Genomic DNA, 461,373 nt, shown 5'->3' on the forward strand with positions numbered 1-461,373 from the left:
CACCGGCGACCACGGCTTTGGCCGCATCGAGAATGCCGTAGGCCGCCATGCGATTGTTCAGCAACGGGTGACCACCGGGTACGCCGAGGCCCTGATAGTCGGTGGCGACAATGGCATAACCTTCGTCCAGCCAACGGCTGAGGTACTGCACGTCGCGATAGGAACGGCCTTGCCAGGACGGCGCGCAAACATCCGCGACACCGACAGTGCCATGGCCCCAGCTGGCGACCGGCCAACCACCGGCGGGCGCTTTGCCCTTGGGCAGGAACAGCGTGCCCGAAACCACGATCGGGGTTTTGTTGTCGATGCCGTCGGTGGACGTGTAGAGAATCCGTTGCGCGCTGGCGGCGTTGGGCAGGCTAAGGGTCTTTTCCAGTGGCTCGCTGCGCAGCAGTTTTCCGGGCGTCGCCGGGATGACTGCTTGCCAGGTGTAGAACGCCGAGACGCGGCCGTCGCCTTGCTGCGGATCGGGTTTTGGTGCGTGTGTACCGGCCGCCATGGCTGTGATGGACAGCGCCAGGACACTTAAACCGAAGACGAATTTTTGCGGCAGTTTCATCAGGATTTCCCTATTCATGGATTGTTGCTGACCTGGCCACGCAAGGCCGGCCAGTAGTCGGTAAGTTTCAGATCAATCAGCGCCTGGTTGGTGAAACCGGTGGCCAGCGAAGGAGTGATGTCGTAGTTGTCGCGAATCAGGTGATTGGCCAGGGCGTAAGCGGTCAGGGCCTGGTAATGGGCTTTGAGTTGTTGGTCGCTCTTCGGCGCCCAGCGCTCCTTCCAGGTCACCGGATCGTTCTGGTCGTCGCGACGCAGCACGCTTTCAGCGGTGCCGGCACGGGAGGAAAGTTGGTAGTAGGCGTCCTGGTTCTGTTCCTGAGAAATCCACCAGGCGGCCTTGACCCATGCCGTCGCCAACAACTGCGTGATGTCGGGATGCTGCGTCACAAAGTTGTCCGTACCCCAGAGGTCGGAGACCAGGCGCCAGTCATTGGCGCCTTGCTTGGTCGACCAGAGAATCTTGCCCACGCCTTTGTCCTCAAGCGCGTAAGCCTCGCTGAGCAGCACCGCCGCATCGACTTTTCCAGCAGACACCGCCGCGGCACCGACTTGCGGGTTGAGGTTGGCGATTTTGAAATCGTCGAGCTTCAGGCCTTTGCTGGCGAGAAAGTTGCTGAACGCGAATTCCCATGGCCGACCGCGATGCAGGGCCAGGCGTTTGCCTTTGAGGTCTTCAATGCTCTTGGCCTCGGAACCCGCTGGCACCACCAGGTAGATGTTGTTGCCGCTGCCTCCGGGCACGATCAATTTGCCCGGCACGCCACCCGCACCGGCGATCACCGAGGGCAGATCGCCGCGCACGGCAAAATCGATACTGTTGTTGCTGAAACCTTCGTTGATCTGCGGACCGGCGCCGGCGTGGGGCAGGGCGATCCACTCGAGTTTCACGCCGCGCTGGCTCAGTTGCTGTTCGAGCCAGCCATCCTCGATAACGCGTCCGGCAATACCGCCAAACACCGGTTTGCCGCCTTGGGTGTAGGCAACAATGGCGATCTTCACCGCCGTCGGTGCCTGTTCGGCCAGTGCGGTGGCACTGAGCAGTAACCCGGTCAACGCGACCAGGCCGTTGCGCCAGAAACGTTTCATAGACATCTCTCCAAATAGCTCATTTCGAAACCCAATCTGTAGAAGCCGACTCGCTGGCGATGAGGCCCTTCAGCTTTTGAACCACCATCGCGGATAAGTCAGCGCCTACAGGTGTATTGCTGTTTTGAGGGAGAGAGCAGATTGCATGCCACAGCGTGAAAAACCGGCTGCAGGCCTTGCGTGGCCTGGCTTTCGGGTTGCGGGCAAGCGTGGCTTGAAGCGGTAGGTGCTGATCAGCAAGCAGGGGGATGCTTGCCTATTGCTGCTCCAGCAGCAGGCGAGGAGCAATCGAACGGCATATTCGAATCAGGAATATACAAATGCTAATTAATAATTTTTTAGTCTAAATATCTTAGTGCACTATTGACCACGCGCTTTTACTGCCAGGAATGCACTATGTCGCTGATCACTCATCCAAATGCCCGCGAATTGACCAAGTCGGTAAGGGCCACCGTTCTGGTGTTCAAGGACCCGCGCTCACAGGAGTTGCTCAGTCGTATCGAGCGCCTGGCGCCCAGTGAAGCCAACACGTTGATCATCGGTGAAACCGGAACCGGCAAGGAGCTGGTTGCCCGCCATATTCATAATTTGAGTAGAAGAGGGCGCGAACCTTTCGTTGCAGTGAACTGCGGTGCCTTCGCCGAAACCCTGGTGGAAAGTGAGCTGTTCGGCCACGAAAAAGGTGCGTTCACCGGGGCCACTTCCAGCAAGGCCGGTTGGTTCGAAGCTGCCAATGGCGGCACGTTGTTTCTTGATGAAATTGGTGATTTACCGCTGAACATGCAGGTTAAGTTGCTGCGGGTTTTGCAGGAGCGCGAAGTGGTGCGCCTGGGTTCGCGTACGCCGATTCCCATCAACGTGCGCTTGGTGGCCGCGACTAACGTCAACCTTGCGGATGCCGTGGTTGCCGGCCATTTTCGCGAGGATCTTTTCTACCGATTGCACGTCGCCACGATTCGCCTGCCGCCGCTGCGTGAGCGACCGGGCGACATTTTGCCATTGGCTGAGTTTTTCCTTGAAGAACACTGCCAGCGTTTGGGTTACAACCGTGCTTCATTGAGCGTCGAAGCCGAACGAAAACTGTTGGAACACAGTTGGCCAGGCAACATTCGCGAACTGGAAAACTCGATTCATCATGCGTTGCTGGTGTGCCGTAATCAGCGGGTCGCACCAGCGGATTTGCATCTTGTGGACATGCGTTCCTCGGGTATCCGCCACGAACAGGAGCAGGCTGTTCATGCAAGCCCCGGCATCGCTGCACCGGTAAACCTGGAAGCGGCACTCAACGCATTGTTCGAGCAAAACATTCCAGACCTCTACGAGCACATTGAAGAAACCATTTTCCGCGCGGCGTACCGGTTTTGCCATGGCAACCAATTGCAAACCGGGCGACTGCTGAACATCAGCCGCAACATCGTTCGGGCGCGCTTGGAGAAGATCGGGGAGTTGAGCAAACCGATTTCGATGGGGGAGTAAAAGCCGCTTGTTTGGTGCATATTTGTAACTCTACTAAATAGACCTTTAGTCGAGTTAATCGCCTAACGTCTTCTAAATGTGTAGATATGCATCGAACGGAGAGGTTGATGGCCAAGAAAGACGATATCGAACAATTGATCGCCAAACTGGATCTTGCACCGCATCAGGAAGGCGGTTATTACCGCCGAACGTTCCAGTCCGCCAATCAACCCATGCTGATCACTGCAGACGGCCCACGGTTCTGCATGACGTCCATTTTTTACTTGTTGACACAGGATTCCCCAACAGGACATTTCCACCTGAACAAGTCAGACATCGTGCATTACTACCATTTGGGCGACGCCATCGAATACACACTGATTTATCCAGACGGCACACTGAACACCATCGTGATGGGCAGCGACGTCATCGCAGGACAAAGTTTGCAACTGCAGGTACCGGGCGGCATCTGGAAAGCTTCACGGTTGATGGCGGGCTCTGCGGGATTCGGATTGATCAGTGAAGCGGTGACGCCAGGGTTCGATTATGCGGATATGGAAATGGGGAACCGGCAAAAGCTCAGCGAGCAATTTCCAGAGCATTCGCAAGTGATCGTAGGGCTGACTGAGGGATGAGGTCCCAGGGGCTGGTTCAGGCCTTCAAATGTGCGTGCAACGAGCCTGATCCTGTAATACTTTGTTACGCATAATGTATATTATGTTAAATCATGTGTCGGGCTGGGTTTCTTCAATACGGACCTCACTGTCAGTGTTGAAAATTAAATGGATTGCTTAGCTATGAACTCCAACCCTCTGGTCTGCCTTTTCAATTCGCTCCGCAGTTCTATCGCAATCGATTTCGAAATTTAATTGGCCATTCTGGCGGCAGAGACTCTTTCGACAAATAAAGGGATGGAGATTAAATTTTTCGCGTTCTTTGGAAATCACTGGGATCCTCTTGATCTGGCGCCATCTATTGAGTCCGCAGAAAGCATGCTAATCACCCGCATGATTGAACAGATAGATCTGATCCTAGATGCACCAGAATGTTACGCCCCGGCGTAACGCCGCCCACCAACTTGCTGACCCATCAGGTCTCTGCGTACAAACACCGCTCAAGCGCTCATTTATGTTGCTACCCCTGCCCCCGCAACACCGCAATATCCCGCTTGGGGGGCACGCCAAGCAACCGGCTGTATTCGCGACTGAGATGATGCTTTTCAAGCTGTATGCCAGTTGCCCGCGCCGAGAAGACGTTGCGTCCCCTCGGCGGTTCGGTGTCAGGTAAACAGATCGACACCCAACTGGAAGGCAACCCAGAGCGCCAAACCTGTCGCAAACAGCAGCGCGATGTTTTCAAACAGGTTGTTGCGGTATTTCTTGTCCAGCAATGATTTCTGATTGGACATGATCAACAGTCCCAGGGAAATCACCGGCAAGCCAATGATGTTCAGCGCACTCACACCAATGGTCAGGGTCACGAAATCCGGCATGCCTGGCAGCGACCAGATCAATGGCGTCACCAGGATGAACAGCATGAACCACTTATGCATCGGGTCATGATGAAACTCTTTGCCGTACTTCTCCCGACGCGCGGGACGAACATGCTGAAAGGCGTCGGTAATCAGCATCGGGAACGCAGTGGTCTTGCCTGAAATACTGGCAAACAGCGTCGCGAATACCCCGATGAAGAACACATACCAACCTATCGGGCCAAAGAAGATTTCCAGTGCTTTGCCCAGGTCGCCCAAGGTCTTCACTTCGATGCCGTTGGGCCGCAAGATTTCCGCGCCGACGATCCAGATCGCCAAGTTGATGACGATCCCGACGAACACTGCGAACAGCAAATCGTTACGTTGAATACGTTTGTGCTGTGGCCCTACCCAGCCTTTTTGGCGCATGACATAAGGGTGCACAAAGTTGGCAATGGAGCCTGCAACCGCGCCGATAACCGATACTGCCACCAGCAGCGCGCCATGGACCCCTTCATCTGGCGGGATGCTAAAGCCGATGGTGCCTTTGACGATACCGGAGACATCGGGGCCGGACATCACAGCCAAGGCGATAAAGGCCAGGGTCATAATAGCCAGCAGCCCCTTCATCACGCCTTCAATCATCGAATAAATATTACGCCCCACCAGCATCCACACTGCGAGTACTACAGCCAGGGAGCACAGCAGAGGCTGGTCGATTTTAAATAACATCGCCAGCGACTCACCCGCCCCCTTGATCATGTAGGCGTTCATCAAGTGCCCCATTAGCAGGGCGTAGACGAGCATGAACCAAGCGAAAAAGGGATTCAGTTGCGCGTAGCCTTGGAGGATCGTCATGCCTTGGTTATTGCACAACTGGAAACGAGCGATGATGTTTACGATCAGGTATCTCAGGAGCAGCGAAACCGCCAGCACCCACATCATCGCGTAACCGTAATTTGCCCCTGCCACTGATGACGTAATCAGGTCACCTGCTCCGAGCCAAGAGAGCACGGCGATAATCCCAGGCCCCAGCAGTTTGAGTACTCGTGTGAATCGATTCTGTGCAGGTGCCGCAGCCTGACCTTCGACCGAAGGAATGCTCGTCATAGAGGATATCTCCATTATTTTTTTTATGAGAACGGGTGCAGTCGAACACATGTCATACGACGTCGCATAACATTCGTTGATGTGAGTATATTAGTAAATGTTTCAATCTTCAGGTGCGTCGAAGCGAGTGAAAGCTTCCTATAACGAGCATCTCTAGCTTCATCAATTCAAGGCCGCGCCTGGGTACGCTTTCTTCTTGTGAAGCGCCCTCTCCATCGCGGAGTGCAGAGAGGCTGCGATCTTCAAAGGCAAATCAAAAGATCGCAGCTTTCGGCGGCCTACAGGGGAACAGGATTGAATGTGGGAACGAGCCTGCCGTTGGCTGATTTTGACTCAGGCAATACCCCGCGACTGGTTTTCCCAAAACGGTTTGCGTAGCTCGGTTTTCAACACTTTGCCGACGCTGGTTAGCGGCAGTGATTCGCGGAACTCGATGCTGCGGGGGACTTTGTAGCCCGCGATGTATTGACGGCAATGAGCGATGATGTCTTCGCCACTGACGCTGCAATCGGGTTTGAGAATGATCACGGCATGCACGGTTTCGCCCCATTTCGGGCAAGGAATACCGATGACCGCGCTTTGCACCACCGCCGGATGGCGGGCAATGGCCGTCTCGACTTCGGCGCTATAGATGTTTTCGCCACCGCTGACCACCATGTCCTTGAGCCGGTCACAGACGAAAACAAACCCCTCCTCGTCCATATAGCCACCGTCACCCGTATGCATCCAGCCACCGCGCAAGACTTCGGCGGTGGCCTCGGGATTGTTCCAGTAGCCGAGCATTACGTTCGGGCCGCGGACGATGATTTCACCCACCGTTCCACGGGGGACCTCATTGTCCTGGGCGTCGACGATACGGATTTCGACGCAGGCCGCTGGCAGCCCCGCCGAATACATTCTGCCGTTAGCCTGACATTCGGGCGTGTGATGCTGCACACCCAGGGTGGTCGCGGTGGGTGCCAGTTCGGTCATGCCGTAGTTCTGCGAGAAACCGGCATTGAAAAAAACAGTACGCGCGCGGTCAAGCAACGCCGGGGTAATGGATGACGCCCCATAACAGACACGTTTGAGCGATCCGACTTGCAGTGCATGGTCCTGACTCTGGTACCAGTCCAGCAGCATTTGGACCATCGTCGGTGCCAGCAGAATCTCGGTCACCTTTTCCTGGTCGATGGCCTCAAGCGCGCCCTTGGGCGTGAAGGAAGGCAAGACCACATGCGTGCCGCCGCTGACAAACAAGGCGGCCATCGCGGAGAAATCGGCCAGGTGAAACATCGGCATCGAGTGCAGGAACACTGCATCGGCCCCGCAACGGCCATGCATCAAGGCATTCATGACCGTAAAAGCGATGTTGTCATGACTGAGCATCACACCTTTGGGAAAACCGGTGGTACCGCCGGTGTAGAAGATGCCCAGCAGTTGATTGCCACTACGGCGCGCATCCTCAACTGGCTCGCTGCCGGCAATCAGTGTTTCGTAATCGAGCATGCCTGCAGGGGTTTCACCGTCACCGGCGTAAATCACCCGGCGCAGGGTTTTAGCCTCTTTCAAGATCCTCGCGCCGAGCTCCTTGTGATGGTCATCGACAATGAGGATGGAGGTCTCGGAGTCGTCGAGAGAGTAGATGATCTCCGCCGCACTCCAGCGGAAATTCACCGGGTTGAGCACGGCATCGGCCCAGGGTACGGCCAGAAAATACTCGATATAGCGCTGGCAATTGAACGCAAGCATGGCCACCCGATCATTGCTCTCGACGCCCAGGTGCTGCAGCGCTCCGGCAAGGCGGGCTACCCGGTCACCGTATTGCGCGTAAGTGGTGCTACGGCCATCGGCACGAATGGCCACGGCATTGGGACGACTTTGCAGATGACGATGCAGCCCTTGAGTGATGTACATGGGGATCTCCGGATGGTTGGGGTTGTTGTCAGGATTGGGAACGGCGTGGAGGCGGATGGATACGCGGTCACCACAGGGCCAGCGAGTAGCTGAGAATCAGGCGGTTCTCATCGATATCACTGCCAAAGTCAGTACGGGCAGTCGCGTTTCGCCACAGCAATGAAAAGTTTTTCAGCGGGCCGCTTTGAATCACATAAGCGATATCGGTGTCGCGCTCCCATTCCCGGCCATCCTCTGCCCTGCCAATCACTTCGACGTTGTTGCCCTGCACGTAACGCGTCATGAACGTCAGGCCCGGCAAGCCCAATGCGGCGAAGTCGTAGTCGTAGCGCAATTGGTACGACCGCTCTTTGGCGGAGCCGAAATCGCTGACCTGCAACAGGTTGACCAGATAAGGATTGGTCGCGGTGAGGTAGGCGAATCCCGTGTCACCGTCCATTTGCTGATAGTAGAAACCGAAGCGGTGCGTTCGGTAGCTGTACGTAAACGCTGCCCCGAGTGCGCGATTGTCGACCTCGCTGGCACTGCCATCGGCGCTCTCGTGGGACCAGCGTAGATCGGTGCGTAAGGCATGTCCTGGCGCAATGGGCCAGCTATGCACCAGCGTCGCCACTTGTTGCTTGTACACATCCTCCAGAATGCCGTAATGAAGGCCCGTGCTCAGCGCCGGGGTCCATTTGTAGTTGCCCCCCACAAAATCGAAGCGATCGGATTTAAGCCCCGGGGCGGTACGACTCGCAGACAGGGCCTCGTTATCCGAGGAGTCACGCTGGTTGACCTGCCGCAATTGGCCAAGGTCCAGGGTCAGCCCGTCGAGCTCTGTGGAGTTGAGCCAGGCGCCCTCGAACGTCTGGGGCAACAGACGGGTGTCGTTGAACATCACCAACGGTAAAAGTGGGGTCAACGTACCGACCTTCAGCACGCTGTTCGACACCTTGAGTTTGGCGGTCAAGCCCAACTCGCCATATTCATCTTCGGCACGCCGCGTTTCACGGTCGCGTTGCAACAATCCGGTGCCGCCACTGCGCTCGGGGCTGGAGTCGAGTTTGACGCCCAGCAACCCCAAGGCATCGACCCCCAGGCCGACCGCGCCATCGGTGTAGCCGGACTCCGCGCGCAGGATGAAGCCTTGTGCCCACTCTGCAGACAGATTCTGCGGTGCATCGGGCTGGCGATAATCACGATTGAGATAGAAGTTGCGGGTCAGCAGGCTGGCGTGGCTCTGCTGCACAAATTCAGCCAGGGCCGCCGGTGAAGCCAGCAGCGTACTCAGCAACGCCCCCAACGAAGGAAACCAGCACAGTTGCTTTACATGCATTTCAACATCTCTTCTTTTTTGCAGTCCGCAGCAGCTTGTCCAGGCCCGTTTCGGCCCCTGGACAACTGCCAGTCAGAAATTGCAGATGAGCTGTATCGCTGCCCCTGGCACAGGGACATCGAGTGACCGTTAAAAGTGGATGTGGAACAGAAGCGACGGAGCCGCTATCAGCGCTTGAGCTTCAGCAACCGGGTCGGCATGCAAGCGAGAAACAGCCCGCATCCCAAAATGACCAAGACGCCAACGGACGCCAAGCCCACACTCAAACTGCCCGTTTCGGCCATGATCCATCCAAGCAGCGCAGCGGAACCGAAACCGGCGGCCCCGGCGCCGACACTGCTGATAAACGCGATCCCGGTCGCCGCCGTGTCCTTGCCCAGATAGGTAGGAGGAATGGTCCAGAATACCGGCGTCGCCGAGTACACGCCTGCCGCAGCCAGGCACAGCATCAAGAGCGTCAACGGCACACCGATGTCGGGCAAGCTGAGGACAAAAAAAGCAATTGCCGCCACCAGGGATGGGACGATCACATGCCAGCGCCGCTCCAACAGGCGATCGGAGCTGCGGCCAACCAGATACATCGTGATGGCCGCCGTCAGATAGGGCAGCATCATCAACATGCCCAGTTGCTTGAGATCCGTGACCCCGGCGCTCTTGAGTATCGACGGGCCCCAGGTGCCGATGACCGCCGAGCCTACGCAAACCGCGCAATAGACCAGAGCCAATAGATGAATACGCGGGTCACGCAAGGCGCTGAATGCCCCGCTATGCCCTTTGGAGTTCTTGAGCGCCTGATCCTTTTCCAGATCCTGGCGAATCAGTTCGCGTTCGGCCGGTGACAACCATTTGGCTTTCTGCGGCGAATCGTCAAGCACCCAAAATACCGCCAAACCGAGCAATATCGCCGGTATCGCTTCGATCACGAATAACGCCTGCCACCCGCGCAGGCCAAACAAGCCATCGGCCTCATGCATGATCCAGCCGGATACCAGGCCGCCCAGTAAACCGGCCGTAACGATCGCCATTAACAGGATTGAACTGATGCGTCCGCGGCGCGCCGCCGGGAACCAGTAGCTGAGGTACAACACGACACCGGGGAAAAAACCGGCCTCGGCGGCACCGAGGCAGAAACGGGCCACATACAGTTGCATGGGTGTGGTCACCAGGCACGTCAGCCCTGATGCCAGGCCCCAGATGATCATGATGCGGGTCAGCGTTGCACGTGCACCGATCTTTTGCAGGTACAGGTTGCTCGGCACTTCAAACAGCAGGTAGGCCAGATAGAAAAGTCCCGCGCCCAGGCCATACACCGCTTCGGAGAAACCCAGGTCCTGTGTGAACTGCAGCTTGGCGTAACCGATATTGGCACGGTCGATGTAATTGATGACGTAACAGATGAAAAGAAACGGCAGCAGCCTGAGCGTGATTCTGCGGTACAAGGCATCGGCATTGACCACTTCGGGAGGTGCGACGGTGTTCAGTAAAGTCATGAAATAACCTCGATTTTATTATTTTGATTGTCATCGCTGCACTCACTTGAGCGGCTCGAGGTTACGTCAGGTAAACGTCCGGAACGTCCTCCCCCTACCGGGGGGGCATTGCGAACGACCATTTGTTCTTGCTTGTGCTTCCCCCCTGATCCGGGTAGCTCCTTGTACCCAATCATTCGCGATAGCGTGGGACATGAGCCATCGCTCGGCATCATCGCGAGTGACCGTAGCGCTCACTAATGGCCAATTCTTCAGTCAGTAAGGAGAGCCTGCATGAGTTACCAGACAATCATTTACACCCAGGAAAATTCCGTAGCCTGCATTACCTTGAATCTGCCGGAGCGACTTAACCCCTTCACCGCCGATATGGTTAGCGAGATCAGAGACGCACTCGCGCGGGTACGCACCGATAAATCAGTGCGCGCGTTGCTGCTGACAGCCAATGGAAAATTATTCAGTTGCGGTGCTGATCTAGGCAGCGGTGCTTTCAATAATCATGAGGAGTCGCGAGGCGCCCGCGCCGGGAAAGTCATGCGCAACTCGATCAACCCGCTAATCACCGAACTGCATGAACTTCCAGTGCCGATTGTCATTGCATTGAACGGAGGGGCTGCAGGCGGTGGAGTCGGATTAGCGCTAGCTGGCGATATTGTGTTTGCCGCACGCTCAGCCTATTTCTACTTGCCGTTCATCAAAAAACTGGCGTTGGTTCCTGACATGGGTGCCTGCTGGTTTCTCCAACGTCGTCTTGGTCCCGCACGTACGTTGGCATTGTGTCTTACAGGAGAACGCCTCTCGGCTGAGAAAGCTGAGCAATGGGGGTTGATCCAGAGTTGTGTTGATGATGCCGCGCTGCTCACTGTCGCCACGCAGATGGCCCGGCAGCTGGCGCGCTTACCCGCTCACGGCATTATTGAGGCGCGCCAGATATGCGCGGTCGCCAGCAGCAATGATCTGCGCGCCCAGCTGGCGTATGAGGCAGAGCGACAACAGATACTTTTCGATTCTCCAGCGTTGGAGGAAGGTGTAAAGGCGTTCTTCGAAAAACGCGATCCAGATTTCCCCGGTCGCGAGTAATCCACCCGCACTGCTTCTCCCCCGCCCATAAAAAGACCCCTTTGAATGAATATCATGAAAACCCGCATTACCGAGTTGCTGGGCATTCAATTCCCCATCGTAGAAGGTGGCATGCAGTGGGTTGGTCGTGCGCAACTGGCCGCGGCCGTCTCGAATGCCGGTGCTTTAGGCATGGTGGCAGCGCGCACGCAGCCGACGCCAGATCGCTTGCGTCATGAAATCGAGCGCACCCGTGAACTTACGTCGAAGCCTTTTGGTGTGAATCTCACGCTATCGCTGACCGCCAGCGATGTGAATTACGACGCCTGGATCGAGGCCATCATCAACAGTGATATTCGCATCGTCGAGACAGCCGGCAACAATCCGCAGCCCGTGATAGCGAGACTGAAAGAGCACGGGATTAAAATTATTCATAAGTGCACGTCGGTACGGCATGCCTTGTCTGCAGAGCGCTACGGCGCTGATGTGATTTCCATTGATGGCTTCGAAGCCGCGGGGCATTGCGGTGAGGACGATGTCCCTGCCCTGATTATGCTTCCTGCGTTGGGTAAGGCCCTGAAAATCCCTTTCATTGCTTCCGGCGGCATCGCCAACGGGCGCAGTATGGCCGCCGCGCTGATTCTCGGTGCCGACGGTGTGAATATGGGTACGCGTTTTATGCTGACCCAAGAATCCACCATCCATGACGAAATCAAGCGTGTTCTGGTAGCCGCTACGGAACGTGACACCGTTTTGATCAAGCGAACGCTCAGGCGAACGGCGCGCTTTTTTAACAATCGCGTCTCACAGGAAATCATCGAACTTGAGCGGCGCTCTGGCGGCGCGGGTTATGACGACTTACAGCACCTCTTATCGGGCCAAAGAGGCTTGGAGGGATTGGAGTCGGGTGATATTGCCGCCGGTCTGATCTGCGCCAGTCAGGTCATTGGATTGGTTGACGACATTCCGACTTGCGCCGATTTGGTGGCGCGCATTGTCATCGAATGTCGGGAAGGACTGGAACGCACACTGGCTCGCTTCGACCGATAAATCGCGTGCAAGCCGTGCTCCTGCAGGATGTGCGTAGACCCTGTAGGAGCTGTCGAGTGCAACGAGGCTGCGATCTTTTGATCCTTTTACATCTAGCCCATCGCCAACAATCTGCGCGCTCGACTCAGCACCGGTGCGTCGACCATTTCCCCATCTACCTTGAACGCTGCTTCGCCGGACTCTGCCGCGCTCAACACACGGTGCGCCCACGCCAACTCTTCGGCACTCGGCGCCAGTGCCGTATGCACAACGGGCACCTGGCGCGGATGGATGCACAAGGCACCGCCCATACCCATGTCGCGAGCACGTCGCATGGCCGCGCCAAACCCGGCGTCATCCTCGAAACTCGGGTAGACACTGTCCAGCGGCGGCGGCAAATCGTTAACCCGCGAATGCAACAACAGCGCAAAACGGGTCTGGTCGAACAGCGTTTCTGCGCCAGGACTGCCAACCTTCCATCCCAGGTCCAGCGCCAGGTCCAGTGCGCCGAACGTCAGGCGCTGCACGCCCTTGCACGCTGCGATGGCGCCAATCGCAAGCACACCCAGCGCGCTTTCGATGATGGGCCATACGGGTTTTCCGCTTGTGGCTACGTGGTTCACCTGGGCCGCTGACTCGGCTTTGGGCAGCATGACTGCGCTGACGCCTGGTTGCTGGCGACAGAGTTCCAGGTCGGCCTCGTGTTCATCGGTGCCCGGCGCATTGATTCGTACCAATAGCCGGGCGTCTGGGTTTTGCTTTAAAAACGCTTGCAGATGCTCTCGGGCCAGGGTTTTATCCGCCGGCGGTACCGCATCTTCAAAATCGATGATCACCGCGTCGGCGCCACTGGCCAGCGCCTTGGCGAATCGTTCAGGACGATTGCCTGGCACGAACAGTGCCGAGCGAACCCATAGACTGGACATACACCTGCCTCCTCAACCGTTCTGGACAATGCCTGTTTCGCTCAGGCGCTGGATATCCATGGCGCTGTAACCCAATTCGGCCAGTAGCGAGTTGCTGTGCTGGCCCAGCCCCGGTACCGCCGCCATGCGCGGTGAAAATGTGTTGTTGCTGGCTGGCGGCAACAGCGTCGGCAGTATGCCCGCCGGGCTGGCGACTTCTGTCCAGCGACCTCGCGCCTTGAGCTGCGGATGTTCCCAGACGCCGGACATGTCGTTGACCTGGGCGTTGGCGATCTTCGCGGCATCGAGCCTTTCGATGACGGTGGCGGCATCCAGTTGGGCAAACACGTCGACAATGATGGCGCGCAAGGCCTGACGGTTGTCCGAACGTTTGAAGTTGGCGCTGAAGCGCTCGTCGTCGATTAATTCCGGACGTTTGAGTACGAGCTCGCAAAACTGCACCCATTCACGCTCGTTTTGCAGTCCGATCATGACTGTGCCGCCGTCGCCTGAAGGGAATGGCCCATAGGGATAGATCGTCGCGTGGGACGCTCCCGTGCGCTGCGGTGGCGTGGCGCCTTCGAAGGCGTAGTACATCGGAAAGCCCATCCATTCCACCAGGCTTTCCAACATGGATATCTCGACACGACTGCCCTGCCCGGTCCTGTCGCGCAGCAGTAGCGCCGAGAGGATGCCGGTGTAGGCGTACATGCCGGCAGAAATGTCGGCAATCGAACAACCGGCCTTGGCCATGCCCTCCTCCGTGGCGTTACCGGTCACGGACAGAAAGCCGCTTTCGCTCTGGATCAGCAGGTCATAGGCCTTCTTGTTTTCATAGGTGCCGCCTTCGCCATAACCGGAAATGTCGCAGACAATCAGTCGTGGATAGTCTTTGTGCAACGTCTCGAACGACAGCCCCATCCGCGCGGCGGCGCCCGGTGCAAGGTTCTGTACCAGCACGTCGGCCTGCTGCAAGAGCTGGTCGAGAATGACCTTGGCCTCTTGCTGCTTGAGATCAAGCGCGATGCTTTCCTTGGAGCGGTTGGTCCAGACGAAATGCGAGGCCATGCCACGCACGCGCTGATCATACCCACGGGCAAAGTCACCGCTGCCGGGCCGCTCGACCTTGATCACCCGTGCACCCAGATCCGCCAGTTGCCGCGTGCAGAATGGCGCGGCAATGGCATGTTCGAGGCTGATGACGGTAATGCCGTCCAGCGGCCGCAGGTTGCTCTGTTCATTACTCATCGATGTTCTCCATCAAACCCTTGAGGTTCAGTGCGTTGCGTAGCCCCCAGACACGGGCAATCAATATCCCGGCCTGATCGCTATTCAACACGCCGGCAAAGGCCAGCAAGCGGCGGAACTTGTCTTCCAGTTCGGCTCGGGACAGCGTGTTGTCCGGATCGCCCTTGGGTGAATCGATGGCCCCGTGCAGCACACGACCTTCGGTGGTATGCACCTCGACACGTCCCAACCAGCGACGGGGGTAGGCGCAATCAACTTCCGCATCCAGTTGCATCAGCACTTTGCCGCGGAACTCGCTGACGGCCGGGTCGGTCAGCGCCAGTTGCTGGAACTCTGGCAGGCCGGCCTTGCCATGCACAGCGATCAGGCCGAGTACGGTGCCCATGGAAAACTTCGCCTGATGCACGCTCTGCGGCACCGTGACCCGGCCCAACACGTCGATTGCGCCCTGATGCACCCGGGTAACGACCCTGGCGATCTGCTGATGCTGCAATCGCTCGCGCTGCATAAGCGCCTGCAACGCATCGGCGGCGGGATGGGTGTGACGGCACGAAGCATGGAACTTGAAGGAAGTTTCGAACAGTGCCCAGCGGCTGCCGAGGCGATCGGACAAGCACTGTGGCTGCGCATCGCTGGACATGCCGGCGGCCATGCCCTGCTCGCCCTCGAGGATGTTGCGCGCCCCGGTCAGGCCGTCGCGGGTCAGGTACGCAGCCAACAATCCATCGGCCGCGGCCTTGGCGGTGTGCAACTGCTTGGAATCCGCCGCATCGCGCAGAAACTCCCAGAGCCCGGCGGCCTGGGTGCCGGCGGTGCCGAGCAGGTTGATGAAGTTTTCTTCGTCAAAACCCATCAATTTGCCGACCGCCACCGCTGCGGCTAGGGTGCCGACGGTCGCAGTGGTGTGGAAAATCCGGTAATGGGAGCGTCCGAGGAATTCACCGATGCGGATGCCGGCTTCATATCCGGCCACGGCTGCCAACAGCAACTCGGCACCGGATTTGCCCAGGTCCTGGGCGGCGGCCAGCACGGCGGGAAAGACCACGGTGGCCGGGTGCAGCACAGAGCTGTTGTGCAGATCGTCCTGCTCGACCAGGTGCGAGGAAGCACCATTGACCAGCGCGGCGAAGTACGCCGAGGTGCCCCGGCCATTGACCAGCATGGTTGCGGGGCCGTCTACCGGGCCCATGGTCGCGGCGTAGCGCTCGAATAACGGGATCGGGTGCGCACCCTGACTGGCCAGCGCGGAGCCCAGCCAGTCGAGGAACAAGTCTTCGGTGCGGGCAACCACCGCTGGCGGCAGGTCGGCATAGTCCAGGCGGGCGAGAAAGGCTGCCAGCGTACGGGTATGGCTCATGGATTTTTCCTTAAAAGCTGCGCGGCAATTCGAGCAGGTGCTCGGCGACGTAGGACAGGATCAAATTGGTCGAAATCGGTGCCACCTGGTACAGGCGCGTTTCACGGAACTTGCGCTCTACGTCGTATTCGCAGGCGAACCCGAAACCGCCGTGGGTTTGAAGGCAGGCATTGGCGGCTTCCCAGGAGGCTTTGGCGGCCAGGTATTTGGCCATGTTGGCGCTGGCGCCGGCGTTGACCCCGCTGTCGTACTCAGCACAGGCACGCCAGCGCATCAGGTCGGCGGCTTCGATTTCGATGTGGGCCTCGGCAATCGGGAATTGAACACCTTGGTTCTGACCGATCGGCCGGCCGAATACCACACGATCGCGGGCATAAGCGCTGGCTTTCTCGATGAACCAGCGTCCGTCGCCAATGCACTCGGCGGCGATCAGGGTGCGCTCGGCATTCAAGCCATCGAGGATGTACTTGAAGCCCTTGCCCTCCTCGCCAATCAGGCTATCGGCAGGAATCTCCAGGTTGTCGAAGAACAACTCGTTGGTCTCGTGATTGACCATGTTGGCGATGGGCTGCACGGTCAGGCCATTGCCGATCGCTTCGCGCAAATCCACGAGGAAAATCGACATGCCCTCGGACTTTTTCTTCACGTCGGCCAAGGGTGTGGTGCGAGCCAACAGAATCATCAGGTCGGAATGCTGGATGCGCGAGATCCACACCTTCTGGCCGTTGATCACATACTTGTCGCCCTTGCGCACGGCGCTGGTCTTGATCTTGGTGGTGTCAGTGCCGGTGGTTGGCTCGGTCACGCCCATCGACTGCAGGCGCAGTTCGCCGCTGGCCAGTTTCGGCAGGTAGTAGCTTTTTTGTGCCTCACTGCCGTTACGTAACAGGGTGAACATGTTGTACATCTGCCCGTGCACGGTGCCCGAGTTGCCGCCGCAACGGTTCACTTCCTCCAGGATTACTGAGGCTTCGGCCAGGCCCAGGCCCGAGCCGCCGTATTGCACCGGGATCATCGCCGCCAGCCAACCAGCCTTGGTCAACGCCTCGACGAAGGCTTCCGGGAAGCCTTTTTTCTCATCGATCCCACGCCAGTAAGCGGCATCGAATTCGGCGCACAACGCGCGCACACCTTCACGGATCGCATTGAGTTCGTCACTGTTGGGGTTCATCGGGTGTCCTCGATTCTTGTTATCGGATACTGGGAGATTCAGTCGAAAGTCAGTTCGGCGCGCTGCGCTATTCCTGCGTCATTACCTGCCCATAGTTCAGCCTTGCCGGGCGCATAGAGGCGCCCGCCAACGGAAAAGGGCTGGGGCGAGATAAGCGGTCGTTGACCGCGATATTCAAAGCGACGCACCGTCGCCTGTGGATTGGCACGGCAGAAGGCGCGCAGATTGAGAATCGCAATCAATGGACCGTGCACGACCAGGCCGGGATAGCCTTCGGTTTGCGTTGCGTAAGGCCAGTCGTAGTGAATACGATGAGCGTTGAACGTCACGGCGCTAAAACGGAACAACAGGGTCGGCGTCGGCGTTATCGTTTCTTGCCAGCCGGCCAGAGGTAGCGCATCACCGCTGCCGGGTTTGGGGGGCGAAGGTTCGCGATAGACGATGTCCTGCTCTTCTCGAATCGCCAGCCGCCCTTCTTGCACATAATCGTGACGAAGGGTCGCGAACAGTAGTGAGCCGGTACGGCCGGCTTTTTCTTCGATTCGCAGTACCGTCGTGGTGCGGGTAGCGTCAGTACCGACGCGCAACGGTTCATGGAATTCCACACGGCCACCGGCCCACATCCTGTTGCGGTTGTGCGCCGGGGGTAGAATGCCGCCCCTGGCGGGGTGGCCATCCTCTCCCAGTCCCTCCTCCGCTACCGCGGGCTGAAAGAACGCCCAGTGCCACAACGCAGGTAATGCCTGTCCTGTAACAGGAGCACTTTCTCCAAGCGTCGCGGCAATCCGCCTGGCCAGGGTGGCACTCAACTGTTCGGTGGTTTGCTCGCTACGTCCAATCCAGGCGGCATAGGGCGAATCGGTCATCGAAGTCATGCAAAAAATCCTGTCAGGGAGCGTTTGAACCATGCTCAGGTGTTAGCGCCGCGCGCAGAACTCCCCACGTAGGGTGGGTGGCGGACCCTGACTCAGTGTTCGAATTGATGGAGTGCGCGATACAGGTCGAACGCCAGGTAACGCGATTGCCTGTCACGCATCACCTTGACCATCGCCACGTCCGGATCGCGGCTGAAAAAAATTCGCCCGCGTTCGTTGACGAGGTGATCGAGCAAGCGTTCTTTTTCACCGACCAGGCATTCGGGGTTGCGGTCATAACCACTGGTGACCGCCAACTCCAGCCAATGGCTTCCGGGGATCAGGTCGCCGGCGAACAGCACAGGCCCGCCCGGCATGGCGATTTCCGGCATCAATTGCCCGGGGGTATAGCCGTCGCTGAGATGGAAATGCCAACCACTGCCGAGCAGCTCGCTGGCAGTCCCCTTGAGCAAAGAAAGACGATCGCTCGCTTCCAGCCGGTGGAGAATTGAGGAAACAAACAACTCCCGATCACGCGGATGGGGATGACGCGCGCGGTCCCAATGGCGCTCGCCCACGAGGTAACGGGCGTGGGGGAATAACAGGCGCGGCGTTTCACCGTCCGCGATGGCGCTGCGCAGTCGCGACGAGAGCCGAGCATGCACGTGAACGAGCACCACGATATGAATGTCGTCCTCGCCCAAGCCGTGCTGGGCTAGCGCATCAAGCAACCCCTTGGTGGGCTGTTGACAGCGGCATGTGCGTGGCAACGGTGCCAGGAGTGCTTCACTGCCGGCCAGTACCAGAATGTTTTTCTGCCCCTCTTGCACCAGTAAGGCTCGTGACGCGAGCCGGATCTGGTTTTCGTGATCGGGACTAATCCAGTCAGACCAACGCGAGCGAGGTGTGTTGCCGAACATGACGCCGCCATCAAGCCTTCGACTTGTTCCAGCTAGCGCGGAAATACGACGGTTCATTGCGCGATTTACCTTGAATGAAGATGACGTTCAGAGCTGCTTTCAATGCTATGGGCAGTCCGCTGGCGTATCGACGGTCGAAGGTATGAAGCGGCGGAGCATGCGCCTGACGTCCGAAGGAACGTAGGACGGAAGGACATTGGACCTCGCGATTTTTGCTCCTCGCCGGTTGGTAAAAAACCGAGGATGGTGGCTGGATTTACCGAGTCATTGGCATGTCCTACACCCCCCATCTATTGAAGGCGCGCCTTGCGTTGGCGCGTGGAGAGCGCGAAACCTGGCTGCGCCTGGTACTGGAACTCGAGCGGTTCGGCCAACGTTCAGGCTCTGACCGCCTACAGCGTACAGCCTGGCTTGAGCGAGTCCGGGTGGCGACCTTGCACAAGCACCTGGACGTGGCGCAACTGGCCCTACAATCTGCGCACAGTGTGGGTGGGCCCGCGCACTCTGACAGCTTGTTGGCCATTGACGAACTCGACAATCTGCTGATCGCCCGGCAACGCTTGAACATCGCCCAGGGTAACTTCAGTGCTGCCATCAATGACCTGCTTGCCGCCATCGGCAATGCACAGGCTGTTCGGCGTCCACACCTCGAAATCAAATGGCTCGTGTTATTGGCCATGGCCCAGGACGGAAAAAAGCGCACACGGTTGGCCATGTTGGCACTTGATCAGGCAGTGCGGCTGGCCGAACAAGAAGACGCCCTCCAGGTGTTTGTCGAAGAAGGTGCCCCTCTGGCAGTGCTGTTGCGACGCTGGATCAGCCTTCGATCCGGGCAGACTGATCAAGCAATCAATCCGGAATTTGTCGCTCGTCTGCTTCAACAACCCGGCATGGTGACGGGCACATTGAAGACAACCGAAAACGATGACAATCGCTGCGCACCATTAACCGCGAGGGAAACACAGGTCTTGCGACTGCTGGCTGCCGGCCTGCGCAATCGGGCTATCGCACAAAAGATGTTCCTCAGCGAATGCACGGTGAAAAGCCACCTGCACAAAATCAACGTCAAACTCGGCGCCCGCAGTCGTATCCAGGCACTGGCCATCGCCCGTGAACGTGGCTGGCTGGATTGATCCGGCGTGTGTGGTCCTCCAGCCACGAGGGTCTGGAGGACCGGGGACGCAGCCTATCGGATGCCCGCGTTGCGCAGGGCCGCCGGGGTGAAGTCAGCCATGGTTGGCTGGTAGGAGTAGTCGGTACCGCGTTTGTTTTCGTTGCCCAGGTTCGACACCAGGTAACGACCGGCCAGCAAATCGTAAATACCAATCGCGCCGTACACCGCGACACCCTGCTGGTAATCGTTGACCAGGTAACCTTCACTGACGCGCCACAGTGCACCACGACCGTCGTACTGATCGATTTCCACCGCTGCCCAGGTGTCTTCATCGAAGTACATGTGGCGTTTCGCGTAGATGTGCCGTTCTCCCGGTTTGAGCGTGCCCTCCACTTCCCACACCCGGTGCAGTTCGTAGCGGGTCAGGTCCTGGTTGATGTGGCCAGGCTTGATGATGTCCGCATACTTCAACTTCGGCGATTGCAGCTGATAGTTGTTGTAGGGCACGTAGATTTCTTTCTTGCCGATCAGCTTCCAGTCGTAGCGATCCGGTGCACCGTTGTACATGTCGGCGTTGTCGGCGACGCGCATGCCGTCAGCGGCAGTGCCCGGGCCGTCGTAGGCCACTTGCGGCGCCCGGCGAACGCGACGCTGCCCGGCGTTATAGGCCCAGGCCATGCGCGGTTGTTTGACCTGGTCAAGGGTCTCGTGGATGAGCAGTACGCTGCCGGCCATGCGCGCCGGAGCTGTGACCGTCTGCTTGGCAAAAAACAGGATATTGGCACTGTCCTCGGGCTTGGCGTCCGCCATCTTCCACGGCAAACCGGCGGCAATTTCTATGTCGACGATGGTGTAAGAACCGTTGACCTGTGGCGTGGCCTGGGCCTGGCGGTTAATGAAGTTGGTGCCGCGTGAGCGGGTCAGGTGGTTCCACACTACCTCAAGCCCGTTTTTCGGAATCGGGAAAGCGTAGTAATGCGATTGTTCGAAGTTTTTCAGCGCATAGCCATCATTGACCGCCTCGGTAGTCAATGCACTTTTCTTCGCCGCGTCGTAAACCTCCTGCGGCGCTGACGCCGTGCGCTGGGTCTTGTACACCGGGATTTTGTAGGTGTCCGGATAGCGCGTGAACATCGCCAACTGCCCCGGTGTCAGCTTGTCCTTGTACTGCGCGACATTGGCGGCAGTGATCACGAACTGTGGCTTCTCCCCTTCAAACGGGTTGCCAAGAAAGTCGTTGGTCATCGGCGCGGCGCCGGGCTTGAGACCACCGGTCCAGGCGGGAATGGTACCGCTGGCGTTGCCGGCTTTTTCACCGCCCAGGGGTGTAAGGGTGGTGCCCAGTTTTGCCGCTTCCTCCGGTGCGACGGCGGCCATGATGCTGGCAGAGAGCAGGTTCAGCGCCAGGGTTCCGCATGCAACAAGAATGATTTTTTTCATGTTCTCGATCCTATGCTGTTGGGCTATCAAAAGTTCACGCCAAGGCTGAGCGCCACATAATCGCGGTCGCCGTTGGTGTTGAAATGGCCGCCGAAGAAATCCGTGTAGCTCAGACTGGCGGTGTAGAGGTTGGCGTAATCGGCATCCAGCCCTACGCTTACGGCTTTGAGGCCTTCTTCGAAGTTCGGGCCGTTGCCATCGACGTCATGGGACCAGGCGATGTTCGGTGCCAGGTTCACGCCAGCGAACACATTCGGGTAATCCAGCCGGCCACGCAGCCGGTAACCCCAAGAGTCGGTGGTGTAGAAACCGTGGCTGTTGCATTCCTGCTGCGGGTTGCTGGGCCGAGTGACGCCGGCAGCGGCACCTGGCACCTGGCTCGGTGCCCCGGCACAAGTCTGTGGACCGGTTGCGCCCGGCCCCGCTCCAGTCGCCAACGCGCCGGCCCCGAAAATCGTACTGCGGCCAAAGCGCAGGTCGCTGCCGTCGGCGTCGCCCAGGCCGTTGATACGGTTGTAACCAACCTCTCCCACCAGCGTCAGGCGACTGGCGCCCATGACTTGATCGAAGAACCGCGTAGCACTGAGTTGGGTTTGCAGTACCGGCATCCGCTCATAACCATGCAGTGGCGCACCCGGGAGGTTTTGCGATTGACCGGCGATGAACAGCGGTGCGTTCTTGTTACCCGTTGCCGCCAGGTTCAAGTCAGCGCCGTTCAGTTGCAACGGCATGTTCGGCCGGTAGCTGATTTCGCCGCCCAGTGAAGTACCCGCCATGTTGGTCGCGAAACTCAGACCGTAAAGACGGATGTCCTCGGGATAGACCACGTGGTAGCTCGCGGTACGGATCGAGTTGATCGCGCCAGGTACCGTCGCGGCGCCAGCGCCAGTATTGGCGGTAACGGTCCCGCGGGTGAAGTCGAGGTTCGGGTTACGGCTGTGGTAGTTGAGGAAATAGGCACCGAATTCGGTGTCGTTCAAATCGGGGGCAAACCAGCGCAAGGCGAGACCAAATTGTCCGCTGTCGCGGGCATCCTTGGTCTTGGTTCGCGGTACGTAGGCATCATCCACACCACCACCCTGCGCGCCCGTACCCGCTACCGCCAGACCCGAGCGGCTGTTGCTCGCGACCCCTGGCGGCAGGTCAAGGCCGGCAATTACTGCCCGGTCGTTGCAGCCTTCCGGCGTCACATCGTTACCGAAGAATGTGCCGCAATTGTCGATCACCGACGGCGCCCATTCGATCTGGTAGAACGCCTCGGCGGTGATGTTTTCCGAGAGCCCCTGAGACACGTACAGCATGTTCACCGGGATCAAACCTTCCTTGACCTCGGCCCCGGGACGGCGCAGCGCCGCCACGTCGATCGGGTTGATGCTGTTGATCGAGTTGCCGATGAAGGTACTTTCGCCCCAGCTTACGACTTGCTTGCCCAAACGCACGTTGCCCTGCAATTCGTCGATGTTGTAGTTGTGGTAGACAAAGCTGTCGAGGAACATCGCCCCGGACGATTTCGCCGCACGCTGGCGGCCATGATCGTCGATGTCATAGAACGAACGGCTTTCGTCCATCAGTTCGAAGTCGTACCAATACTTGCCCCGCACGAAGGCGCCACTGTCGCCGTATTTCAACTCCAGGTCATGCACGCCCTTGAAGATCTTCGAGAAGGTTTCGCCCTTCTTGAAATTCAGGCGATTGTCATCGTTGGTCCGCGCCGAGGCGCCCCCCCGAACGCCCTGGGAATTGAAGTTAGAGATGAAATCCGGATCCGGTGCGCGCATGGCCCAACTGGCGCCCACCGACAACGATGAATCAAAACTCCCCTCAATCTCACCCATGCTGAAGTTGACAGCGTAAGCCTGCGCGCTAATCCCCAGAGCAACGGCTGCTGCCAGCAGATGCGGTTGAAAAACTGCGCACTTTGTTGTTTTTGTCATGCGGCTCCCCGAACTACGGTTGTGTTGGAGCGCCAACAGTAGGGATCGAGCAGCCAGTCGGGACATTCCCTGATGGGGTGATTTCGGATTACCCGTACGGGTGATTAGCCATCTGCTACCGATACAGGAAGTAACGCCACCTGCGCTTTCGAGGTAAGCGTCACCGTTTCAACCGAAAAGGGTATTGCCTGTCATGACCGACCTGCGGATTCTTGCGCGCAGGAACCATTCAGTGACCAGCATGCTGTGGGGGAGCCGCCGGCTCGTTGCCCTGCGGTACGGGAGAGTGAAATGTCGCAGTCTCTTTCAACCGTTGCTCTGCAGACCGGCAACCTGGTCAGCCTGCCGCTCGACGATACGCCCTGCCCCTTGCCTCGATTCCTGGGACGCGATGATCTTGTGGCATTGATGCTCGAAAAACCGCGACGCCTGTGCTTGCTCTGCGCGCCTGCCGGCTTTGGCAAAACCGCGTTGATCAGGCAATGCGTGACTCGGTCCGTTTCCCCGTCACGTGTCGTGCAAATCAAACTGGCCGGACAATCGCTTTCTCTGGCGCAGTTCTGCACGCGCATCGCCGAGCAGTTTGGCGATCAACCAGATCCCGTCGATTCAGGCCCTGCGTTGCTGGTTTTTCTGGAAAGACTGAAAGCGCCTTGCACGCTGATCCTGGACGACTTTCCCATCGCGGCCGCTCCCGAGCTCGACACCTGGATCGACCACCTGCTGCTGCACTCCTCCGCCCCCGTTCAACTGTGGGTCAGCTGTCGCCAACGTCCGGCCTGGAACCTGCCGCGGCTGTTGCTTGAAGGCGAGTTGCTGGAACTCGATAGCCACGCACTGGCGCTGTCCCGCAAGGAATCAGATGACCTTGTGCGATTGCTCGCGCCGGCGACGTCGGACGCGGGTCTCGAGGTGATGTGGCGGCAGACGTTTGGGTGGTGTGCCGGCCTGCGTTTGCTTCTGGCGTCCCCCGGCAGTACACACGGTGGTGGGCGAATGTTAAGCGACTACCTTGAGCGTGAACTGCTCTCACATTTGAATGCGCAGGAATGCCGTTTGCTGCGAGGGCTGGCCTATCTGCCACGGTTCAGCGAAAACTTGTGCGCCGACCTCTGGGAGGATCCTTATGACAAGGCGTCATTGCGCCGATTGCTGCTCTGGCAGGGGTTCTTCCAGCCACTGGACAGTTCTGGACAATGGCACCGCATGCTACCCGCCGTGGCGCAGGCATTACGGGGACCGGACGATCTTGGCGAACTCAACCAATTACGCCTGCGCGCTTGCCGAGGGTTGAGTGCATCGGGATGTATCGAGGATGCCATCGACCTCGCCTTCAGTGCCAACCGTCCGGACGTCGCGGCTAGTTACATAACCACCTTGAATCCGGATTGGCTGCTGGCCGAGCGCAATCTGCCGCGCCTGCTCGATTGGCGCATTCAGTTACCCGGGAGTTTGCAAACAAGCACGCCGCAACTGGTGGTCCTCAATACTTGCGCCTTATTGATGAACACCCGCCTGGATGAAGCGCAAACTTGCATTGAGCAATTGAGTCGTTTCCTGCCACAACCCTCAGCCGAACAGAACCGCCGCATGCTGGCGATATGGCAAGCGTTGTGGGGCACGATTCACGGTCTTTTAGGCAACGACACGCGGGCCATGGAGCACTGCCGCGCAGCGTTGGATCATCTGGGTGAAGATGATCAGCATGTGTCGTTTGTCTGTACGGTCATTCTTGCGCGGCTGGCCATGAGTAAGGGCGAGACCCTTCAAGCCCAGCAGATCCTTATGCTCTCCCTCGAACAGGCCCGTCGCCAGGGCAGCCTGGTCAGGGAGGTGCTGACCAATATCCAGCGTATCTGCCTGATGATTCTGTGCGGGGAAAGCGATCTGGCCGAACGTCTGCTGCAAGAGAATCTGTTGCTGCTGCGGGCCGATGGCGATCGCCATGTGATGTTGCTCGGACGCTTGCGGGTGTTGCAGGGCAAGCTGCATCTGCAACGAGGTGAACTGGACAATAGCGAGCGTGCCCTCGGCCAGGCCCTGCAGTTGATGCCCGATCATGCCCTGTGTCTGCTGCAAGCACTGATGGGCCTCTCGGAAGTCTCTGCCTGCCGGGGTGATTTCCAGCGCGCCTTCGCTTGCCTGCAGGACGCCGAACGGCAAATGCAATGCGCCCATGTCCAGGAAAGCAGCTATCGAGGCGTACTTAACCTGCAAACCCTGAGCGTCCTTATTCACCAGAAAAACTGGAAACAGGCGCTGCTCATGGCGCAGATGATCGAGCAATACTTGCGTGGCTCCGCCGCACGGCTGACCAGCATTCATGTGCCATCGTTGGCGGTGCACAGCCAGTTACTGCTAGCCATCGCCGAACACGGTAACGGACTGACGCGGGAAGCTTCCAGGCGACTGGAAATGGCATTGCACGAATGTCGGCGGCTGAATTTTCACGGCCTTCAAGCGAAGGCGTCAGGTTTGCTGGAAAGCCTCACACAACCTGTACAAGAACGGCCGCAACCGCGACAGCCATCGCCTAATTCCGGTGCTTTCAATTTGTTGATCAGTGAAGCCAAGGCGTCCCCGATCATCAAACCGGCCATGAGTTTGACCCATCATGAAAAACTCACCGGGCGTGAAATGGCCGTGCTGGAGTTGCTGGCCGAAGGTTTCTCAAACCGGGAGATCAGCGAGCGCCTGTACATTTCGACCAATACGGTCAAGGCGCACATCAAGCACATCAACAGCAAATTGGGGGTGACCCGGCGAGCCCAAGCGGTGATGCGGGCCAGGGCGACAGGCGCGCTGCTGTGAAGGGGCTGCTTTGGGCTCACCGGTTTCGTCCAGCAGCCCCAGTGCCCTGGCGATGGTGACGGCTTCGATCTGGCCGTGGGCGCCCAACTTGCGATAGATGTTGCGCAGATGTGCCTTTACCGTGTGGCTGGAAAGCCCCATGCTCGCGGCGATCACGCCGTTCTGACGACCATGCGCGAGCAGGTTTAGGACCTCATGCTCGCGCTCGGTGAGCCTGGCATGTACTGGCTGCACAACGCTGGCCGCGAAAGAGACAGCGCCCCGAGTATCCAGACGCTTGAGCAGATCCCCGACAAATTCCGGCACGATTTTGGATTCGCTGCCGCGGCTATGAAATCTTTGCATCCAGCGTTGCAACAATGTGGTCACACTGGCGCCCTCTTCGACAAACGTGCTGCGCCAGCCTTCTTCGCCGGCAAACGGCAACAGTGAATCCAGTTCAGCCATCGCCGCCGCGTGTTTCCCCATGCCCTCGTTACTCACCGCCAACAGTAAGCTCAACTTCAGTTTTAGACGCAAACGACCGCATTGCCGGGCCTGTTCAATGGCTGGACGCAATACTTGAGCTGCCGCTGAAAAATGCCCTTGTGCAATGTGCAGACGCACCCGAGCGAGCCCTGGCGTTTCCACCTCATTGGATGGCCCCAGCACGTCCATACGTGCCAAGGCGCCGTGTCGCTCCGCTTGAGCGACGGCGTGACCCGCCTCGTCAATTCGCCCCTGTAGCGTCGCAACCCGGGCACGCTCAATCCACACAGCGCAGTGGATGCGACTGCAGGTGCGGTCACGGGCGCTTTGCTCAAGCAGGGCCAAGTGCAGAAAACTGTTGGACACTTCGCCCTGTGACCAGGCAATCCTGGCCAGAAGCAGACGGCCAAGTATCAGCGCGTCCGTCGAGCTGTCTTCGGTGGTGGAACATGGGGATTGGCTGAGCAGTCGTTGTGCCTGGTCCAGCGAACCGCTCTCGTACAGCACAAGGGCCTGCACGACATCTGGCATGCCCCTTTGTTGTGGCGACGCCGTCACTGCCGCAAAACACTCGAGACGGACTCTGGCCATTGCCAGTGAGCCCTGCGTCAAGTCGATGAGACTCTGCATCGCCGTCACCGCCGGGCTGACGTCTTCCGCACCTGACAGCGCAGCAGCCCTGGTCGCCAGCGCCAGCCAACGCCTTGCCTCATCGAAACGCCCAAGGGCAAACAGACTGTCGGCCTGCGTCAAAGCTTCGTTGATGTCCAGAGATCAGGACCGCCAGACAGCGCAGAGGTCGTAACCATCAAGACCGGCCAGCACTTCGGCGGTGTGCGCACCCCGTGTCGGAATCGCCCCAGGCGTCGCCACCTGGCCATCGAATCGCGGCGCGGGACTGGCTTGCAACATGCCGTCGCGTTCGAAGTACACGCCCCGCTCCATCATATGTGGATGTTGCGCGGCCTCGCGGGGACTCAACACTGGCGCAAAACACACATCGGTGCCTTCGAGCAGGTCGCACCAGTGCGCGCGCGGCTGAGCGGCAAACACCTCGGCCAGCAGCCCGCGCAGTTCGTCCCAACGCTTCATGTCCCATTGCCTGGCGAAACGTGGGTCATCCTGCAAACCGAGCTTTTTCAACAGCAACGCATAGAACTGCGGCTCCATCGAGCCGAGCGCCACATACTGGTCGTCAGCACAGCGATACGTGGCGTAGAAATGCGAGCCGTCATGTACGCTTTTACCGCGTTGTTCTTGCAGCAAACCCCGGCGTGACAGCGACATCATCAGCTGCATCATGTGCGCCGAACCGTCGACGATGGCCGCATCGACCACGGTGCCTTTGCCGGTCTGTCGGGCATTGAGAACGCCCGCCAATACACCGACTGCCAAATACAGCGCGCCACCCCCGATATCGCCAATCAGCGTGATGGGCGATGAAGGTGCCTCACCGGCGGTGCCGCTGTGATACAGCGCACCGGACAGCGCGATGTAATTGTTGTCGTGGCCGGCGGCGCTGGCCATCGGCCCGTTCTGGCCCCAACCAGTCATGCGTCCGTAGACCAAGCGTGGGTTGCGCGCCTGGCATTCATTCGGTCCGAGGCCCAAACGCTCCATGACGCCGGGGCGCATGCCCTCGATCAGGACGTCTGCGCTTTCGATCAGTTTCAAAACCGTTTCGCGCCCTTCAGGGCTTTTCAAATCTGCCACCACCGAGCGCTTGCCGCGGTTCAGCGGGTTGGCTGGTGCGTTGGCTTCGCCAGTAATCGAGACAGACTCGGCGCGCTCCACGGCGATGACATCTGCGCCCAGGTCGGCCAGGTGCATGGCACAGAACGGTCCCGGGCCGATGCCACAGATTTCTACGATTTTGATACCCGAGAGCATGCTTTTTTCCTTATTCATGGGGGAGCTGGCGACGGAGCGATAGTCGCCCGCGATGCGCGAAACATGGCCGATACGCTAGCAGAGCACCTACCCCGAAACCTGCCCCCCGCCATGGGGGGCTATAGGACGAAATCTGCATGGCTACTCTGGGCCTCTCCTCCGCTAGTAATAACAACAAAACAAAGGAAGACGACATGTTTGCTTTACGTACGCATTGGGCGTTACTGGCCAGCTGCCTGACTGTTCCGGTATTGGCCATCGCCGGCCAGAGCGCGCCGGTCAACCCGTATCTGGCGCAGTCCTACAACAACCAGACGCACTGGAACGACGGCGCGTCGGACAGCACCGACATCGCCGTGCCACGCGGGATCTACAAAATGACCCCGGATGCCTACCGCATACTGCCCAATGAATCGGCAAGCCTGGTGCAGTACACCGATAAAGTTGGCGACACCGATCTGTATTGGTTCTGGGCCGGTTTTTCGCTGCGCAAGGTGAAGATCGAGGATGACTTCAAGTTCACTGAAGTGGCCCGTGTCGATCTGCCGGTCAAACTGCCCAACTATCAGCCGATCACCCCCGACCAACGCTTGCAGCAAGCCGCCGAAACCCGCAAGTTCCTTGAGGCCAAGGATGAAAAGGGTCTGCTCGACTACATGAGTGCGCAACCGAACCGCATGCTCACCGGCACCACAGATCAGCTGTTGGGCGGGGCCATTTATTCGCTGCTGACTCGCGACGACGCTTTTATCGGCGCCAGCGCACGCCGTGTATTCCGTATCGACCAGAACGACCACAAGGACCCGGGTTCGGGCATGAAGCTCACCCAGGAAGTGCAACTTCCGGATAGCTTGTTCGACAACGAAAAAACCCGGCGCGGGATGAATATCCCGGTGGACACGACTTTCGGCATGGGCATGACGCCGAACGGCTTCCTGGTGGTCAATACCATGGGCGGCACAGTTGCCACCCTCGACCGCACCACGTTGAAACTGATCGACAGCTACCGCGTGGAAGGCAGCGACGAGTTGTTCCTCAACTCTTTCGCCACGGGCCCGGAAGTCGACGGCGGCGCGGTGTACGTAGCTTCCAACCAGAACATGTACCGACTGGTCGTCGACAAGCAAGGCAAGATCCACGCCGACGACGCCAGCGGGGCGTGGAAAGCACCTTACGAGCGCGGCCCGCGCTTCACTTCGATCAAAATCGCCGATGGCACAGGCTCCACTCCAACCTTGATGGGTTACGGCCCGGACGAAGACAAACTGGTGGTGTTCACCGACGGCGCGAAAAAGATGAACATCGTCGCCATGTGGCGCGACAAGATTCCGGCTGGCTGGAAGCAGAAACCCGGCACCTCGTCGCCGCGCGTGGCCGATCAGCGTGAGGTTGACCTGGGGCCGGATATCCCAACCGTGCAATCGGAACAATCGGTGGCGGTGTATGACGGCCATGCGTTTGTGGTCAACAACATCCCCGCCGTGGAAAAACCGGTTCTGCACAAATCCGGTTACTACGTGACAATGCTCAATGGCATGACCCGCCCGGCTCCAAGCGGTGTGGCGATGTTCAAGTGGGACCACGCCAAGGACCAGTGGAATACCCTGTGGACGCGCACTGACGTCGGCTCGATTTCGATCGTACCCATGATCAGTGGTGGCAGCCGCATGGCCCTGATCAACGGCTTCTATGCCGATCGCTTGGGCGAGGGTTATCACCTCGGCATGGACCTGGATACCGGCAAGACCGTCCTGGAAATCGCCACGGGCAGCGACCCGGTTTTCAATGGCATGTACGCGCCGATGAAAGTCGATAAACAAGGCCGGATCATGTACGGCATGGCCTTCGGCATGGTGCTCATGGATACCAGCCGCATGCAGAAAGTGGATCAGGTTGCCAAGAGCGAGTAAGCGCCCATGAAGGGATGTTGTTGACGCTCATCACATACCTTCAGCAAGCGACGCCGGCCCTTTCCTTGAGGGCCGGCGTTTTTTGGTTCACGCATCTGTGGCTGTGTTGGCCTCATCGCTGGCAAGCCAGCTCCCACAGAGATCCACGCTGAACACAACCTGCGCGCATGACACAAACCCCCGTAGGAGCTGCCGCAGGCTGCGATCTTTTGACTTTGATTTTTTGCAAGCAAGATCAAAAGATCGCAGCCTGCGGCAGCTCCTACGGTAGAGTGGGTGCACCCATTATTGCAGGTTTGGCGGCATGCGCCGCCGGATGTATCAAGCGCGACCGTACAGCGTCACCACACACGCGCCACCCAGGCCCAGGTTATGCGCCAATGCCACATTCACGCCTTCGACCTGACGCTTGTCGGCGTTGCCGCGCAGTTGTTGGGTCAGCTCGTAGCACTGCGCCAAACCGGTAGCGCCCAATGGGTGTCCTTTCGACAGCAAGCCGCCAGACGGGTTGGTCACCACTTGGCCGCCGTAGGTGTTGTCGCCGTCGAGTACAAATTTCTCGGCACCCCCGACATCGCACAACCCCAGCGATTCGTAGGTCAACAACTCGTTATGGGCGAAGCAGTCGTGCATTTCGGCGACGCGGATGTCCAGTGGGTCGACACCGGCCTTCTCGTACACTTCCCGGGCTGCACGCTGGGCCATATCGAAACCGACCACTTCGATCATCGAGCGCGATTCGAAGCAGACCGGTTTGTCGGTGGTCAACGATTGCGCAAGGATCACCACGTCAGTGCGCAGGCCATGTTTCCTGGCGAACGCTTCAGAGCAGATGATCGCTGCCGCGGCGCCACAGGTAGGCGGGCAAGCCATCAGGCGGGTCATCACGCCTGGCCACATCACCATGTCGTTCATCACATCTTCGGTGGTGACCACCTTGCGAAACAGCGCCAGCGGGTTGTTGGCGGCATGACGGCTGGCCTTGGCGCGGATCGCCGCGAAAGTGCTCATCTGAGTACCGTATTTCTGCATGTGTTCGCGACCGGCGCCACCGAACATCCGCAGCGCGCTCGGGATTTCGATATCAGAAGTCAGTTCGTCGATCACCGACTGGGTCATGTGCGTGGTGGCACGCGGACGGTCGTCCCAGTTGCCTTTGAGAGCACCCGGTTGCATCTGTTCGAAACCAAAGGCCAAGGCGCATTCCACCGCCCCGCTCTCCACCGCCTGGCGCGCCAGGAACAGCGCGCTCGAACCAGTGGCGCAGTTGTTGTTGACGTTGATCACCGGGATGCCGCTCATGCCCACTTCATACAGCGCGGCCTGACCGCTGGTGGAATCGCCGTACACGTAGCCGGCATAGGCCTGCTGTATCAGTTTGTAATCCACACCCGCGTCCTGCAGCGCCAGGCGAATCGCTTCCGAGCCCATTTCGATGTAGGTACCGCTGGTGCCGGGCTTGACGAACGGGATCATGCCCACGCCAACGACGTAAGGTTTTTGCGACATTGTTTCTTCTCCAGATTCAGTGAGCGGACAGTTGCACAGGGGGCAGCCGTTCGCCCTCGCGGGAGAACGAACAGCTGGAATGGCTTAGCGAATACCGGCGTTGCGCAGGGCTGCCGGGGTGAAATCGTTCATGGTTGGCTGATAGGCGTAGTCGGTGCCACGCTTGTTCTCGTTACCCAGGTTCGATACCAAGTAGCGACCGGCCAGCAAGTCGTAGACACCCATCGCGGCATAGACAGCGACGCCCTGCTGATAATCGTTGACCAGATAGCCTTCGCTGACACGCCACAGCGTACCGCGACCGTCGTACTGGTCGATTTCCACGGCAGCCCAAGTGTCTTCGTCGAAATACATGTGACGCTTGGCGTAGATATGGCGCTGGCCTGGCTTGAGGGTGCCTTCCACTTCCCAGACGCGGTGCAGTTCGTAGCGGGTCAGGTCCTGGTTGATATGACCGGGCTTGATGATGTCGGCATACTTCAACTTCGGCGATTGCAGCAGATAGTTGTTGTAAGGGACGTACACCTCTTTCTTGCCGATCAGCTTCCAGTCGTAGCGGTCCGGTGCGCCGTTGTACATGTCGGCGTTGTCGGCGACGCGCATGCCGTCGGCCGCAGTGCCCGGTCCGTCATAAGCCACTTGAGGCGCACGCCGTACCCGGCGCTGGCCGGCGTTGTAGGCCCAGGCCATGCGTGGTTCCTTGATCTGATCGAGGGTTTCATGGATCAGCAGCACGCCACCGGCCAGACGCGCCGGCGCGGTCACGGTTTGCTTGGTATAGAACAGGATGTTGGCGCTGTCCTCAGGCTTGGCGTCGCTCATTTTCCATGGCAGCCCCGTGGCAAACTCGATTTCCACCGGCGTGTAGTCACCGTTAACCTGCGGCGTGGCCTGTATTTGACGGCTGATGAAGTTGGTGCCCCGAGAACGGGTCAAGTGGTTCCATACCACTTCCAGACCGGTTTTCGGAATTGGAAAAGCGTAGTAACGCGACTGTTCGAAGTACTTCAGCGAGTAGCCGTCATTGCTAGCCTCGGTGGTCACCGCACTTTTCTTCACCGCGTCGTAGACCGCCTGAGGCGCTGACGCCGTGCGCTGCGACTTGTACACCGGGATCTTGTAGGTGTCCGGGTAGCGCTGGAACATCGCCAATTGCCCGGCGGTCAGGTTGGCCTTGTACTGCGCAGCATTGGCCGCGGTGATCACGAACTGCGGCTTTTCTCCTTCGAAGGGGTTGCCGAGAAAGTCGTTGGTCATCGGCGCGGCGCCGGGCTTGAGACCACCGGTCCAGGCGGGAATGGTACCGCTGGCATTACCGGCCTTTTCGCCGCCCAAGGGTGTCAGCGTGGCGCCCAGTTGCGCCGCTTCCTGGGGGGAGACGGCTGCCATCACGCTGGTAGCGATCAGGCTCAGGGTCAAAGTGCAGGCTTTAATCAGAGTGCTGGATTGCATTTTTATTATCTCCGTCTGACCAGTGTCAGAAGTTCACGCCGAAGCTGAGGGCGACGTAGTCGCGATCAGTGTTGGTATTCCACTTTCCGCCGAAGTAATCGGTGTAACTGAGGCTGGCGGTGTAGGTGTTCATGTAGTCGGCATCCACGCCCAGGCTGACGGCCTTGTCACCTTCTTCGAAGTTGGGGCCAACGCCATTGACGTCGTGGGACCACGCCATGTTGGGCGACAGGTTGATGCCGGCAATCACGTTGGGGTATTCGAGCTTGCCGCGCAGGCGGTAGCCCCAGGAATCGCTGGTATAGAAACCGTGGCTGTTGCATTCCTGCTGCGGGTTGCTCGGACGGGTAACGCCGGGCTGTCCGGGCACCGGTGTGGCCTGGCCAGCGCAGACCGCCTGATTAACCAATTGGCCCGCGCCGAATGCAGTGTTGCGACCGAAACGTTCCTCGCTGCCGTCGCTGGAGCCAAGGCCGTTGATGTGGTTGTAGCCCACCTCGCCCACCAGGGTCAGACGCTCGGAGCCAAGGATCTGGTCGAAGAATCGGGTGGCACTCATCTGCGCCTGCAGCACCGGCATGCGCTTGTAACCCTCGACGCTGGCCCCGGCGACATTGGAGGACTGGCCACTGACGAACAGTGGCGAAGCGGCATTGCCCACGGCCGCCAGGTTGATGTCGGCGCCGTTGAGGTTCAGCGGCATGTTCGGCCGGAAGCTCACCTCGCCGCCCAGCGAAGTACCCATCGCGTTAGTGGCGAAGCTCAGGCCATACAGGCGCACATCTTCGGGGTAGACCACGTTGTAGCTGGCGCTGCGAATCGCTGTCACCGCGTTGGCGGCGTTAGTCGCGCGGGTAAAGTTCAGACTGGGGTTGCGGCTGTGGTAGTTCATGGCGTAGGCGCCGAACTCGGTGTCGTTGAGTTCTGGCGCGTACCAGCGCAAGGCCAGGCCGAACTGGCCGCTGTCCCGGGCGTCCTTGGTCTTGGTGCGCGGGATGTAGGCGTCATCCGTAAGGCCAGGGGCCCCGGTGTTGTTGGCCACGCCCGGAGCCAGGTCGAGCCCCGCCAGCACGGCGCGGTCGTTGCAGCCTTCCGGCGTCACATCGTTACCGAAGAATGTGCCGCAATTGTCGATCACCGACGGCGCCCATTCGATCTGGTAGAACGCCTCGGCGGTGATGTTTTCCGAGAGCCCCTGAGACACGTACAGCATGTTCACCGGGATCAAACCTTCCTTGACCTCGGCCCCCGGACGGCGCAGCGCCGCCACGTCGATCGGGTTGATGCTGTTGATCGAGTTGCCGATGAAGGTGCTTTCGCCCCAGCTCACCACTTGCTTGCCCAGACGCACGTTGCCCTGAAGATCGTCGAGGGTGTAGTTGTGATAGACAAAGCTGTCGAGGAACATCGCGCCTGAGGATTTGGCCGCACGCTGGCGGCCATGATCGTCGATGTCATAGAACGAACGGCTCTCGTCCATCAACTCGAAGTCGTACCAGTATTTGCCACGCACGAAGGCGCCACTGTCGCCGTATTTCAACTCCAGGTCATGCACGCCCTTGAAAATCTTCGAGAAGGTTTCACCCTTCTTGAAGTTCAAGCGACCGTCATCGTTGGTGCGGGCTGAGGCGTTGCCCCGAACGCCCTGCGAGTTGAAGTTGGAGATGAAATCCGGGTCCGGCCCACGTACCGCCCAACTGGCACCCACCGACAGCGCGGAATCGAAACTGCCTTCGATTTCACCGATGCTGAAATCCTTGGCAAAAGCCTGTGGGGTAACGGCGGCTGCGACGGCGACTGCCAGCAGGTGTGGGTAAAAAGCTCCACGCAATCCCGTATTGCTCATGCGTCCTCCGATGGTTTGGCGCAAGAGAGCCCCGACCACACCCGGGGATGCGGTTTGGACTCGGGTATTAGAAAATGCGCGGCCGTACTGACCGCGCGACAGTGATGGTTCAGGCGATTCCGCGTTGCTGGTTGTCCCAGAAAGGTTTGCGCAGTTCGGTCTTGAGCACCTTGCCGACGCTGGTCAGCGGCAGTGAATCTCGGAACTCGACACTGCGCGGCACCTTGTAGCCGGCAATCCGCTCGCGGCAGTGGGCAATGATTTCTTCGCTGCTGGCTTTGCTGCCAGGCTTGAGAATGATCACCGCATGCACGGTCTCACCCCACCTCTGGCACGGAATGCCGATCACGGCGCTTTGTGCCACGGCGGGATGGCTGCCGATGGCCGCTTCAACCTCACCGCAGTAGACGTTTTCGCCGCCACTGACCACCATGTCCTTGAGGCGGTCGCAGATGTAGATGAAGCCGTCCTCGTCCATATAGCCGCCGTCACCGGTGTGCATCCAGCCGCCGCGCAGCGCCTCGGCAGTGGCCTCCGGCTTTTTCCAGTAGCCGAGCATCACGTTCGGACCGCGCACGATGATTTCGCCCACGGTCCCGCGCGGTACTTCGTTGTCATCGGCGTCAACGACTCGAATTTCCGCGCAGTGCACCGGCAGGCCGGCCGAATACATCTTGCCGCTCGCCTGATGCTCGGCGCTGTGATATTCGCTGTCCAGGATCGCTGCTGCCGGGGAGAGCTCGGTCATGCCATAGCCTTGGGAGAAATTGGCATCGGTGAACACCGCACGTGCCCGATCCAGCAAGGCCGGGGTAATGGTGGAGGCACCGTAGATGATTCGATTGAGTGAGCTTAGATCCAGATCCCGACCGTGTTCCTGGTGCCAGTCCAGCAGCATCTGGATCATGGTTGGCGCGAGCAGCACCTCATTGGCTTTCTCTCGGTCAATGGCATGCAGAACGCCTTGCGCGGTAAACGTCTGCAAGACCGCGTGAGTCGCACCACTGATGAAACAGGAGGACATTGCTGCGAAGTCCGCCAGATGAAACATGGGCATCGCGTGGAGGAATGTCGTCCCCGGTTTGCAACGTCCGGCGATCAAGGAGTTCATCGCCGAGAACGCCACGTTGCTATGGCTGAGCATCACGCCTTTAGGCTGGCCGGTGGTGCCGCCGGTGTAGAAGATGCCCAGCAACGCATCCCCTCCGCGACGCGCGTCTTCCACGGGCGTACTGATTTCGATCAGCGTTTCGTAGTTGAGCATCCCGGGTGGTGTATCGCCGTCACCGGCGTAGATCACCAGACGCACGGTTTTCGCCTGTTCACGCACCTTGGCACCGAGTGCCTTGTGGTGATCGTCGACGATCAGCACTGTGGTCTCGGAATCGTCCAGGGAATAGACGATCTCCGCCAGACTCCAGCGAAAGTTCACCGGATTGACCACGGCATCGGCCCACGGCACAGCCTGGTAATACTCGATGAAGCGTTGCGAGTTGAATGACAGCATGGCCACGCGATCGCCACTGCCGACATTCAGGCCCTTCAATGCACCGGCCAGGCGTGCGACGCGATCACCGAACTCGGCGTAGGTGATGCTGCGGCCCTCGGAACGGATGGCCACGGCATTGGGACGTTGCTGCAGATGACGGTGCAGCCCTTGAGTGATGTACATGAAAACTCCAAATTGCTTTTTTATTATTCAATCGATTTGGAACTATCGACGCCTCGCACGGTGCTTCGCCGGTCAGAGCGACCGCGCCACGACCTCGCGCTGAATCTCGTTGGAGCCACCGTAGATGCGCGCAACCCGGGCATCGGCCCACATGCGGCCAATCGGGTATTCGTTCATGTAGCCGTAGCCACCGAACAGTTGCAGGCAGCGATCGAGCACTTCGCCCTGGCGTTCGGTGAGCCAGAACTTGCCCATCGACGCCAGCGTGGTGTCGAGGGTGCCGTCGATCCAGCGCTGGATGATCACGTCGACAAAGGTCCGCGACGCCAGCACAGTGGCCTTGGCGTCCGCCAGCACGAAGCGGCTGTTCTGGAAGTCGATCACCGGTTTGCCGAAGGCCTTGCGATCCTTGGTGTATTCCACGGTCAGGCGCAGGGCGCGCTCCATCACCGCAACGGCGCCGACACCGATTTGCGCGCGCTCGTAAGGCAGCTGGCTCATCAGGGTGTAGAAGCCCTGCCCTTCCACTTCACCGAGCAGGCAGTCAGCCGGCACTTCGACGTCGTCGAAGAACATTTCCGAGGTGTCCTGGGCGTGCATGCCGACTTTGCTTAGCAGCTTGCCGCGACGGAAACCCGGGGTGTTGGTGTCGACCATGAATAGCGAAACGCCCTTGGCACCTTGGGTGATGTCGGTCTTGGCGATTACCAGCACCATGTCGCAGGTCTGGCCATTACTGATGAAAGTCTTGGCACCGTTGATGACGTATTTGTCGCCATTCTTCACCGCACGGGTGCGCACCGATTGCAGGTCGGAACCAGCACCCGGTTCAGTCATGGCAATGGCACAGATGATCTCGCCGGAACCGATCTTCGGCAGCCAGTGCTTTTTCTGCGCTTCGGTACCGGATTCAAGGATGTAGTGCGCAACGATATGGCTCAGGCCAAGGCCCAGACCGCCGCCGAAGGTGCTCATCGCATTGACCACGCACACGTAGTGGCCGATGTCGCCACCCGCACCGCCGTACTCCTCTGAGACATCCGGAAGAATCAGACCCAATTCGCCGGCCTTGAGCCATGCAGAACGATCGGCGAAGTGCTGCTCACGCCACTTCAGTTCATTGGGCTCCATGTATTCCTTGCCGAAGCGCATGACCACGTCGTTAAACGACTCCAGGTCCTCGGTCATCCACGGGGAGCGGTAATCTTTCAGCATTGCAAATACCTCAAGTTCTTGGGCTTGTTACCCGCGGGCGGGCAACAAGCTCGACGAATCATTGGCCCTGTTCACGAGGGCACACACCGCAACAGTCTTAGAAGTTGGAACCTGGACCACCGCCGCAGTAGATGACCTGGCCGGAGCAGAAGTTGGACTCCGGCAGGCAGAACATCACCACTGCACCCGCGGCTTCTTCCGGTTTGCCGACACGACCCAACGGGATGGTGGCAGCCACCCCGTCGAGACGCGCCTGCTGCACGCCGACCTTGATTTCGCGACCTTCGATGTTCACGGTCTTGCTGTCATCGCCAGCCAGCGCCTGGGTCAGGCGCGTGTCGATCAGGCCGAAAGCCACGGCGTTGACGTTGACTTTCAGGCGGCCCCACTCCTTGGACAGGGTCTTGGTCAGGCCCAGAATCCCGGATTTGCCCGAGGAATAGTTGGACTGGCCCACGTTGCCACCAGCGGCGCCGGAGGAAATGTTCACCACCTTGCGCAGCACTTCACGGCCTTCGGCGGCTTCTTTCTTGGCCTGGGCGCTGATGATCGGCTGGGCGGCACGCAGGATGCGGAACGGCGCGGTCAGGTGGCAGTCGATGACTGCGTACCACTGCTCGTCGCTCATCTTCTGGATCACGTTGTCCCAAGTGAAACCGGCGTTGTTGACGATGATGTCAATGGAGCCGTAGGCCTTGACGGCGGTCTGCACGAAACGGTCAGCGAAGTCCGGCGCGGTGACGCTGCCCACGCAGGCCACGGCTTCACCACCGGCAGCGCGAATTTCGGCGACCACTTCGTCAGCCGGTTCAGCATCCAGATCGTTAATCACGACCTTCGCGCCATAGGCGGCCAGTTGCAGAGCGACTTCACGACCAATGCCACGGCCGGAGCCGGTAACCAGAGCAACTTTGCCTTCAAGCTTTTTCATTTTTATCGTTCCTGAGAAATGGGGTTAAGGGGTTCAGGCCAGGGCCACGACAGCTTCACCAGCGAGCTTTTCTTCGCCGTACTGGTTGCCGCAACGGATCTGCAGACGCACGCGTTTCTCACCGTTCTCTTCGAATTTTTCGGTGATGGTGCCGGTGCAGGTCGGGAGGTGCCCCAGATGGGTAATGCCGGTGAAACGGATCGACAGGCTGCGGACCTGCTGCTGCGGAACCCATTGGGTCAGCAGGCGACCCAGGTAGGCAGCCGACAACATGCCATGGGCAAACACATCGGGCATGCGCGATTTGCGCGCAAAATCGATATCGATATGGATCGGGTTGTGATCGCCTGAAGCGCCGCAATACAACGCCAGTGTGGTGCGGTTGACCGGTTGCAGTTTCAGCAGCGGAATCACGTCGCCAATCTGGATATCCGAGAACTGCACGCGGGTGGTGTTAGTGAGAGTCATCAACATTTCCTCAACGCTGGACGAGGGACGAACGGACGTCGGCGATATGCACGCCGTCCTGGTTAGTCACGCGCGATTCCATGACCACGAACTGCAGGGCCCCGCCCTTTTTCTCGTAGACATCGGTGATGGCGGCGTCGAACGTCAGCACGTCGCCGGCGTAGGCCATGGCGTGATAAACGAAGGATTGTTCGGCGTGCAGGATGCGACCGAGGTCGAAGTTGACCAGCTTGAGGAAAGCGGTCAGGTCACGACCTTCCCCTTCCAGGCACTTGAGAAAGGTCGGCGGCACCGGCAGGGCTTTGTGGCCTGCGGCGGCAGCGGCGGCTTCGTTGGTGTAGACCGGGTCGGTTTCGCCGATCGCCTTGGCGAAGAAGCGCAGGCGGCCCTTCTCCACGTCGACGGCGAATTTATTGAGCTTGTGCCCGATCAGGCTCTTGTCAGCCATGTGTCTCATTCCTCTTGTTGTTATAGAAAGGCTCAGTTGCGCCCGTACATCGTGACGACGCAGGCGCCGCCGAGGCCGAGGTTGTGTTGCAGGGCGATGTTCAGGTCTTCGACCTGACGCTTGTCGGCGGTACCGCGCAGCTGGTGGGTCAACTCGTAGCACTGGGCCAGGCCGGTGGCGCCCAATGGATGCCCTTTGGAAAGCAGACCGCCGGACGGGTTGGTCACCACCTGGCCGCCGAAGGTGTTGTCGCCATCAAGGACGAACTGTTCGCCGCCACCGACTGCACACAGGCCCAGGCCTTCGTAGGTCAGCAGTTCGTTGTGCGCGAAGCAGTCGTGCAGCTCCACGGCTCGCACGTCCTGCGGGCCAACGCCGGCCTGCTCGTAGACCAGTTGCGCGGCGCGCTGGGTCATGTGGAAACCGGCATAAGCGATCATCGACGGTGGATCGAAGGACTCCACCGGGTCGGTGACCATCGACTGCGCGAGAATCACCACATCACTGCGCAGGCCGTGTTTCTTGGCGAAGGCCGGCGAGCAGATGATCGCCGCCGCAGCGCCACAGGTCGGTGGGCAAGCCATCAGGCGGGTCATTACGCCCGGCCACAGCACCTGGTCATTCATCACGTCTTCGGTGGTCAGCACTTTCTTGAACAGCGCCAACGGGTTGTTCGCGGCATGGCGGCTGGCCTTGGCGCGTATGGCGGCGAAGGTTTCCATGCGGGTGCCGTACTTCTGCATGTGCTCGCGACCGGCACCGCCGAAAGTTTTCAGTGCACGCGGCAAGTCGACGTCGCGGGTCAGGCCTTCCAGCACATGGACCACACTGGCCCGGGTCTGTGGACGGTCATCCCAGTGCGACTTGAGCGCGCCGGCCTGCATCTGCTCGAAACCCAGGGCCAGCACGCATTCCGCCTGGCCGCTCTGCACGGCTGCGCGGGCCAGATACAGTGCAGTGGAACCCGTGGAACAATTGTTGTTGACGTTGACGATCGGAATGCCGGTGCGGCCCACTTCATACAGGGCGGTCTGGCCACAGGTGGAGTCGCCAAACACGTAACCGGTGAAGGCCATCTGGACCTTATCGTATGCAATGCCGGCGTCCTTCAGGGCGAGGCGCACGGCTTCGGCGCCCATGTCGGTGTAGCTGGGGCTGGCACCCGGTTTGGCGAAGGGGATCATGCCGACCCCGGCGACTACGACTTTTTCACTCATGGATGAATTTCCTTTTGGCATACACGTTCGGTTGTCGTACCTGCCGGCCGGTAGGTTCTTGTGGGATTCATCCTAGGTTTGCCCACGGCGCTGCTACGACCGTCGAAGGGATGAAATTGCGGAGGTAGCGGGAGGCGTTCCAAGGAACGAGTGGAGGGAGTAATGCCTGAGGGGCTTGCGGTGAATGCGGTCAACTGTGGGAGCGGGCTTGCTCACAAAGGCGGTGTGCCAGGCGAAATGTATGTTGGATGTGCCGGCGCCATCGCTGGCAGGCCAGCTCCCACAATGATTTCGGATGGCCGCAGGTTTTGCATTCAAACGCTCTCGCAGGAAAGTAGCTTCTACTCCCCCGAAACATCCCTTCGAACGATCCCCCGCCTACTCCGCAGCATCATCCCTTCGGCGCTCGCTGAAAATATGCACCACGCCCAGCATTACAAGAGTCCCTGTCCCTGACTTACCGAGGATTCAAATGAGCGAATACAGACCCGCGTGGCTAACCGAAGACCTGGCGATTTTCCAGGAGTCGGTTCGCCGTTTTGTCGCCGAAGAACTGGTTCCACATGAGGAGCGTTGGGCCAAGCAGCAGCACGTCGACCGCGAGACGTGGCTCAAAGCAGGCGAGATGGGCATGTTGTGCCCGGCCATTCCGGAGGAGTACGGCGGCGGCGGTGGCAGCCATGCGCATAATGCAATCATCGGCTATGAACTGGCTCGCGGGATCGCCACCAGCCTGGGCACCAACGTGCACAGCGCAATCTGTGCCCACTACATCCTGCGTTACGCCAGTGAAGAGCAGAAACAGCGCTGGCTGCCGAAAATGGCCACCGGCGAAATGGTCGCAGCCATTGCCATGACCGAACCCGGTGCCGGCACCGACCTGCAGAACATCAAGACCAAGGCCATTCGTGATGGCGATCACTACGTCATCAACGGCTCCAAGACCTTCATCACCAATGGCTTCCACGCCGACCTGGTGCTGCTGGTGTGCAAAACCGACCCATCCCTGGGTGCCAAGGGCATGTCGATCATCGGCCTTGAGGTCAAGGATCTGCCAGGCTTCCGCCGTGGGCGCATCCTCGACAAGATCGGCCAGAAAGGCCAGGACACCTCGGAGCTGTTCTTCGATGACGTGCGCGTGCCGGTGACCAATCTGCTGGGTCCGGAAGAAGGCAAAGGCTTCGTCCAGCTGATGCAACAACTGCCCGAAGAACGCATGTTCATCACCATGAACGCCCTGGGTTCCATGGAGCGCGCGGTCGAGGAAACCATCCGTTACACCAGTGACCGCAAGCTGTTCGGCAAGCCGTTGCTGGACATGCAGAACACCCGCTTCAAACTGGCGGAAATGCAGACAACCGTGACCATTGCCCGCACCTTCGTCTTCGATTGCCTGGACAAGATGGTCAAGCACGAACTGGACCCGGCCACGGCCGCCATGGCCAAGTGGTGGACCTCCACGCAAGCCTGCCAGATCATCGACGAATGCCTGCAATTGCACGGCGGCTATGGCTACATGATGGAATATCCAATCGCTCGGCTGTACGTCAACAGCCGACCGATGCGCATTTACGGCGGCTCTAACGAAGTCATGAAAGAGCTGATTGCCCGTACGTTGTAAACCGATACCGGTTAGCCAAGGTGCACACACTGTGGGAGCGAGCCTGCTCGCGAAGACGATTGCACAGTCAACATTTGTGTTGCCTGACAATCCGCTATCGCGAGCAGGCTCGCTCCCACAGGATTTGAGGTGAGCAGCGCCTTGGGTGATCGGCACTCATCACTACACGCGCACACAGAGCACACGCCAATGAATTCAATCCCTGAACCCTTTGAAGCTGCCGCCCATGAGGACAAACCGCTCGCCGGATTCGTGCCGATGGGGCGGGTCGGTTTCGTGGTGCATTGCACCGGCCTGTATGTCCATGAAGAGCGCTCGGTGCTGGCGGCGCGCATCCGCCCTGAACACTTGAACCCGTTGGGCATTGCTCACGGCGGTTTTCTTGCAACCCTGGCCGACACCGCTTTCGGACGCGCATTGAGACTGGCGGCAGCGACCGATCTACCGCCCGCAACCATCAACCTGAGCATGGACTACCTGAGCCCGGCCAATCTCGGCTCATGGGTTGAAGCCCACGTTCAGATTCATCGCGTCGGGCGTTCGCTGTCCCACGCCAGTCTCGACCTGCGCGATGGCGAACGTTTGGTGGCGCGCGCCAAGGCGACGTTTATCGGCAATAGCCAAAGCCTGCATGGCAAGAACCGCAACGCTTGATCAAACCGGCGGATGACCGGGCAGCTTCAGTTCGAGGTCGCGCACCTTGGCAATGGCCTCGTCGCGCCCGGTGACTTCCAGCTTGTAGAAAATGTTCTTCATGTGCCACTTCACGGTTTCTGGCGACAGGTTCAGCACTCGGGCGATCTTCTTGTTCGGCAGCGCCTGGGCCACCAGGCCGAGCACATCCAGTTCGCGAACGCTGAGGATGCTGGCACTCTCAGCGCTTGCGTCCTGCTGGTTGCCGGCGACGGTACTGCCGGCAATATCGAGCAAACGTTGCGCATAAAACCTCAGCACCGGATCAAGGGTGTTGTCGGCCAATGTTGCTTCGAGCATCGATGGGACACCCGACCACGCGTCCAGCACGCTGCGAACCAGCCCCAGGCGATGGCCCTGGCGCAACGCTTCGACAAACTGCGCGTGGGCGTCGACCGGACGTCCCCTGCCCTGTTCAACCACCGCCATCTGCACGCGCATGGCAACGACACGCCGCCAACGGCGATTACTTTGTGAAACTTCGATCAGGGCCGGTAACAGTTCGGTTGCTTCCGAAAATCTCTTGGCGTGCAGGTGCCGTTCCAGGGTGGCGCGGCGAGCGATGGTCCGCACCTCCAAAGGCGTCCCTGATTCCAGTGCGTCGTGTTGTTGCGCTGTTTGCAGGATGCGTTGCAAAGCGTTTTCAGCGCCCGTTTCATCCCCCGTCTGTTGTAACCAACGCATACGCACCACCAACGCACTGACCAGCAAGCGTCCCAGGTCATAACGAGTGGCGTATCGCTCCAGGCGGTCGAGCCAGCTCAGGGCTTCGGTCTGGCGCCCGGCCAGCCAGTGCGCCATCGCCAGCGTCTGTATGCACTGCAACACCGTGTCCGGGATCGCCACCTGCTCCAACAGTTTCATTCGCCGCTCAAGTAAATGGCAGGCTGCCTCATAATCGCCCTGTTCGTATAACGCGGTACCGAGCAGGCCGGCTGCCATGGTGCTGACCACCAGGTACGCCACCCCGTGTTTTTCGGCCTCCTCCAGCACTTCACGGTACAGGTGCTCAGCCTGGGTGGCACGCCCTTCGAGTGCCAGGCTCATGCCACTCATGCAGCGCCCTAGCAGACTGCGGCGCGGGGAACCGAACGGCCGCTCGCCGCACTCGAGTATCTCGCGCGCTTTCTCGAATTCACCTTGATACATGTACAGCCAGGCCAGCGTATTGCCCCGTCCCGACCAGGCGAAATCATCGGCATCGGTGGGTATCGCCAGCAACTCCGGGAGGATCGCCAGCATCGCCGCCGTGTCATCCTGGTGGATCGCCTGGCTACCCTTTAGCACCGTCAGTGAATGGCGCTGTCGGCGGTCGAGTTTTTCGTAGTGGCTTTGCAGGTGCTGGAGCGTCTGCTGCAACCCCTGAAAATTGCGCGAGTACAATTGCAAGTGGGCCATCACCACTTGCAACCCGAAACGTTCGGCGGTCTGCTCTGCCGGCAAGCCTTTCAATAATCCCGCAATCTGGCTGAGGTTGCCTTTGGCGAGCAGGTCATAGGCACAGGCTTCAACGATATCGGCGGCTACTTCCGCGTCTCCCGCTTTGACCGCATGGCGCACGGCCTCATCAAGATGGTCGTGCTCAGTGAACCAGCCGCGGGCCACGACATGCAGGACCTGTTCCTGCTGCGGTCGCGACGCCAGCCGCGCACGCAGCACGCTGCCCAACAGCGGGTGCAGTCGGTACCAGGTTTCGCGGTCGTGACTTTTGACCTGAGTGATAAACAGATTGTCGCCATCGAGCCGTGCCAGTTGGGTCATCATGCCGGCGATGGCCTGCGGTTGACCGAGCAAGGTCGCGCACAACGAGGCACAAAAACGCTCACAGATCGAAACGCAGGTCAGCAGGCGCAGGTCTTCAGGCTCCAGGCGCACCAGCACTTCGCGCTCGAAGTAATCGGCGAACGCAGCGGCGTCGCGAATCTGCACCTGGTCGACGCGGGTCACCTGTTTGGCCTTGAGATCGACCGCAAACAGTTGCAGTCCGGCGACCCAGCCGTCGGTCAGTTCGTGCAATTGCGCCGCGTCGCGTGGGTCGATAGCGCCCAGGTGCTCACGCAGGAAACGCTCCGATTCAGCGGGATTGAAACGCAGGTCGCGCAGGTCGAACTCGCTGACCTGGCCGCGTGCGCGCAACCCCGCCAGCGGGATCGGCAACGCCGTGCGCGTGCCGAACACCAGATGCAGATTTGGCGGTGCGTAGTCGAGCAACCATTGCAGTGCCTGGATGATTCGCGGGTCTTGCAAGTGCTGCATATCATCAAGCATCAACACCAGCTCACGCGAATGCTGGGCAATGCCTTGTACCAGGGTGATGACCCAATGTTCGACGGCCATTTCCTGATTGTCGCGTCCAAGCAGAACACCAGCATCGCGGACCTGCTCCGGCAGCACTTCCGACAGGCTGGCTTGCAGGCAATGACAGAAACGCCCGAGTTCATCGTCTTCGGCCGCGAGCGACAACCACGCGACCTCGAAATTCATCGCCAACAGCTCCCGGCGCCAGGCCAGCAATGTGCTGGTCTTGCCACAGCCGGCCGGTCCCTGAATCACTACGCAGCGCTGGCGCCGGACTTCCTGCAGGCGCAGCATCAGGCTCTCCCGTGGCACCAGTCGACGAGCCCCGCGCGGCGGCACAACCTTGGTGTCGGCGATGGACTGATCAGCGTTGGCCGTGCAACGAAAGTCGGTGTCTTTGCGGGGGGGTAACGACATGGGAGAACACTTCCGGAATGGCGAGCCAGACGACAAACGATGTGGGACAAAGGCTATCCCGACTGCATGAAATTTCGCAGCTCATTGTAGGGCTTGGCGTGTCATTTGCCGATACGGCTTTCGTCCGAACTTGCTTTGTTTGTGAACACACTCGCCTGTAGGAGCTGTCGAGTGAAACGAGGCTGCGATCTTTTGATCTTGCTTTTAAAAGTCAAAGTCAAAAGATCGCAGCCTCCGGCAGCGCCTACAGGGGGACAGTGTGTTGATCAGGCCTTGGGCAAGCCCTCAGGCCACAACAGCCGCACCGCATCCCCCTCTTCTCGATAGGCATGACAGGTGCCGATCACCCATGGGCGTACCGCGACGACCTGTTGCACGCCGGTTTCCCGACGACGAGTAGCCTCGGCACGGTAAGTAGAAAACAGCGTTTGCATCGCCACATTGGCCATGCGCTCAAGCAGTTCGGTCAGGTGAGTGCAGCCGATGGCGCCACCGACGATGGCTTTCATGTTCTTTTTGAATCCTGCGGCAATCTTCAGCCCCACCAAACCTGAGTACGCACCCGCCGCTTCACCACAGAACTGACTGGCACCGGTAGCCGTCACGGCTGTGATGTGCTGAATCACCATGTCGGCATCGATGGTCATCACCAGGCGCATGTCATGGATCGTTCCGCCCTGAGGGACACGGTGGAATGGCAGGTCGGTCGGTTCGTTGGTCAGGTCCTGCAGGCGTCCTTCGATGTCGAACAGGCCATCGCTGCGCTGATAGCCCTTGCAGATGATTTCGCGGGTGTGCAGCAGTGTGCGAGTCGGCGAGTCAAGGGGCTCGGTGGTCATCATTCAATTCCTTCTTGCTGCATCGCAAGAGCGTTTGAAACAGGCCGGGGACAAGTCCCCGACCGTAGTTTTCAGGTGAGTAAGCCGCGCCTGGCACGGCCGTTCAGACTCAGTTCTTGCCGTAAAGCGTGACCACGCAGGCGCCGCCCAGCCCGAGGTTGTGCTGCAAGCCATGGCGCAAACCTTCGACTTGTCGCGCACCGGCGGTGCCGCGCAACTGGTGGGTCAGCTCGTAGCATTGCGCCAAACCGGTAGCGCCCAGCGGATGGCCTTTGCACAGCAAGCCGCCGGACGGGTTGGTGACCACGCGACCGCCGTAGGTGTTATCGCCGTCGAGGACGAACTTCTCGGCGCCACCCACCGGGCACAGGCCAAGGGCTTCATAGGTCAACAGTTCGTTGTGGGCGAAACAATCGTGCAACTCGACCACGCGAATGTCCTGGGGACCGACGCCGGCCTTTTCGTACACTGCTCCGGCGGCCCGTTCGGCCATGTGCGCGCCGACGAAACCAATCATGGTTTTCGGCTCGAAGGATTCCACCGGGTCGGTGACAAGTGATTGGGCGAGGATCGCCACGTCAGTGCGCAGGCCGTGCTTTTTGGCGAATGCCGGCGAGCAGATGATCGCGGCGGCGGCGCCACAAGTCGGTGGACAGGCCATCATTCGGGTCATCACCCCTTCCCACATCAACTGATCGTTCATGACCTCTTCGGTGGTGACGATCTTCTTGAACAAGGCCAAGGGGTTGTTGGCGGCATGGCGGCTGGCCTTGGCGCGGATTGCGGCGAAGGTGCTCATTTGCGTGCCATATTTGCGCATGTGCTCGCGACCGGCACCGCCAAAGGTAATCAAGTTGCGAGGGATGTCGCCGGCGTCGCCACACAGTTCATCCTGAATCGGCAAGTAGTCGCCACGGGGCAACGGCCGGTCATCGAAATTGGAGCGGGTCGGCCCCGGGCGCATCTGCTCGAAACCTACCGCCAGGGCACATTCGACCTGACCGCTTTCTACGGCGGCACGCGCCAGGAACAAGGCGCTGGAGCCAGTGGCGCAGGCGTTGTTGACGTTGAACACCGGAATCGCCGTGCGGCCCACCCGGTACAACACGGCCTGGCCGCAAGTGGTGTCACCGTACACGTAGCCGGCAAACGCCATCTGCACCTGGTCATAACTCAGGCCGGCATCGGCGAGCGCCAGGCGTACCGCTTCGGCCCCCATGTCGATGTAACTCGGGCTCGCGCCTGGCTTGCTGAACGGGATCATGCCGACCCCGGCTACTAATGCGTTCTGACTCATGGTGATGTCCTTACTGGTTTGAGGGTGTCACAGCGCTTGCGCGATGATTTCGTGCATGGCCTTGCCGGTTACGCTGTGATCGACAGTGGCATGGGCAATGGAATGAGTGCGCAGGCGGCCTTGGGTTGCGCGCAGGCGCGCCAGATCCTCGGAGCATTTGCGCAGGGTTTCGCTGGCATACAGCCAGGCGATCGCCGTGTGTTCGGCGGTCAACGGATGGCGCATGTGCCTGTCCAGGTAGTGATCGACCAGCACCCGCAAGGCGACGGCGCGGGATTTGATTTCGGCGATCTTGTTGCGGGTGTATTGCAGCTGCCATGAACTATGGCCGCCTGGGTCCGTCTGGCGCAGATCGACGAGGGTCAGGTCCAGCAAGTATTCAAGGCGACTGGCCGCATAAACCGCTGACAACAGGCGCTCCTCCTCCCCTGAACGGTTCAGGTAATCCAGCCCTCTACCCGCCTCGCCCAACAGGTTGCTTGCCGGTACACGTACGTTGCTGAAGCAGAAATCGGCGGCACCGGGTTGCTCGCTCGTCTGCACACTGACGGTTCGCCGCACACCCGGGCGATCGGTTTCGACCATGATCAGGCTGATTCCCGTGCCGGGCTCACCCTCTATGCCGCAAGCCAGCAGGACCAGGTTGCCGGACATGCCATTGCCCACGAGGCTTTTATTGCCGTTGATCACATAGTCATCACCGTCGCGCACGGCTCGGGTGCGCGACTTGCGTAACTTGCCAACGGGTTCGCAAACAGCCAGAGCCAACAGCACTTCACCGCTGCACACGCCCGGTAGCCAGCGGCGCTTTTGTTCGTCGTCAGCCAATTGGGCGATACAGGGTGCGATAACGTTCGAATGCAGAGACAGCGCCCGGTCGCAAACATCCGCCCGAGCGAACTCTTCGCGCAGCACCGCGGCATGGCCAAAATCACCTCCGCCACCAAATTCGGCCGGCAACGTCACGCACAACAGCCCCTCACGACCGGCTTTCAGCCAGAGCGACCGCTCAAACCTGGCGGACTCTTCCCGGCGTGCCTGATGAGGCCAGTATTCGCGTTCAAGAAAGCGTCGCACGGCGGTGCGAAACATTTCATGGTCTTCGCGGTAGAGAGTGCGTTGAACGTCCATCCGGAACCTTTGGCCATCGCCCGATTACATGAGTAAAACGGGCTGCCCCGTTCCAATTTGTCTCGGCAATCGTTGCATGGGAGCCGGTTGGTAGAGAGCCACCCTCACAGGGGGGGCGGGTTTGCAAGACGCTGTGCGTGCACAATAATCGGGCAAGCTCATTGAATGACGCAGCCGCTCAACGGTGCGCCCTGAGGGTTGCGTTAGACCAAAGTCTCGGGCAACGGCCAGACGTGGCAATATGGCCGGACTAACAAGAATAAAAGGTCACGTTGCCAGGCGGTTTCGCAAGGCGAGTGATCTGTATGGAGGTTCTTTCAATGCCAGTTCACTGGGATAATTCAACGGTCGGGTCCGCCGGCCCTGCACTCATTACCGCCCCGAGTGAGCCGTCAGCCTCAAGAAGTGGCTCTATCAAGTTCGCCAGTCCAAAATCGGCTGACAGCCATTTGTCACGTTCGCGCCTGCTCCAGCAAATGGCCGACGCCGATGCCGTCCGCCTGATCCTGATTCGTGCAGCCGCAGGTTTCGGTAAAACTACGCTCATGCAGCAATACCGCGAGCACTGCCTGGCCAGCGGCAAACGTGTGCTGTGGATCAACCTGGAGCCCGCCGACAATGACCTGCAACGCTTCGTCAACCTGTTGCACAAGGGCCTCGGTGGCTTGATAGCCATGGCCGACGAGCACTCTGCGAGCAACGATCCGCCCTGCGCCGAGGATTTGCTGGAACACATGGTCAGCAGCCCTTTGCCATTTGCCGTCCTGCTCGACGAAGTCGAAGTCATCCAGAATCCCGAAGTACTCGAATTTCTCCAGCAAATAATCGAGCAACTGCCTTCCGGAAGCGTCGTGGTCATGGCGTCACGCTCAACGCCGGGCATCGGCCTGGGGCGGATTCGCGCCCGTGGCCAACTGTTGGAAATCCGCCCACAGGATCTGCGTTTCACGCTTGAAGAATCCATGGCGTTCATTCGCGGCAAACGGCAGATCCCGCTGCATGACGATGAGCTGGCCACGCTGTACAGGCGCACCGAGGGCTGGATCGCCGGGCTTTATCTGGCCAGTCTGTCGCTCAAGGATCGGGACGATCACGGCGCCTTCATTTCGTCTTTTTCCGGCTCCAACCTGGAACTGGCCGAATACCTCACCGAAGACATCCTGGCGCGACAGACCGAGGACTGCCGGGTGTTCCTGATGCAAACCAGTATCCTCGAGCAATTCTGCGTACCGCTGTGTGAAGCAGTGACCGGGCGCGAAGACAGCCGTGCCATGATCGATCACCTCGATCGCACCAACCTGTTCCTGGTCCCGGTCGACAGCCAGCAGCAATGGTTCCGCTATCACCACCTGTTCGCCAGTTTCTTGCGCCACGCTTTGGATCGTCTGTACCCGGGCATGGCACAGACCCTTCATGAAACCGCCGCGCAATGGTTTTTCGACGCCGGGCAACCGATTCCCGGCGTCGAGCATCTTTTCAGTGCCGGGCTCCTCGATGAAGCCGCCGAAGGTTTGAACAGTCACCTCGATACCCTGATCGGCAGTGGTCGCACACGGCTGTTGTTGCGTTGGCTGGACCGGATTCCAGAGGCGACTCGCGACCGCTATCCGCTACTCAACCAGGCCTACGCCTGGCTGCTGGCAAGCACGACGCGCCTCAAAGAGGCGATGCACGTGGCCGAACGTCTGGCGCATCAATCAGGACCTGCCTATGCCTATGTTCCAAAAGTCGTGGAATGCCTGCGCCTTGGGGTGACCGATCAGGCCGAAGCCTGTTGCCGCAAGGGCGTCGAACTGCTCGAGTGCATGCCTGCCGATGAGGTGCATCTGTATATCGTGCTGGCCAACTCGGTGGCGATGAACATGGTTGCCAGCGGTCGCTACGATGAGGCGCGCAACCTGTTGTCCAGCGCATTGCAACGTGACTCACGGGTTCATTCGAGTTTTCTGCGCCACATCTTCCGCGTCAACGAGAGCACCCTGGATCTGATCCAGGGACGCTTGAGCAATGCGCTGGTGCGCATGCACAGCACGCCGGAGCGAACCCAAAACAGCGGCCAGGGCAAACCTCACGAAGCCAAGCTGTCACTGGATATCCTCCATGGTCTGCTGCTGTACGAAAACGGCAACTTTGCCGAGGCGCAAAAGTATCTGTCTCGCTGCCTGTTTTTTGCCAAACAGGTCAGTTCGCCCGAGAACCAGATCATCACGCACGTGCTGACCGCACGTATCGCCTACAGCCAGGGCGATCGCACCATCTGGACCCGATGCCTGGTGGAGCTCGAGCAAATCGGCCGCCAAGTCGGCTCGCACCGGGTCCAGTGCTCTGCCTGGCTTGAGCGTGCCCGCGTGGCGTTGCTCGAACAGCGCCTGGACACGGCGATGCAAGCCCTGCACTCAGCTGACCTTGTCGGCGAATGGGACCGTCCCGATTTCATCCGTATCGCCAACGACGTGGATACACCGAGTATCGCCCGACAACGCCTGCGCATTTCTCAGGGCGAAGGTGCAGCGGCAGTAAAGGCCTTGCGCACGGCGATCGAGCAGGCGCGGCACTGGCAACATCATCGCCGCGAACTGAAGCTGCACATACTTCTGGCGCTCGCGCTGGACAGCATCCTGCAACCGCAAGACGCTTTTCAGGCACTCAGTGAAGCGCTTCGCCTGGCCAGCCATGACGGCTTCCTAGCCACGTTCATAGAAGAAGGCGAGCGGATGGCCGGGCTCATGCAACGCTGGGCCACGACCGGTAAGGCACGCTGCAAGGAACTGGGGATCGACTGCGGATTCGTCGACAAGCTGATGCAACGTTTGGATGTCAGCGACGGCAACATGGAAGATGCGCGCAAGGACAACGGCGCTCATGAAGTGCTGACGGTGCGCGAGTATCAGATCCTGCAACTGCTGGCCCTCGGGCACCGTAACCGCGAGATCGCCGAGAAGGTGTTTCTTTCCGAGTTCACGATCAAATCCCACTTGCAGAAGATCTACGCGAAACTGGAAGCCAACGGGCGCACGGAAACGCTGGCCATTGCCCGTTCGCGGGGCTGGATCACCTGAAGCATCAGCGCTCATCGCGGGGTCGCCCGCGATGAGCCGATCATGACGGCTACGGCGTTGCGCGTTCCTTGAGGTGACTGGCCGGAATGGCGACCAGCAACACCACCGCGCCCACCACCAAAACACCCGCAATCACATCGAACGCCAGATACAGGTCCCCGGTCGCCGACTTGATCGCGCCCACCACAACCTGGCTGATGACCCCGGCCAGGCCACCGATGCAACTGATGACCGCAATCCCCACCGCCGCCGCTGAAGGCGACAGCAAGGCCGGTGGAATACTCCAGAACAGCGACAGCGCGGACATTGCGGCGGCGGCACCGATACTCATGAACACCAGCGACAGCACCAGATGATCCTGAACCGGGCCCAGCAGAAAGAAGCAGGTTGCGCTGAGCAACAGGGTCAGGCTCACATGCCAGCGACGTTCCAGGCGCTTGTCGGAACTGCGGGCCAGCCAGTACATGCCGAACAAGGCTCCGGCATAAGGCACGCTGGCCAGCAATCCGATGGTTTTCAGATCATGCACACCGAATCCACGAATCAATGTCGGCATCCAGTAAGACACCGTATTGGAACCACTGTAGATGCAAAAGAACACCAGGCCGGCGATGTACACCCGGGGATTACGCAGTACTTGCGCCAGGCTGGCGTTAGGCATGTCTGCCGGGCGCCCCAAGGCAAGGCCCGCCGCCAGCATGTGTTTTTCCTGCGGTGTGAGCCAGCGTGCATCGTCCGGTTTATCCACCAGCCAAAACCAGCCGAACAGCCCCAGCAGCATCGCCGGGACGCCTTCGAGTACAAACAGCACCTGCCAGTCGCGCAGGCCCAGCCAGCCATGGAAGTGACTCATGATGGTCCCGGCGAGCGGCCCGCTGATGATGCCGGCAACCATCGCCGCCATCAGGAACACCGCGGTGATGCGCGCACGCAGTGCGGGCGGAAACCAGTACGTCAGGTACAGGATGACGCCGGGGAAGAAACCGGCCTCGGCCACACCCAGCAGAAACCGCGCGACAATCAACTGGTTCGCCGTGGTGACAAATGCCGTGGCCACCGTGACCATGCCCCACAGCACCATGATGCGAGTAAGCGTGGCCCGCGCACCGATGCGCTGCAGATACATGTTGCTCGGTACTTCGAACAGGATGTAACCCAAGTAGAAAATACCGGCGCCAATGCCGTAGGCGGCATCCGTCAGCCCGATGTCTTCGGCCATGCGTAATTTGGCGAAGGATACGTTGAGCCGGTCGATGGTGTTGATGGCGTAGGCCAGGACCAGGTACGGCAACAAGCGCAGGATGACCTTGCGATAAACCGCACGGGTTTCCTGTACGGAATAATCGGGTGTCGCTGGCAGATAGTGCTCCGCTGCGTGGCTCATGTGGCGCTCCTTTCCATGGGAGAACACTCGTCCCGTGTAGGAGCTGTCGAGTGAAACGAGGCTGCGATCTTTTGATCTTGTTTTTTTAGGGCAAAGTCAAAAGATCGCAGTCTCGTTTCACTCGTCAGCTCCTACGGGGATTTATGTGTTTTTAGAGGGCTTGTTCGAGTTGCGGGACCGCTTCGAACAGGTCAGCCACCAGGCCGTAGTCCGCCACCTGGAAAATCGGAGCCTCTTCATCCTTGTTGATGGCGACGATGATTTTCGAGTCCTTCATGCCAGCCAGATGCTGGATCGCCCCGCTGATGCCGACAGCGATGTACAACTGCGGCGCGACAATTTTGCCGGTCTGGCCGACCTGCATGTCGTTGGGCACGAACCCTGCGTCGACCGCTGCACGGGAAGCCCCCACCCCTGCGCCGAGTTTGTCGGCGAGGCTGTACAGGTGTTTGAAATTGTCGCCGTTTTGCATGCCACGCCCGCCGGACACGACGATCTTCGCGGCGGTCAGTTCCGGACGATCGGACTTGGCCAGTTCTTCGCTGACGAAAGAGGAAATGCCGGCGTCATGCCCCGCTCCAACAACTTCAATCGCGGCGCTACCACCCTGGGCGGCCACCGGGTCGAAACCCGTGGCACGCACGGTGATCACCTTGACCACGGCACTCGATTGCACAGTGGCGATGGCGTTGCCAGCGTAGATCGGGCGCTTGAAGGTGTCCGCGCTTTCAACCGAGATGATTTCGGAGATCTGGTCGACGTCCAGCGCAGCCGCAACTCGAGGCAGGATGTTCTTGCCGCTGGAGGTCGCCGGCGCCAGGACGTGACTGTAAATAGTGTGTTGCTCAATCACCTGACTGACCACCAGCGGGGCGACATTTTCCGGCAGTTGATGGGCGTAGGCCGGGTTGTCGGCCAGCAGCACTTTGGCGATACCTTTGATCTGTGCAGCACTTTCAGCCACAGCGCCGATACCCTGCCCTGCAACCAGCACATGGATGTCGCCGCCGATTTTGGCAGCGGCCGCCACGGTGTTCAGCGTGGCCGTGGCAATGGATTTGTTGTCGTGCTCAGCGATTACCAAGATTGCCATTTAGATCACCTTCGCTTCGTTTTTCAGTTTTTCGACCAGTTCAGCCACCGACTTGACCTTGATACCGGCGCTGCGTGTGGCTGGCGCTTGGACTTTCACGGTCTGGTTGGTGGAGGCCGTGGAAACACCCAGGGCATCGGGCGTCACGGTTTCGAGCGGCTTCTTCTTGGCCTTCATGATGTTCGGCAAAGAGGCGTAGCGTGGCTCGTTCAAGCGCAGGTCGGTGGTGACGATGGCCGGCAGTTTCAGCGCGACGGTTTGCATCCCGCTGTCGATTTCGCGGGCAACGATCACCTGATTGCCGACGATCTCAACATTGGAGGCGAAGGTGCCCTGGGCGAAACCGGTGAGTGCGGCAAGCATCTGCCCGGTCTGGTTGTTGTCGCTGTCGATGGCTTGCTTGCCGAGGATCACCAGTTGCGGTTGCTCCTGATCGACCACGGCCTTGAGCAGCTTGGCCACCGGCAGCGAACTCAGCTCGTCATTACTCTCGACCAGGATGGCGCGGTCGGCGCCCAGCGCCAGCGCCGTGCGCAACTGCTCCTGCGCGGCAACCGGACCGACACTGACCACCACGACTTCCGTGGCAATGCCCTGCTCTTTCATGCGTACGGCTTCTTCCACGGCAATTTCGCAGAAGGGATTAAGGGCCATTTTCACGTTGGCAAGGTCGATGCCGGACTGGTCCGCCTTGACGCGAACCTTGACGTTGAAATCGACCACGCGCTTAACGGCTACGAGGACTTTCATCAGATAACTCCAAAAAATGGATAGCTTTTTTGTAGGAGCAAGCCTGCTCACGAAACACTTGAAGACGACGCGTTGAATCAGAAATCACGCGTTATCATCAACGGCCATCGCAAAGCAGGCCCCCCCCACAGTGGGTAGCGGCGATCAGTTCCCAGGTGCCGGCTTTTGCATGCCCATCAGCGCTTTTTTCACGGCCAGGCTCTGGTAGTTGATATTGCCGGGATTGAGCGTGGCGCCTTCCTGGAACGGGTACTGGCTGAGCGTTGCCAGGAAGGCTTTGACCTTGGCCTGGATCGGCACCAGCAACCACGCCTGGTCAGCCGCCCAGCGCTTGGCCATCGGCGATTCCTTGCGCGCGGTCTGGAAAGGGTCGGCCAGCAGGTTGGTCAACACCGGCACATTGGTGACCTTGCGCGAAGCACTGGCGAAATCTCCGGTCATTTGCGCGAACGCCAGGCGCCATTCCCGCCAGCGGATCGCATCCAGGTCGCCGCCCATGCTGAAGTAGAAATACTCCTCGCGCGGACTGTCCTTGACCTCGCCCTTGAAGAACGGCAGGAAGTTGTAGCCGTCCAGATGCACGCGGAACTGCTTGCCGTTGAGCTGCGTGCCTTTGGCCAGGTCCGCCACCAAATTAGGTGCGCCCGCCGCCGCGGCCAGGGTCGGCATCCAGTCGTTATGGGCAATCAGGTTGTTCATATGGGTGCCGGGCTTAAGTACCTTCGGCCACTTGACCAGCAACGGCACGCGATGCCCACCTTCGTTGGAAGTGCCCTTCTCGCCGGCGAACGGTGACGTGCCGCCATCGGGCCAACTGAATTTCTCCGCGCCGTTGTCGGTGGTGTAGATCACGATCGTGTTGTCGGCGATGCCCAGGTCATCGAGCTTCTTGAGCAACTGACCGACCTGCCCGTCGTGCTCGACCATGCCGTCGGGGTAGAGGCCGACGCCGGTCTTGCCTTCGGACTCTTGCTTGAGGTGGGTCCAGATGTGCATGCGGGTAGCGTTGAACCAGACAAAGAACGGCTTATCGGCCTTGTGCGCCTTGTCGATGAAGTTGTTGGTGGCTTGCACCAGCTCGTCATCGATGGTTTCCATGCGTTTGCGTGTCAGGGGACCGGTATCTTCGATCTTGCCGTCGGCATAGGAATGGATCACACCGCGCGGGCCGTATTGTTTCCTGAACGCCGGGTCCTTGGGGTAGTAGTAGGTTTCCGGTTCTTCCTCGGCGTTCATGTGGTACAGGTTGCCGAAGAACTCGTCGAAGCCATGGTTGGTCGGCAGGTGTTTGTCCCGATCGCCCAGGTGGTTCTTGCCGAACTGGCCGGTGGTGTAGCCCTGTTGTTTCATCGCATCGCCGATGGTCGGCGCCCAATCGGGAATGCCGTGTTCGGAACCGGGCATACCAATGGTCAGCAGGCCGGTACGGAACGGGTGTTCGCCCAGGGCAAAAGCCGCGCGGCCAGCGGTGCAGGACTGCTCGCCATAGGCATGGGTAAACAGCACGCCTTCCTTGGCGATGCGATCGATGCTGGGCGTTTCATAGCCCATCATGCCCTGGTTGTAGGCACTGACATTGAAGATGCCGATGTCATCGCCAAAGATGACCAGCACGTTGGGTTTGTCGGCGGCAGAACTGCAGACCGACACGGCCAGCAACGTGCTAGCGACGCTCAGGTCGCGCAGCCAACGCCATGATCTCGTCATTATGTCTTGCTCCTTGTTTTTATTGTCTGGATCGAGCGCGCCTGGCGGGGAAAACAGGCGCGCCGAGTGAGTACTAGGCGTCCTGCATCAGCGCGCTGTAGGTCTGCAGGTGATGGTCGTCGTCACCGAACTGGCGGGCGATCATCAGCAGGTGTTTGGCGTGGTGAGACAGCACGTATTCCCAGGTCAGGCCGATGCCGCCATGCAACTGGATGCCTTGGTCGGCGACATAACGCGCCGCGCGGCAGACGGTGTATTTGGCGGCGGCCAGGGTGCGGCTGCGCTCTTCGCTGTCCGGCTCGTCTGCCACGCAGGCGGCGAGCAGGGTCATCGAAGTCGCTTGATCGAGCTCGATGTACATGTCGACCATACGGTGCTGCAAGGCCTGGAATTTGCCGATGACCTGGCCGAATTGCTTGCGGGTCTTGAGGTAATCCAGGGTCAGCGCGCAGGTGGCTTGCAGGCTGCCGACGGCTTCGGCGCACTGTGCGGCGATGGCGCGGCCCTGCTGATACAGCAACGCATCCAGCGCCTTGCCGTGTTCGCCCAACACAGCAGCGTTGCTGACAAACACGTTATCCAGGAACAGGTCGCAAGCCCGGCGGCCGTCCATGGTCGGGTATTCGCGCACACTCACGCCCGGGGTGGCCGGATCGACCAGGAACAGGCTGATACCCGCCTCGTCACGCACATCTCCTGACGTTCGCGCCGAGACCAGAATCAGACCGGCGCACTGCCCGCCCACCACCACCGATTTGCGCCCATTGAGCGACCAGCCACCGCTGACCGCTTCAGCGCGGGTCTGTACATCGTGCAACTGGTAATGGCTCTGCGGCTCTTCGACGGCCACCGCCAGTTGCAACTCGGCACTGGCCACCTGTGGCAACAGTTCACTCTTTTGCGTTGGGTTACCCAGTTGATCGATCAGGCCGCCGGCAAAGATCACCGAATGCAGCCAGGGTTCAAGACACAGGCCGCGACCGAGTTCCTGGGCCACCAGCATCACATCCACGCCATTGCCTGCGAAACCGCCGAAGTCCTCGGCGAACGGCACCGACGTCAGCCCCAGTTCGCCCATCTGCTGCCAGAACTCGCCACTGAAGCCCTTGGCACTGTCGCGAAACTGCTCGCGTTGCTCGAACGTGTAGGCGTCGCGCACCAGGCGCGCGGCGGTGTCTTGCAGCATTTGCTGCTCTTCTGAAAGTTTGAAGTCCATGGTCTGCCCCTTAGAGTTCGAGAATCATCTTGGCGATGATGTTCTTCTGGATTTCAGTGGAACCGCCGTAGACCGAGGCTTTGCGCATGTCCAGGTACTGGCAGGTGGATGAGTTGCTGAACTCGCTGTGCAACAGTTCGCCTTCATGGTCGTAGCCCAACTCGTTCTTCAGGTACGGGTTGGCATAGGCGCCCACCGCTTTGGTCAGCAGATAGGTAATGGCCTGGCGAATCTCGGTGCCCTTGATTTTCAGAATCGAACTTTCCGAACCGGGAACGCCGCCTTCCTGGGCCGAGGCAAGGATGCGCAGATTACTCATGCCGATGGCCATCAACTGGATTTCCACGTCAGCGATCTGCGCTCGGAAGTGCGGATCTTCGATCAATGGCTTGCCGTTGCGACGCTCTGCCCGGGCCACCTCTTTGAGCCGCGACAACATGGCCTTGGCAATCCCGATGCCGGCGATCGTCGTCCGTTCGTGGGTCAGCAGGTACTTGGCGCAGGTCCAGCCCTCGTTTTCGCGGCCGACCAGATTCTTCACCGGCACACGCACGTTATCGAGGAACACTTCGTTGACGTAATGCCCACCGTCGAGGGTGATGATCGGGCGCACGGTGATGCCAGGCGTCTTCATATCGATCAGCAGGAAGGAAATGCCCCGTTGCTGCTGCGCCTCGGAGTCGGTGCGCACCAGGCAGAACATCCAGTCGGCCATATGCCCGGTGGAGGTCCAGGTTTTCTGGCCGTTGACTATGTAGTCTTCGCCCTCACGCACCGCACGGGTGCGCAGGCTGGCCAGGTCGGAACCAGCGCCCGGCTCGGAGTAGCCCTGGCACCACCAGTCGTCGCAGTTGAGGATGCGCGGCAGGTAATGGGCCTTTTGTTCTTCAGTGCCGAACTTGATGATCACCGGGCCGACCATGTTGATGCCGAACGGTACGATCCGTGGCGCGCCGGCCACCGAGCATTCTTCGTCAAAAATATGCTTCTGCACGGCAGTCCAGCCGGTGCCGCCCTGCTCTACCGGCCAGCTCGCCGCCAGCCAGCCCTGGTCATTCAGGGTGCGCATCCACAGCACCTGGTCAGCTTTGCAAACGGACTTGCCCTGATTGATCCTGTCCGCGATGTCTTGCGGCAAATTGGCCTTTAGAAACGCGCGCACTCGCTCGCGGAACGCCACTTCCTCGGCGCTGAAATGAATATCCATCTGATACCTCAATGATGAGTCGCCAGCCTGGGGCCGGTCTTGTGGGTAGACGACTTGAAGGTGTGCCGTCGCCGGCATGAACCAGGCGACGGCAACGCAGCGTCATTGATCGAAGACGATGACCGAACGTGCCAACTCGCCACGGCGCAGTTCGTCGAAGGCCTCATTGATCTGCTCCAGCTTGATGCGCTGGGAGATCATTTCATCGAGCTTGAGTCGGCCTTGCATGTAGAAGTCGGTCAGGCGCGGCAGGTCGACCGGGAAACGGTTGGAACCCATGAACGAGCCCTGGATACGACGCTCATGCAACATGGCCATTGGGTCCAGCTCCAGCTTCACGCCGGGTTTGATCATGCCGATGATGGTCGCGGTGCCGCCACGGGCCAGCATGCTGAACGCCTGCTCGGCGGTTTGCTTGAGGCCGATGCACTCGAACGCGTGATGCACACCACCTCGGGTCAATTCCAACACTTGCGCGACTGCGCTGCCGTCTTTGGCGTTGACCACATCAGTGGCGCCGAACTGTTTGGCCAGCTCCAGTTTCGAGTCGAGCATGTCGATGGCAATAATGCGCCCGGCACCGGCCAGCGCCGCGCCGTTGATGGTCGACAAGCCGATGCCGCCGCAACCGATCACCGCTACCGTTTCACCCGGACGCACCTTCGCCGTGTTGAACACTGCGCCGGTGCCCGTGGTCACCGCACAACCGAGCAGCGCCGCACGATCTAGCGGCATGTCACGGCGAATCGAGACCAGCGCGTTCTCGTGCACCAGCATTTGCTCGGCGTAGGCCGACAGGTTGATGAACTGCGTCATCGGCTTCTGCACATAAGTCAGTCGCGACTCTTCATCGACACGGCGCTTGGTGTCCGGGGACACGCACAGCGACAGATGCCCGGTGACGCAATGTTCGCAGTGGCCGCAATAGGCCGACAGGCAAGTCACCACGTGATCGCCCGGCTTGACCGTGCGTACTTCGGAGCCCACTTGCTCGACAATCCCGGACGCCTCGTGACCGAGGACCACCGGCATTGGGTACGGATAGGCTCCGTCAACGAAATGCAGGTCGGAGTGGCAAACACCCACCGCAACCGTGCGCACCAGCACTTCCCGTGGGCCGGGCTTGCTGATGCCGACTTCTTCGATGATCAGTGGCGAACCGGGGGCGTGCAGAACGGCAGCTTTCATTTTTTATTCTCTTTTTAAGCAGGAAGTGGGTGGCAATGGCGAATGCGATGCGCGCACCCGCCATGCCAGTGGTTGTCTCAGCGCTTGATCATCGAACCGACAAACTGGCGCACCTGTTCGCTGTACGGAGGACGCATCGCGTCCGGCCCGTCGACAGCGCGCAGTACCGATTTGCCGTGGCTGAAGGTGCGGAAGCCGTCGATACCGTGGTAGCAGCCCATGCCGCTGTGGCCCACACCACCGAAAGGCAGCGTCTCGATACCGCCATGGCGCAGCACGTCGTTGAGGGTCACGCCGCCAGAGGTGGTTCGATTGAGTACGAATGACTCTTCGCCAGCGTCGTTGCCGAAGTAGTACAGGCCCAGCGGACGCGGGCGCGAATTGATGTAGCTGACCACTTCGGCGAACGAGTTGTAGGTTTTGAACGGCAACAAGGGGCCGAAGATTTCGTCCTGCATCACCAGCAATTCCTCACCGGGATTGCGCAGCAGGGTCGGCACCATCTTGTGGTGCGGCTGGCCACTGAAGTCCTCGCTGGCCGGATTCAGTTCAATCAGCTCGACACCTGCGTCACGCGCCTCATTCAGGCAACCGTGCAGACGTTCAAAGTGGCGGGCATTGATTATTGAGGTGTAGTCCGGGTTGTCGAGCAAGGTCGGGAACAATGTGGCAACCACTTCCCGGGCCGTTGCGACGAATGCGTCCTGCATTTCCTCGGGCACAAACACATAGTCCGGTGCCAGGCAGATCTGCCCGGCGTTATGCAGCTTGCCGGTGATGATTTTAGTGACCGCGACCTTGAGGTCGGCGGAGCGCGAAATAATGGTGGGCGACTTGCCACCCAGCTCCAGGGTAACCGGTACGAGATTTTCGGCGGCGGCGCGCATGACATGCTTGCCGATGCTGCTGGCACCGGTAAACAGCAGATGGTCGAACGGTTGCTGGCTGAAAGCATGGCCGATGTCCGGACCACCGGTGATGATCGCCACTTCATCTTCGGCATAGACTTCGCGGAAGATCCGCGCCAGCAACGCGGAGGTTTTCGGGTTGTATTCCGATACCTTGATCATCACCCGATTGCCGGCGGCCAGGGCTCCAGCCAGACCGTTGAAGACCATGTTTCCCGGAAAGTTCCAGGCCGTGAGAATGCCCACCACGCCCAACGGCTGATACTGCACCCAGGCCTCGCCACGGTCGGTGGTCCTATGGTCCGGCTGCATCCATTCGGCAATTTTGCTTTTTGTATACTTCAGGGACGCCAACGGCCCCAGCACATCCAGCATGCGCGAGAAGTCGTGGCTGCGATGGCCGAAGTCAGCCGATAGGGCTTCGATGATGTCGTGCTGGTAATCGACCAGCAGGCCGATCGCCCGGTCGATCAGTTCACAGCGCTGTTCTGCCGTCCACGGCTCACTGGCCAGGCAAGCGGCGCGCTGCTTGTCCAGGGTCACGCGAATATCGGCAACACTCAGGTTTTCGTTGGCACTCATGGTGTTCGGACTTCCATGCAAGGGTGGACGTTTTGGGGAGCTGCCAATCCGGTGTCGTCCCGCTACACTGCCGGGCTCGAACCATGAATCGGGTGTCGCTCATGACAGGCGATACTAGAAAGGGCCGCACCGGCGCGACGACAACCAAAGGTAGGATGCATGGAAGGTTTTGAACGTAGTTCCAACGAACCAGCACAGGGAGCAAAGCCGCCCATTCGCGCGGGTAAGTTCCTGGCGCCCGCCAGCCTGACTGGTCAATTGGAGCGTTCGACTTTGCTTGCCCAGCTGCAACCACGCGATGGATTGCGGCTGATCCTGATCAGTGCTGGCCCCGGCTATGGCAAGACCACGCTGTTGCAGCAATACCGCGAACGTTGCCTGGCCGAAGACCGGCGCGTGCTGTGGTGCAACCTCGATGCCCTGGACAACGATCCGCAGCGCTTGAGTCAGGTACTGCTCAGCGGCCTGCGCGAAATCGGCGTGATCGAGGCTGGCGACAGCCCCTCAGCCGACAGCAGCCCAGCACAATTGGAGCATTGGCTGCTTGAGCGCATCGCCGCGAGCACCGAGGCGTTCACCCTGCTGCTGGACGAGTTCGAAGTCATTGATCAGGCGCCGGCCCTTGAATTTATTCAGCAACTGCTCAAGGCGTTGCCCATGGGCACGACGTTGGCCATCGCTTCGCGGACAACCCCGGATATCAATCTGGGCCGATTACGGGCGCGTGGTGAACTTTTGGAGATCGGTACCGATTCGCTGTGCCTGAGCCCTGACGAGACCGCCACTTACATCCTGCAAAAGCGCCAATTGCCTCTGGACCTGGCCGATATCGAGAGCCTGCACGAACGCACCGAAGGCTGGATATCCGGCATCTACCTGGCCACGCTGTCCCTGCAAAGACACAGCGATCCGGCCGCGTTCATCGCCTCTTACAACGGTTCAAATCCGGCACTGGACGAGTACTTCGCTGAAGACGTGCTGGCACGGCAGACCGGGCAATGCCAGCAGTTCCTGTTGCAGACCAGCGTCCTGACACGATTCTGTCCAGCCTTGTGCAACGCCGTCAGCGGTCGCGAAGACAGCCAGTTAATGATCGAGTCACTGGAACGAGCCAACCTGTTCGTGATCGCCACGGACGACCAGCGCCAATGGTTTCGTTTTCACCCGTTGTTTGCCGACTTCCTCCTGCAAACACTCAAGCACCACCCGGACAAGTTCGAGCAGCAACATCAAAAGGCAGCGAGTTGGTATTTCGCCAATGAACGCCCGGTAGAAGCTCTCGAGCATCTGTTCACCGCGCACGCCGTCGACGAAGCCGCCACGCAACTGGTTCTACACCTCGACGAACTGGTGGAAAACGGCCATGCCAGCCTGATGATGCGCTGGCTTTCACGCATTCCCGTGGAGATTCGCGACTTGCATCCGCGCCTGGGCATTGCCTACGCCTGGGCCCTGCTGCATGCACGTCGCCACAAAGATGCCTTGCAAGTGCTGGAGAACCCGGCACTGGCGGGAGAGCACCACTACGTTCATCCGCTGTTGCTGCTGATCGGTGATCGAGTCGATGAAGCCTTGGCGGCCGCCTCCGACCTCCTGTTGCAACTGGGCCCTCAGGACAAAATGCCGTATCGCATCGCGGCTTTTGTGGAAATCTGCTCGCTGTTCTACACAGGCCGTTTCGACGAAGCGCGGAAAAAACTCGGCAGTGCCGGGATGCGCGAAGCTCAACAAGATTCGACCTACCTGCGTGACGTCTCCGATGCCCTGGAAGCGATGCTCGACTTGACTCAGGGGCAACTCGACAGTGCCCTCACCCGCGTGGACACCGCCATGCGCCGAAGTCGCGAGACGTTGGCCGGAACCCCGCCCGTAGGTTTCCCGGTCCTGCAAACCATCCATTGCGTGGTGCTGTACGAAACGGACGCCATCGATGATGCTCGGCGCCGACTGACGGAACTGTTGCCCTATGCCAGGGAGCACGCTGCGCCGGACTCGTTGATCAGCACCCACGTGTTGCTGGCACGCCTCGCTTACTTGCACGGCGACCGCCCGGCGTGGATGCGTTATCTGGCCGATCTCGACCAGTTGGGCCAGGTGGCCGGTTCGACGCGCATCCTCTGCTCGGCATGGCTGGAGCGAGCACGTATCGCCACCCTGGAAAATCGTCTGGATACCGCCGATCACGCCATGCGCGCCGCCGAGCAGTTGAGTGACTGGGAGCAACCGGGGGTGACACTCAGTGCCAATGACGTTGACACGCCCTTCATCGCCCGCCAGCGCCTGCTTATCGCGCAAGGCGATACCGCTTGCGTCGACACGTTGCGTCTGGCCATGGATCAAGCACTTCAACGACACCAGCATCGTCGGGCCTTGAAGCTGCGTTTGCTGCTGACCCTCGCACTCGACGGCGCGAAACAGCACAAAGAGGCGCTTGAACATTTGACGGCGGCCTTGCGCCTTGCCAGCCATGTCGGTTTTATCCGCACCTTTCTCGATGAAGGCGCACCCCTGGCGGCTGTGTTGGAGCGCTGGTCGGTGACTTACCATGGCCAAGAAGATGCGCTGGGCATTGGCAGCGGTTTTATCGCCCGGTTGCTGCGCGGTGAAAGCAGCCACAGGAAGGTCGAACCCAAGCGTGAAGACGAAGCACAGACCAATCTCTCCACCCGTGAACTCCAGGTGGTGCGCTTGCTGGCACTGGGTTACCGCAACCGGGAAATCGCCGAAAAGATGTTCCTCTCGGAACTGACAGTCAAATCACACCTGCGCAAGATCAACACCAAACTCGGTGCCGGCGGCCGTACCGAAGCGGTATCGATCGCACGAGCCCAAGGCTTGCTGGACTGATCGCCTTCTTTGTAGGAGCTGCCGCAGGCTGCGATCTTTTGATGTTGATCAAAAAAGATCAAAAGATCACAGCCCACGGCAGCTCCTATAGGGGGTTGGGTCAGGCTTTCGGCACGGACGCCAATGCATGCTCAATGAAGGCCAGCATCTGCGTGTGGACCAATTCAAGATCGACGGCCGATGGGTTCAGCAGCACTTGCAACATCATGCCGCGCAACGTGCCCAAGAACAGCAAGGCTCCTGTCATGGGGTCCACATCAGAGCGTATTTCTCCACTGTCGATACCTTGGCGGATGTAACGCGCCAGATGCTTTTGCACCGATGAGTTGTACTCGGCGAGGATTTCTACTGTTTCCGAGTCTTGGGTCACGGCTTCTGCCAACAGGGTCAGCAGTGCTCGGGTATTGACCCAGTCGCCGTCCGGGCGCGCCAGATAAACACTGACAAATCCCTTGAGTGCATCCATCCCCGGACGCCACTGCGGCGACCGGGCCTGCACCAACTCCATGAATGTCGAATTGACGAAACCCGCCAGGGCACGCAGCAGACCGGCTTTGTTGCCGAAATGGTGAGTTGCCAAGCCACGGCTGTAACCCGCCTCCTCGCCCACTTCCGATAGCGTCATGCCGACCCAGCCCTTGCGCGCCACGATCTGTCGGGCAGCGATCAACAGGCGCTGTTCCGCCTCGGCGCGACGCTCAAGCTGAGTACGCCGTGAAGTCGGCTGGGAGTTTTTTTCAACGGGGTCCATCAGCAATTCCTTACTGTCCTGTAAAAACGGGCGTGCGTCGTTCAGCCATGGCGCGAGTGCCTTCGGCAAAATCGGCGCTGACAATCTGCCATTCCTGCTCGGACGCCTCGCGATCGATGATCCGGTCGACCGCATCGGCCAGTCCCATGCGCAGGGTTTCACGGCTGGACATGACCGCGCCGGGCGCCGAAGCGGCGATTTCCTCTGCGAGTTCGCGGGCTTTTTGCCGCTCCATGCCCGGATCGGCCAGTACATCGGCCAAGCCGATACGCACCGCTTCGCGGCCATCGATGCGGCGCCCGGTGGCGATCAGCAGCGACGCCATTTGCGGGCCGACCAGACGCGGCATGGTAACCGAAATACCGAAACCTTGATGAATGCCCAAGCGGTTGAAATTGGCCGAGAACCGCGCTTTTTCACTGGTCACGCGAAAATCAGCGACCAGTGCCAGGCCCAGCCCACCGCCGATGGCTGCGCCCTCCACCACACAGATCAGCGGCTTGCGATTGCGAAACAGGCGCACCGCTGACTTGTACACGCGGCGCGGGTATTGCGGGTCGCGCTGATCGTCACCGGAGAAGTCAGCGCCAGCGCAAAAAACCTTGCCTTGCGCTTGCAGGATGACCACCCGACACAGCGGCAAGTCATCGAGATATTGCAGAGCGTCCGCCAGGTCGTTGATCAGTTCCGCATCGAAAAAATTCAGCGGCGGGCGATTAAAAGTGAGCGTCGCGACATGACCTTCAAGGCCCAGTGTCAGGCCGCGTCCAGGGGTGAAGGAGGTATGGGTCGACATGAAAGCTCCGTGATTTTGGCGATGCTCAAGGGTGGCAGCGGCTTGATTCGCTACCAGAGTTGCTGCTAGCTTATTTACTTGTTGGGCGTTCAGCAAGTTAGAAAAACAAGACAATCACCCTTTCTTCATATGAGCAAAAACCATGCAGGCACTCGATATCCGTCCCTGTCGACTGGACGCCAAAACCGAGGCTTTACGAGCCGAAGTGCGCGAATTTGTCGCCGAAGCGCTGAAGGATTTTCCAGCCCACGAACGTGCGAAAAACTGGAATGGCGCCGACCCTGAATTCAGCCGCAAGCTGGGCGAGCGTGGTTGGCTGGGCATGACCTGGCCCAAGCGCTACGGAGGACACGAACGCAGTGCCCTGGAACGTTACGTGGTGCTTGAGGAACTGTTGGCTGCCGGTGCGCCGGTTAACGCGCACTGGATTGCCGAGCGTCAATCCGGACCGTTGTTGATGAAATTTTCCCCTGAGGTGCTGGCACCCCGGTTAATGCCGGCCATTGCCCGGGGCGAATTGCTGTTCTGCATCGGCATGAGCGAACCGAATGTCGGCTCTGACCTGGCGTCGGTGCAAACTCGCGCAAGCAAGACCGAGGGCGGCTGGCTCGTCAACGGCAGCAAGGTCTGGACCACCGGTGCCCACCGCTGCCACTACATGGTCACCCTGCTGCGCACCGGGCCAAAGGATGAGAGCAATCGTCATGCAGGCCTGTCGCAATTGTTGATCGACATGCACGCCCCGGGTGTTACGGTGCGTCCGATCTACAACATGTTGGGCGAGCACGACTTCAACGAAGTGTTCCTCGACGATGTGTTTGTTCCAGACGATTTTGTCATTGGCCAGCCAGGTGATGGCTGGAAGCAAGTCGGGGCCGAACTGGCGCTGGAACGCAGCGGCCCGGAGCGCTACTTGAGCAGCACCCAGCTGTACCTGGAAATGCTTGACGAGGCTAATCCACAGAATTCGCGCCACAGTGTCAGCCTTGGGCGCGTCGCCGCACGCTATGCGGTGCTGCGGCAGATGTCCTTGGGCGTCGCCGGCATGCTTGCCCGTGGCGACAACCCGGCAGTGCCGGCAGCGCTGGTGAAGGATCAGGGCGCCCTGCTCGAACAATCCCTCCCCGACCTTGCCCATGACCTGTTTGGCGGCACCCGCCAAGCCGGTTCCCGACTCGACCAGGTAATGCGCTACCTGACCCAGACCGCCCCGTCGTTTTCCCTGCGTGGCGGCACCCGCGAGATTCTGCGCGGCATTATCGCCAAAGGATTAGGACTGCGATGAACCAGGCCACTCACTCCCCAACCTTGGATGACAACGCGCCATCCGAACTGCAATCGATCATTGCCGACAGCGTTGAGCGTTTGTTCGACGAACAGGTCACGCCTCAGGTGCTGGCGAGCTTCGATGCCGGTCACACCGCAACGGCGTTGTGGCAACAGGTGCTCGAGCAAGGCCTTCCCGGTGCCTTGATGGCCGAAGAGGCCGGCGGCAGTGGCGCCAGCTGGCTGGAGATCAGCCCGGTGTTGCGCGCCATAGGTTACTGGAGCGCCCCTCTGCCCTTGAGCGAAACCATGCTCGCTTCGCTCTTACTGAGCCGTGCCGGTCTGGAGGTGCCTGATGACCCCATCACGCTCATTCAGATCGGCCGCCTCGGCGACCTGTCTTTGAGCGCAGATGGCCATCTCAAGGGCCGCGCATTCAACGTACCTTGGGCCCGCAGCAGTCGGTGGGCTGTCGTGGCCAATGACGCGGGACAACTGGCATTGGTAGACCTGCGCCAGTCCACCGTCAGCCTGGAGGCCGGCAGCAATTTTGCCGGTGAGGAACGTGACATCCTGCACTTCACCAACACTCGCATTAGCGCCATCGGCCCGTTGCAGATAGCGGATGTGCAGGAGCCTGTCTGGCTGTTCGGCGCGTTGATCCGTGCGTGCATGCTGGTCGGCGCGCTGGAGTCGAGCCTGGACAAGGCCGTCGGCTACGCCAATGAACGTGCCCAGTTCGGTAAGGTCATCGGTAAATTCCAGGCGATCCAGCAGCAATTGGCGCAGATGGCCGGTGCCATTGGTGCAGCGCGCATGGCGACCCAGGTCGCATTGCGCAGCGCTTGCGAAGTCCTGCAAGCAGAGGCCGGCGATATCAGCAGCCTGGCGTTCGATGTAGCTGTGGCCAAAGTTTGCGCAGGCGAGGCCGCCACCCTGGCCACCGCGATTGCGCATCAGGTTCATGGGGCCATCGGCTTCACGCACGAACATACGCTGCATTTCACCACCCGGCGCTTGTGGTCGTGGCGCGATGAATTCGGCAGCGATTCGCAGTGGGCTGAAGTCCTCGGCCAAGCGGCGATCGCTGCCGGTGGCAAGGGGTTCTGGGCAGGACTGACACAGCGCCAGTTCTGACAAACAGGCATTGCCCGACACCGGTGCCAACAGCCAGATCAATGCCCCGGGCATCGCGGCCGGCACCTCCGGTACAAACGTTTCAGCAGCGCTCACCGCCAGTGGTCTGGCGGTGAGCCGGGCTCGGTGACGGCGAACGACGTGACGATCAATACCCGCGGCGACGATAACGCAATGGGCGCGATCGCGGTCCTGAACGACACCATTACGCTCAATGGCGGCACAATCACCACCACCGGCACCTGGATCAGCTCGCCGCCCTCGCCCACCGACAATCCAGTTGAGCGCCAACCTGGCCATACCTTCCAGGTATCGTAGAGCACTCAAATGATATTAAACCCCGTCAACCGCTCAAGTTTTGTTCGTTAATCGCACGACATCGCATACCGGAACACCCTCCTCAGCCTTTTGTTCGGCAGGCTATACACACCTTTGCTGCAACCCTGATTCATGCGGTTTGCCGTCGGATCATTCTGTTCAGCCAAATAAAAACAGGAGAACCCCTTGATCAATAAAACATTTGAATCCGTCGCTGCTGCACTAGACGGAATTGCCGATGGTTCGGTCATCATGGTGGGTGGTTTCGGCACTGCCGGGATGCCATCGCAATTGGTAGATGGCGTCATCGCTTCGGGCGCTCGCGAGCTGACCATCATCAGCAACAATGCCGGCAATGGTGAAATCGGTCTGGCCGCACTGCTCAAGGCCGGCCGCGTTGCCAAGGTCATCTGTTCGTTTCCACGCCAATCCGACTCCTATGTCTTCGACGAACTCTATCTGGCAGGAAAGGTGCAGCTTGAGGTCGTGCCACAAGGCAATCTGGCCGAACGCATCCGCGCGGCAGGTTCTGGTATCGGTGCGTTTTACTCTCCAACCGGATATGGCACCTTGCTGGCCGAAGGCAAGGAAACCCGTGTGATCGACGGTCGCAACTATGTGCTGGAAATGCCGTTGCACGCCGACGTCGCACTGATCAAGGCTGAAAAAGGCGATCGCTGGGGTAATCTCACGTATCGCAAAGCCGCGCGAAATTTTGGACCGATCATGGCAATGGCCGCGAAAACAACCATCGCCCAGGTCAATCGGATCGTTGAGTTGGGAGAGCTGGACCCCGAACACATCGTTACGCCGGGGATCTTCGTTCAGCGCGTGGTCGCCGTGCCGTTCGCCCCTATCTCCAATGCCAACGTCAACTGAGGCCCGCCATGACTGTTATGAAAAAATTATCGCGTAGCGAAATGGCCCAACGAGTGGCCGACGATATTCTCGAAGGATCCTACGTAAACCTGGGCATTGGCGTACCCACGCTGGTGGCCAACTACCTGGGTGACAAGGAAGTGTTCCTGCACAGTGAAAACGGTGTACTGGGCATGGGCCCGAGCCCTGCGCCAGGCGAGGAAGACGATGATCTGATCAACGCGGGTAAACAGCATGTGACGCTGCTGCCCGGTGGCGCCTATTTCCACCACGCCGATTCGTTCTCGATGATGCGCGGCGGGCACATCGATATTGCCGTGCTGGGCGCCTTCCAGGTTTCGGTCAACGGCGACCTTGCCAATTGGCACACCGGCGCCGAAGGTTCCATTCCGGCAGTGGGTGGCGCGATGGACCTCGCGACGGGCGCACGTCAGGTGTTCGTCATGATGGATCACCTGACCAAGACGGGCGACAGCAAACTGGTGCCGCAATGCACCTACCCGCTGACCGGCATTGGCTGCGTCACTCGGATCTATACCGACCTGGCTATTCTGGACGTTACCGCGGATGGCTTGAAGGTCCGGGAGATTGTTGCCGATATCAGCTTTGAGGACTTGCAAGCGCTCAGTGGCGTGCCGCTGATCCCATAACGGATTGGGTTTGCGTGGTCACGTAGCAATCAGCTCCTTCATGTCACCCGTCACACTCTGGATGTGGGCGAAGTCGGTCCTGACTACGTGGGTGACACTTTTGAAGTGAACCACTTCAACGCCTGCCTCGATAATCGATAGCTCACTGACGAACTGTCGAGGTCAAGCATGACGAGCACAACAACGGAACAAGTCAGCCCACGCACCCTGCGAAAAGTGATCGTGGCTGCCGGTATCGGAAACTTCGTCGAGTGGTTCGACTTCGCCGTCTATGGCTTTCTGGCCACGACCATCGCCCAGCAATTTTTCCCCAGCGGTGATGCCAGTGCCGCGCTGCTCAAGACCTTTGCGGTCTTTGCCGTGGCGTTTGCATTCAGGCCGCTCGGGGGGATTTTCTTCGGCATGCTGGGCGACCGGATCGGCCGCAAGCGGACACTGGCGATGACGATTCTGCTGATGGCCGGAGCAACGACCTTGATCGGCCTGCTGCCCACTTATGCCGCAATCGGGGTCATGGCGCCGATACTGTTGTCGCTGATCCGCTGCGCTCAGGGGTTCTCTGCCGGCGGGGAATACGCAGGCGCCTGCGCCTACCTGATGGAGCATGCACCGAGCGATAAACGCGCCTGGTACGGCAGCTTCATCCCGGTCTCGACATTTTCCGCTTTCGCTGCCGCCGCCGTGGTGGCCTACGCGCTCGAGGCATCTTTATCGGCCGAGGCGATGGGCACTTGGGGTTGGCGCCTGCCGTTCCTGATTGCAGCGCCGTTGGGGTTGGTGGGTCTTTACCTGCGCTGGAAACTCGATGAAACACCGGCCTTCCAGGCAGTGACTCAGGAACATGCCGTCGCGCATTCCCCTCTCAAGGAAACCTTGCGCAACCATGGTGGGGCCATCTGTTGCCTGGGCGCTTTTGTGTCACTCACGGCCCTGTCGTTCTACATGTTCACCACCTACTTCGCGACCTACCTGCAAGTCGCTGGAGGCTTGAGCCGGGCCACCGCATTGCTGGTGTCGTTGATTGCATTGCTGTTCGCAGCGGCGATCTGCCCGCTGGCGGGACTCTATTCCGACTGGATCGGGCGCAGAAAAACCGTGATGACGGCATGTGCGCTGTTGATCGTGGCCGTGTATCCATCGTTCCTGATGGCCAGTTCCGGCTCGTTCGCAGCCTCCATCATCGGCGTGATGCTCCTGGCGATCGGCGCGGTGCTGTGTGGCGTCGTTACCGCGGCATTGCTCTCGGAATCCTTCCCCACCCGAACCCGCTACACCGCCTCGGCGATCACCTACAACATGGCGTATACCCTCTTCGGCGGCACCGCGCCGCTGGTGGCGACTTGGCTGATCAGCACCACCGGCAGCAACCTGTCGCCGGCGTTCTATCTGATCGCGATTGCCTTGCTGGCGCTGGCGGGTGGATTGGCGCTGCCTGAGACATCAAGGATTTCCCTGCATGACGTTCCGACGGAGGGGAAACGCGCAGGCCGGTTACAAAGGGTATAACTATGAGAACAGCAGGCGGGTCACCCAGACAGACCCGCCAAGGGCCGCTACCTTCGCAGGGCGACGAAGGATTTCAACGTCGCCTCATTGCGCCTGGCTGCTCAAACGCTTCAATGACAATCAGGTGCTGGCGCTGGCAGGTTACAACGCCGAGACGCAGTCCTACGTCGCCCTCGTGCAATCGCTGACCGAACGCTATCGCAGCCATCGCAAGTGCCGAAGTCCGCTATCAGTATTCCCGACAGACTCGCCACCGCATCATCCGCACGCGTAGCCTGCTGCTAAAAGGCAAAACACGAGCAACCAAAAGCCCCCCAAAAACCTGCGAAGTCATTGACCGGTACCGACGATAACCGGGCCCGTTCGTGACTGTGGGAATGAACGGCGCAAGGACCACTGCACTGATGCACCGTGGCTGCCACCATCGCATTGGGTTTCCAGTGCCCAGGCACTTTGGCGACGGGTGACCAGTCGGGCATGACGGGTATTGCCGGCGGTGCCAACTGATCGAACTCACCGGCACCATAAACGACCTGGCCACCGACCACCGTCAGTACTGATTCGATCCACTTGATCGACTCCTCATCCACACTGAAAAAGTCGGCGCTCAAGGCCACGACATCTGCCAGTTGACCGACTTTGATCTGTCCCTTCTTGCCCTGCTCCGATGAAAACCAGGCACTGCCGTGGGTATACAGCTGCAACGCTGTATCCCGTGAAAGGCCTTGTGGATAGAGCGTCATTCCGCCCACGGTTTTGCCACTGACCAGCCAGTACAGCGACGTCCACGGGTTATAACTTGAGACCCGCGTCGCGTCGGTGCCTGCACCCACGGGTACACCTTCAGACAGCATTCGCTGAATCGGCGGTGTCTGTTGCGCGGCCTTGTTGCCATAACGCTCGACAAAGTACTCGCCCTGGAAAGCCATTCGATCCTGAATGGCGATGCCGCCACCCAGCGCTCGAACCCGCTCAATATTTTCAGGGCTGATGGTTTCGGCGTGATCAAAAAACCAAGGGAGGCCATTGAAAGGGATATCCCGATTGACCTTCTCAAAAACACTGAGCATTCGTGTAATGGATTCGTTGTAGGTCGCGTGAAGCCTGAAAGGCCAGCGGTGCTCGACCAAATGACGAACAACAGGCTCCAGTTCCTGTTCCATGCTCTGGGAGAGATCGGGCCGCGGCTCCACAAAATCCTCAAAGTCCGCGGCTGAAAACACCAACATTTCTCCAGCACCGTTATGCCGAAAGAAGTCGTTGCCGTCCCCCGGCTTGACCATGCTCGTCCAGTTTTTGAAGTCAGCCAGTTCCTGCTTGGGTTTTTGAGTGAACAGGTTGTAGGCGATGCGCACGCTCAATTGATTTTTTTCAGCCAGCTCGCGGATGACCTTGTAGTCATCGGGATAGTTTTGAAAACCACCCCCTGCATCAATCGCACTGGTGACACCCAGGCGATTGAGTTCGCGCATGAACTGACGCGTTGAGTTGACCTGGTACTCCAAGGGAAGCATCGGGCCTTTGGCCAGCGTGGAATAGAGGATCAGCGCGTTAGGCCGCGCAATCAGCATGCCGGTGGGATCGCCATTGGCATCGCGCTGAATTTCCCCACCAGGCGGGTTCGGTGTATCGCGGGTATAGCCCACCACCTTCAGCGCGGCCCGGTTGAGCAGCGCCCGATCGTACAAATGCAGTACGAACACCGGCGTGTCGGGGGCTGCTTTGTTCAGCTCGTCCAGCGTGGGCATGCGCTTCTCGGCAAACTGGAACTCCGTCCAGCCACCCACCACCCTCACCCACTGAGGCGTCGGCGTACGATCAGCCTGAGCCTTGAGCATTCGCAGCGCATCCGCCAGCGAGGGAACACCCTCCCAGCGCAGCTCCAGGTTGAAATTCAATCCGCCTCGAATCAGATGGATATGGGAGTCGTTCAACCCGGGAATCGCCGTGCGCTTTTTCAGATCAATGACCTGAGTGGTGCTGCCGCGCGTGGCCATGATTTCCTCATCACTGCCTACGGCTATAAATTTTCCATCCTTGATGGCCACCGCACTGGCCGTTGGTTTCTCGCGGTCAACGGTATGAAAGCGGCCATTTAACATGATCAAGTCGGCGTTTAGTGTGCCCCCCTGAACATTCGATGTTGATGAACCTGCTGACACGGTAAACGGCATTGCACACCATAACGCTCCAACGCCCCCGAGAATCGAACTGTCGGCAAGAAATCGCCGGCGACTGCTGTCGGTAGAATCATCGTTCATGAACGCCTCCCGTTTTACGACTGTTCAACCAGACAATGTGCTGCCCTACTCTTGTATTTGCGCTTAACTAAAAAAAACAGCACGCCTGTTCAATTCTGGCATTCAACAATACGCGACCATCTCTCTGACCCTAGGGAGACTCGGACATGCACGCGACAAATGACACGGCAGGCCATCAGTGACTGTTCGACGAGTCAGTTACGGGCTTCTTTTGTCCATCTGCGCCCGCAGCGAATTCGCGTTCGCTTCCGACACCACCGAGGCCGCACAAGGGTTTCGGGAGGGATCATCATTTGAGGTGCTCAGTCGAAACTTTTTCCTCAGTAATGACTTTAGAACACCTTCGCCTACAGGCAAGAACTACACCCAGGAATGGGCTCAAGGGTTCATCAGTTCGTTCGAATCCGGGTTTACCGAGGGCACCGTTGGCGTTGGCATCGATGCACATGCTTTTCTGGGTTTGAAACTGGACGGCGGGAAAGGACATTCAGGAACGGGACTGCTGCCCCTCGATCAAGAGGGCCGCAGCGAAGACAATTACTCCAGCAGTGGTGGCACGCTGAAGCTGCGAACTTCCCGCACGACCCTGTCGTACGGCGAGATGATGGTGGAAACGCCGGTATTCGACACGGCGGACAAACGCCTGCAGCCGGAGTACGCCACGGGCCTGCTATTGGATAGCCGTGAAATCAGTGACGTGCATTGGCTCGCCGGTCACTTCACCGCCTTCAAGAATCAGAATGCGTCGACCAGTAAAGGCAACTTTTCCGGCTACGGTGTCAGCACCCAAGCGGGCGGCATCGATTTTGTCGGCGCTAACCTGTTTGAAGATCGCCCGGTGGGTGGCGCCCTCTATGCGTCCCAGCTGAGCGACACCTGGCATCAGTACTACGCCAACCTGCATATGAAGCAATCCGGGGTGTTTATCGACAGCAATGTTTATCACACCCGTGATTATGGCGATGCCGTGGCCGGCGCCATCGATAACACCGCCTACAGCCTGGCCGGCAAATACACGGCAGGCGCCCACGCTTTCACCCTCGCCTATCAACACATCAATGGCGACACGCCTTTCGACTTTGTCGGTGGCGACTCCATTTACCTGGCCAACTCGATCAAGTACGCCGACTTCAATGGCCCGCATGAGCGCTCCTGGCAGGCACGCTATGACTTGGACCTGAGCATCTTCGGCGTGCCCGGTTTGAAATTCATGACCCGCTATGTAACCGGGCGCGGTATCGACGGAACCCACGCGCCACAAGGCGGTGGCTACAACACTTTCGATGAATCGCTCGATGAGTACGTGCCCCAACAGGGTGATGGGGGGCGACATTGGGAGCGCGATATCGATCTGCACTACGTGGTGCAGTCGGGTGCGGCCAAGGATTTGTCCGTGCAACTTTCCCATGTGACACATCGGGCCAACAGCGCTCAGGGGGGAGATGACATTGACAGGATTTATATCGTGATCGAATACCCAATCAAGTTTGGTCAGCTTTAATCGCAAGTGCGGTTTCCAGTGAGGAAAGACGATGCAGCAAAGTTCAGAAGACGAAGCACTGGCTGATGCCGGTGACGTTGCACTGCCCCGACGTAGCTTTCTGGTGGGCGTTAGCGCAACGGCCATACTCGCCAACATTCCGTTTGGAGTGTTCGCTGCCACGCAACAGACAACTCAACCACACACTGTAGGGAGTGACGCCATGACCTCGATAAAAACCAAAGACGGCACCGAAATTTACTACAAGGACTGGGGCCCGAAGGACGCAACCCCCGTCATGTTCCACCATGGCTGGCCGCTGAGTGCCGATGACTGGGACAGCCAGATGATGTTCTTCCTGGAAAAAGGCTATCGGGTTATTGCACACGACCGTCGCGGCCACGGTCGCTCGACCCAGACGTGGCTGGGAAATGACATGGACACCTATGCGGCTGATGTGATCGAACTGACGGACGCACTCAACCTTAAAGGTGCGATTCATGTCGGTCACTCCACGGGCGGTGGCGAAGTGGCGCGTTATGTCGCCCGTGCCAAGCCGGGTCGTGTTGCCAAAGCGGTACTTGTCAGCGCTGTACCGCCGATCATGGTCAAGTCGGACAAAAATCCTGGTGGTCTGGGCATCGAGGTCTTTGATGGGCTGCGTAAGGCCTTGCTGGAAAACCGCGCGCAGTTCTATCTTGACGTGCCGTCAGGCCCGTTCTACGGATTCAACCGTCCGGGGGCCAAGGTCTCGCAAGGCACCATTGAGAACTGGTGGCGCCAGGGCATGATGGGCGGCGCCAAAGCACAATATGACTGCATCAAAGTGTTTTCCGAAACAGACTTCACCGAGGATTTGAAAACCATCCAGGTGCCCACCTTGGTGATGCACGGTGATGACGACCAGATCGTGCCGTACGCTGACTCTGCACCCCTTTCCGTGAAGCTTTTAAAGAACGGAACGCTGAAAACCTACGCTGGTTTTCCACACGGCATGCCGACGACCAATGCGGCTGAAATCAACGCTGACATTCTGGCGTTCATACGCGGCTGATCGCGTCAGGAATGAGGGCCCACCAAGGGCCCTTTTTCTCAAGTTCAAATCACTGGCAACCGGGGTTGAGTGCGGAATGGGACATAATCGGTTTCCTCTCGAACCTGAGATGATTGATAGGCCGCTTACAAGCAAGCGCGCGCGGACTGCGTCGGGTCACACTCGTCTTCGCAACCATTGCAGGAAGCCCTTTTTCTCGATGGCTTTTGGCTCTTCCTGAGTCATCGTGTGGGCAATCTGCAAGCGGAAATCGAGCAATGCCTTCATCGCCACTCCGATGTCATGACGAGCTTCCACGCATGGTCTGAAGAATTCCTTCTCGATGCGGTACAGGTTGCAGAACGTCAGGGCGGCAAACTCCGCCGGCAGCGCCGTCCCCGAGACAATCCCGCCCTCGCCAATCACCTCGCCTGGCCCCATGCGCCCGGCTTCGAACTTGACGCCGGCACGGCTCAAGGCGACCGTCACCACCCCCGACTCGATGATGTACAAGTGTTCGCTGACCTGCCCTGCCGGCAAAATCACTTCGCCCGGCTGAAAGATCTGCCGCGTCATGTTCTGGCTGACGTCGTCTTTCTCCTCCTCGCTCAACGTCGCCGCGAAGATGCTCGCGTTGTCGAGTAACGCGCGAGGTTTTGACTGCGCCGCAGGCAGACTCGATTCAACCGTCGACAACCAGTTGATCCCAGCCGACTGTAGATGCCGATAGGCCAGGTCATACAGTTGGTTGCGCACCGTGCGCTTCTGATCCATCGACACCACGAAACCGCTGACTTCATATTCCACGCCGTTGCCGCCGGTGCTTTTGATCGTCACTTTGGGGGCCGGCTTGGTCAGCAGAATGCGGCAGCCTTGCGATGCCCGTTCGAGGGCATCGAACACCCTGTTGGGGCGCACCAGCGGGCTGATGAGCAAACTGATCGAGACCCCGAACATGTCGCTGGGTCGGCTGAAATTGGTGATCTTGGCCTTGGCGGCCATCGAATTGGGGATCACGATCATGCTGCCCTGGGACGTTTGCAAAAACGTGGCGCGCCAGTCGATATCGGTCACCCGGCCTTCAGTGCCGTCGATGGCGATCCAGTCATCGATTTGATAAGGCTTGGTGGTGTTGAGGACGATCCCGGAAAACACGTCGCTGAGGGTCGATTGCAGGGCCAGGCCGACAATGATTGCCAACGCACCGGACGTCGCCAGCACGCCCTTGACCGGCAAATTGAGCACATAGGCCAGGGCGGCAATGACCGCGACCAGGAAAATCACCGCACCGAGCAGGTCCTGGAGCAATCGGCCGGTGTGCCCGACCCGGTACATCATCACGGCGCCGATGATTACCGTGAGCGTGCGTGCGCCGAACAGCCACCACATGATCTGCAGCACCGTGTGCGCAAATTGCAGGGGTGCGTCATCGATCGTGGGTGCTGGCTCCCATGGACTCAAGCCTTCATGGAACATCAATGCGCTGTACAACGAAAAGATCACCACCCGCGCGAGCACTTTCCAGTTGTACCGATGGGAACCGACCACGCGCCACATCACCATGTCGATCAGGATCAAGGCCAGGCCGCCGACCAATGGACGTTCAGAGAACAAGGACAGCATCTGATATCTCCCGCTCGGGCCAATGATCACCGCGCTGCCGCGGACCTATCCTGTAAACGCTAGCATGGGTTTGCGCCAACGCCTGACGCCACCCAGCCGTCAGTCGACGTGGCAAGTTCTGAGCACTGACTTACACTGCGATACACCCCCGTGTACCAATGACTACTCAATGATTCGATTCGTCCCAAGGCAATCCGGTGATCTGGGTGACGCCAACATGAAAACGGTCTCGGCCTGTTTTGCCTCTGTGTTCGCTGCCAGCCTTTGCCTGGGGACGGCTCCCTGCGCAGACGCTGCGTCGTTCACCACCAGCTACGATTGCACCAAAGCGACGGCGAAGGTTGAAAAACTGATCTGTGGCGACGCGCAACTGGCGCAGATGGATATCGAACTGATGCGCCTTTATCGTCTGGCGCTCACCGATGAAAACTCAGTTCCGCGCCCTGATAAAGTGGCCCTCGACCAGCAGTTCTGGGTCGATGCCCGTAACCAGTGTGCCTCCCAATCTGATATCCGGACGTGCACGATCGCCAGTTACGCCAAGCGCGCGCATCAGTTGCGCCAAGGTTCGGCCATCGTCAGGACCAAGGACCCCAGCCGGCTCACCGAAGGCCCGCTGGCCTATCGCTGCGCAGGGTTGAACGCGTTGATCGCGGCCACGTTCTTTACCACGCAGCCAGGTGTGGTGTTCCTGACGTGGGCCAACAGTTCCGTGACGCTGAATCAGGTGCCGAGTGAACTGGGAACCCAATACACCGGCAAGGATTTACAGGGGAGCTACAGCTTTCGGCAAGACGGCAATAGCGCGTATTTCCAAAAGCCGGGTTCAGGAGGAATGAGCTGTTCGGTTGAGCCGACCGGCTGATCGGCGCCTTACGCCATTCCCCCAATGCCCTCAGCTACACCCCTCCTTCCGATGGCGGGCGATCCTGTACCCACTGCCAGAACAGTTGGTAACCGACTGCCAGTATCACCGGGCCGATGAACAAACCAATGATGCCGCTGGTGACCATGCCGCCGAGGGCGCCGATCAGCACCACCGGCATTGGCACGTCGACGCCACGGCCCAGCAGCAGTGGCTTGAGCACGTTATCCACGAGGCCGGCAACGAAGACGAAAACAGCGAAGATGATGGTGGTGGTGCTGGGGCCTTCAGTGGCGAACACATAGGCAATCACCGGTACGGTAATCAACGTCGCCGGCAATTGCATGATGCCCAGCAGCAGGACCGCCAATGCCAGCAGGCCCGCGCCCGGTACACCCTTGAGCACGAACCCGAGCCCCACCAGCAGCATTTGAATGAACGCGATACCGACCACGCCGAGCGCCACGGCACGGATGGTGGCGGTGCACAACGCAGCAACGCTGGGACCTTTATCCGGCCCGCTGATCCGCGAGGCAATCTGTACCGAAGCGCGGCTGCCGCTTTCACCGTAAGCCATGAAAATCCCGGCGATAATCAGCGCAAAAATAAAGGTCAGGAACCCCATGCCGACCCCGGCCAGTTTACCCAGCAGGCCGAGGCTGACGCCTTTGATCTGCGGAATGTACTTGGCCGTAAGCCCGGGAAGGTCGGTCGCCGCTTGTTGCCAGAGTGCAAACACTTGATTGCCCACCAGCGGCCATTCAGCCACCGACGGCGCAGGCGCCGGAATATGCACGCCTTCGTCCTTGACGACACTCATGGCACTTTCCACGGAATCGGCAATCGACGTGCCCAACAGATAAATGGGCACCATGAGAATCATGATCGCCACCAGCACGATCAACGTCGCAATGCGGCCGTCCTTTTGCCCCAAGGGGCCTCTGAGCTTCTGCTGCAGCGGATACAGGGTGATCGCGAGGATCACCGACCACAACATCAAGTCGCGAAACGGACTGAAAATCTGGAAACAGAACAACACCAGAACAACAATCAGCCCGGCACGAATCAAGACATCGAGCAATCCGCGGGATAACGCTTTCTCTGAGAGCGATACGGGCACCATGGAAATCTCCTGGCAGTTCCACTGCGAAGGTAGAAAGTCGGTTTGCCCAGCATAGACGTACATCCGCAAACGTGATGTTCGTATACGCGTCAAAACCCGGCATTTGCACTCAAGTTTGGCGATTTCGCCGTTATGGACGGTCGATAGCGGTTCTGACAGGAAAGTGGCGGAAGGTAGCCGGAGTCGAACCTGCCCGGGAACGGATGCCGTCCCCAACCGGGTTTGAAGCCCGGCCGCGCCACCGGGCGCGATTACCTTCCTTGAATTCAGTGCCCGATTTGCCGGGCCAAGGCATTGTCGAGGCGGATCTGACGGCGATCGCCAAAGCGTCGGGTCAGGCCCAGCCGGTCGAAGTATTCCAGTATCTGGATGCTGCGCTTGCGACCCAACCCCACGGCATCACGAAACGCCGAGACCTGTATCACCGGATTATCACTGGCCAGTTGCAACAGCATAGCCGCCAAACGATGGATCGTTGCGTCGGTGTAAAACAGGTCGCGCACCACCTGATGCACCAGCCCCAGCCTGGCCATTTTGCGCAGCAACAAACGCACGGCGATCTCATCGTGCCCCAGATCGCGAACCCAGGGAGGATCGAAGACCGCCGCGTCGAATTGCGGCTGCAACTGTTGCCACAACGCTTCGTCCGCCTCACTCAGGCGCACCTGATGCTCGGGTAAATGCAGCCACGGTCCGCTCGCGGCGATGGTGCCGTCGCTTAGCAAATGGTCGAGCAGGCTCAGGAAGGTCGAGCGATCAAGGGCGCTACCGGCGAATCGGCGCAAGCGATCGCGGTCAGGCCCCATTTGATCCGGTTCCAATTGGTGAAACCTTGCCAGGTGTTGCAGCACCTCGTCCTGCAAGGTTTGCCAACGCAGGCTGCTGAACAATACCGGCGACTGTCGGGTTTCGATCAGCAGCACGTCAGCGGGTAGCAACCAGTTCGCTCTTGGTTGGTTGAATTGGCGCTCCAGCGTTTGCGGGTCGAGCCCGGTTTCGCTGTTGGCCAGCAACATTGGCAGCACGTCTTCCAGGCGATGACTCGCCGTCAATGCCTGCAACTGCGCTAATCGCTCGGGGCTGCGGCGATGTCGGCTGGGGGCGAACGGGTCGAGCACACGTCCGCCGCCCACGGTCCGTTGAGCGCTGTGGTCGCGCAGAATCAGTGGATCGCCCGTCACCGCCTGCACCGGCGAATTAAGCAGTATCTGCGCGAACATCCGTTCGCCCGGAACCAGGCTGGAACCTTCCAGTAACACTACACGCCCGGTGACGTCTTGCGTGCCGATGTGCACGTGCACCGGCTGAAAGTGCTCAAAGGCACGTGGCTCACCGGGCAACAACTGGAAATCGATGTCCAGGCGCTGAGTCGGTGCGTACAGCCACTCTGCCGTTAGCCACTGGCCACGATGAATCTGCTCCAGCGCGAGGCGCTCACCGCTCAGGTTCAAGGCCACGCGCTGTCCGGCCATGGCCAGGTCCGCAGGTTGATTCTGCGCATGCAGGCCGCGCACGCGCACGGTTTTGTCGAGTGGACCGAGGCGCAACGTGTCACCTACCGCAACGACGCCGGAGACAGCCGTGCCGGTGACCACGATACCGGCACCAGGGACGCTGAACGCCCGATCGATCGACAGGCGAAAACCGCCCGTTTGACTGCGTTGCTGCACTTCACGCTGAGCCTCCAGCAGCGCCTGACGCAAGGTGTCGACGCCATGCCCGGTAACGCTCGACAACGCAATCAGCGGCGCATCGGCATAAGGCCCAGGCCCCAACAATGTTCTGACTTGTTCGCGCACCGTTTCCACCCGGGCAGGCTCGACCCGGTCGCACTTGGTGATTGCCACAATCGCACGGGCAATGCCGAGCAGTTCGACGATGGCCAGGTGTTCGCGGGTTTGCGGCATCACGCCGTCATCGGCAGCCACCACCAGCAACACCAGATCGATGCCCTGCGCCCCGGCCAGCATGTTGTGTGTGAAGCGTTCATGCCCCGGCACATCGATGAACCCGGTCAGCGCTGCGCCCGGTTCCAGCGCGGCGTAGAGGTAGCCGAGGTCGATGGTCATGCCGCGCTCGCGTTCTTCCCGGCGTCGGTCGCCGGCCTGCCCGGTCAACGCTTGAAGCAGCGCCGTCTTGCCGTGGTCGATGTGCCCTGCCGTGCCGACAATCACCCTGCCCGACCCTCCACGCGCAAGTGCTCGAGTTGCGCGAGCCACGCCGATTCGTCATCGAGTTGGCGCAAATCCAGCCACAGGGCATCGTCATCGATGCGCCCCAGCACCGGAATCGGCAACCCGCGCAACGCGGCCTCAAGGTCCAGCAGCGACCGTCCGCGCAGCCGTTTGCTGGTATTAGGACGCAGGCACAGTGCGGCGCTCGGCAAGCGCGCGACCGGTTGGCTGCCGCTGCCAATCATGCCCAGTGCCGGCAGTGCGCTGACGCTCCAGCCATCGCCCAATCTGAAAGCAAGGGATGGTTGCAGACGTTCGGCTTGGGCCAGGATGTCAGCCCGTGATCGAGTGAGCAGGCGCAAACTCGGCAGTCGCTCGGCGAGTCGATCCGGATTGCGGTACAGGCCGAGCACGGCTTCCAGCGCGGCGAGGGTCAGTTTGTCGACCCGCAATGCGCGCTTGAGCGGGTTCTTCTTGATTTTGCCGATCAAGTCTTTGCGCCCGACAATCAACCCGGCCTGCGGGCCACCGAGTAACTTGTCGCCGCTGAAGGTGACGATGTCCGCACCATCGAGCAAGGCCTGGCGCACCGTCGGTTCGGCGGGCAGGCCCCAGCGGGTCAGGTCGAGCAGGCTGCCGCTGCCCAGATCTTCGAGCAACGGCAAGCCATGTTGATGTGCCAGGTGCGCCAGTTCCGCGGTGGGCACACTCGTGGTGAAACCTTGAATGCTGTAGTTGCTCGCATGCACGCGCATGATCAAGCCACTGCGCGGGCCAATGGCCGCTTCATAGTCTTTGGCGTGGGTGCGGTTGGTGGTGCCGACTTCATGCAGTTTTACCCCGGCCCGGGCCATGATGTCGGGAATGCGAAAGGCGCCGCCGATCTCGATCAGCTCACCACGGGAAATGATGCCTTCCTTGCGTGCGCCGAGGCTGTTGAGGGTCAGCAATACCGCCGCAGCATTGTTGTTGACCACCGTCACCGCTTCGGCGCCGGTCAGTTCGCGGATCAAGCCCTCGATCAGATCATCGCGGTCACCGCGCTTGCCACTGTGCAGGTCGAATTCGAGATTGAGTGGATAGCGTGCGGCCAGTTGCACCGCGTCGATGGCTTCATCCGGCAATAACGCTCGCCCCAGGTTGGTATGCAACACGGTGCCGGTGAGGTTGAACACCCGGCGTACATGGCTGCGGTGTTGAACCTGTAGTCGCTCGCCTACTCGCCCCGCCAGCACTTCTGGGCTGACTTCAATCGCTTGCACCAACCCCTGTTGTACGGCTTCGCGCAACTCATCGAGCAATTGTCGCAACGTCGCCAGAAGCGCATCGCGCCCGTAGCGCTCGGTTAAAGGCTGGCACGCCGGGTGACGCAACAAACTGTCGATGGAAGGCAAACGCAGGTTAGGGCTGGTACCGCTGGCAGACATCTGGCGCTCCTGAAATCGAAAGACCGTCGCGCCAGAGTGTAGACGCTGTGGTCATTCGTCTCCCGGTGCCAGCAACAGATTCGGCGCCAGACGCTGATAACCATCCAGGGCCAGGCGCATGTCCAGCATCAGGCTGCCCAAGTCCGCCGACAACGCTTCCGCGGCCGCATCGTTTTCCAGGTAGACCAACTTCAGATAACTGTTGCAGCCGGGGCACATTTCGGCGCGCACCGGCGCCTGATTGGCGGCGTGACGATCGTCTTCAAGGCTGAGATATTCCAGGCCTTTGCTCTGCTCGCAATACACGCACTTGACCCGCACCACATGCCATTCACAGGCACACAACGAACACACCAGATAACGCAAACCGTTGTGCTTGCCGCGATTGCGAATGATCCCGGCCATCGCTGGCGAACCGCAACATGGGCACTGACTGAGGCTGTCGCCGGGTTTGAGTTGCAGGTTGGGTGTGCTCAACAGCCAGTGGCTCCAGGCCGCTTGCAGGGCGGCGCCGAGAAACGGCACCAACGCCGCCGGCACCAGCGAATACTGGCCGCTGACCAATGCCACCGCCCAAGAACGGCGTTGGCCCGGGGTGGCTGCCTGCAACGTAGCCAACGCATTGACTACGGCCGGTTGATCAGGTGCCACATAACGCTGCAGCAAGGCGTCGAGATAGGGTTGCCAGTCGTCCTCGCGGGTCAGGCTGTCGGCGGCGAACGGTGGCAAACCGTGTTGCTGGCACAGTTCAAGGCGTTGCGAGTCCAGCGGCTCGCTTGGCGGCGGATCGTCGAGAATACGCTGCTGCACCCGGCACAAGCCTGCGATCAATAACAGATAGTCGGCCAGTGGATGAGCGACGGCGAGTTGCTCTAAGCGTTGTGCACGCAGGTTGAACAAGTTGCGCGGTGGCAGGTGCAGAAACGGCGGCGAACTGGCCGCCGCTTCGATTTGCCCGGGTTCGAGAATGGTTGGCAAGCGTCAGCCCTTTTTGGTGATCGGTCGCACGGGAGTGTCGTCGCGCGGCTCGTCTTGAGTCACTTGGCGATACCAGAGTTCGTGATGTTTCTTCGCCCAGGGGCGGCTGACCCAGCCATGCATCATGGCGCTGACCGAACCCTTGATCCAGATGCCGGCATAGATGTGCACGATGATGCTCAGGATCAGCACAAAACCCGCCAACGCGTGCAGCAGCATGGCCCATCGGATGCTGGTGATGCCGAAATACGCACTGAAATACGCGCGCCAGATCACCAGGCCACTGAACAGCAACACCAGCATGCACAGCAGTAAAGTCCAGAACAGCAGCTTCTGCCCGGGGTTGTACTTGCCAATCGGCGGAACGCCCTCTTCCTCGTTTTTCATTACCCGGTCAATGCGCCGCAACCACAGGCGATCATTGGCAATGAAGTAATTGGCGCGCCAGAAACGGAACACCAGGCCGAGAAAAAACACGAACATCAACACGCCCATGAACGGGTGCAGGATGCGCGTCCACGGCCCGCCGCCGAACAGGTTGGTCAGCCAGAACATGGCCGGATGGAACAACGCCAGCCCGGACAAACCAGCCATCAGGAACAAGATCGCCACCAGCCAGTGGTTGGTGCGCTGATTGCTGGTGTAGCGCAGGATCGGTTTGTCTCTCATGGCCTGCCCTCCCCGCGTGGGTCGAAGGTGTGCACCGATGGATCGACTTCATGCACAGACGTGTCCGGCGCGGCCGGATGTTCATCCTCTTCAACGATCTGCGGCCCGACGCGCACGTAATGGAAGAACCCGGCCAGCACCGCTGCGCCCATGGCCAGCAGCGCCAACGGTTTGCTGATGCCTTTCCACAACCCCACCAGCGGACTGATCACCGGATCGGCCGGCAACCCCGCGTAGATTCTCGGTGTGTCGGCGTGGTGCAGCACGTACATCACATGGGTGCCACCGACCCCGGCCGGATCGTACAGGCCGGCATTGTCGAAACCGCGACTCTTGAGGTCGACGATGCGCTCGGCGGCGTGTTCCTTCATGTCGTCCTTGGTGCCGAACACGATGGCGCCGGTCGGGCAGGTTTTCACGCAGGCCGGCTCCAGCCCCACCGCTACACGGTCCGAACACAAGGTGCATTTGTAGGCCTTGTGATCCTTCTGCGAAATACGCGGAATGTTGAACGGGCAACCGGTGATGCAATAACCGCAACCGATGCAGTGATCCTGATCGAAATCGACGATGCCATTGGCATGCTTGATGATCGCACCAGGGCTGGGGCACGCGGCCAGACAACCGGGTTCGGCACAATGCATGCAGCCGTCCTTGCGGATCAGCCATTCGAGGTTGCCGGCGTCGGTTTCGTGTTCGGTAAAGCGCATCAGCGTCCAGCTGTCGGCGCTCAGGTCTTGTGGGTTGTCGTAGGTGCCAAGGTTGTGGCCGACCTCGTCGCGCAACTCGTTCCATTCCGAGCAGGCAACCTGGCAGGCCTTGCAGCCGATGCATTTGGTGGTGTCGATCAGCTTGGCGACTTCCTCCACGCCGCGCACCGACGGCGCGGGCGTAGTGGTGGCCGAGCGGGCAATGATGTCTTGGCTGGCCATTTAGACTTTCTCCACGTTGACCAGGAATGACTTGGATTCCGGGGTCTGTGTGTTGCCATCGCCGAGGAACGGCACCAGGGTGTTGGTCAGGTATCCGTGCCGCGTCAGGCCGGTAAAACCCCAGTGCAGCGGAATGCCGATCTGGTGCACCACCTGATTGTTGACCTGCAACGGACGGATTCGCTTGGTCACCACCGCCACCGCTTCGATGAAGCCGCGCTTGCTGCTGACCCGCACCCGGTCACCGGCAACAATGCCTTTTTCCTTGGCCAGCACTTCACCGATTTCCACAAACTGCTCCGGCTGGGCAATCGCGTTGAGCTTGCAATGCTTGCTCCAAAAGTGGAAATGCTCGGTCAACCGGTAACTGGTCGCTGCGTACGGATAATCCTTGGCCACGCCGAGGGAATCCCACACCGAATCGAAGATCCGCGCCGCCGGGTTGCTGGTGGCTTTTTTGTTGTTCGGGTGCAGCGGGTTGATGCCGATCGGCGTTTCGAACGGTTCGTAATGCTCGGGGAATGGACCTTCGTTCATCTTGTCGACGGCGAAGAACCGCGCCACGCCTTCGGGGTTCATGATGAACGGATTCATCCCGGCTTCCGGCGGCACATCGGCCTTGTAGTCCGGCACGTCGGTGCCGGCCCAGGCTTTGCCGTTCCACCACACCAGGCGCTTGTTCGGATCCCACGGTTTGCCTTGCAGGTCCGCCGAGGCGCGGTTGTAGAGAATCCGCCGATTAGCCGGCCAGGCCCACGCCCAGCCTTGATGCTGGTGCATGCCGAACGGGTCGTTGTTGTCGCGGCGGGCCATCTGGTTGCCGAGTTCAGTCCAGCTGCCACAGAAAATCCAGCAACCGGACGCGGTGCTGCCGTCGTCCTTGAGTTGACCAAAACCGGTCAGTTGCGCATTGGCCTTGATCGTCGCACCCGTGGCGTCGGTGAAGTCGACGATGGCCGAGCCGTTGATTTCCTTGGCCAGCTCTTCCGGTGAAGGCTCATCGGCGATTTTGTAGGGCCACGACAGTTTCAGCAGCGGGTCCGGATACTTGCCGCCATTGGCCTGGTAACGCTGACGCAGGCGCAGAAACAGCTCACTCATGATCCGCACATCGGTACGCGCTTCGCCGGGGCCATCTGCGCCTTTCCAGTGCCATTGCAGCCAGCGGCTGCTGTTGACCAGCGAGCCGTCTTCTTCGGCAAAACAGGTGGTGGGCAGGCGAATGACTTCGGTCTGGATCTCGGCGCTGTTGACGTCGTTGTACGGCCCGACCTTTTGCCAGAACTCAGACGTTTCTGTGGCCAGAGGGTCCATCACCACCAGCCATTTGAGTTTGGCCAGCGCCGCCATCACGCGGTTTTTATCCGGCAACGCGGCGATCGGGTTGAAGCCCTGGCACATGTAGCCGTTGACTTTGCCCTGGCCCATCAAATCGAACACTTTGAGGATGTCGTAGTTGGGAATATCCAGTTTCGGCAAGTAGTCGTAGGCCCAGTTGTTTTCCACGGTGGCATTGGCGCCGTACCAGGATTTCATCAGGCTGACGTGGAATTTGCTGTAGTTCTGCCAGTAAGACAGTTGCCCCGGCCGCAGCGGAGTTTGCGTGCGCTTGAGGATGTAGGCGTTGTAATCCTGTTCGGCGTCGCCGGGCAGCGTCAGGTAACCCGGCAACGAGTTGGACAACAATCCCAGGTCCGTCAAACCCTGGATATTGGAATGCCCACGTAAGGCGTTCACGCCCCCGCCCGGCATGCCGACGTTGCCCAGCAACAGTTGCACCATCGCCGCGCTGCGGATGATCTGCGCGCCGATCGAGTGTTGGGTCCAGCCCAACGCATAAAGAATGGTCATGGTCTTGCCCGGTTGCGAGCAAGTGGCGATTTCCTCCCAGATTTTCTGCATGGCATCGACCGGCATGCCGCAAATCTGGCTCGCCAGGTCGATGTTGTAGCGGCTGTAATGCTGCTTCATCAATTGATAGACGCAGTGCGGGTCTTGCAGGGTCGGATCGACCTTGGCAAAACCGTCCTCGCCCATCTCATAGCCCCAGCCGGATTTATCGGTGTACAGGCGCTTGGCCGCGTCATAACCACTGAAAATACCGTCCTCGAAGCCATACCCGGCTTTGACGATGAACGACACGTCGGTGTAGTTGCGTACGTACTCGTGCTGAATCTTGTCCTCGGTCAGCAGGTAATTGATCAACCCGCCCATGAAGGCGATGTCGGTGCCGGTGCGAATGGGCGCGTAATAGTCGGCCACCGAAGCGGTCCGGGTAAAACGCGGGTCGACCACGATCAGCCTCGCCTTGTTGTGCGCCTTGGCTTCGGTCACCCATTTAAAGCCGCACGGGTGCGCTTCTGCTGCGTTGCCGCCCATCACCAGGACCAGATTCGCATTGGCGATATCGGTCCAGTGGTTGGTCATGGCACCACGGCCGTACGTCGGGGCAAGACTTGCCACCGTCGGGCCGTGTCAGACACGCGCCTGGTTATCGAACCCCAGCATGCCGAGACTGCGAACCACCTTGTGGGTGATGTAGCCGGCTTCATTGGACGCTGCCGAGGCCGCGAGGAAGCCGGTGGTCAGCCAGCGGTTGACCGTCTGCCCCTGGGCATTCTTCTCGATGAAGTTGGCGTCGCGGTCGGCCTTCATCAGGTCGGCGACGCGATCCAGCGCTTCATCCCAGGAGATGCGCGTCCATTCGGTGCTGCCGGGCTTGCGCACTTGCGGGTATTGCAGGCGGCCGGGACTGTGAATGAAGTCGAGCAGGCCTGCGCCTTTGGGGCACAGCGTGCCGCGGTTGACCGGGTGGTCGGCGTCACCTTCGATATGGATGATGTTTTGCGCAACGTTCTTTCCGGCATCGCCCTGGCTGTACATGATCAACCCACAGCCGACCGAGCAGTACGGGCAGGTGTTGCGGGTTTCATGGGTGTGGGCAAGCTTGAAGTGGCGCACCTGCTCGGCGAAGGCTGGCGTGGGGGCCATGCCCAACGCGCCCAGGCTCGAGCCAGCAAGGCCGATACCAGCGACCTTGAAGAACTGACGACGGCTGAGGTCCATCGTGCACTCCTGATCAGGTGGAAATCCGGTGCGTTGCCGGACTCTTCTGGACAAACACGGTGGCGGCAGACGGGCTGCCGACACTTCAAACTCTAGACAATGCGGCGGCGATCTGTGTGAAAACCGACCGTCGGGCAAATCTCCGATCCTGGCTCAACCCAAAACCTGTGGGAGCGAGCTTGCTCGCGATGACGGAGTGTCAGGCAACATCAATACAGGCTTTACTGGCCCCATCACGAGCAGGCTCGCTCCTACAGGGGTTGGCGTTTATCATTGGCGAATGTTCAACCCGCCTTCACGAGATCCCGCATGACTTTCGATTTTGATCAGGTGTTCGACCGCCACAACACCGGCAGTACCAAGTGGAGCCGCTACCCGGCCGACGTATTGCCGATGTGGGTGGCCGACATGGATTTCGCGGCACCACCCGTGATCGTCCAGGCCCTGCAAAAACGCCTGGAACACCCGTTGCTTGGCTACAGCGTGGCGCAGGACGACTTGCGCGAAGCCATCGTTGCCGATTTGTGGAACAAATACGCCTGGCGCATCGAGCCGCAAGAGCTGATCTTCCTGCCGGGTGTCGAATCGGGTTTCAACATGGCGCTCAAGGCCTTGGTGCAGCCGCAACAGAACGTGGTCGTTCAAGTCCCCAACTACCCGCCGCTGCGGCACGCACCGGCGCATTGGGGCCTGAACAAGGTCGAACTGAATTTCGATCCGCAGCCTGACGGCACCTACGTCACACCGCTGGCGACCCTCAGCCAGTCGCTGCAAGGTGGCGGCGCGCTACTGCTGAGCAACCCACACAACCCTCTGGGCAAAGCCTTTCCCCGCGTCGAACTGCAAGCGATTGCCGACATCTGCCTGGAACACGACGCCTGGATCATCTCCGACGAGATTCACGCCGAACTGTGCTTCGACGGTCGCCAACACATCCCGATGGCCACCCTGAGCCCGCAAATCGCCCAGCGCACCATCACGCTGATGTCGGCGAGCAAGGCCTACAACATTGCCGGGCTGAAAACTTCGTTCATGATCATTCAGGATCGCCACCTGCGCGAGAAGGTCAACCACGCCCGCTGCGGCATGGTCGACAGCGTCAACCCGCTGGGCATGGAAGCCACCCGCGTCGCCTACAGCGAAGCCGGGCCATGGCTGGCCGCGCTCAAGGACTACCTGCAAAGCAACCGCGACTATCTGGTCAACGCTGTGCGTAGCCGGTTGCCGGGTATCACCATGAACGTGCCGCAAAGCACGTATCTGGCCTGGCTCGATTGCACGGCGCTGGGGCTGGACAACCCGCAGCAGTTTTTCCTTGAGCAGGCCAAGGTCGGCTTGAGTCCGGGCCTGGACTTTGGCGATGACGGTAAACAGTTCGTGCGGTTGAACTTCGGCTGCCCTCGCTCGTTGCTCGAAGAAGGGATTGCGCGGATGGAGCGCAGTTTGCGTCACCTGAAGGTCTGATTCATTTCCCCTGTAGGAGCGAGCCTGCTCGCGATGGCGTAGTGTCAGTCAACATCAGTATTGGCTGAAATACCGCCATCGCGAGCAGGCTCGCTCCTACTGGGGATTTGTGTTTTCCCTGCTTCAAAATCCAACCGAACTCCAGTCAAAACGCCAGGGTCAACCCTTTGACTCCCTAGCCTTGTGATCGGAGATGGATGATGAACGACTACCCAAGACCGCCCTTTCCCAAACAGCAGCAGCCCGTTCCCGGCTCGCAGCGCAAGATGGACCCGTATCCGGACTGTGGCGAGCAAAGCTACAAGGGCTCCGGCCGGCTGGACGGCAAGATCGCCCTGATCACCGGGGGCGACAGTGGCATTGGCCGCGCCGTCGCGATTGCCTTCGCCCGTGAAGGCGCCGACGTGGCGATTGCCTACCTTGATGAGCAAGAAGACGCGCAGGAAACCGCACGCTGGGTCGAACAGGCTGGCCGCCAATGCCTGTTGTTGCCCGGAGATCTGGCGCACAAGGTGCATTGTCGTGCGCTGGTGGAGAAAACCGTCGAGCGCTTCGGACGTATCGATATCCTGGTCAACAACGCCGCGTTCCAGATGACCCACGAAAACCTCGAAGACATTCCCGACGAAGAATGGGTGATGACTTTCGACGTCAACATCACCGCGATTTTCCGAATTTGCCAGGCGGCGCTCAAATACATGCAACCGGGCAGTTCGATCATCAACACCAGCTCGGTCAACTCGGATTTCCCTAATCCCACCCTGCTGGCCTACGCCACCACCAAGGGCGCAATCGCCAACTTCTCGGCCGGCCTGGCGCAAATGCTCGGGCCGAAGAATATCCGCGTCAACAGCGTGGCGCCGGGGCCGATCTGGACACCGCTGATCGTCTCGACCATGCCCGAAGACACGGTGCAGAATTTCGGCGGCAATACACCGCTGGGCCGCCCCGGCCAACCGGTAGAAGTCGCCCCGATCTACGTGCTGCTGGCCTCGGATGAAGGCAGCTACATCACCGGGCAGCGATTCGGGGTGACGGGCGGCAAGCCCATTCTGTGAGGTAAAAATGGAACCCCGGAGCGATTGCCGCGCTCCACAGCTTATGGGCCCGGCGCTGGCGGGCCCTTCGATATCTGGAGGTTGCCATGTCCGCACCTATCGTCAAGCTGTTCACCCAACCGAACTTCGCATGGACGGATATCCGCAAGGAAGAGGAAGCCCATCCGCGCCATTACCTCGCCCATTTGATCTTGCTCGCGCTGATTCCGCCGGTGTGCCTGTTCATCGGCACCACATGGGTGGGCTGGAGCCTGGCGGAAAACGAAATCGTCAAGCTGAGCACCCGCAGCGCCCTGCACCTGTGCGTCTTGTTGTATGTAAGCATTCTGGTCGGCGTCGCACTGATGGGGCTATTCATCCGCTGGATGTCACGCACTTTCGACGCCCGGCCGACCGTCAATCAGTGCATCGGATTTGCCGCCTACACCGTCACGCCGTTTTTCCTCGCGGGCATTGCTGGCCTGTACCCGAGCCGTTGGCTGGCCATTGTGGTGCTGGCGGCGGCTTCGGCCTATTCGACGTTCCTGCTGTTCGTGGGATTGCCGACGTTCATGCATGAACGCAAGGAACAAGGCCTGCTCAACTCCGCATGTGTCTGGGGCGTTGGGTTGCTGGTGCTGGTCACCATTCTGGTAGAAATGATTCTGGTCTGGTTCAACGTGCTGACGCCCGAATACATTCGCGCCACGGTCGGTTGACGAACCACTCTCATGAGCTTCATTGCCTGGGTTGCGGTGCTGGGCGCCGAGCTGCTAACGCTGGCAATGACCTCGTCCTACCTGCGCTGGATGCCGGTGACGACTTCTGCCGTGTGTCTGGCATTGGGAGTTGCCATCGGCCCGGCCGGTTTAGGCTGGCTCAGGCTGGATATCAAAGATGCCGCCCAGTGGATGGAGCACCTGACGGAAGTCGCGGTGCTTTTTTCATTGTTCGTCTGCGGGCTCAAGTTACGCCTACCGCTCAAGGACCGACGTTGGCGAATCGCCTTCGGCTTGGCCGGGCCGGTGATGCTGCTGAGCATCGTCGGGGTCAGCTTGTTGCTGCATTTCGGCTTCGAACTTTCCTGGGGGCTGTCGTTGTTGATTGGAGCGATTCTGGCCCCGACCGACCCGGTGCTGGCGTCACTGGTCCAGGTCAACGACGCCCAGGATGAAGACCCTGTGCGGTTCGGCCTGTCCGGCGAAGCGGGCCTGAATGACGGCGTAGCCTTTCCGTTTGTGATTCTCGGCCTGCTGTTTCTGCAACAAGGGGGCGGTTCGTCTACCGCGTGGCTCGATGACTGGGCACTCAAGCGTTTGCTGTGGGCAGTGCCTGCCGGTTTGCTGATCGGCTACTGCATGGGCCGCGGCATTGGTCGCTTGACCCTGTCGATGCGCATCCGCAATGCCGACAGCACGCTCTCCCCCAACGATTATCTGACTTTTGCCTTGATCGCCCTGGCGTACGTCGCCGCCGAGTCGGTGCACGGCTACGGGTTTCTGTCGGTGTTCGCGGCCGGTTTGGGGTTGCGTCGAGCCGAAGTCACGTCAGCGCAAGACTCACAGACCCCGGCCGAACACCTTGTTCAACCGGTGGTGGGCCACCAGAACGTCGAACCCGATGCCGCAGTGCACGGTAATGTCGAACACCTTGAAGACTCGCAAGTGGCCGCGGGCATCATGATCGGCGACATGCTGTCCTTTGGCAGCCTGGTCGAGCGCGCCATGGAAGTCTTTTTGGTAACCCTGCTCGGGGTTGTCCTGGTCGGGCATTGGGACTGGCGTGCGCTGGTGATTGCACTGGTGCTGTTTTGCGTGATCAGGCCGTTGATTGTCGGGTTTGCACCTTGGGGAAGTTTGCTTGACCGCCGGCAACGGCTGCTGATCGGCTGGTTCGGGATTCGTGGTATCGGCAGTTTTTACTATTTGTTTTATGCGTTGAATCACGACTTGGTGCCAAGCATGGCCACCTTGTGCACCGATCTCACATTGTCGGTGGTTGCCCTGAGTATCTTGCTGCACGGCATCAGCACTCAACCGATCCTCGCCCACTATGAACGGCAGAAAAAGCCACCGCGAAGTGCATGAGTCAAATTCCGGACTCATGCAGCCTGCACGGGCCCTATTGGCCAGCAGGCACGGCAGGTTTCTGATTTATAAGGCTCTTTTTGATTCGTCAGGTTAGGCACGATAAATGCTCAATGTTCATGAGCGGCAGACCGTTCGCTGACCTCAAACCGTGACGACTTGAGAGACTGACCATGAATGCCATAGACCTGTTGAAAGCCGATCATGCACGCGTGAAAGACATCCTGAGCCAATTGAGCGAATCCACCGAGCGCGGTGTGAAAAAACGCACTGAGTTACTGGCCAAACTGGAAATGGAAATCTCCATTCACACGCGCCTGGAAGAAGACGTCTTGTACCCCGCGTACAAAAAGGCCGGAGGCAAGGAGCAGGACGTCATGTATTACGAAGCCAAGGAAGAACACCGAACCGTTGATTCACTGGTCCTGCCGGACCTGAAAGTCACCGATCCCTCCACGCCGGAATTTTCGGGGCGGGTTAAAGTGGTCAAGGAATTGTTGGAACATCACATCGAAGAGGAAGAAACCGAGATGTTCCCCCAGGCGAAAAAGCTGCTGGGCAAAACAACGCTGGATGAACTGGGCGCCGAAATGGAAACTCTGAAAGCCCGGCTCAAAAAAGAATTCAGCGCTCAGCACATGGCAGCCTGATAAACGACGCAAAAAAAGGGCCTGATTCATATCAGGCCTTTTTAATGCGGCTATTTCATCGCCGACGCTATGGTTTCCACCAGGTTGAGCTGGGTGAACGGCTTTGACAGCCGCGGCAGCCCGGCAGCGAAACCTTCCAGTCGCTCGGCATAGCCCGTGGCAAGGATGATCGGTACATCGGGTTTCAATCGGCGAATCGCATCCGCCAGTTGTGCGCCACTCATTTGCGGCATGGCCATGTCGGTGATCACCAGATCAATCGAAGGATTGACCTCGAACAATTCGAGCCCCTGCCTCCCGGAGGTTGCACTAATGACCCGATGGCCGAGGTCTTCAAGTAACAGGCACGTACTGGTTAGAACGAGACTGTCGTCATCAATCACCAACACGCACAGCCGAGGGATATCTGGCGTCGAGTTTTGCTCGACAACCCGCGCCGACGCGGAACCCTCCAGCGCGACGGGCAACCACATCTCAGCTGTGGTGCCGTGGTCTTTTCGACTCTTGAGAATGAAGCGCCCGCCCAATTGCTCAATAAATCCATGGACCATCGACAAACCCAGCCCGGTGCCTTTGCCAAGCCCTTTGGTGGTGAAAAACGGGTCCATGGCCGATGCCAAAGTTACCTCATCCATGCCCAAACCCGTATCGCTCACGCTCAAACACACATAGCGGCCTGCAATCGAAGAAAGACGATTGCCATCGCTGGCTTCGGCCTCACGGCTACTGATGGTAATGGTCCCGCCGTTGGGCATGGCATCGCGGGCGTTGGTGGCAAGATTAAGCAACGCCAGCTCGAGCTGGTTGACGTCCGCCATGACCGGTTCGACACCTTGAGGAAAACGGGTTTCCAGGACAACGGAAGGCCCAAGCGAGCTACGTAACAACCCGGAAATACCTTGTATCAGCGCGGGGAGATCGACCGGCTCGGATTTCAATTCCTGCCGCCTGGCAAAAGCCAGCATGCGCTGAGTCAGCGAAACACCCCGCAGGGCACCTTGGGTGGCATTGTCCAGCAGGCGAACGATTTTCGGATCGTCAGCCAGGCGTTTTCGCACAATCTCCAGATTGCCAAGGATCACCGTGAGCAAATTGTTGAAGTCATGGGCAATGCCGCCACTGAGTTGTCCTATAGCCTGCATCTTCTGCGCCTGGAACAGCGCTTCGCGGGTTTGCTCCAGCGCTTGTTGCGCCTGGGTCACTTCAGTGACGTCGCGAGTGATCTTGGCGAATCCCAGCAAGGTGCCGGTTTCGCCCCAGATCGGATCGACCACGACATGCGCCAGAAAACGCGTGCCGTCCTTGCGAACGCGCCAGCCCTTGTTTTCGAATCGCCCCTCATTGGTAGCAATGCTCAGGGTGCGTAGTGGTTCCCCGGCTGCTCGGTCTTCGGGTGTGTAGAACATGGAGAAGTGTTTACCGATGACTTCTTCCGGCAAGTAGCCCTTGATGCGCTGTGCGCCCAGGTTCCAGTTGGTCAGGTGCCCGCGCGGGTCGAGCATATAGATGGCATAGTCGGTGACACTTTGCACCAGCAAGCGGAACTGCTGTTCACTTTGCTTAAGGGTTTCTTCCGCCATTTTGCGGTCTGTCAGATCACGGGTGATCTTGGCGAAACCCAGCAACTTGCCCGTCGGGTCGAGAATCGGATCAATCACGACGTGCGACCAGAAATGCGAGCCATCCTTGCGCACCCGCCAACCCTCACCTTCGAAGCGCCCTTCGCGAATCGCCGTGTCGAGGGCCTTTTGCGGCAGCCCGGCACGGCGGTCCTCATCGGTGTAAAAACGTGAGAAGTGATGGCCCAGAATTTCGGCCTCTTCATACCCCTTGAAACGTTTGGCGCCAGCGTTCCAGCTGGTGATGATGCCATCGGGATCAATCATGTAGATCGCATAGTCAACCACTGCATCGATCAACAAACGAAGTCGCTTTTCTTCGACGCCGTTGCCATTGGTTCGATCTTGGCTCATTGACCCCTCACATCCGCTTTGCTTTTTCAGGAGTATGCGACAAAGCGCAAAATTGGAAAGCCCTAATACAATGTATCGGGCTATCACCAGCGGTTAGCGGTACACGTATTTCTCGATGTAGGTGTACAGGTCGTTGTAGGCAAAATCTGGCACCTCGCTGGCATGGGTTGCGCTCTTGATCAGTGCCAAATGACATTCCTTCACCATTTCGTCTCGCTCCGCCATGGTATAGGGGCGATTGTCGATAACCGCTTTGTATTCAGCGTAGGCGTAAGCCTTCGTCGCCTCGGTGACGGTCAGTTTCCCTGCGGCATCTTTGGTGTAGGTGCTGTGGGCCTTTAAAGTCCGCTCTTTCAATGCGCCAAGCCCGCGTTCATACAAAAGGATCTGTGAGCCGCTCTCTTTTTTGGCGATGACCTCAATCGCGAGCAGGATGGCCTGCGCGTTATCCATGCTGGTCTCCAGCGCCGAATAGCTGACAAACCGCTCGAGTTCTTTTTTATCGAGGCTTCTGAGTGCCCGCTTGATGCTCGACACGTGTGCAAACGACTGGTCGCAGCCGACGATATGGGCTTCGAGCTGATAGCCGGGAGCAATACTCGCCAAGCCGGAAAAGCCAACATCGTCGAACGCGCACTCCATGATCAGGTTGTACCGTCGCGTGACTGCTTCGGCGAAGAGCTTATTGCCCAGCGCTCGAACGAATGATTCTGTATGGGCATAGGCATGCAGAACACCCTCCTTGATCATGTCTGTGTATTGCGGGTGTTTTTCCCGGTACTCGGGCAGGTAAAGGCGAACATGATTGGTAAACCGCCCTGAAGGCAGCAGGCTCTTTTCCAGCAGGTAGGTTTTGCCTGAACCCTGCAATCCTGCGGTCACCAACAATTTTGGCGGGGTCTCGGCGGTTTTACCGGCGAACAGCGTGGCCGTGATTTGATCGAACGCTTTGGTGACGTCCGCTTCGGTGTAGGTGTAATTCGGTGCTTCTGACATGCCTTGATCTCCTTATCAAAGAGCCGGGTGAAAGTGATAACCGGCCTTTTCAATAAAGTGTGCTTTCGACGATTGTTCAAATCGCTGATTGCTTCAAGGTATGTCAATGTTTTTAAAGGTAAAAAATCCTACTGCCCGGTGTGAAAAAGCGCTGGTTCAATCGACCACCAACGCGGAAGCAATTGCTTGACCTTGCTCTCGCCGAAGCGGTCATCGATCAACATCACCACCCCTTGATCCTGCTGGGTGCGAATCACCCGGCCTGCGGCCTGGACCACTTTTTGTACTCCGGGATAAAGATAGGTGTAGTCGTAGCCGGCACCGAAAATCGCAGCCATGCGCCGTTTCAGTTGTTCATTGACCGGGTTGAGCTGTGCCAGCCCGAGGGTGGCGATGAACGCGCCTATCAGTCGCGCGCCGGGCAAATCGATGCCTTCGCCAAACGCTCCGCCAAGCACGGCGAAACCGACACCCTGGCTGTTTTCGGTGAATTGATCGAGAAATTGCTGGCGCTGTTCTTCACCCATGCCACGCGACTGCGACCACAGGTTGATCTGCGGATGTCGTTCGGCCAACAACTGCGCGACTTGCTGCAAGTAATCGAAACTGCTGAAAAAGGCCAGGTAGTTGCCAGGCCGCTGGCTGAACTGCTGGGCAATCAGCTCGACGATGGGTGCAAGCGATGCCTGGCGATGGACAAAGCGGGTGGAGATCCGGTTGACGATGTGCACTTGCAACTGATCGGCATGAAACGGCGATTCAACGTCAATGCATACCGTGTTCGCCGGTGTGCCCAGCAAGTCGGCGTAATAGTGCCGAGGGCTGAGGGTTGCGGAGAAGAGCACGGTGCTGCGTGCAGTGGTCAGGCGTGGGCCAATGAAACCGGCAGGCACCACGTTGCGCAGACACAGTTGCGAGAGGTTGCGCTTTCGATCGAGGTCGCGCTTGGTGATATCGAACAGGTACTGCTCATCAAAGAGCTCGGCCACCCGGCCAAATTGCAGCATCTCGAAATAGAAGTTCTGTAATGCGCTGTCCAGGCCTTGGGGATGATCGTTCAGGTAATCACCGATACTGGCACTGCATGACGACAGTGCCTGAAGCAGCTTTTCCGGAGCCTTGTCATAGGCCTGATAGGCGCCGAGTTGCTGGTTATGCAATGCATTCCATTCACGATTGACCCGTTGCAGCGGTTTTTTCAAGGCCTCGGGGGCAATTTTTCGCACATCGTTGAGGGCCGCTTGGTCGAGGCTGGCGCTGTACATCTGCCTGCCGCGCTCCACCAGATTGTGGGCCTCGTCCACCAATACGGCGACTTTCCATTGGTTGGCCTGGCAGAGCCCGAACAACAACGCACTGAAATCGAAATAGTAGTTGTAGTCAGCCACCACCACGTCGGCCCAGCGCGCCATTTCCTGGCTCAAGTAGTAAGGGCAGACGTCGTGCGCCAGGGCGACTTCACGCAGCGCACTCTGGTCCAGCATGTGCACATGGCTGGCAGCCAGGCGTGCGGCGGGCAAGCGATCATAGAACCCCCGCGCCAGCGGGCAGGACTCGCCATGGCAGGCGTTGCCCGGATGCTCGCAAGCCTTGTCCCGGGCGACCATCTCCAGCACCCGCAAGGGCGGTGCGTCGGCACTTCGGGCAATCACTTGCGCGGCGTCCAAAGCCAGTTTGCGCCCGGGGGTTTTCGCTGTGAGAAAGAACACCTTGTCCAGTTGCTGCGGTGCCAGAGCCTTGAGCATTGGAAACAGGGTGCCAACGGTTTTGCCGATCCCGGTCGGTGCCTGGGCCATCAGGCATCGGCCGGTGCTGACGGCCTTGAACACCGATTCGGCGAGATGACGCTGGCCCGGCCGGAAACCGGCATGGGGAAACGCCAGTTGCTGCGCCGCACGATTACGCGCTTCGCGATGGGCCATTTCCTGTTCGGCCCAGTGCAAAAACAGACTGCAATGCTGCTCGAAAAACAGCCGCAGTTGCTCGGCGGTGAAACCCTCGACCAGACAGGTTTCCTTTTCGCTGACGATGTCGAAGTACACCAGCGCCAGGTTGATCTGCTCAAGTTGCAGTTTTTGGCACATCAACCAACCGTAGATTTTTGCCTGGGCCCAGTGCAGTTGACGGTGATTGTCCGGTTGTTTGCTCAAGTCGCCACGGTAGGTTTTGACTTCTTCGAGGCAGTTTTGCCCCGGATCGTAACCGTCCGCCCTGCCCTTGACCTTCAGGCTCTTGAACAACCCTTCCAGCGCGACTTCACTTTGATAGCCCTCGCTGCGCCGGGAGGCCACCGTGCGATGGCCGACAATGCCTTCGAGCGCCGTCGGCGACGGTGTGAAGTGCAGGTCCAGGTCGCCGACCTTCGCGGTGAACTCACACAGCGCGCGCACGGCAATGCTGTAGCTCAAGCGTCTTGCTCCGCCCATTGCACGTAGCACACGGCAATCGGCATGTGGTGTTCATGGCAGAACTCCAGCCAGCGCAACTGGTTATCCTGCAAGCGATCTCCCGGGCCTTTGACTTCGATCATGCGGTAGGTTTTTTCCTGCGGCCAGAACTGGATCAGGTCCGGCATGCCGGCGCGATTGGCCTTGATGTCAAGCAGCAGTCGATTGAACCAGTGCTTGAGATGTTCCGCCGGCAAACAGTCCAGCGCCTGTGCGAGTAATTCTTCGCTGAGCACGCCCCAGAATACGAACGGCGACTGCACGCCCCACTTTTCGATAAAGCGCTCCTGGATGGTGTGCCGATAACGACCGTCGTCGAGTTGCGCCAGGCACGCCTGGAACAGGTTGGAGCGGCGTTCGTGGAAATCCTCGTTGAGCAGGTCCACCGGCCCGCGCTGGAACGGGTGGAAAAAGGCCCCGGGCAACGGTGCGAAAATCGCCGGCCAGCACAACAGGCCAAACAGCGAGTTGATCAAAGTGTTTTCTACGTAATGCACCGGTGCCTCGTCTTGCGAGAGGTGCGTCTGTACGTAATGTTCCACCGATAAGGCCAAATCGGTTCGCGGCAATTGCAGGTCCAGCCGCAGCATTTGCCGGGGCGATGCGCGTTTCATTGGCGGGCCACCGAGCTTGCGTCGCAGCCTTGGCAGCACCCGGAGCAGGCCCTGTTGCTCGGCGGCGCTCTCCGGCGCTCGCTCGGCATCGGTGGCCAGCTCCAGCGCCAACGCATATTCTGCGCAGCGCTCCAGCACGCGGATCAACCTCAGCCGCGCGCCGGGGTATCGGCATTGACGATACAGCGCCAGCGCCGAGGCGAAATCGGCAATGCGCTCGCAATGCTGAGCGATCTGGAACAGCAGCTTATCGCGACGCCTTTGCAGCCAAGGGTTGCTCAATGCCAGCCCGTTTACCTGCGCAACGACATCAGCCAGCGCCTCGCCCGCTTCGAACAGTTGCTGGCATTGGTAAAGGTACATGCAGGCGTCTACGTCCTCACGGCTACGCAAGCCTCGGGAATCGGCGGAAAACTCGACCTTTTCGTAGGTAAAGATGCCAAGGTCGGCCAGCACGAACTCGGACCAATCCTGGTAAAGATTGCCAAAAAACATCAAGCGCAGGCGATCACACAAGCTCATGATGGTCAGGCTGAACAAGCGGTCGTCCAGCGCAGGAGACCACTGATTGAAACTGCGCGCCTCAGGGAATCGATCACTCAGCGCCGGCAGCCAATCGGTCTTTTTCCCCTTGGGTTGATCGATTACCGAACCCAGGCACTCGAGGATCTCGGCCTTGAGCAGCACATCGAACAGTTCTTCGATCGACAGCGGCATCTGTTCATCGACCCAACCCAGCCCCAGCAGCGGGCCGGCAGCGTCGGCGATGTCACCAATCTCGGTGTAATGCAGTTTGCCGGCCCTGAAATGAATGCCCTTGCGCATGACCATCCGCACCAGCAATGCACGGGATTCGCGTGCCAGCCCCTTGAAGTCGCGAATAAAGCAGTGCTCTTCTTCGGTCAACACGTCGGCGTAGCGATGTTCAAGCCAATCAATGACTTGCATGAAGTTGTTCAAGTAATAGAACGGATCGTCGAGGGGATTTGCAGTCACAGGAAATGGCGGCCATGGCAAGCGAAATACTGGTTATGCGTACAGATACCAGCAACGGCCTGCCCGGTGCAAACGGAAAAGGATAAGCGGCGGCGCTGCGAGGTATTTTTTCCGCCGTGGCGAACTTTTTGTCGATCCACGGCACCAACCGCGTTACAGGTGCTGTCGTGCGCTACAGGCACAGCGTTTCTTTGTTTGAGAGGTGGTTATGAATATCAAGACTCTGGGATTGCCCCTGGCGGCAGCAGCCTTTCTGGCATTAGCCGGTTGCTCGACGCCCACCGTGGTGACCCTGCAGAACGGCACCCAGTATTTGACCAAGGACATGCCGAAAACCAAGACCAAGGATGGCTTCTTCGAGTTCGAGGATATTTCCGGGGCGAAGGTCAAGGTCAAGGCTGACGAAGTGACCACGATTCGCCAGGAAGACTGAAGCGCACGTCATCGATCATCGCGAGCAAGCTGATGTGTGGATAACGACCGCTACGCGGCCGGACGCAGGCTTCGCCAGCTGCTACAAAAGCCAGCGTCCACCCTGTAGCAGCTGCCGAAGGCTGCGTTCGGTTGCGAAGCAGCCGCAAACCTGCAGGCTCAGTCATCAGAGCCAACACGCGTCCCATAACGGATAGTCATGAACTCGCTGAACAAGCCCTGCGCGGATGGGGTTGGCGACGATATATCGAGCAAGACTTTTGACGTCTTGTTCCCGGCGAACGGCGCGATCGTGATAGCCCTTTTGCCAAAGGCGCCCTCGCCGCTTCAGCGCTTGATTCACGGCCAGACTGCTGCGGGACTTGATTCTGCACATCAGCTCACCCAACGTTTTATCCTGCAACTGCACAAGGCAATGCAGATGATCCGGCATCACTACCCAAGCCAGAAAAACAGCCAGACCGTCCTCCTGCGCCCGATGCAATTCCCCGACAACCAACCTGCCCAACCGCCAATCAGAGAAAACCGGCTTCCGCTGATCAACCACCGCTGTTAACAGATAAACGCGTCCCGATTCCGAGTAACGACCAATGCGAAGATCAGCGGCCTTCAAACACTCAGGCATTCCCTTGCCTCCATTCCATCGAAAGAGGCAGGGAATTTAACGTTATAAAACGTTCGATCGCACCAGCAAAAAGCTACAAGACTTGACTGATCAACTACCCGTACGAATCTTGTTCCAGACCCGCGTACGAATCCGGTCGATGTTCAGGGGCATGGCTTCCAGGGCGAACAACTTGCCCATCATTTCCGGGCTCGGGTAGACCTTGGTGTCGTTCTTAATTGTCGGGTCGATCAAACTATCGGCCTGTTCGTTGCCGTTGGCGTAATGCACGTAGTTAGTGATGCTGGCCATCACGTCCGGGCGCAGCAGGTAGTTCATGAAGGCATAGCCGGCCTTCTCGTCCGGGGCATCGACGGGCATGGCGACCATGTCGAACCAGATGGCTGCGCCTTCCTTGGGAATCGCGTAACCGATGTCGACGCCGTTCTTGGCTTCTTTCGCGCGGTTTTCCGCCTGCAGGATGTCGCCGGAGAAGCCGACCGCCACGCAGATGTCACCATTGGCCAGGTCGCTGGTGTACTTGGACGAATGGAAGTAGCTGACATAAGGCCGGACCTTCATCAGTAAGGCTTCAGCCTTTTTGTAGTCTTCCGGGTTTTTGCTGTGATGCGGCAGGCCCAGGTAGTTGAGCGCTGCTGGTAACAGTTCAGGGCCGTTATCGAGGATGGCCACGCCGCACTTTTGCAGCTTTTGCATGTTTTCCGGTTTGAAGATCAGGTCCCAGGAATCCACCGGCGCGTTATCGCCCAACACCGTTTTGACTTTGGCAATGTTGTAGCCGATGCCGGTGCTGCCCCACAGGTACGGGAAGCCGTGTTCGTTGCCCGGATCATTGGTTTGCAGGGCCTTGAGCAGCACCGGGTTGAGGTTCTTCCAGTTCGGCAACTGGCTCTTGTCGAGCTTCTTCAGCGCCCCGCCTTCGATCTGCCGCGCCATGAAGTGGTTGGACGGGAACACCACGTCGTAACCGGATTTGCCGGTCATCAGCTTGCCATCGAGGGTTTCGTTACTGTCGTAGACGTCGTAGGTGAAAGCGATGCCGGTTTCTTTCTGGAAATTCTTGGTGGTGTCCGGCGCGATGTAGTCCGACCAGTTGTAGATTTTCACCGTGTCAGCCGCCTGGCTGATGGATGCGACCAGCATCAGCGGGGCCAGTGTCAGTGTCTTTCGGATCATGAGTCGATTCCTGTATGGGTTTGTTTTTGTTGGCAGGCAATCAAAGGATCAGCTTTTGTTTTTAAAAGAATTCAGAAAATCAAAACGTAGGTCTTGCGCACGGTTTCCTGGATATCCCAGATGCCGAGGCTATTGGCGGGCAACATCAATGCATCGCCGGCTTCGATGTGCAGGGTTTCGCCATCGTCCGGAGTGAAGGTGCAGCGTCCCTGGATGAAGTGACAGAATTCCTGGGCAACGATCTGCCGCCGCCAGCGACCCGGAGTACATTCCCAAACGCCGGTCTCGACGCCGTCGTCGCGTTCGACACTGGTGGTCGACGCCACAGCCACAGGCGTACCGAGTGGCACGGCGACCGGGTTCGACTCCTCCAGCTTCAGGGTTGCGGTGTTTTTGAATTGCGTGATGCTCATGGGAATACCTGTGGTTGTAGAACGCGTTTACTGCATGAAACCTTCCATGAACCCCGCCACTCCACTGGCGAGTTTGCGCCGCCAAGGTGCAGTGGCCGGGTTGGCAAGGGTCTGGTCTTCGTGGACAAAGCTGCGAATGATTGCGTTGTAACCGAGCCAGCGGCACGGTTCGGGCTCCCAGGCCCGAAGCGAATCGAGACGGCCCTGGGGAATGACCCACGGCTGACGGACCAGCTCGGTGTCGCGTTGCAGGATCAGGTCGGCCAATGTCCGCCCGCCCAGGTTGCTGGCACCTACGCCCTCGCCGCCATAGCCACCCGACAAGGCAATGCCACTGGCCTGATCGCAGAGCATGTGCGGTTTGAAACGCCGGGACATGCCAAGGTTGCCGCCCCAGCCGTGGGTGATTTGCACGTTCTTGAGTTGCGGGAACAGTTCGCCGAACAGATAGCGACGCAGCTCGATTTCGCTGCTTGTCAGGTCGAAGTCATGGCGTAACTTGCCGGCAAACTGATAGCCGCCCCGGGCGCCGAAGATCAACCGGTTGTCTGCGGTGCGTTGGCCGTAGGTGACCTGACGGCTGCTTTCACTGAACGCCTGGCCACCGCTCAGACCGATTTCGTCCCAGGTTGCAGCAGACAGTGGTTCGGTAGCGACAATCAGGCTTTGCACCGGTAATTGATAACGACCTAATGGCGGCAGCGTCACCGAATAGCCTTCTACTGCCGGCACCACCCAGCGACTGCGCACCGAAGCTTTCGCCGTGCGCAGACTGCCGGACTGCCATTGCGTCACGGGGCTGTTCTCATAGATCCGCACCCCCATGCGCTCGACCGTCCGCGCCAGGCCCCGTACCAGTTTGGCCGGATGAATCGTCGCCACATGCGGCGCGTAGATGCCGCCGTAGGGTTTGGCGACGCGAATCTGCTGCGCCAGTTGCTCAGGGCTGAGCCAGCGGTAATCGTTTTCGTTGAGCCCTTGCTTGTAGAGTTTGTCCAGATACTGTCGCAGGCTGGTTTGCTGTTCCGGATAACGGGCCGCGCAGTAAAGTGCCCCGCCCTTGCGGTAATCACAGTTGATGCCTTCACGTTCCAGGACAATCTCTACCTCATCCGGAATGTTGTGCAGCAAATCATAGGAAGCCCGGCGCTGTTCAGGCGACAGGTCGGCCAATAGCCGATCCTCGCCCAACAGGTTGCCCATCAACCAACCGCCATTGCGCCCTGATGCGCCAAACCCGGCGGTCTGCGCTTCGATGATGGCGATATTCAACCCGGGAGCCAGACGTTTGAGGTAGTAAGCCGTCCATAAACCGGTGTAGCCAGCGCCGACAATCGCGACGTCGAGGTCCAGATCCTGTTCCAACGCCGGCCGCGCCAGCAACGGCTCGTCGAGTTGGTCCATCCACAAACTGATAGTGCGCCACGCCGGCATGCAAGACTCCGCCACTGAAACTTCGATGGCGTTGATCCTAGTGCGAGGGCTTAAGCGCTGTCTTGCGCGCGTGCACGCAAAGAAATTTGTTTGGCGTAAGCCTTGGGCGACAGGCCGGTGTGTTGGCGGAAACAACTGTAGAACGCTGACAGTGAATTGAACCCGGCAGCGAACGCCAGCTCGTCAATGCGCAGCGGTGGCGCGGCGTTGTCCAGCGCCGCGAGCAGGTGTTGCAGACGCGCCTGGTTGACGTAGCGATAGAAGCTCTGCCCCAGCACTTGATTGAGCAGGTAGGAAATCTGATTGCGGCTGTAGCCGCATTCCTTGGCTACACGTTGCAGGTCAAGCTCGGGGTCGAGATAGGGTTGCTGGCGCTGGAAGTATTGCTGCAGGTCTTCAGCCATGAAGCTGAGCTGTCGCGGCGACAAACCGAGTCGACTGACCGCCGGCCGCTGAGTGCCGCTGCTTTTGCTGGCCGGCTGTTCATGCACCAGCGAAGCGTACTCGTTGACCCGCCAGATCAGCCCGTCCTTGACGGTAATCGCCTCACTGGCACGAAACGACACAAGCCCCTCGCCGCCACGCAGAGTGATGCGGTACTGAATGAACGCGGTGTTGCCGTCCAGGCGAATGCGGTCCGAATGTTCCAGGGCTTCATCCGGATCGCGGGGCATGCTGCTGCGCACGTATTCGCGCAATTGCTCAAGGCCCATCACCTGGTTCTGGAAAAAATCGTTGTACTGAATCTCGGGGTGATACAGCGCCATGACCCCGTCCAGATCCCGGTGCTTCCAGCGCAAGTGATAGCGCATGACCGTCTCGGCCGTGGCCTGGGTTTGTTGCGGGCCGTCATCCTCGGCGTGCATAAAGCTCTCGACCTGAAAAAGCCGAGCTTGCCCAACTTCGGCTTTCGCTTCAATGACTAAACGGGCAGCGGCTTTTTTGCGTAAACGTTTGCGCAATAGGCCAAGAATAAAAAATGCGACGCAATCGCCAAACGGCCTGAAAATTCCACATTTTTTTCACATTCAGGTGCTACTTTTAAAGTCTGTCATCGGTTGAGCCATTGAAGGCTCTTCCCTCCTAACGTGAGCTAAAGGAAGCGCTCGATGAAGAAGGCGGGCAACACATGAATAAAGGGTTCAGCAAAGTCACTTTTCCAAACGCCTGCCAGCTGATGCGCTGGCATTTTCATCCCATGGGTTTCGAGGCGAGCATGGATGCGCCGGGCAGCATGATTGCCCGTTTGTTTGATCGAGCAACTGGCGAGACCATGATCGCCATAGCCGGTATCCCGTGTGCGACGGTGATGAATGCCGCCGATGTGGAGCGAATCATCGAAGCCGTGGAAGATGAACTTGAAGCGTTCATTCCCCCGGTGGCCCTCAGGAGTTACGCCTGAAGGTTACGAGCACAAAAAAAGCCCACGTTTATGTGGGCTTTTTGTTGGGCGAAATTCACAAATCGCAGCCTTCGGCAGCTCCTATGCTTGGCCTTGGCGATGATCGGCAAAGAACGCCTTGCCCTTACCGATCCGGTCGGAGGCCTTGGGCATGTTGGCGGCTTGATTGTCCGGGGTATCGACATACCAGTAGCAATGACTCACGGCGCGGGTAATACCGACGTAGGCCAGGCGCAGAATTTCATCTTTCTGCGCATTGTCGTACGGCTCGTTGTCCCCAGCCTTGCCCAGGCCCGCCATGCGATACACCTGATTTTTGTATGGTGAACTGGTCAGGTGCTGGCAATCGCCAAGCAGAAAAACCGCGTCTGCCTGCAAGCCTTTGGCGCTGTGGTAGGTCAATTGCTTAATGCGCCGCGCGTCATACGGCAAGCTAGAATCAACATTAACTACAGGCTGAATATGCCCCTCTATCAATGACTTATCGCTACTTTTTCGATAAAGCATCAAGATCGAATCGCCCTTTCGGTAGTGCTCCATCAGCCTTTGCGCCATGCCTTGGTCATCCCGATCCAGCACGTTGACCGGCAGCAACGCCTTCGGCTCGCCGCTGGCCTTGGCCTTCTTGCCTGGGATCGCCGGCGCCGCACGCACGATGTGTTCGGCGGCGTCGATGATGTGCTGATGACTGCGGTAATTATCGCTGAGCATGACTTTGGTGGTGCTTGGCGACGAAAACTCCTTGTTGAACTCCATGAAGTAACTCGGCGAACTGCCGCGCCAACCGTAAATCGATTGCCAGTCGTCCCCTACGCACAGCAACGACGAGCGCTGTGCTCCGCGACCGACGTGCATGGCCGGTCCGCGACTGCGGATTTCCGCCAGGCTGGCGCGGATCCACGAGACAATCTGCGGCGATACATCCTGAAATTCGTCGATCATCAGATGCGACAGCGGCCGCAATAACTCATCGCTGAGCAACTTGAGGTTTTCCGGCGAGTGTTCGCTAAACAGGGCGAACATCCGGTTGTAGGTCATGATCGGCGGCTTCTGGTCGAGCAAATGGTCTTCCAGCGCTCGCCAGAACAGACTCAAGGCCTCGAAGAACAATCGGTCCGGGTCATCCTTGCCAAAGCTCATCTTGCCCACGGCGGTCGGTACGTCGAGGCCGAGGTTTTCGATAAACCCGGCGGCAGCGACAAAACTGTCGAGCAAGGGTGCGGAAGCAAGCTCACCCTTGACCTTGTAATCGAAACCAGGCCCAGCACTGGCATCCCCGGCCAGCGAAGCCAAAACACGTTTTGATGATTCGTAACTATCAAGCCATATCAATGGCTTACGGCAGAAAGCTTGAAACAGGGTGCGTTTCACCGCCCATTCCGCGCGCACGCTCAGCTTAGCGTTGGGACGCGCCACCTGCGGGTTTTCCCGAGGATCGAAGCCCAGCACCACCCAGGCATCCAGCGACGGAATGTAGCCGTGGCAATGGAAGGTCGAGCCGTTGATATCGAATGTCTGACGATTAGGCTCTATGCCCTTGATCGGCCAGGCTTTGGCTCGAAACCACAGGTCCTCGATCGTGTCGCAGAGCTCTTCATCGCGCTTGGCGGCCAATTCGGTCACGGCCATGCGTTTTTGCACGTCCGGGTGGTCGCGCTCCAGCTCCTTGAGCTGCAAGGCGTGGCGCGACAGCGGCTTGATCAACTCGCGAAAGCGTTCGTCGCGGGTATGCAAGGCGTGATAGCAAGCATTGAGCTGCTGACGCTGGGCATCGTTGATGCGCAGGTCGAACGGATTGCTGTCCACCTCTTCCTCTGCGCCTTGCGCTCTCAGGCTGAGGTTTTCGAAAGCTTGCAAACGCTCGAAACCCGGCAGGCTGCGCACCATGGGCAGAATCCGCGAGTGAAAGGTCCGCACCAGATCTCGCGCCTCTTTAAAGCTGAGCACACGCCCCCACAGCGCAAACAACTCAATCAGTTTGTTAATGAAGTCTTTGCGCGATTCGCGGGTGAAGGTCACCACCGTCATCGAACTCAGCTCGAATCCCAGGTACTGGGTCAGCAACACGATACGCAACACCAGCGTGGTCGACTTGCCCGCACCCGCGCCGGCGATCACCGAGGTCGACGGCGTATCACTGAAGATCATCTTCCACTGAGCAGCGCTCGGTTGAGCGTGAGGCGGCAACAGTCGGACAACGTCGGCCTTCATGCGTTTCTTCAGTTCGGCGGTCAACGGCAGGCGCCAATCGTCGAACAAATGATCATCAATGTTCGGCGGGCGATGCTCGGTACTGCGGGAGTCGCGTATCAGCAACACCTGCCGGCCTTCTTCCAGCCCTTCAAGCTTGCCTTCCTTAAAGCCGTAATCCACCCCGGCAATGTGCCCGCTGCGAAACCCGTCCGCCTGGCCGTGCAACCACGAGGCGCGGTGCTGTGCGCGAAGGCGAGTCAAGCCATGACCAAAAAACCGGGCGGCCAACCGCTTGAGCAGCGGCATCTCGGCCAGAGGACGAAGTTCAGGTGGAAGATCGGGGGTGTGCTGCGCCACGCGGACGGACTCCAGGGTCTGAGACGGTTGAGGCTATGGTGTCTGGATTTGCCTTTGAGTTCTAGTGAAATGCTTACGACTCATTGGCTTATGCGATGAACTGAAGGCTGGGTGAGAACGTTTCGAGCGGGTTTTATATCAATCCATTCGATTGTTATGAGGCATTTTTTACGCTTTTTATCGATTGTTGCCTGCTGGATGATGGCCGTCATCAACCACCGGTCTCGCTTCATGGACCCCGCATAGCGCCCATGACGAACCTTTCAGGAGACGATCATGCTTGAACTCAGACCTTTCAACTCGTTGGGTGGCGCTCACCACGGCTGGTTGGATGCCCATCATCACTTTTCGTTCGCCGAGTACCACGACCCCAAACGTATGAACTGGGGCAACCTGCGGGTGTGGAACGATGACGTGATCGCTCCCGGCACCGGTTTCCCGCAGCATCCGCACCGGGACATGGAAATCATCACCTACGTGCGTGAAGGTGCGATTACCCACCAGGACAACCTGGGCAACAAGGGCCGCACCGAAGCCGGGGACGTTCAGGTCATGAGCGCCGGCACCGGGATCGCCCACAGCGAATACAACCTGGAAGCAACGCCGACCAAGATCTTCCAGATCTGGATCATCCCCAACGAATCCGGCCTGGCACCTTCGTGGGGCGCCAAACCGTTCCCCAAAGGTCAGCGCGAAGGTTTCGTGACCCTGGCCAGTGGCAAGGCCGGCGATGATCAGAGTCTGCGTATCCGTGCCGATGCCCGTTTGGTGGCGGCGAACCTGAAGGCCGGTGAAACCGCTGAATACCGTTTGGACAGTGGTCGTCGCGCTTATCTGGTACCGGCCACCGGTGTCATTGAAATCAACGGCTTGCGTGCACAAGCTCGCGACGGTGTTGCGGTTGCCGATGAGCAGGTGCTGCGCGTCACGGCCATTGAGGACAGCGAGATCGTGTTGGTGGATCTGGCTTGATCTGATAGTTTTCGGGCAAAAAAAGGGGCGACCGTTAATGGTCGCCCCTTTTTATTCAGCGGTGCTTCGACTGACGCCATCGCGGGCAAGCCCGCTCCTACAGGGTATTGCGCAATCCTTGTGGGAGCGGGCTTGCCCGCGATGAGGCCGTCAGCTACTTCCCAGAAATAGCGCCATCCACCAACGTCTGAGCCTCTGCCACCAATTGCTTGAGGTGGTCATCGCTGATAAAGCTTTCGGCGTAGATCTTGTAGATATCCTCAGTGCCCGATGGACGCGCCGCGAACCAGCCGTTCTCGGTCATGACCTTCAGGCCGCCAATCGCCTGATCGTTACCTGGCGCATGACTAAGGATGCTCTGGATGGCTTCGCCCGCCAGTTCGGTCGAGGTGACCTGATCCGGCGACAACTTGCTCAGCAGGGCTTTCTGCTGCGGATTGGCCTTGGCGTCGACGCGCACCGAGAACGGCTCACCCAGCTCATCGGTCAGGGCGCGATAGGCCTGGCTCGGGTCGCGGCCGGTGCGAGCGGTCATTTCAGCGGCCAACAACGCCGGGATCAAACCGTCCTTGTCGGTGCTCCAGACGCCGCCATCCTTACGCAGGAACGAGGCCCCGGCGCTTTCTTCACCGCCAAAGCCCAGCGAACCGTCGAACAATCCATCCGCGAACCATTTGAAGCCAACCGGCACTTCATACAAGCGACGACCCAGGCGCTTGGCCACACGATCGATCAGGCCGCTGCTGACCACGGTTTTGCCGACGGCGGCATCGGCGCGCCATTGCGGGCGGTTCTGGAACAGGTAATCAATGGACACCGCCAGGTAATTGTTCGGCGCCAGCAGACCACCGGACGGCGTTACGATGCCGTGACGGTCGTGATCCGGATCGCAGGCAAACGCCACATCAAAGCGCTCTTTCAGTCCGATCAGGCCCTGCATGGCGTGAGTGGACGATGGGTCCATGCGAATCTGGCCATCCCAGTCGACCGTCATGAAGCGGAAGGTCGGATCGACCTGAGTGTTCACCACGTCCAGGTCCAGGCGGTAATGCTCGGCAATCGCCGACCAGTAGCGCACCCCTGCTCCGCCCAGCGGATCGACACCCAGGCGCAATTTGGCATCGCGGATGGCATCGAAGTCGATGACGTTGATCAGGTCGGCAACGTAGGTGTTCAGATAATCGTGACGGTGGGTGGTGCTGGCCTTCAACGCTTGCTCGTAGCTGATACGTTTGACGCCCGCGAGCTTGTTGCTCAGCAGTTCATTGGCCTTGGCTTCGATCCACTTGGTGATGTGGGTATCGGCCGGGCCACCGTTGGTGGGGTTGTATTTGTAACCACCGCTTTGCGGCGGGTTGTGCGACGGCGTGATGACGATGCCGTCCGCAAGGCCCGAGGTGCGCCCGCGGTTGTAGCAGAGAATCGCGTGGGAAATCGCCGGGGTCGGGGTGTATTCGTCGCCTTCGGCGATCATCACGGTCACGCCGTTGGCGGCCAGCACTTCCAGCGCGCTGGCACCTGCCGGAGTAGACAGCGCATGGGTGTCAATGCCGACAAACAGCGGACCATCGATGCCCTGCGCTTCGCGATACAAGCAGATCGCCTGGCTGATGGCCAGAACGTGCCATTCGTTGAAACTCAGGTCGAAGGAGCTGCCTCGGTGCCCAGACGTGCCAAAAGCCACGCGCTGGGTCGAAATGGCGGCATCAGGCTGGCCGGTGTAATACGCCGTAACCAGTCGCGGGATGTCGACCAACAATTCTGCCGGAGCCGGTTTACCCGCATATTGACTGAGTGTCATGCAAAACCTCTGAAATAGAGTGGTTCAGGAATTGGAACGCAGTTTACTGGCAGTTTGACCGCCGCGCGACGTTATCGATCCCGGCCCGCCGCTCGCACAATGTTATAAAACGCGAGCATTGCGCGAGACGCGGTTTTGCGCTCAACCCATCGACTCCATTCGCAGCGCGTCGGCCAGCAAACCCAAGGCATGCGCGAGCTCTTGTTCGTTACCAACGCTATGGCTCAAACGCAGATGTTGTGCGTGCAAACCCTGGAGGCTGAACAGCTCTCCCGGCGCGACAACCACTTGCTGCTTAAGCAGACGCTGGAACACCTGACGCACATCCACCCGACGCACCGGGCGCACCCACACGGTAGCACCGCCCTGCGGCTCTACGAAACGCACAGTGTCGACCAGTCGCTCTTGCAGCAACTGGATCATCTGCACCTTGCCGTCCTTGAGCCGGCGCCGCAGCAATTGCAGGTGCTGATCGATGCGTCCGTTGCCATACAAGCGGGCGATGGCTTTCTGGCGAATCGCAGACAAGCGGAAAGCACGCAATAGGAAGTGGCGCTGCAACTCCACGCCCAAATGACGTGAAAGCAAGTAACCAAAGGGCGCTTCCGGCCCCATGATTTTTTCGAAGGTGGAAAACACGATCAAGCGCTCCGGCGCCAGCAAATCGCGGAATCGCAAACCACCGGGTTCGAATCCAAGCTCTGCATAACAGTCGTTTTCCAGCACCCAGCAGTCATGCTGCCTCAACAATTGCGCGATAGCGTCGCGGTTGTCGTCGGAGGCCAGGCTGCCCCTGGGCATGTTCAGGGAGGATGAAACCATCACCAGACGCACGGGCTCGACTTCCAGCAGCTCCTCGAGGAGGTCGTGGTCGAGCCCCCCGTCAACCATCACCGGCCATTCGATGACTCGAACACTTGCCGTTTCCAATAAACGAAGGATTCCCCAGTCACACGGTGATTCGACCACGACTGTGGCGCCCTTGAGCGCCAGCACCGCGATCAGGATTTCCAGCACACCACGAAGATCGGCGCCGATGTAGACATCGTCAGCGTGCCAGCAACGCAACGGCGAAGTGGTGTAGCGCGCCGCCAGTGCCCTGCGCAATTCCAGTTCACCGCAGGGCTGGGAATGCGTTTGCGGCTGTCTTGGATACTGACGCAGCAACTCGCGCTCCAGCAGCAACAACGGGCTGTCGATGGGCTGCAACATCGCCGGGTCGTCGGTGCTCAGGACCAGCATGCCCGGGCGACGAGCGTTGACATAGAGGCTCTCGAGCAAATCATTACCGCTGTAAAGCGTGTTTGCAGCAGGCACCGGTTGCGCGAAGTAGCCTGACTTGGCCACCGAATACACCCGACCTTCTTTTTCCAGTAGCGCGTACGCGTACTGAATGGTCGAGATCGATACATTCAACCGCTCCGCCAATTGCCGCAACGAAGGCAAGCGTACGCGCGCATCATTGACGGGTTCATCGATGAGCTGGGCCAGGTAGCGATAGACCGCCTGATACGCGAAGTCGGTTTCACGCGGCGCTTTCATGGGGACAGGCCGCAGGCGCGGTAATTGAAGCTCACCCTCAACCACCGGTTGACGATTCGCCCGGCCCGGATAAGTGTTCGTCTGCAGGATCAGCGCTGACATCGCCGATGACCAGCTCAGCCACCCTGCCCTCATCCACCGCCGCCGACTTCATGCGATACAAGTCACTCACCAGATTGACAGGCAGACCGCTGACATCCATCAACCATTGCTTGATCTGATCCGCCACCGGGTGCCCCTGCATGGCGCGGTGCAAATCAGGCAACGCCACCAGCATGCCGGGATGACACCGGCGCAGGAAGCGTTCAAGCGTAGCGCCCTCATCGACAAAAGGCGCAAACAACAGGCACACCAACTGCGCCTCGCTCAACCCCGGGCCGTGTTGCAGCTCAATGGCGGTGCGCGCGCGCTGTTCGGCAAGGGCCTTCGGGTTGCCGAAGGCTTCCATCGCCTGTTCGCACAAGCGCTCCGGCAGTTGCTTGCGGCGCATCATCACCAAGGCCCGTTGCAGGTATTCGCCAACGCCCTCCTCATAGGTGCGCCCTTGCACAAAACAGGCGTCCAGCCCTCGCAAGTGCGCACAGACCGGGAGACTGGTGTAGTCGTTGTCACAGAGTTGAGCCGCCAGTTCGTCCGCCTGGAAGCCGAGAAACTCGGTGAGCAGCGGCCAACGCTCTTCCAGATTGCTGACCAGCATGTCATGGATATCGATCAGCGTGGCGCGGCGGCAGGTTTCAAAATTGTCGGCCGGACGCCACGGCTGGCGATCCGGCTCGGCATAAAACCGCCGGTAACCATGGCCGCCCAGGTCGTCGAGCAGCGCGAACAATCCTTCATAGCCAGGCTCGTGGTGCCCGGTGATGTTATGACCGGCCTTGGTGGCAGCGCGCTTGAGCCCTTCCATGAAACGCTTCTGCTGGCGCGGCGAATCGTTGCTGATCAAGGCATCGACGCCATGATTCCAGCGGGAGATTTGCCCCCAGAACTCGCCAGTGGCCAGGTAGCCGTTGTCCCACAGGTCGAGCGGCCCGTCCATGGACCGAACGTGGCCGATCATCAGCAGATTGGTACGGTCGGACTCACGGCCAGCCTTGGTGATCGGCGCCACGGGATCAAACGCCAGAACTTCCCGATTATCGACCATCAGCACCTCGACCCGTGGATCGTCGTGGATAAACAGCGCGCTGTAGGTGCGATGTATGTTTTCCAGGGCCATTGGATCGGTGCTGTTGAGGCGCAAGGTCGCGACACGTAGCTGGAATGTTGCCGGCGCCCGGCTGGCGATGGTCAGTTGCGCGGCACGCAGCAACGCCAGGGCGTAGCAACTGTCACGGGAACCGGACTGAACAGCCAGGACTTTGAAGTCGCCGATTTGCTCCATGCCGCCAGCGGCCACCCCCAAGCGTTGAATCAACAACTGCAATGCCGTGCGTTCGGCCCGGGAAAAGAAACCCAGCAATCGCAGCAGCACTTGTTGATAAACGTTGCTCATGGCTTGTTCATGGATATTGGTCATCTGTATGTACCTGGATACTCGTCGTTCAATATCGCGCATATAGCTGGACGCACAGCGCAGGAGATTGACCTGAACATGGTTTGGTTACTGGTTATAGGGGTAAAGATTAGCACTTAAATATTCATATCAACATTTGAGCGCCTGGTGGGTTCCGGCAACCCTGCACAGGGTCGCTCACCCTTGAAGCCAGCGCAGACTGGGCTTCTCTGAATGGATTTCGATATCCTAGGAAATGTCTGACAGCGTCCCACAGACGTTTAACACAACAAATAAAGAAAGAAGTTGTCCGCGTCTGCCCAGCAACTGCGCAACTAGCTGCTAATTGTTGGGTAGTTGATAACCGCACGCTTTGAAAAGTATCAGCCTGATACTGCCCCATAGCTCATTCCTTGAGATGAAAGTAATCATTCAATTATCAGGGCTTAGATGATGATTAGAAGCTACAGATTGAGAGCAAAAACCAGTTCAGTTGCTGAACGGCTCCATTGACGGATCAATGGACAGTCTCATGTAGGAAAGTGCTGAAAGCAAAAGAGTCCGTGAGGGCACGGACTCTTTGAGAGGGTCAGACTGGCTCGACCTGGAGCGCAACCCTTTCGCGGCATGGGCATTCGTCCATGTAGCGGTGAGCTTCGACAAACTCGGCAAATGGAAACACCCGAGTCTTGAGCGGCAGCAGCACGCGGTCGGCGGTCAGCTGGTTGATGTCACGCAAGGCCCGTTGCAGTGCGACCTGGTCCTGGATGATGCCCAGTTCCGGCTTGCCGGTGAAGTTACCGATACAGTGCACGAAGAACTGAATGTTCTTCTGGAATGCCGCACAGGCCGGAAATGGCGTCTGGTTACCGCCTTGCAGGCCGTACAGAACCAGGCTGCCGCGTGGTGCAAGCACATCGCCCAACAGCGACATCTGTGGGCCGCCCAGGCCATCGAACACCACATCCACACCGCGGTTGTCGGTGATTTTGTTGATCCGCATCAGCAGATCTTCTTCCTCGGTGACGATCACTTTCTCGGCACCCAGCGACAACAGGTACTCACGCTCGTCCGCGGACTTGGTCGCGGCAATCACCCGCACACCCATGGCCTTGCCCAGTTGCACAAACGAGGGGCCGGCGCAGTGGCTGGCGTCAGTGACCAGGGCGAATTGCCCGGGTTTGACCCGTGCGAGATCGGCATAGCCGAAATAGGCAATCAACAGCGGCGTGTAATGCACGCTGGCTTCAATCGGGCTGAGCACATCAGGGTAACGGGTCAATGATGAGCGTGGCAGCACAATCAACTCGCCATAGACCGGATAGTCGTTCGGGCTTTGGGCCGGAAAACTGGCGACTTTGTCACCCACTGCCAAATCATCGACACCGTCGCCAACCGCCGTGACAACACCGGCCATTTCCTGGCCAAGGCCCGATGGCAGTTGAGCGCGGGACGACGCCAGGTTCTGACGCCAGAGTGTGTCGTACCAGCTGATGCCAATGGCTTCGACGCGCACCTGCACTTCACCCGGTGCAGGCAGAGCGGCCGCATGCTCTTCGCATTTGAGCACCTCGGCTGGACCAAACTTGTGAAAACGGATCGTGCGGGACATCGCAAACCTCGCCAAATGAACCTCTAATGCCATGAACTCTAGCTGGGCTTTCAACCCAACACTATCTGTGGCTATTAATAGTCGACATGCCTGTCATTGATTCCGCATGAGCGGCAACATCGTCAAATGTCGTAAGAAACCGCAGCAGCCTTTGTAGGAAAACTGAATTACTCGGTGCAGAGTACCAGCCTTTCCCCGTAATATTCCTGCTGGCCATTGTTCTCATATGGCCGCTCACGTCAAGTTTGCTGACTCTGCCAGGACTCCAGATGAATCGTAATGACCTGCGTCGTGTCGACCTCAACCTGTTGATCGTATTCGAAACCCTGATGCACGAGCGCAGCGTGACCCGCGCTGCCGAGAAGCTTTTCCTTGGCCAGCCAGCCATCAGTGCGGCGCTCTCACGCCTGCGCGGGCTGTTCGATGATCCGTTGTTTGTGCGCACCGGCCGCAGCATGGAGCCGTCCGCGCGGGCCGTGGAAATCTTCGCCCTGCTCTCGCCGGCGCTCGATTCGATTTCTACTGCCGTCAGCCGTGCGGCCGAGTTCGATCCTGCCACAAGTACGGCGGTGTTCCGCATCGGCCTTTCGGACGATGTCGAGTTCGCCCTGCTGCCGATGCTGCTTAAACGCCTGCGCGCCGAATCCCCGGGGATTGTGTTGGTGGTGCGACGGGTCAACTACATCCTGATGCCGGGATTGTTGGCCTCCGGCGAAATCTCCATCGGCGTCAGCTACACCACCGACCTGCCGGCGAACGCCAAGCGCAAAGTCTTGCGCCGCAGTTCACCTAAACTGCTGCGGGCCGATACCGTGCCGGGGCCGTTGAGCCTGGACGACTTCTGCGCGCGCCCGCATGCACTGGTGTCATTTGCCGGCGACCTCAGCGGCTTTATAGATGAAGAGCTGGAAAAACTCGGACGCAAACGCCACGTGGTACTTGCGGTGCCGCAGTTCAACGGGTTGAGCACTTTGCTGAGCGGGACCGACATCGTCGCGACCGTGCCGGATTACACGGCCGACGCGCTGACGGCGGCGGGTGGCGTGCGAGCCGAAGACCCACCCTTGCCGGTACGCAGCTTTGAATTGCACATGGCGTGGCGTGGGTCGCAGGATAACGACCCAGGGGAGCGCTGGTTGCGCTCGCGGATTCAGATGTTCTTTGGGGATCCGGATAGTCTGGCCTGATCCTGATGATGAATTGAGGCTGATGGCGCTATCGCCAGCAGGCTGGCTCCCACATTGGATTTTGGCGTTCACAAAACTCTTGTGGGAGCTAGCCTGCTAGCGATAGCGTCACCTCGGTTTCAGCCTGATTAATGCTTTTTCAGCAACACACAATTAACATCAAGCCAATTGATAGCCCGCTAACCAAAGGTGCATGCTAGAGAGCTGAGTCGGGTCTTATATCATTCCGAATGATAGTTACCTTCGGCTCATTCGATTCGTGAGATACAACCCCGCCGAGCATCATTCGCCAATCTCAACACATTGGCGGATGCATCCATGGAACAGTCATTCAAACATTTGCGCTTCCCGTTGGCTTTATTGGCCATGGTGGTGATCAGCGCTTGCGGCAAGGCTCCCGAAACTGCCGCCACGATGCCCGCGGCGAAAGTCAGCGTGGCCAAGGTGCTGGAACAACCGGTCAACGAATGGGACGAGTTCACCGGGCGCCTTGAAGCGCCGGAAACCGTAGAGATTCGTCCGCGGGTCTCCGGTCAGATCGATGAAGTGGCTTTCACTGAAGGTGCCTTGGTCAAGAAAGGCGACCTGCTGTTCCAGATCGACCCGCGTCCGTTCCAGGCTGAGGTCCGTCGTCTCGAAGCGTTGGTCGCCCAGTCCCGTGCCAACGCCACTCGCAGTGAAAACGAAGCCCAGCGCGGCGAACGTCTGCGCACCAGCAACGCGATCTCTGCCGAACTGGCCGATTCGCGCACCAGTGCTGCCCAGGAAGCACGCGCCGCTGTCGGTGCACTTCAAGCACAACTGGACCTGGCCAAGCTGAACCTCAGCTTTACTCGCGTCACCGCCCCTATCAGCGGTCGTGTCAGCCGCGCGGAAATCACCGCCGGCAACCTGGTGACCGCCGATACCACCCCGCTGACCAGCGTGGTCTCCACCGACAAGGTTTACGCCTATTTCGACGCCGACGAGCGTGTGTTCCTCAAGTACACCCAGCTCGCCCGCCAAGGCAAACGCGGTGCCACTACCCCGGTTTACATGGGTCTGTCCAATGAGGACGGCAACCCGCACCAAGGCGTGATGAACTTCATCGACAACCAGGTCAACCCCAAGACCGGCACCATCCGCGGTCGCGCCGTGTTCGACAACAGTGACGGCAGCTACACCCCAGGTTTGTACGCACGCCTGAAACTGGTGGGCAGCGGCACCTACAACGCCATGTTGATCAATGACGAAGCCGTCGGCACCGACCTCGGCAAGAAGTTCGTGCTCGTAATGGATGCCGACAACAACACCGCTTACCGCGCGGTCGAGCTGGGTCCGAAAATCGAAGGTCTGCGCATCGTGCGCAATGGCCTGAACAAGGACGACACCATCATCGTCAAGGGGCTGCAACGGGTGCGTCCTGGCTCGCCAGTCACCCCTGAAGTCATCCCGATGGCCAGTGAGCAAACCCTCGCGGCCCTTGCACAACAACGACAAGCGCTGGAAGCCAGCAACCTGCCCCAAGTCGCGCCTGCCCAAGTCGCGCCGGGTACGGCTGTGAAACTGGCTGCAGCGACCCCACGCGGTTAAGGGATAACGACTCCGATGAATTTTTCCCAATTCTTCATTTCACGGCCGATCTTCGCAGCGGTGCTATCGCTGCTGATCCTGATCGCCGGCGCCATCTCGCTGTTCCAGTTGCCGATCAGCGAATACCCGGAAGTTGTGCCGCCGACCGTTGTGGTCCGCGCCAACTTCCCGGGTGCCAACCCTAAAGTCATCGGCGAAACCGTAGCCGCTCCATTGGAGCAAGCGATCACCGGCGTCGAGAACATGCTGTACATGTCCTCGCAGTCGACCGCCGACGGCAAGATCACCCTGACCATCACTTTTGCGCTGGGCACTGACCTGGACAACGCTCAGGTGCAGGTGCAGAACCGCGTGACCCGGACCGAGCCGAAACTTCCCGAGGAAGTGACGCGCATCGGTATCACCGTGGACAAGGCGTCGCCCGACCTGACGATGGTTGTGCACTTGACCTCGCCGGACAAACGCTACGACATGCTCTACCTGTCCAACTATGCCCTGCTCAACATCAAGGATGAGCTGGCGCGCCTTGGCGGTGTGGGTGATGTGCAGCTGTTCGGTATGGGCGATTACTCGCTGCGTGTGTGGCTGGACCCGAACAAGACCGCTTCGCGTAACCTGACTGCAACCGATGTGGTGACCGCGATTCGTGAACAGAACCGTCAGGTAGCGGCCGGTGCACTGGGCGCGCCCCCTGCCCCGAATGCTCAAAGCTTCCAGCTGTCGATCAACACTCAGGGCCGTTTGGTCAATGAGGAAGAGTTCGAGAACATCATCATTCGCTCAGGCGACGACGGTGAAATCACTCGCCTGAAAGATATCGCCCGTGTCGAGCTGGGCTCCAGCCAATACGCCCTGCGTTCGTTGCTGAACAACCAGCCGGCGGTGGCGATCCCGATCTTCCAGCGTCCTGGCTCCAATGCCATCGACATCTCGAACCAGGTTCGGGGCAAGATGGATGAACTGAAGAAAAACTTCCCACAAGGCATGGACTACAGCATCGTCTATGACCCGACGATCTTCGTGCGCGGCTCCATCGAGGCGGTGGTTCACACCCTCTTCGAAGCGTTGATCCTCGTGGTGCTGGTGGTGATCCTGTTCCTGCAAACCTGGCGCGCCTCGATCATTCCGCTGGTGGCGGTGCCCGTATCGTTGATCGGTACGTTTGCGGTGATGCATTTGTTTGGCTTCTCACTCAACGCCCTGTCGCTGTTTGGCCTGGTACTGGCGATCGGTATCGTGGTGGACGATGCGATCGTAGTGGTGGAGAACGTCGAGCGCAACATTGAACTCGGACTGACACCGGTCGAAGCGACCAAAAAAGCCATGGGCGAAGTGACCGGCCCGATCATCGCCACGGCGCTGGTGCTGTGTGCGGTGTTCGTTCCAGCGGCGTTCATCTCCGGTCTGACGGGGCAGTTCTACAAGCAGTTCGCCTTGACCATTGCGATTTCGACGGTGATCTCGGCCTTCAACTCCCTGACTCTGTCGCCAGCACTGGCCGCGGTATTGCTCAAAGGCCACGACGCGCCGAAGGACCGATTCTCCAAGGTCCTCGACAAGTTGTTTGGCGGTTGGTTGTTCCGTCCGTTCAACCGCTTCTTTGAAAAGGCCAGCCACGGATATGTCGGTACTGTTGCCCGTGTGATTCGCTCCAGTGGTATCGCCTTGCTGCTGTACGCCGGCCTGATGGTCCTGACGTTCTTCGGTTTCTCCAGCACCCCGACCGGTTTCGTACCCGGCCAGGACAAGCAATACCTGGTGGCTTTCGCGCAATTGCCGGACGCTTCGAGCCTGGACCGTACCGAAGACGTGATCAAGCGCATGTCCGATCTGGCACTGAAACAGCCGGGCGTGGAAAGTGCGGTGGCCTTCCCTGGCCTGTCGATCAACGGTTTCACCAACAGCCCGAACGCCGGCATCGTGTTCGTGACCCTGAAACCGTTCGACGAGCGTAAAGACCCGAGCATGTCCGCCGGTGCGATTGCCGGTGCCTTGAACGGCCAGTACGCGAACATCCAGGAAGCCTACATGGCGATCTTCCCGCCGCCGCCGGTACAAGGTCTGGGCACCATTGGCGGTTTCCGTCTGCAAATCGAAGACCGGGGCAACCTGGGCTACGAAGAGCTGTACAAAGAAACCATGAACATCATCAACAAGAGCCACAGCGTTCCGGAACTGGCCGGCCTGTTCACCAGCTACACCGTGAACGTGCCGCAGGTCGATGCCGCCATCGACCGTGAGAAAGCCAAGACCCACGGCGTGGCCGTCAGCGACATCTTCGACACCCTGCAGATCTACCTGGGTTCGCTGTATGCCAACGACTTCAACCGCTTCGGGCGCACCTATCAGGTCAACGTTCAGGCCGAGCAACAGTTCCGCCTCGAATCCGACCAGATCGGCCAGCTCAAAGTGCGCAACAACAAGGGCGAGATGATCCCGCTGGCGACCTTCATCAAGGTCAGCGACACCTCTGGCCCGGACCGCGTGATGCACTACAACGGCTTCATCACCGCTGAAATCAATGGTGCGGCGGCCCCCGGCTACAGCTCCGGCCAGGCCGAAAAAGCCATCGAAAAACTGCTCAAGGAAGAACTTCCGAACGGCATGACCTACGAATGGACCGACCTGACTTACCAGCAGATTCTGTCCGGCAACACCGCGTTGTTCGTGTTCCCGCTCTGCGTACTGCTGGCGTTCCTGGTGCTCGCCGCTCAATACGAAAGCTGGAGCCTGCCACTGGCGGTGATCCTGATCGTACCGATGACCCTGTTGTCGGCCATTACCGGGGTCATTGTTTCCGGTGGCGACAACAACATCTTTACCCAGATCGGCTTGATCGTACTGGTGGGGCTTGCCTGTAAGAACGCGATTCTGATCGTCGAGTTTGCCAAGGATAAACAACTCGAAGGCATGAACCCGCTGGCCGCGGTACTCGAAGCGTGCCGCCTGCGTCTGCGGCCGATCCTGATGACCTCCTTCGCGTTCATCATGGGTGTTGTGCCACTGGTGTTCTCCAGCGGTGCCGGCGCCGAGATGCGTCATGCGATGGGTGTGGCGGTGTTCTCCGGGATGCTCGGGGTGACGTTCTTCGGTCTGTTGCTGACGCCAGTGTTCTACGTACTGATTCGTAACTTTGTCGAACGCGGTGAGGCACGCAAGGCCGCCAAAGCGCTGAAACTGCAAAATCAGCTGGAGTCGCATTGATGAGTTTGAAAGCTTTCCTGCCGAGCCTGCTGGTACTGGCGCTCAGCGCCTGTGCCGTTGGCCCGGACTACAAGACCCAAACCCTTGAACCGGCCAACATCACCAGCGCTACCGATGGTGCGGCCGGTCAGAAGAACTTTGACCGCTCGCGTTTCGAAGGCATCTGGTGGCAGCAATTCGAAGACCCGACCCTCAACCAGCTCGTGACCGAGTCGCTGAAGGGCAACCGTGATTTGCGTGTCGCCTTCGCCCGCTGGAAAGCGGCCCGGGCGATCCGCGATGACGTCAGCAATGACGCCATGCCGACCATCACCAGCCGGGTCAGCAGTGACCTGGCCAAAGGTCAGATTCCTGGTCAGACCACCGACCGGGTGAGTAGCGAGCGCTACGACCTGGGGCTGGACATGGCCTGGGAGATCGATCTGTTTGGTCGCATCCAGCGCAATCTGGAATCGGCCAACGCCGAGCAACAGGCGTTTGAAGCCGATCTCTACCAACTGCAAGTCACCATGATTGCTGAACTGGTAGACGCCTACGGTCAATTGCGCGGTGCACAACTGCGCGAAAAAATCGCCCTGGCCAACCTGAACAACCAGCAGGAGTCGCGCAAGATCACCATCAGCCTGCGTGATGCTGGCGTCGGTGATCAGCTCGACGTGGAACGCGCCGATGCGCGCTTGGCCTCGGTCGAAGCCAGCGTCCCGCAATTACAGGCCGAGCAGGTGCGGCAGAAAAACCGCATCGCCACCCTGCTGGGTGAGCGTCCGGACAAGCTGACCGTGGACCTTAGCCCGAAAGACTTGCCGGCGATTGCCAAGGCTCTGCCGATTGGTAATCCGGGTGAATTGCTGCAACGTCGCCCGGATATTCTCAGCGCTGAACGTCAACTGGCTTCGGCCACAGCGCGTATCGGTGTGGCCAAAGCGGATCTGTTCCCCCGCGTCAGCCTCAGCGGTTTCCTCGGTTTCACCGCCGGGCGCGGTTCGCAGATCGGCTCCTCGGCGGCCAACGCCTGGGCACTCGGTCCAAGCATCACGTGGGCGGCGTTCGATTTGGGCAGCGTGCGTGCCCGTTTGCGTGGCGCCGATGCCGATGCTGAAGGCGCACTGGCGACTTACGAGCAACAAGTGTTGCTGGCACTGGAAGAATCGGAAAACGCTTTCAGCGACTACGGCAAACGCCAGCAGCGACTGATTTCGCTGATTCGTCAGAGTGAGTCCAGCCGTTCCGCAGCCGATCTCGCCGAGATCCGCTACCGCGAAGGCACCGCCGATTTCCTGGTGCTGCTGGATGCCCAGCGTGAACGTCTGGCGGCGGAAGACACTCAGGCCCAGGCCGAAGTCGATCTGTATCGCGGCATCGTCGCGATCTACAAGGCCCTCGGTGGCGGCTGGCAACCGGAGACGGTCGCCAGCAAGTAACACGGTTTGCTAAAGAGCTCCTTTGGTTGGCCGCAACCAACCAATTTTTTTGCCCCGCGTATCATTCGGTCGCGGGGCTTTTTTTTGCGCGCAACACCCTTGTAGGCGCTGCCGCAGGCTGCGATCTTTTGATCTTGTTTGTGCGTTCTCAACGCGAAGATCAAAATCAAAAGATCGCAGCCTGCGGCAGCTCCTACAGGGTTAGCGGTGATTGTCAGACTGGTTTTCCTGCACCGTCACTGTCGCCGTCGTCCCCGCGCGTAATTTGTCCTTGCCGGCATAATCCGTATCGATCTGAATCCGCACCGGCACCCGCTGCGCCAGTTTCACCCAGGTGTAGCTGGGGTTGATGTTGGCGAGTAACCGCCCGCCCGGCAGGTTTTCGCGGTCGGCGATGGCGAAGGCGATGCTTTGCACGGTGCCGCCAAAACGCTCGCCGCTCATCAACTCGATAGCCACCCGGTCGCCCTCGCCGATCCGCGGCAGCTTGGTTTCTTCGAAATAGCCGCTGACGTAAAACGAGTTGCTGTCCACCAGCGCTACCAGCGCTCCGCCCGCCGTCGCATAGTCACCCTGGCGAGTCAGCAGGTTGGTGACGTAGCCGCTAACCGGCGACTCAACTCGCGTGCGCGCCAAGTCATGTTCAGCCTCGGCCAGTGCGGCAATCGCCAGTTGCACGTTGGCCTGGGCAAAACTGAGGTTAGCCTGATTACGCAGTAAATCGGCTTGGGCGACAGACACATCGGTATTGGCTTTTTCCCATTCTTCGCCGGAAATTGCCGAGCGTTCCTTGAGCGTCCGTCGACGGCGTTCCTCGCTTTCACGTTGCTTGAGCAACGCCTGGCTGGCGACGATGGTCGCTTGCGATTGCCCCAACGACGCCTTGGACACTTCCACTGCCCGCTTGGCGTGCTCGACCGCCAGGACGTAGCGCGAAGGGTCGATTTCCAGCAGCAACTGGCCCTTGTCTACATGCTGGTTATCTTGCACGTTGAGTTTGACGATGCGCCCGGCGACATCGGCGGACAACGTCACCACATCGGCGCGCACTCGTGCATCACGGGTCCAGGGTGCGCGGGTGTAATGCTCCCAGGCAAACCAGCCAAGCACAAACGCCAGTACCACCACGGCGACTGTCGTGAGTCGGGCAAGAATCGTCTTCAATGCGTCAGGCTCCCATCAACAGAATCAGCGTTGCGCACACGCAGGCGTACAACGCGCCTTCAAACAAGGCTTCGTGCCAGACGAACCGCAGCACGCCCATGCGCCGCAGCACCCAATCCAGCAGCAGAAAAATCGGTAGACCCAGCAGTAACGCCTGGGCAATCGGCGGCAGGTAGACACCGCCTATTTCCAGATCAATGGGCAAGTCTCGGCTCTCCTTCAGGGGCACTGGATTCGAAATGGCTGCGGTGGCGTTCCAGAAATGACACCACGATCAACAGCGCTACGCGCATGCGGAACACCGACCACAGATGTGCGTGGACACTTGAATGCAGTGAGTCGAGCTCATCACCCAAGGCGCGCAGCCTGTCGAGCAAACGTTCGACTTCGATGTCGGGCCGGCCTGCGATCAGTCGCCCGGTTTCGCGCACCGTGGCGAGCAAGCGGCTTTGCGTGTCAGGGCTGAGCAACGGATTATCCTGTCCCTGTTGCCTGAGCTGATTCAAAGCGATGCCCAGCGCCATGCTGCCGAGACTGACTTCAAACAAATCCCGCGAAGGCTTGTCTTCAACCGCAGGTATCAGACCCAGCATCGTGGTCAGTCGATCAACCATGCGGCTTTCGAAGGCAAACTGGTTTTCATCGGTGGCCGGTTGTTTGAGCAAAGCGTAGACCTGCTCGCAATTTTCCTGGTGTAACCGACGAATGCGCAGGCTGGGGCGGAAGGGAAAAATCAAGGCATACACACTCAACGCCAACGCTGCGGCGCACACGTAAGCGCCGGCAAACTCGAACCATTGGATTGCGGTGTTCTGTCCCAGCCCAATGTTCTGCGGCCCCAACAGCAAGAACGTCGTCAGCCCCAGCCCAATCCCGGTGCCGGTGGTAGGCGGGCTCGACAACCCCACCGCGACCGCATACAGCAACGGCACCAGCAACAAGGCGAGCATTTCGAAACTGCTGATCATCGGCACCAGCGCGAACTGAAGCACCGCTGACACCACCAGTGCCAGCCCCAACCCCCGCGCGTAACTCTGGACTGCCAGCAATGGCCGGGGAAACGTCGCCATCAACGAACAGAGAATGCCCGTCACGATCATCCCGCCCCGGGCACCGTCCCAACCGGTTTCAATCCAGATCAGGCCCGCGACCATTAATGCGCTGTATGCACGGATAGCGTTCATTGCCGCCAGCGTGTAATCCAGGTGCAGCGGATTTTTCTGACCGCGAAACATACTGCTGGCCCCGCGTCCGCTCTGGATCGCATCGCTCAATTCCAGGATCGTTTCCAGCTGCTGCAACATGCGCGCCTGTTCCCAGCGCAATGACCATGACAGCGAGCGCAACGTAGCCTTCAAGGGTTCGACGAGCTGTTCCGAACGGTAGGCCAACGCATCGAAGCGCTGTTGCAGCGCCGCAAATTGCCGCCGCTGCTCTGCCGGGAGTGCGCGCCCCTGCCGGGCCAGTTCATCCAGAAACTCGAGTTCTTCTGTCAGCAACTGGCGAATCTCCGGAGGGATCTCACCCTCCCAACGCGCCAGCAACAGATCGCGCTGATGGCGCAGCGCGGTCAGCCGCGCTGTCAACAGCACCAGTTGGTTGCCCAGCAATTGCACCAGATCGTCAGCGCTGCGCAACCGTGGCGCGTCGTAATACAGGTGCCGACGTACACCCTCTAGTGCGCCAATCTGTCCAAGCAACTGCATTTGTCGACGGTGGAACTCAGCTTCGCTTTCCTCGGTTCGAATGACAGCGCTGGCGTGAGTGGCCAGCAGCTTGATCACCTGATCGATCCGGGCGAAGTAGTCCTTGGCCACCGCCTCCGGGCGAGCGGTCAACAGGCTGACGACACAGACACAGGCCACTGCCAGCAACGTCTCGGTCACACGGGTCACGGCCAGCAAGAAGGTGCCGTCCGGGTCCGGCACCGCCAACAACCCCACCACCACCGCCGTATAGCCGCTGAGCACGAACGCCTGGGAACTGGTGTAGCGCAATAAGGTGCCCCCGGCGGTACACAACGCCAGCCACAGCGCCAAGGTAATCAGGAACGGCACCGGCGCCTGGGGAAAGATCGCCATGATCATGACAGCCACCGCCGCGCCCAACGTCGTACCGATGACCTGGCCAAAACTGCGGGCCAGCACCATCCCGGCCAATGGCTGACTGATGATCACCACCGCCATGATCGACCATTTGGGTTGCTCAAGATCGAACACAAAGGCCAGGTACAGCGTCAGCAGCCCAGCCGCAATGGTTCGCAACGCAAACAGCAATACCCCGGGGCCGGGGTGGAGGATTGCTTTGAAGTACTGCAGTAGCGCTTGCATGTAGTGCTCGCTGACTCATCTTCAGCAAGCGTAGTCACTGCATGGGTTGATGGAAGGTTTTGTCCGCAACTCCGTCCGCAAACCGTGAAATGCCGGGACGGAGATTGACAATGACTTATCTGGCTGATCAGCCAATCCTTTACTGAGGCAACCCGCCCGACGCTAGAGTTGCGTTTTGATTTTGAACAAGTTTCTTTATTGGAAAAGGCACTGCTTCTACAAAAGGAGTTGGAATGCTCTTTTCAATGGCGCGATTCAGCGCTTTCGGATTGGGGATGAACTGACCAGCGCTGTCGTAGGCACCGAGCACCTTCGAACCCGGTATATCTTTCGCATAATTAATTTGATATGGATTAGAGCCTAATCTTGCTCCCGATGCAGACATCCAGTTTTTATTCCTCAGCACGTCATAGCCATTGACACTTCTGCCATCAATCAAATAGGTGTATCCCCCCTGCTTTCCTCCTTGGTAAAACGCACCCATCCCGTTGTTATCGTAATAACCTGACGTTTGCACACCGGCGTCCGCCCCACTCTTAGGGTTAACGCCGTTAATGTTATTGATACTGTTTACTGGCCCATTGGATTTGAAGCCACTCGTAAAAACGTCTTGTGGGGATCGCACGTCTCCACGCATCACGAAGCCCCGATGTACGTAACCCTCCTTAGGCCCAGCAAAATACAAAACCCGGGAGCGGTCCATGAGTTTTTGCGCAATTTGCGGCCCTTTATCCAGAGACCTCAATCGACTCGCAAGCACATTATTGGACAGTTTTCGGTTTACTTTATCTTGAATAATCCAGGGATTTCTTATCCTGGGCGCAATCCATTTTTCTATTTTTCCAGCAGTAGTAGCCATCGGCGAAGCGACATGCCCGTATTTCGGAAAATGTTTGGAAATGGCCTCGGGAAAGTAATCAGAATACCGAAGTCGTTCAAAAATCTTACCCGCGACGCGCGAATCTATCGCCTTGGAAAATGCCTTTCCGAGTACTTTCCCGACGTACGGACCGGCGATTTGGGCAACCATACCTATTACCGCATTGGATTTATGTCGATTGGCCTCAAGGGGGTCATCATTTAAATGCCCCCGCAAATACTGCACTGACGAAGAACTTGCCCCCATCATAAAGGCAAGCGCGGCGGTGGGTGCTCCTGGCAACGCCAAAATCATCGCCAGCCCCGTCAACGAATTGGTTAATACCTCCAATAGCTTGTCGACAGTGCGTTCACCCCAGGTTGAGGTCAATGTGTCCATATCGGATTTGGCTTTACTAAATGCGTCGTCGAACATGACTTGAAAAGCGTCATGTTCCTCCCCATAGTAATTGGGGCCGTCTTTACGACCAAATATAATAGGGGTATAAGGCCATTTATAACCATTGAACATATCAACGGGGCTCCATCCCCATTCGAATTTCCCCTGACTGTAATTGAAATCATCATCGTCACGAGCTAAAAAATCCTTGAGCGGTATGCGGCTTGATAACTCGTTTCTTAACTCAGCAAACGCCTCTATGGACTGTCCATCTTTCTGGAATAGCTCCACAGGGCTCTCTATAACAGTTTCGTTTTCACCCAAGAAAACAAACAACCCTTCCGGCCCACGATTCCTGGTTAAAAAAACAGCATTTGACACACGAAACATATCGCTGTATTTACCCTGTTTGATGCTGATAGGCCTAACCCGAATTTCCCCCGCCAAAAAATTTTCAGCGACCTCTTTACCTTCTTTCGAAGTACTATTTCCTCCGAGATAATCACTGACCAAATGCTGTAACTTGAAGACGACATTGCTTTTCCATAAATCGTACGTTTGAGGCTTGGATAAAACCTTTTTCGACAGGGCTTTATAATCCGCCCAAAGGTTTGCGCCTTCCAACGACGCTTTGAAGTCACTTGTGTATGAGGAAGGCCAACTAATTTTTACCTCCTCGCGTGATTTCTTCTTTCTTTCATGCTGCCCCATTACCAGATCGGCCAAGGTGAACATTTCATACCTACTGGTGTGTTGAAAATATCCACCATGCTTTCCATTCGGGGGCGGTAGGTCGTAATCGACTCTGACAGATGTTTTATACGTTAACTGTGCTTTAAGATCAGCAGGCAAATTCGAGTCGGTGATCAGCTGTTCTACAGATGACAAGATGAATAATGGCGGATTCAGTACAGTCTGCAACTCGACAAAGTCTTTGACAAACAGATCTGCGGCCTGACTTATGGTGACTCCAGGTGCGATGACTTCACCCGGCCGGATAGCACTTTTTTCATCTACTGAACGTTGTGCCGCCCGAACTAGCAAGCGGACGCAAGCGTGTGCAGATACGCCGCCTTCAGAACCTTGTACATCAAACAGTGAAGCCCCATGGCCATCAACGCTGCGCTTGGGACGACTGTTTATGGACATAGCGGCCATCGACCGGCCGCGCTCCGTGGTAGTTGTTGGTTCGATGGTCGATCCATTCACCCCATCGACTTGGAGCTCATCACCTGCTTCTACTTCTACCTCCGCCAATTCGGCGATTTCATCGAGGTAATCCTGGTAGGTCAGATATTGGCTGGCCGGTACTGGTTGCCGCAAAAGTGTTTCTAGTTTCTCGATCAGCTGGGGATCGTCTACGGGATCTGGATAATCGGATTCGCTGATCAGTGCTTCTACTTCACTTGCAAAATCCGGCTGAATTTCAAATAGATCCTCAATGCGCTCGACGACGTATTCATCAACCAGCGAGCTTTCATCTGGCGTGACATCGGGAGTGAGTTCCAAGCCTCGCAAAGGATCAACCATTTGTTCGGGCTCAGGCAGAAACCAGTGGGTGTAAAAGGAGCTGACAGCCATGTAGGTAGCAACCAGACCGGCTGCTTTACCCGGATTTCGCTCTAACAAATCCCCCGTGCGCCCCACAGCAGCTACGCCAGCGCTGACTAAACGGCCGCTCATTCGAGCCAACCAGCTACTCAATTGGACGCCGACATCATTCATCAAGTGCTGCGGGTGTTCATTTGGCTCGCCTCCTGGATTTAAAGGTTGGTCCACCCGAACACTCTGCAAAATTTCCTGCAGTTCAAGTTCTTCGTCGGCAGAAACGCTGTCCCAAGGCACAACTTTGCGGGTGATCTGGTTAAGAATCTCGTCCACTTGGGTAGCGAACTCCCACCAAGTGGCGAGTGGTTCTGTATCGGCGGTTTGAGGTCGTTGCGAAGCAACATCTAACGGCACTCGTGAAAAATCCGACGCTCCATTATTCCACGCATCACTGCTTGGCGGTGGAACGGGTCGGGTTGTTATGTGCCTACTGTCCAATTTCAAGGCGCCGACCGTGTCCAGAGCGTTACAGACGTACAACACCTTGCCAAGAAAACCGTCTGGAATATTCAGTCCCGTGGTGTCGACGCTAGAAAGAAAATTTGCGTCTCGCTCAAAGTCCTTCAGTTGTGCCAACAGACTTGGAGCTTGCGATGTCGGCGGATTGAAAAACTTTAGCGAAATCACCTCAGGCTCAGTCTCCACCGCCATTGGCGGCGCCCATTGATACTCCGGATCGAGCTGGTTGTAGACGGCCTCGAGCTTATCGATTAAGTGGTCAGTCCAACGAATTCGCTCATCGGGTGATGGATTGCGTAGCGCAGCAATCACTTGCGCCACATGCTTTTGTGCTTCTCTGGGAGCGGGTCGCACTTCGCAATTCTCATTGAGCATCTGCCATGCATCGTCGAGGGCTACATGGCTTTGACGAACGAACTTCCTGATGTCCTGAGCTATGCCCTTGATTGCATCCCACTGGGCATTGGATACCAGCTGCTTGTCGCTGATTTTCTTCTCTCGTTCTGCACTCTGACCATCCAGGGCGGACTGGATGAACGCCATGACACCTTTGGCGTCTGGCCTGGCCGTAAACAGAACCTGCTCTCCCAACGCAGCTTGCCATTGGCCGTGCGGCAGATGGCAAACTACATCCACAATCTCTTTCAGTCTTGATTCAGAAGGCGTCCCGCCGCGCTTGATCGAACGCAGCATTGCATCGGCAAATATATCGCGGATAGCCTTTCCAGTTTCTTTCTGGAGAATGCCGGAACTTAAGACATCAAATATTTCCTGTTCGGAAAGCCTTGCACCGCTTAAGTACTCAATCAGGGCTGTCCACTGCTGGTCAAGCTCTGCCTGGCTACAAAATTTTGGAATGCGCGTAAATGAAGAGCAATCTAGCACCGGAGGCGCGATGCCAAGTCGCGCAACGCGAGCGGACGACGGACTGACATTAACGTTTTGCATGCAATACGTGCTTTGCCGAGAGCCTAAAAAGCCTTCAGAAAGCGCGTTTTGATTTTTTGATTCAGGGTTCAACGACAACGTCGGCCTTGAACTGCTTGCAGAACTCACGTTAAAAGCAGGTGGCATTTGTTTCATATCCGTCAGGGGCAATCTGGTCACTTTACTTGGGCGCCTAATATTCTCTTTCAAAAACAGCCCAAGGTTTGACTCACAGCCCGGCCTGACCGAAGCTGACAACTTTGCCAAAGCTGTCTACTCCCGGATTCTGCATGCCCAAGTCCCGCCGCTATCTGCTCATCAGCCTTTGCGTCCTGTTTGCCATCGGCCTCGCGTGGACGTTCCTGCGCAGTACCACGCCGGTGATCCCTGAGGCCATCAAGCGGGGTTACAGCGAAGCCTTGGCCAAAGCGCGTGCCGGCCAACCGGGCGCGGCGCGGGTGCTTTATCAGCAATTGGCCCGGCCGGATATTTCACCCAAGCGTCGCGTCTGGCTGCATGCCGAACTGCCTAACTATCCAAGTTCGGTGGCGCTGAAACTGGCCGATGCGGATTTGCAGCATGAGTCACCGGACGTGCGCATTGCCGCGATAAAAAGCATCAGCGGTCTGGTTCCCAGCGGGCAGCGCAGCCTGTTGCTGGGGCCATTGCTCGAGGACAGCGAGCAGAGCGTGCGCCTGGCCGCCGTCAACGCGTTACTCGGGCTTTCGCCGGATGACCTTGGTCTGTATTTCGGGCCGCTGGAACAGGCCATCGATGCCTGGCAACAAACCCTCAAGAGTGAACCGCAGAATGCGGAAAACCAGTACCAGCTGGCTCGGTTGTATCTGCACAATGCCGAATTCAAAGAGGCCCAGCAGTCTCTGGAAAACACCTTGCGCCTTGCCCCGGACAACCTGCCCGCGCTGGTGATGCAGATCGAAGTGCTGGATAAGCTTGGCCAGAACGACGCCGCCCGCCAGTTGTTAGCCAAACAGCTCAAGGCACAGCCCGATTCGGCCTATTTGCAACATGCCTTGGGGCTGTGGCTGTTGCACCACGGACAAAGCGAGTTCGCCTTGCTCGGTCTGTCCAAGGCCGTGGAGCTTGAACCGGACAACAAGGATTACCGCTACGACCTGGCTACCACGCTGCACAGTGAGCAGGAACTGGATGCGGCGCAAAAACAATTGCAGGAAATCGTTCAGCGCCACCCCAATGATCGCCGGGCACGGGTGCTGCTGATCAATTACTGGAAAGAAAGTGGGCAGCTGCAAAACGTGCAGATTCTGTTGGCCCAACTCGAACAGCTCAACCCTGATGACCCGGCCTTGCAGCAAGGGCTTTGAAAAACACCAAAGTAGCAGCTGCCGAAGGCTGCGTTCGAGTGCGCAGCGCTTGTGGTCTGCCGATCGGCGTGTGCTGCGCGCCCTAACGCAGCGTTCGTAAGCTACTACAAGCCGAGTAAAAAAGGTTGAACGCTCGCCTTCGCCAGGGGTCAAGTGAAACAGGCAGTCGATAGTGGCAATCGTGTCACCTGCCTCGCTTCCCCTAGTCAAGAGAGGGCATTTTTTGTCTACATCCAACGAGTTCACCAGCGTAAAAGCCGCCACCGGTATTGAAGGTCTGGATGACATCCTCAATGGCGGATTGTCCCGCGGCCACGTGTTTTTACTCGAAGGTGAGCCGGGTACCGGTAAGACCACCGTCGCCCTGCACTTTCTAATGGCCGGCGCCGAAGCCGACGAACGCTCGTTGTACATCACCCTGTCTGAAACCGAGCGCGAATTGCGCCAGGGTGCCCGTTCCCACGGCTGGGAACTGGGAGAAAACGTCCACATATTCGAACTTACGCCCCCCGAAAGCGTGCTCAATTCCGAACACCAGCAATCGCTGCTGTACTCCTCCGACCTTGAGCTCGGTGAAGCCACCCGGCAGATCTTCGAAGTGGTCGAACGGGTTAAACCGACCCGCGTGATCCTCGATAGCCTGTCGGAAATTCGCCTGCTGGCGCAAAGCTCGCTGCGCTACCGTCGACAGATTCTGGCGATCAAGCATTACTTCGTGCGCTACGACGCCACGGTGTTGCTGCTGGATGACCTGACCACTGAGTCCCTCGACAAAACGGTACACAGTGTGGCCCACGGTGTGATTCGCCTGGAAGAATTGACGCCTAACTACGGCGCCGAGCGACGTCGAATCCGCGTCGTGAAGTACCGCGGCCAGAAATACCGCGGCGGCTTCCATGACTTCACGATCATGGCGGATGGTGTGCACGTGTTTCCACGCCTGGTGGCTGCCGAGCATCGCGGCACCTATATCCGGCGCCAGTTGACCAGTGGCATTCAGGAAATGGATGCCTTGCTGGGCGGCGGTATCGAAACCGGTTCCAGCACGCTGATTCTCGGTCCGGCCGGTACGGGCAAATCGTTGATCTCGATGGTGTTCGCCGCAGCTGCCGTGGCCCGGGGCGAGAAAGCGGCGCTGTTCATCTTCGACGAAGAACTGGGGTTGCTGTTCGAACGCATGAAGAACATCGGCATCGATCTGCAAGCGTTGCAGGATAGCGGGAACCTGCTGATCGAGCAGGTGGATGCCGCCGAACTGTCCCCCGGCGAGTTCTCCCACCGGGTTCGCCGCTGCGTCGATGAGCGCGACATCAAGACCGTGGTCATCGACAGCATCAATGGCTACCAAGCGGCGATGCCGGAAGAGAACGCGCTGGTGCTGCATATGCACGAGTTGCTGCTTTACCTCAACCGCCAAGGTGCGGCGACCTTCATGACCGTCGCCCAGCACGGGCTGGTCGGCGACATGCAGGCCCCGGTGGACATCACTTACCTGGCCGACACGGTGATTCTGTTGCGATACTTCGAAGCATTGGGCAAAGTCCGCCGGGCTATTTCGATTATCAAGAAACGCACCGGCAGCCATGAATCAACCATCCGCGAATACCGTATCAGTGCCCATGGCATGACCATCGGCGAACCCTTGGATGCCTTCCAGGGCGTACTGCGCGGCGTCCCCACTTATATGGGGGCAAGCATGCCGTTGCTTGGGGATGAAGGCCAGTGATGACCCAAGCGGCGACATCCGAACGCGCGATCATTCTCGCGCCGCTAGGGCGTGACAGTCAGATTGCAATGATGTTGCTCAAGGAGGCGGGCTTCGACGGGGTCATCTGTGCGGACCTGCCTCACCTGTGCCGCGAGCTTGAACAAGGTGCCGGCTTATTGCTGATCTCTTCCGAAGCCTTGTTGGGCAGTGATCTTGAGCCGCTACTGGGGTTGATTGATCAACAACCGGCCTGGTCCGATCTGCCGATCGTCCTGTTGACGCACCACGGCGGCCCTGAGCAGAACCCCGCTTCACGCTTCGGGCCGCAACTGGGCAATGTCACGTTCCTCGAACGGCCCTTTCACCCGGAGACCTTGATCAGCCTGGTGACGACCGCCCTGCGCGGCCGTCGACGACAGTACGAAGCCAGGGATCGGCTGGTCGACTTGAGCCAAAGCGAACTGCGCCTGCAAAACACGTTGGAAACCCTGGAGCAACAGGTCGAAGAGCGCACCGCCCAACTGCGCCATAACGAAGAAGTGTTGCGCCAGTCACAGAAAATGGAAGCGGTCGGGCAACTCACCGGCGGTATCGCCCACGACTTCAACAACATGCTGACCGGCATCATCGGCAGTCTGGAGTTGCTGCGCCGGCGTCTGGCCCGTGGTCGTACCGATGATCTGGACAGCCTGATCGATCTAGGCGTGACCTCGGCCAATCGTGCCGCCGGGCTGACCCATCGTCTGCTGGCGTTTTCCCGCCGTCAGTCGCTCGATTCCAAGCCCGTGGAAATGAACACACTGGTCGTGTCCATGGGTGAACTGCTGCAACGCAGCATCAATGAAAGCATTCGCCTGGACATGCAGTTGAGCGAGCAATTGTGGGTGGCCGAGGCGGACCCCAATCAACTGGAAAGCGCCCTGCTCAACCTGGTCATCAATGCCCGCGACGCCATGCCTAATGGCGGCAGGCTGGTGGTGCGAACATCCAATCAATACCTGGATAAACCGTTCACCGACCTGCACAGCAACCTCACGCCCGGTGATTACGTGACGCTCAGCGTCACCGACAATGGCTGCGGCATGCCGCAAAGCACCATCAACCGCGCCTTTGACCCTTTCTTCACCACCAAGCCGATCGGCCAGGGCACCGGCCTCGGGCTGTCGATGATCTATGGCTTCAGCAAGCAATCGCGCGGCCACGTCGCCATTCAAAGCGAAGTGGGTGAAGGCACGACGGTCAGTCTGTTTCTGCCGCGCTACGGTGGCGACCTGCCGCAAGAACTGCCGACGGACAGTCAACACCCGCTCTTCGCGCAGAATGGCGAAACCGTGCTGATCGTCGAAGACGACCCGGCAGTGCGAGTGCTGGTGAGCACCGTGTTGAGTGATTTGGGGTATGCCTTTCTCGAAGCCTGCGATGCTGACAGCGCGTTACCGATCTTCGATTCTGCGCAACGCATCGACTTGCTGATCAGCGACGTCGGCCTGCCCGGCATGAACGGCCGGCAACTGGCGGAAATCGGCCGGCAGTTCCGCCCGGGGCTGAAGGTGTTGTTCATCACCGGGTACGCGGAGCACGCGGCGGTGCGCGGCGGTTTCCTCGACCCGGGTATGCAGATGATCACCAAACCGTTCACCTTCGACCTGTTGACGGCGAAAGTGCGGGAGATGATCAGTGCCTGACCCCGTGTAGGAGCTGCCAAAGGCTGCGATCTTTTGATCTTGATCGTTAAAAGATCGCAGCCTTCGGCAGCGCCTGCAACGCGTGCATTTTCAGGAAAGCATCTTTTCCATGATGTCCGCCAATACATCCAGGTCGAACGGTTTTTCCAGGATTGGAGCCTTGCGGGTGATCGGGCTGCCGGTCTCTCGGATTTCCTGCGGGTAGCCGCTGATAAAAATCACTTTGAGGTCCGGTCGCAGTTTCACCGCAGGTTCGGCGATCTGCACGCCGGAGATACCGCCCGGCAGGCGGAAATCGGTAATCAACATGTCCAGATGCGGTTTGCTCGACAGGATATCGAAGGCCTGCTCGCCGTTTTCCGCCTGCAACACGCGATATCCCTGCCCCGACAGGTAATCCGTCAGCACCATCAGGATAACCGGTTCGTCCTCGACGACGAGGACTACGTCTTGTGCATCTTCACTCATGGGAAGCCTTTGTTCGGTCAATTGCTGCTGATACGACCGTGGGGTCGCTCAGAGGTTGCGTTTATCGGGCTGTTTTCCTACAGCAGCAGACAAACGCGAAACAGGGCGCCTTCGCCAATCCGGCTTTCGACGGTAATGGTACCGCCATGGGCGGTGACAATCTGTTCGGAAATAAACAATCCCAGGCCCAGCCCGGCGACGGCGTGTTTGGCCGTTACGCGCTCGAACTGCTGGAAAATCCTTTGCTGGTTTTCTTCGCTGATGCCGATCCCGCAATCACGCACCTCAACCCGCGCCTGACCGCTTTCACTGTACACCTTCACACTGATCGGACTCTTGGCGCCGTAGCGCAACGCGTTGGTCAGCAGGTTGGAAATCACCTGTTCAATACGAAACTCGTCCCAGTTGCCGATCACCGCTTGCTCGGCTTCCAGGGACACGGACGCCTCGGCGGCTTCGATCTGTTGCGCAAAGTTCTGCAACAGACCGCGTACCAGCGTTGAAAGGTCGAACAGCGTCGGGCGGATCGACAGTTTGCCGGTGCGGATGCGTGACACATCGAGCATGTCTTCGATCAGCCGGATCAGGCTTTTGATCTGCCGCTCGTCGCGATCGACCATTGCGTGCATTTTGTCGAGCGTGAACGCGGCGGCGTTATCCCGGGCCAGGTGCATTTTGCGCAGTTGGGTTTCGAGAATGAGGCCGTTGAGCGGCGTGCGCACTTCATGAGCCACGATAGACATGAAGTCATCGCGCATGCGCACGGCCTGTTGCAACTCCAGTTGAGTGCTTTGCAATTGCTGGAGCAGCGCTTCCTGCTCACGGCGACTTTGTTCCAGCTCTTCAACCTGCTGTTTCATCGCCTTGCTCTGGCGGAACAACTCGACGAAGACGTTGACCTTGCTCTTGACCGCATGGATATCCAACGGTTTGTGCAGGAAGTCCACGGCGCCGCTTTCATAGCCTTTGAACGCGTAGTTGAGTTCGCGCCCGGCGGCACTGACGAAGACGATGGGAATGTTCTTGGTCTTTTCCGTGCCGCGCATCATTTCGGCCAGCTCGAAGCCGTTCATGCCAGGCATCTGCACGTCGAGAATGGCCATGGCAAATTCGTGTTGCAGCAGCAGCGACAAGGCCTCGTCAGCCGATTGCGCTTTGTAGACGGTACGGTCTTCGCGCTTGATCAGCGCTTCAAGTGCCAACAGATTCTCCGGCAGATCGTCAACGATCAGCAGTTTGGCCTGAATATTACTTAGCATGCGATTCGTTCCAGCTCGACAAGCAGACGGCCGATGCCGCGGATAGGGAGAATGTGGTCTGGCTGGTGAATATCCAGCGCAGCCTGGGGCATGGTTGCCACTTGGGCCTCCTGCGGGTCTTGCACGATGGTCAGGCCGCCGCGCTGCTTCACCAGCGCCATCCCCTTCGCACCGTCGCGATTGGCGCCCGTCAGCAACACAGCGGCCAGGGTCGAGCCGTAGGCATCGGCAGCGGACTCAAACAGGTAATCGATCGCCGGCCGCGAATGGTGCACGCGATCTTCCTGACTCAAGGAAAAACTGCGGTCCTGCTCCACCGACAGGTGATAACCGGGCGCGGCGAAATACAGGGTGCCGGCCTCGACCGGTGTTTTGTCGCTGGCCTCGCGCACCGGCAGCGCCACGCGCCGCGCGAAGACTTCGGCCAAGTGGCTGCGGCGCTCATCGGGTAGATGCAACACAACAATGATCGGCAACACGAAACCTGCGCGCAGCGGGCTGAGGATGTTGAGCAGCGCCTCGACCCCGCCGGCCGATGCACCGATCACGATCGCTTCAACAGTAGGTAACCCCATTGCACCGTTCATGATTTGCGATAGATCCGTTCGTGTTTGACCAGCGGTTCGAATTGGTTACCGTAGGCTGAAAAATCAGGGGTTTCCTTGCTGCCCAGCACCAAAAAACCACGATGGCATAGCGACTCATGAAACAAACCGAAAGCTCGATCCTGTAATTTTTTATTAAAGTAAATCAGTACGTTACGACATGAAATTAATTGAGTTTCTGAAAATACACTGTCGGTCGCCAGGCTGTGATCGGCAAAGGTCACGTTCTCGCACAGCGTCTTGTCGATAATCGCGTAGCCATAGGCCGCCGTGTAGTAGTCGGCGAACGAGCACTTGCCACCAGCCTGCTGATAGTTGGCAGTGTAGGCGCGGACGTTCTCCATCGAGAATATCCCTTGCTTGGCTTTCTCCAACGATCGCGGATTGATGTCGGTGGCGTAAATGATGGTGCGATCCAGCAAGCCTTCTTCACGCAGCAGGATGGCCATCGAATAGACTTCCTCACCCGTGCTGCAACCGGCAATCCAGATCTTGATCGACGGATACGTCCTGAGCAGTGGCACCACTTCCTCGCGAATGGCCAGGAAGTGCGAGGGATCGCGGAACATTTCACTGACCGGAATCGTTAGCAGTTGCAGCAGTTGCATGAACGCGGTCGGGTCATGCAGGACTTTTTCCTGCAAGGCCGAAATGGTGCTGCATTCAAACTGACTCAGCGCATGGGTCACCCGGCGCTTGATCGATGCGCCGGAGTAATCACGAAAATCGTAGCTGTACTTGAGGTAGATGGCCTCAATCAACAACCGCAATTCGATCTCGTAGTTTCGCTCCACTGAATAATTGCGCTCCACTTAAATACGTTCCATCTTCGGCAACCACACACGAATCAGCGAAAACAACCGGTCCAGGTCGATGGGCTTGGCCAGGTAATCATTGGCGCCAGCCTGCAGGCAGCGCTCCTGATCGTCCTTCATGGCCTTGGCCGTCACCGCAATGATCGGCAGCTTGCGCCAGCGCGGGTCCTTGCGGATCTCGATGGTGGCTTCAAAGCCATCCATCTCCGGCATCATCACGTCCATCAACACCAGATCGATGTCCTCTACTTCATTCAATCGATCAATCGCTTCGCGGCCATTTCGGCCAATCACCACGACTGCCCCTTTTTGCTCCAATGCACTGGTCAGGGCGAAGATGTTGCGTACATCGTCGTCCACCAGCAGCACTTTACGGCCCTCGAAGACCTTGTCGCGGCTGCGGGCGGTCTTGAGCATCTTCTGCCGTTCATGGGACAACCGTGATTCGACTTTGTGCAGAAAAAGTGTCACTTCATCCAGCAAACGCTCGGGTGAACGCGCGCCCTTGATGATGATCGAGCGTGAATACTTGCGCAGTTCGGCCTCTTCGTCCCGGGTCAGGTTGCGCCCGGTGTAGACAATCACTGGCGGGAACGAACAGATATCTTCGGTGGACATGCGTTTGAGCAAGTCATTGCCGAGCATGTCCGGCAACTTCAGGTCGATGATCATGCAATCGAATATCGTGGTGCGCAGCAGTTCCAGCGCATCCTGAGCGAGGCCGACGGCGGTGATTTCGATGTCATCATCACCAATCAACCGCGAAATGCTGTCTCGCTGCAGGTCATCATCTTCAACTAGCAGCACTCGCTTGACCTTCTGGGTCAGCTTGGCCTCCAGGCGTGCGAACACGTCCTTGAGCTCTTCGCGGGTGGTCGGCTTGACCGCATAACCGATCGCGCCCATGTGCATGGCGGCTTCGACTCGGTCCTCGACCGAAATCACATGCACCGGGATATGCCGGGTTTCGGCGTGTTCCTTCAAGCGTTGCAGCACCGTCAGCCCGGAATGATCCGGCAGGCGCATATCCAGCAGGATCGCATCAGGAATGAACTGCCGGGCCAGGTCGTAACCTTCGTCGGCACCGTGGGCCACCAGGCAGTGATAACCCAGCTCGTGGGCGAGGTCGAAGAGGATGTGCGCAAAGTTAGGTTCGTCTTCCACCACCAGGATGCAACGCGTGGTGAACGGTGCCTTCTGGCGGTCATCGTTGAAGCGCGGAATATCCTCGACCACCAGCGCTGCCACGGTCGCCGGGGCAACGTGCGGTGCAATCGCTACCGGCGCGGCGCGCATCGGCTCGACGGGTTCTTCACCCGGTTCGACATACTGTTGCGGCAAGACCAGAGTAAACACACTGCCCTGCCCCGGCGCGCTGGTGACACTGATCGAGCCGCCAAGCAGCGCGGCCAGGTCACGGGAAATCGACAGCCCCAGGCCGGTGCCGCCGTAGCGCCGGTTGGTGGTGCCATCGGCCTGGCGGAATGCCTCGAAAATACTGTCGTGCTGATCCGTGGCGATGCCGATTCCGGAATCGCGGACGATAAAGGCAATGCCGTGGTCCGGCGCCGTGGCAACGCTGAGGCTGACGCTGCCGGCCTCGGTGAATTTCACTGCGTTGGACAGCAAGTTCTTGATGACCTGCTCCAGGCGCTGGCGGTCAGTGAAGATCATGCCCGGCGCGCCGTTTTGCAGTTCAACGTGGAAATCGAGGCCTTTATCCAGCGCCAACGGCTGGAACATTCCACGCAAGCCATCGACCAGACGCGCCACGCTGGTGGTCTCCGGACGGATTTCGAGCTTGCCGGCCTCAACCTTGGAGATATCGAGAATGTCGTTGATCAGGTTGAGCAAATCGTTGCCAGCCGAATAAATCGACTCGGCGAACTTCACCTGTTCGGCACTGAGGTTGTCTTGAGGGTTTTCCGCCAGCAACTTGGCCAGGATCAACGAACTGTTCAGCGGCGTGCGCAGCTCGTGAGACATGTTGGCGAGGAATTCCGACTTGTACTTGCTTGAGCGCTGCAACTCTTCGGCGCGCTCTTCGAGCTGGATCTGCGCCTGATTGAGCTCGGTGTTCTTCAGGTCCATGGCATCGCGCTGCTCGGCCAGCGCTTCGGCCTGCTCGGCGAGCTGTTCATTGGTCTGTTCGAGTTCGACCTGTTGGGTCTCCAGGTGCGCCTGGGACTCCTTGAGAATTCGCGACTGCTCTTCGAGTTCTTCGTTGGCGGTTTTCAGTTCTTCCTGCTGCACTTGCAGTTCTTCGTTGAGCTGCTGGGTTTCGGCCAGCACTTCCTGCAACCGCTGGCGATAGCGCGCCGCCTCGATCGAAGTGCCGATGTTGCCGCAGATCAGTTCAAGCAATTCAATGTCACGGTCGTCCAGTGGACGCAGGAAACCCAGCTCGATAACGCCGTTGACCCGGTCGTCATCGCTGGTTGGCACCACGAGCACGCTGCACGGCAAGCCGTCACCGAGGCCGGAGCTGACTTTGAAGTAGTCGCTCGGGACTGCGTCCAGGCGAATCAGCCGCGCCTGCTGCGCGACCTGACCGACGATACCTTCTTCGCTATAGATGTGTTGTTCGATTGCTTCCTGCTCACGGGAGAAACCGTAAGACGCTATGCGCCGCAGACCACCGTGCTCTTCGCGGACGTAAATCGCCGCCACGGCGCTGCCCAGGTACTGCGCGCAAAATTGCAGGATGTTGCGCCCCAGCAAGTTCAACGACAGTTGGCCCAGCACCTGCTCAGCGAGCTCAGTCTGGCCGTTGCGCAGCCACGCCTGGCGCTGCAAGCGTTCGGCGCTGGCTTGTTGCGCGGCGAGGTTGGCGCTGTAGCTTTGCGACAGATTCAGCAAATCGCGGCGGCCGATATAGGCCAGCAGCCCACTGATCGCGGCAATGAACAACAGATAAAGACCGATGCTCCAGACCGTGGTACGGCGCACCTCTTCGTTACGCGCGGCACGCAGCTGCTGCTCCATGTCGATCACGTCTTCGAACTGCTTGCGTACCTCATCAGTCAGGCGCTTGCCCTTTCCGGCCCGGACCGCGCTGCGGTAATCGCCGCTGGTGCGCTGCAAGTCGATCATGCTTTGCGCGTATTCAGCCCATTCCTGCTGTAACGACTGCAACCGGCGCAGACGGTCGGTTTGAGCCGGGTTGTCGGCGGTCAATTCGAGCAAGGTCTTGAGGACAATCTCGACTCTCGGTTTCGCCGTTTCGTAAGGTTCCAGAAACTTGTCGTCGCCACTGAGCAGGAAACCGCGCATGCCGGTTTCCAGGTCAACCGTCAGCTTCACCGCCTCATTGGCATTATTGATCACCCGGTCGGTGTGCTCGACCCACTGAATCGTCGAGAGCAAATACGTGATCAGCGACACAAAGAAAACGGCACTGATGAGGCCGACGCCCAGCGGCAGGCTGATGTTGCGGCTCAGGAGTTTACGAAATCGTTGCTCATCAACCGAAGACTCAGAGGTCATAGTTAAGCCTTGTCGAACTGGTGAAAACCAGGGAGTTTGCCCCAAACCTGGCACGTTGATCCAATTTTCTCACGCCTTTTTGCGCAAAGTCCTACATTGAGCTGCGTGCGCAGCAAAGGAGCGGTTATCCTGCGTCCAATAATTTTTATAACGCGTCGGGAACTTGTCGGGATCCGCCACTTACTCATGCAAGAGGGCCGGCAAATTCGATAGACCGGCAACCGCCCATCCATTCTGAGAAATTCACTATGTCCGCCATCCCCTCCACCATCCTGGTCGTCGAAGACGATGACATCGTGCGCATGTTGATTGTCGATGTGCTGGAGGAGTTGGAGTTCAAGGTGTTGGAAGCTGACGGCAGCGAGCAGGCACTGGAGATTCTCGAAGTCCTTGACCAACGCATTGACCTGATGATGACGGACGTGGGTTTGCCGGGCATGGATGGACGCGAATTGGCCGATAAAGCCCGTGCATTGCGGCCTGCGTTGCCGATCATGTTTGCCAGCGGCTACGCCGAAAACATTGACGTGCCTGACGGCATGCATCTGATCGGCAAACCGTTTTCCATTGATCAGCTGCGAGACAAGGTCAAAGGCATTCTCGGCAATTGATCATTTGCCTGCCTGCGTCCCGATAAATACCAGATATTTCCATCACTATTCAAAAAAACGAATCGCTTATCTTTCGCCGCTTGATGCCTTGGCTTTCGTTTAGAGAGCCAAGGGTTTCGGTCATCTCGTGTATGGAAGACTTCTTTTGCCTCAGGTCAATGCCACTGCAACGCGTGCCGCCACATCCGCGACTCCTTTTGCTCAAAACATACTGCCTTCTGCCGCCCATCGGTTGTCGGGCGCCAGTACACGCAACCAGCCGTTGCCCCCGCAGCTTTACGTCATCCCAGACAAGTCAGTATCAGGGGGGCTTCCTGCTCACGACGCTCAACTGCCAGTTCTCTGTCCGGTGTACAACGGACTATTAACTGCCAACGAGATGCCGGATTTTTTAAAGGAAACGGGAGCAATCTGCGATCAAACGTCGCTCGAGAAAGCCTGGACTTCATTGGAGAACCGACTTCGAACGCAGACAGTTTCGGAGGATGATGTCCTCCAGATACTCGAATCAGGAGTTCTACAAACGGATACGGGAAAAACACTGGCGCCGCTACTGTCCGAGGCAATCCTGCGTTCGATCAAGCCGTTAGCCGGGCTTGCACCAGAGCGGTTGCGAGAGTTTGTAGAAACTATCTGTCACCTGCCTCCAGCCCGGTGGGCAAATAGTTTCGGGGAAGACACCAACTTTCCTCGGGGCAACGACGGTAAAGGCGTACAAGGTTTTATTCAGAAGCAAATAACCGCTTCCCGAGCACAAAGAGAACAGCAAGTTGCCAATGGCGAATTGCTCGACGACGACACATGGAAAGCCCTGAAGGAATTCACGCAACAATCGCGGGGGTATATCCCCGAGTCAAGTGTAGGCACTCTTAATGAAACGCTGAGGCAATTGGAAGACCTGATTCACATCAGACCTTCCCCCAAAGAAGCACAGTCTTTGATGGCAGACTTTGCTCAGGCCATGAAAGAATCTAGTCCGAACGAACGTGAACGCTGGTCCGTTCGCTTTCCAGGAACGGTACAGCAACTCAAAGAGCGCCTAGAGGCAATCGAGATAGTTGACAAACGTCCAGATCGGAGCTGGCTTCCAGTCAATATGGCCTTCTCGCCTTCAGACGCCATAAGCGTGATTCAAAACAACGCGAACTCTCTCCTACTCAATGTTCACGACTTTATCTTTGGTACTACGGTTGAATCCGCTCTCACAGCAGAAATCGAGCCCCGTCAGCCTGAGTCCGCGCTACTGGCCACAATGGTGGAGATCGAACGAAAATCCAGCTTTTACAATGAGGTTATCACTACAGGGCCGCGTTACACCGGTGGTTTATTCGGGAAGGTTCTGTATGTTCTCAACGCGCTGGATACAGTGGGTGTATTGTCGATCGCTGAAAGGGTTAAACCTCATCTGCCAGCAGTTCCAGTTCCTGCTTTGCCAGCAGACCAGACAAATAAACGCGTTGAAGAAGCAGTTGTCAGTAGCGAACCTGCCAACGAGTCATCATCCACAACACCGAATGAGACTACGTCGCTTGAGCAATTGGCACAGTCGGTGCTCAATACCCTAAGCGAATTCGATAATTTGCTGAAGTTCCCTGCGGCTGAGGCCTATGAGCCTGTAGTACATAATTTTGAAATGGAGCTTCAAGCACTAATGGATGCTGAAGCTGGCGGCATATCAGAATCTCCCTATCGACATGAGGAGCTCTCTGAGGCTGTCCCTGGATGGTGGCAATCAATTGGCCCGCAGATCTACACGGCGTTAACCGGCTTGCTCGCGGGAATGGCAAATTCTGCCGTGGCGTCTGGCGCGGTTTTAACTCGGCAGATCAGGGAGAACCCTGTTGCCACTGGCGGCTACACAGTCGCCGCGGTCTCTGCAATCGCAACTATTACTTCGATCTACAACCACTTCAACACACAGTATCCGGGGCAGACCCCCAACCTTCCGGAGCCCGGCGAGCAACCCGGTACGGGTAATAGAACAAGCGAAATTCTATCCACTGCAAGCACGCCACCAACCCCAGAGACTTCGCCCGCAAGCATTGATCCCGCCGAGAGTGTCTCAACGACCCAAAGCGCTGCGGTCCAGCAAGAGCAGATCGAAGAGAAAATCGAGGATATTCTTGCGCCGCTCTCAGACACCATCCTTCAGTTGATGTATCAGTCCACCGAGCACAACTTGCTCGACGACGCCCAATTGCTCCACAACGTTGCGATGCTGCTGGAACAGCACAGCACAAAAGACGCCGCCAAGTCCTATGCCGAACTGATAGAAGAAGTCGAGGAGCCTACCCACGGGTTGCAGGATTTAGCGCAGTCAGAGGAGATTGCCCAGTCCCCTTCGCGAAGGGTCAAGAGAGAAGCCACGTTCGGCGAAAGTGGCGCTCAATCCGGTGCCGTGATTCCAGATGCCGAGGTGCCCGAGCAAAACGCGTCTGACAACGAAGCGCTGCTGATTCAATACGTGGCAACGATGCAGGAACTGGAGCGCCCGGCCCCCGACCTAATTGAGGATATCGATAGCGAAACGCAAACAGATCCAGCCCTGAATAGCGCGCGAGAGGTCGTCCGGCTATTGCGCAACAGGCGCAGCGTTGGATGGGCGGACGCCTCACGAGCCAACGGTGACGCGCAGCTGATTTCAAGCTACACCACGGCCCTTGCGCAGGCATTCCACTCAACGCCCGCGAACACCGACATCAATGTCGTGGTACCGAGTCATTCCACGTTTGGCCAGTGCTGGTTGAATTACGTCAGAGCCTTCAGTAACCCATTTTTTACCGATTGGGCCACCAAGGTAGGCCTCGATCTGGCGACTGCGAAGATCGACACCAACGTTAACTCCCTCAGCGGAAGGGTGGGGGAAAGTCGGGCTCTGAAAACCTTCACACTAACCGACCACAGCGGTTGGGCCAACGTGGCGGGGCCGATCCTTCAAGCAGCCGAGGTCATCGCGCCGATTCTCCATACTGTTTCATCCCCCTCCCCCAGTTTCGGGGCACCATTGAATCTGGTAGCGAGTTTTCATGGTGAGTCCCTGCCCACAACCAAAGCCGATGCCGAGCGACGCGCCATAGAACTGAGCGCGAACCCTGTATTTTCCTCGATTGATGCTGACGAGACTTTTAGACCCCGCGAAGCCAGGTCCGAAGCGGCCGTTGAAAGCCAAAAACGCAAAATGGGTGACATTACCACCCGCCATCGCTTGGTGATGGCCTTGAATGATCTGATTCGTGGTAAGCCGGACGACCAATCGGTGAGTCTCGATTTTACTTTGGTGTCTCCCGACTCATCATTCGCTGCTAAATACCCATTAGAAGCTCAAAGATTGATTAGTGCGTATCGGTACATCAGCGCCAATGGCTGGATTGTGCCAACTACCGTCGCAGGTGTGCGCAATCTGGTGGAGATGTTAAGCAATCCGTTACCTGTAGCCCCCAAAACGGGAAACTACCAAGGCGCTTGCGGCTATTCTCGCCCGTTAACCCCTGCTCAACGAAACTTGATCAGCACCACCACTGCTAGTCGCGTGAGTTTGGCCAGAAACCGTGGCTTACTCGACCTATTCTTATCGCGCGCAAACGAATTTACACCGCTACAAGGCCTTAAGCTCGCGCTCTCATCTTCAGAGGCGTCTTCGTTGGGTCGTGCGCTTACATCGGATCTGAATGTCATTTCCACAAAAGAAAGTGCGGATGAATTGGTCATGGCGGCGCTGCTACTTGACCTGGACCCGACATTTGGCCAGCAACGCAATCATGTTGCAGGATTCAACCTCACGCAGCAGGCCAATTGGGGAGCCAAACCTTCGGCGGTAGTTGCCAGCCTTGAAAGTCACCTTGTAGCGGGCGGCAAAGTCAGCACCGGAACGGCGCCAGTCGCCGTCTATCATTTGCTTGCCGCCAGCGCGCCTGAGTTTCTGGTCAAGAACCTGCCCGACAACCTGGTCTGCGGCACCCATACCTGGGCGATGTTACGAATCGGTGTAGCCCGAATAGAACAGATAGCGCCGGGGACTTCCGCTCAAATGACTTTTGAGCAAGTCATGAAATACGCCGACACGTTGCCCATCACAGTCGGCCAGGAAATTGCTGAGCAGTCCGTTACGGTCAATCCCCTCATCGACTGGGCGATTGCCAACGGCGTCATTCCCCTCAATGCGGGTGACACGTACACACCACAACAACTTGTTATTGCACAAGAGAAGTTCCACGAGGTCAGAAGTGAACTTGCACGGGCACGGAACTCTCTGTCTGCGCCTGTTCCAACAAGAAGAGAGCTGGCGCTGGCTGAACTGACCCGTGTATACGGCGAAGGCCTGCCCTATGAGGAACTGTGCCTCACCCCTAGAGCTGCGGTCTTACCTCAAACAGCGCAATCTTTGCTGGATCTTTACATCGATGGCCGCTTGCCAGGAGTCTCCTGGCACTCGTCGAATCCACTGATACCCATCGATCGTTTCAGTCAACAGTTCGAAACGTTAAAAGATGTAAGCAATCTATTTACTGAGACCTTTAATAATTATTATCACAACCTCTGCTCAGGCTCGGAGTCGGTATTTAAGCATCTGGTCTCGCAACTACCAATGGAAGACCGAAAAAGCCTTGAATATGGCAAGCAAAAATTCTATTCGTTGCGCAGCGAAATCAGGAAAGAAGCGTGGCAAATAAGCACAGAGGAATCGAATGCCAGTAAGGGCCGCCAAGGTGTTCTGATAGAGTCCGAATACCAAGGAAAAAAGACTTATTATGAAGTGCTTCCATCGGCGGTGCAGATTCGAAAGCGCAATATAACCGAGCCACTGATATTGGGTGGAGTACCACGCGTCATTGCCAGTAGCAGGAGCCAAATTGAATTTCAGGCAGCGACTTCGCAGCCCTTCGATTGGGAAGCCTTCAAAAATGGGACACCGCCAAGAGAAAATGTCACTTCAAACGTGATCATTGATGAATTCAAGCCTATGCGCCAGCAAGCCGTTCTCTACGGCGACAACTTTGACTTCAACTCGGTCCCCAGTGCATTTTCATCTGATTCCAAACTTGATTTCATCGCCAAGGTCTTGGTGGAAGAGTTTTTCATGCCCGAAAAGGATGGCCTCTTCGAATCGGCAAAAGGACTTACAACTTGGGAAGAACGGCAAGCTTACCAAAAAAATGTAATGGCCTTCCTTGGATCACTGGTCCCATTTAAATCCACGATTGAAAACATCCAGAAAGGCGATACCGCAGGGGCGGCTCAGGACTTTTTACTGGATGCATGCGGGTTCGTCATACCCGGTTTTTCTGTCGCAGGAAAAATCGCGAAAGTTGCGAAATCAGGTATTGGGTTCATTCCAAAAGCCTTGAAGTTTACCTGGGTCATCGGTAGCACTACTGTTGCTGCCGCAAATCCGTTAGATGGAATCGGAGACGTTTTCAAGGGGGGAGCAAACGTTGTAGTCAAACTGGGGGAGCAGGCCAGAGACGCTGCGAGCAGAGGTGTCGATCAGCTCAAACAACTGATTGGCAGTACCAAAGCCCTTCCCCCGAGTTACCTGTCAAAACAGGCAAATCTCGCTGACGGTGTCGTGCGTGGCGGCCAAACCGCGGGGCAAACTGAAAAAGTCAAAGCTGTATTCAAAGACGGTAATTGGTATGCCTTCAACGTTGACGCAAACCGTCCCTATGGCCCACCGCTGGAAAGCTTTAAACCTGATAGCTCCATTACGCTTGAACAATCAACTTTCAGTGACGGGTCTGTAGCACTGACAAATACTCGGCTATTTGACACTGAGCCATTTACAATACAGAGATCCACTTGTACCGATGTGGTGGTGGGCGATAAAGTCTATCGTCTGAACCCTGCAGATCCAGAGAGTCTGAATGACCTGTCATCCCCCATATACTTCAGCAATCTCGAAGGATTCGATTCAGTTTGCAGCAGAGGGGGCAAAGTTAAACGGAGCGTTAGTTGCTTCTCAAAAATGATAGAGGATAACTTGTCTCCCGCAGCAATGAGAGCGCAAGCGATCGAACATAAACGTATCTATCCTTCTGCAGGCGGGAACTCCCAAATTGTACATGAACGTAGAATTTACAACTGTGACGCCACAACTGGAAAATGCACCCCAACAGCACTCTCAGAACCATTGCAATTCAAGAAAAAAGTTACCGGTAGCATTATTAACGATAAACACTTCGGTCTTCGCAAAGACACAACCGACAGCCACCTTGATACCCACACGCGGGTTGTCAAGATTAATCAAATAGTTGCTAGCGTCGACGATGCGCGAGATGTGAGGGGCTTCTTGGTTGATGTTCCAGGCCTGCTTTGGGGTAAAAGCACGTATTTGGTTGCCGAAGCGGATACAGGCCTTTTCTACTACTGCAAATTCGACAGCACCGCCCCTACCGCCCTAGAGTTCAGAAAAATACATTACGTTAAAGACAGTTTTGCTGGCGACATTATCGAGCGATATCAAAAAATCAAGGGGCCCAGCATCCAAGCCGCCGGAGTACCCGTCCCCAATCGAGACTTTGTCACGTTACCAACACTCGATAGCTTATATGCCGACCTCGTTAAAAGTGCAGCTTATACGCCAGAGCAACTGACAGACCTAGAAAAAAAAGTAGAGTTGTTTACTAAAGAAAAGCAGCGGGAGTTTGTTTTTGATGTTTGGAACAAAAACAACCACCGCAAGGTTGATATCACGATTCCGGCTATCAGAGTAACCTCTATTCAGACACCTATTGGTTTCACGGGCTTTACAGACTCAAGAAAAAATGAAATTTATGCGAATGGCGCAAAACTTCAAATTGATGAACAAATCAAGGCCACGGGACTAGGTTCCTTTAATAAAGGTGATCCAACCGACTCCGCAGACACGCTTAGAAGGGATACCGCGCAGCCTGTCGTGCTATGGGAATACAAACTATTTGATGCCCCTCCACCCAATGTGGTGGAAATGATCCTCAAGACCGGTTCCGGAAATTGCGACCAAATGGCGGCTGTTGCGGCGGATATCGTTCTGAAAAATAGGGGCGCAGCAACAGTTTGGGGTATGCCTGGACATTCTTTCACAATGGTAGGAGGTCCAAAAAAAGGTACTGCTCAGGATTCAACCGACTTCAGTGAGTCCGCGTTTATCGACGCGTGGATTGTCGACCCGTGGGCTGGGATAGTATGCCCGGCCAATCAGTACAATCGCCAATTTTCTAACACAATGTCGTTATGGCAAACGGAAGGTAAGAAAATTATCACAACACATGGACCAATAGCTTCTGAAACTGTCGAATGGAAGGATCCCACGGATTCGATTTGGATAAATAGACTAAATGGGCCAAAACAGCTGAAATATTAAGTAATTCATCCACTGCGACGCTCCCTTCTGGGAGCGTCAACTTTTGTGGGGATTATCGTTGCAGATGTAGTATCCCCCGCCCATTAAACTATAAGATTAATGGTTTGCTTACACCACTTGAACGACCTCTAACCCGCTCGGCCCAAGGAATCCCTTCACATGACAGACCCTCACACAACCAAAGTCCTGGTCATTGGTTACGTCTGGCCCGAGCCCCGCTCTTCTGCGGCCAGTGGGCACGTGATGCAGATCCTCGACGTTTTCCTGCAACAAAGCTGGGATGTCACTTTCAGCAGCCCGGCAAGCTTTGGTGAGCAGCGTGCTGACTTGACGGCGCTGGGTATTCGCGAAGTGCCTATCGAGTTGAACAACAGCAGTTTTGACACATTCATCAGCGAACTGAAACCGGACATCGTGTTGTTCGATCAATTCATGATGGAAGAACAGTTCGGTTGGCGGGTCGAGAAACACTGCCCCGATGCCTTGCGTGTCCTCGAAAGCTGCGACCTGCAAAGCCTGCGGCATGCCCGTCACCAACGGCTCAAAGAGCGCTTGAAAGCCAACGATGACAACAACGATTTTCACGACCTGTTCGCGCCGGCGTTGCGTGAAGAGTTCGAGCACATGGCCGACACCGACCTGGCCAAGCGGGAGGTCGCTTCTTTTTATCGTTGCGATCTGACACTGTTGGTTTCTGAAGTGGAAATTGAACTGCTGGTCGAACAATTCAGGATTCCGCGCCATCTGCTGCACTGGAATCCTCTGATGGTCGACCTGCCAGATAGCGCCCCTGTACCGTTCGAAGCGCGCGCAAACTTCATCCATATCGGCAACTTTCGCCATGCGCCCAATTGGGATGCGGTGCTGTGGTTGAAAACCGCGATCTGGCCGCTGATTCGCGAACAATTGCCGGCTGCTCAATTGCACATCTACGGCGCCTATACGCCTCCCAAAGCAACAGCCCTGCATAACCCCGCCCAGGGTTTTCATATCATGAACTGGGCGGAGGATGCTTTGAAGGTCATGTCCGCGGCACGTATTTGTTTGGCGCCGCTACGTTTCGGCGCAGGTATCAAAGGCAAAATTGTCGATGCCATGCTTACAGGCACACCCAACGTCACGACGCCTGTGGGGGCCGAAGCGATGCACGGCGAAGAACCTTGGCCTGGTGCAGTAACTCGTACCGCGCGCGACTTCGCCGATCAGGCCGTGCAACTCCACAACGACAAGGCGCTGTGGCTGCAAGCCCAGGCAAACGCGCAAACCCTGCTGGCTAGCCGTTATCAGCAATCCCTCCATGGCCCGGCCTTGATCCAGAGGCTGCTCGATTGTCAGCGGGATCTGGCGAGCATCAGACGGGATAACTTCACCGGTAGCATGCTGCGTCACCACCATCACAAGAGCACTCAATACATGGCGCAATGGATTGAGGCGAAAAACCGACTCAACTGAAGCCGCGCGATACATATGTACCGCCTTTGCTGAGCCCGACCCGCTAATCTGGCCCCTTCACACCCCACGGACGGGGTGATTCGCAAAAGGAACGGCCATGACCGACAAGCGTACAAGACTGCTCGACAAGCAAACCTGGATGAGCAACACCCTCGATATCAACCTTCTGAAACTCACTGACATTGTCTGGCCAGGCGCACATAACGCCGGCATGGACAAAAAAGCCCCCAACCATGATGCCGTCTTCGGTAACTGGACAAGTTGTCAGAACGATACGTTTGCCTGGCAACTTGCCAATGGCGCACGAGCCTTCGATATTCGTCTGGGGTATGCCGCTGCCGCGGATCGATCCGGGTTTTACTTCCACCACAGCGGTTTTCGCTCGAACCGTGACCTGGACGAATTGATCGATGCGCTACTGCTGTTTCTGGACCGTAACCCCGACGAATTCATCGTTCTGGATTTTCATCAGTTGGCCGATGGCGACAAATACTTCGATCATAAAAAACTCAATGACTTACTTGTCCGTCGTCTCGGGCTGCGCCTGGTACTCCCCATTGATGGACTTAAAACCGTCGGTGAACTGAAAAGAGCCAGTTCACAACGCAGAGTTGTTCTAGCGGCGGCTATTGTTACGGGGCTTGATGACACCTACTTCTGGCCACGTATTCCGCATAAATGGCATGACAGGACTTTCACCGACATCGCCGAACTCCAGCGTTACATTGCTCGCACGCTGGTCGATGCGCCGTATGAGACATTCCTCTGGTCATTGTCAGCGACCACCTATTCATTGCTCGGCGGCCCGGGGCATTTGAAGCGTTACCTCAACGACTGGTTTTCTACCACGGGCAACTGGGTAACGCGCTGCAGCATCATCAGCACTGACTTTTTCGATGAATCCGATATCGTGCGCTATTGCTGGAGCGCCACCAGCATGAAAGCGGTGTACGGCCACGCCCTGCACGAGACACCGCGCGTCCCCTAAACGCACTCTCTGGCAATTCCCACCGTTTAAGAGGCATCATCAAGCGCGCGATAACAAGAAAAGTGTGCCGACATGACCCGTACCGCCAGAGTCACCGACCCTTCCTACGAACTGATGGACGACCACAACGGGTTGTCCATCATCTATCGTCAGCACGGCTTCCCCTGCCCTCTGGTGCGCTGGCATTTCCACAAGGAATACGAACTGCACCTGATCGTCGCCAGTTCCGGCAAGGTGTTCATCGGCGACTACATCGGCAACTTTTATCCCGAAAGCCTGTTCCTGACCGGCCCTAACCTGCCCCACAACTGGATCAGCCAGGTGGCCGAAGACGAAGTCGTGCCCAAGCGCGACATGTTGGTCAACTTCACTGACGAGTTGTTCGACAGCGGCTATCAGGTGTTCGCCGAACTCAAGACCCTGGCGCCGTTGCTGGAGCGCGCGCAGTACGGCATTGAGTTTCGCGGCAAGCCCACCATCCGCAAGGCGATGGACCTGATGCAACGCATTGCCGATAGCACCGGCGTGACACGGCTCGGGCATTTTTTCATTCTGCTGGAGCTACTGGCCGCGTCTGACGACTATCAGTTGCTGTCCGGCGCCACCACCCCGCAACTGGCGGACGAGCACAACATCGACCGCACCAACCGCGCCGTGGATTACATTTTTGCCCACTACGCCCGGGACTTGACGCTGGAGGAAGTCGCCGAGCATCTGGGCATGAAGCCGACCTATTTCAGCCGGGTATTCAAGCAGGCGACCGGGCGCAATTTCATTGAGTTCGTCAATCGCCTGCGCATCAGCAAATCCTGCGAATTATTGGCCGATGGCGACAAACCGGTGACCGATGTGTGCTTCGAGTCGGGCTTCAACAACATTTCCAATTTCAACCGGCGCTTTCAGCAACTCAAGGGCATGACGCCTTCGCACTACCGGCGGTTGGTGGTGCAGCGGCTGACAGAGCAAAACCTCGGCTAAGGATCAAAGGATCGCAGCTTTCGGCAGCGCCTACAGGCTGTGATCTTTTTGCTTTCAAATGCATGAAACCTGTACGTATTCGATATCACTCCCTCGCTGAAAACCCCTTCCCTGCGTCCACCCCCACAAACTCTAGTGCAAAAAAGTATCGATTAAAGTGCGATGGATGATTTGTCTCACTCGCCATTGAAGGCTGTAATCAGCACAGATTCTTCCTGCCTTCGGAAGACACAAAAACAATAACTGTCCTTCTGTGACCCGCCGGGCGCAGAAAAGGAGTGCACGATGCAACCTTCTGTAAAAGCTCTGCTTGCCCTCACCTGCATGACCCTCAGCAGCGTCAGCCTCGGCGCGCAGACCCTGACCATCGCCACCGTCAACAACAGCGACATGATCCGTATGCAAAAGCTCTCGAAAACCTTCGAGGCCGAGCACCCGGACATCAAGCTCAATTGGGTAGTGCTTGAAGAGAACGTTCTACGCCAGCGCCTGACCACTGACATCGCCACCCAGGGCGGGCAGTTCGACGTGCTGACCATCGGCATGTACGAAGCGGCATTATGGGGCGCCAAAGGCTGGCTGGAGCCAATGAAGGATTTGCCCGCCACTTACGACCTGGACGATGTCTTCCCGTCGGTACGCGAAGGCTTGTCGGTCAAGGGCTCGCTGTATGCCTTGCCGTTTTACGCTGAAAGCTCGATCACCTATTACCGCACCGACCTGTTCAAGGACGCCGGCCTGACCATGCCCGAGCGCCCGACCTGGACGCAGATCAGCGAGTTCGCCGAAAAGCTCACCAACAAGGACAAGGAACAGTACGGTATCTGCCTGCGTGGCAAGGCCGGTTGGGGCGAAAACATGGCGTTGATCACCACCGTGGCCAATGCCTATGGCGCACGCTGGTTCGATGAAAAGTGGCAGCCGGAATTCAACGGCCCCGAGTGGAAAAATGCGCTGAATTTCTACGTGGACACCATGAAGAAATCCGGCCCGCCGGGCGCATCGAGCAACGGTTTCAACGAAAACCTGGCGCTGTTCAACAGCGGGAAATGTGCGATCTGGGTGGATGCCAGCGTCGCCGGTTCGTTCGTCACCGACAAAACCCAGAGCAAGGTCAGCGACCACGTCGGTTTTACCTACGCGCCCCATGAGGTCACCGATAAAGGTTCGGCCTGGTTGTACTCCTGGGCACTGGCGATCCCGACCAGTTCCAAGGCCAAAGACGCGGCAAAAACCTTCAGTGCCTGGGCAACCTCCAAAGAATACGGCGCACTGGTTGCCGAAAAAGACGGCATCGCCAACGTGCCGCCAGGCACCCGCGCATCGACCTACAGCGAGGCGTACATGAAAGCGGCGCCGTTCGCCAAGGTCACGCTGGAATCGCTGAAAGCCGCGGACCCGAGCAAACCAAGCGCCAAACCGGTGCCATACATCGGCATCCAACTGGTGACCATCCCGGAATTCCAGGGCATTGGTACCCAGGTTGGCAAATCCTTCTCGGCGGCGCTGATCGGCCAGACCACGGTCGACCAGGCTTTGGCCGCCGCTCAGCAAAGCACGGAGCGAGAGATGAAGCGCGCCGGTTATCCCAAGTAACCGCCACTTAACCTGTGGGAGCTGGCTTGCCAGCGATGAGACCGACACATTCAACATTGATGTCGACTGTTCAATCGCCGTCGCAGGCAAGCCCACTCCCACAGGGTTCGCGTCGATGGCAGGAATGTTGTTCTTTCCTGAACATGTATTTGCACCCATACGGTTGTGATCACCATGAATACTTCAACTGCCAAAGCTCACCTGGACATCGCCCAACCCCAGCGCAAAAACCGAACGGCCAATCCCGGCTGGTTTCTGGTCAGCCCTTCGGTGCTGTTACTGTTGCTGTGGATGATCGTCCCGCTGGGCATGACCGTCTACTTCTCGACCATTCGCTACAACCTGCTCAACCCGGGCGAGAACGAGTTCATTGGCCTGGAAAACTTCACTTACTTCCTCACCGATTCGGGCTTCCTGCCCGGCGCCACCAACACGTTGCTGCTGGTGGGCAGCGTGCTGCTGATCAGCGTGGTGTTCGGCGTGCTGATCAGTGCGTTGCTGGAGGCCAGTGAGTTTCTGGGTCGCGGCATCGTGCGGGTGATGCTGATCTCGCCGTTCTTCATCATGCCCACCGTCGGCGCGCTGATCTGGAAAAACCTGATTTTCCATCCGGTGTCGGGGATCCTCGCCTACGTCTGGAAACTGTTCGGCGCGCAACCGGTGGACTGGCTGGCGCACTACCCGCTGCTGTCGATCATCATCATTGTCTCGTGGCAATGGCTACCCTTCGCGATCCTGATCCTGATGACCGCCATGCAGTCCCTCGACCAGGAACAGAAAGAAGCCGCGCGCCTGGATGGTGCCGGGCCGATCGCGATTTTCTGGCACCTGACCCTGCCGCACCTGGCGCGGCCGATTGCGGTGGTGGTGATGATCGAAACCATCTTCCTGCTCTCGGTATTCGCCGAAATCTTCACCACCACCAACGGTGGCCCCGGCTATGCCTCGACCAACCTCGCCTACTTGATCTACAACCAGGCGCTGGTCCAGTTCGACGTCGGCATGGCGTCCGCTGGCGGGTTGATTGCGGTGGTGATCGCCAACATCGCGGCCATCGTGCTGGTGCGGATGATCGGCAAAAACCTGACAGACAAAGCCTGAGGCCTGCCATGACTCTTCAACAATCTCGCCGCCTGCAAAGCCTGCTGCTCGGCACCCTGGCCTGGGCCATCGCGATCCTGATTTTCTTCCCGATTTTCTGGATGGTGCTGACCAGCTTCAAAACCGAAATCGACGCGTTCGCCACGCCGCCGCAGTTCATCTTCACGCCGACGCTGGAGAACTACCTGCACATCAACGAGCGCAGCGATTACTTCAGTTTCGCCTGGAACTCAGTGGTGATTTCCTTCGCGGCCACGGCCCTGTGCCTGTTGATTGCGGTGCCGGCCGCTTACTCCATGGCGTTCTACGAAACCCAGCGCACCAAAGGCACCCTGCTGTGGATGCTCTCCACCAAGATGCTGCCACCGGTGGGCGTGCTGATGCCGATCTACCTGTTGGCCAAGAGTTTCGGCCTGCTCGACACGCGCATTGCGCTGATCGTGATCTACACCCTGATCAACCTGCCAATCGTGGTCTGGATGATTTACACCTACTTCAAGGACATCCCCAAGGACATCCTCGAAGCCGCCCGCCTCGATGGCGCAACCCTGTGGCAGGAAATGGTCCGGGTGCTGCTGCCGATCGCCAAGGGTGGCCTGGCCTCCACGGTTTTGCTGTCGCTGATTCTTTGCTGGAACGAGGCGTTCTGGTCGCTGAACCTGACCTCCTCGAAAGCCGCACCGCTGACTGCATTGATCGCGTCCTACTCAAGTCCCGAAGGGTTGTTCTGGGCCAAGTTGTCGGCGGTCTCGACCCTGGCGTGCGCGCCGATCCTGATTTTCGGCTGGATCAGCCAGAAACAACTGGTACGCGGCCTGTCGTTTGGCGCCGTGAAATGACCTTAAAGCAAAAGATCGCAGCCTGCGGCAGCCACGTGCAGGTGCTGCCGAAGGCTGCGATCTTTTGATCTTAAAAAACAACAAGCGGAGGCCCATCATCATGGCCAACCTGAAAATCAAGAATCTGCAAAAAGGCTTCGAAGGTTTCTCCATCATCAAGGGCATTGACCTTGAAGTGAACGACAAGGAATTCGTGGTCTTCGTCGGCCCGTCGGGCTGTGGCAAATCCACGCTGCTGCGTCTGATCGCAGGGCTGGAGGAAGTCAGCGGCGGCACCATCGAACTCGATGGCCGCGACATCACTGAAGTCAGCCCGGCCAAGCGCGACCTGGCGATGGTGTTCCAGACCTACGCCCTGTACCCGCACATGAGCGTGCGCAAGAACATGTCGTTCGCCCTTGATCTGGCCGGTGTGCCCAAGGCCGAAGTGGACAAGAAAGTCGGCGAAGCGGCGCGCATCCTTGAGCTGGGGCCAATGCTGGAACGCAAACCCAAGCAACTGTCCGGTGGCCAACGCCAGCGCGTAGCGATTGGCCGGGCCATCGTGCGTAATCCGAAAATCTTCCTGTTCGACGAACCGCTGTCCAACCTCGACGCCGCCCTGCGGGTGCAGATGCGCCTGGAACTGCTGCGCCTGCACAAAGACCTGCAAGCGACAATGATCTACGTGACGCACGATCAGGTCGAAGCCATGACCATGGCCGACAAAGTCGTCGTGCTCAATGGTGGCAAGATCGAACAAGTCGGCTCGCCGCTGGACCTCTATCACCAGCCGGCCAACCTGTTCGTCGCCGGGTTCCTTGGCACACCGAAAATGGGTTTCCTCAAAGGCCAGGTCACCCGCGTCGACGGCCAGGGTTGCGACGTGCAACTCGACGCCGGCACCCGCATCAGTCTGCCGCTGAGTGGCGCCAACCTGAGCGTGGGCGGCGCGGTGACGCTGGGCATTCGCCCGGAACACCTGGAGCTGGCCAAACCCGGCGACTGCGCGCTGCAAGTCACTGCCGATGTCAGCGAACGCCTGGGCAGCGACACGTTCTGCCATGTGCGCACCGCCTCGGGCGAAGCCCTGACCATGCGCGTGCGTGGCGATCTGGCAAGCCGTTATGGCGAAACCCTGAGCCTGCACCTGGACGCCGAACACTGCCATTTATTCGATGCCGACGGCGTGGCGCTGACCCGTCCATTGCGCGTTGCCGCCTGATTTCAGAGAGCTTGTGATGAAACTCAATATACAAAACCTCAACCGCCTCGCCCCCGAGGTGGTGCTGCCCGCCTACGCCCTGAGCGACACCCGCCAAGGCATCGCTCACATTGGCGTGGGCGGTTTCCATCGCGCGCATCAGGCCTATTACACCGACGCGTTGATGAACACTGGCGAAGGTCTGGATTGGGCGATTTGCGGCGTCGGCCTGCGCGCTGAAGACCGTCGCGCCCGCGATGACCTCAAAGAACAGGATTACCTGTTCACGCTGTTTGAGTTGGGTGACACCGACGACACGGAAGTCCGGGTCATTGGCGCCATTCGCGACATGCTGCTGGCGGAGGACGGCGCCCAGCCGCTGATAAACAAACTCGCCGATCCACAGATCCGCATCGTCTCGCTGACCATCACCGAAGGCGGCTATTGCATCGACGACAGCAACGGCGAGTTCATGGCGCACCTGCCGCAGATTCAGCACGACCTGGCCAACCCGGACTCACCGAACACTGTTTTCGGTTTTCTCTGCGCGGCACTGGCCAAGCGCCGGGCTGCCGGTACGCCAGCGTTCACCTTGATGTCTTGCGATAACCTGCCGCACAACGGCGCGGTCACCCGCAAAGCGTTGCTGGCTTTTGCGTCATTGCTCGATGGGGGATTGCGCGACTGGATCGACGCCAACGTCAGCTTCCCCAACGCCATGGTCGACCGCATCACGCCGATGACCAGCACTGCGCATCGCCTGCAACTGGCGGACAAACATGGCGTCGACGACGCGTGGCCGGTGGTCTGCGAGCCGTTTGTGCAGTGGGTACTTGAAGACAAGTTCGTCAACGGTCGCCCGGTCTGGGAAAAGGTCGGCGTGCAGTTCACCGACGACGTCACGCCGTATGAAGAGATGAAGATAAAGCTGCTCAACGGCAGTCACCTGGCCCTGACGTATCTCGGCTTTTTGAAGGGTTATCGCTTCGTCCACGAGACCATGAACGACCCGTTGTTCGTGCGCTACATGCGCGCCTACATGGACCTCGACGTGACCCCGCAACTGGCGCCGGTGCCGGGCATTGACCTGACTGACTACAAGAACACGCTGGTGGCGCGTTTCTCCAACCAGGCGATTGCCGATCAACTGGAGCGTGTGTGTTCGGACGGTTCGTCGAAGTTTCCCAAATTCACCATTCCGACCATCAACCGACTGATCGCCGATGGCCAGGAAACCAAACGCGCGGCCCTGGTGGTCGCCGCGTGGGCCTTGTACTTGAAGGGCGTGGACGAGAATGGCGACACCTATTCGATTCCCGACCCACGGGCTGCGTTCTGCCAGGCGCTGGTGGCCGATGATGTATTGATCACCCAGCGCTTGCTGGAGGTTGAGGAGATTTTTGGTACGGCGATTCCGCGCTCGGCGGAGTTTGTCGCGGCGTTTGAGTGGTGCTGCAACAGTTTGCGGGAGGTGGGTGTGACGCGGACATTGGAGCGGGTGCTGGCGTAAGCCATGCGGTGAATCTGCTGCCGTCATCGCGGGCAAGCCCGCTCCCACAAGAATTGCGGTGAACACTGGATTTGTGAACAACGCTGAACCTGTGGGAGCGGGCTTGCCCGCGATGGGTTTCACACTGATCGACCTGATACACCAAGGATCCAGCATGGCAAACCAACAATTATTCCTCGGCATCGACTGCGGCACCCAGGGCACCAAAGCCATCATTCTCGACGCGCTCAGCGGTGAAGTGCTGGGCCTGGGTGCGGCCCCCCACACGATGATCAGCGGTGCCAATGGCCGCCGCGAGCAGGACGCCAGTCAATGGCTGGAGGCTTTTGCCATCGCCACACGCCGTGCCTTGCTGGCGGCCGACGTCGATGGCCAAGCCATTGTCGGCATCGGTGTTTCCGGCCAGCAACACGGCCTGGTCTTGCTCGATGATCAGGGCCAGGTCCTGCGCCCGGCTAAACTCTGGTGCGACACCGAAACCAGTGCCGAGAACGATCGCCTGCTCAAGCACCTGGGAGGCGAAAAGGGTTCGCTGGAGCGTCTCGGCGTGGTCATCGCACCGGGCTACACCGTCTCCAAACTGCTGTGGACCAAGGAACAGCACCCAACGGTTTTCGCCCGTATCGCCCGAATCCTGCTGCCCCATGACTACCTGAACTTCTGGCTCACCGGCCGCAGTTGCAGCGAGTACGGCGATGCTTCGGGCACCGGTTATTTCAACGTGCGCACTCGCCAGTGGGACTTGCAGTTGTTGCGCGACATCGATCCGAGCGGCCGCCTGCAAGCCGCGCTGCCTGAACTGATTGACGCACACGCAGCAGCGGGAACGATCCTGCCGGGTATCGCCGAGCAGTTGGGTATCAATCCCAAGGCGCTGGTTTCCAGCGGTGGCGGTGACAACATGATGGGCGCCATCGGCACCGGCAACATTCAGCCGGGCGCCATCACCATGAGCCTCGGCTCATCCGGCACGGTGTACGCCTATGCCGATCAACCCACCGTCAGCCCGGACGCCTCAGTGGCCACGTTCTGCTCCTCCAGCGGCGGCTGGTTGCCTTTGATCTGCACCATGAACCTGACCAATGCCACCGGCGTTATCCGCGAATTGTTCGACCTGGATATCGAATGCTTCAACGCCCTCGTGGCCCAGGCTTCCATCGGTGCCGAGGGTGTTTGTGTATTGCCGTTTCTCAACGGTGAACGGGTCCCCGCCCTGCCCCATGCCACCGGCAGCGTACTGGGCCTGACCATGACTAACCTGACCCGGGCCAATTTGTGTCGCGCCGTGGTCGAAGGCACCACCTTCGGTTTGCGCTACGGACTGGACCTGTTGCGCCAAAATGGCTTACAAAGCCGCAGCATCTGCTTGATCGGCGGCGGTTCGAAAAGTCCACAGTGGCGGCAAATCGTCGCCGACATCATGAACACCCCCGTGATCTGCACCGAACAAAGCGAAGCCGCGGCCCTCGGGGCGGCGATTCAGGCGGCGTGGTGCAAGTCCTGGGCAAACGGGCACGAGGACAGCCTGGCAGACCTGTGCGAGCGCTGCGTGCAGCTCGACCTGGCCAGTGAAACCTTGCCGATTGCAGAAAACGTAGTCGCCTCGCAGCAGGCCTACGAACGCTATCAACAGCATGTCGCAAACCTTTAAAGAGCGAACAATTATGTATCTGGTGTGTGGCGAAGCGCTGTTCGATTTCTTCAGTGAAAACGATGCCAGCGGCGTGGCTTCAAAAGTGAATTTCAAAGCGATTGCAGGCGGCTCGCCGTTTAACGTCGCAGTAGGTTTGCGTCGTTTGGGCGTCGATGCGGCATTGTTTGCCGGGTTATCGACCGACTACCTCGGCCGGCGCTTGCTGCAAGTTTTGCAGGACGAAGGCGTGCGCACGGACTATCTGCTGGATTTTGCCGCCCCGACCACGCTGGCGATGGTCGCTGTCGGTGCCAATGGCTCGCCGCAGTACAGTTTCCGAGGCGAAGGCTGCGCCGACCGGCAGTTGCAACCGAAGCATTTGCCGGAACTGGGGCGTGAGGTGCGCGGCCTGCACATCGGCTCGTTTTCACTGGTGGTGCAACCGATTGCCGACACCTTGCTGGCGCTGGTGCGCCGGGAAAGCGGCAAACGCCTGATCAGCCTCGATCCGAACGTGCGGCTCAACCCTGAGCCGAACATCGAATTGTGGCGTTCGCGAATTGCCACGCTGGTCGAGCATGCCGACCTGATCAAGGTCAGCGATGAGGATTTGGGCCTGCTGTATCCCGAGCAGGATCCCGCGCAAGTCATCGCTGGCTGGTTGCAGCATCGTTGTCAGTTGGTGTTCCTGACGCGCGGTGGCGAAGGTGCAACAGTGTTCAGTCGCGCTCATGGGTCGTGGTCGGTACCCGCCTGCACGGTAAAAATCGCCGATACCGTGGGGGCTGGCGATACCTTTCAGGCGGCGTTGATTGCCTGGCTGACAGAGCAACAGCTGGACTCGGTTGAAGGATTGCGCGAGTTGAGCCGTGAGCAGATCGAGGCCATGGTGCGGTTTGCGGTTAAGGCGGCGGCGCTGACGTGTAGCAAGACCGGGCCGGATTTGCCTTATCGGCAGCAGTTGGATCTTCACTGAGGCCAAAGGCGTCATCGCGAGCAGGCTCGTTCCTACAAGGGTTCGGTGGGAGCGAGCCTGGCCGCGATGGAATTGTCCCGCCGAACGGTAGTGGCAAAGCGACAGGTGGCGTTCAGGTGGGTTAACCAATGCTTAATCGTGCAGTCCAACAATTACTGGACCGCACGCCCTCAGAGCCCTCTGACGCCCAGTGCGGCAGGTTCGACAATTTGTCGAGCTGACTTCCGTCTGCACTGGAGATTGCCCCATGAACTCGCGCGTATTGCTCGTTTCTACTGCCCTCGCCTGCGCCTCGTTTGCAGGTTTTGTACAGGCTAGCGACAACTCATCGACTCAAGCTGTGCCTTCCTATCACTACGGTATGCCGCTGCACGTAGGCAAAGTGCTCGCCCTGACCGAACCCACGACCATGGATTGCGAGGTGATAACGGCTACGATGAAATACATCGATGAACAATCGGGCAAACCCGCTGAAGTCGCCTACAGGAAACTGTCGGACGCTTGCAGTTATCAAAACTGAAAGGGATGGCCGGGCCTGGATGATTCCAGGCCCTACGCCTGTCGGTGACGCGATGACCGCGGTTTAAAGTGCTTTACCCACCACTTGGCGCTGTTCAACAGCGACGTGGTGAAGTGCAAGGTCGGTGCGCAATTCGGCAATCAGTTCATTGATTTCTCGACAACCATTCAGACGCTGGGCATCTATGCCTGTCTTCAATAGATCAATCTGATCGGTTTCACCGTCTGCATACACTTTTACGGTCATCGAGAGATCAGGCGACAGTGTGCATTGACAACGTTTGGGCAAGAAACTGCTTTCGATGATGTTGCGAAGTTCCAAGGCAGAAAGAAACATGGCGACCCTCTCCTTTGTGAGACTGCCAAACAGCTATCGACGCTGGCTCATGTGAAATCCCGGTCAGCTTGAGAACAGCTACAGCATAAAACATGCCTCGACCGATGCCCGGCTGTTCATCGGTAAATCAAGGATTTATGTAACTGTTCATTTACAGCGGTCATGCATATTGCAAGATGCGCCTGCATTGACCCTGCAATTTGCACTCAGACCGCGCATCTGTGCCATCGCGCAATAAACGGCCCTCATTACGCCGGGACGACGCTGATCGCGGCGCGCTCGGCCACATGGCGCAGGCTGTCGAAGTTGATATTGGCCCCCGAGTCGATAGCCACCAGGGTTTGCCCCCGGACACCGGTGCGAGCCACATACGACTTAATCCCAGCCACGGCGAGTGCCCCTGAAGGCTCGGTGATCGAACGGGTGTCGTCGTAGATGTTCTTGATCGCGGCACACAACTCATCGTTGCTGACCGTCAGTACGTCATCCACACAAAACCGGCACACTTCAAAACCGTAAGCGCCGATCTGGGCCACCGCCACGCCGTCTGCAAATGTCCCGACATTGGGTAGCACCACGCGCTCATCGGCCTGCAAAGCGGCCTGCAAACAGGCGGAATGTTCCGACTCCACACCGATGATGCGCACCTCAGGCCTCAGGTATTTGACGTACGCAGCGATGCCAGCGATCAAGCCGCCACCGCCTACCGGTATAAAGATCGCGTCAAGCGAACCCTGGTGCTGGCGCAGTATTTCCATGGCAACGGTACCTTGCCCGGCGATCACGTCCGGATCGTCGAAGGGCGAAACAAACGTCTTGCCCGTTTGTTCGGCCAATTCGAGCGCATAGGCCAGTGCAAACGGAAAGCTCTCGCCATGCAACACTGCCTCGGCGCCACGACTGCGCACCCCCAGCACTTTCAATTCCGGCGTGCTAGCGGGCATGACAATCGTCGCGCTGATACCTAACTCCCGTGCTGCCAACGCCACACCCTGAGCATGATTGCCCGCAGAAGCGGTGATCACACCCTGCGCCTTTTGCTCATCGCTCAGTTGCACCAGTTTGTTGTAGGCGCCACGGATCTTGAAGGAAAAGGTCGGTTGCAAGTCCTCGCGTTTTAACAGAATGCGATTGGCCAAAGCTTCGGACAACGCCGGTGCCGCCTGCAACGGCGTGCGCACGGCCAGTTCATAGACCGGGGCTGCGAGGATTTTTTTGACGTAATGCTCAAGCAGGGTTTGCTGGGCGGGCGTATGGGTCATGATCGTCTCCTGACATTGATCAGAGCCCCGAGACAGAAAATGAAAACCCGCCTCTAGGGCGGGTTGGGTGCTGCAGTCGTGAGCTAGCCCGCCAAATGAGGAATGGCGGTAATAATGCTTGGCTGGCAACGCGATACAGTAAAAGTCATGACTGAAAATTAGCCGGGCGCGCGAGGCAAGTCAATGGCAAATTCAGGATTGCCACGCTAGGCTGGCGATCCTGCTTATCGTCCCAAGGAAGGACCCCATGAAGTCTGTCGCCCTGCCCCTGATCGCCCTGCTCGCCTTCGCCAGCTACACCGTTTCAGTCATGCTTCAAGCTGAACAGTCTTTGATTGATTTCGGCATCAGCCTGATGTCACGCCCGGATACCGCGCAAGTGGTCATCGATCTTTACCTGCTGGCGACGCTTGCCGGTATCTGGATGTACCAGGATGCGCGCAAGCGTGGGTGGTCGGCGTTGGCGGTTGTGCCTTATTTGTTGCTGACAGCGGTTTTTGTGTCGATTGGGCCGTTGTTGTATCTGGTGGTGCGGGGGCTTCAGGAGCGCAAACGCTCAGTTGAGGCGACGCAACGGATCTGATCCGCAAAGGGTGGGGTTTTTGAAATAGCTATCGCGAGCAGGCTCACTCCCACAGTGGTTCTACGGTGTAAAAAATCACTTCGCCAAACGCTTGAGCCCCACCACCATCGCCCCCGCTCCCAGCATCATCGCGCTCAAGAACAAGGGATACGAGATCCACCACGGTGTGCCGGCGGTCATCATGCTGAACTCGGACATGCCACCAATGCTGGCGATCAGGTTCAGCGGCAGGAACACCACATTGATCAGCGTCAGTTTGCGCAGCAGGTTATTCATGCTGTTGTTCATCAGGTTGCCCCGGGCGTCGATCAGCCCGGAGAACACCGTCGAGTAAATTTCCGCCTGTTTGTAACACTGGTTGTTTTCGATGATCAGGTCGTCGATCAGGCCGATGGCGTGGGCGCCGAAGTGTTCCTTTTCCGCGTGATTGCGCAACCGGGTGAGCACCGCACCATTGCTATGGATCGCGTTGATGTAATAGATCAGGCTTTCGCTGAGGTTGAACATCTGGATCAGGTGCTGGTTCTGCATCGACGCATTGAATTTCTGTTGCAACTCCCGGGCGACCAACTTGATGACTTTGAGGTGACCCAGGTAGTGGTGGATGTTGTTGAACAGCAGGTCGAGCAATACGTCCAGTGGCGTATTCAGCGCCTGGCGTTTGCCCAGCCCGCCCAGCGGCGCGTCATCCGTGGCAATCACCAGAAGCCGGTCCGGACTGAACAGCAAGCCACAGGATGACACCTCGAACGCCAGGCTACTGGCACCGGAGTAGTTTTCCGGGCGTTTCCAGATCAGGAACAAATTGTCGGGATGAAACTCGATGCGCGACACCTCGTCCGGGTCCAGCGCTGAAGCCAACGCGTGCTCATCGAGTTTGAAATGGCTGTGCAGCAAGTCGCGCTCAGCCGCGTCGGGATTGCTGAACAGCATGACGGCCGCGTCCAGCTGTTCAACGGCGTGCAACGCGCCGTGGGTCAACTCAAAGCTTTTGATCATCGTCCGCTCACCAGGCCTGGCCGCGACGTTTCAGTTCCAGGCGACGCACGAACTCTTCGAGCACCAGCGAATACAAATCGTCCTGCAAATAGGCATCTTCGATACCGGCGTCCATGTTCGGGTTGTCGTTGACCTCGATCACCACGACTTTGTCCCCGGATTGCTTAAGGTCGACGCCATAGAGACCATCGCCGATCAAGTTGGCCGTTTTCACTGCCAGTTCCACCACCGCTCGCGGCACTTCGTGCACCGCCAGCGTGCGGCATTCACCATTGATGTCCTGGCCCTTGGCCTTGTGGTTGTAGATTTGCCAGTGGCCCTTGGACATGAAGTACTGGCAAGCAAAGATCGGCTTGCGATTGAGTACCCCGATGCGCCAGTCGTATTCGGTGTAGAAGAACTCCTGCGCCAGCAACAGCACTGAATGATCGAACAGCTCGGCGGTGGCTTCGAGTAACGCTTGCTGGTTTTCGACCTTGATCACGCCGCGGGAGAAACAACCGTCGGGAATCTTCAGCACCAGCGGGAACCCCAGGCGTTCGCCTACCCGCTCGAAATCTTCCGGTCGTTCCTTGTAAAGAATTTCGGTGGCGGGCATGCCCAATTGATGACTCTTGAGCAGATCGGTCAGGTACACCTTGTTGGTACAACGCAGAATCGACGCCGGGTCGTCCATCACCACCAGCCCTTCACTCTCGGCTTTCTTGGCGAAACGGTACGTGTGGTTGTCGACGCTGGTGGTCTCGCGGATCAACAAACCATCGTATTCGGCAATCCGCGAGTAGTCCTTGCGCTCGATCAGTTCGACATCGATGCCCAGCGTCCTGCCAACCCGGACGAAGTTGTCCAGCGCCTTGGCATTGGACGGCGGCAAGGCTTCTTGCGGATCGTGCAGGATGGCCAGGTCGTATCGGGCCAATCGGCGGGATCGCGGCATGCGCCAGATCTTGCGACTGAAGTTGTCGAGCGAATGGGCAAATTGATCTTCCTGATCTTCACGCAACTTATGCAGCGCACCTGACTTGATGCCTTCGATGTGCCACCCGTTAGTTCGACGAAACTCAACTAACAGAATCGGACAGGCAAACACTTCAAATAGCTGCCGCGCTAAATCCTGCAAGGGTTCTATATTGGTCTTGCCAAAATAAAGCGTCAGGGTAAACCCTTCGGTATCGCTGTAAGCGTGATGGCTGAGGGCTTTTTCCAGCGTTTTATCCAAGTCGTCCAACGCCAGGCCATACAGGGATTTGCGTGTCAGTTCGCTGATGGTCCGCACTGACGGAATGACTTTGTGCCCACGAGCTTCAGCCAGCAGCGAGCAGTAATAGCCGTGCCCCAGGTACTTGTAGCTGCGGCACAGGTTGATGACCTGCACCCGCTTGCCCTGTTCGTTGTCGCGGGTTTGCTCCAGGTATTCCTGAGCCGTGACGATGTCCTCGCTGGGAAAGTAAGAGGCCCAGTCTTCCTTGCGCTCGACGATGATAATCAACTGGCTGGAAGTTCTGCCTGCCTCATTTGAAACAGAGCCACTTAAATAAGTTGCAGAAGTTATTGCCGCCGGCAAAGTTTGCTCGGATACTTCGCGCCAATGACCTTGTACCGCTGACATAGAGTTTGATCCGTGGGTGAACAAGACCTTTCCTATTAAGCACGAAGTTTTACGGAAGTCCCGTTTCGTTACGCAACTTTTACGGCGGTCATATGAATACGTTTTTTCGTTTGGCGGTATTGGAAGATTTACCCGCGTTACTGCAACTGGAGGAGCAATGCTTCACCACCGATCGACTCAACAGTCGCAGCTTTCAATGGATGATCACCCGCGCCCACGGGAAACTGTTGGTGGCCCAATACGATGAGCAGCTGATGGGTTACGCCGTGGTGCTGTTCCATAGGGGGACGTCGCTGGCCCGTTTGTATTCGATCGCCATCGCTGCTCAAGCCCGGGGCACTGGTTTGGGCAAGCAGTTACTTGATCGAATAGAAGCCTGTGCTCTAGAGCACGATTGCGCGTATTTGCGGCTGGAGGTGCGTCTCGACAATCCGGCGGCGATTGCCCTGTATGAGCGTAATGGCTACCGGCGCTTCGCTCTGATTCACGACTATTACCAAGACCATGCCGATGCGCTGCGCCTGGAAAAACGCATCCTTCAGCACCGCGAATCGCGAAGTATCCAAGTGCCTTACTACCCGCAGACCACTGAATTTACTTGCGGTCCGGCCTGCCTGCTGATGGCCATGGGTGCGCTCCAACGGAATCGATTGCTGGAGCGCCGCGAAGAACTGCAAATCTGGCGCGAGGCGACGACCGTATTCATGACCTCCGGCCACGGCGGTTGCAGTCCTCAAGGCCTGGCGTTGGCTGCCGCTCGGCGTGGGTTTCGAGTGCGCCTGCAACTGAGCATGACCGGCCCATTGTTCCTCGACGGTGTGCGCAACGAGCATAAAAAAGACGTAATGCGCCTGGTGCATGAAGAGTTCACGGCCCAGCTAATTGCCAGTGCCGTGGAGCGTGAAGTCGGCGGGCCATTGAATCTGCCACAGTTGTTGGAAAATGGTGGGCAGCCTTTGGTGCTGATCAGCAGCTATCGCCTGACCCGCTCGAAATCACCACACTGGGTGATCGTTACCGATTGCGACGAAGAGTTTGTCTACCTGCACGATCCCGATGTGGACCACAGTCAGCATCGCCAACCCATGGACTGCCAGCATGTGCCGGTCAGCCATGGGGAGTTCGAAAAAATGTGCAGTTTTGGCCGGGACAAACTCAGGGCGGCAGTCATCCTGTTTGCCCAACCCTGAACGCTCCCCGGTGTAGGGGTTTGAGGTGAGTTGTTATTTGAGGCCCACCTTGTACAAGCTGCCGTCCGCTTCGTCGGTCAGCACATACAGGTAGCCGTCCGGCCCCTGTCGCACGTCGCGGATGCGCTTGTTGAGTTCACCCAGCAAGCGCTCTTCGTGGACCACCTTATCGCCATCGAACTGCAAGCGGATCAGTTCCTGAGTCACCAGCGCGCCGATGAACACATTGTGCTGCCATGGCTTGAAGCGGTCGCTGTCGTAGAATGCCATGCCACTCAATCCCGGGGATTTTTCCCAGAAGTGTCGCGGATCGACGGTGCCTTCAGCGGTTTTGCCCTGGGCTTCCGGGATGGGCTGGCCGGAGTAGTTGATGCCATGGGTCGCCAGAGGCCATCCGTAGTTTTTGCCACGCTCGATGACGTTCAACTCGTCACCACCGCGAGGGCCGTGTTCGTTTTCCCACAGGGTGCCGGTCCAGGGATTGAGCGCCGCCCCTTGCGGGTTGCGCACGCCGTAGGACCAGATCTCGGGACGGACACCGGCCTGGCCGACAAAAGGGTTATCGTCCGGTATTTTGCCGTCAGGATAGATTCGTACGACCTTGCCCTGCAGTTTGTCGAGGTCTTGTGCGGTGGGCCGGTCGTTGTTTTCTCCCAAGGTGATGAACAGATAGCCGTCACGGTCGAACACCAGCCGCGAACCAAAATGGTTGCCAACGGAGAGCTTCGGCTCCTGACGGAAAATCACCGTAAAGTCCTTGAGGCTCGTCAGGTCATCGGACAGCCGCCCGCGCCCGACCGCCGTGCCGGCCTTGTCACCCTGACCGCCACCCTCGGCGTAAGACAGGTAGATCAAGCGGTCTTGCTTGAAGTCGGGTGACAACACCACATCGAGCAAACCGCCCTGCCCCTTGGCCCAGACCTTGGGCACGCCACTGATCGGTGCCGACAGCTTGCCATCGGTGCCGACCAGCCGCAGGTTGCCGGGCCGTTCAGTCACCAGCATGCCTTGTCGGTCGGGCAGAAACGCCACGGACCACGGATGCTCCAGCCCCTTGGCAATCGTCGTGACTTCAAGGGTGCCTTGTTCGCTTTTCATGGCCTGAGTGGACGCGGCCAAGGCAGGCAGTGTGGCGGTCAATAACGTACTGGCACAGACAACGGTCAGAAGGGTTTTACGCAACATGCACGATTCCTTTTGTCATGAGAATGGTGGGCAGACCGCAGAGGTCTGCCGTTCAACGAGTCTGGCTGCCCGAGCTCCGGGCAGGTGGGTTGGGAATGAATTTGGGCGGACTGGCAGGTGCCGCCGGCGTCTGCGGAGAGCGATTGCCGATGCCACCGTTGTCGAGGGTCGGCGGACGCGGCACGGGCACAGTGTTCGGCCCGCGAATGGCCGGAGCGCTTGGCTGAGTGCCTTGCATGCTATTGGGGTTGGCCCGGCGAATCGGACTGTTGTATGGGTTGTTGTTGCCGCTGTTCGGCAGATTCTGCGCCACCACCAATGGTGCATGGGGCGATGGGGCTTGCGCCTGGGCCAACGGGCCGAGAAAGCCGCCCAAGGCCAGCAGGATGAAGCCAGGAATGCTTCTGTTCATGGGTTGCCTCTGGACGCTCGCGTGTAAGGACTTCGATAGCACGCTACGCCCCGGGTTCGGATTTGTTAATCAAAACCTCCACGGCAAGATGTAACACGAAGTTGATCCCCCGAACGGCGCTGGCCACAGCTGACTGAAACTTTTACCCAAGGCCACCGGTCACCTGATCATCACTGGCGAGAAGACGACCATGGCAAGGGCAATCTGGAAAGGCGCAATCAGTTTCGGGTTGGTCCACATACCTGTGGCACTGGTCTCGGCAACCTCATCCCAAGGGGTGGACTTCGACTGGCTCGACAGCCGCACCATGGACCCGGTGGGTTACAAGCGCGTCAACAAGGTCACCGGCAAGGAAGTGAACAAAGAACATATCGTCAAAGGTGTCGCTTACGAAAAAGGTCGGTATGTGGTGCTCAGCGAGGAAGAAATCCGCTCGGCGCACCCGCTGTCGACCCAGACCATCGATATTTTCGCCTTTGTCGACGGCGAGCAGATTCCGCTGCAAAACATCGATACCCCCTACTACCTGGCGCCGGACAAACGCGGCGGCAAGGTCTACGCATTACTGCGCGAAACCCTCACCAAAACCAAAAAGGTCGCCTTGGCGCGCGTGGTGCTGCATACCCGCCAGTACCTTGCGGCATTGATGCCTCTGGATTCTGCACTGGTCTTGGTGAAACTGCGCTGGCCGGCGGAAGTTCGCAGCCTGGATGAGCTGGCATTGGGGCCAGACGTCACCAAGGCCGAGCTGGCCAAAGGTGAACTGGACATGGCCAAGCGCCTGGTCGATGACATGAGCGCCGAGTGGACGCCGGAGGATTATCGCGACGGTTTCGAAGAGAAGATCATGGCGCTGGTGGACAAGAAGGCCCATGAAGGCAAGATCGAGGATGTGGAAACGGACACCGGGGAAGAGACCCGTAAGACTGCGGATGTGATTGATTTGACCGAATTGCTCAAACGCAGCCTTGGAGGTAAAAGCGCGGCCAAGGCGCCTGCGAAAACCAAGTCGGCGAGTAAACCGGCTGCGCGGAAAAAAGTCAGTAAGTGATGTCCCGGAGTACCGGCCTCATCGCGGGCAAACCCGCTCCCACAGTGGTTGTAGAGAGGCAAAAATCTCAATCACACCCTGGAACTCTGTGGGAGCGGGCTTGCCCGCGATGGCGTCGGCTTGGCAAAAGAATGAATCACACCAGAACAAAAATCGCCAGCAACCCACCGAAGAACGCCCACTTCTGCAAGTAATAGAGCTTGCGATTACGCTTCTTCAGTTCCTTGGCACGCAAACGAATCTTGTAGATCTTGCCGAACAAACGGTTGATGCCACCGGTCTTGTCACCCGCCTCGTTCGGCGCGCCTGCAGCCGACATCACATTGCGGCTGAACCAGCCGTTGAACGCCGCCGCCCAGCGATACTTCATGGGGCGCTCGACGTCGCAGAACAGAATGATACGGTTCTGCTGCGTGGTGTTTTCAGCGTAATGAATGAAGGTCTCGTCGAACATCACCGCTTCGCCATCACGCCAGTGGTAGTTCTCGCCGTCGACGTTGATGTAGCAGCCGGCGTCATTCGGCGTTTCCAGGCCCAGGTGATACCGGTAGGAACCGGCATACGGGTCGCGGTGACGAACCAGCTTGGAGCCCGGCGGCAGCTCGGCGAACATGGCGGCCTTGATCGAGCCGATGCTCTGCACCAGCTCGGTGGTGCGCGGGCACAGCTTCATCGCGGAGGGGTGACTGTCGCCGTACCACTTGAGATAGAAACGCTTCCAGCCAGTCTTGAAGAACGAGTTGAAACCCACGTCGTCGTATTGGTTGGAGCGCTTGATCTCGCCAGCCCGCAACAGGTTCTGGCCTTCGGCGCGAATTTCTTCCCAATGGGTCTGCAATGGGCTCAGGTCAGGAAAGTCCGCTGGATCGAGGTAAGGTTTGTTGGGGATTTTCGAGAACAGGTAAAGGAAGCAATTGATCGGCGCCAGAAACGTCGAGTGATCGCTTAATTGGCGACCCAACTTGTGGCGCACGCGACCACGCAAATGGACGTACGCGATGGATACAACGTAGACAGCGGCAATGATCAGTTTCACGGAAATCGTCACACGTCAGAAGTGAACAAACTGCGCCCCCTGCCAGCCATCGGCTCTCGGGTCTTGTGCAGCGTCTGATTACGAAACAACACGCCCGGTGGCCCTATTTCGAGCAGGGCTGTACGTCGGCCAGGGTGAGAGATGGCATTTTAGCCACACTTTGTAACCAATAGTTAACCTATAACAGTGAAAATATGTGCACAGATTCGGCCAAAGCGACGCTGCGACCTCATTGCCCTATCGTTTAGAGAGCCAGACCAGTACAATCGCCGCCAAACTTTACGCGCCACTTCGTTGATGACGGAAAAAACCCCGTGTCAGCGCACTTTGACTCGGGTCAAGCGCGGTCCAGCCGCCACCCTGGCTACTCTGAATGCTTCGCAGGAAAAACCTTTGATCTCTACAGCTAACATCACGATGCAGTTCGGCGCCAAGCCGCTATTCGAAAACGTTTCGGTCAAATTCAACGGTGGCAACCGTTACGGCTTGATCGGCGCCAACGGTTGCGGCAAGTCGACGTTCATGAAGATTCTCGGCAACGACCTCGAGCCGTCTGGCGGTCAGGTCATGCTGGAGCCGAACGTGCGTCTGGGTAAATTGCGCCAGGACCAGTTCGCCTACGAAGAATTCACCGTGATCGACACCGTGATCATGGGTCACGAAGAGCTGTGGAAGGTTAAAGCCGAGCGTGACCGTATCTACTCGCTGCCAGAAATGAGCGAAGACGACGGCATGGCCGTGGCCGAGCTGGAAACCGAATTCGCTGAAATGGACGGCTACACCGCCGAATCCCGTGCCGGTGAACTGCTGCTGGGTCTGGGCATTCCCCTGGAACAGCATTTTGGCCCGATGTCCGAAGTCGCTCCAGGCTGGAAACTGCGGGTATTGCTGGCTCAGGCATTGTTCTCCGATCCTGAAGTGCTGTTGCTCGACGAACCAACCAACCACCTGGACATCAACACCATTCGTTGGCTCGAAACGATCCTCAAGGCGCGTAACAGCACCATGATCATCATTTCCCACGACCGTCACTTCCTCAACAGCGTGTGCACCCACATGGCTGACCTGGACTACGGCGAGCTGCGTCTGTTCCCGGGCAACTACGACGAGTACATGACGGCGGCCACTCAGTCCCGCGAGCAACTGCTGTCGGACAACGCCAAGAAGAAAGCGCAGATCTCCGAGCTGCAAACCTTCGTCAGCCGCTTCTCGGCCAACGCCTCGAAAGCCAAGCAGGCGACTTCCCGCGCCAAGCAGATCGACAAGATCCAGCTGGCCGAGGTCAAACCATCGAGCCGCGTGAGCCCGTTCATCCGCTTCGAGCAGACCAAAAAGCTGCACCGCCAGGCCGTGACCATCGAGCAGATGTCCAAAGGCTTCGACGGCAAGACCCTGTTCAAGAACTTCAGCTTCACCGTTGAAGCCGGCGAGCGCGTAGCGATCATCGGCCCGAACGGTATCGGCAAGACCACCCTGCTGCGTACCCTGATGGGCGAGCTGACTCCGGACGCCGGTTCCGTGAAATGGACCGAAAGCGCGGAGCTGGGCTACTACGCTCAGGACCACGCACATGACTTCGAAGATGACGTCAGCCTGTTCGACTGGATGGGCCAGTGGACTCAGGGTGAGCAGATCATTCGTGGCACCCTGGGCCGCATGCTGTTCTCCAACGACGAGATCCTCAAGTCGGTCAAGGTCATCTCCGGTGGTGAGCAAGGTCGCATGCTGTTCGGCAAGCTGATCCTGCAAAAGCCGAACGTACTGGTGATGGACGAACCAACCAACCACTTGGACATGGAATCCATCGAGTCGCTGAACCTGGCGCTGGAAAACTACCCGGGCACGCTGATCTTCGTCAGCCACGACCGTGAGTTCGTTTCGTCGCTGGCCACCCGCATCATTGAGCTGAGCCCGAACGGCGTGACCGACTTCAGCGGTACGTACGACGATTACCTGCGTAGCCAGGGTGTGGTGTTCTAAAAGCAGCGATGAGTTACAAGCTGCAAGCTACAAGTTGAAAGCCCTGTCCTGGTGACGGGGCTTTTTGTTTCAAAGATCAAAAGATCGCAGCCTTCGGCAGCTCCTACAAGGCGCGCTGATAATTGATGCAGGAGCTGCCGAAGGCTGCGATCTTTTAATCGTTAGCCTGCTTTCTTTTATCGCAACGCCGCGCCATCATGCAGAACTCCCACCGCCGCCCGCGAACGAGCCCTCATGTCTGCGCAGCAACAGCCCACGCAAAGCTCCATGGCGATCACCCTGCAGATCGTCTCCATCGTTTTCTATACCTTCATTGCCTTCCTCTGCATCGGCCTGCCGATTGCGGTATTGCCGGGGTATGTGCATGAACAGCTTGGTTTCAGCGCCGTCGTCGCAGGCTTGACCATTGGCTCGCAGTACCTCGCCACGCTGCTGAGTCGGCCGATGGCCGGGCGCATGTCCGACAGCGTTGGCACCAAGCGCGCCATCGTTTACGGCTTGTCGGGGATTGTCCTCAGCGGCGGTCTGACCTTGTTATCGACCTTGCTGCAAAGCCTTCCTTTATTAAGCCTGCTGATCCTGATTGCCGGACGTTTGTTGCTGGGGGTCGCCCAGGGTTTGATCGGCGTCGGCACCATCAGTTGGTGCATGGGCCAGGTCGGCGCGGAGCACACGGCGCGTTCGATCTCGTGGAACGGCATCGCCTCGTACGGCGCCATTGCCATTGGTGCGCCGCTGGGCGTGGTGATGGTCGGTCAATTGGGCTTTGCCAGCCTGGGGATTGCGCTTAGCGCATTGGCGTTGATGGCGCTGCTGTTGATCCGCAACAAACCGTCGGTGCCGGTGGTGCGCGGTGAGCGCTTGCCGTTCTGGGCCGTGTTCGGGCGCATTGCGCCGTTTGGGGCGAGCCTGAGCCTGGCCTCCATCGGTTATGGCACCCTGACGACGTTTATCACGTTGTACTACGTCAACCGCGGCTGGACCGGCGCGGCGTACTGCCTGACGGTGTTCGGTGTGTGCTTCATACTGGCGCGGTTGCTGTTCATTTCCAGCATCAGCCGTTTTGGCGGATTCACCTCGGCCATTGCCTGCATGACCATCGAAACCGTTGGCCTGGTGCTGCTCTGGCTCGCGCCGTCGACCGGTTATGCCTTGATCGGCGCCGGCCTGACTGGGTTTGGCCTGTCGCTGGTGTATCCGGCGTTGGGTGTCGAGGCAATCAAACAGGTGCCCAATTCCAGCCGTGGTGCGGGGCTGAGTGCTTATGCAGTGTTTTTCGATCTGGCGCTGGCGATCGCCGGCCCGTTGATGGGGGCCATTGCGCTGAATTTGGGGTATTCGTGGATTTTCTTTTGCGCGGCACTGCTGTCGGTCAGTGCATTGGCGTTGACCTTGCTGCTTAAGCATCGGGCCTAGCAAAAGATCGCAGCATTCGGCAGCTCCTACAGGGTCCGCATTTCAATGTAGGAGCTGCCGAAGGCTGCGATCTTTTATCTATTGATCCGCCGTCTGCATCCCGGCCCGCGTCGCCTTGCCCAGAGTACGCGAGAAGAAGCGCCCCGCTTCAGTCACCAGATTGCGATGAATGTCTTCCCGGTCGACGCCATCCGCATCGGTGCACAGGGCCGGCATGATCACGATTTGCTCGTCGTTGCACGGTGCCATGAACACGAAGTGCCCTGCTCCCGCCAGCAGCTTGAAGTCCGGCGCGACAGGCAGTTTGCGCGCCAGTGCGGCGGCGTTCTTGTCGAACGGCACCAGTTTGTCGCCATCGCCGCTGTACAGCAGCACCGGTACATGCACGTCGGCAAGGGTGTGACGGCCGAATTTCAGGCTGAGCGGCGCCATCAGTAACAGCGCGTGAACTCGAGGGTCAGCCACCGGTTGCAAATCATCACGATCGACGATCAGTTCGCCTTGGGTGTTACAGGCATCGCGGTCATCCGGACGTTCCTGGCAGTAACGACGCAGGCGATCCAGGTCCGGCGTCGCACCGGACAGTATCAACGCGGTCTCCCCACCCGCCGAATAACCGATCACACCAACCTGGTCAGCATTGACGAAAGGCGCGAGCATGCGGTCGCCCAACGTCGCGGTAATCGCTTCGGAAATCTGAATCGGCCGTCCGTAGAGATTGCTCAAGGTGCCGAGGCGACTGTGGTCCTTGGAGTTGTCACCCGGATGAATGACCGCCACGACCACAAAGCCCTTGCGTGCCAATGAAGTGGCCAGATCGTGCAAGGCCAGCGGGGTGCCGGTGTTGCCGTGGGAAAGCATCAGCATCGGGAAGCGGCCCATGGCGACTTTGGTGTCTTCGCCGGCTTCGACCGAATAGCCCTCAAGTTTGCTGGAATGTTCTTTTTCGCTGGAGGGATAGAACGCGATGGCGCGCATCGGTTGCAGATCCAGCGGGTCGAGAAAACTCATCTCGTGGTAACCGACGCTCCAGTGAGGATGCGGCGCGGGGGCGGCGTGCACTGAATTCAGGCTGCCTGACAGGCAAATCAGTAAAGCTGCACAAAGACGCATCATGGGATGCCCCACCTTGTTACCGGACCATAGACGTAAACCCTTGACTGCATATCTTGGGCCACAATCTGTAACGACCAGAAACAAAAAACTCCGTACCTGGTACTTGCGTATCCAGAATACAGAGTTTTTTAGGGCTTTACCTGTACGGTGGCTGCTTTTACGAAAGCCTTACGCGGCGGCGAACAACTGCTCGCTGATTTGTGTGTGCGCGTCGCTCATGGCTTTGGTGCGCACTTCGTCACCGTAGGCCAGACCGTGGGCACGAACGAATTCGATATCGGTGATGCCGATGAAGCCGAACAGCACTTTCAAGTAGTCTTCGTGGGCAACACCGGTCGCCTGGCCAGCGTGCAAACCGCCGGAAGTCGAAACAATCACCACTTTCTTGCCACCACACAGGCCTTCAGGGCCGGCTTCGGTGTAACGGAAGGTCTGACCGGCAACGGCGATGCGGTCGATCCAGGCCTTGAGTTGGGTCGGGATGGTGAAGTTGTACATCGGCGCGGCAATCACGACGGCGTCGGCGGCGAGGAATTCAGCCAGGGTCTGGGCGCTGAGTTCGGCTTCGTGCTGTTGCGCGGCGTCACGCAGTTCGGCGGTGGTGCCGGCGGCAACCAGGGTAGTCGCGGAGAAATGGCTGATGGCGTCGGCAGCCAGGTCGCGGTAAGTCACCACAGCAGACGGCTCGGCGGCTTGCCAGGCTTTAACCACTTCGCCACTCAGCTGACGGGAAGCCGAGTTGTCACCAAGAATGCTCGAATCGATGTGCAGCAGTTTCATGTGGGATCTCCAGGTGAGGATCGCCCGCAAGGGCGATCTGATGGAGACAATCCTACAGATGAAACCAATAGCTGATTAGCGTGCAACAATGCGATAGTTCGTCTCACTGGTAGAACAATCGAGATACGACCCATGCAAGACCTCAATGACCTTTATTACTTTGCCAAAGTCGTCGAGGCTGGCGGCTTCGCGGCGGCCGGGCGTTTGCTGGGGATTCCCAAGTCGCGCCTGTCGCGGCGCATTGCCGAACTGGAAGAACGCCTCGGCGCCCGCTTGCTGCAACGCACCACCCGCCAACTCAAGTTGACGGCCGTGGGGGAACGTTACCTGCGGCACTGCCAGGCGATGTTGCTGGAAGCGGAAATGGCCGATGAAGCCGTGGCCAGCATGTCCAGCGAACCGCGCGGGCGCTTGCGTGTTTCTTCGCCGGTGGGCCTGGCGCATGAGATGTTGCCAGGGGTGATCAGCAGCTTTCTGGAGAAATTCCCCCAGGTGCAGCTGGAGGTGATGCTGGTCAACCGGCGCGTCGATCTGGTGACCGAGGGTGTCGACGTCGCTTTGCGCGTGCGCGAGCCCGGCGACGAAGACCCGCTGCTGGTCACCCGCCGCCTGCGGCAGGCACAAATGCTCGTGGTGGCCAGCCCGGACTTCATCAAGGGACATGACATCAGCCATCCCGATGACCTCAAAAGCTTGCCGGTGCTTGGCGCCCTCGAACCCGATCGGATGGTGCACATTCGCCTGGTGGACGGTGATGGCAAAAGCCATGAACTGTCCCTTGAGGCGCGGTTAGGCATAGATGACTTCATCGTGCGCAAGACTTGCGCCCTCGCCGGCCAAGGCTTTACCACGTTGCCGATGATGTACTGCGAACAAGAATTGGCAAACGGCTCGCTGGTGCAATTGCTGCCAGAGTGGTCGTTGCCGGGCGGTTGGCTGCAAGCGGTCTACCCTCATCGACGCGGTGTGATGCCGGCCGTACGCGCCTGGCTCGACCATCTGATTGAAACATTCAATGCTTGCGGGGATCGTTTGATATGAAGGCTGGACGCATGAGCGAAGAGGACGTCGCGGCATTTTGTCTTACGCTGCCGGGTGCGCGGGAAGACTACAAATGGGGCGGTGTGCGGGTATTTTCGATTGCCGGGAACAAGATGTTCGCGCTGCAAAACCTGCGCGGTGCGTCCCTGGCGTTCAAGGTCGACAAGGATTTGTTTCTCGGTCATTGCGACCGCCCGGGGATTCATCCGGCGCCGTATCTGGCGCGCGCCCAATGGATCATCATGGCAACGCCCTACCCGCTGGGCGCCGATGAACTCAAAGGACTGATACAACGCTCCCACCAACTGGTGGTCAGCAAATTGCCCAAGCGCACCCAGGTCGGATTACTGCTTTAAATGTTGCTGCTTTAAAACAGCGCGAACAGGTGTGCACCCAGGAACAAGTGGTCAATCCAGAATACCTGGTGCAGTAACACGATGAACCAGAACACCACTTGAAAGGACACCTTGCGCGTCTTGTGCCGGAACACTTGCTGAGCCAGTAAAGCGCCCGGCCAGCCACCGGCGAACTCCAACGCATGCAGCACGTTTTCCGGGGTTCGCCACTGATCGGCGCGCGCCTTGCGCTTGTCGCTCCAGTACAGCAAAAACGTCAGAACACTGACGATGCCGTAGGCCGCCAGGGGAATCGTCGATACCCCGTGAAGCCACATCGAGGTCGAACCGAACAGCGGCAGCGCGCACAGGATCGCAAAGACCAGCCATTTCAGCCGAAGGTAACGGGTCTCTCCGCCGGATGGGCGCCCGGGGTTTCTGCGCGCGCTGCCGTCACTCATGGCTTGGCCGCAGTCCAGTCGACCCAACCGAACTGCCAAGTGGCCAGAATCAACAGGCCGAAAGCAATCCGATACCAGGCAAACGCCGCATAACTGTGGCTGGCGATGAATTTGAGCAAGCCGCGTACGGCGATCATCGCGAAGATGAACGCGGTGACGAATCCGATCGCGAACACCGGGAAGTCGGCCGGTACGAACAGCTTGTGGTACTTGTAGCCCGAATAAACCGCAGCACCGACCATGGTCGGCATGGCCAGGAAGAACGAGAACTCGGTAGCGGTCTTGCGCGACAGGCCGAACAGCAGGCCGCCAATGATCGTCGAGCCGGAGCGCGAGGTACCCGGAATCATCGCCAGGCATTGGGCAAAGCCCACCTTCAGCGCGTCTTTCCAGGTGATGTCGTCGACCGTTTCGGCGTGCACTTCATGCTGGCGCTTTTCAGCCCACAACATGATCACCCCACCCACGACCAAGGCCGTGGCCACGGTAATCGGGTTGAACAGGTAGTGGTGAATCAGGTCGGCGAAAATCACCCCCAATACCACCGCCGGCAGAAAGGCAATCAGCAGGTTGGCAGTAAAACGTCGTGCACTCGGCTGGGTAGGCAACCCCACGACCACGTCGAAAATCTTGCGCCGAAACTCCCACACCACCGCCAGGATCGCCCCCAGCTGAATGATGATATTGAACGCCATGGCGCGTTCACCACCGAAGTCGAGCAAGTCCGCAACGATGATCTGGTGCCCGGTACTGGAAATGGGCAAAAACTCTGTCAGCCCTTCTATAACGCCAAGAATCAAAGCCTGAAAGGCAGTCCAAAGATCCATCAATCCCCCAAAAGGCTATGCGTTTGCGCATGCCCCGTCAGTATTTTCCAAGCGTTCACTGCGATCAGCGTAGTTGAAGTCCGCGCGCGCAAAGCCCCCTCTGAACCCTGAAATTTGCGTGAAAAATCAATTTGGATTCAGGTTTCTGCGCGACGGGCCGAAATCCTATCAGACAAGTCTGAAAAGCGCTGCCGCGTTATCGGACCTGGCAGGATGCTGGCGATCATTCAATACAAAAACAAGAAACCGGAGCACCGCGTTATGAACAGCTTGCGCAGTATGTCGATCAGCCGGCGGTTGTGGCTCATCTTGATCGTGGCCGTCATGATGCTGTTGGCCTTGGGCGTCTTGATGCTCAAGCAGATTCACGATGACCTGTACGACGCCAAGGCCCAGAAAACCCAGCATGTGGTGCAGACCGCCAGCGGCATTCTGAGCTACTACCACGGCCTGGAAACGGCCGGCATACTGACCCGTGACGCCGCACAAAAACAAGCGCTGACCGCCGTGCGCGGGTTGCGTTATGACCAGAACGACTACTTCTGGATCAACGATCTGACGCCGGTGATGATCATGCACCCGGCCAACCCGAAACTCGACGGCCAGAACCTCTCCGCCATCCGCGACCCGGACGGCTTTGCGGTGTTCAACGAAATGGTTGCCGTGGCCAAGAGCAAAGGTGCCGGGATCATCAATTACCGTTGGCCAAAGCCGGGCGCCAGTGCACCGGTCGAGAAAACCTCCTACGTCAAATTGTTCGAGCCTTGGGGCTGGGTGCTCGGCTCGGGTGTTTACATCGATGACATGCAGGCCGAGTTTTACGGGCAAGTCTGGGAAGCCTCGTTCATCGGCCTGGCGATTGCCCTGATCATGGTTGCGCTGGTGGTGCTGATTGCCCGCAGCATCGTGCGCCCGCTTCAAGAAACCGTGAATGCGATGGCCAACATTGCCAGCGGTGAAAGCGACCTGACCCGCAGCCTCGACACCCACGGCCAGGATGAAGTCACGCAACTGGCGAGGCACTTCAATGCCTTCACCACCAAGCTGCGGCACGTCATTGCCGAACTGCAGGTGTCCGCCAGCGCCTTGGGTCAGTCGTCCAGCGAACTGGGCAACGATGCGACCCAGGCCCAGCAACGCAGCCAGCAGCAGTCGCAACAAATGGAACTGGTGGCCACGGCCATCAATGAAGTGACCTATGGCGTGCAGGATGTCGCCAAGAACGCCGAACACGCCGCCAGCGAAATGCGCGATGCCGAAGCCCAGGCTCAACAGGGCCAGATCAACATCGACGGCAGCCTGCAGCAGATCGATACGCTGTCCTCGACGATCGATCAGGCCGTGGAAGTGATTCGTACCCTGGCCGCCGAAAGCACGCAGATTGGTAGCGTCCTCGAAGTGATCCGCTCCATCGCCGAGCAGACCAACCTGCTGGCGCTGAACGCGGCCATCGAAGCGGCCCGCGCCGGCGAGCAAGGTCGCGGATTTGCCGTGGTAGCCGATGAGGTTCGCCTGCTGGCCCAGCGCACCCAGAAGTCCACGGCGGAGATCCAGTCGATGATCGAACGCCTGCAGAGTCATTCCGAAGCGGCGGTCAAGGTCATTGGCGACAGCAGCCGCGCTTCGCAACTGACGATTGAACAGGCCGGCCTCGCGGGGGCCAGCCTGAACGCTATCGGCCAGGCCCTGCGCAATCTCAACGGCCTGAATGCCTCGATTGCCAGTGCCACCTTACAGCAGGCGCACGTGGTCGAAGACATCAATCAGAACGTGACTCAAGCGGCCGGGTTGTCACATAGCACGGCATTGGCGGCGGAGCAGTCGAGTGCGGCGAGTGTGCGGCTCAAGGGTTTGAGCGAGCAACTGAACGGGTTGTTGAAGCAGTTCAGGGTCTAATTTTCAATGGCGACTGCTGCGCAGCCGGACGCAGCCTCGCCGGGGCTCGACAGCTACTACAAGGTTGACGTGAATCTGTAGCAGCTGGCGAAGCCTGCGTTCGAGGACGCAGTCCTCGCCGTACTGCTGTTCTCCTTGGCGATGCCTGCCGTTACAATCCGCCTCCTCTTCCACTCTCTCCCAGGAAACTTCATGTCCGGGCTTGAACTGTTTGCCGCCACTCTCGGTGTCATTGCCGTCTGGTTGACGGTCAAGCAGAACCCTTGGTGCTGGCCGATCGGTCTGGTCATGGTGCTTATCTACAGCTGGATCTTTTTCGAAGTGAAGCTGTATTCGGACATGCTGCTGCAAGTGGTCTACGCCGCGTTGCAGCTGTATGGCTGGTGGCAGTGGACACGTGGAGGCGATGCCAGCCATGGCCGCGAAGTCAGCCGACTGGGCATGGGCTCGGTGGCGCTCGGCTTGACCCTCGGCGCGATTGGCAGCTTGTTGCTGGGCGCCGCGATGGCGCACTGGACCGACGCCGCGCAACCCTGGCTCGACGCGGCACTCACCGGATTCAGTCTGGTGGCGCAAGTCTGGATGGCGCAAAAACGCGTGCAATGCTGGCCGCTCTGGATTGCCGTGGATGTGATTTTCGTCGGGCTATTTGTTTACAAGGACCTGTATTTGACGGCCGCCCTCTACGGCTTGTTTCTACTGCTGGCCGTACAAGGCTGGCGCGAATGGCGTGTGGCCCCGGCGTTGCGCACATGAAGGTGCTGGTGCTCACCGGCCCCGAATCCAGCGGTAAGAGCTGGTTGTCCGCCGAGTTACAAGCGCATTTCGGTGGAGTGCTGGTCGAAGAATACGTGCGCCGGTTCATCGAACTGAACCCGCGAGACACCTGTCTGGCGGATATCCCGGCCATCGCTCGCGGCCAGTTGCAGTGGGAAGATGAAGCCCGCGCTTTGCAACCGCCACTGCTGATCCTCGACACCCACTTGCTCAGCAACATCCTCTGGAGCCGCACACTGTTCGGCGAGTGCCCCGACTGGATCGAGCAAGCCCTGCTCGCCAGGCAATATGACCTGCACTTGTTGTTGTCACCTGAGAATGTTGAGTGGACCGACGATGGTCAGCGTTGCCAGCCTGAACTCGTTGAGCGACAGGTGTTCTTCAACGACATCCGGACATGGCTGGAACAGCATGGGCAACCCGTACAAGTGCTATGCGGCGACTGGTCCGAGCGACGTGCTCAGGCATTGACTTCCGTCGCGATGATGCTCGGTCTCACCCCCTGATTCCGGGGGTATTTACCCAGCGTTTTCCCCTGTTTTGGGGCAAAAGTGTCCGTTCGTGAAACACCCACTTCCCCGCAAAAGGCCCGTTTCAGCACCCTCCCCCCTTTGCTGATCCGTTTGTTAAGACGTTGATACACCCTCCTGCAAACCACTGTGCTAGAGCATCGCAAGCGCTTTAGCCCGCTGCGGCCATCGTCTGTTGTCTCACGGTTGAAACAACGTGATTGGTCCCCGCCCGGACAAAAGTCACAAGTTCTTGAATCACAACAAAAATCCAAAACAGGCACAGCTTTCGCTCTCTCCTTCACAACGCTGACTAGGGCCAGCCCACAACAAGAAGGAATTGCATCGTGGGGACTTACAAGAAAGGCTTGACCTGCCTCCTGCTGATCGCAAGCGCTGCCAGTTCAGTGCTCAGCTTCACTGTCCAGGCCGAAGGCAATGGCGTCATTGTCCTTCAGCGTACCGTCCAGCCGGTGCACATTGGCCGCAACCAAGGCAAGGATCCAAACCCGATCACCGTCAATACCAACCCTTCCGCACGCATCACCGGCGAACTGAGTGACGGCGACTTCGCCAATGTCGCCAGCGGCACCGCGTTTCGCGGCAACAACAGCCAGTCGATGGGCGGCATGCAAGGTCTCAACGTCGTCACCAACCCCAACGGCATGCCTGGCATGAGCGCCGGCCATCAGGGCGGAAGCGGCAATGCGATTTCGGGAACCATCAACCGCGCCATGAGTTCCGGCCTCGCCCCACTGGGCAGACTGGCTGGAGGTCAATGACATGAATCGCAATCTCCTTCTCCTCGCACTGCTCGGCTGCGCCAGCGCCATGGCCGACTCCAGCGTGAAGTCTCTCAATAACGCAGACATTCAAGATTCCGGCACGCAATACAGAGGCAACTTCAACGTCAACCAGGCTGCCGGTGACCAACAGCAACAGACCAACGTTCGGGCAATCGCCATCGGCACAGAGGCCGGCGCGACCACCATCGTCAACCAAAAACTCAATACGCCCGCCAATCCGTCGATGAACGCGACGGCCACCATCGGCGGTACCTCTTTCAGCAATGGCAACGGTGTACTGGGCGTCAACCAGAGCGCCGGGGCCAACAACCAGATGGCCAACGTCATGCGGATCAGCATCAGTGCTGCACCGCAGGCGATTGACGATAGCGTCCTTTCTCAACAGAACGTGGCGTTACTACCAAGCTCAGGAGCAACTGGCACCCCAACCGGCAGTCGCCAGGTCGTGACAAGCGACCAGGCCTTCACCGGCAGCCGAGGGGTGATTCAGGTGAACCAGAGTGCCGGGGTGGGGAACCGAATGGCTAACACCCTGAGCATCCGGGTCGCTGACTGACCCATACGCAGTGCGATTAGAAAGTACCAACACTTAACCAACTAATAAGCACGGAGAAACACCATGAAACCTACAATGGCCTTAAAACCACTGGTTTTCGCTCTCGCAGCAGTGATGGCAATCGCAGCACAAGCAGGCGGTCGTGATGATGATCACGGTCATGGCAATGGGCATGGCAATGGACATGGCAACAACAATGGTCCACGCGGCCCATCTCTTGAACAAATTCTGCAGATCACCGCCGGTGCCGGGGCCACCGTCATGGATCAACAAAGCAGCAGCGGCAACGCAGTACTGAACCAAGGCACCACTAACCGCGCCACTGTCGAAAACTCGGCAAATGGCTCCAACGGCAACGTGGGCCTCAACAACGCTGGTGGCGACGGCAACCAACAAGACAACGCCGCTGCACTGGCTACTGCTGACGAAAGCTTCATCTTCGGCACCGCAGTGGCTGCTTCCAGCGCGACTCAACTGAACGGTGGCAACACCGTCGCCAACTACTCGAGCACTGCCCGCGCAAGCCTCGACAACGTTGGTAATGGCGGTTCCGGCAACATGGGGGTCAACAACGCTGCCGGCAACTTCAACCAACAGAAAAACAACCTGGCCATCGCCGTATCGGGCGGCCGTGTAGCACAAGCGGCAGCTGCGGCTAACCAAAGCTCCACCGGCCTGACTGTTACCAACAATGCTGACCAGGCTTACTCGAAAGATACCCTCAGAGGCACCTTTAACGCTGCTGGGGTATTCGTAGCGGCAGGTCAGGCAACAACTGAAGGCAACGGCGGTGGTCACGGTGGCCCACGCAACAATGATCGTGGGGGCAACGGTGGCGGCCATGGCGGCGGTCACGGCGGCAACGGCGATACCACGTCTGATTTCGTAGCCGTGGGTGTATTCGGCCTGGCTGGCGTAACCACTCAACAAGTGATGACTCCAGACGGATGGAAAAACCCTGTCACCAATACTGCTAATGTAAGTAACGTCGGCAACAACTTCTCCGGTAACGCAGGGTTCAACAACGCTGCCGGTGTTGGCAACCAACAAAGCAACTCGCTGTCCATCGCTGCTGGCTGCAGAGCCTGCCTGTAATCGCGATAGTAATGAAAGCCCCGGCAACGGGGCTTTTCCACAGTCCCAAGGCGTATAGACCATGCGTAAGACTGCCCTCATAGCCCTCCTCTGCCTGTCTGGCCTTACCCAGGCCGCACAGATGTCAGTGGCCGCCCTGCCTGGCGGCACTCTCATCTACAAGCAAGTGCAGAGTCTGCGTGAGCGCAAGTTCAGCAACATAGTCCAACAAAAGACCGATTTCAGCTGCGGCGCTGCTGCACTGGCAACGATCTTGCGCCAAGCCTATTGGCTCGACGTCGATGAAGAGCACGTCATCAAAGGCATGCTGGTCAATGCAGACCAGGACCTTGTTCGTACCCAAGGTTTCTCAATGCTGGACATGAAGCGCTACATAGAAAGCATCGGCATGCGTGCCCGGGGCTACAAGATCCCAACGGAAAAGCTCGACGCAGTAACGATTCCGGTGGTGGTACTGATGGATATTCGCGGCTACAAGCATTTCGTGGTGATGCAGCGTGCAGACAAAGACTGGGTCTATATCGGCGACCCGGTACTCGGCCACAAACGCTACTCCCATGATGACTTTGTCAAAGGTTGGAACGGCATCGTCTTCGCTATCGTTGGTCCCGGCTACGAAAAAACCAATGCTCTACGCAGCCCACCGGAACCCCTGACAGCCAAGAACAAGCTGGATAACTTCAACCCTGTCAAAGATGCTGAATTGATGGATTTTGGCTTCATACAGAGCGACTTCTTTTAATCGCCAACAAGATGATATGGGGCAGGATGCTCCGGGAGCAGCACATGAAAACCTCATATTGGCTGGCCGCTGCCTGTCTGGTAGCGAGCACCTCAGGTTTTGCTAACGGATTCAAACCCATCGAGATAAAGGATCAGGAGCTGGCCGAGCTACGTGGTCGATACGTAATGCCCGGACGAATCATCAGCTTCGGCGTAGTCATGAACAGTACCTGGCGCAACGCCAGTGGCGATCTGATCGGGGCGTCGACCTCGATGCAGATACAGGCCGCAACGGTTAAACCCGAATTCTATGTTTCAACCTACAGCCATAGCGGTAACGGTGCTCCTGCTGAACAGGGTACCGGCAGCGTGGTGGGCGGTGCAGGCCTTGCCAGCACGCAGGGCATTAACCAGAGTGTGCGCGCCGCAGGCGATGGGAACAGCGCTTACAACAACATCGCCATTGACGTGAAAGAAGCCAGCCGTGCACCGGCGCTGGTACCGAATCAAGGCCAGGCGCTGATGGCAGGTCAAACCATTACAGGTAGCAGCGCCGCAGGCAGCATCGCGGTTTCGGCAACTAACGGTGGCGTGCAAATGGCCATTCAGGCCAATAACAATCAAGGTTCGGCCATACAGCAAGTCGCCCAGGGTGGCCTGCTGCAAAACACCCGATTGCTGGGCAACAGCAACATGGTCAGCAACCTGACTCAGCTCAACGTAGTACTCAATAATAATGGCCCGACCGTCGGTGCTTTGGACTGTAACTTGAATCAACTGACCGCCCTTCGCTCCCTTGGATATTGAACTACGCTGACTCTCGACCATGGGCATTACAAGGGACGGCTTAATTCATGTATCGATCAGTATCACTGCGTGCAGTCGTGTGTTTGAGCACTCTCTTCCCGGCAGTGATGGTGCAAGCAGCACCTGACGCGGATGTAGAGCTTCTGAAACAGGAACTTCTGGAGTTGAAGCAACGATACGAAGTACAACAAAAGGCCCTGGCGGTACTCGAACAACGGGTCCGCCAGGTAGAAGAACAACCGGCGTCCCCTCCTCCTAAACGCCTGGCCAAATCGCCGGCGGACATGAAAGGCAATTCGCAAGTCGCAGTCGGAACGGGAACCGCCGCCGCATCCGGAGGTGCTGCCGGGGGCAGTGGCAGTTCCTACGGCCAGTCACTGGCAGACGATTCCCAACCGGCGCAAAGCGTTTCCAACCTGTATGACGAAGCCAGCGGATTCTTCGGCGGCGGCAAATTCAGTGTTGAAACCGGGCTGACCTACTCCCGGTATGACACCCGCCAGCTGATCCTTAACGGATTCCTCGCACTGGACTCGATCTTCCTGGGCAACATCAACCTTGACCGGATCAAGTCAGATACCTGGACGCTTGACCTCACTGGTCGCTACAACTTCAACAACCGCTGGCAGTTCGACCTGAACGTGCCGGTGGTTTATCGCGAATCAACGTATCAGTCCGGCGGCGGTAATGGCGGTTCGGCCGGCGTGACCACCGAAGAAACCGTGACCCGTGATCCGGAGATCGGCGACGTCAACTTCGGTATTGCATACAAGTTCCTCGACGAGTCGGTCAACACGCCCGATGCCGTGGTGACCTTGCGCGTCAAGGCGCCTACCGGCAAGGATCCGTTTGGCATCAAGTTGCGCCAGGTGGACGCCAACTCCAACCTGTTCGTACCTGATTCGCTGCCAACCGGCAACGGCGTCTGGTCGATCACGCCAGGTATCTCGCTGGTCAAGACCTTCGACCCGGCCGTGCTCTTCGGTAGCCTGTCCTACACCCACAACTTTGAAGAGTCATTCGACGACATCAGTTCCACGGTCGGCCAGGAAAACCCTGGCAAAGTGGACATCGGCGACAGCTTCCAGCTCGGTGCCGGTATTGCGTTCGCCCTGAACGAAAAGATGAGTATGTCGTTCTCGGTATCTGATGTGGTGCAACGCAAGAGCAAGATCAAACAGGATGGCGGAGATTGGGAGTCGGTCACTTCCAGCGATGCCAACGCCGGCTACTTCAACATCGGTATGACCATCGCGGCCACCGACAACCTGACCATCGTACCCAACCTGTCCATCGGCATGACGGACGATGCCCCGGACTTCCAGTTCAGCCTGAAATTCCCGTACTACTTCTGATCCACAAAAAAGCCGGGCTGCGATTTCGATCGCAGCCCGGCTTTTGCTGTGTCGTCTAAACGCTAAAAAAGATCGCAGCCTTCGGCAGCTCCTACGTCGGTGCAGTTGCCGACAGCGGCGCCCTTTTGGTGCTGGTGCCTAGCGGATTTGATGTTTGTGCAGTAACCGATAGAACGTTGGCCGCGACACACCCAGTACCCGTGCGGCGACACTCAGGTTGTCGCTATGGCGATTCAACACATCGCACAGCGCCTGGCGTTCGGCCCGCGTTTTGTAATCTTCGAGCGTGCCCATGGGTGCGGCAATCGCTTGCTGGCTGATCAAGCCCAAATCCCGCGCTTCGATCTGCCGTCCTTCGGCCAACACCAACCCGCGCCGAACCCGGTTGGCTAACTCACGCACGTTGCCCGGCCAATCATGCTTGCCCATGGCTATCAACGCATCTTCACTGAAGCTGCGCGGACGTCGCCCGGTTTCATGGCTGTAGAAGTGAGAAAAGTGGTTGGCCAGCATCGACAGATCGCCATGCCGATCACGCAGGGGTGCCGTGACAACTTGCAACACGTTCAGTCGGTAATACAGGTCTTCACGAAAGCGCTTCTTCTCGATGGCGGCTTCAAGATCTACGTGGGTGGCCGCCAGCACCCGCACGTCGACCGGAATGGGCTGACTGCCGCCCACCCGCTCGATGTGTTTTTCCTGGAGGAAGCGCAACAAGTTGGCCTGCAGTTCCAAGGGCAAGTCCCCGATTTCATCGAGGAACAGCGTCCCGCCGTTGGCGGCTTCAATGCGCCCGACCTTGCGTTGGTGAGCACCGGTGAAGGCACCCTTTTCGTGGCCGAACAGTTCGGACTGGATCAAATGTTCGGGAATTGCGCCGCAATTGATCGCCACAAACGGTTTGCTGTGGCGCTGGGATTGTCGGTGCAGCGTACGTGCGACCAACTCTTTGCCGGTCCCGCTTTCGCCACGGATCAACACCGGCGACTCGGTGGGCGCCAGTTTGCTCAGCAGTTTGCGAAGTTCACGTATGGGTTTGCTGTCGCCGAGCAACTCGTGCTCAGGTTGATCAATATGGACTGTGCCCTGCCCGCGCAGGCGCGCCATGCCGAACGCGCGTCCCAGCGTGACCTGGACCCGCGACACATCGAACGGCAAGGTATGGAAATCAAAAAACCACTCGCAGACAAAATCGCCGACGTTCTGCAATCGTAGAACTTCCTGGTTAAGCACGGCGATCCACTCAGTGCCACTGCGGCTGATCAGTTCTTTAACCGCCTCCGGGCGCTCAAGGTGAAAGGGCTGTAAGCGCAATAGCCCTACATCACAGGTTCGGTCGATGGCGTTTTCCAACGAACAGCTGTCAACATCCCAACCCACAGAGCGTAAACCCGGCAAAAGACGATGGCAGTCGTCGCAGGGATCCACTACTAATAAACGTCGTAAAGCAGGCGCTTCGCTCATGACTGTTCCTTGGCGCCAAATTTAAGAAATTTTATTAAAAACAGTCATTTGGCGGACCTGGCTGTAACATTAGCAAGAATTTGACGTGGCCTTGTACCGTTTGACTATAGGGATGTTGCGTAATTAGTTATAAGCAGTTGCATGGTTAGTTACCTAACGAACGCCAATCTTTCATTCAGCTTTCAAAAGGCGTCGCTACATTGACCTAACGAAAGAAAGTTGAAATTTCTTTTGTTTGTGTGTGACCTGAACCCCGGTTGCGGACATCAGTACAAGTAACCTGCCGAATGGTAAGCCCAACCATCGGCACATCACTTGATTGGGCATACTGAGAGAACATTCTATGAACGCCCCGCTCCGTATCAACGAAGCTCTTTTGATTGCCGACCGCGCATTTCAACCTTTCAAGTGCGTGGCTTGGGCGCCACAGGATGGCAACGGTGAACTCAGCCTGACCGTTATCGACCGTACCAATGCCAGTATAGGCCGCAAGCAGATTCCCAGCAGCGCCTACACAGACCCTGCACAACTCGAACGTTTGCTTGAACAGGCCCGTGCAGAGTTGAGCGAAGAAGGTTACACGCTGCAATCCTGGTCGATGCCACACTGATCTTTTTGCGGATTACTCCCTGAGTAATCCGCACCCTCTTCCGATGTCGTTACTTGCCGGGCCGAGTACGGCTTTCGACACATTTTATTCGAACTTACGCGCGGCTGAATTCTTTGCTGGCTTGCCATTGGTTCGAAAAGACACTGTTGTGGCGCACAACGACCCTCCGCTTGTTAGTTCTGTCAGTTGTGCATTCAATCATTCAGGGATTGAATGTTCTCCTTACAAAGGTCGCCACCCAAACCCGGATAAGGACGACTCGCAAGGAGATGCGTGCATGTCAACCCAGTCCGTTTTAGTCTTCCCGACCCCCTTCTATAAAGCGGGCCATCTCGACACGCGGTTTGCCACCCACGGCAAAGCCCAGGTGTATTTCGCCGACAGCCTTTCAAGCATGTCCAATAGTGTCGCCATCGATTCCGAAGGCCGCTTGTTGGTGGCGGCGAAAGTCGGCATGGCGGACGGCAGCCGCTTCGGTCTGGCGCGCATGCTTGAGGATGGTTCGGCGGACTTGAGTTTTGGCAAACACGGTAGCGTCATCGGCCAGTTTGAACCTGGCTTCGATGCCATGGCCGGCAAGGTTCAGGTGCTGCCGGACGGCCGACTATTGGTCGCTGGACTGCATTACGAGAATGCCCACCGCTCGCTCCCGGCCTTGGCGATGTTCGACTCCCAAGGTCGTCCCGTTCGGGAATTTGGCGATAACGGCCGCTGCGTCGTTCGCCTCCCCGGTAATCTGTCCCATGGCGTACGCGATGCCTGGCTGCCACCAGGTGTCCCCGGCGCCGAGGCCTGCGATATCAATGTTCAGGACGATGGGCGGATCCTGCTGATAGCCAATCACCATTTCGAGTTGGCGGACCATGCCGGCATGCTCATACGCCTGGATTGCGATGGCTCGCTGGACAAATCCTTCAATGGCCGGGGTTTCGTGATCGTCAGGCATTTGCTGATGAACACTTGGCTCAGCACGTTGAAGTTGCAGCGTGATGGGCGGATTTTGGTGGGTGGTTCAATCAACTTTCCTGAGGAAGGATTGCTGGCCCGCTACCTCCCCGACGGCGGTCTCGATGAAAGTTTTGCCGTGGACGGGTTCATGAGTTTCAAGGCGCAGGGCCGTGGCGCCCAAATCAGCCAGATCGTCCAGCATCATGACGGCGATATTCAATGTTTTGGCAGCAGCCGCGACCCGATGCATTGCCTGGCTCTGAAGGTGCACAGCAATGGCCGGCCGGACATCCATTGCAACGGTGGAATGGCGCAACTACTGGAGATCTGGCGTGGCGGCTCGCAATGGACTGCCGCGCACGTACAAGACGATGGCCGCGTGCTGACCGCCGGGGCCACGATTGGGGGAATCGAAGCGGACTTTATCGTGGGCCGATACCAGGCTGATGGACAGCTCGATCAACGCTTTGGCGGACACAACGGATGGGTTCGCACTCGCTTGGGCCGCAGTCTGGACACAGCCACTTCAATCGTCGTGCAGGACGATGGCAACATCGTGGTCGGCGGCTATTCATTGGATGGCAACTATCGGGCAGTTGTCGCGCGCTATTTGGCGTAGTCCATTGGTACTTGTCCTACACTTGATCTTCTTCTCCGCTTACGGCAACTTGCGCGCTTCTTTATACAAGGAGTAGCCGATGTCCGGTTCCATGGCCCAGGCGTTCGCGCATAACTTTCTCGGCAACTCACCTCGCTGGTACAAGGCTTGTATTGTCGGTTTCCTGATCCTCAATGCCTTGGTGTTGTGGACTGCAGGCCCCGTGGCAGCGGGCTGGCTGCTGGTGCTGGAATTCATCTTCACCCTCGCCATGGCGCTCAAGTGTTATCCGTTGATGCCGGGCGGCCTGTTGTTAGTCGAAGCGCTACTGCTGAAAATGACCACGCCCCAGGCGCTGTATGACGAACTGCTGCACAACTTTCCGGTGATCCTGCTGCTGATGTTCATGGTGGCCGGCATCTACTTCATGAAAGATCTGCTGCTGTTTCTGTTCTCGCGCTTGCTGCTCGGGGTTCGATCCAAGGCCATGCTGGCGTTGATGTTCTGTTTCCTGTCCGCATTCCTGTCGGCATTTCTCGATGCGTTGACGGTTACCGCAGTTATCATCAGCGCCGCCGTGGGCTTCTACTCGGTGTATCACCGCGTTGCGTCGGGCACCGACCCACGTCAGGACAGCGAGTACAGCGATGACCAGCAAATGCCGACACTGCATCACGGCGACCTGGAACAGTTCCGCGCTTTCCTGCGCAGCCTGCTGATGCACGGCGCGGTGGGTACGGCACTCGGCGGCGTTTGCACGCTGGTGGGTGAGCCGCAAAACCTGCTGATCGGCCATGAGATGGGCTGGCACTTTTCCGAGTTCTTTTTGAAGGTTGCCCCGGTGTCGTTACCGGTGCTGGTGGCGGGCCTGGTGACCTGTGTGCTGCTGGAGAAGCTGCGCTGGTTCGGTTACGGCACACTGCTTCCGGACAACGTACGCACAGTGCTGGCCAATTACGCCGATGAAGACAATGCCGAACGTACCTCGCGCCAACGTGCTGCGCTCATCGTGCAGGGCGTGGCGGCGCTGATTCTGATCACCGCGCTGGCATTCCATATTGCCGAAGTGGGTTTGATCGGCCTGATGGTGATTGTGCTGATCACTGCATTTACCGGGATTACCGACGAGCATCGGCTCGGCACTGCGTTCAAGGACGCCATGCCCTTCACCGCACTCTTGGTGGTGTTCTTCGCCGTGGTGGCGGTGATTCACGATCAGCAGCTGTTCACCCCGCTGATCCAATGGGTCCTGGCCCTGCCGGCCGATCAACAACCGGGCATGCTGTTTATCGCCAATGGTCTGTTGTCTGCCATCAGTGACAACGTGTTTGTCGCGACCATTTACATCACCGAAGTGAAGCAGGCGTTCGTCTCCGGACACATGAGCCGCGAGCATTTCGAAACCCTGGCCATCGCGATCAACACCGGCACCAACCTGCCGAGCGTGGCGACTCCCAATGGTCAGGCCGCGTTCCTGTTCCTGCTGACGTCGGCGATTGCGCCGCTGATTCGCCTGTCTTATGGGCGGATGGTGTGGATGGCGTTGCCGTACACCGTGGTGATGGGTGTATTGGGTTGGTATGCAGTGAGTTACTGGCTTTAAACATCCGTAACCTGTAGGAGCTGCCGCAGGCTGCGATCTCTTGATTTTAAAAAAGTCGAAAGATCGCAGCCTGCGGCAGCTCCTACCTGGTTTCGTGTTTGTGGATGTAACGCTCAATGGCCTGGGCTGCACCGTCCTCGGTATTAGGCCCGGTTACCACATCCGCCTGGCGCTTCACCGCCTCTTCCGCCTGCCCCATGGCAATCGACAATCCCGCGACGTTGAACATCGCTGGGTCGTTGCCGCCATCACCTATCGCGGCCGTCTGCTCCAGCGCTACACCGAGAAACTCGGCGAGGGTCGCCAGTGCCGCGCCCTTGTTGGCTTGCATCGCAGTGACGTCGAGAAATACCGGTTGAGAACGCGAAACCTGAGCCTGGCCCTCGACCATGGGCAGCAACCGGGTTTCCAACTCGATCAACAACTCATGGTTGTTACTGGTGGCGACGATCTTGTCGATGCGCGAGAGATAAGGTTCGAAGCTCTCGACCGCCACCGGCGGATACCCCAGCCCGTGCTGTTCGCGCGGCACCATGGGACCGTTCGGATCCTTGAGCAACCAGTCGCCACCACTGAACACCCACACCTCGATGCCAGGCTGATCGGCAAACAGCGTCAAAGCCGTCAGCGCAGCCGTGGCGGGCAAATAGTGGGCGACCAGCAGGCTGCCATCCGGATTGACGATGGTGCCGCCATTGAACGCCGCCGTGGGCAAGTCAACGCCCAAGGCCTCGATGGTTTGCAACATGGCTTTGGGTGGGCGCCCGGTGGCCAGGCTGAACAGCACGCCCGCCTCGCGCAGCGAACGGACGGCGTCGATGGTGCGCTGGCTCAGCGTGTGATCGGGCAGCAACAGCGTGCCGTCCATGTCACTGAGCAAAAAACGCACGGTATTTTGCGTCGGTTCGCTCATCCCAGACCGTGCCAGACGCGACCATCGCGAGTCAGCAGTTCTTCGGCGGTTTGTGGGCCGTCCTCACCGGCGGCGTAAGCCTGCACCGTGGAATCCTGCTGCCAGGCATCCAGGAACGGTTGCACGGCACGCCAGCCGTTCTCGATATTGTCGGCACGCTGGAACAGTGTCTGATCGCCGGTCAGGCAATCGTAGATGAGGGTTTCGTAGCCGGTGGACGGCTGCATTTCGAAGAAATCCTTGTAGGCGAAACCCAGTTCGATGTTGTCCATCTTCAAGGCCTGGCCGGGACGCTTGGCCAGCAGATCGAACCACATACCTTCGTTGGGCTGGATCTGGATCCGCAGGTACGTTGGCGCCAGCTCATCGACTTCGGTGTCCCGGAACTGCGCATACGGCGCCGGTTTAAAACAGATGACGATCTCGGTGTCGCGCACGCTCATGCGCTTGCCGGTGCGCAGGTAGAACGGCACGCCAACCCAGCGCCAATTGTCGATCATCACCTTGAGGGCGACATAGGTTTCGGTATTGCTGTCGGGCGCAACCCTTTCCTCTTCGCGATAAGCCGGTAGCGGCTTTCCATCGACTTCGCCGGCGGTGTATTGGCCGCGGACGGAGTTTGCCCGGGCCTCCTCAACTGACCACGGACGGATCGCGCCGACCACCTTGGCTTTCTCGCCCCGGACCGCATCGGCGCCGAACGCCGCCGGTGGTTCCATGGCGACCATCGCCAGCAACTGGAACAAATGGTTGGGCACCATGTCCCGCAAAGCGCCGGTGTGTTCATAGAAACTGCCACGGGTTTCGACGCCGACGGTTTCGGCGGCGGTGATCTGCACGTGGTCGATGTAATGATTGTTCCAGAACGCTTCGAACAGGCTGTTGGAAAACCGGCTGACGAGAATGTTCTGAACGGTCTCTTTGCCCAGGTAATGATCGATGCGGTAGATCTGCTTTTCGGTCATCACTTTGAGCAGGCAAGCGTTCAGGGCTTCGGCGGTTTGCAGGTCGGAACCGAACGGTTTTTCGATGACCACCCTTCTGAACGCTTCGGGGCTTTCTTCCAACAGGCCGGAAGCACCCAGACGGCGAACGACTTCACTGAAGAAACGTGGCGCGGTGGCCAGGTAGAACACCGCATTTCCTGTGCCGCTGTCGGCGATTTTCGCCGCCAGCGCTTGATAAGTGCTGTCGTCCAGGAAGTCGCCCTGGACGTAGCTGATGCCTTTGGCGAGTTTGGCCCAGACTTGCGGATCAAGGGATTTATCGTCCTTGCCGACTTTGCTGGCCGCCTCGTTGCGTATGAAGTCCTCGAGCTTGCTCGCGAAGCCTTCATCGCTGATGGCGTTGTGGTCAACGCCGATGATCCGCAGTCCATCCCCGAGTAAACCGTCACGCTTGAGGTTATACAGCGCCGGCATCAGCAGACGCTTGACCAGATCACCATGTGCGCCAAACAGAAACAGCGTGGTCGGTGGTGCGGGTTCAGCCTTGGATTTCCTGCGGATCGCATGGGTCATTTTTTCGGTGTCTCCACGTGGCCGCCGAAGCCGAAGCGCTGGGCCGAAAGGACCTTGTCGCCAAATGAACCCTGGCCGCGCGAACGATAGCGAGAGAACAGCGAGTTCGACAGCACCGGCACCGGCACTGCTTGCTCCATGGCGGCTTCGATGGTCCATTGACCTTCGCCGCTATCGGCTACCGAGCCGGAGAAACCGTCGAGTTTCGGATCGCTGGCCAGCGCGTCGGCGGTCAGGTCGAGCAACCAGGACGACACGACGCTGCCACGACGCCAGACTTCGGCGATGTCGGCGACGTTCAGGTCGAAACGCTGATCTTGCGGCAGGTTCTCGCTGTTTTTGGTCTTGAGGATGTCGAAGCCCTCGGCGAAGGCCTGCATCATTCCGTACTCGATGCCGTTGTGGATCATCTTGACGAAATGCCCGGCGCCCGCAGGACCTGCGTGGATGTAACCGCGCTCGGCACGGTCGTCATCAGACTTGCGGTCTTTGGTGCGCGGGATATCGCCCATGCCAGGTGCCAGGCTGGCGAACAGCGGATCGAGGCGCTTAACGGTCGCGGCATCACCGCCGATCATCATGCAATAACCGCGCTCCAGGCCCCAGACGCCGCCGGAAGTACCGACGTCGATGTAGTGCAGGCCTTTCTCGGCGAGGGTTTTCGCGCGGCGGATGTCGTCCTTATAGAAGGTGTTGCCGCCGTCGATGATGGTATCGCCGGCTTCGAGCAAGGTGCTCAGGGTGTCGATGGTGTCTTCGGTCGGTGCGCCTGCCGGCAGCATGACCCATACCGCGCGCGGCTTGGCCAGGCCAGCGACCAGCGCCGGCAGATCGGCTACGCCGGTGGCACCCTCTGCGGCCAGGGTTTCGACGAAAGCGGTATTGCGGTCGTACACAACGGTGGAATGTCCGTTGAGCATCAGGCGCCGCGAAATATTACCGCCCATGCGGCCCAGTCCAATAATCCCGAGTTGCATGTGCTGATGCTCCCTACTACAAATAAAAGTGTGTCAAAGGTTATAGCCCAACGCGACTCATTCGGGTTAGTCCAGCGAGGAGGCGTGAAGTTTCCGGGCATTGTGCCCGATCCTGATTGATAACGTCGGGAATCGTGTCGAAGACACACCGACCATGAAAAATAAAAAAGTTCCCTTCACGGGCAAAAGAAATCAAAATTGGCGCCGATAGTAGATCTGCCGCTGATTTCAGGTGGCTCTACAGTTGAGACACGCCATTTGCGAGGTGAGCAATGGGCACAGTACACACCGCACTGCCAGTACAAACCCTTTACGTCACAATTCGTCGCGACGAATTGCACCAGTTGAAAGACGAAAATGAGCAACTGAAGCAGCAGTTGGCGCAATTGCGCTTACTGACCCAGGGCCAACAGCCGTTACCCGTAACGCAACGCGCACCTCTGGCCTGATCCCTCCCTTGAATCGGAAGCAGCATCGCCCTGCTTCCGATACGCCGTAGCCCTTTGCCACTCCTGGCAACTCACAAAGTTTTCACATCCGCTTGTTGATACTTCGGTTCATTGTGGCCGCTCGGTATGCGCGTGCCCCCGTTCGTCGGCGACTGTTCAGTGGCTCGGCGGTGGAAGTGAATTGTGGATGGAGCGGTGAATGTCTTGGTTTAAACGCAGCGAAAAGTCTGCGAAAGGTTTCGATTGGGCAGGGTTTCTCTGGCTGTTCCTGTTCTTCTGGTATTTTTCCGGCATCACCCAACTGCTGATCCAGCTGACCGGCACCTCCGGCTTCTCTGGTTTCCGTCAGGCGTTCGTGATGAGCGCCATCTGGCTTGCGCCGATGCTGCTGTTCCCTAAACAGACCCGCGTCATGGCCGCCGTCATCGGCGTGGTGCTATGGGCTTGCTCCATGGCCAGCCTCGGTTACTTCTTCATCTATCAGCAGGAATTTTCGCAGAGCGTCATTTTCATCATGTTCGAATCGAACGTGAATGAAGCTGGCGAATACATGACGCAGTATTTTGCCTGGTGGATGGTCCCGGCCTTCCTGGCTCATACCGCATTCGCTTATTTCCTGTGGACGCGCCTGCGCCCGGTGTACCTGCCTCGCGGCAAAGCATTTGTGGCGGCCACAGCAATCCTCGTGGCGGTCATCGGTTACCCGTTGGTCAAGCAGACCCTGCGCACCGGCAGCTTCGCCAGCGGCTTCGAAAAATTCGAAAGCCGCATCGAGCCGGCCGTGCCTTGGCAGATGGCCGTGGCGTATCACCGCTACCTGGACACCCTGGCCGGCATGCAAGAGATGCTCAACAGCGCCAGCACGATCCCGCCGCTGCACAACCTCAAGGATTCGACGGCCAACCAGCCATCGACACTGGTGCTGGTGATCGGCGAATCCACCAACCGCCAGCGCATGAGCCTCTACGGCTACCCGCGCGAAACCACGCCGGAACTGGACAAGCTGAAAGATCAACTGGCGGTATTCGATAACGTCATCACCCCACGCCCGTACACCATCGAGGCGTTGCAGCAGGTACTGACCTTCGCTGACGAAGACAATCCTGACCTGTACCTGACCACACCGTCGCTGGTCAGCATGATGAAGCAAGCCGGTTACAAGACCTTCTGGATCACCAACCAGCAGACCATGACCAAGCGCAACACCATGCTCACGACGTTCTCCCAGCAGGCTGATGAGCAGGTGTACCTGAACAACAACCGTAACCAGAACGCTGCCCAGTACGATGGCGACGTGATCGAGCCGTTCAACAAGGCCCTGGCCGACACGGCGCCGCGCAAACTGATCGTGGTGCATCTGCTCGGCACGCACATGAGTTACCAGTACCGCTACCCTTCGACCTTCGACAAGTTCAAGGACCGCAACGGTGTTCCGGCCGGTGTGCGTGACGATCAGCTGCCGACGTACAACAGCTACGACAACGCGGTGCTGTACAACGACTTCGTGGTCTCAAGCCTGATCAAGGACTACGCCAAGACCGACCCGAACGGCTTTTTGCTGTACCTCTCCGATCACGGTGAAGACGTCTTCGACTCCCCGGGCCACAGCACCCTTGGCCGCAACGAGAGCAAACCGACGGCACCGATGTACACCATTCCGTTCATGGCCTGGGCATCGCCGAAATGGCGTGAAACCCATGACTGGAGTTTCGCCGGTGACTTGGGCCGCCCGTACAGCAGTTCGCACCTGATCCACACCTGGGCGGATCTGGCAGGCCTGAGCTTCGATGAACTGGATCACAGCAAAAGCCTGGTCAGCGACAGCTTCAAGCCTAGGCCATTGATGATCGGCAATCCGTACGAGCGCCAGCAGCGGCCGCTGATTGATTTCAGCCTGATCAAGCCGAAGGCAGCGGTAGCGGAAGTCGTACAGAAGTAACTTTTCAACAACGCAAAACCTGTAGGAGCGAGCCTGCTCGCGATAGCGGTGCACCAGTCAAAATAGATAGTGACTGATGCACCGCTATCGCGAGCAGGCTCGCTCCTACAGTGGGTTTGGGGAGTTCGAACCCCCCTCAAGATAATAATTATTCTCGTTTACTCCTAAATCTCTCCCCTCTCCTTCGTCTTTGAACAAACGGAATTTTTCCATCGACGACAAGGAGTCGGCCGCAATGTTCGCGCCTATCACCCGTTCCATGACTTTCACCCTCGGCCTGTGCGGTGCCGCCCTGAGCCCGGATCTATTGGCTGAAACCGAAAACGAGACAGCGCCACTGGCGCCCACGCTCATGCTCGGCGCCACCAACGTCACCGCCCGGAACCTGGGCAGCACCACCGAAAACACCGAGGCCTACACCACCGGCTCCATGAGCACGGCGACACGCCTGAACCTGTCGATCAAGGAAACACCGCAATCGGTGTCGGTGGTGACCCGCCAGCAGATGGACGATTTCAAGCTCGGCACACTGTCCGAAGCCATGAGCCAGACCACGGGCGTGGTGGTTCAGCACAACGACTCGGACCGGGTCAGTTATTCGTCACGCGGCTACTCGATCAACAATTTCCAGATCGACGGAATGCTGAATACCTTCAACTACATGAAGTCCGACTCCGACACCATTATCTACGACCGCATCGAAGTCGTGCGCGGCGCCACCGGTTTGACCACGGGTGCGGGTGACCCTTCGGCCACCATCAACATGGTGCGCAAACGCCCGACGGCGCAGTGGGAGGCCAAGACCGGGGTCAGCGGTGGCAGCTACGACGATTACTACAGCTACCTCGACGTCGGTGGCCCGCTGGCCTTCGACGGACGTTTGCGCGGGCGCGGTGTGGTGGCCTACCGCGACAGTGATTCCTACCGAGACAAATACCAGCAGCAGCGAGAAGTCGGCTACGGCGTTTTGGAAGCAGACCTGACGGACGACACGGTGCTGGCCGTCGGCTACGACTATCAGAACAAGCACGTTCAGGGCACCTCCTGGGGCACCGTGCCTTACTGGAATGCCGATGGCGGGAAGGCCAACCTCGGGCGCTCAACCAACATGGCCACGTCCTGGAGCTCCTGGCCACTGAAGGACAAAACTGCCTTCGCCAACCTCGATCACCAACTGGGCGGCGGGTGGCAACTCAAGGCCGCGTATACCCATCGTGAAAGCGACACCGACGGCAAGATTTACTACGGCGGTGGCGGCTTCCCCGAAGCCGATCGCAGCGGCATGATCGCCAACGTCAGTCATATGATTGGCACGCAGAAAATGAAGGCCTATGACTTCAACGTCTCAGGGCCTTACGCGCTGTTGGGGCGCGAACACCAATTGATGGTCGGCTATGGCGAAGCCGAGCGCAGTGAGAAATCCCCCTACACAGTGGATGGGCCAAGGTCGGCAGATTACGAAAGCGTTCGCGACTGGAAGTACATGGGTGACATCGCAAAGTTTCCCGACACCGTCACCAACGTCACCGGCGCAAAAGACGACACCCGCCAGAAGGCCGGCTATCTGGCTACACGCCTGAGCCTGACCGATGAACTGCACGCGGTACTCGGCAGCCGCTATGGCAGCTGGAAGGCCTCGAGCACAACCAATCGCTATGACGACAACCTGCAACTGAGCGGCGTCGATCACAGCAGCCAACAACACAACGACATGTGGACGCCTTACGCCGGGCTGTTGTACGACCTCACCCCGGAGTACACCGCTTACGTCAGCTACACCGACATTTTCAAACCGCAGTCCGAACGCGACAGCAGTCGCAAATACCTTGAGCCGGTGGTGGGCAGCAACTATGAATTGGGCCTCAAGGGCAGCCTGCTGGAAGAACAACTGAACCTGGCCACCGCGCTGTTCTGGAGCAAACAGGACAACGTCGCCGAACTCGACGATTCGGTACCGCCTGATCCGGTGACCGGAGAGGAGTTCTACAAATCGGGCGGTAAAGGCAACAAAGTGCAAGGCTTCGAAGCCGAGCTGTCGGGTGAAGTCATGAATGGCTGGAACATGACCGCCGGTTACACCTACACGCACTCAGTGAACGGCGAAGATCAGCGCAATAACACCAACCAACCACTGAACATGTTCCGCTTTTCGACGGCGTATCACCTGCCCGGCGAGTGGCAGGCATTGACCGTGGGTGCGGCGGTGAACTGGCAGAGCGACGTCTATCGCACAGCCAATCGCCCGGTCGGACGCCGCGCCAATGGCGGTCTTATTACCGAACGCACGGACATTGCCCAAGAGGCCTACACCGTGGTCAACCTGATGTCACGCTATGAGTTTGACCGACACCTGTCGGCCTCGTTGAACGTCAACAACCTGTTCGACAAGAAGTACTACGACAACGTCGGGTTCTATAACGGGGTGTATTGGGGTGACCCGCGCACGGTGACCCTGAGCCTGGACTGGAAGCTCTAGGCGATGTTAATTCCCATTTAACGGAATCGGCGGATAATGAGCGTTCGACTTTGATTCATAGACTCATGGACGACAGGCATCCGACATCTGTAAGTGGGAGGCACACCATGAAACGCACAACATTGATTCTCGCCGCAGTCATGACTTTAGGCTCCGCCAGCGCCTTCGCCGAAGGCGGTGCTGAACGCATGAGGTACTACTTCGAAACGCTGCGCTACAACCAGCAATTGGCGCTGGGCAACATCACGCAAACCCAGGCCAAGGAACTGCGGGTCCCGGACGACCAGACCGCACAAATGACCGAGACCTACAGACCGAAATGATTGTTACACCTCTGACTGCTTGCTCTTCAGTCAGAGAAAACCTGTTGGGCGTCCTCATGGACGCCCTTTTTTTCGCCCGTCTTAAAGCGGCTTGATCCAGAACATCATGCGCCCGTGGGCCGGATCGAACTCGCCCGGGGCAAAGCCGAACTTACCGTAGGACGCCTGCGCCACGGCGTTGCCTTCCAGGACTTCCAGGGTGATTTTGCAGCAGCCACGCTGGCGGGCGATCTCTTCGACTTTTTGCAACATCCGCTGGCTCAGGCCCAACCCGCGAAACTTCGGCACCACCGCCACATCGTGGACGTTGACCAATGGCCGGCAAGCAAAGGTCGAAAAGCCTTCAAAGCAATTGATCAGTCCCGCCGGCTCACCACCGACAAACGCCAAAACGCTGAACGCATGGGCTCGCTTGGCCAACTCACCGGGCAGATGTTCCAGCACGCTGGCGGGCAAGGCATGGCCGCCGCCCATCGGGTCCTGGGCGTAACTGTTCAGTACCAACCCGATGGCCTCGGCATGCACCGGGTTGGTGTAGCTGGCTTGCAGTACAAGTATTTCTGCGGAATCCATTTCCATCCTCAATCGTAAAAGGCCCCGGAACGTTGTTCGTCCTGGCAGACCGGGGGGTGACAATATCGTGGCCAGCAGAAAATCGAAAGATCGCAGCCGTCGGCAGCGCCTGGATTGCGCCCGTAGGAGCTGCCGAAGGCTGCGATCTTTTGATCCTAATGCCCCCAAATCAACGCTTCAGTCCAGCCCAGCTCAACAAAATCCTCGGCCCGCAAGTGCGATTCACCCGCGCAAAAAAACTCGTCCAGTTGCGGCGGCTTGACCGGTGTGCCACTGAGCATCGCGTGAACCTGCCCACGATGATGAATCTGGTGTTCGAACAAATGGGAAAGCAGGCGCAAACGGCTGTCGTGCTGCGGCTTATCGCGGGCGATGGTGACAACTTTGCTCAGGTCGGCATCGCGCAGCTGTTCGCAATAGGCGATCAGGCGCCGGTCGACATGGGCCTGTTCCCGCTTGAGGTCGCAGGCAGAGATGAACGGCTCGTTCTCACTGAAGAACACGAAGCAATCGGGACGTGGTTCATCGCCGCGCAATTCGCGCTCCAGCGCATCCACGTAAAACCAATCGCAGGTCAGGATATGGTTGAGGGTGGCGCGGATACTGGGAAAAAAACTGACCCTGGGGGCTGCCAGGTCTTCCGGGATCAACTGAATCCAGGCCTTGGCCAATCGGTGATTGGCCCAGGCGTTCTGGTAAGCCATGGTCAGTAAATGGTGTGACAGAGGTTGATTCATGGTCATTCCTCCTGGCCTTCAAACCTCGGCGAAACGCTCCAGCTGCATTTCCTGCAGGCGACTGAGGGTGCGGCGGAACGGGAATTCGAGATAACCCTCGGTGTACAACGCGTCCATCGGCACCTGTGCTTCGAGGTACAACGGCACCTTGCGGTCGTAGCACTCGTCCACCAGTGCGATAAACCGCCGGACACCATCATCATGCACCGACAACTGCGGCAGCTCGCGGTCACCGGCCTCTACGCGCACGGCGGCGTCTTCAGTGCCCCGGGCGATTCGGCCGGCGCGTTTTTGTGCGCTGAGGTTGGGCACCTCGCTCAACAGAATAGCGCTGTAGGTGTCACACAAGGCCATGAAATCCATGGCGGCAAATGGTTGCTCGCAGAGATCGGCGTAACGGCACCAAAGCACCGACTGACTGGCCTGCACCACCGCCAGCGGTCGATAACCGACCTTGATCGGTGCACTGGAAACCGCTTGCCCAACGGTCAGGACCTTGAACACATCCACCAACGCACTCGGCTGCCCCGGTTCGGCCACCCAGTAACGTTGCAATCCCTGGCCGGGATGCAGGCGATGGTCTTCGCCACCGTCCACTGCAATCACCTGCATGTGCTGCTTGATCGCAGCGATGGCAGGCATGAACCGGTCACGATTGAAACCATCGGCGTACAGCATGTCCGGCGGCAGATTGGAAGTGCAGACCACCACCACGCCCTGCTCGAACATCACCTGGAACAAACGCCCGAGAATGATCGCGTCACCGATGTCATTGACGAACAATTCATCGAAGCACAGCACTCGCACTTCTTCGCTCAACTCGCGGGCTAATGCCTTCAATGGGTCAGCGGTGCCGGTCAGTTGAAAGGAGCGTTGATGCACCCAGCCCATGAAATGGTGAAAGTGCTGACGCCGGGCCGGCACCCGCAAGTGCTGGTAAAACTGGTCCATCAACCAGGTTTTACCGCGCCCGACCGGCCCCCACAGGTAAACCCCCATGACCGGTTTACGCCCTTCATGCAGCGCCTCATGGCACTTCTGCAACGCCCAGACGGCATGTTCCTGGGCTTCGTCCTGGACGAAGCCCTTCTGTTCGATGGCCTGCTGCCAGGCGCTGAGGGGAGAGTCGACATTCATGCGCGGCAGTATACGTCCCTGTAGCAATTGGCGAAGCCTGTGTTCGATCGCGAAGCGGTCGCCATTGCGATAATTGCTGATGGACCAAGCGCTCCGGTTAACGACCACTTCGTGGCCGAACGCAGCCTACGGCAGCTGCTACATGGCTACAGAGAAATGTCCAACCGGGCGATCTTGCCCTGTTCGTTCAGGCGAAACATGTAGCGCAGTTCCAAAGGGCTGCCCGGGAATGTGCCGGAGATCAGGCCGTTGACCAACACCTTGCCGGTGCGCTGCTGCACCCCCAGCACTTCGACCCGGGGCTGGTAGCGCTCGGCAGTGTCCTGCATCCATTGGGCGATGGCCTGGGTGCCGATCCGGTGCTGGCCCTCATCGAACACGTTGGCATCTTCAGCGAAAAAACTGCCGACACGCGAAGTGTCGCGGGTGTTGGCGGCGGCAATATAGGCAGCGATGGCCGGCGCCAGCGCAGAGGCTGAATGGGACATGGTACGGCTCCTTGCAGGTTGATTCTGGAGCCATGCTAGAACAGTGCTGTGTCAATTCTTGTCAGGAGTGAAACGCCCGGCATCGTCCAGTTGCATCTGCTTGCGCCAGGTGCGCAACAGGTCGCTGCGGCGCCCCGGATAGCGCTCGCCCTGCTCGCTCGCCTGCAAGATCCGGTCGGTGCGAAAGGTGCGATAGGCGCCGCGCAATTCACACCAGGCCACAATGATTCGCACCTCGTTGAGAAACCCCAACGCCAGCGGCCAGATCAACCGTTGGGTAGGCACCTGGTTAACATCGGCATAATCAATGTGCAGCTTGGCCTGATTGCGAGTAGCTTGGCGGAACACATTCAACGGCACCGCATTCGGCGCAAAGCCATAACCCGGCGGCCCCGGCATGACCGTCGGGTTGTGCAAGGCTTCCAGCGCTTCCGGCGCCAGCACCGCGGCAATCTTGGCCAGTGCATCGGCCGCGGCCTTGCTCAGGACCTCATCGCCGCGCTGATCGACATAGCGCAAACCCAGCACGATGGCCTCGGTCTCATCAGCGTTGAGCATCAGCGGCGGCAAAAACAAACCGCTGCGCAGCACGTAGCCGATCCCTGCTTCGCCATAGATCGGCGCGCCCAATGCAGTGAGCTCTGCGATGTCGCGGTACAGCGTACGCTCGGAGATTTCCAGTTCGCCGGCCAGCGTCGCGGCCGTCACCGGACGGCTTTTGCCACGCAGCACTTGCAGCAACGTCAATAAACGAGTGGTTCGCGACAAGATGGCCAGACCTTCCAGGAAAGTCGTGGGAGCTTAGCAGACACCCCTGTCAGAAACTGGCAGGAGCAAACACACCGTTAGTCGAGAGTTGAGGGCATCAGGAAAAAGCCAGTTGACGTTTAAAATTATCCGCATCATATTTAATAGATGTTTTGAATAATTTAAATCCTCGTGACGTTTTCTACTGGAGTCTCCCATGCATTACAAGGTCTTTGGCCGTAAAACCGGCTTGCGTGTTTCCGAGCTGGCATTGGGTGCCGGTAACTTCGGCACCGGTTGGGGCCACGGCGCCGAGCGCGACGAGGCCAAAGCCATTTTTGACGGTTACCTGGAAGCCGGCGGCAATTTCATCGACACCGCCAACGGCTATCAGGCCGGCCAGTCGGAAGCCATGCTCAGTGAGTTTATTGCCGCCGAGCGCGATCGCCTGGTCATCGCCAGCAAATACACCTTGGGCACCACACCGTCAGCCGGCATTTCCCACACGGGCAACAACCGCAAAAACATGGTTCGCGCCGTGGAAGAAAGCTTGAAGCGCCTGAAAACCGATCACCTCGATCTGTTCTGGGCGCACATGAGCGATGGCGTGACGCCGATGGAAGAAATCCTGCGCGGCTTCGACGACCTGGTACGCGCCGGCAAGATCCACTATGCGGGACTGTCGAACTTCCCGGCGTGGCGCATCGCGCGCGCCGATCTGTTGGCCGAGGTGCGCGGGTTTTCGCCGATTGCCGCGATCCAGGTTGAGTACAGCCTGGCCGAACGCACCGCCGAACGCGAACAACTGCCGATGGCCGAAGCCCTGGGCCTGGCCGCAACCCTGTGGTCGCCACTGGGCGGTGGCTTCCTCACCGGCAAGTACCGCGCCAGCGAAGGCGACAACCGCGCCACCAAACTGGGAATGCTGGTTCACGCCGAGAAAACCGCCCGTGAAACCGCCCTGCTCGACACCCTGCTGGCCGTCGCGGCGGAATTGGCCAGCAGCCCGACTCACGTAGCGATTGCCTGGTTGCGGGAGAAGGCCAAGCGGTCGACCACAGCGCTGATTCCGATCCTCGGCTCGCGCACCCGCGAACAACTGGATGCGACATTGGGCGCGTTGAATGTGCAGTTGAGTGCCGAACAGTTGGCACGGCTGGATGGCATCAGCGATGTGGCCAAAGGTGTGCCGCATGAAAGCATCAGCGGCTCGTTTTCGCGGTTCAGCGGTGGCGAAACCCTGGACCTGCCCATTATCCCGGTAGCCTGAAAAAGCATCGCGGGCAAGCCCGCTCCCCAGGATTTGCGCTAAACCTGTGGGAGCGGGCTTGCCCGCGATGGCGTCAGTAGATTCACAACAAATTCAGTGTTACTGGTCGACCTTATGTTTGGCCGCATACAGGCACAGCATCTCCATCGCCAGCGTCGCCGCGGCCAATGAGGTGATGTCGGCGCTGTCATAAGCAGGCGCCCACACCGGCGTTCCGGTACCCGGTGCAAAGGCCGGGTCCAGTGGTGCCGGGAGATGCGCAGAGGGCGGCCGCCTTCGACAGCTCCTACACCGATATCCTGTAGGAGCTGCCGAAGGCGGCGATCTTTTGATCTGTTCTTTTGCCGTGGCCGGACCGTTCTGGCATCCTGCGCCTCCATTTTCTGACCCGGCCCCGCCTCCCGGCACGCATACCCCATGACCTCCCCTGAAAAAAACCTGCGCCACAACGACCTGATCTACGGCCTCAACGACCGTCCTCACCTGACGGCTACCGTGTTCGCTGCCCTGCAACACGTGCTGGCGAGTTTCGTCGGCATCATCACGCCGACACTGATCATGGGCAGCGCCCTGGGCCTGCAAAGCGAAATTCCTTACCTGATCAGCATGGCGCTGTTCGTTTCCGGCCTGGGCACGTTCGTTCAGGCGCGGCGCTTCGGGCCGGTTGGCTCTGGCTTGTTGTGCCTGCAAGGCACCAGTTTCTCGTTCATCAGCGTGATCCTCAGTGCCGGGTTCATGGTCAAGGCCCGCGGTGGCGGCACTGATGAAATCCTTTCGACGATCTTTGGCGTGTGCTTCTTCGCCGCGTTCATCGAAGTGGTGTTAAGCCAGTTCATCGGCAAATTGCGCATGCTGATCACCCCGGTGGTGACCGGCACCATCATCACCCTCATGGGCCTGTCGCTGATCAAGGTCGCGATGACCGACATTGCTGGCGGTTTCGGTGCGCCTGACCTCGGCGCCGCCAGCCATCTGGGCCTGGCCGCATTGGTGCTTGGCACAATCGTGGTGCTGAACCGCGTCGACGTGCCATTCCTGCGCCTGGGAGCGATCGTGATCGGCTTGACCCTCGGCTATGTCGTCGCCTGGTGGATGGGCCACGTCGACTTCGCCAGCCTGCCCGCCGTGCCGCTGATGAGCGTGCCGGTGCCGTTCAAGTACGGCTTCTCTTTTGATTGGGTGGCGTTCGTGCCAGTGGCGGTGATTTTCCTCGTGTCGCCACTGGAAGCGGCTGGTGACCTGACCGCCAATTCGATGATTTCCCGGCAACCCGTCAAAGGCCCGGTGTATATCCGCCGGATCAAATCCGGGTTGCTCGCCGACGGCCTCAACTCGGCGATGGCGGCGGTGTTCAACAGCATGCCGATGGTGACCTTCGCCCAGAACAACGGGGTGATTCAGCTGACCGGCGTGGCCAGTCGTTACGTGGCATTTTTCATTGCCGGTTTGTTGGTGGTGCTGGGGCTGTTCCCGATGATCGGCGCGGTGCTGCAACTGATGCCGAAACCGGTGCTCGGTGGTGCCGAACTGGTGATGTTCGGCACAGTCGCCGTGGCCGGGATCAAGATCCTCGCCGAAGCCGGCCTGCATCGGCGCAACATGCTGATCGTGGCGATATCTATCGGCATGGGCCTGGGTGTCGCCGCTGTACCGGAAGTCTTGCGTGAGCTGCCCAAGGCGCTGCACAACATTTTCGAATCGCCGATCACCGTCGGTGCGTTGTGCGCCATCGTGCTGAACCTCTTCCTGCCGGAAGAATTCATCGAGCTGGAAGAAGACGACTTCGATCCTGAAGCGTCGATTTTGCAGGTCATGGAAAATCCGCAGGTGACGGAACCCGTCGCACCGATCAATCGCTGAAGCCACCGTGCTACATTCGCTGCGACTCGGTTTGGCACAAGGTTGAGCGCGTTGAACAAGAAGACCGGCATCCGGGCCGCACAGGCCCAACAGACCCGCACGCGGATTCTCGAAGCCGCGGTGAAAGTGTTCACCCGCGACGGTTACTCCGGCGGGCGGGTCGAGAGTATTTCCCGTGAGGCCGATTCCAACGACCGCATGCTTTATTACTACTTCGGCAGTAAAGAGCAGCTGTTTATCTGCGTGCTGGAACACACCTACGAGCAGTTCAACAAAGCCGAAAGCCGCCTCAAACTGGACCTGACGCAACCGCTGGTGGCGCTACGGGATCTGGTGGCTTTCGTCTGGGACTACTACGTCGCGCACCCGGAGTTCGTCGCCATCCTCAGCAACGAAAACCTGCATAACGGCAAGCATGCACAGCAGTCCAGCGAGTTGCGCCGGCTGTCCGGTGAAGCGGTCGGTGTCCTGCGGCCGATCATCGAAGCAGGTCAGGCCCAGGGTTTGTTTCGCCAGGACCTGGACATCAAGCACGTGTACTTGATGATTGCCTCGCTGTGCTACTTCTATAACTCCAACCGCCATACCCTCAGCTCGTTTCTCGGTGAGGATCTGGCGGGTAAATCGCAGCAGCAGGATTGGTTGGGGTTTATCAAGGACCTGGTCGTGCGGGGCGTTATTCAACTGCCAGGTTGACTCCCCGCGATACGTTCAATGGCTCCCCGGATTTGCCCGCAGGTGCGCCACTTTCTGTTCCAGCCCTTGCCACTGCGGTGCCGATGACGCAAACCGGCTGCGCAGATACGCTGCCAGTTCCGCTACCTGGGTGTTGGACAGACTGTCCTTGAAACCGGGCATGTAGCCCAGGTCTTTGGTGGCCGGGGCATTGATGCCCTGCAAAATGACCTTGATCAGGTTGTCCGGTTGATCGCTGTGCACATTGGTGTTGCTGGCCAGCGACGGGCTTACGCCAAACAGCTTCGGACCGAGACCATCGGCGTGACAGGCCTTGCAGGAACCTTCGAACACGCGCTGGCCGTTGCTCAATGACAACGTCGAGGCAGGTTGCGCAGCGGGTTCAACCTTTGGCGAATCAGCCTGCGCTTCGTTGAGTGAAGCGAGGTACACCGCCATCGCCCGAACGTCCGTTTTCGGCAATTTTGCCAACTCACTGACCACCGGGCCCATCGGGCCTGTCGCCACGCCATGGGCCTCGGAATAACCGGTGCTGAGGTAGTCGAACAGTTGGTTTTCGGTCCAGGGCGTCGGCGCTTTCGACAACCCGTTGAGCGCCGGCGCTTCCCAGCCATCGACCATGCCACCCGCCAGAAACGCGGCTCCGCCCTTCTCGGCCCCCAGCACGTTGCGCGGCGAATGGCAGGCCGCGCAATGGCCGAGCCCGTTGACCAGATAGGCGCCGCGATTCCATTGCTCGCTACGCTGTGGCTGCGCGCTGATCTCGCCGCGACGCAAAAACAAGGCATTCCAGCCGGCCATCAACGGCCTCAGATTGAACGGGAAGCGCATGTCGTTGGCCTTCGGTTCCTGGCTGACCGGCGCCTGCGACATGAGGTAGGCATACAGCGCCTGCATGTCCGCATCATTGATGTTGCGAAACGCCGTGTACGGAAACGCCGGGTACAAGTTGCGCCCATCCCTGCCGATGCCATCGCGCATCGCCCGCTCGAAGGCCGGGTACGACCAACTGCCAATACCGGTTTTCACGTCCGGGGTGATGTTGCTGCTGTACAACGTGCCGAACGGTGTCTCCATCGCCAACCCACCGGCATTGGTCGCACCACCGGGCGCGGTGTGGCAGACCGCACAATCACCAACGGCCGCCAGCAACCGCCCGCGTTCAAGAGTGGCCGCCGACCAGGTGCCGGCACTCGGCGGGGCAATCGGCGCGATCTCCGAGTGAAACGGCCACGCCGTGGCGGCCATACCGAGCACCGCGCCGAAGGCGGCAAACAGTGAGCCGAACAACCACTTCGAACGCTTGGCCGGGGATTTCGACGGATCAGCCTCGGTGCCGGCGTTGAGTGCCGCCAACACCCGCTCCGGGGTGATCGGCAGTTCACGAAAGCGTATCCCGGTGGCGTCGTAGATCGCATTGGCAATCGCCGCCGCACTCGGCACCGACGCGGATTCACCGGCGCCCATGGGCGGCTGGTCCTGACGCGGCATCATCATCACGTCGATCTGCGGCACCTCGGGAAAGGTCAGGATCGGATAACCGCCCCACTCCTTGCTCGCCACCGTGGATTCCTCAAAGGTCACCCGTTCCTTGAGCACACGGCTGGTGGACTGAATGACGTTACCGTGGATCTGATGCTGCACGCCCGCGGGGTTGATCATCATCCCCGAGTCATGCCCGATCACCACACGCGTTACGGAGACATCGCCGGTCTGGCGATCCACCGCCACATCCGCTACCCACGCTGCCCACGCGGCACCGAAGCCGGGGAACTTGCTGTGGATGTAGCGCGCGTAAGCGAAGCCGCGACCGCGCAAAAACTGATCTTCGTTCGCCGTTTGCATCGGCGCCGTGCGCGGGCTCCAGGCAGCGCGCTCGGCGGTGGACTTGACCAGGTCAATGGCGCGCTCGTCACGCAAATAGCGCAACCGGTACTCGACCGGGTCGACGCCGGCGGCAAAGGCCAATTCATCGATGTAGGACTCGTGGGCAAAGGTATTGGGCAGCGCCGACACGCCGCGCATCCACGAGGCACGCACCAGTGGCGCCATGTCGTTAATGGTCACGCGCATGTGTTCAATGTCATAGGGCGGGATCGAGGTGCGATCGCCCATCTCGAACATCGCGGCAACCGGCTCCACCCGCCCGGTCAGCAGCAGGGCCAGGGTCGGCGCGCCATTGGAGGGATAGCTGGTCTGAAAATCATAAGCGGCGATACTGCCATCGGCGTTCAAACCACCGTCGACGTCCATCAGTTGCGCGGTGCCTTTGGGCTCCCAGGCGTGCTCTTGTTCGCGGGTCAGCTGCACACGCACCGGTTTGCCCACCGCCCGAGACAACAACAAGGCATCGGCGCAGACATCGTCAGCGCAGTTGCGTCCGTAGCAACCGGAGGCTTCCATGCGAATGATCTCGATCGATTCCTCGGCGCACTCCAGCAACCAGGCCAGATCGGCACGCAACAGATGCGGATTCTGCGTGCCGGACCACACCCGTGAACCCGAAGGTTGGTAATCCGCCACGCCGCAGGAAGGACCGATCGAGCCGTGCATCTGATAAGGCCATAAATAGCTGCGCGACAGACGCTGGCTGGCACCGGCCAACGCTTCATCCACATTGCCTTGATCCAGCACCACTCGCTGCACCCGAGGATTGTCGCGGATCGCCTGCTCGACATTGCTCATGTCCGGCAATGCCTGATTCCAGGCTTTCCAGCTGACCCGAAGCTCCTTCGCAGCCTTGATGGCTTGCTCTTCGCGCAACGCCACCACACCGACGAAGTCACGGATCACCACCACCGCGACGATCCCCGGAATATGGGCGATGGACGCTTCGTCGACCGCCAGCAGGCTGTTGCCGACAAAGTCACCGCAATCGAGCCCGGCGTAAGGCGGGCGAACCACTCGGCCGTGGAGCATATCCGGTACACGCATGTCATGGACGTAAGTCAGCTCGCCGGTTGCCTTGGCCGGAATATCCACCCGCGCGGCGCCCTTGCCCACCAACCGATAGTCGCTGGCGTCTTTGAGCGGCGCGTCGCCGGAGATTCGCAGCTCCCAGTGCTCGCAGCGCACCAGATCGGCGTAGGTGGTGGTGCGCCCGTCGGTGGCCGTTATCACCCCGGCCTCGACCTTTAGACTCGCCGCCTCGACCGCCCAGCGCTCTGCCGCGCGCGCCAGCAAAAAGTGCCGTGCTTGCGCTGCCGCATTGCGCAACGGGATCGCCGAAATCTGCAGGGTGGCGCTGGCGATGGTCGCGCCCTGATTCGGCACGCGCTCGGTGTCGCCCAGCACCATGCACACTTGATCAATGCGCAGGTCCAGTTCTTCGGCAACGATCTGCGCCAATGAGGTGCGGATGCCGGTGCCGAGGTCGACATGGCCGTTGAAGGCATACACCCCACCGTCGTCGCTGACGGCAATGAAAATCGCCAGTTCCTTGGGCTTGATCGTCGGTGTACCGCCCTTGGCCACCGGACCCGAAGGCGGCAGCACATCGTCGACGATCAGCAGAACGCCGGTCTTGGCCAGCAGTTGGTCGCGGGTTGGGATTGCGTCGGTCATGTTCATCGATCCACGTTCAAGGCGTTTGACGGGCGGCACGCAGCACCGCGCGAAGGATTTCGATATGGGTGCCGCAACGGCAGAGGTTGGCCGAAAGTTCGTTGCGGATCTGGGTTTCGCTGGGGTTGGGGATGCGGTCGAGCAAGGCCTTGGCGGTCATGATCATGCCGTTGAGGCAGTAGCCGCATTGCGCTGCCTGCTCGTCGATGAAGGCTTGTTGCACCGGATGCGGTTCGGCCCGAGTGCCAAGACCTTCGAGGGTGATGATCTGCCGGTCGACCGCACCCGCCAGCGGGAATACGCACGAGCGTGCGGCAACGCCATCGATGATCACCGTGCAGGCGCCACACTCGCCCAGGCCGCAGCCATATTTAGGGCCGTTGAGTTGCAGGTCATTGCGCAGGATCAGCAATAAAGGGGTATCCGCCATGGCGGTAACAGTCGTGGTTTGGCCGTTGACCTCAAGCGCTACGGTAATTTCCTGGCTCGTCATTCACTTCGCCCGCTTCAGTTTATGAAGTGCCCACTACACCAAAAGAGCAAAGAAAAAGTCGCGAGGTCGACCTGGTCATTACCAGGTGTGTGGCGTCGCGACACACTCAAATGGTGAAGTGGCTACTACATGAAAAGAGAGCAAGAACGATGCCAGCAGCAAATCCGGGCGCTTAAAACAGAATTCAATCCTGTGGGTCGTCGATCATCTTGCGCAGCAAAAACAGCACGGCCACCTGCTCTGCCGGGTTGAGATTGCTCATGGTCAGTTCGCTGATACGGGCAGCGCACGGCACGGTTTGCTGGACCAGACGATCACCGTCCGCGGACAAGCCGACAATGACCTTGCGCCGATCCTCAGGGTCGGGTTCCAGAGTAATCAATTCCCGGGCCTTGAGCCGCTCGACGATCCCGCGAATGGTCGCCTGGTCCACGGCCGTGGCCTTGACCAGTTCGGTGAGGGAGCTGGGACCGTGATCGCGCACGGCACACAGGGTGACGAACTGCACGGCGGTGAGTTGGGAGTCACCGACATTTTGCTGAAAAATCGCCATGTGCCGCTGGTAGGCCTTGCGCAGCAAATGCCCGACTTGTTCGGAAAAAACGTAGGAAGAATCAGGAGTTTCTGACACGACAGACTCGAAGGACGATGAAAGGTTGAAGAGCATGATGGACAGGTTGGTTAACGGACTCAAGTGACGAGAGGCCTGGCTGACATCCCACCCCCGTAGGAGCTGCCGAAGGCTGCGATCTTTTGATCTGGATTCTGAGAAAAACAAAGTCAAAAAATCGCAGCCTTCGGCAGCTCCTACGGGGCGATCATGCGGGTTTAATTAGCCCGCGAGGCCTCCGGCGCCACCACATCCCCACCTATTACAACCGCCTGATCATCCAGGTACACGTCGCAATGACGCAGCGGGATATCCAGGTGGCACGGGGTTTTGCGGGTGCCGCCGACTTCGGTGTTCGGCCCGGTCGAGAACAGGAAATTGCCGTAGAACGCCCGGGCGTCCATGCACATGCCGTCGTTCTTGTCGTGCAGGCCCATGGCGGTCCACTGCGCCCGGGGTTGCAGGCCCCAGCCGATGTGGGAGATGCCGTACACCTCCGGATCGTTGAAGTACTTCATGTAGTCGCGCAAATACTCAGCCTCGAAGCCACCGTGGATCGAGGTGATGAAGCCCTTCTCGATCTCCAGGGTGATTTTCTCCCGGGTGTAGTTCTTGAACGGCAGCACAATATCGCCGACATCCAGCACCAGCACGCCTTCGGCGGTTTCTTCATTGGGCCATGAAAACAGAAAGCCGCTGGGCCAGTGATCCCAGCGCCCCGGTTCATCGGCGAAACCGTACTCGGTCACCGCCGGGTACTGGCCCAAAGCCGCTCGGAAATCACTGCCCGCGCGGGATTTGACGTGTATCGAGCGTGCCTGCTTGAGCAGCTTTTCCGCCGCCAGCACCCGCTCTTTGTCGGCTTCGGTCGGCAGCATCCGCGCCAGCACTTCCGGCGGCTCGACCGCCAACAGAATCCGCGTGCCGGTCTTGAGGATCTGCTCCTGTTCCGGCGAGTGCAGCAGCATCATGGTATCGACGATCAAGTCCGCCGCTTCGAGCGCCCGCTGCGCCGCAATATTGCCGGTCAGCGCGGTGTCGCCGCAGTAAGCGGTCATGTCATTGCCCATCGCCGTCGGGTGGTTGAACGACGGCAATTCCACTGCGTAAACCTTGGCCCCCAGGCGCTGGGCAGCCTCCATCGCGGCACGCACGGTGCGCGGGTCGGAATAGTGGCTCTTGAGCACGGCGACACTCTGGGTCGGGTCGACCCTCGACAGTTTCAGCACGTGTTCGAACATCTGGGTCAGTTCGCAATCGCTTACCGGCATTTTCCTTTCTCCTCAATCGTCAGCTGCGCACCAAGTCGAGGCATCACGCCTCTTGTGAGTGCATTTTTATAGCGTATACACCACTTAATCACGATGAGACCTCAAAACACGGCGGACTGCAAGAGCCAGACCACAACGTTACCAACCCACACAAACTGCGTATTTACGGGCTACATTTGGTAACCATCGATAAAAACGGTTGAAAATTATTTTTTCTGAAAGGGTCTTCTCATTTCAATTTTATAGCGTATACACTTTAAAAACCTTGCGACGACATCGCCAGTGACCATTCGAAAAAGAGGAACTACCCCCATGGCAAGCAAACAAAAAATCGCCATCGTCGGTGCCGGTCTGGGCGGTGCAGCTGCCGCGACGCTGCTGCAACAAGCCGGGTTTGAGGTGGACATCTACGAACAGGCACCCGAGTTCTCCCGCCTCGGCGCCGGGATTCACATGGGTCCCAACATCATGAAAATTTTCCGGCGCATGGGCATCGAGCAGCAGCTCGACCTGATGGGCTCGCACCCGGATCACTGGTTCAGTCGTGACGGTTTGAGCGGCGACTATCTGTCGCGCATTCCATTGGGTGATTTCGCTCGCAGGGAATACGGCGCGTCCTACATCACGGTGCATCGTGGCGATCTGCACGCGTTGCAAATGTCGACGATCAAACCTGGCACCGTACACTTCAACAAACGCCTGGAAACCCTCGAAGAAACCGATAACCAGGTACGCCTGACGTTCAGCGACGGTGAGGTGACCTACGCCGACATCGTCATCGGTGCAGACGGCATCAATTCGAAGATTCGCGAAGAACTGCTCGGCGCGGAAAAACCGTTGTACAGCGGCTGGGTGGCGCACCGCGCGTTGATCCGTGGCGATCAACTGGCCAAGTACGACCTGAAGTTCGAAGACTGCATCAAGTGGTGGACCGAGGACCGGCACATGATGGTCTACTACACCACCGGCAAGCGTGACGAGTACTACTACGTGACCGGCGTGCCACACCCGGAATGGGATTTCCAGGGCGCGTTCGTCGATAGCAGCCGCGAAGAGATGTTCGAAGCCTTCCAGGGTTATCACCCGACAGTCCAGGCCCTGATCGAGTCCACCGAAAGCGTCACCAAATGGCCGTTGCGCAACCGCAACCCGTTGCCGCTGTGGAGCCGTGGCCGCTTGGTTTTACTGGGCGATGCCTGCCACCCGATGAAACCGCACATGGCCCAGGGCGCCGGCATGGCCATCGAAGATGCCGCCATGCTGACCCGCTGCCTGCAGGAAACCGGCCTCAGCGACTACCGCACCGCATTCCAACTGTATGAAGCCAACCGCAAGGAACGCGCCTCGCGGGTACAAGCGGTGTCCAACGCCAATACCTGGCTGCGCACCCAGGAAGATCCGGCCTGGGTCTATGGCTATGACCTGTACGCCCAGCAATTGAAATCGGGGGTGGCGGCGTGAGTACTTTTGTCCACGGCGGCAACGTCCAGGCCAATGGCATCCGCCAGCATTACCTGCGCTATGGTGGCAACGGTCCGGCGCTGATCCTGATTCCCGGCATCACCAGCCCGGCGATTACCTGGGGCTTCGTGGCCGAACGGCTTGGCGAGCACTTCGACACCTATGTACTCGACGTTCGCGGTCGCGGCTTGTCGTCGACCGGACCGGAACTGGATTACAGCGCCGAGACCTGCGCCCACGACATCAGCGCTTTCGCCAAAGCCATGAAGCTCGACCGCTACCACTTGGTCGGCCACTCGATGGGCGCACGCTTTGCCGTGCGCAGCGCCGTGTTGCATCCAGCCAGTGTCGAGCGCCTGGTGCTGATCGACCCGCCCGTTTCCGGGCCGGGACGACGTGAGTACCCGAGCAAACTACCGTGGTACGTCGATTCGATCCGTCAGTCATTGCTGGGTATGGATGCCGAAGCGATGCGTGCCTTTTGCGCGACCTGGACCGATGAACAATTGCAACTGCGCGCCGAGTGGCTGCACACCTGTTACGAGCCGGCCATCGTCAGGGCGCTCAACGATTTCCATGACGTGGATTTCCATCAGGACCTGCCACGGCTGGAAGCCCCGGCGCTGCTGATGATCGCGGGGCGCGGCGGTGTAATCACGGCTGAGGACGAAGCAGAAATACTCGCCCTGCAACCGAACATTCGCACCGTCCACGTGGAAAACGCCGGACACATGATTCCCTGGGATGACCTCGAAGATTTCTTCAACGCCTTCGGCGACTTTCTCGGCCCACGCCTTTAAGCAAACGCATCTGGAGATTTTTATGCTCAAGCCTTACCGCATCGGCCAGATCGTGCCGAGCTCCAACACCACCATGGAAACCGAGATTCCGGCGATGCTCACCGCGCGCCAGATGATCCGCCCGGAACGCTTCACCTTTCACTCCAGCCGCATGCGCATGAAACAAGTGCGCAAGGAAGAACTGGAAGCCATGGACGGTGAATCCGACCGTTGCGCGGTGGAATTGAGCGACGCGAAAGTCGACGTGCTCGGTTACGCCTGCCTGGTGGCGATCATGGCCATGGGTCTGGGTTACCACCGAAAATCCGAACAGCGGCTGCGCAAGGCCACCGCCGATAACGACGCCAATGCTCCGGTCATCACCAGTGCCGGCGCCTTGATCGAAGGCCTGAAAGTGATGGGCGCCAAACGCATCGCTATCGTCGCGCCGTACATGAAGCCGCTGACCGAACTGGTGGTGGATTACATCCGCGAAGAAGGCTTTGAAGTCGTGGACTGGCGCGCCCTGGAGATTCCCGACAACCTCGCCGTCGCCCGCCACGACCCGGCCAACCTGCCGGCCATCGTTGCCGGGATGAACCTGGAAGGTGTCGATGTGATCGTGCTGTCGGCCTGCGTGCAGATGCAGTCGCTGCCGGTGGTGGCGCAAGTTGAAGCGCAAACCGGCAAACCGGTGCTCACCGCAGCCATCGCCACGACCTACGCCATGCTCAAGGCGCTGGACCTGGAACCGATCGTTCCCGGCGCTGGCGCCCTGCTCTCCGGCGCCTATTGAGGAACGTGACATGAGTGAACAAAGCGTCAACGATAACTATGCAGGTGTGTGGGGCCAGCGCATTGGTTTTGGCCGGAAATCCGCCTTACTGATGATCGATTTCATGCGCGGCTACACCACCGAAGGTGCGCCCCTGTTTGCCCCCGGCGTGGTCAGCGCCGTGGCGGAAAGTGTCGACTTGCTGGCCAGCGCCCGCGAGCACGGCGTAGCGGTGGTGCACACCAATATCCGCTACCATCCCGGCCATTTCGCCGATGGCGGGATCTGGGTTAAAAAAGCCCCGGTGATGAAGGACATGGTCGAAGGCAATCCCCTGGCTGCGTTTTGCCCGCAAGTACTGCCACAGGACGATGAAGTGGTGATCAGCAAACAATACGCCAGTGCTTTTTTCGGTAGCAGCCTGGCCTCGATGCTGCATTCCCAGGGCATCGATACCGTGGTGTTGGCCGGTTGCTCCACCAGCGGCTGCATTCGGGCAACCGCCGTCGATGCGGTGCAGCACGGCTTTCGCACCATCGTCGTGCGCGAGTGTGTCGGGGACCGGCACCCGGCGCCCCATGAAGCGAACCTGTTCGACATCAACAGCAAGTACGGCGATGTCGTCAGCAAGCAGGAGGCCATCGCGCACTTCAAGGAGCAATAAGGCGACACAAGGAACCACGACACAGAGCGTGGTCTTGAAAAACCCTGTAAGAGCGAGCCTGCTCGCTCTGCATCTTCTGTCACTGCCTTTGGACGTCGCTATTCGGCACGCCAGAGTGCTGGAAAAAGCGGCTGTATAAAAACCATAAGTCACCGCCAGGAGACACCCGATGCCCATTGCGAACGCAACAACCGCGACCACTGTCGCCGACCCGACTCAAGCGCTTTACCGCAAGATCACCTGGAAGCTGATCCCGTTCCTGTGCTTTTGCTATCTGGCCGCGTACCTCGACCGGATCAACATCGGCTTCGCCAAATTGCAGATGCTCGACCAACTGCAATTCAGCGAAACCGCGTTCGGCCTCGGTGCCGGGCTGTTCTTTGTCGGCTACATTTTGTTCGAAGTACCAAGCAACCTGGTGCTGGAGAAAGTCGGCGCAAAAATCTGGATCGCCCGCATCATGATCACCTGGGGCCTGCTCTCGGCCTGCACCATGCTGGTGACCTCCACCACCCAATTCTACATCCTGCGTTTTCTGCTCGGTGCCGCTGAAGCGGGCTTTCTGCCGGGCGTGCTGTATTACCTGACCACGTGGTTCCCGACCTATCGGCGCGGGCGCATCATTGCCCTGTTCATGATCGGCCTGCCGCTGTCCAGCGTGATCGGCGGCCCGCTGTCCGGCTGGATCATGGGCCACTTCGACAACGCCGGTGGCCTGCGTGGCTGGCAATGGCTGTTTCTGCTGGAAGCGATCCCCAGCGTACTGCTCGGCATCCTGACCTTCTGGGCGCTGCCCAACAATTACCGCCAGGCCAAATGGCTCAACGATGACGAGAAAAACCTGCTGGAACAGGAATTGCGCGCCGACGACGCCGACGCCTCCGGCAGCAAGCACAGCTTCCGTGACGGTTTCTTCAACCTGAAAGTGTGGATGCTCGGCGGTATCGACTTCTCGATTCTGCTCAGCGCCTATGCCATGGGTTTCTGGATGCCGACGTTCATCCGCAACGCCGGCATCGTCGACACCTTCAACATTGGCATGTTGACCGCATTGCCGAGCATTGCCGCGCTACTGGGCATGCTGTTGATCGGCGCCAGTTCCGACAAACACCGCGAACGTCGCTGGCACATCATCGTGCCGTTCCTCGTCGGTGCCGCCGCAATGGCCAGCGCGCCGTTCTTTGTGCACAACGTGGTTGCGACCGTGGCGTTGTTCGCCATTGCCTCGGCAGCCATCATCGGCGCCGTGCCCGTGTTCTTCAGCCTGCCGGCAACCTTCCTCAAAGGTACGGCCGCCGCGACCGGCTTCGCCCTCGCCTGCTCGGTGGCGAACATCGCCGGGCTGGTGAGCAACTCGCTGATGGGCGTCGCCATCGATGTCACCGGCAGCAGCGCCGGCGCCCTGTGGTTCTTCGCCGGCTGCCTGATCCTCAGCAGCTTCCTGGTGATCGCCCTGCCGGCAAAACTGGTCAACCGCTAAACCGGCTCCTGTAGCAGTTGGCGCGGCCTTCGGCAGCGGCTACAGGTTACTTTTGATGGTGATCAGGACAGTATGGGGCGAACCCCTCTCAGGGTGTGTGGTCGCACAGGAGAGCCGCCGAACTTTGCTCATGGCCGAGCTGTCGGCGGCTCGGTCCCTTTTTCTGTCGAGTGTTTTCCATCATGCGCAGACTGCTTGCTTTTACCCTCTCGCTACTGCTGCTTTCGCTCAGCGGCTGCGCCCTGCTTCCCCAGCATGATCCGCTGAACATCAATGTGGTGGGCATCGAACCGCTGCCAAGCCAGGACATGGAGATTCGCTTTGCCGTGAAGATTCGCGTGCAGAACCCCAATGAAAGCTCGATCAATTTCAACGGCGTGTCCCTGGACCTGGACATCAACGGCCAATCCTTCGCCTCCGGGGTCAGCGATCAATCAGGCTCGATTGCGCGCTTCTCCGAAACCGTGTTGACGGTGCCGGTCAGCGTGTCGGCGTTTTCTGTGCTGCGCCAAACGCTCGGCCTGAGCCAGACGCAAACCTTGAACAACATGCCCTACGTTCTGCGCGGCAAACTCGCCGGCGGTTTGTTCGGCACGATGCGCTTCGTCGATAGTGGCAAGCTCAGCCTGCCGGGGCCCACCACCGGCAGCCGGTAAAACTGCCCCAGCAACACCGGAAAACCAATGTGGGAGCTAGCCTGCTAGCTCCCACAGGGTCAAACGGTGAAGCGCACGCCCGGTTTCGCTCGCTCATCCACTGTCAATTCGAAGACATCCGGGCGCGCATAGTGGCCGACCACGTCATAGTCGTAACGGGCGCGGATCAGGTCATCGGTGTCAATTTCAGCCGTCAACAAACCGGGACCGTCACGCAAAGGGCCGGCCAGGACGTCGCCCATCGGCCCGACAATCACACTGCCACCGGCTATCAACGGCCGGTCGGCCGGCCAATTGGCAATTTCCACGCCCAAAGCCTGTGGCGATTGCTGAACCTGACAAGCACTGACCACAAAGCAGCGTCCCTCGTGGGCGATGTGCCGCATGCTCACCTGCCACATCTCCCGCTCGTCGACCGTCGGCGCGCACCACACTTCCACGCCTTTGGCATACATCGCCGTGCGCAGGAGCGGCATCATGTTTTCCCAACACACCACCGCGCCGATCCGCCCGACCTGGCTGTCAATCACCGGCAAAGTCGAGCCATCACCCTTGCCCCAGATCAGCCGCTCGGTGCCGGTCGGCATCAGTTTGCGGTGCTTGCCGACCAACCCGGCCTGCGGATCGAAATACAGCGCCGTGCAGTACAACGTGCTGCCGGAGCGCTCGATGACACCAATGACCAGATTGGCGCCAGTACGCGCTGAAAGCCCGGCCAGCGCCTCGGTTTCTGCACCTGGCACGTCGATGGCATTGTCAAAATAACGCGCGAAGGCTTCACGTCCCTCCGTCAGGCGATAGCCCAACTGTGTTCCGAACCCTTCGCCCTTCGGATACCCGCCAAGCAGCGCTTCGGGCATCACCACCAGCGCAGCGGCCGATTCAATGATTGCGCTTTCATACGACAGAATCTGCTCCAGCGTGTCGGCCTTGCCGCCGGGCAAGGCGCCGATTTGCAGGGCAGCAACGATAGACTTGGGCATCGCGGTAACTCCGTTTGGTTCAGGTGTTGCTGATTCTGCGACGGCACGGGATCATGAATAAAGCCCTAACAACTGCTGAATGATATGAGCCAAATGAATATCGCCGCCGTCGATCTCAACCTGTTGAAAGTCTTTGAAGCCTTGCACGAAGAGTCCAGCGCCAGCCGAGCGGCATTGCGCCTTGGCGTCACGCAATCGGCGGTCAGCGCGGCCTTGCGCCGGCTGCGCGAGGTATATGGCGATCAGTTGTTTGTCCGTACCGGTCGGGGTCTGTCGCCGACGCTCAAGGCCAATCAACTCAAACCGGTGGTCAGCGATGCACTGAACAAGTGTCGCCAGAGTCTGGCGATGGTCGATCCAACGGCCAATCACTACGAAGGACGCTCGGTGAGCATTGGCCTGTCGGATGATTTCGAAGTTGCCTACGGCCGCCGCTTGATCGAAGACATCGCCCTGCGCGCGCCGAAGCTGCGTTTGATTTTTCGGCAAACCCATAGCCAGATCGTCGCGCAGGCGTTGATGGAGCGCAGCATTGACCTGGCAATTACCGCCGGCGGTTTCGCCGAGCGCCTGCTCAGCCGCCAAGTGCTGGGGGAAGGTGATTACTTGTGTCTGGTCGACCCGCAAAGCCTGACCGCTGGCCAGCACAGCATCAGCCTTGAAGAGTTTGTCGCCCGCGAACACATTCTGGTGTCCTCGGGCGGCTTTATCGGAATCACTGACGAAGGGTTAGCGGCGCTGGGCTTGAGTCGTCGGGTCTGCGCCTCGACCACTCACTTTGCCGCCCTGCCGCATCTGCTCAAAGGCAGTCAGGCGGTGGCGACCATTCCGGCTCACGCAGCCCGGAGTATTGCGGCGCTCAGCGGGTTGGCGTTGCTGCCCTGCCCTCTGGCGCTGCCACGCTACCCGATCGAACTGGGTTGGCGAACCAGCACCCAACTCGATCCGGTGGTACTGAAAGTGCGCGAGGCGATTGTCGCCTGTTTTGCGTAAGCGTTACTTGCTGGCGGCCATCAGGCGATTGACTTCGCTGCGCACCATGTTCGAGTACTCCGGTGGCGACATGCCGTCCAGTTCGGCGCGGACCCACTCGGCCCACTTGCCTTTGCGCTTGGCGCGTTCGCCGAACAAGCGCGCCGCTTCACCCTTGGCTTTGCCCAGGTTGTTTTGCCAGAGTTCGAACAGACGGGATTTTTCATCTTCAAGCGCAGCGCGCTCGGCAAGGGGTTTGTCGGCCAGATTGAAGCTCATGGGAATTTCCTGCTGCGTAAAATAGCCGACATCTTACACTGTAGGACGAAACGTCCTGCGCTGGTTTTTCTTCGGGATTGATCCGGCAGGCGAAATCACTGCAACTTTTTCAAGCGCCGCACACTCCATTGTTCACTGTTCACTCATCTGCAAGGAGTCCTTCAATGGCCCGGAAAACCGCCGCACAAGCCGCCGAAGATCAAATCAAGGATCAGGCCTTCAGCGAACTTCAGTCGCTGATCGAAGAGTCGGAAAAACTGCTCAAAAGCAGCGCGTCACTGGTCGGGGAGGAAGCGGAGACCCTGCGCGGACAGATTGCCCTGAAACTGCAGCAGGCCCGGGATTCGGTGACCAGCGTGCGCGACCGGACCAAGCCTGCCGTGGAAGCCACCGAAACCTACATCGGCGGTCATCCATGGCAAACCGTGGCGGTGTCGGCCGGTTTCGGCCTGGTGGTCGGGCTGTTGCTGTCACGGCGCTAATCCACACTTACGACGTGTAGGAGCCGGCTTGCTGACGATGGCCTTTGAGGACGCCATCGCCAGCAAGCCGGCTCCTACAACTGAGTGCTCGCCTTTTTCGTACCTGTTTTGCCAGCGTCAGAGTCCCGCCAACACTCGCAGATTGGCCAATGTCGATGCGTCCAGCGCAATACCATTGGCTTGCGTCTTGGCACGTTCGCGATGGCGTCGATCACCCGGCAAACGCTTGAGCCCCACACCGTGCATCTGCCGCACCAATTCCTGGCTGCGCTCGGCAAAGCTTTGCCCGGCGGCCTTGCTCGGGTCGATGACGATCAGCAACTGACCGGTCCAAGGCGTCTTGGCCCCCGGGTGATTTTTCCAGTCGAACTCGAAAGAGAAATTGCCTCCGGTCAACGCCGCTGCCAGCAACTCCACCATCATCGACAACGCCGAACCCTTGTGCCCGCCGAATGGCAACAACGCGCCACCTTCCAGAATCGCTTTCGGGTCCTGGGTCGGCTGACCCAGACCGTCCACACCCATACCCGGCGCCAGCCGCTCGCCCTTGCGGGCGGCAATCTGTACATCGCCGTGGGCGATGGCGCTGGTGGCCAGGTCGAACACGATCGGCTCACCGTCGGCCCGAGGGGCGGCGAAAGCAATCGGGTTGGTGCCGAACAACGGTCGATCGGCGCCGTGGGGCACCACGCAGGTCATGCTGTTGACCACACTGAGTGCTACCAGCCCTTCATAGGCAAACGGCTCGACGTCCGGCCACAACGCAGCGAAATGATGGGAGTTACGGATCGCCAGCACCGCGATCCCGGCACTGCGGGCCTTTTCCACCAGCAACGACCGTGCCGCGGCGAGCGCCGGTTGGGCAAAACCGTTAGCGGCATCAACCCGCACAAAACCGCTGGCCACATCCTCGACTACCGGGACGGCTTTGCCGTTGACCCAGCCACTTTGCAGGGTCGAGACATAACCGGGAATGCGAAACACCCCGTGACTGTGCGCACCATCGCGTTCGGCACCGGCGCAGTTTTGCGCCAGCACCCGCGCGACGTCGGCGCAAGTGCCGTGGCGCAGGAATATCTTCTCAAGCAATGCCGTCAGCTCATCGAGGGACAGGGTTTGCGAGACAGCAGTAGACACATGATCGTGTGGCGCAGACATCTGAAGCTCCAGACTAATTATTGGAGGGGGCAACAGCGTACGTAGACCGCCGATTAACAACGTGCGGCGTGTGACCTGTCAACTTTTAGATCGCACCGCCACATCATTCAACGATGTGCCGGCTTCACAAACGTCGTTCGAGCGGGCAATAACTATCTACCACCTTGCACCGCTCACGGTTTTTTAGAGTTGAGGCTCCATCCACCGGCGCCCTGACCGGCGTCGCCAATGAGACTCAACGATGCCCTCCACTACCGCTCCACTTTTGTTTGCCGAATTTCTTGAGCTCCCGGGTCGCTGGGATGAGCTGGGAAAAACCCACGGGCTGACGCAAGAAGACTTCGAATGGCTGCAACATGTGCAACTGGCCACTCAGCTTCTGCGCAGTCAACAGACCCCACCCATGCTGGCCCACCGCATCCTGCTCAAGGCCCAAGGGCTGGAAACCGTTAATCTGGCGGGTAGTTTTTCTTTGAGCACGACGCCCGATGATCACGAGGTCATTCTTTATACCCCGTACGGCGGCATCAAGAAGTTCGACACCGTCAAAACCCTGACCGACTGGCTCGAAGCCGAACTCAAGCTTGCCACCGAAGACGACGATCTGCTCAGCCTGATGTCCCTGGCGCAACGCAAAACCCTGGTCGCTGCCGACAATATCAGCATGGTCCTTGAGGTGATTGATGGCGACGTGTTCGAAGACCAGCACGCGTCCATCCGGCATTGCCAGAGCCTGAACGATCAAGCAATGCTCGACGAACTGAGTGCACTGCCGACGCTGCGCGCCCTTCTCGATGCTGTGCTCGATGAGTTACTGCAACCGTCATTTCCAGGCCTGGATCAACGCAAGGCCCAAGTCAGTTTCTATTCGGTCATGGCAGCCGATAAAGCCATGCAGGACGGTCATGAGGTTCGACAATGGCACGGCTCCATGTCACTCAGTGACGCCGTTCTACATTACTACCGCCATCAACACTGGCCAGCCGGGCAACAGCCTGAATTCTCCCACCCCCAAACAACCAACACCGGCAACGACCAGCAAAAATGGGAGCGCGCGGTAAAAACAGCTTCAGGCAAACTTGTCTCGTCGCTGAACACCAAACTGCAAAATCATTGGGACGGTGCAAGCAGAGATGGCGCATCCCGTCGCGCGTTTTTCAGCCGGACGATCGCTGAAAAGGCGCGAGCCGATATATGGCTCAAGCGTGAGTCCGGCATCATTAGTTCCGAACAGAGCCAGTCCCTGCACACGTTGTTTAAACCCACTGCCCATCTCCCCCAGGGACTCACATTGGAGACCGTACGCCTGTGGGAATACCAGGCCAACTATATAGAGCTGGCAGGCTCGCTGATGATCAGCCATTCGAATGCCTGCCTCTACACCCCGACATTCGGCTTGCAGGTCTTGAAGGACTATGAAGACCTCAAAGCCACACTCCTGAGCAAATTCCGCGCAAGTGGTCACGAAGATGAACTCTATGGATTGCTGAGCCTGGAGGAACGTAACCGGTTCCTCGGTTTTGATCGGCCACACGTAACCGGTGAGGTGATTTCTGGTTCGATCTTTACGACCCTGTTCGAATCGATCATTGGTAAACAACTGCAGAATATGGAATACGCCCTGCAGGTGCTGCGGCACAGTGATTTCGCGATGGACATTCATGCCTTGTTTGACAAGGCGCTGGACATTCGCTCGATGATCAGCGAGCAATTGCTGGCACTCGATGCCCAGGGACGTTGGAGTACGCGGCCAGTGCTGAGCGGCCAACAGCGTCCGTCAATCGTACGGGCCGAAAGCACCGCCGCCTTTGTGAAAACCCTGAACGATGTCAACGCGCTGATCAGCGCAGAGTTTGCCGGCCAGCCACTCACCTCTTTGGCGCTGCAACGGGTGTACCTGGAAAAACTCAAACCTCAACTCGCCCACGCCCTTTGCGTTGGTGTACGTGGGGAAGCCAGCCAGCGTGCACTCGACCTCACACTCGGGGAGGCCGAGAGGGCCATCGTCGCAACCGTTTTCAACCCCGACCAAGCGGATCGCAAGACCCGTCGCGTCAACAATGGCTTTCGGCCCGACGCTTACTCCCTGATCCTTGAGTGCACCGGGCAAGACAATGTCCTGCCGTTGGCCAATTGCCTGCTGATGACCGAGCGTGGCGGCCTCGACAATCAACATTCCGGCAGAGCCATTGCGTGGACGCCGGCCGCCGGTCTTGAGGTCTTTGGTTCGCTCAACGCCGCGAAACAGACGCTGAGCCGCTATCTGCTCGATCCTCGCAAGCGCCTGCGGCTGCTGGAAAACCTCACCCCTAGCCAACGTCACTTCCACCAGCGCTACTCGCTCAACTCGTTTCGATTGATCGAAGGCAATGTGCTGCACCATCTTGCGCAGAATTCCATCGATCATTTCCTGGCGGTCTGCGAGCACGTACGATCCCTGAAGCTGGCAGAATCCAAGGAACAAGATGCGCTGAAAAAGCTCACAAGTTCGGCCATTGCCAGTCATTTGCGCAGGGCCACGCAAGTCTCGAAAGCCGTCGCCTTGCGCCAGTCACTGCCCGCCTGGCTGGGTATGGCGCCGCTTTCAGAACAACAGCTGCACTTGGAGTTGCTTGAGCAATACCGCAACAGCGTCAGCGACGACAAAGACTATTTGCACGGGATACAAACGCTGGCGTCCTATGTCCAGGAGCGACTGACAGCCTTGCTTGCCAGCCGATACACCGGAACGCTGCCAGGGCCACACCAAATTGAAATAGCCCCTGAGCTCGCCCTGGCCGGCCCCGCGCAGACCCTGATCGAGTTTGCCCTGAACCACGTCAACATTGCCCAAGGCAGCGGATTCAAAGTCGCATCCGGCACCACTACAGCCCTGCCCGATGGCCTGAATCAGACAGCTGTCCAACAGCTTTTACGGTCGCTGAACATATCGAGTACCTACGCCAGGAAAGTAACCGAAACGTTGACCGGCACCAGCGAAGACGCCATCAGTCGAAAACTGCGCTTCGTTCAGCAACTCCCCTGGCAACTGCTGCAACATGCCCATGCACTGAAACTGCAACATCGGCTGTCCGCCAGTGCTTTCGATCTGATCAGTCAGGTACTGGACATGCCGGACGCCGTCGCCCGCGCGCTGGTCAAGGATGCCCATGCCATCGTCAGGCCGCTGGAACTGATCAAAACAGCCGGCGCCACCGCCGTGAAAACACTGGGCCTGTACCTGATCGGTCCGGGCAGCGGGCATGAAGGGCCACACATCCTGTATGCGCCTTACCATGCGGGCGCCGTGTTCAGTGAGTTCGACAATGAAGCCAGTGTTGTCGCAGCAATCAACATGCCGGGCCCGCTGCAAAATCTGGTTATTCGACGGTTGCCCGATGATCAACAGTCGACCTTCAGCAACTTGTTCAAGGCCACCCTGGGTCAGCTCAGCGAAATCACCTTTGCTTCAACGCCTATCGGCGGCAACCTCCTTGAGCAGCTATACAGCGACAACACGCTACTCTTGACGCAAATGCTCGGCAGTCAATCCAAAACCACCGGGCAGATCGATTGGGAAGCCGCGAAAAACCTGTTCAGCTCGGGCATCAAGATCATTTCCGGCCTGTTGCCGGGCAAGCTCGCCTACGTGCAATTTTTGTGGCAAAGCTTCAAGGACTTCAAGGACTCGGCTCAAGCGCTACAGGACCATCACTGGAAACGCGCTCTGGAATATTTCATTGCCGGCACCGTGCAAATGGTGTCGGTAGGCAGGTTGTCTTTAGAGGGCTCGATCGTTTCGGAGCAGGTATCAGCGCAAACCGCTCAGGGCATACCAACAGAGCCCACCGTCGTTGATCCGCAATGGTCAAACATCAAGCCCACAGAGCCGTCGCGCACCCTCCTCAAACCCTTTGAAGACTCAACCGTCGCCCTCAAGAATTTGACCCGGGACAAGGCCACTGGCACCTACGCGGACCCCGTCAGCAAACTGAGTTATGCCCCGGTCGCGGGCAAAGTCTATGGCGTGGTCAAACCCGATGATGCCTGGCAAATCGGCAAGAACGACGACGGACCGCCCTTGCTCGCCACTGCGTCCGGCCAATTAGTGCTCGACCCTGAACGACATACGGTGCATTTCGGCAAGGCCATGTCGAAGATGGTCAACGAATTTGTAGCAGACCTCGAAGTCAGCCAGGCATTGAACATCGAGGCGCGGGGCATGGCCAACATACGCGCCACGCATCCAGCCAAGGGTCGCCAGATTGTGCAGGCCATCGACATGGCCCGCTATTACGCCTTCAACAGCCTGCATAACCTCGCCCAGGTTCGAAAACACCCGCAAGGGACCCGGCTGGAAGGTTTTTTCAAAAGCTTTTTTGATACCACCGTCGTCGATACAAACCTGCTCGACAAAATATCAAACGCCATTGTGCCCGTCTGCAAGGCATTGGTAGACCCTAACGAAGAATTGCTGGACTCCGAACGTTTTATCGTCGGTTCAAGTCGCGGCGGGTTACAAGACACCAGCGCTTTCGTCGTCGAGGAGGATGCACGCAAGCATGTGCATTTCACCGAAAAGTTCTTCAACCAACAACTCGACGCGTACAAGCCCATCCTGACGCAGCCGTTCGACGTGAACGGTCATGCTCAGGCTGCGATCCTCATTCACGAGTTCGCTCACCTTTTTTCCAAAGCCATTGATATTTCTTACCTGGAAGCGAGAAGACCGTTCAGTGATTTGATCGCGCCCATCACCGGTTTTGGCGCAGCCACGAAAAAAAGCCAGGAAAATTTCCAGCGAGAAGCGTTGTCGCTGGCGACGCCGAACGACGCCTTGTTCGCCCGCTGGAACGCCAAGCTGAAAACCTGGATCGACCTTGATTCAATTCCAAAGTTCGAACACATCGGCAAGGCGATTTTGAAAGCCACCGCCAGCACAAAAATGGCAGATGCCCGCATTGCATTCAGGAACCCGAAGGATGCGAGCGCGCGCGCTGACATCATTCTGCTCAACGCCGACTCACTCTCTTACCTGATTTGCCAGATGGGTCGACAGTTGGACCCGGTTGCAGTGTCTACACCCTGATAACCGCGGGGTGCGCAGGATCAGGCTTCTGTGCACCCGCTGGGGCTATCAAACCCATAGCGACGATTTGATCAATTTTTCACGCCCATTGTGGATACTGCGGCCCGCCGACGTGTTTTTGAGGCCGTCAGCGAAAAATAAGTACACTTTGATGGGTAATTGCCATGACAGATGTTCTCGCAGGCAGCCCTCAAGGTTAGAATGGCGGAAATCAGGATGAGTCAATGACCGACCACTCTCTCTCGCAAGCCGAATTCGACGCCATCACCGATGCCGCAGCGCACTGGTGCATGCGCTTGCACGCCGAAGACTGCACGGCGCAGGAGCGTCTGGCGTTCGAGCAATGGCTGGATGCTCACCCGCTGCATGCGTTCGAATACGAAGCCATGCTGGAAATCTGGGATGTCGCCGGGGACTTGCCTCGGCCGGAACCGGTGGTCGTGCCGATGGTGCGGGTCAAAGCGCAGACACCTTGGCGCACCTTCGGCATGGCCGCTGCCGTTTGCGCACTGGCTTTGCCCCTGGCGGCCTACAGCGGCTGGAACCTGGGCTGGTTGCCTAATTCGTACCAGCATTTCGAGGCAACCAACAACGTGCGCCAGGTCACCCTGGATGACGGTAGCAAGGTCGAACTGAACCTGGGCAGTGAGCTGACCTACAGCAACTACAAGGATCAGCGTCGGGTGACCCTGAAAAAAGGCGAGGCCTTTTTCAACGTCACCCACGACACCCGCCACCCGTTTGTGGTCAAGGCAGCTGAAGGTAAAATTCGCGTCACCGGTACCCAGTTCAACGTGTGGATGTACGAAGATCAGGTAAAAGTGAACCTGATCGAAGGCTCGGTGCTGGTCAGCAGCAATGACGACCTGCCGGGTGATGGTTTGCGGCTTGGCCCGTCGATGCAGGCCAGTTATCGCCACGGCGATTACATTCCGCGGATCAGACAGACTTACGACAACGACAACTCGCTGGCCTGGCTCAACGGCAAACTGGTGCTCGACGACCTCGCGCTCAGCGATGCGCTGCCGATGATCAACCGTTACCTGGAAACCCCGTTAATGGTCGCCGACCACAGTACCGGCGCCATTCGCATCGGTGGCATCTACAACATCAAGGAACTCAATACACTGGTGGCGACCTTGCCCAAGGTGCTGCCTGTCTATCTGACGCGCAACAAAGAGGGCAATCCTGTCCTCAACTCCATCCCGCAACAACCGCCGAAAAGCTAAAAGGCCGCGACCCTTGCGGGGCGCGGCCTTCTTCATGCTTGTAGCAAGCCCTTGTTGATTACTGTGCGGCCACCTTCCCCGCTTTCTCATCCTGTGTGCGAATGGTGTGCGCCTGATAGTGCGGATCGGCTTTGATCTGTTGCTCGGTGAACGGCAGCACACTCAACTGCTTCTTCGAAAACGCCAGGGTCTGATCCCGGGCATAGGGCGAAGACGGATCACTGGAGAGCGAGAACGCCAACAGCCCTTTAGCCTGCGGCCCCTTCTCATCGAACGTCACCACCTGCAAATAACTGGTACCACTGACGACTTCACGCTTGCCATCGCTTCTGGGCACGCTCTGGATGGCGTTGTACACGCCCAGCGTTCCCGGCCCGCCGTGAATCGGGGTTTGCTGGCCGCCGCTGCTAACCACCTGAATATCGCCCCAGCGGCTGTCCTGCTTCAGCCCTGAAGCATTCACCTGCTCTACCGAGGCCAGCATTGCTTGCCTCAGCGCTTGCGCGACTTTCGGGCGATCGACCGCCAACCCGCGAGGCGTGTGCTGCGGGTCTTTGGCATCGAACGCTACACGCCAGACATCCGGCGCCTGCTCCAAAGGCTCCATTACATTCTGGAAATGCACGAAGCCCAGGCCGCTGTCCAGATTCGCCTTGCCATCCCACGCCTTGAGACTGGCACACAATGGCGCCAGTGTTTTTGCATCGGTACCCAGGTCGGCCGCGCAGAACTGCAACAGGTCCGGCATCACTTGCGCCGCCTGATACACCTGATCGTCCATCACCATCTGTTGCAGGTCCGCAGCGCCGAGCGTACCAGCCCTGGCCAGTGAACCCAGTCGATCCAGGGCGAAACGCGAGCGCAGGCCCAATGGCTGGCTGTCCTGGCTGATCAGCGGCGAGAAACCGGTCAACGGTTGCGCCGGGTTGGCCATCCACGCCGAATCATTGGAATGCTGCACAAAATCCTTGCGCAACAGTTGCGGCAGATTCGCTGCCGCATAAATGCCCTTTTGCGCCGCCTGCGGATCGATGTCCCAGGCGCAGGCGCCGTTGGAGCCATCAAGGACGATCATTTGCAGGCCAATGCGCGGATCACTGCACTGCGCCAGCTTCTCGGCACTGACGTTCGGCACCACCGACAGGTTCATGTACAGCGTTTGCCCCTTGTCGTCCGCCGCCAGCGTATTGACCCATGGAATGCCCTGGATCTTGTGGACACTGGACTGAAACGCTTCAAGGTTCTCGGCGCGATTCATCGCATACCACTGCGCCAGCACCCGATCGTTTTCCAGGTTGGCGTCACGCAGGCTGTAGGCGAACTGGTTGTCCCAATCCAGCTTGCCGGGCCACTGCACGACGGGGCCGAACTGCGAGCTGTAGACCACGTGGGAAATGGCCTTGACCGTACCGTCCGCCTGTTTCACGTCGACCGTCAGCGTTTGCCTGTTCATCGGCAGCGACTTGCCGTCGAGCAGGTAGCGGGTCGAGTCCTTGGGATCGAGTTGCAGGCGATACAGGGTGAAATGCTTGGACGAATCCACGGTGTGGGTCCAGGCCAGATGCTGGTTGAAACCGATATTGATCAGCGGCAGGCCGGGCAAAGCGGCGCCCATGACGTCCAGTTTGCCGGGGATGGTCAGGTGCATCTGGTAAAAACGCATGCCGCCGACCCACGGAAAATGAGGGTTGGCCAGCAACATGCCGCGACCGTTGAAAGAGCGGTCGCTACCCACGGCCACCGCATTGCTGCCACGGTCGAGGGCAAACAGTTGCATGCGCGAATCGGCCAGTTGGAATGGCGCCTGATCACCAGCGTCGGCGGCGACCGCAGCCGGAGGTGTGGCTCCCGCCAGCGCTTCGGCAAACTGCCCGACCCCGCCTTCGACCAACAGACGACGGGTCAACTTCACCAAGTCGGTGGTGCTGATATCCCGGATCCATTCGCCCTGGCATTGCGCCGGCAAGCCCAGCCCCCGACGCTCCGCCAAGGAGCGGTTATAGCCGGCCACATAGCCTTCCATCAGCTCACGCACTTCAGGGGTTTGTGCCTGCCAGAATGCATTCACGGCCTGCGGCGTGTTCAACCAAGTGAAAAACAGATCGCTGACCAGGTTTTCACGTTCTTCGACCGTGAACTGGTCCGGGCCGAAATAACGCGAGCGTTGACCGTTCACCGTGACGATCTCGTTGGCCAACAAACACACGTTATCCTGAGCATAGGCATAGCCGATGCCGTAACCGAGCCCCCGCTCGTTCTCGGCACGAATGTGCGGGACGCCGAAACTGGTCCGGCGGATCTCGGCACTGGCCTGCTCAGGCTGGCTGCGCGCGTTCGCCGCAAGACTCAGCCCCAGAAACAAACCCGCCAGGCTCAACCTGGTTAACTGGCTGGAAATAATCACACTCGCTCCTGATCGAAAAACGATGGCCACAGTTCTGCGTACCGACACGCACTGCGCATCCATTTAAGGACGAAGCAAACGACAAAAATTTAGGCGATTGAACCGCACGCCAAAGGGCGTCTTACAGATCGGCGACATCACGACGACAAAATTTCTACATTTAAGTCTTCATGATTTGTGTGGCTCATACGTCTTGTTAGGTAAGAGCGCCCAATTTTTCCTGATCAGGCTCTGAAAAGGAGTTTTGCAATGTACAACTCGCATCTGCCAACGGACGGTAGCAACGCGCCAAAGGGCACTTCCATTGGGGTCGGTGTTTTCGACCAGCGTACCGAGCGCCACGGCAACGAGCGAATTCGCTTCCTGCTCAAAAGCTTTGGCTTGCGAACCAGTCTGATTCGCTTGAAAGTCATCGACGCCTTGCTGACGGCTGCCGAAAGCAACCGTAGCCTGGGCGTGCGTGGCGTGCACAGCCAACTGCTGGACCTGGATATTCCCCTGTCCTTTTTGAGTGTGCGCGAAGTGTTGAAACGTTTGTGCAGCGAAGGCGTGATTGTCCTCAACCCGGACAAAAGCTATAGCCTCGACCCGCGGGCCGCCGCCGTGCTGCACAACGATTGATCAGGCCTGGGCCTCGCGGCTCAGGGCTTGACCTTGCGGCGCATCACGCCATTGATGACCACCACGACCACCGCCACGCCAATGGCGATGTACTGGAACAGTTTTTCGCTGATGACGCCGGTGTTCTGCAAATACGAAAGGCCAAACATGATCCCCAGCACCACCAGGGAGATCAGAATCGAGTATTTCAAACGCTGCGACTGAGTCATTACCAATTCCTGAACGTGTAAATGTATCCGCTTTGTATCCAGATGCATGCCAAGCCTCTACCGTTTTCCGGGGATGCGCGGCTGCAAACGGGGTCTCATGTTACAGCCGATGAAGAGTTTTAGCTTCATTGCGGCGTTAACCATGAGGATTTACAAATGTTGCGTCGAATCACACTGCTGATTCCCCTGCTGGCCCTGCTTTCCCTGAGCGGTTGCATCGTGTTCCCCCACGGCGGTGGGCACGGCGGCCACCATTACGATGACCGGGGCGGACCCGCTTACTACCCACACCGCTAACATCCTGTAGCAGCTGGCGCAGCCAGCGGCTACAGACCTGACAACTTTGTAATGTCCCCCTCATCTGCCTGTCAGCTTTGATCTACGATGATCAGACTGCCCGGCTCTGTAGCACTTCGAAACACAACTTGAAGGTCCAGCCGGCAAAATTAGTCAAAATGCGCTCCTTTGCCCGCACTCCGAGGCCCATCCCGATATGCGAACCCACCTGCGTCTGGCTGCCCTGAGCGCCCTGTTCATTTCTTCCCTGGCCCAGGCCGCCGACCTGATTCCGATAGAAGTTCACCGCGACGCCAATTGCGGCTGCTGCAAAAAATGGATCACCCATCTGGAAGCCAATGGCTTCAAGGTCGAAGACCATGTCGAAGCCAACATGAGCGAATTCAAGCAACAGCACGGCGTGCCACCGCGTCTGGCGTCCTGTCATACCGGCTTGATCAACGGTAAGTTCGTCGAAGGCCATGTTCCGGCCGATCAGGTGTTGGCCTTGAGCAAACGCGATGACCTGCTCGGGGTGGCCGCTCCCGGCATGCCCATGGGCTCGCCGGGCATGGAAATGGACGGCATGAGCGACGCCTACCAGGTCATCGGCCTGAAAAAGGACGGCACCGATGTGGTCGTGGCGGACTACCCCGCCCATTGATTTTTTGCGCTTACCTCGGCTTGTTTGCCGCGGCCTTCGGCGCCGCAACGTTGCTGCCTCTGCAGTCCGAAGCGTTGCTGGTCGGGTTGCTGCTCAGCGACCGGTATTGGCTATGGGGACTGCTGGCGGTGGCGACACTGGGCAACGTTCTTGGCTCGGTGGTGAACTGGTGGCTGGGCCGCGCCGTTGAACGCTACCGTGACCGGCGCTGGTTTCCGGTCAGCCCGGCCCATCTCGAGAAAGCCCGAATCCACTATCAACGCTATGGACACTGGTCCCTGCTACTCAGTTGGCTGCCGATCATCGGTGATCCGTTGACCTTGGTGGCCGGCGTGATGCGTGAACCATTGGGGCGGTTCCTGCTGATCGTAACCTTGGCCAAAGGCGCCCGTTACGGCGTCTTGGCGCTGGCCACTGTGGGCTGGATGGGTTGAACCAACCGTGATGGTGATTGCCTGTTTAATGTCGCCCTAATCATGCCGATTCAGCATCGGCGGATTTCCAATGGAGTTCACCCATGCCCCTGACCCGCTCAAACTGGCTGCCCGGCCTGCTGTTGACCGCCGCACTTCCGGCCTTTGCGGCCGAAGGGCCGACCTACGGCCCTGAACTGCAAGGCTTCGAATACCCCTACACCGTCAAGCATTTCGCCTTTCAATCCCAAGGCAAATCCCTACAGATGGGCTACATGGACGTCGCCGCCCATGGCAAGGCCAACGGCCGCAGCGTGGTGCTGATGCACGGCAAGAATTTCTGCGGGGCCACTTGGGAAACATCGATCAAGGCCTTGAGCGACGCTGGTTACCGGGTCATCGCGCCGGACCAGATCGGTTTCTGTACGTCCAGCAAGCCTGAGCATTACCAGTACACCTTCCAGCAACTGGCGAGCAACACCCAACAATTGCTCAAAGCCCTTGGCATCCAGAAAGCCACCCTGCTCGGCCATTCCACCGGCGGCATGCTTGCCACCCGCTACGCACTGCAATACCCCGATCAGGTCGAACAATTGGCGCTGGTCAATCCCATCGGCCTGGAAGACTGGAAGGCCATCGGCGTGCCCTACCGCACCGTCGATCAGTGGTATGAGCGCGAACTGAAGGTCAACGCCCAAGGCATTCATGACTATCAACGCAGCACCTACTACGACGGCCGCTGGAAGCCGGAGTTTGACCGCTGGGTAGACATGTACGCCGGCCTTGCCAAAGGCCCGGGCAAGACTCAGGTCGCATGGAACTCGGCACTGATCTACGACATGATCTTCACCCAGCCGGTGTATTACGAATTCAAGGACCTGAAAGTGCCGACCCTGTTGTTGATCGGTACGGCAGACAGCACGGCGATCAACAAAGACCTCGCCTCTCCCGAGGTCAAGGCGAAAATCGGCCGATATGACGAACTCGGCAAGCAGGTGGCAAAGCTCATTCCCCAGTCGACACTGGTGGAATTCCCGGGCCTGGGCCACGCCCCGCAGATGGAAGAACCGGCGCAATTCCACAAGGCCTTGCTCGACTGGCTGAACAAAACCAACCCCGTGCGTTAATTAAGGTAAGGCTGATGGCGGTGCAGATTGCAGTGATTGACGATTGGCAGGACGTGGCGCGCAACGTGGTTGACTGGTCGGCACTGGAGGGCGTCGGCGAGGTGAGCTTCATCCACGACTACCCTGCCGATAACGAAACCCTGGCCCGGCGCCTGGCAGCGTTCGAAGTGATTTGCGTGATGCGCGAGCGCACGCGATTCGACGAAGACCTGCTGCGACGCTTGCCCAAGCTGAAGCTGCTGGTGACTGGCGGCATGCGCAATGCCGCTCTCGACTTCCCGGCCGCAGCGGCGCTGGGCATTCAGGTGTGCGGCACCGACAGCTACAAGCACGCGGCGCCAGAACTGACCTGGGCGTTGATCATGGCCGCCACCCGCAACCTGGTCGCCGAAGCCAATGCCCTGCGCGCAGGCCACTGGCAACAAGGCCTCGGTGGCGATCTGCATGGCAAGACCCTGGCCATTCTCGGCCTGGGCAGCATCGGTCAACGGGTGGCACAGTTCGGCCAGGTGTTTGGCATGCGCGTGATTGCCTGGAGTGAAAACCTCACCGAAGAGCGCGCCGCGCAGTTCGGCGTGACCTACGTCAGCAAGCAACAATTGTTCGAACAGGCGGACGTGCTGTCTGTCCATCTGGTGCTCAGCGACCGCTCGCGCGGCCTGGTGAATGCCGAAGCACTGGGCTGGATGAAGCCCACGGCGCTGTTGGTCAATACCGCACGCGGGCCAATTGTCGATGAGGCCGCGCTGATCAAGGCGTTGCAGAAACAACGACTCGCCGGGGCGGCGCTGGATGTGTTCGATGTCGAACCGTTGCCGCCTCACCACCCATTCCGGACCCTGGACAATGTGCTGGCCACGCCGCATGTGGGGTATGTCAGCCAGCAGAACTACCATTTGTTTTTTGCGCAGATGATTGAAGATATACAGGCTTGGGCTGCCGGAAAGCCGATCCGGTTGCTGAACTGATACCGAGTTATCGTTCATCGCTAGCAGGCTAGCTCCCACAGATTTTTTCGTGCTTACGAAAAACTGTGGCGGCTAGCCTGCCTGGACCGCTGAAGCCAAATCATGCACCGTAATGGTGCAAGCCAACTGTTCGCCCACGCACATCGTTGTGACAGTTCTGCTTCATTTCTTACCAATTTCTCAAAAAAACCTGCACTTCGTCGGTGCGTTCGCCTCGCAATCCGGCACATCCGTACCTCGTTAAACCGATTGTCGAACAATTTTGCCATCTGGCCTCTCCCGCTCTAAGTTCTGGTCTAGGCTCATTTTTGCGGGGCGAAACCGGCCGGTCACAAAGTGGAAAAAAAGTCGAAACTTTTGCCGCACAGGGTCGGTCGACTGAAAGGTAGGTGCGTTGCGACTGGTGCAATCCTTGCAATGGCTAATCCACCCATTCTGCTTCAGCGCATTGGGCAGCGCTTGCTCACTGATGCGTAGCGCGTTAGCGCCCGGCCACAGGGACTGGCCACGAAATACCGTTTGCCAGACCTAAGAACTAGATCAACAACACGGGAGATTCATATGATCAATGCGGCTTTAGATATTCAGGGAGAACGTGCTCACCAGCATGTCGGCGAGTCCAGCACCGTGAGTGCCCCCGCTGCCCAATCGATCAATGTTCCCGGTACCAAGTCGCTGACCCCGGTGGCCAGCCAGAATCCGAACAAGAAAAAAGTATTGTTCGTGACCTCGGAAATCGCCGATCTGGTGAAAACCGGTGGTTTGGGTGACGTGTCCGCCGCGCTGCCGCGGGCCATGGCGCACTTGCACGATGTACGGGTGCTGATTCCCGGTTACCCGCAAGTGCTGCACAGCGAAAATCCGATTCACATCATCGGTGAGCTGGGCGGCCATGCCGCCTTGCCACCGTGCAAGATCGGGCGCATGGACATGCCCGACGGTCTGGTTATCTACGTGTTGATCTGCCCTGAGCTCTACGAGCGTGAAGGCTCGCCATACGGGGCCAACAATGGCCGCGACTGGCCCGACAACCACATTCGTTTCGCCCGGCTGGGTCTGGCCGCGGCCGATATCGCCGCCAACCTCGCGCAAATTCACTGGTGCCCGGACCTGGTGCACGCCCACGACTGGCCGGCCGGCCTCGCGCCCGCCTACATGCACTGGCGCGGGCAACGCACCCCGACACTGTTCACCATTCATAACCTGGCTTATCAAGGCGTGACCAGCCTGGGCTCCTGCCCCGAACTGGGCATCCCCCACCACGCGTTGCAGCAGGAAGGCATGGAGTTCTACGGCAAGATGTCGTTCCTCAAGGCCGGCATGGCCTATTCGAGCCACATCACCACCGTCAGCGCGACCTACGCCCAGGAAATCACTACCCCGGATTTCGGCTGCGGTCTCGACGGTTTCCTCGCCGCCAAAACCCAGCAAGGCTTGCTCAGCGGCATCCCCAACGGCATCGATGAAAGCTGGGACGCTGCCACGGATTCACACCTGCTCTGCCCGTTCAGCATCGGCGACTGGGACGGCAAGGCAGCCAACGCCGCCCATGTGCGCGAGCTGTTTGGCCTTGAAGACTCCGAAGGCCCGCTGTTCGCCGTGGTCTCGCGCCTGGTTTACCAAAAAGGCCTGGACCTCACCGAAGCGGTCTCGGAATACATCGTCAAATCCGGCGGCCAGATTGCAATCATCGGCCGTGGCGAGCCGGAAGAAGAACAGGCGATGCGCGAGCTGGCCTTGCGCTTCCCCGGGCAGATTGGCGTACGCATCGGCTTTAACGAAACCGATGCCCGGCGCATGTTCGCCGGCAGCGATTTTCTGCTGATGCCGTCGCGCTATGAACCTTGCGGCTTGAGCCAGATGTACGCCCAACGTTTCGGCTCTCTGCCAGTGGCGCGCAATACCGGTGGCTTGGCCGACACCATTGAAAACGGCGTGACCGGTTTCCTGTTCGATGAATCCACGGTGGAGAGTTATCAGGAAGCTCTGAGCCGCGCGTTCAAGGTCTTTGCCTTCCCGGGCTTGTTGCATGCCATGCGTTGCCGGGCAATGGCGGCGCCATTCAACTGGTGCAAAGCCGTCGAACCCTATGCCGAACTCTACGAACAATTGGTGGCCAAGGCCTTGGGGAAATCGCACAAACAGTAAGAGGTTTAAGAGATGCCGTTACGGACCCATGAGACCTGGCCCCACGGCGCAATCAAGCTGGACGCAGAACACACGCGATTCGCGTTGTGGGCGCCAGATGCGTTTTACGTCAGTGTCGAACTGGAAAATGGACAGTCCTTGCCGTTGCTGCCTCAGGCTGACGGCTGGTTCGTGATCAACACCCGCTGCCCGGCTGGCACGCGCTATCGCTACAACATCGATGGCGAAATTGAAGTGCCCGACCCAGCCTCCCGTGCCCAGGCCGGCGACATCGACCAACACAGCGTGGTGGTCGATCCGCTTGCCTATCAGTGGCAACACAGCACTTGGTTGGGGCGACCATGGAACGAAGCGGTGATCTACGAGTTGCACGTTGGTGCGCTGGGTGGCTTTGCGGCCGTCGAGCAGCACTTGGTGCGCCTGGTGGAATTGGGTGTGACCGCCATTGAGCTAATGCCCATCGCGCAATTTCCCGGTGAGCGCAATTGGGGTTACGACGGCGTGCTGCCGTATGCGCCCCAGGCTTCATACGGTACACCTGAACAACTCAAGCACCTGATCGACACTGCCCACGGCCTTGGCCTGGCGGTGATTCTCGACGTGGTCTACAACCACTTCGGACCGGACGGCAACTACCTGCATCGCTACGCCAAAAGCTTCTTCCGCGAGGACAAGCACACCCCGTGGGGCGCGGCCATTGATTTTCGTCGGCGCGAGGTGCGGGACTTCTTCATCGAAAACGCGTTGATGTGGCTGCTGGAGTACCGCTTCGACGGTCTGCGGCTAGACGCCGTGCATGCCATCGAAGACCCGGATTTCCTCCAGGAACTGGCGCAACGGGTGCGTCAGCAGATCGATCCGTTACGGCATGCCTGGCTGATGGTGGAAAACGAACATAATCAGGCCAGCTTGCTGGAGCAAGGATTCGACGCGCAGTGGAACGACGACGGCCACAATGCGCTGCACGTGTTGCTGACCGGCGAAACCGACGCCTACTACGCTGACTATGCGCAAAACCCCACCGAACAACTGGCCCGCTGCTTGAGTCAGGGCTTTGTGTTTCAAGGCCACATCAACCGCCACGGCGAGGCTCGCGGCGAACCCAGCGGGCACCTGCCGCCCAGCGCCTTCGTGCTGTTTTTGCAGAACCATGACCAGATCGGCAACCGCGCTTTCGGCGAACGCCTGCATCAACTGACCCATCCCGACGCATTGAAAGCGGCAACGGTACTGTTGTTGCTGTCGCCGATGATCCCGTTGATGTTCATGGGCGACGAGTTCGCTGCCGAGCAGCCCTTCCTGTTTTTCACCAGCCACCACGGCGAACTGGCGCGGTTGGTGCGTGAAGGACGGCGTAACGAGTTTGCAGCGTTCAGCGCGTTTGCTGATCCGCAGACTCGCGAGCAGATCCCCGATCCGAATGCCCCGCAGACGTTTGAAGCATCACGTCCGACGCTGTCAGCCAACGGGCAATCAGCGATCCACACGCTGTACCGGCAACTGCTGCAGATCCGCCATCGGCAGATTGTCCCGAGGTTGCCCGGCGCCCAGGCGCTGGGCGCCAGCGTATTGGCTACCGGTGCCGTAAGTGCTGGCTGGCGGTTGGGCGATGGCAGTCATTTGCGCATCGATCTGAACCTCGGCAGCGCAGCGGTGCCACACACTTTGCCCGCCGACGCTACGTGGCTGTTCGAGCACCCGCCACAGTCAGCCAGGCAGCTGCAACAAGGCACCCTGCCCCCGTATTGCGCGATTGTCAGCCTCACGGCCGCAACCCCTTTGCTACCCCTTGATGGAGAGCGCCAATGAGTGATGCGCAACTTGAAATCCTTGCAAGCCGCGCCGGCCTGGCAGTCGACTGGATCGACGCCAATGGCCGCCCGCAAAAAGTCGCACCCTCCGTGTTGCGCAACGTGCTCACCGGCCTCGGCCACCCGGCCGGCAGTGCCCAGGAAATCGACGCCAGCCTGCAAGAATTGCAACAGGTACAGGAAACCCTGCACCTGCCTCCCTTGATGACCGTGGATGTTGGCAGCGGACTCGATCTGGCTCGCTACTTCCAGCCGCTTACGCCTTGCGAGATCCACCTCGAAGACGGCGCACGCCTGAGCCTGAAACTCGATGCCGAGGCGATTCTGCCGGGGCTGATTCCTGTCGGTTATCAGCACGTCGCCATCGATGGACAAACGTTCACTTTGGCCGTGGCCCCGGAGCGCTGCTACAGCGTCGGCGATGCGGTCGACAGCCCGATTCCGCGCACCTGGGGCCTGAGTGTCCAGTTGTACGCCTTGCGGCGTGCCGGCGACGGCGGTTTCGGCGATACCCAGGCGCTGGAAGATCTGGCGCGGGTCGCCGGTGAGCGCGGTGCCGAAGCCTTGGCAATCAGCCCGCTGCACGCGATGTTCAGCAGCGATACCCAGCGCTACAGCCCTTACTCGCCCTCCAGCCGCTTGTTTCTCAACAGCCTCTACTGCGCGCCGGGGAGCATTCTCGGTGAGCGGGCAATGCGCGCCGCCATTGATGCCACAGGGCTGGGCGCCGAACTCAAGCACCTTGAAGAGCAGCCACTGGTCGATTGGCCCACCGCCGCCGAGACCAAACACAAACTGTTGCAGGCGCTGTACGAGGGTTTCGTGCAAGGCGAACATCCGCTGCACGCCGACTTCAGCAGCTTTCGTCATGCCGGTGGCGAAGCCTTGGAGAACCATTGCCGCTTCGAAGCCATCCAGGAAGCGCGGGCCGCCAATGGTGAAAATCTCGATTGGCGTGAGTGGCCGGAACAATGGCGCAACCCGCGCAGCGCAGCCCTGGCGGAATTTGCCGAAGAGAATGCCGGGCGCATTGGTTTCTTCGCCTTCTGCCAGTGGTTGATCACCCGCTGCCTGGAACGTGCACAGGCCGCCGCCCGCAGCAGTGGCATGAGCATCGGCATGATCGCCGATCTGGCGGTGGGAGCCGATGGCGGTGGCAGCCAGGCCTGGAGCCGCCAGGATGAATTGCTCGCCGCGCTGACGGTAGGTGCGCCACCGGACATTCTTAATCGCACCGGACAGGGTTGGGGCATCTCGGCGTTTTCGCCCGAAGGTCTGGTGCGCAATGGCTTCCGCGCGTTCATCGAAATGCTGCGCGCCAATTTTGCCCACGCCGGTGGCTTGCGAATCGACCACGTCATGGGCTTGCAGCGTTTATGGGTGATCCCCAACGGTGCATCGCCCGCCGATGGTGCCTATCTTTATTATCCGGTTGATGACCTGCTGCGCCTGTTGACCCTGGAGTCCCATCGCCACAAGGCCATCGTCCTTGGCGAAGACCTCGGCACGGTGCCGGACGGCCTGCGGGAAAAACTCATCGCCCGCTCGATGCTCGGCATGCGCGTGCTGTTGTTCGAGCAGGACAACACCCATTTCAAGCCGATCCTCGACTGGCCGGACAACGCTCTGGCGACCACCAGCACCCACGACCTGCCCACTCTCAATGGCTGGTGGCATGGCCGTGACATCGACTGGAATGCGCGCCTGGGCCTGGTCGATGCCAGCGGCGAAATCGAGTGGCGCCAGCATCGCGAGCGCGAGCGCGAAGGCCTGCGCCGGACATTGAGCCAGGACCCGCAGAACTTCCGCGAAGAATCCCACGAGACCGATCAGGTGCTCGATGCCAGCGTGCGTTTCCTTGGTCACACCCGGGCCCCCTTGGTCTTGCTGCCGCTCGAAGACGCGTTGGGTATCGAACAGCAGGCCAACCTGCCCGGCACCATCGACACCCACCCCAACTGGTCGCGACGCCTGCCCGGTTACAGCGAAGCGCTGCTCGATCACCCCGACGCAGCCCGGCGTCTGGAACTGCTCGCCTGCGCGCGACTTCAGGCGGCCGAGCGTGACCAATGAATCAAATGACAATGCTGCCCATACGGGCCACCCTGCGGCTGCAATTTCATAAAGGCTTTACCCTGGACGATGCGGTGCCGCTGGTACCGTACTTCGCCCGCCTCGGGATCAGCCATGTCTACGCCTCGCCCCTGCTGAGCGCCCGCGCCGGCTCGATGCACGGCTATGACGTGGTGGACCCGACCACGGTCAACCCGGAACTGGGCGGTGAGGCCGCGTTGCGGCGCCTGGTCAACGCATTGCGCGGGCACAACATGGGGTTGATCCTCGACATCGTCTCCAACCACATGGCCGTCGGCGGTAGCGACAATCCCTGGTGGCTGGACTTGCTGGAATGGGGACGCTTGAGCCCCTACGGTGAATTCTTCGATATCCAATGGCACTCCTCCGATCCGTTGATGGAAGGCCAGTTGTTGCTGCCATTCCTCGGTAGCGACTACGGCGTGGCCCTGCAGGACGGCACCCTGCCCCTGCGTTTCGATGCGCGGCATGGCGCCTTCCATGTCGAGCACTACGAGCATCATTTTCCGATCTGCCCTTCGGACTACGGTGACCTGCTCAGGGTCGACACGTCGTTGCCTGCCGATCAGGCCGAACAGTTGAAAGCCCTTGCCGATCGTTTCAGCGCGCTGAGCTACCAGACCGATGCCCATAGCCTGGCAATCGCACTAAAAGAAGAACTGCGCACGCTGGCCAGCGAACCCGCGATGCTTGCCGCCATCGAACAACAGTTGAGCGCTTTCGACTCGAAAACCACCAGCGGCTTTCAGCGCCTGCATAACTTGTTGGAACGCCAAAGCTATCGCCTTGCCAGTTGGCGCACCGCCGCCGACGACATCAACTGGCGGCGCTTTTTCGACATCAATGAACTGGGTGGGCTGCGCGTTGAGCGCCCGGCCGTGTTCGAAGCGACCCACGCGAAAATTTTCCAACTGGTGGCCGACGGCTTGATCGACGGCCTGCGCATCGATCACATCGATGGTCTGGCCGACCCGAGGGGCTATTGCCGCAAATTGCGGCGGCGTGTCGATCGCCTGTTGCCGGGCCGGCATCTGCCGATCTATGTCGAAAAAATTCTTGGCGAAGGCGAGCACCTGCACCGCGACTGGTCCGTGGACGGCACCACCGGTTACGAATTCATGAACCAGTTGTCGTTGCTGCAACACGATCCTCAAGGTGAGCAGACCTTGGGCGAATTGTGGCAGCGGCACAGCGAACGCCCTGCGGATTTCCGCCAGGAAACCCAGCTGTCGCGTCAACAGATTCTCAATGGTTCCCTGGCCGGCGATTTCGAAAGTGTCGCCCAGGCCTTGCTGCAAGTGGCCCGCGACGACCTGATGACACGCGACCTGACCCTCGGTGCAATTCGACGGGCGTTGCAGGCGTTGATCGTGCATTTCCCGGTGTACCGCACTTACATCAGCCCGCTCGGGCGCTCGGCCGAGGACGAGCGGTTTTTCCAGCAGGCCATGGACGGTGCACGGCAGACACTGGGCGAAGCCGACTGGCCCGTGCTCGATTGCCTCGCCGGTTGGTTGGGAGGCGAGCCGTGGCGCAAATGCCCGCCGGGTCGCCAGCGCAAACGGCTCAAACATGCCTGCGTCCGGTTTCAGCAATTGACCTCACCCGCGGCAGCCAAAGCCGTTGAAGACACCGCGTTCTATCGTTCGGCCGTCTTGCTGTCGCGCAATGACGTCGGCTTCAGCACCGAACAATTCAGCGCGCCGCCGGCTGAGTTTCATCAAGCCTGCATGGATCGCCTCGCCACGTTCCCGGACAACTTGTTGGCCACCGCCACCCACGACCATAAACGTGGCGAAGACAGCCGCGGGCGCTTGGCTGTACTCAGTGAGCGCAGCGCCTGGTATGCCGACCAGATCGGGCTGTGGCGCGCCCTCGCCCGCCCCCTGCGCAACGACGATCAAGTGCCCTCGGCGGGTGATGAACTGATCGTCTATCAGGCGCTGCTCGGCAGTTGGCCGCTTGAGTTGAAGGCCGATGATCAGCCGGCCCTGGAGGCCTACGCCCAACGTCTGTGGCAGTGGCAACAAAAAGCCCTGCGGGAAGCGAAATTGCAGAGCAGCTGGAGCGCGCCGAACGATGCCTACGAACAAGCGATGCAGGCTTTCATCCACGACCTGTTGTTGAAGCCTGAGGGCGAGTTGCTGCGCTCGGCGCTGGGCAAAGCCGCGCAAGCCATCGCCGTGCCCGGCGCGCTCAACGGATTGGCGCAAACCTTGCTGCGCATGACGGTGCCGGGGGTGCCGGATCTCTATCAGGGCAACGACTTTTGGGACTTTTCCCTGGTCGACCCGGACAACCGCCGTGCCGTGGACTACGCCAGCCGCCAGCAGGCCTTGCAGTCTCACGCGGACCTGCCCGACCTGTTGGCCAACTGGCGCGACGGGCGCATCAAGCAAGCCTTGATTGCGCGCACCTTGAACCTGCGTGCCGAGCACGCCGAGCTGTTTCGACGGGGGACGTACCAGGCTCTGGAAATCACGGGCAGCCACGCTCATCGAGTGCTGGGGTTTGTACGGGAACTTGAGGGCACGCGGGTCATTGTGGTCGTACCGATCCGTTGCGCGCCCTTGCTGGAAAACAGTGCCGTCCCGCAGGTGAGCGCGCCGCAGTGGGGCGATACGCGGATTCACTTGCCATTCGTGAGCGCTGACGAAAATTTGAAGGGACTTTTTTCTGGCACCGCAGTCACAAAAAACAGGGAGCTGTTGATCAGCTCTGCGCTGGGGGACTTCCCGGTCAATCTCTTTATCCAAACTACCGACACTTGAGTTCAGTTCAGGAGCATTGCGATGAGTACCGACGATAAACGCATCCGCGAGTTTGCCTATCAGATCTGGGAGTCAGAAGGAAAACCCGAAGGCCAGGAATCCCGGCACTGGGAAATGGCGCGCAAGTTGGCTGAAGCCGAAGCGTTGGCGCCAAAAAAACCGGCAAAAGCACCGGCCAGTAAACCTGCAGTCAGCAAGACCGCCAATGGCAAGGCAGGCGAAAGCAAAATCGCCGCGCCCAAGCCCAAGACCAAACCGGCTGCGGCATCGTCCGTTATCCCGCCAGGGGAAAAAGCCGCCGAGAAAAAGCCACGCGCCGCACGAAAACCGCCTGCGGTCTGACTGTTTCGCCATAGCCCTGAATGACTGCGTGGCGAGCACTGCTCGTCACAAAAGGTGCGTTTGCCACGTAAAAACTGTGGGAGCGAGCTTGCTCGCGATTGCAATGTCACATGCAACCTTGATGTCGACTGACGCTCCGCCATCGCCAGCAGGCTTGCTCCTACAGGTTCTGTATCCGTTTTCTCCATTGCAGGAGCACTTATGACCCGCGCCAAAAAAGACACGCCAGCACCCCGCGCCGAGCCCTCGCGAATCCGTGAAGGTCTGCCCTTTCCGCTGGGTGCGACCTGGGATGGTCTCGGGGTCAATTTCGCGTTGTTTTCCGCCAACGCCACCAAGGTCGAACTGTGCATTTTCGATGATGCGGGTGAAGTGGAACTCGAACGCATCGAACTGCCGGAATACACCGACGAGATCTACCACGGCTACCTGCCTGACGCCCATCCGGGGCTGATCTACGGCTACCGCGTCTACGGCCCGTATGACCCGGCCAACGGTCATCGCTTCAACCACAACAAGTTGCTGATCGATCCGTATGCCAAACAATTGGTGGGCCAATTGAAATGGTCCGAGGCATTGTTCGGCTACACCATCGGCCACCCCGACGCTGACCTCAGTTTCGATGAACGCGACAGCGCGCCTTTCGTGCCCAAATGCAAAGTCATCGACCCGGCGCACACCTGGGGCCATGACCATCGTGTCAGCGTGCCGTGGGACAAGACGATCATTTATGAAACCCACGTGCGTGGCATCAGCATGCGCCACCCTTCCGTCCCCGAGAATGTGCGCGGCACCTTCGCCGGGTTGATGGTCGACGACGTGCTGGAACACATTCGCAAACTCGGTGTGTCGACCGTGGAGTTGCTGCCCATTCACGCCTTCGTCAACGACCAGCACCTGCTGCACAAAGGCATGACCAATTACTGGGGCTACAACAGCATCGCCTTTTTCGCGCCCGACCCGCGTTACCTGGCCAGCGGCAAGATCGCCGAGTTCAAGGAGATGGTCGCGCACCTGCACGAAGCCAATCTGGAGGTGATCCTCGACGTGGTCTACAACCACACCGCCGAGGGCAACGAACAAGGCCCGACCCTGTCCATGCGCGGCATCGACAATGCCTCTTATTACCGCCTGATGCCGGACGACAAACGCTTCTACATCAACGATTCCGGCACCGGTAACACCTTGGACCTGAGCCACCCGTGCGTGCTGCAAATGGTCACCGACTCCCTGCGCTACTGGGCCTCGGAAATGCACGTCGACGGCTTCCGATTTGACCTGGCGACCATTCTGGGGCGCTACCACGATGGTTTCGATGAACGCCACAGCTTCCTCGTGGCTTGCCGCCAGGATCCGGTGCTGCGACAGGTCAAAATGATTGCCGAGCCATGGGACTGCGGCCCCGGCGGTTATCAGGTCGGCAACTTCCCACCGGGCTGGGTCGAGTGGAACGACAAGTTTCGCGACACGGTGCGTGCTTTCTGGAAAGGGGATGACGGCCAACTGGCCGACTTCGCCAGCCGCATGACGGCCTCCGGCGAGATGTTCAATCAGCGGGGGCGTCGGCCGTATTCTTCGGTGAACTTCGTCACCGCCCACGACGGTTTCACCCTCAACGACCTGGTGTCTTACAACGACAAACACAACGAAGCCAACGACGAAAACAACCAGGACGGCAGCAACAACAACCTGTCCTGGAACCACGGCGTCGAAGGCCCCACCGATGACCCGCAGATCAACGAACTGCGCCATCGGCAAATGCGCAATTTCTTCGCCACGCTATTGCTGGCCCAGGGCACGCCGATGCTGGTGGCTGGCGACGAGTTCGCCCGCACCCAGGACGGCAACAACAACGCCTATTGCCAGGACAGCGAAATCGGCTGGGTCAATTGGGACCTGAGCGAAGACGGCAAGGCGCTGCTCAAGTTCGTCAAACGCCTGATCAAGTTGCGCCTGGCCTACCCGATCCTGCGCCGCGGACGCTTTCTGGTGGGTAATTACAACGAAGACATTGGCGTCAAGGACGTGACCTGGCTGGCGGCGGACGGTACGGAAATGACCACCGAGCATTGGCACGATGCACACAATCGCTGCCTGGGCATGCTGCTCGATGGCCGTGCGCAGGAAACCGGCATTCGCCGTAAAGGCGCCGACGCGACCCTGCTGCTGGTGGTCAATGCCCATCATGACATCGTCAACTTCCTGCTGCCGGAAGTGCCTGACGGCGGATTCTGGACCTGCATGATCGATACCAATCAGCCGTCGATCCGTGGCCAGGAGCGTTTTGAGTTCGGCCACGAATATTCGGTTACCGGCCGCTCGCTGCTGCTGTTCGAGTTACAGCATGAGGAAGAGGAGTAAAACGACCTGCAATGTACCGTTTGGATAAAAAAGTGCCACTCATGACCCTCGGACGCGACGAATAACGTGACTTGAGCAATACTCGATGCGCGGCCTTCCAGGGTTTGGAACGCCGCGCATTGTTATCCACCCGCCCTCACGGGTCATCCGTGCCTGCCTGTTGCCGGCATCGCGCATGACTGAAGGCGAAACGAAACAAGGACGTACCTCATGAAACCTGTTTCCCTCAGCGAAAGCAGCCTGCCAGCACAGATCTGGAACAGCGCCCTGCAACTGGACAACATTCCGGTCATCAGCACGCAATCCCTGGTCCCTCCCGGGGCTCGCGCGGTGGTGATTGCCCCGCATCCCGGTGATGAGGTGGTGACCTGCGGCGGTTTGTTGCAACTGCTCAGCTCAATGGGCCATCCCTTGCAATTGATCTCGGTGACCGATGGCAGCGCCAGCCAGCCGGGTTCACAGCAGTGGTCGGAAAAACGCCTGAGTGTGTTTCGCTCCCAGGAAAGTGTCGAAGCCCTGCGCCGACTCGGGTTGCCGATGCACAGCCTGAAATGGATTCGCGGTGGATTTACCGATAACACCCTGGCCGAGCACGAGCTGGAACTGACTCGTTTCATCGCTCGCTACCTGCGCCCCGCCGACGTGGTGTTCAGCACCTGGGCCGCAGACGGCACCCGTGACCATGATGCCGTGGGCCGCGCCAGCGCCCAGGCAGCGAGCGTCGCCGGAGCGACGTTTAACGAAGTTCCGGTCTGGGCCTGGCACTGGCCAGCGCGAGATCGCGAACTGATTCCCTGGCATCGCGCACGCAAGCTGCGCCTGGACACGTGGACGGTCGCCCGTAAAAGCCACGCTACCCATGCCTACGCCAGCCAGCTCGACGGCGAACCCGCCATCGGCATCGCCCCCCTGCTGCCGCGCATCCTGCTGGAGCGAATGCGCCTGCCCTATGAAATCGTATTTGTCTGAACCCATAGCAGCCGCCGCCATGGCAGCAACGCAACCGCGTTCTCCGGTTTTACGACTGCTGCGCAGCCGAACGCAGCCTTCGGCAGCTGCTACAAATACTGCGTCGACGAATTGATATGAACTGCGCGCGCGCCCATCAGTCGCATACATAAGCCATTCGGATTCAGAGGAGTGAACGTGACCACCCATTCCAAGTCGCAGACGGCCGAATCGGTGCCGTTGACCAGTCCACCGGCCATTCATCGGATGCGTGTGTTGACGGTCAATACGCACAAGGGATTCACCGCGCTGAACCGACGTTTCATTCTCCCGGAACTGCGTGAAGCCGTGCGCAGCACCTCGGCGGATCTGGTTTTTTTGCAGGAAGTTGTCGGCGAGCATGATGGCCACTCCTCCCGCTACAACAATTGGCCGCAAACCTCGCAATACGAGTTTCTGGCGGACAGCATGTGGAGCGATTTCGCCTACGGTCGCAACGCCGTCTACCCCGACGGCCACCACGGCAATGCCCTGTTGTCGAAGTACCCGATTCGCGAATACCGCAACCTCGACGTTTCCATCACCGGCCCGGAGCGTCGTGGCTTGCTGCACTGTGTGCTCGATGTACCCGGGCATGCCGAGGTCCACGCGATTTGTGTCCATCTCAGTCTTTTGGAAAGCCATCGCCAATTGCAGCTGCAGTTGCTTTGCCAATTACTCGAATCCCTGCCTGACGAGGCGCCTGTGATCATCGCCGGCGATTTCAACGACTGGCAGCTGCAAGGCAACGCCGCCCTCGCCCGTCGCGACTATCTGCACGAAGCGTTCGAACGCCACCATGGCCGTCCCGCCAAGACCTACCCTGCACGATTTCCGCTACTGCGTCTGGACCGGATTTACTTGCGTAATGCCAGCAGCCACGACCCGAAAATACTCGGGAGCAAGCCGTGGACACACCTGTCGGATCACTTGCCGCTCGCGGTGGAAGTTCGACTCTAACCTCACAAATGCTCTGTTTTGAGCCTTACCTGTCATTTGTGTCAGTAGCTTCATAAAGCACGTGCTGCTACGGTCAATGGGTCCGTAACGATCTTGTTACGAACTTGAGACTCACCGTAGCCGCCGTTGCCGAAGATGCCCAACACGGGAATCAAGCTCGCTGATGCTGTCTCGCAACCCGCGCTACCCCAGGTTTCTGCTGCCTTGCCACTTTTGGCTGGACGCAGTTTTGCCACCGGATCACACGCGGGGGAACTTGCATGACGTGGACTACCGACCTGCCCAAATATCGTTACAGCGCCTGTGCGTTTTCCATCTGGCTGTGCATCGGCTGGACCCCATCCGCTCAGGCGGCATGCACCTTCACTCCCACTGCCGGTAACGACACGCATGTGTGCGACAGTGGAACCGGCGTAGCGCTGAGTGATCTGGCGGGCAACAACACTTTGAACCTACCCGTCAATGGCACCGGAACGATCAATGGCAACGCGACGTTCGGCGCCGGGACCGACACCATCAATATGGATTCCGGTCGAATCGTGGGCATCGTCAATCAGGGTGATGGCGCTGATGTTTTCAATATCAGCGCGGGTCAGGTGACGGGTGCCGTCAACCAAGGCAATGGTATCGACAACTTCACCATGACCGGCGGCACTATCCAGTCCCTGGCCCAAGGCGACAGCCGCGACTTCTTCCTGATGACCGGCGGCACGATAGTCGGTGCTTTCGAGGACGGCGACACCGCCCGAATGAGCGCAGGCACCATCGGCCGGGTCGACATGAAGCTTGATAACAATCTGTTCGACCTGTCTGGCGGGCAGATCCTTGGCAACCTGGTCACCGGGTTCGGCACCGACACCATCATCGTTTCCGGCGGCAGGATTGGCGGCAACATCAGCGTCAGCGGTGGCAACGACAGCATTACGGTCACGGGCGGCGAAATCGTCGGTGAGATCCGCGCCAGTACCGGCAATGACACCTTCGTCTGGGACGGCGGCGGCATCATCCGATCAGCCATCCTGCTGGAGGACGGCAATGACAACGCGACCTTGCGTAACCTGACCGAAGCTTCACTGGCCCAAACCCCAAGCATCAACGGCGGCAATGCTGTCGATCTGCTGACATTCGATCACACCACCTCGGCCGGTACCGGTCGCTACATCAATTGGGAAACGGTCAACCTGAGCAATGGCTCGCAGTTCGACGTCGACGGTCACTTCGTGCTCGGCGACAGCACCTCTGGCAACGGCGTGTTCAACATCGACAGCAGCAGCGTCATCACGTCGTCCCAAGGCAGCATTACGCCCTTTACGGCCGGCCAGCTTGCCACGCTGAACAACGCCGGGATCATCGACCTGAGCAGCGGCAACACCCGCACCAGCGACACTCTGACGGTGCAGGGCAATTACGCCGGCAACGGCGGCCAGTTGTTCTTGCAAAGTACGCTGGGCGATGACAGTTCACCGAGTGACAAACTGGTGGTCAACGACGGCACCTTGACCGGTACCACCGCGATCACAGTCAGCAATCTGGGCGGTGCCGGTGCAGAAACCCTGCAAAACGGCATTCAACTGGTTCAGGCCCAAGGCACTGCTGTCAGCAGCAGTGACGCTTTTACCCTCAGAACGCCGCTATCGGCCGGCGCCTATGATTACGTGCTGTACAAGGGCGGTGTCACGGCTGGCAGCGAAAACAGTTGGTACTTGCGCTCTGCCGCCGTGGCGGTGCCGCTGGTCGCGGTGCCCAACCCTGACCCGACGCTACCGCCGATTCTGGTACCGCTGGTGGCGACTCCAGTGGCGGCTGCCGGTAGTCCCCCGGCGCCGGTTCCTGCGCCCGGATCTGCACCGATCCCTTTGTATCGCCCCGAAGTGCCTACGTGGTCAGTGCTGCCACCCGCTGCGGCACAGTTGACCCTGAACGCCCTCGGCACCTTCCACGATCGTCAGGGCGACCAGCGCCTCCTGACTGAGACGGGTGTCTTCGGTGCAGGATGGGGCCGGGCTTATGGCAAGAACTTCGAGCAGACCTGGGCCGGTACGGTCACACCAAAAATCGACGGTTCGCTGAATGGTTTCCAGGTCGGCAATGATCTGTTCGGCTCGCAACTGGCCGGCGGGCAAACCCAGCGCACCGGGTTCTTCGTCGGCCACAGCCGCTTGAAGGGCGATGTCGATGGCTTCAATCAGGGCTTCGAAGACAAGCGCGCCGGCAAAGTGGAACTTGAAGGCGACAGCGTTGGGGCTTACTGGACGTTGACCGATCAAGACAATGCCTACCTCGATGCCGTCGCGATGTACACCTGGCTCAGCGGTGACAGCCATTCCGAACGCGGCCTCAAACTCGACAACGATGGGCACGCCCTGACCCTTTCCCTGGAGGCCGGGTATCCGTTTCCAGTGGCGAACAACTGGGTGGTCGAACCCCAGGCGCAAATCATCCATCAACGAATCGACCTCGACAGCCAGAATGACGGAATCTCGAATGTGGAGTTCGATTCCGATCCGTCCTGGACCGGTCGCATGGGCGCGCGTCTCAAAGGTCGCTACGACGTCAGCGGTCTACCCCTGGAACCCTATCTGCGGGCCAATCTGTGGCACACCTTTTCCGGCACCGATACGGTCACTTTTGCCGGTACCACCGATATCGATACCGAACAGCAGTCATCCTGGGCTGATCTTGGCATTGGCGCGATCCTCACCGTCGCACCCCGCGTCAGCGTGTACGCCAATGTCGACTACAGCAGCAATATCGACAGCAATCAGCAGCGTGGCATGGCAGGTAACTTCGGCGTGAGGTTGAGCTGGTAACCTCCGAGCAAAGGCTCTAGATCGTGACTTTTTTGACGATTTTTCAAATAAACAAGCACTTAGAGAGGCGCCGTAAATCAGTCACTTATAAGCGCTAAATTAACCCTACCATTTATCGGCCATTTTCTTGACGCAGTGGCAGGGGTCTTCTTGACTTCACCGTACTACCCCCGGAAATACAATCAGGGGCAAGCCCCCAAGACACCCGCGTATACGGGCGGCCCCCGGCTTGCCCCCTTCCATTCGGTCGCCCCTCATTCGGGGTAGGAGAGACGCCAAGGCGAGTACGGCATGCGATAGCAAGGTAGAACCCCCATGAAAACTTCACTCACCCAACAAGAGATCAAAGTCACTTTTTGCACTGTCTCGAGTTCACTCCTGCTGTGCTCCTCCATGGAAGTACAGGCCCAACCGGCCGAGGACGAAACGACGCCCTGGTATCGCCAGGACGTGCCGGTCCTCACCCTGCCCGCACTCGCCACCCGATACCCTGGCCGCTTCAGCCCCATCGCCGATACGCGAAGTAGCCAACTGACCACCGAAGACGCCACGCCCTACACCTGGGACCAGATCTACGGCCAAGCTTCGCGCCAGGCGCAAACCGATGTGCTGGCCCAGGGGTTCACGATCCCGGGCTCTGGCGAACTCAAAAGCCCGGCGATCCTCACGCTGCAAAGCAGTAGCGGCCATACCCAACGGGTTGGCCTGATCGGCGGCACCAGCCAGTATCAAGGCAACAGCAACGGCCTGCTGACTAACCGCGCCATGTCCGACTCGCACAGCGACACCCTCAACCTGCAAGGCCAAAGCCTCGGCGCTTACTACAGCTTGACGGGGCCGCAAGGCTGGCACGTTGATCTGTCGGCCAGCGGTGGGCGGGTCAATGGCTTCAGCCGCAATGAACAAGGGGCCCGCCAGGCCACCGAAGGCAGCGCGGTGACGTTATCGGTTGAAGGCGGCTTCCCGATCGGCATCAGCGAAAACTGGGTGGTCGAACCCCAGGCTCAGTTGATCAATCAGCGCATCACCCTGGACACGCCGTATGCAGGCTCGGGCAATGCGTCGTCCAGCGATCTGACATCGTGGAGCGGCCGGGTCGGTGCCAAGTTGAAAGGTAGCTACGACATCAACGGCCTGCCCGTCGAACCCTATGTGCGGACCAACTTGTGGCATACCGTATACACCGGCAATACCGTGACCCTTGATGAGGTCGACAAGATCAGCAGCAGTCGCAAATCGTCGACGGTCGAACTGGGTTTGGGTTTGGTAGCGCGGGTGACCCCGGCGGTGAGCTTGTATGTCAGCGCCGATTACAGCAGTGATGTGGATGACAACGATTTGAACGGGATCATTGGTAGCCTGGGTGTGCGGATGCGGTGGTGAGGATCAGGCCTCAAGAGATGTATGGACCGGGCTGACGCCATCGCGGGCAAACCCGCTCCCACAAGGAACACCTCGGAACCTGTGGGAGCGGGCTTGCCCGCGATTGGAGCGACCCGGTTATGGATCAGCCCTGCGGACTTAACATCAACACCGCCAACGGCGGCAAATTCAGCACCAGCGACAACGCTTGCCCGTGGCTCGGCGTTTCCTCGGTAAAGGCTCCACCACTGTTGCCATAGTTGGACCCGGCATAGGTAGCCGAATCGCTGTTGAGCAACTCGGTCCAGCGCCCGGCAAATGGCACACCGATCCGATAAGCCTCACGCGGCACCGGGGTGAAGTTGGCAACCACCAACACCGGTTTGCCGTCCTTGCTCCAGCGCAACCACGCGTAGACGCTGTTGATCGCATCGTCACCGATCAGCCACTGGAAGCCTTGCGGCACATCGTCCTGCTCATGCAGCGCCGGCTCTTCACGGTAAAGACGGTTGAGGTCGCCGACCAGTTTCTGCACGCCTTTGTGTTCGGAGTATTGCAGCAGGTACCAGTCCAGTTGCTGGTCGTGGTTCCACTCCCGCCACTGGCCGAACTCGCAGCCCATGAACAGCAGTTTCTTACCAGGATGCGCCCACATGAAACTCAGGTAGGCCCGCAGGTTGGCGAATTTCTGCCAGCGGTCGCCGGGCATCTTGTCGATCAGCGAATGCTTGCCGTGCACCACTTCGTCGTGGGAAATCGGCAGGATGAAGCGCTCGGACCAGGCGTACACCAGGCCAAAACTCAGCTCGTTATGGTGATGGGCGCGGTACACCGGGTCTTGCTGGATGTAATGCAGCGAATCGTGCATCCAGCCCATGTTCCATTTGTAGGCGAAACCCAGCCCACCCTGCTGCGTACTCTGACTGACGCCGGGCCACGCCGTGGACTCTTCGGCGATCACTAGCGCCCCTGGCGCCTCCAGCGCCACCACGTCATTGAGATGACGCAGGAAGTCGATCGATTCCAGGTTTTCCCGACCGCCATGGCGATTGGGTACCCACTCGCCGGCCTTGCGCGAGTAATCGCGGTAGAGCATCGACGCCACCGCATCGACCCGCAGGCCATCGATATGGAAATGCTTGAGCCAGTGCAGCGCCGAAGCCAGCATGTAGCCGTGCACTTCGGTGCGCCCGAGGTTGTAGATCAGTGTGTCCCAATCCTGGTGAAAGCCTTCCTGCGGGTTGCCGTACTCGTACAGCGCTGTGCCGTCGAATTGTGCCAGGCCATGGGTGTCGGTGGGAAAATGCGCGGGCACCCAATCGAGGATCACACCAAGGTCGGCCTGATGGCAGGCATTGATGAACGCGGCAAACTCGTCGGGTGTGCCATAGCGCGCACTTGGCGCGAATTGCGACAGCAACTGATAACCCCACGAACCGCCGAACGGGTGCTCCATGATCGGCATCAGTTCGATGTGGGTGAAGCCCAACTCTTTCACATAAGGAATCAGCCGTTCGGTCAGTTCCGGCCAGGTGTACTGGCGGGCCACTTCGCCGAGGTCGTCCAGTTCACATTGCCAGGAACCGGCATGCAATTCGTAGATCGACAACGGCGCTGACGAACGCTGACGCTCGCCGCGTGACGACATCCAGTCCTGATCCTGCCAGTCGACCTTCAGCGGTGACGCCACTTTTGAGGCGGTGTCCGGTGGCAGGCTCGTAGCCAGCGCCATGGGGTCGGCCTTGAGCGGCAGAATGCCGTCCTTGCCGAGGATTTCGTATTTGTAGGCCTCACCTGCTTGCAGGCGCGGGATGAACAACTCCCAGACCCCGGTCGGATGGCGCAAGCGCATCGGATGGCGGCGCCCGTCCCAGACGTTGAAGTCACCAACCACCGACACGCGCCGGGCATTCGGCGCCCATACTGCAAAACGCACACCCTCGACGCCGTCCACGGTTTGCAATTGCGCGCCCAGCGCACTGCTCAAATCGCGGTGATTGCCCTCGGCGAACAGGTACAAATCCATGTCACCCAGCAACGGGCCAAAGCTGTAAGGATCTTCAGCGGTTTGTTCGCCACCGGCCCAGCGCGTGCGCAACAGGTAAGGTTGCGCACGTTCGAAATGACCAACGAACAACCCCGGTGTCTGCGTCGCCTCAAGGGGACCGAGCTCCTCCCCGGACTCCTTGGCGACCACTTGCACGCTCAGGGCGTCCGGCAGGTACGCCCGAATGAATTGCCCACCGGCGCCATCGCCGTGGGGGCCGAGAATTGCAAAGGGATCGTGATGCTCGGCGCGCACCAGTGCATCGATGTCACGCGCCTTGGGCAGCAGTGCTTCTTTGTGATGATGCCCCTGTTCCTTGTTCGAGAAACTCATGACTACTCTCCACCAAGATCGGAAAAGGGTTTAAGCCCACTCAATAATCCATATAAACCGTGCAATGGCACGGGCAGCCAACCGGGACGATTTTCCGCCTCGTAAGCCACTTCATACGCCGCCTTCTCCAGACCGAACAACGCCAGTGCAGCGTCCTCGCCTTCAGGATCTTGCCATGCATGGCCAAGCGTAGCTGCCGCCAGCCGATAAGCGTCGACAAATGCCTGTCTGGCTTCATTTGAGTAGCGCGACGCCACTCGCTCGCGAGCCGCTTGAGCCTGAGCCGTGTTATCCACGTTGTGCACATTGATGGTCATGGCCGCTGCATAGTCGAAAGAACGCAGCACGCCGCTGACATCCTTGTACGGGCTGTGCTTGCCCCGTCGTTCAGGCAGCGGTCGTGCCGGTTCGCCTTCGAAATCGATCAGGTAGGCGTCACCCTTGATCACCAGCACCTGGCCGAGGTGCAAGTCGCCATGCACGCGAATCCGCAGGCCACCGGCGGTCTTCTTGGCCAGTTCCTGCACATGGGCGAGAATGGCTTTTTTGTTGTCGAGTAAACGGCTGACCAGGGTTTTGTCCGCCAGGTTCAGTTCGCTTTGATGTTGCTTGAGTAACTTCAGTGCATGCTCGATTTGTGCAGTGACGTCCTTGGCCGAAGCCAGCGCCTCTTTTGCCGTGGTGACGTGCGGATCGAAATCCGGGTTGTCACTCGGCGTCGCCAGCACCTGGTGCATTTCCCCCAAACGCTGGCCAAGCATCGCCGCAAAGTCCTTCAACTCGCCCAAAGCGTTGTAGTGCTGTTCCTGTTCGGACATGGCGTCCGCCAGTTCATCGCGCAACGCCCGTTCGAGATTGTTCTGCGTCCACTCCCAGGCATCGCCCTGATTGCTCAGGTAGCCTTGGGCGATCATCAGCAAGTTGTCGTCGCCTGCCGCGTCCCGGCGAACCACGGCGCCGAGCAACGGCGAAATATTGCTGAACCCGGCGGCGGTCAGGTACGCGCTCATTTCAAGTTCCGGGTGCACGCCCGAGGCCACTTTGCGGATCAGCTTGAGCACCAGGCTGTTGCCCACCACCACCGAGCTATTGGATTGCTCGGCAGACAGATAACGTACCTCTGACTCCGCCGTCAGCCCCAGTTTGGCCAGCTCGGGGGTCGGTTCGAAGCGAATTTCACCCCCGTCCGACGGCAGCACGGTGTTGTGGTGCATGCCCTGCAATACGGCACGGATAAAGCTTTCCAGGCTGAAGGCATCGGTGATCAAACCGACCTGCGGACCCCGACGTACACGGGACAACGCCAGTTGCTGGGGCAATGCCGCGCCGACCTGGTCTTCGGCGATGAAGCCGAACGGCAATTGGTAACGGCTGGTCTGCCCACCGCTGGTGACTTCGATTTCGCTCAGCAACACCGGATGCTGGGCATCGCCAAACCGCACACCGTAGGCCAGTTTGACCTGATCGATAGCGGCGTCCTTGCCAGCAAACCAGCGGCGATTCTGTAGCCAGCTGGGCAGAATGCTTTGTTCCAGCGTGCCCCGTGACGGCGCTTCGAGCAATTCCTCCATGCGTTTCTTCAACACCAGCGTGGTGAAGTCCGGCAGGCTTTGCGCCGGTTCCACGTGCCAGCTCGGCATCTGGTTTTCGGCGGCGAGGCCGAACCAATAGAAACCGTAAGGCGCCAGGGTCAGGAGGAAATTCAACTGGCCGATCGGCGGGAAGGCATTACCGCCCAACATCTCCACCGGCACCATGCCGACGTAGGCCGACAGGTCCAGCTCCACTGCCTGGGCGCTGCGCGAAACGTTGGCCACGCACAGGATGATTTCGTGCTTGCCGTCAGGCCCCGTGTATTCACGGGTGTAGGCCAGCACCCGGCGATTGGTCGGCGAGAGCATTTTCAGCGTGCCACGGCCAAATGCTTTGGATTGCTTGCGCACGGTGAGCATGCGCCGGGTCCAGTTCAACAGCGAGTGCGGGTCGCCGGCCTGGGTTTCGACGTTGACCGACAGGTAGCCGTATTGCGGGTCCATGATCGGCGGCAAGACCAGGCTGGCCGGATCGGCGCGGGAGAATCCGCCGTTACGGTCAATCGACCACTGCATCGGCGTGCGCACGCCGTCGCGGTCGCCGAGGTAAATGTTGTCGCCCATGCCGATCTCATCGCCGTAATACAGGGTCGGCGTGCCCGGCATCGACAGCAGCAAACTGTTGAGCAGTTCCACGCGGCGACGGTCACGCTCCATCAGCGGCGCCAGTCGACGGCGAATCCCCAGGTTGATCCGCGCCCGACGGTCGGCCGCGTAGTAATTCCACAGATAGTCGCGCTCCTTATCGGTGACCATTTCCAGCGTCAGCTCATCGTGGTTGCGCAGGAAAATCGCCCATTGGCAGTTCGCCGGAATTTCCGGGGTCTGACGCAGAATATCGGTGATCGGAAAACGGTCTTCCTGGGCCAGCGCCATGTACATGCGCGGCATCAGCGGGAAGTGAAACGCCATGTGGCATTCATCACCGTTCAGGCCTTTCTTGTCGGTGTCGCCGAAATACAGCTGGGTGTCTTCCGGCCATTGATTGGCCTCGGCCAGCAGCATGCGGTCCGGGTAATTGGCATCGATCTCGGCGCGGATCTGCTTCAGGACGTCGTGAGTTTCGGGCAGGTTTTCGTTGTTGGTGCCGTCACGCTCGATCAGGTACGGAATCGCGTCGAGGCGCAAACCGTCGATGCCCATGTCCAGCCAGTAGCGCATTACCGAGAGCACGGCTTTCATGACCTGCGGATTATCGAAATTCAGGTCGGGCTGATGAGAATAAAACCGGTGCCAGAAGTACTGCCCGGCCACCGGATCCCAGGTCCAGTTGGATTTTTCGGTGTCGAGAAAAATGATCCGGGTGCCGTCGTATTTCTGATCGTCATCGGACCATACGTAGAAATCCCGCGCCGCCGAGCCTTTCTTGGCTTTGCGCGCGCGCTGGAACCAGGCGTGCTGGTCGGAGGTGTGGTTGATGACCAATTCGGTAATCACCCGCAACCCGCGTTTGTGCGCTTCGGCAATGAAGCGTTTGGCGTCGGCCATGGTCCCGTAGTCGCTGTGCACACCGCGGTACTCGGCGATGTCATAGCCATCATCGCGGCGTGGCGACGGGTAGAACGGCAAGAGCCAGATGGTGTTGACGCCCAGTTCGGCGATGTAGTCGAGTTTGGCGATCAGGCCGGGAAAGTCGCCGATTCCGTCGTTGTTAGAGTCGAAATAGGATTTGACGTGAACCTGATAGATCACCGCGTCCTTGTACCAGAGCGGGTCTTTGATGAATGTGGCTGCCTTGGGTTTCTTCGCCATTTGAAACTCCTGATGAATTCTCTACACATCTCACAGATGTGCCGATCCTGTGTAGGAGCTGCCGAAGGCTGCGATCTTTTGCCCTTAAATGCGAAGATTAAAAGATCGCAGCCTTCGGCAGCTCCTGCAGGGCTAATTGCCTGGAAGACTGCTCGGCGCGATCAAGACGCGGTAATCCTCCAGATCCCGAACGGCTGATATGCCGGGTCGATCCGCATGAACTGATACTTGCCGTGCCAGGTCCAGCGGTGGCCGTTCATCAAGTCTTCGCCCTCGGTGCTGGCGTCGTCGGGCAAGCCCATTTCCCACAGCGGCAACTCGAAACTCGCCTCCTGAACGTTATGCGGATCAAGGCTGACCGCCACCAGAATGAAATTGCTGCCATCGGCGCTGCGCTTGCCGAAGTACAGAATGTTGTCGTTCCAGGCGTTGTAGATTTTCAGCCCCAGATGCGTCTGAAGTGCCGGGTTTTGCCGGCGGATGCGATTGAGCTGGGCGATTTCGGCAATGATGTTGCCCGGCGCGGTGAAGTCCCTTGGGCGGATCTCGTACTTCTCGGAATCGAGGTATTCCTCTTTGCCCGGCACCGGCGCCGATTCGCACAATTCAAAGCCCGAATACATGCCCCACAAGCCGGAGCCCATGGTCGCCAGCGCAGCGCGGATGAGGAAACCGGGACGCCCGGATTCGTGCAGGAACGCCGGGTTGATGTCGGGTGTATTGACGAAGAAATTCGGCCGGTAACATTCACGCCATGGCGACTCGTTGAGCTCCGTAAAATACGTCGCCAACTCGGACTTGGTGTTGCGCCAGGTGAAGTACGTGTAGCTCTGGGAGTAACCGACCTTGCCGAGGCGCGCCATCATCGCCGGCGTGGTAAAGGCTTCGGCGAGGAAGATCACCTCGGGGTACAACGCCCGCACATCGGCTATCAGCCACTGCCAGAACGGCAGCGGTTTGGTGTGAGGATTGTCGACACGGAAAATCTTCACGCCCTCCTCGACCCAGCCCACCACGATGTCGCGCAACTCGACCCAGAGGCTGGGGATGGCTTCAACGGCATAAAAATCGACGTTGACGATGTCCTGGTATTTTTTCGGTGGGTTTTCCGCGTATTTGATGGTGCCGTCGGGACGCCAGTTGAACCAGCCCGGATGCTGTTTGAGCCATGGGTGGTCCTGGGAACACTGGATGGCAAAATCGAGGGCGATTTCCAGGCCGTATTCCGCCGCCGCGGCGACCAGCCGACGGAAGTCTTCGCGGGTGCCCAGTTGCGAATGGATCGCCTCGTGACCGCCCTCCTCGCTGCCGATGGCGTAGGGGCTGCCCGGATCGTCCGGGCCTGCGGTCAGGGAATTGTTCGGCCCTTTGCGAAAGCTGCGACCAATCGGGTGGATCGGCGGGAAGTACAGCACGTCGAAGCCCATGTCCTGAATCATCGGCAAACGTGAGTGCACGTCATTGAAGGTGCCGTGGCGCTGCGGATCGTCGGTGATCGAGCGCGGGAACAACTCGTACCAACTGGCGAACTGTGCGAGCTCCCGCTCGACATCCAGCGGGTACTCGGGGCTGAGGCTCAGGTAAGCGCGATGATCGGCCTGAGCCATCAAATCGGCGCTACGCTGGTGCAAGAACAACGCGACTTGCTCGGTTTCGAGCAGGCCCGACAATTCATGGTGCAGCGCCGCCAGTTGTTCGCTCAGTTGGCCTTCGCTGCGTTCGGCCGCTTGCTGAACGTGCAAGCGCCCTTCCTGCAACTCCAGGCTGACCGGCACAGCGGCGGCATGTTTTTTCTGCAGTTCGTAGCGGAAACTGGCGAACTGATCGATCCAGGCTTCGATACAAAACACATAACGGCCCTGTTCCGGTACGCGAAAGCGGCCCTGCCAGCCATTGTTGCCCAGATCAGCCATGACTTCGCTTTGCCAGACCTCATCACCTTCAGCCCGCCAGCGCACGCGCACCGCCAGTTTATCGTGACCGTCGGCAAACACTTTGCTGGTGACCACCACGTCCTGTCCCACCACGGCCTTGACCGCGAACTGTCCCCCTTCGAGGGTCGGCATGGTGTTTTCAATGGCAATGCGCGGCAACAACAGCGCTTGCGACAGTGGCATGTGCGGGTTGTAGCTCTGTTCTGTCGGTTTTTCAGCCGTCATCGAGCATCTCTCCTTTACGCCCCATGGACGCTCTTGTGTCTGGTTGTCACCCTGTGGGGCCGTTCGCCCCGGAATGAACTCACTTAGGTTCCGAGCGACCGCAACCGGGAAAAGTTCATCGGCAATTGGCCGGAATCAAATCCCCTACGCGGTGGTCAATCAACTTAAGCACGACTCACGCCATGTGCCACTGGAGGCAGGAACGATGAACAATCCATTCCCGGCTGAAACACCCGATCCGAACATCGACAACCCGGTGATACCGCCGAGCGATCCGCAACCCGTACCGGAACAAGACCCTCCCGGCACCCAACCGCCACCAAGGGAAGAACCGCCCACGACGATGCCGCCGGTCATTGTCACGCCTGAATGAAGACAGTTGATCGTTCCCGCGCCTGGCGAGGGGACGGTCTCACTCTTTGTGGTCCTCGCCGTTCTTCTCGAACACCTTCACAACCCTCGGCATCACGCTCAATACGCCTAGTGCCAACAACGTGCTGAGCACCGCCGTCGCCTCCCTGCCCAATCCGGCCGAAACGCCAATGGCCGCCGTCATCCACAACCCTGCAGCGGTGGTCAGGCCTTTGACGTGGCCTTCGTCGCCTTCCTGGTTCTTGAGGATGGTGCCGGCGCACAGAAAGCCGATCCCGGCGATCACCCCCTGAATCACGCGACTCATGGCGTCGGCCTGGGAGCCGGACATCTGCGGCACCAACACAAACAGCGCCGCACCAATCGCCACCAGCATGTGGGTTCGTACGCCGGCGGCCTTGCCCTTGTGCTCACGTTCGAAACCGAGAATCCCGCCCAGCACCGCTGCCGTCAGCAGGCGCACGGTCACGCGTGTCAGTTGCGAGGCGTCGCCGATGTCGGCGAACTCGGCCTGCAGGGTTACCCAGACTTCATGCCACCAGGCGTTCATTGGTGATGTCCTTGTAAAGGGCTATGTGAGGGGCTATGTGAAGAGCTATGGACGATGGACCGCAGCGACCATTAATCGGTTGCACAGAACGATGGCAAGTTCTGATGCCCTAACGTTTCAGGCACCCGCTGAAAAAGGATCACGCCATGACCGTGCGCATCGAAAACCAGACCTGTTTCTTCACCACCGAAAGCGGCGAAGAAATTCGCCTGTGTCCCGACGTCACTATCCTCACCGACTCGGAAAAGGCCATGTCGGCGGTGGATCTCAACGGCCAGCGCATCTACATCACAGAAGCTGAAGCTGACGCATTGACCGTAGCAGGTGCCATCGATAGCCGCCGACACTTGAAAGCCAGCGAGAGTGATTCGGTGATTTGAATGAGGCAGATCAATAACGCCGACCAGCGTAGGGGATAGGTGTTTTCGAACCGCTGCGACAGGTGCTTCAACTTGTCGCAGGCCGATCTGCAAATGCCATCTGATCTGCTTTTTATTGCAATACCTGAGTCTGTTATGCAAACAGATCGCCGCTCATAGTGCTCATGCCTGATGGAGGCTGATGAGCGAAAGACCATGAGCGAGAGAATCCCCGTCCGAACCGTAGAAACATTCGAACCTTCACGCCCGAAGATGAAGGTCAAAACCAGCGACAACCTGATCCATACCCGTAGCTTCACCGGTCTGTTCCGCAACCTGCGCATAACTGGCGCGGGTTTTCTGTTCCTGTTGTTTTTTGGCACCGTGTGGCTCAACTGGGGCGGCCGTCAGGCGGTGCTCTGGGACCTTTCCGAAAGCAAGTTTCATATCTTTGGCGCGACCTTCTGGCCACAGGATTTCATCCTGCTTTCGGCACTGCTGATCATTGCCGCGTTCGGCCTGTTTGCGATCACCGTGTTTGCCGGCCGCGTATGGTGTGGCTACACCTGCCCGCAGAGCTCCTGGACCTGGATCTTCATGTGGTGCGAGAAAATCACCGAGGGTGAACGCAATCAGCGCATCAAGTTGCAAGCCTCACCGTGGGGCCTGAACAAACTGATGCGTCGCTCGGCCAAGCACACGTTATGGCTGGCCATCAGCTTGCTGACCGGGTTAACGTTCGTCGGTTACTTCACACCGATTCGCCCGCTGGCGGAAGAACTGCTGACCCTGCAAATGGGTGGCGTAAGCCTGTTCTGGGTGCTGTTTTTCACCGGCGCCACCTATATCAATGCCGGCTGGCTGCGTGAAGCGGTGTGCATGCACATGTGCCCGTATGCGCGCTTTCAGAGTGTGATGTTCGACAAGGACACCCTGACCATCTCCTATGACGTGGCCCGTGGCGAAAACCGTGGCCCGCGCAAGCGTGAGGTCAAACCGGCCGAGGTGGGTCTGGGCGATTGCATCGACTGCCAGCTCTGCGTGCAGGTGTGCCCCACCGGGATCGACATTCGCGACGGCTTGCAAATGGAGTGCATCGGTTGCGCAGCGTGTATTGATGCGTGTGATTCGATCATGGACAAAATGGGCTACGCGCCCGGGCTGATCAGCTACACCTCCGAACGCCAGTTGCAGGGTGGCAAGACGCATCTGCTGCGGCCACGGTTGGTCGGCTACACCGCCGTGTTGCTGGTGATGATCGCCGCACTGGTGGTAGCGCTGGTTGAGCGGCCAATGGTCTCGCTGGACGTCAGCAAGGACCGTGGCCTGTTCCGTGAGAACAGCCAGGGGCAGATCGAAAACATCTACAGCCTGAAGGTGATCAACAAAACCCAGCAGCGTCAGGACTATCAACTGAGCCTGGTCGATGCCGGTGATTTCGAGTTGCGCGGCAAGACCGCGTTGAGCCTGGCGCCGGGCGAAATTGTCGGTGTGCCGGTGTCGGTGGCGATGCTCACGGAACGCCCGGCCAGCAGTTCGCAGAGCCTCAGCTTCAAGGTCATGGACAGTGATGAGCCCGGCATCTACAGCGTGGCCCAGAGCCGGTTTGTTGCGCCGATGAACCGTTGAGCCTTTAAACTGCAAAGCCTAAAAGATCGCAGCCTTCGGCAGCTCCTACAGGTGCATGCCCTACGATGGTAGGAGCTGCCGAAGGCTGCGATCTTGGCGATTTCAACCGAGACCACTTTTCGATTCACAACACCAATTCGGGCTAACGATGAAACGCTACGAAAAATTCGCCGACGACATCGCTGAACTGATCCGCTCCGGCGTCCTCGGCCCCGGCCAGCGCGTGCCATCGGTGCGTTACGCGAGCCAGACCTACGGTGTGAGCCCGTCCACGGTGTTCCAGGCTTACTACCTGCTTGAGCGCCGTGGCTTGATTCGCGCCCGGCCGCGTTCCGGTTACTTCGTCAATGCCCACGCACCGCGACCGTTTTCCGAGCCGGTGATCAGCAGTCAGGTCAACGAGTCCACCGCCGTCGACGTCAGCGAACTGGTGTTTTCAGTGCTCGATTCGATCAAGGACCCGAATACCGTGCCCTTTGGCTCGGCGTTCCCCAGCCCGACCCTGTTCCCGCTGCAACGCCTGTCACGCTCGCTGGCCAGCGCCAGTCGCGACATGGACCCGCGCATGGTGGTCACCGACATGTCGCCGGGCAACCCGCAACTGCGCCGGCAAATCGCCCTGCGCTACATGGTCGGCGGGCTGATGCTGCCAATGGAGGAACTGCTGATCACCAATGGCGCGCTGGAAGCGCTGAACCTGTGCCTGCAAGCAGTGACCCAACCTGGCGACCTGGTGGCCATCGAAGCCCCGGCGTTCTACGCCTGCCTGCAAGTGCTCGAACGCCTGAAACTGAAAGCGGTGGAAATCCCCGTGCATCCGCGCGATGGCATCGACCTCGGCGTGCTCGCGCAAACCCTGGAGCGTCACCCGATCAAAGTCTGCTGGTGCATGACCAGTTTCCAGAACCCCATGGGCGCGACCATGCCCGAGGCCAAGAAGCAGCAACTGGTGGAATTGCTGCGCAGTCACCAGGTGCCACTGATCGAAGACGACGTCTACGCCGAGCTGTATTACGGCCAGCAGGCGCCGAAACCGGCCAAGGCGTTCGATACCGAAGGCCTGGTGATGCACTGCGGCTCCTTCGCCAAAAGCCTCGCTCCCGGTTACCGCATCGGCTGGGTCGCGGCCGGCCGCTATGCGCAGAAAATCGAGCGGCTGAAACTGATGACCTCGCTGTGTGCATCGATGCCAGCCCAGGCCGCCATTGCCGATTACCTGCAACACGGAGGCTACGACCGTCACCTGCGCAAATTGCGCCATGCGCTGGAAGATCAGCAGAGCGCCATGCTGGCGGCCATTGCACGGTACTTCCCCGCCGAAACACGCGTCAGCCAGCCTGCAGGCGGGTACTTTTTGTGGCTGGAATTACCGGCGCAGATGGATTCGTTGAAGTTGTTTCAGATGGCATTGGCGCAAGGCATCAGCATCGCGCCGGGGCCGATTTTTTCACCGGCGCAGCGGTTCAGGAATTGTATTCGATTGAATTACGGTAGCCCGTGGGATGAGGCTGCGGAAAAAGCGATGGAGACGTTGGGGCGGATTGTCAGGTCGTTCTGACGCATCAGACTTGGGCCGCTTTCAGTTGATCGCCAACAGTGAGCTGAGCGGCCATTTTCAGCTCACTGTGAGTCTGATCAAGCTAAACCAATATCGCTGAACTCAACAATACCGGAGCCCCGGACTTGCACACCAAACTCAACGGGTACTGGATCCCATATAACGTGCGCCGCACGTAGGAATGTGTCAGAAAAATATCGCTGAGGGTCGTTCTCAAGACGCGATTCATTCTTGTAAATATAAGTTGGCCCCAGAATCTCATCCTGTTTCCGTAATGCAACTGTCTCTACGACCGGCTCATCTATTGCCCTTTCACTCACAAGCGGCTTTCGAGCAACATTTAACAAGCGCTGGGGGCCAACGCCCAAGGCATTCATATAAAAACGCGTTGGATTATCGTCTTGCGTGACCACAAGATTTCCAGTCGCCACTGTTTCTCCCGCCGCGCTTTGTATTTTTTCCATACTCAGGAAAAAACCAAAAAACATCCCTGGCGTGACCACGCGCATAGTGTATCGATCATTTTCCGAACGAAAGTGAATCAGTAATGGATCATCGCTCTCACGATCCGCCACCGTTAAAAAGCCACCCTCCTCGCTAAGCTGACGATTGTATTCTGCACGCTGGGCGGCTGTGAGACGAGGCCGTTTCAGTCGATTCTCCATCAACTGGTAATTCAACACCAGTGGCTTTCCTGCCAGAAAAAGATGAGCGACAACCGATTTATTCAAATCATCCTGACTCATATTAGTCTTCCACCACGTTGCGTTTGCGCCGCTCCAGAATCATTTGATCAGCCAGATATGCAGCGCCTGTCAGATAATCCATCGACGCCAGGCCTGAATATTCCCTGTGCAAATAACGCAGAACAAACTCATCCCAGAAAGCGACTTCATCTTTGTAAAGATCCATTTACTTACTTCTCCATTAGTTAACTTGAACATCGCCAATTGCGAAGTCAACCCGAGAGTAAGCTCGACACCTCACGCTTTCAAGTCGCACACGAACCACATGTAATGCACGATATAACAAATAACAGGCCATAAAAATCAACACCACAAACACCGCCCCTATAACCAGGGTGCGTTGTTTGTGGTGCAAGTATTTTTTAGATGAGATCTACAAGAACTTAAAGATTGATATGCGCAAAGGCCTGTCTGTCTTAACGACCGCCACCCAGATCAACAAACGTTCCCGTCGCATACGACGCCTTGTCCGACAGCAACCAGACAATCGCCTCTGCCACCTCATCCGGGCGCCCACCCCGTGCCATCGGGATCGCCGATTCCAGTTTGCTGACCCGGTCCGGATCGCCGCTCAAGGCGTGGAAATCGGTGTAGATGTAGCCGGGCCGTACCGCATTGACGCGAATCCCCTCGCCGGCCACTTCCTTGGACAGACCGATGGTGAAGGTATCGAGCGCGCCTTTGGATGCCGCGTAGTCGACGTATTCGGTGGGCGCGCCCAGGCGTGCAGCGACCGAGGACACGTTGACGATGCTGCCACCCTGGCCACCGTGTTTGGGCGACATGCGCAGGATCGCGTGCTTGGCGCAGAGGATCGGCGCCAGGACGTTGGTTTTCATGATTTTGAGAATGCGGAATTCGGACATTTCGTCGACCCGGGACTTTTGCCCTACGGTGCCGGCGTTGTTCACCAGTGCCGTGACCCGGCCCAGTTCGGTATCGACCCGATGGAACAGCGCGATCACTTCGTCTTCGATGCTGACGTCTGCGCGGACCGCAATGGCTTGGGCACCGAGGGCGCGAACTTGCTCCAGCACGCTCTGCGCAGCCTGTTCATCGGCCAGATAGTTGATGCAGATCCGATAGCCTTGTTCGGCAGCCAACAGGGCGGTAGCGGCACCGATGCCGCGACTGCCACCTGTGATGACGATGACTTTATCCATGCAAGCTTTCCCCATTTCAAGCGTAAGCGGTCGAGGGGAAGAATAACCGTCCTTGCCGGTTTTTGCATGAAGCCGTAGCAGCAGCCGAGCCTGCAAGGTTGCGTTCGGCAGCGAAGCCGTCGCGAAATCAGGCTGTGCGGTGCTTCAGGTGGATTTCATGCGCAGGGTTTACGACGGCTGCGCCGCCGAACGCAGCCTCGCAGGCTCGGCAGCTGCTACGGAGTGTTTCAGGCAGTTTCCAGCTGTTCGGCGCGGTGAATTTCGATCATGAAGCGCTCGGCTGGCAGCGGGTGTCCGAGCAGGTAGCCTTGCAACGAATCGCAACCGAGTTGGGTCAGGAAGTCTTGCTGCACGCCGGTTTCCACGCCTTCGGCGACGATGCGCAACCCCAGCGCCTGACCAAGGGCGACAATCGCGGAGACGATCGCAGCGTCATCGCTGTCGCGCTCCAGGTCGCGCACAAAGCCGCGGTCGATTTTCAGCTCGTTGGCGGGCAGGCGCTTGAGGTACATCAGGCTTGAATAACCGGTGCCAAAGTCGTCGATGGACAAATCGACGCCCATTTCCGACAGTTCCTGTAACACGGTCATGCTCGCATCGGCGTCGCTCATGGCCGTGGTCTCGGTTATTTCCAGGGTCAGGCTGTTGGCCGGCAAATGGTGCGTGGCCAGCGCCTTGGCAACGCTTTGCACCAAACCCGCGTGGCAGAACTGCAAAGCGGAAAGGTTCACCGCGATGCGCCAGTCGGTGTAGCCCAACACATACCATTCGCGCATCTGGCGGCAGGCTTCGTTGAGCACCCATTCGCCAATCGGAATGATCAGCCCGGTTTTCTCCGCGAGCTCGATAAACTTGTCCGGCAGCAGCATGCCCTGCGTCGGGTGCTCCCAACGCAACAGCGCTTCGGCGCCGACCGGCCGGCCATTGTTGGCGTCGAACTTAGGCTGGTAGTGCAGGCTGAATTCCTGGTGCTCGACGGCATTACGCAGGTCTTGCAGCAGTTGCAGTTGCTTGCGCGCGTTGCTGTTCATCGAAGCGTCGAAGAAGCTGTAACCGTTTTTGCCCGCGCCCTTGGCGTGATACATCGCGGCGTCGGCGTTCATCAGCAATTCATGGGCGCTCTGGCCATTGCCCGGGTACAGGGCGATGCCGACGCTGGCGGAAATCTGCAAGTCATGTTCAGCGACGCGGAACGGACGGGCAATCAGACTGACCTGGCGTGCAGCCAGGCCCATCGCATCGTTCGGTTCACTCAACTGCACCAACAGCACAAACTCATCGCCACCGATTCGCGCCAGCGTGTCCTGGCTGCGCAAATCCTCGCGCAGACGCAGACTGACTTCACGTAACAACTGGTCGCCCATGTGGTGACCGAACGCATCGTTGACCGGTTTGAAGCCATCCAGGTCAATGAACATCAAGGCGAAGCAACCGCCCTCGCCGTCCACCCGCGACATGGCCTGATCGATACGGTCAGCCAGCAACACCCGATTCGGCAGCCCGGTCAGGGTGTCGTGCAAAGCCAATTGAGTCAGCTCACGGTTGGCTTCGGTCAAGGATTGCGCCAGGGCTGCCGTGCGAGCCTCCAGGCGTGCATCGAGGATCGAGGTCAGCAAGGCGATGCTCAGCACCGCCAGGGTGGTGATCAGGACGAGGTTGTCCAGGCCCTTGCCGTTCAGGCCGCTGGTGGCGGCACCACAGAAACTGCCATCGGCAAACTGTGCAGCGGCCATTCCGGTGTAATGCATGCCGACGATGGCGATGCCCATGATTATCGCCGCGCCGCCACGAATCAGCCGCACGTACGGGGTGTGTTGTCGCAAATGGAAAGCGATCCACAACGCCGCACCGGACGCACCGACCGCTATGAACAGCGAAGTGCTGAACAGCGTCGGGTCGTAGTCGATTCCCGGCTGCATGCGCATGGCGGCCATGCCGGTGTAGTGCATGGCACTGATCCCGGCGCCCATGACGAGCGCTCCGAACCCCAGTTGCCACAGGGGCAATTGCGGTTGGCTGACCAGCCAGAGGGCGAAGCCGCTGGAAAGAATGCCGATCAGCAACGAGAGCAAGGTAATGGCAATGTCGTAGCCCAGATCGATGGGCAACTTGAAAGCGAGCATGCCGATGAAGTGCATCGACCAGATGCCCACGCCCATGGCGAACGCGCCACCCGCTGTCCATAGATGCACGGCACGCCCCCTGGCCGTGGCAATACGACCGGTCAGGTCGAGGGCGGTGTAAGAGGCGAGGATCGCCACACACAACGAAATGATGACCAGCGTGGGGGAATAACTACCGATGAGCATGGAAAATTCTCAGAATCACCGCCGTATCGCTTCCATTCTCGGGGGCGAAAAACTGGCGATTGTACTGATTCCAAATGAGAACGCACTCACAAAATTAGCAAAAGGCCATCAAGCCGATGAAACGCTCGTTTGATCGAGCAAAAGTGCTCTGGAGCAACACCTCCACCCTGTAGGAGCTGCCGAGTAAAACGAGGCTGCGATTTTTTTTTGTGCCAAACGAAGATCAAAATAAAAAGATCGCAGCCTCGTTTCACGAGTCAGCTCCTACAGTTGGCCGTCCCAGCCGCCGCCCAACGCGGCAATCAACTGCACACTGGCGATCAAGCGGCTCTGCAACAAATCCAGGTTGCTGCGCTCATTGCTCAACGCTGCCGCTTGCACCACCACGACATCGAGATAGGCGATCACTCCGGCCTTGTATTGATTCTGTGTCAAACGCAACGATTCGCGGGCGGCATCCAGCGCCTGTTGCCGCACCACGGCCTCGTCCTGCAGCACCTTTAGCTGCACCAGATAGTTTTCCACCTCGCGGAAGCCATCGAGCACGGTCTGCCGGTACTTGGCCACGGTTTCGTCGTAGGCCGCCTCGCTGCGGTCGACTTCGGCCGAACGTTGACCGCCGTCGAACAGGGTCATGGCCAATTGCGGCCCCACCGACCAGAAACGGTTCGGCAGGCTGAACAGGTCTTTCGAGGTGCTGCTGCTGTAACCGCCGTTCAGACTCAGGGTCAGGTCCGGGTAGTACGCCGCCTTGGCCACGCCGATGTTGGCGTTGGCGGCAATCACCGAGCGCTCAGCCGAAGCGATATCGGGACGACGTTCCAGCAGCTGCGAAGGCAGGCTCAACGGCACCTGCGGCAACGCCGGGATGTTCTCGGTTTCCGCCAAGCTGAACTCTGCCGGTGGCAATCCGACCAGCACGGCAATGGCATTCTCGAACTGGGCGCGCTGCCAGATCAGGTCGACCATGTCCGCTTCGGTGCCCTTGAGCTGCGTCTGTGCCTGCGCCACCGCATCCTTGCCGGACACACCGGCACGGTATTGGTTTTCCGTCATCTTCAGCGAACGTTGGTAAGCCTCGACCGTGGCCTCCAGCAGACGCTTTTGCTCGTCGATCACCCGCAATTGCAGGTAGTTCTGCACCAGTTCCGACTGTTGGCTCAATCGCATCGCCGCCAGATCGGCGAAGCTGGCCTGGGCATTGGCAGTGTCGGCTTCCAGACCACGGCGCAACTTGCCCCAGACATCCGCTTCCCAACTTACCCCGGCCTGTGCGGTGTAGGTGTCACGAATGCCGCTGGAAGAACTGGTGAGGCTGGAACTGCTGCTGCCGGTGCCCTGGCTTGAGCGGTTTTTACCCAAGGTCAGGTCGACGGTAGGGAAAAACGCGCCCCGGGCGCTGCGCACCAAAGCCTGGGCCTGGCGGAACTGGGCTTCGGATTGCGCCACCGTCTGGTTCGAACTGTTGAGTTTCTCGATCAGACCATTGAGTTGTTGATCGCCATACAGCTCCCACCATGCTCCACGGGCCAGGGAATCGCTGGGATTGGCCTGACGCCAGCCCGCCGCTTCCTTGTACTGCGCAGGTTCAGCGGTTTGCGGGCGCTGGTAATCCGGGCCGATGGCGCAAGCGCTGAGCAAGACTGCACACAGCGACAGGCTCAACAACCGCGAGCCTCGGGCGGTGATCAGCGGTACAGCCAGGTTGAACAGCGGACGGTCAGTCATAGCGGAGTTTCCAAAGCAGCATCGGTACGCACACCACGCCAATGGTTGAAACGGTGGCGCAGTTTGTCGAGATAGAGGTAAACCACCGGGGTGGTGTAAAGGGTCAGCACCTGGCTGAAAATCAGCCCGCCGATAATGGTCAGGCCCAATGGCTGGCGCATTTCCGCCCCTTCGGCGCGACCGAGCAGCAACGGCAAGGCGCCCAGGATCGCCGCCAGGGTGGTCATCAGGATCGGCCGCAAACGTTGCAAACAGGCGTTGCGAATGGACTCCAGTGGCGCCATGCCCTGATGACGCTCCAGTTGCAACGCCAGGTCGATCATCAGAATGGCGTTTTTCTTCACCACGCCGATCAGCAGGAACAGCCCCAACAGCGAAATCAGGCTGAATTCACCGCCCAACGCATAGATCGAGAGCAGCGCGCCCACACCTGCCGAAGGTAACGTTGAAAGAATCGTCAGCGGGTGAATGTAACTTTCATACAGCACGCCCAGCACCAGATACACCGCCAGCAGCGCGCCCAGGATCATCCACGGCTGGCTCTTCTGAGTGGCGGCAAAGGCGTCGGCGGTACCGGCCATTTTCGCGATCACGTCTTCCGGCAGGCCCACCGAGGCAATTGCTCGCTCGATGGCGGCACTGCCCTGCTCCACCGTCACGCCTTCGGCCATGTCGAAGGCAATGCTTTCCGAAGCGAACTGGCCTTCGTGGCTGACGCGATCGTCTTCCAGACTGTTTTCGTAATGGGCGATGGTCGACAACGGAATCCGCGCGCCATCGGCGGTGATCACCTGCACCTGCTTGAGGGTGATCGGGTCCTGCGCGTACTTCGGATTGACCTCCATCACCACCTGATACTGGTTGAGGCTGTCGTAGATGGTCGAAATCTGCCGTTGGCTGTAGGCGTTGTTCAGTACCGCCGTGACCATGTTCATGTCCACACCCAGGCGTTTGGCCTGATCGCGGTCGACGATCAATGTCACTTGCTGCGCACCCCGACCTTCGCGGGCGTCAATCGCAGTCAGCTCCGGCAACGCCTTGAGCGCCGTGACGACCTTGGGGTACCACTCGCGCAGCGAACCCAGGTCACCGCTTTGCAGAATGTAGGAATACTGCGACGAGGTCTGCTCACGGCCACCGCCGAATTGCAGGTCCTGGTCGGCCATCAGCATCAGTTGCGCGCCCGCCACCTTGGGCATTTCCTTGCGCAGGCGTTCGATGACCTTTTGCGCGGAAATGCCACGCTCCTTGATTGGTTTGAGACGCACCAGCATGAACGCATTGTTGGTGCCGTTGGTGCCGCCGATGAAGCCGGCCACGCTTTCGACTGCCTCATCCTTCAACACTGCGCGGCGGAAAATTTCCATTTTCGGCTGCATCACAGTGAACGACAGGCCATCGTCGCCGCGCACAAATCCGATCAACTGGCCGGTATCTTGCTGAGGCAAAAAGGTTTTTGGCACTACGACATACAGGGCAATGTTAACGCCGACCGTCACGATCAGGCTGAGCAGCGTCAGCCGCCGATGACGCAACACCCAGTCCAGGCTCGTTGCGTATTTGCCGACCATCCACTCGTTGGCCCGCTGGCTCCAGCGTTGCAGGCGGTTTTCCTCGCCCGGCGTATGCGGCTTCAACCAACGCGCGCAAAGCATGGGAGTCAGGGTCAGGGACACGATCAGCGACACCACGATAGAAGCCGCCAACGTGATGGAGAACTCGCGGAACAGGCTTTCGATAATCCCGCCCATGAACAGGATCGACAGGAACACCGCCACCAGCGACACGTTCATCGACAGCAAGGTGAAGCCCACTTCCTGGGCGCCCAAGTACGCCGCTTTCATCGGGCGAACGCCGGCATCGATGTGCCGCGAGATGTTCTCCAGCACCACGATGGCATCGTCGACCACCAATCCCGTGGCGAGAATCAGCGCCATCAGCGACAGGTTGTTCAGGGAAAACCCGTAGAGGTACATCACCGCAAAAGTGCCGACCAGCGACACCGGAACCGCCAGCGTCGGAATGAGCGAAGCGCGGAAGTTACCCAAAAACAGGAACACCACCAGAATCACCAGGGCCACGGCGATCAGCAGGGTCATTTCCGCTTCGTGCAAGGTGGCCTTGATCACCGGCGAACGGTCCATGGCCAGATTCAGTTTGACGCTGGCCGGGAGCACTGCTTGCAGCGCCGGCAACTGCGCCTTGATCTCGTTGACCGTCTCGATGATGTTGGCACCGGCCTGACGGTTGATCACCAGCAGCACCGCAGCGTCATTGTTGAAAAACCCGCTGTTGTAACGGTCCTCGACGCCGTCGCTGACCTTGGCCACATCCTTCAGGCGCAGGGCCGCGCCGTCGGCATAGTGGATGATCAGCGATTCGTAATCCTTGGCTTTCTCCAGCTGGTCGTTGGCCTGCACCTGCCAGAGACGCTCGCCGTCCTCCACCGAACCCTTGGGCCGGCGTACGTTGGCATTGGCGATGGTTTTGCGCACATCGTCCAGCGCTACGCCGTACTGGTTGAGCGCCTGGGGTTCGAGTTCGATACGCACGGCCGGCAGGGAGCTGCCGCCGATCTGCACTTCGCCGACGCCCTGCACCTGGGACAGGCTCTGGGACAGGATGGTCGAGGCCAGGTCGTACAGCTGACCCTTTTCCAGCACATCCGAGGTCAGCGACAGCACCATGATCGGCGCCTGGGACGGGTTGACCTTCTTGTAGGTCGGCATGCTGCGCATCCCGCTCGGCAACAGGTTGCGCGAAGCGTTGATCGCCGCCTGCACTTCCCGCGCCGCACCGTTGATGTCACGGTCGAGGTCAAATTGCAGGATCACCCGGGTCGAGCCTTGGCTTGAGCGGCTGCTCATGGTGTTGACCCCGGCGATGGCGCCGAAGGAGCGTTCCAGCGGCGTGGCCACGGTCGATGCCATGACCTCCGGGCTGGCGCCAGGCAGGCTGGCCTGGACCACGATCACCGGAAAGTCCATTTGCGGCAACGGCGACACCGGCAACAGGCCGAAGCTCACGCCACCCAGCAACATGATCGCCAGGCTCAGCAGCATGGTCGCTACCGGGCGCTTGATGAAAGGACCGGAGAGGTTCATGGCTGCTCTACCGCTTCCACAGGCTCAGGCTTGCGCCCCCAGCGCCGGCCGAGACGGTCGAAATACAGGTAGATCACCGGGGTGGTGAACAGCGTCAGCACCTGGCTCAGCAACAGCCCGCCCACCATCACCAGACCCAACGGCTGACGCAGTTCCGCACCGGAGCCGGTGGCCAGCATCAACGGCACCGCACCGAACAAAGCCGCCAGCGTGGTCATCAGGATCGGCCGGAAACGCAGGAGCGCGGCTTGATAGATGGCCGTCTGCGGGTCCATGCCCTGATTGCGCTCGGCGTCGAGGGCGAAGTCGATCATCATGATCGCGTTCTTCTTGACGATACCGATCAGCAAAATGATGCCGATGATCGCGATCATCCCCAGGTCGTTGCCACTAAGGATCAATGCGAGCAAGGCGCCAACCGCCGCCGAGGGCAAGGTCGAAAGGATGGTGATCGGATGGATGTAGCTCTCGTAGAGCACGCCCAGCACGATGTACATGGTCACCACCGCCGCCAGTATCAGCAGCAATGTGCTCGACAACGAAGCCTGGAACGCTTCGGCTGCGCCCTGGAATTGGGTTTGCACGCCAATCGGCATGCCAATGTCTTTTTGCACTTGCTCGATGATCTCGACCGCATGCCCCAACGCCACGCCCGGCGCGAGGTTGAACGACATCATCACCGCCGGGAACTGGCCGATGTGGGTGATCGCCAGTTGCGCCTGACGCTCTTCGATACGCGCCAGGCTGGACAAGCGCACCTGCCCGCCGTCGGTGGTCTTGACGTGGATCTGGTCCAGCGCCTGCGGGCCGATTTTCTCGCCGGACTGCGATTGCAGCACCACGCGATACTGGCTGGCCTGGGTGTAGATTGTGGAAATCTGCCGCTGCCCGAAGGCGTCATACAGCGCATCGGTGATGTTCGACACCGAGACCCCGAGCCGCGACGCCGCATCACGGTCGATCACCAGATAGACCTGCAGTCCCTTGTCCTGCAAATCGCTGGCGACGTCGGTCAGGTCTGGCTGTTGTGCCAAAGCCTCGACCAGTCGCCCGCTCCACAGGCTCAGCAGTTCAGAATCAGGCGACGACATGCTGAACTGGTACTGCGTGCGGCTGACCCGGTCCTCGATGGTCAGGTCCTGTACCGGCTGCATGAACAGGCGGATACCCACCAGTTTGTCCAGCTCGGGTTGCAGCCGTGCAATGACCTCGGTCGCGCTCAGGTCACGGTCACGGTGGGCCTTGAGGTTGATCAGCAACCGGCCACTGTTGAGCGTCGAGTTATCGCCATCGACACCGATGTAGGACGACAGGCTCTCGACCGCAGGGTCTGCGAGGATGACCTTGGCCAATTCTTGCTGACGCTCGCTCATCGCCGCGAAGGAAATGGATTGCGGCGCCTCGGAAATACCCTGGATCACCCCGGTGTCCTGCACCGGGAAAAAGCCTTTGGGCACGACCATGTACAGAAACACCGTCAGCGCCAATGTGCCGATGGCCACCATCAGGGTCAGCGGCTGGTGCCTGAGCACCCACTGCAACTTGCGCCCGTACGCCGCGATCATCCAGTCGATGACCGCACCGCTGGCCCGGTAGAAGCGGCCCTGCTCTTCTTCCTTGGGCTCACGCTTGAGCAGACGCGCGCACATCATCGGCGTCAGCGTCAGGGACACCACGAGGGAAATCAGGATCGCAACCGCCAGGGTAATGGCAAACTCGCGGAACAAACGCCCCACCACATCGGCCATGAACAACAGCGGAATCAGTACGGCGATCAGCGACAGGGTCAGGGAAATCAGGGTGAAGCCGATCTGTTTGGCGCCCTTGAGCGCCGCATTCAGCGGGCTGTCGCCCTCTTCGATAAACCGGGAAATGTTCTCCAGCATGACGATCGCATCATCCACCACAAAACCGGTGGCGATGGTCAGGGCCATCAGGGTCAGGTTATTGACCGAGAACCCCGCCAGGTACATCACGCCGAAGGTGCCGATCAGCGACAGCGGCACGGCCACCGACGGGATGATCGTCGCGCTGGCCCGACGCAGAAAGAGGAACGTGACCATGACCACCAGTGCAATGGCGATCAACAGTTCGTGTTGCACATCCTTGACCGAGGCTCGAATGGTTTGAGTACGGTCGGTGAGCACCACCACGTCGAGTCCGGCCGGGAGGTTGTCGGTGATGCTCGGCAGCAAGGCCTTGATCCGGTCGACCACTTCGATGACGTTGGCACCGGGCTGACGCTGGATGTTCAACAGCACGGCCTGGTTTTCGTTGGCCCACGCGGCCAGACGCTCGTTCTCGGCGCCATCGACGATTTCCGCGACATCCTTGAGGCGCAGCGGCGCACCGTTGGCGTAGGCCAGGATCAGGTTGGCGTAGTCCTTGGGCGAAGTCAGTTGATCGTTTGCATCGAGCATCGACACCCGGGTCGGGCCGTCGAAGTTGCCCTTTGGCTGGTTGACGTTCGAGGCGCTAATCAGCGTGCGCACGTCCGACAGGTTCAAACCGTTGGCCGCCAGAGCCTCGGGATTGACCTTGATCCGCACCGCCTGACGCTGGCCACCAGCAATGCTGACCATGCCGACGCCGCTGATCTGGGCAATTTTTTGCGCCATGCGGGTATCGACCAGATCATTGAGCTTGGGCAACAGCATGGTTTTGGAGGTGATAGCCAGGGTCAGTACCGGCGTGTCGGCCGGGTTGACCTTGTTGTACACCGGCGGTGCCGGCAGGTCCGTGGGCAGCAGATTGGTGGCGGCGTTGATGGCCGCCTGGACCTGCTGCTCTGCCACGTCCATGTTGATGTCGAGGCTGAAACGCAGGGTCAGCACCGACGCACCACCGGAACTGGTGGAGGCCATTTGCGTCAGACCGGGCATTTGCCCGAATTGTCGTTCAAGCGGCGCGGTGACGGCGCTGGTCATGACATCCGGGCTGGCACCGGGATAAAGGGTCATGACGCGAATGGTCGGGTAATCGACCTGAGGCAAGGCCGACACGGGCAGCAACCGATAAGCAATCACGCCGGCCAGAATAATGGCCAGCATGCTCAGCGTGGTCGCTACCGGGCGAAGGATGAACAGCCGCGAGAGATTCATGCGCCGCCCTTTTTCGCCTTGTCAGCGGGTGCCGGCTCAGCCGAGTTGGCTGCGGATTTGCCCTGCAAATGGCCAGCCGGGCTGGTGGGCACTTGCTGCGGATCGTTGACCACTTCCACGTCACTGCCATCCTTCAAGCGGTCGGTGCCTTCCAGCACCACGCGATCACCGGCGGAAAGGCCTTCGGTGACCACGGTGTTCTCACCGTCGCTGGCACCGATTTTCAACTGGCGGATCTTGACCTTCTTGTCGCCGTCCAGGGCATAGACGAATGTGCCGTTGGTGCCGAACTGAATGGCGGCGGAAGGCGCGAGCACCACGCCTTTGAGCGTATCCGCCAGCAGGCGCACATTGACGAACTGATTGGGAAACAGCGCCTGGTCGCGGTTCTCGTAGCGCGCCTTGAATTTCAGGGTGCCGGTGGTGACATCGATCTGGTTGTCCAGGCTTTGAAGTACGCCGGTGGCCTGCAATTTGGTGTCGCCGCGATCCCAGGCTTCGGCCGGCAGTTTCGCGCCGCTGCGATAGCGAGCGAGCACGGTGTCGAGGCTGTTTTCCGGCAAGGTAAAGGCCACGCTGATCGGCTGCGTCTGGGTGATGATCGCCAGCGCCGTGGTGTCGTTGGCCGCTACCAGGTTACCGACGTCAAGTTGGCGAAGGCCAACGCGGCCGGCGATGGGCGCGCGGATACGGGTGAATTCGAGATTGAGCTTGGCGTCGTTGACCGCCGCCTGATTAGTCTTGACCGTGCCCTGGTATTGACCGACCAGTGCGACGGCGGTGTCCAGGGTTTGCTTGGCAATGCTGTCTTCGCGGTACAAACCGGTATAACGCTCGACATCTACCTGAGCGTTCTTCAGTTGCGCCTGATTCTGCAACAAAGTGCCTTCGGCCTGGAGCAACGCATTCTGGTAAGGACGCGGATCAATCTCGGCCAGCAGATCGCCAGCCTTGACCATCTGCCCTTCCTCAAAAGAAATCTTGATCAGTTCCCCGCCTACGCGGCTGCGCACATTAATGGTGTTCAGCGCAGTCACGGTGCCCAGCGCCTTGTAATACAGCGGGAAGTCGCCGGTGACCGCTGGCGCCACACGCACCGGAACCGGCCCGGTAGCACCGCCGAACCCCGGACGCATTCCGCCCGCCTTGCCCGTGTGCCCGGCCACGGCTTTCTGCTGCGCACCCTCTTTGGGCCCAGCACTGCCAGGCCAGAATTTCCAGCACAGGGCGGCGATGACCAGCAGGACAAGCAGGCCGAACAGCCAGCGACGGGGACTACGGGAAGCGGAGGATTGCATTGAGTGATCAACCATTGGGCGCGTGGGCTTTCTTTACATGAGGCTGAACGATAAGCACTGGCGGGTCTTAAGCAAAGCGCCTTTACCGGCAATTTACCTTCGGCTTACGTAACAGGAGATTTATCCAAGACACTGAAACACAAATGAAAACGGCCTGGACAGGGCCAGGCCGTTAACAATTGTAAAACCAGACTTACTTCAGAACAGCGAGTGCCGCTTCGTAGTTCGGTTCTTCAGCGATTTCCTTGACCAGTTCGCTGTGCAGCACGTTGTCGTTTTCGTCCAGCACGACGACGGCACGAGCGGTCAGGCCTTTGAGCGGGCCGTCAGCGATGGCCACGCCGTAGTTCTCGATGAACTCGGCACCGCGCAGGGTCGACAGGTTCTGGACGTTTTCCAGGCCTTCGGCGCCGCAGAAACGCGCCTGGGCGAACGGCAGGTCAGCGGAGATGCACAGCACCACGGTGTTGGCGACATCATTGGCCTGGGCGTTGAACTTGCGCACGGACGTGGCGCAGGTCGGGGTGTCAACGCTTGGGAAGATGTTCAGCACTTTGCGCTTGCCGGCAAAGTCTTTCAGGGTGACGTCGGACAGATTGCCGGCAACCAGGGAAAAGGCTGGCGCCTTGGAACCGGCTTGAGGCAGTTGGCCGTTGACTTGAACCGGATTGCCTTTAAGAGTGACTTGAGCCATGAACGGAGTCCTTCTGAACGTTGTGATGGAGAATTTTGACGAGGCAGAAGTTAACCACGAAATTGTCCGACGACCTACCCCGAATACAAAACTTGTATACACCGCCAAACCCTGTAGGAACGAGCCTGCTCGCGATTTCGACTTATCAGTCACCACGACAAGAAATGTACTACAGCTGGTTTAAAAATTTTTGCCATTGCTGTCGATCCAGGCGAGCGTCATTCGACTAGAACTGAATAATTCAAATCCAGCGGAGAGACCACCATGCGCTTCATGATCATCATTAAAGCAAGCAAAGACTCCGAAGCCGGCGTCATGCCCAGCCAGGAACTGCTGACCGCCATGGGCAACTACAACGAAGAACTGGCCAAGGCCGGCATCCTGCTCGCCGGCGAAGGCCTGCACCCCAGCAGCAAAGGCACCCGCGTGCGCTTCTCCGGCGACAAGCGCACGGTCATCGACGGCCCCTTCGCCGAAACCAAAGAACTGATCGCTGGCTTCTGGCTATGGCAGGTGAAGTCCAAAGAAGAAGCCATCGAATGGGTCAAACGCTGCCCGAACCCAATGCCGGGCACGGAGCCCGAAATCGAAATCCGTCAGGTCTTTGAAATGGAGGATTTCGGCGAGGAACTGACACCGGAGTTACGCGAGCAGGAAGAGCGGGCGTTTGGGCAATCGCGCAAACACTAACAATCGAGTCGCAGCTGATCGCCCCAGCCACAGTGTGGGGCGATTAAACGGTTGCTTTGAAATACGAAACAGCCATTGCATTAACTTTTTAGTACACAAAAATACTGAGATTTTGCACACAAAACTAAGTAATTAATCCCTTCGACTGGCTAATTGGTGGTTAGCTGCTAGCGTCAACCAGACGTGTCCTACAGGCTTGATAGCAAAAGAGATTACGTCGTTAACGGCCAGCAAGTGCCGGGTTGTCCAATGAGCCACCAGGGAACCGGGGAATCATGTCGAACAAATTGGGGATGCACGCCTTTCTTCTGGCGACGTCGTTTGTGCCTTTCCTATTGGCCAACGCGGATGACGCCGAGACCGCCAACAAAAGCAACAACCCGCTGAACATCGCGCCGGGGATGAGTCTGCAGGACTACTACACGCCGAAGTACTACGACTCCAATATCCACAGCAATGACGTGCTGGTGCGCGGCACCCTGCCGATTGCACCCAACGACTTCATTGGCGTGCCGCAATTAATACGCGTCACTGCGCCGATCAGCACTCGTCCCGATCCGAACAGCGGCTACAGCACCGGTGAAGGCGATCTGAACGTGTTCGATATCTTCCTGCTCAAGACCGAAGGCGTGCAGTTGGGCGTTGGCCCGATGATCACCGCGCCGACCGCCGATCAGGACGAGTTGGGCACCGGTAAATGGCAAGGTGGCCTGGCTGCCGTAGCCATCGACGCCTCTCCCCGTGGCCTGCTGGGGGCGCTGGTGCAGTACCAGAGTTCTTTTGCAGGTGACAGCGACCGGCCTCATGTCGAAAGCGCAACCATGCAGCCCTTCATCATCCACAACCTGGACAAAGGCTGGTACCTGCGCTCGACCGGCACCTGGACCTTCGACCTGAAAAACGACACTCACTACATCCCCCTCGGTTTGGGGGGCGGCAAAGTGTGGAAATCCGGGTCAAATATCCTCAACGCTTTCATCGAACCGCAGTGGACCGTGGACCACAAAGGCGATGGCCTGCCGAAATTCACGCTGTATGCCGGCCTCAACGTCACATTTGGAAAATGAGGAAATCGCCATGCACATCGCATTACTCGCAGTCGGTTTCAGCCTGATGACCATGTTCGTCAGTTGCGGTGTCGGTGCTCAGGACCTCGATACCCGATGCGGCTACACCACGACCGCCGGATAACGCTCGCTTTTGCAACAAGGACGCAAGATGAACCACCGTAATTTGCTCGTGACCGCTGTGACCCTCGCCGTCAGCACCAGTGCCTGGGCCGACTTCACGGCCACGCCGGAACAAGCCCGGGGCATCGCCAAGGAAGCCTATTTGTATGGGTTCCCGGTCGTAGAGATGTACAAGACCCTCTATACCCAGGCCGTGGACAAGAAGAGTTCCAACTTCAAGGCCCCCTTCAACGAGATCGGCAACACGGCCAAGGCTTTCACGGCCAAAGACACCGCGTTCGTCACGCCGAATGCCGACACGCCCTACTCCTTCGTCTGGATGGATTTGCGCGCCGAACCGCTGGTGCTGACCCTGCCACCCATCGAGGAACACCGTTACTACTCCGTGCAACTGATTGACGCCTACACGCAAAACTTCGCGTACCTGGGCACCCGCAGCACGGGAAACAATGGCGGCCACTTCATGATTGCCGGCCCCAACTGGCAGGGCCAGCAACCGCTGAACATCGACCGCCTGCTGCGCAGTGAAAGCAACATCGCCTACGCGCTGTACCGCACGCAGTTGTTCGATGACACGGACCTGGCCAAGGTCAAGCAGATCCAGAAGGGTTACAAGGTCGAAACGCTGAGCCATTACGACAAGCACAAGGCGCCACCTGCCGCGCCGAAGATCGCCTGGCCCAAACCCGTGGCCAACATGAGCGATACCCCGGACCTGTTCCGCTACCTGAATTTCATGCTGGCGTTTGCCCCGGCCCAGGACGTTGAAAAGGATCTTCTCGCCCGGTTCAAAACCATCGGTATCGAAGCCGGCAAGCCATTCGACCTGAGCAAACTGAGCGTCGATCAACGCAAGGCCCTGGAAGATGGCATTGCCGACGCGAAGGCCGAATTCGCCGAGTTCAAGAAAACCAGAGTCGATACCCACGAAGTCACCAGCGGCGACTTTTTCGGCACCCGCGATCACCTCAAAGGCAACTACCTGTACCGCTACGCCGGCGCCAACATGGGCATCTTCGGTAACTCTGCCGAAGAAGCAAATTACATCGGTTACTTCGTCGACAAGGATGGCCAACCGGTCGATGCCTCGAAACACGACTACACGCTGCATTTCGCCAAGGGCGCCCTGCCCCCGGCCGACGCCTTCTGGTCGCTGACGATGTACAACGGCAAAAACAAGTTGCTGGTGGCCAACCCGCTCAATCGCTACTTGATCAATTCGCGCATGTTGCCCGACCTCAAACTCGATGCCGACGGCGGCGTGACCCTTTACCTACAAAAGAAAGCACCCGCCAAGGAACTGCAAAGCAACTGGCTTCCGGCGCCGGACGGGCCGTTCTATGGCGTGCTGCGCCTCTACCTGCCAAAACCGGAAGTCACCAGCGGCCAATGGAAAATGCCGTTGCTGACACCCGTTAATCAACAAAACCAGTAAGCGGAGTCAATCATGGTGAAGCAGTACGTAGTGCGCCCCTTGTTGGCGCTGTGCATGGTTGGCGGCAGTCCGCTGGTGTTGGCCGTCGAGGGCGGTGTCGGCCGACCGATCACCGGGCAGCAGGTTTTTTCCAATGCCGGGATCGTGCCGCCGGAACCAGGCTGGGTGATGTCCCTGACCAGCATCTGGTATGACGGTGATCTGAAGGGCAACTCTCAGATACCGATAGGCGGCGCAATCAGTAGCGATCTGGACATGAAGGTCTCCTACACCATGGCCAACTTCACCCATGTCTGGGACACCGGCAAAGGCCGTTGGAACTACGCCTCAGCCATCGGCGTGCCGGTACAACACACCGATGTCAGCGCGAGCATCACGGGGCCCCGTGGCCGCACCCTGGGCACCGAGGATAAGGCCACGCAGTTTGCCGACATGCTGGTGACGCCGATTGCCGCCGGTTATCACTTCGACGAGGTCAACCACATCTCGTTCTCGATGCCGATCTACGTGCCCACCGGCGCCTACAACGTCGACCGTCTGGCCAATGCAGGGCAGAACACTTACACCTTCATGCCCACCGTGGCCTTCACCCATCTCGACGGCAAAGGCGGCGAGTTCACCCTTGACACCGGGCTGGAGTTCTACACCGAGAACGATGAGACGGATTACCAGAACGGCGACCTCTTCACCCTCGATTTGCTGTGGACCCATGGTTTCGGAAATGGCTGGGCGGCCGGCATGGCGGCAGGGTACATCCAGCAGATCAATGATGACTCCGGGGCGGGCGCAACCAGTGGCTTTCGCGGGCGTTCGGTTGGTGCCGGCCCGGCGATCGGCTGGACCGGCAAGTTCGCCGATGCCCAGGCCAACTTCAGCCTGCGCTGGGTGCCGGAGTTCGACACCAAGAACCGGCCTGAAGGCAACGGCATCGCCGCCAACATGACCCTGGCGTTTTTCTAGGAGCAACCATGACCGCACTCAACGACCTCAACGCCCTGCAAGCCAGCATCGCCGAAGCCGTGCTCGGTCAGGACCAGGTGATACGCCAAATCCTGCTCGGCCTGCTAGCCAATGGACACTTGCTGCTGGAAAGTCTGCCGGGGCTGGCCAAGACCCGTACGGTGAAGGCACTGGCCAAACACCTGGACGCGAAGATGAGCCGCATCCAGTTCACGCCCGACTTGTTGCCGTCGGACATCACTGGTGCCGAGGTGCTGCATCAGGTCGAGGGAAAAAACGAGATCCGCTTCCAGCCGGGGCCGCTGTTCGGCAACCTGATCCTGGCCGACGAAATCAACCGCGCGCCGGCAAAGGTTCAGGCTGCACTGCTCGAGGCCATGGAAGAACGACAGATCACTGTGGCCGGCAACAGCCATGCGCTGCCCGAGCTGTTCATTGTCGTCGCGACTCAGAACCCGATTGAACAAGAAGGTACTTACCCGCTGCCGGAAGCGCAGATGGACCGTTTCCTGATGAAGGTGCTGCTGGATTACCCGAACGCGGAAAACGAGAGCCAGGTGTTGCGCCTGTTGCGCGAGGAGGAACAGGCCCTCGGCGCCAAGAGCGCTGCGGCGCAAGGCTTTGAGCTGTCTCAGGACGTAATCTTTGCCGCACGCCGTGAAGTCAGTGCGGTCCACGTGTCCCCCGCCATCGACCGCTACCTGATCGACATCATCAATGCCACCCGCCACCCGGCCGATTACGACGCCGACCTCGGGCGCTGGATCAACATCGGTGCCAGCCCCCGTGGTGGCATCGGCCTGGACCGTTGCGCCCGCGCCGATGCCTGGTTGCAGGGGCAGGATTTCGTCTCGCCGGACAACGTGCGCGCCGTGGTGCACCCGGTACTGCGTCATCGTCTGCAACTGAGCTACGACGCGGTGGCCGATGGGGTGAGTGCCGACCAGGTGCTTGACCGCTTGCTCGATAAAGTGGCGATTCCTGCATGAACGTAGACGGCCTGGCCTATGTCTCTCTGGCGCAGTTGATGGCCCTGGAGTTCAAGGCTCGCGACCTGAGTTTTGTTGCACGCCAGCCGCAAGGCAGCATCCTTGCCGGCAATCACGCGTCACGCTTGCGTGGTCGCGGCTTGAACTTCGATGAGCTGCGTCGCTATCAGCCCGGTGATGATTTGCGTCACCTCGACTGGCGCGCGTCATTGCGCACGGGAAAACCGGTGGTGCGCACCTTCACCGAAGAGCGCGACCGCCCGGCGTTGATCGTGGTCGATCAGCGCATGTCGATGTTCTTCGGCTCGCAGCGCAGCTTCAAATCCGCCGTTGCCGCCGAACTCGGCGCTTTGGCGGCGTGGATGGTGTTCAACGCCGGCGACCGGGTGGGTGGCCTGGTGTTCAACGATCAACGCATCGACAGCATCGCCCCGCTGCGCAGCCGCAAGCGGATCGAGGCGCTGTGCAGCCGCATCGTCGAACAGAACCAGCAACTGAATGCCGGCAACCCCGACGCCGAAGGCCAGGATCAGCTCGACAAGGTCTTACAGCGATGCCTCGCCGTGGCCGGGCACGATCACCTGATCTGCATCGTCAGTGACTTTGCCGGTGCCGGCGAACGGACGCTGCAACTGATGCGCCAGTTGGCGGCACACAACGACGTGATCGCCATGCAGGTCTACGACCCGCTGGCGCTGAACCTGCCAAAAAATGGCCGTTTGCTGATCACCCAAGGGCAGATGCAGGTTGAACTGGCGGTGGACCGTCGCCAGGTGCATCAGCCATTGGGCGATTTTCTCAGCGGGCGCCTCAAGGACGTGGCCACGCTGCTACGTCGCAGTCAGGTGCCGTTGATGATGTTCAGCACCGCCACCGAAGCCCAGGAACAACTGCGCAGTGAATTGGGCAAGCTCAGCGGGAGGCGGCGATGAACCCGAACATTCCGAGCATCGAGCAACTCAAGGAACTGGCTTTGCCGGCACCGATCAGTTATGCGCCCCAGACCTGGGGTTGGTGGGTGTTGCTGGCCGTGCTGGTGGTGACGGCACTGCTGCTGGGCGCACGGCGTTATTGGCAGTGGCGACGTGATCGCTATCGGCGCGAGGCGTTGGCGCGCCTGGCGCAGTTGCAGCAGCGCAGCGGTGACCTGAGTGCGCTGCGCGAATTACCCGAATTGCTTAAGCGCGTCGCGCTCTCCATGCCAAACACTGTCGCTGTAGGAGCAAGCTTGCTCGCGATGGCGCGCGGTCAGTCGCCGACTGTTCTGAATGTACCGGCCTCATCGCGAGCAGGCTCGCTCCCACAGGGGCCTGCGTCGCTGGGGAAAGATGATTGGCAAGTCTTCCTACAGCAGCACCTCAAGCAACCACTTCCCGCTGATTTCAGCCAGCAACTGGCGCAACTCGCTTACGCGCCTGACTCTACTTTGCAAGCCTTGCCACCCGAACAACGCCAGCAGCTGTTCGATACCTGTAAAACCTGGGTGGAGCGTCATCATGTGGCAGCTTGAATACCCGTGGCTGTTAGTGCTGCTGCCATTGCCGTGGCTGGCCTACCGCTATCTGCCCGATTACCGCGAAGCGCGAAGCGCCGTGCGCGTGCCGTTTTTTGGCGCCATGAGCCGTGCTGTGGGCGAAGCGCCCAGTAAAGCCGGTACCCGCAGCAATGCCTGGCAATTGCTGCTGAACCTGCTGGTGTGGGCGCTCCTGCTATTGGCAGCGGCGCGGCCAGTGTTCGTCGAGAAACCCATCGAGCGCCAACAACCGGTGCGCGACTTGATGCTCGCGATCGACTTGTCGCAATCCATGGAAACCACGGACTTCACCGACGCCAGCGGTCAGAAAATCAATCGCCTGGCGGCCGTCAAGGAAGTGGTGCACGGCTTTATCGACAAACGCAAAGAAGACCGCCTCGGCCTGATCGTGTTCGGCAGCGGTGCGTACCCGCAGGCGCCGCTGACCCTTGACCACGCCAGTCTGTCGCTGTTGCTGGACGACACCGGCATCGGCATGGCCGGCCCCAACACGGCGATCGGCGATGCCATCGGCCTGAGCCTGAAACTGCTGGACAAGGCCCACGAACAGGAGAAAGTCTTGATCCTGCTGACCGACGGCAACGACACCAGCAGCGCCATCACCCCGGACCACGCAGCCGAGATGGCCGCCGCCAAAGGCGTGGTGATTCACACTATCGGCATCGGCGACCCGAACGCCGAGGGCGAAGCCAAGGTCAACCTGCAAGGCTTGCAGGACATTGCCAAAACCACGGGTGGGCGTTTCTTCCGCGCCGAAGACCGCCATGCACTGGATCAGGTCTACAGCACCCTCGACCAACTCACCCCGCATCAAGTGAAAACCCTCAGCCACCAACCCAAGCGTGATCTGTTCTGGTGGCCGCTGGGCGCGGCGATTGCGCTGCTTGCGCTGTATCACTTGTGCGCCATGCTGCGCCCGCGTCTGTCCATAATTCGCCAGCGGCAGGAGGCCTGAGATGGAGATCAACCTCAGCGACTTCCACTTCTTGCGCCCTCTCTGGCTGTTGCTGCTGCCCTTCGCCGCGCTGCTGCCGCTGCTGTGGCGGCGCAGCCAGGACCTGCAACGGCGCTTGCGCAGCAACATCGCCGAACACTTACTGCCACACCTGTTGATCACGCCGAAAGATCAGCACTGGCTGCGCCCCGTGCACCTGGTCTGCGCGTTGCTGGTGCTTGGCTCGGTTGCCGCCGCAGGGCCGACCTGGGAACAGGACCGGCCGGACTTTCTGGAGAACCGGGCGCCGCTGCTCATTGCCATCGACCTGTCGCCCTCCATGGATGCCAACGATGTACAACCGACGCGCCTGGAAGCCGCCAAACACAAGCTGCATGACCTGATCCAGCGCCGCGCCGGCGCCCGCAATGCGCTGATCGCCTACGCCGGCAGCGCCCACCTGGTACTGCCGCCCACCGACGACCCGGCTCTGCTCGACACGTTCATTCAGGCACTAAGCAGCGACCTGATCGGCAAACCCGGCAAAGACGTCGGCGCAGTCATTGATCAGGCCAAACGTCTATTGGCCGCAGAAAAAACACCCGGCACCCTGCTGTTGATCACTGATGGCGCAGACACCTCGGCCCTCGGCGTTCTGGATAAAAAACTCGACAACAGCGCGCTGCAAGTGTTGATTCTGGCCGTCGGCAGTGAGGACGGCGGCATCATCAACGATGCCAGTGGCCAGCCGCGCATCGACAGCAATGGCCGCCCTGAACTGGGCAGTTTTGATCAAGGCGCGCTAAAGCAGTTGGCGTCTGCGCTGGATGCGCCGCTGGGCAGCCTGACGCTTAACAACGACGATCTGGACTGGGTCGAACTGCATGCTCGCCAACACTTCCAGGCCGCCAGCGACGAACAGCGCGAATTGCACTGGAAAGACGCCGGCTACTGGATCTGCTGGCCACTGCTGCTGATTGCGTTGTTCAGCGTGCGCAAGGGCTGGAGCCTGAACTGGATGGCCGGCCTGCTGCTGGCCGTGGGGCTCGGATTGCAACCGGCACCGGCGCAGGCCAACGCGTTTACCGATGCCTTTTTCACCCGCGACCAGCAAGGTCGCTGGGCCTTTGAGCACGACCACCTGCCGCAAGCCGCCGCCCTTTTTGTCGACCCCTACTGGAAAAGCGTCGCTGCCTACCATGCCGCCGATTTCGACTTGGCATTGGCCAGCTTCGCGCGGCTGCAAACCCCGCAGGCGTATTTCTACCTGGGCAACATTTATGTGCGGCGCTTCAAGTTCGACCAGGCCATCGCGGCCTACACCCAGGCCTTGAAGTTGCAACCGCAATTCCCCGAAGCCACGGCCAACCTTGCCTTGGCCATCGCGTTGCAGAAAGACACCGAGGACGCGGAGAAAAACGCCCCTGAGGTCAAACCCGACGAGATCAAAATGGACAAGGCGCCGGGCAAGGGTCAGAGCAAATCGGTGCAGACCGAACAAGCCGCATCGGATGAGCAATGGCTGCAAAACCTCAGCACGTCACCGGCGAAGTTCCTGAAACAGAAGTTCAGCTTGCAGGATCAAGCGGGGGCCAAGCCATGAACGCTCTGTTGAATCGAGTGGCGGCCATCGCTAGCAGGCTAGCTCCCACACTGTTTCTATATGCACCACAAATCCCCTGTGGGAGCGAGCCTGCTCGCGATAGCGTGCGCAAAATCAGCAGAATATTCGGCACCGTGCTTATTACCCTGATCAGCCTCAATACCCATGCGGCCGAACCCGAACTGAAAGTCCTCGCCCACCTGCAATCCAACGAACCGGCCATGGTCGGCAGCCTCGTCGAACTGCAACTCGACGTGCTCACCGACACCTGGTTCACCAGCGCCCCCACCCTGCCCGACCTGAAGCTGCCCGGTGCACTGGTGATGCCGCCTGATGGCCATGCTGAACACATTAATCAGAACGTTGATGGCAAGTCCTACAACGGCATGCGCTACAGCTACCTGATCACCCCGAACCTGGCGAAGGGCTTCGATATACCGCCGCTGACGGTGCGCGCCACGCCCGGCCAGGCCACTGCCGAATTGAGCGCACAGAGCCAACCCGTGCAGTTCACTGCGACCCAACCGCCAGGTTTCCAGGCGGGGGAACCCGTGCTGGTGGCCCAAGGGTTGCGCTTGACGCAAAAAACCATCAATTCGGCCACCCCGCTGAAGGTTGGCGACAGCATCACCCGTGAACTGACGCTCCAGGCCGACGGCGCCCTGGCCATGTCGTTGCCCACGCCCACACTGGTTGATATCCGCGGTTTGAGCCGTTACGCGAAGTCCCCGCAGGTCAATAACCTGGATGACGGCCGGGGCAATTTCAACGGTGGCCAACGCATCGATACTGTGACGTACCGGATCGACGCTGAGGGGCATTACAGCCTCCCGCCCATCGCCGTGAAATGGTGGGATGCCGGCACCCGGCAAACCCGCACGGCACAAGTGCCTGCGATCGATTTCGACGCCGCCGCCAACAGCGCCTACAAACCGGTGTTCTCAATCACAGAAGACCTGAAAAAACTCGGCCAGCAAAACAATCTGCACCTGTCCGGCTACGGCTTCGGCGCATTGGCGTTGCTTCTCTGCATTGCCGGGCTTGGCTGGTTCGCGCGTCCATTTTGGTTGCGCGCTCGCAGTGCCTGGCAGGCTCGGCGCAGTGCCCGGCACACGGAATGGCTGCAATCGGCTGACTACGCCTGGCAGCAAATCCCCTCGCAACTGGACGCCACCCCTGCGCAATTGAGTGCGGTGTACCTGTGGACCCGTCGCAGCCACAAGACCCTGAAACTCACCAGTCTGGGTCCGCGACTGCAAGCACTGTTACGCGCCTGTTACGGCCGCCAGCCAACAAAAGATCAGGCAATGCACCAACTCAAGAAATCCTTGACTACGCTGCATAGTCAGACCGAACGCGACAAACAATCAGTTGCTCCCGCGCTGCGACCACTCAATCCCGTTCACGAGAAGGATTTCCCATGATGAACCCGATATCACTGCGCCAGTTTCACGGGTTTAAGTTTTTGCTGACAGTGGCCTTGAGCCTGCCCCTGCTGGTACAAGCTGCCGAGCCACTGCCCTCCTGGAACGACGGCCCGTCGAAGAAGAACATCATCGAGTTCGTCCAGGCCGTGACCGATCAAAGCAGCAAGGACTTCGTCAAACCCGAGGATCGCATCGCGGTATTCGACAACGACGGCACCTTGTGGAGCGAGCAACCGATGTACTTCGAATTGCTGTTCTCCCTTGAAGAGGTCAAGCGCACGGCACCTCAACACCCGGAATGGAAAACCACCCAGCCCTTCCAGGCCGTGCTCGAGAACGACCACAAGGCCCTGGCTGCCACCGGCATGGATGGCCTGCTGAAAATCGTTGGTGCGACTCACTCAGGCATGACCACCGAAGCCTTTGACGATTACGCCAAAACCTGGCTGACGCAGGCGCGCCACCCGAAGACCGGCAAGCCCTACACCGAAATGATCTTCCAGCCAATGCTGGAAATGCTCGACTACCTGCGCAGTCAGGATTTCAAGACCTACATCGTGTCCGGTGGCGATACCGGCTTCATGCGGGCCTTCGCCGAGAAGGTCTACGGCATTCCACCCGAACAGGTCATCGGCACCACGTTCGTCACAACGTTTGATTACAAGGACGGCAAGGCGTCGATCCTGCGCACACCAAAACTGGCGCACAACGACGATGGGCCGGGTAAACCGGTGAGCATCGATGCGGTGATTGGCCGTCGTCCGATCCTTGCGTTCGGTAACTCTGACGGCGACCTGCAAATGCTGCAGTGGACGGCCGCCGGGGACGGCAAACGATTCATGGGGTTGGTGCATCACACCGATGCCAAACGCGAATGGGCCTATGACCGTCAATCGAAGATCGGGCATCTGGACAAGGCCCTGGACGAAGCGAACAAACGTGGCTGGACCGTCGTCGACATGGCCGCCGAATGGCGCCGGATCTATCCGTTCGATGCCGCCACAACCGGGCAACAGTAAAAGCAGAAGACGTAATGCAGGACCGCAATACACGTTTGTCGCACAGAGCGACGTCAGTAAAAGGAGCCAGTCAGATGACTCGCATACGCAAGTGGCTACCGAAACTCGCCCTGGTGGCGACCTCGGTCATGGCGATTTCGGCGACAGCCGCAGCCGCCGACAAACCCAACATCCTCGTGATCTTTGGCGACGACATCGGCCAGACCAACATCAGTGCCTACTCAATGGGCGTGGTTGGCTACAAAACTCCGAACATCGACCGTATCGCCAAGGAAGGCATGATGTTCACCGACTATTACGCGGAGAACAGCTGCACGGCAGGACGATCATCGTTTATTACCGGGCAGTCGGTGCTGCGTACCGGTCTGTCGAAAGTCGGCTTGCCGGGTGCGACTGTCGGCCTGCAAAAACGCGACATCACTATCGCCCAGGCACTCAAATCGCAGGGTTACGCCACCGGCCAGTTCGGCAAGAACCACCTCGGTGACCGCGATGAGTACCTGCCGACCAACCACGGTTTCGACGAGTTCTTCGGCAACCTGTATCACCTCAACGCCGAAGAAGAGCCGGAGCGTGAAAACTGGCCCAAGGACAACCCGGAGTTCACCAAAGCCTTCACTCCGCGAGGCGTGATCCACAGCTTCGCCGATGGCAAGATCGAAGATACCGGCGCCTTGAACACCAAGCGTATGGAAACCATCGACGACGAAACCACGGCCGCAGCCCAGGCGTTCATCGAGAAACAGGCCAAGGCGGATAAACCCTTCTTCGTCTGGATGAACACCACCCGCATGCACTTGTTCACCCACGTGCGTGAGTCGATGAAAGGCCAGAGCGGTATGGCCGGCAACGAGTATGCGGACGGCATGGTCGAGCATGACGGCGACGTCGGCAAATTGCTGAAAACCCTCGACGACCTGAAAATCGCCGACAACACCATCGTCGTTTACACCACCGACAACGGCCCGAACCAGTTCTCCTGGCCGGACGCGGCGACCACGCCGTTCCGTAACGAGAAGAACTCCAACTGGGAAGGTGCCTATCGCGTGCCCGCCATGGTGCGCTGGCCAGGCAAGATCAAGGCCGGGGAAATCTCCAACGAGATGTTCTCGGGCATGGACTGGTTCCCGACCCTGCTGGCGGCCGTGGGTGAGCCCGACGTCAAAAACAAACTGCTCAAAGGATGGGCGCCGACTTCCGGCGGCACCAATTTCAAGGTGCACCTGGACGGCTACAACCAACTGCCCTACCTGACTGGTCAACAGCCAAAAGGCGAACGTAAGGAGTACTACTACTTCAACGACGATGGCGTACTGGTTTCCATGCGTTACGACAACTGGAAAGCGGTGTTCTGCGAACAACGTGCGCCAGGCGGGTTCAAGGTGTGGAGCGAGCCGTTCGTGTGCCTGCGAGTACCGAAGATCTTCAACCTGCGCATGGACCCGTATGAACGTGCTGACGTGGTTTCCGATCAATACTATGACTGGACCACCAAGAACGTTTACCTGACCGAAGTGGCGATCATGAAGTCCGCAGCGTTCCTGCAGACTTTCGTTGACTATCCACCAAGCCAGCGTCCGGCGAGCTTCAGCATCGACCAGATCCGCGAGGCGGTAGATGCCAAAATCGCTGAAAAAGTAAAAGCGGCACAGTAAAACCGTTGGACCGCCGTTCGCCTTGATCGGCGAGCGGCCTTTTTCCAGGGAATGCAAACACATCCCCTGTCGGAACTGCCGCAGGCTGCGATCTTTTGACGTTCAGCCGTCAAGATAAAAGATCGCAGCCTGCGGCAGCTCCTACGCTGATTGACGTTTATATTGCCCATTGCACAAGGCAACAAATCCATGTCCTCACGTGTCGCCAGTAAGTCGTCGGCCATACCTGCCCCTCAAGTCGCCTCCCCGGCGCTGCTGATTCCCGCGTTGTTGCTGTTCGTTTCCGGTGCCGCGGCGCTGGTGTACCAGGTGTTGTGGATCAAGCAGTTGTCGTTGGTGGTTGGCGTCGAGGTGTACGCCATCACCACCGGGATCAGCGCGTTTTTTGCAGGATTGGCCCTGGGTGGCTTGTTGTTCGGGCGTTGGGCGGACACGTTGCGCCAACCGCTTCTGCTATACGCCGGGCTGGAAGTGCTGGTGGCGATACTCGGGGTTGGCGCGACTTTCGCCATGAGCCTGGCGGCCAGCCCGTTTGCCTGGCTTGAACAGCATGTAGGCCTGCTGGCGTGGGTGTTGCCCTTTGCACTGGTGGGCATTCCAGCGTTGTTGATGGGCGGCACCCTACCGGTGCTGGTCCGCTCCCTTGCGACCGATCCGCTACAACTGGGCAAGGCTGGCGGTCACCTGTACGCGGCGAACACTGCCGGCGCCATCGCGGGTACATTGCTCGCCGCATTCGTGTTGATCGCCGCGCTGGGTGTGCGTGGCAGTGCTTTGGCCGCCGCCATGCTGAACCTGCTGGCCGCCGCCGGCGCCTTGTGGTTTCAACGCCAGCGCCCGTTACTCGAAGAAGCGTCGGCCAAGCCTCACACCGAGAAAGTGCCCGACCGCCTGGCACTCTGGCTGTATTCGATAGCCGGCGGCGTGGCGCTGGGCTACGAAGTGGTCTGGTCGCAATCGATCGTGCAGTTCATGAGCACACGCACGTATGCGTTTGCCGTGGTCCTGGCCACCTACCTCACCGGTTTGTTCCTGGGCAGTGCCCTGCTCGCCCGTCGGGTCGATCGCCTGCGCGATCCGTGGGGTGTGTTCGGTTTGCTGATTGCCGGTGCCGGACTGGTCGCCCTGTTGGAAATCGCCTTGCTGGGCAGATGGCTGGTGTTCGCCCAAACCACGGTCGAAGCCTGGGTGTTGTCGTTCGGCGCCAGCGAATTACTCGGCATGAGTGCACGGTTTGCGGTGGCGGCGCTGAGTATCGTGTTTGTGCCGACCGTATTGCTAGGCGCAGCATTTCCCGTGGCCCTGCGATTGAGCGTCGGCCGCGATCATGTGGGGCGCAATGTCGGTGAAGTGGTGGCGTTCAATACCCTGGGCGGCATCATCGGTGTGATGCTCTGCGGGTTTGTCCTGATCCCGCTGCTGGGGCTGGTTCGTACCTTGGGATTGTTGGCCATTATCGCCGCTGGCATTGGCTACTTCGCAGTGCGCAAAGGTCATGGCGTGAAGAAAGGCCGGCGTCAGGCGGTGGTCGCGATCGGTCTGGTGGCTGTGGCGCTGGTGGTGTTTACCCCGGCCAACAAACTGGCCAGCCTGCTGCCCGGCGCACGCAACGGCACCTTGAACTTCTACGAAGAAGGACGTGGCGGAACCGTCGCCGTTGTCAGCCAAGGCAAGGGACAGAAAACTTTCGAGCGCTTGTATATCCAGGGCGTATCGAACACCGGCGACGCCATGCCATCGCTGCGCTACATGCGGATTCAGGCGTTGCTGCCATTACTGATCCACAACGGCGAACCCCGCTCGGCACTGGTGATTGGCTTTGGCACCGGCATCACCGCCGGTGCCCTGACACAATATCCGGGCCTTGAGCAACGTGTGGTCGCCGAACTGCTGCCGGCGGTGGTCAAAGCCGCGCCGTTGTTCAAGGGCAACTTCAATGCTGCGAGCCATTCCGGCGTCGACGTGCGGCTGCGTGATGGCCGTCAGGAATTGCTGCGCAACCCGCAGCGCTATGACTTGATTACCCTCGAACCACCTCCGCCCTCCGCGGCCGGCGTGGTGAATCTGTACTCGCGCGACTTCTACCAACTGGCTGCCAGCCGATTGAACAAACAAGGCCTGGTCGCGCAATGGCTGCCGCTGCCAACCCAGAACATCGACGATTCGCGCTCGCTGGTGCGCAGCTTCCTCGATGTTTACCCCTACGCTAGCCTGTGGACCAGTGAGTTCCATGAAATGCTGTTGGTGGGGTCGATGGAGCCGATTGAACTGGATGCGACAAAAATCAGCGAACGCTTCCAGCAGGACAGCGTGCGCAGCACCTTGCAGGACGTGGGCATTGGCTCGGCGGCCGCTTTGCTAGCCACCTGGGTGACCGACCGAGCGGGCCTTGAGCGTTTTGCGGCGAATGCGCAGCCGGTGACCGACGATCAACCGCGTATCGAATACGCGCCGTGGGTACGGGCCAAGGAGATCACGCGCGTGTTGCCCGCGTTACTGGATCTGCGCATCGCGCCACCGCTGTTGAACGCCGATCAGGGATTTACCGAGCGGATGAACACCCACCAGCAACGCCTGATGCAGTTCTACCGCGCAAGCCTCCATGCCTATGACGGCGATCGTGAAGCGTGGAGCCGGGATATTCGCGAAGTGATGCGCGGGGATGGCGGGAATCCGTATTTCCGGTGGTTTGTCGGAGAATGACAGATCGCTATCGCTGGCAAGCCAGCTCCCACAGGGTGTTGTGTCGTACCCGGATGTTATGCACTACGCCAAACTTGTAGGAGCTGGCTTGCCAGCGATGAGGCCAGCAGTATCATCACCATCATTTGACACACGCCGGCCTTCCGGCAAAGCTGCATCGAGCATGAACGCGCGCCTGACGGCAAACGCACCTGGACCACGGAAGTCGCAATGCCGAAAGATAAAAATAAAGCAGTAACCCCAAACCCTGATTCGCGCCCTACCCTGATGAGTCGCTATCTGTTCCCTGTCACCATCGGCATCCTGCTTCTGGCGGTCGTAGGTATCGGCTGGTTTCTGCTCGGCAACAACTCCGCGCCGACAACCTACGTGCCACCCAGCACACCTGTTGCGCAGCCGGCCAAACCACAACCAAAACCGGTGGCCATGGCACCGGCAACAATGGTCGACGAGCAGCAATGCCAAGGCTGCCACAGCGCCCAGGTCAAGGATTGGCAAGGCTCCCATCACCAACTGGCGATGCAGGAGGCCAATGCCGAAACCATGCTCGGCGATTTCAACAACGTCACGTTCAAGGCGGAAAACGAAACCACCCGTTTCTCGCGCAAGGACAACGACTTCTGGGTCAACACCCCGGGGATCGACGGCAAGAACGCCGACTTCAAAGTCGCCTACACCTTCGGCATCGCGCCGCTGCAACAGTATTTGATCGAGGTCGGTGAAGGCCGCTTGCAAGCGCTGGGCATCGCCTGGGATACCGAAAAAAACCGCTGGTTTCATCTGTATCCCGGCCAGGGCGTGACCTTCAAAGACCCGTTGCACTGGAGCAAACCGAGCCAGAACGCCAACTTCATGTGCGTCGAGTGCCACACCACTGGCTACAAACGAAACTTCGATGCGGCAAAAAACACCTTCGACAGTCAGTGGAACAGCCTCGGCGTCGGCTGTCAGGCCTGCCATGGCCCGGCTTCCAACCACCTGGAATGGACCGCGAAAAAAACCGACCTGATCCACGCCGGGTTTGCCGTCGACCTCAAGGACAAAAACGCCACGGTCGAAATTGAAACCTGCGCCCGCTGCCACTCCCGACGCGCACCACTGGGCGATGGTTTTACCGTCGGCAACCGGCTGATGGATGATTACCTTCCAAGTCCCCTGACCCGCGAACTGTATGCGCTGGACGGCAAGATCAAGGATGAAGTGTTCGAGCACGGTTCCTTCGCCCAAAGCAAAATGTTCGACAAGGGCGTGCGTTGCAGCAACTGTCACAACCCGCACAGCACCGAACTCAAGGCGCCAGGCAACGGTGTCTGCCTGCAATGCCACAACACCGCCGGCAAGACCCCGGTTGAAGGGGTCGACGGTAAAGGCCTGCAAGCAAAAAATTACGATTCTATTGAACACACCCGCCACACGATGGGCCAACCAGGCTCGCAGTGCGTCGATTGCCATATGCCCGGCAAGTTCTACATGGGCAATGATTTCCGCCATGACCACAGCTTCAGCATCCCCAACCCGGAACGGGCGACAAAACTCGGTACACCTGACGCCTGCCTGACGTGTCACCAGGGTAAGGCCGGAGACAAGGTCACCGAGCAATTCAAATTGTGGAGCAGTGCCAGCCCAGCGCAGGCCCCGCGTTACGACGAAAGCCTGTGGTTGATCCGCAACGGCCAACCCGGCGCGGCGCAAGCCTTGTACGAGCAACTGCAACGCAGCAACCTGCCGGCGATTCAGCGAGCGACGCTGTTGGCCGAGTTGCCGCTGTATCCGAGTGAACAGGCGCTGAAACTCGCCACCAAGGATTTGAACAACACGGCGCCACAGGTGCGAGAAAGTGCCATCCGTGCAATCAGCGCCTTCCTGCCTCCTGCGGAGCGGGCGCCGTTGTTGTCGCCGCTGCTCAATGACCCGGTGAAAGCCGTGCGCATTGCCGCCGCCCGCGATCTGCTCAGTGTCGCGCGTACCGGTCTGGGCACTGCTCAGGACAATTGGAACGCCGCCATCGGCGAGTACGAAGCGGTGCAAAAGAGCCTTGCCGAACGCGCCGAAGCCAACCTCAACCTGGCCATGCTGTATCAGGCCAGCGGTCGCAGCAGCGAGGTGGAAGGGTTGCTGCGCACGTCGCTCAAACGTGATCCGGACTTCTACCCCGCGCTGGTAACGCTGGTGCAGTGGCTGGAAGCCAATGGTCGCAGGCAGGAAGCGCAGGCGTTGCTGGCTCAAAGCCTGAAAGAACACCCGGACGCCGCCCTGCTTCAACACACTCAGGGCTTGTCGCTGGTGCGTGCCGGCAAGGCCGAACAGGCCATGCCATTTCTGCGCAAAGCCGCACAACTGGAACCGCAAAACGGTCAATACGGCTACGTGCTGGCGGTGGCGCTTCATGACAGCGGCAAAGTCGACCAGGCCTGCGAAGAGCTGGAAAGACTGCTGAAAGTACAACCCGCCAACCGCAACGCACGGTTGTCGCTGATCCAGTACTACCTCAACAACGGGCAGGAACCCAAGGCGCAGGTGCTGTTGCAGGGCTGGAAGAAAATGAACATGGGCGATCCGGCGTTGAAGTAATCGTGGACCCATCAAAAGATCGCAGCCGTCAGTTCCTACAGAGAACCGCGTATTCCTGTAGGAGCTGCCGCAGGCTGCGATACCTCATCAGGCTTGATCGCATTCCCTTCGCGACGCCAGATCATCTGTAGCAGCTGCCGAGCAACGCGAGGCTGCGTTCGGCTGCGAAGCAGTCGTCAAATCAAGCGGCGCGCTTTTTCAGGAAACCGCGTTCGCAGATTTACGGGTGTGTGGTGCTGACTTTGAACCTGCGGCGCAGCACGCTACAGATTCACCTGAAAGTTGAAAAACCGTATCAGAACGCGGCAAACAGCAGCGGGCAGGGAAAACGTCTGATCCGCATAAATGAAAGGATTCTGAGTGTGTTTTGTCGAAATCTGAGGCACCACCGATCACTGTAGGAGCAAGCAGGCTCGCTCCTACAGTGGGCTTGTCTCAGCTGCGTTCGCGGGGGATCAGGCTTTGCAGTTGTTGCGCCAGGAAGTTTGCGTCGAACGCAAAGGTATCCGGGTCTTTCAAGCCATTGGTCTTGCGCCACTGCCAGTTCGTGGCGGGTGGCAGGCACACCAGCGACACACTGCCAACCCGCGCAGCGGTAAAGCCCAGCACCGCCACGGAAATCTGCCCACCGGTGCCCATCACATCCGGGACGAATTCGACCGGTTTGCCGGCAATCAGAATGCTCAGCTTTTCGGTCTTGAACGTCGAGGTCTCGACTGGAACACTCGGCCCTGACGCGACATACGCTTCGCGGCTGACCTCCAGCAGATGCGGAACCAGTACCGGTTCCAGCCACTGCTGGATCTGATCGAACAGTTCACCCACGCGTTTGGCCCACTCGGCCGATTGCGATTCAAACAACTGCTTCTTGTGCGCTTCGCTGTCTGCGTAGTGACGAAGCATCTCGCCCAGTTGCTGTACGTCGTCCATTGCGGTGTTCCTTTGATTGAAGCCGTGCTGCGGACCTTGAGCATGGCAGAAGCGCGTTGCCGACGTACGACTAAAAGCGCGAACGGTGCTGGGGCGCCTCGGGGCGGTGCATCAACTGGCCGCGGGTCGACGCAGACGCGCCATGCTCAAAGTATCCACCCAGGCACCGTCGCGCACGGCGTAGTCGCGCAGCAGCCCTTCGGTTTCGAAGCCGAACTTGCGATACAGGCCGATGGCGGCTTCATTGTCGGCAAATACCGAAAGCTCGACCCGGTGCAGGTTCATCCAGTTATCGGCGATATCCAAGGCTGCTCTCAGCAGTTTCGAACCGACCCCCTTCCCCTGCCAGGTGTGTGCGACGCCCATGCCAAAACTGCCGGCATGGCTACGACGAATACGTGAGAACTGTTCCAGGGTAATGCTGCCGATCACGGTATCTTGATGCAGCGCCACCAGTTGCATCACCCGCTCGTTGTCCGACACCAGTCGCTTGCGCCAGAGATCACTGGAGGGAAATGGCAATTGCAACGTTTGACGGGCAACCACCGGTTCGCGGTAAAGCGCGGTGATGCCTTCGATGTGGGACTCGTTGAGACGTTCGAGGGTGATGACAGGCTCGGTGGTGGGCATGGTGAATCATCCTTGAGGCAGACATGGCCACTCACTCTATAACGCAGACCTCCCGAATGGCGAGCCCCCTGCAGGAGCGAGCTTGCTCGCGAAGTGGTGTAACAGTCGACGACGATGTGGGCTGACCTGGCGCTATCGCGAGCAGGCTCGCTCCTGCCTTTGGAACGGGTCAGTCCTGGAACCAATCGCGTCGTTCTTCGAAAGTGGTGAGAATCAATTCCACCAGCATCTGCACCTGCGCCTGGTCCTGGGACTGCTCATTCACCGCCAGCCATACCTGGCGTTGCATCGGCTGGTTGAACAATCCCGGCAACCCGATCAAGCCACGGTCGAAGCGGCTCATATAGCCCGGCAGCAGGCCGATGCAGGCGCTGCACCGGATCATCTCCAGCATCAACTCATAAGAGTGCAACTGCACCACGCCGGCCAGACGCTGTTCTACCAGCGCATTCCACGGGCGAAAGCTGTCGACCTGCCGCTCGTGTTGCCATTGCACCAGCAGGAAATCGGCGAGGTCATCGAGGTGTTCGGGGCGGGCCGTGACCCGTGAATAGCGTTTGGCGATGTGCGGCTGGAAGTCCAGTCGCGCCAGCGGTTGCGGCTCTGTAGTGGAGAAGCTTGGGCCTGGTATCGGCGATTCGGTGCCCGCCAGCCACAACACCACGTCGGCGCTGACCGCTTGCAATGACAGGTCACTGTCCAGCGAGATAATCTCCAGACGCACGCTGGCGTTGCGGCGCAACAGCGACACCAGATCACGTCCGAGGATGTCATGCAGGAGGGTTTGCGCCACCGCCAGCCGAATCAACGGCTGCTCGATCACCGGCAAGGTGCGCTCGTGCGCCAGGGCCAGCAGTTGGGCGTGCAACTGATGGCCGTCACGGCTGAGTGTCAGTGAACTGTCCTTGAACATGAACAGCGTCCTTTGCAGTTGCTCTTCCAGTTGGGCCAGGTGTTTGCGCAGGATCGTCGGCCGCACATTGAGGCTGCGGGCGGCCTGCATGAAACACCCGCAGCGGGCGCTGACCAGAAAATACTGCACCACTTCGATGTCGATCCCGGCGGCCAGCGCCAGCCAGGTCTGAGGGTCTGCGTCCGGGGCACGGTATTGAACAACGCGCGAAGCCTCTGTCGGCTCTGTGAATGACATCGATGACTCCCTGTCGATTTTTGTTGGTCTATGGCGACGCCTCGACGTGCGCGGTCCCCTGCAGGAGCGAGCCTGCTCGCGATAGCGAACTGCCAACCAACAGACATGTTGAATGCTGAACCGCCATCGCGAGCAGGCTCGCTCCTACAGTTACTGAGGTTTTGTCTCCAGGATTTTGTTCAGCTCAGCGCCGTCGATACTCAGGGTTGCCGTGTTGAGCATGCCTTCCAAGTAGGCCTTGGCAATTTGTTCCTGGCGCTGGGCACGCAGGGCCTGGGTCAGCCGTTCGCGCAGTTCGTCCAGGGTGGCGACCCGTGCCGGTTGTTGCTCGGTCAACTTGATCACGTGAAAGCCCATTGCACTCTGCACCGGCTCGGACACCGCGCCGACCTTGAGCCGAGACACCACATTGCGCACTTCGGGTACCAGTTGCGCCAATGGTTGCAACCCGGTATCACCGCCGCGCTCGGCGCTGTCGCGATCCTGCGAGTACTGCCCCGCCATCGCCGCAAATTCCGCCGGGGTGGCCTGGGCTTTGCGGCTCAACTCCTGGGCTTGCTTGCGCACGCTTTCCAGGTTTTGCGGTTCGCTCACCCCAAGGAAAATCTGACTGACACGGAACAGCGCCGGCGTCTTCCATTGCGACTTGCCTGCGTCATACGCTTGCTGCAGTTCGGCTGCGCTGGGGTAATCCGCCGGCACCTGGCTGACCGATTGCAAGTAGTCGCGAAAGACGATTTGCTCGGTGGCGGCGCGGGTTTGCTGTTCGACCTCCGGGCGCTGACGCCAGCCTTGGGCGTCAGCCTGTTCCAGCACGGCTTTCTCGGCCAAGCGTGAGCGGATCCAGCTTTCCAGCGTCGCGCGATTGCCACGCAGTTGATCGCGCGTCTCCGCCGGCAAGGTGGCCAACAGCCTCTTGAGTTCTTCACTGTCGACTTGCTGATTGCCCAGTCGCGCCACGGCGGGCTCTGTCGACGCTACCGCCAGGGATTTCACCGGTTGCGGTGCCGCGACCGGGTCGTTGCCCGGCCGCAGGCCCAACGTCACGGCAACCACCACCACCGCCAGCGCCCCCGCGCTCGCTACTACCGTACGTTTTTTCACAGGGCAGCCACCTCGTCTTGCGTGGTGGCGCTGGTGTCAGCCTGAGCATGCAACTGCGCAGCGTTCTGGCTGTAATCGCGCAGGTAAACGATGAACTCTTGCAGCAAGCGATCCCACAATTCCAGATTGCCGCGCAGGTAATCGGCGCTGACGCCAGCGGCCACGACCACGTCCATTTCCATCACCAGGAACTCGCCTTGCACCGACAACCGGGCAAAGCGACGCGAGGCATTCCACAGCTCCGCCAGCCCGGCCGGCAACTCGCCCTGCACGCGCAATGCGCAGCTGAACGTGAAGTCGACGTAGGTGCCCTGCTCCGCCGCCAGATTGCCGAAGCGCACGGCGTAACCGATCCCCTGGCTGGCGCTGAGCAATTGCACGATGCCGTTCTGATCAGTTTGATTAACGCGATAACCGGCGGCTTGCAGCACTTCGGTGAGCGATTGTGGCGATACGTGAGCGATCAATTGAGTCATGTGAGTTCTTCCCTGTTTTCAGTGAGTGATCGCGGCCTGAGGCGCGTCGAATTGGGTCTTGTAGAGCTCGTCGCCAAAGCCTTGGGCCAGTTCTTCGAACTTGACCCGCGCAGTGCCGGCGAACGGTTGGCGAATCTTCATCACTTCGGCGACGTCGATTTTTTCGTAGGCCGTGAGGATCTCCTTGGCCACGCCATACATCTGTTGATTTTTGACCGAACATTGCTGCATTTGTGTGTCACGTTCAGTCAATTGCGCTTCGAGCCGGGCGCGTTCGGCTTCTTTGCCGCGCGCCATGACCAACAGATCGTCATAGGCCTTCTTGAACTTGCCGATCTGCTCGTTGCTGGCCGCCACTTGCGCCTGGGCCTGGCTGTGCAGGCTGTCTTGCTGACTCGCCAGTTGCTCGGCCGCGCCCTTGTACTTGGCCAACTCGGCGGTCAATTGTTTGATCTGTGCCTGAGCGGCCTTGGCCTCGGCTTGCGCCGCGACCTGGGCGGCGCTGGCCTGGGCCTGCTGGCTTTGCAGGGCCTGTAACTGTTGGGTGGTGCTGCGCAATTGCGTGCGCAAGCGTTCCTCCATGCCCTCGGCACTCGCCCCTTGGGCCACCAGCGCTCCCAGGGCAAACAACAGGATTTTTCTGTTCATCACGTTCTCCCTGCGCCTTAGAAGCGCGTGTTGATCTCAAGCTGCAAGACGTCGATATCAAACGGCGCGCCGTACACGGCTTCGGAACTCAACCAGCGACCGGTGGCATAGACGTTCTTGGCCAGACCGTAGTTGCCGCCCAGGAAGTAACCCTTGGCGTTGGTACCGCCTAAGTGGAACGAGGAATCGTTGAAACCGTCCGGCAAGGCATCCGGCTGGATGTACTTGTAGCCGGCGAACAGGTTCCAGTCGCCCTGCTTGCGCATATCCAGAGCGCTGCCGAGGGTGAACTGCACCATCCACGCATTGGCACCGCTTTCGATGTCGCCATCGCTGTCGAGGTTGTTGACGATCTGCCCTGCCGCACGTTTGCGCATGTCGCCTTCGTCGTAGCCCAGGTTGTGCACGTAATTGGCCTGGCTGCGCAGCTTGAAGTCTTCCGGCAAGTCGCTGTCCCAGACAAAGTTCAGGTCCAGCAGGTTGAACTCCGAGGCCAGGCCGACGTATTGCGGTTGCGCCGTGGTTGCCGGGTTGAGCGGGTTCGGTGTGATGTCACGCAACAGGAACACGGTGTTGCCCTTCTGCATGAACGCCGAACGGCTGCCGTCGGAGTCGCAGCCCGGCGCGCCGGCCCACGGTTCGCAAGGGCTGGAGCGCTGGCCTTCGATGTCGTCGAAGCGGTAGTAGGCCAACGCACCTTTGAGGCGGTTGCTGGAGTTGATGGCCCAGTTGGCGCCGATCTGCGCACCAAACAGCCATTTGTTGTCGCTCTCTTCCTTGTCGAAGCCGTTACTGGAACTGGTGTCGTTGGTGTACTCGATCGGGAATGCGCCGACGGTGCCGAACATGCCCCAATCGCGGTTGAGCTTGTGGTCGAACATCGCCGCGATACCGTCGAAGTTCAGCTCGTTGGAATACAGCATGTCGGTGGAGAAAAACGGGTTGGTAAAGCGGCCACCGGTCAGGGTCAACTCGTTGGTGGCTTTCCAGGTCAGGTAGCCCTGATCGAGCCAGATGTCTTTCTTGCCGAAACCGCCACCGAGCGTTTGGGTGGTCGACACCGGGCTGTTGTCGGAACCGGTGCCGATGCGAATACCCGCGGTCCAGTCCGGCGCAATCACCGCTTTCATACCCAGACGCGCGCGCAGGCGCAGCAGGTTTTCGCGGTCTTCGCGGGTGTTGAGCAACGGCGGCAGGCTGGTGCTTGTGTTGGGGTTCACGTCGTACGGGCCGCTGTTGTTGAGCTTGGCGAAGTCGACGATTTCGTTGCTGTTGGTTCCCGAGTAGTAGCGCGATTCGTCCCGCAAGCGAATATCGCCATCGAAGCTGACCCGCGATACCCAGTCCGGGAACGTGTTGGGCTGGGCCCAGTTTTCCTGCTTGGCGGTGGCCATGACTTCGGCCTTGACCTGATCGCGGATCTGGTCGCGCACGGCGGCCGGCACATACTGTACCCGCACATCGCCCGGTGCGGCGGCCGGGCCATTGGCGGCCACGGCGGTCGGAGCGGAAGCGGCTTTGCGCGCCTGGTCCGCTTCACTCTGGGCCTGGGCGATCAGCTTGTCGGCCTTGTCCTGTTTCAACACGCCTTGCTCCACCAGCAAGCGGATCAGATTGATCGTGGCGTTCTCTGAGGGCGCGGGCGCTGCCGCGGCCTGACCGACCAGGGTCGCAATGACCATGCCGACCGCCAGGGACAATCGATTCACATTGGAAATCATCTGCACACAACTCCTTATGGCAAAGCTTTGATAATGGGGTTAGCCCGGACGCCGCCCTTGCAGGGACACGCGCATGGGGACAGTGAAAGAAGCCGGTGGCCGCTGGTTCATGCGCGGCGCACCGCGAAGGGCTGCGAGTATTTGCGCGTCGACCTCGGCGTTGCCGCTGGACTTGGCCAGCTCGACCCGCGAGATGTCGCCCGAGCTGCTCAACCACACGTCGACTTGCGCCTTGTAGGCCTGGTTGCGCAGGTCCGGGTTCTCGCGCAACAAGCGCTGAAAGCTGACGGCCATGAACTGGCTATACGTGCCGTTGCCCAGGCGTCCACCGCCGGAACCGGCCATGCCATTGCCCTTGCCCGCGCCGATACCGAAGTTGTCTGTGCCGGACTGCGCCGCACCGTCCATCTCCATTGGCTTGGCCAGGTCGTCCGCCGGTGAAGGCGGCGCTTCGACTTCCGGCGTGACCTCTTCCGGTTCCGGTGTCGGCTCGGGCTCGACCATTTTTTCTTCGACAGGAGGCTCTGGCTCCGGCGGTTTTTCCGGTGGCGGTGGCGGTGGTGGCGGCAACGGAATGATGGTCGGCACCTTCGGCGCTTCGCGGCGTATGCCGCTCATGTCGTTGGCCCATTGCCACAGGAACCACGCGGCCACGCCAGCAATCAGCAACCCGGCGCCCCACTTCACGAAGCGCACGGGGGACTTCTTGACGGGTGACGGGCTGATGGGAAGTTGAGCAGTCATGGTCAGCCCTGTGTCGGTTTGCCGGTCACCAGACCGACTTGTGACATTTCCAGACGACGCAGCAGGTCCAGCACCTCGATGACTTTTTGGTACTGCACGGTGGCGTCGCCGCGCACGATCACCGGGAAGTCCGGGCTCTGGGCTTTCTCGATTCGCAGTCGGTCTTCAAGTTCGGCCAGCGTCACCGGATAGGCATCGAGGAACACCTGGCCCCCGTCGTTGACCGAAATGGCCTTGGTCTTGGCTTCGGACAGTGACGCCGAGGCACTGGCCTTCGGCAGGTTGATCTGGATGCCGGACACCTGTGCGGTGGCGGTGAGGATGAACATCACCAACACCACCATCAGCACGTCCACCAGGGGCGTGATGTTGATGCTGTCGACTGCGGTGTCTTCGTCATCGTCGTGGGAGGCATTTACGGAAGCCATGTCTGTGCTCCTCAGGCCGGTGCTTGGGCGTTGGTGTGTTGGGCGCTGGCGTGATTGCCACGGCGGTGGGCCGCTTCACTGAACTGACTTTCGCCGTGCATCTCCGCCAGACGCGTGATGAACTCATCGACGAACACGCGCATGTCGGCGCTGACTTCTTTGTTGCGGGTGATCAGGCGGTTGTAGCCAAACAGCGCCGGGATCGCGACGAACAAGCCCATGGCGGTGGCGAGCAACGCGGCGGCCATGCCCGGTGCGATGGCGTTGATGTTGACGTCGCCGGCCATGGCGGTGCCGAGGAACACCACCATGATCCCCAGCACCGTACCGAGCAGGCCGATGTAAGGGCCGCCGGCGATGGCGTTGGACAAGGTCGAGAGTTTCGAGCTGAGCGCCTGGTTTTCCCGGGTGCGCACACCGTCCATGGAGCAGCGGATCGCTTCAATAGTGGCCGCCGAAACCGAAGAGGTATCAGCGCCTTGCTCGCGACGGGTGCGGATTTCTTTCACCGCCACCTGATACAGGCGCCACAGCGACGAATCGCGCAAACGCAGGGCAAGGTCCTGGTCGTCGGCGAACATTTCCAGGCGTGTGCCGACTTTGGCGAACTGCTCGCGGAAGGCTACGTTGGCCGCCGAGACACGGCTGACCATGCGGTTCTTGCGGACCATGATGACCCACGACTGGAACATCATCAGCACCAGCACCGCGATGATCACCCAGGCGTCCATCGGCACGGCGTTGAGCAGGAAACCTAGACTGCCGAAGCCGTAGCCCGACTGTTCTTCATCGACGCCATAAACCACCAGTTTCGACTCGGCGCCTTGGGATGTGGCATCGGCCAGCAACTGCGCGGCGGGACGGGCGACCTTGGACAGGCGCAACTCATCCATGGCACCGGCAAACGGCAAGTAAGCGCTGGCATGCACGTCGGCACCCATCGCCATGATCGAATTGAACGCCGGCATCGCCAGCGCCAGGCTCGCGGTTTCGCGGCCGTTGACGTACAGCGAGACCTTGCTGCCTTCAGCGGTCAGTGCCAGGTGTTGCCATTGACCAGGGTTCAGCGCCTGGGTCGATACGGCACGCTGACCGTCGATTTCCACGAACGGCAGGCCCTGATTCAAACCGATCAACAGGCTTTGTTCGCCCTCACGACGGGCCACAATCAGTTGCTCACCATTGGCCTGATCCAGTTTCAACCAGGCGCTGAAGGTGAACGCGCTGCCTGCGTTGTGCTGCAACGATGGGCTGGCGGGCAGCAACAAGGGTTGGCCGCTGAACTGCAAGGCACGACCGATCACCCCGTCGATGCTCGCACCGGTGGCGCTTTGCGCGGTGTTGCCGAAGGCCGTGGTGTCCTTGGCCGGCGTGCCGGTGGCGTCCTCGAAATGGTAGAGCGCGGTGTAGTTCGGATCGAAGGTCAGTTGACCGTTGCCGGTGGCCGCCGCCTTCGGGTTGCCGTAGTACATCCAGATATCCTGACGCTGAGCGCCCTCCACTTTCGGCACATCGACCCACACCAGCGCCATGCCCATCAGCGCATCGAAACTTTCGATCTGGTGGTTGAGCACGGTCTTGTCATCGGCGGCGATGAAGCGCAGGTCCGAGCCGTCCTCCTTGACGCCGTCGAAGGTGAAGTTGCCGGTGTGCAGGCGCACCAGCAACGCGGTGCGGCCAAGGGCCTCGTTGATCGCTGCGCCTTGCGGCGTGGTGTCCACCGAAATCTGTTTGCGGTAATGCCAATCGTCCTGCCACCACGCCTGGGCGGTGGCCGGGAGCACGAAGCTCAGGCACATCAGGAAAGCCAGAAATATGCGCTGCATGAAAATGTCTCCGTAGGTTCAGAATGTCGCTTGCAGGTTGAAATGCAGGCGCGATTCCTGTTTCGAGGTATTCGGCCCTTCGAGCAGCGGGTAGCCCCAGTCGAGGCTGCCGGACAGCCATTTGCTCAAGCTCGCGCGGGTGCCCAGGCCAACACTCGCCAGGGCGTAATCGGCGTCTTGATCGGGAAGTTCGTCGCGCAAGTACAACTGGGCGCCTTCGGCGAAGGCATAGAAGCGCCACTCCTGCACGTATGTGCCCAGGTACTTGGCGAGCGATGGCGTGCGCAGTTCCTGGCTCAGCAGGTAGCCGTCGTCACCGGTGCGTTCGGCCGCGAGATAACCGCGTACCGACGTGGCGCCACCGGCGGAAAACTGCTCGTTGGAGACCAGCGGTCCCGAGGCGAGCTGGAACGAGGCCTTGCTCGCGGTCTGCCAGTCGTTGCCGAAGGTGTAGGTGTAATTGGTATCGCCCTTGAGCACCGCGAAACTGGGGCTGGCGCGATAGCGTTTGTAGTCGAAATCTTCGTCGGAACTGCCGTAGCCCAGGAAGCTGCGGGTGCCCGCCACCAGGCTCAGGCCAAGGCCCAGCTGCGAGCTTTCGGTGTAGCGAAAACCGTTGTAGGCAAAAGTGAACGGCGCGTACTTGAGCGGCACCTTGTCGCTGTCACCGGCGAAGTCCAGTTGCTCATCGAAGTCTTTGAAATCGATACCCGCCCACAACGAGTTGGACCAGTTGCCGCTGGACGGCAACGTGTAGATTGCCGAGACGCCGTAGGAATGGCCCTTGCCCAACACATTGCTGCCGCCGATGGTCGCGACGTTGCTGTCGGACTGGTAACCGGCAAACTGCACGCTCCAGCGCTCGCTGAGCGGCGCGGTGTAGGAGCCCGACCAGACCTTGGCGTTGGAGGTGTCTTCAGGGGCGGTAAAAAACGTCAGCGACGCGCTGTGGCCCAACTGCCACAGGTTGTTGTAACCAAGGCTGGCGACACTGCGCAGCTTTTCGGTGTCGGCGCTGTAGTCGTTATTCAGACCAAGAGTGGCCTGCCACGGGTCCTGGTCCTCGACCTGCAAATCGACGTCCATGGTGCCGGGGCGTTGGCCTTCGCGAACCAGCGGCATCACCTGGCGCCCTGGGTTCTTGTTGAGCTGCGCGAGTTCCGTCTGTACCTGGGCGAAGTCCGGCACCTGGCCTTCTTTCAGCGCCGGTACATCGTCACGGATTTCCACTGGCGAATAGTGCTTGGCGCCGACCACACGCACTCGGCCGACCTTGGTTTCGCTGACTTGCAGATAGACGATACCGTCCTCGACTTTCTGCTCCGGTAAATCAACGAACACCGATTGATAGCCGTGGGCCTGATACGCCTTTTGCAACGCGTCGCGCGCACCTTCGATGTCGGCCAGATGTTTCTGCGGACCAAGGAACGGATAGACCGCCTCCTCGATCGCCCGGGCATCGAGCACGGTGTTGCCGCGCACGAAGTATTCGTTGACATCCACCGGCTTGGGTTCCAGCGGCTCAGCGCTTTGCTCCGCCCACGCCGGTTGCGCGCCCGCCGTCACCAGCAGCCAGCCCCACAGCGCCAGCCGTGACTTGAAAAAATGATCCACATCACCCCCTGAATTCGAAAAACCGGTCGCCGTCTGCACTGCGGCAGGCTGGCTTGATTGCCCTGCTCCCGGCGTCCCGCCATCGGCTGGAAAGTGGCCTCTCGGCCGCCTCAAGCACGTCACATAGGCATGACCGGACTGGCGAAGTGCTACCGAACTTTTGTCATGAAAGCTTCATTCAAAGATTCGAGCAGGCTCACTCCCACAGTGGACTTGTGTGAGTTTGAGGCATAAAAAAGGCGACCCGAAGGTCGCCTCTGGTGCTGCTGGATGGCGCTCTACAACGTCAGATTGCCGCGTTCTTCTTCGGTCAGTTGCCCCCGCGCACGCTCATCCAACACGCCGGCACCCAACACCTGCACCGGGCTGTTGGGGTTGTAGCCCGGCGTCGGCGCGCGGCTGGCGCCGTCACTGCTCGGTGTCAGTGGTTCGGTGCCCAGGCTCAGCACCTGCACAGTCACGATCGACGGCAGGTTTTTGCGTGCCGCTGCCTGTTGCTGACGCGACATGTCCTCAGCCGCTTGCGTGGCGGATGTAGCGGCGGAACTGGCCGACGTGATCGCGCCGGTGTTCACCGATGCCGTCACCGGAATCCCCGACGACTTGCCCTGCACCTGGATGTTTGCCGCGTTGACCACCCGCAAAGCGATGATGTTGATGTTGCCCGACACCCGAATGCCGGCCTCGCCCGCATCAATGGTGCCCAGTGGAGCGATCAGGTCGATGTCGCCCGGTGGCACTTCGGCAATCGGGTTGAGCGTGGCAATACCGGCACCGGTGCTCGGCACGGTCGGCGACAGCGTCACGTTGCCCCAGGTGTCGTAGATACGTTTGGGCGGCGTAAACACCACGGTGGTTTTCGAACCCCGGCCGGCGTTGATGTCGCCTTCGGCCGACCAACCGAGAATGCTGCCGCCGAATGTGGTCATGACTCGGCTCTGCCCCAGCAGGATGCTGCCCTGGGAATACAGCTGAATGTTGCCCGCGCCCTGGGTGACGATCCCTGCGGTGGATGGCGGCGCCGCACCTTCGACACCGAACACTTGGCCACCGCCGGGAGTGAGCATCTGAATGTCACCGCCGAACAGCGTCTTCACACCCGCGCCGCCGTACAGCGTGATGTCGCCGTCGTAGCGAAGGGTATTGCCCGCCACATCGGTGGTCGGGAACAACGCCGCTATCGCGTTGCGACCGCGCAGATAACTGCCTTGGCGCGGACCGTTTGCATCGGCGTATTCCAGGCCACCGGCACGCAACTCGGCGAAGTACACCTGACGTGCGAACACGGCTTGCTCGGTGCCCGGCAGTGCTGCGTAAAACGCCCGTGCCTGTTCTGCGTTGCCGTTGAAGCCGTAGCCCAGGGTCAGCCAGGACAACAGTTCTTCATCGTAGGTCTTGACCACCTTACCCGGCTGATCGCTGAGCGGCGTACCGCTGGCAGCCTGGTTTTTCGGGTCCAGATAGCGGGCGATGAAGCGGCCGTAATCCGGACCATCGGCCCCTGCACCCGCCTGCAACACCAAACTGGCACCCGGACGGTTATCACCCGCCATTACTGGCCCGATACTGGTGACGCTGGCGCGATCTTCCATCAGGATATTGCGCCCGGCATTGATTTCCAGCGTGCCGGGGCCGGCAATGTCGAAACTGCTGTAAAGAATGTCGCGACCGGCGGACACGCGCGAAACGTCGTTTGCGTTGTTGTGGATGAACAGGTTGCCAGTGGCGGTGATGGAGTCACTGCTGTTGCCCATACCATCGCGGTTCACAGCCAGTGGCTGTCCGATAGTTGTACCCGACGCGACGATATCGCGTCCGGCCAACATCCAGACCGGCCCGGCCGCTTCGTACCAGGTGCGTTTGGAGTTGCTGAAACTCAAGGTTTCGCCACTGCGAACGCCAACCAGATCGCCGGTTAGCGCGTAGAACCGCGCAGGGGCCTGAACCCCACTCAAGCCTGAATAGCTCTCGGCACCGAAGGCGAACAATGGATAACGGCTGTTGAGTCCGGGCGAGACGCCATCAGCGCCGCTATTGGACATCAGCGTTATCACTCGCTGACCATCCTTGGCATAACCATTGAACGCAGGCGTAAATGGCGTAGCGATGGACAGCGGGCTGGCACCCGATTGATTGATTGCATAGCCACCGGCATAGATGGAATCCCCTGCCAGCAATTCAAGCTGCCCGGATTGTGATGGTGCCAACAACAAGGAGTACGAAATGCCCGGATAGTTACTCCCCCCACCATAGAAACCAGCAGACGGACCGGCATAGATTGAACCTTGCCCGGCGACTGCACGCAGGATTGAGGGCATAACGAATCGATTATCGGTGGGTGAAGTATTGCTACCGCCAGGGATCGTTGAATTGTTGATCGCTTCAGCCATCAATGTACTTGGCGTGAGATTGCCTCCCGCCGAGAAAAGATCAATGGCGGTGTGATCGGTCCACAACGAGAAGCCTGTCAAACCACCGCCCGCATGCACCACCCCATCAGGCGTAGTGAACGATGTGGAGTTCTGCAGGACTACCCGACCAGGGTCCGCCGCGCCCCCCAACACCAGATCACCTCGGGTATTGAGCTGCATGCCCGAGTCCCCCGGAATCAACACCAGGCCGCCGGTTGCACTGCTGGTGGTGGCCGTAAACGGATCGTAGCCGCGAGCCTCGCGCTGGTCCTGGTTGCCGGAGAATGAACCGTACTGCAATCGAATTCCACCGACCGCCGAAGCGCTCAGTTGTGCAGCTCCCCGCAGGTTGATCAGCGCACCCTGCAGATCATGAATGGGTGTACCTACCCCGGTCGCTCCCGCCCTGGCTTGCAGTGACGGGTTGAGCGTGCCGCCGATGCGGATATCCATGTCACCGCCACCGGTCAGTTGCAAGCTCCCGTCGCTACCTACGCGCCCGGTGCTGCCTACTGCCACGATAAGTCCCTGGCTACGAGGGTTTTGATTCGTGCCGAAGACGTCTCCCAATGGCCTGAGCATGCCGCTATCAGCGCCTGCCCTGAGGCTGATGTTGCCACCACCCAGCGTGCCAAAACCCGTGAACCCCACCAGATAAGGTTCGGGTTCCACATCTGATGCAAGAGGCGGGCGAGTTGCATAGCTACCGAAATTGATCCACCAGGCTGTCGGCATGTCACTTCCACCAGTGCCCTGACGCCATAACCAGTTACCTACGGCAACGCTCGGGTTTTGCTCGCGCATTCCACCGAGAGAGAGTGCCTTACGTCCGACAACATCACCGGAAACAGAACCGCCCGCGTTGATCGTCAGGTTACCGCCCATCTGCGGGAACCAGGCCTGATAGAGGCTGTCGCTGCCGCCATTGACCCATTTTTCATAGTCACTGCCGGCACTGCCCAGTACCGAACCATCGTCCGACATTCGCCCGCGAGGCTGGTTGTAACGTGGGTCGATATTGCTGGACTGAGTACCGGCGGTGTACACACCGAAGGGTGAACCCATGCTCAGGTTACCGGCGGCCATCAGGTCCAGATCGCCGGTGCCGGTTCGCAGTACGCTGAACATTTGAGTGTGAGCGTTGACGGCGGTGCCTGGTTTGCTTTCAAGGCAAAGCGACGGATCAATATCAACGCACCAAAACATATCATCGACACTGACGGGTGAGTAATCAGGAAAACCCATATAGTTGCCAGGCGCCCACGTCCAGCGTTCCATGGGTGCGCAAGCTTCAGGCACGATGTCGCAGATAATCAGATACTCCTCAGGTACAGGCTCATAGGGGTTGAATCCATACCCGTTGTCCACAGTCCAAACCAGCTTCGCGGCCGATTCAATCACTTTAAGACCGTAGTGAGTATCGGCCAGTCGAAGGCTGCCCTCAGTGGTGACGGGCTTCACCGCTCGATTGTCCGCCGCGTCCAGATCCGCGCCCGCTACCACTCGCATCGACCAGGACGCACTGCCCGATGGCAACATGCTCGCCACCGCCCAATTGCGCCCTTGCTGGGTGCCGCTCAATGGGCGCAAATCGATATACGCAGTGCCATCCGCCAGTTTCACATCCGTCATGGACGGAATCAGCGAACCACGCAACAGTGCCAGCGAACCGCTGAGCTTCACGCCCGCCGTTGCGTTGTCGAAAAACGTACCCGGCAGTGGCACGCCTTTGGGCCAGAGCAGGCCTTGCAACGCGGTGGCCTTGTTCAAGCGCGTACCCGCGCCGAGAAGACTGCCCGCCGGCAAGGTGACGTCGGCCCCCAGCAATGTGCCGGCGGCGTACAGCAGATTACCCGCCGCGTCATGCACCGCCCCCGCCAATACCGTACCGGCGCTGAACGTGTACGTCTCGGCCAGCACGCCCTGAGTTGGCAACAGCGTGCCACTGGCCAGTGTCGCGGCCTGGATCGGCAAGTCGTAGTTCAACGTGGCACCGATCGGGTATTGGGTACCGTCAGCAAGAGTCACACCCGCGCCCGGCACAATCAGGTCGCCGCCGAACGGCTGCACACCCGGCACCAGTTTCCAGCCGGTGTCATCGACGGTTTCCGGTGGTGGTGCAAAACCGTCGTTGATGCTGCCGTAGATATCCAGGTTGCCACCGGCGCGAATCACCAGGCTGCCGGACTCGCCGGAACCGTAGACCGACGTCTTCTGCGTGTGCGGGTTGAGGCTGGCGTAACGGTAGCCGGACAAGTCCAGATCGCCTTGCACCACCAGATCGCCGTCAGCGGTTTTGCTGGCGATTTCCACGCCGGGGCGCAGGTGGAATGCATCGGCGTAGGCGGCGTTATTCAGGCCGGCCAGTTTGCGATGCAACAAATCCGTATTGGCCAGGGCAGCGTTGATGAACGCGGTGCTGTCGACGTGAATGCCGTCCAGATAAGCCTGGTCGATGACCTGGTACGGGCGACCGCTGGCGGCCGGGTCGGTGCCGTCGGCGGCATCAATGTAGCGGCGCGTGGCATTGAGCCCAATGGAACGTGCGCCCTGAATGTTCAGCGCGCCACTGGCATCGATGGCGATGTCACCGGTGCCAATGCGCGGGGCATTCAGTTCCAGCGTGCCGCGCAACTGACCGTCATGCTGTCCCGGCAAACTGCCAACCTCGACGTCCGTCCCATGCCGCAAATCGATCCGCGCACCGGAGGCCAGCGTCAACAGGCCATCGCCGGAGTTGAGTTCGACCATGGCCCGGTTCGGCGCGTCGATGATTTTGCCGTAGCTATCGACCCGCAACATCTGGCCATGGGCATCGAGCACTGCGCTGCCGGCCACGGTCAGGCCATTTTTGCCCGACAGGCGAATGCTGCCGACGCGTTCGCCACTGGCGTCGATCAGGCCCACGACGGTAACGCTGCCATTGTCCACCGAAACATTCACCTCGCCGGCCTTGAGCCCGTCGCCGATCACCAGGTCGCCTTGCTTGAGCTGGAAGCTGCGGCTGCCAAACACTTGCCCGGCGTTCAGGCGCTGGTTGAGCGCAGCGAAATCGCCGTTGAGGTCACCACTGCTGCCCAACTGCTGCGCGCGAATGTCCACACCGCCAGCCTTGTACGGCACCCAGGTGCCACCCGCGTCGTAATAGCCGCTGCTGCTGCTGAGGATTTCACCTTGCAGATCCACCACCCCGGCGCCTGCGGCCAATGCCACGGCGCTCAGGTTGCCGCCCTGATTGTTGACCGCCGACAGGTCGATGCGTGAACCAGCGGCCTGGCGAATATTGCCGTTGCTGCTGTACAGCGCCACGTCGCCGCCCCAGCTGTATTTCTTCACGTCGTTGAACGGCAGCGTGCGTCCGGCCACGTCCAGATAAGCGCCACTGGCCAGGGTCAGATCATCTTCAGCCTTGACCACCAGTTTGCCGCTCGCCAAGACGATGCGGCTGTCCAGTAATACATGGCGTGCTTCGAGATTCAATTCCGCACCGAGGGCATCGGCAACGGCAGTGCGATCGCCGGTTGGCGACGTCAGGGTCAGGGTGTTGCCCGCTTTGAGCAGGTTGACCGAGCCGCCTTCGCCGGTGAGCAACGGCGTGCGCAGGTTGAGGTTGCCACCGCTGTAGGCATAGCCCTTGACCGGGTCGTAAGCGCCCTGCTGTTCGTAAACGGCCAGGCTGCCCTTGTGATTGGCGGTGATGCGCTCGCTGGCATTGAGGTTGACGTTGGCAAAACCCAGCGCCAGTCGGTCGTTCTGGTCCAGGCCATTGGGCTGCGGATTCGGGCCGTAGCCCAACTCGATGCGTTGTGCCTGGATGTCCAGCGTGCCATGGCCGGTACCGGCTCCGCTGTTGACCACGGTGCCGGGTGCCTGGGTCGCGCCGTTCCAGATCAGGTTGGCGGTGCGAATGGTCGCCACATCACTGGCATCGCCCAGGCCGTAAATGGCCGGCGTCACCAGTATCAGGTTTTCCAGCCTGCTCTTGCCCGTTTGTGGGTCCAGGGTGTCGAGGGTCACGTTGCCGATGAAGTTGAAAGAATCGCGGGTGGTCAGGCTCAAGGTTTCCAGAGCTGGCGCACCGAACTGCGTGTCGCCGCGCAGCAGTCGATCGAGGACGTTCTGGTTCAGGGTCAGGCCGGCCGGCAAGCGACCGCTCGCCGCCGCAAGCGCTTCGGCGCTGCCGGCGTTCACCGCGCCGACGGCCAACGCCAGGTGACGCGTACCGAAACGCACCGCTTCGCCCAACTCAAATTGATTGTCGGTGGCGGCGGTGATGCTGCCGTTGGAATAGAGCAACGAAGGATTGATGCAACCCTGCGCCGGGCAGGTGCCGATCCGGATACTGCCGGCGCCCCCTCCGTTTGTGCCAGCGTCCGGCGCCAGCACGTTGGTCCAACCGTTGGACACCATCAACAGGCTGGCTTGCCCTGGCTGATAGATGAAACCCGCCGTGGAGTCATAGGGTACGTTCCCACGACCCAGCGTATTGATGCCCGCCCCCGCTTCAAGGGTAATGCCGCCAGTGAGGCCCGTCGTCCACAGGACGACTTCAGGCGCCGAGAGAATCGCACCCTCGCGCAGGGCAATGCTCCTGGTATCACCTCTGAATTGAATGAAATTGCCCGCAGTGTCGTATTGCACAAACGGCGTTGCACCGATGGCCAAACGCCCGGCACCGAGATTGTTAAGGGCGTCGGCATACAACGAAACACCGTCGAAGTCCTGTGTGCTGACGGCACCCGTGCCAAGAATTTCAAAAGCCCATGATCCCCTTACCGCTGCGGTGCCGAGCACACCGCCCTCGGCGGCAGCGAACAAGGCCTTGCCGTTGAAATCCAGGGCTGTGTCACGATCACTTGATTTGAACAAGAACGTCAGTGATTTGCCGTCCAGGGTCGTCTGCCCGCGCGGTACGCCACGACGTGCAGCGTCGCTGTTAACGAATTGGTTGTAGCTGGTTTCGTTGTACTGGGAATAACGGCGCAGCACATCCGCCGACGTCAGGATGACCTGGCTGGAAAGGCTGTCGCGCAGCCCGGTATTGGCAATCGACATCTGCCCGGAGCTGGTCCACGAACCATTGCGCATTTTCAGCGCGCCGTTGTTCATGCCCGGCGCAGCTTGACCGTTGACCTCGACCCGGAAAGCGCCGGGCAGCAAGGCAAAGGTCGATGGCAACAGGGTGTAAGTACCGGCCGCCAGGCCTGGAACACCGGCACCGATGGTGATCTGCTGACCAATGCGTGGATCACTGGCGCCCGCCTCGCCGAGCATCGGTGCGTAGGCGTTTTGATTGCCCGGCACGATGGCGTACACCGGGTTACTGCTCAGGCCCGGCAGGCTGAATGTGCCATCAGCCGCGTTGCGAACCAAGGGGCTGAAGCGCGCATCGGTAGAACCGCCACGCCCGGAGACAAACCCGGCACCGCGCAAATCCCCGCCCCCGGACAGATCGATCAGCGATCCCGTTTGCGCGTCGACGTACTGGGCATTCAGGACCACACCGGTATTTTCGTTGGCAATCCCTTGCAGCACCACGGACTGGCCGTTGTAGCGGTAGTCGGTGCCATCGGTTGTGCCGCCATACGGCATGACTAGCCCAGCGCCACTGACCGACGTCACGCTGCCCGGCAACAACTGAATGGTGCGGGTATCGCCAAACGCATCGTTGCCCATAGTGATCAAACCCAGGGGGGCGCGAATGACCCCGCCTTGCTCGATATTCCCCCCGTACAGTTTCAGCCTGCCGAACACCGAATAAGGCGGCACGGCCGGTGCCGCACCATTGCCGCTGATGCTCAGCGTACGGTCGGGATCGATCATGCTCTCGCTCTGATACCCGGCGCGGATTTCGGACCAGACCCGGGTGCCCGGATAGATTTGTGCCGCCCGCAAGTGCAAATCACCGGCCGTCCACACCCTGGAGCCCGTCTGTAAATCCGGCTTTGCGAGCATACGTATGTCGCCGCTGCTGTCGAGGGTGACCAGGTCAAAGCTGCGCCGACTGACCGCCGTGGTCGCCCCGTTGAGCAACTTGATCAGCCCGTCACTACCGAACGAGAAGGCGTTGCCCAGATCAAGCAGATTCGCGGTGGTGCTGAACTGCGCGGCCGATACCCGGTTGGTGGGGGTGTTCAGCACTCGGGGGCGGGTTAACGCGCTGGGAGGCGTGTAATACTCACCCAACCCCGACAGACGCACATAAGGTGCAGCCAGATTAATGCGCGCGGTATCTTTGGAGCTTTCGGCGAGGGACAGTGATCCGGCGTACAGACTCAGACTCTGGTTCATGTGCAGATCGACATCACCGTCGAACGTCAGCAGGCCGTTGCTCAGCAGGCTCAGACTATCGAAGCCGCCGGTCATCAATTGATCGGCGCTCAGTCGGGTGTAGCCATAACGCAACGGTGCAGCGGCCTCACCAGGCCGCAAATCGGCGGGTAGCCGCACGTCGTCCGGCCCTTGGCCAATGATCAGCTCCCTGGCGACCCGAACAGCGTTGTTTCCCTGAGTATCGCGATACAACGGCGAATCGAGGGCGATCTCCAGACGTCCCCCGGCTGCACCGGCCCCGCCAGCCGCGGCACGCAGGGTGCCGTCGATGAACAGACCGTTGTAGGAGCTCAAGGCAATGCGTCCGCCGTCCGTGGCGACGCGGGTCGGGCCAGTGCCAGCGATATCCAGCACGGCCTCGGCACCGGACGCCTCCAGACGAGCGCCCGGACGCACGATCACATACGCATCGGCCGACGTCGCAGTGGCCTTTTTAGCGTCGATCTCGCCGCCAATAATGATGCTGCCGCCCTTGCCCACCTGACCGTAGACCCGGCCGAGCGCATCGACCGCCGTGGTTGCGCGCCCCGCCACGTCCAGCACCGCATGGTCACCGATCCAGATCGAACGAGTATGGGCTGTCGGATCCGCCTCCTGCTGCGAAGTCTCAACATCGATCGAACTGAACTGCTGCTGACGAATATCGAGGATGCCGCCCCAGGCGTTGAGTTCACCGTCAACGGTGAGCTGCCCGGCACTGCGCAAGTTGATGCGCTGGCCGGGGTCGACGCTGATGCGCGCGCCCTGGCCGATGGTCAACAAACTGTTCAGCGGGTCTATCTGATTGATTTGGCTGCCGCCCGCTTGCAGTGACAGACTCGCGCCGCCGCGTTGGGTCAGCACGCCTTTGGCCGGGTTCTCCTGGAACAGGCTCGGTGTCCACAGTTCCAACGCCGCCTGCGGCTCGGCGCCACCGGGTTGGTTCGCTGCAAAATCGGAAAAACGGTAGGCCGGCATGGACACGTCGACCACCGCATCGTCCGCCACTTTCAGGGTCGTCAGACCAATGATGTTGTAGGCCGAGAAGCCTCTGTTGAACGTATCCGCGGCCAGTCGCAAGGTGTGATCGGCCAGAGGGCCATCAGGCTCGCCGATCAACACGTTGTTGGCCTGAATCTTCAGCGTGCCACCGCCCGTGACGCCATAACCGCGCACGTCACCGTCCATGACCAATTGCGATTGGCCCGGCAGGGTGTCCGCACTGGACTCAAGAGTAACGTCGCCACCCTTGCCGCCCCGGGTCTTGCCATTGCTTAACACCGCGCCGCCGGACGAGACGTCGATGACGCTGCCGCTGGCCACGGTGATATCGCCGGTGCTGCGGATCGACACCAGGCCACCATTCAAATAGGCCAGGTTGTTGGCTTCGGTCGGATCGATACGCGAATTGACCCACAGACCACGGGTGTCCAGGCGCACGCCTTCGGCCACCGTCACCGTCGTTGGTTTGCTGGTTTGCGCCAGACCGGTCCCCAAACGCAGGCTACCGGCGCGGGCGGTCAGATCCGCGTTGACCCGCACATCCTGACCGTACAGGGTGATGTCACCGCCAGTGTCCACGGTCACGGCATCATTGACTTCAACCTTGTCCTTGGCCGCGACTTTCAACGCGCCCAGACGGAAACCATTGAGCATGTCGGTATCGAGGAACAGCTTGCCTTTGCGGTCATCGGACACCGCGCCGGTCAACCCCAGGTCGCTGCCATCGGCGGGACGCTCGGCACCGATCTGCACCTGATCGAGCATGGCGAGATGCTGATACACCAGGCCGTTGGTGGTGGCCGACCAGCTCGGGTCATACGAACCAACGATCAACTGCGCCCGACGCGCCATGGCTGTCTGGGCCTGGTCATAGCCGTCGAGCCCGGCACGCGGCGCCTGGTTCTGCCGTTCGCCCTGGAACACGTCGCCCACCAACTGGCCGTCGAGCACCGCATTGTTGGTGGCGATCACCAATTGTCCGGCGTCGCGACCCACTGAGTAACCGGACTCGAAACGCTGTCTCGGGGCGATCAGCGGGTTAAAGAAGTAACTGGTCTGGCCCCAACGTTCGCTGTGGTCTTCATAACCTTTGTAGAGGCCGGTGTAGAGGATGTCGCCCGGTGCCCGCGACACTTCGTACAAACGGCCATCGGCGCCACGCAACCAGCTCTGGCGAATGAAACCGCTCTGCACATCGAGGGTGCCGCCCGAGAGATTGATCACCGAGCCCTTCTCGGTCACCACGTCATTGCCGGTGAAACTCACCGTACCGCCCTGGGCCATCCATTCGCCGATGCTGTGCCCCTGCGTGCCAAGGTAACCGCCCACTTCCAGCAGACCACCGGCGGTGTACCAGCGGTCAGTGGCGTAGCCGTTGGTGCCGGCCGGCACGAAGATCAGTTCGCGCACATCGACCCACACATCATTGCTGTTGAGTGCGCCACTTTCGCGGTTGATCGATGAGTCGCGCTGCTCGTTGCCCTGCACGTTGATCTTGATGTTGTTGGCTTCCATCGCCACTTTGACGCCGAGGGCCCCGGACACATCGATCAACGCGCCGTCGCGCACCAGGCTGCGTTGCCCCGCTGCGACCGCGACCTGACCACCAGTGGCCAGCGTCACCGAACCGTTCTGAAACTCGACGGTGCCGCCGCTGCCGATGTCGATGCGCGACTGATCGCTGCGGATACGGTTGTTGAGCGTCACCCCGGTCAATGCAGCGTCGTGCTGACTATCGAGGGCAGTGAGGTCGCTGCTGTCGAGCATGATTGCGCTGACACTCCCCTGGCCGAGGGTCACGCTGCCGCTGGTGTCGGTCGCCGGGTTGAGCAGATGAATCGTGCCACGGGTATTCACCGAGGTACTCGCCAGCAATACGCCGTTTTGCGCGATTTCGTGACCGGTCATGGTGATGTCGCCGGTCGAGGCCTGGATCAGGCCGGTGTTGCTGACCTTGCCCGAACCACCGGCCTTGAAGCCCGGAACGACTTCGCTGCCGAACGTGGTGGAGAAACCATTGCCTTCGGTGCCCGAGCCTTTGCGAATGTAGAAGCGGTCACCGGCACCGAGTACGGTCTGGCCTTTGGCGGTGCTGATGGTGCCGGCGTTCTCCACTTCATTGCCGAGCAGCAACGCATAGCCACCCGAGTCGGTGGACAGCGTCGGTTTGTGGGTTTCAATCCGCGCGCCACGCTCTATCAGCACTTTGCCGGCGGCGTCGGTAAAGGTCGGCTGACTGCCGGTGCTGTCGAAATACAGGCCGTGATCACGGAACTGCGCATCGGTGATGTTCGCGGCGGCCGCCACCAGGTTACGCACATTGACCTGGCTGGTGCCGCTGAACACGATGCCGTTGCGGTTGATCAGCATCACCGTGCCGTCGCCCTTGATCTGGCCCAGAATCTGACTCGGCCGTGCGCTCGGATCGTTAACGCGATTGAGTGCCGCCCAGTTCGACTGCTGAGCGAACTCGACGGTGGTATTGCGCCCGACGTTGAAGGTTTCCCAGTTGAGAATGGCCTTGTCGGCAGTCTGCTCGATCTTGACCGTGGTCTTGCCATCGACCTGCGTCTGTTGCGGCCCCTTGGCGTTCTGCCAACCTTGGGTCAGGCCGGTATCGACTTTCAGGCCGCCCTCGCCCAAACCATCCGGCACGAACTGCACGGTGGCGAACGCCGCTGCCCGCCCGGCCGCCTGCGCCGCCTGTTGAGCGGCAATGGCGGCCACGGTGTTATTGAGCGTTTGCACCGATCGTTGCAACTGTTGCCTGGCCCGCTGCTGTTGCGCCAACGGCGGTGTCATGCCCGGCAACCCACCGCCTGGCCGAGATGCTGCTGCCTGTTGCGCCGCGCCCTTGGCGGCAAACCAATTGGAACTGAACGCGGTCGCCGCCTCGGCACTGCCGGCCACCAGGCACAGCGCAATCGCCTGCGCCAGCGGCTTGAGCAACCACAGCGCCGGGTCCACGGAACGCGCGGCGTCACGGCGTACAGACAAGGAAGGGGTATTGCGACGGGCTTGGCGAACGAGCATCACTACTAGGTCCTTTTCAATTGGCGCAAGAGGCCGCAGGCCGAGTGGAACCTGCTGTTACGACATAGGCAGTTGGCAAGGCGCAAGACCGAACGGATGTCACACAAACTTCATGATCGGGGAGTAGCCGCAAAAAAAATGGCAGCCTCAAAGGGCTGCCATTTCAAAGTCACCGCGTCATCGTTCATCGCTAGCAAGCTAGCGTCCACAGGAGCTTGCACTCCAGAGCCTGCTCACAATGAAGTCCGCACTGAAACCCAACATTCAGCCCGGCAACAGCTCGTCGATATGCCGATACTCGGACTGCAACTGCGCCGCCAACACCTTGCTGCGCCCAAGGCGAATCGGGCCACGCTCGATGTCGATCAGCAGTCCCGGGCATTCAAGGGGTGGCAGTGGCGCCCCGTTTTTAAGCCGGCCATCGGTGACCAGCAACAAGCGTTGTTGCTCCGCCGGAAAGCGCTTTTGCCGTACCGCCAGCCAGCGTCCGGCTTCCTCCAGCGCCGCCAGCAACGGCGTGCCTCCCCCGGCGCCAAGGGCCTCCAGCCACTGACGCAGACCGCCAGATGCTTTCAACCCTTGAACCTGCCACTTCGGCGCGGCGCCACTGGCGGTCAGCAAGGCCAGCCGCGCGCGCTGGCGATAGGCGTCGTCGAACAGTTGCGCCAGCAAGCCTTTGGCATCGCTCAAGGCCTGATGGCGTCGGGTTGAAGCCGATGCGTCGACAATCACCAGCCACAGTTCATTTGCCGAGCGCGTACGCAGGTGGAACAACACATCCTGCCGCTGACGTGGCCGACCATTGAGCAAGGTGCCCGGCCAATTGATCGAGCCGCTGCGGGCGGCGTGACGCTTGCCCTGCATGCCCTGATCCAGGCGTCCGGCGCGGGGTCTGGCATTCGCCCCCGCGTCAGATCGGGGGCGAATGCCTAGGGCTTTTTTGGCCAGCTCGGCACTTCACGGCGGGCACCGACGGGCAACGCCTGAGCGGGCATTTCACCCCACTGGCCCTGCCCTTCACTCGGGTTGTCCTGTTGCGGCGTAGGCGTCTGTGGCGTCTGTGGCGCCTGCGACGGTTGTGGTGCAGGCGCAGGTAGTTCACGACGACGATGGCGCAAGGCGAACTCGGCCACTGCGTCGATATCTTCGACAGTGATGGCGCCGGCACCGCGCCACGCCGCGTGGGCACGTGCGGCACGCAACCACACCAGATCGGCACGCAGGCCATCGACCCCGGCGGCAAAGCAGCGTTCGGTAATCTGCGCCAGGGCCTCATCGTCCAGCGGGATGCTCGCCAAAGCACTGCGTGCCTGCTGGCAACGCTCGCGCAACGACTGCTGCCGGGTTTCCCACTCGGCGCAGAAGCCTTGAGGATCGCTGTCGAAATCCAGACGTCGACGGATGATCTGCCCACGCTCGACAGGCGCAGTGTGCCCACCGAGGGCGACGTTCAAGCCAAAGCGGTCAAGCAGTTGCGGGCGCAACTCACCCTCTTCCGGGTTCATGGTGCCGATCAGGACAAACTTCGCCGAATGACGGTGGGAAATACCGTCGCGTTCGATCAGGTTGGTCCCGCTGGCGGCCACGTCCAGCAGCAGATCCACCAGATGATCGGGCAGCAAATTGACCTCATCAACGTAGAGCACGCCGCCGTCAGCCTTGGCCAGCACGCCGGGTGAAAACTGCGCACGGCCGTCGCTCAGTGCTGCATCCAGGTCGAGCGTACCGACCAGGCGCTCTTCGGTGGCGCCCAATGGCAACGTGACGAACTGACCGCTGGCGAGCAGATCGGCCAGGCCACGGGCCAACGTCGATTTGGCCATCCCGCGCGGGCCTTCGATCAGCACGCCGCCGATCTTCGGATCGATGGCGGTCAGGTACAGCGCGAGCTTCAAATCGTCGGCGCCGACCACGGCGGAGAGCGGGAAATGCGGGGTGTCGGTCATTGTTCTATCTCAGTCATGGTCGGTAGTGTCACTGGCTCACTCCTACAGGGGGCGATGCGGTCAGCCGTCTTCTTCTATATCCAACAGCAGGTTTTCCAGCGCCTCGCGGTATGCGCCCGGTTCCTTCCACATCCCGCGCTGTTGCGCTTCGAGCATGCGCTCGGTCATGTCGCGCAGGGCATGGGGATTGTGTTCGCGGACAAAATCCCGGGTGTTCGGGTCGAGCAAATAGGCATCGGCCAGCAACGCGTACTGGTGATCGTCGATCAACTGCGTAGTGGCGTCGAAGGCGAACAGGTTATCGACGGTCGCCGCCATTTCGAAAGCGCCTTTGTAGCCATGCCGCTTGACCCCGTCGAGCCACTTCGGATTAGCCGCTCGCGAACGAATCACCCGGTTCAGCTCTTCCTTCAGCGTGCGAATCCTCGGCAAGTCCGGCTGACTGTGATCGCCGTGGTAACTGGCCGCTGCTACACCGCTGAGGCTTTCCACTGCCGCGAGCATACCGCCCTGGAACTGGTAGTAATCATTGGAATCGAGCAGGTCGTGTTCGCGGTTATCCTGATTTTGCAGGACAGCCTGCACCTGGCTCAAACGCCGACTGAAGGGTTCGCGGGCCTCGGTGCCTTCGTCGGCACCGCCATAGGCGTAACCGCCCCAGTTCAGATAAACCTCGGCCAGGTCTTCGCGACTTTGCCACAGTCGACCGTCGATAGCGCCCTGTACACCGGCGCCATAGGCACCGGGCTTCGCCCCGAAGATACGCCAACCGGCCTGACGTCGCGCCGCATCTTCATCCAGCCCCGATTGCAACAGCGTTTCGCGCTCGGCACGAACCTTGGCCGCCAACGGGTTGAGGTCGTCCGGTTCGTCCAGCGCGGCGACCGCTTGCACGGCGGCGTCGAACAAGCGGATCAGATTGGCGAACGCGTCACGGAAGAAACCCGAGACGCGCAACGTCACGTCCACCCTTGGGCGATCTAGCAGACTCAGCGGCAGGATCTCAAAATCATCGACGCGCTGACTGCCCGTGGCCCACACCGGGCGCACGCCCATCAGGGCCATTGCCTGAGCGATATCGTCGCCGCCAGTGCGCATGGTCGCGGTACCCCAAACGGACAGACCGAGCTGGCGCAAATGATCGCCGTGATCTTGCAGGTGGCGTTCAAGAATCAGGTTGGCCGACTGGAAGCCGATGCGCCACGCGGTGGTGGTGGGCAGGTTGCGAACGTCCACCGAATAGAAGTTGCGCCCGGTGGGCAACACGTCCAGACGACCGCGACTGGGTGCGCCGCTGGGACCGGCCGGGACGAAACGACCGCTGAGGGCGTCGAGCAGACCGCGCATTTCGGCGGGACCGCAGGCGTCCAGGCGCGGTGCAACGACTTCGCGCAAGTTGTCGAGAATTGCACGGACCTCGTCCCAACCTACATCCTGTGGGAGCGGGCTGGCATTCAAAATCTGCGAGATCAGTTGCGTGGCGAACAGCTCGAGACGTTCGCGGGTATCGCCGCTGGTGCGCCAAGGCTCATCGCTGAACGACAACAAGGCGTCCGGACGCGGCCCGGTCCACGGTTCGGCCAACGCACAATCCAGCGGATCGAACCCCAATGCAAACGCCTTGGCCAATGCGCGCAGCAAACTCGATTGCGCACCACGCCCGTCACCACGAGGAATGCGCAACAATGCCAGCAAGGTATCGATGCGCAAACGTCCGGTCGGCGATTCGCCAAACACGTGCAAGCCGTCACGAATCTGCGATTCCTTGAGGTCGCACAAATAGGTGTCCAGGCGCGGCAACCAGATCGCTGCATCGGCATCGCTGTCGAGTTTTTCGTCCAGCTGCAATTCGCGGTCGATGTGGGTATCACGCACCAGTTGCAGGATGTCGCGCTGCAACTCCCGGGCGCGGCGCGGATCGAGCAATTGCGCTTCGTAGTATTCGTCGGCGAGCAATTCGAGGTTGCGCAGCGGACCATAGGTTTCGGCGCGGGTCAGCGGCGGCATCAAGTGATCGATGATCACCGCCTGAGTGCGCCGTTTGGCCTGGGCGCCCTCGCCCGGATCGTTGACGATAAATGGATAAATGTTCGGCAGCGGTCCCAGTAAAGCGTCCGGCCAGCAGTGCTCGGACAAACCGACACCTTTGCCCGGCAGCCATTCGAGGTTGCCGTGCTTGCCGACGTGGATCACCGCGTGGGCGCCATAGGTGTTGCGCAGCCAGAAGTAGAACGCCAGGTATCCGTGGGGCGGCACCAGGTCCGGGTCGTGGTACACCGCGCTCGGGTCCACCTGATAACCGCGGGCCGGTTGAATACCGACGAAAGTCAGGCCAAAACGCAGCCCGGCAATCATCATTCGGCCGCTGCGGCACATCGGATCACTGTCAGGCGCGCCCCAGCGTTCAAGCACCGCTGCGCGATTGGCTTCGGGCAACGCGTTGAACATCGTCAGGTATTCGTCCATCCCCAGGCTCTGCTGGCAGGGACGCTGATCGAGGGTGTCCAGATCATTGCTGACGCCGCCGAGCAATTGTTCGATCAACGCGGTGCCGCTGCCCGGCAGCCCGGCCGGTAGCGGATAACCCTCGGTGTGCAGTGCTCGAAGAATATTCAGCGCCGCAGCAGGTGTATCGAGGCCAACACCATTGCCGATGCGGCCGTCGCGGGTCGGGTAGTTGGCGAGGATCAGCGCCACGCGCTTTTCAGCGTTGGGCAGGCGCGCCAGATCGATCCAGCGTCGCGCCAGTTCGGCGACAAAATCCATGCGCTCAGGTTGCGGCCGGTAGCAGACCACGTCCGATTGACTGCGCTCGCTGCGCCACGCCAGATCCTTGAAGCTGATCGGTCGGCTGATGATCCGCCCGTCCAGCTCCGGCAAGGCAATGTGCATCGCCAGATCGCGCGGGCCGAGGCCCTGTTCGCTGGCGCGCCAGCCGGGCTCGTTGTCTTGGGCGCAGATCGCCTGAATCACCGGGATATTGCGGCGAAACGGGCGTAAATGTGGCGCTTCGGGGCTGGATTGGGCGAACCCGGTGGTATTGAGGATGACACCGGCGTCCACCTGATCCAGCCAGTCCTCGACCGCCGCAAGGCAGCCGGGCTCTTTCAAACTGGCCAACGCGATGGGCAGCGGATTCAACCCCGCCGCTTGTAAGCGTTGGCAAAAAACGTCGATGAACGCGGTGTTCGCCGCTTGCAAGTGCGAGCGGTAAAACAGCACGGCCGCCACCGGTTGACCGGCCAGCCAATCGGCCTGCCAGTCACTCAGTGCGGCGGTGCTTTTTTGCGGATGGTAAATCGCCGTGCGCGGCAACGCTTGCGGCTCGGCCCAGAGATAATCCCGTGCCAGCCAACGGTTGGCCAGACAGCGGAAGAAATCGAGGGCATTCGCCATGCCGCCCTGACGCAGATACTGCCAGAGCCGGTCACGGTCCTCGGCCCCCACAGTGCTCAGGTCGCTGAGTTCCGGGTCAGGGCGATCATCCCCCGGCACCAGAATCAGTTGCACCCCACGCTGCGACAACTCCACCAGCCGCTCGACGCCGTAACGCCAATAAGCAATGCCGCCGTGCAGCGAGATCAGAATCACCTTGGCATGGCGCAAGACTTCATCGACATACAGGTCGACCGACGCATGGTTCTGCACTTGCATCGGGTTGGCCAGACGCACGCTCGGGTAGTCGTCGGGCAACTGTTGCGCCGCTTCGGCGAGCAGCGCCAGGCTGGAATCGCCGCTGCACAGGATCACCAGTTCGGCGGGGGTTTGGCCAAGGTCGGCAATGTTGTCATCCGACACGAAACCGCCGGGCTGGGTCCTGAGCAGGTGCATGGGGGTTACACGCTGAGTGCGGCGCGCAATTGCGCTTCGAGCAGGGCCGCATCCAGCGCCTGGCCGATCAGCACCAGACGGGTGACACGGGTTTCTTCAGCGCCCCACTGACGGTCGAAGTGCTTGTCAAAACGGGTGCCCACACCCTGGATCAGCAAACGCATCGGTTTGTTCGGGATCGCCGCGAAACCTTTGATGCGCAGGATGCCGTGCTGCACCACCAATTGGGTCAGCGCATCCATCAGCAGGCTTTCGTCGGCTTGCGGCAGTTCGATGGAGATCGAATCGAAAGCATCGTGGTCGTGGTCATCGTGATCATCGCCGTCGTGGTGATGGTCGTGGTGGCTGTGGCGGCTGTCGATGTGTTCTTCGGAGCCGGCACCCAAGCCAATCAGCACATCCAGCGGCAAGCGACCGCTGCTGGCTTCGATGACCTTGACCGCGGGCGGCAGTTCTTCGGCAACTTCCAGACGCACGCGGGCCAGGTCTTCAGGGCTGATCAGGTCGGCCTTGTTGAGGATCACCAGATCGGCGCTGGCCAGTTGGTCGGCAAACAGTTCGTGCAGCGGCGATTCGTGGTCCAGGTTCGGGTCGAGTTTGCGCTGGGCGTCGACCTGATCCGGGAACGCGGCGAAGGTGCCAGCGGCTACGGCCGGGCTGTCGACCACGGTGATGACTGCGTCCACGGTGCAGGCGCTGCGGATTTCCGGCCACTGGAAGGCTTGCACCAACGGCTTTGGCAGGGCCAGGCCGGAAGTTTCGATGAGAATGTGGTCGAGATCGCCGCGCCGGGCAACCAGTTCGCGCATTACCGGGAAGAACTCTTCCTGAACGGTGCAGCACAGGCAGCCGTTGGCCAGTTCATAGACCCGGCCGTTGGCCTCTTCTTCGGTGCAACCGATGGAGCACTGCTTGAGGATTTCGCCGTCGATGCCCAGTTCGCCGAATTCGTTGACGATCACCGCGATGCGGCGACCCTGGGCGTTGTCGAGCATGTGCCGCAGCAAGGTGGTTTTGCCCGAGCCGAGGAAGCCGGTAACGATGGTGACAGGGAGTTTGGCCAGTGTTTTCATCGGATGCCCTTTGGCAAGGTGGCGGGCATACGGGACGAGAACCGGAAACGCACGTGCGCGCCGGAAGCGTTCGCCACCGGATCACCCCGCCCGGTTGTAGTGAGAATCTGTATCGAGGCAGGTCTCCTGGCTGACGGTGTGCCAATCACTTGACTGGCGTTTGCTGCGCCTTCCCGCGGGCTCAAGGGTTGAGCGTGCAGTGGCGTGGCAGCGAACATCACCGTTCACAGTTGCGGGGGCAGCCGCGGCATTGACCGCGTTCCCTTCTTAGCTTCGACAGACGCCGAAGAACCTCGAATGCGCAAGGCTACGCATGGTATTGGGGCGGGTCAATCACCGAACACACCCTGCCCCTGTAGGAGTTGCCGAAGGCTGCGATCTTTCGATTTTGCTTTTGATGATCAAGATCAAAAGATCGCAGCCTTCGGCAGCGCCTACGAAGAGCAGTTGAGAACCCTTGCCAATTGACGCCCAACCCCCGCCCATGCTCTCCTACGCATCTTGTTACGGGTGCCCTTCACAGGGTGAAACGGGAAACCGGTGAATCATGTGCTTTACTCAAAGCCATGTCAGTCCGGTGCTGCCCCCGCAACGGTAAGCGAGTGAAGCGTCAGATCCACTGTGCCAACACGGCATGGGAAGGTGATGCTTGCAGGATCAGGCTCAGGCCTGCGCCCCTCGTGAGCCCGGAGACCGGCCTGCAACACAAAGTGAACACACAATCACTGAATGACAAACCCGCGGTGGGCGGGCGCTGTTCGAATTTCTGCGCGCCCGTTCGTGTGGAGACTCTGCATGCGCTTTTGATTCCCCGCTGACAGACCAGAGGGAAACGCCATGTCGATCATCAGCAGCACCGGCCACAGCAACACTACCAGCGCCACCACGACCCTGACCCAACGCCTGACTGCCGCCGTTTGCGCTTCGATCCTCGGCGCGTGCCTGGTGTACTTCGCCGGTTTCTCGCACATCGAAGCGGTACACAACGCCGCGCACGATACCCGTCACAGCTCCGCGTTCCCGTGCCATTGAGACCTGCCCATATGATCAAGCGTATTGCGCAAACCGCAGGTTTCACCGGGCTGCTGGCCGCCCTGCTGTTGACCCTGCTGCAAAGCTTCTGGGTCTCGCCCCTGATTTTGCAGGCCGAAACCTACGAAAAATCCGAGCCTGCCGCGGTTGAAGTCCACGAACACGCTCACGCCGAAGGCGCTGTAGCCGCTCACACCCACGATGCCGAAGCCTGGGAGCCGGAAGATGGCTGGCAGCGTGTGCTGTCGACCACCGGTGGCAACCTGGTGGTAGCAGTCGGTTTCGCCCTGATGCTCGCCGGCCTTTATACCCTGCGCGCGCCGACCAAAACTTCGCAGGGCTTGCTCTGGGGCCTGGCCGGTTACGCCACCTTCGTACTGGCGCCGACCCTCGGTCTGCCGCCTGAACTGCCGGGCACCGCTGCCGCCGATCTGGCGCAACGGCAACTCTGGTGGATCGGCACCGCAGCTTCCACCGCTGTCGGCATCGCCCTGATCGTGTTCAGCCGTCACTGGCTGATGAAAGTGCTGGGCGCTGCGATTCTTGCCGTTCCCCATGTCATTGGCGCACCGCAACCGGAAGTGCATTCGATGCTCGCGCCGCAAGCACTGGAAACCCAGTTCAAAATCGCTTCGCAGCTGACCAACGTGGCGTTCTGGCTGGCCCTGGGCCTGATCAGCGCCTGGTTGTTCCGCCGCAAAAGCGATGGCCAATACCACGCATGACGAATGTCAGCACAGCGCCGACCCTGGTGGTCGGCCTGGGCTGCCAACGGGGCTGCCCGGTCAGTACACTGCGCGCACTGCTGGATCAGGCATTGCAAGCCCATCAGATTGCGCTGAATGAAATCAAGGCCCTGGCCAGTATCGATTTGAAGCGCGACGAGCCGGCACTTATTGAGCTGGCCCAGCAATTGGCGTTGCCGCTGATGTATTTCAGCAGTGAACAACTGGCCGCCTATCAGCCACAACTCAGTCACCATTCGCAGATCGCGTTCGAGCGCACCGGTTGCTACGGCGTCGCGGAAAGTGCTGCACTGGCCCTGGCCGAACAACTGGCCAATGCACCGGCCAAACTGCTGATTGCGCGACAAAAATACGCCCAGGCCACACTCGCATTGGCCAGCGCCGCCTGAAATCCCCGATAATCCGCCCGTTCGATCATGAGCAATCTTCATCTGAAGCCTTGCCCATCCCTTTTTCCCACAGGAACCGACGATGACCGTCTACTTCATTGGCGCAGGTCCCGGCGACCCGGAACTGATCACCGTCAAGGGCCAGCGCTTGATTCGCAGCTGCCCGGTGATCATCTACGCTGGCTCTCTGGTACCTGCCGCCGTTCTGGAAGGCCATCGCGCACAAACGGTGGTCAACAGCGCAGAATTGCACCTGGAACAGATCATCGAGCTGATCAAGACTGCCCACGCCAACGGCCAGAATGTCGCGCGCGTGCATTCCGGCGATCCGAGTCTGTATGGCGCCATAGGCGAGCAGATTCGCCATCTGCGCGAACTTGGCATTGCGTTCGAGATCATTCCCGGCGTGACCGCCACCGCAGCCTGCGCCGCGCTGCTGGGGGCCGAGCTGACACTACCGGACATTTCGCAAAGCGTGATCCTGACCCGCTACGCCGACAAAACCGCAATGCCACCGGGCGAAGAGTTCTCCAGCCTGGCGCAGCACGGCGCGACCATGGCCATTCATTTGGGGGTCAACCACCTGACGAAGATTGTCGAGGAACTCGTCCCGCACTACGGCGCGGATTGCCCGATTGCAGTGGTTCACCGGGCCACCTGGCCGGATCAGGATTGGGTGCTGGGGACGCTGGAGGATATCGCTGCGAAGGTTGAAGCCAAGGGGTTTCGGCGCACGGCGTTGATACTTGTGGGTCGGGTGCTGGGCAGTGATCAGTTCAGCGAATCGTCGCTGTATCGCGCCGGACATGCGCATTTGTATCGGCCGTAGTGCCTCATCGCTGGCAAGCCAGCTCCCACAGGTTTTGAGTCGGTCACAATATTGCGGTCAACATAAAATTCTGTGGGAGCTGGCTTGCCAGCGATGAGGCCAGCACATCTTGCCCATAAAAAAACGGCGCTCACGGGGCGCCGTTTTTTTATGCCGCAGCGAACACCTTAGTAGTAGGCGTTTTCTTTCTGCGTGTGGTCGGTCACGTCGCGAACGCCCTTGAGCTCTGGAATACGCTCGAGCAAGGTGCGCTCGATGCCTTCCTTCAAAGTGACGTCTGCCTGGCCGCAGCCCTGGCAACCGCCGCCGAACTGCAGAACGGCGATGCCGTCTTCAACCACATCGATCAGGCTGACCTGACCGCCGTGGCTGGCCAGCCCCGGGTTGATCTCGGTTTGCAGGTAGTAGTTGATACGCTCGTTGACCGGGCTGTCGGCGTTGACCATCGGTACTTTGGCGTTTGGCGCCTTGATGGTCAGCTGGCCGCCCATACGGTCGGTGGCGTAGTCGACAACGGCATCGTCCAGGAAGGCTTCGCTGAAGTGGTCGATGTAAGCGGTGAAGCTTTTGAGCCCCAGCGCCGTGTCTTCAGGTTTTTCTTCGCCCGGCTTGCAGTAGGCAATGCAGGTCTCTGCATACTGGGTGCCAGGCTGGGTGATAAAGACGCGGATGCCGATGCCCGGGGTGTTCTGCTTGGAGAGCAGATCAGCCAGGTAATCGTGGGCGGCGTCGGTAATGGTAATAGCGGTCATGGAAACTCCTCGCAGGCTTGGGCGCAGTTTACGCCAATCATCGCCGCGCACAAAGTCCTAGTATTTTTGTCGGGAAAGATTTCGCTACACCGTCCCTGTAGGAGCTGCCGCAGGCTGCGATCTTGTGATCTTGAAGAAACAAATCAAAAGATCGCAGCCTGCGGCAGCTCCTACAGGGGTTCAGCAGTGTTTCAGAGGTTTTCGTAGCGGTTCATGTCCAGCACGCCCTCTTCCACCGGTTCTGTCTCGTGGATGTAGCGGCTCAGGTCATGGAAGTACTGCCAGAATTGCGGATGACTGCGCCGAATCCCCCACCGTTCGACGATTTTCTCGAAGCGATCGGCGTCTTTGGCGTTTTCCATGACATCGACGAACGCGGGCACCTGATCGGCCGGGATGTTGAACATGAAATTCGGATAGCTGCTCAGTACGCCCGGAAAAATCGTCAGGGTGTCCAGCCCTGGCTGATAACGCAGTGATTCGCCGAGCAGGAAAGCCACGTTGCTATGGGCACGGTTGCGCAGCAGGCTGTAGACCACACGCTTTCCGCTCGACGTCTCGATACGCAACATGGTGGCTTCCGGCAGTTGATCGATGACCCTTAGCCCGGCTGCCGGTCGCGCCGTGAGCGTGCTCAAGGCTTGTTCGGCATTTTGCAGCTCAGGATCAATGTTCGGCCGCGAACAATAAGCGCCGTCACAGCGGTTGATCGGATCAGGGTTGGCGTTGAGGTCGCCATAGCGCGCCAGCAACTGCATGGCAAAGTCGCGTTTGGGGTCTTTTTCGTCCAGTTTCAGCGCGGTCGGCTTGTCGTTGTCGATGGACTCGTAGTCCAGCCACATCTTGAATTTGCCGCTGTTCTGGTACCAGTCGTCGAGGTAACCGTCTCTCGAATCCGCCGGCATCAGGCGCAGGAAGTTCTGCTCGGCGCCATTGCGGATCAGATCGAAATACAGGCGCGTCTGGGCCTGGTGGGACACATTGCCGAACACGTCGAAGTTCACCGCCAACTGATAATACGTACGCTCCAGCAACGGGTAATCGAACAACCACAGGGTTTGCGGCACTTCGCCGATCAAGCCTTTGGTCACGACGGCGCTGTCGAAATGGCGGAAAATGCTCAGCAACGCATTGTCGTTGCCGGCCCACAGCGTCGACCAGCTCGGTGCCGGCACATCGGCGTAGCTGTCACGGCGCAAGGCTTCGTATTCGTTACGTTTGTCGCGGTAGTCGTGCCACAGGCTCAGGACGCTGCCGACATCGTCGTTCTGCCCCGGCATGGCCAACAACGGCGTGGCCTGGCCGCGGTAGTTAGGGTCGGTGATGTACAGATCATGTTCCGGCGCCTGGAACAGCGCCCAGAAGTTGTCGCGGATCACGTCAGTCGCGATCTGCCCCCGGCAAACCGGACCGCGAATGAAGGTGCGCACGAAATACTCGGCGTTATCGAGCATGAACTGATAACGCGCCTGGGCCGGGATCGCTTCAAAGGTCGCAAACGGATTGGCCCGGCTCTGCGGCCCGTAGCCCGGCAGCGCGCTGGCCTGCCAATTGCCGTTGTAGAACAGGCTTTTGACCCGCGCCATCTTCGCCGCACTCAGCGGATACGTGATGTGGGTCTTGTGGACGATCACGCCCTGCACCGGCCACAAACGGTAATAAAACTCGCTGCCCGGGTCATCGTTCGGCCGGCGCGTGTTGATCAGGTCGATCGGCTGGCCGGTCGGCGTGCGCGACCGCACCCACTGGAAGAAATGCCCCGGCTCGCCGTCCTTGAAATAGAGGTGCGCGAGAAACCAGTGCTCGTACAACCAGCGCCCCACCAGGCTCTGCCGGGCGCCCGGCGAGTTGAGCAGGTTTTCCCACTGGACCACCTGCAAGGCTTCTTTGGCGCTGGGCACCAGGCCTTGTTCATCGATGGGTGCACCGGAGGCCAACCAGCGTTGCAGCGTCTGGTATTGCTGATCGGTCAGGCCGGTGACCGCCAGTGGCATGCCTTCCTTCGGATGAGAACTGGCGTAGCCGTCAAACTCGGCGGGCATCGCGCACATGTTTTCCCGGTTCAGGCCCAGAACGATGTCTTCCGGCAATTTGGCGTTCGGTTGCAGCGGCGTCTTGTGGCCCAACTCAAGCATTCGCGCCATCAAGCCAGCCTGACTGCTCTGGGCATCGAGCACCGAGTAAAAACCCATGTGTTGCCAGGCGCGCTTGCCGCTGGCGTCATAAAACAAACGGGTCGGCGTCACTGCGCGGCTGCGATCACCGTCATACACCGGCACTTTCGTCGCGCCACGCGCCGCCCCTTCGCCGCTGCCCAGGTTCAGCTGGCAGGCCGCGTCATTGCAGGCATGGCAGGCCACGCACTTTTCAGTGAAGATCGGTTGAATGTCGCGGGTGTAGGAAATAGAAGAAGATGCGCCAGCGGGAATCGCCAGACCTTGCGCCACGGCGCTCCAGCTTAAAAACAGCAATACACTGCTGATGACGACGCGATACGACATGTCCCTGGTCCCGATCCTTTAAAAAACGCCGCGATTCTACCGGTGTGACGACCGCATCAACATGAACGATATTCATGCAAAACCCGAACATGCTCTAAAAGCGCACAGGTTTGCTATTATCCCGGCCCTTCGTCATGGTCTTTCCGAGTAGTCCAAATGTCCGATCGCAGTGTTCGCCTTCAAGCTCTCAAGCACGCCCTCAAAGAGCGCATCCTGATTCTCGATGGCGGCATGGGCACGATGATCCAGAGCTACAAGCTCGAGGAGCAGGATTACCGTGGCAAACGCTTCGCCGACTGGCCGAGCGATGTCAAAGGCAACAACGACCTGCTGGTGCTGACGCGTCCTGACGTGATTGGCGGCATCGAGAAAGCCTACCTGGACGCCGGCGCCGACATTCTGGAAACCAATACCTTCAACGCCACCCGGATCTCCATGGCCGATTACGGCATGGAAGAACTGGCCTACGAATTGAACGTAGAAGGCGCTCGCCTGGCACGCAAGGTCGCCGATGCGAAAACCCTCGAAAACCCGGACAAGCCGCGATTTGTCGCCGGCGTACTCGGCCCGACCAGCCGCACCTGCTCGCTGTCGCCGGACGTCAACAACCCCGGCTATCGCAACGTTACCTTTGATGAGCTGGTGGAGAACTACACCGAAGCCACCAAAGGCCTGATCGAGGGCGGCGCCGACCTGATTCTGATCGAAACCATCTTCGATACTCTCAACGCCAAAGCCGCGATCTTTGCCGTGCAAGGCGTGTTCGAAGAGCTGGGCATCGAGTTGCCGATCATGATTTCCGGCACCATCACCGATGCCTCCGGTCGCACCCTGTCCGGCCAGACCACCGAAGCCTTCTGGAACTCCGTGGCCCACGCCAAACCGATTTCGGTCGGCCTGAACTGCGCCCTGGGTGCCAGTGAGTTGCGCCCGTATCTGGAAGAGCTGTCGAACAAGGCCAGCACCCACGTTTCGGCGCACCCGAACGCCGGCCTGCCGAACGAATTCGGCGAGTACGATGAACTGCCGGCAGAAACCGCCAAGGTCATCGAAGAATTCGCCCAGAGCGGCTTCCTGAATATCGTCGGCGGTTGCTGCGGTACCACTCCTGGCCACATCGAAGCCATCGCCAAAGCCGTGGCCGGTTATGCGCCGCGGGAAATTCCGGACATCCCCAAGGCCTGCCGTCTCTCGGGCCTTGAGCCGTTCACCATCGATCGCAACTCGCTGTTCGTTAACGTCGGCGAGCGGACCAACATCACCGGTTCCGCCAAGTTTGCCCGCCTGATCCGCGAAGACAACTACACCGAAGCCCTGGAAGTCGCCCTGCAGCAGGTCGAAGCCGGTGCCCAGGTGATCGACATCAACATGGACGAAGGGATGCTCGATTCGAAGAAGGCCATGGTGACCTTCCTCAATCTGATTGCCGGCGAACCGGACATCTCCCGCGTACCGATCATGATCGACTCCTCTAAATGGGAAGTGATCGAAGCCGGCCTGAAGTGCATTCAGGGCAAGGGCATCGTTAACTCGATCAGCATGAAAGAAGGTGTCGAACAGTTCATTCATCACGCCAAACTGTGCAAACGCTACGGCGCCGCCGTGGTGGTGATGGCCTTCGACGAAGCCGGCCAGGCCGACACTGAAGCGCGCAAGAAAGAAATCTGCAAACGCTCCTACGACATTCTGGTCAACGAAGTCGGCTTCCCGCCGGAAGACATCATCTTCGACCCGAACATCTTCGCCGTGGCTACCGGTATCGAAGAACACAACAACTATGCTGTGGACTTCATCAACGCTTGCGCCTACATCCGTGACGAACTGCCGTACGCGCTGACCTCGGGCGGCGTGTCCAACGTGTCGTTCTCGTTCCGTGGCAACAATCCGGTACGCGAAGCGATCCACTCGGTGTTCCTGCTGTACGCGATCCGCGCCGGCCTGACCATGGGTATCGTCAACGCCGGCCAACTGGAGATCTACGACCAGATCCCGGTGGAGCTGCGCGACGCCGTCGAAGACGTGATCCTCAACCGCACCCCGGAAGGCACCGACGCCCTCCTCGCCATCGCCGACAAGTACAAGGGTGACGGCAGCGTCAAGGAAGCGGAGACCGAAGAGTGGCGCAACTGGGACGTCAACAAGCGCCTGGAACACGCGCTGGTCAAAGGCATTACCACGCACATCGTTGAAGACACCGAAGAATCCCGTCAGTCCTTCGCCCGCCCGATCGAAGTCATCGAAGGCCCGCTGATGTCCGGCATGAACATCGTCGGCGACCTGTTCGGCGCCGGCAAAATGTTCCTGCCGCAAGTGGTGAAATCCGCCCGTGTGATGAAGCAGGCCGTAGCGCATTTGATCCCGTTCATCGAACTGGAAAAAGGCGACAAGCCGGAAGCCAAGGGCAAGATCCTGATGGCCACGGTGAAAGGCGACGTGCACGACATCGGCAAGAACATCGTTGGCGTCGTGCTGGGTTGCAACGGCTATGACATCGTCGACCTGGGCGTGATGGTCCCCGCAGAAAAAATCCTGCAAGTGGCCAAGGAACAAAAGTGCGACATCATCGGCCTGTCCGGCCTGATCACCCCGTCGCTGGATGAAATGGTCCACGTGGCCCGCGAGATGCAGCGCCAGGATTTCCACCTGCCGTTGATGATCGGTGGTGCGACCACCTCCAAGGCACACACGGCGGTGAAGATCGAACCCAAGTACAGCAACGATGCGGTGATCTACGTCACCGACGCCTCTCGTGCCGTGGGCGTGGCGACCCAGTTGCTGTCCAAGGAGCTCAAGGCCGGTTTCGTCGAGAAAACCCGTCTGGATTACGTTGAAGTTCGCGAGCGCACCGCCAACCGCAGCGCCCGCACCGAGCGCCTGAGCTATGGTGCGGCCATCGCCAAGAAGCCGCAGTTCGACTGGGCGAGCTACACGCCGGTCAAACCGACCTTCACCGGCACGCGAGTGCTCGACAACATCGACCTCAACGTTCTGGCCGAGTACATCGACTGGACGCCGTTCTTCATTTCCTGGGACCTGGCCGGTAAGTTCCCGCGCATCCTCGAAGATGAAGTGGTTGGTGAAGCCGCTACCGCGCTCTATAAAGATGCTCGGGAAATGCTGACCAAACTGATCGACGAAAAACTCATCAGCGCCCGTGCGGTGTTCGGTTTCTGGCCGGCCAACCAGGTGCATGACGATGACATCGAACTCTACGGCGATGACGGCAAGCCAATGGCCAAGCTGCATCACCTGCGCCAGCAGATCATCAAGACCGACGGCAAGCCAAACTTCTCCCTGGCCGACTTCGTAGCGCCGAAGGACAGCGAAGTGACCGACTACGTGGGTGGATTCATCACCACCGCTGGCATCGGTGCCGAAGAAGTGGCCAAGGCCTATCAGGACGCTGGCGACGACTACAACTCGATCATGGTCAAGGCCCTGGCCGACCGCTTGGCCGAGGCTTGCGCCGAATGGCTGCACCAGCAGGTGCGTAAAGAGCACTGGGGCTACGCCAAGGACGAAACCCTCGATAACGAGGCGTTGATCAAAGAGCAATACACCGGCATCCGCCCTGCCCCGGGTTACCCGGCGTGCCCGGATCACACCGAAAAAGCCCAGCTGTTCGCCCTGCTCGATCCTGAAGCCCAGGAAATGCGCGCCGGCCGCAGCGGCGTGTTCCTCACCGAGCACTACGCAATGTTCCCGGCCGCAGCGGTCAGCGGCTGGTACTTCGCGCACCCGCAAGCGCAGTACTTCGCCGTGGGCAAGATCGACAAGGATCAGGTGCAAAGCTACACCTCGCGTAAAGGCCAGGAGTTGAGCGTGACCGAACGCTGGCTGGCACCGAACCTCGGTTACGACAACTAAGCAATCCCTGTGGAAGCGAGCTTGCTCGCGACGACGGCACATCATTCAACATCGTTGTTGACTGATAGACCGTTATCGCGAGCAGGCTCGCTCCCGCATTGCTTATGCCTGTTCCGTGACTTCTTTGCGGGACAACTCGATCATCTTCGCATTGCGCGCCGCCGCCTGGTCAAAGAGCCGACTCAAGAAATCCGGGTCGTCAGCACTTTCAACTTCGTCCAGGTTCATACCCTCGACATCGACCTCATCGAACGCCCTGAAGACATCAGGGTATTTCTCCTTGAGGTAGTCCACCCAGTAGTCACGCTGGATCAAATCTTCAAAAAAACCGTCGGAGTGTTCTGCACTGACGACAGTCGTGCGCACGTCCGTCAGTTGTTGGGAAGTTACACCCGACGAATAGGTCATGTGTCTCGGTTGCCCGGGCAGGATCAGGCCGTCATCCCAGCCCTGCGTCAGGCCGATTCGATAACCCAGGCGCACCTCGGCCTCATCCCGACCGCTACCGGTGGCCGCTTTCGTCGCGAGCTCGTCGACCTTGTCCAGCCGGAACAGTTGCCTGGACAAATTCAGGAGCGCCTGACCCTTGCTACCCAGGTTCCCCGCAGGAATCTCGAGTAAGGCATTGTGTGTGAACACTTTGCTTTCCAGCCCGCTAAACGTCAGGATTCGACCGTCAACACAGGTGCCATGGGTAGCGGAACTGGCGAAAAGGACCTCGCGAAGTTCAGTGTTGCCGGCAGCGGCTTCCATCACCGTCCATACTCGCCGGGTCAGGTCGGCATTGGCCATCCGGAACTCGCGCGTATCCTGCAATCGCGACAGCAAATGAAAGAACGCCGCATTGTCCGGTTCTGCTGCGAGCTGCTCCCAGACTTCGCTTTTAGCGGCTAATTCCTCTGGGGGAGCATTGGCGAGCCAGGGCGCTTTTTGTTCCTGATCGGGTTCGATGTCCGGCAGCTCCTCATCTGACTCGACACTGTCCGTGTCGCTTTCAGCAAAGTCGTGGGCATCGCTAATCAGCTCGTCGAGATCCGCACGCGAATACCCCAGCACGGTGTCGTGGGATCCCGCATCGCGGTAGGTGCGCAATCGCTCAAGACTTTCTAACAACAGGCTGTCGTTGTCGGTCAGGTCGGTACCACTGATGAGTACGTCATGGCTGCCATCCAGCGCTTGCGGTGGAATGGTGATGATGTCGTTGCCACTCAGATTCAGTGTTCTCAGGCGATTGACGTCCAGCGCACCGCTCGGCCACTCGGTCAAATTGTTGTTGCGCAGATCGAGCCTCTCCAATGCCTCGAAAACCCCGACATCAAAGGCATCCAGTTCGTTGTAGCCCAGGTCCAGCCAGCGCAGGCGCTCAAGGCGACTGAGCCCGGCATACACGTGTTCGGAATCGCTCAAACGGTTCGAAGACAATTCCAGTCGTTCAAGTTTATCCATGTACTGGACTGGCTCGGGTATGGCCTCGAGTTCGTTGCCATTAAGCTCCAGGGTTCTCAATTGCGTGAAGGCACTCAGAAACCCATCCGAGCCCTGGGCTGACAGTTTCACGCTCGTCAGGTTAAGCCGCTCAACATGCTCGAACCCTGCCGGCAACGCCGGAAGATCGCCAAGCTGCAGGCCATTGAGGTTAAGTATCCTGTCTGCTGCAACCGGATTGCCGGTCAAACCTGCACGCCAGCAATCAAGAATTCTCAAGGCACCCTGCCTGCGCGTGCTGGACGACAGCATCCAGCCAGTGCCACGAGTACCACGGGTGTACAGCCAGCCATTCAACCGGCGGGTGAGCGTTTCAAATGTCTGCTCCCAACCCGCGAGACGTTCGCTGATTTGCACGTCTGTCGAACCACTCGTGCGCATCTGTTCGATCCACTCCAACGCGTCATTCTCAGCGAGGATCGGCTTGAGCCGTTGCAAACGCTGCATCAGGATCGTCCTACCCTCTCCCATCGGGACGGGCGTCAACGCAAGCAAATGCTGTGCAATCGAATACCCGCTTTCCTGCGGTGGGAATAGCACAGGCACTTCTTCCAGGCTGAATCGTTGCAGAGCGCCTTCAGGCAGACCTTTGGCAATCTCCAATCGTTGCCAGGCCGCTTTTACTGGATCGAGAGCCGTCGCGGATAACGGGGTGCCTGACAGATCGGTCTTAAGCAACATTTCATCTGGAACCTGGTCCGGCATCGAGGAGATCTTGCTGTCTCGCAAATCCAGCCAAGTCAGGTCTGGCAGGTTTTGTACGCCTGCTGGCCAATCATGCAAATTCGTACCTCGCAAACTCAACGCCTTAAGGCGAGTCATTGCGCTGACATCCAGCGTACTGATGGGATTGTTGCGCAAGTCCAGCCACTCCAGCGCTTGCAGTCCATTCAAACTTTCCTGGATCGCTGAGTCGCCAATGATGCGGTTACCGGACAGATTCAGGTGATTCAATTTCCTAAGGTCACCAGGCGCGATGGGCACCTCTGACAAGTCGTTATTGCTTAAATCAAGCCTTTCAACCTCGGCAAATCCGTTGAGGAAGCTACGCACCTGCTGCGCTGGCGCCTTATTGCCCTTCAGGTACAACGTCTGTACATACCGGAAAGCGTTGGGTGGCAAATCGGGAAACTCACTGAGTTCCAGATTCGGCAGATCGAGTACCGACGCGTCGGTGGTCGCGCCATAACGCTTGAACGCACCATTACGCCAACAGGCTCTGAGGGTATTTGCCGCCCATGAGCGGCCCATCACTTCTTTGATCTCTACGGGTGGTTCCATAGCGCGATGGGTCCAATCGTTGAGCGTTCGGTCGAGCGCAGCATAGTTTTCGCTCAACGCCTCGACGGCGTCGAACCTTGCCTCGGCGCTCGGCCATTGCTCGACAAACTGATTGAACAGACTCTCGAAGGTATCGTTCGTACCTTCACTCAGTCGTCGCAACTCCCCCTTGCTGTAATCCCTGACCATTTCTTCCAGGTCACCAAGGTGTCCAGGGCGGTTTTTGACATACTCGTACGCCGGTTTGAAGTTTTCTCGCAGCAGGTTCGACCAGTCCAGTGACAACCCGGACCAGAGTTTTTCATGCCCGCTGAAAATACCGTCAGGTAAAGTTCTGATCGCCGTCCCTCTGAGGTTCAAACGTTCCAGACGCGGCAGTTCGAGTACACCGACGGGCCACTCGAACATCGCAGGTGCAAATGCATCCAGCCAGCGCAGCTTACGCAACCCGCTGACATTCAGGACAATCGGTGCGTAACCCGCGGAGCTGACACTGAGCATTTCAAGCGACGTCAACGCATTCAGCCGCCCAGGCATGTCGATGGCATAGGGCGAGGCGGAAAAAAGACTCAGGTCCATGAGCTCCGGCATTTCGCTCAATGCTGCCGGTACGTTGCTGAAGCCATCCCCGGTGGCGTTGATTCGCAGCCTTTTCAGCCTTGGGAAACTCGCCAAAAGGGCATCGGCATTGGTGTCTGTGAGGAACCGCCCCCGGACATACAGATCCTTCACATGGGGGAATTGAGCGGACAACGGTGGTATCGGGTCATCACAGACCAGCTCCAATAACCTGAAACTTGGGTATTCCTCGGCCAACGGTGAGTTGCGCCAACACTGCTTGATGTTCTGCGCGACCGACGCTTTGCCCCCCATCATGGACTGTAGAACAGGATCCTGAACGGGTTCGCCCACCCATTGATCGAGGGTCGACTCCAGCACCTCCCACTCACGCAGGCGCCCCTGCAGCAGGTTGAAGATCTGTGCATCGGTTTTGCCCGCCCGCAGCTGCGCCAGGACAAATGCACTGGCTTGCTGATCCGTGAGCGCGGGATAGACATCTTGTACCCGGGGCACCAGCGAAGGGCTGAAACCTTGCCCGCGCCCGCTGGCGTAATAGCCCACACGGCGCTCGGCCACGCGTGCAGGCGGTTTGAACGACGGTTTGCGACCGGCTCGTTTGGCCAGCAATTGCGACAATTGAGCCCGATGCTCAACGGAGGATTCGATGACAAGCTGCCGCAGACGGGCACTCTGCGCGGTATTCGGAACGCCCAATGCCTGGCGTGACTCATCGGGCAGTGCATGCATGATCGAGGCAAAAAAATTGTCGCCATTGGCGGGCACACCGTTGAGCGCCTCACCCTGCTCATCGAACGCTTGAAAGGCCGGCCCCTGCTTGACGACATACTTGCGACTGGCAGCCGTCTCGCGGCCGATGCCGTCAAGCAACGGACCGTCGACATGGCCGTCGCGCACTTCAAGACGCACCTCCCCCGACCATCCCGGCAATCGTTCCAGCGCATGCAGTGCCAGCCAGCGGCTGTCAGCCGTCGCCATGTTGTCCGAATGCAGCTCGACGAAAGCTTTTGCCTGGCGACCTTGATGCGTATACCAGCGGGCTTCTTCGAGCAATTTCAACGGAATTCGGCGTGTGCTTTTCAGCCGTGACAATTCTTCGGCACTGGCATCGCGCAGAACTCTCCGGGCCGCTGTGTCACTGAGTCCCGGGCAAGCACGCTGTAACTTATTGATAAACCGCTCGCTGCTTGCGTAATTGACTCTGAACGAATGCAAGGCGTCAGCCAGCTCAGGGGGTGGCGGCAGATGATCCACGTGCATCTTGCGCAAGGCGTTGTCATCGATCCCGCAAGCGTCGGCTATTTTGATCAACTGCACGTCGGTAAACGTCTCAGTGACATGACCCATGCGCCGCAACAGTGTCAAACGGTCCCAGGTGAGCGGACGCTCCAGCGAATGGCGCCAGGCACCGTGCCCGTTGTGCTCGAGTATCGGCTGCCACGCCTGTGCATCGACAGGATGCTGTATGCGCCACTTTTTCAGCGACGGGTCAAAGGCCGTTTCATACACTTTGCCGGCCTGGCGAATGTAGGTTTTACCGTTGGCCCGATACTGCCCCAATGTGTTTGGCCTGGCGTTGCGATCCAGCGCAATATCCACCTCGTACGCACTCAACTGCGGATTCCACAGCCGGGTATTACCGTCGGCACGTTCTACGGGCTCCAGCCGCTCAATCACCGACTCAGGTTTCACCGCGGCCAACCTGCCCAGTCCCTTGCCGGCTCCAGCCATCACGGCGATCAACGCCAGGTTTTCCGCGACATCGACCAAATGTGCCTTGGCGGCCATGCGATCACCCTCACTCCATTCGACGACCCCTTCGAACGACTCATACAACAATTGACCAGCCATCACCGTGAGCATGACTTCGCCCAACACCGGCACAAACATCGAGACCATGTTCAGCCCCAGCATGCCGATTTCCAGCAGGTGATTGAGCTTTTTCGCCCGCACCGTTGCATCGACGTCAGCCGTTGGCACGGCATGACTGCGTGCATCGGCGATCACCTTGGCGCGGTTTTGCTCGTAGAGATACGCCCACAGATCGGTGTTGGCAGACCAGATGCCGGCCACGCCTTTTCGATTGACATCGGTGGGATTGAGATAGGGATCCTCGACCCGCTCGCGCTTGGTCGGACGCTCTGGTGGCAACTCCTTGATGCGCACGACGGAAGAAAGCACGGGAATGTACTGCGCCACTTTCACCCAGAAGGAGTGCAATGGATCGGCGGGAGCATCCGCGGCTGTACGAGTGAATTGACTGAAATAGTAAGGCCGGTCGGCGTATGCAACGAATTGGCTGAAAAACCGCTGGTGCTCCGTCGGGCCATCACTCGACGGCGATGCACCAAGGGCTGTGAATTGCCGCTTGAATGCCGCCCTCATCCGCTCAGGGGTATAGCGTTTGAGCGGATGCTCCGGATCATGGGGAATGTAAACGATGAAATCGCTGCTATAGCGATATTGCTCACAGATGCCGAACACCACGCAGCCTGTCATCCTGCGCTTCATCAAACTCAGGTCACGAAACCAGACAGGCCTGTTGCCGATACGCGGATGAACTTCACCGTTCACCACCGAAAGAATCATCGTGTAATCGTCGGGCTCGATGTCCTTTTTAAGCAGCGCCAGTTCGGCTGCTGCCCTCAACGCCGTTTTCTGGCTGGCAACGAACTGCTCGCGCAATGCCGTTTCCTTCTGCGCATCCTCTGGATAAAAAAACGCCTTCAGTCGGGCTTGATACTGCGTGCCGATATCCAGCTTGCGACAGAGTGAGAGGAACTGCCTGACCGACAGGCTGAAGGTCGCGACCTCGAACGTGCCTGGCGTCGATGTCTCGATCACAAATCCGGATCCGCGATGAAAGGCGCCATCCTCACACTCGGACGCTTCGAAGTTATGCAATGCCGCTTGCAACAACGGAAGCTTCATCACCTCGAACGAGGCAACCTCTATCTCAAGCGTGCCGACTTCCAGCGCCCGCCTGAGGCACACCAGGGTTTTGTTGACGTCGACCTCAACACCAAATTGCTCCTTCAAGGCCTTGCGCAGTATCGGCTCGGCAAAGCTTTCGGCATCCGGCAGCGCCGACATGGTGTGGTCGAGCCGGGCCTGAGACACAAAACTGTCGTTGAAGCAGTCTTTCAGTGTTTGCTGTTGCTCGATGGATGCGCGCTGATACCACTGCGGCGGGAGCGAGTCGCTCGCTTTAATTGCCGCCCGACGCTGCGGCGTAGCAGCGATCAACCAGCCAGGCGTCAGTTGTTCCAGCAGTTCGCCATGAACGCTGCTTCGACCCGCCACCAAGGGGTGACCGGGCACAGAGGGGGGATGAGTAGGCATTGTGTCGTTCCTGAATAATGGAGCGACAGCACATCATTTCAGCGGGCCGTGTCTGCGGTAGATAGTTATCGCACTGCTCAAGACTGGTTTCAAAATGCATCGAGGCGCTGACCGGGAGCCCGCCCATGGGCCGCCGGATTGTCTATGCTCTGAGGACCTACTGACAGGCGAGGGATTTATGGACGATCCAGTCGACAACAAGCCGCCGACGTTTTGGCAGATGCTGCACAGCGTCATGGCGGCGGCATTCGGGGTGCAGAGCGGCAAGAACCGCGCGCGGGATTTCACCCACGGCAAACCCAGTCACTTTGTGATCCTGGGGATTTTGTTCACCTCGGTGTTTGCCCTGACGCTGTTTGGCATCGTCAAGTTGGTGCTGCTGCTGGCAGGCATCTGAAGCGATCAGTGCATCAGGGTTTGCAGGTTGAACGGATAACGGTAGGACGTTGGCCGCCCTTTGGCCGAGAGCTTGTGGAAATCCACCCCGAAATCCTGCGCGGCGCCCATCGCCAGCAGGCGCTTGGCCTGTGCCCGGTTAATCAGCTGCAACAGCGGAATCTGTCGATCCCGACCACCGTACTGGCTGATGTCGACCCCTTCGTCATAATCATGCAACTCGACCAAGGCCCAGCCACCCAGGCTGAAATGCCCGCCCAGCAACACGCTCAAGCGGTTGTCGAGCAACGCTTGCAGCGCCGCCGTTGAATTGTTGATGGCGCCGAACAGCGCGTCCTTGCCGGGTACGCCGCCTGATTCGACATAAGCCCGCATCACGCCAAACGCCATTTCGTCGTTGGCCGCCCACACCAGTGAAGTTTGCGGGTAACGCCTGAACAACAACTTGGCCTGCTCGTAAGCGCGCTGATCTGTCCAGCCGCCGTAGACCAATTGCCGCAAACGCACTTCCGGGTGTTCCGCCAACGCCCGACGCATGCCCTTTTCCCGCAACTGCGCGGACGGCGTGACTTTCAAACCGGAAAACGCCAGCAGGTCGATCATCTGGCCCGGGGCCACGGGGCGATGCAGGCGGATCAGTTCCTTGAGCATCAGGTAGCCACCCTCCTCATCGTTGGGCACCAGGCTGCCGATCCAGTCGGGATACTTGTCCGGTCGGGCACCCAACAGCTTTGCCTGATCCACCGTCAGCCCATTGTTGACCAAAAACAGCTTCACTCCGCTGCCTTGCGCCAGACGCAGCACTTCGGGGGCGACGGATTGCTCGTTGACGAATACCAGATAGTCGGGACGATTGGGTCCGCGAAGGGCTTCGCGCGCCTGTTTGATGATGTTTTCAGGCACCCGGTCGGCGTACTGAATGCGCAAGTCCATACCCAGGTCCCTGGCCGCGGCCTGCATGAATTGCGAGTAGCTGACCCAAAAAGCTTCCTTCGGGGTTCCTGGGTTCAGGAACAGTACCGACGCCGCTTGAGCGCAAGGTCCCACGACCATGCACAGCGCCAGTAACATGCCACTTAGAAACTTCAACATTTGTCGTCCGAGCCCCCGGAAATTCGCTGCGCATTATAGCCAGCGAACGCCCGCAAAACGGCGTTTATTCCGGTTTTTGTCCGACAATCGTCGGAACGAGGCCCGGTCGGGTCGTTTACTGGTGACTCACCCAAAATATAGCGGTGCCGACGACCAGGATGATCAGGAACAGAATCGCCCAGGCATCGACAGTGCTATCGCTTTTCCTTGCTTTGGTTGGGTTGCTCATTGCATCGCCTCTTGTCGGTTTTATCGGTGATTGCATAAGGTCTCGACCACAGTTAAGACGATGATTGTCCGCACGACAAATGTGGGATAGTTAACAACCATTCTCGTTAGGCGATTTGGTTCTTTACATATACTCAAACATCACTTTTGCGCATAACTGCAAACTGGTATCTTGCCCCGGCTCCATTAGGAGTGCGCGGCCGTGCGCGCAGAATTGCAGAGGCTCTTTCGGACTCCAGCAAGCACAAAAACGCAGCTGTATCCGAGCGACCCAAGCCTGAGAACAGGACTTATATGTACGTATACGACGAATACGATCAGCGGATCATCGAGGACCGCGTCAAGCAGTTCCGTGATCAGACCCGACGCTATCTGGCAGGCGAGCTGAGCGAAGAAGAATTCCGCCCCCTGCGCCTGCAAAATGGCCTCTACATCCAGCGTTTCGCACCGATGTTGCGAGTGGCGGTGCCTTACGGCCAACTGACTTCGCGGCAAATGCGAATGATGGCCAAGATTGCCCGTGACTACGACAAGGGCTACGCCCACATCAGTACCCGGCAGAACGTGCAGTTCAACTGGCCGGCCGTGGAAGACATCCCGGACATCCTCGCTGAACTGGCCACCGTGCAGATGCACGCGATCCAGACCAGCGGCAACTGCCTGCGCAACGTCACCACCGACCAGTTCGCCGGTGTTGCCGCCGACGAACTGATCGATCCGCGCCCATGGTGCGAGATCGTTCGCCAGTGGACCACGTTCCACCCGGAATTCGCCTACCTGCCGCGCAAGTTCAAGATTGCGGTCAACGGTTCGACGTCCGACCGTGCCGCCATCGAAGTCCACGACATCGGCCTTGAACCGGTGTACAACGCCGCCGGCGAACTGGGCTTCCGTGTACTGGTTGGTGGTGGTCTGGGCCGTACCCCGGTGGTTGGCGCATTCATCAACGAATTCCTGCCGTGGAAAGACCTGTTGAGCTACCTCGACGCCATCCTGCGTGTTTACAACCGCTATGGCCGTCGTGACAACAAGTACAAGGCGCGGATCAAGATTCTGGTGAAAGCGTTGACCCCTGAAGTCTTCGCCCAGAAAGTCGATGCGGAAATGGAACACCTGCGCGGTGGCCAGACCACATTGACCGAAGCCGAAGTGCATCGTGTTGCCAAGCATTTCGTCGACCCGGACTACAAGGCCCTGGAAAACCAGGACGCCGCACTGGCCGAACTCGACCAGCAAAACCCGGGCTTCGCCCGTTGGCGTGTGCGCAATACCCTGGCCCACAAAAAGCCGGGTTATGTTGCCGTGACCCTGTCCCTGAAGCCGACCGGTGTCGCACCGGGCGACATCACCGACAAGCAGCTCGACGCCGTGGCCGACCTGGCCGACCGCTACAGCTATGGTCAGCTACGGACCTCCCACGAGCAGAACATCATCCTGGCCGACGTCGAGCAGGACAAACTGTTCACCCTGTGGGGCGAGCTGCGCGAGCAAGGTTTCGCTACGCCGAACATCGGCCTGCTGACCGACATCATCTGCTGCCCTGGCGGTGATTTCTGCTCCCTGGCCAACGCCAAGTCGATCCCGATTGCCGAATCGATCCAGCGCCGTTTCGACGACCTGGACTACCTGTTCGACATCGGCGAACTGGACCTGAACATTTCCGGTTGCATGAACGCTTGTGGTCACCACCACGTCGGCCACATCGGCATTCTCGGGGTGGACAAGAAAGGTGAAGAGTTCTACCAGGTGTCCCTCGGCGGCAGCGCAAGCCGTGACGCGAGCCTGGGCAAGATCCTCGGCCCGTCCTTTGCCCAGGAAGCCATGCCTGATGTGATCGAGAAGCTGATCGACGTGTACATCGAACAACGTACCGAAGACGAGCGTTTCATCGACACCTACCAGCGTATTGGCATCGACCTCTTCAAGGAACGCGTCTATGCAGCGAATCATTAAGAACAACGAAGTCGTCGACGAAACCTGGCACCTGCTGCCGAAGGATTTCAGCATCGACGAGATCACCAATTGCGACGATTACATCGTACCGTTGCAACTGTGGCGCGAACACAGCCGTATGCTTCTGGCCCGCGACGGCGGCCTGGGCATCTGGCTGGATGCCGATGAAGAAGCCGAAGAAATCGGTGAGGATGTCGCGAGCTTCCAGGTCATTGCCTTGAACTTCCCGGCGTTCACCGATGGCCGCAACTACTCCAACGCCCGTCTGCTGCGTGACCGTTACGGTTTCAAAGGCGAACTGCGGGCGATTGGCGATGTACTGCGCGACCAGCTGTTCTATATGCATCGCTGCGGTTTCGATGCGTTCGCTGTGCGCCCCGATAAAGATCCGTATGAAGCACTTGAAGGTCTCAAGGACTTCTCGGTGACTTATCAGGCCGCCACCGACGAACCGCTGCCGCTGTTCCGTCGCCGCTGATCAGCGAATCGCCATAAAAAAACCGGGGAATCATCCCCGGTTTTTTTATGCCTGCAATTGAGCGTCAAACATTACCAGAAGCGTTGCTGGGTCAAGCGACTCCACCAGCTCAGCAGTACGCGGTCGATCGAACCGCTGGCCGCCATACCAATACGTTCCTGCAAGCTTTTGCGTTCGGCATAGTGCAGGTGATACAGCTCGGACTGTTTGGCGCGCTCTGCCAGGTATTCATCGCTGGTCTTGAGCTCGTCCACCAGTTGCTTGTCCAGCGCCGCGACACCCAGCCAGATTTCGCCGGTCGCCACTTCGTCGATGGCCAATTGCGGGCGGTAGCGCGCCACGAAGTTCTTGAACAATTGATGGGTGATGTCCAGGTCTTCCTGGAACTTCTCCCGGCCCTTCTCGGTGTTTTCGCCAAACACGGTCAGGGTGCGCTTGTACTCACCGGCGGTCAGCACTTCGAAGTCGATGTCGTGTTTTTTCAGCAGGCGGTTGACGTTGGGCAGCTGCGCCACCACGCCGATGGAGCCCAGAATCGCAAACGGTGCGCTGATGATCTTCTCGCCGATGCACGCCATCATGTACCCGCCGCTGGCCGCCACCTTGTCGATGCACACGGTCAGCGGCACACCGGCCTCACGGATACGCGCCAGTTGCGAAGACGCCAGACCGTAGCTGTGAACCATGCCGCCGCCGCTTTCCAGGCGCAGTACCACTTCGTCTTTCGGCGTAGCGAGTGTCAGCAGTGCAGTGATCTCATGACGCAGGCTTTCAGTGGCTGACGCCTTGATGTCACCGTCGAAATCCAGCACGAACACCCGGGGTTTGGCTTCGGGTTTTTTCTTCTGTTTTTTCTCGGTCTTGACCTGCGATTTGCGTAAAGCCTTGAGCTGATCCTTGTCGAGCAAGGTTTGCTCCAGGCGTTCGCGCAGCCCTTTGTAGAAATCATTGAGCTTGCTGACCTGCAACTGGCCGGCCGATTTACGTCGACCTTTACTGCGCAAAGCCGCAAAACTGGCCAGGACCACCAGAATGGCGATCACCAGGGTCACAGTCTTGGCCAGAAAAACGGCGTACTCCGAAAAAAACTCCACAGGGACTCCTCAAACGATGCGCGGCATCTATGCGCGCGGGATGCCTCCAGCATACCCATGCGCCGGCCTTGCGACCAGTCGTGAAACCTCTGGCAACAGGCCTGTAACGAGCAATTCAAACAAGCGTATGTTTTTTCATTGACAGCTCACCGTCATCCTCATAACCTCGCCAAACCTTCAACGTACCGGGATGACGCGGACGTGGGCAGTATCTACTTGATTCGACATGGCCAGGCCTCCTTTGGTGCAGACGACTATGACGTCCTGTCGCCGACCGGTGTTCGCCAGGCGGAAATCCTCGGCCAGCACCTGGCCGAACTCGGTATCAGCTTCGATCGCTGCCTTGCGGGCGACCTGCGTCGCCAGCAGCACACGGCCACCAGCGCACTGGAACAATTTGCCGCCGTAGGGTTGCCAGTTCCCATCCTTGAAACCGATTCCGCGTTCAATGAGTTCGATGCCGACGCGGTGATTCGCGCACTATTGCCGGCCCTGCTGCCGGAAGAACCCGAAGCCCTGAATATCCTGCGTAACGCTGCGCAAAATCGTGGTGAATTCCAGCGTATTTTTGCCTTGATCATCGAGCGCTGGCTGGCGGGTACCTACGACACACCGGGCCTGGAAAGCTGGCTGGGGTTTGTCGAGCGTGTGCAGGCAGGCCTGCACCGCATCCTCGAACAGGCCGACAACACGCAAAAAATTGCTGTGTTTACTTCAGGCGGCACCATCACTGCCCTGCTCCACCTGATTACACAAATGCCTGCCAGACAGGCCTTTGAATTGAACTGGCAAATCGTCAACACCTCGCTCAACCAGCTGAAGTTTCGCGGTCGCGAGGTAGCCCTGGCTTCCTTCAACAGTCATGCGCACCTGCAACTGCTGAAGGCCCCGGACCTCATTACGTTTCGCTGAGTCCGGACTATTGTGACCCTGGCTGTAATCACCCTGCTCTTATTACCCTGCTTTAATACCAGAAAAAGGATCAAACCATGACCTCCGTAGCAGATGCAGTACAAGCAATGAAAGCCAAGTTCAACCCAGCCGCTGCTGCCGGTCTGGACCTGGTCTTCGGTTTCCGCATCGACGACACCAAAAACTTCTCTCTGGTTGTCAAAGACAGCACTTGCGAGCTGCTGGAAGGCGAAAACCCGGACGCCCAGGTGACTCTGGTGATGGACGGCGAAACCCTGGAAGGTATCGTCAGCGGCGAAACCGACGGCATGCAAGCGTTCATGGGCGGCAAACTGCGCGCTGAAGGCGACATGATGCTGGCGATGAAACTGTCCGAGCTGTTCCCGTCGTAAGACGAGAGCTTCACGCTCGCCGGTAGCCTTTGAGGCTGCAAACGAATCCCGCCGTTATGGCGGGATTCGTCGTTTTGCTTGCCTGAAAATGAAAAGCCCAGTGTGTCGGATAAATCCGGGGCGGCGAATTTGCGTCTGCTTCGCAGCCGAATGCAGCCTGCGGCAGCTGCTACAGGATAGATCCCATGGCCGTGGTATCCGAAGACCACGCGTACTCTTACAATGCCACCACCTTCCCCCACCGGCCGACCCATGGACATCGATCTCGCCCGCACCTTTCTGGAAATCGTTCGCCACGGCAGCCTTGCTGCCGCCGCCGAGAAACTTCACGTTACCCAGACCGCAATCACCGCACGGGTGCAGAAGCTTGAAAGCCAGTTGGGCAGTACCCTGTTCGTTCGCAATCGGGCCGGCGCCCGGCTGACACCCAACGGCGAGGCTTTCGTGGTGTATGCCAACCAACTGGTGGAAACCTGGGAAGCTGCGCGCCGGGACTTGCCGTTGCCCGAGGGTTATCACGATGTGTTGCACATCGGCGGCGAGGTCAGCCTGTGTAACCCGCTGATGCTCAGTTGGGCCGCTGAGCTGCGGGAAAAAATCCCCAGCCATGCCTTGCGCATGGAGATCCGCGACGGCGAAAACCTGCTGCGCCAACTGGAACTCGGGGTGCTGGACGCGGCGCTGGTCTATCAGCCCGAATATTGGCCACGCCTGCAAGTGGAGCAGATTCTCGAAGAGAAACTGATCCTCGTGCGTCATCCCGCGCGCCCCGCCCCTTACGTGTATATCGACTGGGGGCCGGACTTCCGCCGCCAGCACGATGCGGCGCTTCCGGAAAAAGCCAAGGCAGCCCTGAGTTTCAACCTCGGTCCGCTGGCCTTGCAATACATTCTGGAAAACGGCGGCAGCGGCTATTTCCGCACCCGCGTCGTCCAGAGTTATCTGGAAAGCGGTGTACTGGAACCCGTGCCCAAAGCCCCGGAATTCAGTTACCCGACCTATCTGGTCTACTCCCGCGACCGCGACTCGGAAACCCTGCAACAGGCCTTCGATCTACTGCGCGAAGTGATCAAGACCGATGATGATTGGTCGCAACGCTGGAACCCGCTGACCTGAGTTCGGTTTGCACCGGATCATGGCGGTTGTGTCCTCAACGTTCGGCCAGCCAAAACAGGGAAATCGTCTAATCTGCTGGAGATAACAAAAACGACAGGTGATTGCAGTGAGGCAGACCACCGAAGCATTCCGCAGCCGCTACCGCGCCAACATCCATCCGCTTTATAACCCGTGGCTGCACGGCGCTTTTGTGCTGTTGTTCGGCCTGCTGGCCATCGCCGCATTCTGGAGCACCGTGCAGCAAGTACAGCCGCTGGAGTGGCTGGCCGTGCCGCTGACCTTGTTGTTATTCAACCTCGGCGTGTATGGCGTGCATCGGCACTTGGGCCATCACAAAAGGGCCTTCGCACGGATGTTCTATGCCCGACATGCCGGCGACCACCACAGCTTCTTCGCCCCCGGCTACATGACTTACGACAGCGCCCGCGACTGGCGGGTGATCCTGTTTCCCGCGTGGCTGATCGTGCTTCACACCCTGGTGATTACCCTGCCCCTCTGGTGGCTGCTCAAGCAGTTTGACGCCAATGTCGCCGGGCTGGTCGCAGGCTGCCTGGTGCTCGGTTACCTGGCTTATGAGGTATTTCACGCCTGTGAGCATCTACCGCCGCACAACCGGCTGACGCGCCTGCCGTGGATCCGCCAGATGCGTCGCCTGCATGAACTGCATCATCGTCGCGAGATGATGCAAGAGCGCAATTTCAACATCGTTTTTCCGTTGATGGACTACCTGTTCGGCACCCTCTACTGGGAACCGGAGCAGGCCACCCCGTACCTGACGAGAACGCCCATGACCCGCATGCAGCATGAGATCGAAATTGCCGGCAACCCCATCGAGGTGCTTGCCTACGCCAGCACCGTCAGCCGCTGGCCCGAGTGGCATCCATCGTCCCTGAAGATCAATGGCCAGAAAGGCTCGTTGCATGCCGGCTCCAGGTTCGAAGAGGACATTCGTGCCGGTGGCCGCGACGGGCACCTAAGCTGGCTGGTCGACGAATACCTGCCGGGGCGGCGCTGGAGTGCCCGCGCTGATGGCGATCACGGGCTGTCGTTGGTGGTGACTTACGAATGCGAGGCTGAAGGCAGCAGCACGCGGTTTGTTCGCACGCTGGAGTATCAATTCAGTGGGCTGGCGATGCGCATTGCCAACCGGTTGCTGCTCAAGCGCCGAATCGAGCGCGAGTCGGCAGCCTCAATGTTGGCCTTGCGCGAAATGGCACAAAAGCACCTGGCACAATCGGGGGTCGGCGCGTGAGTCGATCCGTGCGGTTCCACCATGGGCTGTTGCTGCTGATCATTGCCATCGGCGGGTTCCTGCTGCTAATGCCGACCAAGGTGCAACCAGTGGCCTGGACCCCGTCACCCGCGCCGTCCCTCACCGAGGGCCTCTACGCCGACAATCAGCGCCTCAAAGGCATGGAGCGTGTGGGGGCAGCTGACATCGACGGTCCGGAAGCATTGCTGCTGGAAAACGATGCGCTGATCACCGGTTTGCATGACGGGCGCGTCATTCGCACCAGCCTGGATGGCAAAGTCACCAAAAAGCTGACGGATACCGGCGGCCGGCCGTTGGGGTTGGCCCGTCATCCGAACGGCTTGCTGGTCATTGCCGACGCGGTTAAAGGTTTGCTGTCGCTGGACGCTCAGGGCCGCTTGGTGGCGATGAGCACGGAAGCCAACGGTGTGCCCTTTGGTTTCACTGACGATGTGGTTATCGATAAACCCGGGCACTTCGCTTATTTCAGTGATGCTTCCAGCCGTTTCGGTTATGGACGGGACGGCGAGGCCATCATCGAACACGGTGGCGATGGTCGCTTGCTGCGTTATGACTTCCAGACTGGCAAGACCTCGCTCTTGCTGGACAAACTGGAGTTCGCCAACGGCGTGGCACTCGGGCCGGACGATGCGTTCGTTCTGGTCAATGAAACCGGCGCCTATCGCATCACTCGCTATTGGTTGACCGGGCCGAAAGCCGGCACCCACGACGTGTTTATCGACAATCTGCCGGGTTTGCCGGACAACCTCTCGTTCAATGGCCATGACCGTTTCTGGGTGGCTTTGTATGCCCCGCGCAACGCCCTGCTCGACGCCACCGCGCCGCATCCCTTCATTCGCAAAATGATCGTGCGAGCCATGACCGTATTGCCCAAGCCGGTGGAGAAACGTGGTTTTGCACTGGGTCTGGATCTGCAAGGTAAAGTCATCGCCAATCTGCAGGATGGCAGCGACGACAACTATTCACCGATCACTACCGTGCGTGAATATGGCGACTGGTTGTATTTCGGATCGCTGAAGGCGCAAAACATGGCGCGATTGCCACTGGCCAACGCATTGCCATAAACACCACAAAACCCTGCAGGAGCTAGCCTGCTAGCGATAGCGGAGCATAAGGCACCTGTTGATCAACTGACAGACCACTATCGCTAGCAGGCTAGCTCCCACAGGGTACAGCGCACAGTGTTCAATTCAGATCGGAGTCGATGCCTTCGTCTTCCGGCACGTCGTCAATGCCCGGTTCTTCTTCGGGATGCTCAGTGGTTTTAGCCGGGCTCAAGGGTTGCGGATGGGTCGGCATCGGGTCGTAGCCACCCTGTTCTTCGGACGGGAATTTTGGGTCTGTCATGGAGGCACCTCGACTGTCGCCCGTGTTGTCAGGTTCTGAACATTCGAGGTGCCGTTGCTGATCGCCGTTCCAATTTTTCGGTCACCGGTCGTCGGTGACGCAGGGCCTGTATCAGGACGGCGATTGAAGTTGTTTGACGATCTTGTCCTTGACCTCCAGGCGCTTGGCCTTGAGCTTTGTCACCGCATCATCGCTGGATTTGGCCTGCTCTGCCTTCACCACCTCGGCATCTGCCAGGGAGTATTTGTTGATCAGCGAATCCAATAACGGATCCTTGGTGCGTTTCTGCTGGATTTCTTCCTTTGTGCAACTCAGATCCTGATAAAGGTCGTGGGACACCGGCATGGAACACCTCCGTTTGTTAATCGGTAGCAAACGCGACTGATTGCGTTCGCCAACTATCAGAATGGCCTTGGTTGACGGGTTCTGTCGACCACCTGTCAGACCAGCGGTGTCCGTTCGTCGTCCTGTCGCAAATGCGATAAAACCTTTACCCCAGCCCCAGCCTCCACAGGTTAACGATCACCCTGATCATCTGCGTGGAGAAACACCAATGGACGGATTTAACCTGCGCCACCTCGCTTTGGCCGTTGCCCTGAGCACTGGCATGATAGGGACGGCTTTTGCCGCCACTTCCAATGATTTTGTCGACAAGGCCGCTGCCGGTGGCATCGCCGAAATCGAGGCCAGTCGACTGGCGCTCGAAAAAAGCCAATCGGCGGACATCAAGGCGTTCGCCAACATGATGATCACCGACCATGGCAAGGCGAATGACGAACTGGCGACCATCGCCAAGAAAAACGACATCGAAGTGCCGGACGATACAACGCTGGTCAAGCAAGCCAAGGAAAAAATCCTCGACATGCGCGACGAGTCCTTCGATGCGGCCTACGCCAACAACCAGGTCAAGGCCCACGAAGAAGCCATTGAGCTATTCAAGAAAGAAGCCAACACCGTGACGGATGACAAGACCAAAGGCGCCACCGAGCTCAAAGGCTTCGCGCAGAAAATGCTGCCGGGCTTGGAGAAGCACCTGGACATGGCGAAGAAACTTCAGGCCGCCCATCCCAGCAAATAAACCTGTTTGAAAACGCAAAAGCCGCATCCAGGATGCGGCTTTCGTATTTGTTGCCCTCTAGCCGCCATCGGTATCGATATCGGCATCGGTGTCATCACTGGGCTTGGGTCGGTCTGGATTGGGTTTGAAGCCCGGGCTGAATTCATTGTCGTTATCGGTATGGCGGTTTTTCTGGTCAACCGCTTCATCCCCGCTTTGCGGCTGCGGGGTGCTTTCCACCGGTTCGCCGAGGTTATCGGACTGCGGTCGTTCCTTTTGTGGTGCCATCGATTGGTCTTTCATCGCTACCTCCCTCGTCACTGTATCTGCGGCCGTCAGAAATCAGGCGAGCCTTGAGGTTTCGAAGTCGAAACGCAGGCAACGTTCCATTAAATGGCTCCGTTCCTGTAGGAGCTGCCGCAGGCTGCGATCCTCTGTGTTCCTTGATAACCGCAAAAAAAAAGATCACAGCCTTCGCCAGCTCCTACAGTTCAGGTGCTACGGATGAAAAATGTTCGCGAACGCGAACAACTATTCCATCCGGCAAATGTCATTCAATTGCGCCGGTCATTTTTGGGGAGTCGGCGCCTACATTCAAGGAGTCAAGTCTCATGGCGGCACTGCAATCCACCACGCTCGATGCAATGCAAAAAAACCAGGCGCAATTGCTTGGAGAATGGAAAAACGGCCTTGAATCCAGCGGTGCCACACGCAATCTCAAAGATCAGGACCTGCAGCAGCAGACTTCGCAATTTCTGGAGCTGATCATCTCGGGCCTCAAGAGCGGCAACGGCCAGAACATCTCAGCCCCTGGCTGGGACGACATTCGCCTGTTTCTTGAAAAACTCTCCAATAGCCGTGCCTTGCTGGGTCACGACTCACATCAGACCGCCAGTTTTATTTTCGCTTTGAAAGGCCCGTTGTTTGCGCTGCTGCAAAACCACTATCAGGACAGTCCGGCGCTGTTGGCCGAACAGCTTTGGGAAGTCTCTGAACTGCTCGACGCGCTGGGCCTGCACACCATTCGCACCTACCAGAAATCCCGCGAAGCAGTGATCAAGCGACAGCAGGAAGAGCTGCTGGAACTGTCGACGCCGGTGGTCAAACTCTGGGACGGTGTATTGGCGCTGCCGATGATCGGCACCCTGGACTCGCAACGTACCCAGGTAGTGATGGAATCGCTGTTGCAGCGGATCGTCGACACCGGTTCGGAAATCGCCATTATCGACATTACTGGCGTGCCCACCGTCGATACGCTGGTGGCGCAACATTTGCTCAAAACCGTAACGGCGATTCGCCTGATGGGAGCCGACTGCATCATCAGCGGTGTGCGCCCGCAAATTGCGCAGACTATCGTGCACCTGGGGCTGGACCTGCAAGGCGTGGTGACCAAGGCCAATCTGGCCGATGCCCTCAAACTGGCCCTGACTCGGTTGGGATTGACCATCAGCAAGGCGGTATGAGCCCATGGAGCGCATTCCGATTTTGCAAATGGGTGACTTCCTGCTGGTGACCATTCAGGTCGACATGCACGACCAGTTGGCACTGACCCTTCAGGACGACTTGTCGGAGCGCATCAGCCGCACTTCCGCCCGCGGCGTGTTGATCGACATCTCCGCCCTGGACATGGTCGACTCGTTCATTGGCCGAATGATCGGAACCATTTCCGGTCTTTCAAAAATCATGGATGCCCAGACGGTGCTGGTCGGCATGCAACCCGCGGTGGCCATCACCCTGGTTGAGCTCGGCCTGACACTGCCCGGGGTCAGTACCGCGCTGAATGTCGAACGCGGGATGAAACTGCTTCAGGATCGAGTACGTGAACAATGATCGTACGCAGCAGCGGCACTCATCCGATTCATATCGAGCAGGACGTGGTCCTGGCTCGACAACTCACGCGTAAGCTGGCCCAGGAGTGCGGCATGCGCCTGATCGACCTGACTAAATTGGTGACTGCCGTCAGCGAGCTCGCCCGAAACACCATGGTATACGGTGGGGGTGGCGACATGGACTGGGAGATCCTCGACGACCACGCCCGCTGCGGCCTGCGTCTGTTGTTTCGCGACGAAGGCCCCGGCATTCCCGACATCAAACTGGCGATGACCGATGGCTGGACCTCCGGCAGCGGTCTCGGACTGGGCCTGACCGGCGCCAAGCGGCTGGTGGACGAGTTCGAACTCGACACCGCACCGGGCAAGGGCACTCGCATAACGATCACCCGATGGACGTGAACTTTGGCAGTTCGCTGACGCAAGTGCTGATGATCGAGGACAGCAGTCAGATCGGTCACGCACGGCGTACAGCACAGAATCTAGCGCAGGAACACGGCTTCGACAGTACCGATGCCGGGCGTGTCGCACTGGTCGCCACCGAGCTGGCCAGCAATATTCTCAAACACGCCGGCCGTGGCGAGATGCATTTGCGTTCGTTGCCTCGCGCCAGCGGCGCCGGCATCGAAATGCTTGCGGTCGACCGCGCCCAGGGCTTTGACGTACAGGCGTGCCTGACCGATGGCTTCTCCACCGGCGGCACCCAGGGCATCGGGCTGGGTGCCGTTTCGCGGCAGACCGAGGTGTTCGACGTTTACGCCGATTCAAGGGGTTCCGTGCTGCTGACACGTCTGTATCCGCGACAGGACAAGGCTCCAGATCGACGCGTCGGCATTAGCCAGCACTCGTTGCGCAACGATCCGGCGTGCGGTGATGTGTGGCATCTGGCATTCGATGGGCCACGCATCAGCGCGTTGGTGATCGATGGCCTGGGCCATGGCGAAGAAGCCGAACGAGCGGCCCGCGCCGGCGAAAAGTCTTTCGCGCGGTCGCCATTCGCCTCGCCGGTACTGGCATTGGAAGAGATACATCTGGCCATGATGGGTACACGCGGCGGTGCGCTGGCCATCGCGCAGTTCGATGCCAGCCGCGACGCGCTGAAGTTCGTCGGCATCGGCAATATCGGCGCCTGCCTGATTGCGCCTGACAAGTCTCGCGGCCTGGCCTCCCACCCCGGCATCGTCGGCGGCCAGTATCGTAAGGCTCAAGCCTTTGACTATGCTCAGGTGAACGGACAGCTGTTGATCATGTACAGCGACGGCCTGCAGTCGCGCTGGAACCTGCAGGATTATCCCGGCCTGGTGCATCGCCATCCCGCGGTAATTGCCGCTATTTTGCACCGGGATTTCTGTCGTGGACGGGACGACGTCACGGTGGTGGTCATTGCTCTGGAGGCCGTTCATGCCTGAAGCACCTGCGACTCAGATCGACCAACAAGCGGCTCTGATCGCCCAGTTGCAAGGGGAAGCCGAAGCCCTGCGCGCCGAACTCGATGAAACCAACCAGGGGGTGTTGGCGCTGTACGCGGAACTCGACACCCAAGCCGAACAATTGCGTCAGGCCTCGGACCTGAAAAGTCGCTTTCTGTCGTACATGAGCCATGAGTTTCGTACCCCATTGGGCTCGATCCTGAGCATCGCCAGCCTGTTGACCGACGAGCTCGACGGCCCCTTGAGCCCCGAGCAACACAAACAAGTGGCCTTCGTCAGCAACTCTGCGCGCGAGCTGAGCGATATGGTCGACGACCTGCTGGATCTGGCGAAGATCGAAGCCGGGCGCATTACCATTTCGCCGGCCTGGTTTGACATGTTCGATCTGTTCGCGGCCCTGCGCGGCATGTTTCGGCCGATTGTCGATGCCACCGCCGTGGACCTGATATTTGAAGAACCGGTAGGTCTGCCGCGTTTGTACACCGACGACAAGAAACTTGCGCAGATCCTGCGCAACTTCATTTCCAATTCGCTGAAATTCACCATGCACGGAGAAGTCCGGGTCTCGGCAAGCCTTGAAAACAGCTCACACGTGCGGTTTGCCGTCAGCGATACCGGAATAGGTATCGCTCCAGAGCTACATGGCGCATTGTTCGAAGACTTTTCCCAGGTTGATTCCCCATTGCAAAAGCGCCTGCGCGGAACCGGGCTCGGACTGTCGCTGTGCAAACGCTTCGCAGGTTTGCTGGGTGGCGAAGTCGGGGTTCAGAGTACGCCGGGCTCGGGATCGACCTTTTACGTGATCATCCCGCTGGCCATCGCCACGGAGTCTGCCGATGAAACGTGATCTGCGCCTGTTGGTCGTCGATGACAATATCGCCACGCGCTATGCCCTGCGCCGGCGGCTGGAGCGTCATGGCTATGAAGTACTCGAAGCCGGCACTGGCGGCGAGGGGCTGGAGTTGATCGATAGCGTCAACTTCGATGCACTGATCCTCGACGTCAACCTGCCCGACATGAGCGGCTTCGACATCGTGCGTAAACTGCGCTCCGACCCCGCGACCGCCCTGCTGCCGGTGATTCACGTGTCGGCCGCGTCGATCCAGACGGGTGACATCATCACCGGTCTGGATGCGGGCGCCGACGCTTACCTGATTCACCCGGTGGACCCGGATGTGCTACTGGCGACGCTGCGCACCTTGCTGCGAGTACGCGAAACCGAGAATGCCCTGCGCGAAAGCGAGGCGCGGTTTCGCGAAATCTTTGTCAATGTGTCGGCACCTATCGCGGTACTGGACGCCGACCTGAAAATCCACGAATGCAACCATGCCTTCGCTCAACTGATACAGGACAATCTCGCCCCCGATACGCTCGCGGAGTGCTTCGCCGACAACCAGCTCGCCGTCATCAACGAACTGCGCCTGCGTCTGGCCTACGGCGAACGCTGGAAAGGCACGCTGAACATGCGCGTCAACGGCCAATTGCGCGAAACCGAGTGGCAGATCTCGCCCTATCGCACCCCGCAATTGAGCCTGGTTTTTGTTGAGGATGTCACCGAACATCGCCACCGCGAGCGCTCGCACCTGGCGCAACTGGACGACGCCACGACTCAGCTGGCCAAGGAAGTGGCCGAACGCGCACGCACCGAGGCCCAGCTGTTGCAAGTGCAGAAAATGGACGCTCTGGGCAAATTGACCGGCGGCATTGCCCACGACTTCAACAACCTGCTCACCGGGATCATCACCAGCCTGGAACTGATCCAGAAGCGAGTCGCCGATTCGCGCACCGACAAGGTCCAGTTCTATACCGAAGCGGCGTTGAATTCGGCGATGAGTGCGGCGGCCCTGACCCATCGCCTGCTGGCATTCGCCCGGCAACAGCCGCTCGATACGCGACCAGTGGACATCAACGAAAACATCCGCTCCCTTGAAGAACTGCTGGTGCGGACCATCGGTGAACGCATTGCCCTGAAGCTTGAACTGACGAGCAAAGCCGCGATTGCCCTGGTCGACCCGATCCAGTTGGAAAGCGCCGTGCTCAATCTGGTGATCAACGCGCGCGACGCCCTGCCCCAAGGCGGAAATATCTGGGTCAACACCTACGCCGCCTATTCCCATGGTGATCCCAATCTGGCCGATGGCGCGTATGTCGCCTTGTCGGTGCGCGATGACGGCACCGGGATTGAGCACAGCGTGATCGACAAGGTGTTCGATCCGTTCTTCACCACCAAACCACTGGGCCAGGGCACCGGCCTCGGATTGTCGACTATCTACGGTTTCGCCCGACAATCCGGTGGCGATGCGCACATCCGCAGCGTGGCACGACGCGGCACCGAAGTGACCATCATGCTGCCCGCCAGCTCCGACCCCACCGCCAGCGAAACCCTGCCCACCACCGTCGACCCTCAAGGGGCCGGCGAACACATATTGATCGTCGAGGACACGCCGTCGGTGCGCATGTTCGTTGCCGAAGTGTTGGTGGATGCCGGTTACCGCTGTACGCAAGTGGCTGACATCGAGGGGGCTCTGGAACGCCTGCAGAATGATCAATCCATTGATCTGCTGCTGACCGACGTCGGCCTGCCGCGCATGAGCGGCCGGGAGCTGGCCGATGTTGCCCGTGGGTGGCGCAACAAACTGCCGATCCTGTTCATGACCGGTTACGCCGAAACCGCAATCAACCGCCAGGTGTTTCTGGGTGACGGTATGGAAATGTTGATCAAGCCATTCCAGATCAAGGAACTGCTGGACAAGGTGCGGCGTACGATCGACGGCACCTAGAAGATCAAATGATCGCAGCCTTCGGCAGCGCCTACAGGTGCACGCAGCCCCGTGTAGGCGCTGCCGCAGACTGCGATCTTTTGTTTCAGCTCACAACAAAGCCCTGGCCAAAAACGGCGCTGTCCGGCTCTTTTTACTCTTGGCCACTTTCTGCGGCGTCCCCGCCACGACAATCCTGCCGCCCTGATCCCCGGCCCCAGGGCCAATGTCGATCACCCAGTCGCACTGCGCCACCACACGCATCTCGTGCTCGACAACGATCACGGTGTGTCCGGCCGTGACCAGATTGTTCAGCTGTTCCAGCAAGCGATCGACGTCTCGCGGGTGCAGGCCCGTGGTCGGTTCATCGAGCACGTATAAGGTCGCCCCGCGTTGATTGCGTTGCAGCTCGGTGGCCAGTTTGATGCGCTGGGCTTCGCCGCCTGACAACTCGGTGGCCGGTTGACCCAGGCGCAGGTAACCGAGGCCGATGTCGCGCAGTACCTCCAGCGAGCGCCGAATAGCCGCTTGTTCGACGAACACCTCCACGGCTTGGTCCACGGTCAGCTGCAGCACCTGCGCAATACTGCGGCCCTGCCAGGTGATCGCCAGCGTGTCGGGGTTGTAGCGGGCACCGTGGCAAGTCGGGCATGGCGCGTAGACGCTGGGCATGAACAGCAATTCAACGCTGACAAAACCTTCGCCCTCGCAGGTCGGGCAACGGCCCTTGGCGACGTTGAAAGAAAACTGCCCGGCGTCGTACCCCGCCGCTTGGGCCTCGGGTGTGGCGGCGTAGAGCTTGCGCACGTTGTCGAACAGCCCGGTATAAGTCGCAAGATTTGAGCGCGGCGTGCGGCCAATGGGTTTCTGATCGACTTGCACCAGCCGTTTGATCGACGCCAGCCCTGCCGTGACCTGACCGCCGCTGGTTTGCGGCGCATCGTCTTCCAGACTCAATTCTTGCGGCTCGTTCTCGACGGCCGGACGCCCCAGATGTGCGCCGACCAACTCCAGCAACGCCTGGCTGACGAGGCTGGATTTGCCCGAACCCGAAACACCGGTCACCGCGGTGAAACAACCCAAGGGAAACTCGACACTGAGGTTGTTCAGGTTATTGCGAGTGATGCCTTCCAGCCGCAACCAGTCGCTGGCCTTGCGGCTGACCCGCGACTGGCTGACGCTCTCGGCAAACAGATAGGCGCGGGTTTGCGAGTCGGCCACATCAGCCAACCCGGCCGGCGTGCCGCTGTACAGCACCCGCCCGCCGTGCTCGCCCGCTGCCGGGCCGACATCGATCAACCAGTCAGCGCGGCGCATGGTCTCCAGATCGTGTTCGACCACAAACAAGGTATTGCCCGCCGCCTTCAAACGTTGCAAGGCTTCGAACAACGCTTCGCCATCGGCGGGGTGCAAACCGGCAGAAGGTTCGTCCAGCACGTAGATCACACCAAACAGCTGCGAACCCAGTTGCGTCGCCAGGCGCAAACGCTGCAACTCACCCGACGACAGCGTCGGCGTGCTGCGCTCCAGCGCCAGGTAACCCAGACCCAGGTCGGTCAGGGTGCTGACCCGCTCCAGCAAATCCTGGGCGATCCGTTGTGCGGCCAGACGCTTCTCCACCGACAGGTTCGGCGTGTGGCGTACATCCGGAGCATTGGCGTGGCCGCTGGCGCCGTGGGCCACGCGCTGTTCACGGGCCTCGCGGGTCTGGTCGTGGGTCAGCACTTCGCCCGCTTCATCACCTTCTTCAAGGTAATGCCGGGCTGCTACGGGTTTGAGCACTTCGGCCACTTGCAGCAACGGCATCTGCGACAGTTCGCCGATGTCGTAACCGGCGAACGTCACCGACAACGCCTCGCGCTTAAGCCGTTTGCCGTCGCACAAAGGGCAAGGGCTGCCGAGCATGAATTGCGAAACACGCTTCTTCATCAACGCACTTTGCGAGTGAGTGAAGGTGTGCAGGATGTAGCGCCGCGCGCCAGTGAAGGTGCCCTGATAACTTGGCTCCATTTTGCGCTTGAGAGCGACCCGGGTTTCTTCCGGCGTAAGCCCGGCATACACCGGCACGGTCGGGGTTTCTTCGGTGAAGAGAATCCAGTCGCGCTGCTTTTTGGGTAGCTTGCGCCACGGAATATCAACGTCGTAGCCCATGGTCACCAGGATGTCCCGCAGGTTCTGGCCCTGCCACGCCAAGGGCCAGGAAGCTACGGCACGCTGGCGGATGGTCAGGCTCGGGTCCGGGACCATCAGCGCTTCGGTGACTTCATACACCCGCCCCAAGCCGTGACATTCAGGACAAGCACCTTGCGGGGTATTGGGTGAAAAGTCTTCGGCATACAGCATCGGTTGCCCCGGCGGGTAACTGCCGGCACGCGAATACAGCATGCGGATCAGGCTCGACAGGGTCGTGACGCTGCCCACCGAAGAGCGCGTGCTCGGCGTGCCCCGTTGTTGTTGCAAGGCGACGGCGGGCGGCAGGCCTTCGATGGAATCCACGTCCGGCACGCCCACCTGATCGATGAGCCGCCGCGCGTAAGGCGCCACCGACTCGAAATAGCGGCGTTGCGCTTCGGCGTACAGCGTCGAAAACGCCAGTGACGATTTGCCCGAACCGGACACCCCGGTGAACACCACCAGGGCGTCGCGGGGAATATCGACGTCGACATTCTTGAGGTTGTGTTCCCGGGCGCCACGCACCCTGACCATGTCGGAGGGAGGGTTGGAGGTCATCATGCAGCCTTGTTCAAAAGGTGATGGATAGACGTGACTGTAGGAGCTGCCGCAGGCTGCGATCTTTTGGCGGTCTTGAAATGGTTGTTGATCAAGATCAAATGACCGCAGCCTGCGGCAGCTCCTGCACAGGATGTGTGTTTACCCATTGAGCACGGTGCGCACCATTCGGGTCAGCGCATCCGGGCTATAAGGTTTGCTCAGCAAATGGGTGTCGGGGCTAAGCTGGTGATTGCGCGAAATAATGTCACGGGTATGCCCCGAGGTGAACAGCACGGCCACCGGCGGATCTTGCACCTTGGCCCAGGCGGCCAAGTCCGAACTCTTGATCAGGCCGGGCATGACCACATCCGTGAAAATCAAGTCTACCGCCACCCCTTCCAACAACATCTGCATGGCGACGTCGGCGTTGGCAGCGATCAGCACCTCATAGCCCTCTTCGCGCAACAGCTCTACTGTCGAAGCGCGCACCGCGTCATTGTCCTCCACCACCAGCACCCGTTCGTGACCGCCCTGCTGCTGCACGTCCGGCGCGAGGGTTTCATCGTCCATCGAACGCAAACTGCGTGGGAAATATAGCGCTACACGGGTGCCCTGGCCGACGACGCTGGACATCTCGATATGGCCGCCACTCTGCTTGACGAAACCGAACACCATGCTCAACCCCAGCCCCGTGCCCTGCCCGTCGGGCTTGGTGGTGAAAAACGGTTCGAAGGCCTGCGCGAGCACCTGCGGCGCCATGCCGCCGCCCGTATCGGCCACACAAACCCGCACGTAGTCGCCAGCCACAATGCCTTTACCTGCGCAGAACCCACGGTCGAGGCTGATGTTGTCGGCGTTCAGCTCGATAGTGCCCTCGCCCTTCATCGCGTCGCGGGCGTTGATTGCCAGGTTGAGGATGGCGTTTTCCAACTGATTGCGGTCGACGAAAATCCGCCAGGACTCGGCAGGCGTCGTCATGTGGACCTGCAAGGTTTCCCCCAGCGCACGCTGCAACAGTTCACTAAGACCGTCGAAAATCTGCTGGGGCGTGCAGATCGCCGGAGACAGTGGCTGACGACGGGCAAACGCCAGCAATTGCGAAGACAGCTTCGCGCCGCGCTCGACAGCGGCAATCGAAGCGCTGACCCGCCGTTGCACATTAGCGTTGTCCGGTTCGTGCCGGGCCAGCAGATGCAGGTTGCCGGCAATCACCTGCAGCAGGTTATTGAAGTCGTGGGCCACGCCACCGGTGAGGCCGCCAATGGCTTCGAGCTTTTGCGACTGACGCAATTGTTCTTCCGCCGCCAGCCGCGCTTCAACTTCATCCGCGACGCGCTGCTCCAGGTTGCGGGTGAACTTGAGCAAGGATTCTTCGGCGATTTTGCGTTCATGGATGTCGATCAGCACACCGGGGAAACGCAACGGCTCATCCTGCTCATCGAACTCGCAACAGCCGCTGGCCAACACCCACAGATAACTGCCGTCGGGGCGCAACACCCGATACTCGGCGTTGAACGCTGAACCGGTCTGCATCGATCGTTGGACTTGCTCCTGAACCCAGGGACGGTCGTCGGGGTGGATACGCGCTTCGGCCATATCCTGCGGCAGATTTTGCAGGCTTTGCCCGGCGGGATAGGAAAAGGTGCGGGCGAAGCGTTCATCGCCACTCAATACGTTGGACTTGATGTCCCAGACGAAAGAGCCGAGTAAGGCCCCAGCATTCAGCGCCAGGCGCACCCGCTCGTTATCGGCGCGATAGGCGTTTTCCGCCGCTTGGCGCAGACGCTCGGAAATCATGAATTCAGTGGTTTCGACCACCATCGCCATGACGCCGGCGGGGTAACCGTCGTCGTTGGCAACCGGGCTGTAGTAGAGGTCCAGCCAGACGTCTTCCGGAACACCGTCGCGCAGCAACACCAGTTCCTTGTTGCGAAAAGACAGGGTGCCGCCCGCCAGGCAGGTATCGACCACGTGCCGATTGAATTCGGCCACTTCCGGCCAACCCAGCTCCACCGGGGCTCCCAACAGATAAGGATGACGCCCGCCGGCAAACTCCGAGTAGGCGTCGTTATAGATCATGTAACCGGGCCGGCCCCAGAGCATCACCATCGGCAACGGTGAAGCGAGCATCAACTGCACCGTACTGCTCAGGCTCCTGGTCCAGTTGTCGATCGGCCCCAACTCGGTCCCGCTCCAGTCGAACGCACGAATGCGCTCGGCCATTTCGCCGCTCCAGCCGGAGCACCCATGGCTATCTTCTAGAAACTGCATCGGCTGACTTTACGCCCCGGTTATTGCACCCGTTTGTTTCGAGCATCGTGCACGCCATTCGTTTCATAGAGGTATAGCTGATTCTTGCCGAGCAGATTTCAAGGCTTTTGTAGCAGCTGCCGAGCCCGCGAGGCTGCGTTCGGCTGCGCAGCAGTCGTAGATTCGGCAAGCGGGGTTTTCCTGACGCACCGGGTTGTCAGTTTTTGCGACTGCTTCGCAGCCGAACGCGGCCTCGCGGGCTCGGCAGCTGCTACAGGCTTCCGGGAGCCTACACCTCTATCAAATGCTTGAGCGGGTTGTAACTGCTTTTGAGGGTGGCCGCCACATCGAGGATCGCCTTCTCGATGCCATTGAGGTGCATGCAGGTCAGCTCGATGGCCGCACTCTGGTTGCCCGCCTCAATGTATTCGATCAGCCGTAGGTGCTCGTCATCTCGACAAGCCTCATGGCTGTCGTCATCCAGCGCCGCGGCGTACAGCGAGGCACGGGAGATCAGTTTCTGGAACCAGTCCAGCAACACCGGGTTGTTCAGGCTGCGGGCGAGTTTGATGTGAAACTCGCCGAGCAGATGGATCAGCCGTTCGTGATCGCCGCTTTGATGCGCTTCATCTTCCAGCAGCAAGTGATCACGCAAGTCCTGGGTCACGGCGGTATCGCGACGACGGCACAGCTCACTGACGATGCCAATCTCGATCAAACGCCGGGTTTCGAACAGAGAACGGATCTCTTCGTCACTCGGCAACGACACCGACGCACCTTTGTTGGGCTCGGTGGTGACCAATCCATCGGCTTCCAACTGCTTGAGCGCGGCACGAACAGACGTGCGGCTGACATTGAACAACTCGGCCAGTGAAGCTTCGCCGAGCTTCATACCCGGACGTAGCGAACGCTTGCTGATCGCCTCGTAAACCCCTTGGTAGACGCGGTCTACCGTGGTTTCCAGTTTCTTTTCCGTCATTCATCAACTCCTTATGCCCAGTGCAACCAACCCTGGCGAATGAACAGCCATTGAAAAAGGGGCTTGCACAGGCAGATTAATCCGGGTATTTCTAAATTGCATCCAGATTTTGCATACAATAATTAGAGGAATGCACCATTATGGGTCATCCAGTTGCAATCGAAGTGCGTAACGTCTCCAAACGGTATTCCGACGATCCGGGGCTGGCTCCAGCGCTGGACAACGTCTCGGTGGACATCGCCGACAACGAATTCTTCACCCTGCTCGGTCCTTCCGGCTGTGGCAAAACCACCCTGTTGCGCACCATCGCCGGCTTCGAGCATGTCAGCGAAGGCGAGATTCGCCTTGCCGGCGAACCGGTCAACGACCTGCCGCCGTTCAAGCGTCGGGTCAACACGGTGTTCCAGAGTTACGCGCTGTTTCCGCACATGAGTGTTGCGCAGAATATCGCCTTCGGCCTCGAGATGCAGGGCCTTGATCGCAAACTGATCCCGCAGCGCGTCGACGAGATGCTGGCATTGGTGCAAATGCAACACCTGGCCAAGCGTAAACCGGCCGAACTGTCCGGTGGCCAACAGCAACGGGTCGCTCTGGCCCGGGCCTTGGCGCCGAAACCCAAAGTGTTGTTGCTGGACGAACCGCTGTCGGCGCTGGATCTCAAGCTGCGCAAGGAGATGCAGGTCGAACTCAAGCGCGTGCAGAAAGAAGCCGGGATCACCTTCATTTTCGTCACCCACGATCAGGAAGAAGCCCTGACCCTGTCCGATCGCATCGCTGTGATGTCGGCCGGGAAGATCCTGCAGATCGGCACGCCCAATGAAATCTACGAGCGTCCGCAGCATCAGTTCGTCGCGCAATTTATCGGCGATATCAATTTTTTGCCCGGTCACCTCAAGCGTGGCCAGCAAAACGAAAACCTGTTCGTGCCCAACGGCATGCCGGTGGAAATCCCCTGCCCGGCCCAAGGCTTCGACGGTTCGCGGGTGCAACTGGCGTTTCGTCCGGAGCGTTCTCAGCTTGTCGATCCAACGCAACCGCATCACCTGCGCGGCGTGATCGAAGCAGTGCTGTATGTCGGCACGGCCACGCTCTACCAATGCCGTTTGAATAACGACATCAAGGTCATGCTGCGCGAGAACAACGAAGGCCTGAACCACGGCCGGGTGGTCGGTGATCGCGTCGCGGTCAACCTGCCGCCCCACGCCTGCCTGTTGATGGAGGCCTGAGATGAGCGTCAGCAGCACTTCCCCAGCCCTCAACCGCGCGCTGCTGCTCAGTCCGGTGGTTTTGACCCTGCTGGCCCTGATCGCCATTCCGCTGGGCATCATGGGCTACATCAGCCTGCTGCCGCGCAACGTCTATGGCGGCGTCGACTGGCAGGCCGACTGGCAATTGCAAAGCTACGTGCAGCTGTTTTTCCAGGAAGGTTTTGACGGCGAACTGGAGCTGAACTGGGTCTACGCCCAAGCGCTGCTGCGATCAGTGTTCCAGGCCGGTGGCACCACGGTCCTGTGCTTCCTGTTCGGTTTTCCGGTGGCATTGTGGATGTCGAGCCTCACACCGCGCCGGCGCAACCTGATGGTTTTGCTGATCACCATCCCGTTCTGGACCAACCTGCTGATCCGCAACTACGCGTGGCTGATCATCCTGCGCGAACACGGCTGGGTCGCCCAGAGCCTCAACGCGCTGCTGCCCCAGGCCGGTGGCATCACCCTGCTCTACAACGACTTCGCGGTCAGCGTCGGGCTGGTCTACAGCTTCCTGCCGTTCATGATTTTGCCGATCTACTCGACCCTGGAAAAACTCGACTGGCGCCTGGTGGAAGCCGCCTACGACTTGGGGGCCAACCGCTGGCACGCGTTGCGCCGGATCATCCTGCCGCTGTCGATGCCAGGAGTGATTGCCGGTGCGCTGTTGGTGTTCGTGCCAAGCCTCGGTGCGTTCATCACTCCGGCGATTCTCGGCGGCGGCAAGACCTTGATGATCGGCAACCTGATCCAACAGCAGTTCGGCACCGCGCGCAACTGGCCGCTGGGCAGTTCGCTGTCGTTCCTGTTGCTGGGAATCATGTTGGTGTCGCTGGTGCTCTACGCCCTCTATAGCCGCAATGCCGCCAAGACCCAACGCCCAGGAGCCCAAGCATGATTGCCCTGCACCTGAAGAAACTGCCGCTGACCCGTGAAATCAGCCTGTTGATGCTGGCCTATCTGTACTTGCCGATCTTCGTGTTGATCGCCTACAGCTTCAACGCCAACCGCTCGGCAACGGTGTGGACCGAGTTCTCGTTCGACTGGTACGGACGCATCCTGGCCAACCCGTCGATCCAGACAGCGGCGCTGAACTCGATCATCGTCGCCAGCATCGCCACGGTCTGCGCCACCGCGATTGCCTTGCTCGCGGCACTGGCGACTTACCGGCCGTTCTACGGCCAGAAAATGGTCGAGGGCGGGATAAATCTGCCGCTGATCCTGCCGGAAATCGTCACCGCCGTGGCCACCCTGCTGCTGTTCATGGCGCTGGGGATCAAGCTCGGTTTGCTGACCGTGATCGTCGCGCACATCGGCTTCTGCATTCCCTTCGCTTACCTGCCAATCCGCGCGCGGCTCAATGACCTGGACAAGAGCCTGCTGGAAGCGGCGAACGATTTGTACGCCAACCCGTGGCAGGTGTTCCGCCGCGTCACGCTGCCGTTGCTGTGGCCGGCGGTGTTGTCCGGTTCGGTGCTGGCGTTTGTGGTCAGCCTCGACGATTTCATCATGACCTTTTTTGTCGCCGGACCGGGTTCCACAACCCTGCCGGTGTACATCTTCTCGGCGATCAAGGCCGGCGTGACGCCGGAGATCAATGCGATCTCGACCCTGATGCTGGTGATTTCCATCGTGCTGGTGGTGCTGGCCTTCTGGCTGGGACAGCGCGGCAAACAACAATGAGTCTGGAGCGTTCTCTGATGAAAAAAACCATGCGTTTCGCCGTTGCCGGTCTGGCCATGAGTTGCTTCACCGCGTTCTCTGCCCACGCTGCCGAGCCCAAGGAACTGTTCTTCTACAACTGGACCGACTACTACCCGGTCGAGCTGCTGGCCAAGTTTGAAAAGGAGACCGGCATCAAGGTCACCATGGACGGCTACGACAGCAATGAAACCCTGCTGGCCAAGTTGCAGGCCGGTGGCGCGGCATATGACGTGATCGTGCCGTCGCAATCGATCATGCGCACCCTGATCAACCAGGACCTGCTGCTGGAAATCGACGCTTCTGCCCTGCCCAACTTCCAGTACGTCAAACCGGCGTTCCGTGACCCGAGCTTTGATCCGGGCCGCAAGTTCTCGGCACCTTACCTGTGGGGCACCACCGGGTTCTCCTATGACAGCGCCCGGGTGCCTGGCGGCAAACTGGACGACTCGTGGAAAGAGTTCTTCGAACCGCGCAAGGAACTACAAGGCCAACTCGCCGCCCTCGACACCTCCAGCAGCGTGATCAATGCCGCCAGCCACTACCTGAACGTCGATGAGTGCAGCGAAAACCCGCAGGACGCCAAGCGCATTCTCGAACTGCTGCAAAAACAGAAACCGTTCCTGAAGATGTACAGCTCGGACAACACCGTCGACCGCATGGCCTCTGGTGAAGTGATCATGATGCAGAACTGGAACGGCTCTACAGCGCGGGCCACCTTGCAGAAGAGCACCATTAAATACGTATACCCGAAAGAAGGCCTGGCGATGTTCCAGGACAACTTCGCCGTACCGAAAAGCGCACCCCACCCCGGCAACGCCAAGATCTTCATCGACTGGATGATGAAACCGGAAAACGCTGCCGCCGTGTCCAACGCCATCGCCTACGACAACGGCATCCAGAGCGACAAGCTGATCGATGCCAAATGGCGAGTGATGGATGCGATCAACATGCCCGACGAATTCGCCTCACGCCTGCGCCCCGAGAAGGAATGCAGCAACAAGGCGCGGGAGTTGCAGGACCGGATTTGGGCGAAGCTCAAGGGCTGATCCGAGACCGAGTCGCGGCCATCGCTGGCAAGCCAGCTCCCACAGGGTTTGCGGGTGTTCACAAATTTTGTGATCAACACAAATCACTGTGGGAGCTGGCTTGCCAGCGATGAGGCCTCCAAGACACCACTGAATTTGAGGTACGCAATGAACCAACCCCGCTGGCTGCGCAACGTGCGCCCCTTCGGCGCCCCCGCCGAAGACTTGTTGATCGAAAACGGCCGGTTCAGCCAACGTCGCCCGGCGTCGACCGATGAGCTGCTGGCCACCGACATCGACGGCAAGAACCAACTGCTCACCCCCGCGTTGGTAGAAAGCCACGTGCACCTGGACAAAACCCTCTGGGGCCAACCCTGGCGCCCGAACAGCGCAGGTCCGACCCTCAAGGACTACATCGCCAACGAACGGCGCATCCTGCGCGAAGTCACCAGCCCCATCGCACAACGGGCCGGCGCGCTGCTGGAAAACTGCATCGCCCGCGGTTCGCTAACCATGCGCTGCCACGTCGACATCGACCCGGAATTCGGCTTGCGTCACGTCGAGGCCATGCAGCAACTGCGCGAAAACTACCGTGACCTGATCGACCTGCAACTGGTGGTGTTCCCGCAAACCGGCCTGATCAGCCGCCCCGGCACTGCCGAACTGATGCGCGAGGCCATGGCCCTTGGCGTGGAAAACGTCGGTGGCCTCGACCCTTGCGGCATCGACAACGACCCCATCGCGCAACTGGATTTCGTTTTCAAACTGGCCAGCGAGTTCGACCGTGGCGTCGACATTCACCTGCACGACAAGGGCGAGCTGGGCCTGTGGCAGATCGCGTTGATCGCCGACTACACCGAGCGTTTCAACCGCCAGGGCCGAGTGATGATCAGCCACGCGTATTGCTTGGGCATGCTGCCGTGGAGTCAGGTCAAACCGGTGGCCGAACGCCTGGCCGCACAGGGCATCTCGCTGATGAGTTCCGCCCCCGCCGATTGCGCGGTGCCGCCGTTTCTGGCCTTGCGCGAAGCCGGGGTGAATGTGTGCCTGGGGTCCGACGGCATCCGTGATGCCTGGTCGCCCATGGGCAATGGCGACATGCTCGAACGCGCAATGTTGCTGGCATTTCGTTTCGATTTGAACAAGGACGAAGAACTCGCGGCGGCGTTCGAGGCGGCGACGGTCAATGGCGCCCAGGCCTTGGGGAGCGAAGCTAATCGGCTGCAGATCGGCCAAGCGGCGGACTTCCTGCTGATGCCCGTACAAACGTTGGGTGAAGCGGTGGTTTCGCGGCCGCTACGTCAGGTGTATCGCGCCGGGCGCTTGGTTGCGGACGGTGGACGTTTGCTGGACAGCCGTTTGTGAAGCGCATCGGCTTGCGAGCCAGTTGCGTGGTCGGCTTCGACGGTGCGCAGCATGTTTTGTGGCGCGACGGCGAAGTAGTCTTCGCCGGTTCACGCATTGAGTTCGTCGGGCGCGGTTATGCGGGGCCGGTGGATCAGTGGATTGACTACGGCAACGCGTTGATCGGCCCCGGTTTCATTGATCTGGATGCCCTCGGCGATCTCGACTCCACGGTGCTGACCCTGGACAACGGCGACGAGCGCGACATGGGCCGGATGTGGTCGGCGGAGTATCTGGCGCGTGGGTCGCGGGAAAGCTACAGCCCCGAGGAAGAGGTCTTCAAATACCGCTACGCCTTCACGCAGTTGATCCGCAACGGCATCACCACGGCCATGCCGATCACTTCGATGTATTACCGCGAGTGGGCCGAAACCTACGATGAGTTTGCGGCGGTCGCCGATGTGGCAGCTGAACTGGGGCTGCGCACCTACCTCGGCCCTTGCTACATGAGCGGCATGAGTTACTGGCAGGCCGACGGCACCCTGGCCCACCACTGGGACGAAGCCCGGGGTATGACCGGGCTTGATGCCGCCGAACGGTTTTTCCGGGATTTCGACGGCTCTCACAATGACCTGATTCGCGGCGCGTTGCTGCCCGACCGCATCCAGACCTGCACACCCACGCTGCTGCAACGCACCGCTGCATTGAGCCGGGAATTGAACGCGCCAATGCGTCTGCATTGCTGTCAGGGCCTCGGCGAAGTGGCCATGGTCGAACAACTGCGCGGCACCTCGCCACTGGGCTGGTTGCAGCAGCTTGGGCTTTTGAACCCACGCAGTCTGTTGCCGCATGGCATCTACACCCGTGGTGATAACGACCTGCAACGCGTGGTGGATGGCGGTGCCAGCCTGGTGCATTGCCCGGTGGTGTTTGCCCGGGACGGCGAGGCGTTGAATTCGTTTGGCCGCTATAAGGCCAAGGGCATCAACTTCGCGTTGGGGACTGATACCTGGCCGGCGGACTTGCTGGACAACATGCGTCAAGGCTTGAACATCGCGCGGCTGATGGAAGGCGGTAATGCGCTGACCAGCACACTGGATATGTACAACGCCGCGACCCTCGGCGGCGCCAAGGCACTGGGCCGTGATGACCTTGGGCGTCTGGCGCCGGGGGCCAAAGCCGATATCACCGTCTTCACCCTGCGCGGGATGCATCTGGGGCCGCTGTTCGATCCGCTGAAAAACCTGCTTCTGGCCGGTCGCGGCGACGATTGCATCGCCAGCTACATCGATGGTCGCTGCGTGATGCACGAAGGTCAGGTGCAAGGCATCGACTACCCCGCCCTGCAACGCCAGGCCCAACAACAGTTCGAAAAACTCATGCGCAGCCATGCCGACCGGGCTTTCGGCCAACCGGACTGGAAAAGTCTTTTCCAACCGGCCATCCCGTTCGCCGACGAATTCAGTGCACAGGCGCCACTGTGCGCCATTGACCCTCTCCTTTAGAGATTTTTTCCTATGCAAAGCTTCGATTTCAGCCAACTGAGCCCTCGGGACAAATACAAGATTCTGATTGGCAGCGTGGTGCCGCGCCCGATTGCGTTGGTCACCACCATCGATGGCGAAGGCCGGATCAATGCCGCACCGTTCAGTTTCTTCAATGCGCTGTCGGCCGATCCACCGATCCTCGCCCTGGGCGTGGAAAACTATGGTGACCAAAGCCCCAAGGACACCACGCGCAATATCCAGCTCAATCAGGAATTCACCGTGAACATCGTCAGCGATGCGCTGGTGGAAGCCATGAACGTCTGCGCGGTGCCTTTCGCGCCCGGCTTCGACGAGCTGACCGCTGCCGGCCTTACAGCCATCCCCGGCACCACGGTCAAATGCCCACGCATCGGCGAAGCGCCGGTAGCGCTGGAGTGCCGACGGATGATGGCGCTGAACATCGGCCAATCGCGGGAGATCATCTTCGGTGAAGTGCTGATGGCCCATGTGCGCGATGAGCTGATCGACCCGAAAACCCTGTACATCGATCAACTGGGGCTCGATGCGATTGGCCGCATGGGTGGCCATGGTTATGCGCGCACGCGGGACTATTTCGATTTGCCGACGCGGTCGTTGCAGGCCTGGACGGAGGCGCCGGGCGGTGGCGAGCGGTTTTGGCCGATTGCCAAATAAAACGTACGTGATCTCTGTAGGAGCTGCCGAAGGCTGCGATCTTTTGATCGTGATCTTCGGTATCTCAAGGCAGCCAAAAGATCGCAGCCTTCGGCAGCTCCTACAGGGGGATGCGTGGCGTTAGTGAAAATCGCGGCTACGCACGCTGATGCCATCGAGCAGCGGACTCAAGTCGCTCAAGCGCCCGGCGATCAAATGCCGAACTTCGCCCTCTTTCTCCCAGCGCCCATCCACCTTGAGCAATTGCGAGCCGACCAGCACCTGCCGCTGCCGATCGGCCAGGTCGCGCCAGACCACCACGTTGACATTGCCGAACTCGTCTTCCAGGGTGACGAAGGTCACACCGCTAGCGGTGGAAGGGCGTTGGCGGCCGGTCACCAACCCCGCGACGCTGACCGGTCGACCGTGTTCGACCTCCAGTAACTCTTTCGAACTGCGGCAGCGCCGGGCTTTCAACTCAGCGCGCAATAACGCCAGCGGATGCGGGCCGAGGGTGGTGCCGACGCTGTTGTAATCGGCCCGCAGGTCCTCACCGACAGTGGGTTTTGGCAGCACGATGGCGCCCTCCTCCTGACTTGGCAGCCCGGCGAACAAGCCGAGCTGTTTCTGCACCCCTGCCACCTCCCAGCGTGCCCGATGACGATCACCGGCCAGCCCGCGCAACGCACCGGCATCCGCCAACTGTTCTTGGGCGCGAGCATCGAGTCGCGCCCGTTCACCGAGGTCGGCGATGTCGGCAAACGCACCTCTGGACCGCGCTGTTTCTATACGCCGGGCATCGTCCTCGCGAAAGCCCTTGATCATCCGCATCCCCATGCGAATCGCCGGTTGCGCGCCGGTCACCGGCTCCAGGCTGCAATCCCAGTCGCTGGCCCGCACGTCCACTGGGCGAATCTGCAAGTGATGGCGGCGTGCGTCCTGCAGAATCTGGTCGGGGCTGTAGAAACCCATGGGCCAACTGTTGATCAACGCACAGGCAAACGCCGCCGGCTCGTGGCATTTCAGCCAGCAACTGGCATAGGTCAGCAATGCAAAACTGGCGGCGTGGGACTCGGGAAAACCATAACTGCCGAAGCCCTTGATCTGCTCGAAAATCTGCGCGGCGAATTCTGCGGTGTAACCGTTTTTGTTCATCCCCGCCGCCAGCCGCTCCTTGTGCGGTTCGAGCCCGCCATGGCGTTTCCAGGCGGCCATGGAGCGGCGTAACTGGTCGGCCTCGCCGGGACTGTAGTCGGCAGCGACAATCGCGATCTGCATCACTTGCTCCTGAAACAGCGGCACGCCGAGGGTGCGCTTGAGCACAACCTCCAGTTCCGGTGACGGATAAACCTCCGGCTCTTCCTTGTTTCGCCGACGCAGGTACGGGTGCACCATACCGCCCTGGATCGGCCCGGGCCGCACGATCGCCACCTCGATCACCAGATCGTAAAAGGTCTTGGGCCGCAGCCTCGGCAGCATCGACATCTGTGCCCGCGACTCGATCTGGAACACGCCGATGGTGTCGGCGCGACCGATCATTTCGTAGGTGGCCGCATCTTCGGACGGGATCGTCGCCAGGCTCAGGTCGAGGTTTCGGTGACGACGCAAAAGATCGAAGCAGCGGCGAATAGCGCTGAGCATGCCCAACGCAAGAATGTCGACCTTGAGCAGGCCCACCGCGTCGAGGTCATCCTTGTCCCACTGGATGATGGTGCGCTCGGCCATGGCCGCATTTTCTACGGGCACCAGGCTGTCCAGCGGCTGCTCGGAAATCACGAAGCCGCCAGGGTGCTGTGACAGGTGCCGAGGGAAACCGATCAGTTGCCCCGTCAGGCTCAGCACCCGTCGCAACACCGGGCTCTCGGGGTCAAAGCCACCCTCAAGCAAGCGCTCCACGGGTGGGGTTTCGTCGCTCCAGTGCCCGCAGCAATCGGCCAGGGCGTTAATCTGGTCCGGTGGTAAACCCAGCGCCTTGGCCACGTCGCGCACCGCCCCCGCCGCGTGATAGGTGCTGACCACCGCCGTCAGCGCAGCACGGGCGCGGCCATAACGCTGGAACACGTACTGCAAGACTTCTTCGCGCCGCTCGTGCTCGAAATCGACGTCGATGTCTGGCGGTTCGTTGCGTTCTTTGGAAAGAAAACGCTCGAACAACAACGTGGTGCGATCCGGGTCGATTTCGGTGATGCCCAGGGCAAAGCACACCGCCGAGTTGGCGGCAGAACCGCGCCCCTGACACAGAATCTGCTGCTCACGGGCGAAACGAACGATGTCATGGACCGTCAGGAAATAGCTTTCGTAGCCCAGCTCGGCGATCAGCTCCAGTTCCTTGTCGATCTGCGCCAGCACCTCGCCTTTCGGACCTTTTGGCCAGCGCCACGCGATGCCCTTGTCTGTCAGATCACGCAGCCACGACGCGGCCGAATGCCCATCAGGCACCAGCTCCCGTGGATATTGATAACGCAATTGGCCGAGGTCGAACGTGCAACGCCGGGCAATGACCAGCGTTTCGTCGAGCAACGCTGGCGGATACAGGCTGGACAGGACGTCGAGGCTGCGCAGATGCCGCTCACCGTTGGGGTGCAGGCGCAACCCGGCGTCGGCCACCGGCAGGTGATGACGGATCGCGGTCATGGTGTCCTGCAAGGCCCGCCGTCCGCGCGCGTGCATGTGCACATCGCCGCTGGCCACCGCCGCAATCCCCAGTTCCCGGGCCAGGGCCAGCAGATCGCCGAGGCGCCGGCTATCGTCCTGGCAACGATGCAACTGCACCGCCAGCCACAGGCGTTCGGCGAAGACCTGTTGCAACCAGCGGCCCTGCTCGACGTCATTGACCGTGTCCGGCACCCACAACGCCAACAGTCCCGGCAAGGGTTCGCTGAAATCCTCACGCAATAGCCGGTACTGGCCTTTCTGCGTACGTCGCCGGGCGCGGGTGATCAATCGGCACAGCGCCTGATACCCCTCAAGGTTCTCCGCCAGCAGCACCAGTTTCGGGCCGTTCTCAATGCGAATCTCGCTGCCGATGATCAGCGGCAGCTCCACGGATTTCGCGGCTTGCCAGGCGCGGACGATGCCGGCCAACGTGCACTCGTCGGTGATTGCCAGAGCCTGGTAACCCTGTTTTTTCGCCCGTTGAAACAGCTCAAGGGCACTGGAGGCACCGCGCTGGAAACTGAAGTTCGACAGGCAGTGCAGCTCGGCATAGCCGGCACTCATGCGAACCAGCCTTGCAGCCACAACGGGCCATCCTCGCCCACCACACGATAGGCCCAGCCCTGCTGGCCGGTCCGGGTTTCGATGAGGTAATAATCACGCCGCACGTCATCGCCGTCCCACCAACCGGACTCGATCCGCTCCGGTCCCATAAGGATGCGGGTCGACCCTTCGTGCACTGTTTGCGGTTCGGTCAGCAGCCAACCCGGGCGCTGCACGGTCGCCAACCCGGCACAGGGCTGGCTGTCGGCTCTAGCCTGCCAGGCGCACTCGGGACGGTGATCGGCTTGAAAGCGCAGGCCATGCACCGCGTCATCCCCCAGCCGCGCACGCAGGCGTTCGCGCAGTTGCTCCCAGGGCAAGGACTGCTGCGGACGATCGTCGAACAGTTCTTGATACTGGGGCACGAAGGCCGGCAAATCTTCAGCGCGCAGGCGAAAACCGCGCACCGGTGCCGCGACTTGAACCTGTTCCAGCCGCCCCCGGGCCAGCTCGAACAGCATCGCCGGATCGCGCTCGGCGCTGAGCAGGCCGACCTTGATGATCGTGTCCGCTAAACCGGCATGCTCCAGGTGCAGGTCAAAACGCTGCACGCCGCTGTCCCGGCCACAAAGGAACGCAGAGAGATCACCGGTCAACCGACGCAAGGGAAACAGCAAGGCCTGATGGGATTGCACATCGAAATTGAGTTCGATGCGCACATCGAAGCGATCCGGCGGCAGATAGAACGCCAGCGCCAGCCGCCGCAAACCCGACAAGGTGTCCAGATGCCTGAGCACTTGGGCCTCGAAACGCCGGGCCAGGCTGTGCCGGGGCAAGGCCTGCACCTGACTCAGGATGCGCAGCCCCATGCGCGACAGTGCCGTGGCGACGCAAGCCTCCAGGCCAATGCGGTCGATGGGCATTTGACCGAGGTGATACTGCAAGGCTTGGTCATCGGGCACCACCAGACCGTCGTAGGCGTTGGCCAGCATTCGCGCCGCCGCCGGGTTGGGCGCCGCGACGATGCGGTGCCGAAAGCCCAGTTCGCCCAGCTCCGTGCGCAGGCGCGCTTCCAATTGTGGCCAGTCGCCGAACAGACCCAGGCTCGATTCGATTTCAAACACCAATGCCCGCGGGTAATGCACGCTCACCTGGGAACTGAACCGATAGGCCCAGGCCGCCAGAAACTGCTGCCAGTGCTCGATGTCGGCCACGTCGTACTCGGCGGTGGCAAAGCCCTTGCTCAGCGCTTGCGCGGCACTCATGGACTGGCCGGGGCGCAGGCCCAAAGCGCGCGCCGGGCCGTTGACCGCTTGCAGCATCCGCCGCTGGGCCGGGCCGGTCAGCAGCGCAAGCGGCTCGTCGGGGTCGGCGCGCTGACGCAGTACGGCGTCCAGCGCCAATTGCGGGAAAAGAATGCAAACCCAGCGCATGGCAACCTCAATGCCCCACGGCGAAGGCAATCGGCGCCGAACGGGCCAACCCGCCCCGGCACTTGAGCACGCGCAGCTGCGCCGGTTTGGCATCGATGGCGATGCGCAGTGCCGCGGGCGAAGGGTTGACCGCTTCACTGAGCGAGCGATAGGCAAACGCCAGGGTCTGGCCGGTTTCCGCCGCCACCTGCAAACGACGCAAGGCGCGATCATCGGCCTTGTGCGGCCAGCACAGCACCGCGCCGCAACTGCCCGAACGCAGGCATTGTTCCGCGGCCCACAGCGCATCGCGCTCGCTGGCCTGGATAATCGACAACTGGCGCAGATCGACCCCGGCGCTCTGCCAGGCTTGGGGATAGGGCACGTAAGGCGGCGCCACCAGCACGATACGTTCGCCTGCCGCCGACAACCGCGCCAGCGCCGGCCATACCAGTTGCAACTCACCGACGCCCTGCCCGGTCAGCAGGATTTCGGTCAGCGCCGCCTCGGGCCAGCCGCCCGTGGGCAGCGCCGCGTCCAGCACAGCATGCCCGGTGGGTTGCGGGCTGACCGCCGGTGGCGCAGGCCGGCCTTTCCAGACCTGGCCGCCATTGAACAGCGTATCCAACGCAACGACGGCGCCCATCAGCCTTGCCTCACCAGGCCGCAGAACACGCCTTCGATCGCCAGGTCCCGGTCGGCTTCGACGATGATCGGCTGATAAGCCGGGTTGCGCGGCAGCAGGCGCACGGTGTCGCCGACCCGCTCGAAGCGCTTGATGGTGACTTCGCCGTCGAGGCGCGCCACGACGATCTGGCCGTTGAGCGCTTCGGGGTTGCGGTGCACGCCCACCAGATCACCGTCGAGAATGCCGTCCTCGATCATCGAATCACCGCGCACCCGCAGCATGTAGTCCGGCACCCGCGAGAAGATCGACGGATCGAGCAGCAGGCGATTGTGGATTTCGGCATCGGCCCCGATCGGCGCACCCGCCGCTACCCGGCCGAGGACCGGTATGTCCAGTAACTCGGGGCGTGGCGGTTGCCCGAGCAGGCGAATGCCCCGGGCCTGATGCGGGTTGACCTCGATAAACCCGGCTTCGGTGAGCGCCAGCACATGCTTGCGCGCCACGCTGCGGGAGGCGAAGCCGAACGCCTCGCTGATTTCAGCGAGGCTCGGAGACTGACCGTGTTCGGCGATGCGCTCGCGAATAAAAGTCAGGATGGCGGTACGGCGGGGAGTCAGAGTCGTCATGGAGTACATTTGTACTCTTTTGGCATTTTCCTGGCAAGGACTTGTGTAGGAGCTGTCGAGTGAAACGAGGCTGCGATCTTTTGACTTTGCTTTTTAAAGACAAGATCAAGAGATCGCAGCCTCGTTTCACTCGACAGCTCCTACAGGGGAGTGAAAATCCGGTCAGTCACTGCTCAACCCACGAGACGCCAGAAACCCCGCGATGTAATCGATAAACGCCAGCACTTTGGCCGTCGCCCGCCGATGGCTCGGGTACACCGCCAGAATGTGCGGACCAAAGCTGTCCGGGTCGATATCGTAGTCGGCCATGACCCGCACCAGTCGCCCGTCAGCGATGTACGGCGCGGCACTCCACAACGGCGTATGCAGCAGGCCGCGTCCGGCCAGGGCATTGGCCAGCAGCAAGTCGTAATTGTCGCTGCGCAGACGTGGCGCCAACGGTTGTGGCAGGCTCAGGCGCTGCCCGTCACGCTCGACCCACCAGAATTCGCGGCTGAGCAACGGATGGCGGTACAGCAGCCATTCGTGGTCATCGAGGGTTTGCGGCGTAACCGGCAGCCCCTTGCGCGCCAGGTACGCCGGGCTGCCGCACAGCGCCAAGCGGTTGCTGCCGACCACGCGGGCGATCAACCCCGGCAAGTCGTCATGGCCTTCGCGCAACGCCAGGTCGTAGCCGCTCTCCAGCAAATTGACGAACTCGTCGCACAGGTCCACTTGCAGGTTGATCTGCGGGTATTGCTCAAGAAACCCACCGCAGACTTGGTCCAGAAAAGCCTGCCCGTACGCCAGCGGTGCGGTGATTTTCAGGCTGCCACGCAAGCCATGCTGCAACTGCTCGATTTCCTCGCCCGCCTCATCCAGGCGCTGCAACACCTGCCGCGCAGTTTCCAGATAGAGCCGCCCGGATTCGGTGAGCAAAATCCGCCGAGTGCTGCGCTCGAACAACCGGGCGCCCAACTCCGCCTCCAGGTGGTTCACCGCTTTGGTCAGTGCCGATGGAGTCTTGCCTAACTGTTCGGCTGCGCGACTGAAACTGCCCAGTTGCGCCGTGACCACGAACATTTTCAGTGCACCCAGCTTGTCCATACTTTTTCCATTCAGGCAAAAACGTTTTTCGTGAGCGAGGCGTTCTGCCGCGCGCCGCAACCCACTAATCTGGCCATCAGACGCAATAACAAGGAAACATTCAATGAAAAGATTCATCCCGAACCTATTGATGGCCGCTGTGAGTTTTGCCTCGTTGGAAGCCATGGCAGCGACTGACCTAGTGTTGGTTAACGGCAAGATTTTCACCGCCGACCGCAATCAGCCCCAGGTTCAGGCGCTGGCCATTCAGGACGGCAAAGTGCTGCAAGTGGGCAGCGATGCACAAATAAAAGCGTTGATCGAATCAGGAACAAAGGTCATCGACCTGGGCGGCAAGACCCTGATGCCAGGTCTGATCGATACCCACTCCCACGCGATTTTCGGTGGACTGGAGATGGTATCGGCCAATATGGAAGATGAGGTCGTGGACCTCGACGAGCTGGAAAAACGCCTGCGTGCCTGGCGTGACGACGGCAAGGCGCGGCACGGCGATGTGCTGAGCATCGCCGGCATGAGCTCGGCGTACTGGGCGCAGGCCGAAGCGCTGGGCAAGAAATTCAACAGCGGCGAATGGGCCAAGGTGCCCGTGGTCTTCACCGGCAGCGACCATCACACGGCCTGGGCCAATGATGTGATGCTCAAGCGCGCCGGCATCGATGCCGCGCTGATCAAGTCGTTGCCGGCGGCTGAAGACGGCACCATTGGCAAGCTCAAGGACGGCACGCCCAACGGGTTTCTGGTCGATGCGGGCTGGGATCGGGTCGCGTCGAAAATGCCGTCGCCGAGTGCCGCCGACATGCTCGAAGCAGCGCAAACCGCCGTGAGCTACAACAACAGTGTGGGTATCACCGCATGGATGGACCCGGCCGCCAACGCCGCCCCCGGCGAGCCAATCTTCGCCCTCAAGCCCACGGAGAAAACCGTCGGGGTGCTGCCGGTGTACAAGGCATTGGCGGAAAGCGGCGGCATGACTGCCCACATCGCCGCATTACTGGTGGCCAATTCGAAAAGCGTACCGGCCGATCTCGACACGCTGGACAAGGTCCGCCAGCAATTTCAGGGCATTCCCAACCTGACGCTGCCCGGCATCAAGATCTTCGCCGACGGCGTGATCGAGTACCCGGCGCAGAGCGCGGCGATGATCGACCCTTACAGCAACTCGCACAAACAGGGCGAACTGCTGATCGATCCCAAGCATTTCGGTGAACTGGTCAGTGCCATCGACCAACGCGGCTGGCTGGTGCACATCCACGCCATCGGTGACCGTGCCGTGCGTGAATCATTGAACGGCATCGAGCAGGCGCGCAAAGACCGCCAGAGCGGCGTGACGCACTCCGTCACTCACCTGCAAATGGTCAACCCGAAAGAGTTTGCCCGGTTCAAGCCGCTCAACGTCATCGCCTCAATGCAATTGCTCTGGGCCGCTGCCGACGACTACACCACCGACATGATCAAGCCTTACGTCAGTGCCCTGGCGTTCCGGTACCAATACCCGGCGCACTCGCTGCTCAAACAGGGCGCGACCATCGCCGGTGCCAGCGACTGGCCGGTGTCGTCACCGAACCCGTTCAACGCCATGGCCCAGGCCATGACGCGGGTCGGCCCGCTGGGCGTGCTCAACGCCGATGAACGCATCGACCGCGAAACCATGTTCTACGCCTACACCCTCAACGCGGCGCGCACGATTGGCCTGGATAAAACCATCGGTTCGTTGAGCGCCGGCAAACAGGCCGATTTCATCGTTGTGGACCGCGACGTGTTCAGCGTCGATGAAAAAGCCCTGCACGACACCCAAGTGCTGCAAACCTGGTTCGCCGGCCGTCAGGTCTACGCACCGACTCTCTAATAAAAACCGCAATTACCGCGCTGCCCGACCTCGTGCTTTAAGCACGAGGCCCGGCGCAGCCTTGCCTCGCATCTGCCCATAACAATCACAATATCGGGACGTCTCTCATGAAAGCCTTCACCCTGTTCGCCCTCGGTTCTTTGTCTTTGCTGCCCTTGAGCAGCCAGGCCATTACCTTGAACGATGATTTCTCACTGTTGCTGGACGCAACCCTGGCCAGCGACTACCGCACCCGCGGCATCTCGCAGACCCAGAACGACCCGGCCATTCAAGGCGCTGTCACCCTGGCCCACAGCAGTGGCCTGTACCTGGGCGCGTGGAGTTCCAACGTCGATTTTGGTGGGGGCCTGAAAACCCGTCAGGAAGTCGACTACTACGCCGGCTGGCTGTGGCAAGCCACCGATGACGTCAGCCTTGACCTTGGCTATCTCAAATATTCGTACCCGAAGGAGAGCCAGTTCAATCAGAGTGAGGTCTACGGCATTCTCAGCGTCTACGGGGTGCAACTGGCGGCCTATTATTCCGATGATGCGCCAGGCATCGACAGCAAGCAGAACTCGCTCTACACCTATGTCGGCTATGAAACCCAATTGCCCTATGACACCGGCCTGAAGCTGCGTTACGGCAACATGGACTTCAAGGACCCGTACCTCTACTCAAGCTCGGGCGAGGCCGAAGATTCGTACCGTGAATGGGAGGTCAAGTTGACCCACGAACTGGCCGGCCTGATGCTGGGCCTGAGCTATATCGACACCGACCTGTCGAAGAGCCAATGCGCCAGCAACTGGGGCTTCGATGACGTTTGCAGTGCGACAGTGGTAGCGAGCGTCAGCAAGTCGTTCTGACCCGCGTCCCGCCTGTGAGCAAGGATGCTCCGGGCGTCATGGAGGCCGATCCGATGCCCGCGCTGACACATCAGGATCACTGATTATCCGGCAACACGCTAACCTATAAGACCGCGTCGTGCTTGTGGCTCCAAAGGCGCACCATTAGATTAGCCAATGATGTCTGGCCTCCAAAATAAGCAGAAGGGATAAGCATGGCGCTTACTGACCAGTCCACCCGTATCCGTACCGGCGAAGAACTCGATGCCAGCCTCATCGATCCATACCTCAAGGCCCACATTCCGGGCTTGAGCGGCTTGCCACAAATCAGCCAGTTCCCGGGCGGCGCGTCGAACCTGACCTATTTGCTGGAATACCCCGAGCAGGAGTTCGTCCTGCGTCGGCCGCCGTTCGGCCACAAAGCCAAATCCGCCCATGACATGGGCCGCGAATTTCGCATTCTCAATCAATTGCGCGACGGTTTTCCGTACTGCCCGAAAGCCTATGTGCACTGCACCGACGAATCGGTGATCGGCGCCGAGTTCTATGTGATGGAGCGGGTCAACGGCATCATCCTGCGCTCGGAACTGCCGCCGGAACTGGGGCTCGACTCAGCGAAAACCGAAGCCCTGTGCAAGAGTTTCATCGACAAGTTCGTCGAACTGCATCAGGTCGACTACAACGCTTATGGCCTGGGCGACCTCGGCAAGCCTGAAGGTTATGTGGCGCGGCAGATCAAAGGCTGGAGCGAGCGCTACGAAAAAGCCCTGACGCCCGATGCGCCGCTTTGGGAAGTGGTCAAGGCCTGGCTCAATGACAAGATGCCGGCCGATCATCCGACGTCCAGCATCGTCCACAACGATTACCGCTTCGACAACGTCATCCTCGACCCGAACAACCCGATGCAGATCATCGGCGTGCTCGACTGGGAACTGACCACCCTCGGCGACCCGCTGATGGACCTGGGCAACACCCTCGCCTACTGGATCGAAGCCGGTGACCCGGCGCCGGTGCAGATGATGCGCCGTCAGCCGAGCCACGCGCCGGGCATGCTGACCCGCCGCGAATTCGTCGACTACTACGCCCAGCGTTCGGGCATCCAGATCGACAATTTCGATTTCTACTACACCTACGGCCTGTTCCGCCTGGCCGGCATCGTGCAGCAGATTTACTACCGATTCTTCCATGGCCAGACCCAGGACAAACGCTTCGCGCAGTTCATTCACATGAACAAACTGCTCGAGCAGATGAGCCTGCAGGTCATCAATAAATCCAGCCTCTGATTCAGCATCTGGCCCCATAACAAGACTTCATTACAAGGGAATCCCATGTCCAAGACTCAGTTGTTCGACCTCGACGGCAAGATCGCATTCGTCTCCGGGGCCAGCCGTGGCATCGGCGAGGCCATCGCCAAACTACTGGCCCAGCAAGGCGCCCACGTGATCGTCTCCAGCCGCAAGCTTGACGGTTGCCAGCACGTGGCCGACGCGATCATCGCCGCCGGCGGCAAAGCCACCGCCGTGGCCTGCCACATCGGTGAAATGGAGCAGATCAGCCAGGTCTTCGCCGGGATCAAGGAACAGTTCGGTCGCCTGGACATCCTGGTCAACAACGCCGCCACTAACCCGCAGTTCTGCAACGTACTGGACACCGACCTCAGCGCCTTCCAGAAAACCGTCGACGTGAACATTCGCGGCTACTTCTTCATGTCGGTTGAAGCCGGCAAGCTGATGCGCGAAAACGGTGGCGGCAGCATCATCAACGTCGCGTCGATCAACGGCGTTTCGCCGGGGATCTTCCAGGGCATTTATTCGGTGACCAAGGCTGCGGTCATCAACATGACCAAGGTGTTCGCCAAGGAATGCGCACAATTCGGCATCCGCTGCAACGCGTTGCTGCCGGGCCTGACCGACACCAAGTTCGCTTCGGCGCTGGTGAAGAACGAGGCGATCCTGAACACCGCGTTGCAGCAAATCCCGTTGAAACGCGTGGCCGACCCGAGCGAAATGGCCGGCGCAGTGTTGTACCTGGCCAGCGACGCCTCCAGCTACACCACCGGCGTTTCGCTCAACGTGGATGGCGGCTTCCTGTCCTGATCTACCACAATTCCTGTAGGCGCTGACGCAGGCTGCGATCTTTTGATTTTTCAAGATTGAGATCAAAAGATCGCAGCCTGCGGCAGCTCCTACGGGAAAGCATCAGGCGACCCGGGCTTACTGGGTAATACAGCGAGTAGTAGTGGTGACGCGTGTCACCTCGCCGTTTTCGCCACGCACATCGCCCATGACGTCGGTTTTATCCAAGGTCTGGCAAGTGCGTTCTGGCGGAGGGGGTGGTGTGACGGGTGGAGGTGGTGGCGGACTGGCGCAACCACTGAGGATCGCTGCGCAAAATGCCAGCGACAGAGGTGTACAAACGCGTTTCCCAAGATTTTTCATAGGTTGACCCGCGATAAGTGATCGACACCTTTTTGTGACAACGGAACCCGCGCGCAAAATCCGCGGACCTGTCACAAAAAAATTGTTCGCGTATCACTTATAGCCCAATCAGTGACCAACGCCATGAAAACCTTGGCAGTTCTTACATCACCGGATCGGGTCGATGCAGGGTATTACTCTGCAATTCATAGCGCAGTTCCTCGATCAGGGCCGCTGCGGCTTCGGCCGATTGCAGCGTCGCCATGTTCAAGCCACTCACCACCAGGTCCACCCGCCCCGAAACCGGGTGGTAGAGTTTGACTGTCAACGAATGGTCACCGGTGATGCTGCACTCACAGGCGAGCGGAGAAAAACTGTGCTCGATCAGCGTCCGCAACTGGGCCAGCGTAATCATTGCGATTGACCCTGGCGCTGTAATCCGTGGTGTTGCAGGTTCATCTGGCCGTTCCTTTAGCGGTTTCGAAGGAGGCAGGCAGGCAGTCCTTTGACACCTGCCCGACACCTCCAGCCTAAAAGCCGCTGCCCCGGGCCAACACCTTAAATTGCACCCAGTGCCTTAGTGCATTTGCACCTTAACGTTGCCCCTTGTTTCGCCATGCGCCTGCAAATAAACCACGCTCGCGGGCCCAGACAATTGCCTCGCTGCGGCTGTGCACATCCAGTTTGGAATAGACCGTTGCCACGTGGTTACGCACGGTATTGGGTGCCAGTTTCAAGCGTGCGGCGATTTCCTTGTCGGCCAGGCCCTCGCAGATCAGACCCAGCACATCACGCTCCCGGGCCGTCAGATCGGTGAAGGAAACACTGGGCAATCGCGGTGAATTGACGCTTTTCACGTTAGCCAGCTTTTCGATCAGCGTGCGACTGAACCACGAAGCATCTTTCATTACCTCTTCGATGGCCGAGACCAATTCCAGCTCGGTGCGTTTGCGCTCGGTGATGTCCATCAATACCAGCAGATAGCACGGGCTGTCCTGAATGTTCACCGTGTCTGCCGAGACTGCGCAATCAATCAGTTCGGTGTCTTTGCGGCGCACGCGAACATCGATGCGATCCAGGCTTCCGGTTTTCTCCAAGGCCGCAAACAGGCGCGTACGCGTAGTCTTGTCGTCGAAAAAATCGAGGTGCGCGATGCTCTCGCCCAAGACCTCTTCACTGGGGTAACCGAGGGTGGTGAGGAACGCTTCGTTGACGTCCAGCACGATCTGATCCCCCGCACCGCACAGCAGAATCGGCACCGGGGACAGGCGAAAGGCTTTGGCAAACCGCTCTTCACTCTGGCGCAAGGCGACTTCCGCCTTGTGCCGTGGCTCCATGTCGACGAAAGAAAACAACATGCACGGCTCATCGTTGAGCTCAAGGGGCTGGCCGGCGACGATCACCTGCTTGCCGGCGCCGTCGGCCATGCGCAATTCGGCCTGCATTTGCGGAATGGTGGCGCCTTCGCGCAAGCGTTGTTTGGCCAACTCCTTGTTTTCGGCCTGCTCCAGGACGTCCAGCTCGTAGGTGGACGTGCCGATCACCTGGTCGCGGGCAAAACCGGTCATTTCGAGGAAGCCGGGATTGACCTTGATGTAGCGCAAATCACTGAGACGACAGATCACCGCCGGCGCAGGGTTGGCAGAGAAAGTCTTTTCAAAGCGCTGCTCGGCGCTGGCCCAATCGGTGACGTCGTCCATGATCAGCACCAGCGACTCGGGCTCGCCACGACTGTCGGCCAGTACCAGGCTGCGCACGCGATGAACCCAGCTGCGCTGTTCTTCGTCCTGCGCAAGGCTGACGTCTACCAAGACATCGCTGAAGGTCTCGCCTCGCGCAACGCGGTTGATGGGATAGCTGTCGGCCGGCACCACATGGTTGTTGCGATAACGCAGGGCAAAACGCTTGGCGTAAGCCTTGGCATCGGCACCGAGGTCGCTGACGCGCTCGACGCCGTGCATGGCCAGCGCCGCCTCATTGGCCCAAAGAATGGTCTGGTCGGGGTCGAGCAAGATGACCCCGTCGGACAGCCCGGCAATGATCTGCTGCAATTGGCGGCGATTGGTTTCGGTGGTCAGGACGTCCTGGCTCATTGTCGCTCCACAAGTGTTGAGACCCTGTGAAGAGTACGACCGCAGGAGCCGATGATCGTGCAGACTACTCACGCCCCCCTGTAGGAGCTGCCGCAGGCTGCGATCTTTTGATCATGTTTTTCAAGGTCAAGATCAAAAGATCGCAGCCTGCGGCAGCTCCTACAGGGAGGCGGTGTAGCGGTCTTGGAGGACCAGTTCACGCAACGTATCGAGAAACAATTTGAGCACAGGCGAGTCGTCGTCCGCGCGGTAGGTGGCGTACAGCGGCACCTCCGGCAGCGCTGGGGTCAGGCGGCGAAACACCAGCCCGGCCGGCGCCAGCTGCTCGATCGACGCCGGCAACAACGCCACGCCGAACCCGGCGCGCACCAGACTCAGCAGGGTTTGCACCTCGATCACCTGCTGGCGGATCTGCGGGGTGAACCCGGCCTGGATGCAGCACTGGAACAGAAAATCGGCGAACCGCGATTGCTTCAATTCCAGGGCCACGAAGGGCTCCTGCGCCAGATCCGCCGGCGCCAGGGTTTCACGGGTGGCCAGCGGATGGTCGACCGGCATCACCACGCGGATCGGTTCGTAGATCAGCAGTTCGTTACGCAGCTGCGGATCGTCATAACCGACTCGAAACACACACGCATCGATGCGTTTCTCCTTCAACGCCTTGACCTGCGCCGCCGGGGTCATTTCGTGCAAGCGCCAGTTGACCTGCGGATAGCGCTCGCGAAACAGGTGCAAGGCCCGCGGCAACACCCCCACCATCACCGAACTGATCATGCCGATTTCCAGCTCGCCCAACTGGCCACGCCCGGTCTGACGCGTCAGGTCCAGCGCGCGGTTGAGTTGCTCGAACACCAGCGGCGCCTGCTCCTTGAGCATTTGCCCGGCGGCGGTCAACTCGACCCGGTGATGGCTGCGCTCGAACAACGGCGTGCCCAGCTCCTCCTCCAGCAGACGAATCTGCTGGCTCAAAGGTGGCTGGCAGATGTGCAGCCGGGTGGCAGCGCGACCGAAATGCAGCTCCTCGGCCAGCGCCATGAAGTACCTCAGCAAACGCAAGTCCATGCCCGTTATCCCAGGTTCAGCGGTGTTGAGCGCTGACGCACCCCGGTCAGGCTGAACAGCGCGTTGGCGATGGCGGGTGCCACCGAAGGGCTGCCCAGTTCGCCGACGCCACCCGGCTTGGACGGTTCACCATCGACAATCAAAATGTCCACTGCCGGCATGTCCGACATGCGAGGCACCCGATAATCGTGGAAATTGCTCTGCACCACCCTGCCCTGTTTGATGTCCATTCGATCGAACAAGGCGTGGCCAAGTCCCCACATCAAGCCTCCATAGATCTGCTCTTCGACACCACCGGGCGACACCGCAAGGCCGCAATCGACCACGCAGGTGAGCTTGTCGACCTTGATCACGCCGTCCTTTTTCGACAGGCGTGCAACCACCGCGATGAAGCTGGTGTAACCCTGGTTGGTGGCGATCCCCAGCGCCGTGCCTTCCGGCATCGGCTGGCCCCAACCGGCGCGTTCAGCGGCACTTTTCAGCACCGCGACATGGCGTGGCCGGTCGTGCATGCTGGCCAGGCGAAAGGCCAATGGGTCTTGCCCCGCGCCATGGGCCAGTTCATCCATGAAGCTCTCCACGGCGAACACGTTGGGGATGAAGCTCACCGAGCGATACCAGCCGCTGGGCACGTCGCTCTCATGCTTGACCCAGACCAGGTCCAGGTTCGCCGGCCGATAGGCGAAGTCCCACGCGGTAATGGCTTCGGTGGTGCTGTAATCCATCTTGTCCGGGCGCTCGAAGTAGCCTGGCTCCCATTGCTCCGGTGAGGCCGGCGACACCGCGTTGAGTTGCAATGCGGTCAACCGGCCTTGGGCATCCAGCGCACCTTTAGCGCGGTGCAGCGTAGCCGGGTGCATGAACAGTGAACGCATTTCGTCTTCGCGGCTGTTCATCAGCTTCACCGGTACTTTGGCTTTTTGCGCCAGATAGGCGACTTCGAACAGCCAGTACTTGGCCTCCCGCGCACCGAAGCTGCCGCCCGACACCATTTCGTTGATGGTGACGTTGGCCTTGGCGATCTTGCACACGGTTTGTGCCGCCTCCAGCGCCGAAGACGGCACCTGCACCCCGCCCCAGTAGGTGATGGCGTTGTCCTTGACCTGTGCAGTGATGCAAATCGGTTCCAGCGGATTCTGCACTTTGTAGGGCATGCGGTAGTCGGCTTCGAGCTGCTTCGCGGCGCCTGGCCATTGTGCGTTCACATTGCCCGCCGCCATCGCGGACACTCGCTGCGCACCTTTGTCGTCCAACGCTGCCGCTTGGGCCTTGGCCAGTTCGTCGCTGTCGAAGCCGGCCAGGGGCGAAGCACTCCACTGCACCTTCAGTAGCGCCCGGCCCTGCTGTGCAGCCCAGTAGTTATCGGCTAGCACGGCGACGCCTTCCAGGTTGCCGCCGAGCACGTCCGGCCGCCCCGGAACCGCAATCACCCGGCGTACGCCGGGCACTTGCAAAGCCGCCACCGCATCCACCGACAACACTTTCGCCCCCACCACGGGCGTGCGTTGAATGACCGCCACCAACATGTCCGGCAGCACCACGTCGATGCTGTATTTGAAGCGGCCGCAGACCTTGGCCTGGGCATCGCGTTTATGCCGCAGTTTGCCGATGTATTTGAACTGCGCCGGGTCCTTGAGGGTGACCTTGGCCGGTGCCGGCAAATGCGCGGCGACGCCCACCAATTCGCCGTAACCGAGGCTGCGCTGACTGGCGCCATGCACCACGCGCCCTTCTACAGTGCTGCACGTGTCAGGGCTGACTTTCCACTGTTTGGCGGCTGCCGAGATCAGCAGTGCCCGGGCCGTGGCACCGGCCATGCGCAGGCGGTCGTATTCCAGCGAAACGCTGGTGCTGCCGCCGGTGGAGAAGACTTTCCAGATCGGGTGAATGTAGGTCTCGAAAAACGGATCTTCCGGCGAGATCACCTGCACGGTCATCGGGTTGACGTCCAGTTCCTCGGCCACGCAAGCGGCCAATGCCGTGTGCGTTCCGGTGCCAGAGTCGTGCTTGTGCACCACCAGTTTTACCGTGCCGTCGGGCAGGATCCGCACCCAGGCATTGGGTTCGAACTCACCGGCCGGCGCCGGCGCTTTCGGGTCAGTCGCGGCCAGGCCTGAAGGCAGGTAAAACGCAATGGCCAGGCCGGAAGCAACCGTCGCGCTGTGCTTGAGAAATCCACGTCGCGAAAGATCCATCGTCGAGATCGTCATCACGCCTCCTTCGGCGCAGACGCCGCGCGTTTGATCGCTTTGTTGATGCGTCCGTAAGTGCCGCAACGGCACAGGTTGCCGGACATGGCATTGCGAATCGAATCGTCGGTGACTGCCGCGCCGGTGTTGAGCAGCGCGGCGGCGGACATGATCTGGCCGGATTGACAGTAGCCGCATTGCGGGACATCTTCGGCAACCCACGCCAGTTGCAGCGGATGCTGTTCAGTGGCTGACAAGCCTTCGATGGTGGTGATGCTGTGCCCCGCCGCTGCTGCGACCGGGAGCTGGCAGGAACGCACCGCGACGCCGTCCAGGTGCACGGTGCAGGCGCCGCACAGGCCCATGCCGCAACCGAACTTGGTGCCGGTGAGTTTCAAGTGGTCACGCAATACCCATAACAAGGGCATGGAGGGCGATGTCTCTACCAGCTCGTGTCGTTCGCCGTTTACCGTGAATTCGATCATTGTCAGGCTCCAAGAGAGCGGCCCGTCTTTGTGCAGGCCTGGTGACCGGATTATTGGAAGCCTTGTGAAAACAGGGCCAGCGACGATTTCTGCCATCCTGTGTAAGTAGGACTAACAGCATGTACAAGCGATACCCGTCGGTGCAGTCCATGAGCGCATTCATCCAGGCGGCGCGCAGCGGCAGCTTCTCCAGCGCGGCGCGCAAACTGGACCTCACCCACAGCGCCATCAGCCAGCAAATCCGCGCCCTTGAAGACTTTATCGGCCAGCCATTGTTCGTGCGTGAAGGCGGTGGCAGTAACCTGACCGATGCCGGGCAGTTGTTCGCCAGTGTGCTGTCGGACGGTTTGGCACAGATCGACCGGGCGCTGTCTTCGGTGAAAAACCGCAGCGTGGCGCAACGCCTGACCCTGGATGTCGACAGTGAACTGGCCCAGAGCTGGCTCAACCCGCGCTTGCCGCAACTGCTGGATCTGTTGCCCGATCATGAGGTGGTATTGCTGTCGATGCCGCGCTCGGACCGCAGTTCGTTCGAACGCGTGGACCTGGCGTTGCGCTACGGTTATGGCGATTGGGAAGATTGCGAGATGACGCAGATCTGCGGGGATCGGGTGATGGCCGTGGCTTCGCCTGAACTGCTGGAGCGCTATGGTTTGCAGTTGCCACTGAGCCCGGCGCAGATCCTTGAATTGCCGCTGCTGGGTTACACGCGGCGCTCGTGGATTCCATGGCTGGATGCGGCGGGCATGGAGCCCACCGAACCCCCGGCGCGGGTGGTGTTTGATAACGCGGCGAACCTGATAGCGGCTGCCGAGGCCGGGGTGGGCGCAGGATTGGTCCGTGGCTTGCTGGCCGCGGATGCGCTACGTAGCGGGCGGTTGGTGGCGTTGAACGAGGCGCAGATTGCGGCGCATTACAACCTGTATGCGGTGTGGCCACCGGGGCATGGTGAGCGGGTGGCGCCGGTAGTTGAGGCGGTCAAGCAGTTGGCTGAAAACACATTGCTTTAGGGTCAAAAGATCGCAGCCTTCGGCAGCTCCTACACTCATCTCCTGTAGGAGCTGCCGAAGGCTGCGATCTTTTAATTCTGCCATCCCCATATCGAACACGTATCAACCCCTCGCCCAATTAATATTGTACGAACCTCACACCCTCTTCCAATACTTCCCCCCAAGCAGCCAGCGTCCCGAGCCGGATGCGACCAGGCGAGGGAATGCGTGATTGTTTGCGCATAGAAATGGCCGATTGCCCGGGACGTGGCTGCTGTGAACCGCAAGGTTCCCTTCCCCGCTATCAGGAGATCGACTTCAATGATCATCGATATCAGCTGCTATCCCACCGATCTGGTGGACCTCGCCTGGAGGCATGACGGTGACCCGTTCACCGGCGAGCGTCTGCTGGAGATGATGGATGGCCCGTACATGGTCAACGGCAAGCCTCGCCGCATCGACAAAGCCTTCATCCAGCCACCGCAGGGCAACACCATCTACACCTGGACCGACGGCGACCTGACCGGTCGTGAGTCCATCGACGCCTACATGGCCTACACGCTGAAAATGGTCCAGACCTACCCGGACCGCTTCATCGGCTGCTTCGTCTACAACCCGCGCTGCGGCGTGGAAAACGGCGTCGAGGCGATCGAGCTCTACGTCAAGGAACACGGCTTCAAGATGGTCCAGATGCAGGCCAACATGCATGCCTACCGTCCCGACCGCGCCCTGGACTGGGTGCGCCCGGCCTTCGAGAAATGCGCCGAGCTGGGCATCCCGGTCAAGCTGCACACCGGCGACGGGCCTTATAGCATCCCGTCGGAATGGGTGCCGATGATCAAGGAGTTCCCCAACGTCGATTTCATCATGGCCCACTTCGGCGTGCAGACCGGTGGCGTCTATGTGTTCGAACCGATGCAATGGGCGATGGAGCTGCCCAACGTCTATTGCGAATCGGGCTGGTGCCTGCAATCGCGAATCGTCGAATTCGCCAAGGTCCTGCCGACCCACAAGATCCTGTTCGGCACCGACACCCCGCCGAACGAACCGGGCATGTGGCTGCGCCTGCTCGAAGTGTTGTGCCACGAGCCGCCACAGGGCCTGAACCTCGACGAGGACACCCTCGAAGAGTACCTGGGCAACAACACCGCCCGGATGATCGGCCTCGAACCGACCCCACCGCCACGCACGGTTTGCGAAGCAGAGGCGCAGCTCAAGCGCCCCGTCACCACGCAACTGGCCAGGAGCTGAACCGATGATTATCGATACCCATCTGCACCCCACCAACCTGGTCGACGAGGCCTGGCGCCACACCGGCGAACCGTTCACCGGCGAGCGCATGCTCAAGCTGATGGACGGCCCATACATGATCAACGGCAAACCGCGCCGCATCGACATGGGTTTCATCCAGCCGCCACCGGGCAATACCGGTTATCGCGACGGCAACCGCCGGGGCCGTGAGGGCGTGCGTGACTACATGTCCTACGTCGCCGAACTCTGCGTGAAATACCCGGACCGTTTCATCGGCAACTTCAACTTCAACCCGCGCTGGGGACCGGAAAACGGTGCGGCGGAGCTCGAATTCCACATCAAGGAATACGGCTTCAAGATGCTCAAGCTGCACGCCAACATGCACGGCTATCGCCCGGACCGGGCGCTGGACTGGCTGCGCCCGGCGATGAAAGTCTGCGCCAAGTACAACATCGTGGTGCTGATCCACACCGGCGACGGCCCGTACACCATCCCGACGATGTTCTACCCGATCATCCGCGAGTTCCCGATGGTCAATTTCATCATCGGTCACTTTGGCATCCAGACCGGTGGCAACTACTCGTTCGAAGCGTTCTGGATGGCCATGGACACGCCGAATGTGTACTGCGAATCCGGCTGGTGCTTCCAGTCGCGGATCGTCGAGTTCGCCAAGGACCTGCCGCGCAACAAGATCGTGTTCGGCACCGACTCGCCGCCGAACGAACCGGGCATGTGGCTGCGTGAACTGGAAGTGTTGTGCTCGCCGGCGCCGCAAGGGTTGGGCATCGATGAGGATCACCTTGAGGATTACCTGGGCAACAACATCGCCCGGTTGTGCGGCATCGAACCGACACCGCCGCCCAAGGACCTGATCGAGGCGGACATTCGTCTGACCACGACCTATTTGTAGGCACACACAAAAACCAATGTGGGAGCTAGCCTGCTAGCGAAAGCGGTAGATCAGTCACCAACACCGCTGATTGACACACCGCAATCGCTAGCAGGCTAGCTCCCACAGGGTTCTCGCTAGCTTCAAGCGTTACTTGAACGCACAGCATCGCTTTCCTCGAGGTGAAACCATGACCCTCTCCACGCTCGGCGATACTCAGGATTTTCACGACTTCATCGACGCCTATCGTCGGCAATACCCGGACGATGTGCTCACCGTCCGGCAATCCCTTTCTGCCGATCAGGACGTCACCGCCCTGGTCGACGCGCTGGCCAACCAGGGCCGCGATCCATTGCTGATCTGCGAAAAAGTCGGCAACTTCGGTGCACCGGTGGCCACCAACCTGTTCGCCTCTCGCACCCGCATCGCCCGAATGTTCGGCGTTGCCCCGGCGCAACTGCACGAGACATTCCAAAAACGCGCCAACCATCCCATCGCCCCGCGCTACGTGGAAACCGGCCCGGTGCTGGATGAAATCTACGAAGGCGAAGCCGTGGACCTGGCACTGCTGCCGATGCTCAAGCACTTCGACAGTGACCGCGGTCCGTATATCACCAACGCGATCATCATTGCCGAAGACCCGGTCACCGGCATCGCCAACATGAGTTATCACCGCTCGATGCGCCATGCCCGGCAGACCCTCGCCACCAGCCTGCACTCACGCGGTCACCTGTGGCGCATGCTGCAAACCGCCCGCGAACGCGGCGAAGAGTTGCGCGTGGCCATGGTGGTGGGCGCGCACCCGCTGTTCATGTTGGCGGCGGCCGCGCGTTTGCCGTTCGGCAGCGATGAGCGAGCGGTGGCGGGCGGATTGTTCGGTGCGCCGCTGGAGCTGGTGAAAACTCCGCGTTATGGCATCGGCGTGCCGGCCTATGCGGAGTTTGTCCTGGAAGGCGCCATCGACCCGGCGGCCTATGCCGAGGAAGGTCCGTTCGGAGAGTTCAGCGGTTACTCCTCGGATCGATCGACCAACAATGTGCTGCGGGTCGACACTTTGATGCGGCGCAAGGACGCCTGGCTGGTGGACGTGGTTGGCGGACGCTACGCCGAACACCTGACCCTGGCGCGGCTGCCTCGGGAAGCGGAGATGAGCGAAAAACTCAAGGCCCGCTTCCCCGCTGTCACTGCCGTGCACTACCCCAATTCCGGCACGCACTTTCATTGCTACGTGGCCCTGGACCAGAGCCGTGACGGCGAGGCGCGGCAGATCATGCTCGCCCTGCTCGGCTGGGACCCGTACCTGAAAACCGTGATCGCGGTGGACAGCGATATCGACATCAGCGACGACAGCCAGGTGCTGTGGGCGTTGGCCACGCATTTCCAGCCGCACCAGGACATCTTCGTCATCGACGGCTTGCCCGGCAGTCCATTGGACCCGTCGTCCTCGGTCAACGGCACCACTTCGCGCATGGGCCTGGACGCCACGCGCGGTTCGGGTTTCGACGGGATCAAGGCGCAGCTGGATCAGGATGTGCTCGAACGTGCGCGCGATCTGCTCAAGGGTTACGCGTCATGAACCGCCAGCGCATGGTGGTCGGTATCAGCGGTGCGTCGGGGTTCATCTATGGCGTGCGCCTGCTGGAATTGCTCGCCGAACTGAACATTGAAAGCCACCTGATCATCAGCCGCGCCGCGCTGCTGACCATGGCCCACGAAACCGACTACAAGCTGGCCGACGTCACGGCGCTGGCCAGCCATTACCACCGCGCCGACGACGTGGCCGCCGGGATCGCCAGTGGTTCGTTCCGCTGCTTGGGCATGGTTGTCGCGCCGTGCTCCATGCGCACCCTGGCGGAGATCGCCACCGGCACCTCATCGGGGCTGATCGGCCGCGCCGCCGACGTCACCCTCAAGGAGCGTCGCACACTGGTGTTGATGGCCCGCGAAACGCCGCTGACCCTCGCCCACCTGCGCAACATGACCGCTGTCACCGAGATGGGCGGGATCATCGCCCCGCCCGTGCCAGCCTTTTATGCCCGCCCGCAAAACCTTGCGCAAATGGTCGATCACAGCCTCGGCCGTGTCCTCGACCTGTTCGGCCTCGATGCCGGGACGGCAACGCGCTGGCAAGAACCCCCAAAACCCTGTGGGAGCGAGCCTGCTAGCGATTACGGTGGACCAGTCGCCATACCGTTGAATGACACACCGCCATCGCTAGCAGGCTAGCTCCCACAGTTGATCGCACTCCGACAAAACACAGTAAGGAGCATCACATGAACACGCCATTCAACGCCCCAACCCCGAACACCAAAATCCCGGTGACCATCCTCACGGGTTTTCTCGGCGCCGGTAAAACCACCCTGCTCAACTACATCCTCAAGGAAAACCACGGCCGGAAAATCGCCGTGATCGAAAACGAGTTCGGCGAAGTCGGCATCGATGGCGACCTGGTGCTCAGTTCCGAAACCGAAGAAATCTACGAAATGGTCAACGGCTGCGTGTGCTGCACCGCCGAAGTGCGCGAAGACCTGGTGCGCATCGTCCGTGAACTGGTGGCGCGCCCCGTGCGGCTTGATCACATCCTGATCGAAACCAGTGGCCTGGCCGACCCGTACCCGGTGGCCCAGAGCTTTTTCATCAATGATCCGATTGCCGATGAAGTGGAGCTGGACGCCATCGTCACCATGGTCGACGCCAAGCATATCGCCCAGCACCTGGAAGACCTGCAACTCGACGGCGTGGACAACCAGGCGGTGGATCAGATCGTCTGCGCCGACCGCATCGTGATCAACAAGGTTGACTTGGTCAGCGCCGCCGAAGTGGCGTCCCTGAGCGAAAAGATCCGCGGCTTGAACGCCACGGCCGATCTGGTGACCTCCAGCTACGCCGAAATCGACCTGTCGAAAATCCTCGGCATCGGCGCCTTCGAGTCCACGCAAAAACTCATGGAAATCGGCGCCGAGCACGACCATCACGCCGATGAGCATCATCACGAGCATGACGATCTGGATCATGACCACGACCCCAGCGTGTCGTCGGTGGGCATCGCCGTGGACGGTGCGGTCAACCTGGGCGACTTTCACCGCTGGATCACCAAACTGCGCACCGAGCAGGCCGACACCCTGTACCGCATGAAAGGCGTGCTGGCGGTCGCCGATCAGGACCAACGCTATGTCCTGCAAGGCGTGCACAGCCTCGTCGAGTTCCGCGCCTCGACCTTGTGGGGCAACGAACCGCGTTCGAGCAAGATTGTGTTCATTGGCCGCGACCTGGACCGCGCGGCCTTGAACCAGGGCTTTGCCGCCTGCCTGGCAGGCTGAAAAAAGGCATCGGAGCCGGTGGATGGCGGTTCCGGGCACATGAATGACTGATGCTAGCCAGAAAGAACGACGCAAAACCTGTGGGAGCTGGCTTGCCAGCTCCCACAGAGATTAACGGTGTTCTTGCGATCGGCATCAGAACGAATACCCCTCTCTACCGAATAACAACAGCAAGAGGTGTTTCCCCATGTCGTCAGCCACTACCCCTTCAAAACCCATCGTCACCCTCCATCCCGTCGACCAGGTGTTATCGGTGCGACAAATGCTCACCCTCGGCCTGCAACACATGGCCGTCTCGTACATCGGCGCCATCGCCGTGCCGTTGATTGTCGCCAGTGCCTTGAAGATGTCCCAGGCCGACACGGTGGTGTTGATCAGCACCACGCTGTTCTGCTCCGGCATCGCCACCCTGCTGCAAACCGTCGGCTTTTGGAAATTCGGTGTGCGCTTGCCGATTCTTCAGGGCGTGGCCTTCAGCAGCGTGGGTCCGGTGATCGCCATCGGCAGCAACCCGGAGGTCGGCTTTGCCGGTGTCTGCGGGGCAGTGATCGGCGCGGGGATATTCACCATGCTCGCCGCGCCGTTCGTGGGGCGTTTGCGGCGGTTCTTTCCGCCGGTGGTCACTGGCTGCATCGTCACGGTGATCGGTTTGCAGCTGTTTCCGATTGCCTATGAATGGGTCGGCGGCGGGCGTCATGCCGCGGATTTCGGCGCCCCGACGTACCTTGCGGTGGCGGCGGTGGTATTGCTGACCATTCTGCTGGTCAACCGTTATGGCAGCCCGATGCTGCGCAACATGGCGGTGCTGGTGGGCATGCTCGTCGGTGCGGCGCTGGCCTACGGGATGGGCATGGGCAGTTTTCACAGCGTGCAGGAATCGCCGTGGCTGACGGTGCCCTACCCGTTCTATTTCGGTTTGCCGACCTTCAGCCTGATTCCCATCGCGACCATGGTGGTGGTGATGATCGTGCAGATGGTCGAGTCCATGGGCCTGTTCGTGGCCATCGGTGACATCGTCGACAAACCGGTGGAAGACAAACAAGTGATCAACGGCCTGCGCGCCAATGGCCTGGCCAGCACCATTGCCGGAATGTTCGCCGCGTTTCCGTTCATTGCCTTCATGGAAAACGTCGGGCTGGTGATCCTCACCGGTGTGCGTAGCCGATGGGTGGTGGCCGTCAGCGGCTTGCTGATGTGTTCGGTGGCGCTGGTGCCCAAGGCCGGCGCGATCATTGCCTCGATGCCGACCGCTGCCCTCGGCGGTGCCGGGATCGCGATGTTCGGTGTGGTCGCCGCAGCGGGGATCCAGACCCTGGCCAAGGTCGACTACGAGCGCAATCGCTACAACGTGCTGATCGTCGGTTTCACCATCGCCGCGGCCCTGGTGCCGGTGTTGGCCCCGGCCTTGTTCAAGCAATTACCCGAGTGGTCGCAGCCGTTCCTGCACAGCAGCGTGGTCATCGCCTGCCTGGTGTCGGTGTTGCTCAACGCCGCCCTCAACGGTGTCAGCGTGCCTGATGCCGCCGCCAGCAAATCCGCTACCCACAGCCTCTGACTGGAGCCGCCCATGACTCAACTTCAAAACATCCTGATCAAAAACCCGGTCGCGGTGATGACCGGCCTGCGCGGCCCGCGTGCCCGGGCGGGCGCCGTGGACATCCGTATCGTCAACGGGCGCATCGCCGAAATGGCGGCCAACCTTGAAGCGCAGCCCGGCGAACGGGTGATCGATGCGCGTCACTCGGTGGTGTATCCGGGCTGGATCAACACCCACCATCACCTGTTCCAGAACCTGCTCAAGGCCGTGCCTGAAGGTTTGAACCAGGACCTGCAAGGCTGGCTGGCCAGCGTGCCCTACCCGCGTCTGAACCGCTTCACTCCGCAACTGGCGCGGATCGCCGCGCGGCTGGGCATGGCCGAACTGCTGCTGTCGGGGGTGACCACCTGCGCCGATCACCATTACCTGTACCACGCCAATGGCACCACCGAGACCGGTGACCTGCTGTTCGACATGGCCGATGAATTCGGCCTGCGTTTTGTGCTGTGCCGCGGCGGTGCGCTGGAATCGGCCAGCGCCCATCCGGGGTTCTCGAAAACCGCGCTGCAACCGGAAACCCTGGATCAAATGGTCGGCGATATTGAACGCCTGAAATCGCTGTATCACCAGGACACCCCGGATGCGATGCGCCGGGTGGTAGTGGCGCCAACCACGCCGACTTTCTCGCTGCCGCCAACGCTGTTGCGCGAACTGGCGCACACCGCCCGTGGACTCGGTTTGCGCTTGCACACGCACCTGTCCGAGACGCAGAACTACGTGAATTTCTGCCGCGAGAAATACAACTGCCTGCCGGTGGAATTCGTCGCCGAACACGAATGGCTCGGCCCGGATGTGTGGTTCGCCCACGCGGTGCACATGCAGCCCGGTGAAATCCGCATGCTCGCGCAAACCGGCACCGGCGTGTCGCACTGTCCGGTGAGCAATGCGCGTTTGGGGAGCGGCGTAGCGCCAATCCCGCAGATGTTCGAGGCGGGCGTGCCGATCTCGCTGGGCGTCGACGGCGTTGCGTCCAACGAATCCGGAAGCATGGTCGGTGAAGCCAACACGGCGTGGCTGATCCACCGTGCCGAGCAAGGTGCCTCGGCGACCACCGCCGAAGATGTCATTCATTGGGGCACGGCCGGTGGTGCGCAGGTGCTGGGGTTGGGTTCGGTCGGTACGCTGGAAATCGGTCAGGCGGCGGACCTGGTGATTTATGGCCTGGATCATCCGCGTTTCTTCGGCTTCCACGACATCGCCGTCGCACCGGTGGTGGCAGGTGAACCGATTGCGGTGAAGTACAGCCTGGTCGGTGGCCGGGTGGTGGTCGATGACGGCGTGATTCCGGGGCTGGATGTGCAGCAGATGCGCGCCGAAGCGTGGGATGGGGTGCGGCAGTTGATGAATGTAGACGACTGACCCGCAGCCCACACAAATCCCCCTGTAGGAGCTGCCGCAGGCTGCGATCTTTTGATCTTGCTTTTTAAGATCAAGGTCAAAAGATCGCAGCCTGCGGCAGCTCCTACGGGATCGCCTTCATTTTCAGGAAGAGATGCCATGTCCGGCCTCAACGACCTGCTTCACGCCATCGACACCGCCGCCCAAACCGGCGAAGAAACCATCCTCACTACCGTGGTCAAGGTCGAAGGTTCGGCCTATCGCCGGCCCGGTGCGCGCATGCTCATTCCGCTGCACGGCCGTACCGTCGGCACCGTCAGCGGCGGTTGCCTGGAACAGGACCTGGCAAAAAAAGCCTGGTGGCTGACCGATTCCGGCGAACCCGTGGTGCGTCGCTACAGCACCGGCGCCACCGAAGACGAGGACGATGAACAAAGCGCCCTGACCTTTGGTTTGGGCTGCAATGGCACGGTATTCGTGCTGCTCGAACGCCTGCGCGCGAAAACCCCGTCGCCGGCCATCGACCTCCTGCGCCGAGTCCGCGACCACCAGCAACCCGCCGCCATGGCCACGGTCATTGCCACTTCACGCAACGCTTCGGCGCGGGTCGGTGATCGATGGTTGTCAAACTCCGAGCATGCCCTGCGCAACCCACAATTGAACAACGCCATCGGCCACGACCTGTACAAGACCCTGCTGCAGAAAAAGTCATCGATCCGGCTCTACACCGACGCCCGTGGCGAAATCGAAGTGTTCTTCGAATACATCGCGCCACCGCCACGATTGGTGATCTTCGGCGCCGGGCATGACGCACAGCCGCTGGTGCGCATGGCCAAACTGTTGAACTGGCATGTGACGGTCATCGACAGCCGCAGCCACTTCGCCCGCCCCGAACGATTTCCCCAGGCCGATGCCGTGATCTTCGCCAACCTCGACAACCCGTTCGATCTGCACCCGCTGATCGACGGCGCCGCCGTGGCCGTCATGACCCACAGCTATCGCCAGGACCGCCATTGGCTCGCTCAAGCGCAGCAAGCCGCGCCCGCCTACCTCGGCCAGCTCGGCCCCAAGGAACGCACCGAACGCTTGCTGACAGACATCGGCCGCAGCCCTTCGGCCCTGCACTACCCGATGGGTCTGGACCTGGGTGGCGATGCCCCTGAAAGCGTGGCGCTGGCGATACTCGCAGAGATGACCGCCGTGCTGAACCAGCGCCAGGGCGGGATGCTCAGGCATCGGGTCAAGCCGATTCATCAGGCGGATCTGGTGGTGAGTGAAAACCTCGATGTTGCAACGATGATTTGAAGATCAAAGTCAAAAGATCGCAGCCTGCGGCAGCTCCTACAAAGATCTCCTGTAGGAGCTGCCGCAGGCTGCGATCTTCTGACTTTGCTCTTCAAACCCAGATGGCATCCCACAACGGATAATCACCTATCCGTTTCACCAGCCCAGCGCGCAAAGGATTCATAACGATGTAGCGGGCAGCGTCCTTGACGTCTTCCTCTTTGCGTAGTGCTCGATCGTAGTAGCCGCGTTGCCATAACCTGCTTTCGCGCTGACGTACAAGGTTCACGGATCGACTGCTTCTTGATTTGATTCGGCACATGAGCTCGGCCAACGTGCCGTGTTTCAGTTCGATCAACCAATGCAAGTGATCTGGCATCACCACCCAAGCCAAAGAGTCAACGAGCGAAGCGTTTTCAGTAGAGCGCAGCTGATCCACCAAAAGCCGTCCCAACCGCCAGTCAGCAAACACAGGCTCCCGTTGATTCACCACAGTGGTCAGAAGGTAAATTCGCCCAGTTTCTGAAAAACGGGCTTTACGCAGGCGACATCCATTTGCAGCGATAGGCATTCCGTTGCCCTCCAAAAAACGTATCGACAGATGGAAGATAGCGGGTGGATGTCGTCACGCTCGTTGAAGATTTTTCGCGATGTTTCTGGGATGCTGAAAAGATCGCAGCCTGCGGCAGCTCCTACAAAGATCTCCTGTAGGAGCTGCCGCAGGCTGCGATCTTTTGCGGGCTCAAGCCGCCAACTCGCCCTTCGCCACGGCCGCAGAAGCCGCCAGCATCGCGCGCAACAGCACTGCGCATCCGGCAGCGAGGTCGTCCGGGGCGGCATTTTCGATTTCGTTGTGGCTGATGCCGCCTTCGCACGGCACGAAGATCATCCCGGCCGGGCCGAGTTCGGCGAGGAAAATGGCGTCATGGCCTGCGCCGCTGACGATGTCCATGTGCGACAGGCCCAAACCTTGGGCGGCGCCACGCACGGCTTCGACGCAGCCTTGGTCGAAATACAGCGGTGGGAAGTCTGCGGTGGGCGTCAGTTCGAAGCTCAGGCCATGTTCTTCACAAGTGGTTGCGATAACTTCGCGTACTTCGGCAATCATCGAGTCCAGCCGCGCCGGTTCCAGGTGCCGGAAGTCCAGAGTCATGCGCACTTCGCCGGGAATGACATTGCGCGAGCCGGGATAGGCTTGCAGGCAGCCGACGGTGCCGCAGGCGTGGGGTTGATGGCCGAGGGCTGCGCGATTGACCGCGCCGACGATCACCGCCGCGCCGACCAAGGCATCTTTGCGCAGGTGCATCGGGGTCGGGCCGGCGTGGGCTTCGACGCCGCGCAGTTTCAGGTCGAACCATTTTTGCCCGAGGGCACCCATCACGATGCCGATGGTTTTGTGTTCGTCTTCGAGGATCGGGCCTTGCTCGATGTGCGCTTCAAAGTAGGCGCCGACCTTGTGCCCGCTGACTTTGCGCGGGCCGGCGTAGCCAATGGCATTCAGTGCCTCCCCCACCGTCACGCCTTCGGCATCGACCTTGGCCAGGGTTTCTTCAAGGGTGAACTTTTCTGCAAAAACGCCGGAGCCCATCATGCACGGGGCAAAACGCGAGCCTTCTTCGTTTGTCCAGACCACCACCTCCAGCGGCGCCTCGGTCTCTATCTTCAGATCGTTCAACGTGCGCAGCACTTCAACGCCCGCCAGCACGCCGAAACAGCCGTCGAACTTGCCGCCGGTGGGTTGGGTGTCGATGTGGCTGCCGGTCATCACCGGGGGCAGATTCGGGTTACGCCCCGGGCGGCGGGCGAAGATGTTGCCGACGGCGTCGACGCTGACGGTGCAGCCCGCCTCTTCGCACCATTTGACGAAGATGTCCCGAGCCTGGCGGTCGAGATCAGTCAGGGCCAGGCGACAGACCCCGCCCTTGACCGTGGCGCCGAGCTTGGCCAGCTCCATGAGCGACTGCCACAAGCGATCGCGATTGATGTGCTGATGGGTGGACTGCAGAACGTCTACGGCCGCGTTCATGATGATCTCCTCAGGCTGTTCTTATGGATTTCTTCAGGCAATTTGTCGGTGATTTTGAGACCCTCATCGCGGGCAAGCCCGCTCCCACAGGTTTTGTGAACGCTTGAGAAACCTGTGGGAGCTGGCCTGCCAGCGATGAGGCCAGTGTTCACACCGCCGATTTCGCAATTGAAGGGCTGGGCCGCATCACACTCAACCCGTAATAAATCAACCCGCCCAGCGCCGAGCCGGTAAACCAGCCATAGCTGTAGAACCAGCTGAATGCGTCGCTGCCCAGCGACAACAACGTCAGCACCACCGGCACCCCGAAAGCGATGAACCCACTCCAGTTCCACGCCGGGTACACGTCGTCGCGATACAGACCCGCCAGGTCCAATTGCTGTTTCTTGATCAGGAAATAATCCACCACCATGATGCCGGCGATCGGCCCGAGCAGGCTGGAATAGCCGAGCAACCAATTGGAGTAGACGGTTTCCAGACTGATGTCCGAGACGATCAGGCCAAGCTTTTTCAACAGCTCATGGGCCATTAACGCCAAGCCGACGAATCCGGTGAGCAATACGGCATTGGTGCGGTTGATCACCTTGGGCGCAATGTTCTGGAAATCGTTTGTCGGCGAAACGATATTGGCCGCGGTGTTGGTTGACAGCGTGGCGATGATGATCAGTGCCATCGCCAGTGCGACCCACATCGGGCTCTGGATATGGCCGATCAGCGTCACCGGATCGGACACCGTCACGCCCACGAGTTTCACGGAAGCGGCGGTCATCACCACACCCAGGGACGCGAACAGGAACATGGTCAGCGGCAGGCCAATGATCTGCCCGACGATCTGATCCTTCTGGCTTTTCGCGTAGCGGCTGAAGTCCGGAATATTCAGCGACAGTGTCGCCCAAAACCCGACCATCGCCGTCAGCCCGGCAGCGAAGTAACTGGCCACGCCCGCGCCTTCCGGACGCTTGGCCGGGATCGCCAGCAGTTCAGTCATCGACACGTTCGGCATCGCCCACACCAGCAGGCCTACACCTACCGCCACCAGCAGCGGCGCGGAAAGGGTTTCCAGCCACTTGATGGACTCGGCGCCGCGAATCACCACCCACAGGTTCAGCGCCCAGAACACCATGAAGCCAATCACTTCACCGGTGCCGCCCAGGGATTTCCAGCCCTCGAACACCGAGCCCAGAAACAGATGAATCGCCAGGCCACCGAACATCGTTTGAATGCCGAACCATCCACACGCCACCAGCGCACGGATCAGGCACGGGATGTTGGAACCGAGGATACCGAAGGACGAGCGCAGCAACACCGGAAACGGAATGCCGTACTTGGTGCCGGGGAAGGCATTCAACGTCAGCGGGATCAGGACAATGATGTTGGCAAACAGAATCGCCAGCAGCGCTTCACCCACGCTCAGGCCGAAGTAGGCGGTCAACACGCCGCCGAGGGTGTAGGTCGGTACGCAAATCGCCATGCCGACCCACAGCGCGGTGATGTGCCATTTGTTCCAGGTTCGTTCGCGCACCTTGGTGGGCGCAATGTCGTGGTTATAACGGGGACTGTCGAGGACATCGCTGCCGGCTTCAAGCTCAAACAAGCCGTCGCGCTCGGTCACTTGCGATCTGATCTGTTGCATGGCCGCTCCACTGTTCTTTTGATTATTGTTGCTCATCAGGGACTGGCGGAATCAATAAACGTGCCGAGTGCCCCGCTTGCGCATCGGGCAGTTCCATAAACACTTTGCAACTAACTGATGTTTATCAGTTTTATTATCTGACTTGACTGTTTGCCGTGACACTCAGGCCGAATGCCGAGCAAGTTGTCCGAACAGTCAGGACTCAATCTGGTGCGTTGAATTTATTTTTCAAAGTTGCGCATCAATCATAGACCCACTCAAACAGCTGATTTCACATAAGAAATCTTGACCATATTTCGATCCTGTCAAGTGCGTCAAAATGGTGAGAGGCCTCACCATTTTGGTGATTTGTAATTTTAATTGTTAATTATCAATCAGTTAAAACAGCAATAAGCTTATAAAAAATATTCTTGCTGATTCCATCAACTGCGGCTAGCGTTTAATCCTGACAGTGCTGACAGGAATAACCCTGTTGGCACTCGCTTTATATAAAACACCTAGAACCGGTATCAGCCGGTCATTGCCTGCGAGGAACTCGGAATGTCTCTGTTGATCCGTGGCGCTACCGTTATTACCCATGATGAAAGTTATCGTGCCGATGTGTATTGCGCAGACGGCGTAATCAAGGCCATTGGCGAAAACCTGGACATTCCCGCAGGTGCCGAAATACTCGACGGCAGTGGCCAGTATCTAATGCCCGGAGGCATCGATCCGCACACTCATATGCAACTGCCCTTCATGGGCACCGTGGCCAGCGAAGATTTCTTCAGTGGCACGGCGGCCGGACTGGCCGGTGGCACCACGTCGATCATCGACTTTGTGATTCCCAACCCACAGCAGTCGTTGATGGAGGCGTTTCATCAGTGGCGTGGCTGGGCCGAGAAATCGGCGTCGGACTACGGCTTTCATGTGGCGATCACCTGGTGGAGCGAGCAGGTTCGCGAAGAGATGGCCGAGCTGGTGAGCCACCACGGGGTTAACAGCTTCAAGCATTTCATGGCCTACAAGAACGCGATCATGGCCGCCGATGACACCTTGGTGGCGAGTTTCGAGCGCTGTCTGGAACTGGGCGCCGTGCCCACCGTACACGCTGAAAACGGCGAGTTGGTTTACCACCTGCAACGTAAACTGATGGCCCAAGGCATGACCGGGCCGGAGGCACATCCGTTGTCGCGCCCCTCCCAGGTTGAAGGCGAGGCCGCGAGCCGGGCGATCCGCATTGCTGAAACCCTCGGTACGCCGCTGTACTTGGTGCATGTCTCGACCAAGGAAGCCCTCGACGAAATCACCTATGCCCGCGCCAAGGGGCAACCGGTCTACGGTGAAGTGCTGGCCGGGCACTTGCTACTCGACGACAGCGTCTATCAGCACCCGGACTGGCAGACCGCCGCCGGTTACGTGATGAGCCCGCCGTTCCGCCCGCGCGGTCATCAAGAGGCGCTGTGGCATGGCCTGCAAGCCGGCAACCTGCACACCACCGCCACCGACCATTGCTGCTTCTGCGCCGAGCAAAAAGCCGCCGGCAAGGACGACTTCAGCAAAATCCCCAACGGCACGGCCGGTATTGAAGACCGCATGGCCGTGCTGTGGGACGAAGGCGTGAACACCGGGCGTTTTTCGATGCAGCAGTTCGTCGCACTGACGTCCACCAACACCGCGAAGATCTTCAACCTTTACCCGCGCAAAGGGGCAATCCGCGTCGGCGCCGATGCCGACCTGGTGCTGTGGGATCCGCAAGGCACCCGCACGATTTCCGCCGCGACCCATCACCAGCAAGTCGACTTCAACATTTTCGAAGGCAAGACCGTGCGCGGTGTACCGAGCCACACCATCAGCCAGGGCCGTGTGGTCTGGGCCGATGGCGATTTACGGGCCGAGCGTGGTGCCGGACGCTACATCGAACGGCCGGCGTATCCGGCGGTGTTTGATTTGTTGAGCAAGCGGGCTGAGTTGAATCAGCCGACTGCTGTGAAACGCGGATAGCGCCACAGGAAAACGCACCCCAGCGTAGGAGCTGCCGAAGGCTGCGATCTTTTGATCTTGATCTTAAAAAACAAAGTCAAAAGATCGCAGCCTTCGGCAGCTCCTACAGGGGATCGAGTAGCAGAGGCAGCACCTCAAATTACCGTGAGGCCAAAACCGTGATCAAGACCCTGACCCACCTCCCCCATCCCTACGAGAATGCAGCCGCCCTCGCCGGCCATTTCACCGACCTGGCGCCGCCGCTCAACGATCGCCAGGCGCACCTTGAGGCTTCGCGTTGTCTGTATTGCTACGACGCGCCCTGCGTGAACGCTTGCCCGAGCGAGATCGACATTCCCTCGTTCATTCGCAACATCTACCAGGACAACGTGCAAGGTGCGGCGCAGAAAATCCTCTCGGCCAATATCCTCGGCGGCAGTTGCGCCCGGGTTTGCCCAACGGAGATCCTTTGCCAGCAAGCCTGCGTACGCAACAACGCCCACGAATGCGCGCCGGTGTTGATCGGCCTGCTGCAGCGCTTCGCCGTGGACAACGCGCACTTCAGCGAACACCCGTTCCCCCGCGCCGCCGCTACCGGCAAACGCATCGCCGTGGTCGGTGCCGGGCCGGCCGGGCTGTCCTGCGCCCACCGCAGTGCCATGCATGGCCACGACGTGGTGATTTTCGAGGCTCGGGAAAAGGCCGGCGGGCTCAACGAATACGGGATCGCCAAGTACAAACTGGTCGACGATTACGCACAGAAGGAACTCGACTTTCTGCTGCAGATCGGCGGAATCGAAATCCGCCATGGGCACAAACTCGGGGAAAACCTGACCCTCAGCGAACTGCATCAGCAATTCGATGCCGTGTTCCTCGGCCTCGGTCTGGCGGCGAGCAAGCAACTGGGCCTGGTCCACGAGGACGCGCCGGGAATTCTGGCCGCCACCGACTACATTCGCGAATTGCGCCAGGCCGACGACCTGACGCAACTGCCGCTGGCTGAGCATTGCATCGTGCTCGGCGCAGGCAACACCGCCATCGACATGGCCGTGCAAATGGCCCGCCTCGGTGCTCGCGACGTCAATCTGGTGTACCGCCGTGGCGTCGAGGACATGGGCGCGACGCATCACGAACAAGACATCGCCAAAGCCAATCAGGTGCGCCTGTTGACTTGGGCGCAGCCGGAAGAAGTTTTACTCGATGACCAAGGGCAGGTGCGCGGCATGCGTTTCTCACGCACGCATCTGGTTGAAGGTCGTCTGCAAACCACCGGTGAAACCTTCGAGCTGGCCGCCGACGCGATTTTCAAAGCCATCGGCCAGGCCTTCGATGGCAGCGCCCTCGCCGACCCGCTGGCCCGTGAACTCAAGCGTCAGGGTGAACGGATCGCCGTGGATGAAAACCTGCGCACCAGCATTCCCGGCGTGTATGCCGGCGGTGACTGCACCAGCCTCGATCAGGACCTGACCGTGCAAGCCGTGCAGCACGGCAAGCGGGCCGCCGAGGCCATGCACACTCAACTGATGCTCAACGTGGAGGCTGCGTAAATGGCCGATCTGTCGATTGTCTTCGCTGGCATCAAATCCCCCAACCCGTTCTGGCTGGCCTCCGCGCCGCCGACCGACAAGGCCTACAACGTGGTCCGAGCTTTCGAAGCGGGCTGGGGCGGCGTGGTCTGGAAAACCCTGGGTGAAGACCCGGCGGCGGTGAACGTTTCGTCACGCTACTCGGCGCACTTCGGAGCGAACAGAGAGGTGCTCGGATTTAACAACATCGAACTGATCACCGACCGCTCGCTGGAGATCAACCTGCGCGAGATCACGCAGGTGAAAAAGGACTGGCCGGATCGTGCGTTGATCGTGTCGCTGATGGTGCCTTGCGTCGAAGAATCCTGGAAACACATCCTGCCTTTGGTGGAAGCCACCGGTGCCGACGGTATCGAATTGAACTTCGGTTGCCCCCACGGCATGCCGGAACGCGGCATGGGTGCGGCGGTCGGCCAGGTGCCGGAGTACGTCGAGCAGGTCACCCGCTGGTGCAAAACGTATTGCTCGCTGCCGGTGATCGTCAAACTCACGCCCAACATCACCGATATCCGAGTCGCGGCCCGTGCCGCGCATCGAGGCGGCGCCGATGCGGTGTCGTTGATCAACACCATCAACTCGATCACCAGCGTCAATCTGGAGCGCATGGTCGCCAACCCAATCGTCGGCAGCCAAAGCACTCACGGCGGTTATTGCGGTTCGGCGGTCAAGCCGATTGCCTTGAACATGGTCGCCGAAATTGCCCGCGACCCGCAGACCCACGGCCTGCCCATCAGTGGCATTGGCGGCATCGGCAACTGGCGCGATGCCGCAGAGTTCATTGCCTTGGGCTGCGGTTCGGTGCAGGTGTGCACGGCGGCGATGCTCCACGGTTTCCGGATTGTCGAAGAAATGAAGGACGGCCTGTCGCGGTGGATGGACAGTCAGGGCTACACCAGCATTGCGCAGTTTTCCGGGCGTGCGGTGGGCAACACCACCGACTGGAAGTACCTGGACATCAACTATCAGGTGATCGCCAAAATCGACCAAGAGGCCTGTATCGGTTGTGGTCGTTGCCACATCGCTTGCGAAGACACCTCGCACCAGGCCGTAGCCAGCCTGAAAAAGGCCGACGGTACGCACAGTTATGAAGTGATCGATGAGGAATGTGTGGGTTGCAACCTGTGCCAGATCACCTGCCCCGTGCAGGACTGCATCGAGATGGTGCCCGTGGAAACCGGCAAGCCGTTTCTGGACTGGAATCATGACCCGAGGAATCCGTACCACGTCGCCGTTTGATTGTTAAGATCAAAAGATCGCAGCCTTCGGCAGCGCCTACAGGGAACGCGTGTCTCTGTAGGAGCTGCCGAAGGCTGCGATCTTTTACGGTTCCAACCCTATCCCGCGCAAAATCACGCTGGTCACCGTCTGTATCGCCCGCTCGAACTGCATGTCCGACAGCGGCTGATGGTCATTGAGGATGTTCACCTGGTGATCGAAGTCGGCGTAGTGCTGGGTCGACGCCCAGATCATGTACAGAAGGCTCGAAGGCTCCACCGCCAGGATGCGTTTGTCGTCCACCCATTGGCGGATTTTCGCTTCTTTCATCTTGGCCCAGTCATACAGGCTCGCATCCAGCGCCACGCCCAATGTTGGCGCGCCGTGGATGATCTCGTTGGCCCAGACTTTCGAACCGTAAGGCCGACTGCGCGAGTGGTTCATCTTTGCGCGGATGTAGCTGCTGAGTACGACACGCGGATCGTCGAACATCTCGAAGCACAGCGCGTCCTGTTTCCACACTTCCAGCAGATCGAACAGCACCGCACTGTACAGCTCGGTCTTGGTGCTGAAGTAGTAATGCAGGTTGGAGCGCGGCAATTGCACTTCGGCGGCGATATCGGCCATGGCGGTGCTGCCGAAGCCTTTCTCGGCGAACACTTTTTCGGCCCCCAGCAGGATTTTTTCAACATTACTGCGACGAATCTCGATCTTGTGATTGCCCATAAGGGCTCCCCGACAACAGCGTTAAACAAGACTAGCACCCGCTCTAGCTCGGGGCGACTGGGTCAAACCAAACATTTCATGCCTGCACCTCCCCGGCAAGTCATCGTATAACTTCCGATTGACAACATTGAATTGGCCTGTAAATAATCGCCGGCAATGTTGTACGACGACGTATGACAAACAATAAAAACAAAAATGAAAGGGAGCGTCACAGTGAGCAAGCTCGCCCGCAATTCGTCCATCCGCAGTTCACGCCCAACCTTCGCCCGTCGCCACACCCTCAGCCTGATCGGTTGCGGCAGCCTGGCTCTCGCCCTGCCCATGACCAGCCAGGCCGAAGGCTTTACCGATGACGCCAAAGCCACGCTGAACCTGCGTAACGCCTACTTCAATCGCAACTACACCAACCCTGCCTATCCGCAAGGCAAGGCTGAAGAGTGGACGCAGAACTTCATCCTCGATGCCAAGTCCGGTTTCACCCAAGGGCCAGTCGGTTTCGGTATCGACGTGTTGGGCATGTACTCGCAAAAACTCGACGGCGGTAAAGGCACCGGCGGTACGCAACTGCTGCCGATCCACAGTGACGGCCGCCCCGCTGACAACTTCGGGCGCCTGGGTGTCGCGCTCAAAGGCAAGATTTCGAAAACCGAATTGAAAGTCGGCGAGTGGATGCCGGTGCTGCCGATCCTGCGCTCCGATGACGGTCGCTCGCTGCCGCAAACCTTCCAGGGCGGCCAGATAACCTCCACCGAAATCAGCGGCCTGACGCTTTACGGAGGCCAGTTCCGCCAGAACAGCCCGCGTAACGATGCGAGCATGGAAGACATGTTCATGAACGGCAAATCAGCCGCCTTCAGTTCGGACCGTTTCAACTTCGGCGGGGGCGAATATGCGTTCAATGAAAAGCGCACCCAGGTCGGCGTGTGGTATGCCGAGCTCAGCGACATCTATCAACAACAGTATTTCAACCTGAGCCACAGCCAGCCCATCGGCGACTGGACCCTCGGCGCCAACCTTGGCTACTTCATCGGCAAGGAAGACGGCAGCGCGCTGGCCGGTGACCTGGACAACAAAACTGCGTTCGCCCTGCTCTCGGCCAAATACGGTGGCAACACGTTCTACGTCGGCTTGCAGAAACTCAGCGGCGACGATGTGTGGATGCGCGTCAACGGCACCAGCGGCGGCACCCTGGCCAACGACAGCTACAACTCCAGCTACGACAACGCCAAGGAAAAATCCTGGCAGGTGCGTCACGACTACAATTTCGTCGCACTGGGCGTTCCCGGCCTGACGTTGATGAACCGCTACATCAGCGGTGACAACGTGCACACCGGGACCATCACTGATGGCAAGGAATGGGGTCGTGAATCGGAACTGGCCTACACGGTGCAGAGCGGTCCGCTGAAAAACCTCAACGTCAAATGGCGCAACGCGAGCATTCGCAAAAACTTCAGCACCAACGAGTTCGACGAAAACCGGTTGTTTATCAGCTATCCGATTTCGTTGCTGTAAAAGCCAGATCGGCGCGCCCTTAACTCTGTAGCAGCTGGCGCAGCCTGCGTTCGGCTGCGCAGCAGTCGTAAACCCGGCGAGCAGGGATTCGCTGATGCACCGCGAGTTCTGGTTTGACGACTGCTTCGCAGCCGAACGCAGGCTGCGCCAGCTGCTACAAGTTGCGTGACGGAGGGTACCCTCCGTCAATTTCCACCAAAGTCGCGTTGACAAGAACCGGAAAGCCTAACGATACTTCGCTTAGTCGTACGACAACATACAACAATTCAACAACAATTACCGCTTGTCCAGGGATTCCCATGACGACCACTGCAACCACCCACACGCCTTTCAATCGCCTGCTGCTGACCGGCGCCGCCGGTGGCCTGGGCAAAGTCTTGCGCGAAAGCCTGCGCCCGTATGCCAACGTCATTCGCCTGTCGGACATCGCCGACATCGCCCCGGCCATTGATGACCGCGAAGAAGTCGTGCCCTGCGACCTCGCGGACAAGCAAGCCGTGCATCAACTGGTCGAAGGCGTGGACGCCATCCTGCACTTTGGCGGTGTGTCCACCGAGCATTCGTTCGAGCAGATCCTCGGCGCCAACATCTGCGGCGTGTTCCACATCTACGAAGCGGCACGCCGGCATGGCGTCAAGCGCGTGATCTTCGCCAGCTCCAACCACGTCATCGGCTTCTACAAGCAAGACGAAGTCATCGACGCCCACTCGCCGCATCGTCCCGACAGCTACTACGGCTTGTCCAAGTCCTATGGCGAAGACATGGCCACGTTCTACTTCGATCGCTACGGCATCGAGACCGTCAGCGTGCGCATCGGCTCGTCGTTCCCCGAGCCGCAGAACCGCCGGATGATGAGCACTTGGCTGAGCTTCGGCGACCTGACCCAATTGCTCGAACGTGCGCTGTACACCCCGAATGTCGGCCACACCGTGGTCTACGGCATGTCCGACAACAAGGACATCTGGTGGGACAACCGCTACGCCGCCAACCTCGGCTACGCCCCAAAGGACACCTCTGAAGTGTTCCGCGAAAAGGTCGAAGCGCAACCGTTGCCGGCCGCCGACGACCCGGCGCGGGTTTATCAAGGTGGCGCTTTTTGCGCAGCCGGCCCGTTCGGCGACTGAAGCCACAACGTTTACCACTTGATCCCCACAACAAAAACCCAAGGGAATGAGTTGCCATGCAAGCCGAATTGATTGTCGATGCCCGCAATGCGGTCGGTGAAAGTCCGGTCTGGGTCGCCGAGGAAAATGCCCTGTACTGGGTCGATATTCCCGCCGGTGGCCTGCAACGCTGGAGCGCCGATACCGGGCATGTCCACGCCTGGAAAACCCCGGAAATGCTCGCCTGCATCGTCCGCCATCCCGACGGTGGCTGGGTGGCCGGCATGGAGAGCGGGTTCTTCCATCTGAAGGCCCATGAGGATGGCAGCCTCGACAGCGAGCTGCTGGCCAACGTCGATCATGCTCGCCCTGACATGCGCCTCAACGATGGTCGCTGTGACCGTCAGGGGCGTTTCTGGGCCGGCAGCATGGTGCTCAACATGGGCGCCAATGCTGCCGAAGGCACGCTCTATCGTTACAGCGCCGGGCAACGCGGGCCGGTCGAAGCGCAACTGAACGGTTTCATCGTGCCCAATGGCCTGGGTTTCAGCCCGGACGGCAAGACCATGTACTTGTCCGACTCGCACCCCAACGTGCAATTAATCTGGGCCTTCGACTACGACATCGCCAGCGGCACGCCGTCCAACCGTCGCGTGTTCGTCGACATGAATCACTTCTGCGGGCGTCCCGACGGTGCGGCCGTGGATGCCGACGGCTGCTACTGGATATGCGCCAACGACGCCGGGTTGATTCATCGCTTCACCCCTGACGGTCGGCTCGACCGCTCACTCACCGTCCCGGTGAAAAAACCGACCATGTGCGCCTTCGGCGGCAGTCGACTGGACACGCTGTACGTGACCTCGATCCGCCCCGGTGACGACCATGACCCACAGTCTCTGGCCGGGGGCGTTTTCGCCCTCGACCCCGGCGTCAAAGGCTTGCCCGAACCCCTTTTCACCCCCTCGCAAACCGGTTTCAAAAGCTGAACGCGTCTGCTGCATCGCTGTGCCTTGAATAAAAAAAACAACAAAACTGGAGACACCCCCATGGACTTCAAACGCACCTTGCTCGCCGCTGCACTCCCTTTCGCCTTCTCCCTCAGCAGCGCCGCCCATGCGCTGGAAATTAAATTCGCTGACATCCATCCCGCCGGTTATCCGACCGTGGTGGCTGAAGAGCAACTGGGTAAAACCCTGGTGGCCGACAGCGACGGCAAACTGACCTTCAAGATGTTCGCCGGTGGTGTGCTCGGCTCGGAAAAGGAAGTGGTCGAACAGGCTCAGGTCGGCGCCATCCAGATGGCCCGTGTCAGCCTCGGCATCGTCGGCCCGGTGGTGCCCGACGTGAACGTGTTCAACATGCCGTTCGTGTTCCGCGACCAGGCACACATGCGCAAAGTCATCGACGGTGAAGTCGGCGACGAGATTCTCGACAAGATCACCAATTCCGAATTCAACCTGGTCGCCCTGGCCTGGATGGATGGCGGCACGCGCAACATCTACACCAAGAAACCGGTGCGCAGCCTGGAAGACCTCAAGGGCATGAAGATTCGCGTACAAGGCAACCCGATGTTCATCGAAACCATCAACGCCATGGGTGGCAATGGCATCGCGATGGACACCGGCGAGATCTTCAGTGCCTTGCAGACCGGCGTGATCGATGGCGCGGAAAACAACCCGCCGACCCTGCTCGAACACAACCACTACCAGAACGCCAAGTTCTACAGCCTGACCGGCCACCTGATCCTGCCCGAGCCGATCGTGATGTCGAAAATCACCTGGGAAAAACTCACCCCCGACCAGCAAACCCTGGTGAAAAAAGCCGCCAAGGCTGCCCAGGCCCAGGAACGCACCCTGTGGGATGCGAAATCGGCCAGCAGCGAAGAGAAACTCAAGGCCGCTGGTGTGGAGTTCATCACCGTCGACAAGAAACCTTTCTATGAGGCAACCGCCTCGGTCCGCCAGAAGTACGGCGCCCCTTACGCCGACCTGATCAAGCGCATCGAAGCCGTTCAGTAACTCTCCCTGCATTCAAGAAAGGCCCGGCGCCACTGACGCAGCTGTACGTCCGTGTGCGCCCGGTTACGGTGGAACCCGATGAAGAATCTGCTGCTACGTTTCAATGACAAGCTCTACATGACCTGTATCTGGGTCGCCGGGCTCTCCGTGCTGACCATTGCGCTGATCATCCCCTGGGGTGTGTTTGCCCGTTATGTGCTCGGCACCGGCTCCAGTTGGCCTGAGCCCACGGCGATTATGTTGATGATGGTCTTCACCTTCATCGGCGCCGCTGCCAGCTATCGTTCCGGTTCGCACATGGCGGTGGCGATGCTCACCGACCGCATGCAGCCGAATCTGCGCAAAGCCATGAGTGTGTTCTCGCAATTGCTGATGGCGACCATCTGCCTGTTCATGGCGATTTGGGGCACCAAGCTGTGCCTGTCCACCTGGAACCAATTCATGAGCTCCCTACCCACCTTGCGCGTGGGCATCACCTACATGCCGATTCCGGTGGGCGGCGTGCTGACGCTGATTTTTGTCCTGGAAAAACTCTTGCTCGGTGACCAAAGCAACCGCCGGGTCGTGCGTTTCGACGTCGTTGAAGAAAATGAAGGGGCTGCCTGAATGGACGCTTTTATTCTGTTGGGCAGCTTTATCGCGTTGATCCTGATCGGCATGCCGGTCGCCTACGCGCTGGGCCTTTCTGCGCTGATCGGCGCGTTCTGGATCGACATTCCGTTCCAGGCGCTGATGATTCAAGTGGCCGGGGGCGTGAACAAATTCTCCCTGCTGGCGATTCCGTTTTTCGTGCTGGCCGGTGCGATCATGGCCGAGGGCGGGATGTCCCGGCGCCTGGTGGCGTTTGCCGGGGTGCTGGTGGGTTTCGTGCGTGGCGGTCTGTCGCTGGTCAACATCATGGCCTCGACGTTCTTCGGTGCGATCTCCGGTTCTTCGGTGGCGGATACCGCTTCGGTCGGTTCGGTACTGATTCCCGAGATGGAGCGTCGCGGTTATCCGCGTGATTTCGCCACCGCCGTGACGGTCAGCGGCTCGGTACAAGCCCTGCTGACCCCGCCAAGCCACAACTCGGTGCTCTACTCGCTGGCGGCTGGCGGCACGGTGTCGATTGCCTCGTTGTTCATGGCCGGCGTGGTGCCGGGCCTGTTGATGAGCGTGTGCCTGATGGTGCTGTGCCTGATCTTCGCCAAGAAGCGTGACTACCCTAAAGGCGAAGTCATTCCGATGCGCGAAGCGCTGAAGATCTGCGGCGAAGCACTGTGGGGCCTGATGGCGATGGTCATCATTCTCGGCGGTATTCTTTCGGGTATTTTCACCGCCACCGAGTCTGCGGCGATTGCGGTGTTGTGGTCGTTCTTCGTGACCATGTTCATCTACCGCGACTACAAGTGGAGCGAGCTACCGAAACTGATGCACCGCACGGTGCGCACGATCTCGATTGTGATGATCCTGATCGGTTTCGCCGCCAGCTTCGGCTACATCATGACCCTGATGCAGATTCCGGCGAAGATCACCACGATGTTCCTGACGCTGTCGGACAACCGTTACGTGATCCTGATGTGCATCAACGTCATGCTGCTGTTGCTCGGCACGGTGATGGACATGGCGCCGCTGATCCTGATCCTCACGCCGATTTTGATGCCGGTGATTCTGGGCATTGGCGTGGACCCGGTGCAGTTCGGCATGATCATGCTGGTGAACCTGGGGATCGGATTGATAACGCCGCCGGTGGGCGCGGTACTCTTTGTGGGGTCGGCCGTGGGTAAAGTCAGTATCGAAAAAACCGTGAAAGCCCTGCTGCCGTTCTACGGCGTGCTGTTCCTGGTGCTGATGGCCGTGACTTACATTCCTGCGCTGTCGCTGTGGTTGCCGCATTTGGTGTTGTAATCCCTTAAAAAGATCGCAGCCTTCGGCAACTCCTACAGGTCAGTGCGTTTCGCTGTAGGAGCTGCCGCAGGCTGCGATCTTTTCAACTATTCAACGCAGAACGATAAACCATGATCCTTCTCGAACTCGAAGACGAATTCACCCGCCTCACCCTCGCCCCGGAACTGGGTGGCAGTATCGTCAACTGGACCGTGCGCAGCACCGGCCAGCCGCTGTTGCGCCACGCCGATGCCCAAGCACTCAACACCGGGTTGCCGGGCAAGCTCGGTTGCTTCCCGTTGGTGCCGTGGTCCAACCGGATTGCCCAGGGCGGTTTCGACTGCCCCGATGGCTGGCTGGCCCTGCACCCCAACAGCCTCACCGATCCCCTGCCGATTCATGGCAGCGCCTGGCAGCAACCCTGGCAGGTGGTGTCTTCAACAGCGCATGAAGTGGTGCTGCAACTCGACAGCGCCTGCCCTTTTGCTTACTGCGCCCGCCAACGCTTCCATCTGAGCGAAGGCAAACTGAGCATCGAACTGAGCGTGACGCATCAGGCGGAGCAAGCCGCCTGGCATGGTCTGGGATTGCATCCGTATCTGCCGCGCACCGCCAACACCCGCTTGCGCGCGCCGGCCCGTCAGGTCTGGTTGTGCGACAGCAGCAAACTGCCAACTCAACTCGACAGCCTGCCCGCCGACTGGGATTTCCAGGCACTCAAGCCGCTCCCCGAAACACTGGTCGATAACGGCTTCTGCGAATGGGATGGCCATTGCCTGATCCAGCAACCGGACCTCGGTTACGAGCTGGAGTGCCAAGCCACCGGCAGCGATTACTACCTGCTCTACTGCCCGGTTGGCCTGAAGTTTTTCTGCATCGAACCGGTCAGCCACCCGGTCAACGCGCATCACCTGCCCGGCCGTCCGGGGTTGCGTTTGCTGGAGCAAGGGCAAACCGCTGAACTGGCTTTCAGCCTGCAATATCGAGCGTTATAAGGCGCGCGCAAGCATGTAGAGGGCGATTACCAGACAGATGCTGGCGAACCCCACTTGCAACGCCCGCGCCGGCACCTGGGCGCAGAGCCTGCGGCCGATGACCATGCCGACAATGCTGGAGACAATGAAGGCAATGCCCAAGCCATCGATGCGCACCCCGGCATGGAACGCGCCGATCACGCCGATGGCCGAAATCAGGCTGATCACCATCAACGACGTGGCCACGATCCCGCGCATCTGCACGTCAGTCAGTTGCTTGAAGGCCGGCACGATCAGAAACCCGCCACCCACGCCCAGCAAGCCCGATACCACACCGGTCACCGCGCCGAGCGCGGCCAAGGTCGCGGTGCATTTGGCGGTCCAGGAAAAGCGTCCGGTCTGTTGATCGAGCATGCAGTTCTTCTGGCCCCAATTGGCGTGGCCGTGATCGCTTGGGCCGTCGTCCTTGCGCTCACGACGCAGCATGCGCCAGGCCACCATGACCATCAGCAGGCTGAACAGGATCATCAGGATTTTTTCCGGCAACTGATGGGCGAAATAGATGCCCACGGGCGAAAACACCGCGCCGAGTGCCGCAATCAACAACGCCGCGCGATAGCGCACCAGGCCATGACGCAGACCGTCGATGGCACCCACCGCCGCCGCACTGCCCACCGCAAACAATGCAACGGGCGCCGCCGTGGTCATGCTCCAGCCAAGGCCGAGCACCAACGCCGGCACGGCCAGAATGCCGCCACCCGCCCCGGTCAAACCCAGTACCAGTCCCATGACCACACCAAAAAAACTCGCCAGCAACATAAAACGCTCGTAATCCATGACAAAGGCCGGGAACGCCCGGTATCGATAGAGTGACAGGATAGAGCCCGCCCGGTTTTTTCGTTAACAGAATTGACGCGGGGCTGGTCAGCGCAGGGAAAATGAAACTAACCTCAGGGCTTGTTCACGAAGAAACAGCCACCATGCCTGCCCTGATTGAAGCCTTTTTCGATGATGCCTCGTCCACCTACAGCTACGTGATCTACGAAGCGGATGGCGGGCAATGCGCGATCGTCGACCCGGTACTCGACTACAATCCCGCCGCCGGGCGAACCACCACTGTGCAGGCCGACCGGATCATCGCATTCGTGCGCGAGCACCGCTTGCAGGTGCAGTGGCTGCTGGAAACCCACGCCCATGCCGATCACCTCTCCGCCGCGCCTTACCTGCGCCGGGAGCTGGGTGGCAAGATCGCCATTGGCCAATCGATCTGCAAGGTGCAAAACGCGTTCAAGGCGCTGTTCAACCTTGAGCCGGAGTTCTGCATTGATGGCTCGCAATTCGATCACCTGTTCGCCCCCGACGAATCTTTCCGCATCGGCAACCTCAAGGCCACGGCGTTACATGTGCCCGGCCATACCCCGGCCGACATGGCGTACCTGATCGGCAACGATGTGATTCTGGTCGGCGACACAATGTTCATGCCGGACGTCGGCACCGCACGCTGCGACTTCCCCGGCGGCAACGCCAACCAGATGTTCGCCTCGATCCACAAACTGCTGGCCTTCCCCGCCAGCGTGCGCCTGTACGTCTGCCACGATTACCCGCCCGAAGGCCGCGCCCCGCAGTGCATGACCACGGTTGGCGACCAGCGAAAAAACAACATCCACGTGCACGACGGCATCGACGAAGCCACCTTCGTGGCCATGCGCACCCGGCGTGATGAGGGGTTGGGCATGCCGACACTGATGCTGCCGGCGATCCAGGTCAATGTGCGGGCGGGGAATCTGCCGCCGGCTGAGGACAATGGCGTGACCTACCTGAAAATCCCGCTTAACAAATTTTAAGAGCAAAAGATCGCAGCCTGCGGCAGCGCCTACAGGCTCCGGGTATACATGCGATATCGCGGTTGTACGTGATCCATGTAGGAGCTGGCGAAGCCTGCGATCTTTTGATCTTCAATTACCCAGCGTCAATCCATTCGCCGGCAACGGCAGCGCCGTCTTATAGCGCACTTGCTTGAGGGCAAAGCTCGAACGAATGTTCGCCACCCCCGGCACCTTGGTCAGAAAGTCCATCATGAAGCGTTCCAGCGACTGGATGGTCGGCACCAGAACGCGGATCAGGTAATCCGGATCGCCGGCCATCAGGTAGCACTCCATCACCTCCGGACGGTCGGAGATCGCCTCTTCGAAATGCTGCAACGCCTCCTCCACCTGCTTCTCCAGGCTGACGTGGATGAACACGTTCACATGCAGCCCCAGCAGATCAGCGTCCAGCAGCGTCACCTGCTCGCGAATCAGGCCCAGTTCTTCCATCGCCTTGACCCGGTTGAAGCACGGCGTCGGCGACAGGTTGACCGAGCGTGCGAGGTCGGCATTGGTGATGCGCGCGTTCTCCTGAAGGCTGTTGAGAATGCCGATATCGGTACGGTCGAGTTTACGCATGAGACAAAACCACCTGTTTTTTATGTTTATGCAGATTTTTTATCTGCAAATGGTCGTGAGCGCAATGAAACAGAGAGAAATATTCTTCTTGGCCGGGCCTATGATTGTTGTAGGACAAGATTTCTTCTACCGAACGAAATCTGTCAGCTCACTACAAGAAATTCACAAGATCGAGCGTAGAAGCCATGACCCAAGCGTACGAACCGCTGCGCCTGCACGTCCCTGAACCCTCGGGCCGTCCCGGTTGCAAAACCGACTTCTCCTACCTGCATCTGACCGATGCCGGCATGGTGCGCAAACCCCCAATCGACGTAGAACCGGCCGACACGGCAGACCTGGCCCGCGGCCTGATTCGCGTGCTCGACGACCAGGGCAACGCCTTGGGTCCGTGGGCCGAAGGCGTACCCACGGAAATTCTGCGAAAAGGCATGCGCGCCATGCTCAAGACGCGCATCTACGACAACCGCATGGTGGTCGCCCAGCGCCAGAAGAAAATGTCGTTCTACATGCAGAGCCTCGGCGAAGAAGCCATTGGCAGCGCCCAGGCCCTTGCCTTGAACATCGACGACATGTGCTTCCCCACCTACCGCCAGCAAAGCATCCTGATGGCCCGCGAAGTGCCGCTGGTGGACCTGATCTGCCAACTGCTGTCCAACGAGCGCGATCCGCTCAAGGGACGCCAGTTGCCGATCATGTACTCGGTCAAAGAGTCCGGTTTCTTCACCATCTCCGGCAACCTCGCCACCCAGTTCGTGCAAGCCGTGGGCTGGGGCATGGCCTCGGCGATCAAGGGCGACACCAAAATCGCCTCGGCGTGGATCGGCGACGGCGCCACCGCTGAGTCGGACTTCCACACCGCCCTGACCTTCGCCCACGTCTACCGCGCGCCGGTGATCCTCAACGTGGTCAACAACCAATGGGCGATCTCCACTTTCCAGGCGATTGCCGGTGGCGAAGCCACCACCTTCGCCGGTCGCGGCGTTGGTTGCGGCATTGCCTCCCTGCGGGTCGACGGCAACGATTTCTTCGCGGTCTACGCTGCTTCTGCCTGGGCCGCCGAACGCGCCCGCCGCAATCTCGGTCCGACCATGATCGAATGGGTCACCTACCGCGCCGGTCCGCACTCGACCTCCGATGACCCGTCCAAATACCGTCCGGCCGATGACTGGAGCCACTTCCCGTTGGGTGATCCGATCGCACGCCTCAAGCAACACCTGATCAAGATCGGCCAGTGGTCCGAAGAGGAACACGCCGCCGTCAGCGCCGAACTGGAAGCCGAAGTGATCGCCGCGCAAAAAGAAGCCGAACAATACGGCACCCTCGCCGGCGGCCAGATTCCAAGCGCCGCGACCATGTTCGAAGACGTCTACAAAGAGATGCCGGAGCACTTGAAGCGCCAGCGTCAAGAGTTGGGGATCTGACATGAACGATCACAACAACAATATCGAGCTGGAAACCGCCATGACCACGACCACCATGACCATGATCCAGGCCCTGCGCTCGGCCATGGATGTGATGCTTGAGCGTGACGACAACGTCGTGGTATTCGGCCAGGACGTCGGTTACTTCGGCGGCGTGTTCCGCTGCACCGAAGGCCTGCAGAACAAGTACGGCACCTCGCGGGTGTTCGACGCACCGATCTCCGAAAGCGGCATCGTCGGCGTTGCCGTGGGCATGGGCGCCTATGGCTTGCGTCCGGTGGCCGAGATCCAGTTCGCCGACTATGTGTACCCAGCCTCCGACCAGATCATTTCCGAAGCCGCCCGCCTGCGTTATCGCTCGGCCGGCGAGTTCACCGCGCCGATGACCCTGCGCATGCCTTGCGGCGGCGGCATCTACGGCGGCCAGACCCACAGCCAGAGCATCGAGGCGATGTTCACCCAGGTGTGCGGGCTGCGCACCGTGATGCCATCCAACCCCTACGACGCCAAGGGCCTGTTGATTGCCTCCATTGAAAACGATGACCCGGTGATCTTCCTGGAGCCGAAACGCCTGTACAACGGCCCGTTCGACGGCCATCACGACCGCCCGGTAACCCCGTGGTCGAAACACCCGGCCGCGCAAGTGCCGGATGGCTACTACACCGTGCCGCTGGACGTCGCTGCCATCACCCGTCCGGGCAAAGACGTGACCATCCTGACTTACGGCACCACCGTGTACGTCTCGCAAGTGGCCGCTGAAGAAACCGGCATCGACGCCGAAGTCATCGACCTGCGCAGTCTGTGGCCGCTGGACCTGGAAACCATCGTCAAGTCGGTGAAGAAAACCGGCCGCTGCGTGGTGGTCCATGAAGCCACCCGCACCTGCGGTTTCGGCGCCGAACTGGTGTCGCTGGTGCAAGAGCATTGCTTCCACCACCTGGAAGCGCCAATCGAACGCGTCACCGGCTGGGACACCCCCTACCCGCACGCGCAAGAGTGGGCGTATTTCCCTGGTCCGTCCCGAGTGGGCGCGGCTTTGAAACGGGTCATGGAGGTCTGAATGGGCACGCACGTTATTAAAATGCCGGACATTGGCGAAGGCATTGCAGAAGTTGAATTGTCGGTGTGGCACGTCAAAGTTGGCGACATGGTCGTCGAAGATCAGGTGCTGGCCGATGTGATGACCGACAAGGCGATGGTCGATATCCCGTCGCCGGTGCATGGCAAGGTCATCGCCCTCGGCGGTCAACCGGGCGAAGTCATGGCGGTCGGCAGTGTGCTGATCAGCATTGAAGTCGAAGGTGCGGGCAACGTTAAGGAGTCGGCTCAACCGGCACCCGTTAAAGAAGCGCCAGTAGCTGCGCCGAAAGTTGAACCTGTGGTGGCAAGCAAACCGGTCGCTGCCGCAGCGCCGAAAGCCGCCGTTTGCCAAGGTCCGATGGTCGCTCGCGAAGCCGATGAGCGTCCGTTGGCCTCGCCGGCCGTGCGCAAGCATGCGCTGGACTTGGGCATTCAACTGCGCCTGGTGCGTGGCACCGGCCCGGCCGGTCGCGTGCTGCATGAAGACCTCGACGACTACCTGGCGCAGGGTCAGTCCAATGCATCGTCGATCAGCAGCGCTTACACCCAGCGCACTGACGAAGAACAAATTCCGGTGATCGGCATGCGCCGCAAGATCGCCCAGCGCATGCAGGACGCCACCCAGCGCGCTGCCCACTTCAGTTACGTCGAAGAAATCGACGTCACCGCCGTGGAAGAACTGCGCGCGCACCTCAACGAAAAACACGGTGCGACCCGCGGCAAGCTGACGTTGTTGCCATTCCTGGTCCGCGCCATGGTCGTCGCCCTGCGCGACTTCCCGCAGATCAATGCCCGTTACGACGACGAAGCCCAGGTCATCACCCGCCTCGGCGCGGTGCATGTGGGCATCGCCACCCAGGCCGACATCGGTTTGATGGTGCCGGTGGTCCGTCACGCCGAAGCCCGCAGCCTGTGGGACAGCGCGAGCGAAATCGCCCGATTGGCCACGGCTGCCCGTAACGGTAAGGCCAGCCGCGATGAACTGTCCGGCTCAACGATCACCCTGACCAGCCTTGGTGCGTTGGGCGGCATCGTCAGCACGCCGGTGCTGAACCTGCCGGAAGTGGCGATTGTCGGCGTCAACAAGATCGTCGAACGGCCAATGGTGATCAAAGGCCAGGTCGTGATCCGCAAGATGATGAACCTCTCCAGCTCCTTCGATCACCGCGTGGTCGACGGCATGGACGCGGCGCTTTTCATCCAGGCCATTCGTGGCTTGCTCGAACAACCCGCTACCTTGTTTGTGGAGTAAGTGATGCAAACTCTGAACACCACGCTGCTGATCATCGGCGGCGGCCCTGGCGGTTATGTGACGGCGATCCGCGCCGGCCAGTTAGGCATCCCGACCATTCTGGTGGAAGGCCAATCGTTGGGTGGCACTTGCCTGAATATCGGCTGTATCCCGTCCAAGGCGTTGATTCACGTTGCCGAGCAGTTTCACCAAACGCAACACCACAGCCAGCATTCGGCTCTGGGTATCAGCGTTTCGGCACCGACCCTCGACATCACCAAGAGCGTCGAGTGGAAGGACGGCATCGTCGATCGCCTGACCACGGGTGTTGCTGCGCTGCTGAAAAAGAACAAGGTTCAGGTCGTTCAAGGCTGGGCCAAGGTCGTCGACGGTAAAACTGTTGACGTTGGCGACACGCGCATCCAGTGCGAGCACCTGGTGCTGGCCACCGGTTCGAAAAGCGTCAACCTGCCGATGCTGCCGATTGGCGGACCGATCATATCCTCCACCGAAGCCCTGGCGCCAACCACCGTGCCCAAGCGCTTGATCGTGGTCGGTGGTGGTTACATCGGCCTGGAGCTGGGTATCGCCTATCGCAAGCTCGGTGCCGAGGTCAGCGTGGTGGAGGCTCAGGATCGAATCCTGCCGGCTTACGACGCCGAACTGACGCAACCGGTACACGACGAACTGAAAAAACTCGGCGTGAAGCTTTACTTGAAACATAGCGTGCAAGGCTTTGATTCTTCGAACAATACCTTGCAAGTTTTAGAACCGAGCGGCGACACCTTGAACCTGGAAACTGACCAGGTACTGGTGGCCGTGGGCCGTAAACCGAATACTCAGGGCTGGAACCTCGAAGCGCTGAACCTGGACATGAACGGCTCGTCGATCAAGATCGACAACCGCTGCCAGACCAGCATGCGCAACGTGTACGCCATCGGCGACCTGAGCGGCGAACCGATGCTCGCGCACCGGGCCATGGCGCAAGGCGAGATGGTCGCCGAGCTGATCAGCGGCAAGTCCCGCGAGTTCAACCCTACCGCCATCGCCGCCGTGTGCTTCACCGACCCGGAACTGGTGGTGGTCGGCAAGACCCCGGACGAAGCAAAGGCTGCAGGTTGGGACTGCATCGTTTCCAGCTTCCCGTTCGCCGCCAATGGCCGGGCGATGACCCTGGAATCGAAAAGCGGCTTCGTGCGCGTGGTCGCCCGTCGAGACAATCATGTGATTGTCGGTTGGCAGGCGGTGGGCGTAGGTGTGTCGGAACTGTCCACGGCGTTCGCGCAAAGCCTGGAAATGGGCGCGCGGCTGGAAGACATCGGCGGCACCATCCATGCGCACCCGACCCTGGGCGAAGCGGTGCAGGAAGCGGCGTTGCGGGCGTTGGGGCATGCACTGCACCTGTAATTGAGGGTGGCAGGGATGGCCCCATCGCCAGCAGGCTGGCTCCCACATTTGGAATGCGTTCTCCTGTGGGAGCTAGCCTGCTAGCGATTTCTTGAGGCCAATGCGATTTTATCTGTCTGTCATCCGATAGTCCGGGCTGCGAAATGGGCCCGGAATGAAGTATTGTTGTCCCCATCCAAAAAACGTCAGAAGCCTTGAACCGTTTCGACGGTTGTTCAGTGATAGAGGGTGTCATGGGTAACGAAAGCATCAATTGGGACAAGCTGGGTTTTGACTACATCAAGACCGACAAGCGCTATTTGTCGTATTTCCGCAATGGCGAGTGGGACAAAGGCACCCTGACCGAAGATAACGTGCTGCACATCAGCGAAGGCTCCACGGCCCTTCACTATGGCCAGCAGTGCTTCGAAGGCATGAAGGCCTATCGTTGCAAGGACGGCTCGATCAACCTGTTCCGCCCGGACCAGAACGCCCTGCGCATGCAGCGCAGCTGTGCACGCCTGCTGATGCCGCTGGTCGACACCGAGCAGTTCATCGAAGCCTGTAAAGAAGTGGTTCGCGCCAACGAGCGCTTCATCCCGCCTTACGGCACCGGCGGCGCGCTGTACCTGCGCCCGTTCGTGATCGGCGTGGGTGACAACATCGGCGTGCGCACCGCGCCCGAGTTCATCTTCTCGATCTTCTGCATTCCGGTCGGCGCCTACTTCAAGGGCGGCCTGACCCCGCACAACTTCCAGATCTCCAGCTACGACCGCGCCGCGCCACAAGGCACCGGTGCCGCCAAGGTCGGTGGCAACTACGCCGCCAGCCTGATGCCGGGCTCCAAGGCCAAGAAAGCCAACTTCGCCGACGCCATCTACCTGGATCCGATGACCCACACCAAGATCGAGGAAGTCGGTTCGGCCAACTTCTTCGGGATCACCCACGACAACAAGTTCGTCACCCCGAACTCGCCATCGGTCCTGCCGGGTATCACCCGCCTGTCGCTGATCGAACTGGCCAAGACCCGTCTGGGCCTGGAAGTGGTTGAAGGCGACGTGCTGATCGACAAACTGGCAGACTTCAAGGAAGCCGGCGCTTGCGGCACTGCTGCCGTAATCACGCCAATCGGCGGCATCAGCTACAACGACCACCTGCACGTGTTCCACAGTGAAACCGAAGTCGGCCCGATCACCCAGAAGCTCTACAAAGAGCTGACCGGCGTGCAAACCGGCGACATCGAAGCGCCAGCGGGCTGGATCGTCAAGGTTTGACCTGACGCCCTCGCCCAATAAAAATCGCCGCTTTCGGTACTCGAAAGCGGCGATTTTTTTTGCCTGATCGACAGACGAACCTAGTCGAGTTGCCCCAGGCGCTCCGGGTCTGGCCAGAACAGCGCCGCCTGACCACAACGAACACCCGCTTCGTCCAGCAACGTCCAGACACTGCCTTGATGAATCATGAACGCTTGCCCCGCGCGGTCTACCCGATAACCGCTGTAGCCGTGGGCAATGCCCTTGGCCGTGACTTGCTCCAGAAGGGTCTGGCGCATTTCCCGGTCCAGCGGTGAAGCACTGAACCGCGAAGGCATGCCGATGAACTGATCGCGCGGGTATTTGAAACTGGCGAGGGCCTGCTCGTTGGCGTAGTAAAACAGCGGATCGGCCTCAGTGCCGTGGGCCAGCAAAGCATAAGGTGCGTGGCTATGCAGCCAGGCCAGCCGCTGGTCTTCGCTCAGCGAGTCCGGCGCAGGCAATCGTACGCCGGTCCAGTGTCGGTAAGCAGCATCCAGCTGTTGAACCATCTCCCGGAATTCATTGAAAGACGCCATGGTGTTCCTGTCAGGAATGCTTGATTGAAAGGTGAGTTGCACCGACGCTACTGAAAATCTGCGGCAAAAAACAGACCCAGTTTCATTTCTTTTAAACAGATCACGGATTCAAAGCACGCCGTAAGCCATTGTAAATTCTGAATTTACCATCCAGTCAAAAAGACCAAAAAACGTCTTAATGACAACAAACCTATCTAGTCAAAATAACCACACCCTAGCTGAAGTGCCCACGCTGCAAGCCTCTTCACATTGGCCCGCTTTTTGGTACATGACCTGCGAAAAGCTCACTGACCAAAAAGGAACTCCTTAATGAACACTACGTTTCAGGATCGTCTCGCCGTCGTCACCGGTGCCAGTTCGGGCATCGGCCTGGCCGTCACCGAACGGTTGTTGGTACAGGGTGCACGCGTATTGGCAATGTCACGCCAGATCGGTGGCCTTGGTGAATTGGCAGAACGCTTCACGACACAGCTTTCGTGGGTAGCGGGTGATGTGACCCAACCCGACGATCTGGCGCGGCTGGCCAAACAGGCTGCGAGCATGGGACCGGTGAGTTATCTGGTGCCGAACGCTGGCATTGCAGAACTGGCCGAGGGGCTCGATCTGGCGGCGTTCGACCGGCAATGGGCAGTCAACGGTGCCGGTGCACTGAATACGCTGGCCTGCCTGCGCGGGCAACTGGCGGCAACTGCCTCGGTGGTGTTCATTGGTACCTTCCTGGCGCAAGTGACGTTTCCAGGCCTGGCCGCTTACATCGCCTCGAAAGCGGCGCTGATCCACCACGCCCGCACCCTGGCGGTCGAACTGGCGCCCCAGGGCATTCGCATCAACACCGTGTCACCGGGTCCGACCGCCACGCCGATCTGGGGCACTCTGGGACTGAAAAACGAAGAGCTCAACGATGTGGCCAACGCGGTCAATCTCCGGCTGTCCGGCGGTCAATTCCTGGAAGCTGGCGCCGTCGCCGACGTGATTGTGTTTCAACTCAGCAACGGTGCGCGCAATGTCATCGGCCAGGACTGGGTAGTCGACAGCGGCTACACAATCAAATAATAATTCTTTAAATATCAATAGATAGAAACACTTACATGATGTTCTTTGGAGTTTATTTCCGAATGATCGCCTGACACCGGCACCTTCAACCCAAAGCGTGCGCTGATCTCCTTGCGACCCAGGGTGGTCAGCGCCAGAGCCCGACTGTCCAGATCCTGGGTCAGCCATTTACGCTTGATCACCGTTTGTAATAAAGCCGCGCCCAACGCTCCGCCCAAATGGGGTCGGCGCATGCTCCAGTCCAGGCACGGGCAGGCAAAGCGACGGCGCACTGCGGCCAGATCCCTCACTTCAATACCCAATCCTTCAAACAACTTTTCGCCGCTATCGCTCAAGCGGTAGACCTGTTCGTCTACCTCCAGCAACCATCCCGCCTCGATCATCCGGTCATGCAGCAGTACCGCCAGCGTGCCGGCCATGTGATCGTAGCAGGTGCGGGCGAATTGCAGGCGATCCGGGGTCCGCGTCTGGAAGCTCGGCGCGGTGTTTTGGCCGATCACCATCAACGCTTCCAGGGCCTGGGCCACACGTCTGTCCGCCAGGCTGTAGTAGCGATGACGGCCCTGAACGTGCAGGCGGACCAGCGCCAGCTCCTTGAGTTTGGCTAAGTGGGCGCTGGCAGTAGAGGCGCTGACTTCGGCAATCGCCGCCAATTCGGTGCTGGTGCGGGCGTGGCCGTCCATCAAGGAGCAGAGGATTTTGGTCCGCGCCGGTTCCGCGATGGCCGCCGCCACCTGCGACACACCGATGTCGTGCTGTTCTGCGTTCATACTTCGCTCCCGGACGAATCAACAGCAGTTTGGACTGGAGATAGTAGCAATACTTTCCAACAACAAAAGGCTGTGACCATGGACCCGATCATCGCTGCAACCCATACCGATCCGTATCCCTACTACGCACAACTGCGCGCCGAAGGCGGGCTGGTTTTTCACGAGGGCCTGAGACTGTGGGTCGCCAGCAGCGCCCGCGCGGTGGCCGCGGTGCTGGCGCATCCTGACTGCCACGTGCGGCCAGCGACCGAACCCGTGCCCAAGGCCATTGCCGAAGGTTTCGCCGGCAAGGTGTTTGGCCAATTGATGCGGATGAACGAAGGCGAGCGGCAACGCTGCCCCCGCTCGGCGATAGCACCCGGGCTGCAAATGATCGACGCGCAGGAAGTCGAGACCTTGGTTGCCGCGCGCTTGATCACCCCGGGTGCTGAGGGGATACAGGCCGCCATGTTCCGCGGCCCGGTCTGTGTGGTGGCGGCACTGCTGGGTTTTTCCCCAGCACAGGGCCGCATCATGGCCGAGTTGATTGCCGACTTCGTCGCCTGCCTGTCACCGCTCAGCACTCCAGCACAACTGGCCTGCGCCCATGCTGCCGCCGAGCAACTGAGCGGTTACTTTATCGAATTGCTGGATGAACAGGCCGACCCAAGCCCCCTGCTTGCCGGCATCCGCCAGCGCTTTGCCTCGGCATCTGCACCGTCTGAATTGCTGGTTGCCAACCTGATCGGCCTGTTCTCCCAAACTTACGACGCCACCGCCGGATTGATCGGCAACGTTATTCTGGCGCTCATGCAAAACCCGTCGCTACGGCGCGATACGCTTCCTCTCGGTGACCTGATCGCGGAGGTTCAACGGTTCGACCCCTCGGTGCAGAACACCCGTCGCTTTGTTGCCGCGCCTTGCGAAATCGAAGGTGTGAGCCTTGATCCTGGTGATGTGATCCTGGTGCTTCTAGCGTCGGCCAATCGCGATCCGCAGCTCAATGACGATCCTGACACCTTCACAGTCGAGCGCCCGGACCGCCGCAGCTTCACGTTCGGCGCAGGCTCCCATCAATGTCCAGGACAGGCGCTGGCCTTGAGTATCGCGATCGCTTCAGTCAGGCAAATACTGGCGGTAAATCCTGTGCTGGATCACTTGGAATGGCGGTACCGTCCTTCCCTCAACGGCCGGGTGCCACTCTTCAAGGATCTGCCGACAGCCTGATAAACGTTGCTGATTGCCAAGCGCATCACACTCGTTACTGCCCGCCACGGAACCGAAGGCGCGGTGCCCGGATCACATCAGTATCGACCGCAATCACGCCAGGGATGCACTGATGACCGACCCTCGAGCACTGCGCAGTTTCATCCCGCCCTACATTCTCAACCGCATCATTGCCCACGGTTCGGAGCCGCAGCGCACGGCGGCGATGATCACCCTGCAGCACGTGCAAAACCTGCTGCCCAATCCCGGGCCGCCATCGCGGCCACCGGAGCGGGCGATTCTGCCGTCGCCCGGAAAGCCGGGCGTGGTCCAGCGCAGCCTGCACGACGCGCAGAACAAAATGCTGTTGCCGGGTATGCCGGTGCGGCTGGAAGGCCAGCCGGCCACCGGCGATGCCGCCGTCGATGAAGCCTACGACGCGCTGGGTGCCAGTTATGATTTCTTCTGGAAAGTCCTGGGTCGCGACTCGATTGATAACAAGGGATTTGCCCTGGTCGGCAGCGTGCATTACGGCCAAGGCTACGAAAACGCCTTTTGGAATGGTGCGCAAATGGTCTTCGGCGACGGCGATGGGGAAATCTTCCAGCGCTTCACCCGCTCGCTCGATGTGGTCGCCCATGAACTCGCCCATGGCGTCACCGAAAGCACAGCCGGGCTGATCTACGCCAACCAGTCCGGTGCCTTGAACGAGTCGCTGTCGGATGTGTTCGGCATCCTCACCAAACAGTTCGTCCTGGGCCACACCGTCGAGCAGGCGGACTGGCTGATCGGGGCTGACTTGCTGACCGCGAAGGTCAAGGGTCGGGGCCTGCGCTCGATGTCCCATCCGGGCACGGCCTACGACGACCCGCTGCTGGGCAAGGATCCGCAACCGGATCACATGCGTAAATTCGTCATCACTCAGGAGGACAATGGCGGCGTGCACATCAACTCTGGCATTCCCAATCGCGCATTTTATCTGGCGGCCAGAGCACTTGGCGGGTTCGCCTGGAAGAAAGCCGGAGTAATCTGGTACGACGCCCTGTGCGACAAACGCCTGGCCCCGGACGCCAGTTTCGATGCGTTCGCCCGACTGACCGTCGACCATGCTGGCCAACGCTTCGGAACGCGAGAAGTCGAGGCCGTACGCCAAGGCTGGGCTCAAACAGGCATCGACATCACGGAGACCCTATGAAGACCCTGCCAACATTGGGCGACGACGCCCGCGTTCGCCTCTCCCGCCAGGGCGGTTTCGCGCCGATTCACGCCTTGAGCCGCCCACGGGAAATTGAATTCGCGCAATGCGACATCAGCCAGCGCACGCGCATTTGCTCGGTACTGGAGGGTTGCCTGACGCTGGACAGCAGCGTGTCCGGGCGTGGCGACCAGCGCTTTTATCAAATAGAGGTGAATTACCGGCTGGGCGAGCAGGAAGACCAGATGGTGCTCAAAGTCCCGGAAGATCAGGCGCCGGGAGAGCTGGTACACCTTTGGGATACGGGACAGCTGCTGTAACCCCCCCCTACATCACAACCGCCCAAAGTAGCAGCTGCCGAAGGCTGCGTTCGGCTGCGAAGCAGTCATAGATCCGGCGTGGGTGTTAATCCGCGAGCTCTGGCTTTACGACTGCTGCGCAGCCGAACGCAGCCTTCGGCAGCTGCTACGAGTGACTTCCGTGCCCGGTTCAATCATCCCGCGTCAGTACTTCCAGCAGCTCGATTTCAAAAATCAGGTTCGAATTCGGCGGGATCTTGCCCATCGTGCGTTCGCCATAGGCCAAGTGCGCCGGCACCATTAATTTGCGCTTACCGCCAACCTGCATCCCCATGAGGCCCTGGTCCCAACCCTTGATCACCCGACCAGTGCCAATCACACACTGAAAAGCCTTGCCGCGACTGTAGGAAGAGTCGAACTCAGTGCCATCTTCCAGCCAGCCACGGTATTGGGTGGTGATCAATGCGCCTTTGACGGCAGCTTTACCTTCACCCGCCTGAAGTTCGATTACCTGCAACTCGTCATTCATTAAATTCACTCGTATGCTCATTCGCCCAACGGCTTGATGGGCGCCGTTTTCCCAGATTTTTCCGCGGATGGCAACCATTGCCGCCTCTGATCGCGGTGTTCCCCGATCATGTATGGACCGCTTGATCCACATCGCGGACCTGGCGATGTATGCAGCCAAGCGCAGTGGGAATAACCAGTACTGTTTGGGTGGTAGATATCAGCTCATAGCCGGGTCGAATGATCCCCCATCACAAAGCATTGATCCGCCTCACGCATCAATACATGCCAACTATGCAATTAACATATCGATCCCCCTGCTCCACCATTCGCCCCAATAAGAACCGTGCGCCGCGACCAGGCAGCGCACGTCATAAAAGCGGTGGAGTATTTATCGATGACAGCCTCAATCCCGCGCGGACGTTCTCGCGCCAGCGCTATTTTCCGGGTCACCTCGGGTAACTTCCTCGAACAGTTCGACTTCTTCCTTTTCGGCTTCTACGCCACACAGATCGCTGCGGTTTTCTTCCCGGCCAGCAGCGAGTTCGCCTCGTTGATGATGACATTCGCCGTGTTCGGCGCCGGTTTCCTGATGCGTCCGCTGGGCGCCGTGGTGCTGGGTGCATACATCGATGATGTGGGTCGGCGCAAAGGGCTGATCGTCACCCTATCAATCATGGCCAGCGGCACGATTCTGATTGTGCTGGTGCCCGGGTACGAAACCATCGGCCTGTTCGCCCCGGCGCTGGTGCTGATTGGCCGGTTGCTGCAAGGGTTTTCAGCCGGTGCGGAAATGGGCGGTGTCTCGGTCTACCTCTCGGAGATCGCCACGCCGGGCAACAAAGGCTTTTTCACTAGTTGGCAGTCAGCCAGCCAGCAAGTGGCGATCATCGTCGCGGCAGCGTTGGGCTATGGCTTGAACCAATGGCTGGCGCCGTCGGAGATTGCCGACTGGGGCTGGCGGATTCCGTTTTTCGTCGGTTGCATGATCGTGCCGTTCATTTTCTTCCTGCGCCGTAACCTGGAAGAGACCGAAGAGTTCGCCGCCCGCAAAACCCGCCCGAGCATGGGCGAGGTGTTCCGCACACTGGCGCAGAACTGGGTGATCGTGTTTGCCGGGATGATGATGGTTGCCCTGACCACCACGGCGTTTTACCTGATCACGGTGTACGCGCCGACCTTCGGCAAAACCGTGCTGCACCTGAGCACGTCCGATGCGTTGTTAGTCACCCTGCTGGTGGGCGTGTCGAATTTCTTCTGGCTACCGATTGGCGGCGCCCTCTCCGACCGCGTCGGTCGTCGTCCGGTGCTGATCGCCATGGCCCTGCTGGCGCTGGCCACGACCTATCCAGCGCTGTCGTACCTGGTGCAGGCACCGAGCTTCATCAACATGCTGCTGGTGCTGCTGTGGCTTTCGTTCATTTATGGCCTATACAACGGCGCGATGATTCCGGCGCTGACGGAAATCATGCCGGTTGAAGTGCGGGTCGCGGGTTTCTCTTTGGCCTACAGCCTGGCCACGGCCGTGTTTGGCGGATTCACCCCGGCGATGTCGACGTTCCTGATCCAGTACAGCGGCGACAAAGCCGCGCCCGGCTACTGGATGAGTTTCGCCGCGCTCTGTGCGTTGTGCGCGACGCTGTACCTCTACCGCCGCGCCAGCGGTCGCCTGCAACCTGTCCTTTCGTGAACCTGCCTGATTAGAGAAACGCCATGAAAAAGCTATTCAACGTTGCTGCACTGGGCTTGCTCGTCAGCCTCGCCTTGAGCACCGCCGCCCAAGCCGAAGAGATACGCGTGATGACGTCCGGTGGTTTCACCGCCGCGTACAAGATCCTCGGCCCGAAATTCGCCGCTTCCACCGGCAACACCCTCGACACCGCCCTCGGCCCATCCATGGGCAAAGCCCCGGAGGCGATCCCCAATCGCCTGGCTCGCGGTGAACAAGCCGACGTGGTGATCATGGTTGGCTATGCGCTCGACGAGTTGATCAAGCAAGGCAAGGTCGACCCGGCATCGCGGGTCGAACTGGCGGATTCACGTATTGGCCTGGTGGTGCGCGAAGGGGCGCCGAAGCCGGATATCAGCTCGGTCGACAGCCTGAAAAAGACCCTGCTCGACGCCCGCTCCGTGGCGTATTCCGACAGCGCCAGTGGCGTGTACATCGAGCAGCAGTTGTTCAAGCGGCTGGGGATCGAAGACCAGCTTAAAGCCAAGTCGACGATGGTGCCGAAAATCCCTGTGGGTTCGGTGATTGCCACCGGCGACTATCAGTTGGGCTTCCAGCAGGTCAGCGAACTGCTGCCGGTGCCAGGGGTAAGTTTTGTCGCGAAGATTCCGGAATCGGTGCAGTCGGTGACCCGTTTCGCCGCCGGCATCCCGGTCGGCGCGAAACACCCGGCGCAGGCCAAGGCATTGCTGGCGTACATGGCATCGGCCCAGGCGCAAGCGGACGTCAAAGCCACCGGCCTGGATTCGGTCAGCCGCTGACCGTGGGTGGCTGAACTTTCATTTCCACCACCAGCCGTTCCAGTTCAAGGGCTGCCGGGGTCAGGGTGCGACCCCGGCGTTTGATCAAGCCAACGCTGCGCATTACCTGCGGATCGGTCAGCGGCACCCGCGTCAGAATCGGGTGGTCCGCTGCCGGCATCGCCATCAACGGCACCGCCGCCACCCCGAGCCCCGCCTCAACAAGACCGATCATGGTCGTCACATGCCGGGTTTCGCAGATGCTTGGGCGCTGCGGCACCACGCCGGTCAACGCCTGATCGAGCAAAAACCGGTTACCCGAGGTCTTGTCCAGCGAAATGTAATCCTGCTGATAGAACTCGTCCCACGTCACGCTTTTGCGGCTCGCCAATGGATGATCGCGCCGGCAAGCGACCACGTAACCTTCCTGCACCAACGGCTCAAAATCCACTTCGGCCTCCAGCGTGCCCATGAAACTCAGGCCGAAATCCGCTTCGCCATTGACCACCGCACTCAGCACCTCATGGGCACTGGAGTCGAGCACTTTGACCTTGATCCGCGGAAACTGCCGGTGGTAATGCGCGATGACCCTCGGCATGAAGTAATACGCTGCCGACGGTACGCAAGCCACGGTGACATGGCCCAGCCGCGTCGAGGCCACTTCGCTGATGCCCAGCAACGCCACGTCGAGATCGTCCAGCAAGCGCTCGACGCTCGGCATGAAGCCGCGCCCGGCCTGCGTCAGGCTGACCTTGCGGGTGGTGCGCTCGAACAACCGGACACCAAGGGCATCCTCGAGTTTTTCAATGCGCCGGCTCAGGGCGGGCTGGGAGATGCGTACCGTGTCGGCAGCCTTGCGAAAGCTGCCTTGCTCGACCACGGCGCGGAAGGCTTGCAGATCGTTAAGGTCGAAATTGATGGCCATGGGGCGAACTCGGCGCTCGGATCAGATTGATCCGCTTATTCTATAAATGTAACCAATTAATGCAAAATGTAACAACTAAGTTCAAGCGCTATGCTGACGCGACCGGGCCGAGCCTTTATCCTTGTCGCCCCCCGCCGTACCGAGTTGATGGAGTTTTCGCCATGCCCCATGAAGGCAGTCTGTTGCAAGCCGCAGTCGTATTTCTGCTCGCGGCCGTGCTCACCGTTCCCCTCGCCAAGCGCCTGCAATTGGGCGCGGTGCTGGGTTATCTGTTTGCGGGGGTGATGATCGGCCCATCCGTGCTGGGATTTGTCACCAACCCGGAGAGCGTTGCTCACATCTCGGAACTCGGCGTGGTCCTGCTGCTGTTTGTCATTGGCCTTGAGTTGTCGCCGCGGCGCTTGTGGGTGATGCGCAAGTCGGTGTTCGGCGTCGGTCTGGCGCAGGTGCTGCTGACGGGTACAGTGCTCGGCGTGCTGGCGCTGTATGTGTTCGGGCAACCGTTGAACAGTGCGATCGTGCTCGGCCTGGGCCTGGCCCTGTCGTCCACCGCGTTCGGCTTGCAGAGCCTGGCGGAGCGCAAGGAACTGACCAGCCCCCACGGGCGCCTGGCCTTTGCGATTCTGTTGTTCCAGGACATTGCCGCGATCCCGTTGATTGCCATGGTGCCGCTGCTGGCCGGCAGTGATCAAAACACCACTGCCGCCGACGATGTCAATCAGGGCCTGCGTGTGCTGGTCAGCATTGCCATTGTGGTGATCGGCGGGCGCTACCTGCTGCGCCCGGTGTTCCGCATAGTGACCAAAAGCGGCCTGCCGGAAGTGTCCACCGCAACGGCTTTGCTGGTGGTGATGGGCACTGCGTGGTTGATGGATCTGGCGGGCATTTCCATGGCCCTCGGCGCCTTTCTGGCCGGCCTGCTGCTGGCGGACTCGGAATACCGCCATGAGCTGGAATCGCAGATCGAACCATTCAAGGGACTGCTGCTGGGACTGTTCTTCATGAGCGTGGGCATGGGCGCGAACCTCGGCCTGTTGCTGCGCGAGCCCATCGTGGTGCTGGGTCTGACGGTCTTGCTGATCGCCGTGAAGTTGCCGCTGCTCTTTATCGTTGGTCGCCTGGCCGGTGCCTTGAACAAGGTCAGCGCGATTCGCCTCGGCATTGTGCTCGCCGCCGGCGGTGAGTTTGCCTTTGTGGTGTTCAAGATCGGCCGTGACCATGGGCTGTTCGACCCGCGGCTGTACGATTTGCTGGTGCTGGCGATCACCCTGTCCATGGCGCTGACGCCTCTGTTGCTGTTGGTATGTGCGCGTATGGTGAGCCCCAAAGTGCAACCGGTAGTCGTGCCAGAGAAGTTTCGCGAAATCGACGCCGATGAACCCCGCGTAGTGATCGCCGGCATGGGCCGGATGGGCCAGATTGTGGCGCGTATCCTGCGGGCGCAGAACATCAAGTTCGTGGCCCTCGACACTTCGGTGGAAACCATCGAGCTGTCGCGCAGCTTCGGTGGCGTACCGGTGTTTTACGGCGACCCGATGCGCCCGGAAATCCTCAGCGCAGCCAAGGTCGGGGAAGCCGAGTTCTTTGTCATCGCCACCGACGATCCCGACACCAACATCAAGACTGCCGAACTGGTGCACAAGCTTTATCCGCACATCAAAATCATCGCCCGCGCACGTAACCGTCAACACGTACACCGGCTGGTGGATGTGGGGGCCCACGCGGTGCGTGAGACCTTCTATTCCAGCCTGGAAATGAGCCGACAAACGCTGATCGGCCTGGGCTTGACCCCGGCCCAGGCCGACGCGCGGATCCAGCGTTTCAAGCATCACGACGAACAGGTGCTCGAAGCCCAGCACGCAATTTACGACGACGCGGTGAAGGTCAAGCAGACGGCACAGGAAGCACGGGCGGAACTGGCGAGGTTGTTTGAGTCGGATCAGCTGGAAGAGCAGGCGGAAAAAAATTGAGTAGTCTGTAAGAAAGTCATCGCGAGCAAGCTCGCTCCCACATTGATTGTGTGTCGCTCACACATCTCCTGTGGGAGCGGGCTTGCCCGCGATGAACGATAACGCGGCGTATCGGATCAATAACGAACTTAAAGGACCCCCAATGGCAGCCGAACAATCCGCCCCCGCCCTCAAGGAAATCTTCAACGCCGAACGCCTCCTGCACATCGCCACCGAAATGACGGCGGTCTATCCCGCGTTCGATGCCGAAGCCTTCCTCAAACTGGCCAAGACCGGCCTGGCGGATCTGTCGGTGATGCAACGCATGGCCCGCGTCAGCGAATGCCTGCATGCGGTGTTGCCACTGGGTTACGAAGCATCGCTTGAACTGTTGCGCGCTCTCGCCCCGCGCCTTAACAGCGGCTTCGTCAGCATGTGCCTGCCGCAGTATGTGGCGGCTTACGGCGCGGATCGCTTCGATGTGTCGATGGACGCGCTCAAGTACTTCACAGCCTTCGGCTCTTCTGAATTTGCCATTCGCCACTTCCTGCGCAGCGATCTCGAACGCTCGTTGAAGCTGATGCACGACTGGTCACTGGACGACAACGAGCATGTCCGGCGCCTGGCCAGCGAAGGTTGCCGGCCACGCCTGCCGTGGTCGTTTCGCCTGGAACAGGTTCAGGCCGACCCGCGTCTGGCCTCGAACATCCTCGACAACCTCAAGGCGGACGGCAGCCTTTACGTGCGCAAGTCGGTGGCCAACCACCTCAACGACATCACCAAGGACCATCCCGAATGGGTGCTGGACCTGATCGAAGGCTGGTCGCTGGACAACACACACACCGCATGGATCGCCAAACATGCACTGCGCAGCTTGATCAAACAGGGCAACCTGCGGGCGTTGGCCATCATCGGCGCGGGTGGCAAGCCTGAAGTCGAGATCATCGATGTGCAAATCAACCCACCAGCGATTGGCCTTGGGGAAAAAATCACCCTGTCCTTTGCCGTCAAATCCACGGTCGCGGACAGCCAGCGACTGGTGATCGACTACGCCATCGACTACGTGAAAGCCAACGGCAGCACCTCGGCCAAGGTGTTCAAGCTCAAGGCCCTGACGCTGCCCGGTAATGGCACGGAACGTCTGAGCCGTGGCCAGCACATCAAGGAGCTGACCACACGCCGGCATTACGCCGGTCGCCACGCCGTGCACATCATGGTTAACGGCGAAAAACTGGCCAGCACAGCCTTCGAAATTCTCCCCTGAACAACCCCTCCCATAGGAGCTGCCGCAGGCTGCGATCTTTTGACTCCGTTTTTTTAAGAACAAGATCAAAAGATCGCAGCCTGCGGCAGCGCCTACACGGGGTTCTGCCCGAGCAGCAATTCTTGTTCGCGCTCACACAACTCCACCACGTAGTCCCACATCACCCGCAACCGCACGGACTTGTGCAACTCGCGGCGGGTGCTGATCCAGTAACTGCGCAAAATGCTTTCATCGGGAAACAGCGGCACCAATCCGGGATCATCGCTCGCCATGTAGCACGGTAAAACGGCAATGCCCAAACCTGCGCGTGCCGCCTGTTGCTGGGCGATAACGCTGGTGCTGTGAAAGACCACCTGCGGGTTGCGGCAGAAGCTGTTGAGGAACATCAGTTCCTGGCTGAACAGCAAGTCGTCGACGTAGCCAATCCACGCGTGTCGCCCCAGGTCTTCGCGGCTACCCAGCGCTGGCGAGCGGTCGAGGTAGTCCTGGCTGGCGTACAGCGCCAGGCGATAATCCGTGAGTTTTCGCGTGACCAGCATGTCGGCCGATGGGCGTTCGAGATGGATGCTGATCTCCGCCTCGCGGTTGAGAATGCTGACAAACCGCGGCACCGCCACCAGCTCCACTTCCAGCCCCGGATAGCGCTCGAACAGGCCGTTCATCCGCGAAGACAGGAACATGATGCCCAACCCTTCGGTGACCCCCACGCGGATTTTCCCAAGCGGCGCCGTGGACTGGGTGATTTCTTCCTCGGCCAGCAGCGCGACATTTTCCATCGCTTCGGCATGCTTGAGCAGCGCTTCGCCCGACGGGGTCAGTTCATAACCTTGGGCATGCTGCACGAACAACGCAGTACCGAGACTTTTTTCGATGGCCTCGATGTGCCGCGCCACGGTGGCGTGGGTGGTGTTCAGACGCCGGGCAGCGGTGAGCAAACGCCCGCTGCGCTGCAACTCGAGAAAAAACCGTAGGTCATTCCAGTCGAACATCGTCCATCCTTAGGTCGTCGTTGTTTAAAAACGCACAGCCGCTGCGCAAAAACTAACATTCTTTTGACGAAAGCTAACAACTAGGATGACCGACAACAAGAACAACAAGACGAGGTCAGGGATGAAGTCTTCCCTTGATGAATACGATTACATCGTGGTCGGGGCCGGACCTGCCGGGTGTTTGCTGGCCAATCGGCTGTCAGCCAACCCGCAGCACCGGGTGCTGCTGCTCGAAGCCGGTGGTCGCGACAACTATGCATGGATTCACATCCCTGTGGGTTACCTGTTCTGCATCGGCAACCCGCGCACCGACTGGTGCTTCAAGACCGAAGCGCAACCGGGCCTGCAAGGCCGCGCCCTGAGTTACCCGCGCGGCAAAGTGCTGGGCGGCTGCTCGTCCATCAACGGCATGATCTACATGCGCGGCCAGGCCGGCGATTACGATGGTTGGGCGGCCGACGGCAATCCCGGGTGGCGCTGGCAGGACGTGCTGCCGCTGTTCAAGAAAAGCGAAAACCACTTTGCCGGTGACTCTGAGTTTCACGGTGCCAGCGGCGACTGGCGAGTCGAACGCCAGCGCTTGTCATGGCCGATTCTCGATGCCTTCCGCAGCGCCGCCGAGCAAAGCGGCATCGCCAGCATCGATGACTTCAACCAGGGCGACAACGAAGGCTGCGGTTACTTCCAGGTCAATCAAAAGGCCGGGATTCGCTGGAACGCGGCGAAAGCCTTCCTCAAGCCGGTCCGCAACCGCCCCAACCTGACCGTATTAACCGGCGTCGAAGTCGACCGCGTATTACTGGAAAACGGCCGCGCATCAGCGGTCAGTGCCCGCTGGCAAAACCAGGCGAAGACGTTCAAGGCACGCAAGGAGATCGTCCTGTGCGCGGGTTCCGTGGGCTCACCGAGCATTCTGCAACGCTCCGGCATCGGCCCTCGCCCGCTGCTGCAACGCCTGGGCATCGGCGTCGCCCATGAGCTGTCCGGCGTCGGCGGCAATCTGCAGGACCACTTGCAACTACGGCTGATCTACAAACTGGAAAACGCCCGCACGCTCAATCAGATCGCCGGCAGCCTGTGGGGCAAGATGGGCATGGGCCTGCGTTACCTGTATGACCGCAGTGGCCCGTTATCGATGGCGCCAAGCCAACTCGGCGCGTTCGCCCGCTCAGGTCCGGAGCAGACCTCGGCCAACCTTGAATACCACGTGCAACCGCTGTCGCTTGAGCGTTTTGGTGAACCGCTACACCCGTTCCCGGCGTTCACCGCGTCGGTGTGTGACTTGCGTCCGCAAAGCCGTGGCCGGGTGGAAATCCGCTCTGTGAACCCGCAGGAAGCGCCGCTGATACAGCCTAATTACCTGAGCCACCCGGAAGATTTGCGGGTCGCCGCCGATGCGATTCGCCTGACCCGGCGCATCGTCGCCGCCCCGGCCCTGAAGGCGTTCAAACCGGTTGAATACCTGCCCGGTGACCGCCTGCAAAACGAAGAACAACTGCACGAAGCCGCCGCGCGAATTGGCACGACGATTTTCCATCCGGTCGGCACGTGCCGCATGGGCAATGACGCCGACGCCGTGGTCGACGCCGAGCTGCGCGTGCACGGCATCCCCGGTTTGCGCATCGCCGACGCCTCGATCATGCCGCGCATCACCTCGGGCAATACCTGTTCGCCTACGCTGATGATTGCGGAGAAAGCGGCGCAGCTGATCCTCAACATAGCTGTAAACACCAACCCTGTGGGAGCGGGCTTGCCCGCGATGACGGTATGACATTCAACATTCATGCTGGCTGATCCACCGCTATCGCGGGCAAGCCCGCTCACACAAGGACATCACTAGCTTCACGGACATCGAACATCACCCCTGCAAGGAATACGCAACATCAGTGGAACAACAAAAACAATCACTGTGAGGGATACCGATATGTCAGAACACGCTCAACCCCTGGAAGCCGTGCGCAGCGCCGGCACCAGCCAGGAAACCCAGAAAGTCATCTTCGCCTCGTCGCTCGGCACGGTGTTCGAGTGGTATGACTTTTTCCTTTATGGCGCCCTCGCGGCGGTGATCAGCAAGCAGTTTTTTGCCGGGGTCAACGACACCACAGCGTTCATTTTCGCCCTGATGGCCTTCGCCGCCGGGTTCATCGTCAGACCGTTCGGTGCCTTGGTGTTCGGTCGGTTGGGGGACATGATCGGACGCAAATACACCTTCCTCGCAACCATCGTCCTCATGGGCCTGGCGACCTTCTGTGTCGGCTAGCTGCCGACCTACGCCAGCATCGGCATCGCCGCGCCAATCATCCTCGTCGTGTTGCGCATGCTCCAGGGGCTGGCCCTGGGCGGTGAATACGGCGGCGCCGCGACTTACGTGGCAGAGCACGCGCCCATTGGCAAACGCGGTTTCCATACCAGCTGGATTCAATCCACCGCTACCCTCGGCCTGTTGTTGTCGCTACTGGTGGTGCTCGGTTGCCGCTACTTCACGGGTGATCAGTTCGAAGTCTGGGGCTGGCGCATTCCGTTCCTGTTTTCGATCATTCTGCTGGGCATTTCGACCTGGATTCGCCTGAGCCTTCACGAATCGCCGGCCTTCGTGAAAATGAAGGAAGAAGGCAAGCTCTGCAAATCGCCGATCCGTGATTCATTCGGCAAATGGGAAAACCTCAAGGTCGTGCTGATCGCCCTGTTCAGCATCAACGCCGGGCAAGCCGTGACCTTCTATGCGGCGCAGTTCTACGTACTGTTCTTCCTCACCCAGTTCCTGAAAATGGACCCGGCCGTGGCCAACGGCCTGCTGATCGTCAGCGTGACCATCGGCGCGCCATTCTTCATTTTCTTCGGCTGGCTGTCGGACAAGGTCGGGCGTAAACCCATACTGATGCTCGGCCTGTTGCTGGCCACGGTGCTGTACTTCCCGATCTTCAAGACCCTGGCCCACTACGCTAACCCGGCCATCGACCTGGCCAGTCGTCAGGCGCCGATCACCGTACTGGCCGACCCGGCCACCTGCACCTTCCAGTTCGACCCGGTGGGCAAGGCGAAATTTGACAGCCCGTGCGACAAGGTCAAGACCTTCCTGGTCAAGCAAGGCCTGCCTTACCAGAGCGCCGCGGCCCCGGCTGGCAGCGGTGTGCAAGTCAGCGTCGGTGACGTGAAAATCGACGGCTTCGACGAGGCAGCCCTGCGTGGCGCGGTGACCCTCGCCGGCTACCCGCAACAGGCTGACATGCAGCAGATCAACAAACCGATGATCGTGGCATTGATCGTTGCGCTGATCATCATCTCGGCCATGTGCTACGGCCCGTTGGCGGCATTGATGGTCGAACTGTTCCCGACCCGCATCCGCTACACCTCGATGTCGCTGCCCTACCACATCGGCAACGGCTGGTTCGGCGGGTTCCTGCCGACCGTGTCGTTTGCCCTGGTGGTGTACACCGGGGACATCTTCTACGGGCTGTGGTATCCGGTGCTGATCACCGGGGTGAGCCTGGTGGTTGGGATGATTTGTCTGCGTGAGACGCGCAACGTGGATCTGGACAAGAACTGACAGCCACCCTAAAAAAACGCCCCGCACAAGCGGGGCGTTTTGGTTAATCTGATCCAAAGGCTCAACAGCACTCACCCGACCGAGGCACCGGCATGATCATTTCCTCTGCATCCGATTATCGCGAGGCAGCACGTCGCAAACTCCCACGCTTTTTATTCGATTACATTGATGGCGGCGCCTATGCAGAGCACACCCTGCGCGCCAACAGCGCCGACCTGACCGGCATCAGCCTGCGCCAACGCATCCTGAAAAACGTCGAAACACTGAGCCTTGAAACCACCCTCTTCGATCAACCGCTTTCCATGCCGATCGTCCTCGCGCCCGTGGGTCTGACAGGCATGTTCGCCCGCCGCGGTGAAGTGCAGGCGGTGAAGGCGGCGCAAAACAAGGGCATTCCCCTGTGCCTGTCCACGGTCTCGGTCTGTTCGATCGAAGAAGTCGTGGCGCAGAGCGAGCAAGCCATCTGGTTTCAGCTGTACGTCTTGAAGGACCGCGGCTTCATGCGCAATGCCTTGGAGCGGGCAAAGGCTGCCGGGGTGAAGAACCTGGTATTTACTGTCGACATGCCCACCCCCGGCGCCCGCTACCGTGATGCGCATTCGGGTATGTCCGGGCCCTTTGCGTCATCGCGACGCATGCTCCAGGCCATGACTCGGCCCGACTGGGCGTTCAACGTCGGCCTCATGGGCCGCCCGCATGATCTGGGGAACATCTCCAAATACCTCGGCAAAGCTGTGACGCTCGAAGACTACATGGGCTGGCTGGCCAACAATTTCGACCCGTCGATCAGCTGGAGCGATCTGGAATGGATTCGCGATTTCTGGAAAGGTCCGATGATCATCAAAGGCATTCTCGATCCGCAGGATGCCAAGGACGCCGTGAGCTTCGGCGCCGACGGCATTGTCGTGTCGAACCATGGAGGCCGGCAGCTGGACGGCGTGCTTTCGACCACCAAGGCATTGCCGCCCATCAAGCAGGCCATCGGCGATGACCTGACGGTGCTGGTCGATTCGGGCATCCGTTCGGGGCTGGACGTTGTGCGCATGCTGGCACTCGGTGCCAAAGGCGTTTTGCTGGGGCGTTCGATGGCTTACGCACTGGCGGCCGATGGTCAGCGCGGGGTGGAAAACATGCTGGGTATTTTCGCCAGGGAAATGCGCGTGGCGATGACGTTGACCGGGGTGACGTCGATTGGTCAGATCGATGAATCGACGCTGGTGCAAGCTGTCAACGCCAATGCTATACATGCTTAAAAGTCGGCTTTCATGATTGGAGGTAGACTCACATCTGCCTCCCCCTCACTTCACCTTGTAACCCCGGACAACACTCAGCACATCGCATAGCAGCAACCCCAATCTTTATGAAAGCATTCAAGCATCCGAAATTATTATTAAGCATTCTCAATATCCGCATAGAAACTATTATCACGAAAATAGCTGATAGTTTTCTCCCAACCTCTAGTTATCGCCTTCTGCACCTCCGCACAGTATGAACTATTTTCATATAACCTTTCCAATTGGTTATAGCCACCTTTGAAATTTTCAACTTCTCCCTGCGACTGCAAATCAAACTTCAATTTAAGCGACGCATCCAATTGATTAGCCGTCCATAGCACCTCATGAACCCCATGACCCCCATCATAATTTAAGAACATCAACGCCCCCATCAAGACATGGCGCATATCCAAACCCAGGCTTTGCTTGTCATTCACATAGGACGCCCAATGCAAAATAACGCCCGCCGAGCCCGACACGCCTCCAACATAAGGCAAACCAGATTCAAGAGCGGTTAATGTTTCCGGACTTATGTTAGTAAAATCAGGTCGATAACTCATCGCAGGGCGGCTGGATGGAACCATCCAATCGTTGGCTAAAGCTGGTGGTTGATGAGCCTGAGTAGTCCCAGCTGTGGGAATGGTATAAGCAAGGGTAGGCCCTGAATTTTTTAACCGATTGACCGCTGGCACGATTATTTTTTTGTAGTTACTTGACGCCGTAACCATCCAAGGAGCCATTAGGTCAGAAGGTGTGTTCAAATTTTCATCTCGAACCTGCATGGAATTACCAACTTTCACTAAAAGATACTGAATCAAAATGACATCAACACCATCCACAGGTGGAGACTCCAACAATGCATTTAATGATGCAAACAAGTCACTTTGATCTTCAGCTTTCAAAAACCCACCTAACGCTGGCTTTAGTTCGCCCCAGAATCTTTGATCATCCCTAGCGCGAGTTTGAAGCTCCTTTGCAACGAGCAATATGTCCCCCTCTTCAAAAGCCATGAGGTGCCTGGCCAGTTCCAGTCCAAGAGCATGCGTTGTTGATTTTACTTCAACGGGCGGATTACTTATGAAGCATTCGACCATTGTAGAATCAAAAATCCGACCGTAAGGGTTGTCGTGGAAGCGAGCATATGGATGCCCTCCATCGAGCAGTTCGCCAGAGGCTTTCGGTATTATCGCCCAAAGTTCCGCAGCTTTTGCGACTTGACCTTCAAGAGCAACAGCCTTTACGTAAAGACTCTCCAATGATGCTTGCTCCGCAAACTCAATTGCGTTTTGCAAAAGAAAACTGACAGACTGAATACTCACATCTCCGCTCATCCATAAATCTTGCGCTTTTTTTAATAGCTCGCCAAAAACCACACCTCCACCTTTCTCGCCCTCACTTCGTAAAAGAGATATCCAATCTATTAAACATTCCGTCTGTGTTCGCGGCGCTTCACGAGCAGCCATTGATGCTCCTAGCATCTTATTAGCTGGAAGGACAATACTTGCACCAACTTCTGCAAGAACCTTACTCAACACTTGCGGAGAAATATCTTCACCATCTTCTCGAAGAGAACCTCCTTTGACCTGTTCCAGAACAGCAACCGCTTTACCTTGTACGAAAGCATCCAAAAACTGCCTTGAATGATCGAGCGTGTGCTGCAAAGCATTTACAACACACTGCTTTGCTCTATTCTTCTCGTTCTCACAAACAAGCACACGATCCTTAAAACCCAATTCAACAGCGCGCGTTATTGTACTCTCAGTGGCTACGAGCACCGTCATACTTCCAGCAGCATTGGAAAGTCCAATTAAATCGATTAGACCTAAAGGTGCATTTTCTCCACGACAGCCCTCTAAACTTGGGCCTACCACTTGAACCGTGATTGACTGTGCAACTTGCATTGATCTCACTTAACCTCAATTTTATAAACGTTAAAATCAGCCACACCCTACACCTTCAATCAAAATAATAAATTTCAAAAAAGGCTCATTTCATACACTTATCTGAAAAAGCACCCTCAAAGGTACGTCCAGCGCTCACAAAAATAATGGCAACACAATGCCTTGATAGTTGGCGCCAAGATAAATGGCTTTCGAAGAGTACTTCCACTTAGAGTGAAGCATGATCTGTCGAACCTAGTCGCGTTCCTTCGGCATGACGCTTATCGAAAGGCGTCCATCAAACCCCACGGTGACAACGCCGAGCGCACCAGCAACACGAGCGCCTACGGACTGTTCTAATCGTTTTCCGGCGCCTGGATCACGCAAAAGGTGAACAGCGCCAACGTGGCAGTAAAAATCAACTTGCCCACCTGTCAGGTCCGATCTCCTGCGGGTTTTAGGTTGCGCGCATGCGTGGCAAGCGCCGTGGCGTGAGGGAGCCGTCATGAGCAAATCCAGAGTCTCCTATTAAGTTGACGTACATTCTGGATTTTGCCCACAACGGGATAAACTGCTGAATCGTGGGTTCTTCATTGTTTGTAAAACGTCAATCACTCATCGAGTTCTACGACCTCGAACTTCACCTGATCCGGATAAAACGCGAGATATCCGCGAATCTGGTCCACCGACACCTTGGGGTCCTCGTAACTCCACACCGCGTTCGCACCTTCATGCCCCGGCACTTGCAGGCTGAAGTAACTGGCATCGCCTTTGTACGGGCAATAACTGGTGTGATCGGTGCGGGCGTAGTATTTCTCGTCGATGTCTTCGCGGGGCACGTAGTACACCGGCGGATAATTGGCCTCAAGCAACACCAGCGCGCGGGAGGATGCCGCGACCTGGATCCCGTGAAATTTCACCAACAGGCAACCGGGCTGCTCGGCGATGGTGATGACAGGGCTGGGACCTGAGCTTTTCATGGAATACGTTCCTCATGACGGTGATGAATCTGCAAGGACAAGGGTGCCACAGAGCAATTGCAGGACCGTGGCTTGCCCGCGATGGGCTGCACGGCAGCCTACAATCTGAGACCACGATTCATCAGGTATAACGCAAGTTTCGCTGCCATGACGGTCTCACAGCCGAACGGATTCCCCGGGCAGAGAAATCACGTGCAACACCAAGGCTGTACATCCATACAGATAATGATTGCTCCGGCGCGCATCACCGGCCATTCTGTGCACCTCCCCGGACACTGATCGACGATGGTGGTTATGCGGCTGTACCTCTGTGAAAAACCTTCCCAGGCCAAAGACATCGCGGCCGTACTCGGCGCCAGGCGTCGTGGCGACGGCTGCTGGCTGGGTACGGACGTCACGGTGACCTGGTGCATCGGCCACCTGCTGGAAACCGCGCCGCCGGATGCCTACGACGCACGCTACAAGCGCTGGGTACTGGCCGACCTGCCGATCATTCCGGACAAATGGAAAATGACCGTCAAGCCGCGTACCGCGAGTCAGTACAAAGCGGTCAAACGCCTGCTCGGCGAAGCCTCGGAGCTGGTCATTGCCACCGACGCCGACCGTGAGGGTGAAATGATCGCCCGGGAACTGGTGGAGCATTGTCGGTATCGCGGCCCGATCCAGCGCTTATGGCTATCGGCGCTGGACGACGCCTCGATCCGCAAGGCGCTCGCGTCGCTCAAACCGGGGGCGGAAACCTTCAGCCTGTACCACTCGGCGCTGGGTCGCAGCCGGGCCGACTGGCTGATCGGCATGAACATGAGCCGTCTGTTCACGCTGCTCGGGCGCCAGTCCGGGTATCAGGGCGTGTTACCGGTCGGCCGGGTGCAAACCCCGACCCTGCGCCTGGTAGTGGATCGCGACCGCAGCATTGCCGACTTCGTACCGGTCGCCTATTGGGCCATCGACGTGCAGTTGTTGCACGACGGCACCCCGTTCACCGCGCAATGGCGAGCGGCGTCCGAGGTGTGCGACGATCAGGATCGCTGCCTGAATCAGGCGCTGGCCCAGCAGGCCGCCACAGCCATGATGGGCGCAGCAAGCGCCAGGGTGATCAAGCTACGCACCGAGCGCATGCGCGAAGTAGCACCTCTGCCTTTCGATTTGGGCACCTTGCAGGAAGTCTGCTCGAAGAAGCTCGGGCTCGGTGCCCAGGAAACCCTCGATATTGCCCAGGCGCTTTACGAAACCCACAAAGTCATCACCTACCCGCGCAGCGACTGCGGCTATTTGCCCGTCAGCCAACACAGCGAAGCGCCCGCCATTCTCGCTGCGCTGAGGCAAGCCGATCCGGCGCTGGAAGCCTTGCGCGATCACCTGGAGCCCCATCGGCGTTCACGGGCCTGGAACGATGCCAAGGTCAGTGCGCACCACGGCATCATCCCCACCGCTGCGGCAAAAAACCTCGAACGCCTGACCGGCAAGCACCGTGCGGTCTATACGCTGATCCGGGCACGGTATCTCGCGCAATTTCTGCCCAACCACGAATACGACCGAACCCAGGCCGACTTCGACTGCGCCGGTGAAGCCCTGCGCGCGGTGGGCAAACAGATTGTCGAACCCGGCTGGAAACGCGCCCTGCCCGAGGCCCTTGCCCCGGCCAAGGGTCGAGAAGCGCCGGCACCGCAAACCTTGCCCAACCTGCGCGAAGGCATTGATTGCGCAGTGGCCAAAGTGCAGCTCAAGGATCTCTGGACACAACCACCCAAACCGTTCACTGAAGGCGACTTGATCAAGGCGATGAAAAACGTCGCAAAACTGGTGGAAGACCCACTGCTCAAGCAGAAGCTCAAAGACACCACCGGCATCGGCACCGAAGCGACCCGCGCGTCGATCATCCAGGGTTTGCTTGACCGTGGTTATTTAGTGAAGAACGGCAAGGCACTTTCCGCTACTCCGGCCGCTTTCAGTCTGATCGATGCCGTCCCGCGCGCCATTGCCGACCCGGGCACCACGGCCATTTGGGAACAAGCGCTGGACATGGTGCAGAGCGGGGAAATGAGCCTCGAAGAGTTCGTCACCAAACAGGCCGCCTGGATGAGCAAGCAGGTCAGCCGATGCTCCGGCCTGAACCTCACCATCAGTGGCCCGGCAAGTCCTGCCGGGCGCGGTGCCACGCCCTGGAAAAACAAGCGCAAGCCCACCAAGCGCAAAGCGGCAACTGCCAGCAAACGCCCGGCGAAACCAGCGAGCAAGGCTTAATCCGCCAACAACGCAAAACCTGTAGGAGCTGCCGCAGGCTGCGATCTTTTGATCTTGCTTTGAAAACCAAAAGATCGCAGCCTGCGGCAGCTCCTACGGGGATTGTGCGCACGCGGGACTATCCTTGATTGACGGACATCAGGAGCCCGCGGCCATGACCTCGATAGAACTGCACGCCGCCCATCGTGACGATCAGGCAACCATTGAAAACCTGATGCAGTTCTACACCTACGATTTCAGCGAATGGTTGCCACTGACTCTGGGCGAGTACGGTTTATTCCACCTGCGGCCCCTTCCGAACTATTGGCGAAAACCTGCGACGCGGCCTTTTTTGATCCGGGTTGACGGCGAACTGGCCGGTTTCGTGAGCGTGGATGACGACGTCCATCTGCCTGGCGCCCACTACAACCTCGGCTATTTGTTCGTCAGTCGGCGCTTCCGTGGCCAGGGTGTCGCGAAGTTTGTCGTGTCCACCCTCTTGAGCCGGTTTCCCGGTCAATGGCAGATTTTCCACATCGAGGCCAACCCGCCCGCGCGGTTGTTCTGGCACGCGGTGATGCCTGAGCTCAGCACAGGCCGATTCACTCGGCATTCCCTGATGATAGAAGGTTATCCCTGCACCTTTTACCGCTTCGAGACGCCCCCGCCGCTCTCTTGACTGGCACCTTGGTCCTGCTTTTTTTAATTCCCCGCGGCTTTGTCCGACAATATGTAGTGCTTGAAAATAATCACTACAAAACCGTTGACGAGCACGATTTGGCCTTGCATGATGCAGACGTCTCCCCGATCGGGAGTACACGCAACACGCTTGAGCAAGCTCGTCTGACCGCCGAGCTGTTTTTACCGGATACACGCTGCCCACAAGGCAGATTGAAGAAGCTGACCTGGCCTGAACGTCCAGTACAAGGACGAGAAGCGCTGGCGATCCATCCTCATGATGCTTGTGGCCGACCCTCAAAACGTCGGCAGGGGCCAAAGGTTATCGCCGCTTCTCTTCGTTGTGACGCTATTGCGTAGCAGTTATTCAACACGACTACATGCAACAGACGCAGGACCCCCGTCACTTTCGACGGATGACTGCTGACGTCCTGGTTTCGGTGCCAGGGATCAACTAACCGATGGGCTACTTGTATTAGCGAATCAACTTTGAAAGATCACCAAATGGTCAAGGGGGCTTTATCATGAATCTGAACAATCAACCTACTATCGAAGAACTGGCTCGTATGTTCGCGGCGCAAAAAGACAGCCACGACAGCCATATCCTGTGGATCAGCAAGTCGGGTCAGGTGCACATCGACTGCCTGTCGCCACATGCCCATGAAGCGGAGTTCGATCAGAACAACCAGAACCTGCTGGCCCGATTGAAGATGTACCGTCGCGGCCACGGCTATGTCGGCAAGAAAGCCGCGGCCGACAAGGACTTCATCGGCAATGTTCTGCAAACGCTAAAACAGGCTTGGGACTCGATGCAGAACAAGAACGAAGTTCGGGTGATTGATCGGTTCTACTAATTCAAATAAGCCACCAACGGCTTACAAATAAAA

At 59.4% G+C, this 461,373-nt stretch carries 349 protein-coding genes, 1 tRNA gene, 4 pseudogenes and 2 riboswitches (1 of these 356 running past the window's edge); of the genes and pseudogenes, 189 read left to right on the forward strand and 165 right to left on the reverse strand.

The annotated features are described in order from the left end of the window. On the reverse strand, positions 1-559 hold the 5' portion of the coding sequence (locus KVG88_RS02245; protein WP_150700427.1) for a lipase family protein. The gene continues 665 nt to the left of window position 1, outside the view; the window shows 559 of its 1,224 coding nt (coding positions 1-559); it begins with the start codon at positions 557-559; its stop codon lies off the left edge, out of view. A 14-nt stretch (positions 560-573) separates the two neighbouring features. After that, positions 574-1,647: an ABC transporter substrate-binding protein gene (locus tag KVG88_RS02250; protein WP_150700428.1), complete on the reverse strand. Its 1,074-nt coding sequence runs from the start codon at positions 1,645-1,647 to the stop codon at positions 574-576. Between the two features lie 396 nt (positions 1,648-2,043). Between KVG88_RS02250 and KVG88_RS02255 the strand changes: the two genes are divergently transcribed. Together KVG88_RS02255 and KVG88_RS02260 are read left to right on the forward strand one after the other, a co-directional pair. Continuing rightward, entirely contained in the window at positions 2,044-3,123 is a 1,080-nt protein-coding gene (locus KVG88_RS02255; protein WP_217870175.1) for a sigma-54 interaction domain-containing protein, read from the forward strand. A gap of 107 nt (positions 3,124-3,230) precedes the next feature. Then, positions 3,231-3,737, forward strand: coding sequence for a cupin domain-containing protein (locus KVG88_RS02260; protein WP_225933837.1), 507 nt, complete (start codon positions 3,231-3,233; stop codon positions 3,735-3,737). Positions 3,738-4,381: 644 nt separating this feature from the next. Here KVG88_RS02260 and KVG88_RS02265 read toward each other — a convergent pair. The 4 genes from KVG88_RS02265 to KVG88_RS02280 all read right to left on the reverse strand — a co-directional run bounded on the left by KVG88_RS02265 (position 4,382) and on the right by KVG88_RS02280 (position 10,387). Next, a complete protein-coding gene (locus KVG88_RS02265; RefSeq protein ID WP_150700432.1) occupies positions 4,382-5,683 on the reverse strand; it encodes an Nramp family divalent metal transporter in 1,302 nt (433 codons plus the stop codon). 333 nt (positions 5,684-6,016) lie between these two features. Next, entirely contained in the window at positions 6,017-7,579 is a 1,563-nt protein-coding gene (locus KVG88_RS02270; protein WP_217870177.1) for a long-chain-fatty-acid--CoA ligase, read from the reverse strand. 67 nt (positions 7,580-7,646) lie between these two features. Continuing rightward, positions 7,647-8,897, reverse strand: coding sequence for an OprD family porin (locus KVG88_RS02275; RefSeq protein ID WP_217870178.1), 1,251 nt, complete (start codon positions 8,895-8,897; stop codon positions 7,647-7,649). A 167-nt stretch (positions 8,898-9,064) separates the two neighbouring features. Continuing rightward, positions 9,065-10,387, reverse strand: coding sequence for an MFS transporter (locus KVG88_RS02280; RefSeq protein ID WP_217870179.1), 1,323 nt, complete (start codon positions 10,385-10,387; stop codon positions 9,065-9,067). Positions 10,388-10,660: 273 nt separating this feature from the next. Between KVG88_RS02280 and KVG88_RS02285 the strand changes: the two genes are divergently transcribed. Both KVG88_RS02285 and KVG88_RS02290 read left to right on the forward strand, forming a co-directional pair. Next, positions 10,661-11,464: an enoyl-CoA hydratase-related protein gene (locus KVG88_RS02285; protein ID WP_217870180.1), complete on the forward strand. Its 804-nt coding sequence runs from the start codon at positions 10,661-10,663 to the stop codon at positions 11,462-11,464. A 45-nt stretch (positions 11,465-11,509) separates the two neighbouring features. Further along, complete coding sequence (locus tag KVG88_RS02290) at positions 11,510-12,493, forward strand: NAD(P)H-dependent flavin oxidoreductase (RefSeq protein ID WP_217870181.1); 984 nt, start codon at positions 11,510-11,512, stop codon at positions 12,491-12,493. Positions 12,494-12,585: 92 nt separating this feature from the next. On the opposite strand, the gene KVG88_RS02295 is transcribed toward KVG88_RS02290, so the two are convergent. From KVG88_RS02295 to KVG88_RS02320, 6 genes are all read right to left on the reverse strand, one after another. Further along, complete coding sequence (locus KVG88_RS02295) at positions 12,586-13,398, reverse strand: HpcH/HpaI aldolase/citrate lyase family protein (RefSeq protein WP_217870182.1); 813 nt, start codon at positions 13,396-13,398, stop codon at positions 12,586-12,588. 12 nt (positions 13,399-13,410) lie between these two features. Beyond that, a complete protein-coding gene (locus KVG88_RS02300) occupies positions 13,411-14,625 on the reverse strand; it encodes a CaiB/BaiF CoA transferase family protein (protein WP_217870183.1) in 1,215 nt (404 codons plus the stop codon). Next, positions 14,618-15,982 carry an MmgE/PrpD family protein gene (locus tag KVG88_RS02305; protein ID WP_217870184.1) on the reverse strand — a complete coding sequence of 455 codons (1,365 nt, stop codon included), beginning with the start codon at positions 15,980-15,982 and terminating at the stop codon, positions 14,618-14,620. Before KVG88_RS02305 ends, KVG88_RS02300 begins: the two co-directional genes overlap by 8 nt. A 10-nt stretch (positions 15,983-15,992) precedes the next feature. After that, positions 15,993-17,153: an acyl-CoA dehydrogenase family protein gene (locus KVG88_RS02310; protein ID WP_217870185.1), complete on the reverse strand. Its 1,161-nt coding sequence runs from the start codon at positions 17,151-17,153 to the stop codon at positions 15,993-15,995. Between the two features lie 38 nt (positions 17,154-17,191). Continuing rightward, the gene (locus KVG88_RS02315) at positions 17,192-18,019 is read right to left on the reverse strand and encodes an HTD2 family dehydratase (RefSeq protein ID WP_217870855.1); all 828 of its coding nucleotides are present in this window, start codon (positions 18,017-18,019) and stop codon (positions 17,192-17,194) included. A 101-nt stretch (positions 18,020-18,120) separates the two neighbouring features. After that, positions 18,121-18,984, reverse strand: coding sequence for an MBL fold metallo-hydrolase (locus KVG88_RS02320; protein ID WP_217870186.1), 864 nt, complete (start codon positions 18,982-18,984; stop codon positions 18,121-18,123). A gap of 215 nt (positions 18,985-19,199) precedes the next feature. Between KVG88_RS02320 and KVG88_RS02325 the strand changes: the two genes are divergently transcribed. Beyond that, the gene (locus KVG88_RS02325) at positions 19,200-20,060 is read left to right on the forward strand and encodes a LuxR C-terminal-related transcriptional regulator (RefSeq protein ID WP_217870187.1); all 861 of its coding nucleotides are present in this window, start codon (positions 19,200-19,202) and stop codon (positions 20,058-20,060) included. A 53-nt stretch (positions 20,061-20,113) separates the two neighbouring features. Here KVG88_RS02325 and KVG88_RS02330 read toward each other — a convergent pair whose 3' ends face one another. Further along, positions 20,114-21,481 (reverse strand): DUF1329 domain-containing protein, encoded by a 1,368-nt coding sequence (locus tag KVG88_RS02330; RefSeq protein ID WP_217870188.1) that lies wholly within the window; start codon positions 21,479-21,481, stop codon positions 20,114-20,116. Positions 21,482-21,507: 26 nt separating this feature from the next. Then, positions 21,508-23,415, reverse strand: a complete 1,908-nt coding sequence (locus KVG88_RS02335; protein WP_217870189.1) for a DUF1302 domain-containing protein — start codon at positions 23,413-23,415, stop codon at positions 21,508-21,510. A gap of 291 nt (positions 23,416-23,706) precedes the next feature. Here KVG88_RS02335 and KVG88_RS02340 point away from each other — a divergent pair, with 291 nt between their 5' ends. Beyond that, positions 23,707-26,226 (forward strand): LuxR C-terminal-related transcriptional regulator, encoded by a 2,520-nt coding sequence (locus KVG88_RS02340; RefSeq protein ID WP_217870190.1) that lies wholly within the window; start codon positions 23,707-23,709, stop codon positions 26,224-26,226. Between the two features lie 60 nt (positions 26,227-26,286). On the opposite strand, the pseudogene KVG88_RS02345 reads toward KVG88_RS02340, so the two are convergent. Further along, positions 26,287-27,447, reverse strand: a pseudogene (locus KVG88_RS02345) (LuxR C-terminal-related transcriptional regulator); the annotation flags it as partial. 21 nt (positions 27,448-27,468) lie between these two features. Beyond that, positions 27,469-28,584, reverse strand: coding sequence for a CaiB/BaiF CoA transferase family protein (locus KVG88_RS02350; protein WP_217870191.1), 1,116 nt, complete (start codon positions 28,582-28,584; stop codon positions 27,469-27,471). Between the two features lie 194 nt (positions 28,585-28,778). On the opposite strand from KVG88_RS02350, the gene KVG88_RS02355 reads away from it, so the two are divergent. Then, positions 28,779-30,494: a hypothetical protein gene (locus KVG88_RS02355; RefSeq protein WP_217870192.1), complete on the forward strand. Its 1,716-nt coding sequence runs from the start codon at positions 28,779-28,781 to the stop codon at positions 30,492-30,494. 321 nt (positions 30,495-30,815) lie between these two features. Here the strand turns inward: KVG88_RS02355 and KVG88_RS02360 are convergent, their stop codons facing one another. The 9 genes from KVG88_RS02360 to KVG88_RS02400 form a co-directional block, all read right to left on the reverse strand. Continuing rightward, positions 30,816-32,003, reverse strand: a complete 1,188-nt coding sequence (locus KVG88_RS02360; RefSeq protein ID WP_217870193.1) for a lipid-transfer protein — start codon at positions 32,001-32,003, stop codon at positions 30,816-30,818. 84 nt (positions 32,004-32,087) lie between these two features. Then, complete coding sequence (locus KVG88_RS02365; RefSeq protein ID WP_217870194.1) at positions 32,088-33,455, reverse strand: DUF1329 domain-containing protein; 1,368 nt, start codon at positions 33,453-33,455, stop codon at positions 32,088-32,090. Positions 33,456-33,480: 25 nt separating this feature from the next. Further along, positions 33,481-35,301 (reverse strand): DUF1302 domain-containing protein, encoded by a 1,821-nt coding sequence (locus KVG88_RS02370; RefSeq protein ID WP_217870195.1) that lies wholly within the window; start codon positions 35,299-35,301, stop codon positions 33,481-33,483. A 109-nt stretch (positions 35,302-35,410) separates the two neighbouring features. Next, the gene (locus tag KVG88_RS02375; protein ID WP_217870196.1) at positions 35,411-36,973 is read right to left on the reverse strand and encodes a long-chain-fatty-acid--CoA ligase; all 1,563 of its coding nucleotides are present in this window, start codon (positions 36,971-36,973) and stop codon (positions 35,411-35,413) included. Positions 36,974-37,045: 72 nt separating this feature from the next. Beyond that, a complete protein-coding gene (locus KVG88_RS02380) occupies positions 37,046-38,188 on the reverse strand; it encodes an acyl-CoA dehydrogenase family protein (protein WP_217870197.1) in 1,143 nt (380 codons plus the stop codon). A 97-nt stretch (positions 38,189-38,285) separates the two neighbouring features. Next, positions 38,286-39,119 (reverse strand): SDR family NAD(P)-dependent oxidoreductase, encoded by an 834-nt coding sequence (locus KVG88_RS02385; RefSeq protein WP_217870198.1) that lies wholly within the window; start codon positions 39,117-39,119, stop codon positions 38,286-38,288. Positions 39,120-39,152: 33 nt separating this feature from the next. Continuing rightward, positions 39,153-39,587: a MaoC family dehydratase gene (locus tag KVG88_RS02390; RefSeq protein ID WP_217870199.1), complete on the reverse strand. Its 435-nt coding sequence runs from the start codon at positions 39,585-39,587 to the stop codon at positions 39,153-39,155. 10 nt (positions 39,588-39,597) lie between these two features. Further along, entirely contained in the window at positions 39,598-40,035 is a 438-nt protein-coding gene (locus KVG88_RS02395) for a MaoC family dehydratase N-terminal domain-containing protein (protein WP_217870200.1), read from the reverse strand. A gap of 32 nt (positions 40,036-40,067) precedes the next feature. Continuing rightward, positions 40,068-41,252, reverse strand: coding sequence for a lipid-transfer protein (locus KVG88_RS02400; RefSeq protein ID WP_217870201.1), 1,185 nt, complete (start codon positions 41,250-41,252; stop codon positions 40,068-40,070). Positions 41,253-41,724: 472 nt separating this feature from the next. Here KVG88_RS02400 and KVG88_RS02405 point away from each other — a divergent pair, with 472 nt between their 5' ends. Together KVG88_RS02405 and KVG88_RS02410 are read left to right on the forward strand one after the other, a co-directional pair. After that, positions 41,725-42,873, forward strand: a complete 1,149-nt coding sequence (locus KVG88_RS02405) for an acyl-CoA dehydrogenase family protein (protein ID WP_217870202.1) — start codon at positions 41,725-41,727, stop codon at positions 42,871-42,873. A gap of 189 nt (positions 42,874-43,062) precedes the next feature. Then, the gene (locus tag KVG88_RS02410) at positions 43,063-43,527 is read left to right on the forward strand and encodes a PaaI family thioesterase (protein WP_217870203.1); all 465 of its coding nucleotides are present in this window, start codon (positions 43,063-43,065) and stop codon (positions 43,525-43,527) included. On the opposite strand, the gene KVG88_RS02415 is transcribed toward KVG88_RS02410, so the two are convergent. The 4 genes from KVG88_RS02415 to KVG88_RS02430 all read right to left on the reverse strand — a co-directional run bounded on the left by KVG88_RS02415 (position 43,528) and on the right by KVG88_RS02430 (position 49,548). Continuing rightward, positions 43,528-46,281, reverse strand: a complete 2,754-nt coding sequence (locus KVG88_RS02415) for a winged helix-turn-helix domain-containing protein (protein ID WP_217870204.1) — start codon at positions 46,279-46,281, stop codon at positions 43,528-43,530. Between the two features lie 266 nt (positions 46,282-46,547). Then, positions 46,548-47,120: a DUF2889 domain-containing protein gene (locus tag KVG88_RS02420; RefSeq protein WP_217870205.1), complete on the reverse strand. Its 573-nt coding sequence runs from the start codon at positions 47,118-47,120 to the stop codon at positions 46,548-46,550. 109 nt (positions 47,121-47,229) lie between these two features. After that, positions 47,230-48,417 (reverse strand): lipid-transfer protein, encoded by a 1,188-nt coding sequence (locus KVG88_RS02425; RefSeq protein WP_217870206.1) that lies wholly within the window; start codon positions 48,415-48,417, stop codon positions 47,230-47,232. 27 nt (positions 48,418-48,444) lie between these two features. After that, positions 48,445-49,548, reverse strand: a complete 1,104-nt coding sequence (locus tag KVG88_RS02430; protein ID WP_217870207.1) for an acyl-CoA dehydrogenase family protein — start codon at positions 49,546-49,548, stop codon at positions 48,445-48,447. Between the two features lie 449 nt (positions 49,549-49,997). On the opposite strand from KVG88_RS02430, the gene KVG88_RS02435 reads away from it, so the two are divergent. Continuing rightward, positions 49,998-52,607: a winged helix-turn-helix domain-containing protein gene (locus KVG88_RS02435; protein WP_225933838.1), complete on the forward strand. Its 2,610-nt coding sequence runs from the start codon at positions 49,998-50,000 to the stop codon at positions 52,605-52,607. Positions 52,608-52,656: 49 nt separating this feature from the next. Here the strand turns inward: KVG88_RS02435 and KVG88_RS02440 are convergent, their stop codons facing one another. The 8 genes from KVG88_RS02440 to KVG88_RS02475 all read right to left on the reverse strand — a co-directional run bounded on the left by KVG88_RS02440 (position 52,657) and on the right by KVG88_RS02475 (position 62,642). Next, positions 52,657-53,991, reverse strand: a complete 1,335-nt coding sequence (locus KVG88_RS02440; RefSeq protein ID WP_217870209.1) for an MFS transporter — start codon at positions 53,989-53,991, stop codon at positions 52,657-52,659. A gap of 151 nt (positions 53,992-54,142) precedes the next feature. After that, complete coding sequence (locus tag KVG88_RS02445) at positions 54,143-55,084, reverse strand: electron transfer flavoprotein subunit alpha/FixB family protein (protein WP_217870210.1); 942 nt, start codon at positions 55,082-55,084, stop codon at positions 54,143-54,145. Beyond that, positions 55,085-55,834 (reverse strand): electron transfer flavoprotein subunit beta/FixA family protein, encoded by a 750-nt coding sequence (locus KVG88_RS02450; RefSeq protein WP_217870211.1) that lies wholly within the window; start codon positions 55,832-55,834, stop codon positions 55,085-55,087. Positions 55,835-55,978: 144 nt separating this feature from the next. Further along, positions 55,979-57,541 (reverse strand): arylsulfatase, encoded by a 1,563-nt coding sequence (locus KVG88_RS02455; protein ID WP_217870212.1) that lies wholly within the window; start codon positions 57,539-57,541, stop codon positions 55,979-55,981. Between the two features lie 73 nt (positions 57,542-57,614). Then, positions 57,615-58,757, reverse strand: a complete 1,143-nt coding sequence (locus KVG88_RS02460; protein ID WP_217870213.1) for an acyl-CoA dehydrogenase family protein — start codon at positions 58,755-58,757, stop codon at positions 57,615-57,617. Positions 58,758-58,767: 10 nt separating this feature from the next. Beyond that, positions 58,768-59,964, reverse strand: coding sequence for an acyl-CoA dehydrogenase family protein (locus tag KVG88_RS02465; RefSeq protein WP_217870214.1), 1,197 nt, complete (start codon positions 59,962-59,964; stop codon positions 58,768-58,770). Between the two features lie 102 nt (positions 59,965-60,066). After that, positions 60,067-61,152, reverse strand: a complete 1,086-nt coding sequence (locus tag KVG88_RS02470) for a Zn-dependent alcohol dehydrogenase (RefSeq protein WP_217870215.1) — start codon at positions 61,150-61,152, stop codon at positions 60,067-60,069. 77 nt (positions 61,153-61,229) lie between these two features. Continuing rightward, positions 61,230-62,642: a coniferyl aldehyde dehydrogenase gene (locus KVG88_RS02475; RefSeq protein WP_217870216.1), complete on the reverse strand. Its 1,413-nt coding sequence runs from the start codon at positions 62,640-62,642 to the stop codon at positions 61,230-61,232. 159 nt (positions 62,643-62,801) lie between these two features. On the opposite strand from KVG88_RS02475, the gene KVG88_RS02480 reads away from it, so the two are divergent. Next, positions 62,802-65,489 carry a winged helix-turn-helix domain-containing protein gene (locus tag KVG88_RS02480; protein ID WP_217870217.1) on the forward strand — a complete coding sequence of 896 codons (2,688 nt, stop codon included), beginning with the start codon at positions 62,802-62,804 and terminating at the stop codon, positions 65,487-65,489. Positions 65,490-65,589: 100 nt separating this feature from the next. On the opposite strand, the gene KVG88_RS02485 is transcribed toward KVG88_RS02480, so the two are convergent. Continuing rightward, positions 65,590-66,240: a TetR/AcrR family transcriptional regulator gene (locus KVG88_RS02485; protein WP_217870218.1), complete on the reverse strand. Its 651-nt coding sequence runs from the start codon at positions 66,238-66,240 to the stop codon at positions 65,590-65,592. Between the two features lie 10 nt (positions 66,241-66,250). Continuing rightward, entirely contained in the window at positions 66,251-67,036 is a 786-nt protein-coding gene (locus KVG88_RS02490; protein WP_217870219.1) for an enoyl-CoA hydratase/isomerase family protein, read from the reverse strand. 142 nt (positions 67,037-67,178) lie between these two features. On the opposite strand from KVG88_RS02490, the gene KVG88_RS02495 reads away from it, so the two are divergent. The 6 genes from KVG88_RS02495 (at position 67,179) to KVG88_RS02520 (ending at position 72,792) form a co-directional block, all read left to right on the forward strand. Next, positions 67,179-68,321 carry an acyl-CoA dehydrogenase family protein gene (locus tag KVG88_RS02495; RefSeq protein ID WP_217870220.1) on the forward strand — a complete coding sequence of 381 codons (1,143 nt, stop codon included), beginning with the start codon at positions 67,179-67,181 and terminating at the stop codon, positions 68,319-68,321. Beyond that, the gene (locus KVG88_RS02500; RefSeq protein WP_217870221.1) at positions 68,318-69,439 is read left to right on the forward strand and encodes an acyl-CoA dehydrogenase family protein; all 1,122 of its coding nucleotides are present in this window, start codon (positions 68,318-68,320) and stop codon (positions 69,437-69,439) included. The genes KVG88_RS02495 and KVG88_RS02500 overlap by 4 nt, the downstream gene beginning before the upstream one ends. A gap of 141 nt (positions 69,440-69,580) precedes the next feature. After that, the gene (locus KVG88_RS02505) at positions 69,581-69,757 is read left to right on the forward strand and encodes a hypothetical protein (RefSeq protein WP_217870222.1); all 177 of its coding nucleotides are present in this window, start codon (positions 69,581-69,583) and stop codon (positions 69,755-69,757) included. 186 nt (positions 69,758-69,943) lie between these two features. Continuing rightward, positions 69,944-70,636 carry a 3-oxoacid CoA-transferase subunit A gene (locus tag KVG88_RS02510; RefSeq protein ID WP_150700436.1) on the forward strand — a complete coding sequence of 231 codons (693 nt, stop codon included), beginning with the start codon at positions 69,944-69,946 and terminating at the stop codon, positions 70,634-70,636. 8 nt (positions 70,637-70,644) lie between these two features. Next, a complete protein-coding gene (locus tag KVG88_RS02515; RefSeq protein ID WP_150700437.1) occupies positions 70,645-71,286 on the forward strand; it encodes a 3-oxoacid CoA-transferase subunit B in 642 nt (213 codons plus the stop codon). Positions 71,287-71,454: 168 nt separating this feature from the next. Continuing rightward, the gene (locus tag KVG88_RS02520; RefSeq protein WP_217870223.1) at positions 71,455-72,792 is read left to right on the forward strand and encodes an MFS transporter; all 1,338 of its coding nucleotides are present in this window, start codon (positions 71,455-71,457) and stop codon (positions 72,790-72,792) included. Positions 72,793-73,073: 281 nt separating this feature from the next. Here the strand turns inward: KVG88_RS02520 and KVG88_RS02525 are convergent, their stop codons facing one another. Then, on the reverse strand, positions 73,074-74,966 hold the full coding sequence (locus KVG88_RS02525; protein ID WP_225933867.1) for an amidohydrolase: 1,893 nt from the start codon (positions 74,964-74,966) through the stop codon (positions 73,074-73,076). A 298-nt stretch (positions 74,967-75,264) separates the two neighbouring features. Here KVG88_RS02525 and KVG88_RS02530 point away from each other — a divergent pair, with 298 nt between their 5' ends. Together KVG88_RS02530 and KVG88_RS02535 are read left to right on the forward strand one after the other, a co-directional pair. Further along, on the forward strand, positions 75,265-76,554 hold the full coding sequence (locus KVG88_RS02530; RefSeq protein ID WP_225933839.1) for an OprD family porin: 1,290 nt from the start codon (positions 75,265-75,267) through the stop codon (positions 76,552-76,554). Positions 76,555-76,756: 202 nt separating this feature from the next. Further along, positions 76,757-77,587 carry an alpha/beta fold hydrolase gene (locus KVG88_RS02535; RefSeq protein ID WP_217870858.1) on the forward strand — a complete coding sequence of 277 codons (831 nt, stop codon included), beginning with the start codon at positions 76,757-76,759 and terminating at the stop codon, positions 77,585-77,587. A gap of 156 nt (positions 77,588-77,743) precedes the next feature. Here KVG88_RS02535 and KVG88_RS02540 read toward each other — a convergent pair whose 3' ends face one another. Continuing rightward, positions 77,744-79,189, reverse strand: a complete 1,446-nt coding sequence (locus KVG88_RS02540) for a mechanosensitive ion channel domain-containing protein (RefSeq protein ID WP_217870226.1) — start codon at positions 79,187-79,189, stop codon at positions 77,744-77,746. A gap of 217 nt (positions 79,190-79,406) precedes the next feature. On the opposite strand from KVG88_RS02540, the gene KVG88_RS02545 reads away from it, so the two are divergent. Next, a complete protein-coding gene (locus KVG88_RS02545) occupies positions 79,407-80,054 on the forward strand; it encodes an MliC family protein (protein ID WP_217870227.1) in 648 nt (215 codons plus the stop codon). Positions 80,055-80,088: 34 nt separating this feature from the next. Here the strand turns inward: KVG88_RS02545 and KVG88_RS02550 are convergent, their stop codons facing one another. The 8 genes from KVG88_RS02550 to fdnG form a co-directional block, all read right to left on the reverse strand. Then, on the reverse strand, positions 80,089-81,177 hold the full coding sequence (locus KVG88_RS02550) for an AI-2E family transporter (protein ID WP_150700443.1): 1,089 nt from the start codon (positions 81,175-81,177) through the stop codon (positions 80,089-80,091). Positions 81,178-81,341: 164 nt separating this feature from the next. Next, positions 81,342-81,437 (reverse strand) — tRNA-Sec (locus KVG88_RS02555). A 6-nt stretch (positions 81,438-81,443) separates the two neighbouring features. After that, positions 81,444-83,351 carry a selenocysteine-specific translation elongation factor gene (gene selB, locus KVG88_RS02560; protein WP_217870228.1) on the reverse strand — a complete coding sequence of 636 codons (1,908 nt, stop codon included), beginning with the start codon at positions 83,349-83,351 and terminating at the stop codon, positions 81,444-81,446. Then, entirely contained in the window at positions 83,348-84,778 is a 1,431-nt protein-coding gene (gene selA, locus KVG88_RS02565; protein WP_217870229.1) for an L-seryl-tRNA(Sec) selenium transferase, read from the reverse strand. Before selA ends, selB begins: the two co-directional genes overlap by 4 nt. A gap of 51 nt (positions 84,779-84,829) precedes the next feature. After that, the gene (gene fdhE, locus KVG88_RS02570) at positions 84,830-85,756 is read right to left on the reverse strand and encodes a formate dehydrogenase accessory protein FdhE (protein WP_217870230.1); all 927 of its coding nucleotides are present in this window, start codon (positions 85,754-85,756) and stop codon (positions 84,830-84,832) included. 3 nt (positions 85,757-85,759) lie between these two features. Then, on the reverse strand, positions 85,760-86,425 hold the full coding sequence (locus KVG88_RS02575) for a formate dehydrogenase subunit gamma (RefSeq protein ID WP_150700447.1): 666 nt from the start codon (positions 86,423-86,425) through the stop codon (positions 85,760-85,762). Continuing rightward, entirely contained in the window at positions 86,422-87,357 is a 936-nt protein-coding gene (gene fdxH, locus KVG88_RS02580) for a formate dehydrogenase subunit beta (RefSeq protein ID WP_150700448.1), read from the reverse strand. The genes KVG88_RS02575 and fdxH overlap by 4 nt, the downstream gene beginning before the upstream one ends. Next, positions 87,358-90,423, reverse strand: coding sequence for a formate dehydrogenase-N subunit alpha (fdnG, locus tag KVG88_RS02585; RefSeq protein WP_150700449.1), 3,066 nt, complete (start codon positions 90,421-90,423; stop codon positions 87,358-87,360). A 309-nt stretch (positions 90,424-90,732) separates the two neighbouring features. On the opposite strand from fdnG, the gene KVG88_RS02590 reads away from it, so the two are divergent. The 5 genes from KVG88_RS02590 to KVG88_RS02610 all read left to right on the forward strand — a co-directional run bounded on the left by KVG88_RS02590 (position 90,733) and on the right by KVG88_RS02610 (position 95,661). Continuing rightward, positions 90,733-91,887: a MalY/PatB family protein gene (locus KVG88_RS02590; RefSeq protein WP_217870231.1), complete on the forward strand. Its 1,155-nt coding sequence runs from the start codon at positions 90,733-90,735 to the stop codon at positions 91,885-91,887. Positions 91,888-92,087: 200 nt separating this feature from the next. After that, a complete protein-coding gene (locus KVG88_RS02595; RefSeq protein WP_150700452.1) occupies positions 92,088-92,945 on the forward strand; it encodes an SDR family oxidoreductase in 858 nt (285 codons plus the stop codon). A gap of 86 nt (positions 92,946-93,031) precedes the next feature. Next, the gene (locus KVG88_RS02600) at positions 93,032-93,643 is read left to right on the forward strand and encodes a Yip1 family protein (RefSeq protein WP_150700453.1); all 612 of its coding nucleotides are present in this window, start codon (positions 93,032-93,034) and stop codon (positions 93,641-93,643) included. Between the two features lie 12 nt (positions 93,644-93,655). Beyond that, positions 93,656-95,011 carry a cation:proton antiporter gene (locus KVG88_RS02605; RefSeq protein WP_217870232.1) on the forward strand — a complete coding sequence of 452 codons (1,356 nt, stop codon included), beginning with the start codon at positions 93,656-93,658 and terminating at the stop codon, positions 95,009-95,011. Between the two features lie 173 nt (positions 95,012-95,184). Further along, a complete protein-coding gene (locus KVG88_RS02610; protein ID WP_217870233.1) occupies positions 95,185-95,661 on the forward strand; it encodes a PA2171 family ribosome-binding persister protein in 477 nt (158 codons plus the stop codon). 50 nt (positions 95,662-95,711) lie between these two features. Here KVG88_RS02610 and KVG88_RS02615 read toward each other — a convergent pair whose 3' ends face one another. The 4 genes from KVG88_RS02615 to KVG88_RS02630 form a co-directional block, all read right to left on the reverse strand. Continuing rightward, on the reverse strand, positions 95,712-97,634 hold the full coding sequence (locus tag KVG88_RS02615) for a hybrid sensor histidine kinase/response regulator (protein WP_217870234.1): 1,923 nt from the start codon (positions 97,632-97,634) through the stop codon (positions 95,712-95,714). A 93-nt stretch (positions 97,635-97,727) separates the two neighbouring features. Then, the gene (locus KVG88_RS02620; RefSeq protein ID WP_217870235.1) at positions 97,728-98,630 is read right to left on the reverse strand and encodes a zeta toxin family protein; all 903 of its coding nucleotides are present in this window, start codon (positions 98,628-98,630) and stop codon (positions 97,728-97,730) included. Between the two features lie 128 nt (positions 98,631-98,758). Next, entirely contained in the window at positions 98,759-101,038 is a 2,280-nt protein-coding gene (locus KVG88_RS02625; RefSeq protein WP_217870236.1) for an ATP-dependent DNA helicase, read from the reverse strand. Beyond that, complete coding sequence (locus tag KVG88_RS02630) at positions 101,035-102,687, reverse strand: VRR-NUC domain-containing protein (protein WP_367616824.1); 1,653 nt, start codon at positions 102,685-102,687, stop codon at positions 101,035-101,037. The genes KVG88_RS02625 and KVG88_RS02630 overlap by 4 nt, the downstream gene beginning before the upstream one ends. 208 nt (positions 102,688-102,895) lie before the next feature. Between KVG88_RS02630 and KVG88_RS02635 the strand changes: the two genes are divergently transcribed. After that, positions 102,896-103,120: a YgdI/YgdR family lipoprotein gene (locus KVG88_RS02635; protein ID WP_150700459.1), complete on the forward strand. Its 225-nt coding sequence runs from the start codon at positions 102,896-102,898 to the stop codon at positions 103,118-103,120. Positions 103,121-103,285: 165 nt separating this feature from the next. On the opposite strand, the gene KVG88_RS02640 is transcribed toward KVG88_RS02635, so the two are convergent. The 5 genes from KVG88_RS02640 to KVG88_RS02660 form a co-directional block, all read right to left on the reverse strand. Continuing rightward, the gene (locus tag KVG88_RS02640) at positions 103,286-103,744 is read right to left on the reverse strand and encodes an REP-associated tyrosine transposase (RefSeq protein ID WP_217870237.1); all 459 of its coding nucleotides are present in this window, start codon (positions 103,742-103,744) and stop codon (positions 103,286-103,288) included. 90 nt (positions 103,745-103,834) lie between these two features. Beyond that, a complete protein-coding gene (locus KVG88_RS02645) occupies positions 103,835-104,920 on the reverse strand; it encodes a polyamine ABC transporter substrate-binding protein (protein ID WP_217870238.1) in 1,086 nt (361 codons plus the stop codon). Positions 104,921-104,991: 71 nt separating this feature from the next. Then, on the reverse strand, positions 104,992-105,333 hold the full coding sequence (locus tag KVG88_RS02650) for a cupin domain-containing protein (protein WP_033054953.1): 342 nt from the start codon (positions 105,331-105,333) through the stop codon (positions 104,992-104,994). 27 nt (positions 105,334-105,360) lie between these two features. Then, the gene (locus KVG88_RS02655) at positions 105,361-106,767 is read right to left on the reverse strand and encodes an NAD(P)/FAD-dependent oxidoreductase (protein WP_217870239.1); all 1,407 of its coding nucleotides are present in this window, start codon (positions 106,765-106,767) and stop codon (positions 105,361-105,363) included. A 50-nt stretch (positions 106,768-106,817) separates the two neighbouring features. Further along, the gene (locus tag KVG88_RS02660; RefSeq protein ID WP_217870240.1) at positions 106,818-107,633 is read right to left on the reverse strand and encodes a helix-turn-helix domain-containing protein; all 816 of its coding nucleotides are present in this window, start codon (positions 107,631-107,633) and stop codon (positions 106,818-106,820) included. A gap of 263 nt (positions 107,634-107,896) precedes the next feature. Here KVG88_RS02660 and KVG88_RS02665 point away from each other — a divergent pair, with 263 nt between their 5' ends. After that, positions 107,897-108,169: a DUF1652 domain-containing protein gene (locus tag KVG88_RS02665; RefSeq protein ID WP_034148820.1), complete on the forward strand. Its 273-nt coding sequence runs from the start codon at positions 107,897-107,899 to the stop codon at positions 108,167-108,169. An 81-nt stretch (positions 108,170-108,250) separates the two neighbouring features. On the opposite strand, the gene KVG88_RS02670 is transcribed toward KVG88_RS02665, so the two are convergent. Continuing rightward, positions 108,251-110,719, reverse strand: coding sequence for a UvrD-helicase domain-containing protein (locus KVG88_RS02670; RefSeq protein ID WP_217870241.1), 2,469 nt, complete (start codon positions 110,717-110,719; stop codon positions 108,251-108,253). Positions 110,720-110,995: 276 nt separating this feature from the next. Between KVG88_RS02670 and KVG88_RS02675 the strand changes: the two genes are divergently transcribed. Next, positions 110,996-111,691 carry a pirin family protein gene (locus tag KVG88_RS02675; protein WP_217870242.1) on the forward strand — a complete coding sequence of 232 codons (696 nt, stop codon included), beginning with the start codon at positions 110,996-110,998 and terminating at the stop codon, positions 111,689-111,691. A 154-nt stretch (positions 111,692-111,845) separates the two neighbouring features. Here the strand turns inward: KVG88_RS02675 and pgm are convergent, their stop codons facing one another. From pgm to KVG88_RS02695, 4 genes are all read right to left on the reverse strand, one after another. Beyond that, positions 111,846-113,492 carry a phosphoglucomutase (alpha-D-glucose-1,6-bisphosphate-dependent) gene (pgm, locus tag KVG88_RS02680; protein ID WP_150700467.1) on the reverse strand — a complete coding sequence of 549 codons (1,647 nt, stop codon included), beginning with the start codon at positions 113,490-113,492 and terminating at the stop codon, positions 111,846-111,848. A 141-nt stretch (positions 113,493-113,633) separates the two neighbouring features. After that, complete coding sequence (locus tag KVG88_RS02685; protein ID WP_217870243.1) at positions 113,634-115,034, reverse strand: aminotransferase-like domain-containing protein; 1,401 nt, start codon at positions 115,032-115,034, stop codon at positions 113,634-113,636. Between the two features lie 37 nt (positions 115,035-115,071). Then, complete coding sequence (locus KVG88_RS02690; protein WP_217870244.1) at positions 115,072-116,550, reverse strand: hypothetical protein; 1,479 nt, start codon at positions 116,548-116,550, stop codon at positions 115,072-115,074. 565 nt (positions 116,551-117,115) lie between these two features. Beyond that, positions 117,116-118,138, reverse strand: a complete 1,023-nt coding sequence (locus tag KVG88_RS02695) for a zinc-dependent alcohol dehydrogenase family protein (protein ID WP_217870245.1) — start codon at positions 118,136-118,138, stop codon at positions 117,116-117,118. A gap of 269 nt (positions 118,139-118,407) precedes the next feature. On the opposite strand from KVG88_RS02695, the gene KVG88_RS02700 reads away from it, so the two are divergent. The 4 genes from KVG88_RS02700 (at position 118,408) to KVG88_RS02715 (ending at position 125,522) form a co-directional block, all read left to right on the forward strand. Then, a complete protein-coding gene (locus tag KVG88_RS02700; protein ID WP_034146545.1) occupies positions 118,408-119,325 on the forward strand; it encodes a LysR family transcriptional regulator in 918 nt (305 codons plus the stop codon). A gap of 318 nt (positions 119,326-119,643) precedes the next feature. Further along, positions 119,644-120,897 carry a multidrug efflux RND transporter periplasmic adaptor subunit MexE gene (gene mexE / locus KVG88_RS02705; protein WP_217870246.1) on the forward strand — a complete coding sequence of 418 codons (1,254 nt, stop codon included), beginning with the start codon at positions 119,644-119,646 and terminating at the stop codon, positions 120,895-120,897. A 15-nt stretch (positions 120,898-120,912) separates the two neighbouring features. Beyond that, positions 120,913-124,101: an efflux RND transporter permease subunit gene (locus tag KVG88_RS02710; RefSeq protein ID WP_217870247.1), complete on the forward strand. Its 3,189-nt coding sequence runs from the start codon at positions 120,913-120,915 to the stop codon at positions 124,099-124,101. Then, positions 124,101-125,522: an efflux transporter outer membrane subunit gene (locus KVG88_RS02715; protein WP_150700473.1), complete on the forward strand. Its 1,422-nt coding sequence runs from the start codon at positions 124,101-124,103 to the stop codon at positions 125,520-125,522. The genes KVG88_RS02710 and KVG88_RS02715 overlap by 1 nt, the downstream gene beginning before the upstream one ends. A gap of 201 nt (positions 125,523-125,723) precedes the next feature. On the opposite strand, the gene KVG88_RS02720 is transcribed toward KVG88_RS02715, so the two are convergent. The 4 genes from KVG88_RS02720 to KVG88_RS02735 all read right to left on the reverse strand — a co-directional run bounded on the left by KVG88_RS02720 (position 125,724) and on the right by KVG88_RS02735 (position 133,535). After that, on the reverse strand, positions 125,724-126,686 hold the full coding sequence (locus tag KVG88_RS02720; RefSeq protein WP_150700474.1) for an HlyD family secretion protein: 963 nt from the start codon (positions 126,684-126,686) through the stop codon (positions 125,724-125,726). A gap of 4 nt (positions 126,687-126,690) precedes the next feature. After that, positions 126,691-126,891: a DUF1656 domain-containing protein gene (locus KVG88_RS02725; protein ID WP_150700475.1), complete on the reverse strand. Its 201-nt coding sequence runs from the start codon at positions 126,889-126,891 to the stop codon at positions 126,691-126,693. Next, positions 126,881-129,016, reverse strand: coding sequence for an FUSC family protein (locus KVG88_RS02730; RefSeq protein WP_217870248.1), 2,136 nt, complete (start codon positions 129,014-129,016; stop codon positions 126,881-126,883). Before KVG88_RS02730 ends, KVG88_RS02725 begins: the two co-directional genes overlap by 11 nt. A 139-nt stretch (positions 129,017-129,155) precedes the next feature. Next, a complete protein-coding gene (locus tag KVG88_RS02735) occupies positions 129,156-133,535 on the reverse strand; it encodes a hypothetical protein (RefSeq protein WP_217870249.1) in 4,380 nt (1,459 codons plus the stop codon). Positions 133,536-133,558: 23 nt separating this feature from the next. Between KVG88_RS02735 and KVG88_RS02740 the strand changes: the two genes are divergently transcribed. The 3 genes from KVG88_RS02740 (at position 133,559) to KVG88_RS02750 (ending at position 138,007) form a co-directional block, all read left to right on the forward strand. Continuing rightward, entirely contained in the window at positions 133,559-134,614 is a 1,056-nt protein-coding gene (locus KVG88_RS02740; protein WP_217870250.1) for a tetratricopeptide repeat protein, read from the forward strand. Positions 134,615-134,837: 223 nt separating this feature from the next. Continuing rightward, a complete protein-coding gene (locus KVG88_RS02745) occupies positions 134,838-136,340 on the forward strand; it encodes an ATPase domain-containing protein (protein ID WP_217870251.1) in 1,503 nt (500 codons plus the stop codon). Beyond that, on the forward strand, positions 136,340-138,007 hold the full coding sequence (locus KVG88_RS02750) for an ATP-binding protein (RefSeq protein ID WP_217870252.1): 1,668 nt from the start codon (positions 136,340-136,342) through the stop codon (positions 138,005-138,007). Before KVG88_RS02745 ends, KVG88_RS02750 begins: the two co-directional genes overlap by 1 nt. A gap of 90 nt (positions 138,008-138,097) precedes the next feature. On the opposite strand, the gene KVG88_RS02755 is transcribed toward KVG88_RS02750, so the two are convergent. From KVG88_RS02755 to KVG88_RS02775, 5 genes are all read right to left on the reverse strand, one after another. Beyond that, positions 138,098-138,475, reverse strand: coding sequence for a response regulator (locus KVG88_RS02755; protein WP_217870253.1), 378 nt, complete (start codon positions 138,473-138,475; stop codon positions 138,098-138,100). Between the two features lie 77 nt (positions 138,476-138,552). Then, positions 138,553-139,734: a hybrid sensor histidine kinase/response regulator gene (locus KVG88_RS02760; RefSeq protein WP_217870254.1), complete on the reverse strand. Its 1,182-nt coding sequence runs from the start codon at positions 139,732-139,734 to the stop codon at positions 138,553-138,555. Then, a complete protein-coding gene (locus tag KVG88_RS02765; RefSeq protein ID WP_150700482.1) occupies positions 139,728-140,321 on the reverse strand; it encodes a chemotaxis protein CheB in 594 nt (197 codons plus the stop codon). Before KVG88_RS02765 ends, KVG88_RS02760 begins: the two co-directional genes overlap by 7 nt. Beyond that, on the reverse strand, positions 140,318-141,133 hold the full coding sequence (locus KVG88_RS02770; protein WP_437179936.1) for a CheR family methyltransferase: 816 nt from the start codon (positions 141,131-141,133) through the stop codon (positions 140,318-140,320). The genes KVG88_RS02765 and KVG88_RS02770 overlap by 4 nt, the downstream gene beginning before the upstream one ends. 18 nt (positions 141,134-141,151) lie before the next feature. Then, positions 141,152-144,640 carry a response regulator gene (locus tag KVG88_RS02775; RefSeq protein ID WP_217870256.1) on the reverse strand — a complete coding sequence of 1,163 codons (3,489 nt, stop codon included), beginning with the start codon at positions 144,638-144,640 and terminating at the stop codon, positions 141,152-141,154. Positions 144,641-144,888: 248 nt separating this feature from the next. Between KVG88_RS02775 and KVG88_RS02780 the strand changes: the two genes are divergently transcribed. From KVG88_RS02780 to KVG88_RS02840, 13 genes are all read left to right on the forward strand, one after another. After that, positions 144,889-145,251 (forward strand): response regulator, encoded by a 363-nt coding sequence (locus tag KVG88_RS02780; RefSeq protein ID WP_217870257.1) that lies wholly within the window; start codon positions 144,889-144,891, stop codon positions 145,249-145,251. Positions 145,252-145,396: 145 nt separating this feature from the next. Next, positions 145,397-152,590: a hypothetical protein gene (locus KVG88_RS02785; RefSeq protein ID WP_217870258.1), complete on the forward strand. Its 7,194-nt coding sequence runs from the start codon at positions 145,397-145,399 to the stop codon at positions 152,588-152,590. Between the two features lie 159 nt (positions 152,591-152,749). Then, positions 152,750-154,042 (forward strand): glycosyltransferase, encoded by a 1,293-nt coding sequence (locus KVG88_RS02790; RefSeq protein ID WP_217870259.1) that lies wholly within the window; start codon positions 152,750-152,752, stop codon positions 154,040-154,042. Between the two features lie 97 nt (positions 154,043-154,139). Further along, on the forward strand, positions 154,140-155,030 hold the full coding sequence (locus KVG88_RS02795) for a phosphatidylinositol-specific phospholipase C domain-containing protein (RefSeq protein ID WP_217870260.1): 891 nt from the start codon (positions 154,140-154,142) through the stop codon (positions 155,028-155,030). A 72-nt stretch (positions 155,031-155,102) separates the two neighbouring features. Continuing rightward, positions 155,103-156,008 carry an AraC family transcriptional regulator gene (locus tag KVG88_RS02800; RefSeq protein WP_150700489.1) on the forward strand — a complete coding sequence of 302 codons (906 nt, stop codon included), beginning with the start codon at positions 155,103-155,105 and terminating at the stop codon, positions 156,006-156,008. 285 nt (positions 156,009-156,293) lie between these two features. Continuing rightward, complete coding sequence (locus tag KVG88_RS02805) at positions 156,294-157,604, forward strand: ABC transporter substrate-binding protein (RefSeq protein ID WP_217870261.1); 1,311 nt, start codon at positions 156,294-156,296, stop codon at positions 157,602-157,604. Positions 157,605-157,778: 174 nt separating this feature from the next. Beyond that, entirely contained in the window at positions 157,779-158,705 is a 927-nt protein-coding gene (locus tag KVG88_RS02810; protein ID WP_217870262.1) for a carbohydrate ABC transporter permease, read from the forward strand. 8 nt (positions 158,706-158,713) lie between these two features. Next, complete coding sequence (locus tag KVG88_RS02815; RefSeq protein ID WP_217870263.1) at positions 158,714-159,544, forward strand: carbohydrate ABC transporter permease; 831 nt, start codon at positions 158,714-158,716, stop codon at positions 159,542-159,544. A gap of 100 nt (positions 159,545-159,644) precedes the next feature. Beyond that, entirely contained in the window at positions 159,645-160,748 is a 1,104-nt protein-coding gene (locus tag KVG88_RS02820; protein ID WP_150700493.1) for an ABC transporter ATP-binding protein, read from the forward strand. 16 nt (positions 160,749-160,764) lie between these two features. Beyond that, complete coding sequence (locus KVG88_RS02825) at positions 160,765-162,237, forward strand: mannitol dehydrogenase family protein (protein ID WP_217870264.1); 1,473 nt, start codon at positions 160,765-160,767, stop codon at positions 162,235-162,237. A 154-nt stretch (positions 162,238-162,391) separates the two neighbouring features. Beyond that, positions 162,392-163,888: a xylulokinase gene (gene xylB / locus KVG88_RS02830; RefSeq protein ID WP_217870265.1), complete on the forward strand. Its 1,497-nt coding sequence runs from the start codon at positions 162,392-162,394 to the stop codon at positions 163,886-163,888. 13 nt (positions 163,889-163,901) lie between these two features. Beyond that, positions 163,902-164,846: a carbohydrate kinase family protein gene (locus KVG88_RS02835; RefSeq protein WP_217870266.1), complete on the forward strand. Its 945-nt coding sequence runs from the start codon at positions 163,902-163,904 to the stop codon at positions 164,844-164,846. Between the two features lie 247 nt (positions 164,847-165,093). Next, the gene (locus KVG88_RS02840; RefSeq protein WP_150700497.1) at positions 165,094-165,366 is read left to right on the forward strand and encodes a DUF2790 domain-containing protein; all 273 of its coding nucleotides are present in this window, start codon (positions 165,094-165,096) and stop codon (positions 165,364-165,366) included. A 63-nt stretch (positions 165,367-165,429) separates the two neighbouring features. Here KVG88_RS02840 and KVG88_RS02845 read toward each other — a convergent pair whose 3' ends face one another. Beyond that, a complete protein-coding gene (locus tag KVG88_RS02845) occupies positions 165,430-165,702 on the reverse strand; it encodes a DUF1652 domain-containing protein (protein ID WP_150700498.1) in 273 nt (90 codons plus the stop codon). 266 nt (positions 165,703-165,968) lie between these two features. Further along, a pseudogene (ilvA, locus tag KVG88_RS02850) lies at positions 165,969-166,964 on the reverse strand (threonine ammonia-lyase, biosynthetic); the annotation flags it as partial. A 247-nt stretch (positions 166,965-167,211) separates the two neighbouring features. Between ilvA and KVG88_RS02855 the strand changes: the two are divergent. Next, the gene (locus tag KVG88_RS02855) at positions 167,212-167,547 is read left to right on the forward strand and encodes a DUF2834 domain-containing protein (RefSeq protein WP_217870268.1); all 336 of its coding nucleotides are present in this window, start codon (positions 167,212-167,214) and stop codon (positions 167,545-167,547) included. A gap of 75 nt (positions 167,548-167,622) precedes the next feature. Here the strand turns inward: KVG88_RS02855 and KVG88_RS02860 are convergent, their stop codons facing one another. Both KVG88_RS02860 and KVG88_RS02865 read right to left on the reverse strand, forming a co-directional pair. Beyond that, positions 167,623-168,546 carry a magnesium transporter CorA family protein gene (locus tag KVG88_RS02860; protein ID WP_217870269.1) on the reverse strand — a complete coding sequence of 308 codons (924 nt, stop codon included), beginning with the start codon at positions 168,544-168,546 and terminating at the stop codon, positions 167,623-167,625. 7 nt (positions 168,547-168,553) lie between these two features. Then, on the reverse strand, positions 168,554-170,155 hold the full coding sequence (locus tag KVG88_RS02865) for a RimK family ATP-grasp domain-containing protein (protein WP_225933840.1): 1,602 nt from the start codon (positions 170,153-170,155) through the stop codon (positions 168,554-168,556). 92 nt (positions 170,156-170,247) lie between these two features. Here KVG88_RS02865 and rimI point away from each other — a divergent pair, with 92 nt between their 5' ends. Continuing rightward, entirely contained in the window at positions 170,248-171,345 is a 1,098-nt protein-coding gene (gene rimI, locus KVG88_RS02870; protein WP_217870270.1) for a ribosomal protein S18-alanine N-acetyltransferase, read from the forward strand. 33 nt (positions 171,346-171,378) lie between these two features. Here the strand turns inward: rimI and KVG88_RS02875 are convergent, their stop codons facing one another. Next, on the reverse strand, positions 171,379-172,530 hold the full coding sequence (locus tag KVG88_RS02875) for a PQQ-dependent sugar dehydrogenase (RefSeq protein ID WP_217870271.1): 1,152 nt from the start codon (positions 172,528-172,530) through the stop codon (positions 171,379-171,381). Positions 172,531-172,582: 52 nt separating this feature from the next. Next, positions 172,583-172,942, reverse strand: coding sequence for a hypothetical protein (locus tag KVG88_RS02880; RefSeq protein ID WP_217870272.1), 360 nt, complete (start codon positions 172,940-172,942; stop codon positions 172,583-172,585). A gap of 190 nt (positions 172,943-173,132) precedes the next feature. On the opposite strand from KVG88_RS02880, the gene ku reads away from it, so the two are divergent. Further along, positions 173,133-173,993 (forward strand): non-homologous end joining protein Ku, encoded by an 861-nt coding sequence (gene ku / locus KVG88_RS02885; protein WP_217870273.1) that lies wholly within the window; start codon positions 173,133-173,135, stop codon positions 173,991-173,993. Between the two features lie 136 nt (positions 173,994-174,129). On the opposite strand, the gene lpxO is transcribed toward ku, so the two are convergent. After that, positions 174,130-175,029 carry a lipid A hydroxylase LpxO gene (gene lpxO / locus KVG88_RS02890; RefSeq protein WP_150700507.1) on the reverse strand — a complete coding sequence of 300 codons (900 nt, stop codon included), beginning with the start codon at positions 175,027-175,029 and terminating at the stop codon, positions 174,130-174,132. A gap of 393 nt (positions 175,030-175,422) precedes the next feature. Between lpxO and KVG88_RS02895 the strand changes: the two genes are divergently transcribed. Together KVG88_RS02895 and KVG88_RS02900 are read left to right on the forward strand one after the other, a co-directional pair. Then, positions 175,423-177,009 carry an ABC-F family ATPase gene (locus tag KVG88_RS02895; RefSeq protein ID WP_150700508.1) on the forward strand — a complete coding sequence of 529 codons (1,587 nt, stop codon included), beginning with the start codon at positions 175,423-175,425 and terminating at the stop codon, positions 177,007-177,009. A gap of 234 nt (positions 177,010-177,243) precedes the next feature. Continuing rightward, a complete protein-coding gene (locus KVG88_RS02900) occupies positions 177,244-178,425 on the forward strand; it encodes an MFS transporter (protein ID WP_150700509.1) in 1,182 nt (393 codons plus the stop codon). Positions 178,426-178,503: 78 nt separating this feature from the next. Here the strand turns inward: KVG88_RS02900 and KVG88_RS02905 are convergent, their stop codons facing one another. Next, positions 178,504-179,541 (reverse strand): alpha/beta hydrolase family protein, encoded by a 1,038-nt coding sequence (locus tag KVG88_RS02905; protein ID WP_217870274.1) that lies wholly within the window; start codon positions 179,539-179,541, stop codon positions 178,504-178,506. A gap of 168 nt (positions 179,542-179,709) precedes the next feature. After that, a complete protein-coding gene (locus KVG88_RS02910) occupies positions 179,710-180,321 on the reverse strand; it encodes an FMN-dependent NADH-azoreductase (protein ID WP_217870275.1) in 612 nt (203 codons plus the stop codon). Between the two features lie 132 nt (positions 180,322-180,453). Here KVG88_RS02910 and KVG88_RS02915 point away from each other — a divergent pair, with 132 nt between their 5' ends. Next, on the forward strand, positions 180,454-181,362 hold the full coding sequence (locus KVG88_RS02915; RefSeq protein ID WP_150700512.1) for a LysR substrate-binding domain-containing protein: 909 nt from the start codon (positions 180,454-180,456) through the stop codon (positions 181,360-181,362). Continuing rightward, complete coding sequence (locus tag KVG88_RS02920; protein WP_217870276.1) at positions 181,359-181,718, forward strand: MmcQ/YjbR family DNA-binding protein; 360 nt, start codon at positions 181,359-181,361, stop codon at positions 181,716-181,718. The genes KVG88_RS02915 and KVG88_RS02920 overlap by 4 nt, the downstream gene beginning before the upstream one ends. A gap of 11 nt (positions 181,719-181,729) precedes the next feature. Here the strand turns inward: KVG88_RS02920 and KVG88_RS02925 are convergent, their stop codons facing one another. Together KVG88_RS02925 and KVG88_RS02930 are read right to left on the reverse strand one after the other, a co-directional pair. Next, the gene (locus KVG88_RS02925; protein ID WP_217870277.1) at positions 181,730-182,158 is read right to left on the reverse strand and encodes a DUF1294 domain-containing protein; all 429 of its coding nucleotides are present in this window, start codon (positions 182,156-182,158) and stop codon (positions 181,730-181,732) included. Beyond that, on the reverse strand, positions 182,155-182,985 hold the full coding sequence (locus KVG88_RS02930; protein ID WP_150700515.1) for an undecaprenyl-diphosphate phosphatase: 831 nt from the start codon (positions 182,983-182,985) through the stop codon (positions 182,155-182,157). The genes KVG88_RS02925 and KVG88_RS02930 overlap by 4 nt, the downstream gene beginning before the upstream one ends. 261 nt (positions 182,986-183,246) lie before the next feature. Here KVG88_RS02930 and KVG88_RS02935 point away from each other — a divergent pair, with 261 nt between their 5' ends. From KVG88_RS02935 to fapF, 9 genes are all read left to right on the forward strand, one after another. Then, positions 183,247-184,881, forward strand: coding sequence for a methyl-accepting chemotaxis protein (locus KVG88_RS02935; RefSeq protein WP_217870278.1), 1,635 nt, complete (start codon positions 183,247-183,249; stop codon positions 184,879-184,881). 192 nt (positions 184,882-185,073) lie between these two features. Beyond that, entirely contained in the window at positions 185,074-185,637 is a 564-nt protein-coding gene (gene pnuC, locus KVG88_RS02940; protein ID WP_217870279.1) for a nicotinamide riboside transporter PnuC, read from the forward strand. After that, positions 185,634-186,164: an AAA family ATPase gene (locus KVG88_RS02945; protein WP_217870280.1), complete on the forward strand. Its 531-nt coding sequence runs from the start codon at positions 185,634-185,636 to the stop codon at positions 186,162-186,164. The genes pnuC and KVG88_RS02945 overlap by 4 nt, the downstream gene beginning before the upstream one ends. A gap of 350 nt (positions 186,165-186,514) precedes the next feature. Beyond that, positions 186,515-186,949 carry a functional amyloid chaperone FapA gene (fapA, locus tag KVG88_RS02950; protein ID WP_150700519.1) on the forward strand — a complete coding sequence of 145 codons (435 nt, stop codon included), beginning with the start codon at positions 186,515-186,517 and terminating at the stop codon, positions 186,947-186,949. A 1-nt stretch (position 186,950) separates the two neighbouring features. Continuing rightward, positions 186,951-187,529 carry a fibril amyloid subunit FapB gene (gene fapB / locus KVG88_RS02955; RefSeq protein WP_217870281.1) on the forward strand — a complete coding sequence of 193 codons (579 nt, stop codon included), beginning with the start codon at positions 186,951-186,953 and terminating at the stop codon, positions 187,527-187,529. 63 nt (positions 187,530-187,592) lie between these two features. Further along, complete coding sequence (gene fapC / locus KVG88_RS02960) at positions 187,593-188,624, forward strand: amyloid-like fimbrin subunit FapC (protein ID WP_150700521.1); 1,032 nt, start codon at positions 187,593-187,595, stop codon at positions 188,622-188,624. A gap of 61 nt (positions 188,625-188,685) precedes the next feature. Then, entirely contained in the window at positions 188,686-189,366 is a 681-nt protein-coding gene (gene fapD / locus KVG88_RS02965; protein WP_217870282.1) for a fibril amyloid maturation endopeptidase FapD, read from the forward strand. A 44-nt stretch (positions 189,367-189,410) separates the two neighbouring features. Continuing rightward, positions 189,411-190,154, forward strand: coding sequence for a fibril amyloid subunit FapE (gene fapE, locus KVG88_RS02970; RefSeq protein WP_150700523.1), 744 nt, complete (start codon positions 189,411-189,413; stop codon positions 190,152-190,154). Between the two features lie 47 nt (positions 190,155-190,201). After that, entirely contained in the window at positions 190,202-191,509 is a 1,308-nt protein-coding gene (fapF, locus tag KVG88_RS02975) for a fibril amyloid transporter FapF (RefSeq protein WP_217870283.1), read from the forward strand. Positions 191,510-191,647: 138 nt separating this feature from the next. On the opposite strand, the gene KVG88_RS02980 is transcribed toward fapF, so the two are convergent. After that, positions 191,648-192,973 carry a sigma-54 dependent transcriptional regulator gene (locus KVG88_RS02980; RefSeq protein WP_150700525.1) on the reverse strand — a complete coding sequence of 442 codons (1,326 nt, stop codon included), beginning with the start codon at positions 192,971-192,973 and terminating at the stop codon, positions 191,648-191,650. A gap of 343 nt (positions 192,974-193,316) precedes the next feature. Between KVG88_RS02980 and KVG88_RS02985 the strand changes: the two genes are divergently transcribed. The 3 genes from KVG88_RS02985 to nhaB all read left to right on the forward strand — a co-directional run bounded on the left by KVG88_RS02985 (position 193,317) and on the right by nhaB (position 196,732). Continuing rightward, entirely contained in the window at positions 193,317-193,583 is a 267-nt protein-coding gene (locus KVG88_RS02985; protein WP_150700526.1) for a hypothetical protein, read from the forward strand. 277 nt (positions 193,584-193,860) lie between these two features. Next, positions 193,861-195,150, forward strand: a complete 1,290-nt coding sequence (locus KVG88_RS02990; protein WP_217870284.1) for a hypothetical protein — start codon at positions 193,861-193,863, stop codon at positions 195,148-195,150. A 79-nt stretch (positions 195,151-195,229) separates the two neighbouring features. Beyond that, positions 195,230-196,732: a sodium/proton antiporter NhaB gene (gene nhaB / locus KVG88_RS02995; RefSeq protein ID WP_217870285.1), complete on the forward strand. Its 1,503-nt coding sequence runs from the start codon at positions 195,230-195,232 to the stop codon at positions 196,730-196,732. An 82-nt stretch (positions 196,733-196,814) separates the two neighbouring features. Here the strand turns inward: nhaB and KVG88_RS03000 are convergent, their stop codons facing one another. The 3 genes from KVG88_RS03000 to gnd are packed head-to-tail and all read right to left on the reverse strand — an operon-like array spanning position 196,815 to position 200,142. After that, positions 196,815-197,645, reverse strand: coding sequence for an HAD family hydrolase (locus tag KVG88_RS03000; protein WP_217870286.1), 831 nt, complete (start codon positions 197,643-197,645; stop codon positions 196,815-196,817). Beyond that, complete coding sequence (zwf, locus tag KVG88_RS03005; RefSeq protein ID WP_217870287.1) at positions 197,642-199,165, reverse strand: glucose-6-phosphate dehydrogenase; 1,524 nt, start codon at positions 199,163-199,165, stop codon at positions 197,642-197,644. Before zwf ends, KVG88_RS03000 begins: the two co-directional genes overlap by 4 nt. Continuing rightward, entirely contained in the window at positions 199,162-200,142 is a 981-nt protein-coding gene (gene gnd, locus KVG88_RS03010; protein ID WP_150700530.1) for a phosphogluconate dehydrogenase (NAD(+)-dependent, decarboxylating), read from the reverse strand. The genes zwf and gnd overlap by 4 nt, the downstream gene beginning before the upstream one ends. 272 nt (positions 200,143-200,414) lie before the next feature. Between gnd and KVG88_RS03015 the strand changes: the two genes are divergently transcribed. The 4 genes from KVG88_RS03015 (at position 200,415) to KVG88_RS03030 (ending at position 205,329) form a co-directional block, all read left to right on the forward strand. Continuing rightward, on the forward strand, positions 200,415-200,591 hold the full coding sequence (locus KVG88_RS03015; RefSeq protein WP_191630423.1) for a DUF6026 family protein: 177 nt from the start codon (positions 200,415-200,417) through the stop codon (positions 200,589-200,591). 199 nt (positions 200,592-200,790) lie between these two features. Next, the gene (locus KVG88_RS03020; protein WP_217870288.1) at positions 200,791-202,530 is read left to right on the forward strand and encodes a phosphoethanolamine transferase CptA; all 1,740 of its coding nucleotides are present in this window, start codon (positions 200,791-200,793) and stop codon (positions 202,528-202,530) included. Between the two features lie 235 nt (positions 202,531-202,765). Continuing rightward, entirely contained in the window at positions 202,766-205,006 is a 2,241-nt protein-coding gene (locus tag KVG88_RS03025) for a TonB-dependent siderophore receptor (protein WP_217870289.1), read from the forward strand. A gap of 107 nt (positions 205,007-205,113) precedes the next feature. Then, a complete protein-coding gene (locus tag KVG88_RS03030) occupies positions 205,114-205,329 on the forward strand; it encodes a hypothetical protein (protein WP_150700533.1) in 216 nt (71 codons plus the stop codon). 81 nt (positions 205,330-205,410) lie between these two features. Here KVG88_RS03030 and KVG88_RS03035 read toward each other — a convergent pair whose 3' ends face one another. From KVG88_RS03035 to KVG88_RS03055, 5 genes are all read right to left on the reverse strand, one after another. Further along, positions 205,411-205,902, reverse strand: a complete 492-nt coding sequence (locus KVG88_RS03035; RefSeq protein WP_150700534.1) for a GNAT family N-acetyltransferase — start codon at positions 205,900-205,902, stop codon at positions 205,411-205,413. 155 nt (positions 205,903-206,057) lie between these two features. Further along, entirely contained in the window at positions 206,058-206,639 is a 582-nt protein-coding gene (locus tag KVG88_RS03040; RefSeq protein WP_217870290.1) for a DinB family protein, read from the reverse strand. An 18-nt stretch (positions 206,640-206,657) separates the two neighbouring features. Next, entirely contained in the window at positions 206,658-207,776 is a 1,119-nt protein-coding gene (gene zapE / locus KVG88_RS03045; RefSeq protein ID WP_150700536.1) for a cell division protein ZapE, read from the reverse strand. Between the two features lie 146 nt (positions 207,777-207,922). After that, positions 207,923-208,264, reverse strand: a complete 342-nt coding sequence (locus tag KVG88_RS03050; protein ID WP_150700537.1) for a nuclear transport factor 2 family protein — start codon at positions 208,262-208,264, stop codon at positions 207,923-207,925. Positions 208,265-208,315: 51 nt separating this feature from the next. Next, positions 208,316-209,032 carry a helix-turn-helix transcriptional regulator gene (locus tag KVG88_RS03055; protein ID WP_217870291.1) on the reverse strand — a complete coding sequence of 239 codons (717 nt, stop codon included), beginning with the start codon at positions 209,030-209,032 and terminating at the stop codon, positions 208,316-208,318. A 196-nt stretch (positions 209,033-209,228) separates the two neighbouring features. Between KVG88_RS03055 and KVG88_RS03060 the strand changes: the two genes are divergently transcribed. Next, positions 209,229-210,281 (forward strand): aldo/keto reductase, encoded by a 1,053-nt coding sequence (locus KVG88_RS03060; RefSeq protein WP_217870292.1) that lies wholly within the window; start codon positions 209,229-209,231, stop codon positions 210,279-210,281. 99 nt (positions 210,282-210,380) lie between these two features. Here KVG88_RS03060 and KVG88_RS03065 read toward each other — a convergent pair. Continuing rightward, a pseudogene (locus KVG88_RS03065) lies at positions 210,381-210,524 on the reverse strand (agmatinase); the annotation flags it as partial. A gap of 174 nt (positions 210,525-210,698) precedes the next feature. On the opposite strand from KVG88_RS03065, the gene KVG88_RS03070 reads away from it, so the two are divergent. Next, positions 210,699-212,141 (forward strand): nucleobase:cation symporter-2 family protein, encoded by a 1,443-nt coding sequence (locus KVG88_RS03070; RefSeq protein WP_150700540.1) that lies wholly within the window; start codon positions 210,699-210,701, stop codon positions 212,139-212,141. 51 nt (positions 212,142-212,192) lie between these two features. Beyond that, a complete protein-coding gene (locus KVG88_RS03075) occupies positions 212,193-212,837 on the forward strand; it encodes a TetR/AcrR family transcriptional regulator (protein WP_217870293.1) in 645 nt (214 codons plus the stop codon). A gap of 15 nt (positions 212,838-212,852) precedes the next feature. Here KVG88_RS03075 and KVG88_RS03080 read toward each other — a convergent pair whose 3' ends face one another. The 4 genes from KVG88_RS03080 to KVG88_RS03095 form a co-directional block, all read right to left on the reverse strand. Further along, positions 212,853-216,401, reverse strand: a complete 3,549-nt coding sequence (locus tag KVG88_RS03080) for a molybdopterin cofactor-binding domain-containing protein (protein WP_217870294.1) — start codon at positions 216,399-216,401, stop codon at positions 212,853-212,855. A gap of 16 nt (positions 216,402-216,417) precedes the next feature. Then, entirely contained in the window at positions 216,418-216,894 is a 477-nt protein-coding gene (locus KVG88_RS03085) for a (2Fe-2S)-binding protein (protein WP_150700543.1), read from the reverse strand. Between the two features lie 184 nt (positions 216,895-217,078). Next, the gene (locus KVG88_RS03090; RefSeq protein ID WP_224792314.1) at positions 217,079-217,525 is read right to left on the reverse strand and encodes a MarR family winged helix-turn-helix transcriptional regulator; all 447 of its coding nucleotides are present in this window, start codon (positions 217,523-217,525) and stop codon (positions 217,079-217,081) included. A 197-nt stretch (positions 217,526-217,722) separates the two neighbouring features. Then, on the reverse strand, positions 217,723-218,775 hold the full coding sequence (locus KVG88_RS03095) for a 2,5-dihydroxypyridine 5,6-dioxygenase NicX family protein (RefSeq protein WP_217870295.1): 1,053 nt from the start codon (positions 218,773-218,775) through the stop codon (positions 217,723-217,725). Positions 218,776-219,087: 312 nt separating this feature from the next. Between KVG88_RS03095 and KVG88_RS03100 the strand changes: the two genes are divergently transcribed. The 6 genes from KVG88_RS03100 (at position 219,088) to KVG88_RS03125 (ending at position 224,590) form a co-directional block, all read left to right on the forward strand. After that, positions 219,088-220,236 (forward strand): FAD-dependent monooxygenase, encoded by a 1,149-nt coding sequence (locus KVG88_RS03100; RefSeq protein WP_150700545.1) that lies wholly within the window; start codon positions 219,088-219,090, stop codon positions 220,234-220,236. Then, the gene (locus KVG88_RS03105) at positions 220,233-221,036 is read left to right on the forward strand and encodes an alpha/beta fold hydrolase (RefSeq protein ID WP_217870296.1); all 804 of its coding nucleotides are present in this window, start codon (positions 220,233-220,235) and stop codon (positions 221,034-221,036) included. The genes KVG88_RS03100 and KVG88_RS03105 overlap by 4 nt, the downstream gene beginning before the upstream one ends. Before the next feature lie 22 nt (positions 221,037-221,058). Continuing rightward, positions 221,059-221,811, forward strand: coding sequence for a maleate cis-trans isomerase family protein (locus KVG88_RS03110; RefSeq protein ID WP_150732799.1), 753 nt, complete (start codon positions 221,059-221,061; stop codon positions 221,809-221,811). Between the two features lie 10 nt (positions 221,812-221,821). Beyond that, the gene (locus KVG88_RS03115) at positions 221,822-222,454 is read left to right on the forward strand and encodes an N-carbamoylsarcosine amidohydrolase (RefSeq protein ID WP_217870297.1); all 633 of its coding nucleotides are present in this window, start codon (positions 221,822-221,824) and stop codon (positions 222,452-222,454) included. 169 nt (positions 222,455-222,623) lie between these two features. Then, entirely contained in the window at positions 222,624-223,934 is a 1,311-nt protein-coding gene (locus tag KVG88_RS03120) for an MFS transporter (RefSeq protein WP_150700549.1), read from the forward strand. Positions 223,935-224,116: 182 nt separating this feature from the next. Next, a complete protein-coding gene (locus KVG88_RS03125; protein ID WP_150700550.1) occupies positions 224,117-224,590 on the forward strand; it encodes an LEA/WHy family protein in 474 nt (157 codons plus the stop codon). Between the two features lie 59 nt (positions 224,591-224,649). Here KVG88_RS03125 and KVG88_RS03130 read toward each other — a convergent pair whose 3' ends face one another. After that, a complete protein-coding gene (locus tag KVG88_RS03130) occupies positions 224,650-225,573 on the reverse strand; it encodes a carbon-nitrogen hydrolase family protein (protein ID WP_217870298.1) in 924 nt (307 codons plus the stop codon). An 84-nt stretch (positions 225,574-225,657) separates the two neighbouring features. On the opposite strand from KVG88_RS03130, the gene KVG88_RS03135 reads away from it, so the two are divergent. Next, positions 225,658-226,566 (forward strand): LysR family transcriptional regulator, encoded by a 909-nt coding sequence (locus tag KVG88_RS03135; RefSeq protein WP_217870299.1) that lies wholly within the window; start codon positions 225,658-225,660, stop codon positions 226,564-226,566. Positions 226,567-226,569: 3 nt separating this feature from the next. Here the strand turns inward: KVG88_RS03135 and KVG88_RS03140 are convergent, their stop codons facing one another. Next, positions 226,570-226,824 carry a hypothetical protein gene (locus KVG88_RS03140; RefSeq protein ID WP_075945077.1) on the reverse strand — a complete coding sequence of 85 codons (255 nt, stop codon included), beginning with the start codon at positions 226,822-226,824 and terminating at the stop codon, positions 226,570-226,572. A 164-nt stretch (positions 226,825-226,988) separates the two neighbouring features. Between KVG88_RS03140 and KVG88_RS03145 the strand changes: the two genes are divergently transcribed. Next, complete coding sequence (locus KVG88_RS03145; protein ID WP_150700553.1) at positions 226,989-227,306, forward strand: ElaB/YgaM/YqjD family protein; 318 nt, start codon at positions 226,989-226,991, stop codon at positions 227,304-227,306. Between the two features lie 117 nt (positions 227,307-227,423). On the opposite strand, the gene KVG88_RS03150 is transcribed toward KVG88_RS03145, so the two are convergent. Continuing rightward, on the reverse strand, positions 227,424-228,464 hold the full coding sequence (locus KVG88_RS03150; RefSeq protein WP_150700554.1) for an Ldh family oxidoreductase: 1,041 nt from the start codon (positions 228,462-228,464) through the stop codon (positions 227,424-227,426). Between the two features lie 241 nt (positions 228,465-228,705). On the opposite strand from KVG88_RS03150, the gene KVG88_RS03155 reads away from it, so the two are divergent. Both KVG88_RS03155 and KVG88_RS03160 read left to right on the forward strand, forming a co-directional pair. After that, a complete protein-coding gene (locus tag KVG88_RS03155) occupies positions 228,706-233,532 on the forward strand; it encodes a dermonecrotic toxin domain-containing protein (RefSeq protein ID WP_217870300.1) in 4,827 nt (1,608 codons plus the stop codon). Positions 233,533-233,756: 224 nt separating this feature from the next. Beyond that, positions 233,757-234,761 (forward strand): FecR family protein, encoded by a 1,005-nt coding sequence (locus tag KVG88_RS03160; protein WP_217870301.1) that lies wholly within the window; start codon positions 233,757-233,759, stop codon positions 234,759-234,761. 58 nt (positions 234,762-234,819) lie between these two features. On the opposite strand, the gene pvdQ is transcribed toward KVG88_RS03160, so the two are convergent. Continuing rightward, entirely contained in the window at positions 234,820-237,165 is a 2,346-nt protein-coding gene (pvdQ, locus tag KVG88_RS03165) for a bifunctional acylase PvdQ (protein WP_217870302.1), read from the reverse strand. Between the two features lie 249 nt (positions 237,166-237,414). Here pvdQ and KVG88_RS03170 point away from each other — a divergent pair, with 249 nt between their 5' ends. After that, complete coding sequence (locus KVG88_RS03170; protein WP_150700558.1) at positions 237,415-237,786, forward strand: fe2+ zn2+ uptake regulation protein; 372 nt, start codon at positions 237,415-237,417, stop codon at positions 237,784-237,786. Positions 237,787-237,806: 20 nt separating this feature from the next. On the opposite strand, the gene KVG88_RS03175 is transcribed toward KVG88_RS03170, so the two are convergent. Next, the gene (locus KVG88_RS03175; protein WP_130907255.1) at positions 237,807-237,995 is read right to left on the reverse strand and encodes a hypothetical protein; all 189 of its coding nucleotides are present in this window, start codon (positions 237,993-237,995) and stop codon (positions 237,807-237,809) included. Between the two features lie 156 nt (positions 237,996-238,151). Here KVG88_RS03175 and KVG88_RS03180 point away from each other — a divergent pair, with 156 nt between their 5' ends. From KVG88_RS03180 to KVG88_RS03250, 15 genes are all read left to right on the forward strand, one after another. Continuing rightward, positions 238,152-238,292, forward strand: a complete 141-nt coding sequence (locus tag KVG88_RS03180) for a hypothetical protein (protein ID WP_191630424.1) — start codon at positions 238,152-238,154, stop codon at positions 238,290-238,292. A 196-nt stretch (positions 238,293-238,488) separates the two neighbouring features. After that, positions 238,489-238,935 carry a DUF411 domain-containing protein gene (locus KVG88_RS03185; protein ID WP_150700559.1) on the forward strand — a complete coding sequence of 149 codons (447 nt, stop codon included), beginning with the start codon at positions 238,489-238,491 and terminating at the stop codon, positions 238,933-238,935. Beyond that, on the forward strand, positions 238,935-239,369 hold the full coding sequence (locus tag KVG88_RS03190) for a YqaA family protein (protein ID WP_217870870.1): 435 nt from the start codon (positions 238,935-238,937) through the stop codon (positions 239,367-239,369). Before KVG88_RS03185 ends, KVG88_RS03190 begins: the two co-directional genes overlap by 1 nt. 83 nt (positions 239,370-239,452) lie before the next feature. Beyond that, a complete protein-coding gene (locus KVG88_RS03195; RefSeq protein ID WP_217870303.1) occupies positions 239,453-240,475 on the forward strand; it encodes an alpha/beta fold hydrolase in 1,023 nt (340 codons plus the stop codon). 14 nt (positions 240,476-240,489) lie between these two features. Next, complete coding sequence (locus tag KVG88_RS03200; RefSeq protein WP_150700561.1) at positions 240,490-241,443, forward strand: D-2-hydroxyacid dehydrogenase family protein; 954 nt, start codon at positions 240,490-240,492, stop codon at positions 241,441-241,443. Between the two features lie 561 nt (positions 241,444-242,004). Beyond that, positions 242,005-243,591 (forward strand): glycogen synthase GlgA, encoded by a 1,587-nt coding sequence (gene glgA, locus KVG88_RS03205; protein ID WP_217870304.1) that lies wholly within the window; start codon positions 242,005-242,007, stop codon positions 243,589-243,591. 12 nt (positions 243,592-243,603) lie between these two features. Next, positions 243,604-245,400, forward strand: a complete 1,797-nt coding sequence (gene treZ, locus KVG88_RS03210; protein WP_150700563.1) for a malto-oligosyltrehalose trehalohydrolase — start codon at positions 243,604-243,606, stop codon at positions 245,398-245,400. After that, positions 245,397-247,475, forward strand: coding sequence for a 4-alpha-glucanotransferase (malQ, locus tag KVG88_RS03215; RefSeq protein WP_217870305.1), 2,079 nt, complete (start codon positions 245,397-245,399; stop codon positions 247,473-247,475). The genes treZ and malQ overlap by 4 nt, the downstream gene beginning before the upstream one ends. Next, positions 247,472-250,267: a malto-oligosyltrehalose synthase gene (locus KVG88_RS03220; protein ID WP_217870306.1), complete on the forward strand. Its 2,796-nt coding sequence runs from the start codon at positions 247,472-247,474 to the stop codon at positions 250,265-250,267. The genes malQ and KVG88_RS03220 overlap by 4 nt, the downstream gene beginning before the upstream one ends. 21 nt (positions 250,268-250,288) lie before the next feature. After that, positions 250,289-250,609, forward strand: coding sequence for a DUF2934 domain-containing protein (locus KVG88_RS03225; RefSeq protein WP_150700566.1), 321 nt, complete (start codon positions 250,289-250,291; stop codon positions 250,607-250,609). A gap of 201 nt (positions 250,610-250,810) precedes the next feature. Next, positions 250,811-252,970 (forward strand): glycogen debranching protein GlgX, encoded by a 2,160-nt coding sequence (glgX, locus tag KVG88_RS03230; protein WP_150700567.1) that lies wholly within the window; start codon positions 250,811-250,813, stop codon positions 252,968-252,970. A gap of 210 nt (positions 252,971-253,180) precedes the next feature. Further along, on the forward strand, positions 253,181-253,939 hold the full coding sequence (locus tag KVG88_RS03235; RefSeq protein WP_217870307.1) for a PIG-L deacetylase family protein: 759 nt from the start codon (positions 253,181-253,183) through the stop codon (positions 253,937-253,939). A gap of 246 nt (positions 253,940-254,185) precedes the next feature. After that, complete coding sequence (locus KVG88_RS03240; RefSeq protein WP_225933876.1) at positions 254,186-254,917, forward strand: endonuclease/exonuclease/phosphatase family protein; 732 nt, start codon at positions 254,186-254,188, stop codon at positions 254,915-254,917. A gap of 260 nt (positions 254,918-255,177) precedes the next feature. Continuing rightward, entirely contained in the window at positions 255,178-257,727 is a 2,550-nt protein-coding gene (locus tag KVG88_RS03245) for an autotransporter family protein (RefSeq protein WP_217870308.1), read from the forward strand. 315 nt (positions 257,728-258,042) lie between these two features. After that, positions 258,043-259,110, forward strand: coding sequence for an autotransporter domain-containing protein (locus KVG88_RS03250; protein ID WP_150700571.1), 1,068 nt, complete (start codon positions 258,043-258,045; stop codon positions 259,108-259,110). A 124-nt stretch (positions 259,111-259,234) separates the two neighbouring features. On the opposite strand, the gene glgB is transcribed toward KVG88_RS03250, so the two are convergent. The 3 genes from glgB to KVG88_RS03265 form a co-directional block, all read right to left on the reverse strand. Beyond that, positions 259,235-261,469 (reverse strand): 1,4-alpha-glucan branching protein GlgB, encoded by a 2,235-nt coding sequence (glgB, locus tag KVG88_RS03255; RefSeq protein ID WP_217870309.1) that lies wholly within the window; start codon positions 261,467-261,469, stop codon positions 259,235-259,237. Positions 261,470-261,471: 2 nt separating this feature from the next. Continuing rightward, positions 261,472-264,813 (reverse strand): maltose alpha-D-glucosyltransferase, encoded by a 3,342-nt coding sequence (gene treS, locus KVG88_RS03260; RefSeq protein ID WP_217870310.1) that lies wholly within the window; start codon positions 264,811-264,813, stop codon positions 261,472-261,474. A gap of 161 nt (positions 264,814-264,974) precedes the next feature. After that, on the reverse strand, positions 264,975-266,972 hold the full coding sequence (locus KVG88_RS03265) for an alpha-1,4-glucan--maltose-1-phosphate maltosyltransferase (RefSeq protein ID WP_217870311.1): 1,998 nt from the start codon (positions 266,970-266,972) through the stop codon (positions 264,975-264,977). A gap of 205 nt (positions 266,973-267,177) precedes the next feature. On the opposite strand from KVG88_RS03265, the gene KVG88_RS03270 reads away from it, so the two are divergent. Then, entirely contained in the window at positions 267,178-267,345 is a 168-nt protein-coding gene (locus KVG88_RS03270) for a hypothetical protein (RefSeq protein WP_167371491.1), read from the forward strand. A 39-nt stretch (positions 267,346-267,384) separates the two neighbouring features. On the opposite strand, the gene KVG88_RS03275 is transcribed toward KVG88_RS03270, so the two are convergent. Then, positions 267,385-267,894, reverse strand: a complete 510-nt coding sequence (locus KVG88_RS03275; protein WP_150700575.1) for an MgtC/SapB family protein — start codon at positions 267,892-267,894, stop codon at positions 267,385-267,387. A gap of 146 nt (positions 267,895-268,040) precedes the next feature. Between KVG88_RS03275 and KVG88_RS03280 the strand changes: the two genes are divergently transcribed. The 3 genes from KVG88_RS03280 (at position 268,041) to mapR (ending at position 271,440) form a co-directional block, all read left to right on the forward strand. Then, on the forward strand, positions 268,041-268,274 hold the full coding sequence (locus KVG88_RS03280; RefSeq protein ID WP_217870312.1) for a DUF3203 family protein: 234 nt from the start codon (positions 268,041-268,043) through the stop codon (positions 268,272-268,274). Positions 268,275-268,469: 195 nt separating this feature from the next. After that, the gene (ccoG, locus tag KVG88_RS03285) at positions 268,470-269,882 is read left to right on the forward strand and encodes a cytochrome c oxidase accessory protein CcoG (RefSeq protein WP_217870313.1); all 1,413 of its coding nucleotides are present in this window, start codon (positions 268,470-268,472) and stop codon (positions 269,880-269,882) included. Positions 269,883-270,030: 148 nt separating this feature from the next. Next, on the forward strand, positions 270,031-271,440 hold the full coding sequence (gene mapR, locus KVG88_RS03290; RefSeq protein WP_217870314.1) for a GntR family transcriptional regulator MpaR: 1,410 nt from the start codon (positions 270,031-270,033) through the stop codon (positions 271,438-271,440). 77 nt (positions 271,441-271,517) lie between these two features. On the opposite strand, the gene KVG88_RS03295 is transcribed toward mapR, so the two are convergent. From KVG88_RS03295 to KVG88_RS03310, 4 genes are all read right to left on the reverse strand, one after another. Beyond that, on the reverse strand, positions 271,518-272,186 hold the full coding sequence (locus tag KVG88_RS03295) for a hypothetical protein (protein ID WP_217870315.1): 669 nt from the start codon (positions 272,184-272,186) through the stop codon (positions 271,518-271,520). Between the two features lies 1 nt (position 272,187). Then, positions 272,188-272,352 (reverse strand): hypothetical protein, encoded by a 165-nt coding sequence (locus KVG88_RS03300; protein WP_191630426.1) that lies wholly within the window; start codon positions 272,350-272,352, stop codon positions 272,188-272,190. Positions 272,353-272,602: 250 nt separating this feature from the next. Next, positions 272,603-273,349 carry an SDR family oxidoreductase gene (locus KVG88_RS03305; protein ID WP_150700580.1) on the reverse strand — a complete coding sequence of 249 codons (747 nt, stop codon included), beginning with the start codon at positions 273,347-273,349 and terminating at the stop codon, positions 272,603-272,605. Positions 273,350-273,576: 227 nt separating this feature from the next. Further along, positions 273,577-275,658: a putative bifunctional diguanylate cyclase/phosphodiesterase gene (locus KVG88_RS03310; protein ID WP_150700581.1), complete on the reverse strand. Its 2,082-nt coding sequence runs from the start codon at positions 275,656-275,658 to the stop codon at positions 273,577-273,579. On the opposite strand from KVG88_RS03310, the gene KVG88_RS03315 reads away from it, so the two are divergent. Beyond that, positions 275,651-275,791, forward strand: a complete 141-nt coding sequence (locus KVG88_RS03315) for a hypothetical protein (protein ID WP_217870316.1) — start codon at positions 275,651-275,653, stop codon at positions 275,789-275,791. The two genes, KVG88_RS03310 and KVG88_RS03315, sit on opposite strands and share 8 nt — an antisense overlap. Positions 275,792-275,922: 131 nt before the next feature. Here KVG88_RS03315 and KVG88_RS03320 read toward each other — a convergent pair whose 3' ends face one another. From KVG88_RS03320 to tpx, 5 genes are all read right to left on the reverse strand, one after another. Then, a complete protein-coding gene (locus KVG88_RS03320) occupies positions 275,923-277,386 on the reverse strand; it encodes an efflux transporter outer membrane subunit (protein WP_217870317.1) in 1,464 nt (487 codons plus the stop codon). Then, on the reverse strand, positions 277,383-280,490 hold the full coding sequence (locus tag KVG88_RS03325; RefSeq protein WP_217870318.1) for an efflux RND transporter permease subunit: 3,108 nt from the start codon (positions 280,488-280,490) through the stop codon (positions 277,383-277,385). The genes KVG88_RS03320 and KVG88_RS03325 overlap by 4 nt, the downstream gene beginning before the upstream one ends. Continuing rightward, entirely contained in the window at positions 280,487-283,591 is a 3,105-nt protein-coding gene (locus KVG88_RS03330; RefSeq protein ID WP_217870319.1) for an MdtB/MuxB family multidrug efflux RND transporter permease subunit, read from the reverse strand. The genes KVG88_RS03325 and KVG88_RS03330 overlap by 4 nt, the downstream gene beginning before the upstream one ends. Further along, positions 283,588-284,904 (reverse strand): MdtA/MuxA family multidrug efflux RND transporter periplasmic adaptor subunit, encoded by a 1,317-nt coding sequence (locus KVG88_RS03335; protein ID WP_217870320.1) that lies wholly within the window; start codon positions 284,902-284,904, stop codon positions 283,588-283,590. The genes KVG88_RS03330 and KVG88_RS03335 overlap by 4 nt, the downstream gene beginning before the upstream one ends. Before the next feature lie 178 nt (positions 284,905-285,082). Further along, complete coding sequence (tpx, locus tag KVG88_RS03340; protein WP_046032182.1) at positions 285,083-285,583, reverse strand: thiol peroxidase; 501 nt, start codon at positions 285,581-285,583, stop codon at positions 285,083-285,085. A 264-nt stretch (positions 285,584-285,847) separates the two neighbouring features. On the opposite strand from tpx, the gene KVG88_RS03345 reads away from it, so the two are divergent. From KVG88_RS03345 to KVG88_RS03410, 14 genes are all read left to right on the forward strand, one after another. After that, the gene (locus tag KVG88_RS03345) at positions 285,848-286,273 is read left to right on the forward strand and encodes a YciI family protein (protein WP_217870321.1); all 426 of its coding nucleotides are present in this window, start codon (positions 285,848-285,850) and stop codon (positions 286,271-286,273) included. Between the two features lie 275 nt (positions 286,274-286,548). Then, a complete protein-coding gene (locus KVG88_RS03350) occupies positions 286,549-287,340 on the forward strand; it encodes a hypothetical protein (RefSeq protein ID WP_150700590.1) in 792 nt (263 codons plus the stop codon). Between the two features lie 151 nt (positions 287,341-287,491). Continuing rightward, complete coding sequence (locus KVG88_RS03355; protein WP_217870322.1) at positions 287,492-288,898, forward strand: DUF1254 domain-containing protein; 1,407 nt, start codon at positions 287,492-287,494, stop codon at positions 288,896-288,898. Between the two features lie 12 nt (positions 288,899-288,910). Then, positions 288,911-289,858 carry a SphA family protein gene (locus KVG88_RS03360; protein WP_150700592.1) on the forward strand — a complete coding sequence of 316 codons (948 nt, stop codon included), beginning with the start codon at positions 288,911-288,913 and terminating at the stop codon, positions 289,856-289,858. A gap of 8 nt (positions 289,859-289,866) precedes the next feature. Continuing rightward, the gene (locus tag KVG88_RS03365; RefSeq protein WP_150700593.1) at positions 289,867-290,847 is read left to right on the forward strand and encodes an AAA family ATPase; all 981 of its coding nucleotides are present in this window, start codon (positions 289,867-289,869) and stop codon (positions 290,845-290,847) included. Beyond that, positions 290,844-291,779: a DUF58 domain-containing protein gene (locus tag KVG88_RS03370; RefSeq protein WP_150700594.1), complete on the forward strand. Its 936-nt coding sequence runs from the start codon at positions 290,844-290,846 to the stop codon at positions 291,777-291,779. The genes KVG88_RS03365 and KVG88_RS03370 overlap by 4 nt, the downstream gene beginning before the upstream one ends. After that, on the forward strand, positions 291,776-292,357 hold the full coding sequence (locus tag KVG88_RS03375; RefSeq protein WP_217870323.1) for a DUF4381 domain-containing protein: 582 nt from the start codon (positions 291,776-291,778) through the stop codon (positions 292,355-292,357). Before KVG88_RS03370 ends, KVG88_RS03375 begins: the two co-directional genes overlap by 4 nt. Then, the gene (locus tag KVG88_RS03380; protein ID WP_217870324.1) at positions 292,344-293,336 is read left to right on the forward strand and encodes a vWA domain-containing protein; all 993 of its coding nucleotides are present in this window, start codon (positions 292,344-292,346) and stop codon (positions 293,334-293,336) included. Before KVG88_RS03375 ends, KVG88_RS03380 begins: the two co-directional genes overlap by 14 nt. Position 293,337: 1 nt before the next feature. Next, complete coding sequence (locus KVG88_RS03385; protein WP_217870325.1) at positions 293,338-294,918, forward strand: VWA domain-containing protein; 1,581 nt, start codon at positions 293,338-293,340, stop codon at positions 294,916-294,918. After that, the gene (locus tag KVG88_RS03390; protein ID WP_217870326.1) at positions 294,915-296,342 is read left to right on the forward strand and encodes a BatD family protein; all 1,428 of its coding nucleotides are present in this window, start codon (positions 294,915-294,917) and stop codon (positions 296,340-296,342) included. Before KVG88_RS03385 ends, KVG88_RS03390 begins: the two co-directional genes overlap by 4 nt. Beyond that, positions 296,339-297,364: an HAD family hydrolase gene (locus KVG88_RS03395; RefSeq protein WP_150700599.1), complete on the forward strand. Its 1,026-nt coding sequence runs from the start codon at positions 296,339-296,341 to the stop codon at positions 297,362-297,364. The genes KVG88_RS03390 and KVG88_RS03395 overlap by 4 nt, the downstream gene beginning before the upstream one ends. 74 nt (positions 297,365-297,438) lie before the next feature. Next, on the forward strand, positions 297,439-299,019 hold the full coding sequence (locus KVG88_RS03400) for an arylsulfatase (RefSeq protein WP_150700600.1): 1,581 nt from the start codon (positions 297,439-297,441) through the stop codon (positions 299,017-299,019). Between the two features lie 189 nt (positions 299,020-299,208). Beyond that, complete coding sequence (locus KVG88_RS03405) at positions 299,209-301,722, forward strand: fused MFS/spermidine synthase (protein ID WP_217870327.1); 2,514 nt, start codon at positions 299,209-299,211, stop codon at positions 301,720-301,722. Positions 301,723-301,932: 210 nt separating this feature from the next. After that, positions 301,933-304,293 carry a tetratricopeptide repeat protein gene (locus tag KVG88_RS03410; RefSeq protein ID WP_217870328.1) on the forward strand — a complete coding sequence of 787 codons (2,361 nt, stop codon included), beginning with the start codon at positions 301,933-301,935 and terminating at the stop codon, positions 304,291-304,293. 435 nt (positions 304,294-304,728) lie between these two features. On the opposite strand, the gene KVG88_RS03415 is transcribed toward KVG88_RS03410, so the two are convergent. The 16 genes from KVG88_RS03415 to cobW form a co-directional block, all read right to left on the reverse strand. Then, a complete protein-coding gene (locus KVG88_RS03415; protein ID WP_150700603.1) occupies positions 304,729-305,223 on the reverse strand; it encodes a hypothetical protein in 495 nt (164 codons plus the stop codon). A 111-nt stretch (positions 305,224-305,334) separates the two neighbouring features. Further along, on the reverse strand, positions 305,335-305,853 hold the full coding sequence (locus KVG88_RS03420) for a GNAT family N-acetyltransferase (RefSeq protein WP_217870329.1): 519 nt from the start codon (positions 305,851-305,853) through the stop codon (positions 305,335-305,337). A gap of 169 nt (positions 305,854-306,022) precedes the next feature. Next, complete coding sequence (locus KVG88_RS03425; protein WP_217870330.1) at positions 306,023-307,003, reverse strand: LysR substrate-binding domain-containing protein; 981 nt, start codon at positions 307,001-307,003, stop codon at positions 306,023-306,025. Positions 307,004-307,153: 150 nt separating this feature from the next. Continuing rightward, positions 307,154-308,107 (reverse strand): peptidylprolyl isomerase, encoded by a 954-nt coding sequence (locus tag KVG88_RS03430; RefSeq protein WP_217870331.1) that lies wholly within the window; start codon positions 308,105-308,107, stop codon positions 307,154-307,156. Next, the gene (locus tag KVG88_RS03435) at positions 308,104-308,583 is read right to left on the reverse strand and encodes a YbjN domain-containing protein (RefSeq protein ID WP_150700607.1); all 480 of its coding nucleotides are present in this window, start codon (positions 308,581-308,583) and stop codon (positions 308,104-308,106) included. Before KVG88_RS03435 ends, KVG88_RS03430 begins: the two co-directional genes overlap by 4 nt. An 18-nt stretch (positions 308,584-308,601) precedes the next feature. Further along, positions 308,602-309,231 (reverse strand): DNA repair protein, encoded by a 630-nt coding sequence (locus tag KVG88_RS03440; RefSeq protein WP_217870332.1) that lies wholly within the window; start codon positions 309,229-309,231, stop codon positions 308,602-308,604. A 17-nt stretch (positions 309,232-309,248) separates the two neighbouring features. After that, entirely contained in the window at positions 309,249-310,952 is a 1,704-nt protein-coding gene (locus KVG88_RS03445; protein ID WP_150700609.1) for a putative porin, read from the reverse strand. Between the two features lie 39 nt (positions 310,953-310,991). Beyond that, positions 310,992-311,696 (reverse strand): energy transducer TonB family protein, encoded by a 705-nt coding sequence (locus KVG88_RS03450; protein WP_217870333.1) that lies wholly within the window; start codon positions 311,694-311,696, stop codon positions 310,992-310,994. Positions 311,697-311,698: 2 nt separating this feature from the next. Further along, the gene (locus KVG88_RS03455; protein ID WP_217870334.1) at positions 311,699-312,124 is read right to left on the reverse strand and encodes an ExbD/TolR family protein; all 426 of its coding nucleotides are present in this window, start codon (positions 312,122-312,124) and stop codon (positions 311,699-311,701) included. A gap of 11 nt (positions 312,125-312,135) precedes the next feature. Continuing rightward, entirely contained in the window at positions 312,136-313,950 is a 1,815-nt protein-coding gene (locus KVG88_RS03460) for a DUF2341 domain-containing protein (protein ID WP_217870335.1), read from the reverse strand. 18 nt (positions 313,951-313,968) lie between these two features. Then, positions 313,969-315,564: a ShlB/FhaC/HecB family hemolysin secretion/activation protein gene (locus KVG88_RS03465; protein WP_217870336.1), complete on the reverse strand. Its 1,596-nt coding sequence runs from the start codon at positions 315,562-315,564 to the stop codon at positions 313,969-313,971. Positions 315,565-315,842: 278 nt separating this feature from the next. After that, entirely contained in the window at positions 315,843-328,322 is a 12,480-nt protein-coding gene (locus KVG88_RS03470; protein WP_217870337.1) for a filamentous hemagglutinin family protein, read from the reverse strand. Positions 328,323-328,586: 264 nt separating this feature from the next. Further along, on the reverse strand, positions 328,587-329,186 hold the full coding sequence (locus tag KVG88_RS03475) for a vWA domain-containing protein (protein ID WP_217870338.1): 600 nt from the start codon (positions 329,184-329,186) through the stop codon (positions 328,587-328,589). A gap of 65 nt (positions 329,187-329,251) precedes the next feature. Further along, positions 329,252-330,268, reverse strand: coding sequence for a magnesium chelatase ATPase subunit I (locus KVG88_RS03480; protein WP_217870339.1), 1,017 nt, complete (start codon positions 330,266-330,268; stop codon positions 329,252-329,254). Positions 330,269-330,328: 60 nt separating this feature from the next. Continuing rightward, a complete protein-coding gene (cobN, locus tag KVG88_RS03485) occupies positions 330,329-334,099 on the reverse strand; it encodes a cobaltochelatase subunit CobN (protein WP_217870340.1) in 3,771 nt (1,256 codons plus the stop codon). 5 nt (positions 334,100-334,104) lie between these two features. After that, positions 334,105-335,172: a cobalamin biosynthesis protein CobW gene (gene cobW, locus KVG88_RS03490; RefSeq protein WP_217870341.1), complete on the reverse strand. Its 1,068-nt coding sequence runs from the start codon at positions 335,170-335,172 to the stop codon at positions 334,105-334,107. A gap of 99 nt (positions 335,173-335,271) precedes the next feature. Then, a riboswitch (cobalamin riboswitch) is annotated at positions 335,272-335,483 on the reverse strand. Between the two features lie 180 nt (positions 335,484-335,663). Continuing rightward, a riboswitch (cobalamin riboswitch) is annotated at positions 335,664-335,888 on the forward strand. Between the two features lie 121 nt (positions 335,889-336,009). Between cobW and KVG88_RS03495 the strand changes: the two genes are divergently transcribed. The 4 genes from KVG88_RS03495 to cobM all read left to right on the forward strand — a co-directional run bounded on the left by KVG88_RS03495 (position 336,010) and on the right by cobM (position 338,168). Continuing rightward, positions 336,010-336,204 carry a CbtB domain-containing protein gene (locus KVG88_RS03495; protein ID WP_150700620.1) on the forward strand — a complete coding sequence of 65 codons (195 nt, stop codon included), beginning with the start codon at positions 336,010-336,012 and terminating at the stop codon, positions 336,202-336,204. 11 nt (positions 336,205-336,215) lie between these two features. Continuing rightward, positions 336,216-336,929 (forward strand): CbtA family protein, encoded by a 714-nt coding sequence (locus KVG88_RS03500; RefSeq protein ID WP_150700621.1) that lies wholly within the window; start codon positions 336,216-336,218, stop codon positions 336,927-336,929. Continuing rightward, positions 336,926-337,339, forward strand: a complete 414-nt coding sequence (locus KVG88_RS03505) for a cobalamin biosynthesis protein (RefSeq protein ID WP_150700622.1) — start codon at positions 336,926-336,928, stop codon at positions 337,337-337,339. Before KVG88_RS03500 ends, KVG88_RS03505 begins: the two co-directional genes overlap by 4 nt. An 82-nt stretch (positions 337,340-337,421) precedes the next feature. Then, complete coding sequence (cobM, locus tag KVG88_RS03510; RefSeq protein ID WP_217870342.1) at positions 337,422-338,168, forward strand: precorrin-4 C(11)-methyltransferase; 747 nt, start codon at positions 337,422-337,424, stop codon at positions 338,166-338,168. A 167-nt stretch (positions 338,169-338,335) separates the two neighbouring features. Here cobM and nfuA read toward each other — a convergent pair whose 3' ends face one another. Beyond that, the gene (gene nfuA / locus KVG88_RS03515; protein WP_007912592.1) at positions 338,336-338,920 is read right to left on the reverse strand and encodes a Fe-S biogenesis protein NfuA; all 585 of its coding nucleotides are present in this window, start codon (positions 338,918-338,920) and stop codon (positions 338,336-338,338) included. A gap of 191 nt (positions 338,921-339,111) precedes the next feature. Beyond that, entirely contained in the window at positions 339,112-341,421 is a 2,310-nt protein-coding gene (locus KVG88_RS03520) for a fatty acid cis/trans isomerase (RefSeq protein WP_217870343.1), read from the reverse strand. A 156-nt stretch (positions 341,422-341,577) separates the two neighbouring features. Between KVG88_RS03520 and metH the strand changes: the two genes are divergently transcribed. Beyond that, positions 341,578-345,288: a methionine synthase gene (gene metH, locus KVG88_RS03525; RefSeq protein ID WP_217870344.1), complete on the forward strand. Its 3,711-nt coding sequence runs from the start codon at positions 341,578-341,580 to the stop codon at positions 345,286-345,288. A gap of 102 nt (positions 345,289-345,390) precedes the next feature. Here the strand turns inward: metH and KVG88_RS03530 are convergent, their stop codons facing one another. Further along, complete coding sequence (locus KVG88_RS03530; protein ID WP_217870345.1) at positions 345,391-351,975, reverse strand: NEL-type E3 ubiquitin ligase domain-containing protein; 6,585 nt, start codon at positions 351,973-351,975, stop codon at positions 345,391-345,393. Positions 351,976-352,153: 178 nt separating this feature from the next. Between KVG88_RS03530 and KVG88_RS03535 the strand changes: the two genes are divergently transcribed. Next, positions 352,154-352,372 carry a DUF2970 domain-containing protein gene (locus KVG88_RS03535; RefSeq protein WP_150700627.1) on the forward strand — a complete coding sequence of 73 codons (219 nt, stop codon included), beginning with the start codon at positions 352,154-352,156 and terminating at the stop codon, positions 352,370-352,372. A 5-nt stretch (positions 352,373-352,377) separates the two neighbouring features. Here the strand turns inward: KVG88_RS03535 and KVG88_RS03540 are convergent, their stop codons facing one another. Then, entirely contained in the window at positions 352,378-353,463 is a 1,086-nt protein-coding gene (locus KVG88_RS03540; RefSeq protein ID WP_150700628.1) for an ABC transporter substrate-binding protein, read from the reverse strand. A gap of 522 nt (positions 353,464-353,985) precedes the next feature. Between KVG88_RS03540 and KVG88_RS03545 the strand changes: the two genes are divergently transcribed. Both KVG88_RS03545 and KVG88_RS03550 read left to right on the forward strand, forming a co-directional pair. After that, a complete protein-coding gene (locus KVG88_RS03545) occupies positions 353,986-355,644 on the forward strand; it encodes a nitrite/sulfite reductase (RefSeq protein WP_150700629.1) in 1,659 nt (552 codons plus the stop codon). Beyond that, positions 355,628-356,122 (forward strand): DUF934 domain-containing protein, encoded by a 495-nt coding sequence (locus KVG88_RS03550; RefSeq protein WP_150700630.1) that lies wholly within the window; start codon positions 355,628-355,630, stop codon positions 356,120-356,122. The genes KVG88_RS03545 and KVG88_RS03550 overlap by 17 nt, the downstream gene beginning before the upstream one ends. A gap of 71 nt (positions 356,123-356,193) precedes the next feature. Here KVG88_RS03550 and sohB read toward each other — a convergent pair whose 3' ends face one another. Continuing rightward, positions 356,194-357,216, reverse strand: coding sequence for a protease SohB (sohB, locus tag KVG88_RS03555; RefSeq protein WP_150700631.1), 1,023 nt, complete (start codon positions 357,214-357,216; stop codon positions 356,194-356,196). Between the two features lie 201 nt (positions 357,217-357,417). On the opposite strand from sohB, the gene KVG88_RS03560 reads away from it, so the two are divergent. The 5 genes from KVG88_RS03560 to KVG88_RS03580 all read left to right on the forward strand — a co-directional run bounded on the left by KVG88_RS03560 (position 357,418) and on the right by KVG88_RS03580 (position 361,973). Beyond that, entirely contained in the window at positions 357,418-358,128 is a 711-nt protein-coding gene (locus KVG88_RS03560; protein WP_217870346.1) for a histidine phosphatase family protein, read from the forward strand. 77 nt (positions 358,129-358,205) lie between these two features. Further along, positions 358,206-358,520, forward strand: coding sequence for an SCP2 sterol-binding domain-containing protein (locus KVG88_RS03565; protein ID WP_019409572.1), 315 nt, complete (start codon positions 358,206-358,208; stop codon positions 358,518-358,520). A gap of 252 nt (positions 358,521-358,772) precedes the next feature. Beyond that, positions 358,773-359,636, forward strand: a complete 864-nt coding sequence (locus KVG88_RS03570; RefSeq protein ID WP_150700633.1) for a LysR family transcriptional regulator — start codon at positions 358,773-358,775, stop codon at positions 359,634-359,636. 106 nt (positions 359,637-359,742) lie between these two features. Beyond that, entirely contained in the window at positions 359,743-360,888 is a 1,146-nt protein-coding gene (locus KVG88_RS03575; RefSeq protein ID WP_217870347.1) for a sterol desaturase/SRPBCC family protein, read from the forward strand. After that, a complete protein-coding gene (locus KVG88_RS03580; protein ID WP_217870348.1) occupies positions 360,885-361,973 on the forward strand; it encodes an SMP-30/gluconolactonase/LRE family protein in 1,089 nt (362 codons plus the stop codon). Before KVG88_RS03575 ends, KVG88_RS03580 begins: the two co-directional genes overlap by 4 nt. A gap of 121 nt (positions 361,974-362,094) precedes the next feature. On the opposite strand, the gene KVG88_RS03585 is transcribed toward KVG88_RS03580, so the two are convergent. After that, entirely contained in the window at positions 362,095-362,256 is a 162-nt protein-coding gene (locus tag KVG88_RS03585) for a hypothetical protein (protein WP_217870349.1), read from the reverse strand. A 111-nt stretch (positions 362,257-362,367) separates the two neighbouring features. Then, positions 362,368-362,601, reverse strand: a complete 234-nt coding sequence (locus KVG88_RS03590) for a DUF465 domain-containing protein (RefSeq protein WP_150700636.1) — start codon at positions 362,599-362,601, stop codon at positions 362,368-362,370. Positions 362,602-362,809: 208 nt separating this feature from the next. On the opposite strand from KVG88_RS03590, the gene KVG88_RS03595 reads away from it, so the two are divergent. Continuing rightward, entirely contained in the window at positions 362,810-363,334 is a 525-nt protein-coding gene (locus tag KVG88_RS03595) for a DUF4142 domain-containing protein (RefSeq protein ID WP_217870350.1), read from the forward strand. 57 nt (positions 363,335-363,391) lie between these two features. On the opposite strand, the gene KVG88_RS03600 is transcribed toward KVG88_RS03595, so the two are convergent. Continuing rightward, positions 363,392-363,616 (reverse strand): hypothetical protein, encoded by a 225-nt coding sequence (locus KVG88_RS03600; protein WP_224792316.1) that lies wholly within the window; start codon positions 363,614-363,616, stop codon positions 363,392-363,394. A 308-nt stretch (positions 363,617-363,924) separates the two neighbouring features. On the opposite strand from KVG88_RS03600, the gene KVG88_RS03605 reads away from it, so the two are divergent. Genes KVG88_RS03605 through KVG88_RS03630 form a run of 6 tightly spaced genes read left to right on the forward strand, consistent with a single transcriptional unit; the run spans position 363,925 to position 369,352 of the window. Then, positions 363,925-364,776 carry an STAS domain-containing protein gene (locus KVG88_RS03605; protein ID WP_217870351.1) on the forward strand — a complete coding sequence of 284 codons (852 nt, stop codon included), beginning with the start codon at positions 363,925-363,927 and terminating at the stop codon, positions 364,774-364,776. Positions 364,777-364,780: 4 nt separating this feature from the next. Then, on the forward strand, positions 364,781-365,143 hold the full coding sequence (locus KVG88_RS03610; protein ID WP_217870352.1) for an STAS domain-containing protein: 363 nt from the start codon (positions 364,781-364,783) through the stop codon (positions 365,141-365,143). Continuing rightward, positions 365,140-365,544: an anti-sigma regulatory factor gene (locus KVG88_RS03615; RefSeq protein WP_150700640.1), complete on the forward strand. Its 405-nt coding sequence runs from the start codon at positions 365,140-365,142 to the stop codon at positions 365,542-365,544. The genes KVG88_RS03610 and KVG88_RS03615 overlap by 4 nt, the downstream gene beginning before the upstream one ends. Further along, positions 365,535-366,551, forward strand: coding sequence for an ATP-binding protein (locus KVG88_RS03620; RefSeq protein WP_225933842.1), 1,017 nt, complete (start codon positions 365,535-365,537; stop codon positions 366,549-366,551). Before KVG88_RS03615 ends, KVG88_RS03620 begins: the two co-directional genes overlap by 10 nt. Further along, positions 366,544-367,419, forward strand: coding sequence for a sensor histidine kinase (locus tag KVG88_RS03625; protein ID WP_150700641.1), 876 nt, complete (start codon positions 366,544-366,546; stop codon positions 367,417-367,419). Before KVG88_RS03620 ends, KVG88_RS03625 begins: the two co-directional genes overlap by 8 nt. Next, positions 367,409-369,352, forward strand: a complete 1,944-nt coding sequence (locus KVG88_RS03630; protein WP_217870353.1) for a PAS domain-containing hybrid sensor histidine kinase/response regulator — start codon at positions 367,409-367,411, stop codon at positions 369,350-369,352. Before KVG88_RS03625 ends, KVG88_RS03630 begins: the two co-directional genes overlap by 11 nt. 90 nt (positions 369,353-369,442) lie before the next feature. On the opposite strand, the gene KVG88_RS03635 is transcribed toward KVG88_RS03630, so the two are convergent. The 3 genes from KVG88_RS03635 to KVG88_RS03645 all read right to left on the reverse strand — a co-directional run bounded on the left by KVG88_RS03635 (position 369,443) and on the right by KVG88_RS03645 (position 375,272). After that, entirely contained in the window at positions 369,443-372,061 is a 2,619-nt protein-coding gene (locus tag KVG88_RS03635; RefSeq protein WP_217870354.1) for an excinuclease ABC subunit UvrA, read from the reverse strand. A 141-nt stretch (positions 372,062-372,202) separates the two neighbouring features. Continuing rightward, a complete protein-coding gene (locus KVG88_RS03640) occupies positions 372,203-374,314 on the reverse strand; it encodes a hybrid sensor histidine kinase/response regulator (protein WP_217870355.1) in 2,112 nt (703 codons plus the stop codon). A 268-nt stretch (positions 374,315-374,582) separates the two neighbouring features. Continuing rightward, entirely contained in the window at positions 374,583-375,272 is a 690-nt protein-coding gene (locus KVG88_RS03645) for a GntR family transcriptional regulator (protein WP_007987445.1), read from the reverse strand. 140 nt (positions 375,273-375,412) lie between these two features. Here KVG88_RS03645 and KVG88_RS03650 point away from each other — a divergent pair, with 140 nt between their 5' ends. The 7 genes from KVG88_RS03650 (at position 375,413) to KVG88_RS03680 (ending at position 382,772) form a co-directional block, all read left to right on the forward strand. Further along, entirely contained in the window at positions 375,413-376,498 is a 1,086-nt protein-coding gene (locus KVG88_RS03650) for an ABC transporter ATP-binding protein (protein ID WP_150700645.1), read from the forward strand. A gap of 1 nt (position 376,499) precedes the next feature. Beyond that, complete coding sequence (locus KVG88_RS03655; protein WP_217870356.1) at positions 376,500-377,417, forward strand: ABC transporter permease; 918 nt, start codon at positions 376,500-376,502, stop codon at positions 377,415-377,417. Next, a complete protein-coding gene (locus tag KVG88_RS03660) occupies positions 377,414-378,202 on the forward strand; it encodes an ABC transporter permease (protein WP_150700647.1) in 789 nt (262 codons plus the stop codon). Before KVG88_RS03655 ends, KVG88_RS03660 begins: the two co-directional genes overlap by 4 nt. A 17-nt stretch (positions 378,203-378,219) precedes the next feature. Continuing rightward, complete coding sequence (locus tag KVG88_RS03665; protein ID WP_412071238.1) at positions 378,220-379,269, forward strand: extracellular solute-binding protein; 1,050 nt, start codon at positions 378,220-378,222, stop codon at positions 379,267-379,269. A gap of 147 nt (positions 379,270-379,416) precedes the next feature. Further along, the gene (locus KVG88_RS03670) at positions 379,417-380,613 is read left to right on the forward strand and encodes an amidohydrolase family protein (protein WP_150700648.1); all 1,197 of its coding nucleotides are present in this window, start codon (positions 379,417-379,419) and stop codon (positions 380,611-380,613) included. Beyond that, complete coding sequence (locus KVG88_RS03675) at positions 380,610-382,097, forward strand: amidohydrolase family protein (RefSeq protein WP_217870357.1); 1,488 nt, start codon at positions 380,610-380,612, stop codon at positions 382,095-382,097. Before KVG88_RS03670 ends, KVG88_RS03675 begins: the two co-directional genes overlap by 4 nt. Positions 382,098-382,109: 12 nt before the next feature. Continuing rightward, positions 382,110-382,772 (forward strand): flavin reductase family protein, encoded by a 663-nt coding sequence (locus KVG88_RS03680; protein WP_217870358.1) that lies wholly within the window; start codon positions 382,110-382,112, stop codon positions 382,770-382,772. Positions 382,773-382,892: 120 nt separating this feature from the next. On the opposite strand, the gene KVG88_RS03685 is transcribed toward KVG88_RS03680, so the two are convergent. From KVG88_RS03685 to KVG88_RS03705, 5 genes are all read right to left on the reverse strand, one after another. After that, positions 382,893-385,991: an error-prone DNA polymerase gene (locus tag KVG88_RS03685; RefSeq protein WP_217870359.1), complete on the reverse strand. Its 3,099-nt coding sequence runs from the start codon at positions 385,989-385,991 to the stop codon at positions 382,893-382,895. After that, positions 385,967-387,382 carry a Y-family DNA polymerase gene (locus tag KVG88_RS03690; protein ID WP_217870360.1) on the reverse strand — a complete coding sequence of 472 codons (1,416 nt, stop codon included), beginning with the start codon at positions 387,380-387,382 and terminating at the stop codon, positions 385,967-385,969. Before KVG88_RS03690 ends, KVG88_RS03685 begins: the two co-directional genes overlap by 25 nt. Before the next feature lie 7 nt (positions 387,383-387,389). After that, complete coding sequence (gene imuA / locus KVG88_RS03695) at positions 387,390-388,007, reverse strand: translesion DNA synthesis-associated protein ImuA (protein WP_150700652.1); 618 nt, start codon at positions 388,005-388,007, stop codon at positions 387,390-387,392. Further along, positions 388,007-388,624 (reverse strand): transcriptional repressor LexA, encoded by a 618-nt coding sequence (gene lexA / locus KVG88_RS03700; RefSeq protein WP_150700653.1) that lies wholly within the window; start codon positions 388,622-388,624, stop codon positions 388,007-388,009. Before lexA ends, imuA begins: the two co-directional genes overlap by 1 nt. A 153-nt stretch (positions 388,625-388,777) precedes the next feature. Next, a complete protein-coding gene (locus tag KVG88_RS03705) occupies positions 388,778-389,701 on the reverse strand; it encodes a LysR family transcriptional regulator (protein ID WP_217870361.1) in 924 nt (307 codons plus the stop codon). 103 nt (positions 389,702-389,804) lie between these two features. Here KVG88_RS03705 and KVG88_RS03710 point away from each other — a divergent pair, with 103 nt between their 5' ends. From KVG88_RS03710 to KVG88_RS03725, 4 genes are all read left to right on the forward strand, one after another. Then, positions 389,805-391,547: an amidohydrolase gene (locus KVG88_RS03710; protein ID WP_217870362.1), complete on the forward strand. Its 1,743-nt coding sequence runs from the start codon at positions 389,805-389,807 to the stop codon at positions 391,545-391,547. Positions 391,548-391,654: 107 nt separating this feature from the next. Next, positions 391,655-392,392, forward strand: coding sequence for a TorF family putative porin (locus tag KVG88_RS03715; RefSeq protein ID WP_217870363.1), 738 nt, complete (start codon positions 391,655-391,657; stop codon positions 392,390-392,392). A 194-nt stretch (positions 392,393-392,586) separates the two neighbouring features. Beyond that, positions 392,587-393,654: a phosphotransferase family protein gene (locus KVG88_RS03720; RefSeq protein WP_217870364.1), complete on the forward strand. Its 1,068-nt coding sequence runs from the start codon at positions 392,587-392,589 to the stop codon at positions 393,652-393,654. A 45-nt stretch (positions 393,655-393,699) separates the two neighbouring features. Beyond that, the gene (locus tag KVG88_RS03725; RefSeq protein WP_150700658.1) at positions 393,700-394,467 is read left to right on the forward strand and encodes an SDR family oxidoreductase; all 768 of its coding nucleotides are present in this window, start codon (positions 393,700-393,702) and stop codon (positions 394,465-394,467) included. Positions 394,468-394,951: 484 nt separating this feature from the next. Here KVG88_RS03725 and KVG88_RS03730 read toward each other — a convergent pair whose 3' ends face one another. The 5 genes from KVG88_RS03730 to KVG88_RS03750 form a co-directional block, all read right to left on the reverse strand. Beyond that, positions 394,952-395,203: a DUF1652 domain-containing protein gene (locus tag KVG88_RS03730; protein WP_217870365.1), complete on the reverse strand. Its 252-nt coding sequence runs from the start codon at positions 395,201-395,203 to the stop codon at positions 394,952-394,954. A 178-nt stretch (positions 395,204-395,381) separates the two neighbouring features. Continuing rightward, the gene (locus tag KVG88_RS03735) at positions 395,382-396,881 is read right to left on the reverse strand and encodes a helix-turn-helix transcriptional regulator (protein ID WP_150700660.1); all 1,500 of its coding nucleotides are present in this window, start codon (positions 396,879-396,881) and stop codon (positions 395,382-395,384) included. 159 nt (positions 396,882-397,040) lie between these two features. Beyond that, the gene (locus KVG88_RS03740; RefSeq protein ID WP_217870366.1) at positions 397,041-397,943 is read right to left on the reverse strand and encodes a LysR substrate-binding domain-containing protein; all 903 of its coding nucleotides are present in this window, start codon (positions 397,941-397,943) and stop codon (positions 397,041-397,043) included. 5 nt (positions 397,944-397,948) lie between these two features. After that, positions 397,949-400,153, reverse strand: coding sequence for a xanthine dehydrogenase family protein molybdopterin-binding subunit (locus KVG88_RS03745; protein WP_217870367.1), 2,205 nt, complete (start codon positions 400,151-400,153; stop codon positions 397,949-397,951). Then, on the reverse strand, positions 400,153-400,617 hold the full coding sequence (locus tag KVG88_RS03750; RefSeq protein WP_150700663.1) for a (2Fe-2S)-binding protein: 465 nt from the start codon (positions 400,615-400,617) through the stop codon (positions 400,153-400,155). The genes KVG88_RS03745 and KVG88_RS03750 overlap by 1 nt, the downstream gene beginning before the upstream one ends. Positions 400,618-400,736: 119 nt before the next feature. On the opposite strand from KVG88_RS03750, the gene KVG88_RS03755 reads away from it, so the two are divergent. The 9 genes from KVG88_RS03755 (at position 400,737) to KVG88_RS03795 (ending at position 411,306) form a co-directional block, all read left to right on the forward strand. Then, positions 400,737-401,627 (forward strand): LysR substrate-binding domain-containing protein, encoded by an 891-nt coding sequence (locus KVG88_RS03755; protein WP_217870368.1) that lies wholly within the window; start codon positions 400,737-400,739, stop codon positions 401,625-401,627. Between the two features lie 300 nt (positions 401,628-401,927). Continuing rightward, positions 401,928-402,857 (forward strand): amidohydrolase family protein, encoded by a 930-nt coding sequence (locus KVG88_RS03760; RefSeq protein ID WP_217870369.1) that lies wholly within the window; start codon positions 401,928-401,930, stop codon positions 402,855-402,857. Between the two features lie 4 nt (positions 402,858-402,861). Further along, positions 402,862-403,767, forward strand: coding sequence for an amidohydrolase family protein (locus tag KVG88_RS03765; protein WP_053158646.1), 906 nt, complete (start codon positions 402,862-402,864; stop codon positions 403,765-403,767). Positions 403,768-403,936: 169 nt separating this feature from the next. Further along, complete coding sequence (locus KVG88_RS03770) at positions 403,937-405,322, forward strand: UbiD family decarboxylase (RefSeq protein WP_217870370.1); 1,386 nt, start codon at positions 403,937-403,939, stop codon at positions 405,320-405,322. After that, entirely contained in the window at positions 405,319-405,972 is a 654-nt protein-coding gene (locus tag KVG88_RS03775) for a UbiX family flavin prenyltransferase (RefSeq protein WP_217870371.1), read from the forward strand. Before KVG88_RS03770 ends, KVG88_RS03775 begins: the two co-directional genes overlap by 4 nt. 47 nt (positions 405,973-406,019) lie before the next feature. Continuing rightward, positions 406,020-407,066 carry a CobW family GTP-binding protein gene (locus KVG88_RS03780; RefSeq protein WP_217870372.1) on the forward strand — a complete coding sequence of 349 codons (1,047 nt, stop codon included), beginning with the start codon at positions 406,020-406,022 and terminating at the stop codon, positions 407,064-407,066. Between the two features lie 187 nt (positions 407,067-407,253). Next, a complete protein-coding gene (locus tag KVG88_RS03785) occupies positions 407,254-408,621 on the forward strand; it encodes a nucleobase:cation symporter-2 family protein (protein ID WP_150700668.1) in 1,368 nt (455 codons plus the stop codon). A 12-nt stretch (positions 408,622-408,633) separates the two neighbouring features. Further along, the gene (locus KVG88_RS03790) at positions 408,634-410,022 is read left to right on the forward strand and encodes an amidohydrolase family protein (protein ID WP_150700669.1); all 1,389 of its coding nucleotides are present in this window, start codon (positions 408,634-408,636) and stop codon (positions 410,020-410,022) included. A 138-nt stretch (positions 410,023-410,160) separates the two neighbouring features. Beyond that, positions 410,161-411,306: an XdhC family protein gene (locus tag KVG88_RS03795; RefSeq protein WP_217870373.1), complete on the forward strand. Its 1,146-nt coding sequence runs from the start codon at positions 410,161-410,163 to the stop codon at positions 411,304-411,306. 91 nt (positions 411,307-411,397) lie between these two features. On the opposite strand, the gene KVG88_RS03800 is transcribed toward KVG88_RS03795, so the two are convergent. The 3 genes from KVG88_RS03800 to KVG88_RS03810 form a co-directional block, all read right to left on the reverse strand. After that, a complete protein-coding gene (locus tag KVG88_RS03800) occupies positions 411,398-411,856 on the reverse strand; it encodes an REP-associated tyrosine transposase (protein ID WP_217870374.1) in 459 nt (152 codons plus the stop codon). A gap of 171 nt (positions 411,857-412,027) precedes the next feature. Further along, positions 412,028-413,311: a Zn-dependent hydrolase gene (locus KVG88_RS03805; RefSeq protein WP_217870375.1), complete on the reverse strand. Its 1,284-nt coding sequence runs from the start codon at positions 413,309-413,311 to the stop codon at positions 412,028-412,030. Positions 413,312-413,459: 148 nt separating this feature from the next. Beyond that, on the reverse strand, positions 413,460-414,944 hold the full coding sequence (locus KVG88_RS03810) for an NCS1 family nucleobase:cation symporter-1 (RefSeq protein ID WP_217870376.1): 1,485 nt from the start codon (positions 414,942-414,944) through the stop codon (positions 413,460-413,462). A 540-nt stretch (positions 414,945-415,484) separates the two neighbouring features. Here KVG88_RS03810 and hydA point away from each other — a divergent pair. The 3 genes from hydA (at position 415,485) to preA (ending at position 419,728) form a co-directional block, all read left to right on the forward strand. Beyond that, positions 415,485-416,927 (forward strand): dihydropyrimidinase, encoded by a 1,443-nt coding sequence (hydA, locus tag KVG88_RS03815; protein WP_150700673.1) that lies wholly within the window; start codon positions 415,485-415,487, stop codon positions 416,925-416,927. Between the two features lie 158 nt (positions 416,928-417,085). Then, positions 417,086-418,453 (forward strand): NAD(P)-dependent oxidoreductase, encoded by a 1,368-nt coding sequence (locus KVG88_RS03820; protein WP_217870377.1) that lies wholly within the window; start codon positions 417,086-417,088, stop codon positions 418,451-418,453. After that, on the forward strand, positions 418,454-419,728 hold the full coding sequence (preA, locus tag KVG88_RS03825; RefSeq protein ID WP_150700675.1) for an NAD-dependent dihydropyrimidine dehydrogenase subunit PreA: 1,275 nt from the start codon (positions 418,454-418,456) through the stop codon (positions 419,726-419,728). 84 nt (positions 419,729-419,812) lie between these two features. Here preA and KVG88_RS03830 read toward each other — a convergent pair whose 3' ends face one another. Continuing rightward, a complete protein-coding gene (locus KVG88_RS03830; RefSeq protein ID WP_150700676.1) occupies positions 419,813-420,433 on the reverse strand; it encodes a TetR/AcrR family transcriptional regulator in 621 nt (206 codons plus the stop codon). A gap of 213 nt (positions 420,434-420,646) precedes the next feature. Between KVG88_RS03830 and KVG88_RS03835 the strand changes: the two genes are divergently transcribed. The 7 genes from KVG88_RS03835 to KVG88_RS03865 all read left to right on the forward strand — a co-directional run bounded on the left by KVG88_RS03835 (position 420,647) and on the right by KVG88_RS03865 (position 427,927). Continuing rightward, the gene (locus KVG88_RS03835; protein WP_150700677.1) at positions 420,647-421,945 is read left to right on the forward strand and encodes an OprD family porin; all 1,299 of its coding nucleotides are present in this window, start codon (positions 420,647-420,649) and stop codon (positions 421,943-421,945) included. 299 nt (positions 421,946-422,244) lie between these two features. Further along, positions 422,245-423,069 carry an NAD-dependent epimerase/dehydratase family protein gene (locus KVG88_RS03840; RefSeq protein ID WP_150700678.1) on the forward strand — a complete coding sequence of 275 codons (825 nt, stop codon included), beginning with the start codon at positions 422,245-422,247 and terminating at the stop codon, positions 423,067-423,069. A gap of 56 nt (positions 423,070-423,125) precedes the next feature. Continuing rightward, a complete protein-coding gene (locus KVG88_RS03845) occupies positions 423,126-424,034 on the forward strand; it encodes an SMP-30/gluconolactonase/LRE family protein (protein ID WP_150700679.1) in 909 nt (302 codons plus the stop codon). A gap of 60 nt (positions 424,035-424,094) precedes the next feature. Further along, positions 424,095-425,066: a TRAP transporter substrate-binding protein gene (locus KVG88_RS03850; RefSeq protein ID WP_217870378.1), complete on the forward strand. Its 972-nt coding sequence runs from the start codon at positions 424,095-424,097 to the stop codon at positions 425,064-425,066. Positions 425,067-425,144: 78 nt separating this feature from the next. Further along, positions 425,145-425,672 (forward strand): TRAP transporter small permease, encoded by a 528-nt coding sequence (locus tag KVG88_RS03855; protein WP_217870379.1) that lies wholly within the window; start codon positions 425,145-425,147, stop codon positions 425,670-425,672. Then, positions 425,673-426,953: a TRAP transporter large permease gene (locus KVG88_RS03860; protein ID WP_217870380.1), complete on the forward strand. Its 1,281-nt coding sequence runs from the start codon at positions 425,673-425,675 to the stop codon at positions 426,951-426,953. Between the two features lie 110 nt (positions 426,954-427,063). Continuing rightward, a complete protein-coding gene (locus tag KVG88_RS03865) occupies positions 427,064-427,927 on the forward strand; it encodes an aldose 1-epimerase (protein ID WP_217870381.1) in 864 nt (287 codons plus the stop codon). Here KVG88_RS03865 and KVG88_RS03870 read toward each other — a convergent pair. After that, complete coding sequence (locus KVG88_RS03870; protein ID WP_217870874.1) at positions 427,922-428,725, reverse strand: sulfite exporter TauE/SafE family protein; 804 nt, start codon at positions 428,723-428,725, stop codon at positions 427,922-427,924. The genes KVG88_RS03865 and KVG88_RS03870 overlap by 6 nt on opposite strands. Before the next feature lie 161 nt (positions 428,726-428,886). Between KVG88_RS03870 and KVG88_RS03875 the strand changes: the two genes are divergently transcribed. Beyond that, the gene (locus tag KVG88_RS03875) at positions 428,887-429,750 is read left to right on the forward strand and encodes an MBL fold metallo-hydrolase (protein WP_150704609.1); all 864 of its coding nucleotides are present in this window, start codon (positions 428,887-428,889) and stop codon (positions 429,748-429,750) included. A gap of 111 nt (positions 429,751-429,861) precedes the next feature. Here KVG88_RS03875 and bkdR read toward each other — a convergent pair whose 3' ends face one another. Beyond that, on the reverse strand, positions 429,862-430,350 hold the full coding sequence (gene bkdR, locus KVG88_RS03880) for a Bkd operon transcriptional regulator BkdR (RefSeq protein WP_007915088.1): 489 nt from the start codon (positions 430,348-430,350) through the stop codon (positions 429,862-429,864). Between the two features lie 185 nt (positions 430,351-430,535). On the opposite strand from bkdR, the gene KVG88_RS03885 reads away from it, so the two are divergent. The 5 genes from KVG88_RS03885 (at position 430,536) to KVG88_RS03905 (ending at position 436,742) form a co-directional block, all read left to right on the forward strand. Further along, positions 430,536-431,771 (forward strand): 3-methyl-2-oxobutanoate dehydrogenase (2-methylpropanoyl-transferring) subunit alpha, encoded by a 1,236-nt coding sequence (locus tag KVG88_RS03885; protein ID WP_150704608.1) that lies wholly within the window; start codon positions 430,536-430,538, stop codon positions 431,769-431,771. Position 431,772: 1 nt separating this feature from the next. Continuing rightward, positions 431,773-432,831, forward strand: a complete 1,059-nt coding sequence (locus KVG88_RS03890) for an alpha-ketoacid dehydrogenase subunit beta (protein ID WP_053158507.1) — start codon at positions 431,773-431,775, stop codon at positions 432,829-432,831. Next, a complete protein-coding gene (locus tag KVG88_RS03895) occupies positions 432,832-434,103 on the forward strand; it encodes a dihydrolipoamide acetyltransferase family protein (protein WP_217870382.1) in 1,272 nt (423 codons plus the stop codon). Between the two features lie 3 nt (positions 434,104-434,106). Further along, positions 434,107-435,489 (forward strand): dihydrolipoyl dehydrogenase, encoded by a 1,383-nt coding sequence (gene lpdA / locus KVG88_RS03900; protein ID WP_217870383.1) that lies wholly within the window; start codon positions 434,107-434,109, stop codon positions 435,487-435,489. 233 nt (positions 435,490-435,722) lie between these two features. Continuing rightward, the gene (locus tag KVG88_RS03905; RefSeq protein WP_150704605.1) at positions 435,723-436,742 is read left to right on the forward strand and encodes a branched-chain amino acid aminotransferase; all 1,020 of its coding nucleotides are present in this window, start codon (positions 435,723-435,725) and stop codon (positions 436,740-436,742) included. An 80-nt stretch (positions 436,743-436,822) separates the two neighbouring features. Here the strand turns inward: KVG88_RS03905 and KVG88_RS03910 are convergent, their stop codons facing one another. Continuing rightward, positions 436,823-437,299, reverse strand: coding sequence for an MEKHLA domain-containing protein (locus KVG88_RS03910; RefSeq protein ID WP_217870384.1), 477 nt, complete (start codon positions 437,297-437,299; stop codon positions 436,823-436,825). 309 nt (positions 437,300-437,608) lie between these two features. On the opposite strand from KVG88_RS03910, the gene KVG88_RS03915 reads away from it, so the two are divergent. Then, entirely contained in the window at positions 437,609-438,352 is a 744-nt protein-coding gene (locus KVG88_RS03915; protein WP_150704603.1) for an SDR family NAD(P)-dependent oxidoreductase, read from the forward strand. 14 nt (positions 438,353-438,366) lie between these two features. Here KVG88_RS03915 and KVG88_RS03920 read toward each other — a convergent pair whose 3' ends face one another. Continuing rightward, complete coding sequence (locus tag KVG88_RS03920) at positions 438,367-439,122, reverse strand: ArsR/SmtB family transcription factor (protein WP_217870385.1); 756 nt, start codon at positions 439,120-439,122, stop codon at positions 438,367-438,369. Positions 439,123-439,200: 78 nt separating this feature from the next. Between KVG88_RS03920 and KVG88_RS03925 the strand changes: the two genes are divergently transcribed. The 3 genes from KVG88_RS03925 (at position 439,201) to KVG88_RS03935 (ending at position 441,822) form a co-directional block, all read left to right on the forward strand. Further along, positions 439,201-440,328: a cytochrome P450 gene (locus KVG88_RS03925; protein WP_217870386.1), complete on the forward strand. Its 1,128-nt coding sequence runs from the start codon at positions 439,201-439,203 to the stop codon at positions 440,326-440,328. Between the two features lie 112 nt (positions 440,329-440,440). Beyond that, entirely contained in the window at positions 440,441-441,502 is a 1,062-nt protein-coding gene (locus KVG88_RS03930; RefSeq protein WP_217870387.1) for a M4 family metallopeptidase, read from the forward strand. Continuing rightward, positions 441,499-441,822, forward strand: a complete 324-nt coding sequence (locus KVG88_RS03935) for a protealysin inhibitor emfourin (protein WP_217870388.1) — start codon at positions 441,499-441,501, stop codon at positions 441,820-441,822. The genes KVG88_RS03930 and KVG88_RS03935 overlap by 4 nt, the downstream gene beginning before the upstream one ends. A 169-nt stretch (positions 441,823-441,991) precedes the next feature. On the opposite strand, the gene KVG88_RS03940 is transcribed toward KVG88_RS03935, so the two are convergent. Then, positions 441,992-442,330, reverse strand: a complete 339-nt coding sequence (locus KVG88_RS03940) for an FKBP-type peptidyl-prolyl cis-trans isomerase (protein ID WP_217870876.1) — start codon at positions 442,328-442,330, stop codon at positions 441,992-441,994. Between the two features lie 375 nt (positions 442,331-442,705). Here KVG88_RS03940 and KVG88_RS03945 point away from each other — a divergent pair, with 375 nt between their 5' ends. Next, positions 442,706-443,998, forward strand: a complete 1,293-nt coding sequence (locus tag KVG88_RS03945) for an MFS transporter (RefSeq protein ID WP_217870389.1) — start codon at positions 442,706-442,708, stop codon at positions 443,996-443,998. A 23-nt stretch (positions 443,999-444,021) separates the two neighbouring features. Continuing rightward, positions 444,022-444,798, forward strand: a complete 777-nt coding sequence (locus tag KVG88_RS03950) for a substrate-binding domain-containing protein (RefSeq protein WP_217870390.1) — start codon at positions 444,022-444,024, stop codon at positions 444,796-444,798. On the opposite strand, the gene KVG88_RS03955 is transcribed toward KVG88_RS03950, so the two are convergent. Continuing rightward, positions 444,788-445,702, reverse strand: coding sequence for a LysR family transcriptional regulator (locus KVG88_RS03955; RefSeq protein WP_150704593.1), 915 nt, complete (start codon positions 445,700-445,702; stop codon positions 444,788-444,790). The two genes, KVG88_RS03950 and KVG88_RS03955, sit on opposite strands and share 11 nt — an antisense overlap. Before the next feature lie 161 nt (positions 445,703-445,863). Here KVG88_RS03955 and KVG88_RS03960 point away from each other — a divergent pair, with 161 nt between their 5' ends. After that, positions 445,864-447,672 (forward strand): monovalent cation:proton antiporter-2 (CPA2) family protein, encoded by a 1,809-nt coding sequence (locus KVG88_RS03960; protein ID WP_217870391.1) that lies wholly within the window; start codon positions 445,864-445,866, stop codon positions 447,670-447,672. A gap of 142 nt (positions 447,673-447,814) precedes the next feature. Further along, positions 447,815-448,915 (forward strand): DNA alkylation repair protein, encoded by a 1,101-nt coding sequence (locus KVG88_RS03965; RefSeq protein WP_217870392.1) that lies wholly within the window; start codon positions 447,815-447,817, stop codon positions 448,913-448,915. A gap of 92 nt (positions 448,916-449,007) precedes the next feature. Here KVG88_RS03965 and KVG88_RS03970 read toward each other — a convergent pair whose 3' ends face one another. Then, positions 449,008-449,904: a LysR family transcriptional regulator gene (locus KVG88_RS03970; RefSeq protein ID WP_150704590.1), complete on the reverse strand. Its 897-nt coding sequence runs from the start codon at positions 449,902-449,904 to the stop codon at positions 449,008-449,010. A gap of 121 nt (positions 449,905-450,025) precedes the next feature. Here KVG88_RS03970 and KVG88_RS03975 point away from each other — a divergent pair, with 121 nt between their 5' ends. The 3 genes and pseudogenes from KVG88_RS03975 (at position 450,026) to lldD (ending at position 454,704) form a co-directional block, all read left to right on the forward strand. Further along, the gene (locus KVG88_RS03975; protein WP_217870393.1) at positions 450,026-451,675 is read left to right on the forward strand and encodes a GMC family oxidoreductase; all 1,650 of its coding nucleotides are present in this window, start codon (positions 450,026-450,028) and stop codon (positions 451,673-451,675) included. A gap of 153 nt (positions 451,676-451,828) precedes the next feature. Beyond that, positions 451,829-453,451 (forward strand): annotated as a pseudogene (locus KVG88_RS03980) (MFS transporter). Between the two features lie 92 nt (positions 453,452-453,543). After that, entirely contained in the window at positions 453,544-454,704 is a 1,161-nt protein-coding gene (gene lldD / locus KVG88_RS03985) for an FMN-dependent L-lactate dehydrogenase LldD (protein WP_217870394.1), read from the forward strand. A gap of 137 nt (positions 454,705-454,841) precedes the next feature. Here the strand turns inward: lldD and KVG88_RS03990 are convergent, their stop codons facing one another. Then, positions 454,842-456,626: a hypothetical protein gene (locus KVG88_RS03990; protein ID WP_217870395.1), complete on the reverse strand. Its 1,785-nt coding sequence runs from the start codon at positions 456,624-456,626 to the stop codon at positions 454,842-454,844. A gap of 590 nt (positions 456,627-457,216) precedes the next feature. Then, positions 457,217-457,585, reverse strand: a complete 369-nt coding sequence (locus KVG88_RS03995; RefSeq protein ID WP_217870396.1) for a DUF427 domain-containing protein — start codon at positions 457,583-457,585, stop codon at positions 457,217-457,219. Between the two features lie 294 nt (positions 457,586-457,879). On the opposite strand from KVG88_RS03995, the gene KVG88_RS04000 reads away from it, so the two are divergent. The 3 genes from KVG88_RS04000 to KVG88_RS04010 all read left to right on the forward strand — a co-directional run bounded on the left by KVG88_RS04000 (position 457,880) and on the right by KVG88_RS04010 (position 461,340). Continuing rightward, positions 457,880-459,829, forward strand: coding sequence for a DNA topoisomerase III (locus KVG88_RS04000; protein ID WP_217870397.1), 1,950 nt, complete (start codon positions 457,880-457,882; stop codon positions 459,827-459,829). A 154-nt stretch (positions 459,830-459,983) separates the two neighbouring features. Further along, positions 459,984-460,487 carry a GNAT family N-acetyltransferase gene (locus KVG88_RS04005; RefSeq protein WP_217870398.1) on the forward strand — a complete coding sequence of 168 codons (504 nt, stop codon included), beginning with the start codon at positions 459,984-459,986 and terminating at the stop codon, positions 460,485-460,487. A gap of 523 nt (positions 460,488-461,010) precedes the next feature. After that, complete coding sequence (locus tag KVG88_RS04010; RefSeq protein WP_150704582.1) at positions 461,011-461,340, forward strand: hypothetical protein; 330 nt, start codon at positions 461,011-461,013, stop codon at positions 461,338-461,340. The last annotated feature ends 33 nt before the right edge of the window (positions 461,341-461,373 follow it).

Origin of the sequence: Pseudomonas azerbaijanoccidentalis, from assembly GCF_019145495.1 — a bacterium.
In the GTDB taxonomy this organism is placed as follows: domain Bacteria; phylum Pseudomonadota; class Gammaproteobacteria; order Pseudomonadales; family Pseudomonadaceae; genus Aquipseudomonas; species Aquipseudomonas azerbaijanoccidentalis.

What these genes read in the sequence shown, in the direction of transcription:
- KVG88_RS02250 (WP_150700428.1), bottom strand. Translation starts at nt 1,647, where the DNA reads ATGAAACGTTTCTGGCGCAACGGCCTGGTCGCGTTGACCGGGTTACTG.
- KVG88_RS02255 (WP_217870175.1), top strand. Translation starts at nt 2,044, where the DNA reads ATGTCGCTGATCACTCATCCAAATGCCCGCGAATTGACCAAGTCGGTA.
- KVG88_RS02260 (WP_225933837.1), top strand. Translation starts at nt 3,231, where the DNA reads ATGGCCAAGAAAGACGATATCGAACAATTGATCGCCAAACTGGATCTT.
- KVG88_RS02265 (WP_150700432.1), bottom strand. Translation starts at nt 5,683, where the DNA reads ATGACGAGCATTCCTTCGGTCGAAGGTCAGGCTGCGGCACCTGCACAG.
- KVG88_RS02270 (WP_217870177.1), bottom strand. Translation starts at nt 7,579, where the DNA reads ATGTACATCACTCAAGGGCTGCATCGTCATCTGCAAAGTCGTCCCAAT.
- KVG88_RS02275 (WP_217870178.1), bottom strand. Translation starts at nt 8,897, where the DNA reads ATGCATGTAAAGCAACTGTGCTGGTTTCCTTCGTTGGGGGCGTTGCTG.
- KVG88_RS02280 (WP_217870179.1), bottom strand. Translation starts at nt 10,387, where the DNA reads ATGACTTTACTGAACACCGTCGCACCTCCCGAAGTGGTCAATGCCGAT.
- KVG88_RS02285 (WP_217870180.1), top strand. Translation starts at nt 10,661, where the DNA reads ATGAGTTACCAGACAATCATTTACACCCAGGAAAATTCCGTAGCCTGC.
- KVG88_RS02290 (WP_217870181.1), top strand. Translation starts at nt 11,510, where the DNA reads ATGAATATCATGAAAACCCGCATTACCGAGTTGCTGGGCATTCAATTC.
- KVG88_RS02295 (WP_217870182.1), bottom strand. Translation starts at nt 13,398, where the DNA reads ATGTCCAGTCTATGGGTTCGCTCGGCACTGTTCGTGCCAGGCAATCGT.
- KVG88_RS02300 (WP_217870183.1), bottom strand. Translation starts at nt 14,625, where the DNA reads ATGAGTAATGAACAGAGCAACCTGCGGCCGCTGGACGGCATTACCGTC.
- KVG88_RS02305 (WP_217870184.1), bottom strand. Translation starts at nt 15,982, where the DNA reads ATGAGCCATACCCGTACGCTGGCAGCCTTTCTCGCCCGCCTGGACTAT.
- KVG88_RS02310 (WP_217870185.1), bottom strand. Translation starts at nt 17,153, where the DNA reads ATGAACCCCAACAGTGACGAACTCAATGCGATCCGTGAAGGTGTGCGC.
- KVG88_RS02315 (WP_217870855.1), bottom strand. Translation starts at nt 18,019, where the DNA reads ATGACCGATTCGCCCTATGCCGCCTGGATTGGACGTAGCGAGCAAACC.
- KVG88_RS02320 (WP_217870186.1), bottom strand. Translation starts at nt 18,984, where the DNA reads ATGAACCGTCGTATTTCCGCGCTAGCTGGAACAAGTCGAAGGCTTGAT.
- KVG88_RS02325 (WP_217870187.1), top strand. Translation starts at nt 19,200, where the DNA reads ATGTCCTACACCCCCCATCTATTGAAGGCGCGCCTTGCGTTGGCGCGT.
- KVG88_RS02330 (WP_217870188.1), bottom strand. Translation starts at nt 21,481, where the DNA reads ATGAAAAAAATCATTCTTGTTGCATGCGGAACCCTGGCGCTGAACCTG.
- KVG88_RS02335 (WP_217870189.1), bottom strand. Translation starts at nt 23,415, where the DNA reads ATGACAAAAACAACAAAGTGCGCAGTTTTTCAACCGCATCTGCTGGCA.
- KVG88_RS02340 (WP_217870190.1), top strand. Translation starts at nt 23,707, where the DNA reads ATGTCGCAGTCTCTTTCAACCGTTGCTCTGCAGACCGGCAACCTGGTC.
- KVG88_RS02350 (WP_217870191.1), bottom strand. Translation starts at nt 28,584, where the DNA reads ATGCTCTCGGGTATCAAAATCGTAGAAATCTGTGGCATCGGCCCGGGA.
- KVG88_RS02355 (WP_217870192.1), top strand. Translation starts at nt 28,779, where the DNA reads ATGTTTGCTTTACGTACGCATTGGGCGTTACTGGCCAGCTGCCTGACT.
- KVG88_RS02360 (WP_217870193.1), bottom strand. Translation starts at nt 32,003, where the DNA reads ATGTCGCAAAAACCTTACGTCGTTGGCGTGGGCATGATCCCGTTCGTC.
- KVG88_RS02365 (WP_217870194.1), bottom strand. Translation starts at nt 33,455, where the DNA reads ATGCAATCCAGCACTCTGATTAAAGCCTGCACTTTGACCCTGAGCCTG.
- KVG88_RS02370 (WP_217870195.1), bottom strand. Translation starts at nt 35,301, where the DNA reads ATGAGCAATACGGGATTGCGTGGAGCTTTTTACCCACACCTGCTGGCA.
- KVG88_RS02375 (WP_217870196.1), bottom strand. Translation starts at nt 36,973, where the DNA reads ATGTACATCACTCAAGGGCTGCACCGTCATCTGCAGCAACGTCCCAAT.
- KVG88_RS02380 (WP_217870197.1), bottom strand. Translation starts at nt 38,188, where the DNA reads ATGCTGAAAGATTACCGCTCCCCGTGGATGACCGAGGACCTGGAGTCG.
- KVG88_RS02385 (WP_217870198.1), bottom strand. Translation starts at nt 39,119, where the DNA reads ATGAAAAAGCTTGAAGGCAAAGTTGCTCTGGTTACCGGCTCCGGCCGT.
- KVG88_RS02390 (WP_217870199.1), bottom strand. Translation starts at nt 39,587, where the DNA reads ATGACTCTCACTAACACCACCCGCGTGCAGTTCTCGGATATCCAGATT.
- KVG88_RS02395 (WP_217870200.1), bottom strand. Translation starts at nt 40,035, where the DNA reads ATGGCTGACAAGAGCCTGATCGGGCACAAGCTCAATAAATTCGCCGTC.
- KVG88_RS02400 (WP_217870201.1), bottom strand. Translation starts at nt 41,252, where the DNA reads ATGAGTGAAAAAGTCGTAGTCGCCGGGGTCGGCATGATCCCCTTCGCC.
- KVG88_RS02405 (WP_217870202.1), top strand. Translation starts at nt 41,725, where the DNA reads ATGAGCGAATACAGACCCGCGTGGCTAACCGAAGACCTGGCGATTTTC.
- KVG88_RS02410 (WP_217870203.1), top strand. Translation starts at nt 43,063, where the DNA reads ATGAATTCAATCCCTGAACCCTTTGAAGCTGCCGCCCATGAGGACAAA.
- KVG88_RS02415 (WP_217870204.1), bottom strand. Translation starts at nt 46,281, where the DNA reads ATGTCGTTACCCCCCCGCAAAGACACCGACTTTCGTTGCACGGCCAAC.
- KVG88_RS02420 (WP_217870205.1), bottom strand. Translation starts at nt 47,120, where the DNA reads ATGACCACCGAGCCCCTTGACTCGCCGACTCGCACACTGCTGCACACC.
- KVG88_RS02425 (WP_217870206.1), bottom strand. Translation starts at nt 48,417, where the DNA reads ATGAGTCAGAACGCATTAGTAGCCGGGGTCGGCATGATCCCGTTCAGC.
- KVG88_RS02430 (WP_217870207.1), bottom strand. Translation starts at nt 49,548, where the DNA reads ATGGACGTTCAACGCACTCTCTACCGCGAAGACCATGAAATGTTTCGC.
- KVG88_RS02440 (WP_217870209.1), bottom strand. Translation starts at nt 53,991, where the DNA reads ATGAGCCACGCAGCGGAGCACTATCTGCCAGCGACACCCGATTATTCC.
- KVG88_RS02445 (WP_217870210.1), bottom strand. Translation starts at nt 55,084, where the DNA reads ATGGCAATCTTGGTAATCGCTGAGCACGACAACAAATCCATTGCCACG.
- KVG88_RS02450 (WP_217870211.1), bottom strand. Translation starts at nt 55,834, where the DNA reads ATGAAAGTCCTCGTAGCCGTTAAGCGCGTGGTCGATTTCAACGTCAAG.
- KVG88_RS02455 (WP_217870212.1), bottom strand. Translation starts at nt 57,541, where the DNA reads ATGACGAGATCATGGCGTTGGCTGCGCGACCTGAGCGTCGCTAGCACG.
- KVG88_RS02460 (WP_217870213.1), bottom strand. Translation starts at nt 58,757, where the DNA reads ATGGACTTCAAACTTTCAGAAGAGCAGCAAATGCTGCAAGACACCGCC.
- KVG88_RS02465 (WP_217870214.1), bottom strand. Translation starts at nt 59,964, where the DNA reads ATGGATATTCATTTCAGCGCCGAGGAAGTGGCGTTCCGCGAGCGAGTG.
- KVG88_RS02470 (WP_217870215.1), bottom strand. Translation starts at nt 61,152, where the DNA reads ATGAAAGCTGCCGTTCTGCACGCCCCCGGTTCGCCACTGATCATCGAA.
- KVG88_RS02475 (WP_217870216.1), bottom strand. Translation starts at nt 62,642, where the DNA reads ATGAGTGCCAACGAAAACCTGAGTGTTGCCGATATTCGCGTGACCCTG.
- KVG88_RS02480 (WP_217870217.1), top strand. Translation starts at nt 62,802, where the DNA reads ATGGAAGGTTTTGAACGTAGTTCCAACGAACCAGCACAGGGAGCAAAG.
- KVG88_RS02485 (WP_217870218.1), bottom strand. Translation starts at nt 66,240, where the DNA reads ATGGACCCCGTTGAAAAAAACTCCCAGCCGACTTCACGGCGTACTCAG.
- KVG88_RS02490 (WP_217870219.1), bottom strand. Translation starts at nt 67,036, where the DNA reads ATGTCGACCCATACCTCCTTCACCCCTGGACGCGGCCTGACACTGGGC.
- KVG88_RS02495 (WP_217870220.1), top strand. Translation starts at nt 67,179, where the DNA reads ATGCAGGCACTCGATATCCGTCCCTGTCGACTGGACGCCAAAACCGAG.
- KVG88_RS02500 (WP_217870221.1), top strand. Translation starts at nt 68,318, where the DNA reads ATGAACCAGGCCACTCACTCCCCAACCTTGGATGACAACGCGCCATCC.
- KVG88_RS02515 (WP_150700437.1), top strand. Translation starts at nt 70,645, where the DNA reads ATGACTGTTATGAAAAAATTATCGCGTAGCGAAATGGCCCAACGAGTG.
- KVG88_RS02520 (WP_217870223.1), top strand. Translation starts at nt 71,455, where the DNA reads ATGACGAGCACAACAACGGAACAAGTCAGCCCACGCACCCTGCGAAAA.
- KVG88_RS02525 (WP_225933867.1), bottom strand. Translation starts at nt 74,966, where the DNA reads ATGCCGTTTACCGTGTCAGCAGGTTCATCAACATCGAATGTTCAGGGG.
- KVG88_RS02535 (WP_217870858.1), top strand. Translation starts at nt 76,757, where the DNA reads ATGACCTCGATAAAAACCAAAGACGGCACCGAAATTTACTACAAGGAC.
- KVG88_RS02540 (WP_217870226.1), bottom strand. Translation starts at nt 79,189, where the DNA reads ATGCTGTCCTTGTTCTCTGAACGTCCATTGGTCGGCGGCCTGGCCTTG.
- KVG88_RS02545 (WP_217870227.1), top strand. Translation starts at nt 79,407, where the DNA reads ATGAAAACGGTCTCGGCCTGTTTTGCCTCTGTGTTCGCTGCCAGCCTT.
- KVG88_RS02550 (WP_150700443.1), bottom strand. Translation starts at nt 81,177, where the DNA reads ATGGTGCCCGTATCGCTCTCAGAGAAAGCGTTATCCCGCGGATTGCTC.
- selA (WP_217870229.1), bottom strand. Translation starts at nt 84,778, where the DNA reads ATGTCTGCCAGCGGTACCAGCCCTAACCTGCGTTTGCCTTCCATCGAC.
- KVG88_RS02575 (WP_150700447.1), bottom strand. Translation starts at nt 86,425, where the DNA reads ATGAGAGACAAACCGATCCTGCGCTACACCAGCAATCAGCGCACCAAC.
- fdxH (WP_150700448.1), bottom strand. Translation starts at nt 87,357, where the DNA reads ATGGCCAGCCAAGACATCATTGCCCGCTCGGCCACCACTACGCCCGCG.
- KVG88_RS02590 (WP_217870231.1), top strand. Translation starts at nt 90,733, where the DNA reads ATGACTTTCGATTTTGATCAGGTGTTCGACCGCCACAACACCGGCAGT.
- KVG88_RS02595 (WP_150700452.1), top strand. Translation starts at nt 92,088, where the DNA reads ATGAACGACTACCCAAGACCGCCCTTTCCCAAACAGCAGCAGCCCGTT.
- KVG88_RS02600 (WP_150700453.1), top strand. Translation starts at nt 93,032, where the DNA reads ATGTCCGCACCTATCGTCAAGCTGTTCACCCAACCGAACTTCGCATGG.
- KVG88_RS02605 (WP_217870232.1), top strand. Translation starts at nt 93,656, where the DNA reads ATGAGCTTCATTGCCTGGGTTGCGGTGCTGGGCGCCGAGCTGCTAACG.
- KVG88_RS02610 (WP_217870233.1), top strand. Translation starts at nt 95,185, where the DNA reads ATGAATGCCATAGACCTGTTGAAAGCCGATCATGCACGCGTGAAAGAC.
- KVG88_RS02615 (WP_217870234.1), bottom strand. Translation starts at nt 97,634, where the DNA reads ATGAGCCAAGATCGAACCAATGGCAACGGCGTCGAAGAAAAGCGACTT.
- KVG88_RS02620 (WP_217870235.1), bottom strand. Translation starts at nt 98,630, where the DNA reads ATGTCAGAAGCACCGAATTACACCTACACCGAAGCGGACGTCACCAAA.
- KVG88_RS02635 (WP_150700459.1), top strand. Translation starts at nt 102,896, where the DNA reads ATGAATATCAAGACTCTGGGATTGCCCCTGGCGGCAGCAGCCTTTCTG.
- KVG88_RS02640 (WP_217870237.1), bottom strand. Translation starts at nt 103,744, where the DNA reads ATGCCTGAGTGTTTGAAGGCCGCTGATCTTCGCATTGGTCGTTACTCG.
- KVG88_RS02645 (WP_217870238.1), bottom strand. Translation starts at nt 104,920, where the DNA reads ATGATCCGAAAGACACTGACACTGGCCCCGCTGATGCTGGTCGCATCC.
- KVG88_RS02650 (WP_033054953.1), bottom strand. Translation starts at nt 105,333, where the DNA reads ATGAGCATCACGCAATTCAAAAACACCGCAACCCTGAAGCTGGAGGAG.
- KVG88_RS02655 (WP_217870239.1), bottom strand. Translation starts at nt 106,767, where the DNA reads ATGCCGGCGTGGCGCACTATCAGTTTGTGGATGGACCAACTCGACGAG.
- KVG88_RS02660 (WP_217870240.1), bottom strand. Translation starts at nt 107,633, where the DNA reads ATGCACGCCGAGGATGACGGCCCGCAACAAACCCAGGCCACGGCCGAG.
- KVG88_RS02665 (WP_034148820.1), top strand. Translation starts at nt 107,897, where the DNA reads ATGAATAAAGGGTTCAGCAAAGTCACTTTTCCAAACGCCTGCCAGCTG.
- KVG88_RS02675 (WP_217870242.1), top strand. Translation starts at nt 110,996, where the DNA reads ATGCTTGAACTCAGACCTTTCAACTCGTTGGGTGGCGCTCACCACGGC.
- pgm (WP_150700467.1), bottom strand. Translation starts at nt 113,492, where the DNA reads ATGACACTCAGTCAATATGCGGGTAAACCGGCTCCGGCAGAATTGTTG.
- KVG88_RS02685 (WP_217870243.1), bottom strand. Translation starts at nt 115,034, where the DNA reads ATGAAAGCGCCGCGTGAAACCGACTTCGCGTATCAGGCGGTCTATCGC.
- KVG88_RS02690 (WP_217870244.1), bottom strand. Translation starts at nt 116,550, where the DNA reads ATGACCAATATCCATGAACAAGCCATGAGCAACGTTTATCAACAAGTG.
- KVG88_RS02695 (WP_217870245.1), bottom strand. Translation starts at nt 118,138, where the DNA reads ATGTCCCGCACGATCCGTTTTCACAAGTTTGGTCCAGCCGAGGTGCTC.
- KVG88_RS02700 (WP_034146545.1), top strand. Translation starts at nt 118,408, where the DNA reads ATGAATCGTAATGACCTGCGTCGTGTCGACCTCAACCTGTTGATCGTA.
- mexE (WP_217870246.1), top strand. Translation starts at nt 119,644, where the DNA reads ATGGAACAGTCATTCAAACATTTGCGCTTCCCGTTGGCTTTATTGGCC.
- KVG88_RS02710 (WP_217870247.1), top strand. Translation starts at nt 120,913, where the DNA reads ATGAATTTTTCCCAATTCTTCATTTCACGGCCGATCTTCGCAGCGGTG.
- KVG88_RS02715 (WP_150700473.1), top strand. Translation starts at nt 124,101, where the DNA reads ATGAGTTTGAAAGCTTTCCTGCCGAGCCTGCTGGTACTGGCGCTCAGC.
- KVG88_RS02730 (WP_217870248.1), bottom strand. Translation starts at nt 129,016, where the DNA reads ATGCAAGCGCTACTGCAGTACTTCAAAGCAATCCTCCACCCCGGCCCC.
- KVG88_RS02740 (WP_217870250.1), top strand. Translation starts at nt 133,559, where the DNA reads ATGCCCAAGTCCCGCCGCTATCTGCTCATCAGCCTTTGCGTCCTGTTT.
- KVG88_RS02750 (WP_217870252.1), top strand. Translation starts at nt 136,340, where the DNA reads ATGACCCAAGCGGCGACATCCGAACGCGCGATCATTCTCGCGCCGCTA.
- KVG88_RS02755 (WP_217870253.1), bottom strand. Translation starts at nt 138,475, where the DNA reads ATGAGTGAAGATGCACAAGACGTAGTCCTCGTCGTCGAGGACGAACCG.
- KVG88_RS02760 (WP_217870254.1), bottom strand. Translation starts at nt 139,734, where the DNA reads ATGCTAAGTAATATTCAGGCCAAACTGCTGATCGTTGACGATCTGCCG.
- KVG88_RS02765 (WP_150700482.1), bottom strand. Translation starts at nt 140,321, where the DNA reads ATGAACGGTGCAATGGGGTTACCTACTGTTGAAGCGATCGTGATCGGT.
- KVG88_RS02775 (WP_217870256.1), bottom strand. Translation starts at nt 144,640, where the DNA reads ATGACCTCTGAGTCTTCGGTTGATGAGCAACGATTTCGTAAACTCCTG.
- KVG88_RS02780 (WP_217870257.1), top strand. Translation starts at nt 144,889, where the DNA reads ATGTCCGCCATCCCCTCCACCATCCTGGTCGTCGAAGACGATGACATC.
- KVG88_RS02790 (WP_217870259.1), top strand. Translation starts at nt 152,750, where the DNA reads ATGACAGACCCTCACACAACCAAAGTCCTGGTCATTGGTTACGTCTGG.
- KVG88_RS02795 (WP_217870260.1), top strand. Translation starts at nt 154,140, where the DNA reads ATGACCGACAAGCGTACAAGACTGCTCGACAAGCAAACCTGGATGAGC.
- KVG88_RS02800 (WP_150700489.1), top strand. Translation starts at nt 155,103, where the DNA reads ATGACCCGTACCGCCAGAGTCACCGACCCTTCCTACGAACTGATGGAC.
- KVG88_RS02805 (WP_217870261.1), top strand. Translation starts at nt 156,294, where the DNA reads ATGCAACCTTCTGTAAAAGCTCTGCTTGCCCTCACCTGCATGACCCTC.
- KVG88_RS02810 (WP_217870262.1), top strand. Translation starts at nt 157,779, where the DNA reads ATGAATACTTCAACTGCCAAAGCTCACCTGGACATCGCCCAACCCCAG.
- KVG88_RS02815 (WP_217870263.1), top strand. Translation starts at nt 158,714, where the DNA reads ATGACTCTTCAACAATCTCGCCGCCTGCAAAGCCTGCTGCTCGGCACC.
- KVG88_RS02820 (WP_150700493.1), top strand. Translation starts at nt 159,645, where the DNA reads ATGGCCAACCTGAAAATCAAGAATCTGCAAAAAGGCTTCGAAGGTTTC.
- KVG88_RS02825 (WP_217870264.1), top strand. Translation starts at nt 160,765, where the DNA reads ATGAAACTCAATATACAAAACCTCAACCGCCTCGCCCCCGAGGTGGTG.
- xylB (WP_217870265.1), top strand. Translation starts at nt 162,392, where the DNA reads ATGGCAAACCAACAATTATTCCTCGGCATCGACTGCGGCACCCAGGGC.
- KVG88_RS02835 (WP_217870266.1), top strand. Translation starts at nt 163,902, where the DNA reads ATGTATCTGGTGTGTGGCGAAGCGCTGTTCGATTTCTTCAGTGAAAAC.
- KVG88_RS02840 (WP_150700497.1), top strand. Translation starts at nt 165,094, where the DNA reads ATGAACTCGCGCGTATTGCTCGTTTCTACTGCCCTCGCCTGCGCCTCG.
- KVG88_RS02845 (WP_150700498.1), bottom strand. Translation starts at nt 165,702, where the DNA reads ATGTTTCTTTCTGCCTTGGAACTTCGCAACATCATCGAAAGCAGTTTC.
- KVG88_RS02855 (WP_217870268.1), top strand. Translation starts at nt 167,212, where the DNA reads ATGAAGTCTGTCGCCCTGCCCCTGATCGCCCTGCTCGCCTTCGCCAGC.
- KVG88_RS02860 (WP_217870269.1), bottom strand. Translation starts at nt 168,546, where the DNA reads ATGATCAAAAGCTTTGAGTTGACCCACGGCGCGTTGCACGCCGTTGAA.
- KVG88_RS02865 (WP_225933840.1), bottom strand. Translation starts at nt 170,155, where the DNA reads ATGTCAGCGGTACAAGGTCATTGGCGCGAAGTATCCGAGCAAACTTTG.
- rimI (WP_217870270.1), top strand. Translation starts at nt 170,248, where the DNA reads ATGAATACGTTTTTTCGTTTGGCGGTATTGGAAGATTTACCCGCGTTA.
- KVG88_RS02875 (WP_217870271.1), bottom strand. Translation starts at nt 172,530, where the DNA reads ATGTTGCGTAAAACCCTTCTGACCGTTGTCTGTGCCAGTACGTTATTG.
- KVG88_RS02880 (WP_217870272.1), bottom strand. Translation starts at nt 172,942, where the DNA reads ATGAACAGAAGCATTCCTGGCTTCATCCTGCTGGCCTTGGGCGGCTTT.
- ku (WP_217870273.1), top strand. Translation starts at nt 173,133, where the DNA reads ATGGCAAGGGCAATCTGGAAAGGCGCAATCAGTTTCGGGTTGGTCCAC.
- KVG88_RS02900 (WP_150700509.1), top strand. Translation starts at nt 177,244, where the DNA reads ATGTCTGCGCAGCAACAGCCCACGCAAAGCTCCATGGCGATCACCCTG.
- KVG88_RS02905 (WP_217870274.1), bottom strand. Translation starts at nt 179,541, where the DNA reads ATGATGCGTCTTTGTGCAGCTTTACTGATTTGCCTGTCAGGCAGCCTG.
- KVG88_RS02910 (WP_217870275.1), bottom strand. Translation starts at nt 180,321, where the DNA reads ATGAAACTGCTGCACATCGATTCGAGCATTCTTGGTGACAACTCGGCT.
- KVG88_RS02915 (WP_150700512.1), top strand. Translation starts at nt 180,454, where the DNA reads ATGCAAGACCTCAATGACCTTTATTACTTTGCCAAAGTCGTCGAGGCT.
- KVG88_RS02920 (WP_217870276.1), top strand. Translation starts at nt 181,359, where the DNA reads ATGAAGGCTGGACGCATGAGCGAAGAGGACGTCGCGGCATTTTGTCTT.
- KVG88_RS02925 (WP_217870277.1), bottom strand. Translation starts at nt 182,158, where the DNA reads ATGAGTGACGGCAGCGCGCGCAGAAACCCCGGGCGCCCATCCGGCGGA.
- KVG88_RS02930 (WP_150700515.1), bottom strand. Translation starts at nt 182,985, where the DNA reads ATGGATCTTTGGACTGCCTTTCAGGCTTTGATTCTTGGCGTTATAGAA.
- KVG88_RS02935 (WP_217870278.1), top strand. Translation starts at nt 183,247, where the DNA reads ATGAACAGCTTGCGCAGTATGTCGATCAGCCGGCGGTTGTGGCTCATC.
- pnuC (WP_217870279.1), top strand. Translation starts at nt 185,074, where the DNA reads ATGTCCGGGCTTGAACTGTTTGCCGCCACTCTCGGTGTCATTGCCGTC.
- KVG88_RS02945 (WP_217870280.1), top strand. Translation starts at nt 185,634, where the DNA reads ATGAAGGTGCTGGTGCTCACCGGCCCCGAATCCAGCGGTAAGAGCTGG.
- fapB (WP_217870281.1), top strand. Translation starts at nt 186,951, where the DNA reads ATGAATCGCAATCTCCTTCTCCTCGCACTGCTCGGCTGCGCCAGCGCC.
- fapC (WP_150700521.1), top strand. Translation starts at nt 187,593, where the DNA reads ATGAAACCTACAATGGCCTTAAAACCACTGGTTTTCGCTCTCGCAGCA.
- fapD (WP_217870282.1), top strand. Translation starts at nt 188,686, where the DNA reads ATGCGTAAGACTGCCCTCATAGCCCTCCTCTGCCTGTCTGGCCTTACC.
- fapE (WP_150700523.1), top strand. Translation starts at nt 189,411, where the DNA reads ATGAAAACCTCATATTGGCTGGCCGCTGCCTGTCTGGTAGCGAGCACC.
- fapF (WP_217870283.1), top strand. Translation starts at nt 190,202, where the DNA reads ATGTATCGATCAGTATCACTGCGTGCAGTCGTGTGTTTGAGCACTCTC.
- KVG88_RS02980 (WP_150700525.1), bottom strand. Translation starts at nt 192,973, where the DNA reads ATGAGCGAAGCGCCTGCTTTACGACGTTTATTAGTAGTGGATCCCTGC.
- KVG88_RS02985 (WP_150700526.1), top strand. Translation starts at nt 193,317, where the DNA reads ATGAACGCCCCGCTCCGTATCAACGAAGCTCTTTTGATTGCCGACCGC.
- KVG88_RS02990 (WP_217870284.1), top strand. Translation starts at nt 193,861, where the DNA reads ATGTCAACCCAGTCCGTTTTAGTCTTCCCGACCCCCTTCTATAAAGCG.
- nhaB (WP_217870285.1), top strand. Translation starts at nt 195,230, where the DNA reads ATGTCCGGTTCCATGGCCCAGGCGTTCGCGCATAACTTTCTCGGCAAC.
- KVG88_RS03000 (WP_217870286.1), bottom strand. Translation starts at nt 197,645, where the DNA reads ATGAGCGAACCGACGCAAAATACCGTGCGTTTTTTGCTCAGTGACATG.
- zwf (WP_217870287.1), bottom strand. Translation starts at nt 199,165, where the DNA reads ATGACCCATGCGATCCGCAGGAAATCCAAGGCTGAACCCGCACCACCG.
- gnd (WP_150700530.1), bottom strand. Translation starts at nt 200,142, where the DNA reads ATGCAACTCGGGATTATTGGACTGGGCCGCATGGGCGGTAATATTTCG.
- KVG88_RS03015 (WP_191630423.1), top strand. Translation starts at nt 200,415, where the DNA reads ATGGGCACAGTACACACCGCACTGCCAGTACAAACCCTTTACGTCACA.
- KVG88_RS03020 (WP_217870288.1), top strand. Translation starts at nt 200,791, where the DNA reads ATGTCTTGGTTTAAACGCAGCGAAAAGTCTGCGAAAGGTTTCGATTGG.
- KVG88_RS03025 (WP_217870289.1), top strand. Translation starts at nt 202,766, where the DNA reads ATGTTCGCGCCTATCACCCGTTCCATGACTTTCACCCTCGGCCTGTGC.
- KVG88_RS03030 (WP_150700533.1), top strand. Translation starts at nt 205,114, where the DNA reads ATGAAACGCACAACATTGATTCTCGCCGCAGTCATGACTTTAGGCTCC.
- KVG88_RS03035 (WP_150700534.1), bottom strand. Translation starts at nt 205,902, where the DNA reads ATGGATTCCGCAGAAATACTTGTACTGCAAGCCAGCTACACCAACCCG.
- KVG88_RS03040 (WP_217870290.1), bottom strand. Translation starts at nt 206,639, where the DNA reads ATGAATCAACCTCTGTCACACCATTTACTGACCATGGCTTACCAGAAC.
- zapE (WP_150700536.1), bottom strand. Translation starts at nt 207,776, where the DNA reads ATGAATGTCGACTCTCCCCTCAGCGCCTGGCAGCAGGCCATCGAACAG.
- KVG88_RS03050 (WP_150700537.1), bottom strand. Translation starts at nt 208,264, where the DNA reads ATGTCCCATTCAGCCTCTGCGCTGGCGCCGGCCATCGCTGCCTATATT.
- KVG88_RS03060 (WP_217870292.1), top strand. Translation starts at nt 209,229, where the DNA reads ATGCATTACAAGGTCTTTGGCCGTAAAACCGGCTTGCGTGTTTCCGAG.
- KVG88_RS03070 (WP_150700540.1), top strand. Translation starts at nt 210,699, where the DNA reads ATGACCTCCCCTGAAAAAAACCTGCGCCACAACGACCTGATCTACGGC.
- KVG88_RS03080 (WP_217870294.1), bottom strand. Translation starts at nt 216,401, where the DNA reads ATGACCGACGCAATCCCAACCCGCGACCAACTGCTGGCCAAGACCGGC.
- KVG88_RS03085 (WP_150700543.1), bottom strand. Translation starts at nt 216,894, where the DNA reads ATGACGAGCCAGGAAATTACCGTAGCGCTTGAGGTCAACGGCCAAACC.
- KVG88_RS03095 (WP_217870295.1), bottom strand. Translation starts at nt 218,775, where the DNA reads ATGCCGGTAAGCGATTGCGAACTGACCCAGATGTTCGAACACGTGCTG.
- KVG88_RS03100 (WP_150700545.1), top strand. Translation starts at nt 219,088, where the DNA reads ATGGCAAGCAAACAAAAAATCGCCATCGTCGGTGCCGGTCTGGGCGGT.
- KVG88_RS03110 (WP_150732799.1), top strand. Translation starts at nt 221,059, where the DNA reads ATGCTCAAGCCTTACCGCATCGGCCAGATCGTGCCGAGCTCCAACACC.
- KVG88_RS03115 (WP_217870297.1), top strand. Translation starts at nt 221,822, where the DNA reads ATGAGTGAACAAAGCGTCAACGATAACTATGCAGGTGTGTGGGGCCAG.
- KVG88_RS03120 (WP_150700549.1), top strand. Translation starts at nt 222,624, where the DNA reads ATGCCCATTGCGAACGCAACAACCGCGACCACTGTCGCCGACCCGACT.
- KVG88_RS03125 (WP_150700550.1), top strand. Translation starts at nt 224,117, where the DNA reads ATGCGCAGACTGCTTGCTTTTACCCTCTCGCTACTGCTGCTTTCGCTC.
- KVG88_RS03130 (WP_217870298.1), bottom strand. Translation starts at nt 225,573, where the DNA reads ATGCCCAAGTCTATCGTTGCTGCCCTGCAAATCGGCGCCTTGCCCGGC.
- KVG88_RS03135 (WP_217870299.1), top strand. Translation starts at nt 225,658, where the DNA reads ATGAGCCAAATGAATATCGCCGCCGTCGATCTCAACCTGTTGAAAGTC.
- KVG88_RS03140 (WP_075945077.1), bottom strand. Translation starts at nt 226,824, where the DNA reads ATGAGCTTCAATCTGGCCGACAAACCCCTTGCCGAGCGCGCTGCGCTT.
- KVG88_RS03145 (WP_150700553.1), top strand. Translation starts at nt 226,989, where the DNA reads ATGGCCCGGAAAACCGCCGCACAAGCCGCCGAAGATCAAATCAAGGAT.
- KVG88_RS03150 (WP_150700554.1), bottom strand. Translation starts at nt 228,464, where the DNA reads ATGTCTGCGCCACACGATCATGTGTCTACTGCTGTCTCGCAAACCCTG.
- KVG88_RS03155 (WP_217870300.1), top strand. Translation starts at nt 228,706, where the DNA reads ATGCCCTCCACTACCGCTCCACTTTTGTTTGCCGAATTTCTTGAGCTC.
- KVG88_RS03160 (WP_217870301.1), top strand. Translation starts at nt 233,757, where the DNA reads ATGACCGACCACTCTCTCTCGCAAGCCGAATTCGACGCCATCACCGAT.
- KVG88_RS03170 (WP_150700558.1), top strand. Translation starts at nt 237,415, where the DNA reads ATGTACAACTCGCATCTGCCAACGGACGGTAGCAACGCGCCAAAGGGC.
- KVG88_RS03175 (WP_130907255.1), bottom strand. Translation starts at nt 237,995, where the DNA reads ATGACTCAGTCGCAGCGTTTGAAATACTCGATTCTGATCTCCCTGGTG.
- KVG88_RS03180 (WP_191630424.1), top strand. Translation starts at nt 238,152, where the DNA reads ATGTTGCGTCGAATCACACTGCTGATTCCCCTGCTGGCCCTGCTTTCC.
- KVG88_RS03185 (WP_150700559.1), top strand. Translation starts at nt 238,489, where the DNA reads ATGCGAACCCACCTGCGTCTGGCTGCCCTGAGCGCCCTGTTCATTTCT.
- KVG88_RS03195 (WP_217870303.1), top strand. Translation starts at nt 239,453, where the DNA reads ATGCCCCTGACCCGCTCAAACTGGCTGCCCGGCCTGCTGTTGACCGCC.
- KVG88_RS03200 (WP_150700561.1), top strand. Translation starts at nt 240,490, where the DNA reads ATGGCGGTGCAGATTGCAGTGATTGACGATTGGCAGGACGTGGCGCGC.
- glgA (WP_217870304.1), top strand. Translation starts at nt 242,005, where the DNA reads ATGATCAATGCGGCTTTAGATATTCAGGGAGAACGTGCTCACCAGCAT.
- treZ (WP_150700563.1), top strand. Translation starts at nt 243,604, where the DNA reads ATGCCGTTACGGACCCATGAGACCTGGCCCCACGGCGCAATCAAGCTG.
- malQ (WP_217870305.1), top strand. Translation starts at nt 245,397, where the DNA reads ATGAGTGATGCGCAACTTGAAATCCTTGCAAGCCGCGCCGGCCTGGCA.
- KVG88_RS03220 (WP_217870306.1), top strand. Translation starts at nt 247,472, where the DNA reads ATGAATCAAATGACAATGCTGCCCATACGGGCCACCCTGCGGCTGCAA.
- KVG88_RS03225 (WP_150700566.1), top strand. Translation starts at nt 250,289, where the DNA reads ATGAGTACCGACGATAAACGCATCCGCGAGTTTGCCTATCAGATCTGG.
- glgX (WP_150700567.1), top strand. Translation starts at nt 250,811, where the DNA reads ATGACCCGCGCCAAAAAAGACACGCCAGCACCCCGCGCCGAGCCCTCG.
- KVG88_RS03235 (WP_217870307.1), top strand. Translation starts at nt 253,181, where the DNA reads ATGAAACCTGTTTCCCTCAGCGAAAGCAGCCTGCCAGCACAGATCTGG.
- KVG88_RS03240 (WP_225933876.1), top strand. Translation starts at nt 254,186, where the DNA reads ATGCGTGTGTTGACGGTCAATACGCACAAGGGATTCACCGCGCTGAAC.
- KVG88_RS03245 (WP_217870308.1), top strand. Translation starts at nt 255,178, where the DNA reads ATGACGTGGACTACCGACCTGCCCAAATATCGTTACAGCGCCTGTGCG.
- KVG88_RS03250 (WP_150700571.1), top strand. Translation starts at nt 258,043, where the DNA reads ATGAAAACTTCACTCACCCAACAAGAGATCAAAGTCACTTTTTGCACT.
- glgB (WP_217870309.1), bottom strand. Translation starts at nt 261,469, where the DNA reads ATGAGTTTCTCGAACAAGGAACAGGGGCATCATCACAAAGAAGCACTG.
- treS (WP_217870310.1), bottom strand. Translation starts at nt 264,813, where the DNA reads ATGGCGAAGAAACCCAAGGCAGCCACATTCATCAAAGACCCGCTCTGG.
- KVG88_RS03265 (WP_217870311.1), bottom strand. Translation starts at nt 266,972, where the DNA reads ATGACGGCTGAAAAACCGACAGAACAGAGCTACAACCCGCACATGCCA.
- KVG88_RS03270 (WP_167371491.1), top strand. Translation starts at nt 267,178, where the DNA reads ATGAACAATCCATTCCCGGCTGAAACACCCGATCCGAACATCGACAAC.
- KVG88_RS03275 (WP_150700575.1), bottom strand. Translation starts at nt 267,894, where the DNA reads ATGAACGCCTGGTGGCATGAAGTCTGGGTAACCCTGCAGGCCGAGTTC.
- KVG88_RS03280 (WP_217870312.1), top strand. Translation starts at nt 268,041, where the DNA reads ATGACCGTGCGCATCGAAAACCAGACCTGTTTCTTCACCACCGAAAGC.
- ccoG (WP_217870313.1), top strand. Translation starts at nt 268,470, where the DNA reads ATGAGCGAGAGAATCCCCGTCCGAACCGTAGAAACATTCGAACCTTCA.
- mapR (WP_217870314.1), top strand. Translation starts at nt 270,031, where the DNA reads ATGAAACGCTACGAAAAATTCGCCGACGACATCGCTGAACTGATCCGC.
- KVG88_RS03295 (WP_217870315.1), bottom strand. Translation starts at nt 272,186, where the DNA reads ATGAGTCAGGATGATTTGAATAAATCGGTTGTCGCTCATCTTTTTCTG.
- KVG88_RS03300 (WP_191630426.1), bottom strand. Translation starts at nt 272,352, where the DNA reads ATGGATCTTTACAAAGATGAAGTCGCTTTCTGGGATGAGTTTGTTCTG.
- KVG88_RS03305 (WP_150700580.1), bottom strand. Translation starts at nt 273,349, where the DNA reads ATGGATAAAGTCATCGTCATCACAGGTGGCAGTCGCGGCATCGGTGCC.
- KVG88_RS03315 (WP_217870316.1), top strand. Translation starts at nt 275,651, where the DNA reads ATGAGCATGGAAAATTCTCAGAATCACCGCCGTATCGCTTCCATTCTC.
- KVG88_RS03310 (WP_150700581.1), bottom strand. Translation starts at nt 275,658, where the DNA reads ATGCTCATCGGTAGTTATTCCCCCACGCTGGTCATCATTTCGTTGTGT.
- KVG88_RS03320 (WP_217870317.1), bottom strand. Translation starts at nt 277,386, where the DNA reads ATGACTGACCGTCCGCTGTTCAACCTGGCTGTACCGCTGATCACCGCC.
- KVG88_RS03325 (WP_217870318.1), bottom strand. Translation starts at nt 280,490, where the DNA reads ATGAACCTCTCCGGTCCTTTCATCAAGCGCCCGGTAGCGACCATGCTG.
- KVG88_RS03330 (WP_217870319.1), bottom strand. Translation starts at nt 283,591, where the DNA reads ATGAATCTCTCGCGGCTGTTCATCCTTCGCCCGGTAGCGACCACGCTG.
- KVG88_RS03335 (WP_217870320.1), bottom strand. Translation starts at nt 284,904, where the DNA reads ATGGTTGATCACTCAATGCAATCCTCCGCTTCCCGTAGTCCCCGTCGC.
- tpx (WP_046032182.1), bottom strand. Translation starts at nt 285,583, where the DNA reads ATGGCTCAAGTCACTCTTAAAGGCAATCCGGTTCAAGTCAACGGCCAA.
- KVG88_RS03345 (WP_217870321.1), top strand. Translation starts at nt 285,848, where the DNA reads ATGCGCTTCATGATCATCATTAAAGCAAGCAAAGACTCCGAAGCCGGC.
- KVG88_RS03350 (WP_150700590.1), top strand. Translation starts at nt 286,549, where the DNA reads ATGTCGAACAAATTGGGGATGCACGCCTTTCTTCTGGCGACGTCGTTT.
- KVG88_RS03355 (WP_217870322.1), top strand. Translation starts at nt 287,492, where the DNA reads ATGAACCACCGTAATTTGCTCGTGACCGCTGTGACCCTCGCCGTCAGC.
- KVG88_RS03360 (WP_150700592.1), top strand. Translation starts at nt 288,911, where the DNA reads ATGGTGAAGCAGTACGTAGTGCGCCCCTTGTTGGCGCTGTGCATGGTT.
- KVG88_RS03365 (WP_150700593.1), top strand. Translation starts at nt 289,867, where the DNA reads ATGACCGCACTCAACGACCTCAACGCCCTGCAAGCCAGCATCGCCGAA.
- KVG88_RS03370 (WP_150700594.1), top strand. Translation starts at nt 290,844, where the DNA reads ATGAACGTAGACGGCCTGGCCTATGTCTCTCTGGCGCAGTTGATGGCC.
- KVG88_RS03375 (WP_217870323.1), top strand. Translation starts at nt 291,776, where the DNA reads ATGAACCCGAACATTCCGAGCATCGAGCAACTCAAGGAACTGGCTTTG.
- KVG88_RS03380 (WP_217870324.1), top strand. Translation starts at nt 292,344, where the DNA reads ATGTGGCAGCTTGAATACCCGTGGCTGTTAGTGCTGCTGCCATTGCCG.
- KVG88_RS03385 (WP_217870325.1), top strand. Translation starts at nt 293,338, where the DNA reads ATGGAGATCAACCTCAGCGACTTCCACTTCTTGCGCCCTCTCTGGCTG.
- KVG88_RS03390 (WP_217870326.1), top strand. Translation starts at nt 294,915, where the DNA reads ATGAACGCTCTGTTGAATCGAGTGGCGGCCATCGCTAGCAGGCTAGCT.
- KVG88_RS03395 (WP_150700599.1), top strand. Translation starts at nt 296,339, where the DNA reads ATGATGAACCCGATATCACTGCGCCAGTTTCACGGGTTTAAGTTTTTG.
- KVG88_RS03400 (WP_150700600.1), top strand. Translation starts at nt 297,439, where the DNA reads ATGACTCGCATACGCAAGTGGCTACCGAAACTCGCCCTGGTGGCGACC.
- KVG88_RS03405 (WP_217870327.1), top strand. Translation starts at nt 299,209, where the DNA reads ATGTCCTCACGTGTCGCCAGTAAGTCGTCGGCCATACCTGCCCCTCAA.
- KVG88_RS03410 (WP_217870328.1), top strand. Translation starts at nt 301,933, where the DNA reads ATGCCGAAAGATAAAAATAAAGCAGTAACCCCAAACCCTGATTCGCGC.
- KVG88_RS03415 (WP_150700603.1), bottom strand. Translation starts at nt 305,223, where the DNA reads ATGGACGACGTACAGCAACTGGGCGAGATGCTTCGTCACTACGCAGAC.
- KVG88_RS03420 (WP_217870329.1), bottom strand. Translation starts at nt 305,853, where the DNA reads ATGCCCACCACCGAGCCTGTCATCACCCTCGAACGTCTCAACGAGTCC.
- KVG88_RS03425 (WP_217870330.1), bottom strand. Translation starts at nt 307,003, where the DNA reads ATGTCATTCACAGAGCCGACAGAGGCTTCGCGCGTTGTTCAATACCGT.
- KVG88_RS03435 (WP_150700607.1), bottom strand. Translation starts at nt 308,583, where the DNA reads ATGACTCAATTGATCGCTCACGTATCGCCACAATCGCTCACCGAAGTG.
- KVG88_RS03440 (WP_217870332.1), bottom strand. Translation starts at nt 309,231, where the DNA reads ATGAACAGAAAAATCCTGTTGTTTGCCCTGGGAGCGCTGGTGGCCCAA.
- KVG88_RS03445 (WP_150700609.1), bottom strand. Translation starts at nt 310,952, where the DNA reads ATGATTTCCAATGTGAATCGATTGTCCCTGGCGGTCGGCATGGTCATT.
- KVG88_RS03450 (WP_217870333.1), bottom strand. Translation starts at nt 311,696, where the DNA reads ATGACTGCTCAACTTCCCATCAGCCCGTCACCCGTCAAGAAGTCCCCC.
- KVG88_RS03455 (WP_217870334.1), bottom strand. Translation starts at nt 312,124, where the DNA reads ATGGCTTCCGTAAATGCCTCCCACGACGATGACGAAGACACCGCAGTC.
- KVG88_RS03460 (WP_217870335.1), bottom strand. Translation starts at nt 313,950, where the DNA reads ATGCAGCGCATATTTCTGGCTTTCCTGATGTGCCTGAGCTTCGTGCTC.
- KVG88_RS03470 (WP_217870337.1), bottom strand. Translation starts at nt 328,322, where the DNA reads ATGCTCGTTCGCCAAGCCCGTCGCAATACCCCTTCCTTGTCTGTACGC.
- KVG88_RS03475 (WP_217870338.1), bottom strand. Translation starts at nt 329,186, where the DNA reads ATGCAGGGCAAGCGTCACGCCGCCCGCAGCGGCTCGATCAATTGGCCG.
- KVG88_RS03480 (WP_217870339.1), bottom strand. Translation starts at nt 330,268, where the DNA reads ATGACCGACACCCCGCATTTCCCGCTCTCCGCCGTGGTCGGCGCCGAC.
- cobN (WP_217870340.1), bottom strand. Translation starts at nt 334,099, where the DNA reads ATGCACCTGCTCAGGACCCAGCCCGGCGGTTTCGTGTCGGATGACAAC.
- cobW (WP_217870341.1), bottom strand. Translation starts at nt 335,172, where the DNA reads ATGAAAACACTGGCCAAACTCCCTGTCACCATCGTTACCGGCTTCCTC.
- KVG88_RS03495 (WP_150700620.1), top strand. Translation starts at nt 336,010, where the DNA reads ATGTCGATCATCAGCAGCACCGGCCACAGCAACACTACCAGCGCCACC.
- KVG88_RS03500 (WP_150700621.1), top strand. Translation starts at nt 336,216, where the DNA reads ATGATCAAGCGTATTGCGCAAACCGCAGGTTTCACCGGGCTGCTGGCC.
- KVG88_RS03505 (WP_150700622.1), top strand. Translation starts at nt 336,926, where the DNA reads ATGACGAATGTCAGCACAGCGCCGACCCTGGTGGTCGGCCTGGGCTGC.
- cobM (WP_217870342.1), top strand. Translation starts at nt 337,422, where the DNA reads ATGACCGTCTACTTCATTGGCGCAGGTCCCGGCGACCCGGAACTGATC.
- nfuA (WP_007912592.1), bottom strand. Translation starts at nt 338,920, where the DNA reads ATGACCGCTATTACCATTACCGACGCCGCCCACGATTACCTGGCTGAT.
- KVG88_RS03520 (WP_217870343.1), bottom strand. Translation starts at nt 341,421, where the DNA reads ATGTCGTATCGCGTCGTCATCAGCAGTGTATTGCTGTTTTTAAGCTGG.
- metH (WP_217870344.1), top strand. Translation starts at nt 341,578, where the DNA reads ATGTCCGATCGCAGTGTTCGCCTTCAAGCTCTCAAGCACGCCCTCAAA.
- KVG88_RS03530 (WP_217870345.1), bottom strand. Translation starts at nt 351,975, where the DNA reads ATGCCTACTCATCCCCCCTCTGTGCCCGGTCACCCCTTGGTGGCGGGT.
- KVG88_RS03535 (WP_150700627.1), top strand. Translation starts at nt 352,154, where the DNA reads ATGGACGATCCAGTCGACAACAAGCCGCCGACGTTTTGGCAGATGCTG.
- KVG88_RS03540 (WP_150700628.1), bottom strand. Translation starts at nt 353,463, where the DNA reads ATGTTGAAGTTTCTAAGTGGCATGTTACTGGCGCTGTGCATGGTCGTG.
- KVG88_RS03545 (WP_150700629.1), top strand. Translation starts at nt 353,986, where the DNA reads ATGTACGTATACGACGAATACGATCAGCGGATCATCGAGGACCGCGTC.
- KVG88_RS03550 (WP_150700630.1), top strand. Translation starts at nt 355,628, where the DNA reads ATGCAGCGAATCATTAAGAACAACGAAGTCGTCGACGAAACCTGGCAC.
- KVG88_RS03565 (WP_019409572.1), top strand. Translation starts at nt 358,206, where the DNA reads ATGACCTCCGTAGCAGATGCAGTACAAGCAATGAAAGCCAAGTTCAAC.
- KVG88_RS03570 (WP_150700633.1), top strand. Translation starts at nt 358,773, where the DNA reads ATGGACATCGATCTCGCCCGCACCTTTCTGGAAATCGTTCGCCACGGC.
- KVG88_RS03585 (WP_217870349.1), bottom strand. Translation starts at nt 362,256, where the DNA reads ATGACAGACCCAAAATTCCCGTCCGAAGAACAGGGTGGCTACGACCCG.
- KVG88_RS03590 (WP_150700636.1), bottom strand. Translation starts at nt 362,601, where the DNA reads ATGCCGGTGTCCCACGACCTTTATCAGGATCTGAGTTGCACAAAGGAA.
- KVG88_RS03595 (WP_217870350.1), top strand. Translation starts at nt 362,810, where the DNA reads ATGGACGGATTTAACCTGCGCCACCTCGCTTTGGCCGTTGCCCTGAGC.
- KVG88_RS03600 (WP_224792316.1), bottom strand. Translation starts at nt 363,616, where the DNA reads ATGAAAGACCAATCGATGGCACCACAAAAGGAACGACCGCAGTCCGAT.
- KVG88_RS03605 (WP_217870351.1), top strand. Translation starts at nt 363,925, where the DNA reads ATGGCGGCACTGCAATCCACCACGCTCGATGCAATGCAAAAAAACCAG.
- KVG88_RS03610 (WP_217870352.1), top strand. Translation starts at nt 364,781, where the DNA reads ATGGAGCGCATTCCGATTTTGCAAATGGGTGACTTCCTGCTGGTGACC.
- KVG88_RS03615 (WP_150700640.1), top strand. Translation starts at nt 365,140, where the DNA reads ATGATCGTACGCAGCAGCGGCACTCATCCGATTCATATCGAGCAGGAC.
- KVG88_RS03620 (WP_225933842.1), top strand. Translation starts at nt 365,535, where the DNA reads ATGGACGTGAACTTTGGCAGTTCGCTGACGCAAGTGCTGATGATCGAG.
- KVG88_RS03625 (WP_150700641.1), top strand. Translation starts at nt 366,544, where the DNA reads ATGCCTGAAGCACCTGCGACTCAGATCGACCAACAAGCGGCTCTGATC.
- KVG88_RS03630 (WP_217870353.1), top strand. Translation starts at nt 367,409, where the DNA reads ATGAAACGTGATCTGCGCCTGTTGGTCGTCGATGACAATATCGCCACG.
- KVG88_RS03635 (WP_217870354.1), bottom strand. Translation starts at nt 372,061, where the DNA reads ATGACCTCCAACCCTCCCTCCGACATGGTCAGGGTGCGTGGCGCCCGG.
- KVG88_RS03640 (WP_217870355.1), bottom strand. Translation starts at nt 374,314, where the DNA reads ATGCAGTTTCTAGAAGATAGCCATGGGTGCTCCGGCTGGAGCGGCGAA.
- KVG88_RS03645 (WP_007987445.1), bottom strand. Translation starts at nt 375,272, where the DNA reads ATGACGGAAAAGAAACTGGAAACCACGGTAGACCGCGTCTACCAAGGG.
- KVG88_RS03650 (WP_150700645.1), top strand. Translation starts at nt 375,413, where the DNA reads ATGGGTCATCCAGTTGCAATCGAAGTGCGTAACGTCTCCAAACGGTAT.
- KVG88_RS03655 (WP_217870356.1), top strand. Translation starts at nt 376,500, where the DNA reads ATGAGCGTCAGCAGCACTTCCCCAGCCCTCAACCGCGCGCTGCTGCTC.
- KVG88_RS03660 (WP_150700647.1), top strand. Translation starts at nt 377,414, where the DNA reads ATGATTGCCCTGCACCTGAAGAAACTGCCGCTGACCCGTGAAATCAGC.
- KVG88_RS03665 (WP_412071238.1), top strand. Translation starts at nt 378,220, where the DNA reads ATGAAAAAAACCATGCGTTTCGCCGTTGCCGGTCTGGCCATGAGTTGC.
- KVG88_RS03670 (WP_150700648.1), top strand. Translation starts at nt 379,417, where the DNA reads ATGAACCAACCCCGCTGGCTGCGCAACGTGCGCCCCTTCGGCGCCCCC.
- KVG88_RS03680 (WP_217870358.1), top strand. Translation starts at nt 382,110, where the DNA reads ATGCAAAGCTTCGATTTCAGCCAACTGAGCCCTCGGGACAAATACAAG.
- KVG88_RS03690 (WP_217870360.1), bottom strand. Translation starts at nt 387,382, where the DNA reads ATGCGCTGGGTTTGCATTCTTTTCCCGCAATTGGCGCTGGACGCCGTA.
- imuA (WP_150700652.1), bottom strand. Translation starts at nt 388,007, where the DNA reads ATGGGCGCCGTCGTTGCGTTGGATACGCTGTTCAATGGCGGCCAGGTC.
- lexA (WP_150700653.1), bottom strand. Translation starts at nt 388,624, where the DNA reads ATGTACTCCATGACGACTCTGACTCCCCGCCGTACCGCCATCCTGACT.
- KVG88_RS03705 (WP_217870361.1), bottom strand. Translation starts at nt 389,701, where the DNA reads ATGGACAAGCTGGGTGCACTGAAAATGTTCGTGGTCACGGCGCAACTG.
- KVG88_RS03710 (WP_217870362.1), top strand. Translation starts at nt 389,805, where the DNA reads ATGAAAAGATTCATCCCGAACCTATTGATGGCCGCTGTGAGTTTTGCC.
- KVG88_RS03715 (WP_217870363.1), top strand. Translation starts at nt 391,655, where the DNA reads ATGAAAGCCTTCACCCTGTTCGCCCTCGGTTCTTTGTCTTTGCTGCCC.
- KVG88_RS03720 (WP_217870364.1), top strand. Translation starts at nt 392,587, where the DNA reads ATGGCGCTTACTGACCAGTCCACCCGTATCCGTACCGGCGAAGAACTC.
- KVG88_RS03725 (WP_150700658.1), top strand. Translation starts at nt 393,700, where the DNA reads ATGTCCAAGACTCAGTTGTTCGACCTCGACGGCAAGATCGCATTCGTC.
- KVG88_RS03730 (WP_217870365.1), bottom strand. Translation starts at nt 395,203, where the DNA reads ATGATTACGCTGGCCCAGTTGCGGACGCTGATCGAGCACAGTTTTTCT.
- KVG88_RS03735 (WP_150700660.1), bottom strand. Translation starts at nt 396,881, where the DNA reads ATGAGCCAGGACGTCCTGACCACCGAAACCAATCGCCGCCAATTGCAG.
- KVG88_RS03740 (WP_217870366.1), bottom strand. Translation starts at nt 397,943, where the DNA reads ATGGACTTGCGTTTGCTGAGGTACTTCATGGCGCTGGCCGAGGAGCTG.
- KVG88_RS03745 (WP_217870367.1), bottom strand. Translation starts at nt 400,153, where the DNA reads ATGACGATCTCGACGATGGATCTTTCGCGACGTGGATTTCTCAAGCAC.
- KVG88_RS03750 (WP_150700663.1), bottom strand. Translation starts at nt 400,617, where the DNA reads ATGATCGAATTCACGGTAAACGGCGAACGACACGAGCTGGTAGAGACA.
- KVG88_RS03755 (WP_217870368.1), top strand. Translation starts at nt 400,737, where the DNA reads ATGTACAAGCGATACCCGTCGGTGCAGTCCATGAGCGCATTCATCCAG.
- KVG88_RS03760 (WP_217870369.1), top strand. Translation starts at nt 401,928, where the DNA reads ATGATCATCGATATCAGCTGCTATCCCACCGATCTGGTGGACCTCGCC.
- KVG88_RS03765 (WP_053158646.1), top strand. Translation starts at nt 402,862, where the DNA reads ATGATTATCGATACCCATCTGCACCCCACCAACCTGGTCGACGAGGCC.
- KVG88_RS03770 (WP_217870370.1), top strand. Translation starts at nt 403,937, where the DNA reads ATGACCCTCTCCACGCTCGGCGATACTCAGGATTTTCACGACTTCATC.
- KVG88_RS03775 (WP_217870371.1), top strand. Translation starts at nt 405,319, where the DNA reads ATGAACCGCCAGCGCATGGTGGTCGGTATCAGCGGTGCGTCGGGGTTC.
- KVG88_RS03780 (WP_217870372.1), top strand. Translation starts at nt 406,020, where the DNA reads ATGAACACGCCATTCAACGCCCCAACCCCGAACACCAAAATCCCGGTG.
- KVG88_RS03785 (WP_150700668.1), top strand. Translation starts at nt 407,254, where the DNA reads ATGTCGTCAGCCACTACCCCTTCAAAACCCATCGTCACCCTCCATCCC.
- KVG88_RS03790 (WP_150700669.1), top strand. Translation starts at nt 408,634, where the DNA reads ATGACTCAACTTCAAAACATCCTGATCAAAAACCCGGTCGCGGTGATG.
- KVG88_RS03795 (WP_217870373.1), top strand. Translation starts at nt 410,161, where the DNA reads ATGTCCGGCCTCAACGACCTGCTTCACGCCATCGACACCGCCGCCCAA.
- KVG88_RS03800 (WP_217870374.1), bottom strand. Translation starts at nt 411,856, where the DNA reads ATGCCTATCGCTGCAAATGGATGTCGCCTGCGTAAAGCCCGTTTTTCA.
- KVG88_RS03805 (WP_217870375.1), bottom strand. Translation starts at nt 413,311, where the DNA reads ATGAACGCGGCCGTAGACGTTCTGCAGTCCACCCATCAGCACATCAAT.
- KVG88_RS03810 (WP_217870376.1), bottom strand. Translation starts at nt 414,944, where the DNA reads ATGCAACAGATCAGATCGCAAGTGACCGAGCGCGACGGCTTGTTTGAG.
- hydA (WP_150700673.1), top strand. Translation starts at nt 415,485, where the DNA reads ATGTCTCTGTTGATCCGTGGCGCTACCGTTATTACCCATGATGAAAGT.
- preA (WP_150700675.1), top strand. Translation starts at nt 418,454, where the DNA reads ATGGCCGATCTGTCGATTGTCTTCGCTGGCATCAAATCCCCCAACCCG.
- KVG88_RS03830 (WP_150700676.1), bottom strand. Translation starts at nt 420,433, where the DNA reads ATGGGCAATCACAAGATCGAGATTCGTCGCAGTAATGTTGAAAAAATC.
- KVG88_RS03840 (WP_150700678.1), top strand. Translation starts at nt 422,245, where the DNA reads ATGACGACCACTGCAACCACCCACACGCCTTTCAATCGCCTGCTGCTG.
- KVG88_RS03845 (WP_150700679.1), top strand. Translation starts at nt 423,126, where the DNA reads ATGCAAGCCGAATTGATTGTCGATGCCCGCAATGCGGTCGGTGAAAGT.
- KVG88_RS03850 (WP_217870378.1), top strand. Translation starts at nt 424,095, where the DNA reads ATGGACTTCAAACGCACCTTGCTCGCCGCTGCACTCCCTTTCGCCTTC.
- KVG88_RS03855 (WP_217870379.1), top strand. Translation starts at nt 425,145, where the DNA reads ATGAAGAATCTGCTGCTACGTTTCAATGACAAGCTCTACATGACCTGT.
- KVG88_RS03860 (WP_217870380.1), top strand. Translation starts at nt 425,673, where the DNA reads ATGGACGCTTTTATTCTGTTGGGCAGCTTTATCGCGTTGATCCTGATC.
- KVG88_RS03865 (WP_217870381.1), top strand. Translation starts at nt 427,064, where the DNA reads ATGATCCTTCTCGAACTCGAAGACGAATTCACCCGCCTCACCCTCGCC.
- KVG88_RS03870 (WP_217870874.1), bottom strand. Translation starts at nt 428,725, where the DNA reads ATGTTGCTGGCGAGTTTTTTTGGTGTGGTCATGGGACTGGTACTGGGT.
- KVG88_RS03875 (WP_150704609.1), top strand. Translation starts at nt 428,887, where the DNA reads ATGCCTGCCCTGATTGAAGCCTTTTTCGATGATGCCTCGTCCACCTAC.
- bkdR (WP_007915088.1), bottom strand. Translation starts at nt 430,350, where the DNA reads ATGCGTAAACTCGACCGTACCGATATCGGCATTCTCAACAGCCTTCAG.
- KVG88_RS03885 (WP_150704608.1), top strand. Translation starts at nt 430,536, where the DNA reads ATGACCCAAGCGTACGAACCGCTGCGCCTGCACGTCCCTGAACCCTCG.
- KVG88_RS03890 (WP_053158507.1), top strand. Translation starts at nt 431,773, where the DNA reads ATGAACGATCACAACAACAATATCGAGCTGGAAACCGCCATGACCACG.
- KVG88_RS03895 (WP_217870382.1), top strand. Translation starts at nt 432,832, where the DNA reads ATGGGCACGCACGTTATTAAAATGCCGGACATTGGCGAAGGCATTGCA.
- lpdA (WP_217870383.1), top strand. Translation starts at nt 434,107, where the DNA reads ATGCAAACTCTGAACACCACGCTGCTGATCATCGGCGGCGGCCCTGGC.
- KVG88_RS03905 (WP_150704605.1), top strand. Translation starts at nt 435,723, where the DNA reads ATGGGTAACGAAAGCATCAATTGGGACAAGCTGGGTTTTGACTACATC.
- KVG88_RS03910 (WP_217870384.1), bottom strand. Translation starts at nt 437,299, where the DNA reads ATGGCGTCTTTCAATGAATTCCGGGAGATGGTTCAACAGCTGGATGCT.
- KVG88_RS03915 (WP_150704603.1), top strand. Translation starts at nt 437,609, where the DNA reads ATGAACACTACGTTTCAGGATCGTCTCGCCGTCGTCACCGGTGCCAGT.
- KVG88_RS03920 (WP_217870385.1), bottom strand. Translation starts at nt 439,122, where the DNA reads ATGAACGCAGAACAGCACGACATCGGTGTGTCGCAGGTGGCGGCGGCC.
- KVG88_RS03925 (WP_217870386.1), top strand. Translation starts at nt 439,201, where the DNA reads ATGGACCCGATCATCGCTGCAACCCATACCGATCCGTATCCCTACTAC.
- KVG88_RS03930 (WP_217870387.1), top strand. Translation starts at nt 440,441, where the DNA reads ATGACCGACCCTCGAGCACTGCGCAGTTTCATCCCGCCCTACATTCTC.
- KVG88_RS03935 (WP_217870388.1), top strand. Translation starts at nt 441,499, where the DNA reads ATGAAGACCCTGCCAACATTGGGCGACGACGCCCGCGTTCGCCTCTCC.
- KVG88_RS03940 (WP_217870876.1), bottom strand. Translation starts at nt 442,330, where the DNA reads ATGAATGACGAGTTGCAGGTAATCGAACTTCAGGCGGGTGAAGGTAAA.
- KVG88_RS03945 (WP_217870389.1), top strand. Translation starts at nt 442,706, where the DNA reads ATGACAGCCTCAATCCCGCGCGGACGTTCTCGCGCCAGCGCTATTTTC.
- KVG88_RS03950 (WP_217870390.1), top strand. Translation starts at nt 444,022, where the DNA reads ATGAAAAAGCTATTCAACGTTGCTGCACTGGGCTTGCTCGTCAGCCTC.
- KVG88_RS03955 (WP_150704593.1), bottom strand. Translation starts at nt 445,702, where the DNA reads ATGGCCATCAATTTCGACCTTAACGATCTGCAAGCCTTCCGCGCCGTG.
- KVG88_RS03960 (WP_217870391.1), top strand. Translation starts at nt 445,864, where the DNA reads ATGCCCCATGAAGGCAGTCTGTTGCAAGCCGCAGTCGTATTTCTGCTC.
- KVG88_RS03965 (WP_217870392.1), top strand. Translation starts at nt 447,815, where the DNA reads ATGGCAGCCGAACAATCCGCCCCCGCCCTCAAGGAAATCTTCAACGCC.
- KVG88_RS03970 (WP_150704590.1), bottom strand. Translation starts at nt 449,904, where the DNA reads ATGTTCGACTGGAATGACCTACGGTTTTTTCTCGAGTTGCAGCGCAGC.
- KVG88_RS03975 (WP_217870393.1), top strand. Translation starts at nt 450,026, where the DNA reads ATGAAGTCTTCCCTTGATGAATACGATTACATCGTGGTCGGGGCCGGA.
- lldD (WP_217870394.1), top strand. Translation starts at nt 453,544, where the DNA reads ATGATCATTTCCTCTGCATCCGATTATCGCGAGGCAGCACGTCGCAAA.
- KVG88_RS03990 (WP_217870395.1), bottom strand. Translation starts at nt 456,626, where the DNA reads ATGCAAGTTGCACAGTCAATCACGGTTCAAGTGGTAGGCCCAAGTTTA.
- KVG88_RS03995 (WP_217870396.1), bottom strand. Translation starts at nt 457,585, where the DNA reads ATGAAAAGCTCAGGTCCCAGCCCTGTCATCACCATCGCCGAGCAGCCC.
- KVG88_RS04000 (WP_217870397.1), top strand. Translation starts at nt 457,880, where the DNA reads ATGCGGCTGTACCTCTGTGAAAAACCTTCCCAGGCCAAAGACATCGCG.
- KVG88_RS04005 (WP_217870398.1), top strand. Translation starts at nt 459,984, where the DNA reads ATGACCTCGATAGAACTGCACGCCGCCCATCGTGACGATCAGGCAACC.
- KVG88_RS04010 (WP_150704582.1), top strand. Translation starts at nt 461,011, where the DNA reads ATGAATCTGAACAATCAACCTACTATCGAAGAACTGGCTCGTATGTTC.